368 protein-coding genes, 6 tRNA genes and 4 pseudogenes are annotated in these 391,034 nt (G+C 64.6%); 177 read left to right on the forward strand and 201 right to left on the reverse strand.

What is annotated here, in order from left to right; genetic code table 11:
- The 8 genes from IEX24_RS19875 to IEX24_RS15170 all read right to left on the reverse strand — a co-directional run.
- Positions 1-147: hypothetical protein (locus tag IEX24_RS19875; RefSeq protein WP_444545396.1), on the reverse strand; the 147-nt coding region annotated here is incomplete at its 3' end.
- 31 nt (positions 148-178) lie between these two features.
- Complete coding sequence (locus IEX24_RS15140) at positions 179-916, reverse strand: SDR family oxidoreductase (protein WP_188679708.1); 738 nt, start codon at positions 914-916, stop codon at positions 179-181.
- Positions 917-1,057: 141 nt separating this feature from the next.
- On the reverse strand, positions 1,058-1,564 hold the full coding sequence (locus IEX24_RS15145; RefSeq protein ID WP_188679710.1) for a MarR family winged helix-turn-helix transcriptional regulator: 507 nt from the start codon (positions 1,562-1,564) through the stop codon (positions 1,058-1,060).
- Positions 1,565-1,618: 54 nt separating this feature from the next.
- Positions 1,619-2,596 carry a quinone oxidoreductase family protein gene (locus tag IEX24_RS15150; RefSeq protein ID WP_188679712.1) on the reverse strand — a complete coding sequence of 326 codons (978 nt, stop codon included), beginning with the start codon at positions 2,594-2,596 and terminating at the stop codon, positions 1,619-1,621.
- Between the two features lie 75 nt (positions 2,597-2,671).
- Positions 2,672-3,385, reverse strand: a complete 714-nt coding sequence (locus IEX24_RS15155; protein WP_188679714.1) for an ABC transporter ATP-binding protein — start codon at positions 3,383-3,385, stop codon at positions 2,672-2,674.
- Positions 3,382-5,367 carry a branched-chain amino acid ABC transporter ATP-binding protein/permease gene (locus tag IEX24_RS15160; RefSeq protein WP_188679716.1) on the reverse strand — a complete coding sequence of 662 codons (1,986 nt, stop codon included), beginning with the start codon at positions 5,365-5,367 and terminating at the stop codon, positions 3,382-3,384. Before IEX24_RS15160 ends, IEX24_RS15155 begins: the two co-directional genes overlap by 4 nt.
- A gap of 5 nt (positions 5,368-5,372) precedes the next feature.
- On the reverse strand, positions 5,373-6,245 hold the full coding sequence (locus IEX24_RS15165; RefSeq protein WP_188679718.1) for a branched-chain amino acid ABC transporter permease: 873 nt from the start codon (positions 6,243-6,245) through the stop codon (positions 5,373-5,375).
- A 3-nt stretch (positions 6,246-6,248) separates the two neighbouring features.
- Positions 6,249-7,436, reverse strand: a complete 1,188-nt coding sequence (locus IEX24_RS15170) for an ABC transporter substrate-binding protein (RefSeq protein WP_188679720.1) — start codon at positions 7,434-7,436, stop codon at positions 6,249-6,251.
- Positions 7,437-7,731: 295 nt separating this feature from the next.
- On the opposite strand from IEX24_RS15170, the gene IEX24_RS15175 reads away from it, so the two are divergent.
- A complete protein-coding gene (locus IEX24_RS15175; RefSeq protein ID WP_188679722.1) occupies positions 7,732-8,718 on the forward strand; it encodes an amidohydrolase family protein in 987 nt (328 codons plus the stop codon).
- A 48-nt stretch (positions 8,719-8,766) separates the two neighbouring features.
- Positions 8,767-10,266, forward strand: a complete 1,500-nt coding sequence (locus IEX24_RS15180) for an aldehyde dehydrogenase family protein (protein WP_188679724.1) — start codon at positions 8,767-8,769, stop codon at positions 10,264-10,266.
- A 152-nt stretch (positions 10,267-10,418) separates the two neighbouring features.
- On the opposite strand, the gene IEX24_RS15185 is transcribed toward IEX24_RS15180, so the two are convergent.
- From IEX24_RS15185 to IEX24_RS15205, 5 genes are all read right to left on the reverse strand, one after another.
- Entirely contained in the window at positions 10,419-11,171 is a 753-nt protein-coding gene (locus tag IEX24_RS15185; protein ID WP_188679726.1) for an SDR family NAD(P)-dependent oxidoreductase, read from the reverse strand.
- Between the two features lie 11 nt (positions 11,172-11,182).
- The gene (locus tag IEX24_RS15190; RefSeq protein WP_188679728.1) at positions 11,183-11,788 is read right to left on the reverse strand and encodes an NADPH-dependent FMN reductase; all 606 of its coding nucleotides are present in this window, start codon (positions 11,786-11,788) and stop codon (positions 11,183-11,185) included.
- Positions 11,785-12,789 (reverse strand): zinc-binding dehydrogenase, encoded by a 1,005-nt coding sequence (locus IEX24_RS15195; protein ID WP_229715394.1) that lies wholly within the window; start codon positions 12,787-12,789, stop codon positions 11,785-11,787. The genes IEX24_RS15190 and IEX24_RS15195 overlap by 4 nt, the downstream gene beginning before the upstream one ends.
- A 32-nt stretch (positions 12,790-12,821) precedes the next feature.
- Complete coding sequence (locus IEX24_RS15200; RefSeq protein WP_188679730.1) at positions 12,822-14,036, reverse strand: acyl-CoA dehydrogenase family protein; 1,215 nt, start codon at positions 14,034-14,036, stop codon at positions 12,822-12,824.
- Between the two features lie 137 nt (positions 14,037-14,173).
- Complete coding sequence (locus IEX24_RS15205) at positions 14,174-14,827, reverse strand: TetR/AcrR family transcriptional regulator (protein ID WP_188679731.1); 654 nt, start codon at positions 14,825-14,827, stop codon at positions 14,174-14,176.
- 205 nt (positions 14,828-15,032) lie between these two features.
- On the opposite strand from IEX24_RS15205, the gene IEX24_RS15210 reads away from it, so the two are divergent.
- The 5 genes from IEX24_RS15210 (at position 15,033) to IEX24_RS15230 (ending at position 19,307) form a co-directional block, all read left to right on the forward strand.
- On the forward strand, positions 15,033-15,524 hold the full coding sequence (locus tag IEX24_RS15210) for a flavin reductase family protein (RefSeq protein ID WP_188679733.1): 492 nt from the start codon (positions 15,033-15,035) through the stop codon (positions 15,522-15,524).
- A 111-nt stretch (positions 15,525-15,635) separates the two neighbouring features.
- Complete coding sequence (locus tag IEX24_RS15215; RefSeq protein WP_188679735.1) at positions 15,636-16,049, forward strand: cupin domain-containing protein; 414 nt, start codon at positions 15,636-15,638, stop codon at positions 16,047-16,049.
- Positions 16,050-16,110: 61 nt separating this feature from the next.
- The gene (locus tag IEX24_RS15220; RefSeq protein WP_188679737.1) at positions 16,111-16,965 is read left to right on the forward strand and encodes an NAD(P)-dependent oxidoreductase; all 855 of its coding nucleotides are present in this window, start codon (positions 16,111-16,113) and stop codon (positions 16,963-16,965) included.
- Between the two features lie 55 nt (positions 16,966-17,020).
- Positions 17,021-18,277 carry a cytochrome P450 gene (locus tag IEX24_RS15225; protein ID WP_188679740.1) on the forward strand — a complete coding sequence of 419 codons (1,257 nt, stop codon included), beginning with the start codon at positions 17,021-17,023 and terminating at the stop codon, positions 18,275-18,277.
- 73 nt (positions 18,278-18,350) lie between these two features.
- Positions 18,351-19,307: a PDR/VanB family oxidoreductase gene (locus IEX24_RS15230; protein WP_188679742.1), complete on the forward strand. Its 957-nt coding sequence runs from the start codon at positions 18,351-18,353 to the stop codon at positions 19,305-19,307.
- 38 nt (positions 19,308-19,345) lie between these two features.
- Here IEX24_RS15230 and IEX24_RS15235 read toward each other — a convergent pair whose 3' ends face one another.
- The 6 genes and pseudogenes from IEX24_RS15235 to IEX24_RS15260 form a co-directional block, all read right to left on the reverse strand.
- Positions 19,346-20,482, reverse strand: coding sequence for a GDSL-type esterase/lipase family protein (locus IEX24_RS15235; RefSeq protein WP_188679744.1), 1,137 nt, complete (start codon positions 20,480-20,482; stop codon positions 19,346-19,348).
- A gap of 119 nt (positions 20,483-20,601) precedes the next feature.
- On the reverse strand, positions 20,602-21,645 hold the full coding sequence (locus tag IEX24_RS15240) for a methionine synthase (RefSeq protein WP_188679746.1): 1,044 nt from the start codon (positions 21,643-21,645) through the stop codon (positions 20,602-20,604).
- Positions 21,642-22,658, reverse strand: a complete 1,017-nt coding sequence (locus IEX24_RS15245) for a putative oxygenase MesX (RefSeq protein ID WP_188679748.1) — start codon at positions 22,656-22,658, stop codon at positions 21,642-21,644. The genes IEX24_RS15240 and IEX24_RS15245 overlap by 4 nt, the downstream gene beginning before the upstream one ends.
- 93 nt (positions 22,659-22,751) lie before the next feature.
- On the reverse strand, positions 22,752-23,705 hold the full coding sequence (locus IEX24_RS15250) for a LysR family transcriptional regulator (protein WP_188679750.1): 954 nt from the start codon (positions 23,703-23,705) through the stop codon (positions 22,752-22,754).
- Positions 23,706-23,787: 82 nt separating this feature from the next.
- A tRNA-Arg gene (locus tag IEX24_RS15255) sits at positions 23,788-23,864 on the reverse strand.
- A gap of 105 nt (positions 23,865-23,969) precedes the next feature.
- A pseudogene (locus IEX24_RS15260) lies at positions 23,970-24,313 on the reverse strand (SDR family NAD(P)-dependent oxidoreductase); the annotation flags it as partial.
- Between IEX24_RS15260 and IEX24_RS15265 the strand changes: the two are divergent.
- Positions 24,306-24,647 carry a TetR-like C-terminal domain-containing protein gene (locus IEX24_RS15265; RefSeq protein WP_188679752.1) on the forward strand — a complete coding sequence of 114 codons (342 nt, stop codon included), beginning with the start codon at positions 24,306-24,308 and terminating at the stop codon, positions 24,645-24,647. The pseudogene IEX24_RS15260 and the gene IEX24_RS15265 sit on opposite strands and share 8 nt — an antisense overlap.
- A 138-nt stretch (positions 24,648-24,785) precedes the next feature.
- On the forward strand, positions 24,786-26,078 hold the full coding sequence (locus tag IEX24_RS15270) for an alpha/beta fold hydrolase (RefSeq protein WP_188679754.1): 1,293 nt from the start codon (positions 24,786-24,788) through the stop codon (positions 26,076-26,078).
- A gap of 116 nt (positions 26,079-26,194) precedes the next feature.
- On the opposite strand, the gene ald is transcribed toward IEX24_RS15270, so the two are convergent.
- Complete coding sequence (ald, locus tag IEX24_RS15275) at positions 26,195-27,313, reverse strand: alanine dehydrogenase (RefSeq protein WP_188679756.1); 1,119 nt, start codon at positions 27,311-27,313, stop codon at positions 26,195-26,197.
- Between the two features lie 153 nt (positions 27,314-27,466).
- On the opposite strand from ald, the gene IEX24_RS15280 reads away from it, so the two are divergent.
- On the forward strand, positions 27,467-27,973 hold the full coding sequence (locus IEX24_RS15280; protein WP_188679763.1) for an Lrp/AsnC family transcriptional regulator: 507 nt from the start codon (positions 27,467-27,469) through the stop codon (positions 27,971-27,973).
- 32 nt (positions 27,974-28,005) lie between these two features.
- On the opposite strand, the gene IEX24_RS15285 is transcribed toward IEX24_RS15280, so the two are convergent.
- Positions 28,006-28,644, reverse strand: coding sequence for a nucleoside/nucleotide kinase family protein (locus IEX24_RS15285; RefSeq protein WP_203586048.1), 639 nt, complete (start codon positions 28,642-28,644; stop codon positions 28,006-28,008).
- 241 nt (positions 28,645-28,885) lie between these two features.
- Here IEX24_RS15285 and IEX24_RS15290 point away from each other — a divergent pair, with 241 nt between their 5' ends.
- Positions 28,886-29,710 (forward strand): HAD family hydrolase, encoded by an 825-nt coding sequence (locus tag IEX24_RS15290; protein ID WP_188679765.1) that lies wholly within the window; start codon positions 28,886-28,888, stop codon positions 29,708-29,710.
- A gap of 40 nt (positions 29,711-29,750) precedes the next feature.
- Here the strand turns inward: IEX24_RS15290 and IEX24_RS15295 are convergent, their stop codons facing one another.
- Positions 29,751-30,761, reverse strand: coding sequence for an adenosine deaminase (locus IEX24_RS15295; RefSeq protein ID WP_188679767.1), 1,011 nt, complete (start codon positions 30,759-30,761; stop codon positions 29,751-29,753).
- 132 nt (positions 30,762-30,893) lie between these two features.
- Between IEX24_RS15295 and IEX24_RS19660 the strand changes: the two genes are divergently transcribed.
- Complete coding sequence (locus IEX24_RS19660; protein WP_188679769.1) at positions 30,894-32,114, forward strand: Fic family protein; 1,221 nt, start codon at positions 30,894-30,896, stop codon at positions 32,112-32,114.
- Between the two features lie 11 nt (positions 32,115-32,125).
- Here the strand turns inward: IEX24_RS19660 and IEX24_RS15305 are convergent, their stop codons facing one another.
- The 4 genes from IEX24_RS15305 to IEX24_RS15320 all read right to left on the reverse strand — a co-directional run bounded on the left by IEX24_RS15305 (position 32,126) and on the right by IEX24_RS15320 (position 36,316).
- Positions 32,126-33,577, reverse strand: a complete 1,452-nt coding sequence (locus IEX24_RS15305; protein ID WP_188679771.1) for an amidohydrolase family protein — start codon at positions 33,575-33,577, stop codon at positions 32,126-32,128.
- Positions 33,574-34,098 (reverse strand): cupin domain-containing protein, encoded by a 525-nt coding sequence (locus tag IEX24_RS15310; protein WP_229715397.1) that lies wholly within the window; start codon positions 34,096-34,098, stop codon positions 33,574-33,576. The genes IEX24_RS15305 and IEX24_RS15310 overlap by 4 nt, the downstream gene beginning before the upstream one ends.
- Positions 34,098-35,528, reverse strand: coding sequence for an NtaA/DmoA family FMN-dependent monooxygenase (locus IEX24_RS15315; RefSeq protein ID WP_188679779.1), 1,431 nt, complete (start codon positions 35,526-35,528; stop codon positions 34,098-34,100). The genes IEX24_RS15310 and IEX24_RS15315 overlap by 1 nt, the downstream gene beginning before the upstream one ends.
- A gap of 179 nt (positions 35,529-35,707) precedes the next feature.
- A complete protein-coding gene (locus tag IEX24_RS15320) occupies positions 35,708-36,316 on the reverse strand; it encodes a TetR/AcrR family transcriptional regulator (protein ID WP_188679781.1) in 609 nt (202 codons plus the stop codon).
- 171 nt (positions 36,317-36,487) lie between these two features.
- Between IEX24_RS15320 and IEX24_RS15325 the strand changes: the two genes are divergently transcribed.
- The 10 genes from IEX24_RS15325 to IEX24_RS15370 all read left to right on the forward strand — a co-directional run bounded on the left by IEX24_RS15325 (position 36,488) and on the right by IEX24_RS15370 (position 46,060).
- Complete coding sequence (locus tag IEX24_RS15325; RefSeq protein WP_188679783.1) at positions 36,488-37,636, forward strand: ABC transporter substrate-binding protein; 1,149 nt, start codon at positions 36,488-36,490, stop codon at positions 37,634-37,636.
- 91 nt (positions 37,637-37,727) lie between these two features.
- Entirely contained in the window at positions 37,728-38,570 is an 843-nt protein-coding gene (locus IEX24_RS15330; RefSeq protein ID WP_188679785.1) for an ABC transporter ATP-binding protein, read from the forward strand.
- A complete protein-coding gene (locus tag IEX24_RS15335; protein WP_188679787.1) occupies positions 38,563-39,450 on the forward strand; it encodes an ABC transporter permease in 888 nt (295 codons plus the stop codon). Before IEX24_RS15330 ends, IEX24_RS15335 begins: the two co-directional genes overlap by 8 nt.
- Positions 39,450-40,343 carry an ABC transporter permease gene (locus tag IEX24_RS15340; protein WP_188679789.1) on the forward strand — a complete coding sequence of 298 codons (894 nt, stop codon included), beginning with the start codon at positions 39,450-39,452 and terminating at the stop codon, positions 40,341-40,343. Before IEX24_RS15335 ends, IEX24_RS15340 begins: the two co-directional genes overlap by 1 nt.
- 208 nt (positions 40,344-40,551) lie before the next feature.
- The gene (locus tag IEX24_RS15345) at positions 40,552-41,322 is read left to right on the forward strand and encodes a nucleoside phosphorylase (RefSeq protein ID WP_188679791.1); all 771 of its coding nucleotides are present in this window, start codon (positions 40,552-40,554) and stop codon (positions 41,320-41,322) included.
- A gap of 121 nt (positions 41,323-41,443) precedes the next feature.
- Positions 41,444-42,430 carry a nucleoside hydrolase gene (locus IEX24_RS15350; RefSeq protein WP_188679793.1) on the forward strand — a complete coding sequence of 329 codons (987 nt, stop codon included), beginning with the start codon at positions 41,444-41,446 and terminating at the stop codon, positions 42,428-42,430.
- Positions 42,427-43,467, forward strand: a complete 1,041-nt coding sequence (gene add, locus IEX24_RS15355) for an adenosine deaminase (RefSeq protein ID WP_203586047.1) — start codon at positions 42,427-42,429, stop codon at positions 43,465-43,467. The genes IEX24_RS15350 and add overlap by 4 nt, the downstream gene beginning before the upstream one ends.
- 82 nt (positions 43,468-43,549) lie before the next feature.
- On the forward strand, positions 43,550-43,993 hold the full coding sequence (locus tag IEX24_RS15360) for a nuclear transport factor 2 family protein (RefSeq protein ID WP_188679795.1): 444 nt from the start codon (positions 43,550-43,552) through the stop codon (positions 43,991-43,993).
- A 9-nt stretch (positions 43,994-44,002) separates the two neighbouring features.
- Entirely contained in the window at positions 44,003-44,431 is a 429-nt protein-coding gene (locus tag IEX24_RS15365) for a hypothetical protein (protein WP_188679796.1), read from the forward strand.
- 195 nt (positions 44,432-44,626) lie between these two features.
- Positions 44,627-46,060, forward strand: a complete 1,434-nt coding sequence (locus IEX24_RS15370; protein ID WP_188679797.1) for a DUF6421 family protein — start codon at positions 44,627-44,629, stop codon at positions 46,058-46,060.
- Positions 46,061-46,159: 99 nt separating this feature from the next.
- Here the strand turns inward: IEX24_RS15370 and IEX24_RS15375 are convergent, their stop codons facing one another.
- From IEX24_RS15375 to IEX24_RS15385, 3 genes are read right to left on the reverse strand one after another with little or no spacing between them, the layout of a single operon-like run.
- On the reverse strand, positions 46,160-46,330 hold the full coding sequence (locus IEX24_RS15375; RefSeq protein WP_188679799.1) for a hypothetical protein: 171 nt from the start codon (positions 46,328-46,330) through the stop codon (positions 46,160-46,162).
- Positions 46,331-46,380: 50 nt separating this feature from the next.
- A complete protein-coding gene (locus IEX24_RS15380; RefSeq protein ID WP_188679801.1) occupies positions 46,381-48,654 on the reverse strand; it encodes a bifunctional metallophosphatase/5'-nucleotidase in 2,274 nt (757 codons plus the stop codon).
- Positions 48,651-50,606 carry an ExeM/NucH family extracellular endonuclease gene (locus IEX24_RS15385; protein ID WP_188679803.1) on the reverse strand — a complete coding sequence of 652 codons (1,956 nt, stop codon included), beginning with the start codon at positions 50,604-50,606 and terminating at the stop codon, positions 48,651-48,653. Before IEX24_RS15385 ends, IEX24_RS15380 begins: the two co-directional genes overlap by 4 nt.
- Positions 50,607-51,007: 401 nt before the next feature.
- On the opposite strand from IEX24_RS15385, the gene IEX24_RS15390 reads away from it, so the two are divergent.
- The 3 genes from IEX24_RS15390 (at position 51,008) to acs (ending at position 54,924) form a co-directional block, all read left to right on the forward strand.
- Positions 51,008-52,054, forward strand: a complete 1,047-nt coding sequence (locus IEX24_RS15390; protein WP_229715466.1) for a threonine aldolase family protein — start codon at positions 51,008-51,010, stop codon at positions 52,052-52,054.
- Between the two features lie 75 nt (positions 52,055-52,129).
- Positions 52,130-52,747: a nitroreductase family protein gene (locus IEX24_RS15395; RefSeq protein WP_188679805.1), complete on the forward strand. Its 618-nt coding sequence runs from the start codon at positions 52,130-52,132 to the stop codon at positions 52,745-52,747.
- 98 nt (positions 52,748-52,845) lie between these two features.
- Positions 52,846-54,924, forward strand: a complete 2,079-nt coding sequence (gene acs, locus IEX24_RS15400) for an acetate--CoA ligase (RefSeq protein ID WP_372435800.1) — start codon at positions 52,846-52,848, stop codon at positions 54,922-54,924.
- 183 nt (positions 54,925-55,107) lie between these two features.
- Here the strand turns inward: acs and IEX24_RS15405 are convergent, their stop codons facing one another.
- Entirely contained in the window at positions 55,108-57,288 is a 2,181-nt protein-coding gene (locus IEX24_RS15405) for an ATP-dependent Clp protease ATP-binding subunit (protein WP_188679807.1), read from the reverse strand.
- 169 nt (positions 57,289-57,457) lie between these two features.
- Here IEX24_RS15405 and mptB point away from each other — a divergent pair, with 169 nt between their 5' ends.
- The gene (gene mptB, locus IEX24_RS15410) at positions 57,458-59,074 is read left to right on the forward strand and encodes a polyprenol phosphomannose-dependent alpha 1,6 mannosyltransferase MptB (protein WP_188679810.1); all 1,617 of its coding nucleotides are present in this window, start codon (positions 57,458-57,460) and stop codon (positions 59,072-59,074) included.
- A 16-nt stretch (positions 59,075-59,090) separates the two neighbouring features.
- On the opposite strand, the gene IEX24_RS15415 is transcribed toward mptB, so the two are convergent.
- From IEX24_RS15415 to dnaK, 5 genes are all read right to left on the reverse strand, one after another.
- Entirely contained in the window at positions 59,091-59,969 is an 879-nt protein-coding gene (locus IEX24_RS15415) for a hypothetical protein (protein ID WP_188679812.1), read from the reverse strand.
- Positions 59,970-60,142: 173 nt separating this feature from the next.
- Complete coding sequence (locus IEX24_RS15420; RefSeq protein ID WP_188679814.1) at positions 60,143-60,559, reverse strand: heat shock protein transcriptional repressor HspR; 417 nt, start codon at positions 60,557-60,559, stop codon at positions 60,143-60,145.
- Between the two features lie 74 nt (positions 60,560-60,633).
- On the reverse strand, positions 60,634-61,641 hold the full coding sequence (locus tag IEX24_RS15425) for a DnaJ C-terminal domain-containing protein (RefSeq protein ID WP_188679819.1): 1,008 nt from the start codon (positions 61,639-61,641) through the stop codon (positions 60,634-60,636).
- Positions 61,634-62,302, reverse strand: coding sequence for a nucleotide exchange factor GrpE (locus IEX24_RS15430; RefSeq protein WP_188679821.1), 669 nt, complete (start codon positions 62,300-62,302; stop codon positions 61,634-61,636). Before IEX24_RS15430 ends, IEX24_RS15425 begins: the two co-directional genes overlap by 8 nt.
- A 2-nt stretch (positions 62,303-62,304) precedes the next feature.
- Entirely contained in the window at positions 62,305-64,173 is a 1,869-nt protein-coding gene (dnaK, locus tag IEX24_RS15435) for a molecular chaperone DnaK (RefSeq protein WP_188679828.1), read from the reverse strand.
- A gap of 193 nt (positions 64,174-64,366) precedes the next feature.
- Between dnaK and IEX24_RS15440 the strand changes: the two genes are divergently transcribed.
- Positions 64,367-65,698 (forward strand): MFS transporter, encoded by a 1,332-nt coding sequence (locus IEX24_RS15440; RefSeq protein WP_188679830.1) that lies wholly within the window; start codon positions 64,367-64,369, stop codon positions 65,696-65,698.
- Positions 65,699-65,704: 6 nt separating this feature from the next.
- Here the strand turns inward: IEX24_RS15440 and IEX24_RS15445 are convergent, their stop codons facing one another.
- The 6 genes from IEX24_RS15445 to IEX24_RS15475 are packed head-to-tail and all read right to left on the reverse strand — an operon-like array spanning position 65,705 to position 71,537.
- Entirely contained in the window at positions 65,705-66,601 is an 897-nt protein-coding gene (locus IEX24_RS15445) for a prenyltransferase (protein WP_188679832.1), read from the reverse strand.
- Positions 66,598-66,918, reverse strand: coding sequence for a lycopene cyclase domain-containing protein (locus IEX24_RS15450; protein WP_188679834.1), 321 nt, complete (start codon positions 66,916-66,918; stop codon positions 66,598-66,600). Before IEX24_RS15450 ends, IEX24_RS15445 begins: the two co-directional genes overlap by 4 nt.
- Positions 66,915-67,289 (reverse strand): lycopene cyclase domain-containing protein, encoded by a 375-nt coding sequence (locus IEX24_RS15455; RefSeq protein WP_188679836.1) that lies wholly within the window; start codon positions 67,287-67,289, stop codon positions 66,915-66,917. Before IEX24_RS15455 ends, IEX24_RS15450 begins: the two co-directional genes overlap by 4 nt.
- Positions 67,289-69,535: a phytoene desaturase family protein gene (crtI, locus tag IEX24_RS19665; protein WP_229715400.1), complete on the reverse strand. Its 2,247-nt coding sequence runs from the start codon at positions 69,533-69,535 to the stop codon at positions 67,289-67,291. Before crtI ends, IEX24_RS15455 begins: the two co-directional genes overlap by 1 nt.
- Positions 69,532-70,470 (reverse strand): phytoene/squalene synthase family protein, encoded by a 939-nt coding sequence (locus IEX24_RS15470; protein WP_188679838.1) that lies wholly within the window; start codon positions 70,468-70,470, stop codon positions 69,532-69,534. Before IEX24_RS15470 ends, crtI begins: the two co-directional genes overlap by 4 nt.
- The gene (locus IEX24_RS15475) at positions 70,467-71,537 is read right to left on the reverse strand and encodes a polyprenyl synthetase family protein (RefSeq protein ID WP_188679839.1); all 1,071 of its coding nucleotides are present in this window, start codon (positions 71,535-71,537) and stop codon (positions 70,467-70,469) included. The genes IEX24_RS15470 and IEX24_RS15475 overlap by 4 nt, the downstream gene beginning before the upstream one ends.
- A 134-nt stretch (positions 71,538-71,671) precedes the next feature.
- On the opposite strand from IEX24_RS15475, the gene idi reads away from it, so the two are divergent.
- The gene (gene idi / locus IEX24_RS15480; protein ID WP_188679841.1) at positions 71,672-72,193 is read left to right on the forward strand and encodes an isopentenyl-diphosphate Delta-isomerase; all 522 of its coding nucleotides are present in this window, start codon (positions 71,672-71,674) and stop codon (positions 72,191-72,193) included.
- On the opposite strand, the gene IEX24_RS15485 is transcribed toward idi, so the two are convergent.
- Positions 72,194-72,844: an HAD-IA family hydrolase gene (locus tag IEX24_RS15485; RefSeq protein ID WP_188679843.1), complete on the reverse strand. Its 651-nt coding sequence runs from the start codon at positions 72,842-72,844 to the stop codon at positions 72,194-72,196.
- Positions 72,845-72,862: 18 nt separating this feature from the next.
- Positions 72,863-73,873: a hypothetical protein gene (locus IEX24_RS15490; RefSeq protein WP_188679845.1), complete on the reverse strand. Its 1,011-nt coding sequence runs from the start codon at positions 73,871-73,873 to the stop codon at positions 72,863-72,865.
- Positions 73,874-73,979: 106 nt separating this feature from the next.
- Here IEX24_RS15490 and IEX24_RS15495 point away from each other — a divergent pair, with 106 nt between their 5' ends.
- Positions 73,980-75,344, forward strand: coding sequence for an NAD(P)/FAD-dependent oxidoreductase (locus tag IEX24_RS15495; protein WP_188679847.1), 1,365 nt, complete (start codon positions 73,980-73,982; stop codon positions 75,342-75,344).
- 39 nt (positions 75,345-75,383) lie between these two features.
- Here IEX24_RS15495 and dcd read toward each other — a convergent pair whose 3' ends face one another.
- Positions 75,384-75,974, reverse strand: a complete 591-nt coding sequence (gene dcd, locus IEX24_RS15500; RefSeq protein WP_188679849.1) for a dCTP deaminase — start codon at positions 75,972-75,974, stop codon at positions 75,384-75,386.
- A gap of 110 nt (positions 75,975-76,084) precedes the next feature.
- On the opposite strand from dcd, the gene IEX24_RS15505 reads away from it, so the two are divergent.
- Entirely contained in the window at positions 76,085-76,756 is a 672-nt protein-coding gene (locus IEX24_RS15505; RefSeq protein WP_188679850.1) for a hypothetical protein, read from the forward strand.
- 151 nt (positions 76,757-76,907) lie between these two features.
- Here IEX24_RS15505 and IEX24_RS15510 read toward each other — a convergent pair whose 3' ends face one another.
- On the reverse strand, positions 76,908-78,473 hold the full coding sequence (locus tag IEX24_RS15510) for an FAD-binding oxidoreductase (RefSeq protein ID WP_188679857.1): 1,566 nt from the start codon (positions 78,471-78,473) through the stop codon (positions 76,908-76,910).
- Between the two features lie 151 nt (positions 78,474-78,624).
- On the opposite strand from IEX24_RS15510, the gene IEX24_RS15515 reads away from it, so the two are divergent.
- On the forward strand, positions 78,625-79,194 hold the full coding sequence (locus tag IEX24_RS15515; protein WP_188679859.1) for a TetR/AcrR family transcriptional regulator: 570 nt from the start codon (positions 78,625-78,627) through the stop codon (positions 79,192-79,194).
- On the opposite strand, the gene IEX24_RS15520 is transcribed toward IEX24_RS15515, so the two are convergent.
- Entirely contained in the window at positions 79,188-79,697 is a 510-nt protein-coding gene (locus tag IEX24_RS15520; protein ID WP_229715403.1) for a GIY-YIG nuclease family protein, read from the reverse strand. The genes IEX24_RS15515 and IEX24_RS15520 overlap by 7 nt on opposite strands.
- 148 nt (positions 79,698-79,845) lie before the next feature.
- Here IEX24_RS15520 and IEX24_RS15525 point away from each other — a divergent pair, with 148 nt between their 5' ends.
- The 8 genes from IEX24_RS15525 to IEX24_RS15560 all read left to right on the forward strand — a co-directional run bounded on the left by IEX24_RS15525 (position 79,846) and on the right by IEX24_RS15560 (position 87,788).
- Complete coding sequence (locus IEX24_RS15525; protein WP_188679861.1) at positions 79,846-80,673, forward strand: zinc-ribbon domain-containing protein; 828 nt, start codon at positions 79,846-79,848, stop codon at positions 80,671-80,673.
- Between the two features lie 74 nt (positions 80,674-80,747).
- Positions 80,748-80,818: transfer RNA gene (locus tag IEX24_RS15530), tRNA-Gly, on the forward strand.
- Between the two features lie 63 nt (positions 80,819-80,881).
- Complete coding sequence (locus tag IEX24_RS15535) at positions 80,882-81,454, forward strand: NADPH-dependent FMN reductase (protein ID WP_188679864.1); 573 nt, start codon at positions 80,882-80,884, stop codon at positions 81,452-81,454.
- A gap of 91 nt (positions 81,455-81,545) precedes the next feature.
- Entirely contained in the window at positions 81,546-82,814 is a 1,269-nt protein-coding gene (locus tag IEX24_RS15540; protein ID WP_188679866.1) for a DNA alkylation repair protein, read from the forward strand.
- Positions 82,815-83,048: 234 nt separating this feature from the next.
- Positions 83,049-84,980 carry an FUSC family protein gene (locus tag IEX24_RS15545; RefSeq protein ID WP_188679868.1) on the forward strand — a complete coding sequence of 644 codons (1,932 nt, stop codon included), beginning with the start codon at positions 83,049-83,051 and terminating at the stop codon, positions 84,978-84,980.
- A gap of 250 nt (positions 84,981-85,230) precedes the next feature.
- The gene (locus tag IEX24_RS15550) at positions 85,231-86,007 is read left to right on the forward strand and encodes an HAD-IIB family hydrolase (protein ID WP_188679870.1); all 777 of its coding nucleotides are present in this window, start codon (positions 85,231-85,233) and stop codon (positions 86,005-86,007) included.
- A 49-nt stretch (positions 86,008-86,056) separates the two neighbouring features.
- A complete protein-coding gene (locus tag IEX24_RS15555) occupies positions 86,057-86,425 on the forward strand; it encodes a TraR/DksA family transcriptional regulator (protein WP_188679871.1) in 369 nt (122 codons plus the stop codon).
- 307 nt (positions 86,426-86,732) lie between these two features.
- A complete protein-coding gene (locus IEX24_RS15560) occupies positions 86,733-87,788 on the forward strand; it encodes an LPXTG cell wall anchor domain-containing protein (protein ID WP_188679873.1) in 1,056 nt (351 codons plus the stop codon).
- An 82-nt stretch (positions 87,789-87,870) separates the two neighbouring features.
- Here the strand turns inward: IEX24_RS15560 and IEX24_RS15565 are convergent, their stop codons facing one another.
- Positions 87,871-88,314 carry an SRPBCC family protein gene (locus IEX24_RS15565; protein ID WP_188679875.1) on the reverse strand — a complete coding sequence of 148 codons (444 nt, stop codon included), beginning with the start codon at positions 88,312-88,314 and terminating at the stop codon, positions 87,871-87,873.
- Between the two features lie 116 nt (positions 88,315-88,430).
- Positions 88,431-88,898, reverse strand: coding sequence for a MarR family winged helix-turn-helix transcriptional regulator (locus IEX24_RS15570; protein WP_188679877.1), 468 nt, complete (start codon positions 88,896-88,898; stop codon positions 88,431-88,433).
- A gap of 60 nt (positions 88,899-88,958) precedes the next feature.
- On the opposite strand from IEX24_RS15570, the gene IEX24_RS15575 reads away from it, so the two are divergent.
- From IEX24_RS15575 to IEX24_RS15590, 4 genes are all read left to right on the forward strand, one after another.
- Positions 88,959-89,201, forward strand: coding sequence for a hypothetical protein (locus IEX24_RS15575; protein WP_188679879.1), 243 nt, complete (start codon positions 88,959-88,961; stop codon positions 89,199-89,201).
- 79 nt (positions 89,202-89,280) lie between these two features.
- Entirely contained in the window at positions 89,281-89,985 is a 705-nt protein-coding gene (locus IEX24_RS15580; protein WP_188679881.1) for an SDR family oxidoreductase, read from the forward strand.
- A 137-nt stretch (positions 89,986-90,122) separates the two neighbouring features.
- Positions 90,123-91,757 (forward strand): hypothetical protein, encoded by a 1,635-nt coding sequence (locus IEX24_RS15585; protein WP_188679883.1) that lies wholly within the window; start codon positions 90,123-90,125, stop codon positions 91,755-91,757.
- A gap of 117 nt (positions 91,758-91,874) precedes the next feature.
- Complete coding sequence (locus IEX24_RS15590; RefSeq protein ID WP_188679885.1) at positions 91,875-93,002, forward strand: choice-of-anchor D domain-containing protein; 1,128 nt, start codon at positions 91,875-91,877, stop codon at positions 93,000-93,002.
- 25 nt (positions 93,003-93,027) lie between these two features.
- Here the strand turns inward: IEX24_RS15590 and IEX24_RS15595 are convergent, their stop codons facing one another.
- The 5 genes from IEX24_RS15595 to IEX24_RS15615 form a co-directional block, all read right to left on the reverse strand.
- Entirely contained in the window at positions 93,028-94,437 is a 1,410-nt protein-coding gene (locus IEX24_RS15595; protein WP_188679887.1) for a lactonase family protein, read from the reverse strand.
- A 161-nt stretch (positions 94,438-94,598) separates the two neighbouring features.
- Positions 94,599-96,131 (reverse strand): MFS transporter, encoded by a 1,533-nt coding sequence (locus IEX24_RS15600; protein ID WP_188679889.1) that lies wholly within the window; start codon positions 96,129-96,131, stop codon positions 94,599-94,601.
- Positions 96,128-96,712: an isochorismatase family protein gene (locus IEX24_RS15605; RefSeq protein ID WP_188679891.1), complete on the reverse strand. Its 585-nt coding sequence runs from the start codon at positions 96,710-96,712 to the stop codon at positions 96,128-96,130. The genes IEX24_RS15600 and IEX24_RS15605 overlap by 4 nt, the downstream gene beginning before the upstream one ends.
- Positions 96,713-96,793: 81 nt before the next feature.
- Positions 96,794-97,306, reverse strand: coding sequence for a MarR family winged helix-turn-helix transcriptional regulator (locus tag IEX24_RS15610; RefSeq protein ID WP_188679893.1), 513 nt, complete (start codon positions 97,304-97,306; stop codon positions 96,794-96,796).
- Between the two features lie 73 nt (positions 97,307-97,379).
- On the reverse strand, positions 97,380-98,456 hold the full coding sequence (locus tag IEX24_RS15615; protein WP_188679895.1) for a hypothetical protein: 1,077 nt from the start codon (positions 98,454-98,456) through the stop codon (positions 97,380-97,382).
- 81 nt (positions 98,457-98,537) lie between these two features.
- Here IEX24_RS15615 and IEX24_RS15620 point away from each other — a divergent pair, with 81 nt between their 5' ends.
- Positions 98,538-98,888 (forward strand): VOC family protein, encoded by a 351-nt coding sequence (locus IEX24_RS15620; protein WP_188679897.1) that lies wholly within the window; start codon positions 98,538-98,540, stop codon positions 98,886-98,888.
- A 44-nt stretch (positions 98,889-98,932) separates the two neighbouring features.
- On the opposite strand, the gene IEX24_RS15625 is transcribed toward IEX24_RS15620, so the two are convergent.
- From IEX24_RS15625 to IEX24_RS15645, 5 genes are all read right to left on the reverse strand, one after another.
- Positions 98,933-100,429: an Ig-like domain-containing protein gene (locus IEX24_RS15625; RefSeq protein WP_188679900.1), complete on the reverse strand. Its 1,497-nt coding sequence runs from the start codon at positions 100,427-100,429 to the stop codon at positions 98,933-98,935.
- Between the two features lie 297 nt (positions 100,430-100,726).
- Complete coding sequence (locus IEX24_RS15630; protein ID WP_188679902.1) at positions 100,727-102,121, reverse strand: M18 family aminopeptidase; 1,395 nt, start codon at positions 102,119-102,121, stop codon at positions 100,727-100,729.
- A 48-nt stretch (positions 102,122-102,169) separates the two neighbouring features.
- Positions 102,170-103,378: a hypothetical protein gene (locus IEX24_RS15635; RefSeq protein WP_188679903.1), complete on the reverse strand. Its 1,209-nt coding sequence runs from the start codon at positions 103,376-103,378 to the stop codon at positions 102,170-102,172.
- Between the two features lie 96 nt (positions 103,379-103,474).
- Entirely contained in the window at positions 103,475-104,335 is an 861-nt protein-coding gene (locus IEX24_RS15640) for a PhzF family phenazine biosynthesis protein (RefSeq protein ID WP_188679906.1), read from the reverse strand.
- Complete coding sequence (locus IEX24_RS15645; RefSeq protein ID WP_188679907.1) at positions 104,332-104,631, reverse strand: hypothetical protein; 300 nt, start codon at positions 104,629-104,631, stop codon at positions 104,332-104,334. The genes IEX24_RS15640 and IEX24_RS15645 overlap by 4 nt, the downstream gene beginning before the upstream one ends.
- 127 nt (positions 104,632-104,758) lie before the next feature.
- On the opposite strand from IEX24_RS15645, the gene yczR reads away from it, so the two are divergent.
- Positions 104,759-106,249 (forward strand): MocR-like transcription factor YczR, encoded by a 1,491-nt coding sequence (gene yczR / locus IEX24_RS15650; protein WP_188679909.1) that lies wholly within the window; start codon positions 104,759-104,761, stop codon positions 106,247-106,249.
- 734 nt (positions 106,250-106,983) lie between these two features.
- Here yczR and IEX24_RS15655 read toward each other — a convergent pair.
- From IEX24_RS15655 to IEX24_RS15685, 7 genes are all read right to left on the reverse strand, one after another.
- Positions 106,984-107,241: a hypothetical protein gene (locus tag IEX24_RS15655; RefSeq protein WP_188679911.1), complete on the reverse strand. Its 258-nt coding sequence runs from the start codon at positions 107,239-107,241 to the stop codon at positions 106,984-106,986.
- Positions 107,242-107,602: 361 nt separating this feature from the next.
- Positions 107,603-107,920 (reverse strand): hypothetical protein, encoded by a 318-nt coding sequence (locus tag IEX24_RS15660; RefSeq protein WP_188679913.1) that lies wholly within the window; start codon positions 107,918-107,920, stop codon positions 107,603-107,605.
- A gap of 765 nt (positions 107,921-108,685) precedes the next feature.
- Complete coding sequence (locus IEX24_RS15665) at positions 108,686-109,360, reverse strand: hypothetical protein (protein ID WP_188679915.1); 675 nt, start codon at positions 109,358-109,360, stop codon at positions 108,686-108,688.
- Between the two features lie 58 nt (positions 109,361-109,418).
- Positions 109,419-109,766 carry a hypothetical protein gene (locus tag IEX24_RS15670; RefSeq protein WP_188679917.1) on the reverse strand — a complete coding sequence of 116 codons (348 nt, stop codon included), beginning with the start codon at positions 109,764-109,766 and terminating at the stop codon, positions 109,419-109,421.
- An 80-nt stretch (positions 109,767-109,846) separates the two neighbouring features.
- Positions 109,847-112,762, reverse strand: coding sequence for a PA14 domain-containing protein (locus tag IEX24_RS15675; protein ID WP_188680426.1), 2,916 nt, complete (start codon positions 112,760-112,762; stop codon positions 109,847-109,849).
- 72 nt (positions 112,763-112,834) lie between these two features.
- Positions 112,835-116,881: a PA14 domain-containing protein gene (locus IEX24_RS15680; protein WP_188679919.1), complete on the reverse strand. Its 4,047-nt coding sequence runs from the start codon at positions 116,879-116,881 to the stop codon at positions 112,835-112,837.
- Between the two features lie 258 nt (positions 116,882-117,139).
- Positions 117,140-118,156 carry an NADP-dependent oxidoreductase gene (locus IEX24_RS15685; protein ID WP_188679921.1) on the reverse strand — a complete coding sequence of 339 codons (1,017 nt, stop codon included), beginning with the start codon at positions 118,154-118,156 and terminating at the stop codon, positions 117,140-117,142.
- A gap of 46 nt (positions 118,157-118,202) precedes the next feature.
- Between IEX24_RS15685 and IEX24_RS15690 the strand changes: the two genes are divergently transcribed.
- Positions 118,203-118,502, forward strand: coding sequence for a putative quinol monooxygenase (locus tag IEX24_RS15690; protein WP_188679923.1), 300 nt, complete (start codon positions 118,203-118,205; stop codon positions 118,500-118,502).
- A 153-nt stretch (positions 118,503-118,655) separates the two neighbouring features.
- On the opposite strand, the gene IEX24_RS15695 is transcribed toward IEX24_RS15690, so the two are convergent.
- The 3 genes from IEX24_RS15695 to IEX24_RS15705 all read right to left on the reverse strand — a co-directional run bounded on the left by IEX24_RS15695 (position 118,656) and on the right by IEX24_RS15705 (position 121,620).
- The gene (locus IEX24_RS15695) at positions 118,656-119,114 is read right to left on the reverse strand and encodes a MarR family winged helix-turn-helix transcriptional regulator (RefSeq protein ID WP_188679925.1); all 459 of its coding nucleotides are present in this window, start codon (positions 119,112-119,114) and stop codon (positions 118,656-118,658) included.
- A 61-nt stretch (positions 119,115-119,175) separates the two neighbouring features.
- The gene (locus IEX24_RS15700) at positions 119,176-120,714 is read right to left on the reverse strand and encodes a DHA2 family efflux MFS transporter permease subunit (RefSeq protein WP_229715405.1); all 1,539 of its coding nucleotides are present in this window, start codon (positions 120,712-120,714) and stop codon (positions 119,176-119,178) included.
- A 21-nt stretch (positions 120,715-120,735) separates the two neighbouring features.
- Entirely contained in the window at positions 120,736-121,620 is an 885-nt protein-coding gene (locus IEX24_RS15705; RefSeq protein ID WP_229715407.1) for a sigma-70 family RNA polymerase sigma factor, read from the reverse strand.
- Positions 121,621-121,697: 77 nt separating this feature from the next.
- Here IEX24_RS15705 and IEX24_RS15710 point away from each other — a divergent pair, with 77 nt between their 5' ends.
- Complete coding sequence (locus tag IEX24_RS15710; protein ID WP_188679927.1) at positions 121,698-122,078, forward strand: DoxX family protein; 381 nt, start codon at positions 121,698-121,700, stop codon at positions 122,076-122,078.
- 74 nt (positions 122,079-122,152) lie between these two features.
- Here IEX24_RS15710 and IEX24_RS15715 read toward each other — a convergent pair whose 3' ends face one another.
- From IEX24_RS15715 to IEX24_RS15795, 17 genes are all read right to left on the reverse strand, one after another.
- Positions 122,153-122,842 (reverse strand): pentapeptide repeat-containing protein, encoded by a 690-nt coding sequence (locus IEX24_RS15715; RefSeq protein WP_188679929.1) that lies wholly within the window; start codon positions 122,840-122,842, stop codon positions 122,153-122,155.
- Positions 122,843-122,964: 122 nt separating this feature from the next.
- Complete coding sequence (locus IEX24_RS15720) at positions 122,965-124,449, reverse strand: peptide MFS transporter (protein WP_188679931.1); 1,485 nt, start codon at positions 124,447-124,449, stop codon at positions 122,965-122,967.
- A 194-nt stretch (positions 124,450-124,643) separates the two neighbouring features.
- Complete coding sequence (locus IEX24_RS15725; protein WP_188679933.1) at positions 124,644-125,438, reverse strand: SDR family NAD(P)-dependent oxidoreductase; 795 nt, start codon at positions 125,436-125,438, stop codon at positions 124,644-124,646.
- 34 nt (positions 125,439-125,472) lie between these two features.
- Positions 125,473-126,414 (reverse strand): NAD-dependent epimerase/dehydratase family protein, encoded by a 942-nt coding sequence (locus tag IEX24_RS15730; protein WP_188679935.1) that lies wholly within the window; start codon positions 126,412-126,414, stop codon positions 125,473-125,475.
- Positions 126,415-126,417: 3 nt separating this feature from the next.
- Positions 126,418-126,729: a putative quinol monooxygenase gene (locus IEX24_RS20080; RefSeq protein ID WP_188679937.1), complete on the reverse strand. Its 312-nt coding sequence runs from the start codon at positions 126,727-126,729 to the stop codon at positions 126,418-126,420.
- Positions 126,729-128,195 (reverse strand): NAD-dependent succinate-semialdehyde dehydrogenase, encoded by a 1,467-nt coding sequence (locus IEX24_RS15740; protein ID WP_188679939.1) that lies wholly within the window; start codon positions 128,193-128,195, stop codon positions 126,729-126,731. Before IEX24_RS15740 ends, IEX24_RS20080 begins: the two co-directional genes overlap by 1 nt.
- Entirely contained in the window at positions 128,192-129,256 is a 1,065-nt protein-coding gene (locus IEX24_RS15745) for a 1-phosphofructokinase family hexose kinase (protein WP_188679941.1), read from the reverse strand. Before IEX24_RS15745 ends, IEX24_RS15740 begins: the two co-directional genes overlap by 4 nt.
- Positions 129,257-129,259: 3 nt before the next feature.
- On the reverse strand, positions 129,260-130,210 hold the full coding sequence (locus IEX24_RS15750; RefSeq protein ID WP_188679943.1) for a transketolase family protein: 951 nt from the start codon (positions 130,208-130,210) through the stop codon (positions 129,260-129,262).
- Complete coding sequence (locus IEX24_RS15755; protein WP_188679945.1) at positions 130,207-131,094, reverse strand: transketolase; 888 nt, start codon at positions 131,092-131,094, stop codon at positions 130,207-130,209. Before IEX24_RS15755 ends, IEX24_RS15750 begins: the two co-directional genes overlap by 4 nt.
- A gap of 73 nt (positions 131,095-131,167) precedes the next feature.
- The gene (locus tag IEX24_RS15760; RefSeq protein WP_188679947.1) at positions 131,168-132,220 is read right to left on the reverse strand and encodes an SDR family oxidoreductase; all 1,053 of its coding nucleotides are present in this window, start codon (positions 132,218-132,220) and stop codon (positions 131,168-131,170) included.
- Positions 132,217-132,504 (reverse strand): NifU family protein, encoded by a 288-nt coding sequence (locus tag IEX24_RS15765; protein WP_188679949.1) that lies wholly within the window; start codon positions 132,502-132,504, stop codon positions 132,217-132,219. Before IEX24_RS15765 ends, IEX24_RS15760 begins: the two co-directional genes overlap by 4 nt.
- Complete coding sequence (locus IEX24_RS15770; RefSeq protein WP_188679951.1) at positions 132,501-133,511, reverse strand: amidohydrolase family protein; 1,011 nt, start codon at positions 133,509-133,511, stop codon at positions 132,501-132,503. Before IEX24_RS15770 ends, IEX24_RS15765 begins: the two co-directional genes overlap by 4 nt.
- Before the next feature lie 45 nt (positions 133,512-133,556).
- A complete protein-coding gene (gene budC, locus IEX24_RS15775; RefSeq protein WP_188679953.1) occupies positions 133,557-134,363 on the reverse strand; it encodes a meso-2,3-butanediol dehydrogenase in 807 nt (268 codons plus the stop codon).
- Positions 134,360-135,418, reverse strand: coding sequence for an ABC transporter permease (locus tag IEX24_RS15780; protein WP_229715412.1), 1,059 nt, complete (start codon positions 135,416-135,418; stop codon positions 134,360-134,362). Before IEX24_RS15780 ends, budC begins: the two co-directional genes overlap by 4 nt.
- A gap of 52 nt (positions 135,419-135,470) precedes the next feature.
- A complete protein-coding gene (locus IEX24_RS15785) occupies positions 135,471-136,958 on the reverse strand; it encodes a sugar ABC transporter ATP-binding protein (RefSeq protein ID WP_188679957.1) in 1,488 nt (495 codons plus the stop codon).
- 72 nt (positions 136,959-137,030) lie between these two features.
- Complete coding sequence (locus tag IEX24_RS15790) at positions 137,031-138,035, reverse strand: sugar ABC transporter substrate-binding protein (RefSeq protein WP_188679959.1); 1,005 nt, start codon at positions 138,033-138,035, stop codon at positions 137,031-137,033.
- A gap of 84 nt (positions 138,036-138,119) precedes the next feature.
- Positions 138,120-138,881, reverse strand: a complete 762-nt coding sequence (locus IEX24_RS15795) for an SDR family oxidoreductase (RefSeq protein WP_188679960.1) — start codon at positions 138,879-138,881, stop codon at positions 138,120-138,122.
- Between the two features lie 228 nt (positions 138,882-139,109).
- Between IEX24_RS15795 and IEX24_RS15800 the strand changes: the two genes are divergently transcribed.
- A complete protein-coding gene (locus IEX24_RS15800) occupies positions 139,110-139,892 on the forward strand; it encodes an IclR family transcriptional regulator (RefSeq protein WP_188679963.1) in 783 nt (260 codons plus the stop codon).
- A 2-nt stretch (positions 139,893-139,894) separates the two neighbouring features.
- Complete coding sequence (locus tag IEX24_RS15805) at positions 139,895-140,650, forward strand: IclR family transcriptional regulator (protein WP_239083254.1); 756 nt, start codon at positions 139,895-139,897, stop codon at positions 140,648-140,650.
- Here the strand turns inward: IEX24_RS15805 and rocD are convergent.
- Together rocD and ddaH are read right to left on the reverse strand one after the other, a co-directional pair.
- Complete coding sequence (rocD, locus tag IEX24_RS15810) at positions 140,647-141,945, reverse strand: ornithine--oxo-acid transaminase (protein WP_188679965.1); 1,299 nt, start codon at positions 141,943-141,945, stop codon at positions 140,647-140,649. The two genes, IEX24_RS15805 and rocD, sit on opposite strands and share 4 nt — an antisense overlap.
- Positions 141,942-142,820 carry a dimethylargininase gene (gene ddaH, locus IEX24_RS15815; RefSeq protein ID WP_203586045.1) on the reverse strand — a complete coding sequence of 293 codons (879 nt, stop codon included), beginning with the start codon at positions 142,818-142,820 and terminating at the stop codon, positions 141,942-141,944. Before ddaH ends, rocD begins: the two co-directional genes overlap by 4 nt.
- A gap of 177 nt (positions 142,821-142,997) precedes the next feature.
- Between ddaH and IEX24_RS15820 the strand changes: the two genes are divergently transcribed.
- The 3 genes from IEX24_RS15820 to IEX24_RS15830 all read left to right on the forward strand — a co-directional run bounded on the left by IEX24_RS15820 (position 142,998) and on the right by IEX24_RS15830 (position 144,495).
- Entirely contained in the window at positions 142,998-143,426 is a 429-nt protein-coding gene (locus IEX24_RS15820) for an Lrp/AsnC family transcriptional regulator (protein WP_188679969.1), read from the forward strand.
- 97 nt (positions 143,427-143,523) lie between these two features.
- Positions 143,524-143,949, forward strand: a complete 426-nt coding sequence (locus IEX24_RS15825; RefSeq protein ID WP_188679971.1) for a GntR family transcriptional regulator — start codon at positions 143,524-143,526, stop codon at positions 143,947-143,949.
- A gap of 135 nt (positions 143,950-144,084) precedes the next feature.
- Positions 144,085-144,495, forward strand: coding sequence for an EVE domain-containing protein (locus IEX24_RS15830; protein WP_188679977.1), 411 nt, complete (start codon positions 144,085-144,087; stop codon positions 144,493-144,495).
- Here the strand turns inward: IEX24_RS15830 and IEX24_RS15835 are convergent.
- Positions 144,451-148,113, reverse strand: a complete 3,663-nt coding sequence (locus tag IEX24_RS15835) for a proline dehydrogenase family protein (protein ID WP_188680434.1) — start codon at positions 148,111-148,113, stop codon at positions 144,451-144,453. The two genes, IEX24_RS15830 and IEX24_RS15835, sit on opposite strands and share 45 nt — an antisense overlap.
- A 242-nt stretch (positions 148,114-148,355) precedes the next feature.
- On the opposite strand from IEX24_RS15835, the gene IEX24_RS15840 reads away from it, so the two are divergent.
- On the forward strand, positions 148,356-148,874 hold the full coding sequence (locus IEX24_RS15840; RefSeq protein ID WP_188679978.1) for a DUF1990 family protein: 519 nt from the start codon (positions 148,356-148,358) through the stop codon (positions 148,872-148,874).
- A gap of 92 nt (positions 148,875-148,966) precedes the next feature.
- On the opposite strand, the gene IEX24_RS19675 is transcribed toward IEX24_RS15840, so the two are convergent.
- Together IEX24_RS19675 and IEX24_RS15850 are read right to left on the reverse strand one after the other, a co-directional pair.
- Positions 148,967-150,073 carry a DNA-3-methyladenine glycosylase family protein gene (locus IEX24_RS19675; protein ID WP_229715416.1) on the reverse strand — a complete coding sequence of 369 codons (1,107 nt, stop codon included), beginning with the start codon at positions 150,071-150,073 and terminating at the stop codon, positions 148,967-148,969.
- Between the two features lie 282 nt (positions 150,074-150,355).
- A complete protein-coding gene (locus IEX24_RS15850) occupies positions 150,356-151,057 on the reverse strand; it encodes a TetR/AcrR family transcriptional regulator (RefSeq protein WP_229715419.1) in 702 nt (233 codons plus the stop codon).
- Between the two features lie 128 nt (positions 151,058-151,185).
- Here IEX24_RS15850 and IEX24_RS15855 point away from each other — a divergent pair, with 128 nt between their 5' ends.
- The 5 genes from IEX24_RS15855 to IEX24_RS15875 are packed head-to-tail and all read left to right on the forward strand — an operon-like array spanning position 151,186 to position 157,573.
- The gene (locus tag IEX24_RS15855) at positions 151,186-152,691 is read left to right on the forward strand and encodes an MDR family MFS transporter (protein WP_188679980.1); all 1,506 of its coding nucleotides are present in this window, start codon (positions 151,186-151,188) and stop codon (positions 152,689-152,691) included.
- Complete coding sequence (locus IEX24_RS19680) at positions 152,688-154,526, forward strand: phytoene desaturase family protein (protein ID WP_229715422.1); 1,839 nt, start codon at positions 152,688-152,690, stop codon at positions 154,524-154,526. Before IEX24_RS15855 ends, IEX24_RS19680 begins: the two co-directional genes overlap by 4 nt.
- Positions 154,523-155,755 carry a magnesium and cobalt transport protein CorA gene (locus tag IEX24_RS15865; protein ID WP_188679982.1) on the forward strand — a complete coding sequence of 411 codons (1,233 nt, stop codon included), beginning with the start codon at positions 154,523-154,525 and terminating at the stop codon, positions 155,753-155,755. Before IEX24_RS19680 ends, IEX24_RS15865 begins: the two co-directional genes overlap by 4 nt.
- Before the next feature lie 45 nt (positions 155,756-155,800).
- A complete protein-coding gene (gene trhO, locus IEX24_RS15870) occupies positions 155,801-156,769 on the forward strand; it encodes an oxygen-dependent tRNA uridine(34) hydroxylase TrhO (RefSeq protein ID WP_188679984.1) in 969 nt (322 codons plus the stop codon).
- A 9-nt stretch (positions 156,770-156,778) separates the two neighbouring features.
- Positions 156,779-157,573 carry an isocitrate lyase/PEP mutase family protein gene (locus IEX24_RS15875; RefSeq protein WP_188679986.1) on the forward strand — a complete coding sequence of 265 codons (795 nt, stop codon included), beginning with the start codon at positions 156,779-156,781 and terminating at the stop codon, positions 157,571-157,573.
- Positions 157,574-158,105: 532 nt separating this feature from the next.
- Here the strand turns inward: IEX24_RS15875 and ctaD are convergent.
- Positions 158,106-159,803, reverse strand: coding sequence for an aa3-type cytochrome oxidase subunit I (gene ctaD, locus IEX24_RS15880; RefSeq protein ID WP_188679988.1), 1,698 nt, complete (start codon positions 159,801-159,803; stop codon positions 158,106-158,108).
- Positions 159,804-160,343: 540 nt separating this feature from the next.
- Positions 160,344-161,969 (reverse strand): LssY C-terminal domain-containing protein, encoded by a 1,626-nt coding sequence (locus tag IEX24_RS15885; protein ID WP_229715424.1) that lies wholly within the window; start codon positions 161,967-161,969, stop codon positions 160,344-160,346.
- A 243-nt stretch (positions 161,970-162,212) separates the two neighbouring features.
- On the opposite strand from IEX24_RS15885, the gene IEX24_RS15890 reads away from it, so the two are divergent.
- The 5 genes from IEX24_RS15890 (at position 162,213) to IEX24_RS15910 (ending at position 169,843) form a co-directional block, all read left to right on the forward strand.
- The gene (locus IEX24_RS15890) at positions 162,213-163,115 is read left to right on the forward strand and encodes an ABC transporter ATP-binding protein (protein ID WP_188679989.1); all 903 of its coding nucleotides are present in this window, start codon (positions 162,213-162,215) and stop codon (positions 163,113-163,115) included.
- The gene (locus IEX24_RS15895) at positions 163,112-163,915 is read left to right on the forward strand and encodes an ABC transporter permease (protein WP_229715426.1); all 804 of its coding nucleotides are present in this window, start codon (positions 163,112-163,114) and stop codon (positions 163,913-163,915) included. Before IEX24_RS15890 ends, IEX24_RS15895 begins: the two co-directional genes overlap by 4 nt.
- 104 nt (positions 163,916-164,019) lie before the next feature.
- The gene (locus IEX24_RS15900) at positions 164,020-164,997 is read left to right on the forward strand and encodes an MDR family oxidoreductase (protein ID WP_188679991.1); all 978 of its coding nucleotides are present in this window, start codon (positions 164,020-164,022) and stop codon (positions 164,995-164,997) included.
- Positions 164,998-165,115: 118 nt separating this feature from the next.
- On the forward strand, positions 165,116-166,858 hold the full coding sequence (locus IEX24_RS15905; protein ID WP_188679994.1) for a hypothetical protein: 1,743 nt from the start codon (positions 165,116-165,118) through the stop codon (positions 166,856-166,858).
- A 3-nt stretch (positions 166,859-166,861) separates the two neighbouring features.
- The gene (locus tag IEX24_RS15910) at positions 166,862-169,843 is read left to right on the forward strand and encodes a tetratricopeptide repeat protein (RefSeq protein ID WP_188679995.1); all 2,982 of its coding nucleotides are present in this window, start codon (positions 166,862-166,864) and stop codon (positions 169,841-169,843) included.
- 198 nt (positions 169,844-170,041) lie between these two features.
- On the opposite strand, the gene IEX24_RS15915 is transcribed toward IEX24_RS15910, so the two are convergent.
- The 12 genes from IEX24_RS15915 to IEX24_RS15970 all read right to left on the reverse strand — a co-directional run bounded on the left by IEX24_RS15915 (position 170,042) and on the right by IEX24_RS15970 (position 181,390).
- Positions 170,042-170,428 (reverse strand): hypothetical protein, encoded by a 387-nt coding sequence (locus tag IEX24_RS15915; protein WP_188679997.1) that lies wholly within the window; start codon positions 170,426-170,428, stop codon positions 170,042-170,044.
- 4 nt (positions 170,429-170,432) lie between these two features.
- Positions 170,433-171,965, reverse strand: coding sequence for a glutamate-1-semialdehyde 2,1-aminomutase (locus IEX24_RS15920; RefSeq protein ID WP_188679999.1), 1,533 nt, complete (start codon positions 171,963-171,965; stop codon positions 170,433-170,435).
- 36 nt (positions 171,966-172,001) lie between these two features.
- Entirely contained in the window at positions 172,002-173,009 is a 1,008-nt protein-coding gene (gene hemB / locus IEX24_RS15925; RefSeq protein ID WP_188680001.1) for a porphobilinogen synthase, read from the reverse strand.
- A 99-nt stretch (positions 173,010-173,108) separates the two neighbouring features.
- A complete protein-coding gene (locus IEX24_RS15930; RefSeq protein WP_188680003.1) occupies positions 173,109-173,894 on the reverse strand; it encodes a uroporphyrinogen-III synthase in 786 nt (261 codons plus the stop codon).
- Positions 173,891-174,952 (reverse strand): hydroxymethylbilane synthase, encoded by a 1,062-nt coding sequence (gene hemC, locus IEX24_RS15935; RefSeq protein ID WP_188680005.1) that lies wholly within the window; start codon positions 174,950-174,952, stop codon positions 173,891-173,893. Before hemC ends, IEX24_RS15930 begins: the two co-directional genes overlap by 4 nt.
- Before the next feature lie 39 nt (positions 174,953-174,991).
- Positions 174,992-176,173, reverse strand: coding sequence for a ferrochelatase (locus tag IEX24_RS15940; protein WP_188680441.1), 1,182 nt, complete (start codon positions 176,171-176,173; stop codon positions 174,992-174,994).
- A 119-nt stretch (positions 176,174-176,292) separates the two neighbouring features.
- A complete protein-coding gene (gene hemQ, locus IEX24_RS15945) occupies positions 176,293-177,075 on the reverse strand; it encodes a hydrogen peroxide-dependent heme synthase (protein ID WP_188680007.1) in 783 nt (260 codons plus the stop codon).
- A 56-nt stretch (positions 177,076-177,131) separates the two neighbouring features.
- Positions 177,132-177,488 carry a DUF3618 domain-containing protein gene (locus tag IEX24_RS15950; protein ID WP_188680009.1) on the reverse strand — a complete coding sequence of 119 codons (357 nt, stop codon included), beginning with the start codon at positions 177,486-177,488 and terminating at the stop codon, positions 177,132-177,134.
- Positions 177,481-177,963, reverse strand: coding sequence for a phage holin family protein (locus IEX24_RS15955; RefSeq protein WP_188680011.1), 483 nt, complete (start codon positions 177,961-177,963; stop codon positions 177,481-177,483). The genes IEX24_RS15950 and IEX24_RS15955 overlap by 8 nt, the downstream gene beginning before the upstream one ends.
- A 12-nt stretch (positions 177,964-177,975) precedes the next feature.
- The gene (locus IEX24_RS19685) at positions 177,976-178,338 is read right to left on the reverse strand and encodes a YtxH domain-containing protein (RefSeq protein ID WP_229715428.1); all 363 of its coding nucleotides are present in this window, start codon (positions 178,336-178,338) and stop codon (positions 177,976-177,978) included.
- A gap of 46 nt (positions 178,339-178,384) precedes the next feature.
- Positions 178,385-180,166 carry a protoporphyrinogen/coproporphyrinogen oxidase gene (locus tag IEX24_RS15965; protein WP_188680013.1) on the reverse strand — a complete coding sequence of 594 codons (1,782 nt, stop codon included), beginning with the start codon at positions 180,164-180,166 and terminating at the stop codon, positions 178,385-178,387.
- 12 nt (positions 180,167-180,178) lie between these two features.
- Complete coding sequence (locus tag IEX24_RS15970) at positions 180,179-181,390, reverse strand: uroporphyrinogen decarboxylase (protein ID WP_372435771.1); 1,212 nt, start codon at positions 181,388-181,390, stop codon at positions 180,179-180,181.
- Positions 181,391-181,557: 167 nt separating this feature from the next.
- Between IEX24_RS15970 and IEX24_RS15975 the strand changes: the two genes are divergently transcribed.
- The 4 genes from IEX24_RS15975 (at position 181,558) to IEX24_RS15990 (ending at position 184,122) form a co-directional block, all read left to right on the forward strand.
- On the forward strand, positions 181,558-181,806 hold the full coding sequence (locus IEX24_RS15975) for a type II toxin-antitoxin system Phd/YefM family antitoxin (RefSeq protein WP_188680015.1): 249 nt from the start codon (positions 181,558-181,560) through the stop codon (positions 181,804-181,806).
- A complete protein-coding gene (locus IEX24_RS15980) occupies positions 181,803-182,063 on the forward strand; it encodes a Txe/YoeB family addiction module toxin (RefSeq protein WP_188680017.1) in 261 nt (86 codons plus the stop codon). The genes IEX24_RS15975 and IEX24_RS15980 overlap by 4 nt, the downstream gene beginning before the upstream one ends.
- A 108-nt stretch (positions 182,064-182,171) precedes the next feature.
- Positions 182,172-183,488, forward strand: coding sequence for a glutamyl-tRNA reductase (locus tag IEX24_RS15985; RefSeq protein ID WP_188680019.1), 1,317 nt, complete (start codon positions 182,172-182,174; stop codon positions 183,486-183,488).
- Between the two features lie 25 nt (positions 183,489-183,513).
- Positions 183,514-184,122, forward strand: a complete 609-nt coding sequence (locus IEX24_RS15990) for a GNAT family N-acetyltransferase (RefSeq protein WP_188680020.1) — start codon at positions 183,514-183,516, stop codon at positions 184,120-184,122.
- Positions 184,123-184,233: 111 nt separating this feature from the next.
- Here IEX24_RS15990 and IEX24_RS15995 read toward each other — a convergent pair whose 3' ends face one another.
- On the reverse strand, positions 184,234-185,130 hold the full coding sequence (locus tag IEX24_RS15995) for a serine hydrolase (protein ID WP_188680022.1): 897 nt from the start codon (positions 185,128-185,130) through the stop codon (positions 184,234-184,236).
- Between the two features lie 14 nt (positions 185,131-185,144).
- Complete coding sequence (locus IEX24_RS16000) at positions 185,145-187,145, reverse strand: M13 family metallopeptidase (RefSeq protein WP_188680024.1); 2,001 nt, start codon at positions 187,143-187,145, stop codon at positions 185,145-185,147.
- A 73-nt stretch (positions 187,146-187,218) separates the two neighbouring features.
- Here IEX24_RS16000 and IEX24_RS16005 point away from each other — a divergent pair, with 73 nt between their 5' ends.
- Entirely contained in the window at positions 187,219-188,607 is a 1,389-nt protein-coding gene (locus IEX24_RS16005; protein ID WP_188680026.1) for an MATE family efflux transporter, read from the forward strand.
- A gap of 33 nt (positions 188,608-188,640) precedes the next feature.
- Here the strand turns inward: IEX24_RS16005 and IEX24_RS16010 are convergent, their stop codons facing one another.
- The 5 genes from IEX24_RS16010 to IEX24_RS16030 all read right to left on the reverse strand — a co-directional run bounded on the left by IEX24_RS16010 (position 188,641) and on the right by IEX24_RS16030 (position 195,289).
- Complete coding sequence (locus IEX24_RS16010; protein WP_188680028.1) at positions 188,641-190,539, reverse strand: phospholipase C; 1,899 nt, start codon at positions 190,537-190,539, stop codon at positions 188,641-188,643.
- 228 nt (positions 190,540-190,767) lie between these two features.
- On the reverse strand, positions 190,768-192,030 hold the full coding sequence (gene efeB / locus IEX24_RS16015; RefSeq protein WP_188680030.1) for an iron uptake transporter deferrochelatase/peroxidase subunit: 1,263 nt from the start codon (positions 192,028-192,030) through the stop codon (positions 190,768-190,770).
- Between the two features lie 2 nt (positions 192,031-192,032).
- Positions 192,033-193,259 (reverse strand): imelysin family protein, encoded by a 1,227-nt coding sequence (locus IEX24_RS16020; RefSeq protein WP_188680032.1) that lies wholly within the window; start codon positions 193,257-193,259, stop codon positions 192,033-192,035.
- Positions 193,260-193,385: 126 nt separating this feature from the next.
- Positions 193,386-194,168 carry an MBL fold metallo-hydrolase gene (locus tag IEX24_RS16025; protein WP_188680034.1) on the reverse strand — a complete coding sequence of 261 codons (783 nt, stop codon included), beginning with the start codon at positions 194,166-194,168 and terminating at the stop codon, positions 193,386-193,388.
- A 50-nt stretch (positions 194,169-194,218) separates the two neighbouring features.
- On the reverse strand, positions 194,219-195,289 hold the full coding sequence (locus IEX24_RS16030) for a LacI family DNA-binding transcriptional regulator (RefSeq protein ID WP_188680036.1): 1,071 nt from the start codon (positions 195,287-195,289) through the stop codon (positions 194,219-194,221).
- A 73-nt stretch (positions 195,290-195,362) separates the two neighbouring features.
- Between IEX24_RS16030 and IEX24_RS16035 the strand changes: the two genes are divergently transcribed.
- Both IEX24_RS16035 and nucS read left to right on the forward strand, forming a co-directional pair.
- The gene (locus IEX24_RS16035) at positions 195,363-196,589 is read left to right on the forward strand and encodes an MFS transporter (protein WP_188680038.1); all 1,227 of its coding nucleotides are present in this window, start codon (positions 195,363-195,365) and stop codon (positions 196,587-196,589) included.
- A gap of 35 nt (positions 196,590-196,624) precedes the next feature.
- Positions 196,625-197,320 (forward strand): endonuclease NucS, encoded by a 696-nt coding sequence (nucS, locus tag IEX24_RS16040; protein WP_188680040.1) that lies wholly within the window; start codon positions 196,625-196,627, stop codon positions 197,318-197,320.
- 27 nt (positions 197,321-197,347) lie between these two features.
- Here nucS and IEX24_RS16045 read toward each other — a convergent pair whose 3' ends face one another.
- The gene (locus tag IEX24_RS16045) at positions 197,348-197,575 is read right to left on the reverse strand and encodes a hypothetical protein (protein ID WP_188680042.1); all 228 of its coding nucleotides are present in this window, start codon (positions 197,573-197,575) and stop codon (positions 197,348-197,350) included.
- A gap of 271 nt (positions 197,576-197,846) precedes the next feature.
- Between IEX24_RS16045 and IEX24_RS16050 the strand changes: the two genes are divergently transcribed.
- Positions 197,847-198,584: an HAD hydrolase-like protein gene (locus tag IEX24_RS16050; protein WP_188680044.1), complete on the forward strand. Its 738-nt coding sequence runs from the start codon at positions 197,847-197,849 to the stop codon at positions 198,582-198,584.
- A 58-nt stretch (positions 198,585-198,642) separates the two neighbouring features.
- Here IEX24_RS16050 and IEX24_RS16055 read toward each other — a convergent pair whose 3' ends face one another.
- Entirely contained in the window at positions 198,643-198,948 is a 306-nt protein-coding gene (locus IEX24_RS16055) for a helix-turn-helix domain-containing protein (protein ID WP_188680046.1), read from the reverse strand.
- A 5-nt stretch (positions 198,949-198,953) separates the two neighbouring features.
- On the opposite strand from IEX24_RS16055, the gene IEX24_RS16060 reads away from it, so the two are divergent.
- Positions 198,954-199,289 carry a hypothetical protein gene (locus IEX24_RS16060; RefSeq protein WP_188680048.1) on the forward strand — a complete coding sequence of 112 codons (336 nt, stop codon included), beginning with the start codon at positions 198,954-198,956 and terminating at the stop codon, positions 199,287-199,289.
- Positions 199,290-199,348: 59 nt separating this feature from the next.
- On the opposite strand, the gene IEX24_RS16065 is transcribed toward IEX24_RS16060, so the two are convergent.
- Positions 199,349-199,435: transfer RNA gene (locus tag IEX24_RS16065), tRNA-Leu, on the reverse strand.
- Positions 199,436-199,689: 254 nt separating this feature from the next.
- On the opposite strand from IEX24_RS16065, the gene IEX24_RS16070 reads away from it, so the two are divergent.
- The 7 genes from IEX24_RS16070 (at position 199,690) to pknB (ending at position 209,032) form a co-directional block, all read left to right on the forward strand.
- Positions 199,690-200,502 carry an FHA domain-containing protein gene (locus tag IEX24_RS16070; RefSeq protein WP_188680050.1) on the forward strand — a complete coding sequence of 271 codons (813 nt, stop codon included), beginning with the start codon at positions 199,690-199,692 and terminating at the stop codon, positions 200,500-200,502.
- Positions 200,499-201,239 carry an FHA domain-containing protein FhaB/FipA gene (locus tag IEX24_RS16075; RefSeq protein WP_372435766.1) on the forward strand — a complete coding sequence of 247 codons (741 nt, stop codon included), beginning with the start codon at positions 200,499-200,501 and terminating at the stop codon, positions 201,237-201,239. Before IEX24_RS16070 ends, IEX24_RS16075 begins: the two co-directional genes overlap by 4 nt.
- 26 nt (positions 201,240-201,265) lie before the next feature.
- Positions 201,266-202,636 carry a Stp1/IreP family PP2C-type Ser/Thr phosphatase gene (locus IEX24_RS16080; RefSeq protein WP_188680052.1) on the forward strand — a complete coding sequence of 457 codons (1,371 nt, stop codon included), beginning with the start codon at positions 201,266-201,268 and terminating at the stop codon, positions 202,634-202,636.
- Positions 202,633-204,036: an FtsW/RodA/SpoVE family cell cycle protein gene (locus tag IEX24_RS16085; protein WP_188680054.1), complete on the forward strand. Its 1,404-nt coding sequence runs from the start codon at positions 202,633-202,635 to the stop codon at positions 204,034-204,036. The genes IEX24_RS16080 and IEX24_RS16085 overlap by 4 nt, the downstream gene beginning before the upstream one ends.
- 4 nt (positions 204,037-204,040) lie before the next feature.
- The gene (locus IEX24_RS16090) at positions 204,041-205,498 is read left to right on the forward strand and encodes a penicillin-binding transpeptidase domain-containing protein (protein ID WP_188680056.1); all 1,458 of its coding nucleotides are present in this window, start codon (positions 204,041-204,043) and stop codon (positions 205,496-205,498) included.
- Entirely contained in the window at positions 205,495-207,267 is a 1,773-nt protein-coding gene (locus tag IEX24_RS16095) for a serine/threonine-protein kinase (RefSeq protein ID WP_188680058.1), read from the forward strand. Before IEX24_RS16090 ends, IEX24_RS16095 begins: the two co-directional genes overlap by 4 nt.
- A 61-nt stretch (positions 207,268-207,328) precedes the next feature.
- On the forward strand, positions 207,329-209,032 hold the full coding sequence (pknB, locus tag IEX24_RS16100; protein WP_229715430.1) for a Stk1 family PASTA domain-containing Ser/Thr kinase: 1,704 nt from the start codon (positions 207,329-207,331) through the stop codon (positions 209,030-209,032).
- Between the two features lie 12 nt (positions 209,033-209,044).
- On the opposite strand, the gene IEX24_RS16105 is transcribed toward pknB, so the two are convergent.
- From IEX24_RS16105 to IEX24_RS16115, 3 genes are read right to left on the reverse strand one after another with little or no spacing between them, the layout of a single operon-like run.
- A complete protein-coding gene (locus tag IEX24_RS16105; protein WP_188680062.1) occupies positions 209,045-209,683 on the reverse strand; it encodes an anthranilate synthase component II in 639 nt (212 codons plus the stop codon).
- Complete coding sequence (locus IEX24_RS16110) at positions 209,680-209,841, reverse strand: hypothetical protein (RefSeq protein WP_188680064.1); 162 nt, start codon at positions 209,839-209,841, stop codon at positions 209,680-209,682. The genes IEX24_RS16105 and IEX24_RS16110 overlap by 4 nt, the downstream gene beginning before the upstream one ends.
- A 2-nt stretch (positions 209,842-209,843) precedes the next feature.
- Positions 209,844-210,764 carry a class E sortase gene (locus IEX24_RS16115; protein ID WP_229715432.1) on the reverse strand — a complete coding sequence of 307 codons (921 nt, stop codon included), beginning with the start codon at positions 210,762-210,764 and terminating at the stop codon, positions 209,844-209,846.
- Positions 210,765-210,869: 105 nt separating this feature from the next.
- On the opposite strand from IEX24_RS16115, the gene IEX24_RS16120 reads away from it, so the two are divergent.
- On the forward strand, positions 210,870-211,112 hold the full coding sequence (locus IEX24_RS16120; RefSeq protein WP_188680066.1) for a cell division protein CrgA: 243 nt from the start codon (positions 210,870-210,872) through the stop codon (positions 211,110-211,112).
- A gap of 123 nt (positions 211,113-211,235) precedes the next feature.
- Here IEX24_RS16120 and IEX24_RS16125 read toward each other — a convergent pair whose 3' ends face one another.
- Both IEX24_RS16125 and IEX24_RS16130 read right to left on the reverse strand, forming a co-directional pair.
- Entirely contained in the window at positions 211,236-212,105 is an 870-nt protein-coding gene (locus tag IEX24_RS16125; RefSeq protein WP_188680068.1) for a rhomboid family intramembrane serine protease, read from the reverse strand.
- A complete protein-coding gene (locus tag IEX24_RS16130; RefSeq protein WP_188680070.1) occupies positions 212,102-212,641 on the reverse strand; it encodes a peptidylprolyl isomerase in 540 nt (179 codons plus the stop codon). The genes IEX24_RS16125 and IEX24_RS16130 overlap by 4 nt, the downstream gene beginning before the upstream one ends.
- A 142-nt stretch (positions 212,642-212,783) precedes the next feature.
- Between IEX24_RS16130 and IEX24_RS16135 the strand changes: the two genes are divergently transcribed.
- Positions 212,784-213,305, forward strand: a complete 522-nt coding sequence (locus tag IEX24_RS16135; protein ID WP_188680072.1) for a hypothetical protein — start codon at positions 212,784-212,786, stop codon at positions 213,303-213,305.
- Between the two features lie 134 nt (positions 213,306-213,439).
- Here the strand turns inward: IEX24_RS16135 and IEX24_RS16140 are convergent.
- The 10 genes from IEX24_RS16140 to dnaA all read right to left on the reverse strand — a co-directional run bounded on the left by IEX24_RS16140 (position 213,440) and on the right by dnaA (position 224,382).
- Positions 213,440-213,512: transfer RNA gene (locus tag IEX24_RS16140), tRNA-Ala, on the reverse strand.
- A 71-nt stretch (positions 213,513-213,583) separates the two neighbouring features.
- A tRNA-Ile gene (locus IEX24_RS16145) sits at positions 213,584-213,657 on the reverse strand.
- Between the two features lie 50 nt (positions 213,658-213,707).
- Entirely contained in the window at positions 213,708-214,118 is a 411-nt protein-coding gene (locus IEX24_RS16150) for a DUF3566 domain-containing protein (RefSeq protein ID WP_188680074.1), read from the reverse strand.
- Positions 214,111-216,669 carry a DNA gyrase subunit A gene (gene gyrA / locus IEX24_RS16155; protein ID WP_188680075.1) on the reverse strand — a complete coding sequence of 853 codons (2,559 nt, stop codon included), beginning with the start codon at positions 216,667-216,669 and terminating at the stop codon, positions 214,111-214,113. The genes IEX24_RS16150 and gyrA overlap by 8 nt, the downstream gene beginning before the upstream one ends.
- An 85-nt stretch (positions 216,670-216,754) precedes the next feature.
- A complete protein-coding gene (gene gyrB / locus IEX24_RS16160; protein WP_188680078.1) occupies positions 216,755-218,716 on the reverse strand; it encodes a DNA topoisomerase (ATP-hydrolyzing) subunit B in 1,962 nt (653 codons plus the stop codon).
- A gap of 122 nt (positions 218,717-218,838) precedes the next feature.
- Positions 218,839-219,369, reverse strand: coding sequence for a DciA family protein (locus tag IEX24_RS16165; RefSeq protein WP_188680080.1), 531 nt, complete (start codon positions 219,367-219,369; stop codon positions 218,839-218,841).
- A complete protein-coding gene (recF, locus tag IEX24_RS16170) occupies positions 219,362-220,552 on the reverse strand; it encodes a DNA replication/repair protein RecF (protein WP_188680081.1) in 1,191 nt (396 codons plus the stop codon). Before recF ends, IEX24_RS16165 begins: the two co-directional genes overlap by 8 nt.
- Before the next feature lie 7 nt (positions 220,553-220,559).
- On the reverse strand, positions 220,560-221,447 hold the full coding sequence (gnd, locus tag IEX24_RS16175) for a phosphogluconate dehydrogenase (NAD(+)-dependent, decarboxylating) (protein ID WP_188680083.1): 888 nt from the start codon (positions 221,445-221,447) through the stop codon (positions 220,560-220,562).
- Between the two features lie 9 nt (positions 221,448-221,456).
- On the reverse strand, positions 221,457-222,602 hold the full coding sequence (dnaN, locus tag IEX24_RS16180; RefSeq protein ID WP_188680085.1) for a DNA polymerase III subunit beta: 1,146 nt from the start codon (positions 222,600-222,602) through the stop codon (positions 221,457-221,459).
- A 361-nt stretch (positions 222,603-222,963) separates the two neighbouring features.
- On the reverse strand, positions 222,964-224,382 hold the full coding sequence (gene dnaA, locus IEX24_RS16185) for a chromosomal replication initiator protein DnaA (protein ID WP_188680087.1): 1,419 nt from the start codon (positions 224,380-224,382) through the stop codon (positions 222,964-222,966).
- A gap of 317 nt (positions 224,383-224,699) precedes the next feature.
- On the opposite strand from dnaA, the gene rpmH reads away from it, so the two are divergent.
- From rpmH to IEX24_RS16225, 8 genes are all read left to right on the forward strand, one after another.
- Positions 224,700-224,837: a 50S ribosomal protein L34 gene (rpmH, locus tag IEX24_RS16190; RefSeq protein WP_055810406.1), complete on the forward strand. Its 138-nt coding sequence runs from the start codon at positions 224,700-224,702 to the stop codon at positions 224,835-224,837.
- 24 nt (positions 224,838-224,861) lie between these two features.
- Positions 224,862-225,239 carry a ribonuclease P protein component gene (gene rnpA, locus IEX24_RS16195; RefSeq protein ID WP_188680089.1) on the forward strand — a complete coding sequence of 126 codons (378 nt, stop codon included), beginning with the start codon at positions 224,862-224,864 and terminating at the stop codon, positions 225,237-225,239.
- Positions 225,236-225,601: a membrane protein insertion efficiency factor YidD gene (yidD, locus tag IEX24_RS16200; RefSeq protein ID WP_188680091.1), complete on the forward strand. Its 366-nt coding sequence runs from the start codon at positions 225,236-225,238 to the stop codon at positions 225,599-225,601. Before rnpA ends, yidD begins: the two co-directional genes overlap by 4 nt.
- A gap of 8 nt (positions 225,602-225,609) precedes the next feature.
- On the forward strand, positions 225,610-226,584 hold the full coding sequence (gene yidC / locus IEX24_RS16205) for a membrane protein insertase YidC (protein WP_188680094.1): 975 nt from the start codon (positions 225,610-225,612) through the stop codon (positions 226,582-226,584).
- Positions 226,581-227,165: a Jag family protein gene (locus IEX24_RS16210; protein ID WP_188680095.1), complete on the forward strand. Its 585-nt coding sequence runs from the start codon at positions 226,581-226,583 to the stop codon at positions 227,163-227,165. The genes yidC and IEX24_RS16210 overlap by 4 nt, the downstream gene beginning before the upstream one ends.
- Positions 227,166-227,169: 4 nt before the next feature.
- The gene (gene rsmG, locus IEX24_RS16215) at positions 227,170-227,817 is read left to right on the forward strand and encodes a 16S rRNA (guanine(527)-N(7))-methyltransferase RsmG (protein WP_188680097.1); all 648 of its coding nucleotides are present in this window, start codon (positions 227,170-227,172) and stop codon (positions 227,815-227,817) included.
- Positions 227,818-227,960: 143 nt separating this feature from the next.
- Positions 227,961-228,872, forward strand: coding sequence for a ParA family protein (locus IEX24_RS16220; RefSeq protein ID WP_188680099.1), 912 nt, complete (start codon positions 227,961-227,963; stop codon positions 228,870-228,872).
- The gene (locus IEX24_RS16225; RefSeq protein ID WP_188680101.1) at positions 228,865-229,875 is read left to right on the forward strand and encodes a ParB/RepB/Spo0J family partition protein; all 1,011 of its coding nucleotides are present in this window, start codon (positions 228,865-228,867) and stop codon (positions 229,873-229,875) included. Before IEX24_RS16220 ends, IEX24_RS16225 begins: the two co-directional genes overlap by 8 nt.
- An 83-nt stretch (positions 229,876-229,958) precedes the next feature.
- Here the strand turns inward: IEX24_RS16225 and IEX24_RS16230 are convergent, their stop codons facing one another.
- The 4 genes from IEX24_RS16230 to trxB all read right to left on the reverse strand — a co-directional run bounded on the left by IEX24_RS16230 (position 229,959) and on the right by trxB (position 233,712).
- Positions 229,959-230,924, reverse strand: coding sequence for a D-alanine--D-alanine ligase family protein (locus IEX24_RS16230; RefSeq protein WP_188680103.1), 966 nt, complete (start codon positions 230,922-230,924; stop codon positions 229,959-229,961).
- 2 nt (positions 230,925-230,926) lie between these two features.
- Positions 230,927-232,258 carry an aminotransferase-like domain-containing protein gene (locus tag IEX24_RS16235; RefSeq protein WP_188680105.1) on the reverse strand — a complete coding sequence of 444 codons (1,332 nt, stop codon included), beginning with the start codon at positions 232,256-232,258 and terminating at the stop codon, positions 230,927-230,929.
- Between the two features lie 79 nt (positions 232,259-232,337).
- A complete protein-coding gene (trxA, locus tag IEX24_RS16240; RefSeq protein WP_188680107.1) occupies positions 232,338-232,664 on the reverse strand; it encodes a thioredoxin in 327 nt (108 codons plus the stop codon).
- Between the two features lie 49 nt (positions 232,665-232,713).
- A complete protein-coding gene (gene trxB, locus IEX24_RS16245; protein WP_188680109.1) occupies positions 232,714-233,712 on the reverse strand; it encodes a thioredoxin-disulfide reductase in 999 nt (332 codons plus the stop codon).
- A 150-nt stretch (positions 233,713-233,862) separates the two neighbouring features.
- On the opposite strand from trxB, the gene IEX24_RS16250 reads away from it, so the two are divergent.
- On the forward strand, positions 233,863-234,255 hold the full coding sequence (locus tag IEX24_RS16250) for a DUF488 domain-containing protein (RefSeq protein ID WP_307821468.1): 393 nt from the start codon (positions 233,863-233,865) through the stop codon (positions 234,253-234,255).
- Entirely contained in the window at positions 234,252-235,067 is an 816-nt protein-coding gene (locus IEX24_RS16255) for an alpha/beta fold hydrolase (protein WP_188680113.1), read from the forward strand. Before IEX24_RS16250 ends, IEX24_RS16255 begins: the two co-directional genes overlap by 4 nt.
- 33 nt (positions 235,068-235,100) lie before the next feature.
- On the opposite strand, the gene murJ is transcribed toward IEX24_RS16255, so the two are convergent.
- Both murJ and IEX24_RS16265 read right to left on the reverse strand, forming a co-directional pair.
- On the reverse strand, positions 235,101-236,717 hold the full coding sequence (murJ, locus tag IEX24_RS16260; protein ID WP_188680115.1) for a murein biosynthesis integral membrane protein MurJ: 1,617 nt from the start codon (positions 236,715-236,717) through the stop codon (positions 235,101-235,103).
- On the reverse strand, positions 236,710-239,331 hold the full coding sequence (locus tag IEX24_RS16265; RefSeq protein WP_188680117.1) for a DUF6049 family protein: 2,622 nt from the start codon (positions 239,329-239,331) through the stop codon (positions 236,710-236,712). Before IEX24_RS16265 ends, murJ begins: the two co-directional genes overlap by 8 nt.
- Positions 239,332-239,473: 142 nt before the next feature.
- Between IEX24_RS16265 and IEX24_RS16270 the strand changes: the two genes are divergently transcribed.
- Positions 239,474-240,901 (forward strand): CCA tRNA nucleotidyltransferase, encoded by a 1,428-nt coding sequence (locus tag IEX24_RS16270; RefSeq protein WP_188680118.1) that lies wholly within the window; start codon positions 239,474-239,476, stop codon positions 240,899-240,901.
- Positions 240,902-241,075: 174 nt separating this feature from the next.
- Here the strand turns inward: IEX24_RS16270 and IEX24_RS16275 are convergent, their stop codons facing one another.
- Positions 241,076-242,146, reverse strand: coding sequence for an inositol-3-phosphate synthase (locus IEX24_RS16275; protein WP_188680120.1), 1,071 nt, complete (start codon positions 242,144-242,146; stop codon positions 241,076-241,078).
- Between the two features lie 71 nt (positions 242,147-242,217).
- Positions 242,218-243,417, reverse strand: a complete 1,200-nt coding sequence (locus IEX24_RS16280) for a glycosyltransferase (protein WP_188680122.1) — start codon at positions 243,415-243,417, stop codon at positions 242,218-242,220.
- 196 nt (positions 243,418-243,613) lie between these two features.
- Here IEX24_RS16280 and rpsF point away from each other — a divergent pair.
- The 7 genes and pseudogenes from rpsF to IEX24_RS16315 form a co-directional block, all read left to right on the forward strand.
- Positions 243,614-243,958, forward strand: a pseudogene (rpsF, locus tag IEX24_RS16285) (30S ribosomal protein S6); the annotation flags it as partial.
- Positions 243,959-244,111: 153 nt separating this feature from the next.
- Positions 244,112-244,648, forward strand: coding sequence for a single-stranded DNA-binding protein (locus tag IEX24_RS16290; protein WP_188680126.1), 537 nt, complete (start codon positions 244,112-244,114; stop codon positions 244,646-244,648).
- A gap of 32 nt (positions 244,649-244,680) precedes the next feature.
- Positions 244,681-244,944, forward strand: coding sequence for a 30S ribosomal protein S18 (gene rpsR, locus IEX24_RS16295; protein ID WP_104245567.1), 264 nt, complete (start codon positions 244,681-244,683; stop codon positions 244,942-244,944).
- Positions 244,945-244,954: 10 nt separating this feature from the next.
- A complete protein-coding gene (gene rplI / locus IEX24_RS16300) occupies positions 244,955-245,407 on the forward strand; it encodes a 50S ribosomal protein L9 (protein WP_188680128.1) in 453 nt (150 codons plus the stop codon).
- Between the two features lie 414 nt (positions 245,408-245,821).
- Complete coding sequence (gene dnaB / locus IEX24_RS16305; protein WP_188680130.1) at positions 245,822-247,198, forward strand: replicative DNA helicase; 1,377 nt, start codon at positions 245,822-245,824, stop codon at positions 247,196-247,198.
- A gap of 85 nt (positions 247,199-247,283) precedes the next feature.
- Positions 247,284-247,880 (forward strand): hypothetical protein, encoded by a 597-nt coding sequence (locus tag IEX24_RS16310; protein ID WP_188680132.1) that lies wholly within the window; start codon positions 247,284-247,286, stop codon positions 247,878-247,880.
- Entirely contained in the window at positions 247,877-248,173 is a 297-nt protein-coding gene (locus tag IEX24_RS16315; protein ID WP_188680134.1) for a hypothetical protein, read from the forward strand. Before IEX24_RS16310 ends, IEX24_RS16315 begins: the two co-directional genes overlap by 4 nt.
- A gap of 23 nt (positions 248,174-248,196) precedes the next feature.
- Here the strand turns inward: IEX24_RS16315 and purB are convergent, their stop codons facing one another.
- The 5 genes and pseudogenes from purB to IEX24_RS16340 form a co-directional block, all read right to left on the reverse strand.
- Complete coding sequence (purB, locus tag IEX24_RS16320) at positions 248,197-249,600, reverse strand: adenylosuccinate lyase (RefSeq protein ID WP_188680136.1); 1,404 nt, start codon at positions 249,598-249,600, stop codon at positions 248,197-248,199.
- A 115-nt stretch (positions 249,601-249,715) separates the two neighbouring features.
- Positions 249,716-250,225 (reverse strand): annotated as a pseudogene (locus tag IEX24_RS16325) (low molecular weight protein-tyrosine-phosphatase); the annotation flags it as partial.
- Between the two features lie 53 nt (positions 250,226-250,278).
- Positions 250,279-250,689, reverse strand: coding sequence for a phage holin family protein (locus tag IEX24_RS16330; protein ID WP_188680140.1), 411 nt, complete (start codon positions 250,687-250,689; stop codon positions 250,279-250,281).
- 7 nt (positions 250,690-250,696) lie between these two features.
- Entirely contained in the window at positions 250,697-252,013 is a 1,317-nt protein-coding gene (locus IEX24_RS16335) for a nucleotide disphospho-sugar-binding domain-containing protein (protein WP_188680142.1), read from the reverse strand.
- Complete coding sequence (locus tag IEX24_RS16340) at positions 252,010-254,526, reverse strand: glycosyltransferase (RefSeq protein WP_203586044.1); 2,517 nt, start codon at positions 254,524-254,526, stop codon at positions 252,010-252,012. The genes IEX24_RS16335 and IEX24_RS16340 overlap by 4 nt, the downstream gene beginning before the upstream one ends.
- 265 nt (positions 254,527-254,791) lie before the next feature.
- Here IEX24_RS16340 and IEX24_RS16345 point away from each other — a divergent pair, with 265 nt between their 5' ends.
- The 14 genes from IEX24_RS16345 to IEX24_RS16410 all read left to right on the forward strand — a co-directional run bounded on the left by IEX24_RS16345 (position 254,792) and on the right by IEX24_RS16410 (position 267,644).
- Positions 254,792-255,898: a histidinol-phosphate transaminase gene (locus IEX24_RS16345; protein WP_188680144.1), complete on the forward strand. Its 1,107-nt coding sequence runs from the start codon at positions 254,792-254,794 to the stop codon at positions 255,896-255,898.
- A gap of 34 nt (positions 255,899-255,932) precedes the next feature.
- Positions 255,933-257,054 carry a thiamine pyrophosphate-dependent dehydrogenase E1 component subunit alpha gene (locus IEX24_RS16350; RefSeq protein WP_188680146.1) on the forward strand — a complete coding sequence of 374 codons (1,122 nt, stop codon included), beginning with the start codon at positions 255,933-255,935 and terminating at the stop codon, positions 257,052-257,054.
- A complete protein-coding gene (locus IEX24_RS16355; RefSeq protein WP_188680148.1) occupies positions 257,054-258,040 on the forward strand; it encodes an alpha-ketoacid dehydrogenase subunit beta in 987 nt (328 codons plus the stop codon). Before IEX24_RS16350 ends, IEX24_RS16355 begins: the two co-directional genes overlap by 1 nt.
- A 51-nt stretch (positions 258,041-258,091) precedes the next feature.
- A complete protein-coding gene (locus IEX24_RS16360) occupies positions 258,092-259,549 on the forward strand; it encodes a dihydrolipoamide acetyltransferase family protein (protein WP_188680150.1) in 1,458 nt (485 codons plus the stop codon).
- A gap of 87 nt (positions 259,550-259,636) precedes the next feature.
- Positions 259,637-260,632, forward strand: coding sequence for a metal ABC transporter solute-binding protein, Zn/Mn family (locus tag IEX24_RS16365; RefSeq protein ID WP_188680155.1), 996 nt, complete (start codon positions 259,637-259,639; stop codon positions 260,630-260,632).
- A 10-nt stretch (positions 260,633-260,642) separates the two neighbouring features.
- A complete protein-coding gene (locus tag IEX24_RS16370; RefSeq protein WP_188680157.1) occupies positions 260,643-261,524 on the forward strand; it encodes a metal ABC transporter ATP-binding protein in 882 nt (293 codons plus the stop codon).
- Positions 261,521-262,405, forward strand: coding sequence for a metal ABC transporter permease (locus IEX24_RS16375; protein WP_188680159.1), 885 nt, complete (start codon positions 261,521-261,523; stop codon positions 262,403-262,405). The genes IEX24_RS16370 and IEX24_RS16375 overlap by 4 nt, the downstream gene beginning before the upstream one ends.
- A gap of 45 nt (positions 262,406-262,450) precedes the next feature.
- The gene (locus tag IEX24_RS16380; protein ID WP_307821467.1) at positions 262,451-262,852 is read left to right on the forward strand and encodes a Fur family transcriptional regulator; all 402 of its coding nucleotides are present in this window, start codon (positions 262,451-262,453) and stop codon (positions 262,850-262,852) included.
- A 194-nt stretch (positions 262,853-263,046) separates the two neighbouring features.
- On the forward strand, positions 263,047-263,283 hold the full coding sequence (rpmB, locus tag IEX24_RS16385; RefSeq protein WP_188680163.1) for a 50S ribosomal protein L28: 237 nt from the start codon (positions 263,047-263,049) through the stop codon (positions 263,281-263,283).
- The gene (gene rpmG, locus IEX24_RS16390; RefSeq protein WP_188680165.1) at positions 263,283-263,450 is read left to right on the forward strand and encodes a 50S ribosomal protein L33; all 168 of its coding nucleotides are present in this window, start codon (positions 263,283-263,285) and stop codon (positions 263,448-263,450) included. Before rpmB ends, rpmG begins: the two co-directional genes overlap by 1 nt.
- A gap of 4 nt (positions 263,451-263,454) precedes the next feature.
- Positions 263,455-263,760 carry a 30S ribosomal protein S14 gene (gene rpsN / locus IEX24_RS16395; protein ID WP_188680174.1) on the forward strand — a complete coding sequence of 102 codons (306 nt, stop codon included), beginning with the start codon at positions 263,455-263,457 and terminating at the stop codon, positions 263,758-263,760.
- A gap of 157 nt (positions 263,761-263,917) precedes the next feature.
- Entirely contained in the window at positions 263,918-264,205 is a 288-nt protein-coding gene (locus tag IEX24_RS16400; protein WP_188680175.1) for an HU family DNA-binding protein, read from the forward strand.
- 177 nt (positions 264,206-264,382) lie between these two features.
- Complete coding sequence (locus IEX24_RS16405) at positions 264,383-266,341, forward strand: bifunctional copper resistance protein CopD/cytochrome c oxidase assembly protein (RefSeq protein ID WP_188680177.1); 1,959 nt, start codon at positions 264,383-264,385, stop codon at positions 266,339-266,341.
- Between the two features lie 7 nt (positions 266,342-266,348).
- On the forward strand, positions 266,349-267,644 hold the full coding sequence (locus tag IEX24_RS16410; protein ID WP_188680179.1) for an ATP-dependent DNA helicase: 1,296 nt from the start codon (positions 266,349-266,351) through the stop codon (positions 267,642-267,644).
- Here IEX24_RS16410 and IEX24_RS16415 read toward each other — a convergent pair.
- A complete protein-coding gene (locus tag IEX24_RS16415) occupies positions 267,604-268,257 on the reverse strand; it encodes a biliverdin-producing heme oxygenase (protein ID WP_188680181.1) in 654 nt (217 codons plus the stop codon). The two genes, IEX24_RS16410 and IEX24_RS16415, sit on opposite strands and share 41 nt — an antisense overlap.
- Before the next feature lie 29 nt (positions 268,258-268,286).
- Complete coding sequence (locus IEX24_RS16420; protein WP_188680183.1) at positions 268,287-268,598, reverse strand: DUF2470 domain-containing protein; 312 nt, start codon at positions 268,596-268,598, stop codon at positions 268,287-268,289.
- Between the two features lie 91 nt (positions 268,599-268,689).
- Between IEX24_RS16420 and IEX24_RS16425 the strand changes: the two genes are divergently transcribed.
- Positions 268,690-269,208 (forward strand): DinB family protein, encoded by a 519-nt coding sequence (locus IEX24_RS16425; RefSeq protein ID WP_188680185.1) that lies wholly within the window; start codon positions 268,690-268,692, stop codon positions 269,206-269,208.
- A gap of 12 nt (positions 269,209-269,220) precedes the next feature.
- Here the strand turns inward: IEX24_RS16425 and IEX24_RS16430 are convergent, their stop codons facing one another.
- Together IEX24_RS16430 and IEX24_RS16435 are read right to left on the reverse strand one after the other, a co-directional pair.
- Positions 269,221-269,904: a dienelactone hydrolase family protein gene (locus IEX24_RS16430; protein ID WP_188680187.1), complete on the reverse strand. Its 684-nt coding sequence runs from the start codon at positions 269,902-269,904 to the stop codon at positions 269,221-269,223.
- Entirely contained in the window at positions 269,897-270,541 is a 645-nt protein-coding gene (locus IEX24_RS16435) for a hypothetical protein (RefSeq protein ID WP_188680189.1), read from the reverse strand. The genes IEX24_RS16430 and IEX24_RS16435 overlap by 8 nt, the downstream gene beginning before the upstream one ends.
- A gap of 169 nt (positions 270,542-270,710) precedes the next feature.
- On the opposite strand from IEX24_RS16435, the gene IEX24_RS16440 reads away from it, so the two are divergent.
- The gene (locus IEX24_RS16440) at positions 270,711-271,976 is read left to right on the forward strand and encodes an MFS transporter (RefSeq protein WP_188680191.1); all 1,266 of its coding nucleotides are present in this window, start codon (positions 270,711-270,713) and stop codon (positions 271,974-271,976) included.
- 80 nt (positions 271,977-272,056) lie between these two features.
- Here the strand turns inward: IEX24_RS16440 and IEX24_RS16445 are convergent, their stop codons facing one another.
- From IEX24_RS16445 to IEX24_RS16455, 3 genes are all read right to left on the reverse strand, one after another.
- Positions 272,057-274,612 carry a phosphoketolase family protein gene (locus IEX24_RS16445; RefSeq protein ID WP_188680193.1) on the reverse strand — a complete coding sequence of 852 codons (2,556 nt, stop codon included), beginning with the start codon at positions 274,610-274,612 and terminating at the stop codon, positions 272,057-272,059.
- 248 nt (positions 274,613-274,860) lie between these two features.
- On the reverse strand, positions 274,861-275,718 hold the full coding sequence (locus IEX24_RS16450; RefSeq protein ID WP_188680195.1) for an NAD(P)H-binding protein: 858 nt from the start codon (positions 275,716-275,718) through the stop codon (positions 274,861-274,863).
- 206 nt (positions 275,719-275,924) lie between these two features.
- Positions 275,925-276,572, reverse strand: coding sequence for a hypothetical protein (locus IEX24_RS16455; protein ID WP_188680196.1), 648 nt, complete (start codon positions 276,570-276,572; stop codon positions 275,925-275,927).
- 174 nt (positions 276,573-276,746) lie between these two features.
- On the opposite strand from IEX24_RS16455, the gene IEX24_RS16460 reads away from it, so the two are divergent.
- Positions 276,747-277,388, forward strand: coding sequence for an alpha-ketoglutarate-dependent dioxygenase AlkB (locus IEX24_RS16460; protein ID WP_188680198.1), 642 nt, complete (start codon positions 276,747-276,749; stop codon positions 277,386-277,388).
- On the opposite strand, the gene IEX24_RS16465 is transcribed toward IEX24_RS16460, so the two are convergent.
- Together IEX24_RS16465 and IEX24_RS16470 are read right to left on the reverse strand one after the other, a co-directional pair.
- Positions 277,357-278,019 carry a hypothetical protein gene (locus IEX24_RS16465; RefSeq protein ID WP_188680200.1) on the reverse strand — a complete coding sequence of 221 codons (663 nt, stop codon included), beginning with the start codon at positions 278,017-278,019 and terminating at the stop codon, positions 277,357-277,359. The genes IEX24_RS16460 and IEX24_RS16465 overlap by 32 nt on opposite strands.
- Before the next feature lie 110 nt (positions 278,020-278,129).
- On the reverse strand, positions 278,130-278,699 hold the full coding sequence (locus tag IEX24_RS16470; protein ID WP_188680202.1) for an NAD(P)H-dependent oxidoreductase: 570 nt from the start codon (positions 278,697-278,699) through the stop codon (positions 278,130-278,132).
- A gap of 119 nt (positions 278,700-278,818) precedes the next feature.
- Between IEX24_RS16470 and IEX24_RS16475 the strand changes: the two genes are divergently transcribed.
- A complete protein-coding gene (locus IEX24_RS16475) occupies positions 278,819-279,424 on the forward strand; it encodes a TetR/AcrR family transcriptional regulator (protein WP_188680205.1) in 606 nt (201 codons plus the stop codon).
- A 36-nt stretch (positions 279,425-279,460) separates the two neighbouring features.
- Here IEX24_RS16475 and IEX24_RS16480 read toward each other — a convergent pair whose 3' ends face one another.
- The gene (locus IEX24_RS16480; RefSeq protein WP_229715437.1) at positions 279,461-279,970 is read right to left on the reverse strand and encodes a GNAT family N-acetyltransferase; all 510 of its coding nucleotides are present in this window, start codon (positions 279,968-279,970) and stop codon (positions 279,461-279,463) included.
- 9 nt (positions 279,971-279,979) lie between these two features.
- The gene (locus IEX24_RS19695) at positions 279,980-280,135 is read right to left on the reverse strand and encodes a hypothetical protein (RefSeq protein WP_229715440.1); all 156 of its coding nucleotides are present in this window, start codon (positions 280,133-280,135) and stop codon (positions 279,980-279,982) included.
- On the opposite strand from IEX24_RS19695, the gene IEX24_RS16485 reads away from it, so the two are divergent.
- Positions 280,128-280,583: a GNAT family N-acetyltransferase gene (locus IEX24_RS16485; RefSeq protein ID WP_229715442.1), complete on the forward strand. Its 456-nt coding sequence runs from the start codon at positions 280,128-280,130 to the stop codon at positions 280,581-280,583. The two genes, IEX24_RS19695 and IEX24_RS16485, sit on opposite strands and share 8 nt — an antisense overlap.
- Before the next feature lie 236 nt (positions 280,584-280,819).
- Positions 280,820-282,388 carry an MDR family MFS transporter gene (locus tag IEX24_RS16490; RefSeq protein WP_372435756.1) on the forward strand — a complete coding sequence of 523 codons (1,569 nt, stop codon included), beginning with the start codon at positions 280,820-280,822 and terminating at the stop codon, positions 282,386-282,388.
- Here IEX24_RS16490 and IEX24_RS16495 read toward each other — a convergent pair.
- The 3 genes from IEX24_RS16495 to IEX24_RS16505 all read right to left on the reverse strand — a co-directional run bounded on the left by IEX24_RS16495 (position 282,382) and on the right by IEX24_RS16505 (position 283,974).
- Entirely contained in the window at positions 282,382-282,771 is a 390-nt protein-coding gene (locus IEX24_RS16495) for a hypothetical protein (protein ID WP_188680209.1), read from the reverse strand. The genes IEX24_RS16490 and IEX24_RS16495 overlap by 7 nt on opposite strands.
- Positions 282,772-282,826: 55 nt before the next feature.
- Complete coding sequence (locus IEX24_RS16500) at positions 282,827-283,522, reverse strand: alpha/beta fold hydrolase (RefSeq protein ID WP_188680211.1); 696 nt, start codon at positions 283,520-283,522, stop codon at positions 282,827-282,829.
- A 74-nt stretch (positions 283,523-283,596) separates the two neighbouring features.
- A complete protein-coding gene (locus tag IEX24_RS16505) occupies positions 283,597-283,974 on the reverse strand; it encodes a hypothetical protein (RefSeq protein WP_188680213.1) in 378 nt (125 codons plus the stop codon).
- A 134-nt stretch (positions 283,975-284,108) separates the two neighbouring features.
- On the opposite strand from IEX24_RS16505, the gene IEX24_RS16510 reads away from it, so the two are divergent.
- On the forward strand, positions 284,109-284,960 hold the full coding sequence (locus IEX24_RS16510; protein ID WP_188680215.1) for a DUF1206 domain-containing protein: 852 nt from the start codon (positions 284,109-284,111) through the stop codon (positions 284,958-284,960).
- A gap of 112 nt (positions 284,961-285,072) precedes the next feature.
- Positions 285,073-286,011, forward strand: a complete 939-nt coding sequence (locus IEX24_RS16515) for an amidohydrolase family protein (RefSeq protein WP_188680217.1) — start codon at positions 285,073-285,075, stop codon at positions 286,009-286,011.
- A 16-nt stretch (positions 286,012-286,027) separates the two neighbouring features.
- On the opposite strand, the gene IEX24_RS16520 is transcribed toward IEX24_RS16515, so the two are convergent.
- A complete protein-coding gene (locus IEX24_RS16520) occupies positions 286,028-286,822 on the reverse strand; it encodes an IclR family transcriptional regulator (RefSeq protein ID WP_203586043.1) in 795 nt (264 codons plus the stop codon).
- 97 nt (positions 286,823-286,919) lie between these two features.
- Here IEX24_RS16520 and IEX24_RS16525 point away from each other — a divergent pair, with 97 nt between their 5' ends.
- From IEX24_RS16525 to IEX24_RS16550, 6 genes are all read left to right on the forward strand, one after another.
- Positions 286,920-288,320, forward strand: a complete 1,401-nt coding sequence (locus IEX24_RS16525) for an amidohydrolase family protein (RefSeq protein ID WP_188680226.1) — start codon at positions 286,920-286,922, stop codon at positions 288,318-288,320.
- Between the two features lie 144 nt (positions 288,321-288,464).
- A complete protein-coding gene (locus IEX24_RS16530; protein ID WP_188680228.1) occupies positions 288,465-289,484 on the forward strand; it encodes a 2-dehydropantoate 2-reductase in 1,020 nt (339 codons plus the stop codon).
- The gene (locus IEX24_RS16535) at positions 289,477-290,457 is read left to right on the forward strand and encodes an SLAC1 family transporter (protein ID WP_229715445.1); all 981 of its coding nucleotides are present in this window, start codon (positions 289,477-289,479) and stop codon (positions 290,455-290,457) included. Before IEX24_RS16530 ends, IEX24_RS16535 begins: the two co-directional genes overlap by 8 nt.
- Positions 290,458-290,573: 116 nt before the next feature.
- Positions 290,574-290,765 (forward strand): PLDc N-terminal domain-containing protein, encoded by a 192-nt coding sequence (locus IEX24_RS16540; RefSeq protein WP_188680230.1) that lies wholly within the window; start codon positions 290,574-290,576, stop codon positions 290,763-290,765.
- A gap of 60 nt (positions 290,766-290,825) precedes the next feature.
- The gene (locus IEX24_RS20085; RefSeq protein ID WP_188680232.1) at positions 290,826-291,083 is read left to right on the forward strand and encodes a type II toxin-antitoxin system Phd/YefM family antitoxin; all 258 of its coding nucleotides are present in this window, start codon (positions 290,826-290,828) and stop codon (positions 291,081-291,083) included.
- The gene (locus IEX24_RS16550) at positions 291,080-291,475 is read left to right on the forward strand and encodes a type II toxin-antitoxin system VapC family toxin (RefSeq protein ID WP_188680235.1); all 396 of its coding nucleotides are present in this window, start codon (positions 291,080-291,082) and stop codon (positions 291,473-291,475) included. The genes IEX24_RS20085 and IEX24_RS16550 overlap by 4 nt, the downstream gene beginning before the upstream one ends.
- A gap of 45 nt (positions 291,476-291,520) precedes the next feature.
- On the opposite strand, the gene IEX24_RS16555 is transcribed toward IEX24_RS16550, so the two are convergent.
- Positions 291,521-291,742, reverse strand: coding sequence for a hypothetical protein (locus IEX24_RS16555; RefSeq protein ID WP_188680237.1), 222 nt, complete (start codon positions 291,740-291,742; stop codon positions 291,521-291,523).
- A gap of 203 nt (positions 291,743-291,945) precedes the next feature.
- Here IEX24_RS16555 and IEX24_RS16560 point away from each other — a divergent pair, with 203 nt between their 5' ends.
- A complete protein-coding gene (locus tag IEX24_RS16560) occupies positions 291,946-292,596 on the forward strand; it encodes a DUF2510 domain-containing protein (RefSeq protein WP_188680239.1) in 651 nt (216 codons plus the stop codon).
- 87 nt (positions 292,597-292,683) lie between these two features.
- Here IEX24_RS16560 and IEX24_RS16565 read toward each other — a convergent pair whose 3' ends face one another.
- Positions 292,684-293,964 (reverse strand): RNA polymerase sigma factor, encoded by a 1,281-nt coding sequence (locus tag IEX24_RS16565; protein WP_188680241.1) that lies wholly within the window; start codon positions 293,962-293,964, stop codon positions 292,684-292,686.
- On the reverse strand, positions 293,964-294,323 hold the full coding sequence (locus IEX24_RS16570; protein WP_188680243.1) for a YciI family protein: 360 nt from the start codon (positions 294,321-294,323) through the stop codon (positions 293,964-293,966). Before IEX24_RS16570 ends, IEX24_RS16565 begins: the two co-directional genes overlap by 1 nt.
- Before the next feature lie 127 nt (positions 294,324-294,450).
- Between IEX24_RS16570 and IEX24_RS16575 the strand changes: the two genes are divergently transcribed.
- A complete protein-coding gene (locus IEX24_RS16575; protein WP_188680245.1) occupies positions 294,451-295,107 on the forward strand; it encodes a dihydrofolate reductase family protein in 657 nt (218 codons plus the stop codon).
- Positions 295,108-295,276: 169 nt separating this feature from the next.
- Here the strand turns inward: IEX24_RS16575 and IEX24_RS16580 are convergent, their stop codons facing one another.
- Positions 295,277-295,762, reverse strand: a complete 486-nt coding sequence (locus IEX24_RS16580; protein ID WP_188680247.1) for a nucleoside deaminase — start codon at positions 295,760-295,762, stop codon at positions 295,277-295,279.
- A gap of 134 nt (positions 295,763-295,896) precedes the next feature.
- Here IEX24_RS16580 and IEX24_RS16585 point away from each other — a divergent pair, with 134 nt between their 5' ends.
- From IEX24_RS16585 to IEX24_RS16595, 3 genes are read left to right on the forward strand one after another with little or no spacing between them, the layout of a single operon-like run.
- The gene (locus tag IEX24_RS16585) at positions 295,897-296,475 is read left to right on the forward strand and encodes an EXPERA domain-containing protein (RefSeq protein WP_188680249.1); all 579 of its coding nucleotides are present in this window, start codon (positions 295,897-295,899) and stop codon (positions 296,473-296,475) included.
- On the forward strand, positions 296,475-298,853 hold the full coding sequence (locus tag IEX24_RS16590; protein ID WP_188680251.1) for an MMPL family transporter: 2,379 nt from the start codon (positions 296,475-296,477) through the stop codon (positions 298,851-298,853). The genes IEX24_RS16585 and IEX24_RS16590 overlap by 1 nt, the downstream gene beginning before the upstream one ends.
- A complete protein-coding gene (locus IEX24_RS16595) occupies positions 298,850-299,671 on the forward strand; it encodes an alpha/beta fold hydrolase (protein ID WP_203586042.1) in 822 nt (273 codons plus the stop codon). Before IEX24_RS16590 ends, IEX24_RS16595 begins: the two co-directional genes overlap by 4 nt.
- 41 nt (positions 299,672-299,712) lie before the next feature.
- Here the strand turns inward: IEX24_RS16595 and IEX24_RS16600 are convergent, their stop codons facing one another.
- Entirely contained in the window at positions 299,713-300,348 is a 636-nt protein-coding gene (locus tag IEX24_RS16600) for a malonic semialdehyde reductase (protein ID WP_188680253.1), read from the reverse strand.
- Positions 300,349-300,436: 88 nt separating this feature from the next.
- Here IEX24_RS16600 and IEX24_RS16605 point away from each other — a divergent pair, with 88 nt between their 5' ends.
- The 4 genes from IEX24_RS16605 (at position 300,437) to IEX24_RS16620 (ending at position 302,768) form a co-directional block, all read left to right on the forward strand.
- Positions 300,437-300,835 carry a winged helix-turn-helix transcriptional regulator gene (locus IEX24_RS16605; protein WP_188680255.1) on the forward strand — a complete coding sequence of 133 codons (399 nt, stop codon included), beginning with the start codon at positions 300,437-300,439 and terminating at the stop codon, positions 300,833-300,835.
- Between the two features lie 136 nt (positions 300,836-300,971).
- Positions 300,972-301,490 (forward strand): MarR family winged helix-turn-helix transcriptional regulator, encoded by a 519-nt coding sequence (locus tag IEX24_RS16610; RefSeq protein WP_188680257.1) that lies wholly within the window; start codon positions 300,972-300,974, stop codon positions 301,488-301,490.
- 56 nt (positions 301,491-301,546) lie between these two features.
- Positions 301,547-302,419, forward strand: coding sequence for an aldo/keto reductase (locus IEX24_RS16615; RefSeq protein WP_188680259.1), 873 nt, complete (start codon positions 301,547-301,549; stop codon positions 302,417-302,419).
- 97 nt (positions 302,420-302,516) lie between these two features.
- The gene (locus IEX24_RS16620; RefSeq protein WP_188680261.1) at positions 302,517-302,768 is read left to right on the forward strand and encodes a hypothetical protein; all 252 of its coding nucleotides are present in this window, start codon (positions 302,517-302,519) and stop codon (positions 302,766-302,768) included.
- Positions 302,769-302,831: 63 nt separating this feature from the next.
- Here IEX24_RS16620 and IEX24_RS16625 read toward each other — a convergent pair whose 3' ends face one another.
- The gene (locus tag IEX24_RS16625; RefSeq protein ID WP_188680263.1) at positions 302,832-303,614 is read right to left on the reverse strand and encodes a class I SAM-dependent methyltransferase; all 783 of its coding nucleotides are present in this window, start codon (positions 303,612-303,614) and stop codon (positions 302,832-302,834) included.
- 47 nt (positions 303,615-303,661) lie between these two features.
- Here IEX24_RS16625 and IEX24_RS19880 point away from each other — a divergent pair, with 47 nt between their 5' ends.
- A complete protein-coding gene (locus tag IEX24_RS19880) occupies positions 303,662-303,793 on the forward strand; it encodes a hypothetical protein (protein WP_268236277.1) in 132 nt (43 codons plus the stop codon).
- Positions 303,794-303,819: 26 nt separating this feature from the next.
- Here IEX24_RS19880 and IEX24_RS16630 read toward each other — a convergent pair whose 3' ends face one another.
- Positions 303,820-304,689 (reverse strand): SDR family oxidoreductase, encoded by an 870-nt coding sequence (locus IEX24_RS16630; RefSeq protein ID WP_188680265.1) that lies wholly within the window; start codon positions 304,687-304,689, stop codon positions 303,820-303,822.
- Between the two features lie 225 nt (positions 304,690-304,914).
- Between IEX24_RS16630 and IEX24_RS16635 the strand changes: the two genes are divergently transcribed.
- Positions 304,915-305,247: a winged helix-turn-helix transcriptional regulator gene (locus IEX24_RS16635; protein WP_229715485.1), complete on the forward strand. Its 333-nt coding sequence runs from the start codon at positions 304,915-304,917 to the stop codon at positions 305,245-305,247.
- Here the strand turns inward: IEX24_RS16635 and IEX24_RS16640 are convergent.
- The 3 genes from IEX24_RS16640 to IEX24_RS16650 are packed head-to-tail and all read right to left on the reverse strand — an operon-like array spanning position 305,244 to position 307,830.
- A complete protein-coding gene (locus tag IEX24_RS16640; protein WP_188680269.1) occupies positions 305,244-305,765 on the reverse strand; it encodes a helix-turn-helix domain-containing protein in 522 nt (173 codons plus the stop codon). The two genes, IEX24_RS16635 and IEX24_RS16640, sit on opposite strands and share 4 nt — an antisense overlap.
- Positions 305,766-305,798: 33 nt before the next feature.
- Complete coding sequence (locus IEX24_RS16645) at positions 305,799-307,061, reverse strand: alpha-hydroxy acid oxidase (RefSeq protein ID WP_188680271.1); 1,263 nt, start codon at positions 307,059-307,061, stop codon at positions 305,799-305,801.
- Positions 307,054-307,830, reverse strand: a complete 777-nt coding sequence (locus tag IEX24_RS16650) for a FadR/GntR family transcriptional regulator (RefSeq protein WP_188680273.1) — start codon at positions 307,828-307,830, stop codon at positions 307,054-307,056. Before IEX24_RS16650 ends, IEX24_RS16645 begins: the two co-directional genes overlap by 8 nt.
- 164 nt (positions 307,831-307,994) lie before the next feature.
- On the opposite strand from IEX24_RS16650, the gene IEX24_RS16655 reads away from it, so the two are divergent.
- The 4 genes from IEX24_RS16655 to IEX24_RS16670 all read left to right on the forward strand — a co-directional run bounded on the left by IEX24_RS16655 (position 307,995) and on the right by IEX24_RS16670 (position 313,791).
- Positions 307,995-309,263, forward strand: coding sequence for a bifunctional glycosyltransferase family 2/GtrA family protein (locus tag IEX24_RS16655; protein WP_188680275.1), 1,269 nt, complete (start codon positions 307,995-307,997; stop codon positions 309,261-309,263).
- A complete protein-coding gene (locus IEX24_RS16660) occupies positions 309,263-311,449 on the forward strand; it encodes a glycosyltransferase family 39 protein (protein ID WP_188680277.1) in 2,187 nt (728 codons plus the stop codon). Before IEX24_RS16655 ends, IEX24_RS16660 begins: the two co-directional genes overlap by 1 nt.
- A 212-nt stretch (positions 311,450-311,661) precedes the next feature.
- Positions 311,662-312,528 carry a PfkB family carbohydrate kinase gene (locus IEX24_RS16665; protein WP_188680279.1) on the forward strand — a complete coding sequence of 289 codons (867 nt, stop codon included), beginning with the start codon at positions 311,662-311,664 and terminating at the stop codon, positions 312,526-312,528.
- A gap of 15 nt (positions 312,529-312,543) precedes the next feature.
- On the forward strand, positions 312,544-313,791 hold the full coding sequence (locus IEX24_RS16670) for a GNAT family N-acetyltransferase (protein WP_188680281.1): 1,248 nt from the start codon (positions 312,544-312,546) through the stop codon (positions 313,789-313,791).
- Between the two features lie 4 nt (positions 313,792-313,795).
- On the opposite strand, the gene IEX24_RS16675 is transcribed toward IEX24_RS16670, so the two are convergent.
- The 3 genes from IEX24_RS16675 to IEX24_RS16685 form a co-directional block, all read right to left on the reverse strand.
- A complete protein-coding gene (locus IEX24_RS16675) occupies positions 313,796-313,969 on the reverse strand; it encodes a hypothetical protein (protein WP_188680283.1) in 174 nt (57 codons plus the stop codon).
- 9 nt (positions 313,970-313,978) lie between these two features.
- A complete protein-coding gene (locus tag IEX24_RS16680; protein WP_188680284.1) occupies positions 313,979-314,392 on the reverse strand; it encodes a hypothetical protein in 414 nt (137 codons plus the stop codon).
- A gap of 69 nt (positions 314,393-314,461) precedes the next feature.
- Positions 314,462-315,745: a trehalase family glycosidase gene (locus IEX24_RS16685; RefSeq protein ID WP_188680286.1), complete on the reverse strand. Its 1,284-nt coding sequence runs from the start codon at positions 315,743-315,745 to the stop codon at positions 314,462-314,464.
- Positions 315,746-315,898: 153 nt separating this feature from the next.
- Here IEX24_RS16685 and IEX24_RS16690 point away from each other — a divergent pair, with 153 nt between their 5' ends.
- The 6 genes from IEX24_RS16690 to IEX24_RS16720 all read left to right on the forward strand — a co-directional run bounded on the left by IEX24_RS16690 (position 315,899) and on the right by IEX24_RS16720 (position 323,343).
- Positions 315,899-317,224: an extracellular solute-binding protein gene (locus IEX24_RS16690; RefSeq protein ID WP_188680293.1), complete on the forward strand. Its 1,326-nt coding sequence runs from the start codon at positions 315,899-315,901 to the stop codon at positions 317,222-317,224.
- Between the two features lie 80 nt (positions 317,225-317,304).
- Complete coding sequence (locus tag IEX24_RS16695) at positions 317,305-318,189, forward strand: carbohydrate ABC transporter permease (RefSeq protein WP_188680295.1); 885 nt, start codon at positions 317,305-317,307, stop codon at positions 318,187-318,189.
- Positions 318,186-319,010 (forward strand): carbohydrate ABC transporter permease, encoded by an 825-nt coding sequence (locus IEX24_RS16700; RefSeq protein ID WP_188680297.1) that lies wholly within the window; start codon positions 318,186-318,188, stop codon positions 319,008-319,010. The genes IEX24_RS16695 and IEX24_RS16700 overlap by 4 nt, the downstream gene beginning before the upstream one ends.
- A 6-nt stretch (positions 319,011-319,016) precedes the next feature.
- Positions 319,017-321,833 (forward strand): family 78 glycoside hydrolase catalytic domain, encoded by a 2,817-nt coding sequence (locus tag IEX24_RS16705; RefSeq protein ID WP_203586041.1) that lies wholly within the window; start codon positions 319,017-319,019, stop codon positions 321,831-321,833.
- A gap of 148 nt (positions 321,834-321,981) precedes the next feature.
- Positions 321,982-322,341 carry a hypothetical protein gene (locus IEX24_RS16710; RefSeq protein ID WP_188680299.1) on the forward strand — a complete coding sequence of 120 codons (360 nt, stop codon included), beginning with the start codon at positions 321,982-321,984 and terminating at the stop codon, positions 322,339-322,341.
- Between the two features lie 555 nt (positions 322,342-322,896).
- Positions 322,897-323,343 carry a hypothetical protein gene (locus IEX24_RS16720; RefSeq protein WP_188680302.1) on the forward strand — a complete coding sequence of 149 codons (447 nt, stop codon included), beginning with the start codon at positions 322,897-322,899 and terminating at the stop codon, positions 323,341-323,343.
- Positions 323,344-323,405: 62 nt separating this feature from the next.
- Here the strand turns inward: IEX24_RS16720 and IEX24_RS16725 are convergent, their stop codons facing one another.
- The 4 genes from IEX24_RS16725 to IEX24_RS16740 are packed head-to-tail and all read right to left on the reverse strand — an operon-like array spanning position 323,406 to position 331,986.
- Positions 323,406-324,815 carry an MFS transporter gene (locus tag IEX24_RS16725; protein ID WP_188680304.1) on the reverse strand — a complete coding sequence of 470 codons (1,410 nt, stop codon included), beginning with the start codon at positions 324,813-324,815 and terminating at the stop codon, positions 323,406-323,408.
- Positions 324,812-326,584, reverse strand: coding sequence for a glycoside hydrolase family 43 protein (locus tag IEX24_RS16730; RefSeq protein ID WP_188680306.1), 1,773 nt, complete (start codon positions 326,582-326,584; stop codon positions 324,812-324,814). The genes IEX24_RS16725 and IEX24_RS16730 overlap by 4 nt, the downstream gene beginning before the upstream one ends.
- Positions 326,577-328,424 carry a glycoside hydrolase family 43 protein gene (locus IEX24_RS16735; RefSeq protein ID WP_229715448.1) on the reverse strand — a complete coding sequence of 616 codons (1,848 nt, stop codon included), beginning with the start codon at positions 328,422-328,424 and terminating at the stop codon, positions 326,577-326,579. The genes IEX24_RS16730 and IEX24_RS16735 overlap by 8 nt, the downstream gene beginning before the upstream one ends.
- Positions 328,405-331,986, reverse strand: a complete 3,582-nt coding sequence (locus IEX24_RS16740) for a family 78 glycoside hydrolase catalytic domain (protein WP_188680311.1) — start codon at positions 331,984-331,986, stop codon at positions 328,405-328,407. Before IEX24_RS16740 ends, IEX24_RS16735 begins: the two co-directional genes overlap by 20 nt.
- Positions 331,987-332,286: 300 nt before the next feature.
- Here IEX24_RS16740 and IEX24_RS16745 point away from each other — a divergent pair, with 300 nt between their 5' ends.
- The 4 genes from IEX24_RS16745 to IEX24_RS16760 all read left to right on the forward strand — a co-directional run bounded on the left by IEX24_RS16745 (position 332,287) and on the right by IEX24_RS16760 (position 337,849).
- Positions 332,287-333,411 carry a LacI family DNA-binding transcriptional regulator gene (locus IEX24_RS16745; RefSeq protein WP_188680313.1) on the forward strand — a complete coding sequence of 375 codons (1,125 nt, stop codon included), beginning with the start codon at positions 332,287-332,289 and terminating at the stop codon, positions 333,409-333,411.
- On the forward strand, positions 333,404-335,110 hold the full coding sequence (locus tag IEX24_RS16750) for a glycoside hydrolase family 127 protein (protein ID WP_188680315.1): 1,707 nt from the start codon (positions 333,404-333,406) through the stop codon (positions 335,108-335,110). The genes IEX24_RS16745 and IEX24_RS16750 overlap by 8 nt, the downstream gene beginning before the upstream one ends.
- A 97-nt stretch (positions 335,111-335,207) precedes the next feature.
- Positions 335,208-336,866 carry a glycoside hydrolase family 71/99 protein gene (locus IEX24_RS16755; protein WP_188680316.1) on the forward strand — a complete coding sequence of 553 codons (1,659 nt, stop codon included), beginning with the start codon at positions 335,208-335,210 and terminating at the stop codon, positions 336,864-336,866.
- Between the two features lie 98 nt (positions 336,867-336,964).
- Positions 336,965-337,849, forward strand: a complete 885-nt coding sequence (locus IEX24_RS16760) for an alpha/beta hydrolase fold domain-containing protein (RefSeq protein WP_188680318.1) — start codon at positions 336,965-336,967, stop codon at positions 337,847-337,849.
- A 126-nt stretch (positions 337,850-337,975) separates the two neighbouring features.
- On the opposite strand, the gene IEX24_RS16765 is transcribed toward IEX24_RS16760, so the two are convergent.
- Positions 337,976-338,944 carry an alpha/beta hydrolase fold domain-containing protein gene (locus IEX24_RS16765; RefSeq protein ID WP_229715450.1) on the reverse strand — a complete coding sequence of 323 codons (969 nt, stop codon included), beginning with the start codon at positions 338,942-338,944 and terminating at the stop codon, positions 337,976-337,978.
- Between IEX24_RS16765 and IEX24_RS20090 the strand changes: the two genes are divergently transcribed.
- Complete coding sequence (locus IEX24_RS20090; RefSeq protein WP_372435752.1) at positions 338,884-339,180, forward strand: pentapeptide repeat-containing protein; 297 nt, start codon at positions 338,884-338,886, stop codon at positions 339,178-339,180. The two genes, IEX24_RS16765 and IEX24_RS20090, sit on opposite strands and share 61 nt — an antisense overlap.
- Here IEX24_RS20090 and IEX24_RS16775 read toward each other — a convergent pair.
- Positions 339,104-339,418, reverse strand: coding sequence for a putative quinol monooxygenase (locus IEX24_RS16775; RefSeq protein ID WP_188680322.1), 315 nt, complete (start codon positions 339,416-339,418; stop codon positions 339,104-339,106). The genes IEX24_RS20090 and IEX24_RS16775 overlap by 77 nt on opposite strands.
- 94 nt (positions 339,419-339,512) lie before the next feature.
- Here IEX24_RS16775 and IEX24_RS16780 point away from each other — a divergent pair, with 94 nt between their 5' ends.
- Positions 339,513-340,256, forward strand: a complete 744-nt coding sequence (locus IEX24_RS16780) for a TetR/AcrR family transcriptional regulator (RefSeq protein WP_188680324.1) — start codon at positions 339,513-339,515, stop codon at positions 340,254-340,256.
- 17 nt (positions 340,257-340,273) lie between these two features.
- Here the strand turns inward: IEX24_RS16780 and IEX24_RS16785 are convergent, their stop codons facing one another.
- From IEX24_RS16785 to rhaI, 3 genes are all read right to left on the reverse strand, one after another.
- Positions 340,274-341,833 carry a rhamnulokinase gene (locus IEX24_RS16785; protein WP_188680326.1) on the reverse strand — a complete coding sequence of 520 codons (1,560 nt, stop codon included), beginning with the start codon at positions 341,831-341,833 and terminating at the stop codon, positions 340,274-340,276.
- Positions 341,830-343,866, reverse strand: a complete 2,037-nt coding sequence (locus IEX24_RS16790) for a bifunctional aldolase/short-chain dehydrogenase (RefSeq protein ID WP_188680329.1) — start codon at positions 343,864-343,866, stop codon at positions 341,830-341,832. Before IEX24_RS16790 ends, IEX24_RS16785 begins: the two co-directional genes overlap by 4 nt.
- 224 nt (positions 343,867-344,090) lie before the next feature.
- On the reverse strand, positions 344,091-345,260 hold the full coding sequence (rhaI, locus tag IEX24_RS16795) for an L-rhamnose isomerase (protein ID WP_188680331.1): 1,170 nt from the start codon (positions 345,258-345,260) through the stop codon (positions 344,091-344,093).
- Positions 345,261-345,462: 202 nt separating this feature from the next.
- Between rhaI and IEX24_RS16800 the strand changes: the two genes are divergently transcribed.
- The 6 genes from IEX24_RS16800 to lplAB all read left to right on the forward strand — a co-directional run bounded on the left by IEX24_RS16800 (position 345,463) and on the right by lplAB (position 352,527).
- Entirely contained in the window at positions 345,463-346,473 is a 1,011-nt protein-coding gene (locus IEX24_RS16800; RefSeq protein ID WP_188680334.1) for a LacI family DNA-binding transcriptional regulator, read from the forward strand.
- Positions 346,474-346,668: 195 nt separating this feature from the next.
- On the forward strand, positions 346,669-348,564 hold the full coding sequence (locus IEX24_RS16805) for a circularly permuted type 2 ATP-grasp protein (protein WP_229715452.1): 1,896 nt from the start codon (positions 346,669-346,671) through the stop codon (positions 348,562-348,564).
- Entirely contained in the window at positions 348,558-349,490 is a 933-nt protein-coding gene (locus IEX24_RS16810) for an alpha-E domain-containing protein (protein ID WP_188680336.1), read from the forward strand. The genes IEX24_RS16805 and IEX24_RS16810 overlap by 7 nt, the downstream gene beginning before the upstream one ends.
- Positions 349,487-350,332 carry a transglutaminase family protein gene (locus tag IEX24_RS16815; protein ID WP_188680337.1) on the forward strand — a complete coding sequence of 282 codons (846 nt, stop codon included), beginning with the start codon at positions 349,487-349,489 and terminating at the stop codon, positions 350,330-350,332. The genes IEX24_RS16810 and IEX24_RS16815 overlap by 4 nt, the downstream gene beginning before the upstream one ends.
- A 103-nt stretch (positions 350,333-350,435) precedes the next feature.
- Entirely contained in the window at positions 350,436-351,293 is an 858-nt protein-coding gene (locus IEX24_RS16820) for an alpha/beta hydrolase (protein WP_188680339.1), read from the forward strand.
- Between the two features lie 184 nt (positions 351,294-351,477).
- Positions 351,478-352,527 (forward strand): lipoate-protein ligase LplAB, encoded by a 1,050-nt coding sequence (gene lplAB / locus IEX24_RS16825; protein WP_188680341.1) that lies wholly within the window; start codon positions 351,478-351,480, stop codon positions 352,525-352,527.
- A gap of 45 nt (positions 352,528-352,572) precedes the next feature.
- Here lplAB and IEX24_RS16830 read toward each other — a convergent pair whose 3' ends face one another.
- Both IEX24_RS16830 and IEX24_RS16835 read right to left on the reverse strand, forming a co-directional pair.
- Entirely contained in the window at positions 352,573-353,253 is a 681-nt protein-coding gene (locus tag IEX24_RS16830; protein WP_188680343.1) for a hypothetical protein, read from the reverse strand.
- Between the two features lie 68 nt (positions 353,254-353,321).
- Positions 353,322-353,609 (reverse strand): GNAT family N-acetyltransferase, encoded by a 288-nt coding sequence (locus IEX24_RS16835; protein ID WP_188680345.1) that lies wholly within the window; start codon positions 353,607-353,609, stop codon positions 353,322-353,324.
- Between the two features lie 69 nt (positions 353,610-353,678).
- On the opposite strand from IEX24_RS16835, the gene IEX24_RS16840 reads away from it, so the two are divergent.
- Together IEX24_RS16840 and IEX24_RS16845 are read left to right on the forward strand one after the other, a co-directional pair.
- Complete coding sequence (locus IEX24_RS16840; protein ID WP_188680347.1) at positions 353,679-354,575, forward strand: DNA-methyltransferase; 897 nt, start codon at positions 353,679-353,681, stop codon at positions 354,573-354,575.
- A 67-nt stretch (positions 354,576-354,642) separates the two neighbouring features.
- Complete coding sequence (locus IEX24_RS16845) at positions 354,643-354,855, forward strand: hypothetical protein (RefSeq protein WP_188680349.1); 213 nt, start codon at positions 354,643-354,645, stop codon at positions 354,853-354,855.
- Positions 354,856-354,867: 12 nt separating this feature from the next.
- Here IEX24_RS16845 and IEX24_RS16850 read toward each other — a convergent pair whose 3' ends face one another.
- Positions 354,868-356,811, reverse strand: coding sequence for an MDR family MFS transporter (locus tag IEX24_RS16850; RefSeq protein WP_443741645.1), 1,944 nt, complete (start codon positions 356,809-356,811; stop codon positions 354,868-354,870).
- A gap of 168 nt (positions 356,812-356,979) precedes the next feature.
- Between IEX24_RS16850 and IEX24_RS16855 the strand changes: the two genes are divergently transcribed.
- Positions 356,980-357,861 carry an amidase domain-containing protein gene (locus IEX24_RS16855; protein ID WP_188680351.1) on the forward strand — a complete coding sequence of 294 codons (882 nt, stop codon included), beginning with the start codon at positions 356,980-356,982 and terminating at the stop codon, positions 357,859-357,861.
- Here IEX24_RS16855 and IEX24_RS16860 read toward each other — a convergent pair.
- Entirely contained in the window at positions 357,846-358,712 is an 867-nt protein-coding gene (locus tag IEX24_RS16860; RefSeq protein WP_188680353.1) for a Fic/DOC family protein, read from the reverse strand. The two genes, IEX24_RS16855 and IEX24_RS16860, sit on opposite strands and share 16 nt — an antisense overlap.
- A gap of 739 nt (positions 358,713-359,451) precedes the next feature.
- Here IEX24_RS16860 and IEX24_RS20095 point away from each other — a divergent pair.
- A pseudogene (locus IEX24_RS20095) lies at positions 359,452-359,865 on the forward strand (M15 family metallopeptidase); the annotation flags it as partial.
- 191 nt (positions 359,866-360,056) lie between these two features.
- Here IEX24_RS20095 and IEX24_RS16870 read toward each other — a convergent pair.
- The 4 genes from IEX24_RS16870 to IEX24_RS16885 form a co-directional block, all read right to left on the reverse strand.
- Entirely contained in the window at positions 360,057-361,562 is a 1,506-nt protein-coding gene (locus tag IEX24_RS16870; protein ID WP_188680357.1) for a beta-propeller fold lactonase family protein, read from the reverse strand.
- A 258-nt stretch (positions 361,563-361,820) separates the two neighbouring features.
- The gene (locus IEX24_RS16875; protein WP_188680359.1) at positions 361,821-362,027 is read right to left on the reverse strand and encodes a hypothetical protein; all 207 of its coding nucleotides are present in this window, start codon (positions 362,025-362,027) and stop codon (positions 361,821-361,823) included.
- A 20-nt stretch (positions 362,028-362,047) separates the two neighbouring features.
- Complete coding sequence (gene pgm, locus IEX24_RS16880) at positions 362,048-363,673, reverse strand: phosphoglucomutase (alpha-D-glucose-1,6-bisphosphate-dependent) (RefSeq protein WP_188680361.1); 1,626 nt, start codon at positions 363,671-363,673, stop codon at positions 362,048-362,050.
- 129 nt (positions 363,674-363,802) lie between these two features.
- Positions 363,803-365,446, reverse strand: coding sequence for an Ig-like domain-containing protein (locus IEX24_RS16885; RefSeq protein ID WP_188680363.1), 1,644 nt, complete (start codon positions 365,444-365,446; stop codon positions 363,803-363,805).
- A gap of 147 nt (positions 365,447-365,593) precedes the next feature.
- Here IEX24_RS16885 and pheA point away from each other — a divergent pair, with 147 nt between their 5' ends.
- Positions 365,594-366,526 carry a prephenate dehydratase gene (gene pheA / locus IEX24_RS16890; protein ID WP_188680365.1) on the forward strand — a complete coding sequence of 311 codons (933 nt, stop codon included), beginning with the start codon at positions 365,594-365,596 and terminating at the stop codon, positions 366,524-366,526.
- Positions 366,527-366,563: 37 nt separating this feature from the next.
- Here pheA and IEX24_RS16895 read toward each other — a convergent pair whose 3' ends face one another.
- Positions 366,564-367,538, reverse strand: coding sequence for a diacylglycerol/lipid kinase family protein (locus tag IEX24_RS16895; protein WP_229715455.1), 975 nt, complete (start codon positions 367,536-367,538; stop codon positions 366,564-366,566).
- A 76-nt stretch (positions 367,539-367,614) separates the two neighbouring features.
- Between IEX24_RS16895 and serS the strand changes: the two genes are divergently transcribed.
- The 3 genes from serS to IEX24_RS16910 all read left to right on the forward strand — a co-directional run bounded on the left by serS (position 367,615) and on the right by IEX24_RS16910 (position 369,996).
- Positions 367,615-368,904 (forward strand): serine--tRNA ligase, encoded by a 1,290-nt coding sequence (gene serS / locus IEX24_RS16900; protein ID WP_188680369.1) that lies wholly within the window; start codon positions 367,615-367,617, stop codon positions 368,902-368,904.
- Entirely contained in the window at positions 368,901-369,704 is an 804-nt protein-coding gene (locus IEX24_RS16905) for an HAD family hydrolase (RefSeq protein WP_188680371.1), read from the forward strand. The genes serS and IEX24_RS16905 overlap by 4 nt, the downstream gene beginning before the upstream one ends.
- Positions 369,705-369,911: 207 nt before the next feature.
- Positions 369,912-369,996: transfer RNA gene (locus IEX24_RS16910), tRNA-Ser, on the forward strand.
- A gap of 247 nt (positions 369,997-370,243) precedes the next feature.
- Here the strand turns inward: IEX24_RS16910 and IEX24_RS16915 are convergent.
- The 9 genes from IEX24_RS16915 to IEX24_RS16955 all read right to left on the reverse strand — a co-directional run bounded on the left by IEX24_RS16915 (position 370,244) and on the right by IEX24_RS16955 (position 378,798).
- Complete coding sequence (locus tag IEX24_RS16915) at positions 370,244-370,609, reverse strand: putative quinol monooxygenase (protein ID WP_188680373.1); 366 nt, start codon at positions 370,607-370,609, stop codon at positions 370,244-370,246.
- 23 nt (positions 370,610-370,632) lie between these two features.
- Complete coding sequence (locus IEX24_RS16920) at positions 370,633-371,412, reverse strand: SDR family NAD(P)-dependent oxidoreductase (protein WP_188680375.1); 780 nt, start codon at positions 371,410-371,412, stop codon at positions 370,633-370,635.
- A gap of 24 nt (positions 371,413-371,436) precedes the next feature.
- The gene (locus IEX24_RS16925; RefSeq protein WP_188680377.1) at positions 371,437-372,210 is read right to left on the reverse strand and encodes an SDR family NAD(P)-dependent oxidoreductase; all 774 of its coding nucleotides are present in this window, start codon (positions 372,208-372,210) and stop codon (positions 371,437-371,439) included.
- Between the two features lie 52 nt (positions 372,211-372,262).
- Entirely contained in the window at positions 372,263-373,321 is a 1,059-nt protein-coding gene (locus tag IEX24_RS16930; RefSeq protein ID WP_188680379.1) for an ABC transporter permease, read from the reverse strand.
- The gene (locus tag IEX24_RS16935) at positions 373,311-374,843 is read right to left on the reverse strand and encodes a sugar ABC transporter ATP-binding protein (RefSeq protein ID WP_188680381.1); all 1,533 of its coding nucleotides are present in this window, start codon (positions 374,841-374,843) and stop codon (positions 373,311-373,313) included. The genes IEX24_RS16930 and IEX24_RS16935 overlap by 11 nt, the downstream gene beginning before the upstream one ends.
- Positions 374,844-374,850: 7 nt before the next feature.
- Positions 374,851-375,900, reverse strand: coding sequence for a sugar ABC transporter substrate-binding protein (locus IEX24_RS16940; protein WP_188680383.1), 1,050 nt, complete (start codon positions 375,898-375,900; stop codon positions 374,851-374,853).
- Positions 375,901-375,949: 49 nt separating this feature from the next.
- Positions 375,950-376,720, reverse strand: a complete 771-nt coding sequence (locus IEX24_RS16945) for an SDR family NAD(P)-dependent oxidoreductase (protein WP_188680385.1) — start codon at positions 376,718-376,720, stop codon at positions 375,950-375,952.
- A gap of 7 nt (positions 376,721-376,727) precedes the next feature.
- Positions 376,728-377,429, reverse strand: coding sequence for a class II aldolase/adducin family protein (locus IEX24_RS16950; RefSeq protein WP_188680387.1), 702 nt, complete (start codon positions 377,427-377,429; stop codon positions 376,728-376,730).
- A gap of 139 nt (positions 377,430-377,568) precedes the next feature.
- The gene (locus tag IEX24_RS16955; RefSeq protein ID WP_188680389.1) at positions 377,569-378,798 is read right to left on the reverse strand and encodes an FAD-dependent oxidoreductase; all 1,230 of its coding nucleotides are present in this window, start codon (positions 378,796-378,798) and stop codon (positions 377,569-377,571) included.
- Positions 378,799-378,815: 17 nt separating this feature from the next.
- Here IEX24_RS16955 and IEX24_RS16960 point away from each other — a divergent pair, with 17 nt between their 5' ends.
- Positions 378,816-379,607, forward strand: coding sequence for an IclR family transcriptional regulator (locus IEX24_RS16960; RefSeq protein ID WP_188680391.1), 792 nt, complete (start codon positions 378,816-378,818; stop codon positions 379,605-379,607).
- Between the two features lie 9 nt (positions 379,608-379,616).
- Here the strand turns inward: IEX24_RS16960 and IEX24_RS16965 are convergent, their stop codons facing one another.
- Genes IEX24_RS16965 through IEX24_RS16975 form a run of 3 tightly spaced genes read right to left on the reverse strand, consistent with a single transcriptional unit; the run spans position 379,617 to position 383,666 of the window.
- A complete protein-coding gene (locus IEX24_RS16965) occupies positions 379,617-381,344 on the reverse strand; it encodes a thiamine pyrophosphate-binding protein (protein WP_188680393.1) in 1,728 nt (575 codons plus the stop codon).
- Positions 381,341-382,822: an aldehyde dehydrogenase family protein gene (locus IEX24_RS16970; RefSeq protein WP_188680395.1), complete on the reverse strand. Its 1,482-nt coding sequence runs from the start codon at positions 382,820-382,822 to the stop codon at positions 381,341-381,343. The genes IEX24_RS16965 and IEX24_RS16970 overlap by 4 nt, the downstream gene beginning before the upstream one ends.
- Positions 382,823-382,868: 46 nt before the next feature.
- Positions 382,869-383,666, reverse strand: a complete 798-nt coding sequence (locus IEX24_RS16975; RefSeq protein WP_229715457.1) for an IclR family transcriptional regulator — start codon at positions 383,664-383,666, stop codon at positions 382,869-382,871.
- A 124-nt stretch (positions 383,667-383,790) separates the two neighbouring features.
- On the opposite strand from IEX24_RS16975, the gene IEX24_RS16980 reads away from it, so the two are divergent.
- From IEX24_RS16980 to IEX24_RS17015, 8 genes are all read left to right on the forward strand, one after another.
- A complete protein-coding gene (locus IEX24_RS16980; RefSeq protein ID WP_188680396.1) occupies positions 383,791-384,618 on the forward strand; it encodes a DODA-type extradiol aromatic ring-opening family dioxygenase in 828 nt (275 codons plus the stop codon).
- A complete protein-coding gene (locus IEX24_RS16985) occupies positions 384,615-384,929 on the forward strand; it encodes a hypothetical protein (RefSeq protein WP_188680398.1) in 315 nt (104 codons plus the stop codon). The genes IEX24_RS16980 and IEX24_RS16985 overlap by 4 nt, the downstream gene beginning before the upstream one ends.
- Positions 384,930-384,942: 13 nt before the next feature.
- Positions 384,943-385,380 (forward strand): MarR family winged helix-turn-helix transcriptional regulator, encoded by a 438-nt coding sequence (locus IEX24_RS16990; protein WP_188680400.1) that lies wholly within the window; start codon positions 384,943-384,945, stop codon positions 385,378-385,380.
- A gap of 110 nt (positions 385,381-385,490) precedes the next feature.
- Positions 385,491-386,564 (forward strand): cupin domain-containing protein, encoded by a 1,074-nt coding sequence (locus IEX24_RS16995; RefSeq protein WP_188680402.1) that lies wholly within the window; start codon positions 385,491-385,493, stop codon positions 386,562-386,564.
- Positions 386,565-386,581: 17 nt separating this feature from the next.
- A complete protein-coding gene (locus IEX24_RS17000) occupies positions 386,582-387,418 on the forward strand; it encodes a fumarylacetoacetate hydrolase family protein (RefSeq protein WP_188680404.1) in 837 nt (278 codons plus the stop codon).
- 3 nt (positions 387,419-387,421) lie between these two features.
- The gene (locus IEX24_RS17005) at positions 387,422-388,174 is read left to right on the forward strand and encodes a maleylpyruvate isomerase family mycothiol-dependent enzyme (RefSeq protein WP_188680406.1); all 753 of its coding nucleotides are present in this window, start codon (positions 387,422-387,424) and stop codon (positions 388,172-388,174) included.
- Positions 388,175-388,630: 456 nt separating this feature from the next.
- The gene (locus IEX24_RS17010) at positions 388,631-389,416 is read left to right on the forward strand and encodes a CPBP family intramembrane glutamic endopeptidase (protein WP_203586039.1); all 786 of its coding nucleotides are present in this window, start codon (positions 388,631-388,633) and stop codon (positions 389,414-389,416) included.
- Between the two features lie 205 nt (positions 389,417-389,621).
- A complete protein-coding gene (locus IEX24_RS17015) occupies positions 389,622-390,011 on the forward strand; it encodes a hypothetical protein (RefSeq protein WP_188680409.1) in 390 nt (129 codons plus the stop codon).
- Positions 390,012-390,306: 295 nt separating this feature from the next.
- Here IEX24_RS17015 and IEX24_RS17020 read toward each other — a convergent pair.
- Positions 390,307-391,034: GAF and ANTAR domain-containing protein (locus IEX24_RS17020; protein WP_229715460.1), on the reverse strand; the 728-nt coding region annotated here is incomplete at its 5' end.

Genomic DNA, 391,034 nt, shown 5'->3' on the forward strand with positions numbered 1-391,034 from the left:
AGAAGCCCCGCCTGCACCCGCCTGCACACTCACGTCATATCCCAGCTTGATCAGCTGGGCGACGGTAGAGGGGGTCGCAGCGACCCGCGTCTCACCCTCAGCCGTCTCAGCAACAACTCCGATACGCACAGCGGTCTCCTTCGACACACGATTTTTCTTGGGGGGCGGATGCCCGTGGTTACCAGGGAATGAGGCCGTGCTCAGGGTCGTTCTCTTCGCTGACGAACGTGCCCGTTGGGCCGTCAGGGCCCAGCAGGGCCAGTTTCGCTACACGGGCTGCTGCGATGTCGACCGCGCCGGTTCCGTGATACCGCGTGAAATCCGTTGCGGTGAACCCGGGGTCGACCGCGTTCACCTTGAAAGGCGTATCGCGCAATTCACTGGCCAGAATGATGGTGTACATGTTCTGCGCTGCCTTCGATGAAGCGTACACGGCGGGCTTGTTGCCGTAGTACTGCCACGAGGGGTCGCTGTGCAGCGTGAGAGATCCGACGCTGGAAGAAACGTTGACGATGCGGGGCGCAGGCGACTTCTTCAGCAGGTCGAGGAATGCCTGGGTGACGCGCACAACACCCAGAACGTTGACGTTGTACACGAGTGTGAATTTCTCGATGGTGGCTTCTGTCGCCGTCTGCGGCCGATCACCGCTGATGCCGGCGTTATTGATGAGAACGTCAAGCACATCTGTCTTCTGACCGATCGTGACGCGAGCTGCCGCCACGGAATCAGCATCGGTCACGTCGAGCTGCACGGCTTCAACAGCGGTCAGCCCTTCATCGTGCAATTTTTGCACTGCCTCCTCGCCACTCTGCAGAGTTCGCGAGCCGATAAACACGTGAAAGCCCTCTCGAACGAGTTCGCGCGCGGTCCATAACCCGATGCTGCGATTGCCGCCGGTAATCAGTGCGGTCTTCATGACAATGGTCTCCCTCGACTTCTTCACACGGTGAACATAGCGGCAGGGTCGCCACCAGAACCGCGAAAACTTTACTCTAATAGTATCAATTGATACTATCGTCTTGCTCTGAACTGCAGTGACCAGACCCGGTTCGGGCGATCAGGTCAGCGCAGATTTTCCGTCAAGAAACGGAAGCGACACTCTGACGTCGCGCTCCTCGAGGAGCTCAGAAACGCGCCCGAGAACTCGAATGAACTTCTGCCGCTCGTCGAGCGATAGCTCGTCGAGCAGAGCCGCGGTTTCCGCGTGTGCGGGAATCAACTCTGTTGTCACAAGCTCCTCGCCCTCGGCCGTCAACTCGACGAGCGTCACTCGCCCGTCACTCGGGTGAGGGCTGCGGCGAACGAGGCCTTCTCGTACGAGTCCGTCGACGATCACCGTCATGCTCCGCTTCGAGAGATCGTTCACTGCACCGAATTGAGCCATTCCGATGGGCGCACCGTGCTTGTAGAGGCCTACGAGCAGGCCTGCTCGCCCGATGGTCATGCGCGGGTAACGCTCCACTCGTGAACGCGACCATTGTTTCAGACCCTTAGAGACAGCGATGAACTCCGCCATCACGTCAAGACCAGATGGCGCAGCGTCTTCTGCAGCAGGTTCATTCATTGAGCGTCATTATAGGTTGACGATCGACAGACTGACGAGCCGCTCTCGTGGCCACTATGGCATGAGCAACACCTTGCCTGTCGTCTGACGCGCTTCGATGGCACGGTGTGCGGCGGCCGCATCGGAAAGGTCGTACGGAGCATCCACGAGAATATCGAGGTGCCCCCCTGCGAGCAGATCAAAGCACGCCTGGGCTCGATACTCGATCTCGTGCGGCTCGCGAACGTGGTCGTTGACCCGCGGGAAGGTGAAGAACAACGAACGTTCTCTGAGCGGCGCGAGCGGAATCGAATCGATACCGCCGCCTGACGTTCCGTACAGCACGTAGGTGCCGCGTTGTTTGACAGAGCGGATGCTGGCATTCAGTGTCGGCGTACCCGTACCGTCGAAAACCACGTCGACGCCGCCCGAGATATCCATGACCTGGCGCGCCAGCTGCGAGAGATCGGGGTCTCGCACGGCATCAGCCACGAAGACGTGGTCGGCACCGGCGGCGCGCGCGATCTCGCATTTGGCCGGCGTGGAGGCGACCGCGAGCACTGTACCGCCCGCGTGCTTGATCATCTGGGTGATGAGCCGCCCGGTGCCACCCGCAGCGGCATGCACAAGGGCCACGGTTGACGCTGTGACCGGATACACGGCAGACGTCAGATAGTACGCCGTGACGCCTTGGCCCAAAATGGCGGCGGCCAACGTGTCATCGACCCCGTCGGGAACCCTGATGACGTGGTTCGCCGGCAGAACGACTCGCTCGGCATAACTCGCCCGGCCCGTGAACCACGACACGCGCGCACCGAGCAATGTCGGGTCTGCCTTCGACCCCACCTCTACGACGACTCCGGTGCCCTCGACACCCGGCACAAAAGGCAACGGCACCGGGTAGAGGCCCCGGCGCTGCTGAATATCGAGAAAGTTCACCCCGGCATAGGTGACGGCGACGAGCACGTCACTCTCGCCGACCTGCGGGTCTTCGACGTCACGCAGACGAAGAACGTCTGGAGCACCGGTTTCGTGAATGCTTACTGCGCGCATGTGTTGTCCTGAAGGTGAGTGCCAGCGATTGAATGCTCCGGATGCCCGTTGCCATCCGCCCGGGCAGAACGCCGATCATCCACCAAGGTACGCTTCCTGAACGCTCTCAGAGGCACGCAGTTCGGCACCGGTGCCGCGCGCCACCACCCGCCCCCGCTGCAGCACGATGGCATTGTCGGCCACGCGCAACGCACGATCGACGAACTGCTCGATCAACAGAATCGCCGCGCCCGTCTGGGTTGCAATGAGCCCGACCAGTCGAAGCACCTCATCGACCAGCAACGGGCTCAGACCCAACGATGGTTCGTCGAGAATCAAGTAGCGGGGGTTCGCTGCTGCAGCACGCATCATGGCGACCATCTGCTGCTCGCCGCCCGACAGCAGACCGGCACGGCGGTGCGTCAACTCTTTGATGGCGGGAAACGACTCCATCATGGTGGCGACGAGTTCGCGCCCCTTGGCCTTGCCCGAGCCCGCAGCGGTCGAACCGAGCGCAATGTTCTCGGCCACAGTGAGCGACCCGAACAGGCGCCTGCCTTCCGGCACAAGCGTGATGCCGTGACGCGCTCTCGCGTTGGCCTCTAGTCGGGTGATCGACTTTCCGTCGAGCTCGAGATCTCCCGACTGCAAACGAAGACTGCCGGCGAGAGTCTTGGCCAGAGTCGATTTGCCAGCCCCGTTGGCCCCGACCACGGCCAGCACAGTTCCTGGCACCAGCTCGATCGAGATCTCGTGGAGGGCGGCGATCTTGCCGTACCCCGAAGTGAGTTCTTTCGCAACAAGACTCATGCTATTGGCTCCACAACGCTCGATTTCGGTTCACTTGTGATCTCTGCTGCGATGGATCCCAAATAGGCCCGCATGACTCGCTTATCAGACAAGACCTCGTCGGGCAGCCCCGACGCCAGCACCTGACCAGAAGCAAGACAGACAATGCGGCCGGCCGTGCGGCGCACCAACGGCATGTCGTGTTCCACGATGAGAATCGCGAGCCCTTCGTCACGAAGTCGCAGCAGAAGCGTCGAGAGCGTCGCAGCCTCGCTGGCGTTCAGACCAGCCGCCGGCTCGTCGAGAATCAGCACCTCTGGTGACGATGCGATCGCCCGGGCCAACTCCACGCCTCGCTGCCGCCCATATGACAGGTCGCCGGCCCGTAGTTCCGCCAGTTCTAGCAGACCGACACGCTCGAGCGCGTGCTGCGCGGCTGCGAGATCTGCTTCCCCCTGGCGATGCGCAGAGGGCCCACCGAAGATTCCGCGAAACCACGATTGCGTGCCCAGGCTCTTCGACCCCGCCAGCACATTCTCGATCACCGAGCGATCGAGCAAGAGAATCGGGGCTTGAAAGGTTCGCGCGATGCCCCCACGACGACGCAGGTGAGCGGGAACACTCTTCAGGTCACGACCATTCAACGTTATGGTGCCGCGATCAGGCGTGTACACCCCCGAGATCATGTTGGCGACAGTCGATTTGCCCGCGCCGTTAGGGCCAATGAGGGCAAGAATCTCACCGGCATCAACGGAGAGCGAAACGTCGGTGACAGCCCGAATACCACCGAATGAGAGACCGACACCGCTGATCGAGAGCACGGCGCCTGCACGTACCTCCTTATCAGCACTGCGCTCTTCGGTATTTCGTTCCTCTATATATGGAGGTTCGTCGATCGGCGCCGGTTGTTGCTCAGCGCTCGGAAGATGCTGTTCTGTGCGGCCGCGGCGCTTGGCCGATCGATTCGCAAAGACGCGCGACACCGTGCCGACGATACCCTCGCGCATGAAAATGATGAGAAGAATGAGAATCACGCCGATGATGCCCTGAGAAGACAGATACCACTGATGACTGATCGCCTTCTGTTCCCACTTCACGAAGTTGGTGACATACGGCGAGGTCTGCAGCCAGAGGATGATCGCCGTACCGACCAGCGGACCAAGCACGGTGCCATTGCCGCCGAGAATCGCCATCACCAAGAGGTTGATGCTGAGAACGAAGACGAACGACTCGGGCTGCAAATGCCCGAACAGCAAAGCGTACTCGACACCGGCCATACCTGCCAGGGCGCTGGCCAGGGCGAACACAGAGATCTTGCGCCACAACACATTGATGCCCAGGTGCGCCGCCAGAAGCTCACTTTCTTTAATGGTGAGAAGCGACAGCCCCCACTTCGAGCGCATCAGGCGTCGCGCTCCGATGAGGGTCAGAACGAGCACCCCGAGAAGCACGGCGACGAGGGTGGGCGCCTGACCGGCAGAAAGCGGAGGCGTCAGCGAGATGCCGAACACCTGCACTACGGGCAGAGAAGACGTGCCGTTCTGCTCTGAGTTCGGGTAGCCGGCGAATTGGCCGAACACCGGTAGCTGTGAAATCAGAACATAGACGATCGTCGCGCCGAAGAGCGTGACGATCACGAGCTGGGGGCCACGCAATCGGCCCGTGGCCCAGGCGATGATTCCGCCGAGAACCGCGCATGCCGCCACTGCGACGAGCACAGCCAGCCAGGTGGGCCAGCCGTATTGCATGCGCAGGTACGACATCGTATAGGCCCCGATGGCGACGAATGCACCCTGGCCGAGCGAAGGCATACCGGCGCGACCGACCAAGAACGTGATGCCGACCACGGCCAAGGTCAGTGCCGCCACCTGGCCGATGAGCTGAGCCTGCGAGAGGGCAGATCCCGCGCCGGAGCTGACCGTCAGATAGAAGACAACGGCCAGAATCGTCAAACCGCCAGCGAAGGCAAAACCCTTGAGTCGTGTCTTGTTGAATGTCGCCACTTTACTCACACTTTCTCCAGAGCCCGTTTGCCGAATATGCCCTGCGGGCGAAGCACCAGCACGAGAATCACGAGAATCAGACCCGAGACCTGCCCTATCGCTGAACCGAAGATGTAGCTCGACAACTGCGTCACGACACCGAATATCGCACCGCCGACCAGAACACCGCCTATCGACGTGAAGCTGCTGATGATGGCGGCGCCGAACGACGCAAGCAGAAGCGGGCTGCCGAGCGCTGGCGACACGCCCACTTGGGCGCTCCAAAGCACGGCACCGATGCTGACGCCGATCATTCCCACCGCGTAGCTCCCGATGCGAATCCGATTGGTGCGAATTCCCATGAGTTCGGCGGTGCCTCGATCTTCGGCCACCGCGCGCATGCGCAGGCCGATACCGGTATAGCGCGAAGCCAGTTCGATGATGCCGATGATCGAGACAGACACCACCCCGATCAGAATCAACTGATTCGAGAGCGTCACATCTCCGATGGTGAGGGTGCCCGGAATAGTGGCATAGCCGAGCCGGTGAACTTGCCCACCTTGGCTGTTCAAGATGAGGTCATCGAAGACCAGGCCGAGCGCCACCAGACTCAGGATCCACCGGATGTCGTGCTCCGATGACCCTGAGAATGGTGCGACACCCACTCTGAACAGCACCGCGCCGAAGGCCGTCGCCAGAATCGCCACGATCGCGATTCGCCCTGGCGTGGTGAGCCAATCGAACGGTGCCAGCGCCAGCGCAAGGAACGCGGATGCACTCATCACCGACGCGACAGCGAAGTTGATCGTTCGAGTCGTCATGTAGGCAAGAACAGCCGACTGTGCGATGAGTGCGTAAAGCGAGCCTATGAGCAGGCCGGTGAGTATCTGCTGCAGCATTTCTTATCCTTGAGGTACAGAACCGGTTGAGATCAGGTTGCCGTTCGGGTCGAGGGCCTGAAGAAACCACTTCGAGGGGTCTGCATCGAACAAGTCGTGATCTGTGGGAGAGAACGGGGTGCCGAAGTCCACACCGAGCGACGAGAAGTCGGTGATGTCTTCCATGGCCTTGCGCACGGCCTCGTAGTTCGTGGCGCTGCCGACCTTGGCGACCGCGGCCATGTAGAGCTGCACGGCCGCGTAGGTGTTGGCAACCGTCGACAGACGCGACGGCGGCGAGCCGTATTTCGCTTTGTATTCAGCCGCGAGGTCTTGCACCGGCTTCGAGGTCAAGTCGCGGGAATCGACGATCTTCAGGTTTGCCCAATCCGACGGCGATGCGACATTCGAGTACTCCGGTCCTTCAGCTTGACCGGTGGCGACCATCGGGTTGGGCTTGTAGTTCGCGTCTGAGATCGCCTTGGTGACCGCAGCGATATCTGCACCGTTCGACATCGTGATGTAGAGCGAGTTGACGCCGGCGTCTTTCAGACGCTGGATGGCGCCGGAGACGTCGGGGGCGCCCGCAGCCAGAGGTTCAACCGCCAGGTCTTTGCCGGCCTTCTGAGCGTAGGCCTGCATCGAAGCCAGACTCGACTGCCCGAAGGCGTCTGTCGAGTAGATCAGGCCCACCTTGGCATTGTTCGCGTAAAGGTATTGTCCGACTACATTCGCCGCCATGGCATTGGAGTTGATGGTGCGAAAGAGCCAGTTCGGCTGAATCGACATGTCGACGAGGTTGTCGGCACTCGAGCTCGGGCTCAGCCACGGGCGACCGGTTGACTGGACCACACTCGCTATCTGAAGGGCCGAGCCAGAAGTCGCCGGCCCGAGAAGAACGTCGATCTTGTCGTCGTTGAGCATCGTCTGCACCGCTCGCGATGCCACGGCCGGGTCACTCTGGTCGTCGACAACCTCATCGGTGAAGTTGATGTTGTACTTCTTGCTGAAGTCATCTGCGGCGAGCTCGTACCCGCGCTGCAGCTCTCCCACGCCGGCAAAAGCGGCGTATGCACCGGTCTGCGGCCCGAGAATTCCCATCTTGACGGGAATGCCGCCGGGATTTCCGGTGCTCGACGCCGAATCGTCTGAGCTGCCCGCCGAGCAACCAGCCAGAGTCAACGCCGCCGTGAGCGTGACTGCTGCGAGCAAAATCGTTCTCTTCGGTCTGATGTATGACCGTGTTCGTGCGCTATGAAGCTTCATTGCTTACGCCTTCCGTTTGCGGTTCTGATGCAAGTCCTTGCACTAAACGGCGGCAGTCTCCGGACTCCCGGCACCCTTGCCGTCGTTTCCCATCTAAGGGCAGGCCAAATACGAAGTCAATAGATTAGAGTCACATTTGTCTATTAGTTTGATCACGCTTTCTCGAGTTGCTCACTCTTGACCTAAGACACGATATCGTTCACTATTAAGCACACATCTGCATATTCGTAAAGGAGCGAGAATGTTCACCATCGGTCTCGAAGAGCACTTCGTCACGCCAGACCTCGTGAAGTATGGGGCGGCCGCAGCAGACATCGCCCAGCCGAAAGCGTGGGCAGACGCCTCACGGAGACTGCTCGACGTATTCGACGAGCGGCTCGCTCTCATGGACGAGACCGGTCTCGACGTGCAAGTGCTCTCGCTGAACTCCCCCGGCCTTCAGGCCGAAGCAGACGCACCCACGGCCGTGCGCCACATGCGTGAGGTCAACGACTTTCTCGCGGGAGCGATTGCCGATCATCCCACCCGTTTCGGCGGCTTCGCGGCGCTCGCCCTGCAAGACCCGAATGCGGCGGCCGACGAACTCGAGCGCACTGTGACTGAGCTCGGCATGAGCGGAGCGCTCGTGAACGCTCACACCCAAGGCCGGTACCTCGACGACCCCGCCTACGACGTGGTGTGGGAGCGGGCCGAGCAACTCGACGTGCCACTGTACCTGCACCCGGCGAACGGCGTCGACTTCGCAGACGTGTTGACCGGGCATCCTGAGCTCATCGGCCCCATGTGGAGCTGGGGTCTCGACACGTCATCACACGTGCTGCGGCTCATCTTCGGCGGCGTCTTCGACCGACACCCGAACGCGAAACTGCTGCTCGGGCACATGGGCGAAGCTCTGCCGTACGTGCTCTGGCGGCTGGACTCGCGCTGGGGCTTTCACAACCACCGCGGAATCGAGCTCGCGCTCGGAAACCCGTCGGAATACCTCAAGCGCCACCTCTATGTCACCACCAGCGGCGTCTGCGACAACGCGCCATTGCGCTGTGCCATCGACGCTATGGGCATCGACCACGTGCTGTTCGCCACCGACTACCCCTTCGAAGAAATGGGAACCGCGACCGAGTTCATCGAGACGGCTGCGCTCACCGACGCCGAGCGCGCCGCCATCTCGCATGAAAACGCAGCGCGACTGCTGCGCATCGCTGTACCCGCGGCCGAGGGCCGTGCCTGATCTGCCAGACCGAACTATCACCAACAGAACCATGAGAACGGAGAAACCATGACCATCGAGGCATCTCAGGCCGTCGTCGAAGATGACGCGGCCGCCAGTATCACCGTGAAGCACTGGATCGGCGGCGAGTTCGTCGACTCGGCCCGCACCGGAACGAGCATCAGCCCGGCTACGGGCAAAAAGATCGGCACCTTCGCCGACGCCGACACCGCGACCGGCCAGGCCGCGATCGACGCGGCCGCGCGCGCGTTCGCCGAAACGAGCTGGAAGATCGACGCGATGGTGCGAGCGACCGCGCTCTCTCACCTCGCCGACGCCTACGACGCCCGCATCGGCGAGGTCGCCGACACGCTCTGCCGCGAGAACGGCAAGCTGGCAGGCGAAGCCGCCTTCGAAGCGCATTTCATTCCGCGAGCGCTGCGATTCGCGGCCGGGCTCGCGGTTCAGCCGCACGGCCGCGCCACCGACACACTGCCTGGCCAGCAGGCTATCTCGATTCGTCAGGCGGTCGGCGTCGCCGGCCTCATCGCGCCGTGGAATTCACCCGCTTACCTCTCGATTCGCGCCCTGGCGCCTGCTCTCGCCGCGGGTTGTGCCGTGGTGCTCAAGCTGCCACACCAGGCCGCGCAGAGCGGCGCGCTGCTCAGCGAGATCTTCGCCAGCGTGCCCGAGTTTCCCGCCGGAATTGTGAACGTCGTCATCGAGTCTGGCTCCGATGTGGCTCAGCTGCTCGTGTCGTCGCCGCAGGTACCGGTCGTCAGCTACACCGGCAGCACAGCGACCGGCAGAATCATCGCACGCAACGCCGCCGAGAACTTCAAGCGCGTTGGTCTCGAGCTGGGCGGCAAGACGCCGCACCTCGTGTTCGCCGATGCTGACATCGACGTGGCGGTGGGTACTGCGGTCGCCTCATCCGTGGTGTTTGCGGGCCAGTTCTGCATGACGGGAAGCCGCATTCTGGTTCAGCGCGAAATCGCTGAGGAGTACATCCAGAAGCTCGCGGGTGCCCTCTCATCGATCAAGGCCGGCCCCGCGTCTGACCCCGAGAGCCAGATCGGCCCGATGATCGACACCGGCTCGGTAGCGCGCGTCGACCGGCTGGTAGAAGAAGCCGTCGCGGCAGGCGCCGAAGTGATCGTGCGCGGCGGCCCCAGTGACGACCCTGCTCTGGCCGGCGGAGCGTTCTACCTGCCCGCGCTGCTGAAGGTCACCGACGGCACGCTGCCAATCGTTCAAGAAGAGACCTTCGGCCCCGTGCAGACCGTGCAGATCTTCGACACCGAAGAAGAAGCGATCGCCCTGGCGAACGACTCCAAGTACGGTCTGAGCGCCAGCATCTGGAGCCGCGACATCGACCGGCCGATGCGAGTTTCGCGTCGACTCGACGCTGGCCTCATCTCGATCAACAGCTGGGCGAACCTGTCGATCGAGTTCGAAGAGGGCGGATACAAGGCCAGCGGCCTCGGGCGCCTCGGCGGTTCTGCAAGCATCGAAGACTTTCTCGAGTACAAGCAGATCACTCAGAACTACATCCCGCAGCCGCACTGAACGTAGAGCGAGTGGATGCCTCGTGCCGAATCACCGGTGCGAGGCATCCACTTTTCTCTGCCGTCTGCACCCGCCGCCCGCTACACCGCTGCCTTAACAGACGGATGCCGGCTCCCCACTATGGAGCCGGCATCCGTCTTTCTGCGTGCTGGTCAGACCCGCATCAGCCCGCCGTCGCAGACAACGGTCTGACCCGTCATGAAGGCACTGTCGTCGCTGGAGAGAAAGCAGACCGTGCCCACGATGTCTTCGGCAACACCGGCACGCTTTATGGCTTGCATTCCGGCCACGCTGTCGATGATCTCATCGCCGATGAACTTATGACCGCCCGGTGTGCGCGAGGCTGTCGGGCACACCGCGTTCACGGTGATGCCGTAGGGTGCGAGGTCGGTCGCGAGTGACCGCGTGAAACCCACGACGGCACCCTTGGCCGACATGTACGCCACCATCTGCGGAACCGCGAGCCCGAGGGAGTTCGAGGCGAGGTTCACAATGCGGCCCCAGCCGTTCTCGCGCATCGAGCGCATGACGGCGGTGGCCATCAGAAACTGGGTGTCGGTGTTGATGGCGAACGTCTGCCGCCATTTCGCGTAATCGAGATCGAAGATGTCGATGAACGGAAACGCGCCCGCATTGTTGATAAGAATGTCGACGCGACCGGTGAACCCGATCATGTCGGGAGTGATATCTGCGACCTGCTCCGGGTCTGAGATGTCGGCCTGTAGCGCGATGGCACGGCGACCGGTCTCCCGCACCGCGGCTGCGGTCTCATCGGCCGAATTGATATCGACGGCGATGATGTCGGCGCCGCGACGCGCGAGTTCGAGAGCGATAGCGGTACCGAAACCGCCTGCCGCACCGGTCACGACCGCGGTGCGGCCGACATGCGAGTCTGTAGTAGTCAAGGTGTTTCCTTTCACGAGGGATCAGCGACAGCGCCGACGGCGTCTACTGGGGTCGGGCGGAGCAAGCTCGTGACCCGGTACAGCTCACCGAGCGTCTGAATGGCAGCGGCAGTGAGAAGTTCGTCGGCGTCGATCGTTCCATCGGCGCGTACCTTCTGCGGGGCGAAAGCGATGTTCACCGATTCGAAGATGGGTACCATCCGCAGCGTCGTGACGACCTGCTTGAGCTGTTGTACAGCTCGCGTGCCGGCACCGATGCCGCCGTAGCTGACGAAGCTCACGGCTTTGTCGGCCCACTCGTGGCACAGAAAATCGAGCGCATTCTTGAGCACCGCGTTATAGCCGTAGTTGTACTCGGGCGTCACGAACACGAAGGCATCCGCTCGGTCGATCGTCGCACTCCAGCCTTTGGTGTGCTGGTGCTCGTATTGCCGGAGTCTCGGATGCTTCGGCTCATCGACGAACGGAAGCCGCACCTCGGCGAGGTCGACCTTTTCGACATCGAATCGATCATCTTGGATGGCCAGATCGGCGAACCAGTCGGCGAAACTACCGCCGATGCGGCCGGGGCGGCTGCTGGCGACGATGACCTGCAGAAGGGGCCTGGTGTAGCTCACAGTACAACCACGTTCTTTCCGCTGCCGACGCTGCTTTCCATGTCGCGATGTGCCTGCACCAGGTTGTCGAACTCGTACACTCCACGCAGCGGCATCTTCAGCTCGCCCGACTCCACAGCGCGAATGAACTCCGTGAACACGTCGAGCGGCAACGGGCCCAGCACGCCGCTCTCGTATCGCGTGAGATGCACGCCGTACGGCAAAAAGTTCAGCACATTGAAGTCGGGAATGATGATTTCTCTGGCCAGCACTCCAGAGAAACAGACGACCCCATTGATCCTCACGGCACGCAAGGTGTCGTGCAGCGTCACCGTGCCAATGAGTTCGAGCGCGGAGTCGACGCCGTCGGGTAAGACCGCGCGAACCTGCGACGCGATGTCGCCGTCATCGAGCAGGGGGTAGTCCACCCCGTAAGCCTCGAGGTCGGAGAGCTTGGCTTCGCTTCGGGATGTCGCGAACACGGTCATCCCGATTCGCTTTGCCAGTGCAGCAGCAGCCATGCCCACACCAGATGTGCCGCCACGGATCAGAATGGAACCACCCGGCTGCAGGTTCATCAACTGCAGCGAACCGTATGCCGTCTTCAGAATCTGCGGCATGGCCGCAAGAGTCGACCACTCGAGGGTGGTCTCAAAGGCCAGAACGCTCGTGACGGGCACCAAGGCGTACTCCGCGTAGGCGCCATCGAATTGGCGACCCATGCCCTCGCCGTTGAACACCGCGACCTTCTGGCCGGGCTGAAACTCGCCGCCCGGGGCTTCGACGACAACGCCCACAGCCTCGTCGCCCAGAATTCTCGGCAGCGGAACCACATTGCCGCCGAGGTTCAGACCGAACCCAGACCGGGTCGACACCTCACCTCGGTTGAGACCGAACGCCTTCACCTGAATGAGCACCCACCCTGGCTTTGCGGCAGGAATCGGCACCTCTCGGTAGACGAGCACATCGGGGGAACCAGGCCGCTCGAGAACAGCCGCACGCATTGTTGAAGTCTCAGACAAGACAACAACTCCTTTCGTTGTTACCTGTCGAATCAAATAAAGGGGGTACCCGCGAGAAACGGCCCGCCGTCGGAGTCTTTGGTCAGAAGGTATGACCCGACCGACTCGTACTGGCTCTCGACGACCTGGAAATGGTTCGACGCCGTGGCAATGTCTCTAAAAGCGCGTTCGAGCAGGGTTCCCTTATAAAGAGCGCTGGTGCCCGCAAGCTGAAAGATGAGTTCGATGGCCTCACGGCTCGAGCGAACGGCGAAGATGTTCGCCTGACGCAGCGCGACATCGTGCTCGAGCGGTGTCTTCTCGGTATTTTCGACCGCCACGAGGGCAGCATCGACCGCGCTGTACAACAAGGCGCGAGCTGCACGCACCAGCGCGTCGGCCTTGGCGAAGGCGATCCGGTGGCTCTGGCTATGACCCATCGGCGCAGACACCGGGGCCGCGGAGTTCACGGGCGCGACCCACGGCTTCGACGAGACGAGGTGAGCGAACTCGTCGAGTGCCGATTGTGCCACGCCGAGTGCATGCACGCCGTGGCACAGCACCGCGAGCGACCGAACGCGGTAGGCCGGAGCGTCGGTCGTCACTGCCAGAAACTCTTCTCGCACGTGATCGGCCGGCACGAAGAGGTCGGTGACCTCGATGTCGTCGCTGCCAGTGCCGCGCAGACCCAGGCCATCCCAGGTCGGGTACAGCGTGCTGTTCGTGGCCGGCCAGGTAGCGAGAATCATCTTGACTCCCCCGTCTGGTGTAGCCACCGGGCCATGCTCGCCCATGACGAGGGATGCCCCGCCGTGCCAGGTCGAGAAGGGCGAGCTGCTCGAGAATGACCAGCGACCCGATACGCGATAACCACCTTCGACCGGAATCGCACGACCCCGTGGCACCCCGTTGATGGCGAACGAGAGACGCCCGCCCACGATCTCGCGAAAGCGCCGGGTTTGCTCGGGGGTCCATGACAGCATTCGCACGTTCGACCCTACGATGAAGGCCAACCAGCCGGCGGAGCCGTTGATGTACGAGATCTCTTCGATTGCTCGCAGCCAATCCACTGGGTCGAAGTCTGACCCCGTCAACTCTGCCGGCAGCCAGGCGTCGAAGATGCCAGCATCTTCGAAGGCCTGAACGAGGTCTTCGGGAATCACGGCCCGCTCGAGATCGGCGGAACTCGCCTTGATCACGGGCGCGAGCGCCTCAACCGAAGAGAGAAAAGTATGTTGAGTCTTGACGGGGACTGTCGCATGTGACACCGATGGCTCCTCACTGAGCATTTTTGGAAGGGGTCCGAATGTCCCGAAAGTCAGAATAAGACTCGCCTTGAACGAAAGTCAAGGCTTTAGGCACATTTTTGTTCCCTAGCTCATGGAGCCAACTTTAGTCGAGCCGGCTACGACTCCACTGCTTTTACGACGCCACCCCTTTCGACAGAATCACGAGGAGTGATGACCGGCAGAATTATCTCATCGATGATGGCGACCACCTCGGACTGATCAATCTGGCCGTGCCGGTTGTATTCGCTGGTCACCAACCACGACCCCATCAGCAAGACCCGTTCGTTGACGACATCAGGGTCGACCTCACCACGTTCTACGCCGGCCTCGAACGCCTGCAGCGTCATCGCCTCGTGGGGTCGCAAGAGCATCCGCTCAACCAACTCGTAGAGCTCTGGGCGAGTCGTGCGGTGCGCCAACACGAGCAGCATGGCGCGCCCATGGGGGCGATCGAGGCTCTCGGCCAGGTGCGACAGCAGCTCGATGAGATCATCACGAATGTTGCCCTTGTCAGGGAAGACCGGGTCGCCGTACCCGACAACCGGATCAGCCAAGGCAGCCATCAGCAGCTCATCTGGCGTCGACCATCTGCGGTAAAGCGAAGCTTTGCCCGTGCCCGTCGCAGCCGCGAGTTTGTCGAAGGTCAGATTCTCGAAGCCGTTGTTGACCAGATCTGTGAGCGTCGTCTCATAGATGGCCTGCAGCAGTTTTCCGCCTCGCCGCCGGGTCGCCTTCGGTGCATCGGTAGTGATGGAAGTCGCCGTCGCCACTGTTCGCCTCGCTCAATAGGTTTCAGCTGATTCGGTGTGCCCACCAGGCACCGACCACGCTGACGTTCGTGAAAATCGAATCTACCAGCAGCGATTCAGTATTGATTGAGGAAAATAGAGAACAATTTTGTGTCTAAAGTCTTGACTTCGGCAGTGCCTCGACCTACTGTCGGCTGGAGAAGCAACCGCAAGAAAGGGCTGAACCATGACCACGATCACTCCTCGCGAGCTACGAGATAGCTTGGGACACTACGCCTCTGGCGTGACCATCATCACCGGAACCGATGACGACGGGCCGATCGGCTTCACCTGCCAGTCGTTCTACAGCGTCTCTCTTGAACCGCCACTGATTTCGTTCAGCGTAATGAAAACGTCGACGAGCTACCCCCGCATTCGTGAGACCGGGCGATTCTGCGTCAATATTCTCGCCGAAGACCAACACGAATTGTCGAACATCTTCGCGCGTCGCGGCACCGACAAGTGGGCCGGCCTCGACTGGCAGGTCTCAGAGATGGGAAACCCCGTGCTCGAGGGCACCCTGCTGTGGGTCGACTGCGAATTGCAAGACGAATACGAGGCCGGCGATCACTACATAGTGGTGGGCAGAGTAGTAGAGCTGGGCGCACTCGATGCGTATGGGCGGCAGCCTCTCGTCTTCTTCAAGGGCACCTACAGCCAGCTGCATGTGGACCACTAGTTCGCTCATAGTGAACATTGCTGATCTCTAATAAAGAACGATGTTGTTCACTTGACGTCATCGCATCGCGCGATCTAGCATGGGGCGACAACGTAGAGAACGAGGATGTTCATGCCCAAGATCGAGATCATCGACATTAACCAGATTCCGCCGGTGGAGGTCACCCGCTGGGATATTGTCGGTAGCCAATTCAACCGCCACATCGCAGGCGCCGAGCGCACCGGCACGCCAGACGTGCTGGTCGATGTGGTCACTTTTCCACCCGGATTCGTTCACCGCATGCACCGTCACCCGCACGCCGACCAGTTTCTGGTGCCGCTGACGGGCGCGGTCTTCTTCGAGACCGTTCCACAGGGCGATGAGGCCGTCGAAATCGGAGTCGGGCAGATTCTGATTGTGCCCCGCGATGGCTGGCACGAGGTCAGCAACCGCGGCGATGTGGATTGCCAAGTACTGCACTTCTTCGGCGGCGCAGGGCGCATGGAAGAAGTGGGCTTCGAGCCCCTCGTACCCGAGCAGCAGTGACGCACGTCAATCCGACTAACACGTGGAGACGTGAGTCTTCCGCAACGATGGAGCAAAGAACATGCGTATAGCAGTAATGGGTCTGGGGTTCATGGGCAGCGCCTTCGCCGGGCGCTTTCTCGAGACCGGCACCGAAGTGCAAGGCTGGAATCGCACGCCGGGCAAGGCTGACGGGCTCGTCGCCGAAGGGCTGACCGAGCTCGCCTCGCCCGACGCTGTCGCCGACGACACCGACGCCATCTTCGTGTCGGTGTCTGATGACAAGAGCGTGCTCGCGCTCGCCGTTCCCGAGGGCAACCCTCGCTCAGCCTGGGCGGGTAGATACATCGTGGTCACCTCGACGGTATCGGCCGACGCTTACGCGAAACTCGTCGAAGCCTATGGAGATCGTTTTCTTGCGTCACCCGTGCTCGCCGCACCCGCCGCAGTGCGAAAAGGCGCGGCCATTCTGTTGCTCGCCGGGTCACAGGGCGCCCGCACAGACCTCGCCCCGCTCTGGGAGCAGTTCTCGACAGTGCTTGATCTGGGTGAGACGCCGGCAACGGCATCCATCATCAAATTGCTCAACACACACATGATGCTGGCCAACGTCGCCGTCTACGCAGAAACCGTCAGAATCGGTCGCGAGGCCGGCGTCGACGACAAAGCCTTGGCGCAGATGTTCGACGCGTCGCCGACGGTACCCGAAGGCGGCCTGCGTGCGCGGCTGGAAGGGTTCTTCGACCCCGACCACAAGGGCTGGTTCTCGAGCCCGCTGGCCGCAAAAGATCTCGGTCTCACCCTGGCGCTCGCGTCGAGCGATAGCACCTTCCCTGTAACGGCCGCCGCGCGCGACTCGTACCTGCAGGTCGCGAAAGAAGGCTGGGCAGATGTCGACATCACCGGCATCGTCGAATACGGCAACCCCCGCGTTTAAGCGCACGTACCACCTCAACAACCCATCGTGAACTGTGAACGTCAAGGAGGACGAAATGACTGAGTCAACCACGGGGAGCACGCAGCTCAGAGACGAACTCGCGCCGAGTTGGATCGACGAGATCACCATCGAGTCTCTCTTGCACCCGCAAGACACCACGACCCGCCTGCGTGAGGAGGCGCCCCTTGCGTGGATACCCGCGCTCGGTACCTGGGCGGCCACGTCGTGGGATCTCTGCAAGGAGATCGCCAACGACACCGAGAACTTCGAGGCCGTGAGCTCGCCGCTCGCGACTCGGGTGTTCGGCGACCCGAATGTCACCAGTGCAGAAGGAGACCTCCACACGCATCTGCGCAACGCCGTGGCGACGCCGGTGAGCGCTCGCGCTATTCGAGGCCAGATCGAGAGCCGTATGCGGCCGACCGCCAAGGGTCTGATCGAGAAGCTGCGCACGCAGGGCGGCACAGCCGAGTTGCTGGTCGACTACTTCGAACCGATCAGCGTACGAAGCGTCGCCGACTCGTACGGGTTCTTCGACGTCGAGACCGACACCCTGCGCCGGTGGTTTCACCAGCTCAAGACCGGCTCGACGAACATGGCCCGAAACCCCGACGGCTCATTCGCGAACCCCGATGGTTTCGCGCTCACCGATGGTGCCCGCGAAGAGATTCGCGAGTATCTCGAGGGCAAGGCCAAAGAAGATACTGAAGACCCGAACAACGTCATTGCCCGGTGGATTCACGCCGAGTCGACCGATGGGCAGACCCGGTCGATCGACGCCTTGGTTCCCTCGATGCTGATCGTGCTGCTCGGCGGGCTGCAGGAGCCGGGCCACGCCCTGGGCAGCACCTTCTTCGGCCTCACGACAAGGCCAGAACAACTGCAGCGAGTGATCGCCGACAAGACCCTGCTGCCCAAAGCGATCTCTGAAGGTCTTCGCTGGATGAGCCCGCTCTATGCAGGGCCTGCCCGTGCCGCAAAGCACGATCTGGTGCTGCAGGGCCAGCAGATTCACAAGGGCGACATCATGCGACTCGTCTATGGCTCTGCCAACCACGACAGCAAGTACTACGAGCACGGCGAGCTCTACGACCTCGATCGGTACGCTCATCCGCACCTCGCGTTCGGTGACGGGCGGCACAGCTGCGTGGGCAGCGCCCTCGGGCCGCAGATCGCACGAGTCGGGCTCGAAGAGCTGTTCGCGGCCTTCCCGAACATCTCGGTTGACCCTGCACGCCCGATCACCTCAGCCGGGTGGCCGTTCCATGGCCCGACGGCACTGAATGTGCTGTTCAACGATGACGCTCGTTAGCCTGAGCCGTTAGGTACGGAAGTTCTCTTTGTCTGCGATATCTCAGAACGTCTCCCGCGAAGCCTCTTCTCTGATGCCTGCCGATGACACCATTCTCTCGATGGTCGTCAGCGGCAGGCGCAGAGACGGCGACGCGTTGGTGGTGACACTTCGGCCAGTGGATGATCGGCCCCTGCCCCCTTGGGAACCAGGCGCTCATATCGACGTGCTCATTACGCCGGAGATCACCCGCCAATACTCATTGTGCGGTCACCCCGCAGATTCTGCGACCTGGCAGATCGCTGTCAAGCACCAGCCGCCGCCACGCGGGCGCGGCGGCTCAGATCACGTTCACGCCAATTGGGAGGTCGGTACGCGGGTAGAAGTGCGAGAACCGCGAAACAACTTTCCGGTGCGTGACGCCGATGACTACCTCTTCATTGCAGGCGGAATAGGCATTACGGCCCTCAAGCCGATGATCGACTCCGTAGAGGCAGCGGGTAAAAAGTGGAGCCTCGCCTACTGCGGCCGTTCGCTCTCAACGATGGCTCTGCGTGATGAACTCGCCGAGTACGGCGACCGCGTTCGATTCTTCCCTTCAGACGAACAGAGCCGAGTAGACCTCGGCGAGCTGCTCGACACTCCCGTCGAAGGCAGACTGGTCTACTTCTGCGGCCCCGAGTCGCTTCTCGAAGCGGTTCAAGAGCGAAGCGCGGCCTGGCCGCCCGGCACACTCCAGTTCGAGCGGTTCACACCTCAGACCCACACGCTCGATGAAGATGCGGTGTCATTCGAAATCGAGCTCGCAGAGAGTGGGCTGAGCCTCACCGTGCCTCCGCACAAGACTATTCTCGAGGTGCTGGAAGAGAACGGCGTGACCCTGCTGTCTTCCTGCCGTGCAGGCGTGTGCGGAACCTGCGAAACGACCGTTCTCGAAGGCATTCCAGACCACCGCGATTCGGTATTGACCGACGAAGAGCGAGCCTCCAACGAAACCATGATGGTGTGCGTCTCACGCTGCATCGGGCGACGACTCGTACTCGACATCTGATTGCACCGCGACGGCGCACATGCATCAGTCGGGGCCGGCTAGTGCGGCGCGAGAGCGACGGCCGCGAAACGACGCCCGATGAGGTTGTGGGCTGCCGTGTCGGGGTGCAGCGCGTCGGGTAGCGGGAGAGTTGCGGCGTCGTCACTGCCGTAGAGGGCGAGCCCGTCGAGGTAGTGCAGGTTCCGATCATCCACTCGCCGCTCGACAACGGCGCTGAGCGCGTCACGAATGACTTCGAGGGTGAGGCGGCCCTGCGCGGTGTCTGCGGGGGTGCCGGTTGCCATGAAGCGCACCTGCGTGGTGCCGAGGGTGGCAGGGTCGAGGGCGCCGGGCCCGGGAGTGTTCTCGTGAATGCCGGCGAAGATCGGCGAGATGAGATAGAGAGGCGTGTCGGGGTGGCCGTCGCGAATGGTGTCGAGAAAGCCGTGCACCGCGGGTACGAACGACCGGAGCCTCATGGCATCGAAATTGACGACGTTGATTCCGAGCTTCACGCTGATGATGTCGGCCGGCGCGTCTCGAATCACGCGTGCCATAAACGGGTCGACCATCGCGCTGCCGCCGAAACCGAGGTTCGTCAACCGCACAGTGCCGGCCGTGCGCGCGGCGACGACGGGCCAGATCTCGGTGGGTGCGAGCGCGTTGGAGCCGTGACTGATGGAGCTGCCGTGGTGCAGCCACAGCGGGGCAGCCGAGGGCGGGGTCAGCGCGGGCGCATCGGTGCGCAGCTCGATCAGTTCGACCGATTCGTTGTGCGGCAGCCACATTTCGATGGCCTTCATGCCGGGTGCAAGTGCGGCAACCACGGTGGTGTGATCTGGGCCCTCATGCACCGAAGATGAACCCGCCTGCAGGTCGATTTCGGTGTAGTCGCCGCCCGAGAGCTCGTCGCGGGTGTGCAGCACACCGTCGACCAGCACGTCGACACGGCCGCGCGGGCGGTCGGTACCGCTATAGACCACGCGATTGGTGTGCGTGACGAGCTCGATCTGGGTAGCAGTCGTCGAGAATTCAAGTCGCACGCCGGAGGGCTGAGCCTCGACGGCGAGCAGCTGCGGGTCAGGAAACTGCTGACGAACCCAGCCGGGCAGCCGGTGCAGCGCCACCCCGCGCGCCGTCTCTTCGAGCTCGGCGACTCCCTGCACGAGTTCGGTAGTGAATGGTGTCGAGATCATACTGATGTTCCTTCGGTCGGCCACGATGTGAGTGCACGGTTTACCGCACACCCGCTGCCAGACGACGTTGTGATGACGAAAGGCTAGCTCGCTCGACCCTCCGGGCGCAGCAAACGCTGCTATACCGCTGCCCGGGGCTGACTGAGTTCTGCTCTGACGACTTCGGCTCCTACCGCGAGGGCGACCATCTTGTCTTGTGCAACCCGTCGGGGCAACGGCGCCATGCCGCAGTTCGTACTCGGATACAGCTTGTCTGCATCGACGAACTCGAGCGCGCTCCGCAGGGTGGCGGCTACTTCTTCAGGGGTCTCGATCGTATGGCTGGCGACGTCAATGGCCCCGAGCATGACCTTCTTGCCTCGGATGAGCTCAATCAACTCGAGGGGAACGTGAGAGTTCTGGCACTCCAATGAGACGATGTCGATTGTCGACTTCTGCAGCAGAGGGAACGATTCCTCGTACTGGCGCCAGTCAGACCCGAGCGTTGCCTTCCAGTCGGTGTTGGCTTTGATGCCATAGCCGTAACAAATATGCACGGCGGTTTCACTACCCAGACCCTCTGCCGCCCGCTCCAGAGCCGCCACCCCCCACTCCTTCATTTCATCGAAGAAGACATTGAATGAAGGCTCGTCGAACTGAATGATGTCGACGCCAGCCGCTACGAGTTCTTTGGCCTCTTCATTGAGAATCTTCGCGAACTCCCAGGCGAGTTTTTCGCGACTCTTGTAGTGCCCGTCGTACAGCGTGTCGATCATCGTCATGGGGCCGGGCAGAGCCCACTTGATGGGTTGATCGGTTTGCTGGCGCAGAAACTTCGCGTCTTCCACGAAAACGGGTCGGTCGCGAGTCACCGCACCCACGACGGTCGGCACGCTCGCGTCGTAACGATCGCGAATGCGTACCGTCTCTCGTTTTTCGAAGTCGACGCCGCTCAGGTGTTCGATGAACGTCGTGACGAAATGTTGACGAGTCTGTTCGCCGTCGCTGACGATATCGATGCCGCTGAGTCGCTGTTCATGGGTTGCTAGGCCGAGCGCATCCTTCTTGGCCTCGATCAATTCGTCGCCGTGCAACTTCCAGGGCGACCAGAGTTGCTCCGGCTGCGCGAGCCAAGAGGGCTTCGGCAGACTGCCGACGATCGAGGTCGGTAACTGGTGGTTCATGCTGGCTGATTCTCCGCGTTTTGTCGGGTTGGCAGGGGGTAGTTCGCAGCCCATCGCTCGAGCACGTCATGAAACGGGTTCATGAAGCGTTCTTCGGCGAGCTTGCCTTGGATGATCGCCAGCTGGCCGCGCTCTTCGCGATCGTAGGCAACTGAGACCGGCGAATAGTCTGGATTCTCCAGCTTCGGTCGATAGACCTCTGGGGCCGGAGAATGGGCGTTGTAGATCTCTGGGCGGTAAATCTTCTGGAACGCTTCCATCGTGCTGATGAGACCGATGAGCTCCAGATCGGAGTAGTCGCTGGTCAGATCGCCGACGAAGTAGAACGCGAACGGCGCGACGCTTCCCGGCGGCATGAAATACCGCACGTTCAGCCCCATCTTTGCGAAGTAGTGGTCGGTCAACGAGCGCGCATCCTGGTCATACTCGATGCCCAGCACCGGGTGGCGATTGCCCGTGCGACGGTACGTTTCTTTGCTCGACACGCTGATGCAGATCACGGGCGGCTTCTCGAAGCGCTCGACGTAGGCATCTGAGTCGAGGAAATGCCTGAACAGCTTGCCGTGCAGGTCTCCGAAGTCCCGTGGAACGGCAAGCCCAGATGCACTTGCGCTGTGCTTTGGCAACACCACGCTGAAATCGTAATCGCGAACGTACGACGAGAAGTTGTTTCCGACTATCCCGTGAACACGCTTGCCCGTTTGATGGTCGACGATGTGGGTATCCAGAATCTCGATCAGCGGAAATGCTTCATAAGCGCCGTCTGACGGCAGGTGCAGGTCGATAGAAACGATCTCGAGCTCGACCGAGTAGCGATCCCGTTTCGGATTGTCAGAAGACGCGAGGTCGTTGAAGCGATCGTCGATCATCGCCAACGTGGTGCGAAGATTCTGCTGGCGATCGTCGCCTCGGGCGAGGTTCGCGAAGTTCGTCGTGCTTCGGGAACTGTTCGACGGGGAGTAATCTTCGTCGAAGTGCGTGGTGGTGATACCAAACGTGAATTCGTTCGTCATGTTATGCGATGCCTTCTCTGAGAGATTCAAGAGTAGGCACGATCGACGGCTATAGCACCATCGAGACTCAAGATAAGTTGCTATAGGCGTTGCCTATGCCAACAGTTCGACCCCGAAGTCGGTGACGACATCGCGCAACTGGGCGACGAAACCCTGGGCTTGATCGGTGAGCGGCACAGAGGTGTGCCCGATCCACCCGATCTCGATGCGCTCGTCAACGTCGAGCGGAACCGCGGTGATCGACGGATCGAGATCGTCGGAGATGATGCCGGTGGAGATGGTGTAACCGCCGAGACCGATCATGAGGTTGAAGATGGTGGCCCGATCGCTCACCCGAATGTTCTGCTTCGAGGAACGGGTCGAGAGTATTTCCTCGGCGAAGTAGAACGAGTTGTTGGCCCCTTGGTCGAAGGTCAGCCGCGGCAGGTTCTCCAGGTCGTCAAGAGTTGCGCGCTCGCGCTGGGCAAGCGGGTTCGTGCGCGCGACGAAAATGTGCGGCGCGGCGAGAAAGAGCGGATTGAAGGTGAGGCCCGACTCGCGGAGCAGCTTGTTGATGACGTTTCGATTGAAGTCGTTGCGGTAGAGAACGCCGAGCTCGCTTCGGAGCGTTCGCACGTCTTCGATGATGTCGAACGTGCGAGTCTCACGAAGAGTGAATTCGTACTCCGCCGCGTCTGAGGCGTTCACCATGCGCACGAAAGCATCGACGACGAAGGAGTAGTGCTGCGCGGAGACGGCGAGGAGCCGTCGTGAACGCGGCCGCCCCAGGTAGCGCTGCTCGAGCAGCTCCGCCTGCTCGACGACCTGACGGGCGTAGCCGAGAAACTCTGTGCCGTCTTCGGTGAGGGTGACTCCGCGTGCGGAACGGGTGAAGAGTGCGCGACCGACGCGCGCCTCGAGGTCTTTCATCGCGGCAGACATGGTCGGCTGCGACACGTAACTGAGGTCGGCGGCTGCGGTGATGGAGCCTTCTACGGCAACCTCAACGAAGTACTTGAGCTGCAGCAGGGTGATGCCATTCGTCGTTCCGACGCCGCCACGTGCCATAGCCTCAGGCTATCGCAGTAGCTATCCAGAGCGAGTCACCTTCATCAAACCAAGAAAACCCCCGGCAGGCGGGGGTTTTCGGTGGTGCGCCCGGAGGGATTCGAACCCCCGGCCTTCTGATCCGTAGTCAGACGCTCTATCCAGCTGAGCTACGGGCGCAAAGTGTGTAAGACACGCTTTTCACACAAGGGAAAACACTACCATGTCTCACGAAGGGGCGTCGACACGGCAGTGCGACCGAGCCGGCACCCCTGAATCGAGCATCTACTGTGCGGCGTATCCACCATCGACCAGGTGGTAGCTGCCCGAGATGAACGAGGCGGCATCGCTCGCCAAGAAGGCGACCAGAGCGGCGACCTCGTCGGGTTGACCGAGGCGACCGAGCGCGTGTTTCGCGGCCAAGTACGCCTTCGCGTCTGCGTCGAGGTTCGCGTCGATGAGGGGCGTCTGGATGAACCCGGGGCCAACAGCGTTCGTGCGCACGTTCTGCGCGCCGTACTCGAGCGCCGCGTTCTTCGTGAGGCCGATCAGCCGTGCTTGGCCGTGACGTAAGCCGACGACGATGCGATGCCCACGCTGCCGAGCACCGACGCCATGTTGATGATCGAGGTCACCCGCGCGGTGCTGCAGCACGTCGAGGAGCATGCGGCGATCTACCGCTTCGGGCTGAGCGAAGCCAGCGGAGCGAACAGCTTGCATGCGATGCTGGCGGGGCACTTCGAAGCATCCATTCGGCTGTTGGTCGACCAGCACACCCTGACGATCGCCGACGACGGTGCGCAGCCTGACCCGGGGCTGGCCGATTTCGCCGCGCGGTACATCTCGAACGGAACCGTGGGCGTCATCACGGGGTGGCTCAGCGAAGACGAGCCGCGAAGCATAGACGCGGTGCTTCACGCGTATGGGCGGCTGCTGCCGAGGTGGTGGCCGCTGACCGAATAGCGGCGTGAGCGACGAGTGACCCACGATGGGGTTGACCGACACGGTACGAGCGGGCGGGCGGCTGCGTGCCAGTTCGAGCGCGCGCTGCCTGGTTCGCCGATGCGCTCCGAGCGGGCGCTGCGGCCGTAAAGTGTGGGTATGAACGAGCGGTCAACCGGGCGAACGGCACCTGGCCGAGCGCTGCGGGTTGTCGCGATCGTCGTGGTGACGGCTGTGGTCTGCCTGATCACGGGCAGCTACTCGGCGATCGAGCGGCAAGCGGTCGAGGGCGGCATCGACAACGCGACCGAGGCAGCGTTTTACGTGCTGCCGAATCCGATCGTTGCGGGCGCACCAGGTCAGCTCGTGCGCTCTGAGCGGGTGCTCGGGGCGCCGAACGGAGCCGAGGCGTGGCGGGTGCTCTACCACTCCACAGATGTGCTCGGCCACGACATTCTTGTTTCTGGGGTCGTGTTGGCGCCGACGGGGCCGGCCCCTGCTAATGGGCGCACCATTGTGTCGTGGGGGCATCCCACCACCGGTGCCGCACAGCAGTGCGCACCCTCGCTCAACGTCGAGCCGCCTTCGCTTTCGGGGCTGATCGATCCGTTCGGCGTCGAGGGCCTCGGGCAGCTGCTCGCGGCGGGATACGTCGTGGCGGCGACCGACTACCCCGGCATGGGCGCGGCCGGCCCCGACTCGTACCTGATCGGCACGACCGAGGGCAACAGCGTGCTCGACGCTGCGCGGGCCGCTCGCCAGATTCCGCAGACGGCGGCGAACGACAAACTGCTGCTGTGGGGGCATTCGCAGGGTGGCCACGCTGCGCTTTTCGCTGCTCAGGATGCCCGCAGCTACGCCCCCGAACTGAACCTGCTCGGCGTGGCCGTCGCTGCGCCCGCCACGCAGCTGGGCAGCCTGTTGAAGGCAGACATCGGCGACGTATCGGGAGTCAGCATCGGCTCCTACGCCTTTACCGCGTACGCGAACGTGTACGGGCCGTCGACTCCGGGAGCGACGCTCTCGTCAATTCTGACGCCGGCCGGGGTGGCGGCGACGCCCTCGATGTACGACCTCTGTCTGCTCTCGCAGAACAAGCAGTTGCACGCCATCGCGACGCCGCTGATCGGCAACTACCTCGCCGCCGACCCGACGACGACCGCGCCGTGGGCGTCGCTGCTTGCGGCAAACACTCCGGGTGAAACGGGGCTGACCGTGCCGCTTTACGTCGCCCAAGGCGACATCGACACGCTGGTTCGCCCGCAAGACACCGTGGAGTTCGCTCAGCACGAGTGCACGCTCGGCACCCAGGTGACGTACGTGAGCGTCGCAAAGACGGGGCACGGGCTGGTGGCGTTTCGGGCGCTCGACACCGTGCTGCCGTGGTTCGCCCACCTCGACACGGGCGCGCCACTGCCGGCCGCGCTCACCGCGGCGCCGTCCCCCTGCTAGAGCACTGATGTGGCCCGCGGAGGTAGCTCCGCCGCGCGCCGTTCAGGGTGCTGTTGCGCAACGCGAACGACGGATGCGTGCGGGAAGGGAGCCGAAAGCGCGGGAATTTCCGCGCGTCAGGCCGCGGCTGCGTCGAGGGGTGGGGTGTAGGGGAGGCCGAGCGCGGCGGCGACGTGGGCGTTGGTCACGGCCCCGGCATGGATGTTCAGGCCTGAGGCGAGGGCACGATCATCCTGAACCGCCCGCTGCCAACCCTTGTCGGCGAGCGTCAGCACGTACGGCAAGGTCGCGTTGGTGAGCGCAGTCGTCGAGGTCTCGGGCACGGCGCCCGGCATGTTGGCGACGCAGTAGAAGATGCTGTTGTGCACCTCGAAGATGGGGTCGTCGTGGGTGGTGGGGTGCGACCCCTCGAAGCATCCGCCCTGGTCGATGGCGATGTCGACGAGCACTGACCCGGGCTTCATGTCGGCGACCATGGCGTCGGTCACGAGCTTTGGCGCAGCGGCACCGGGAATGAGTACCGAGCCGATGACGAGGTCGGCATCCCGAAGCTGGGCGGCGATTTCGTAGGCGCTCGACGCACGGGTCTGGATGCGCCCGCCGAACTGCACCTCGAGTTGCCGAAGGCGGGGCAGCGAAAGGTCGATCACCGTGACGTCGGCGCCCATGCCGAGCGCGTTCGCTGCGGCGTGCTCGCCCGCAACGCCGCCGCCGATGACGACGACTTTGGCCTTGGGGGTTCCGGGTACGCCGCCGAGCAGGATGCCTCGGCCGCCCGCCGCGCTCATCAAGTGGTACCCGCCGACCTGCGCCGAGAGCCGGCCCGCGACCTCGCTCATCGGCGAGAGCAGCGGCAGGCTGCGGTTCTCGAGCTGCACGGTTTCGTAGGCGATGGCGGTGGTGCCCGACGCGATGAGGGCATCGGTGCACTCGCGGGAGGCGGCGAGGTGCAGGTAGGTGAAGAGCACCTGGCCGGGGCGCATGCGGTGGTATTCGGGTGCGATCGGCTCTTTTACTTTGAGCAGCAGGTCGGCTTCGGCCCAGACCTGGTCGGCGGTGGGCAGAATGCGCGCGCCGGCGGCCGTGAAGTCTTCATCGGTGATGCGCGAGCCGAGGCCTGCGCCTTCTTGCACGACAACGCTGTGACCGCGCCTGACCAGCTCGTGAACGCCGGCGGGAGTTGCGGCGACGCGCTTCTCGTTGTTCTTGACCTCGGTGGGAATGCCTATCAGCATTGCTGTCTCCGTCTTCGTCTTCGTTGCGCCATCGTTGCTCGCACGCGATAGGTCAATTCTGCGAAATGCTCGTTTCATGCAGATTAATTCGGTGGATATTGCGTGATACTGGCTTCTAGGGCAGCGATTCTTCGGCGAAGGGCGTCAGGGGCCATGGTTAGTTCGAACAATCCACGGGCATCCATTGGCCGCGACTCTGTGCCTCGGCCGAATTCGGTGACGCCACTCGATGAGGTCGACACGAAACTCGTCGCGCTCTTGCGGGTGAACGGGCGGATGCCCAACAGTCGTCTGGCCGAGCTGGTGGGTATTGCGCAGTCGACGTGCATCTCGCGGGTGCGGTCGCTCGAAGATCGCGGGGTCATTACGGCGTACACGGCGCGCATCTCGCCCGCGGCGCTGGGGCTGAGCCTGCAGGCGCTGATCAGTGTGAGCATCAAGTCGGGTGCCCGGCACGGCATTCAGGCGTTCAGCGATGAAATTCGGGGGCTGCCCGAGGTGGTGGAGCTGTTCTTTCTGGGCGGGGCCGAAGACTTCGTTATTCACGTGGCTACCCGCGACAGCGACCATTTGCGTGAGTTCGTGGTGTCGAACCTGTCGGCGCATCTGTCGGTGGCGTCGACACGCACGAGCATCGTGTTCGAGCACGTCGTCAACTGAGGTGCCGCGCGGCCTTGGCCAGAAGGTGAGGTTCAGAAGTCGTCGACGGTGATGGATGCCCGGGCCGCCGTCGGCTCGATGAGGGCGGCGTTTGCGCCGTCAACCTCGTCGGCCCAGTGGCGCGCCTCGGCGAGGGTGCGCCCGAACTGCTGGTGTCGGGCCACGAGCCGCCGCGAACGTTCCGCGGCGGGGGTCGCGCAGAACCAGGTTTCGGCGAAGAGCGGGCGGGCGAGTGACCAGGGTGGGTCGTCGACGAGCAAGTAATTGCCCTTGGTGACGACGAGGCGGGCATCCGGAGCCACCGCGATCTGCCCGGCAACAGGCTCGTCGATGGTGCGGTCGAAACCGGGGGCGTAGACGGTGTGGTCGCGCTCGGCGGCGAGGCGGCGGAGCATGGCGACGTACCCCCAGCCGTCGAAGGTGTCGATGGCGCCTTTGCGGGCGCGGCGGCCGAGCGCGTCGAGCGCGGAGTTGGCGAGGTGAAAGCCGTCCATGGGCAGGTGAACGGCCGTGCAGATGCCCGCGAGCTCGTTCACGCGATCGACCACCGCCGTGGCGAGCGTGGTCTTGCCTGAGCCGGGGCTTCCGGCGATGCCGAGCACGACGCGCGTTTCGGTATCGGATGCCCGGCAGAGCCCGAGGGCACGCTGAGCCAAGTCGTCGAGCTGCACGCTGCCCAGCCTACGGGGGCGGCCTGCGACTGCGACTGCGGGCTAAGGCTGTGACTCCGGCTGCGACTGCGCGCTGCGACTGCGGGCTCCGACTGCGGGTTCCGGCTACGGGCCACGGCTACGGGCTCCGGCTCCGACTGCGGATTCCGACTCCGGGCTACGGCTACGGCTACGGCTACGGCTACGGCTACGGCTACGGCTACGGCTACGGCTACGGCTACGGCTACGGCATGATCGATGGATGGCTTCCTCTTATACGCAGGTGCTCGTGCTCGACTTCGACGGAACCGTCTGCCTCGGCGACGCACCCGTGTTCGCGTACGCGCGGCTGCTCGACGAGGCCCTCGTAGCTCGCGAAGCCACCTCGAGCGGGCGACCGTCGGTACGGGAAAGCGTCGAACGGTTTCTGACGCGGGCCGAGCGCGGGTCGGGCGAAGCGGCTGGGCCGAGCAGTGAGCCAAAGATGGGTGGCGCGGCCGAGACGAGTGAAACGCCCGGGCAGCACGATGCGCCCGCGCTGAACGACGCGCTCGAGGTCATCGCGAACAGCGTCGACGGGTACGAGGCCGCCGAGCGGCTGGCGCGCTCACGCGGAATCACCGACGAACAGCTGAGCGTCGCCTACACCGGCAGCCGCGAAGAGTTGGCGAGCGGCTCACTTGAGACCACTGCGCCCGACGGTCTGGCAGACCTGCTTGGGGGCCTGCCAGAGCGGACCCAGATCGTGCTGGTCACGAACGCGCCCGAAGCCGGCGTCACGCAACAATTGCGCACGCTCGGCCTCGCCGAATGCTTCGACGAAGTGGTGACGTCGGCACGCAAACCGGCGGGAATGTCGGGCATCATCGAGCGGCTTCTGGCCCAGAATGGGCTCGCTGAGCATCCTGACCGCCTGCTCAGCGTCGGAGACATCTGGCGCAACGACCTCGCCCCGGCGGCGGCGTTCGGGTGCGCGACTGCGCTGATCGAGCGACTTGAGGCACCGGATGCCCGGCCCACGTATCGGGCCCCACGCATCGAGCTGCTCTACCCCGACATAGAGGCTTGGGCGCGCGCGGCCGGCTAGGCCGCAGCAGCCTCGGCGGGTCGCCGACGACGCCGTGACCTCAGTGCGCGGCCGACCACGCCGCCACCTCGGCACGCAGCTCGGCCTTGCGCGCCGCCGACGCAAAAGAGGCCGCCACCGAGTTCATGGCGAGCGCCGCCATCGCCGCGTCGTTGAACCCGAAGGTGTCTTGCACCGTGATGTAGTTGTCGCCCACGTAACCGCCGAAATACGAGGGGTCGTCTGAGTTGATGGTGACGAGAAGGCCTGCCTCGAGCATCCGGGGCAGTGGATGCTCGGCCATCGTCTCTACCCCTTTCAGCCGCACGGTCGAAAGCGGGCACACCGTGAGCGGAACCTGACTGGCGCGCAACCGCTCCACGAGGGCGGGGTTCTGCAGGCTGCGGATTCCGTGGTCGATGCGTTCGCACTTCAGCGCGTCGAGCGAACCTTCGACGAACTCGGGGCCGGCCTCCTCGCCCGCGTGGGCGACGCAGTGCAGGCCGAGGGCACGAGCCCGGGCATAGACGAGTTCGAAGATCTCGGGCGGGTAGCCGATTTCGGTGGAGTCGAGGCCCACGCCGATGATGTCGCCGGCCGCGGCCCTGTCGGCAACCGACTCGAGCGTGGCGAACGCCGACTCGACGGGCAGGTTGCGCATGAAGCACATGATGAGGCCGCCAGTGATGCCGAACTCCTCGAAGGCGTCGTCGAGGGCGCGTTTCAGCCCGTCGATAACGGTGTCGATGGGCACACCCCGCTCGGTGTGAGCTTGCGGGTCGAAGAACATCTCGATGTGCCGGAGCCCCTGCGAGTGCGCCTTGCGGAGGTACGCCGCAGTCAGATCGTAGAAATCTTGTTCTTCGCGAAGCACCGCGCTGCAGGCGTAGTACAGATCGAGAAACGACTGCAGGTCGGTGAACTGCAGCCGCGAGCGCAGGTCGTCGACGCTCTCGTAGGGCAACTCGAGCCCGTTGCGTTCGGCGAGCGCGAACACCATCTCAGGCTCGAGGGTGCCCTCGATGTGCAGGTGCAGCTCGGCTTTGGGCAGGTCGTAAAGCGGGTGCGTCATACGATCATTGTGGCTCACCTTCGCTTCGAATCTCACGGGGCTAGCTAATAATCGTGAACAATAGCATTATCACTTAACCGACTAAGTGATAAAATCAAAGCTGGCGATTATTACGTTACGAAAGGTTGCAGAATGGACAAGACGCGACCTTCGGCAGGCCGGTCGTGGCCCGCCACAGAGGCTGAGCACGAAGTCTGGGTCAGTAAGAGTGCGACCTGGGGAGTTCAGGCGACCGTCGCAGTGCCTCGCGAAATAAATTACACGTCGAGCATCCCACCCTTCATCGCTGAGCGAGAACTTCGACTGTCATCGGCCTCCGCAGCGATGGCTGAAGAGGCCAGCAATGAGCTGATTCGATTCGACGAGTCGCTCAACGGCGAGATCGCCCCGTTCGCACCATTGCTGTTGCGCTCTGAGGCGGCGGCATCCTCTCGAATCGAGAACCTGACAGCGAGCGCCCGCGCCGTCTTGACCGCGGAGCTCGCCAATCGATCGGGCGGGAACGCAGCACGCAAGAACGCGGAGATCATCGTCGCCAATACGCGGGCGATGCAGGCGGCACTCGACCTCTCTGACGACCTGACCTCTCACTCAGTACTCGGAATGCACCGGGAGCTGATGACCGGCGACGCTCATCACCAAGGCGGCTCGTGGCGCGAAGAAGCCGTGTGGATCGGCACGAGCTCACTCAGCCCTGTCGGCGCACTGTTCGTTGCCCCGAACTTTCGACGGGTGCCCCGGCTAGTCGACGATCTCATGATCTTCGCGCGGCGCGGTGATCTCCCGCGGCTCGCTCAAACAGCGGTGGCACACGCTCAATTCGAAACAATTCACCCATTCACCGATGGAAATGGTCGCACGGGGCGAGCGCTGATGCAAGCGATGATGCGGGCGAAACAGCTGACTCACAACGTGACAGTTCCGGTTTCGGCAGGTCTTCTCGCAAACACGAACGGTTACCACCAAGCGCTGATGCAGTACCGGGAGGGCGATATCGATACGATCGTGACGCTCACGGCCGAGTCGTCGTTTCTCGCCATCACCAACGCCAAAGAGTTGGTGATAGACATTCGGGGCATTCAAGCCAGCTGGCGCGAACAGATAAAAGCGCGCGCAGATTCAGGCGTTTGGGCACTTCTCGACCTGCTCGCCAGGCAGCCGGTCGTCACCGCTGATTCCGCCGCGCAAACCCTCGGCCTGAATCCGACTAACATCTACCGGCTTCTGAACCAGCTCGAGCAGAATGGCGTGCTCAAGAAAAAGCCCGAGTACCGATCTTCGGTGTTCTGGCGTAGCGACGAGATTCTCGCTGCGCTCGACAGGTTCGCCGAGCGCTCGGGCCGGCGCGGGTAGCAGTTGGGCGGCTAAGAGCCGGTGAAGAGGCCCGCGGGGCCGTCGGGAGAGGTGGCCGAGACGGAGGCCAGGTAGGCCGAACGGCGGGCGAAGAGGCCCGGAACGACGGAACGGGCATCCTGAATCAGGGAGCCCAGGTCGGCGGTCACGAGCTGACCGTTCTGCACGAGGATGCGGCCGTCGACCATGGTCAGGTCGACATCACTGCCGCGAACGGCGTGCACGAGGTTGTGGTGCAGGTTCGCGTAGGGGCCTTCGCCGATCAAAGGAGTCATGCGCGGAGTGTCGGTGCGCACCGCGATGAGGTCGGCCTGCTTGCCCGGCTCGAGCGAGCCGATCGACGCGTCGAGGCCGAGCGCGCGGGCGCCACCCATGGTCGCCATCTGCAGAACCTGCCAGCTGTCCATGGCCGCAGCATCCATTTTTCGCAGCTTGCCGAGCAGCGAGGCGACCTTCATCTCTTCGAACATGTCGAGGTTGTTGTTCTCCTTTTCGCCGTCGGTGCCGAGGCCTACGGCGACTCCGGCAGCCAGGTACTCGGCGACGGGAGCCATGCCGCTCGCGAGTTTCATGTTGCTGACGGGGTTGTGCGAGACACCCACTCGGCGCGCCGCGATCAGCTCCACCTCGTCCGCGTCGAGCCACACGGCGTGCGCGATCATGGCGCGCGGAACATCGAAGAACCCCAGCTTCTCGAGCGCGAACATGGGCCGTGCGCCGTAGCGCGCCTCGAACTCTGCCACCTCTACTTCGCTCTCGCTGCAATGCGTGTAGAACCCGGCGTTGTATTTGTTGGCGAGCGCGATCGCCCGCTGCTGGCCGGCTTCGTCGGCGTAGAACGGATGCTCGAGCCCCACCCACGGGTAGATGCGGCCCCCGGCGCCGCCGCCCGCCGCGCCGCCCGGTCTGCCGCCGTACTGCTCGAGCATGGCCTCGTTGTCGTCGAGGGTGTCGAAGTAGTCGTAGTCGGGGTGGGCTCCGACATAGTTAACGGTCACGAGGCGGTTACCCAGAGCATCCGCTGCCCGTGCACTGCCCTGCATGAAGCGCCACATGTCGACGACGGTCGTTGTTCCGCTGAGCAGGCCTTCTGCGTAGCAGAGCCAGGAGGCGGCCTCGGCCTCGTCGGGGCGCAGTACGCGGTGCATCGGGTCGATGTGCAGGCGCAACCACTCCCACACCGGTAGATGTTCGGCAGTGCCGCGAAGCACCCCTGAGTGGTGATGCGCGTTGACCAGCCCCGGCATCAGCAGCCGCCCGGGCAGCGCGGTCATTTCGGCGTGCGGGTAGTCGGCGAGAATCGCGGATGCCGCACCGACGGCCTCGATCTGAGTGCCCCTGACCACGACAGCCCCGTCGGCGATTACGTCGAGTGCGCCATTCATGGTGACCACGAAGTCGGCGGGCAGCACGCGATCGCCCGACTGCGGCTCAGGGCGCGCGGTTGCGTCGGTCGCGCTCATTGGGCCAACACCCACGCGTCGAACGAAAAACCCGGCGAGACGACGCAACTGACAAGAGTTTCGCCGTCGCTCGGCACGGTGCGCTGCCAGACGCCGGCCGGCACGATGACTTGTGGATGCTCGATAGCCCCCTGGCCGCCACCACGCTCGCCGTTACCGCCACCGAGCGTCACGATCTTGACGTTTTCACCCGAGAACGCAGGAGCACTACCGCTCCCCCCGAGCTGGAGCATCACGGGGTCGGGGCCGTGCCACAGCCAGATCTCGTCGAAGTCCACCCGATGCCATGCCGATGCCTCGCCCGGAGGCGGCAAGAAGTAGATCAACGTGGCCGCGGGGCGGCCGACGCCGTCGACCGTCGTCACCGCGGATGACGCCCAAGTTCGGTGGTACCAGCCACCCTCGGGGTGCGGCTCGAGACCCAAGGCGGCGGCGCGGGGCGGCACCTCGAGCCACTCGATCACCTCGCCGTCGACAGTTCGGCGCGCAACTCGCTCAGGCTCCGGATGCTCGATCTCCACTACTCCGAGACCATCGCCGAGGCGGGCGTAGTAGCAGCCGGGCGCGAAACCTTGAAGCGGGTGCCGGGGTGATCCGGGGAGAGGTGCGGGCCCGGGCGCCCGAGCATCTGCTCGCGCAGAGTGCCCGTGCCGGGTTCGGCGGGCATCCGGCCGCGGCGGCGCAGCTCGGGTACGACCAGGCGCGCGAAGTCTTCGAGGTCGCCGGGCGCGAAGATGGGCTCGAGCAAGAACCCGTCGAGATCGGTGGCGTCGATGAGGCGCTCCAACTCGTCGGCCACCTCTGTGGTGCTGCCGGTCAGCTGCAGCCCGCGCGTACCTCGGCCGCTCAACTGGTCGAGAATCTCACGCACCGTCGGGGGCGTGCTGCCGTCTTTCGGAACGAACCGGTCTATGTTGCTCTGACCCATCTGCCCGATGGGGCCACCGGCATCCAGAATCTGAGTAAGGTCTCGGGTGGGATCGAGCGAAAGCAGGTCGATGCCCGTGTTGCCCGCGTAGAGCACCGCCACCACCTCGTCGGTCTGCAGATCGTCGAACTCTGCCCGCAAAGCCACCGCCTTGTCGTGCGTTGGCGCCACCGTCACCGTCAGCCCCACCATGATCTTCAGCGAGTTCGGGTCGCGCCCCCACTCGGCCGCCTTCGCGCGAATGTCGGCGACGTTGAAGGCCGTCTGCTCCACCGTGGTGCCCTGCACGAACACGCACTCGGCGTTGCGCGCGGCGTAGGCGCGCCCGCGGGCCGACGTTCCGGCCTGAAAGAGAACGGGGGTTCGCTGCGGCGACGGGTCGACCGTGAAGTACCCCGACGACCGAAAGTGTTCACCCACGAACTCGTGCCGATGCAGCTTGTCGCGGTGGGCCAGAATCTGCGCCTCTTTGTCGGCGACGAACGCATCGTCTTCCCACGAGCCCTCCCAGAGCGTCATGGCGAGGTCGAGGTATTCGTCGGCCTGGTCGTACCGCGCGTCGTGGGCGTTCATGGTCTCGTGCCCGAAGAGCTCGGCGACCGTGTTCTGCGAGGCGCCGGTGACGATGTTCCAGCCCACCCGGCCGCCCGTGAGGTGGTCGAGCGTAGCGAACCGGCGAGCAGTCTGCACCGGATGATCGAGACCGGTCGAGCTCGTCACCACAAACCCCAGGCGTTCGGTCTCGTGCGCCAGGGCTGAGATCATCATCGCCGGGTCCATCGAGGGAAAGTTGATGCCTCCCCTGGCCGCCATCTCGGGCAGGTCGCCACCGATCGACGGAAAGCCGAAGCCGTCGGCGAAGAACAGAAAATCGAAGCCGGCGCCATCGAGCAGCTGGGCGATGTGAATCCAGTGGTCGAGTTCGTGAAAGCGCGCCGATTCGGCGAGTGGATGCGGCCAGCTCAACGTGCCACCGACCTGCGGCCCGGCAACCTCGAACACGCCCAAATGAATCTGCTTCATGGTGTCAGTGAACCAAATGGTTCACACGACTGTCTAGCGGAGAAACACAGTGTTTACACGGGGGGCGTTTCTGTAACCTGCCCGTGCTTTTACGCCGCTCGCGCGACCTTTGCGGTCGAGAGCGACCGCCCCACATGGCTCATCTCGTCTGGAGGTGTCGCTCTGGCGGCGCACCGAGCTCAGGGATCGACGGAAGTGACCCGAGCGAGGAGAGCGGCGGTCGCGGCGCGCGCCGCGCTGTCGATGACCGCGAGATCACCGCCGCTGAGCAAGGTGGTCTGTAGGCCCCGCCAGAGAGCGACGATTTCGTGCGCGAAGAGTTCGGCTTGAGCATCCACTACCCCCGCCTGCCTGAAGACGGCCGCGACATGCGCCACCCACTCGGTGCCCACCTCGCCGAGGAAGGTCGTGAAACGCTGTCGCTCGAAGCCGGCGAGGCCAAAGATCTCGAAGAAGAGCCGATGGAACGGCAGGTTGGCCGGGTCGGAGATGGTCGCCCAGGCGGAGAAGAGCCGCTCGCTGAGAGGCGCGGTTGATGCGTCGAACGAGGTGATGACGGCCGCCATGCTCGGAAACCTGACTTCGGCCGCGGCGAGCGCAGCCACAATCAGCTCTTCACGGCTGCCGAAATAGTAGAGCAACATGCGGTTGTTCGACCCGACCGCGGTCGCCAGGCCGCGCAGGGTCAGCTGGGTGATTCCGTGTTCGAGCACATAGTCGACGATGCGGTCGAGCAGCAGTTCTCGGCGATCGGCACCGTCATCTTTGTCGGGCAACGCGAGTGTCATGAAACGACGCTAACGGTTCATAGGCTCGTGCGGCGAAGGCAACACCGCCGAAATGCGGCGGTAACAATGGCGAACTAGCGTTTCTCGGATAGCGAACGCGCTCGGACTTTCGGCGCGCGACTCACAGCATTTCGCTGCCACACCCTGCGAACCCGACCGTTTGGAGTTTTCATGAACGCCTTCACCCCTCCCCCTGTTGTGACCAAGCAGTTCGACCGTCGCGGGTTCTTGCGCATCGGTGGCCTCAGCGCGCTGGCCGTCGGTGGCGCCGCCGTTCTGGCAGCCTGCAGCACCGGCTCCACCACCTCGGGCAGCAGCACCGCCGCTGCGTCGGGAGCTGCTTCTGCGGCGCCTGGCAGCCTCGGCACCATCGCCCTGCAGCTTTCCTGGATCAAGAACATCGAGTTCGCCGGTGAGTACTTCGCCACCGAGAAGGGCTACTACACCGACGCAGGCTTCCAGGCAGTGACGCTGCTCGCCGGTGGCGGCCAGACGGGCGCCGAAGAAGCACTGCTCTCGGGCCAGGCGCTCGTCGGCCTGTCGTCACCGTCGATCACCGGCCCCTCGGTGCTGCAGGGCGCGAACTTGAAGATCATCGCCTCGACCTACCAGAAGAACCCGTTCTGTCTGCTGTCGCTGAAAGAGAAGACTCCCATCGCGACGGTCGCCGACCTTAAGGGCAAGAAGATCGGCGTGCAGTCGGGCGGCAACCAGACCATCTTCGAAGGCTTCCTCGCCGCGAACGGCCTCACCGACGCCGACGTGACGCTGGTCACCACGCAGTACGACATCTCGCCACTTGAGACCGGCGCCTACGACGCACACATGTCGTACACGACAAACGAGCCGATTCTGGCCGCGAAAGACGGCTTCACCCCCGTGGTGCTGAGCTTCGCTGACAACGGCCTGCCGTTCGTTGCAGAGACCTTCACGGTGACGCAAGACACCATCGACAAGCAGCGCGACCTCTTGAAGGCGTTTCTCGTCGCCGAGATCAAGGGCTGGACCGACGCGGTGAACAGCCCCACGCAGTCGGCCACCTACGCGGTGACCAAGTACGGTGCAGACCAAGACCTCGATCAGACCGAGCAGACCTCAGAGGCCACCGCTCAGAACGCCCTGATCGTGACCGCCGACACGAACGCGAACGGTCTGTTCACCATGACCGACGATTTGATCGCCGAGAACATCAAGTCGCTCACCGCGATGGGTACCGCCGTGACGGCAGATCAGCTGTTCGACATGAGCCTCATCAAAGAGGTCTACGCCGAGCATCCTGAGCTGATTGTGCCGTTGACTATTCCTACCGCGGCTTCATAACGCACCACCCGTGGCTTCGCGCACCCACGCGCGACCGTGTCGGTGCCGCTTCGGCGGCACCGACACCTCACACGAAAAGAAGTAAGGAACCATGGCCACCTCGTCTCTCAGCGCCGCCGGGTTTGCCACCAGCACCCCCGCAGAAACGCCAGAACTCGCCTCTGGCATCAACATTCAGGGGTTGACGAAGACCTTTTCACTCGGCCGCAAGTCGGTTCAGGCCCTCTCGGCCATCAACCTGGGAACGAAGAAAGACTCGTTCCTGTCACTGCTCGGCCCCTCGGGCTGTGGCAAGTCGACGATTCTGCGCATCATCGCGGGGCTGGAGAAACCGAGCGCCGGCACCGTGGTGGTGAACGGCAAGAACGCCAGCGAGATTCAGCGCGGCCACGAGACCGGCATCGCGTTTCAAGACTCGGCCCTGCTGCCCTGGCGCACGGTCACCAAGAACATTCGCCTGCCGCTCGAAGTGGCGGGCATCACGCCGGCTCCCGGGCTCATCGACGGCCTCATCGACCTCGTTGGCCTGAAGGGCTTCGAGAACGCCAAGCCCGCCCAGCTCTCAGGCGGTATGCGCCAGCGCGTCTCCATCGCCCGCTGCCTCGCGGTGGAGCCGACCATCATGTTGCTCGACGAGCCGTTCGGCGCCCTCGACGACATGACCAGGCAGCGGATGAACGTTGAGCTCCTCCGCATCTGGGGCGAGAAACCCGCAACCACCCTCATGGTCACTCACGGAATCAGTGAGGCCGTGTTCTTGTCTGACGTGGTGGCCGTGATGAGTGCCCGGCCCGGCCGCATCGCCGAAGTCGTGGAGATCAACCTGCCCCGCCCGCGGCTGCCCGAACTCATGCGAACACCCGAGTTTCACGCCTACGTCGACCAGATCTCAGAGATTCTGTTCGGGGCTCACGGAACGGTCGAAGATGACTGATCTGCGAGAGCAAGAAACCGAATACGCCGAAAGCATCGCGCTTGGCGCCGAAGAAGCGACCGGCGCGAACCGCCGATCGTTTCTCGGCTCGTTCAACAAGATGCCGCCGTGGGTGGGTGCGGTCATCGGAATCGTGGTGATTCTGGTCGTCTGGCAGATTGTGGCGGTCACGGCCTTCTCGGTGACCGGCTCGGTGCCCCCGCCGCTCGAAGTGTTTCAGCAGCTGGTGCACGACCTCACTGACAGCGTGTACTGGAACGCCATTGCGGTGACCAGCATGTCTGCGCTCTGGGGGTTCATCTGGGGCAACCTGATTGCGTTCTTCTTGGCGTTCATCGTGCTGCTGATTCCGTGGTTCGAAGGGCTGAGTACTCAGCTCGCGGTGGTGTGCTCGTGCATCCCGTTGACCGCCATCGCGCCCATCGTGACGCTGTTGTCGCCGGCCGGCAGCCGCACGACGTCGATCTTCTTGGCAGCGCTCAGCGTCATCTTCACCACCGTGATCGGCACGCTGCTCGGGTTACGAGCCGCGAGCGAGACCCAGCTCGATGTGGTGAAGGCGTACGGCGGGTCGAGGTTCACGCAGTTGCGAAAGGTTCGCCTCATTGCGGCTGTTCCGAGCATCCTCGCCGCCTTGAAGCTTGCTGCGCCGGCCGCGTTTCTGGGGGCCGTGCTCGGCGAGTACTTCTTGCTCGGGGTCGACTCGGGAATCGGTATTCAGTTGCTGGCCGCGCAGGCGACGGCTGCCTCGGTGAAGCTGTGGGCGCTCGCGCTCATCTGCGGTGGCATCGCGGGGCTGGCGTACTTCGTCATCGGGCGCATCGGCCGGCTCGTGACGCCGTGGTCGCAGGGTGACGCGCGCGCCGGGGAAGGGTTCTGATGGCAACCGCTGCCCCCGCCCAGGCTCCCATGGTCGCGCGCGCCGCGATGAGTGCGCAGACCGCGAGCACGGTGAAGTACGTGTTCAGGCGCATCGGCACCACCGTGCTGACCATCGCGATTTCGAGCGCGATTCTCGTGCTGCTCTGGAGCCTCGCAATTCAGCTGCTGCACGCGAACCCGTTCATCGCCAAGACGCCGGTCGATGTCTTCAACTTCTTGTTCGTGGATGCTCCCAAGAGCAAAACCACGGCCGCCGAGAATCGCGAGCTCATCTCCGGGCTGCTCTGGGTGACGCTGTTTCACGCGCTGATCGGGTTCATCTTCGGGGTGGGTTCGTCGATCGTCATCTCGATTGCGTTCACGCTGATTCGGCCCATTGAGTTCATGTTCATGCCCATCGCGATGCTGCTGCGCGTTGTGCCGCTGCTCGCCATGGCGCCGGTGATCTTCCTGATCTTCGGCAACGGGCTCGTGACGGCGGCGTTCATCGGCGGAATCGTGGTGTTCTTTCCGCTGCTCGTGAACCTGACGCTCGGGTTTCGCTCGGTGAGTGCGCAATCGGTCGACCTCGTGCGGGTGTACGGCGGCAGTCGCTGGACCATCATGCGCAAGGTCGCGATTCCCACCGCCCTGCCCTACTTCTTCGCGTCGATGCGCATCGCGGTGCCGGGCGCCATCACGGGGGCGATGCTCTACGAGTGGCTGTTCACGTACGAGGGGCTCGGCGCTGCGATCACGACCGCCAAGTCGCAATCGCTCTACAACGAGATCTGGGCGATCGTGGTGGTGATCACTGTGGTGTCGATTCTGCTGTACACCGTGGCGACGTTCGTCGAGACGGCGGTGCTCGCCAAGTGGGGGCCGAACGCGGGCAAGGCTGCGGGCAAGTGAGGCCGCGCGGCGGTGTTCCTCGCGCATGGGTTGCATGCGTGGGCGACGGATGCCCGGGGCCGAGGTCGGCGCGCGCTGTGACACCCGCGCCAGAGGTCAAGCCCAGCGCCGCATAAGTACTTCTTCGCTCGCCGGCGCCGCCGGGCATCCGTCGCCACAGGGTTCGTTTCGTGGCGCAGCATTCACCAAACGCAAGAAAGAGTGAGTGATGTCGCAGATCATCGACAAAGCTGAGGCCGGCCAGAATGCCCGGCAGTACCACATCGACGTTGCGCCGGGCGAGGTCGGAACGGTGGCGCTGCTGCCGGGCGACCCGTTTCGGGTGCCGCTGATCGCAGAGTTGCTGACCGACGTGACCGACGTGGCGCACAACCGCGAGCACCGCACCATGACGGGGTTCTACAAGGGCAAGCTCATCACGGCGACCTCTACGGGCATGGGATGCCCGTCGACGGCCATAGCGGTCGAAGAACTCGCTCGGGTCGGGGTCACCTCGTTCATTCGCGTGGGGTCGTCGGCCGGCCTGCAGCCTGGAGTCAACCCGGGCGACCTGCTGGTGAGCGAGGGAACGTTGCGCAACGACGGAACGACCGCCGCGTATGCGCACCCCGGGTTTCCGGCGGTGCCCGACCTCGAGCTGACACTCGCCCTTCGTGCCGCCGCCCTTGCGCTGCCCGGCGCGGGCACCGACTACCACGTACTATCGGGCATCAACGCTTCAGACGACGCGTTCTACGCCGAGACGCCCGCCTGGATAGCCGAACTCAACTCGCTCGGAATTCTGAACGTCGAGATGGAGAGCTCGGCCCTCTACGTGGTGTCGCGGTTGCGCGGTCTGCGTGCCGGCATGATCTGCGCCTGCTCGTCGAACCTCGTCGACGGCACGAGCCTCTACGACCACGATGCCGGGGCCCTCAAGCGCGGCTGGCAGAACTCCATCATCGCCGCGCTCGACGCGGCCGTGGCCCTCGACCTATGACCGCGCCCACCCCCGCCCCCACCCCGAACCCCCGCTCATCCCGCGCCATCGGTTTGACGCAAAGGGCCGCTATGAGCGCGTATTCCGCGCTTTTGCGTCGAATGGATGAGGTGGGCCAGAGATGAACATCATCACGCGGCGGGTGATCGTCGACACCGATACGGGCATCGACGACGCACTCGCGCTGCTGTACTTGGCGGCGCAAGCCGAGGTTGAGCTCGTGGGAGTGACCGCGGTGTACGGTAATTGCGTCATCGACGACTCGGTGCGCAACATCTGGTACGTGCTCGGGCTCGCCGGGCGCGGCACCACGCCGATCGCGCGCGGGGCCGCAGCGCCGCTGAAAGCTGACCCGCACATCGCGCACTACGTGCACGGCTACGACGGGCTGGGCGACGTGCTGAGCGTGGATGACCGGCCGATGCCCAGCGCACCCACGCTTCTGACGCAGACCGCTGCAGAGTTTCTCGTCGACGAGGCCCGCGCGCATCCGGGCGAAATCGAACTGCTGACGCTAGGGCCACTCACGAACGTGGCGCTGGCGCTGCAACTCGAGCCGACACTGCTGACGCTCTTCCGCTCGATCACCATCATGGGCGGCAGCGGCCCGTTCCCCGCGCCTGGCATAAGCGACATGTTCGACGCGAACATTCAGAACGATGCGGATGCGGCCCGGCTGGTCTTCGCCGCTCCCGCGAACCGGCGGCTGATGGTGGGAGTGAACGCCACCGCACAGGCCATCACGGACGAGCAAGACCTGGTGGCGCTGCACCGCTCGGGCACTCTGACCGGGGAGTTCGCGGCGAGCATCCTGGAGTCGTATCTCGACTTCTATCGGCTCGCCTGGGGTCGTCGCGTGAGCCCCGTGCACGATGGACTCGCGGCGGCGCTGATGCTGCACCCCGAGTGGATCGCCGCGAGTGTCACCGGCCCCGCGAACGTGACGCACGACGGGTTCACCACTCGCGGGCGCATCATGCAGACCGCCGAGGGGCGGGCCGTGCCGTGGCCCATCGAGCCGGTGGGCGATACCATCGCGGTGACGGCGGTTCACCCTTCGTTCGTGCCCGCATTCATCGAATCACTGATCAGAGGAGGTGCGCTGTGACCGACAGTGCAACAGAAACGACGTCAACCACGATCGCAGCAGCAGATTCGACGCGCGACCTGGCGAAGCTGCCCAAAGGCCACCTGCACCTGCACATGGAGGCGGCTATTCGCGCCGAAACCCTGACCGCCATGTGCGTCGCGGCCGGCATCGAAATCGAGCTGCCCGATCTCACGCAGACCTACAGCGACTTCTCGGCGTTCAGCGCGACCTACCGCAGCATGCTCGCCGTGCTGGTAGAGCCAGAGAATCTCTTTCGTTTGATCGACGAATCTGTCGAAGACGCCGCACGCGAGGGTGTGGTCTACGTGGAGTTCGGCGCCAGCCCGCACTTCTACATCGACACGTTCGGCCCGGTCGAGCGGGCGCTGCAGATCATGATCGACACGTGTGCCGAGGCCGGGGCGAAGTGGGGTGTCGAGATCGGGCTGATGATCACCATCGACCGCACCGAGAGCGTGGAGGTGGCAAACGCCTACGCCGCGGTGGCTGCTGCTTTCGCCGGTCGGGGTGTCGTGTCGTTGGGGCTCGCGAACGACGAGCGCGGGCATCCGGCAGAAGACTTCGAAGAGGCGTTCACCATTGGCCGGGCCGCCGGGTTGCTCTCGACGCCGCACGCCGGTGAACTCGCCGGGCCGGAGCAGGTGTGGAAGGCCGTCGAAGTGCTGGGAGCGAACCGCATTCTGCACGGGGTCACGAGCGTCGAAGACCCTGCGCTGATGGCGCGGCTCGCCGCCGACGGCGTCTGCCTCGACGTGTGCCCCACCTCGAATCTGCTGCTGTCGGTAGTCGGCGAAATCGATGCCCACCCGCTTAGAGTGCTGCTCGATGCGGGGGTGCGCTGCTCGATCAACGCCGACGACCCGGTGCTGTTCGGGCCGAACATCCTCTCAGAATACGAACTCTGTCGCTCGGTGCTGGGGCTGACGGATGCTCAGCTCGCCGCCTGCGCCTGGAGCTCCATCGAGTGCGGCGGTGGCTCCGCCGAGCTCAAGGCGCGCTCGAAGCTCGCCATCGAGGAGTGGCTCGCGAGCTGAGCGCGGCGCGGCATTCTTGCGCGAATCGCGGGCTCGAGACAAGCCCCACGACGAGGTGACCTCGGCGGGGTATAACGGTGGAATGACTGACTCACCCATCGAAGAGGTGCCGGGCGGGCATCCGGCAGCCTCGGCGCGCGCCGGCGCCGGCGCCGGGGCCACGAATGCTGCCGAGTTCGCCGTCGCCGACTGGATTAACCGGTACGAGACGGCGTGGGAGACGAACGAGCCCGACGACATCAGGGCGCTGTTCACGCCCGATGCCACCTACCGCACCGAGCCGTACGCCGCACCGTGGACGGCTCACGACGAAATCGTGGCCGGCTGGGTGGCCATCAAAGACCTGCCGGGCGATGCGGTTTTCGCGTGGCATCCGCTCGCCGTCACGCCCGACGTCGCGACCATTGAGGCCGTCACCGACTACCCGCGCGAGCACCGCACGTTCAACAATCTGTGGGTCATTCGGTTGGCTGAAGACGGCCGCGCCTCAGACTTCACGGAGTGGTACATGCAGCAGCCAGCGTAAAATCGTGGCGTGACGACCTCATCGACCGAGCCCGCGCCCTTCGGCAAGAAAGACGTCGGCAGCGGAAAGCTCGCCGACTACCGCTTCAACATGCTCCCCAAGAACACCAAGGTCACCTTGCAATTGGCAGGCAGCGACCCCTTTCAAGACGTCATTAGCGACGCTCAGGGCCGAATCGGCTCGCGTGGCGATCTGCAGGCCTTCGTGGCGCGATGCACCGCAGACGAAGAGCGCACCGACGCACCCATTGCGGTGCGCTTCTTCATCGACTCGCGGATGACCGGGGTGGTCGGCTGGGTTCCGCGAGGTCTTGAGGCGGCGGTCATCGACACCCTCACCCGCCTCGAGACCGCGGGGCGAACGCCGCGCATTCCGGCCGCCATCGTGAAGACGCGGCACGGCCTGCGGGTCGATCTGTTGCTCGGGCTGACGCGGTAGCGCGTGGTTCTCGTTCGCTCGGGCTTCGAGCGCCAGACGCCTCGCCGACGCTCAGAACTCGCACCAGGTTGCCCCCCGCGCACGAATTCGGCCGGAACTTCACGAAATCGCTGACGAATCTTGCCTAGGGTCGTAGAACACCCGCAGCTCAGCGGGGCGGCTCAGCCTGCAGTTCAGTCACGATCGGAGGTTCTCATGTCTCAATTCACTACAGACGCCATCACCGGCGAACCCGAGGTCGTCGAAGACGAGCCTTCGCGAGGCGCCAGCCGGGCATCCGTTTCGCTGCCGGCGGCGTGGCCGAGCCTCAAGGCCGCCGTGACCTCGCTTCGGGGGTATCAGCGGCCCGATGGCTCGGTCGACCCGGCCGTCGTGAGCCGCAGCCGTGAGCTGCACGAACTCGTCGACACCATCATCGACGCGTTGGGAGCACTCGCCGGCGACTTCGCGTACGACGCCGACTACCTTGCCGCGAGCGTGCGCGACTTCGAGCGCTGGGTCACCGGCGGCTTCGGCGTGCCCGACTTCTTCGACTCGCTGGTGGCATTTCACCCCGAATTGCACCGAGTGGATGCCCTGCAGCACGTCGTCGTCTTTCCGATGTACACCCAGAACGGCAGCCCCGACAAGCTCTTCGAGGCGGTGGCGATGCAGGTCATCTGGCCCGACTTCGTTGCCGAACTCGAGGCGGGCGACTACTCGAACAAGCTGTTCGTGCCCTTGCGGTTTCTCGATTTCACCGACGGGTACAACACGAACTCGGCCGTTCTGTTTCCTGAAACGGTGTCGATGCGCGCGATTCCCGCATTCACCTGGGGCGCCATTTTCGCCGATCGTGAAGCGGCACGCTTTCGGCTCGTCGTTTGCGCCGCGGCCGAGGTCACCCGCCTCGAACTGCCTGCCGGGGCGGCCGAACTCCTCGAGAGTCAGCACCTCGCCGAAGAGACTTTCGTGATGTGGGATCTTATTCACGACCGCACACATATGCGCGGAGATCTGCCGTTCGACCCGTTCATGATCAAGCAGCGCATGCCGTTCTTCTTGTATTCGCTCGAAGAACTGCGCTGCGACCTGACGGCGTTTCGCGAGGCAGTGCGCATCGAACGGACCGGTGTTTCGGCCGGCTATTCGGCGAAGACGGTGGCCACAGCCGCGCGGGTTCAATACGCGGTCATCTTCGACCGGGTCTTCAGATTCGCCATCTCGGGTACCCGAGTGCGCAACTACGACGGCCTCGGCGGCCAACTGCTGTTCGCGTGGCTCCACCAGAAGCACGTGCTGCACTGGACAGACACGAGGCTGACGTTCGACTGGCCAGAGGTGGCCGATCAGGTCATCGCCTTGGGTGCGGCCATCGACGAGCTGTACTGGCGATCGATCGACCGACCCAAAACGGCGCATTGGCTCGCGGCCTATGAGCTCGTTTCGTCGACCGTCACGCCGAACCCCGCATCGGTGTGGTCGAGGGGCGCGGATGCCCTGCCCCTCGACGGGCCACCCCGAGGTCTCACCGACGCGGTGCTTCCCGATGAATTTCCGTTGTCGATGTTCTTCGAGGCGCTTTCGAAGAAGATGACCGGAGTGATCGAGCAGACGGCGGGCATCACGGGTATCTCGGTTATCGACTGACCTCACTGCTGGCACCGGTCGGGCGGGGCACGCTGCTGGCACCGCCGACCGGGCACGCTGTTGCCCCGCCGGCGGCCCACACGTTCGTGTACCGGTTCGTCAGGGCGCGAAGCTCGGTGCCGGCTGGCCCGGAACATCGGGCGCCGGCCCGGTCACAATCGCCGGCGACCCAGGAACCACGTGCGCAACCGCGATTGTCAGCGGTACCAGCACGACCGCAAGCACCGCCAGGGTCACCACGATGAAGATCAGGGTTCTGAGCGTGCGCATGCTGCCTACTCTGCCCTCTCGCCCGTCAGAAGTACACCGCCGCGCCAGAGTCAGAACGTGCGTGGGTTCGTGACTGTCACCTCCGCCCACCCGATGAGAGAACCGTCGCCGGCGTACACGGCGAATGGATGCTCGCCCGGCGAATACCCGGCCGGAACCCGCACATCCACTCCCCCGCCGCGCACCGCTGCCGTCGTTACCTTCAGCTGCGGCTGATAGCCCACCACCGAAACCGTGCGCCCGTCATGCCCGGCAAGGGCGAGATGCACAAGGGAACCCGCCTGCACGGGGCTCGGTGAGGCCGCGACGCTCGCGAAGACCGTCTGATTGCCGTCGTTCAAGGCTGAGACCGGCAATGCCGGCAGCGCCGAAATCTGCAGAGGAACAACGGCCGAGGTGTTCGACTCGGGCACCCGCACCGTGAGGTAGTGCATACCCGCCTCGCCATCACCCGGAATCGTCGCCGTGATTGCGGCGCGGCCGACTTCATCGGTTGTGTCGACGACGGTCGGGTCGATGGCTGCTGAGCCAACGGCCACACCGTCGTAGTCGAGTTCGACGCGCGTCGCAGGCGCTTCACCCCCGCTGAAGAGCAGCGACGAGAGGGTCACGGTTATCGCGTCTGAGGGCGAATAGCCGTTCGCGTCGGGTGCGCTCAGGTGAACGCCGATGGCGCGCTGGCTGTAGTCGGGTGAAACAACGGGATGGGCGTGAAAGTAGTCGACCATCGAGTCGAGATCGATTTTGCCCGAGTCGGCCCGGTGCGTGCCCGATGCGAAGGTGGTGAAATTGTCTCCACCGTCGGCTAAGAACTTGTTTGCCGTCACGGTGAAGGAGTCGGTGGCAGAAATCACGTGGCCGGCAAGTGTCATGTCGGTGATGCGAGCTCCGCTCGGCTTGGTCGGGTCGTACGTGTAGGTGAATCCGCGCGATACTCCGAGCTTCAAGAAGGGCCTGCTTGCCCCGCTGGGCTGCCACTGCTGCTCGAGAATCTGGCGAATTTGAGCGCCCGTCAGTGTGAGGGTGACAAGGGTGTTAGCGAACGGCTGCACGTTGGCGAGCTCTCGATAGCTGACACTTCCGTCAGCATCTCCCGGGCCCCATGAGGCGTAGGTCAGATCGGTTCTGAGACCGCCGGGGTTCATGAAGGCGATCTGTGAACCGGCGTCTTTCGTCGCGTCGAGCTGAACGTCTGCCACGAAGTTGCCGAGTGTCGATTCTCCACCGCGATTGTCTTCGACGCCGCCCGTTTGCTTCGCCTTGTTGAAGTCGGCGGTGATACTGCCGACTTTTTCGTTGCCCTTGACCGCTGCCACGGCGACCGCATCACTCACGATTGCTGACACTGCCGGGTCGGCAGGAAATCGCGGTGAGGTGTCGGGGTTGGTGAGAGGAACGATTTCTGAAGTCATCGACTGCACCTCATGCGTGGTCTCATCGACCTTCACTGCGAGGTGACCGATGTTCTCACCGTATTCGCCGGCTTGCAGCACCGGGCGAATACGGCCGGCCGGCCATCCGGAGACCGGCAACGCATGGTTGTAGACCTGATGGGTGTGGCCAGACACGATGGCGTCGATGTTGGTATCGACACCGGTCACGATGGTGCCGAACGCTGAATCGTCAGTGGAGTCGGCGAGCGCGGGGGTGGCCGCGCCCTCGTGCACCAAAAGCACGATGACGTCAGCCTCACCGTTCGTCGGGTCACCGTCAGAGAGCTGGTCGGCGACCCTGTTGACCTCGGGCACGATGGGCTTCACCTGCAAACCGGCGAGCGCTGACGACCCGACAAGTGACGGCAGCTGTTCGGTCACGGCTCCGACGAACCCGATGCGTACGCCGTCGACCACCGAGATGGAGTACTGGTCGTACGCCGGTTTGCCCGTGGCCGTGTCGTACAGGTTCGCTGCAAGGTAGGGGAAATCGGCGGTGGGAATCACCCGGCCATCGACATCGCTTCGCCCGCGATCGAATTCGTGGTTGCCGAGGGCAGAAGCGCTCAACTTCATCGAGTTCAATGCGTCGAGCGTCGGTTTGTCTTGCTGAATGTACGACGTGAAAGTGGATGCGCCGATGTTGTCACCTGCCGAGACCAACACGGTATTCGGGTTGGCTGCCGTGTAGTGATCGACAGCGCCCGCGAGCACGGCGGCGCCTGCCACAACACCACCTGCCTCGAGGCGGCCGTGAAAGTCGTTGATGCTGAGGAGATCGAGGGAGATCGTCGATGCGGCTTCAGCCGGAGCGGCGGCGATGCCCGCAACCCCCGTACTTGTTGCCACGAGCATGGCTGCAGCGAGAGCCATAGTGAATGGGCGGTTCATTTGGTGCCTCCGGTAGGGAGCGTGGGCGGGGTGTTGAGCGCGAGCCTCAAACCCACCAGCAGTGGGTCGTGATCCGACGATCGGTAGGGGTCTTTGGGGTTCAAGAAGTTCGTGACGTTCGCATTCACATACGAGTACTGGCGAGCCGGCGCCTCGACGGAGTTGATGTTCCAGATGTCTGTGCCGGTAACGATTGTTGCGGCGGCAGGCGAAGCGAAGACGTGGTCGAGAGAGCCGGATTCGCCATCGAACGAATATGACGCCTTACCGGTGGCGGCACCGAGGTCGGTGTAGCCAGCCGACCGAACGGCGATCACGGGGTCTTCTTGTTCGAGCGCGTTGAAGTCGCCGATCAGAAACACCTTGTCGTCGTGCATGCTCGAGCTCAGGCCAGCAGCAAAATCGACGAGCGCATGCGCTTCGCGGGTTCGGTCGCCGTTGTAAGCGCCTTCTCCGGCGTCGACGTTGTCTCCGGTTGCCCCGGTGCCGGTCTTCGACTTGAAGTGGTTCGAAACGACGAGGAATGTTTCGTCTGGGTCGCCGTAGACGGGTCTGAATTGCTGAGCATCCGGTTCCCGGGCGTCGTCGAACGGAGAAGGGCCGAGCAAGATGACCGACTCGCCGATTGGTTCGACGATGGAACTGCGGTAGATGAACCCAGTGCGAATGACATCTTCGTCGGCGGCAGAGGGAACGAGCGCCGGGGAGGGCACGTACTTCCAGTCTGTTCCGCCGTCTGCCTTGTTGATGGCGTCGACGAGTATGCCGAGGGCATGGTCTCGGTTCATGCCGAGTTTGGCCGAATTCTCGATCTCTTCGAGCGAGATGACATTGGCGCCGAGAGCCAAAATGGCGGCCACGATCTTGCTCTCTTGCTGCTCGAAGTGCGCCTCGGTTGCCGCGCCTCGCACGCCGCAGCCCGGGTCGTCGCTGTTATTCACGGTGACCGGGTTGCCTGCGCGATCGGCATAGAACGTGCATCCGGTTCGGTCTTCACCAGTGGTGGGAAAGAAGTTCAGCACGTTGAACGTACCGAGCTTGACAGTGCCGCCGATGTCTGCAGGGTGTGCGGTTCTGGTGTTCGAGAAGACAACGGGTGACGCGAGCGTTTCGTTCGATCCGGTGACCTCGGCGGTGGGCTGAAAACGCCACGCGTTGTTTCGGTAGTCGAGCACGACGGGCTTCGTGAAGGTCACCGCGGCGCCCACTCGCACCGGCGCCGACAAATAGGGCACCGGCTTCGAGGTATTGGCGGCTGCAGAGAAGTTCGTGCTCGCACCGTCGTCGAGCCACACTGCTTTCGCCAGGTTTGCGGCCACAGTGGCCGCATACGCCGTGCTACCGACTCCGCCCGCACTGGTGGGAGCGACGAGCGGAGTCGTTCCAGCGGCGAGCTCGATCTGCCCGTATTGCGCTGCCGACGAGAGCCCGGTGACGGTGAAGGCGCCCTGGGGAGCGACCAGCATTCCTTCAAGCGATTCGCGCAGCGCGTCTGTCGCGGGGTAGGCGACTGTCGCAGGCAAGGGAGCGGCGAGCCCAGCCGGGTCTGCGTGGTTCACACCGCCGACTGCAGCAGAGATTTCAGTCAGACCGGCATACTCACTGACTTTGCCGGTGACTTCGACGTAGTCGCCCACAGTCACGGGTGCCGCACTGGCCCCGATGAACACGAAAACAGCGTCAGACGCGTGATGAGTCGATGGGTCGACCGCACCCCCTGTCGCTGCCGTCTGAAGGTAGAAGCCGTTGAAACCGCCCGTGGGATACGCGGCGGTTACGAAACCCCGAGTCGTCACCGTCGAACCTACGAACGGGCTGGCAGAACCAGACCCCTGAATCTCGGCTATCGACAAGGTCGAGGCAAGCGCGGAAGGAAGGGCGACCGCCGAAAAGCATGCGGCAGCAGCGAGAATTGCAGCGCACAGCGCCGCCGTTCGGATGGATGGGCGCACGTGCCCCTGCTCTCGTGATGTAGTAGAAACGTGATCTCGGCACGCGCAAAGCTCACGCTTGCGGCCCCCACCGAAGACCCCTCGGGCGGGGGCCATGAAGATGAGAATAGATCACTATCGAGGTCTGATGCAAGGCTCATCTCGATCATTTAGCTCATCGTCTGATTTTTTCGGCAAGGAGTAGACCGGTAGGCGGCGACCTTGGCGCAACGGCCGGGCCCGCACGCGGGGGCGTTGCGCCGAACGCAAGACGAGTGCGCGAGAGGTACGAGAGACTGGATGCCGTGACTGACCCATCGCGAACGCATCTGCCGAGCATCCTTGACAACACACCAACGGTCGACCCGAGTGCAGGCGGGGCCGACCAGGGCGCACCTGCGGCCTTTGAAAGTGCGCAGCGCCTGCACGACCCCACGAAACGCGGGTTCGCGTCGGATAACTATGCGGGCGTGCATCCGGAGGTCTTGCAGGCGATCGCCGCCGCGAACGAAGGCCACCAGATTGCCTACGGCGAAGACGTCTACACCGCGCGACTGCAACAGGTGATGAAGGCGCACTTCGGCGAGGCGGCCGAAGCGTTTCCGGTCTTCAACGGCACGGGCGGGAACGTGCTCAGCTTGCAGTCGATGCTGCCGCGCTGGGGCGCGGTGGTGTGTTCGAGCACAGCGCACATCCACACCGATGAGAATGCCGCACCTGAGCGCGTCGGCGGCCTCAAACTGCTCACGGTCGACACCCCAGACGGCAAGCTCACCCCCGAGATCATCGACCGCGAAGCGTGGGGCTGGGGCGACGAGCACCGCGCCCAACCGCTCGCCGTGTCGATCACCCAGACCACCGAACTCGGCACCTGCTACACCCCAGACGAGATTCGGGCCATCACCGACCATGCTCATCAACACGGTATGACCGTGCACCTCGACGGCGCGCGCATTTCGAATGCCGCCGCCTACCTCGGCGTACCTCTGCGCGCCTTCACCACCGATGCCGGCGTCGACGTGCTCTCGTACGGCGGAACAAAGAACGGCCTACTCTACGGCGAGGCCGTCGTGGTGCTGAACCCCCGGGCATCCGAAGGCCTCAGTTACCTGCGCAAGCTCGACATGCAGCTCGCCTCGAAGATGCGTTTCGTGTCGGTTCAGCTCATCGCGCTGCTCGAGGGCGACCTCTGGCTGCGGTCGGCCTCGCACTCGAACGCCATGGCTCAGCGCTTGAGAGCCGCGGTCGACGGGATGCCCGGGGTCACCCTCACGCAGCAGACCCAGTCGAACGCGGTGTTCGCTATCGTGTCGCCCGGGGTCGCCGACGAGCTCAGAGAGCTTTTTCGCTTCTACGACTGGAACCCCGCCACCGGCGAAGTGCGGTGGATGTGCGCGTTCGACACCACCGAAGCCGACGTCGATGCGTTCGCCGCCGCCCTCGCAAAACTATGCGAACGTATGGAATAAACGGCATCCCATACGGTTGTACTCACCGTGGCAATGGTGCCCGATTCGAAAATCCACTCTGAACAGGAGCCACTCATGACGCTCACCGAGCCCACCACCACCCCCGAACCCACCATCGCCGGTCGCGCTGCCGAAACCAGCGTGCCGATTCTCGATGTGTTGACCGACCGCTGGAGCCCTCGCTCGTTCGAGCCGACCAGCGAAATCGACGAAACCACCCTCACCGCCGCACTCGAAGCAGCGCGCTGGTCGCCGTCGGCCGCTAACTCGCAGCCGTGGAAGTTCATCGTCGGCCGCCGCGGCACCGCAACGTTCGACCTGATCAACGCCAACTTGATGGGCTTCAACCAGGCCTGGACACCGAACGCGAGCGTGCTGATCGTCGCCATCGCCGAGGTCATCGATGACAACGGCACTCCCCGTCGCTGGGCGCACTACGACCTCGGCCAGGCCATGGCTCACCTCTCGGTGCAGGCGCACGCCGACGGCTTGCACGTGCACCAGATGGGCGGCATCGAGGTTGCAGGGCTCCGTGAGACCTTCGGGCTCGACGAGCGCTGGGAGCCGGTCACCGTCACGGCACTCGGCACGGTCGCACCCGCCGAGGCTCTGGCCGACGAGGGAGCCCGCAGCCGCGAGGTCGCTCCACGCACCCGCAAGTCGCTCGCCGAGATCGTCACCATCAACGACTGATCCGTTCGAGGCGGTGCGCGCACCGGATGCTCGGCGAGCGTTACCGCGCATGACACCGCACGCCTCAGCGCACCGCGCAACCCGCTACCGTCGAAACAGTGACCGCAGAATCCGCACCCACTAACGCTGCCCCCACCGCAACGCCGGGCACCATCGAGAACCTCCTGCGCGAGAACCGCCGCTACGCTCCGAGCACAGAGTTCAGCGCCGCGGCGAATGTCGACGCGAGTGAGTATGGGCGGGCATCCGCTGACCCCGTGGCGTACTGGGAGCAGCAAGCGGCCCGGCTCGACTGGCACACTCCGTGGCACACCGCACACACGTGGAAACCCGCCCTGCAGCTCGACGGAGCGATCGACGTGCCCGAGGCGCAGTGGTTCGTCGGCGGCACCCTCAATGTGGCGGTCAACTGCGTCGATCGCCACGTAGAAGCGGGCCGCGGCGACACAATCGCCATTAACTTCGAGGGTGAACCGGGCGACCGCGAACAGATCACCTACGCCGAACTGCAGCGCCGCGTCGCGAAAGCGGCGAACGCGCTCGAAGCGCTCGGCATCGGTGAGGGCGACCGTGTGGTCGTGTACCTGCCCGTGATTCCCGAAACCATCGTGGTCACCCTGGCCATCGCGCGCATCGGCGCTATTCACTCGCTCGTGTTCGGCGGGTTCTCGGCCGAGGCGCTGAAGTTTCGCGTCGAAGACACCGGGGCGAAACTGCTGGTCACGAGCGACGGGCAGTTCAGGCGCGGCAAAGCGGTCGCAGTCAAGGCGAACGCCGACGAAGCAGTCAGAGGCAACGCCGAGACCGGGGTCAACACCATCGAGCACGTGCTGGTCATTCGGCGCACGGGCGATCTCACGCCCGAGATTCCGTGGCAGCAGGGCCGCGACGTGTGGTGGCATGACGCGATTGCTGCCGCCGCAGAGACCCACGAGGCGCAGTACTTCGACTCCGAGCATCCACTGTTCATCATCTACACCAGCGGAACCACCGGCAAACCGAAGGGCCTGGTGCACACCAGCGGCGGCTACCTCACGCAGGCGAGCTGGAGCCACTGGGCCGCTTTCGACGCCAAACCCGATGACGTGTACTGGTGCACGGCCGACTTGGCCTGGGTGACGGCGCACACCTATGTGCTCTACGGGCCGTTCTCAAACGGCGCCACGAGCGTCATCTACGAGGGAACGCCGAACACTCCGCATACCGGGCGGCACTTCGAGATCATCGAACGCTACGGCGTCACGACGTATTACACGGCGCCGACGCTGATTCGCACGCTGATGACCTGGTTCTCAGAGGGTTTGCCTGGCAATTGGAATCTCTCGAGCATCCGCCTGCTCGGCACCGTAGGCGAGGCGATCAACCCTGAGGCATGGGTCTGGTTTCATGAAAACCTGGGCAGCGGGCGGGCGCCTATCGTCGACACCTGGTGGCAGTCTGAAACGGGCTCGGCCATCATCGCGCCGCTGCCCGGCGTGACCGTGTTGAAACCCGGTAGCGCCACGTTCGCGTTGCCCGGGCTCTCGGCCCTCATTGTCGATGAGCAGGGCGAAACCGTGCCCTACGGCTCTGGCGGCTACCTCGTGCTCGCCGGAACCTGGCCGTCGATGGCCCGCACGGTGTGGGGCAACCCCGAGCGCTACCGCGATTCGTACTTCGCGCGCTTCGCCGAGCGCGGCTACTTCTTCGCCGGCGACGGAGCCAAATACGACGACGAGGGTTACATCTGGCTGCTCGGCCGGGTCGACGACGTCATCAACGTGTCGGGCCACCGCCTTTCGACGATCGAAATCGAGTCGGCGCTGGTGTCGCATCCCGCCGTCGGCGAGGCCGGCGTCGTGGGCGTATCAGACCCGACCACGGGCGAGGCGATCGCCGCGTTCGTCATTCCCTCGGCCGAGATTTCGGCTCAGGATGCTGGTGACCCTGCCTTCTGGGCGCATCTGTCGGCATCACTGTCTGACGCCCTGCGCTCCCACGTAGCTCACGAGATCGGCCCCATCGCCAAGCCGGCCCTGCTCATCGTCGTGCCCGATCTGCCCAAGACCCGCTCCGGAAAGATCATGCGCCGCCTGCTCGCCGACCTCGTCGACGGCCGCCCTCTCGGCGACACGACTTCGCTGCAAGACGAGACCGTGCCGCACCGCATCGCGGCGATTCTCGCCGCCCGCCCCTAGCCGGAACGCGCGGACGAGGCTGCCATCGCTCTCGCGCCGAGCCGCCCGACCCCGATCCGCGGCACCCGTGCGCGCGAGGATTTCGGACGAGAGCGATAGCCTAGGCGCTCGCTCTCGTCCGAAACCACCGCACTTTCGCACGAGGGCGCCGTTTATGGCGCGCGCCGCAGCGCAACGAGGCGGTTAGGCGTCGGGCAGGGCGGCGAGTTCGCCGGGGGCAGCCGCCGCCACCGTAAGACCCGAGCCGTCAGGCGCGAGGCCCACGTAGACCGTTTCTCCGTCGCGGATGGTGCCGCTGAGCAACGCCATCGAGAGGCGGTCGTCGATCTCGTGCTGCATGAGCCGTCGAAGCGGCCGGGCGCCGTACACGGGATCGTAGCCGCGGTCTGCGAGCCAGGCCCGGGCATCCGGAGTCACGGCCAGCGACAGCCCGCGCTCAGAAACACGCCGCGCCAGCCGGTCGACGTAGAGCGACACGATCTGGGCGAGGTCGTCGTGCGAAAGCGCCGAGAACACCACGATGTCGTCGAGCCGGTTGATGAACTCGGGCTTGAATGCCTGCCTCACGACCTGCATCACCAGCTCTTCGCGCGACGCATCTGAGAGCGCCGGGTCGACGAGGTACTGCGAGCCGAGGTTCGACGTCAAGATCAGAATGGTGTTGCGAAAGTCGACCGTGCGCCCCTGGCCGTCGGTCAGCCGCCCGTCGTCGAGCACCTGCAGCAGCACGTCGAACACCTCGGGGTGGGCCTTCTCGATCTCGTCCATCAGCACCACCGAGTAGGGGCGCCGCCGCACGGCCTCGGTCAGCTGACCGCCCTGCTCGTAGCCGATGTAGCCGGGAGGCGCACCGAGCAGCCGCGCAACCGAGTGCTTCTCGCCGTACTCGCTCATGTCGATGCGGATCATCGCCCGCTCGTCGTCGAACAAGAACTCGGCGAGCGCCTTGGCCAGCTCGGTCTTGCCCACACCGGTCGGGCCCAAGAACATGAACGAGCCCGTCGGCCGGTTCGGGTCTGAAATGCCCGCTCGCGTGCGGCGCACCGCGTCGGCGACCGCGCGAACGGCCGTCTTCTGCCCAATCAGCCGCTTGCCCAGCTCGTTCTCGAGGTTGAGCAGCTTCTCGGTCTCGCCCTGGGTGAGGCGGTCGACCGGGATGCCCGTCCACGCAGCAATCACGGCCGCGATCTCTGCCTCGGTGACCTGGTCGCTCACCATGCGTTCGACGTCAGGGTTCTGTTCGGCGCTCTCGGCCTCACGCAGGTGACGCTCGATCACGGGAATTTCGCCATACAGCAACTTGGATGCCCGCTCGAGGTTACCCTCACGCTGCGCCTTCTCAGCTGCCATTCGTGCCGCATCGAGTTGCGTCTTGAGTTCACCCACCCGGTTGAGCACCGCACGCTCGCGATCCCAGCGCTCTTGCAGCACGCCCAGCTCGGCCTGGCGCGCCGCCAGATCGGCACGCAGTTTCTCGAGCCGCTGCTTGCTCGCGTCGTCTTTCTCTTTCTTCAGTGCAAGCTCTTCGAGCTTCAGCCGGTCGACGCTGCGGCGCAGCTCGTCGATCTCGACGGGGGCCGAGTCGATCTCCATGCGCAGGCGCGACGCCGCTTCGTCGATGAGGTCGATGGCCTTGTCGGGCAACTGCCGCCCGGTGATGTACCGGTTCGACAGTGATGCAGCGGCAACGAGCGCGGCGTCGGCGATCGACACCTTGTGGTGCGCTTCGTAGCGCTCTTTGAGGCCTCGCAAGATGGCAATCGTGTCTTCGACCGTCGGCTCGCCCACGAACACCTGCTGAAAGCGGCGCTCGAGAGCAGCATCTTTCTCGATGAACTCGCGATACTCGTCGAGCGTGGTGGCGCCGATGAGCCGCAACTCACCGCGGGCGAGCATCGGCTTCAGCATGTTCGAGGCCGCGACCGACCCCTCGCCACCGCCCGCACCCATGAGCGTGTGCAGCTCGTCGACGAACGTGATGATCTGCCCGTCGGCGTCGTTGATCTCTTTCAGCACGGCCTTCAGCCGTTCTTCGAATTCGCCGCGGTACTTCGCGCCCGCGACCAGCGCCGCGAGGTCGAGCGAGACGAGCTGCTTGCCCTTCAGCGAATCGGCGACGTCACCCGCGACGATGCGCTGGGCGAGCCCTTCGACGACGGCCGTCTTACCGACGCCGGGCTCGCCGATGAGCACGGGGTTGTTCTTGGTGCGCCGTGTCAACACCTGACTGACGCGGCGAATCTCGGCGTCTCGACCGATCACCGGGTCGAGCTTGCCGAGCGCCGCGATCTCGGTGAGATTGACGCCGTACTTCTCGAGGGCGCTCTGCTGCTCCTCGGCCTGCTGACCGCTCTGCGGCTGCATGGGGGTCTTACCTTTCTGCTGGTATTCGGCGCACTGACGCGCCCTGACGAGAAAAGTGTCGGTCAAACTTGAGTCGACCTAGCTCAAGTTTACCCAAAAAGCCGTACCGGCGCCACCATTAACACCATCACCATGCCCTTTACAGGCACCATCTCATAGAGTGTTTACAGTGAAGAGATTTCTGCAACGAGAATCGGGCTCACCGCTCATTCTGGGGCTGGTGGCGTCTCTCTTCATAGCGCTCGGATCCCTCGGCGTCGGCTGGCTCGGCCCCGGCACCAACGTGCTCAGCTGGCCTGTGATCAACGTCTTGCGGTCGAGCGATGTGGCGGGTTACACCCTGTCGATCGTGGTGATTCTGGCGAGCATCCTGCTCATCATCGCGTGGCTGAAGCTCGGGGTTCAGCTTCGCAGCAAACCTGCCGAAGCGTTGCGGCGCGTCATCGTCACGAGCGTGGTCTGGGCCATTCCGCTCATCTGCAGCGTGCCGCTCTACACCCGCGACATGTTCGCCTACGTGGCTCAGGGCCGGCTCATGCTCGCCGGTTTCAACCCCTACATCGATGGCATCTCGGCCCTGCCGGGCTGGTTCAACATCGGCGTCGACCCCATGTGGGCGAACGCGAAAACGCCCTACGGCCCCATCTTTCTCTGGCTCGAGCAAGTCATCGTGGGCGCGGTGGGCACGTCACCGATCACCGCCATTGCTCTGTTCCGGATGATCGCGGTGCTCAGTGTCGTCGGCCTCGCCTTCTACGCCTATCGCATCGCGCGTCTGCGGCAGCTCGACCCCGTGAAGATTCTGTGGTTCGTTCTGGCCAGCCCGCTCATCATGTTCAACTTCGTGGTGGGCGGACACAACGATGCGCTCATGCTGCTCTGCCTCGTCGCCGGGCTGTATTACGCACTGCGCAAACATCCGCTCGTGGCGACGTTGCTGGTCACGGCCGCCATCGGCGTCAAGCCCATCGCTCTTCTCGCCTTGCCCGTGGTCGGTATAATCTGGGCCGGCCAGAACCGCACTCTGCGCGGCACCATCAAATATTGGCTGGCGACCTTCGGCATCTCGGGCGCCATTCTCGTCGGCCTCGGCTACATCACGAACGTCGGGTACGGCTGGATCTACACACTCACCACCCCGGGTTCGGTCTCGCACTGGTACGCACCGGTCACCGCCGTTTCAGGCACCATCGGCGGGCTGTTCGACGCGGTCGGGCTGAACGGCTCGATGGCGTCAGAAGTCATCAGGCTGGGCGCGCTCGGCCTGATGGTGGTGTTCGTGGCCTGGATCATGCTCACGATGCGCCCGATCGACCCCCTGATTCGGCTGGCTCTGGCTTTCGCCGCGGCGGTGCTCTCGTCGACCGTGATTCACCCCTGGTACGCGGCTTGGGTGATCGTGCTCTTCGCGCTTGCGGGAATCAAACGGGGGCTGCAGACACACATCTTGGTTGCAGTCTCGATCTTCTTCGCCTCGGTGAGCATCGCCGAGACCATGGACATTCCCGATGCTGTGCAAGGCGACACCACGTCGCAGATCATTCGCAACGCGACCATCAGTGCCGGAGCCGTGCTGCTGATCTTGGCCTACTGCATTCACGAAGACCTCTCGGTCGGTCTGCTCGTGCGGCGTACGCGCGACGCGTGGCACGGCTTTCAGCTGCGCCGAGCCGTCAGCCGGGCGAGGTCTACACCAGACTTCAAGCCCGTGTCGCATCAGGCGTCGAACGATGTCTCAGCGACGACGCTGTCGCCCACCGACCTCTCGTCGAATGATCATCGCTGACGATCGCCGCATGGGTCTATAGCCCGAGCTTCTCGACCCAATAGGCGAGAAACGCGGCGCCCGCTTCGTCGTGCACGAGGTCGCCCTCGACGATGACCCGATAGGGGCGTTCGAGTAGCCCATCGGCCGGCCGAACATCCACGTGCGCAACATCGAAGCCCGCCTGGTAGAGGTAGTCGGCCATCGAGTAGTCGCTGCGCGAATCGCCGACCGAACGCCAGAGCGTCGGCAGTTCGCCCTGCTCGCGAAAGTAGCTCACCGCGCGCTCGGCCCCGCGGTCTTTGTCGAGAGTGACCGATTCGACGTCGGTCGAGATGAAGGTGGGGTCGATGCGAAACGGAACATCGCCCGCAGCGTTCGGCACCTCGCGATCGCCATACCGAGCACCGAGCCCTCGTTCGACGAGCGCCTCGAAGGCCGCCTCGTTGTAGTCGAGCTGCGCGACGTGATAGGTGTCGGCATCGATCGTGGGCAGCTGCTCCACCGACACCATGGCGCGCTTACCCTCGTCGTAATACATGAAGTCTGCGAACCGTTCGGTCACCAGGCGCCGGATGCCCGTGGCGAACTCCGCGGGCAACGCCACCGTAGTGTCGACCTCGACCTCGCCCCCGCCGTGCTCACCCACGGTGAACCACACCGCACCCTTTTCGCAGACCACGAACATCCGCCCGCCCGCAGCCAGCGCCTCACCGAGGCCCGCCGCCATCAACGGCGCGACCACCTCGTCGCGCACGAAAACGTCAGAGCGGCCGGTGATGAACGCGATGGGAACCCCCGCGCGAACGAGCTTCACCAGGTCGCCCAGGATGCTCGGCTGCACAATCGACCGCGTGACCGTCGAGGCGATGGGCCCGTCGATATCGAGAAGAAGCCCCAGGGGTGCAGTGGTCATGCCCCCATTCTCGCAGCCCGCATCAGCACCCTCGAACACGCCGAGTCAAGCACCGCAGCCACACGACCCTGCCCACCTCGCAGGTTGCGCAAAAGCACCTCGGAGACTCGGCAGAGGTGCTTTTGCGCAACCTCAGGTGTGCGTGGGGATGAGGGGCGAGGGCTATCGAAGCCCTAGGGGCGCCAGACCACGACCTCGGTGCGGCGTTGGGTGCGGGCGCCGCTGCGGAGGGAGACGGCGCCGCCCTCGGTGCCTGCCGCGAAGACGCGGCGGCCTGGGCGGGTGAGTAGTTCGTCGGCCAGGGCGCTCTCGAGTTCGCGAATGCGCGTGGCGAGCTGCTGGTTCAGGTTCTCGAGTTCGAGAATGCGGCGGATGCCCTCGAGCGTGATGCCCTCGGCGCCCAGCCGCGCTATCTCGCGCAGCTGCATCACGTCGCGCAGCGAATAGCGGCGTGACTTGCCGGCCGTGCGTTTCGGCACGACCAGGCCGAGGCGGTCGTACTGCCGAAGGGTCTGGGGGTGCATCTCGGCCAGTTCAGCGGCAACAGCAATGGCGAACAGGGGGGCGTCTTCATTCACTGGAATGCTCATTTCGCCCCTCCTGTTCGCCGTTCGCTGCTACTGCCGTTGCCTGCGTGCGTGCTGGATATCGTGTCGCGTGCTGGTTACTCGTGCGCCTTAGCGAGCAGTTCGGCCCGTGGGTTCTCTTGCGGCTCAAGAGCATGAAACGCTTCGAGCGCTTCACGTGCCTCGGTCGACAAGTGCGACGGAACCGCCACTTGCACAACGGCAAGCAAATCGCCCGTGCCCTTGGCTGTTTCGACACCGCGGCCCTTGACGCGCAGAACGCGCCCACTCGGCGTGCCCGCAGCGACGCGCAGTTTCACGGGGTCGCCGCCCAGCGTCGGAACCTCGATGGTCGCGCCGAGCGTGGCCTCGACGAACGTGACCGGAACATTCACCCGAAGGTTCAGCCCGTCGCGCTCGAACACGGGATGCTTGCGCACCGACACCGTGAGAACGATGTCGCCGGGCTCGCCGCCATCAGGGCTTTTCTCGCCCTTGCCGCGCAGCTTGATCTTCTGGCCGTCTGAAACGCCGGCCGGAATCTTCACCGTGATGGTGCCGCCTTCAGCCGTCTGCAGCTTGATGGTGTCACCCTTGGTCGCGGTGACGAAGTCGACCGTGGTGCGAGCACTGATGTCTCGCCCACGAGTCGGGCCGCCGAAACCGCGAAAGCCGCCACTGGGCTGGCCGAAGCCTTGGCTGCCGCCGAACATCCCACCGAGCAGGTCGTCGTAGCCGGCCTGCTGGTACGAGTAGTTGGCGTTACTGGCGCCACCGCCGCGACCACCGGCACCGCCGCCGAACATGCCGCCGAACACGTCTTCGAAGCCGCCCGACTGGCCCTGGCCACCCGCCGTGAAGCGAGCGCCAGAACCCATCGCGCGAATCTGGTCGTACTCTCTGCGCTGTTCGGGGTCGGCGAGAACCGAGTTGGCTTCGCTGATCTCTTTGAACTTGGCTTCTGCGGCAGGGTCACCGGGGTTGGAGTCAGGGTGGTACTGGCGTGCCAGCTTTCGATACTGTTTCTTCAGGTCGGCAGCAGCAACGTCTTTCGAAACGCCGAGAACCTTATAGAAATCTTTATCGAACCAATCCTGGCTAGCCATTCGGCACCGCTACGACGACTTTGGCCGCGCGCAGGAGAGACGAGCCGAGGTAGTAGCCCGTTTCGACGACATCGGCCACGGTCTCGACCTGAACATCGGCGCTGGGCTGCTGAAAGATGGCCTCGTGAATCTTCGGGTCGAAGAGGTCACCAGGGGTACCGAACGGCGTGAGACCGAATCGCTCGACTCCTGCCCGCAGCTTGGCCACGATGGAGACGAACGGGCCCTCGGCGAGATCGCCGTGCTTCTCGGCACGGTCGAAATCGTCGAGCACCGGCAGTAAAACCTTGACCACTTCGCCGACCGTGCGCTCACGCTCGATCTCGCGGTTGGCCTCGGTGCGCTTACGGTAGTTCGCGTATTCGGCGGTCACCCGCTGAAGGTCGGCGAGTCGCTCGGCGGCCAAGTCGGAGTCTTGCGTCTCTCCGGCGCTCACAGCGTCGAGAAAGCTGAGGTCGTCTGCGTTGAATTCGCCGTCGCCCACTGTCTCCCCCTCTTCTGCTGCCTCGGAATAGCCTTCGTCATCGTCTTCGCCGCCGGTCGGCACCTCGACATCGGGCCCTTCGGCCTCGATGAACGAGGCGTCGTCGCCTATCGGCTCGCCCTGACCTGACTCATCATCGCCCTGGTTGTTGCCGTGCTTTGATTCGTCTTCGGTCATGGTTACTTCTGCTCTTTCGACTCTTCGTCGTCAACAACTTCTGCGTCAACAATATCTTCGTCAGAGGCAGCTTCGTCGGCCGGAGCCTCGGCTGCCGATGCCGCAGCAGCCTCTTCGGCCTGCGAGTTGGCGTAGATGGCCTGACCGAGCTTCGACTGGCTCTCGTTGAGCTTGTCGAAGGCCGACTTCACCGCCTCGTCGTCGTCACCGGCGAGGGCGCTCTTCAGAGCATCCACATCGGCCTGAACCTCAGTCTTGACGTCTTCGGGCAGCTTATCTTCGTTGTCTTTGATCAGCTTGTCGATGGAGTACGCAAGCTGTTCGCTGGTGTTGCGAACCTCTGCGGCCTCACGGCGCTTCTTGTCTTCGGCCGCGTGCTCTTCGCCCTCACGAACCATGCGCTCGATGTCTTCTTTCGAGAGGCTCGACCCGCCGGTGATGGTGATGGTCTGCTCTTTGCCGGTGCCCTTGTCTTTCGCGGAGACCTGCACGATGCCGTTGGCGTCGATGTCGAAGGTGACCTCGACCTGCGGAATGCCGCGCGGGGCCGGCGCGATGCCGGTCAGCTCGAACGTTCCGAGGTTTTTGTTGTCGCGGGTGAACTCACGCTCGCCCTGAAAGACCTGAATGGCCACCGACGGCTGGTTGTCGTCTGCGGTCGTGAAGGTCTCGCTGCGCTTGGTGGGAATGGCCGTGTTGCGCTCGATGAGCTTGGTCATGATGCCACCCTTGGTCTCGATGCCGAGCGACAGCGGGGTGACGTCGATGAGCAGAACGTCTTTACGCTCGCCCTTCAACACGCCGGCCTGCAGTGCAGCACCAACGGCTACGACCTCGTCAGGGTTGACACCCTTGTTCGGCTCGCGGCCCCCGGTCAGCTTCTTGACCAGTGCCACGACGGCGGGCATACGGGTCGAGCCACCGACGAGAACCACGTGCGAGATGTCGGCGACAGAAACACCGGCCTCTTTGATGACGTCTTGGAACGGCTTCTCGGTGCGAGCAAGCAGGTCTTGCGTCAGCTCTTCGAACTTGGCGCGGCTGAGCGTCTCGTCGAGGTTGGCCGGGCCGCTCTCGGTCAGCGAGAGGTAGGGCAGCTGGATGGTCGTGCTGAGCGAACCCGACAGCTCCTTCTTGGCCTGCTCAGCGGCCTCCTTCAGGCGCTGCTTGGCGATCTTGTCATTCGACACATCGACGCCGGTGGAGTCTTTGAAGCGCTTGATCAGGTAGTCGACGATGCGCTGATCCCAGTCGTCGCCACCGAGGCGGTTGTCACCGGCGGTAGAGCGAACCTGAATGGTGCTGAAGTCGTCGTCTTTGCCCACTTCGAGCAAGCTGACGTCGAACGTACCGCCACCGAGGTCGAAGACCAGAATGAGTTCGTCTTCTTTGCCCTTGTCGAGGCCGTAGGCCAAGGCGGCCGCGGTGGGCTCGTTGATGATGCGCAGAACGTTCAGGCCTGCGATCTCGCCGGCCTCTTTCGTGGCGTGACGTTCGGCGTCGCCGAAGTACGCAGGAACGGTGATGACGGCGTCGGTGACCTTGTCGCCGAGGTACGCCTCAGCGTCACGCTTCAGCTTTGCAAGAATGCGCGCAGAGATTTCTTGAGGTGTGTACTTCTTGTCGTCGATGTTGACTGTCCAGTCGGTACCGATGTGCCGCTTGACCGACGCGATGGTGCGGTCGACGTTCGTGACGGCCTGGCGCTTGGCGGTCTCGCCGACGAGAACCTCGCCGTCTTTGGTGAATGCGACGACGGAGGGCGTGGTGCGAAAACCCTCGGCGTTTGCGATGACGGTGGGTTCTCCACCTTCGAGCACGGAGACAACCGAGTTGGTGGTTCCGAGGTCGATTCCTACTGCACGAGCCATGTGCTTTACTCCTTCTTGGCCTTGCGGCCGGCTAAAGATGTCTCAGACCCATGTAGCTGATGAGTACTTGAGTCTTATACGCTCAAGTTTACCAGGCGAGCATCCGGTGTCAAGTCGAAAAGGCAAAACTTGAGCTACGTCGACTCAAGTTTCAATACACCTGTGGTTTACCCGTGAACTGTACTGTGTGCACATGACTGCAACGGCGGCAGGCGATACCGAGCCCACCACGATCATCCCCCGTTCACACGTACTTTCCTGGGGGCTCTGGGATTGGGGCAGCTCGGCACTCAACGCGGTGGCGACCACGTTTGTGTTCACGGTCTACCTCACCGGCAACAGCACGAATCACCCGTTCGGCGACGTGGATTCTGTTTCGGCGATGCTGGGTGCCACGTTGGGTGTGGCCGGTTTCATCGTCGCCGTGCTCGCTCCCATTACCGGCCAACGCTCAGACGCTTCGGGTCGTCGCAAGTTCTGGCTCGCCGTGAACAGCTACATCGTGGTGCTCATTCTGGCACTCATGTTCTTCGTGCAAGCCTCGCCGAACTACCTCTGGCTCGGGCTGCTGCTGCTGGCTGCCGGCACGCTGTTCTTCGAGTTCGCTCAAGTGAACTACAACGCGATGCTGCTCAGCGTGTCGACAAAACGCACCATCGGCAAGGTCAGCGCGTTCGGCTGGTCGATGGGCTACTTCGGCGGCATCGTGTTGTTGCTGATCGTGTACTTCGGTTTCATCCACCCCGATGTGGGGCTCTTCGGGGTGACGAGCGCAAACGGACTCTCGGTTCGGGTGTCGATGCTCATCGCTGCCATCTGGTTCGGCATCTTCGCGTTGCCCGTTCTGCTCGCCGTTCCCGAATACCACGTGCCCGAGAAGGTGGCGCGCCCGAAGGTGAGTTTCTTCGGCTCGTATGTGCGGCTAGGCCACGACATCGCCCGGCTGTGGCGCACCAGTCGGCAGACTCTGTACTTTCTCATCGCCAGTGCGGTGTTTCGCGACGGACTGGTCGGAGTCTTCACCTTCGGTGGCGTCTTGGCCGCCGGAACCTTCGGGTTCTCTCCGAGCGAAGTAATTATCTTCGCTATCGCGGCAAACGTGACCGCCGGTATTTCGACGGTACTTGTCGGTCGGCTCGATGACCGCATCGGCCCGAAGCCCGTCATCGTGGCCGCTTTGGTGGGCCTCGTCGTCTGCGGAACGGCGGTATTCCTCCTCCATGACGCGGGTCAGACCGCGTTCTGGATCTTTGGGCTCGCGCTCTGCCTCTTCGTGGGGCCGGCACAGTCGGCTAGCCGGTCGTTTCTCGCGCGGCTTATTCCGGCAGGGCGCGAGGGTGAGATCTTCGGCCTCTACGCCACGACCGGCAAGGCCGCAACCTTTCTCGCCCCCACGGCATTCGCCGTCTTCGTAGCCATCGGCGGTGAGCAGTACTGGGGCATCCTCGGCATCGTACTCGTGCTCGCCATCGGCCTCGTCGTGCTCATCCCGGTGTCAGCCAAACCCGCCACCGTCGCACCCTGACCCGCGTCAGAAGGTGCCGACGAGGTAGAAGCCCGGCAAGGGTGTGATGACCCAGTACCAAATGAGTAGCAGGGTGACGAGAAAGCCTGTGGCGAAGTTCAGGTAGAGAAAACGGTGCCAGCCGGCGTTGGCTCGTTCGGCATCCGCATCGGTGATCGACCAGAAGGGCAGCACGCTGAGCGCGTACGGCACGGCGAGCAGTGCGGCGAGCGGCCCGGGCCACGTGGTGAAGAGCATCAGGATGCCGCCGAGAACGTAGGCGAAGAACGCGAAACGCACGGTCTGGCGACCGCCGATGACGGTAGCGATAGAGGCGATCGAAGCCTCGCGGTCTGCCACGATGTCTTGCACGGCGCCGAAGGCGTGGCTGGCGACTCCCCATAAGAAGTAGGCGGCGAGCAGCGCCCAGAGTGCGGGCGTGAAGAACGCTCCCGCCAGAACGAGGCCATAGACAGCGGGGCTCACGAAGTGTGTGCTCGAGGTGAGCGAATCGACGAACGGGCGCTCTTTGAACCGCAGCTTCGGCGCACTGTAGGCGATTACGGCGAACACGCTGATGGCGAGCACCAGCCACGACAGCGGTGAGCCCACGATGACGAGGTAGACGAGAAACGGGATGTTCGTGGCCGCCGCCGCGATCAGAGTGGGTCTGTGCAGCTTTCGGCTGAGCACCGCGCCCTCGACGCCGCCCTTGCGGGGGTTTCTGAGGTCGGATTCGTAGTCGAAGACGTCATTGATGCCGTACATGGCGAGGTTGTACGGAATCAGAAAGTAGAGGGTGCCGAGCACGAACGTGAGGTCGACCTCGCGGGTCGTGAGCAGGTAGCCGGCCGCGAAGGGAAACGCAGTGTTGATCCACGAGAGCGGTCGCGACGAGAGCAGCACCTGGCTGAAGGTGCTCACCGCTTCACCGCCCCATCACGTGCACGTCGCGCAGGCAGCAACGCCCAGAGCGCGGGCAGCAGCAGCACGGCGCCGAGCGCGTAAGCGAAGTCTTCGAGCGGGGCCACGCCGATGAACACTCCCGAAATGAGTGCTCGGTTGTACCCCACCAGGCCGATCGAGATCATCACATTGTCGAAAACCGCGGTGATGACGAGCAGAACGACGGCCGTGATGACGAGCGGCAGCATCCGTGGGCGGCGACGCACGACGCGAGCGATCACGGCGAGCAGCACCGCGGCGGCGAGAAAGAACGCGTTGAGGCCCCAATACGTCATGACGCTTCCCCGTGATCGCGCCGGGGCTCAGGATGCTCGGCAGCGGTGCGTTCGGGAGCGAACCGCTCGAGCATCCGCCCGACCGCCGTGAAGAGGTTCATGGTGAGGTAGCAGAGCAGGGCGAGAAAGAAGAGCTCTTCAAGGGGCAGCTCGCGGGCCACGACGATGCCGGTCATGAAGCTGGTTTCGCCGCGAAAGAAGATGCCGAGGTTGATGCCGGCCGCGTCCCAGCCGAGAAAGAACAGCACGCCTACGGCGAGCACGATGGCCGCGCGGCGCGCGTCACGCCAGAAGAAGAGGTGAAAGCGGCGATCGAGCAGCACCATTCCGGTGAGGGCGACGAGCAGGCCGAGCAGGTAGAGAACGCCCATCAGGCCGAGTCGGGTTCGGCGGCGGTGGCCGGTTCGGCCGCGGTGGCCGGTTCGGCGGCGGCAGGCGCGGCGGCGGCAGGCACGGTCGCCGAAGCCGGTCCGGCGACAGGTGCGGTGGCCGAAGCCGGTCCGGCGGCCGCGGCCGAGTCGGGTTCGGGTGCGCGCGCCTCGTCGCGCAGCGTCAGGGGCGGCTCGGGCAGAGCCGTGGTCGAGGTGTCGCCGCGCAGGCGCTTGATGACGAGTTCGGCGCTGATGAGACACATGGGCAAGCCGATACCCGGAATGGTGGAGCCGCCCGCGTAGTAGAGGCCCTTCACCTTCTTACTCACGTTGCCGGCGCGAAAGAACGCGCTCTGGCCGAGAGTGTGGGCGGGGCCGAGGGCGGTGCCATTCCAGGCGTTGAGGTCTGCCGCGAAATCGGCGGGCCCCACGGTGCGGCGAACGGTGATGCGTGAAGCGAGATCAGGGATTTTCGCCCAGCTCGCGATCTGCGCAATGGCTTCGTCGGCGATCGCCTCGACCTGCGGTGATCCGCTGCCGTCTTCGCCGCCGTGCCCGATGCCGGGGTCGGCCGGAATCGGCACCAGCACGAAGAGGTTTTCACTGCCTTCGGGCGCCACCGAGGCATCCGTCGCGCTCGGCCGACAGACATAGATCGATGCGGGGCTCGGCACCGAAGTCTGCCCGCGGGGGCCGAGGCCCGCGGGGCCGGTCTTTCCGAAGATTTTTGTGAAGTCGGCCTTCCAGCTCTTCGTGAAGAACAGCGTGTGGTGCAAGAGCTCAGGCAGCTCGCCCGACACCCCGAGATAGATCAGCACGGCGCTCGGGCCGGCCACCTTCTTCTTCCAATAGCTCGCCGGGTAGGTTTGCAGTTCAGGCAGCAGCATGGTGGTCTCGACGTGCTCGAGGTCGGCGGCCGCCACCACGATGTCGGCGTCGAGCGAGTGGGCCGTTCCTGCCTCGTCGAGGTACTGGATGCCCGAAACGCGGGCCGGCACCGCACCGGCCTTCGAGGCCGCCTCGCTCATCGCGGGTTCGTCGCCGCCGGCAACGCCAACGCCGACAGTCGTGCCCGCGCCCTCGCCGCCACCGCCCGCTGTGCTCGCGCGCGACGCATCGGCTCCCGGCGCACCCGCACCGCTCACCCTTTGCGCGCTCGCGCCACCGTGCCGCACTGGGTCGTAGTCGACCTCGCCCGACAGCACCCGCCGCAGCTCGTCGCGGTCGAGCACGTTCGTGTCGAACTCGTGCGTGTCGTAGTCGTACGGGCCTGGTTCGGGCTCGGGATGCGCGGCGGCTTCGACCTCGTCATCGGTCGTCACGATGCGGGTCACGCTGGCATCGGTGATGATCTCGACCCCGGCGTCGACGGCGAGCTTCTCGATCGTTTCGATGACGGTGTTCAGGCCGCCCTGCGGGTAGAGCACCCCATCATCGAGGTCGAGATGGCTCATCAGGTGATACATGCTCGGAGTGGAATATGGCGACGACCCGAGAAACACGGCCGGGTAGCCGAGAATCTGCAGTAGCCGCGGGTCACGCACAGTGCGCCCCGCGAAGCTGTTCAAAGACTCGACGAGCAGCCGCACCAGCCGCGGCGAACGCCGCGTGACCGGGCCTTTCAGAAGCGGGCGCAGATCTTCGAAGGTGGAGTACAAGAAGTACTGCTTGGCCAGATCGTAGGTTTCGGCGGCCGAGTCGAGATACCCGGCCATGCGCACACCCGAGCCGGGCTCGAGTGACTCGAACAGATCGAGGTTCTCTTCGCGCGAGGCCGCGATGTCGATGGCGTTGTACTCGTCTTGAAACAGCACCCGGTAGCCCGGGTCGAGCTTCTGCAGGTCAAGTTGATCGGCGGCGGTCGTGCCCATCAGCCGGTAGAAGTGGTCGAACACCTCAGGCATCAGGTACCACGAAGGCCCCGTGTCGAACCGAAAGCCGTCTTTCTCCCACAAACCCGCTCGACCGCCGACCGCGCTCTGCTTCTCGACGACCGTCACGCGGTAGCCCTCGCGGGCGAGCAAGCCCGCCGCGGCAAGCCCGCTGATGCCGGCGCCGATGACGACGGCGTGCGGCTTGGCGGAGCCGAGCACGTCATCGAAGGCGTCACCCTCGATCAGCCGGGCGATCTCGACCGTTTCTGAACCGTCGATCTCGACGAGTCGAGTGATCTCCACCGTCTCTGCCTGATCTGGCGGCACTGCTTCGTCGAAGTCAGGGTTAGCGCGCGGGTCGTCTGCACTCATCGAGGCTCCTTCGAGAGGGGCGGGCGGGGCTGAAGTGGCGAGCTGACCGGCACACGGTGCTGCGGCGTCGGTGGCAGTCGCCCTGCCGCGGCCGACGCCGCGATACGGAGCTTCACCGGGTTCGGCACCCGAATGCGCGTCTCGGCCAGCACCGCTGCTGGCGTCGAGCGCAGCCGAACGGTCAGCTCGGCGAACAGGCCCTGCGCGAGAGCAACCGCGCGCCGGCTCGACGGCGGCAAGTCGCCGAGCACCGCCCGTGAGATACGCAGATCGTTGTCGATGTCGTCGAGAATCGCGGCCTTCGACTCCTCGCTGAACGTCGACACGGTGACGCCCGGAAAGTAGCTGCGGCCGAGCCCCGCGAAATCCGCGGCGAGGTCACGCAAGAAGTTGATCTTCTGAAAGGCAGCGCCGAGGTGACAGGCTCCGTCGACGAGGGCGGCTCGCCGAACATCCGCAACTATATGCCCGTGCAGGAATGTAGCGAGGCACATCAAGCCCACGACCTCAGCTGAGCCGTACACGTAGCGGGCGAAGCTCTCGGGGGTGTGCTCGACCTCGGTCAGATCTGCCCGCATCGAAGCGAAGAACGGCTCCACGAGTTCAGCGCCGAACGACACCTCGCGAGCGGTGAGCGCGAACGCGTGCACCACGAGATTCGTGCTGTAACCCACCGCGATGGCGTCGAGCGTCTCGTGCTCGAGGGTCGACAGCAGTTTCGCAATGTCATCGGGCGCCAGTTCGGCCGATGCCGCGACCCCGTCGACGACTTCGTCGGCCAGCCGCACGAGCGCGTAGATGTTCGAGACGTGCTGTCGCACCTCACCCCCGAGCAGGCGCGAAGCCAGCCCGAACGACGTGCTGTACCGGCGAATGACGATGCTCGCGGTCTCGATGGCCACCGTGTCGTAGAGCGTGCGCGCGGCCGACGTCATCGCACCCTGTCGAGAACAGAGTCGATCACCGGGCGAAACTCGACCCGTGCCGCCTCGGGCAGAGCTGGCGAATCGAGGGCGGCGGATGCTCTGCTCGCGTACTCGCGCGCCAGATCTTCGGCGTACTGACGTGCTCCGCAGTCTTCGAGCGCGGTGCGCACCACGCCCGCTTGTGCCCTCGTCAGGTCGGGCAGGCCGAGCCAGCGCGAGATCTCGATCCACTCGGGGCGAGCCGAGGCGTACGCGATGAGCGCGGTGCGCTTGCCCTCGCGAAGGTCGCCGATGGTCGTTTTGCCGGTGGCGGCTTCGTCTCCGAAGACGCCGAGCAGATCATCCACCAGCTGATAGGCGATGCCGATGTTGCGGCCGAACATCGCGAGCGCCGAGACGGCCTCTTCGGGCGCGCCCGCCAGCACGGCGCCAGCCTCGACCGGCGCTTCGAACGAGTAGACGGCCGTCTTCAGTCGTTCCATGTCGACGACTTCGTCGACCGTTGGCATTGACTTGAGCTGAGAGAAGTCGACGTCGAGCAGCTCTCCTGCGGCCGACGCGAACATGGCTTCATCGAAGATGTCGTGCAGCCGGGTGCGCATCTCGTCGCCAACGCCCGCCTTGTCGATCATGCGGAACGCGTTGAACAGGGCGAGGTCACCGGCGATCACGGCCACCGAAAGCCCGCGATGCTCGGCGGCCGGCACCGGAATGCCCGCTGTTTGAGCGAAGTCACGGTAGACGCCAGACACGTTGACGCCGCCGCGCCTGATGAAGTCGCGGTCGATCACGTCGTCGTGCACGATGAGCGCGGTGTGCAGCAGTTCGAAGGCCGCCCCAACGTGTGCGGCGGCCTCGTGATCGGTGCCGCCCAGAGCCTCGTACGCACCCATCACCATGGTGGGCCGAAAGCGCTTGCCGCCCGCTGAATTGCGTTCGAGCGTCTGCCAGAGGGTCAGGTACCGCGGGCCGACCGCGCTCGCCCGACTCTTGGCGAGGCTGAAGAAGCGGTCGAGCACAGCATCGACCTGACTCTGTCGGCGCTGCGCCTCGACGACGAGGTCGTATGGGTCCACTCTGCGAGCGTAACCCACGGTGCCAAAAGATCCGCTGAAGCCGTCAAGCCCTTGCGCTCGGATACCTGAACTGCTCTGCTGAAAGGTATGCTCGGCTGGCTGTGAAAGGCGTCGCGAAGCGGGAAGAAGGTGCCATGACCCTCACCAACGAACAGGTGGTGCTGCTGTCTGACGCCGGGCTGCCTATCGGTGTCGCCGACAAAGCGCTCGTGCACACCAGCCACACCGCGTTGCACCTCGCTTTCTCGTGCCATATTTTCGACGAAGCCGGGCGCATCCTCGTCACCCGGCGAGCGCTGACCAAGCGCACGTGGCCGGGCGTGTGGACCAACTCGTTCTGCGGCCACCCGGGGCCCGACGAGGGAATGGAGTCGGCCGTGCGCCGCCGCGCTGCAGCCGAGCTCGGCGTGACTCTGGCTTCGCTCGAACTCGCGCTGCCCGATTTTCGCTACCGTGCCGTCGACGCCTCTGGCGTGGTCGAGAACGAAATCTGCCCGGTGTATGTGGCGACGCTGACGGATGCTCTGGCGCCCAACCCCGACGAAGTAGCCGAGACGCAGTGGGCCGAGCCGTCGCGTCTGCTGGCCGCCATCGAGGCGACCCCGTGGGCGTTCAGCCCGTGGCTGTCGCTGCAGCTGCCGCAATTGCTCGGCTAGTCACCGGGTCTGGAGGGTGAACCCTCCCTCGGTTGGCGTCACCACGATGTCGGCCAGCGAGGCGACCACGATGTCGGCGTCGAGTTCGGCGGCCTGGTGCGTGCCCACCACGGCGACCGTGAAGCATCCGGCGGCTCGCGCGGCGGCGAGGCCGGCGGGGGCGTCTTCGAACACCACGCAGTCGCGCGGGTCGACGCCGAGTCGGCGCGCACCCTCGAGAAACGGGTCGGGGTCGGGCTTGCCGCGCACGGTGTCGTCGACTGTCACGACGACGGAGGGCGCCGGAATGCCGGTGGCAGCGATGCGAACCGCCGCGAGCGGCCGGGTGCACGAGGTCACGATCGCGCGCCTGGAATCGTCGAAGCTGCCGAGCAGCTCGGCTGCCCCGTCGAGCACCACGATGTCGTCGACGTCGGCGAGTTCGAGCTCGGCGACCCGGTTGAACGCGGCCTCGAAGCGGTCTTCGGGCACGAGCGCGGCGATGATGTCGCGAGCGGGCCGGCCGTGCATCCCTTCGCGAAAGTCGGGCGTCATGCCCCATTCTTCGCCCCAGCGAATCCACGAGCGGTTGACCGCGGGCGTCGAGTCAATGAGGGTGCCATCGAGGTCGAAAAGGGCGGCGGCGAGCGTTCGAGAGGGCGAGGAGGTCACTCTTCGAGGCTATCGCGGCTAGTGCGGGTCAGTCACCGTCAGCTGAAAGCCGCCGTCGGCCTGCCAATTGGCATCGAAACGAGCTTGCACCACCATGTTCGAGCCCGAACGGGGGCTCAGGATGGTCGAGGTAGTCACACTCGCCTGCAATCCGTTCATCTCGGCGATCTCTGCGCTCTGGCAGGTTTCGCCGTAGTCGGTGGTTCCGCCGAACACCACGAGGCAGACTCGGCCGTCGGGGGTCAGCGCGGCGAAGGCGGAGCCGGGGGTGTACTGGCCGCGGCTGAGCAGCCGATACGACGATTCCACGGTGTCGCCGGGTATGACGGTGCCGGGATGATCGGCGGCGGCTTGCGCGTTCGAGAAGATCGTGGCGGGCGCGAACGCGGGCGCCAGCAGTTGCACGGAGGCGCTCGACGCCGTGCCCGGCACGATGAGGCCGGTCTGGCCGGAGGCTGCGGCGGCGCCGGCGGCCGAGGCCGCTGCCGCGGAAGAGGCGGCGGCAGCTGAGGCCGCGTCACCCGCGGCGCCCGCGCTGGCGGCTGAGGTCGAACCCGCGGCGCCCGAGCCGGGGTCTGAGGTTGAACCCGCGGCCCCCGAGCCCGTGCCCGGCGCCTCGCCGGAGCTTCCCGGCGCGGTATCAGGCGCCGAACCCTGAAGCGGCGAGCCGGCGACGGTCGAGGCGGCGGCGCCAGGCGATCCGGCTGCAGCGGCATCGCTCAACGCGGAAAGCCCCGAGCCGCCGAAGGTCGCCATGCCCGCGATGGCGATGATGGCGATCACGGCCGCCGCGCCAGTGGAGATGGCGATTCGCGCCGTGACTCGGCGTCGGTGCTGGCGCCGCAGTGCATCCGCTGCCGCTAGAGCCACCGCATTCGACTCGGCGGCGCGACGCTCTTCGGCCCGTTGCGCCTCGGACGCTTCAGCGTTCGCGAGACTCGCAGCGGCGGCTTCGCGTTCGGCAGCGGAAGTGTCGCGGGCGTAGACGAGCCGCTTGAGTGCGGTGATGTCGTCGCCTGGGTCGGTCATCCCTCCATCTTGCCTCGCTCGGCTGCATCTGGGGCTGTGCCCACGACACTCGCAGCAGCAGACGGGGGGCTGGTCGCGGGCAGGCTACGCGCCTACGCTCGAAGGCATGACTCCTCGCCAGCAGCGCGTTCTCATTCTCGGCGGCGGATACGCCGGCCTCTACACCGCCCTCGGCCTGCAACGGCATCGAGGCGAGACTCCGCTCGACATCGTGGTGGTCGACCGCAATCCTTATATGACGTACCAGCCGCTGCTGCCCGAGGTGGCCGGCGGGCACGTGGCGGCGAGCGATGTTGCGGTGTCGCTGCGGCGAACGCTTCGGGGTTCGCGGATCATCCGCGGCTCGCTGGCTTCGCTCGACGTCGATGCCAAGACCGCGCGCGTGACTGCTGTCGATGGGTCTGAACTCGACCTCGACTACGACCACGTGGTGTTCGCGCTCGGCGCCGTGACGCGCGTCTTCCCGACCCCAGGGCTGCACGACAACGCGGTGGGCTTCAAGACCATCGAAGAGGCCGTCTACACGCACAACCGCGTGCTCGAACAGGTTGCTCTTGCTGCTGCACACACCGATGCGGATGCCCGGGCCAAGGCCCTCACGTTCATGGTGGTCGGCGGCGGATACACCGGCGTCGAAGCCCTCAGCGAACTGAGCGACCTCAGCAAGATCGCGGTGCGCGCAAACCCCGCGCTCGACATCTCAGAGCTGCACTGGGTGCTGATCGAGGCGCTCGACCGCATCGCGCCGGAAGTCGGGCCCGAGCTCTCGAAGTGGAGCCTCGAGCAACTCCGCGAGCGCGGTATCGACGTGCGGCTGAAGACCACCATCACCTCGGCGGTCGACGGAAACGTCGAGCTCAGCACGGGTGAGATCGTGCCGGCCGACACCATCATCTGGACAGCCGGCGTGCAACCGAACCCGGCGCTCGACCACACGAACGCCCCGCGCGGGCCGAAGGGGCACGTGGTGGCGAACACTCGCTTGCAGGTGGTACGAGATGACGGGTCGGTCGTCGAAGGGGCGTGGGCGGTGGGTGACAACGCTCAGATTCCCGATCTGACGGCCGCGAAGCAGCCGGCGTACTATCCGCCGAACGCGCAGAACGCGTTGCGTCAAGGAGTACTTCTGGCGCACAGCATTCTGGCGAGCATCCGGGGCGAAGAAGTGCACGAGTATCGGCACGCCTCGCTCGGAACGATTGCCGGGTTCGGGGTCGGCCACGGTGCCGCGCTGCTGAACCTCGGGCCCATTCGCGGCGTGAAACTGCGCAATCTGCCGGCGTGGCTGGCGCACCGGGCGTACCACGGGGCGGTGATTCCGACGGTTCGGCGCAAGATTCGCGTCATCGCGGGCTGGGCTGTCGAGGCCGCCACCGGGCGCGAAACGGTGTCGCTCGCGGTGACGCAGCATCCGCGGCACATCTTCGAGGAGTCGTTCGACGCGCTGCCCAAGAACGACAGCGCGGGTTGAGTGGGCCCAGCGGGTCGCCGCATCGGGGGCGAGGCGCGGTTAGGCGGGGTCGCCCGAGACGTCAGTGCGGTGAAAGTTGAGGTGCGAGCGTGAGGCGGTGGGCCCGCGCTGGCCCTGGTAACGCGAGCTGTACTGTGCTGAGCCGTACGGATGCTCGGCGGCAGACGAGAGTTGAAAGAAGCAGAGCTGGCCGATCTTCATTCCGGGCCAGAGTTTGATGGGCAGAGTGGCCACGTTCGACAGCTCGAGGGTGACGTGGCCCGAGAATCCGGGGTCGATGAACCCTGCGGTCGAGTGAGTCAACAGGCCGAGCCGGCCGAGCGAGCTCTTGCCCTCGAGGCGCGCGGCGATGTCGTCGGGCAGCGTGACCTGCTCGTAGGTCGAGCCGAGAACGAATTCGCCGGGGTGAAGGATGAACGGCTCGTCTGCCTTCGCCTCGATGAGGCGGGTCAGCTCGGGTTGGTCTTCGGCCGGATCGATGAACGGGTACTTGTGGTTGTCGAACAGCCGAAAGAAGCGGTCGAGCCGCACGTCGACGCTCGACGGCTGCACCATAGCGGGCTCATACGGCGCGAGCCCGACGCGCCCGCTGTCGAGTTCGGCCCTGATATCGCGGTCGCTGAGAAGCACGCCGCCAGCTTACCTTTCGGCGCGCCGCGTTCGTGGCGGCGGGGTCGACACGGGAGCGCCATGCGGGCGACCGCGGATGCAGCGGTGGGCGGCACGCCATACTGGGGGGCGTGAATCGACTCCCCCGCCTTGCCGCCGTGTTGACGGCCACCGCCCTGACCACCGTTGTGCTCGCCGGATGCTCGGGTGCAGCGACCCCGGCGCCCACCGTCACGGTGACGGTGACACCCGGGCCGACCACGACGCCGACGTCGACCACCACCGGAACCGCGACACCGGAGCCGGCGAGCGCGAAGAGCGTCACGCTCGATGCCGACGGCATCGTCGTCTCGGCGTCGGAGGGCACTATCAACGCGGGGTACTTCGACGGAGTAACTCCGGCGGTCAACGCCCTGACCGTGGCTTTCGGCAGCGTGCAGCCGACGTTCTTGCCTGCCGGAAAGTGCAACGCCGACCAGACCACGTACGACTGGGGCGCAGTGAAACTCACGTACCTGGGTTCTGATGCCTCGGCGGCCAGCACGTTCATCCTGTCGGCAAGCACCGCACCGACCACGGTCGACGTGAGCACCGCTCTCGGCGCGCGCGTGGGCGGAAGCTGGAAGTCGTACATCGCGAATCTGCCTTCGTCTGCGCTCACCCGCGATGACGGCACCTACCAAGACGCGCTCGAGTCGGCCACTCCGGGCGGCAGTTCTAGCACGGTGGGCACGGTGGTCACCGCGACGAACGGCGCCATCACAGGCATCACCGTACCGATCGACTTCAACGCCGACTGCTGACCCCGCGCGCAACCCGTCGGCCGCGACCGCGATGTCTCCGGGCGAGAGCGAGCGCCTAGGCGGTCGCTGTGGTCCGCAAGTGTCGCTCCGCGCGCCGGGCCGGCGGGTGGGCGGCGCGTGGGGCAGGCGGGTGGACGAGTAGTCCGACCTGTCAATACGACTGCGGCTGCGTGAAGAGGTTGTGCGGGTCGTACTGCTGCTTGAGTTGGGTCAGGCGCGGCAGGTTCGCGCCGAAGTAGGCGGTGTCGGCGTCGGGAACCGTGGCATCGCAGTAGTTCACGTAGGCCCAGTTCTGCCAGTGGTTCGTCATGGTCGTGCGAAAGGTACGCACGTACGCATCGAAGGGTGCGGGGTCTGCGCCCACCGCGAAAGTCGCCGTATATTGCACGGTCATCAGCGCCTTGCGGTGCACGAAGGCCGTTGCCGAAGGGTCGACGGTCGCCACGACGCCCCCCAGAGCATCCATCGATATGCCGCCCTCGGTCATGCCCGAAACGTTCTGCGCCGCGTTGACCTGGGCGATGAGGTCGCTAATTCCCGACGAGTCGAGGGTGGTGTAACCGATGTTGGATGTTCCCGACGACGGTTCACGGGTGAGTGCGCCCCCGGGGCCGGTGTTGCACTGGGCGATGGGAGTGTTCTGGCAGCCCGCCTCGATCATCATCGCGTCGACGTAGGTGTGGTGGAACGACTGGTTCGTGGTGGGCGACGCACTCACTCCGTTCAGCAGGGGAGCGAGCTGGGCCGCGAGCGCTGATTGCTCACCGATCCAGGTGCCGGAGACCGAGACGCTCGGGTCGCCCTGATGCGTTTCGCCGCCGAGCAATTTCAGGGTCGACCAGAGATCGTTGTCGGCCGACGGCGCCCAGGTCTGCCAGGCTGCGATCACGTCGGCCGCGGCCGACCACGGCCACTCGACGTACCAGGTGGTGACGGGCGGGGCCGCTTTGGTGGCGAACGTGAGACCGGTGACAATGCCGAGGGTGCCACCACCACCGCCCTGGCACGCCCAGAACAGGTCGGAGTCGGTGCTGGCGCTGGTCTCGTGCACCGTGCCATCGGCGGTCACGATCTCGACTCCGGTGAGCTGGTCGCAGGCGAGGCCGAAGGCGCGAACGAGCACGCCGACGCCGCCGCCCAGGGTGAGCCCGGTGACGCCGACCGTCGCGCAGGAGCCGCCCGCGACGGCCCGGCCCGCGGTGCCGACCGTGTTGTAGACCTGCGCGAGACTGGCGCCGGCGCCCACCTGCACGGTGCTCTGATCAGAGCTGAGGGTGACATCGGTGAGGGTGGCGGTGCTGATGACGAATGACGCCGGTACTCCCGTGCCGGGCGCGCCACCCGCAGACCAGCCCTCGTAGTTGTGCCCCCCGGCGCGCAGGGCGAGGGGCAGCGCGTACTTCGCCGCGAAGGCGAGGCCGGCCGCGACATCGGCGGCTGAGGATGCTTGCAGTATCGCAAGCGGCTGGGCGCCGTCGAAGCGCGGGTTCTCGGTGAGCTTCACGGTGGCGTAGCTCGCGTCACTCGGCAGAACGAGGGTGCCTTTCACCTGGGTGGCGAGGTCTGTCCAGACGGGAAGGCCCGCCGGTGTGGAGGTGGGCGTCGCGGTTGGCGAGACGGGGGTGGGCCCCGGGCCCGAGCAGGCCGCGAGCAACGTGGCCGCGGCGACCGAGGTGCCGGCCGTGAGCAAGAACTGCCGCCGTGAGAGTGGGCTCATGGCAGAAGCCTAGGGCGTCAGCGGTGGGGCGCGCGGGCGACATGACGGGGCGGGGTCGCGACGGCAGCGGCGTCGAAGCGGCGTTGCGGCGACTCACGTGGGTCATGTCAGCGCCCGACATCGCACCCGCCCCGTTCAGTAGAATGGCCGCATGGGCCGATGGAAACCGGATGCTCGGGGGCGCCTCATGCAGAGCGCACTGGAGCTCTTCACCGAGCGCGGATTCGAGCAGACCACCGCCCTCGAAGTCGCTCAGCGAGCCGGGGTGACCGAACGCACGTTCTTTCGGTACTTCAGCGACAAGCGTGAAGTGCTCTTCGAGGGGTCGGGTGAGCTGCTCTCTGGTGTGGTCGGCGCCATCACGGGGGCTCCGGTGAACATGGCTCCCATCGATATCGTGACGGCTGCCATGCAGGAGGCGGCCGAGCGCATGGAGCCGAACCGGCCCTACTCCATTCAGCGGGCCGCCGTCGTGGCGGCGAACGCGAGCTTGCACGAGCGCGAGCTGCTGAAGCTCGACGCCTTGAGTGCAGCGGCAGCGCACGCACTGCACGGTCGCGGAGTGCCCGAGCTGGCGGCGACAATGGCCGCCGAGTCGGGCGTGAGCGTCTTCAAGGTGGGCTTCGACACGTGGGTGGGCGCCGGCCCCGAGGTGACCTTCGCCCAGTGCATCCACGCCTGCCTCGATGAGCTCAAAGGGCTCACTGCTGCAGCTCAGTAGCGTAACGCGATAGCCTCGCTCACCCAGCGGTGGTAGAGCCCCCAGGGGTCGTCTACTCCGGCGCGAAGTGCCGAGACGTGCTGCTCGAGAGCCTCGTTCGCAGTGAACCACTCGCTGCCGGCGATGCGGTGGCTCGCGAACTGCTTGTGCCTGCGACGCTCGAGGAGGCGGTCGCCGCGTTCGAAGGCGAGCAGCTCGTCGAAGTGCAGCTGAGCGAGCCGCCCACGCGGATTAGCTGAGGTGCCGATCTTGATGGTGTTCGCCGAGCGAACGTAATACACGACATCCACTCGCGGTGCGGTCAGTTCGCCGTCTGGCGCGTCACCGAGCTTCCATTCACAGACCGCGCAGAGCCAGCCCGAGGGGTAACGCACGCCGAGTCGCGAGCCGCAGGCCGGGCACGGGGTGGGCAGCACGTCGGTCACGCCGACGTCTCGCGCCACGAAATCGTAGGCGGCGAGCAGAGCGCGAGGGGGGCTTCGGGGTCGACGGGGTACGGGCATCCACTCTCGCCTGCATCGCTCAATCGAGTGCTCGCCGCACCGCTGACTGCACCGCCTTCAGGCGAGTGGATGCTGCACCGCTCCATGCCGCAAAGCTACGTCACCCCGCTGACAGTGGCTGCCGCTAGCGTCTGCGTCGGGAGAACCGATGGCAGAGAACATCAGCGCCTGGTGGGCGCGCAGGCAACGGTCGAAGGAGACTGAGGTGCCCTACCCGATCGGGCGCTACCGGGCTGACTGGCAACCGTATCCGGTGCTCATTCGGCAGTACCACCCCGACCTCAACAACGGCATCACGCTGACTCAGATTCCGCCCGCGGCCGAGGTGTACCTCACGTGGTGCTGCGACTCGGGCCACACGTTCGTGGCTACGCCGACCGAACAACGCGAACGGCCTGGGCGCACGAGGCGGCGTTCGTCGTGGTGCCCCGAGTGCTCTGCTGCGGCGGTGCCGAAGCGCGCCGCGACTCGGCAGCCACGGCGGCCCGGGCGCGCCCCAGCCGGCGCGGCGGGCGCGTCGGGCTCGGCGGGCTCAATTTCTGCGGGCGAAGCGTTTGTGAGCCCGCTGGCCCCGAAACCAGCGTCTGCGGCCGAAGCGAAGCTGCGGATGCTGCTTTCAGAACGACTCGACCTCGATCTGACGCCGAATGCTGTTCGCACGAGCAGGCCGTTCTTCGGTCGGCTCGAAGTGTGGCCCGACATCGTGATCGCCGACCTCCGCGTCGCCATCGAGTACGACACCATCGGGCGGCACGGGCTCGAGCATGTGGGCAAACGGGAGGTCGCCGACCGCCGCAAAGACCGGTTGTTGCGAGCTGCCGGCTGGGAAGTGGTGCGAGTTCGCTGCGCACAACTGCAGCCGCTCGGGCCCCACGACGTGCGTGCATCCGGGGTCACCTCGGCGTCGGTCGCGCGGCTGCTGGATGCTCTGCGCGACATTCGCGGAGATCTGATCGTGAACGCCTACCTGCGCTGAGGCTGACCCCGGGCATCCCGAAGCACGGTGAACCTGCGAGTGCGTCGGTGAACGCGCTGCTATTCTGGGAGCACGCGAGTGTAGTTCAATGGCAGAACTTCAGCTTCCCAAGCTGATAGCGCGGGTTCGATTCCCGTCACTCGCTCTGAAGAAGTGATGCCCCGGCTGGCGCCGCAGAAGTATGCTGCTGAAGCAGGAGGTGCCGCAAATGGTCAAGCTGATGATCGTCGTGGGCAGTGTTCGCCCGGTTCGGGTGGGGTTGCCGGTCGCCGAATGGGTGCGCGATGTGGCCGCTGCCGATGAACGGTTCGAGGTCGACTTCTGCGACCTGAAAGAGCTCGATCTTCCGTTCATGGATGAGCCGAAGCATCCACGTTTTCACGACTACAGCCTGCCGCACACGTTCGCCTGGAGTGAGCGTGTGGCCGGCACCGACGCGTTCATCTTCATCAGCCCCGAGTACAACTACAGCTATTCGCCCGCGCTCAAAAACGCCATCGACTACCTCTTCGTAGAGTGGCATCGCAAGCCGGTCGCGTTCGTGGCCTACGGCGGCGCCTCGAGCGGCAGCCGTGGGGTTGCGGCGATGCGCCCGGTGATGGCGGCGACGGGCATGGTGGCGGCGATGGCCGGCATTGAGCTCACGTTCGTGGGGCAGCACGTGGCCGACGGGGTGTTCACGCCGACGGATGCTCACACCGCAGCCCTCGTGAACGTGCTCGCCGAGCTGGCCATACTCGGGCCTGAGCTGGCCACGATGCGCGCGAAGCTCTACGGCTGACGGCTGACGGCTGACGGCCGAACGCTGAACGCTGACGGCCCGCGACCGAGCGGCGGCGGGCGGTGTCGGTGGTTCGCGGGAGGATGGGTGGGTGCCTACCGCTGACGAACTACTCGGGCCCGATGTTCTGGCGAGACTCATCGGGGTGCTCGAGGGCGTGCTGCCCGGGCATCCATTCGCCGCGTTGCGGGCCAGCGCCGAGAAGCTGCCTCCGCTCGCTCTGCGGCAACGCAGCGAGCTGCTGAAAGACGCTCTGCTGAGCGACCTGCCCGGCAGCGCGGCCGAGTTGGCCGCCACGGTGCGCGTCGCGATGACCGACGCGCGGTTCACGGGGTGGCTGATCTGGCCGGTGACCGAGGCGGTTTCGGCGCGGGCGCTCGAACCCCCGGTTCGGCCCGACGACTTCGACGATGCGTTGGCGCTGCTTGCAGAGCTGACTCCGCGGCTCACGGCCGAGTTCGCGATTCGTGGGCTGCTGCAGGCCGACCTCGCGCGGGCGCTGCCGACCATCCTGAGCTGGGTGCAGAGCCCCGACCCGCACGTTCGGCGCCTCGCGAGCGAAGGAACGCGCGCGTTTCTGCCGTGGGCCAAACGCGTTGCGGCCCTGCTCGAGAACCCCGAGAGCACGCTGCCCATCATCAACGCGTTGTATCGCGATGAGAGCGACTACGTGCGGCGCTCGGTGGCGAATCATCTCAACGACCTCAGTCGGCAGAGCCCGGATCTGGCGGCATCGGTTGCGGCTGAGTGGATGCTCGCTCCCGACGCCAATACGGCCCACGTGGTTCGGCACGGCCTCCGTTCTCTCGTGAAGAAGGGCCACGGGGCTACTATGGCGCTGTTCGGATTCTCGCCGAACCACGGCGTCGCGGTCACCGGGCCGGTGTTGCGCGCAACCGAGCCGCCCGACCCAGTGGTTCTCGACCCAGCGCACCTCGACTCTGCTCTCCTCGGCCGGGCCCTCCTCGGTCGGGGCCTTCTCGATTCGGTGCCGCTCAACCCGGTGCCGCTCGACCCGGTGCCGCTCAACCCGTTGCCGCTCGTCGAAGTCACCATCGGCGACGAGCTTGCCTTCAGCGTGAGCCTGACGAACCCCACCGCGCAGCCCGCGACCCTCGTCGTCGACTACGTCGTTCATCACCGCAAAGCCAACGGAACCCAGACCACCAAGGTCTTCAAACTCACCACGACCACACTCGGCCCAGGGCAATCGGTCACCTACGAGCGCCGCCACTCGTTCAAACGCATCACCACTCGCACATACCACCCCGGCGAGCACGCCATCGAGGTGCAGGTGAACGGCGTCGCCTCGGGCCGCACGGCGTTTCTGCTCCGCGCCGATCAGCTCCCGGGTCCTTGACCTCCAGCACACCTCTGTAGTTCGGCCCCGCCCCGATCTGCCCCACCAGAACTCCGATCCGGAGCGCGGGACGAGCGGGAGCGGAGCGGAAGCGGAGCGGAAGCGGAGCGGGAGCGGGGCGGAGCGGGGCGGAGCGGGGCGGAGCGGGGCGGCCGAGACGAGCGCGAGCGAGGCGGCAGCAGCGGCAGATCTTGAGCAGAGCACCGAGACGCGTTGCGGCGTAACATTTCGGGCATGAGTAGGGTGGCGGCGAGCGCGAGAGCGGGGGCGGCGGGCGGGCGAGTGGATGCCCGGCAGAACGCCGCCGACCGCACCGCCGTCGTGACGCGGTTCGACCCGAGGCTGCTGCTGTTGCGGCGGGCCGTGGTGACCATGGCGGCAGCGCTCGCGAGCTTCTTCACGATGTGGTTCGCCGGGCTGCCGCTCGCGGTCGGAGTCACGCCGGCCGTGCTCGCCGTGGTGCTGACGATCACGTTCTCACGCACCGAGAGTAAGGCCAGCGAGAGCGCTCTGCTGCAGCGGTTCGTGCTGATTCCGTTGGTGGCGGCCGCCGCGACGGGGGTGGCGTGGCTGTTCAGCACGGTGTTCCCCGTGGGAGCGCTGGTGTTCATCCTGGGCTTGTCGCTCTCTATTTGGGTGCGCCGGTTCGGGCCCCGGGCCGCACGCCTCGGATCGGTTCTGTCACTGCCGCTGATGGCCGTGCTCATTGTTCCCGTGCAATTGCCACGTTCGTTGCCCGCGTGGCTGGCGATTGCGATCAGTGTTGTGGCGGCGCTGGTGGCCGTCGCGTGGGTCGAGCTGCTGCAGTGGTTGGCGCGCGTGTCGGGCTTTCTGCCCCGCCGAGACCTCGAGGCGTCGGCCCGTCTCGACGCCGCGGCCGATGGCGTGGCGGGCTCCGCGGCCGGTGACGCAGCGGCGGGCGGCTCCGCGGCCGGTGGCGCCGATGCCGACGGTATGGTTGGCCCTCCGCCTCGGCCCGCCGATGCAACCACTTCACCCGATGCATCCCGGCCCACAGCCGCCACTTCACCCGACGCATCCCGGCCCACAGCCGCCACTTCACCCGACGCATCCCGGCCCACAGCCGCCACATCACCCGACGCATCCCGGCCCACAGCCGCCACGTCACCGACCACCAGGGTCGCCGTTTCCCCACCCAGCCGCCCGCAGCCCCGCCGTATCCTCCCGAGCACCCGCATGGCCGCGCAGCTCGCGGTGGCGCTGGCCGCCGCGTTCATCGTGGGCCGCCTCGTCTTCCCCGACCACTGGGCCTGGGTGGTACTCACTGCGTTCATCGTCTGCGCCGGAAACCGCGGCCGCGGCGACGTGGTGTACAAGAGCATCCTGCGCGTGGCAGGCGCCGTAGCGGGCACCGTCGCCGTGGTCGCCCTCACCGAAATGCTCGGGGCAGAAGGCGGCACCACCGTCACCATCGCCATCTTCACCATCCTCTTCTTCGCCCTCTGGCTGCGCGACATCAACTACGCCTTCTGGGCGGCCGGCGTCACCGTGATTCTCGCCCTGCTGCAAACGGCCTCCGGCGCAAGCGTGCTCACAGGGGGCCCCCTGCTCGGCGAACGCATTGTGGCCATTGTGGTCGGTGCCCTCTGCGGGGTTCTCGCCTCCTGGTTTCTCCTCCCGGTACGCACTGAGGCGGTGGTCAGAAAGCGGCTGGCGGATGCTCTGGCCGCCGCCTCGGTGGCCGTTCACCCGAGCACCGAACCCACCGCGCGCCTTTCGGCGCTGGCCCTGTTCGAGCAGAAACTCGACCTCGTCGAACCCGTGGCGCGGGCCGTTCGCTCCCACCGCGGATTCACCCGACTCTGGCGCCACTCCCCCCACCCGGCCGACCTGATCGCCGCAGTCGCAGCACTAGAGCCCCTCGTGGCAGACCTCGTCGACCGCCTAGCCCCCACCGCGGCCCCCTCTTCGGCAGTACCCTCCGCCGCGCTGCCGCCCCCGAGCCCCGCGCGCCTGGGCGCCATCGCGAAAGCGGTCGGCGCAGCACGCCGCGCTCTCGCGAGTACGCCGCGTCTCCCGCGCGGCGAGGCAGCCGCGGCGCAACCCACGAAGACCCCATCGCCCCCTGCCCCCGGCACCGACGCCGCAATCGCCGCAATCGCTCAGGTGCGCACCCTGCTACTCGACGCCCTCGTCGACGCCTGACTGCATGATTCCTCGAGTATCTGAGCCGCCGAAGCCGGCTGGGCGCCGAGACTATCGACCGCGCGGTGAACACGTGCGCCGCGAAATCGCGGATCGACTGCGGGTCGAATACGCTAGAGCGAACGCGCACGAGCTGCGCTGACTACTCAGACGCAGACACTGCCGCGCAGACAGTTCCGCGCTGTGCCGTTTCGAACCCGCCGTGCACGCCGCGATCATCCGGCGCCCAACCGACAGGAAAACCCCGCACGTGACAACTCCCCGCCTCGTTGCCTTCGACCTTGACGACACGCTCGCGCCGTCGAAATCGCCCCTCGACCCCGAAATGGCCGAGCTGCTCGTGCGGCTTCTGGGCGTCGTCGAGGTGTGCGTGATTTCGGGTGGACAGATCGCCCAGTTCGAGATGCAGGTGATCGACAACCTGCAGGGCGCGAGCGACGCCGCGCTCGAACGCCTGCACCTGATGCCCACCTGCGGCACCCAGTACTACCGCTACACCGATGACGCCTGGACTCAGATCTACGCCCAGAACCTCACCGACGACGAGAAGACCCGCGCGCTCGAAGTGGTCGAGCGCGTCGCCCGCCGACTCGGCTACTGGGAGACGAAGACCTGGGGGCCCATTCTCGAAGACCGCGGTTCGCAGATCACGTTTTCGGCGCTCGGCCAGAGTGCGCCCGTCGCCGAGAAGACCGCGTGGGATCCGACGGGCGAGAAGAAGAACACCCTCCGCGAAGCGGCGCAGGCCGAGCTACCAGACCTCGAGGTGCGTTCAGGCGGATCGACCTCGGTCGACATCACCCGCCAGGGCATCGACAAGGCATACGGCATGAAGAAGCTCGCCGAGATGACGGGCATCCCGCTCGATGACATGCTCTTCGTGGGCGATCGCCTCGACCCCGACGGCAACGACTACCCCGTCAAGGCTCTCGGCGTGGAGTGCTTCGCAGTGGAAGGCTGGCACGACACGGCGGCCTACCTCGAGAAGCTCATTCCCGAGCTGCAGGCGGCCGCCGCCGCGAGTTGACGCCCGTCGCGGTCTGTGCGCCGGTTTGCGGCGTACAGTTGGGGCGATTATGCCCGAACCGCTCACGGATGCCCAGCTCGCCGAGCTCGAACGCACCCTCCGGGCGCAGCGGCTGGCGCTCGACGCCGAACAAGCTCGTTTAGCCGGCACGCTCGACGAAGTTCGGGCGGCTCGTAACGGTTCTGACGCTGATGACGAACACGACCCAGAGGGCCCGACGCTCTCATCGGAGTGGTCGCGGCTCAGCGGTCTGACCGCCGACTTCGCGGTGGGGTCGGCCGCCCTCGACCGCGCCGCCTCGCGCATCGGCGCGGGTTCATATGGGGCGTGCATCCGCTGCGGTCAGCCCGGCGGCTTCGACCGACTGGATGCCCTGCCCGCCGCCGAGCTCTGCATCACCTGCGCGCGGCTGGCCTGACACCCCGCTAGCATCATCTTTTTCTAGGCCTGTCAACCCTACCGTTTCTGAGTTTTAGCTGTTACTTTCAGTAAAGGTTTCGGGGGTTCCTGGGAATCTTGCCATTTGATGGGGCAAACGCCGGCGCAGCGGAGTAATTCCTCGTTCTGTACTAAGGAAAGCAATGTCACGAACGTTTTCTTGGCGGAAGGTGCTGGCTGTTCCAGTAGTTCTGTCTCTCGCGGTTGGCGGGGCTCTTTTTGCTGCTAGTTCGGCTAGTGCGGCGGATGCCGGACTCACGGTGACGAGCCCGACCGAGGGTTCAACTGTGGATTCGCGAACCGTCACCGTTTCGGGTTCGGTCGATGGTTCCGCGACGGTCATCGTGTACGCCGCTGACGGCACGACGGTGCTGGGTAGCACCAATGTCACCGGCGACTCCGGCGTTGCCACTCCCTATCAGGTGACGTTGCCGGCCTACGCTGACGACGCGGCTACATCGCAGACCATTGAGGTCGGCGGTCTCCTCGGCGGCAGTGGTATTCCGCAGGTGAAACGCACCTTCAACCTTCCAGCCTCGAACTTTGGTCTCACGGTCACGAGCCCGACCGAGGGTGAGGCCCTCGATTCACGCACTGTCGTTTTCAGTGGCGCGGGTGCTGACGGCTCGACTGTGAACGTGCTCGATTCGAAGGGCGACCCGATTCCCGGAACAACTGATGCTGTCGTCTCCGACGGCTCGTGGACAACGACGGGAACGTACGCCGATGACGCGACTGTTGACCAGACCGTCTCTGTGAACCAGGTTTCGAACGGCGCGGGTCACGGCACCGTCATCCGCAGCTTCACGCTACCGGCTCCTGCCCTCTTCCCGGCACCGGTGATCACCAGCCCGACGAACGGTCAGGCACTCACGGGCAGCACTGTCACGTTCACCGGCACCGGTAAGCCCGGCGCGAATATCGCGCTCATCATCGCGCCGACTGCGGCGCTGAAAGCGCAGGCGAAGGCCAAGGCGGCACCGGCCAAACCGACAGACCCGATCGTGGTGGATCCCACATCGGGCATCTGGACAGTCACTCTCGCTCTGCAGCCGAATGACTACACCGCCGTTGCCACCGAGGTCACCCTCGATTCCGACGGCAACCTGATCGCGATCATCTCCGAACCCTCCGCGCCAGTGGAATTCACCCTCGCCGCCGCAGCTGTCACACCCGTCGTCGTCGTCACCCCGACGACTCCGACAACGACCGCCGCTACTTCGGCGAGCGGCACGCTCGCTGAAACCGGCCTCGACGCGACCGCACTCGCTGGCCTGAGCGCCTTGCTGCTTCTCGCCGGGGCAGTGCTCGTACTGGTGCGCCGCAAGCGCCACACCAGCTAAGCCTGGTTCGAAGGAAGGCCCCGTTCTTGAATGGGGACTTCTTTCGTGCGACGGCGGCAGTCGAAGGAGTTGCGTCAAAGATCTACTCCTGCTGCTCGGCGATGATCTTCTCCATCACGTCGAAGAACGAGTTGTAGCCCACGATGGTCTGCGCGTACTGCTCTTCGGTGAGGTTGCCGCCCGACTGCGTCATGGTCATCTCGGTACCGCCGGCGACCTCGACGAGATCGATCGTGACGGGCTCGCGCGCCGCATTCGCGGGGTCGTCGGTCATGGTGAAGGCGAGCCGCGCGGGCGGATCGACCTCGAGGTATTCACCGACCCAGTTGATGATGGGGCCGTCAGGAATGTGCATGGTGGCTGCCCAGGCGCCGCCGACCCGAACATCCATCGAGAGCGTCTCGAGCGGAACCGCAACCGCCTCGGTGCCGAACCACACCGAGAAGTGCTCGGGGGTGCTCCAGAGGGCGTAAATCAGTTCGCGGGGAGCAGCGAACGTGCGAGTGATGGTGATGCCGTCGGTCATGAGCGTTCTCCTGAAGGGGTGAAGCTCGAATATACCGAACACGACGGCGATTCAGCGGGTGACGTGACCAGTCAGCGCGATCGCCACTGCACCTCGAGTTCGCGGGTGCGCCTGGGTCAGCGCGCCGACGTCGCTGCGATCACCCCGTGCAGCACTCCGCGCAGATGCTCGAGATCGGGCACGCTCATGTTCAGCGCCGAAGCCACCCGCGGCGGAATAGTCAGGGCGACCTCACGCAGCGCGGCGCCTCGGGGCGTGAGGGTGAGGTCGAGCATCCGCTCGTCGACGCTGCTGCGTTCTCGGGCAACGTAGCCCGCCGCCTCGAGGCGCTTGAGCAGCGGCGAGAGAGTGGCCGGCTCGAGGCTGAGGGCCCCGGCGAGATTCTTCACCGAACGAGGGTTCTGCTGCCAGAGCGCCAGCATCACGAGGTATTGCGGGTGGGTCAGCCCGAGGGGTTCGAGCAAAGGCCGATAGAGCCCGATCACATTGCGGGCGGCGATCGCCAAGGCGAAGCACACCTGGTTCTCGAGCGCGAGGATGTTCGGCTCGCCGTGCGCGCCCTGTTCGCCCTGCGCGTCACTCATCGTCTCGCTCCATCTGCCCTTCGCCGCCCACTTCGATCATTTAGTTAGTACACTAACAGTATGCGCACTAAGAAAACGCACCGTAGCACCATCAGAGAGTCGGGCGGAGTAGGCAACTGGCTGAATGGCCGCCTCTTTCCGTACCTCGGGCCACCTCCGCTCGGCCCCTTCGACACCGAATCAGCAGAATCGAAGGCCCAGGCGGCCCTCGCCCGCGCGTGCCCGCTCTGCGGAAACCCGATGTCTGAGCACGTCGTCGATCGCTCGGGTGAGCGAACGCAGCTCTACTGCCCGCACGCCTGATCGGGCTGAATGGGAATATCCAAGTCAGGTGGGCGTTGAGGCTGGGGAAGCACCTCCCTCAACCCCGTTTGGAGCAACCATGACAACCCTCGAAGGCGCAACCGTTCTCGTCACCGGAGCGAACGGAGGTCTGGGCATCGAATTCGTGAACCAGGCCCTCGCTCGCGGGGCCGCAAAGGTCTACGCGACCGCCCGCACGCCGAAGGAATGGGCAGACCCCAGAGTCGTTCCGCTCGCGCTCGATGTGACCGACGAGGCATCCGTCGCCGCCGCTGCGGCAGCCGCGAGCGACACGACCATCGTCATCAACAACGCCGGCGTAGCCGGAACCGCGCCCATCGCCACCGGTGAGATCGGCGAGATTCGCCGCATCATGGAGACCAACTTCTTCGGCGCGCTGAACGTCGCCCGTGCCTTCGCACCCGTGGTGGGCGCCAACGGCGGCGGCGCCTACGTCGACGTTCATTCCGTGCTCAGCTGGATCGGCCTCTCGGGCGCCTACAGCGCTTCGAAGGCCGCCTTCTGGTCGGCGACGAACTCGTTGCGCATCGAGCTGGCGCCGCAAGGCACCCAGGTCGTGGGGCTACACCTCGGCTACACCGAAACGCCGATGACCGTAGGAATCGAAGCGCCCATGAACGACCCCGCAGACGTTGTGGCCGCCGCCTATGACGGGCTCGAAGCGGGCGAACTCGAAGTTCTCGCCGACCAGCTGAGCGCCGACGTGAAGCAGGGTCTCGCCGCCCCCATCGAGGCGCTCTACCCGCAGTTCGCCGCGGCCTGAGCTCGTTTTCGCGGTCATCTCGATTGAACTCAGTCTCACCGCGAACCGAGCCGAAAGGGGCGCGGTGAGACTATCGTTCAGGTGGGAGAGTCGCGCCGACGCAGCTACGCGACTCCGGGCAGAATGGGGTGGCACACATGGCACAGCTGACGAAAGCACAACTCGAACAACTCGTTGAGCAACTGCGCTCAGAGAACACCGGGTTGCGCGACGAGTTGCAGAACGTGTCTGTGCAGGCCGCGGTTCCGGATGCCACGGGGTCGGCCTCTTCGCCCAAGCCGCACAAACCGCGTGGCCGAGGCTGGACGGTACTGGCCACCGCCCTCATTCTGATCGGAACGCTGCTCGCGCCGGTGGCCATCGTGGCCAACTGGGCCAAACTACAGCTCGCAGACACGACCACCTTCGTCGACACGTTTGCACCGCTTGCCAAGGATCCTGCCGTTCAGTCGTACGTCACCACGGAGGTCGTGGCGGCCATCGACAACCACATCGACATCGACAAGCTGACCAGTGACGTGTTCGACTCGATAGCCGGGCTCGGGTTGGGGCCGGCGGCGACCACGGCATTGAATTCGTTCAAGGGAGTGGCGGCCAACGGCATCCGGAGCGTCATGACGAACGCGGTGAGTGCCTTCGTTCAGTCAGATGCGTTCGCCGAGGTGTGGCGGCAGGCACTCACGACGAGTCACAATCAGCTCATCGCCGCGATGCAGAACGACCCGAATGCCGCGCTGACCATCAACGGCAACGGTGAGGTGGGCATTGCGCTCGGGCCGATCATCGACCAGGTGAAACAGGTGCTGGTGTCGAAGGGGGTCACGTTCGCGGCGAATATTCCCGAGATCAATCAGACCATCGTCATTGCGCAGTCGGACTCTGTGGTGCAGGCGCAGCTCGGCTACAACCTGGCGATCGCCGTTGGCGCATGGCTGCCGTGGATCGCGCTGCTGTTCTTGGTGGCGGGCGTGCTCGTGGCTCGGCGGCGTTCGCTCGCGCTCATCTGGGCCGCAGTGGCTTTGGCCCTCGCGATGTTTCTGACGGTCGCCGGGGTCGGGGTGGGGCATCTGATCTTCATCGGGGCCGTCTCTCCCGCGTACATACCCAGCGACGTCGCAGACACGTTGTACACGCACATTCTCGCGCTCGTTTCGAGCAGTGCCACGTCGATAGCGATTCTTGCGATTGTGATTGCCGTGGTGGCGTGGCTCGCGGGGCCGTACCGCTTTCCGCGGGCGGCTCGGGCACTGGCGGGGTCTGGTGCGGCGTGGTTGCGGGGTGCGGCGGCGCACCGCGGGTTCACGACCGGGCGCTTCGGCGAATGGGTCTACAAGCTGCGGTACGCCATTCGGGCCGCGGTTGCGGTCATCGGGGCGGCCATCATTCTGCTGACCAGGCCCATTACGCCGGCCGGTACGTTCTGGACGCTGTTCGGTGCCGTGATCGTGCTCATCGTGGTGGAGCTGGTGCAGCGGCCGGTGGATGAGATCGTGTCGCCGGAGAAACTGACGCCGGAGGAGGCTTCTGCGGCGGCGGTTTCGGAGGAGGCGGCGTCTGTCGCGGCGGCTGACGCTTCGGCAGCTGAGGCTGCGGCAGCTGAGGCTTCGGCAGCTGAGGTCTCGGCAGCCGGTTCGGCGGCTGGTGCCGCGGACACGCTCGTGATCGTAGAGGCCACGCCCGAAGTCGCGCCGCGTAACGCTGCCGCAAAATCGGAGGCGCCGACCGAGGTTATTTCTGGCGACGAGCCTCCCGCCGCGCCACCCATGAAGTGACGACTTAGACACGGGTTTGAGTAATATTCGCCTTTAAGCTATCGTGACTGATGCTCAGTAAAGGGTGTGGCACCTGTGCCTGGCCCTTCGACGTCACGAACACAAGGCGGATTCTCGATGGTGCTTCAGCATTCCCCCACCCCTGCACGGGCCGGTCGCCGCGCGGCGCTCGCGCTCGCCGTTCTCGGCGTCATGGCGGGCGCCGTCGGCATCGCGGCTCCTGCCCAAGCGGCAACCCCGTTCGACGTTCAGCTCGCCTCCGGCATGCCCGACTTCGGCGTGGTGAAACAGGGCACGGTGCGAACTCAGACGTTCGACATCATCAATGACGGCGATGATGACGTGTTCATCGACGGCTCGCAACTCGCCACTCTCGCTGCTCCCTTCGCGGCGAGCAACATCATGTTCAGCCCCACGACACGAATCGCACACAACGCAATTGTGAGCTTTCAAGTCACCTACACGGCTCCCGCTGCAGGCACGGTCTCGCAGAAAGACATCACGCTCACGGCAACCGACGCAGACCACACCGCCACTCCCCTCACGCGAGTACTGAGCTTCAAGGGCACATCAAACGCCACTGACCCAGCGCACTTCGCGATCTCGAACTCGGGCGGTGGCAGCGCGGTCGACTTCGGAACACTGACCACGGGCGACTCGCTGAAACGAACGGTGACGCTGACGAATGACGGAATCATTCCGCTGCGATTCGTGAACAGTGGCGTCAGTGTGCGCGATCATGCCGGGGCTCCGGTCACGAGCGTAGTCATTTCGAACTCGTCATTCGGAGATCTGGGGGCGGTGTACAAGCCGGGAGAATCGGCCACCTTCGACATCGCGTACGTGCCGACCGAGAGCGGGTCGCTCGACGCGACGGTGCACATCGTCGGTACCCAAGTGTCGGCTGACCCGGAGCCACCGAGCGTCATCGAAGATCTCGACCTCGTGGGGGCGGCAACCGACCCGGTCACGACGCCAACTCCCACTCCCACTCCCACTCCCACCGGGGGCACTACCGGAACGGGCGGAACCACGGGAACCGGCGGCACTACCGGAACGGGTGGCACTACCGGAACGACCGGAGGGTCGGGCGGGTCGAACAACCTCAGCACGGGCGAGCTCGCGAGCACCGGTCTTGCGGCACAGCAGCCGGTGATGCTCGCGGCCGCAATCACTGGCCTCGGAGTGGTCGGCATCCTGTTCGGCATTGCGTACCCGCGCTTCGCTCGCCGGGCGCGCCGCTAGGCAGCGCCACTAGGCAGCGGCGCCTTCAGGCTACGGCTAGGCCGGTGGGGGCCTCGACGGCGAGTTGCTGGGTGGGGCCCGTCGGCAGGCCGGTAGCCGGGTCGAGGGTGAAGAGGGTGAGCTGACTCGATCGTTCGTGGGCGATGAGCAGGGAGTGGCCGAGTACGAGGTGGTGCCGCGGCCAGTCTCCTCCGCTTGAAACGTCGGCGAGCGGATGCACGCGGCCCCGATCATCCACTCGCAGCGTCGAGACGCTATTCGACCCCCGAACGGTGACGTACATGAAGGCAGCGTCGGTGGAGAGCGCGATTTCGGCGCCCGCGTCGAAGGGTTGCGCGCCACGGGCCGTCGCAGGGCCGATTTGCGCGACGCCGAAGATCGCTGCCGCAGACGCCGATTCACGCAGTGTCGGAGGGCTGACCTGCGCGACGCCGAAGATCGCTGACCCAGACGCCGATTCACCGTTGGGCGAGGCGGGCATCGAAGCCACGCGTGCCGGCCGAGCGCCAGCTTCAGCTGCGGCCGGGAGCATCGAGGTAACGGCGGGTGCGCCGGGCGCGAGCACAACGACCTCGACGGAGTATTCGGTGATGATCAGCACCGTTCCGTTGGGGTGCGCGATGAGGTGGCGCGGGCCCGACCAGAACGGCAGCACGATTTCGTGGTCGAGCACGAGGCCGGTGCCGGGGGTGTAGCTCCAGACGCGAACCAGGTCGAAACCGAGATCGGTGGTCATGATGCGACCGTCGGGCAGCATCAGGCTGCAATGGGCGCGACTGGTTCGCGGGGCGAAGCCGGTTCGGGCGAGCATGCCTTGGGTGTCGGCTTCGGCGGCAGCGGACTCCGCGTGCGGGTCGGCTGCCGGGGCACCCTCGAAGCGCGAGATGAGCGCGCCGTCTGACGCGAGTTCGTAGAGCAGCACTCGGCCGTCGCCCCAGCAGGTGGCCGTGACGAAGCGCCCGAGGTTATCGACAGCCACGTGGCAGACGGCCTCCCCCGCCGGCCACGCCGAGCCCAGCGGCTCGAGCTGTGGCACGCCGTCGACGTCGTCGACCGAGCGGAACGCCGCCACGGTTTGGGCACGTTCGGCCACGGCGTAGACCACCGGGAGGGTGGGATGCACGGCCACAAACGATGGCGATGGAGCATCCACTGCGCGCCCAAGCCACTCCACCCGCGCGGCATCGCCCTGCTCGCCGTCGGCCGCGGCTGCACCCCCCAGGTCTGCACCCCCCAGGTCTGCACCCCCCAGGTCTGCACCGACCTCGCCTGCACCGACCTCGCCTGAATTCGTGACGCGTGCATCCTGCACGCCACCACCGGCGCCCCCAGACGCAACCGAGCCGTCGACGAAGCGCACCGCGCCGATACCCACACCGTCGCGCCCCGAGTCGGTGGTGTAGGTCGCAACCCAGAGCGTGCGTGCTGAAGTCATACCGTCAGTCTGCCAGGCACCGCGCCCGTGCTCCGAAGCGGGCCGTCTGCGAACGTCGGAGCCGAGGCGGCAAAGCGGCCGAATGGCCGGGCAGCAAAGCGGCAGAGCGGCAAAGTCGCAGCGAGGCAGAGAGGCAGCGCACGGCAGCACGGCCGGCGCGGCTACTTCGCGGCGACCCGCGGAATGGCACGGTCGAACACCGTCAAGAGCAGCACGACGACACCGATGCCGGCCATCACCCAGGCCAGGGTGTGGAACCCGGCATCCGTTGCCGCCGAACCGAACGTGATGGTGATGAGGCTCGACGAGAAGATGGCGCCGATGTAGGCGAACGTTCGGTAAAGCCCTGATGCCACTGCGATTTCAGCGGCCGGAGCCTGGGTGTAGAGGGCTGCTTGGTTGGCGAAGCCGCTGAATCCGTTCATGAACCCGAACAGCAACGACATGCCGATCAGCACGAGAATGCTCGCCTCGCTCGTGATGGTGAACATCACGCCCGCCGCTGCGAGCAGGGCGACGCTACCCAGAATGAGGGGCCAGCGAATCCATCCGCGCCCCGACACGACGCGAGCGATAACGATGCTGAGGCCCGAAAGCGGCAACAGAATGAGTCCAACGGAGGTCGGGTCGAGGTGACGGCTCTGCTCCATCCACTGGCTGGTGCCGTAGAGGGTGGAGTATGTTCCGAGGGCGACCAAGGTCTGCCGAATGTACGTTCTCTGCAGCGGGCGGTTGGCCCCGAGCATCCGCACGTCGACCAAGGGGCTGGCTGCGCGACGTTCCCACACGATGAGGCCCGCGAGCAGCACAACGACAACCGGCAGCAGCCACCAGATGGGCGCAGCCAGGCTGCCCAAGAAGATCAGCAGGCTTGTGATAGACGCTGCGAACAGCAGGATGCCCGGCAGATCAAGTGCGAACAACACCTTCAGTCGGCCCTTGCGCTGCACCGGCTCGTCTTTCGCCACGCCGATGAGCGTGAGCACGAACGTCACCAGCGCGAGGGGAATGTTCACGAAGAACAGCGCTCGCCAGCCGAACGCGCCCGCCAGCACGCCGCCGAGCGGCAGCCCGAACACCACTGTGATCTGCGACGCGATAGAGAAATTGCCGAGCACGCGCGTCGGCACGCCCATTGCAACGCTGTCTGCACGCTTTCGCACCAGCGACATCGCGGTGGGGTAGGCCGCAGAGGTTCCGATGCCGATGAGCGCCCGCGACACCACGAGAAACCCGAACGAGGGGGCGGTCGCGCCAATGATGCCGGCCGCGAGCAGAATCAGGATGCCCGAGAGAAACACGCGGCGCGGCCCGAACAGGGTCGACAGTTTGCCCATGGTCGGCTGCATGATGGCGCTGCAGAGGTAGAGCACCGAGATGAGTGTTGCGGTTTGGCCGGGGCCGGTGTGAAAGTCGAGACCGATGGCCACCAGGCCGGTGGCGAGCATCGACGAGTTGATGGGGTTGAGCGTGGAGCCCAGCAGCAGTGGTGCGGTGAAGCGGGCGCTGAACGGTTTCGCCGCCCATGGCGGGGGTGTGGGCGAGGTGGTCGGGGTGGGCGGGGAGGCCGGGGCGGGCGGGGCCGACGCCGCGGTTATGGCTGGGCTGGGCGCGGCCGACGTACCGCCGCCGGGCGGTGTTGCGGCTGAAGGGGTCGGGGTGGCCGGCTCCGCGGGGGTGCCGGGCGCACTCATGAGCGGGTGCTGGCGAGCAGGGCGATGATCTCGTCTGTGGTGCCGGTCTCGGCGAAGCGCGGCAGGGCGGTGCTGAGGGAGTGATCGTGATGGTCTGCGCTGGCGTCGGTCACAGCATCCACGGCGACCGTGACGTTGTAGCCCAACTCGTACGCCGAGCGGGCCGTCGACTCGACGCCGTTGCTGGTGGAGATTCCGACGACCACGACCTGCGTCACGCCCTGAGCTTTGAGCGCCGTGTCGAGCCCGGTGTTCGGGAAGGCGCTGCCGGTCTGTTTGGTGATGAGTAGGTCGTCATGCTGCGGAGTCAACTCGGGCACGAGGTCTGCCCAGCCGGCCGGAAGCTGGGCTGCCAGGCTCACGGTCGGTGCGGCACCCTGATTGCGGTCGGTGCGCCCTGACGGCCGACCCGTCACAGTGACGAGAACGACGGGAAGGCTGTGCTCACGAAACGCGTCAGCGAGCGTGACCGCGCGGGCGACGATGTCGGCCACGGGATGAACGACATCTAAGGCGACGACTCCCTGCTGCAGGTCGATGACGATCAGGGCGGTGCGGCGGTCGAGGGTGGTCACAGGCATGGTGGTGCTCCTTGGGTTCGGGTGCTGAGGGGAATTCGGGGGTTGGAGGTTTGGGTGGGCCTGTCGGTGCTGGCCGAGGGGTCACAGTGACTGCGCGAGCCTCCGCAACACGGGGATGCTCGTGACGAGGTGTTCTTGCTCATCGGGCGAGAGCGTGGTGCTGATGGCGCGAAGCAACCAGTCTTCTTTCGCGAGTCTGCCGGCAGCGATTTGGTTTCGCGCGAAGTTGGTGAGCGAGAGCAGCGTCTTGCGTCGGTCGTTCGCATCGGGCGCCCCGGCCACGATTCCCGCCTCGAGCAACGCTGAGACGATTGTCGACATCGACTGCGGGCGCATGCCTTGAGTGCGGGCGAGGGCGCTCATGGTGGTGGGGCCATCGCGTTCGAGCTGAACCAGCACCGCAGACTGCGAGTGGGTGAAGTCGCCGCTGTTGGACTGTTCGCGAAGTCGGCGGGTGAGCTGGCCGAGCACGGTGCGGAGATCGGCGGCGAGGCTCGGGGTCAGGCCAGTGGCCGGAATCGTGCCCGGGCTCGCGGCCAGAGTCGAGCTCGGGAGCGCGGCATCCGCGTTTGGCTCGCTCGATAATTGACTCATGCGAACCATCGTAGCATCTATTCAGGTGACTGAACAGTTTGCTGAATACTTCTGCCGCTTCTTAGAGCGCTTCTTAGGGCGCTTCGAGAGTCTCTTCCCGGGTCTGTGCTTCGGCGGCCTCCTGGCGCAGGCGTCGAGCCTCCGCTTTTCGTTCGGAGAGCTGGGCGCTGAGGGCTTTGCGCGAGGTGGAGAGTTCGTTCAGCTGGTGCTGCAGGGCATCCACTCGGGCCTGCAGCTGGGCGATCTGCGCGGTGAGATCGGCGGCCTCGTTATTGACGTGGGCGCGCGACGACTCGACCTCGCTGAGTGCGACTTGGGTTTCGTGCATCGAGTTCTCGGCCGTGGTGGCGGCGTCTTCGGCCTCGGCAGCGAGCCGACGAGCCTGTTCACGCTCGGCTCGGCGATCGTGGTCGCGGCCACGTGTGTGACTGGCCTGCGCCGAGCCGGTTGACTCGGCTTCGTTGATGTCGGTAGCCGAAGAGGCGCCTTTCGATGATGGATGCTTCGGGCTGACCATCGGCTCGGCATCAGGCCCACCGACCGCGCCCGAAAGGTCGACCTCGTCGAGCCCGATGGACTGAAGCGGTCGAACCAGTCGTCCGCTGAAGGCAGCCGAAGCGGCGTTCTGGTCGGCGAGCGCCGCCGCGAGGGTTTGCTCGACCTCGATCAGGGCCGAAGCGCTGAGCGCTACCTCGTTCTCTGCTGCAAGGCGCTCGATAGACTTCGTCGCGCGTGCGATGAGAGCTCTGCGCTGCGTTGCCAGCTCGCTGAGCGTTTCGCGGTTCGGGTTCTGCTGTGCGTCACGAAGAGCATCGCCGAGGCGTACGACCTCATCTTTCGCTTCACCGTCGTCGGCGGTCAGGCGATTCAGTGCCCAAGCCGATGCCGACGGGCGACTCAGCCCCCGCACGGCCTGCGCAAGCGGGCGATCTCCCGCGGCAACGATCTCTTTGGCGCGTGCGTTTCGGGCGGCCGTGAACTGGGCGGGCGGTAGGTGATAGAGGTCGACGACAATGCTGAGCTCGGCGGCGCTGCCGCCGGCTGCGCCGCCGTCGGTTGTGCCGGGCGAAGCCGTGCTGGGCGCAACCGTGCTGGGCGCAGACGTACTGGGCGCACCTCCGTCGGCCACATCGTTGCTTGGCACGTTCATAGTGAGACAGTACCGAGCATCCTGCAGCCGCGCCCCACGGTGGCGCCCGAACACCCGGATGCGGCGAACTAAAATTGGCGAATGATCGGAATCATCGACGAAGTGGTGTTCGACTGCGCCGACCCGGGCGAGCTAGCCGGATTCTGGGCACTGGTGCTAGGCGGCCAGCCGACGCGGCGCGATGATGAGTGGTGGTACATCGTGCCGCCGGGGTTCTCGCAGATCGCGTTTCAGCGGGTGCCCGAGCCGAAGTCAGTGAAGAATCGTATACACCTCGACGTGCGAGTGGATGCCCTTGGCCCCGCCATCGAGGCCGCAGAACGCCTCGGCGCCCGTCGCACCGGCGGCATCCACAGCGACACCGCCGGCTCGTTTCAGGTACTGCTCGACCCCGAGGGTAACGAGTGGTGCCTGGTCGTTCCGCCGCAGTAGCCGGTTCGCGAGCTACTGCGGCGCCACATGAATCGCCAGCTCAGCTAGTGTGCCTGCACGACGATCGTGACCTTCGCTACGTTCGAGTTTGCACCGGCAGGCCCGCTCAGCCTGTACAAGAAACTGTCAGTACCGACGAAGTCGGGGTTCGGCGTGTAGGTGAACGTACCGTCTAACGCGTTCAGACTCACAGTTCCGTGCTGTGTCGGCGTCGCACCCGCCTGAACCATCCAACCGGCCTGCATAGGAATCGTATCGTTCGCCATCAGGCTTGACGTTGGGGTCAATACCTGATTCTGCGAGACGGTGTAGCTGTCGTCGGCAGCGGTCGCAGTGGCGACGACGTTCACAGTGAACGTGGTTGCGGCGCTATTCACACCGACCCCGTTGTTCGAGGTCACCGACACTGTATCGGTGCCACGCCACGCCGGGTCGCCGGTATACCGGATCGATCCGTAGCTATCGATCGTTGCGGTGCCGTGCGAGGCCGTCACGCTCATGCCTAAACCGGCAGCCGCTTTGCAGAACGTCGTGAGGCGGGTATTCACACCGGCTGTAACAGGCTGTGGATCCGAGTCAGTCGGGTTGCACTCAGGCGTGACGGGAACAGGCGCGACGAGAATCGGTGCGGGCGTTGCAACGGCATACAGATTTTCAACGTAACCGAATATGGGATACGAAGCATCTCCTGGAAAATCTTGAATCGTTCTCCTGCCGAGGTTTCCAACCGTCATCAGAATCGGAGTTTCAACAGACACTCCCGCTCGCCTCTTGGTGTGAAGAACGAGGGTCTCCGAAGCGCCAGGAGCAAGATCCGGCAGAAAGCAGTGCTGAGCTTGTTCAGCGGTCGAGCACGTCGCGTCAGACGGCACCGTCAAATAGTCCTGAATCGAATATGACGTGGCGTTGAAAAGCGCATCGACACCTGTTCTGACCGCACCCGCGTTGGTGATGTTCACTCGGTCAAGGTACTCGTCTGTCGTACCAGGCAGCGGCGTCACAAGCGAGTCTGCGTGAACGTCGCCTGTCGGCGTCATCGGTACCGATGAGGTCGCTGGCGGTGTTGCGTCTCCTAGCGGATTGGGCGGATAAGGCGGATCATTGACTGGCGGCGCTGGCAGCCGAGCGGGCAGCTCTGCCAGTTGATTGACGAAGCCCTTGCTTCCTGTTGAGCAGTCGAACGTACTCCACTGTTCCCACCCTGCCACTTGGTAGTTCGCGACCTCTAAGCGCCAGGTGCCGTTGGAGCGAATGTCGTACCGAATGACACCGATAATCTCGCCGTTCAAGACATAGTTGGCCTGGTCATACCGTGATCCCGGTGCCGGAGCGCCACCGTACACTCCGCTGAAACTGTAACTCGCGAAACGGAGAAACGACAGCATCCCAAGTGGCATTTGGGTGGTGTCAGGAGAATAAAGACAGTTCGATGAGGATTTGCCGCCGACATGGGCGGTATCTCCGCCGCCCGAAGGGTCGGGGCACGAAATACCTTCTCTTTGCGCCGAGGCCTGAAGCTCTGGACTGATGGTGCAGCCCACGGGAAGCGCGGACGCCGGGTGGGTCGGCGCGATGAGCAGAGCCGCCCCACTGACGAGTAGGGATGCGCTAAGGAGAAGGGCGCCACCCCGTAACCGCTTTCGTGTGAGTAGTGATTCCATGACTGCCTTCGCTCGAATTCGGCAGCACTGAGGCCGGGCTAACACGCCAAGCAGCTCGAAGGTGCAAACGGGCACCATCGTGCCCGTCATTCAAGAGATGCATTTCGGGAGCTTTCATTACGCGAGTCGCGAAGAATAGTTTCGAAGACGGAAAGTAGAGCTGATTACTGCCCGGCGTCAGCCTGCGGGCGCGAAGAATGCCGCGATGGCCGCCGCGAGCGCGGGCGGGTCGGATACGTGGGCGAGTTCGCGCGCCGAGTGCATCGAGAGCAGGGGCACTCCGACGTCGACCGTGCGAATGCCGAGGCGGGTGGCGGTCAGCGGGCCGATGGTCGAACCGCACGGAACGTCGTTGTTCGACACGAACTCTTGATAGCTGACGCCGGCCCGATCGCAGGCGGCGGCGAAGAGGGCCGCGCCGAGCGCGTCTGTGGCGTACCGCTGATTGGCGTTGATCTTCAGCAGGGGGCCTCCACCGGCAATGGGCCGGTTCACGGGGTCATGCTTTTCGGGGTAATTCGGATGCACGGAGTGCCCTGCATCGGCCGACAAGCACCACGAGCCCGCGTACGCCTGAAGCCGTTGCTCTGTGGTCGCGCCCAGGCCGCCCGAGATTCTGGTGAGAACGTCGTCGAGCAGCGGGCCACTCGCGCCAGACCGCGACTCAGAACCGAGTTCTTCGTGGTCGAACGCGGCGAAGACGCTGATACTCGTGCTCGCCACCGCGGCGCTCGCCACCGCGGCCGCCGCCACCTCGAGCAGCGCGCGGAGGCCGGCGTAGACCGAGCTGAGATTGTCCATACGGCCGGCTGCGAACAGCTGCCCGTCGAGACCGAAACGTTGAGGTGCCGCGGTGTCGGCCGTGAGAATGTCGTAGCCCGCAACATCAGCACCCGAGAGGCCCGGCACGCCGGCGAGACCGGCGAGCTGGTCGACGAGATCGGCCTGAGACACGTCGCCGACGCCGAAGACGGGGCTCGTGTGCCGCTGCTTGTCGAGTTTCAAGCCATTGTTCACGTCGCGGTCGAGATGGATGGCCAGCTGCGGTATGCGCATGAACGGCCCGGTGCGCACGAGGTACTCACCCCCGTCTCGAGTGACGATGCGCCCGGCCAGTTCGAGCTCACGATCGAGCCAGGAGTTCAGCGGAGGGCCGCCGTAGACCTCGACCCCAGCCTGCAGCCACCCGTTCGACGCCGTGGTGGGCTTCGGCTTCAGCTTGAAGCCGGGTGAATCGGTGTGCGCGCCGAGAATACGAAACGGGGTGGTGGGGCCGGCCGAAGCGGGCACGATCCAGGCGATGATGGCGCCATCGCGAATGACGTAGTGACGCCGTGCGGAGTCGGTCGGCACGAGTCGTTCGGCGCCAGCATCGCTCGCCGCGAACTCCTCGTCGCCGCGTGACAGCGAGCCGCGGGAGAGCGAGCCGCGCGGCCACTCGTCGGTCTCGAACAGCCGCACGAAACCCGCGGCGTCGAGCTGGCGGGCCGCCTCAGCGACGGCATGGTATGACGAGGGGGAGGCGGTGATGAAGTGGGCGAAGTCGTCGATGTAGGTTGGTGCGGCATCCATCTGCCCAGTCAACCATCGAACAACCCGGTCAGCCGAGCCGCAAGACGCTCACTGTGACAAAAAGCCCACACCGGCAGACTGTGGAGAAGAAGAGATGACCGCGTCGCTCAGCCAGGTGTCGAGCGTGATGCCGTCTTGCGTCGCCGCCCAGAACCGGGAGTTTGTCGCCAAAATGTGCGGCGTCTCGCCGTGTTCGTCTGCGCCGAAGTCGGTGAGAAAGAGAGCGGGCGGCTGTGGGGCGGCACGCAGCGCGCGCAGGGTCTGTTTGAGCCCATAATTCCAGTCGGCGCCGGTTTGGGGTGAGTAGTAGCCCTCGTCGAGATCGGCCGAGAAAGCAGCGTCGGTCTTGTCGAGCAGGGTCTGCGAGATGAGGGTGGTGAGCCTGTCGCCGAAGCGGGCCGTGTTGTAGGTGATGGCGTCTTTCAGCGGATTGCGGGTCACGGCGTACCCGAACCGATTCTCGAACTGGGCATCCCACACGCCGTCGAAGAGATAGGCGAGCTGTGTCGCGGCGTAATAGGCGCTATCGGAATACTCGTAGAGCGGCGCGTCTGTGAAGTGGTCGCCGATCTTGCTGAGCCAGAAGGCCGCGGTCAACCCGCCCGTGCCTGAGCCCGCGACCAGCACTTTCGCGGGGTCGGCGACGTTCGCGTAGACCCAGTTGAGGGCAGCGGTGGTGTTGTTGTATCCGTTGAACTTCGCCGTGACGACCGCGTTTCCGCTGCCAGCGCCGCCTGCCGCTTCGGTCAAGAAGTGGGCGGTGCCGTCGCCGACGCCGAGGTCACCGGTTGTCGTGGGAATGTAGATGCTGGTGAAGTCGGCAAACGGGTTGCGCGACTCGGTCGAGAGCATTCCGCCGAAGGTATTGACCACGTAGAACGGCACGTTCGGGCTGGAGAAGTTGCCCCCGCCGAAAATGCTCGAGCCGAGCGTGACGGGCTGCTGCGCGGTGGCGGCATTCCAGTTCATGCCGCCGTCGCCGAAGAAGATCATTAGGTTCTTGCTCGAGCCGGGCTTGACGTACATCGTGTACGCCGAGCCGTCGCCGTTCTCGGCCGGCTCAGGCAACGCCACGCTGCTCCACTGACCCGTTTTCGCGCCCGCGAGCGACGAAACGGCGGGCGGTCGGATGATCACGAGCGAAGCCACCACGGTGAGACCGGCCGCCACCAGAACCACCACGGCCACGATCGACACAAGCACCACGGGCCAGCGGCGACGCCGGGCACGCGCGCTGTCGGGGAGCTGGGGTGTCACCGATTCATCATCGCACGCCGTACTGAGCCCGGCGTGCGCCAGGGGTCAGCAGCCAGATTCTCCGCTCCGACGATCGGGCAGCAGAGGCGCGGCGAGCTACAGCAGCACGGTGCCCGAAATGCACGTGATGCTGTCTCCGCCCACCCACACCTGGGAACCGAGCTGCTCGACGTGTACCCGACCGTCGCGACCCAGACGGGCGCCTTGCGCGGCTAGGTAGGCGGTCGGGGCGTGGCCTGCCCCGATCATCCACTGCCCGAGGCCTGCATTGAGGCTGCCGGTGACCGGGTCTTCGGCGATGCCGGCGCTGCCCGCGAATCCGCGCACTTCGAACTGTGGATGCCCGGCGGCGGCATCACCGTACGGCCCCACCACCCCGATAGAACGCCCGCCTAGCGCGGTGAAGTCGGGCTCGAGGGCGAGCACGGCCTCTGCCGAGGGCAGCAGAATGCCCGCCCAGCCGGGGCCGTTATCGATCCAGTTGGAGTCGACGATGTCTGCTGCCTCGAGGCGCAGTATCTCGGCCATAACCGCGAGGTCGGCCGGGCCGATGGGGCCGCTGCGCCGAAGGGCCGGGGCCCCGAAGGCTAAGCGCGTTCCATCGCGGCGAATTGGCACCATACCAATTTCGCACTCTTGCACAATGGTGCCTTCGGCTCGGGCGACGCCGCCGGCTTCGAGCCAGGCGTGCGCCGACCCGAGAGTCGGATGCCCGGCGAACGGCAACTCGCCACTGGGCGTGAAGATGCGCACGCGGTAATCGGCGCCGGCGGCTTCGCCCGCCTCGGTCGGCGGCAGGAGAAACGTGGTTTCAGAGAGGTTGGTCCAGGCGGCGAAGCGGGCAAGGGCCTCGTCGTCGAGGTCGGTGGCGTCGAGCACGACGGCGAGCGGGTTGCCGCGATAGGGCACCGCCGAGAAGACGTCGACCTGGGCGAAGGGGCGGGTGCGGGTGGTCATGCTGCGGTCTCCTCGGTGTGTGCGGTCTGTGCCGTTTGCTCCGTGTGTGCGGTCAGCGCGGCGTCTGCTCCCAAACTACTCGGGGCGTCGAGGGCCGCACGGGCATCCGGAGCCGTCGAGAGCGGCACGAAGCCTGCGGGCACGGGCCGAGCGTGAAACGCGGCGTGGTCGAAAGTCGAACGGTAGTGGGCATCGTCTCGGGTGCGTACGCCTGAGTATCCGCCGCCGGCAATGGCGAAGACGCTCGCAACAACACCAACCAGGCCAATCACACCCAGAACGATCAGAAACACCATCTCAACCCACTCCGTTTCACATCTATTCGGCCTTGGTTGGCCAAAACAGCCTCGTTTGCAAGGCCAATCACCATCCAATTGCAGAATTGGCCTGGCGTCAACAGACCAATTTCGTTACACTGGTTCGATGACCGCGCTTCAACTCTCAGCTCGCGCCCTCGACGCCATGCTCGGCGAGTGGCTCACCGACGGCAGCGCCTACCGTGCGCTTGCTGATCGCATCGGCCTGCTCATCGCCGACGGGCGCATTGCGGGCGGCAGCCGCCTGCCCGCCGAACGCGAGCTGTCAGAGCGGTTGAAGCTCAGCCGCTCTACTATCGGGGCCGCCTATGCCGAGCTGCGGGCATCCGGTTACCTGCACAGCGTTCGCGGCTCCGGAAGCATCGCGAAGAACCCGGCCGTCGACCAGACCGAGCCTCGCGAGGCACCCGGCGTCATCAACTTCACGCAGGCCGCGCTGCCCGCCATTTCGGGTGTGGATGCGGCCATGCAACACGCGGCCCAGCAGATCGGGCCGCATCTGGCCACGCTCGGCTACGAGCCCCTTGGGCTGCCGGAGCTTCGGCGTGCCATCGCCGACCGGTACACCGAACGCGGGCTGCCGACGCACCCCGACGAGATCATGGTGACCAGCGGGGCGCTGCAGGCGCTCACCCTGGTGGCGCGAACGCTGCTCACGCGGGGGGATCGGGTAATCGTCGAGACGCCTACCTACCCTCACGCGTCTGACACGCTGATGGCGGCCGGGGCGCGGCTCGTGGCGGTGCCGGTGACGTCGGGCTCGGTACCGGGCGGCGGCTCGGCACGCACCACGGGCACGCCTGCCCCAACCCCAGCGCCCGACGCCGGCGGCTGGCACGAAGAGTCGCTCTTTCAAGCCCTCGAACGCACCGCCCCCGCCCTCGCCTACCTCATGCCCGACTTTCAGAACCCCACCGGCGCCTCCATGAGCCCCGACCTGCGCCGCCGCCTCGTCGCGGCCGCCGAACGCTCGGGCACGGTTCTCGTCTCCGACGAAACCACCGCCGAGCTCAACATCGACCGCCCCGACTCCGTCGACTACCTCCCCCTCGGCGCCTACGGCGACGTCATCACTCTCGGCTCCGCCAGCAAAACCTTCTGGGGGGGCCTTCGCATCGGCTGGATTCGCGCCGCACGCCCCATGATTCGCCGCCTTCTCGGCACACGGGCATCCAGCGACATCGGCACCCCCGTCTTCGAACAACTCGCCACCACCGAACTCGTGCGCCGCACCGCCGAGCTGTTGCCCGTGCGCCACGCCGAACTGCGCGCCGGCCGCGACGCCCTCACCGAAGCTCTCGCGTCAGCGCTGCCCGACTGGCACGTTCCCCACGTCGACGGAGGCCTCTGCGCCTGGGTCAACCTTGGCCGCCCCGCCAGCTCACAACTCGTTCTCGCCGCCCGAACCCGCGGCGTGCTCATCACGGCCGGCCCCCGTTTCGGACTCGACGGCGCCTTCGAACGCTTCCTCCGCCTGCCCATCAACAAGTCGCCCGCCGAAACCTCGCGGGCAGTGGATGCCCTGCAGCTCGCCTGGCGCGACATCTCCGGCCTGGCGCTGACCCCCGACCTCCCCGCGTACGCAGACATGATCTGACCCGCCGCCCGCCTGTCCCTCCGCAGCAGCGGCGAGACGTCAGCGGCTGAGCCGCTGCACCGCTCCGTGAGACCGCTGCGACGTATTGCGCCCGGTATACCGGGCTCAATACGGCGTGGCGGTCTCATTCGGGCGAACGGGCCTGCGCGAAGGTCAGACGTCAAGCAGGTCTTGCTGGTAAAACCGCCGGCCGCGAGGGCGAAGTGCCGCGCGGGCGGGGACGAGGATCCGCGCGGAACACCGAATTTGTGCCTTTTCGCTTTCGAGTCATGCTTCTGGTTTTCAAAGCGGTTGAAAGGCTGCATTTCTACTTTTTCCAGTTACTCCTAGCAGCGACACGATGTGAAAGCCAGCCACGGAGGGCCGCGGCGGACTATTGCACCTCTCCGACCCGGATTGAGGCTAGGGCCCGGCTCGACGCCGTCGAAACATTGACCATATTTGGATCTGAATCCATGCGGCGACCAGATTCGCCGCAAAGAGCAAGGTGATTGCAAGTATCGATCCGAGAACCTGGCCGAAGATGAGAGTGAGGGGCACACCTAGAAGGAACATCACAAAAAGTGGAAGCGGGGAAAAAGGAAACACGAGAACGGTCGAGGCGATCAGAGATGTTGCGTTCCCGTTTGCATAGAGGGCAATCGTCGAGGCCGCCGTGCTAAATATGGCAATTAAGACAACTATCACCCTCCTCAGAGCAGGTCGGTACGAACGCAGTTCGCGATGCGCCTCCACTAGCCGCCAATGTCTGTCGGCGGCGAGTACCGGTAGCCCACTATGCCGCTAACAATTACCCCGATACCGAAAAACAATCCCGCTATCGAGCCGACCAACACTAGGGTCGGATTCATGTTCCGGGCCACTCTTTCACCCAGGGAACTGTGAAGCCAAGCAGCGGAAATAAAGAACGCTCGTCGGAAAATAAAGAGCCCCACCATCGCGGAGACGATCAACCCTCCCGTGACGACTTGAATAGCTTCACTGCTCGTCATCTACCGGTTCCTCTCGTTCATCGTCTCAGCAGTCGCCCGAATCTGCCTATGTATTGATTATATCTCATAATTAACTCCGGCCGGTTCCGATCGCAATTGTTGAGCGTTCGCCTTAGAGAGAGTCACCCTTCGTCAGAGTCCCGCGCGGCGGGCAAAGCTTGTCCAGCTGGCCAAGCTACCCAGGCGGCGATCGCTAGTACGCCCAGGCCGGCACCGCCTACCATCTGACCAGTAGTGACCATCGAGCCACTGGCATCGCTCCACACCCCCTCCGCAAGGCTATCGCCCTGCGATTCCGGCACATATCGACGAGTCTTGGCAAACACCGCAGTCTTGACGGTTGCCCGATTGGGATTGCGCGTCAATGCAAAAAAACGCTACCTGCAACGATTCCCAATCCGAACAAAACGAGCAGGATGCCAATAACAACATAGAGACCTGGCGTCGACGCGCGCGCCCCGGGGCCCCCGATGGGGCCGAAGAGTCCTTGAGAGAAAGCATTGAATTTTGCGTAAGCCTTTCGAAATACGATGAGCAGCACACCACCGGCAGCCACCGCTAGCCCTACGACAATTTCAGCCCAATTGCTCGCACTCATTTTGCTCCATCCGATGGAAATTCGACCCGCGTCGTGACGTGCAACCTCCTCGTCGCCGCAAGTGAGGAGCTTGCCGTCCATGATGCTGGCGAATGCTTACAGCTGCGCCAGAGAAGACGCGCCATACCCTTCCAGGTTCCCTCCGGGACCTGGAAAAAGCGCAAACCGCGCCCTATGGCCGCCTGCCGCCACTGGTATATGCCTTGCTCAGAGCGGAGAGCCTCTCCAGAGTCGACGTTATCTCTCGATTTGAGAGCGGAAAGGTACCCGCGAAACCTCGACCCAGGATTACGAACGGAAGTTCAACCTGTTTCTTGTCTGTAGAGACACTAAGGATGACTCCACGCGAAGGCCTGCTTGGCCCGGGCAAAAGTGCACTCTTTATGCTTTCGATCTGATCCCAGGTGAACTCCGTTAGGACAGCATAGGTCGACGGGCCAGCCCGGAGGCTGAGACCTTGCTTTCCCGCCACCAGATAGAAGCAAAAGGGCAATCTTTGCAAGCCATGTCGTTCAATCTGAGCAAATGCCTTTTCGATGTCTTTTCGTCGTGCAATATTCAGGACAACATCCGGCTGGAGACGTGATTTGATGCCTCTAGAACCCACCATGAACAATATTCCGAGCACGCTCACGCTCACATAAAGAGCTACCAAGCCGATGGTGACCAGGATGACGATCGGCGATAGGGCTGACCAGGTGCCCCCCTGCCGAAACCCCTGGGCCAGTGCGAGGCATACCCCGCCTACTCCGAAAACGATTATCGACGAGGACCCGCGCGGAATACCGAATTTGTGCCCTGTCGCTTTCGAAGCATGCGTCTGGTTCTCCATAAGATCCTTCACCGTTAGCTATTCCACCACGCGCTGGCAAAATCAATCAATGAGACTTGATGCTGTCCGGAGATCCAGCCAATTGCAAGGCCCGAAATTTCTCGGTTCGAAACGGCCTCCATTCCGGGCCGTACCAAATTTGCTGTCAGGAAGCCCATACCAGTTAGCGCGACCGACGTAGCGCAGTTTGCGTTTATTATGTCCGCGGCGCAGGTGGCGGCAGTGGAGATGATTGCTCCGCCGGCCGCCACTGCTTCGAGCGCGGGCACTAGAGTCTCGCTAAACGGTGTGAAGGCCGCAGGAATAGCCAGGACAGCCGCGGCAGACGAGATTTTCCCAGAATATTTGCCGATATTTTGGAAAACAGCGGTGACGCTCATGGCATTCGTCGAGGCGCGATTCATCTGCCTGACTTCGGTGACCTCACGGAGATTTGCAACGATTTGCATTGGCATCCAGACAATCAAAATCGCGGCCAATGAAGGAACGCCAACCACAAGAGCCACTACGGCAACCGGGCCACGGGAACCGAAGTCGATGAACAGAAGTAGCACTCTTAAGGTCACTGCGCATGTCGCCAGAGAGGTCGAAGCCGTTGATGGCGTAGTTGTACGAGTTGAGTTGTCGCCCTCTACGGAGTCCATGCCGAGGAAACGGCCGAGGTCCGCGACGTGCTGACGGGCGCCCATTTCGAAGGCGCTTAGTCGCCCCAATCGTCTGCATTTTTCGAGTATGACGGGCAGACCTCTAATCGCGGTCACCTGATTCAATTCGTCGAGCTGGCCAAGCTACCCACAAGGCAGCAGCAAGTAAGCCGACGCCAATACCTCCTACCGTTCGCAGGATCGATTGCACTGTCTCTTCAAATAGCAAGGAGAAGGCGCACCATCCCGCACCAAAAGAAACAACGGCTACCGCTATCGGAATGATTTTCGAGAAAGGGAATCGCGTTTCTTCTAGTAATTTGCGCGCGCTCCACGCGAGAATGCCGCTCAGGAGACCTACTACGAGCCCGGCAGCGGCCTCGAATACGAGAAAGACCTGGAAATATGCGGTCGAATCGATGCGGTTTGCGATTGCGATCGATGTGGTCACACCAACAAGCACCCCAACGACAGGAGCGATCAGTTTGACTAGCGCGAATGATCGCGCCTCCTTCCGCGATTCGTTTCGCCTCACCATTTGCTGAGGCCCGCCGTGTCAGTTTCGATGTTGTTTGCGAATTCGCTCCACAACAGGTCGGTGAAGGCGTCGTATGCCTGTGCACCCAAACCCCCTGGTGCCGACGCTCCCGATCCTCCGCAAACAGTGAGATAGCCTTGCCCATTCGCGCTGGTAAACGAAAAGCTCACAGTACCCGGGTAGTCGGGATGCCCGGGCAAAGACATGAACGTCCATCCAGTTGCTCCGAGTGCAGTGACTCGAACGTCCCCGGCGGTCGAAGAAGAGTTCACACCCATGAATTCCGTGTGCACGACTTGCCCAACGGATAGAAGCTGAGCGCCGTTCTGAGACCCGTCGAGCCTCCACAACGGCGGAAACAAAGCTCCGAAATGGGTAGAGACACTTGTCATGATCTGGCTAGCAGACAGAGAAGTGGTTCCGATGGAGTAAGTATGTTTGTACGTCCATCCTCCGTTGGGCAAGCCTGCCTGATGGATGCTTGTTCCACCCATAGCGAGATAATGCTCGAAGGTGTCTGGACTCATGTTGCCCGAAAGGTCGGAGCCGTTGATGGGGTCGTTGGGGTAGTTGTACGAGTTTGAGTTGCCGCCCTCTACGGAGTCCATGCCGAGGAAGCGGCCCAGGGCCGCGACGTATTGACGGGCGCCCATTTCGATGGTGGCGATGGAGCCCTCGTGCTCGTAGAGCTTGTCGTTGCCCCCGAGCCAGCCATAGTCGGCGGTTCCCGGCAGGTTGTTCGGCACCGTGTCGTCGGCGGTGGTCGTGCCGATCACGTTGCTGCTGGTGATGGGCTGCCCGAACGGGTCGTAACGGTATTGAACAGAGCGGGTGCCCGCTTGGTTTGCTGTGACCATGTTGTCGCCGTGGATGTTCGGGTACGACCAGGTTTGGTCGCCGGTCGCCGGTGAGACAACATTCACGCCGCCGGGTAGAGCGAGCATGCGAGAAGGCGCGCTGCCGCCGTCTTTCACCATAATGGGAGACACACTCGCGCCGTAGAGGTAATACGTGACCGAGGTTCCCGTGCCAGCGCCAGTGCCAGGCACATAGGTCGTGCGAGATACCACTCTGTCTGACGCGTCACGCGCGTAAGTAATCGTCGTTCCGCTCGTGAGAGTCGTCGTCATGTGCCTATTCGCCACGTCATATCCGAGGGTTTGATCAGCGAGTTTCGTCGTGTTGCCATGGGCGTCGTACGTGAGTTGCGACGCGGTCAGCCCCGCGTTTGCGGTATTCGCGCCCGTCACCGGAGAGGTGACTGTACTCGAGGTCAGCCGATCTGCGTTGTCGTAACAGTACGCGGTCGTCGTGGTGACCGCGTCTGCAGCGTCGGTCGCAGTGGTTCTGTTGCCGTCCATGCCCGCCTGAGTGTTGGCCCCGCATCCGCCAGTTGAGGCATACGAATAGCCGAGAGTGTGCTCGGGAATGCTCGCGCTGATCAATCGACCGGCGGCGTCGTAGCCGTATGTCGAGTTCTGTGCGGCTACGGTGCCGTCGACTGTGGTGTCGCGCAGGATCCGCCCGGATTGGGATCGAACAACAGCGTCTGACAAAGCAGCCTGGGCGGGGAACGACCAACTGATGCCAGTCGTTGCGCCAACCGTATTCCGAGTGATCGCTGAGAGGGAAGTGCCGTTCCCCGCATTACCCGTGCCAGACGGGTAGTCGACAGAAGTGAGCTGACCCACATCCACCCCTGCCGTGCCGTAGGTCGGCGTCGCGATCACTGAACCATTGTCTTTTTGCTGAGTGACCTGGCCGTCAACGTTGTACGTGAACTCCTCGGTCGTGGTCGCTGCGGCTGACTCTGCAACGGTGACGACCTTACTGACCTGGCCGAGCACGTTATACGTGGGCGTTGTGACGGTGTTCCAAACGTCTGTGTATGACGCTTGCCGGCCTAAGAGGTCGATACTCGCCGACACGTTGCCTGCGGTTGTCGTCGTACCCACTATCGAGCTGTCGGTGACCGACCCAGAGAGGGGATTCCCGGCCACGGCATACGAAGTCATCACGGTTCGAGCCGGCTGCCCACCCAAAGCAGGGTATGAGACGCTCGCAACCCTCCCCCGGGGGTCGTACGTGGTGCAGGTCCACGGCGAGGTGTAATCGTTCGTGGTGCCGACGACCCTCCCCATCACGTCGTAGAGATACCAGGTCGGCACGGCACTTCCCGTGGCGGGCGTGGGCGTGGTGGTCTTGCGGAGCATCCCGTATTGCGGTGTGCCGACAGCGATACCGCAAACAGGTGCGGTGTAACCGAAGCCCGTCTCGAACGGGCCGTTGTCGGTGTAGTACCCGTACGTCGTCGCAGAGCTCGAACCGGAGGGGAGAGTGGATGCTATGCGACGCTGATATCCGGTACCGGTGGTCTCGTAGGTGGTCGCGCTGGTGAGGTTCAGGCCGGTGGGGTCGACGCTGGTCGAGGATGCCATGCCCAACCAGGGCGAGCTGCCGTACGTCGTTGTCGTGCTGGTCGGTGATACCGCTGAAGCCGAAACACCGGTGACGCCCGCGGGAACGCTATCGAACACCGTCGAACTCGTCGCCAAGTTGTAGCCGGGTTTGAGGGCTGTGCCTGGAATGGTCGCGAACCCGTAGCCGGGTTGGGCCCAGAGCAGGTTGACGCTGCCCTGCGCTGCCGCGTTGATGTAATCCACTCTGATGTTCACCGTCTGACCGGCGGTCGCATCGAAGTAGCCGACTTGCGAGTCGTGCACAGCGCCGGGATACAAGTCGGTGGTGATCAGCGCATTGTCGAGCCAGACGAGAGCTGCGTCGTCGGAGGTGGTTTTGAACTGCCAGCGGCCCGAGACGGGGAAAGTGATCGTTCCGGTCATCCGTGCCGCCCACCCGCTCGTCGTGATGGCGGGATTCGGTGACGCGGTGCCCCAGTCTTTGATGATGGCGCCGCCGGCGCCCGGGTCGACACCGAGCGAGTAGGCCTTGGGAACACCGGTGAATCCGGCGTTGTCGTATTAGGCGACGTTCAGGCCCTGCAGATTTTCGTCGTAACCGGTGTGGGTGTGCGCCGTCGTACTCGCACACGCTGTGGTGACTGTCGGCGTTCGGTCAGCCGCGAAGCAGGATGTTGCGGCAGGGCCGTACGCGTCTGTGGCCCGATTCTGGCTGTCGTAGAGGGTGGTGGATTCGAGCCCCTGCGGGTTTGTGACCGATAACGTCTGGTCTTTCTCGTTCCACACTGTGTTGCTCGCCAAACCCATTGCTGAAGTAGAGGTCAATGTTCTCAACATGGCATCGAAGGTCACGGTCTGAGCATGCCCGGTGCCAACCCTTGTATTGGGCAACGGTGTGCCGGAGGTGTGATCGACCACATCGAGATATGTGGTGTCAGCCACTGGGGTCGCAAGAGAATCGCCGTACGTGTAGGTCTTGGTTGGTTGAGTCGACGCGGTAACGCCATCAGGGGCGGGAAGCGCTACTTTCGTCGCGCGCCCCGTGCTGTCATACGCAATGGTGGTCGCGTTCGTCGAGGTCGCTGCGCGTGCGGGGCTTGTCGCGAGCAGCCAATCGTTCTGCAGCACGTTGCGGATGGTCGTGACTCGCCCTTGGGCGTCGTACTGAAACGTCGACTGAGCGTTACCCGGGTTCGTGATGCGAACCAGGTAGCCGTTCGCGTCGTATTCGAGCTCAGTGAAGTCTGGGGCGCCCTCAACGTGGCCGGGATAGATGATGCGGCACAAGAGCGGCCCGGTGGTCAAGGCGGCCGTGGCGGTGAACGAACCTGGGTCGGTTTTGCAAACCCGACCGCCGACCAGATCGGCGCCTGACAGCCCCGCCTGCGCCGGGGTGTCGGTGGTGTACACGAACTTGACTTGCCTGCTGTACGCAGTGGATGCCGAGCCCGGCGTCACCGCAGAGAGCCGATCACTGATCGTGTCGACCGCACCGGTATCTGAGCGAAACTGCACAACGGGTGCAGCAGGTTTCAGCGCTTCTTGGGGACTCGAGACCTGAGAGACCTTGCCCGCGCTGTTAAACAGATAGACCGTGCCTGACTCGTCGGTCAGATTGACTTGGCCGGCCGCGTTCAGGGTCAGGATTCCGTTTTCGCCGGCCGGGGCCGCGTATCCTCCTTGCGCTTTCTTCGTGTAAGTATGAACAGCGCCTGAGGCGTCGGTCAGCACAACAGAGGAGTCGCTGATCTGCGCCGACGAGTAGAACCCCGAGGGGCCGGCGACGGGAGTGGATGCCGACCACCCGGTAGGCAAGGTCGAGATTGTTCGAGTGAACCACGACGCTGGCACGATCATCCCTGGGCCGGTATCACCTTGCTTTCGAACCAGTAGCTGCATCGCCGCGCTGCCGCCATTTTCGTAGTACTGCACCTTCAGCGGCACCGGAGTGGTCGACAAGGCCGTGGTGCCGGCGCCCCAACTTATTTCGGCGGCGGTATTCCACTGATCGACCATCGTTGTGCCGTTGACAAAGATCTGCACCCCGTCGTCGCGGAGGTACCCGAACTGGTACTGCGTCGCGGTCGCGTCAGGAGAGCGAATGAAACCGGTCCAGCGGGCAAGGAAGTGGTCGGTGTCGACGACCCCCGGCGCCGGCGAGCCCGGCGTGCCGTTGTTACCGTCGCTCCAATCGAAGTTGATCTGCGGGTCGACCCGCGAAAGCACCTTCGTTGCGCCCGCGAAGTCAGCAGCCGAAGTGGTCGGTGTGGCCGGCATTCCATTGAAATAGTCGGCGTTCAAGCCCGCGTTCGACGGCGCCTGCGAGTTGTACGAGAAGCCCATTCCCATCGAGCCGCCCACCGTCGCCACCGTCGGCGAGGCGAATGTCATGTTCACGTTGCCATTGGCGAGGTTCACCGCGACCGGTCCCGCTGAATCTGACGGTGACGGGCCGCCCGCGCCGATTCGCTTGTTGATGCTGAAGCTCTTCGCCCACTGCGGGGTGAAGACTTGGGCACTGTTCTTCGTCTGCACCGCCCACGAGTACGTGCCGCCGTCTTGCAACGACGTCGAATCGGTTGGTGTCCACGTCGGGCTCGACTGCCAGCCCGAACTCACGACTTGGCCTGTACTCGCGTCGCTGCTGGTCGTGACGTTGAAGCGATATTGAAAGGCGAGCCCGTCTGGCGCCGTGGGAGCGGCCACACTGAATGTCGGCTGGGTCGTCGCAACGACCGCTTTGTCGGGAGGCGACGCGCTGGCCCCGTCAGCTTTCGCTGGATCATCGGTCGTAAAGCTGAATACGGGGGTATTCGGCCAGACCGGATGCCCGGCGTAGTAGTCGTAATACGCGTCATGCACCCACGATCGCCAGTAATACGTCGTGCCTGGTTGCAGAATGTTTTTCGGCACGGTGACTGGGCCATCGCCGCCCCAGCCGCTGTCGAAAACGTAGGGCCCACTATCTACGCCCGGGCTCGTGCTGACGCGAGTCAGTCGCCAGAGACCGTTGCCCTCAGGGTCACTTTCACCGCCGACGCTCAGCGTCGGCGTCAAGGAGGTGTTTGTTGCGCCATCAGAGGGAGCGGGCGAAGTGCCCGCCGACGGATAGGGCTTGTACCCGACATACAATCTGGTGTCGATGACCTTGAGCGTGTACTGCCCGGGTGTTTCGTCACCGGCAAGCAGCAATTGATGGCCAGCCTGGCCGGCCGCGACCCAGTCAGAGATTCGGTAGCCGAGCCGAGTGTCACCAGGGTCTGTGTTGCCACCGCTCGCGTTGTCTACCGTGAAGGTACCCAACGGATCGCCGCCACAGTTCGGGCCGAAGCAGAGTCCGTCGTTGACCGCGGCTCCATGCCGATCTCGGCTATAGGCACCCGAAACGCCCGTCACAGCAATATCTGCGCCGACGATCTGATACCCGAAAAATTGCTCGTAGTTGTAGTGCACGACTGTGCGCCACACTCCATTGCCATTCGAGTTGCCGATCCAGACGTGATTGTTCGTATTCGTGAGATTTGTGTGCACTCCGTCGGTGGTTCGGTATGCCATTTCAGAATCGTCGTCGCTCGAACCCAACGATGGATCGACCGAGACCGGGTACACGCGAGCGGGGTCGGCCAGCCACGCCTTATCGGGTGCAACACTGATCAAGTAACTGGCGCCCTGCTGCAAGAGGCTCAATCGAACAGGGGCAGAAGCGTCGGCTTTGTTGTAGGTGCCCGATGAATCCCACATCGTCGGTGCGGGAATGGAGAACGCAGACGCTCCCGTCGCGTCGGAGAATGTGATGCCGCCGTCATCATTCTTGACCGCAGTGAGCCCGGCAGCGTCGACCTGCCAGGTCCACACCGGCGCTGTTTCCGGCTTGCTGTTCAGGCGCAGCGCCTCGTTCACGCCGGCGTCTGTCACGTCGTACACCAGATCGGTGTTCGGGAACACATTCGTGTATTCCAAGTAATTCTTCGAATCCGACCACGGCGAAAGGTCGCGCTCCAAGACAGAATGCGCAGCGCCTTCGAGTGTGAATCCGATGGTGTTGCCGTTCTTCGTCATCTCCACGACGTTGCTGTCGTCGGCGTACTGCGAGAACTGCGGGTGAAGTGGATACTCGTCGACCTTCGCGCCCCCCTGACCGAGCCACGACCACGCGCCCGTGGTCTGAAGATCGGTCTGAATCGGTACCCAGCCATCGGTGTTTCCGGGCGCTGACGAGTCTTGAATGTTGATCGGGGTCGAAGAGACCGCCGCGATCTTCATGCCGTCTGGGCCCGCGTACGTATCGCTGAACTCGGTTGCCGCGATAACCGGCTTCCCCGTGGGATCGAAATTCTTAACCACCGACTGTGTGGCCGCGGTGATGCCAGGAGTCGCCGGAACCGACGGTGCGGGGGCGATGGGATCAGGCGCGTCGTCGGTGGGAGCAGCCGGCGAAGGCAGCTCCGGAACCTGCGACTGCTCCAACGGCGCTTCGCCCGGTGCGGTTGAGGCCGGCGCCGGAGTCACCGCATCATCGGCGAGAACCGGAGAGGTGAGCCCGAGAACGAGCACGAACGAAACCACAATCGACGCGGCCGTCTTCAAGGCAGGGCGAAACGAAATCACAACGATCCCAAAAAGCTAGGCCCCTGACCCCCAGATTGGGGCCTCCTTGAAATCAGAACCTAGGGTGCAATTCGGCGCAGAGCAAATCCGAAGCCGCACGTCTCAAGTCATGAGGGACGCTCATTGTTGTGGAAACCTCACCAATTAAAGAGCCCCTTCCCCCGAAATCCAGAGGATCTTGCTCCGCTGCCCACCACTGAAGGGGAGAAACTTTTTTTGTGCAAATTCCCAGGAAACTGTCTCGTTGAAGAGACGGGCCTAGGCGTCGAGCAGAGTTTTTCCGCGAAAGGCGCCGGCCGCGAGGGCGGCATGCGCGGCAGCGGCATCGGCGAGCGCGAAGTGCCGCGCGGGCGGGGTGGTCAGCACGCCTGAGAGCGCCAGGTCGGCGATGCGCTGCAGAACATCCGGAGTCTGCTCGCTTGCACCACCGCCCGAGAACGTCACGCCGAGTTCGACAGCGGCCGGGTCGGCGATGGTCAGCACCCGCGACGGGCCGCCGGCGAGCTCGATCGAGGCGGGCAGAACTCCGGCTCCTGCCGTGTCGAGCACCGCGTCGACGCCAGAGGGAGCGAGTTCGCGAACGCGCTCGAAGACTCCGTCGCCGTAGAGCACGGGGTGGGCGCCGAGTTCGCGTACGGCCTCGGCATCGCGCGTGCTGCAGGTCGCGATCACAGTGACGCCGTCGTTTGCGGCAAGCTGCACGGCCGCGGCCCCCACTGCTCCCGCACCGCCGTGCACCAGCAGAGTCTCGCCGGGCTTCACGTCGAGCAAGGCGAGGCACCGGATGGCCGTTGCCCCTGCCACCACGATCGAAGCGGCCGTCTCCCAGTGCAGATCGGCGGGTTTCTGCAGCACGGCTGTAGCGCGAGCGATCGCGAACTCGGCGTACGATCCGCTCGAGACCCAGCCGAAGACGGGGTCGCCGACGGCCAAGGGTAGGCGGGTGTTGCCAGAAGCCGGGTCGGCCTGAGACGGTTCTGCGGCCGATGAGTGCTGCCGAGCATCCGCGCCGCCCGACGAAGCAGCAACCGGCGCATCAGGCCCGGCCGCACCAACCGCCTCGACCACCCCTGCGAACTCGCTGCCCGGAGTCACGGGAAACGTCGGATGCACGTTGCGCTGCATCGCCCCCGACCGGAGCTTCAGGTCGTACGGGTTCACCGCGGCGAACCGCACCCGCACGAGCACCTCGCCGGCCGCCGGCGTCGGCACGGGCAGCTCGATCTCGTGTAGAACTTCGGGGCCGCCGTACGTGTCGAATGTGATCGCTTTCATGAGGCCAACGCTACCCAATGCCGGTTGCCCACGGCATTCTTAGAATATGACTTTCGCTTTCTCCGGAACCATGCGCGCCCAACCGGGCCACCGCGACGACGTGATCGCGCTGTTGCTCGCCGACCAGTCTGCCCTCGCCGAACTCGGCTGCCTGCACTACCTCGTCGGAACGAACGATGCCGAACCCGACCTCGTCTACGTGAACGAGCTCTGGGTGAGCGCCGAGGCGCACGACGCGTCGCTGCAGCTCGAGTCGGTGAGGGCCGCGATTCAGGATGCCCTGCCGATGCTCACGGGCGACTTCACCAACTTCGGGTTCGAGGTCGTGGGCGGGCTCGGCGCGTAGGCTAACCGCGCGGCAGAGCGCCATATGCGGCGAACACCGGCGCCCGGCGCGGCGGGGCGTGACCCCAGTAGCGCGGCGTGACGCGTCGCGTTGGGTCACACGCGACGTGACACCGGTGGCGCCCGATGACCCGGCGCGTCAGGTCACCGCGCCTTACCCTCGTGCGACGACGGGCTCCGCCCCGGCAGCGCGAGCCGAGGCGGCACGCGAAACGCGCTCGAGAATGCCCGCGAGCGCCTCGAGATCGTCGGGGTCGAGCGCGGCGAACTCCGCAGGAGCAGCCGGGCGAACGAGCTCGACACGAGCGCAGGCTTCGCGACCCGCCGGAGTCAGCGACACCGTCTTCGATCGCCGGTTCTCGGGGTCGACGAGCCGTTCGACCAGCCCGCGACGTTCGAGGTCGTTGACGGCGACGGTTGCGGCCGGCGCATCGATCAGCGTCGCGTCGGCCAGCTCCTTCATGCCCATCGGCCGCTCGACGAGGCGCCGAAGCACCCGCGCCCGGCCGAAGGGCAGATCGAGTTCGTCTGCGACAGCCCGGCGCCACGCCGTCAGGTTGTGGGTGGCGAGTGCCATGTAGGCCGCCCAGACATCATCGGCTCGTTCGGTCATGATTCATTCACTCCTTTGTGAACAGACTATGGATGTGTGACGACAACGGTGCTGCCGGCGCTCACGACGTAACCCCCGCAGCGGAAGCGGTCGAAGCAGCCGAAGGCTCTTCGAAAAGGTGCCCGATGCGATCTGTCGTGCGGTGAGCCCACGGCGTGCTCGCCAGAATGCCGAGCACGCCCACCGCGATACCGCAGCCCATGCTGATGTACCAGAGTGCATGCGTGGCAAGCGCGAACTCAGGCCCGATGGCCGCCATCGCACCGGCCCCGGTGACGGTTCCCGCCAGCGCCACGCCGATCGCGACGCCCACTTGGCGGCTGGTCGAAGCGAGCCCGGCTGCCACACCGGCTTGCGACACGGGCATTCCAGCGACCGCCGTCGTGGTGATGGGTGCGTTGATCATGCCGAAGCCGAGTCCGAACAGCACGTACGAAATCAGCAACATGTAGTTCGGTGTCGTGGCCGTCAGAAAGCTCATCGAGAGAGCGCTCGCGGCAATGAGAGTTCCTGCGATCACCAGCGAGGGGCGAGTGCCGAAGCGCCCCACCATGCGGCCGGAGATCAGCGAACAGATCAGCGTCGCGAGGGCGAGGGGCAGCATGTAGAGGCCAGTCGCAAATGCGGAGAGCCCCCGAACATCCTGCAGGTAAAGCGCGTTCACGAAGAGAAAGGCACCGTAAGCGGCATACGCGCAGACCGCGCTGATCGCAGCTGAACTGAGCGGAAAACTGCGAAAGAATCGCACGTCGATCAGCGGCTCACGTCGGCGCAGCTCGTACCTCACGAGCATCAGCACGGCGAGCGCCGAAAGCACGAACAGGCCGATGATCACGGGCGAACCCCAGCCGAGCCGCGGCGCCTCGATCAGCCCGAACACCAGCGAAACAAGCGCGACGATCACGAACACCTGCCCCAGCGGGTCGAAGCGTCGAGCCGTTGCCGCACGCGACTCCGGCACGAAAATGGCGCACAGGATGATCGCCGCGATGCCGATGGGAACGTTCACCCAGAACACCGAACGCCACCCGACCGTCTCGGTGAGCGCGCCGCCCACCAGCGGCCCGAACGCCATCGACACGCCGACCACCGCGCCCCACACGCCAACCGCTCGCGCCCGTTCCTTTGCCACGGTGAAGGTGTTAGTGATGATCGACATGGCAACCGGGTTCAGCATCGACCCGCCGAGGCCCTGCAGCACACGCGCGAAGATCAGAAACCCTACGCTCGGCGCGATACTGCAGAGCAGAGATCCGACGCTGAAAACGATGAGCCCGATCTGAAACACCCGGCGGCGACCCAACCGGTCTGCGACAGAGCCCGACAGAAGCAAGAAGCTCGCAATCGCGAGCGTGTAGCCGTCAAGAACCCACTGCAGATCGGCGACCGAGGCGCCGAGATCCACCCGAATCGACGGCAGCGCAACGTTGACCACGGTCGCATCCATCGACACGATGAACAGGCTCATGCAGCAGATGGCGAGTATGAGGGCCTTGGGCGTGGGTTTGCGCCGAGCGCCGTCGGCCGTGCCGCGCCCCGCGGAGCTGCTGACGCCTGCCGCTCGTGCCGAGCTACCGCGGCTTCGAATACTTGTACTCACACAACTATTGTGACGTGTTAACTATCTCCCGTCAACTTCGCTCGGAATTTCGAGTGCTTCCAACCGACGACGGTCAGTTAGCGCGACGATGTCTACAATTCGACCCTCACTGATGGCACAAGCCATCAGTCCCACGATCTGGCCGCTCGTGCTTCGCGCAATGATGCCAGGTTCACCGTTGATGACAGCGGAGCGTTCGGTCGTTGCCGCACGGCCTCCGCGGAGCGCTGCCGCTGCCACCTCGCTCGCCCCCGTCGAGATGATGAGCGACCGAGCGGTATGGGTGCGCGACGTCACGTTCGGATCAAGAACCGCCATGAGACCCTCGAAATCGCCGTCGCGCGCAGCACGCAAGAACTGATCGACAACGGCGCGGCCAGCCACAGCTCGGGCACCGGGTCGGGGGGCGCCTTGCACCTTTCGGCGCGCTCGGCTTGCGAGCATTTTGGTCGCGTTCGACGACTTGCCCACGATTCTGCCGATCTCCTCGAACGGCACCGCGAACAGGTCGTGCAGAACGAAGGCGAGCCGTTCGTTCGGTTCGAGGCTATTCAGAACGATGAGGAGGGCCGCTCCAACTGATTCGGCCAGCAGGGCGTTGCTCTCCGGCGCCGCATCGTGCTCTTCGGTGACGACGAGCTCGGGAAGATGATCGCCGTACAGCGACTCCGGTCGTGCGGAACGCGATCGAAGAACGTCGATACAGACACGGCTCACGACGGTTGTGAGCCAGCCGCCGACGTTGTCGATCGACGTGAGCTCTTGTCGCGCGAAACGAATCCAGGTCTCCTGCACCGCGTCTTCTGCGTCGACACGCGAGCCGAGCATCCGATGGGCGACCGCGAGCAGGCGCGGTCGCTGCGCCTCGAACGCCGCAACCGCATCCGCGTGTCTCGATTCAGTCACTCTGTTACCTTTCACCAATTCGGGTCGTCATGAGAAGAGACGGGCCCGAAGGGGCGAACGTAACAAAGGAGTCAGATATGAACATCGCCCTGTGGATTGTCGCCGGGCTCATGGCCGCCGGCTTCTTGTTCGCGGGAGCCAACAAGCTGTTGACCTCCTACGAAAAGCTGGCACAGACACCCGGTGCGGGCTGGGCAAACGATTTCAGCCCAGCCTTCGTCAAGCTGCTCGGGGCATTCGAGGTGCTCGGCGCGGTGGGTTTGATTCTGCCAGGCGTTCTGAACATCGTTCCCGTACTCGTGCCGATCGCTGCGGTCGGCTTGGGCGTGATTCAAGTCGGAGCCGCCATCACAGAGCTACGCCGTGGCGAAGCAGCGCACGCCGTTATCAATCTGGTGTACATCGCCGCAGCCGTCTTCGTCGCCTGGGGGCGATTCAGCGGAGTGCCGTTCGGGTGAGCTCCCGTCGAATGTCGAAACTTTCAGCTGTTGTCTGTGGCCCGTCTTCTGTGGCTGCGGTGCGGCGCCGCAGGTCAGGGTTCGACGCGCAAACCGAGGTGGTCGGCGAGCAGAGGGGAGAGCAGCGAGAGCTGCCCGTCGTCGATGGTTGCGCCCGCGAGGCCGGCGATGCCGTGGATGGCCGCGAACTCTGAGCTGCGAAGGTCGACGTTGAGGCACGTGGCTCGGGTCAGATCGAGGGTCTGAATGCGGCAGTTCACGAACGCCACCCGATCGCCCGTGAAACCGCCGAGGTCGAGGTCGCCGATGAAGCACTCCTCGAGAATGACATTGGTCAGCCGCGAACCACGCAGGTTGAGGTAGTCGATTTTGCCGCCGCGGAGGTGAACCGAATCCAGTTCGCTATCGAAGAGTTCGGCCGAACCCCAGCGAGGGTTCTCGATACGAACGTCGCGCCAGGTCGTGCGGGCGGCCTTAAGGCTGTGCGCGAACGGGGCGGCGAACACGGTCTCGATGAAACGGCTGCCGCGAAACTCGGCGTCGGTGAGAGTAACGGATTCGAAACGGCACTCGAGAAACGAGCATCCACTCACGTCGTATTCGGTGAGATCTGCGCCCTCGAACAGCTCGCCCTCGCGATAATCTCCGCTGACCAGCTCTTCTGCGTTGCCCACGCTCAGTCGTGTGGCCTCGATCGCCACGAAGTCGATGTCGGGCGCAACGGTACCTGCCTTCGCCGTGTCGGCCGCTCTCTTCTGGCGCATACCGTCAGCCTATGGGCCGCGGGTTCAGGATGCCCGCCCGGCGGTCACCGCGCACGCCAACGGTTTCGGCGCGCCCGTTCGCCCCGACACAGCCGCACCACACCGCACGCCCGCCGCTACTGCTACCGCACGCCCGCCATCAGGCGCCGAACGAACGGTGTGATCACCGCGAGCAGCAGACCGACCACAATGGCGATGGCGCCCAGAATGCCGAAGTACGGCACCTGATTGTTCGGGTCGTAGAACGAAGCGAGTTGCCCTGAAATGGCGGTGCCGAGCGCAACCGAAAGAAAGAATAGCGCCACCATTTGCGTTCGATAGACCTCCGGCGCCAGTTTCGTCGAGATCGAAAGCCCCACGGGCGAGATCAGCAGCTCGGCGATGGTGAACACCAGCAGAATGCCCACGAGCGCGAGCAACGGGGTGGAGGCCGCTCCGCCGTTCGCGAACGGTATGAACAGGAGAAAGGCGATTCCCATCACAATCGCGCCGCCGGCAAACTTCAGTGGGGTGACGGGCTGGCGTTTGCCAAGTTTTGTCCAGATGGCAGCGAACACGCCCGAGAGAATGATGACAAAAATCGGGTTGATCGATTGCACCCACGACACCGGCATCTGCCAGCCGAACAGGTCTCGATTCAGCTGACTGTTCGAGTACAGCGTGACAACCGTGAACTGCTGCTGGTACAGCGACCAGAAGGCCACACTCGTAATGAACAGCGGAATGAAAGCCAACACCCGGCTGCGCTCGGTTTTCGTAATGCGTTTGCTGCGCAGGATGACCGCGAAGTACGCAATGGCCGCAATCAGTGTGACGGCAATGACCACCGTCACCAGGTTGTTAATATTCAGCAGCCCAGTGAGAACCGCAACGATGACGACGAGCACTGCGATGATGCCGATGATGATCGCCCGGCTGCGGCGGCTCGCCGGCAGTGGATTCGGCACGATGCTGGCGATCTTCGGAAGGTTCTTGCGGCCGATGCTGTACTGAATGAGGCCGATCGCCATGCCGATGGCGGCGAGCCCGAATCCGTAGTGAAAACCAAGCGTGGTCTGAGCGAGACCGGTCAACAGCGGCCCGATGAAAGCGCCGAGGTTGATTCCCAAGTAGAACAGCGAGAATCCGGCGTCGCGCCGCGGATCATCCGCGCTGTACAGCGTGCCGACAATCGAGGTGGCGTTGGCTTTCAAGCCGCCCGAGCCGATGGCGATGCAAATGAGGCCGACTGCAACGCCCGCGCCGCCGGGAATGAGGGCGAGCGCGATGTGACCGAACATGATGAGCACGGCGCTGAAGAACAGCACGCGCTCAGAGCCGAGAATGCGGTCGGCCAGCCACGCACCGAGAATGGTGGAGAGGTACACCGCTCCGCCGTATGCACCCACGATGCCGGTGGCGGTGTCTTTGGGCAGACCAAGGCCGCCTTGCGATGCCGGATAGAACAAGTACAGCAGCAAGATGCCTTGCATGCCGTAGAACGAGAACCGTTCCCACGCCTCAACGCCGAAGATGTTCGCGAGCTGCCGAGGCTGCCCGAAGAACGTCTTACCGTTGCTGGCAGGTGGCTCTGCGCCGACTTGTACCCCCGTGTCTACATCGCTCACACCCACACTGTATCTATTTGTGCGTGCGGCAGCTTGTTGTGCCGCGCCGACGTCACGGTTGCGCAAAAGCACCTCTGCAGAGCGGCAAAGGTGCCTTTTCGCAACCTGCAGGGCACGCAGCTGCTCGCAGGCGCGTGCGGAGACGACAATTCGACGAACTCGACAGTGACTCCGTTCACTCCCTGAGCTACTGGCTAGAACACACTGCGAACAATGCCACCTTCGATGCGCAGGGCGGCCCCGTTGATCGCCGCCGCGAGCGGGCTGCTCACGTAGGCCACGAAAGAACCGATCTCCCCTGGCTCAATCAGCCGGCCGATCAGCGAGGTTCCTCGTGCGGCGCCAAGGCCCATGAACTGCGCCTCCGCTTCTGCGTACGGAATGCCCGAATACACCTGGCCGATAAACGAGACGGCGCCGGCGGTTTTTGTCGGACCGGCCACGATCGCGTTAGATGTCACCGCCGTGCCTTTCGTCAGCTCGGCAATGCCGCGCGACACCCCGAGCACCATGGTTTTCGAGGCGCTGTAGTGCACCATTTCCGCTGATGGCGTCACGGCCGCCTCGCTGGCAATGAAGATCAACCTGCCGCTGTTCTTCGAAAGCATTCCAGCGAGGTAGTGGCGAGACAGGCGCACCCCGCTCATCACGTTCACCTCGAACATCCGCTGCCAGGCATCGTCGGTGATATCGAAGAAGTCGACTGCGCCGTACACACCCAGGTTATTCACGAGAATGTCGATTTCGGGAAAGCGCGACACCGTCTCGATCGTGCCCTCTGCGGTGCCGTTGTCTGCGACGAGCCGTTCAAACCGCCCACCGACGACGCGGGTACGCAAGTCGTCAATCGCCTCATCGACCGTCTCGACGGTTCGCCCGTTCACGATCACCCGAGCTCCCTCGCGCGCGAGGCTCGCGGCGATATCTTTTCCGATGCCGCCGGTAGAGGCCGTGACGAGTACCAGGCTGCCGTCTAGGTGCAGATCCATGGTCATTCCCTGTCTTTCGCGTGGTGTGATGCGTTCAGTGCTGGGCTGGCGTGTGGTCGTGCGGGTCACCCTTGAATGACCAGACACGCTTGTACGATCCGGCGGTCAGATCGTCGACCAATGCCGGGCCCAACGGATTCCAGCCCAGCTCCTCGCGCGCCTTCGTAGAGTCGACGCGGCTGTTGCTCGAAAGCGCAACCTCCACCCAGCGCTGCCCGAATAGGCCGAACGCCTCTTCTGGTGAAACCGATTCGGCCGACCCTGCACCGATCAGCGTCGCCACGGCTGCGGCGATGTTGCCGAGCGATTCTTCGCCAGCCCCGATGTTATAGATACTGCCAGGCGCAGCCTTCTCGATCGCCAGCGCATACACCTCGGCGAGGTCGGGCAGGTAGACGTTCGACCAACGGTTCTCACCCGCGCCAACGTAGACACTCCTGTTCGAGATGATAGCTCGACGGATGAGCAGCGGCAGCTGTTCGCTCGCACCGTCGCCGTAGATCATCGAGGGCCGAATGACGATCGTTCGGATGCCGCGCTCGGCCGCATCGCTCACCGCGAAGTCCGAGGCATACCGCGCGGCCACCACCTCGGCCGGAGTGTGCAGCGTCGACTCCGTGAACACCCTGTCAGACGCAGAGCCGTGGGCGAGATCGGTGTACACACCCGTTCCACTGGTGCGCACGTACGTCTTGTTCGAGCCTTCGAGGCCACGAAGAAATGCGGCGGTCGATTCCGCATGATCTGCGGTGGCGGTGTCGACGATCACGTCGAAGTCGCGCGCGAGTCGCTCGAGCAGCACAACATCGTCGAGGTCGCCCCGAACGGGAGTGATCCCCCGGGCATCCAGAGCGCCTAAGCCAGCGGCTGAGCGGGTGAGGCCGCTCACGTCGTAACCACCGATCTGAAGTCGCTGGCTGACCGCTTGGCCGATGTAGCCCACCGCTCCGGTTACCAGCACTCGGGTCTTCGTCATGATTTATGTTCCTGTCTGTCGGGTGTGCAAAAGATGAACGATCGGAGGCGCCGCAAGGCAGTCATCGAACGCAGCGACCAGGGCGATGGCAGCTGCGGATCGATCGTGTTCTTCGACGGCGTTCTCGTTAAGAAAGCTTTCGTACAGCGCGAGCGTCGTGGGATCGTCGCTGTCATCGTGCAGCTGCCACTGAAGGGTGCCGGGCTCGCGGGTGCTCGCAACGCGGGTAGCTTCGAGTAGGGCGAGCAACTCATTGCGCCGGTCGTCTCGAACGGTCAGGAGCACCATCTTCGCGATGAGCGGGGCACCACCCATCACAGCGCGCTCGGAATCAGGCTGTACTTGGTCTCGAGGTATTCGTAGATGCCCTCTGCACCGCCCTCGCGCCCGAGCCCCGACTGTTTGACCCCGCCGAATGGCGCGGCAGCGTTTGAGATGACGCCTGCGTTGACACCCATCATTCCGCTGTCGATGAGCTCGATCATCCGCCGGGCACGTTGCAGATCGCGTGTGTAAACGTAGGCGGCAAGGCCGTACTCCGAGGCATTCGCGAGCGCAACAGCCTCGTCTTCGCTGCCGAATCGCACGATCGACACCACAGGGCCGAAGATCTCTTCGGCGAAAATACGCGAACCCGCATCGACATCGGTCAGAACGCTCGGCTCGTAGAAGCTGCCCGCTCCGTCGATGGGAGATCCGCCCGCGAGCAAGCGCGCACCTCGCGACACGGCATCGTGAACCAGCGAATCGGCCTTGGTCACTGCAGCATCGTCGATAAGCGGGCCGATGGTGACACCCGGCTCGGTACCACGCCCCACCCGCATGGCCCGCACCCGATCGGCGAGCGTCGCGGCGAACCGATCGGCAACCGACTCGTGAACGAGAAAGCGATTGGCGGCAGTGCACGCTTGCCCAGTGTTGCGGAACTTCGCCGCGAGCGCTCCCTGAACAGCGTCATCGAGGTCGGCATCGTCGAAGACGATGAACGGAGCGTTGCCACCGAGCTCCATCGACGTGCGCAGCACCGAGTCGGCGGCCTGGCGCAACAGCGCACGACCCACGTCGGTCGAGCCGGTGAAGCTCAATTTGCGCAGCCGGGGGTCGGCGATGATCGGTGCGCAGACGGCGCCGGAGCGGCTGGTCGTGACCACGTTGATGACCCCCGCTGGCACCCCCGCCTCTTCGAATAGCCGAGCGACGTACAAAGTGGTCAGCGGGGTGAGCGCGGCCGGCTTGATGATGACCGTGCAGCCGGCGGCGAGCGCGGGAGCGATCTTTCGAGTGGCCATCGCCAGCGGAAAATTCCACGGCGTGATCAACAGGCACGGCCCGACAGGTCGGTGCGTCACCACCATCGTTCCCGTTCCTTCGGGAACAGGTGTGTAGCGCCCGTTCACTCGAACGGCCTCTTCGGCGAACCAGCGGAGGAATTCAGCCCCGTAGCCGATCTCGGCATGAGACTCGGCCAGCGGTTTGCCCATCTCGAGAGTCATGATCAGTGCGAGCCGATCCTCGTGCTCGTGAACGAGCTGGTATGCCCGCTGCAGAATGTCGCTGCGGGTTCTCGGAGAGGTTCTCGCCCAGGCCGCCTGTGCCGCGACCGCGAGATCGAGCGCTCGCATGCCGTCGGCCGGGCTGGCGTCGGCGACCGAACACAGCACTTCGCCAGTGGAGGGGTCGAGTACGTCGAATCGAGCATCCCCCTCTGCGGCACGCCATTCGCCGCCGAGCAGGAGCTTGGTCGGCACATTGGTAATCAGTAGTTTTTCAGTGTCATTCATGCGTGTACTCCAGTGAGACCCGAACGCGCAGCTGCGCCGCGATGCACGCTGAGCTCTCGGTCGAGATCGATCGGGTGAACAGAAACGAGGGGTTCCGCCGGCAGGTGCGGCGGCCTGCTGGTGGGGTGGGCGACGGCCAGAGACCCCCAGGTCGCCCCCAGTGCGATCGCCTTGTCGAGTGGATGCTCGGTACTCGGTTCTCGGTCGATTACGCTGAGCACTCCAGCCAGGGCCGCGTCACCGGCCCCGGTGGTGTTGGCGACGGCAACCGTCAGCGCCGGCGCCCAGCTCACCGCATCGGCGCGCACCCCGAGAAGGCCGTCTTCACCCAGGCTGACGACGACGGTGAGCGGTGCACCATGATGCCGGATGACTGCGCGGGCTGCCGCAACCACGTCACCGAACGTTCGCAACGGCTCGAGCGCGATCTGCTGCAATTCTGAGAGGTTCGGTTTGATGATGTCGACGAGAGGATGCCGGGCGTAGCGCGACAGCGCGGTTCCGCTCATGTCTATCGCGATGAGTGCCCCTCGTGCGCGGGCCTGTTCGAGCAGCGGAACGAGATCCACGCTGCCGCCCGTGTCGGCCGCCCGTGGGAGCGCCCCGCCGATCACCAGGCGGTCAGCCTTGATGTGCTCGATCATCGCGAGAGTGCGATCGACTGTCGCCGCCCATTCAGCGGGATCGAGTGCTGCGGGCTCCTCGTTGAGGTTCGTCGTGTGCCCATCGACGGTCGTGATGATGGAGTTCTGCCGTACGGGGCGGCGCACGTCGACCACCTCGACGACGCCGTCGGCGAGGTCGGGCCACCAACCGCGATGAGCCGGTGCGCCGTCGATGGGGCCGAGCGCGACAACCGCCTTCACATGCGGCGACACAAGCGAGAGCCCGTGGGCGATGTTCAGTCCTTTTCCGGCGAGCAAGGAGTTCTGATAACTCACCCGGTTGACCACTCCAGGCACAATGCCGTCGCTGACGTAGACACGATCGACCGCCGGAGCCGGCGTAAGCGTGACGACTCGGGGCGGCGACTGTGTCGAACGGCTTCTGTGTTCGGCCACGGTTCAGTGCACCGCCGTCGGCAGGTCGGCCAGCACGGCAGCGGTTACTCGCTCGGCAACACGCCCGGCCGAGAGCCCGTACTTGTCGAGCAGAAATTCGTTCGGGCCCGACTCCGACCACGAGTCGGCGAGGCCGAGTCTCGTCACGGGCACGGCGATTCCGTGCGATGTCAGAGTCTCCGCCACCAACCCGCCGAGACCCCCGATGATCGTGTGTTCTTCGATGGTGATGACGTGCGTGCATCCGTCGATCGCAGCGAGCAGAGACGTCTCGTCGAGCGGTTTGATCGTCGGTACGTGCACCACGCGCGCATCGATGCCCTGGGCGGCGAGCAGTTCAGCGGCGTCGAACACGCGAGACGACTGCACCCCGGTCGATACGAGTGCAACGGGCCCACCGTGACGGAGCACCACCACCGAGCCGAGCTCGAACATGTAATCGACCGGCAGCACCGGCGCCACAGCGTCGCGCGCAAGTCGCACGTAGACCGGCCCGTCGTGAGCGCACGACCATCGAACTACCGCGGCAGCTTCGACTTCGTCGACAGGCGCGATCACCGTGAGATTGGGCATCGCCCGCATGATGGCCAGGTCTTCGATGTCTTGGTGCGTCTTTCCGCTGCTGCCGTTCAGCAGGCCGCTGTACGCGCCCGCGAGTCGCACCGATGCGTGAGTCTGCGACACGAGCATCCGAATCGGGTCGAGGGCTCGATGGGTCAGAAACACTCCGAAGGTCGACAGCCACGGGCGGTAGCCGAGAGTCGACAGCCCGAACGCGATGCCCACCATGTTCTGTTCGGCGATACCGACCTCGACGAAGCGGTCGGGGAAGGCCTTGGCGAACAGGTCAGCTTTCGTCGAGTTTGCGAGGTCGCCGTCGACCACCATGACCGTGTCGTCAAGCCCCGCGACCTCGACGAGCGTTTCTGCCCACACATCACGCTGCGCCTTCATGACTGGTCTCCTTCTGTCAATAGTTCGGCACGAGCAAGAGCCAGCTGAGTTTCATCGGCCACACCGTTGTGCCACTTGTACGTTCCCCGCGTGAACGAGATGCCGTGCCCTTTCTCGGTGCGAGCCACGATGACGCTCGGCCCGGCACCCGACTCGGCCGCGCGCTTCACCTGGTCGAATGCGTCGAAGATCTCGGCGAACGAGTGCCCGTTGATCTCGATCACCGTCCAGCCGTATCCGCGCAAGATCATCGGAAGGTCTGCGTGACCCCACGGTTCGCTGCGGTCGAAGCGGTCTCGCCCCTGCTGCGCGGCCCAGCCGTACTGCTGCAACCCATTGAGATCGATGATCGCCGTGAGGTTACTCAGCCCGAAACGTCGTGCGGAGTTGACGGCCTCCCACACCATTCCCTCTTGAAGTTCGCCGTCGCCGAGCACGACCCACGTATGAAAGTCGCGCCCTCGCTTTTGCGCGCCGAGCGCGATTCCCACCGCGGCCGAGAGCCCTTGGCCGAGCGAACCGCTCGACACATCGACGCCAGGGGTCAGTCGCATATCGGGGTGCCCCTGCAAGCGGGAATCGCCGTGGTCGAAGCTCGCCAACTCGTCGATCGGAAAGTAGCCGCGCAGCGCCAGAACCGAATAGAGCCCGATGGCCGAGTGCCCCTTCGACAGCACGAACCGGTCGCGCTCCGGGTCGTCTGGATGCTCGGGGTCGATCGACAACTCCGAGAAGTAGAGCGCCACCAGCAGATCGGCCATCGAAAGGGGCCCGCCGATGTGGCCGGCTTTGCTCTGGGTGACCGTGTTGAGCACGTGCCAGCGCACGAGGCGCGCGAGTCGCTCCAACTCGCGCACTGGCGGTCGTTCGATTCGTTCGGTCATTTCGCTGCTCCTGAGACCTTGATGGTGTGGATCAAAACTAACATAAATTGGACACTAAGTCCACTTTCTATCACTACTGTGGAATATATCCGGCTTCTCTGAGCCCGAAGAGATGATCGAGCACGCTCTGATGCGAATCGATGGCGTCGCCGAAGCCCGCCAGGCGAATCTTGATGGTGCTCTGCACCATGTCGTAGCCCGTATCCATCCAGCCCTGAACGAACGGCCAGCGCACGAAGTCATCGAGGGTCTTCTCGCGAAGACCCTCTCGTTCGCCGATGCGTTGCCAGACACCCCCGAGGCCCGCCATGTGGCTTGCGAGGTCGAGCGGCTGAGGGTCTGCGGGGGGCATCTCGAAGAATGCGGCGATGTCTGCCCAAAGGTGTCGCCAGCGAAAATGATCGCCATTGGTGACGTTGAAGATCTCGTCGCGCGCGGTCTCGGCGTCGAGAGCCCACGCCACCGCCCGGGCTAGAATCCGGGAATCGGTGGCCTGATGCAGTGCATTCCAGCCGGCGAGCGAACCGGGATACCGCAACGGCACCCCCTCCTCTCGGCTCAGCACGGCGAACGCCGCAACTCCGGTGAGAATGTTCATCGGTGAGCCGAGGCTGTGCCCGATGATTCCGTCGGGCCGCAGTACCGTGTAGCTCCAGCCGAAGCGGCGAACGCCGGCCTGCACCAGGTCTTCTTGCGGGTTGTACAGAATCGGTCCGAGCAGGCGGGGATCGGATTCCTTCGCCGGCGTTCGGTACGGGCCGAGGTGCTCGCCGTACGACTTACCTCCCCCCATCAGCACAAAACGTTCGGGGGCAGCGCCATCGCGTTCGAGGGCCTGCAGCAGTCCGCTGAGCATCCGGGCGTTCAGGTCGGTGGTTTCGCCGAAGCTCGATCGCTCGGCGTAGCCGGCGTACACGATCTCCGTGATGCTCGACAGCGCGCCACGGGGTATGGAGTCGGTGTCGAGAAGGTCGGCCTGCAGGTGACGACGATCGTTCGCCGCGCCGCCGTCGTCGAGAGCCACGGGCCTGCGGGCGAGGGTCGTCACCGCCCGACCGTGCGACGAGAGGTGCTCTGCGGCCGCCGACCCAGCGACACCGTGCGCTCCCACCACGAGAACACTCATGACACGATTCCCAGTCGACGACGGATGCTCAGCAGCGCTCTCGGCGAAGCGTGCACCTGCTCGGCACGCACCTCCGTCACACCAGGCACCTTCTCCAATGCCGTCGATACCAGCCCCGCGTACGTGACGGCCATCGCTGGGCAACTCTCGCACGCACCCCAAAAGGTGACCTCGACCACGCCTTCGTCATCGTCGACCTGCACATCCATATCGCCCGCATGCCCGCGCAGTCGCGGACGGATGAATTCGATGGCGCTCGCCAGCTCATTTCGATCGACGGTCACGCCCGGTCGCCTCCGCGGTACTGTTCGGGAATCTCGTATCCGAGGGCCGCGGCGAAGTTGAGACCGAAGATCTTCTCTTTGATCTCGCGCGTGAGCTCGGGGTAGCCGTAGCGGTCTTGCAGCTCGTCTGGCATCTCGAGATTCGCCCACATCGTGATGTACGCCTGTACGTCGGGCCAAATGAACCCTTCCGAGCCGTAGGCGAGCCGGTCGGGGCCCACAGACAGCAGCGCCTGCCCGATGCGGTGCAGCATGGGGTACGGCTGTAGAAAGTATTGGTTGAACCACAGCGGCAACATGAGGTGGATGTTCGGAAAACGCCCCGCGATCGAGATCGTCTCGTCGACATACGGGTCGCCCATGTGGTGGATTCCGAAGTTGAGCTCAGGAAAGTCGTACGCGGCCATCTGCAGGTCGTTCGGCCGGAACGCCTCGACCGGATGCATGCCGAGCGGGTACCCCTTGTGAAACTGAACCAGCTTGATGCCCAGCTCGAGCGCCTTCTCGTAAAGTGGATACGCCAGCTCGGGGTCGTCTGCACGCCAATGGTGATCACGATCCTGGTAACCGTAGAACTTGAAGCTCTTGGCCCCCCACTCCACCACCTGACGCTCCATCTCGTCGAGCGCGAACTCGAGACCCTGCCAGCTCGGGTCGACGCCGCCGCAGAAGATCAGCCGCTCGGGGTCGCGCTGAGCGAGGTCGTAGCAGAGCTGCGCGGGCCCGAGCGAATCCTTCCACGGCCCGAAGAGCGGAACCGTCTGCACCATTGCGATGTCGGTCTGCGACCGCTCGAAGAGCTGAGCGCGCGCCCAATCCGGGTCGACCGGGTTGTAGAAATCGGGCTTGTCAGCCGGGCCGCCCTTGCTGGCCATCAGACGATTGAAGCTCTGCTGGTTTTGACGATGCGCAACGACGTTCTTGCCGTCGGTTCCGGGCGCGATCTGTCGATCGGTGAAATCCTGCGTGTGTACTACGCAGTCGAAGATGAACATACCGTCGTTCATGGCGGTCCTTTCACAAGTGGGTGCAGAAAATCGGCAACGGATTGCCTAGTCGACGAAATCGCCGTTCGGCTGACCATTCCAGGCTGTCACGCCGCCATCGATCGGCACTATCGCACCAGTGATGAACGATGCAGCCGGTGAAGCCAGAAACACCACGGCATCGGCCACTTCGGCAGGTTCGGCGATGCGGCCGAGCGGAATGAATCGCGCGAAGGCCCGTTCGAGGGTGGGCAGGGCGTCGAGGTTGCGCTCCAGTAACGGAGTGCGCACCGGCCCTGGCGCAATGGCATTGACCCGCACGCTCTTCTTGCCGTAGTCGATCGCCAGACTGCGCGTCAGATTCACGATCGCGCCCTTGGCTGCGTTATAGGCAGCGTAGTTGAAGTCGGCGCCGATGCCAGAGACCGAGGCCGTATTGACGATCGAGCCGGCGGCCTCGATCAGCACGGGCAGTGCCGCCCTGGCCAGAAAGAAGGCGCCGTCGAGATCAACGGCCATCACGTGACGCCAGGTCTCGTCGGTCGTGTCTGTCACCGAGCCCACTGGGGCGACTCCTGCGTTGTTGACGAGCACGTCGAGCCGCTTTTCGTGCGTACGGATGCCCGCAATGAAGTCGTTCGCCGAAGCCGAACTCGAGACATCCAACCGGGCCGCGCGAAACCTCGGGCGAATCGCCTCTGGCAGCGAGTCGGCGTAGCTCTGCACCGCCTTCTCGTCGATATCACCGCCGACCACCGACGCACCGACGTCGAGAAAGGCCCGCGAAATCGCCGCACCTATGCCCGACGCGGCTCCACTGACGGCAACGACACGACCTTCGAACAGCGTCTCGTTCCACACCCTCGCGGTCATGACCTGCGCCGCATCCGTGAACGCAGCTGACCGATCAGCTTGCCGTCGCTGAGCACGGCAAGAATGATCACTGCCCCGATGACTACGGGCTGAAGATAGGGCGAGACGTTGAGCAGGGTGAGCCCATTGTTCAGCACGCCGATGATGAGCAGACCGATGAACGTGCCGCGCATCGACCCGATACCGCCGGCGAGGCTCGCCCCGCCGATCACGACCGCCGCGATCACGCTCAGCAGATCGCTCGAGTTTCCGGCCGACGGCTGCGCGGCGTTCAGCCGAGCACCCACGACCAGACCCGCCACAGCCGCCAACAGACCCGCAATGGCATAGACGCGCAATTGCATCGCCTTGACCCGGATGCCCGAAAGCCGAGCGACTTCGTCGTTGCTGCCGATTGCATATAGTGAGCGGCCCGCCGGGCGGTACTTCAGCCACAGCCCGCCGATCACGAACACACCGATCATCAAGAAGACCTGCAGTGAGATGCCGAAGACCCTGATGTGCGACAAACCCTGAAACCAGTCGGGAAGGCCGAGAATAGGTGTTCCGTTGGTGAGGTACAGCGAGAGCCCGGTTGCGGCGAACATCGTCGACAGCGTCGCGATGAATGGCTGCACATTTCCGAAGGCGATCAGAACGCCGTTCACCAGCCCCACGCCGGCACCGACGGCGAGGCCGGCGACGATACAGAGCCAGAACGGCCAGCCGAGGTTCTGGTAGAGAACGGCGACCACCATGAAGCTGAATCCCAGCACCGCGGCGACGGATAAATCGATGCCGCCGAGAATGATCACCAGCGTCGCACCGGCCGCCATTATGCCGATGTATGACACTTGCACCAGGATATTGACCAGGTTGTTCGCCGTGAAGAACACCGGGGACAACACCGATAGCACGATGATCAGCAGAACGAGCCCGACGAGCGGCCCTGAGATCGATCGCAGGGCGTGTCGAAGTCGGCTGCTGGTAGGCGAGAGGGCCGGCGTCGTTTCAGGCGGCGCGCTCGGCGGTGCGCTCGCCGAAGCGGGCGCCGCTGGGTTCAATTGACTGGTCACAGTAAGTCTCCTTTGATCTTCGTTATCGGCGATGCTGCGCGGGCCGATGGCTTCACGACGGCACCGAGAGCTGCATGATGCGCTCGGGCGTGGCCTGGTCGCGGTCGAGCACATCGCGCGCACGTCCGCCCGCGACCACCATGACGCGGTGCGACAGCAGCAACACCTCTTCGAGTTCAGACGACACGACGATGACAGCCACGCCTTGGGCCGCGAGGCCCCGGATGATCTCGTAAATCGCCTCTTTCGCCCCCACATCGACGCCGCGGGTGGGCTCATCGAGAATGAGCACGGTCGGTGTGCGCACGAGCCACTTGCCGAGCAGCACCTTCTGCTGGTTACCGCCCGAAAGAAGACCCACCGGCTTGTCGAGGTCACCCCGAATGTCGAGCTCGTCGGCCATGCGCGTCTTAAGACGGTTGAGAAAGCGGCGAGTCACGAACCCGCCCTTCACCAACCGCGACTCCCACGGTGTCGCGATGTTCTCGGCACTCGATCGGTTGAGGTTGAGCCCCTGCGTCTTGCGGTCTTCGGGCACCATGTAGATGCCCGCGGCGATCGCGTCGCTCATCCTTCGGATGCGCACCCGCCGCCCTCGTACCTGCACCTCACCCGAGCGGAACGGGTCGGCTCCGGCGAGCGCACGCACAATCTCGGTGCGCCCGGCACCGACCAGCCCCGACAAACCCAGAATCTCTCCTTCATGCAACTCGAAGGACACGTTGTCGAAGTGCTCGGAACACAGACCGGTCACCTTCGCGACCACCGTGGGGCCGTGGGGCTCGGGTTCGATTGCCCGGCGGTCGAGAGACCGGCCGACCATGGCCCTGATCATCCCGTCGCGGTCGATCTCGTCGGCCGCCCAGTCGCCGACCTTGGCCCCATCTCGCAGGCACACCACACGATCGGAGATCGTCGAGACCTCGTCGAGACGGTGGCTGATGTAGACCACGCCGGTGCCGCGAGAGCGCAGCAGATCGATCTGCTCGAGAACACGCTCGGTCTCTTCTTGCCCGAGCGAAGCAGAGGGCTCATCGAAGATGACGAACGAGGGTTCGCGCAGAATCGCCCGCGCGATCTCGATCTCCTGTTGGGTGGCCGTCGACAGGCCGCCGACGAGCGTACGAGGGTCGAGACGAACGCCCAGCTGGGCGAGCACCTCAGCCGCCTGCGCCTTCATGGCCGCATAGTCGACACGCCCCCGCCGCGTCGGAACGCGCCCCAGAAACATGTTCTCGGCCACCGAGAGTTCAGGAATCATCTTGATCTCCTGGTGGATGATCGCGACCCCGGAGTTCAGTGCTTCGAGCGGACCCGATGGCGCATAGGCGACGCCGTCTATCGTCATCGTGCCGCCGTCGGGCTGCTTGATCCCCGCGATGATCGAGCTGAGCGTCGACTTGCCAGCGCCGTTCTCGCCGATCAACCCCACCACTGTTCCGGCGCGCAGGGAGAAGTCCACTCCCCGAAGCACCGTGGCCTCGCCGTAACGCTTGATCAACCCCGTGGCCGTCAAGGTGGTGGCTGCATTCTCGGTCATCTGTCTGCTCCTCAGCCGCCGGCTCCGAGTTGCGGAGCCGGCGGCATTCGTCATGGATAGGGAGTGAGGGTGTCAGCCCTGGGTGCCGTAGTAGTGCGCGGCTTGTGCTTCGGCGAGATTGTCTTTGGTGACGAGAACCGAATCCTGAATCTGCGTCTTCGGAATGCTGGCTGCGTCACCCTTCATCGCCTGGATGGCGTTCTTCACCGCGAGCTTGCCCATGTTGTAGGGCTGCTGACTCATCGTCGCGGTCATCGTTCCGGCCTGGATCGCCGCGTAGGCCGCAGGGAATCCGTCGATGCTGACCAGTGGAATCGACGGAGCGCCGGCGGTCTGGATGGCGCTGGCCACGCCGAGCGCCATGTCATCGTTCTGCGCGAACACGCCCTGCAAGCCGGGGTTCGCCGTCAGCACGTTCGTGAACACGCTCACGGCCTTGTTCTGATCCCAGTCCGCACTCGTTGTCGAGACCACATCGATGCCCGGATTCGCGCTGAGCGAGGTGGCACAGCCCTGCGTGCGCTGCACCTGAGTGGACGAGGCCGGAATCCCGTTCACGATTGCGACCTTGCCGCTGCCGCCTATGGTCTTGAACAGATAGTCGCACGCCTGTTTCGCCATCGCGACGCTGTCACTGCCGATATACGTAACGTAGTTGCCGCTGGTGGGCACCTGGTCGACCGCGATGACCGGAATTCCTGCGGCGCTTGCCTGGTCGAGAGAAGCTCCTCCCGATGACGCGTCGAGTTGAATGAAGATGAGCGAACCAACGCCCTGGCTCACGAGGTTCTGCACCTGATTCACCTGAGTGGAGCTGTTGCCCTGTGCGTTCTGAATGGTCAGCTCATAGCCTTCGGCCTTCGCTTCGTCTTGCATGCCTTCTTGAGCGGCCGAATAGAACTGGTTGACGAACGACATCGAGACGCCGATCTTCTTCGAGCCGCTTGCTGTCGAGCCCGCCGAAGCTGAGGCATCGGTCGAGCATCCGGCCAATACGAGTGCGGCGGAGCCGACGAGGGCGACCATTCCGACGATTCGAGCGCGAGTGCGTGTTCTCGGGCTGTTGACGATGTTCATGTGACTCTTTACCTCCTTTGGTAAGTGCCTCGTCGTGGTGACGAGTCGGGTGGGGTGCCTTCTCCAGAGCGGAGCCGGCATAGATCACAGCAATGTGAAGCCGCCGTCGACGACGAGGTTCACACCGGTGCAATACGAGCTTGCTTCGGAGAGCAAGAAGATCGCGGGGCCCACGAGTTCGCCGGGTTCGGCGAAACGACCGAGCGGAATCTGCTGAGAGACATCGCCTCGAATTGAGGCGACTTCTTCGCGCAGATTCATCGGAGTGAGAGTGAAGCCTGGAGCCAGAGCGTTGACCCTGATACCGTCGGCCGCCCACTCGGTGGCCAGCGAGCGCGTGAGGTGAGCGACGGCCGCCTTCGAGCTGTTGTAATGCGCCTGCAGCATCTCGCGGTGCGACACGATGCCGCTGATCGAAGCGAGGTTGACGATTACGCCACCACCGTTCGCCGCCATCGCACGCGCTTCGGCCTGACAGCTGCGAAAGACTCCCGTGACGTTGATGCGGTACATCCCCTCGAACTGCTCTACGGTCATGTCGCGAGCGGCAACAGCACCCGCTATTCCCGCCGAGTTGACAGCAAGACTGAGCGCACCGAGCGTGTGTTGCGCTTCGTCGACCGCATCCGAGATCTCATCGGTGGTGACGTCGGCGGCGATATCGATGGCTCGGCCGCCCGCCCGCTCGATCTCGGCCACGGTCTCCGCCACCCGATCGTTCGTGAGATCGACTGCCGCAACGGATGCTCCCGCCTCGGCGAGACCGAGGGCAATGGCCTTTCCGATGCCTGAACCCGCACCCGTCACCAACGCAACGCCACCGTCAAGGCGGAATTGGTTTTTCATGTGCGCTCCCTTGCGGCTTCAGGTTTGACCTCGTGCACCTGATTTGCATCGGATCTCAATGCCATTTCAGGTCTACATTCGAAATATAGCAAGGATTAGTTCTTGTTGTCTAGTTAATTTGGACATGATGTTCGAAAATTGACAATAGGCGGTGCGAGTCACGTTGAAGAGCGTCCGGATGCGTAGTTCGAATTTCGGTAGAGTCGTGTCCAGAAACCAGGAGGATCTGTGTCTTCAATCGAGGTCGCCGCCGACGCCACGGGGATGAGCGCCGTGAGCAAGGCCATGCGCGTGCTCACGGCCCTCGCCCACACCGGAGAGCTCACGGCAGCCGAGCTCGCGGCGGCTCTCGATGAGCCCATCACCACGGTCTACCGCATGCTCAGCAACCTCGAGGCGATCGGCTGGATCGAACGCGAGAACAAAAGAGGCGGGGTGGTGCGACTCGGTATCGACCTCGTGGCGGTCGGCGAGTCGGTCGAAGAGTCGCTCGATTCGCGGCAGACAGCTTTCGCGGCCCTCTCCCGAATCAACGAGCAGACCCACGAGACCAGTTACCTCTGTGTGCGCGACGGCAACCGTGCTGCCTGCATCGAACGCATCGACGGTCGGTACACCCGCACAGCTGAGTTGCCGATCGGCGGCTCCCTTCCCCTTCATCAGGGGGCCGGGCCACGAGCGATTCTCGCCTTCGAGCCAGAAGTGTTTCAGGAACGCTATCTCAGCGCGCTCGCCTCCGCTCAACTCAATCCGATGAATGAAGCAGACCTCGGACGCCTCACTGCCGAATTGCGGCAGGCACGAAGAACGGGAATCGCGATCTCCGACGGAGATGTCACCCCTGGTATCTATAGCGTCGCCGCTCCGATTTTCAACCACCGCGCAGAGGTCGTCGGGTCGATCACCCTCAGCAGTCTCCGCGCCGGCAGCGACGCGCGCTTCGAAGAATACGACCAGCTCATTCGCAGCGAGGCGCGCACCATATCGACACAGCTCGGACATCAGGAGTGATGATGGCGGTCAGCGAAGGTACCAGTCGAGTGCTCGGTCATTGCCGCAATGCCGTTGAGACACTAGCGGCCAGAGGGCCGCTCCCGCCGGCCGAAGTGGCCAAGTCGATCGGCGTGCCGCGGCCGAGCGCCTACCGGCTGGCCAGTGCGCTCGTGCACGCGGGCCTCGCCGTGCAGTATCCCGATGGAACGGTGGGCTTGAGTACGCTCTGGCTTGCGCTCGGAGACAGCGCGCTGGCGAGCGCGGCGAAATGGTTCACGCGCGACGACCTGCTTCGTACGCTGCGCGACGAAACGCGCCTCACCGTGTTTCTCTGCATTCCCAGGTCGAACCGAACGGTCTGCGTACGTCGATTGCACGGCAAGAGCGTTCAAGTACTCATTCTCAAGCCGGGAGGCAGCCTGCCCCTGAATATCGGTGGTGTGGGGCGAATCACCCTCGCCTTCGGCCCGCACTCCCTCGACGAATTCCTCCGCAGCGCCGACCCGCAGCCGGCCACCTCATTCAGCATCACTCAGGCAGACGATCTGCGCGCAGACGTTGCATTGAGCCGCAGCCAGGGCTACTGCCTCTCTGACAATGACTCCACAGTCGGCGTAGCCGCGATCGCCGTGCCCGTGTTCGGCGACGACGGCGAGTTTCTCGCCGCTCTCTCAGTGGCGGGTCGGCGAGAAGAAGTACTCGATGACGAGGCACAGTTCTCTCGCACCCTGCTCGACACTGCAAGGCTGATCGCTCCCCGACGCGCCAACGGCTAACGCAGGTCTGCCAGAACCTCTTCGAGCTGGTCGACGGCCCAGTCGAGGTCTTCGGAAGAGATGACAAGCGGCGGGGCGAGACGGATGGTCGACCCGTGAGTGTCTTTCGCCAAGACGCCGCGCTGCATGAGTAGCTCGCAGACCTCGCGGCCGGAACCGAGTGCGGGGTCGATATCGATTCCCGCCCAGAGGCCCGCCGTACGAACGGCGACGACCCCGTGGCCGAGAAGCGCCGTCAGGCGCGCTGTGAGGCGCTTGCCCAGGGCATCCGCTCGCTCTTGGTATTCGCCCGTTGCCAGCAGGTCGACGACCGCGCGGCCGACTGCGGCGGCGAGCGGGTTTCCACCGAAGGTCGAGCCGTGTTCGCCGGGTTGCAGCACCCCGAGAATGTCGGCGTTGCCGACGACGGCCGACACGGGAACAATTCCGCCGCCGAGGGCCTTGCCGAGCAAGTAGAGGTCTGGGATGACGCCGACCCGGTCGCACGCGAAGGTGGCGCCCGTGCGGCCGAGGCCCGACTGAATCTCGTCGGCGATCATCAGCACGTTCGCGTTTGTACAGATCTGGCGAACCTCTGGCAGATACGACGCGGGCGGAACGATGATGCCCGCCTCACCCTGAATAGGCTCGAGCAGCACCGCGACAGTGTTCTCGTCGATGGCGGCGGCCAGGGCCGACGCATCGCCATAGGGAACCGAGCGAAAGCCCGGCGTGAACGGCCCGAAGCCGTCGCGTGCGGACAGGTCGTCGGAGAAGCTCACAATCGAAATGGTTCGGCCGTGAAAATTGCCGTCGGCAACGATGATGTTCGCGAGGCCGTCGGGTACGCCTTTCACCCGATAACCCCAGGCGCGGGCGACCTTCAGCCCAGACTCCACGGCCTCGGCTCCCGTGTTCATGGGCAAGACCATGTCTTTGCCGGCAAGGGCCGCGAGCGCCTCGACGAACGGGCCGAGCTGATCGTTGTGGAAGGCACGCGAGGTGAGCGTGATGCGTTCGAGCTGAGCGCGAGCTGCATCGAGCAGCACGGGATTCGAGTGGCCGAAGTTCACCGCCGAATATGCGGCCAGGCAGTCGAGGTACCGCCGCCCGTCGATCGCTGTGACCCAGGCGCCGTCGCCCGACTCCACCACGATGGGCAGAGGGTGGTAGTTGTGCGCCGCGTGTGCTTCTTCGCGGGCGATCGCCGCGAGCGTTGTTTCAGCGAGCGCGACATCCTCAGACGAGAGCGACGACTGCTTCGATCGCTCTCGACCAGAACGATCGCTTTCGGTACTGACAGGCCGGGCGCTCATCGGCGCAGCTCCAGTGTGCAGCACTTCACTCCGCCGCCGCCGAGCAACAGCTCGGAGAGGTCGACGCCGATGGGGTTGTAGCCGCGTTCGCGCAGCTGCGCCTCGAATCCCGTTGCCCGCGAGGCGATCACCACGTTGTATCCGTCAGAGATCGAGTTGAGGCCGAGCACGCCGGCGTCGGTCTCGCTGACCAGAATCGCATCGGGATACCTGCGCTCGAGTTCGGCGCGACTCGGGGCGTCGAAAGCACTCGGCAGGTAGGCGATGTTCCCGGCATCCGGAGCCTGGCTGGCAGACTCGTTCAGCACGGCGATGGCGGTATCGAGATGGTAGAACGCGGGGTTCACGAGGTTCAGCGTGACGACCTCCCGGCCGTAGATTCGCGCGACCTCAGCATGGGAATCGGATGCGCTGCGAAACCCGGTGCCGGCGAGAATCGTATCGCCGACCAGCATGAAATCGCCCTCGCCTTCGTTCACGTTCGCGGGTACCCGCACGTCGTAGCCGTGGTCTTCGAACCAACGCATGTACGCGGGGCCCTCAGCCTGGCGTTCGGGATGGGTGAAACGAGCTCCGTAGGCGATGTTGTCGATGACGAAGCCACCGTTCGCCGAGTAGACCATGTCGGGCAGGCCGTCGATCTGGTCGATGAGTTCGACGGTGTGGCCGAGCGCGATGTACGTGTCGTAGAGCGTCTGCCACTGACGCACGGCAAGGGATGTATCGGTGGGGATCGCGGGATCCATCCACGGATTGATCTTGTACGTGACGGTGAAGAAATCGGGGCGGCACATGAGGTAGGTGTGCGCAGCGGCTTGCCGGTCGGAAGCGCGCCGGTCTTCTACTTCGGGGAATGACGAAACAGGGGTAGACATTGACATCCTCCTGGGCTAGATCTGCTGCTGGACGGATGGCGGACACTGTCTTACAAGCTCCGAGGAGCACGCCAAGCGTCTAGTCTGGCACGCTCGTAATGTCAATAGTTGAGCTTCTCGCGCAGAAATGGTGCGCTGAATGCCACTCATCGCAAGAAAACGCCGTAGGCTCGCGTAGTGGACAATCTCGACTATCGAATAATCGACTTGCTGAAACTTAACGCGCGCACCGGATACGGTGACATCGGCCAGGTGATCGGGCTCTCCGCGTCTGCGGTAAAACGACGCATAGACAAGCTCATTTCTGACGGCATCATTCGCGGCTTCACCGTGCTGCTCGACACCTCTCTCGACGGCAAGGTGACCGAGGCGTACGTCGAACTCTTCTGCCGAGGAACCGTCGCGCCGGCGGAGCTCAAGCGCATTCTCTCCGGCGTGCCAGAGGTGGTCGACGCGGGAACAGTCACCGGCAGCGCTGACGCCATCGTGCACATGCGTTCGCGAGACATTCCGAGCCTCGAGCTGGCACTCGAAAGGGTTCGCATCGCGCCGAACGTCGATCACACTCGCAGCGCCATCGTGCTGTCGAACCTCATCAAGCGGTAGCGACAGGGCGTGGCGGGGGTGGCAGTGTCGCGGCGCGGGGCGGATCGTTTCGCCGGGGCGCGGCGACTCGTCGGGGCGAGTTGGTGACGGCGGCCACATGACTGCGCCATCAGCAACTGAGCCCAGTGAGCCGCGGTCGGCCGTGATCGCCGGCTCTTTCGTCGTGAGAGTGGATGCTCTCTCGCGCACCCCCGCCTCCGAACAGTTGCGCGTGCAAGTGCTCGGCGCCGTTCAACGGGGTGATCTCGTGGCGGGCGCGCAACTGCCGCCCGTGCGGCAGCTCGCCGACGAGCTGCATCTCGCGCCGAACACCGTCGCGAAGGTGTACCGCGAGCTCGAACGCGACGAGGTGGTGGTCACCCGCGGCCGCAACGGAACCTCGATCGCCCCCACCGGCGTCGGCCCCGAGCGTCAGGCGCAGCTCGCCGCGCTCGAGTACGCCGGGCGGGTGCGGGAGCTGGGCATCCACTCGGCCCGTGCGCTCGAGATCGTGGCGGAGGCGCTCGGCGAGCCCAGCGCGTGATTTCAGGCGGCGGCGAGCCGGGCGGGCTCGGCGTCGCTCTCGCGTCTGCGCGAAGGCATGGCCGGCTGCGCCGCCAGCGAGTGTCGGTGGCTGGGAGCACACTGTCAGCATGAAACTCTCATGGGTGGCGCCGCGATGAGCGCCTGGCTGGGCGTGGTGTCACGCTCGCACGTCGAACGCGGGGTCGGCTTGGGCATCGCGCAGGTCAACCACGGCAAGATGTCGGGGCTGACGCGAATGTCGGGCGGCGACTGGATCGCCTACTACTCGCCGCGCACCGATTACCCCGACGGCGACCCGTTGAAGCAATTCACCGCCATCGGCACGATCATCGACGACGACATCTACCAGGCCGACGACGGCGACTTTCATCCCTTTCGGCGACGCGTCGACTACCTCACGCTGAAGCGCGCGGTGCCGCTCGCCGAGGTCACCGATCGCCTCGACCTGACCTCCGGGCCGAATTGGGGTTATCAGCTGCGCCGCGGGCTCATTCCGCTCTCAGACGCCGACTTCGAGGTGATCCGCGCCGCCGCCACCGACTGACGCGGCGCCACCACCACTGCCACCGCCCGCGCCGCCGCCGACGCCGGGCAGCAGCCCCGCGGCCAGCACGCTCGGGTTGCCGAAGCGGTGGTTCGTCACACTCACCGCCTGCTCACGCACGAACGGCAGCAGTTCGACGCGCGCCGCCCGGGTGACCTCGCCTGTGTAGAGCGCCACGTCGGGCGACCCCCCGAGCGCGTTTGCGAGTGCCACCGGGTCTCCCCCGATCATCCGGATGCGCGACGCAGACCCACCCGCAACCCGCACCCGTTCGAGCCACTGTGCGTCGCGCTCGACGAACACCCTGACCGCCCGTTGTTTCAGCAGCGCCCGCAGCGGCCGCGGCAGCTTCACCGCCGTGCTCACGGCCAGCGCCGACCCGGCGCGCGTGCCCGCCGCGATCACCCGAACGAGCTCACTGAACGCCTTACCCTCGGCCAATCGCACCACCACTGGAACGGCGCGATAGCGCAGAATGTTGCGCTCGACGCTGAGCCCCGACACGTCGCTCGCGGCGAAAAACCCCTGCCACGCCTCTTCGTCGCCCACCGCCGCCCGGCGAACCGCCTCGAACTCTTGCCAATCGAGCCCGCCCGTCGACGCCTCGAGCACCGCCCTGACCTCGGCACCCAGCGGCGCGAGACTGATGTCGTCACCCGCGACCCCCGGCTCCGTGCGCCACGAGCCGAGCTGCATGAGATAGTTGGGGCCGCCGGCTTTCGTGCCCGCGCCGACTGATGAGCGCTTCCATCCGCCGAACGGCTGCCGCTGTACGACCGCACCGGTGATGCCCCGGTTCACGTACAGGTTGCCCGCCTCCACGGCACCCAGCCACTGCTCGATTTCGGCTTCGTCGAGCGAGTGGATGCCCGCGGTCAGCCCATAAGCGTTCGCATTCTGCAGCTCGACCGCTTCACCGAGGTTCGCCGCAGGCATGATGCCGAGCACCGGGCCGAAGTACTCGGTGAGGTGAAATTCCGACCCGGCGGCCACGCCCGTGCGCACCCCCGGCGACCAGAGTCGCTCGGTTTCATCGAGCATCCGCGGCTCGACCAGCCAGCTCTCACCGTCGCCGAGCGTGGTCAGTGCGCCGCGCAGCTTGCCGCCCGCAGCAACGATGAGCGGGCCCATCTGTGCGGCGGGGTCGACCGGATACCCCACGCGCAACGACGTCACGGCGTCGACGAGCTGGTTTCTGAACCGCGCCGATTTGGCGACAGACCCCACGAGTATCACCAGGCTCGCCGCAGAGCACTTCTGGCCCGCGTGCCCGAACGCGCTCTTCACGATGTCGGCCACGGCCAGGTCGAGGTCGGCGCTCGGGGTGACGACGATGGCGTTCTTACCACTCGTCTCGGCAAGCAGCGGCAGGTCTGGAGCCCACGACCTGAACAGCTCGGCGGTCTCATACCCGCCGGTGAGAATCACGCGATCGACGAGCGGGTGCGTAATGAGCTGGTGCCCGAGCTCATTCTCGCTCAGGTCGACGAGCTTCAGCAGATCGCGCGGGATGCCCGATTCCCAGAGCGACTCGGCGATCACCGCCGCCGAGCGGCGCGCCTCGGGGGCTGGTTTCAGAATCACTCCGGCGCCGGCCGCGAGTGCCGCGAGCACACCGCCGGTGGGAATGGAGACCGGAAAATTCCACGGCGGCGCCACCACGATGAGCGCCGGCGGTACGAACGTGGCGCCCTCCACCTTCTCGAGTTCGGTCGCGAGAACGCTGTAGTAGCGGGCGAAGTCGACGGCCTCGCTGACCTCAGGGTCACCCTCGGCAATCGTCTTGCCTGTCTCGCTCGCCATCACCTCAAGCAGAAGGTCACGGTTCGCCTCGAGCGCGAGCCCCGCTCTGCGCAGTGCGGCGGCGCGCACCTCGGCTGGCTGCCTACCCCATGCGCGACCCGCCTCGGCCACAGAATCGAGCAGGCCGTCAAGCAGGCCAGGGTCGGCGTACTGCACCTCGGCGAGCGTCGCGTTGCCGAGCTCAGACGCGGGCACGCGCGCGAGAATGTGGCGCGCCCACTCCCTGTTCGCGGGCAACGACGGGTCGGTGTCGGGCGTGTTCTCGAACACCCCTCGCGGTGGCGCGACGAGCGCCTCGGCGCTGCCGCGGTCTTGAGTGCGGTTGGCCGCCGGCGCCGCGGCAACCGAGTCGGCCGAGCCCGTGCTCTCGACGGAGGAGCCTGTCGAGCCGTCGGCATCCGGAGCCACCGCGGGCCCCGCGGCACGTTCGGCGTCGAGCACGGCGAGCGATGTCAGAAACCGGTCGCGCTCACGGTCGAAGACCGCCGTGTCGCTGTCGAGATCGAAGACCGCCGACATGAAGTTCTCGTCGCTCGCGTTCTCTTCGAGCCGGCGCACTAGGTAGTTGATGGCCACGTTGAACTCACGCGGATGCACAACGGGCGTGTACAGCAGCAGATTTCCCACGTGCCGCCGCACCACATCGGCCTGCGCTGAAGCCATGCCCAGCAGCATCTCGAAGTCGATGCGTTCGGTGACGCCGCGGCGTTCGGCGAGCAACCACGCAAAAGCGATGTCGAAGAGGTTGTGGCCCGCGATGCCCACTTTCACGGCATCCGTTCGCTCAGGCGTCAACGCCCAGTTGAGCACCCGTTTGTAGTTCGTATCGGTGTCTTGTTTGCTGCCGTAGGTTGCCAGCGGCCAATCGTGGATGATCGCATCGACCCGCTCCATGGCCAGGTTCGCGCCTTTCACCAGCCGAACCTTGATGGGCGCGCCGCCCCCCGCCACGCGCTCGGACGCCCATCGCTGCAACCCCTGCATCGCCCCGAGCGCATCGGGCAGGTAGGCCTGCAGCACGATACCCGCCTCGAGCTCTGCGAACTGCGGCCGTTCGAGCACGCGCTGAAACACCGCGATCGTGAGGTCGAGGTCGGCGTACTCCTCCATGTCGAGGTTGATGAACTTGGCCTGGCCGCCGGGTTTCGACGGCAGGGCGAGTTGGTACAACGGAACCAGGCTGTTCGCCACGCGCTCGACCGTTTCGTCGAACGCCCACATCGAAAGCTGACTGGCCACCGACGAGACCTTGACCGACACGTAGTCGACGTCGTCGCGGGCGAGTAGTTCAAGGGTTCCGGCGAGGCGGTTGCGAGCCTCTTTCTCACCCAGAACGGCTTCGCCGAGCAGGTTGAGGTTGAGGCGAGCGCCGTCGGCGCGAAGCGCGGTGATGGCCTTGCCGAGTTTGCCGGGGCTGGCGTCGGCGATCAAGTGCCCGACCATTCGGCGCAGCACCCGCTTCGAGGTGGGCACCACAACCCAGGGCAGCGCCTCGCCGAGCGCCGCGCCTACCTTGATGGCGGCGCGCAGCTGCGGCGGCAGAAACGCGGGAGTGAGTGCGGCGAGCTGTTCGAGGTTCTTGCCGGCGACCACCGTGTCTTCGGGCCGAGCGACACCGTCGACGAACCCCACCGTGAAGGCGAGCCCGTTCGGGTCTTTGAGCACGCCGGCGAGCCGGGCGGCCGACTGCTCGACGGGGGCGCCTTCGCTCTCGGCGAGCCACCGCCGCACGAGCGCGACGGCTTCGCCGCCGAGCGCCGCGAGCGCCTCCGGCTCGCCTCTCTCGCCAATCGTCTCGTCGGTAAGCAGGTGCATCTCGTCAGCAGACGGTTCGAGCGTCTCGTCGCTCGACGGGTCGATTATGGCCTCGGGGTCGTGCGCCTGGTCGAGCATGTCTTGAGAATATCCCGGCGCTTCGGGTTTGCCCCGATCATCCACACACCCACAGACGAACTTCTCGCCGCGCACCCAGATTCGCCGAATTCGTCAGCCCAACGCACTCTTTTTGCGCGCCCGCGATTCACTTGCGTCGCGCTTGCTTCTGCGACCATAGGCAGATGAGTCACGCGTACGACGATCTCGCGCCGAACACGGCCGCGTTCGGGCGGGTCGCCGCTGATCCCGAATACGTTCCCGCGGGGTTTCGGCTCACCGAGCGGTCGCGGGTGATCGGGCAAGGTGACGCGTTCTACGAGGAGGCGCGGGCAGCGCTGTTCAGGTGGCAGGTGCAGCGCGGATCGGGGTTCGCGTTCGTCGATGTTCCGCTGCGCGTCGAGGTGGGTGCGGTTTCGGTGTTCCGTATTCCGTTCGGGCCGCTGCGGCCCCGCGTGATCTGCCGCGTGTACGAGGTGAGCGACACGGGCACGCGGGCGGGGTTCGCGCATGTGGCGCTGGCCGGGCATCCGCAGCTCGGCTGGGAGAGCTACCACGTCGAACGCAACCGTTTCGGCCAGGTGCGCCTGGCGATTCGGGTGGTGTGGCGCCCGTCGGCCTGGTGGATGCACGCGGTCGGCCCCTTCGCCCGAGTGGCCTTGGCGCTCGTGTTGCGCCGCAACCTCGCGGCACTGCAGGCCTGAGCAGCGCCGTCTGCGATACCCCGGGAGCTGTCGCGCATAGCCGGCCGAGGTCATTCACCGGGGGCGCGCAAACTCGCCGCACCGGGCCGCGGTCAGTGAAAGCGGTGGTCTTGAATGGTGGCGCGCGGGCCGAAGCGCGGCTTCGGAATGCCGCTTGCGAGAATGAGGCGCACAACGCGTTGTCGGTGGCCGCGCCATGGCTCGAGCAACTCGAGCATGCCGTCGTCGTCGACGGGCTTGCCCACGAGAACCCAGCCCACGTGCGCCGCGAGGTGGTAGTCGCCCACGCTGACGGCGTCCGGATGCCCGTGCGAACGCTGGCTCGTCTCGGCGGCCGTCCATCGCCCCACGCCGTGCACCGACTGCAGCTTCTCGAGAACGCCCGTGACATCTCGCACGGCCCTCACCGAGTAACCCGCACCGACGCCGAGTGTGGCGCTCTGAACCGCCGCGGGCGTCTGTGCCTGTGACTGCGTCTGCGTCTGCGTCTGCGACTGCATCTGCGTCTGAGCCTGCGTCTGTGCCTGTGTCTTCGACTGCGTTTGCGTCTGATCGCCGCGTGCCCCGCCAGACGCCAGACGGTCGAGGCCTGCCGCGAGCGCCGCCGCACCCACTATCGCGCGCGAACGATCGGGGCCGACCCCGGCCCGATGCCACTCCCACGACGGAATCAGCTGCCACCCCCGCGCACTCGGCTGCACCCGCATGCCCTCCGGCGCCGGCCCCGGCGGCGCGTCGCCGAACTTACGCAGCAGGTAGTGCCACGACCTCCGCGCCTCAATCGTGGTGACTTTCTGCTCCAGGATGCTCGGCACGAGTGACTCGAACACGAGCGACGTGCACGTGAGCCACATTCCCGGGTGATGACGCCGCACCTCGGCGAGCATAGGCACGCTCGTCAGGTCGAGCTCGTTCCAGGAGTCGCCCGCACCCAGGAGTTCTGGCAGGGCATCCAGAACCCACTCGGCCCCTGGCCCCCAGGCGCGAGCGTGCACGTCACCGCGCTCGTCAGACTCGGCCTGCAGGGTGACGGGGCCGAGCGGGGTGCGCATCACGCGCCAGAACCCGTTCGGCGTGAAGCGCATGGTCGGCTCGGTCGCACCGCGCAACAGGGTGCCGACGGTCTGCCGCAAGTTGAGCGGCCGCGACGGACGGTACGTCGTGGTGAGCGGCACGGCCGACTCGAGCAGGGCATCCATTGTGCTCAGAAGAATAGATCGTTCGGCTGACACTCGCCATGTGCCCACCCGGCCCTGTCGCCAACGTGCACCCCGCCTCAGTCATCCCATCGAACGTCGCCCACAGCTCAGCACTCGCTCTCGCCCCGCCCCGCACTCGCGCCGCCCACCACCCGCACCGCACCCGCACTCGCTCCACCCCATCACTCGCGCCAGCCGTCGCCCACAGCCACCGCTCGCGCCATGTGAGCCCACTACGCCCGTTTGAGCCCGGCACACCAGCCTCAATTCGCTTCAGCGGGCTCACGAAGCGAGCGGATGCGGCGCGAGAACCAGCGGCAGGAAGATATCGTCGACGATCTCCTCGATGACCGACTGCGGCACCGGCTTCATGGTCATCAGGGCTTCGTGCCGCAGCAGGTCGAAGGGCAGGCTCATCACGCGCGGAGTGAGGCGCGCCGCATCCACCTCGCCGCGGGCCACCGCACGAGCGACGATGTCATCCATGACGGTCGTGGCGCGGTCGCCGAGCAGAAACCGCCGCAGATCGGCCATCGACGTGCCTGTATCGCGGTAGAACGCTCCGAGCTGCGTGCTCATCACGGCCGCGTAACCGAGCCGTGTCGAGCTCGCATGCTCGAGGTGGGCGAGCACGTCGCCGCGCAGCGAGCCGGTATCGAAATCGGGCACCTGTTGGCTGACGAAGGTGTGCCGGATGGCCGCGAACGCCAGCGACTCGCGATCGGGCCAGCGGCGGTAGATCACCGGGCGGCTGGTGGCCGCACGTTCAGCCACGCCATCGATGGTGAACGATCCGTAGCCGCGTTCGACGAGTTCGGCCCACGCGGCGTCGAGCAGCGCACGCTCGAGTTCAGGGCCGCGGCGGCGGCGCGCCGGCTCGAGTTCGGGTTCGGGTTCGGGTTCGGCTGCAGTCCCGGGCTCGACCCCGGCCCCGGCCCCGGGCGCAATGTCGGGCACCCGGGGCGCCTTCACGTCAAGATTCACTTGTGCATCTTATCGCGCTGAGTTAGTGTCTATCAGGAAGATACATCAGTGTATCTTCACCGAACCGGCCAGACCGAGCCCAGAGACAGCAGGCCACATCACGGCGGCCCAAAAAAACGGAGGCACCCATGAGCACGGCATCAGGCGGCGCAAGCGCGGTCAAAGAGCGCATCGACCCAGAGGTAGTGCGCATCGCCACCGTCGTGATCGTCGGCGCCATGGCCGTCATCTTCGACACCACCATCGTCAGCGTTGCACTGCCGACACTGGCGCGCGAGCTCAATTCATCGGTCGCGACCATCCAATGGGTCAGCACCGGCTATCTGTTGGCGCTCGGCGTCACGATTCCCCTGGTCGGCTGGGGTCAGAGCCGCTTTGGCGGCAAACGGCTCTGGATGTTCGCCCTCACGGTGTTCATGGTGGGCTCGATTCTCTGCAGTCTCGCCTGGAGCGCCGAGAGCCTCATCGCCTTCCGCGTACTTCAGGGCATCGGCGGCGGGGTCATGCTGCCGCTGATGTCGACGCTGGTTATGCAGGCGGCCAATGGCAAGAACCTCGGCCGCATCATGTCGGCCGTCTCTCTGCCGGCCGTGCTCGGCCCAGTTCTCGGCCCGGTCGTCGGCGGCCTCATTCTCACCTCGCTCGACTGGCGCTGGCTGTTCTGGGTGAACGTTCCGTTCTGCGTGGTGGGCATCATCCTGGCCTGGCGCATGCTGCCCCGCGACGCGAAGACCCCGGCCATCCGCCTCGACCTGTTCGGGCTCGTGCTGCTCTCGCCGGGTCTCGTCGGCGTACTCTACGCCCTCTCGAACGTCAGCCAGCCGGGCGCGTTCGCCCGCGGCGACGTTCTCGTGCCCCTGCTCGTGGGCGCCGCACTGCTGGTCGCCTTCGCTCTGTGGGCGTCGCGGCGAGGCGACAAGGCGCTGGTGGATGTTCGGCTCTTCAAACACCGCCCGGTCGCGTCTGCGTCGGCCCTTCTCTTCCTCTCGGGCGCGTCTCTCTATGGCGCAATGCTGCTGCTACCGCTCTACTGGCAGGAGGTGCGCGGGCTCGACCCGCTCGCAGCCGGGCTGCTGCTCGTGCCGCAGGGAATCGGCACCTTCTTCAGCCGCTCGATAGCCGGAAGGCTGACCGACCGCGTCGGGTCGAAGGTCGTGACTCTCGTCGGGTTCGCGATTGTGGGGCTGGCCACCATCCCATTCGCCCTCGCCACACCCGCGACGAACGAGTGGTGGCTGATGGGCGCACTGCTGCTGCGCGGATTCGGGCTAGGCGCGGTGACGATTCCGCTGATGTCGGTGGCCTTCCTGGGGCTCAAGCGGCCCGAGGTGCCCCACGCGAGCATCCTGACCCGAATCGCGACGCAGATCGGTGGGGCGCTGGGCGTGGCGGTTCTGGCCGTGATTCTGGATGCAGCGGTGACGGCAGCGGGGTCTGGTTCGGGCGCGGCGGTGCCCGGCTCTGCTGCGCTGGCGTCGGCGTTCGACCAGGCGTTCTGGTGGGCGGTCGGGTTCACCGTGCTGGCGATGGCGCTCTCGTTCACGCTGCCGGGCAGGCCGGCCGCCGCGCCGGTGTCAACCCCGACCGAGGCAATCCCGGCTGCAGAAGAAGCGCGATCTATGCTCAAGGAGTGAACGAACCCTCCGCTGCCGAACCCGGCCCGACGAGCGATATCGTCATCGTCGGCGGCGGCCACAACGGCCTGGCGGCGGCGGCCTATCTCGCCCGCGAGGGGCTCTCGGTCACCGTGCTCGAACGCCTGCCCGCGGTCGGCGGCGCAGCGGTCTCCACCTCGCCATTCGAGGGGGTGGATGCCCGCATCTCCCGCTACTCGTACCTGGTGAGCCTCCTGCCGCAGAGCATCATCGACGATCTCGGGCTCACCCTCACCTTCGCGAAGCGCCGTTACTCGTCGTACACCCCCGTTCCCGGGCGCTTTCCGAATGGGGTGGATAGCTCGGCCCCCCACAACACCCTCGCCGCCGCAGCGAGCACCGGCCGCACCAACGACACCGGCAGCCTCAACGACACCGGCGGCACCCAGGTCGCCCACGATACCGCCGGCGGCGACCGCGGCCTGCTCGTCGACACCACCGACCTCGCCGCCACCCGCGCCTCCTTCGCCGCCGTCGGCGCAGAAGGCGACGCCGACCTCTTCTTCGAGTTCTACAGGCACTGCCGCGACCTCACCGAAAAGCTCTGGCCCACCCTGACGCAACCGCTGCTTCGGCGCAGCGAAGCGCGCACGCTGGTCGACGCCGATCGCACTTGGCACTCGATGATCGAGCGGCCGATCGGCAAGATCATCGAGCGGCATCTGCAGAACGATCTGGTTCGGGGGGTCATTCTCACCGACGCGCTCATCGGCACCTTCGCCCGCGCACTCGACGAAGATCTGGCCCAGAACGTGTGCTTTCTCTATCACCTCATCGGGCAGGGAACAGGCGAGTGGAACGTTCCGGTCGGCGGCATGGGCGCCGTCACCGACGAGTTGCTGCGAGCCGCGGTGGAGGCGGGCGCGACGATCGTCACCGATGCCGAGGTACTGGCCATCGACGTCGGCAAGGTGCCGCAGCCGGCGAGCGCGAACGACCTGGCAGCATTCAGCACGAATTCACCCGCCGAGACTCCCGCGACGATTCGGTATGTCGTCGCGGGCGTTCGGCAGAGCATCCGGGCCCACACCGTGCTCTCGAACGTTGCACCGATCGAACTCGAGCGGCTGGTCGGCCGAGCGCGGTCGACCACGTCAGCCGCAGCAAAACCCGAGGGCGCCCAGGTCAAGGTGAACCTGCTGCTCTCGCGCCTGCCGCGCCTGCGCGACCCGAACGTCACGCCCGAGCAGGCCTTTGGCGGAACGTTCCACATCAACGAGACGTACTCCCAGCTCGACGCCGCCTACCTCGAGGCTGCCGCCGGGCAGCTGCCGAACCCGCTGCCGTGCGAGATCTACTCGCACTCGCTGGCCGACCCGAGCATCCTCTCGCCCCAGTTGCAGGCCGCCGGAGCCCAGACCCTCACAGTGTTCGCGCTGCACACCCCCACCCGGCTCGTCACTCCCGAGACCAACGACGTCTTCAGAACCGAAGCGCAGGCCGCCGTGCTCGCCTCGCTCAACAGCGTGCTGGCCGAGCCCATCGAAGACTGCCTGCTGCTCGACGCTTCGGGCGAACCCTGCATCGAGACCAAAACCACTCTCGACATCGAAGAGGCGTTACGGATGCCCGGGGGCAACATCTTTCACGCTCCCCTCTCGTGGCCCTTCGTCGACGACGATGCCCCCCTCTCCACTCCCGCCGAACGCTGGGGAGTCGCCACCCCGTACCCGCGGGTGCTGCTGTGCGGGTCAGGTGCGCGCCGCGGCGGAGCAGTCAGCGCACTCGGCGGACACAACGCCGCCATGGCGGTGCTCGAAGAACGTGCCGAGGCCGGTAGGCCTGGGCGATCATCGAAAGGCAGTTCCCGATGAATCCGTCAGCAGAAAGCGCGACCGGCTCCGCCGGCCAGACCGGCAAACCGGTCACCGACGACGCGTCGAGCGGCGGCGACAGCCCAGACACCAACGACGACACACCCAACCCAGAAGGGCCGAGCATCACCGACAACGCCGTCTACGTCGACGGCAAGCGAACGGCCGAGCCCCGCACGCTCGACGAAACGTTCGAGGTCATGCGTGAAAACCACGGCGTGGCCTGGATCGACATGGTGCACCCCGATCGCGCCGAACTCCAGGCCGTGGCAGATGAACTCAGCCTGCACCATCTCGCCGTGACCGACGCTCTGACCGGGCATCAGCGATCGAAACTCGAACGGTACGGCGAGACGCTCTTCGTGGTGCTGCGCCCCGCGAAATACCTCGACGACGTCGAGAAGGTGAAGTTCGGCGAGGTGCATGTGTTCATGGGGCCCGACTTCGTGGTGTCGGTGAAACACGGAGATTTTCCCGATATCGGGCTCGTTCGAAAGCGAATGGAAGAGCATCCCGAGCTCTTATCTGGTGGCCCGCGAATGATTCTGTACGGCTTCATCGACCTGGTCGTCGATGGATACGCGCCCGTGCTCGAAGGTCTCGAGAACGACATCGATGAGATCGAAGATCAGCTTTTCAGTGGCGATCGAGAGGTTTCGCGCCGCATCTACGATCTTTTGCGCGAGGTCATCGACTTTCAGCGGGCGACGCACCCTCTCGAGGAGATGCTGCAGAGCCTGATCGAGGGGCTTGAAGCGACTGAGCAAGGCCCGGTCGCTTCCTCTCCGGGCGCTTCCTCTCCGGGCGACGCCGCCCCTCCGGTCGACGCTCACGAACTCGCCGAAGACGACGCAGCCCAACTGCTCGAACTCAAACGCCACCTGCGCGACGTGCTCGACCACGTCATTCGTATCATCGACCGCTCGGAATCGTTCAGAACCCTGCTCGAGAATGCCCTCACCGTTCATTCGACGCTGATCGCCCAGAAGCAGAACGACGAAATGACGCGCATGACCGAGACCAGCCTCGCCCAGGGCGAGCAGGTCAAGAAGATCTCGGGCTGGGCCGCCGTGCTTTTTGCGCCCACCCTCGTGGCGGCCATCTACGGCATGAACTTCACCAACATGCCCGAGCTGAAGTGGTTTCTGGGTTATCCCTTCGCGCTCGCCCTCATGCTCGGCTCGGGAATCGGCCTCTACATCGTCTTCAAGAAGCGCGGCTGGCTCTGACGCCGGCCCCTGACTATGCCCAGGTGCAGCGGGTAAAATCGCCTGATGGCCGTGCCCAAGATCATTCTGTACTACGTCTTCGCACCGCTGCCCGACCCCGAAGCCGTGCGGCTGTGGCAGCGCGACCTCTGCGAGAGCCTCGGGCTTCGGGGGCGCATCCTCATTTCGGCGCAGGGCATCAACGGAACCCTCGGCGGCGAACTGAACGCGGTCAAGAAGTACCTGCGCAAAACTCGCGAGTACCCCGCCTTCAAGAACCTCGACGTGAAGTGGAGCGAAGGCACCGCGCTCGACCCCACTACCGCGACCCCCGCGGCGCCACACGGATTCTCCACCGACTTTCCACGCCTCACCGTGAAGGTGCGCGACGAGATCGTGAGCTTCGGCGCCCCGGGCGAACTCTTCGTCGATGACTCCGGCGTTGTCGGCGGCGGCACGAAGCTCTCACCCACCGAACTGCACGAGCTGGTCGAGGCGCAGAAGCAGGCCGGCGACGATGTGGTGTTCTTCGACGGGCGCAACTCCTTCGAGGCCGAGATCGGCCGCTTCGAGGGCGCCATCGTGCCCGACGTCAGCAACACCCGCGAGTTCGTCGCCGAGCTCGAGAGCGGCAAATACGACCACCTCAAATCGAAGCCCGTCGTCACGTACTGCACGGGCGGCATCCGCTGTGAAGTGCTGTCGTCGCTGATGACCGCGCGCGGATTCTCGAACGTCTACCAACTCGACGGCGGAATCGCGCGCTACGGCGAGACGTTCGGCGACTCCGGGCTCTGGCAGGGGTCGCTGTACGTTTTCGACAACCGGCTCTCCTTGAATTTCACTCCGGATGCTCGTACCATCGCCACCTGCGTTCGGTGCGCCTCACCGACCAGCGCCATGCAGAACTGTGCCGATCTGTCGTGTCGGGCGCAACTCGTCGTCTGCGGCGACTGCTCCTCCACAACGGCGGTGTGGTGCGAGTTGCACACAGTGGAGGCGGCTCTCTCGCCTTCGGTCGGAGCCGAGTCATAGGCTGAGGCCATGACCTCCCTTCACCCCACAGCTTCTCTCCAGCACCGTGCCGACGAACTTCTTCGCCTGCACACCTCCGCCGAAATCTTGAGTGTCGTCAACGTTTGGGATGTGGTGAGTGCCAAAGCCATCGCCGACATCTCCGAGACCACCGCGCTCGCCACGGCAAGTCACAGCATCGCGGCGCTCTTCGGGTACGAAGACGGTGAGCAGATTCCCGTCGATCTGATGATCGACATGGTCGGTCGCATCGCAGCAGCCACCGACCTGCCGGTGAGTGCCGACCTCGAGGCAGGCTACGGGGCGCCCGGCGAGACCGTGCGCAAAGCCATCGACGTGGGAGTCGTGGGTGCCAACCTCGAAGACCAGATGAAGCCGCTCGCCGATTCCGTCGCCGCCGTGGCAGAAGTGGTGGCGGCCGGCCAGGCCGAGGGCGTGAACTTCGTGCTGAACGCGCGCACCGACGCGTTCCTCCGTGCCGGTTCCCGCCCGCTCGACGACGTGATCGCCGATGCCATCGAGCGCGGCCGTGCCTTCCTCGACGCCGGCGCCGCCTGCGTCTTCGTTCCCGGCAAACTCGACGCCGACACCGTCGCCCGTCTGGTCGAGGGTATCGGCCCCCAACGCATCAGCGTCATCGGCGTTCCGGGCTCCCTGCGCCCGTCCACCCTCGAAAAGCTCGGCGTAGCCCGCATCTCCTACGGCCCCTGGAGCCAGCGCGTGGCCCTCACGGCTCTCGCCGACCTAGCCATCTCCCTCTACGGCGACGGCACCCTCCCCGACAACGCCCGCGCCCTCAACTAACTCCGCCAGCAGCATCGTTTTTCGGCTTCGGCGAGAGTCAGCTGATTTATACGCGCAAAAGCTTGTCCGGCGCGACCTTCGCCCGGCGGCGTAGCTTCTCCGCTTCACACGTGCGGAGGGCGCCCACAACGGCGTTAAAACCAGGCTATGCCGACGACGTCCAGGCCGGAATCGGGCCGTAGGCGCCGGCAGGGGCCTCTGACCGCGGCAAGCAGAAGGCGCGGCTGCCCGATGGGCCGGCAGCGCCGCACCGGCACCAGCCCCGCAGTTCCGTTCACGATCATCGGGTTTGTCATCGCCGTGTTCGTCGTGGGCCTGTACGTATGCCGAAGAAGTATGCGTGGACTCGCCGCAGCGACAGGAATATGCGTTCTCCCGCCGGGAGACATCTCTCTCGGCGGGTGGGTAGAAACACTGCCTCTTCCATGGAGCACCGAATAGACACCACCAATCAGGCGCGAAAGGAGCGTCTCATCAGCGCAGCAACTGACGTGACGATCCGGTGCGTTCTTCTCAGGATGCGGCTGATGGTTTAGCTGATCTTGTGGTGGGGTGCGTCTGGTGCGTCGGCTGCCGGGCCGACTCCGACGGGGATGCCGGCCTCGGGGTGGTTGAGGTCGAACGCGGGGGATTCTGATCGGATGCGGGGCATGCTGGTGAAGTTGTGTCGTGGGGGCGGGCAGGAGGTTGCCCATTCGAGTGAGCGGCCGAATCCCCAGGGGTCGTTGACTGTGATTTTCGGGGAGTGGCGTGCGGTGATGTAGACGTTCAGGAAGAAGGGAATCATCGATGAGGCGAGGAGGAACGATCCGATGGTTGAGATTTGGTTCATCCAGGTGAAGCCGTCGGCGGCGGAGTAGGTGGCGTAGCGGCGCGGCATCCCGGCCACTCCGAGCCAGTGTTGGATGAGGAACGTGGTGTGGAAGCCGATGAAGAGCAGCCAGAAGTGCCACCGGCCGAGCTTTTCGTTCAGCATCCGGCCGGTGAATTTCGGCCACCAGAAATAGAATCCGGCGAACATCGCGAAAACGACGGTGCCGAACACGACGTAGTGGAAGTGCGCGACCACGAAGTACGAGTCAGAGACGTGGAAATCGAGCGGCGGCGACGCGAGGATGACGCCGGTGAGGCCGCCGAACGTGAACGTGATGAGAAAGCCGACAGCCCAGATCAGCGGTGTTTCGAAGGTGACGGATCCGCGCCACATGGTGCCGACCCAGTTGAAGATCTTCACACCTGTCGGTACAGCGATGAGCATGGTCATCAGTGAGAAGAACGGCAGCAGAACCGACCCGGTGACGTACATGTGGTGCGCCCAGACCGTCACCGACAGGGCGGCGATGGCGATCGTCGCGTAGACGAGTGTTTTGTAGCCGAACAGGGGTTTGCGGCTGAAGACGGGGAGCACTTCGCTGATGATGCCGAAGAACGGCAGTGCGATGATGTACACCTCTGGGTGGCCGAAGAACCAGAACAAGTGCTGCCAGAGCAGCGCGCCGCCGTTAGCGGGGTCGTAGATGTGCGCGCCGAAGACCCGGTCGATACCGAGTGCGGAGAGTGCCGCCGCGAGCACGGGGAACGCCATCAGGATGAGGATGGCGGTGACCAACGTTGTCCACGTGAACAGCGGCAGTCTGAACATTGTCATGCCGGGGGCGCGCATCGTGATGATGGTGGTGATGAAGTTCACCGCGCCGAGGATGGTGCCGAAGCCGCTGAGGATGAGCCCGAAGACCCAGAGGTTGCCGCCGTCTCCTGGTGTGAACGTCTGACTCGAGAGGGGGGCGTAGGCGAACCAGCCGAACGACGCGGCCCCTTGCGGGGTGAGGAAGCCGGAGACCGCGATGAGGGAGCCGAAGCTGTAGAGCCAGAAGGCGAGAGCGTTCAGCCTCGGGAATGCTACGTCGGGGGCGCCGACCTGCAGCGGCATGAGCACGTTCGCGAACCCCGAAAACAGCGGCGTCGCGAACATCAGCAGCATGATCGTGCCGTGCATGGTGAAGAGCTGGTTGTACTGATCGTTCGTCGCTAACAGCTGCTGGCCTGGTTCGAAAAGCTGCGCCCGCATCACCAAGGCCATGACCCCGCCGAAACAGAAATAGATGAACGACTCAATCAGGTAGAGGTACCCGATGACTTTGTGGTCGGTCGAGGTGACCCAACGCACGAGCACATTGCCCTTGCGCTTCGCTGCCGGGCTGACTTCTACCCGGTCATCCACCCTGCTCATCAGCAGCTCCTTCCAGCCGCCGTGATCCGCCGTGTTGGTCGGCGGCCGATCATTGGCCTGCCTCCTGCGCGGAGGATTGAGAGGGAAATGCGGGGGAAAGAAATGTCACCACGCTGCCTCGATCCCGAACTTCGAACTGACTTTTCCGAGGGGAGATGTCCGCTCGGATGGGAAACCAGCAGCCGGGGTCTGAGGCGACTACTGGTTAGTGTAGCGGCAGAGCATCGTTGTGGGTCGGGATGCGCGAGACGGATCCCGAATAGTAAATGGGTTAGGGAGTGAAGACCGCAGTGAGAGCCGCGAGCGAAAGCATCAAAACACGAACACGACATGCATATTCCACGTCCGTCTCAGTCCGGTATGCACCTGCTCTGGAGCAACGCCCGGAACACTGACGCCGAGTCGCAACGAGGCAGACACAACCCCTGGTGGATGCACAACCGATCGTCTTACGGTGAAACGCCTCTACCGCTTTCAGCGGCAGAGAAAGCGAAACAGGAGAGCAACCTCTCACTCAGCGGAAGAACGATCGCATCTCGGTTAGGCGGCGAGAGCCGCCGGCGGCGGGGTGGCCGCGGAGCGGGCCGCAGCGGCGCGCGCAGCGCGGCGCTCTCTGCGGCCGAGGCGACGTTCGCGCGCGAAAGCTCGCGCGTCGGGGCTCGAGAGCGCGAAGAGCAGCAAGATGTCGAAGCTGAGGTTGACCAGGCCCGTGGTGGTACCGAGGTCGGCCTGGTTGTTCACGAACTCGATGGCCACGCTCGCCACCGTGATGAGGCTCAACGTCATCACCACGAACCGCGCCCAGTTATACCCCACGAACACCAGCTGCGCGAGCACCAGGTAGCCCACAAACGCCACAATCGCGAGGCCCACAATGACCCAGACGGCGATGTCGGCGAGCTGATCGCCATCGATGCCGGCACCCGAAGGCAGGTCGATTCGCACCGCCGCCACCGAGTCGGCCCACGTCGCGAACACCGCGATCACCGAGAGAGCCCCAATGGCACCACGGATGATCATCAGCAGATAACTCAAATAGATGGAGATGGGCCGCTTCACCCGGTTCGACGCCGCCGAATCTCGTGCCGTGTCGAGAACCACGTGCCCGAGCAGCGTCGCATCGGCCGGCAACGGAGCCGAATCGACGACTTCGGCGCTCGCCGCCCCTTCAGCAGAAACCGGCACACGAGTGAGGTCGACAATGGGCAAATCGCCATCGGTGGTGATCGCGTCACCACCGCCGTTCACCGCGTGATACCCGGTGGAGAAGTTACGGATGACGGTGAAAACGCCTTCAGGGTTGGCATCTTGCAGGGTGGCGACGATGTGATCGCGTTCACGATCTGTTTCGCGCTCGATGCGGTGGGTTACCTGCAGTGTGAAAAGCGAGATACCCACGTTGCGGTCGTAGGTTCCCGCGGCCATCCACTCAGCCTCGTAGCCGCCCGGCAGAAGCCAGCCTTCTGGCGTCTTCCAGAACCTCACGTGGTGGCGTTTGGCAGGGTTTCCGTCGACTTCTTGCTGATACGTGAAGTCTTGGATGTTTCCGAACAGGTACAGCGGGCTCACCGGTGCGTCAGAGTAGCTGCGCCTCGAGAGAGTGGATGTCACGATGCGAAGCGCACTGCGAAAGCCGACCTCGTCGGCACGATGCCATCCGGCAGCCAGCATGGCGGTGTGCAGCTGAGCCTCAGAGCCGAACAATGCGAGGTTGACCGGGTCACCGAGCAGGCCCTCGTTCGTGCGGGCGCGGCCGATGAAGTAGTCGGGCACGTAAATGTGAGTGAGCATGCTGTGCAACCGCGGCAGGAGCAGGTAGGCGAGCAGCGCGTAGAAGACGATCAAGAACCACAGGTACTGAAAACCGTGACTGAACGACTGCGAGAGCACGAGGTAGGCGAGCCATGCGGCCGAGGCGGCGCCTAAGAAGAAGTAGACGTTGTCGAGCGTCGCCATCAGCCGGCCCCGGCGGTCTTTCTTGGGCGGCAGCGGCGGGGCGAGCGAGGCGGCATCGGCGGTGGGGTCGAACGGGGCCGGCTGCATTCGAGGCAACGGTTCGATGGGCGGCCGCACCGTTGCCGGCAACGCGGCTTCGGCGGCGCTCTCGCGGTCGATCGGCGCGCTCTCGGGGGCCCTGCCTGCCGAATCGAGGGTACTTCCCGCCATTCGTTAACCGTAAGGCACACATGCCCCTCACTGCACCCGATTGACCGCAAGATCCCATCACTCGCGCCCGACCCGCCACGAACATCCACCCCCTAATATGCCGCCAAGCGCATAGGCTGGTTGCCAATCATCCGCAAGCGATTGTGCACCACGGCTCGCCTCGGTGCGCTGAGCGCCTGCGACGACCGAGGGCCCGCACCGCAGCCGAAAGGCTGTACCCGGGCCTGCACACGAAGGGGTGAGATGCCAGACGGCGTCACTATCGAGTTCACGAACGTCACAAAACGTTTCGGCTCGGTCGAAGCCGTCTCCGACCTCTCATTCACCGTCGAACCGGGGCAGATCACCGGCTTTCTGGGCCCCAATGGCGCCGGCAAAACGACGACACTCCGGATGCTCTTGGGCCTCGTCACCCCGACCAGCGGCACCGCCACCTTCGGCGGCGTCGCCTACCGTGACCTGCCATCGCCCCTCGGCACCGTGGGGGCCGCCCTCGAAGCCGCGAGCTTTCACCCTGGCCGCACGGCCGCCGACCACCTGCGCATCTATGCCCAAGCCGCCGCGCTGCCCCGCGCCCGCGTCGCCGTGGTGCTCGAACAGGTGGGCCTTGAGGGGTACGCGAATCGGCGTGTCGCGGGCTACTCGCTCGGCATGCGCCAACGGCTCGGACTCGCCTACGCGCTGCTGGGCGACCCGAGTGTTCTGGTGCTCGACGAGCCCATCAACGGGCTAGACCCGGAGGGCATCCGCTGGATACGCCTCTTCTTACGCCAGCTGGCGGCTGAAGGTCGAACGGTGCTGGTCAGCTCTCATTTGCTCTCTGAGGTGCAGCAGAGCGTTGACGAAGTGGTGATCATCGCGCACGGAAAGCTCATTCACCGCGGTACCCTCGCGAGCCTCGATATGGTCGACAGCAAGCAGGTCATCGTCGATTCACCGAACCGCGACGGCCTCGGCTGGGCGCTGCAGGCCGCCGGGTACGCCTTTCGCAGCCTGCGCGGCGGCGTCATCGTCGACAACGCCGAGGCCACCGAGATCGGGCGCATTGCCTTCGCGGCCGGCATTGCGCTCAGCTCGCTGTCGCAGAAGCACGCCGGTCTCGAAGACTCGTTTCTGGCGCTCGTCGGCGAAGAGGGTGCACTGTGAAGTCGCTCGGCCGCGCGGTGCACGCCGAATTCACCAAGGTCACGACCACCAGACTGTGGTGGATTCTCGCCCTCATCATGGTGATCTACGTCGCTCTCGTCGCGGGTGGCCTGACCGCGATTCTCGGCACGGTCGGCAGCAGCCGCGGCCCGGTCATCTCGAGCGCAGAGCGCGCCCCGCTCATCTACAGCTTCGGGTCGTCGATCGGTTACGTCTTCCCTGTGCTTCTCGGCGCTCTCGTCACGACGGCCGAGTTTCGCCTCAAAACGCTGACGCCCACGTTCTTGGCTACGCCGAAACGCGGGCGCATCCTCGTGGCAAAACTCGTGGCGCTCACCGTTTTCGGCGCATTCTTCGGTGTGCTCGCCATGGCCGCATCGGTGGGCGCCGGCTCGGGGTTGATGGCTGCGTTCGGTCAGGATGCCCAATTAGGCTCATCTGCGATCTGGGCGCTCATCGGGCGAGCCATTCTGGCGATGGCGCTGTGGTGCGCGGTGGGTGTTGGACTAGGCGTTCTCGTGCCCAGCCAAGTCGCGGCCATCGTCATTGTGCTGGCGTTCACTCAGTTCGTCGAACCCATTCTGCGCTTCGCATCGGGTCTCACCGACTGGAGCGCCCAGGTGGGCAAGTTTCTGCCCGGCTCAGCCTCAGACGCTCTCGTCGGGTCGAGCTTCTATTCGCTCTCGGCTCCGTCGCTCGTGGCTCTCGATTGGTGGCAGGGCGCCCTTGTTCTGCTGGCGTATGCCGTGGTCGCCGCCGTTCTGGGCTACTTCACGTCGTGGCGCCGCGACGTCACCTGAGGCACGCCTAGGTCGTCACCTGGGTTGCGCACAAGCACCTTCAGCGCGCTCGCGCGGTGCCTTTGCGCAACCTCGGCTGCACCGCGCGTGCCTAGAGTAGAAGCATGTTTCGCGCGATCGTTGTAGACGAAGGTAAACCGGCCGAGATCAGAGAGGTCGACGACGACTTCCTGCAACCGGGCGAGGTGACCATCGACGTCGAGTACTCGAGCGTCAACTTCAAAGACGGTCTGGCGCTCGCCGGCAACCGCGGGGTAGTGCGCACCTTTCCGATCATCCCGGGCATCGATCTTGTCGGCACGGTTGCGGCATCTGATTCGGCGCGATTCGCCGTAGGCGATCTGGTGCTGCTGAACGGCGATGGCATCGGCGAGAGCCGGTTCGGCGGCCTCGCTGAGCGCGCACGGGTGCGAGCGGATGCCCTGATTCCGTTGCCCGAAAACCTCAGCGCCTCGCGTGCGGCCGCCATCGGTACCGCGGGGTTCACCGCGATGATCGCTGTGTTGGCGATTGAGCGGCTGGGCATCCTGCCGACCGCCGGAGACGTGTTAGTCACGGGTGCAGCTGGCGGAGTGGGCTCGGTCGCCATTGCTATGCTCGCCGCCCGGGGCTATTCGGTCACCGCCTCGACGGGTCGCGCTGAGGCCGAAGGCGACTACCTGCGCCGGCTCGGTGCAGCCGACGTCATCGATCGCGCTCAGTTCTCTGATCCGGGCAAACCTCTGCAGAAGGCGCGCTGGGCGGGGGCCATCGACTCTGTGGGCAGCGCGACGCTGGCCAATGTGCTCGCCCAGACGAACTACGGCGGCGTGGTGGTGAGCTGCGGTCTCGCCCAGGGCGGCGACCTGCCGTCGAGTGTGATGCCGTTCATCCTGCGAGCCGTCACGTTGACTGGTGCGAACTCAGTGGATGCTCCGCTCGCGTTGCGCGAGCAGGCGTGGGCCGCGCTTGCCACCGAACTCGACCTCGACCTGCTCGATTCGATGACCTCGACCACCGACCTTGCCGGAGCCCTCGACGCCGGGCCGACGATTCTCGGTGGGCAGATTCGCGGACGCACGGTAGTGGATGTGCGGCGGTAGTGCCTGCGGGGAGGTAGCGCCTCGCGAGAGAACCCTCAGCAGAACAGTACTTTAGTGAGATAAAATCAGCTATCATGAATGCTTCACGTGTTGCATTCATGATGAGGAGCTGCGTTTTATGGCACAAGTCGCCGATCGCCGGTCGGCGCCCGCCGCGACACCGGCCGCCGGCTCGATTGCCGCCGGGTCGATGGCCGCCGACTATCGGGTAGGAGTCGCCGCCCTTCCGGCATCGGGCCTGGTCGCCCGGCTCTTCGGCGGCGAGCGCCGGGTGGTGGGCCTCGACGCGGCTCGCGGCGTGGCACTGTTTCTGCTTCTGGCGAGCGCCGCCGCGAGCATGACGATGGGCGCATCGCCAGCGAGCGACCCGTTCAGCTTCAGCGATCTGGCCACGCTCTCCCTGACGAACCCGGCCGGCTGGGCTGCGGCCCTCACGCCTGATCGGCTGTTCGCCGCTGCACTCGTTCTGTTCGCCACCGTCGCGGGCTCCTCGGTGAGCCTGTTTTCAGGGGGGTACGAGGGTTTCGCTGACGTAGCTTCGGTGCAGGCTCGCTTTCGGGTTGTGTTGCGCAGCTCCCTTTTCACGGTGTGCGCTGTGGCACTCGCCCTGATGGCGCAGCACCTGCACTTCGTCGCGCTCCTGCTGGCGGCAGAACTGCTGCTCTACATTGCGGTACTTTCGATGGTCGACGTGGTCATGGCCCGCTGCGGTGCGGCGCTGCTGTTCAGCCTTGCGGCCGCGAGCGCGTTCGGTTTTCCCCTTCTTGCGCGACTGATTTTCGACGCCGGGGGTTCGGCGGCGCTTCGGCAGCTGTCGTTTGTGTTGCCCTGGATCGCGCTCTTTCTCTGCGGAATGGCCATCGGCCGGCTGCCTCTGCGTCGCCTCGCGCCCCGACTTTTTCTGCTCGGCTCTGGGTTGCTGATCTGTGCCGCAGGCATCGCTGGGTTCTGGGCGGTGAATAATGTGAGCCTTCCGGGGTGGCTGCAGCTCGCTGCGGGCACCGAAAATGCGGCGACGGTCGCCGGCGGGTTCACGGGCATCACGTTCGGAGCGCCCGCTACTGTTCCGATTGTCGTCGCCGCGGGCGGGGTAGCACTCACGTGTCTCGCCCTGTGCCTTGTTATCGGCCGGGCCGCGAGATGGGCACTCGTATTCTTCAGTGCACCGGGCTCACTGTCGTTGAGCGTGACCACCGTTGTTGCGGCGGCGGCGATTGTCGGTGGAGTCGCCGCACCGGGCTCGCCGATGCAGGTGGCGATCGGCACGGCGATACGCGAGGTCAGCGGTGGCAATCGTGCTTTCTTGACTCTGGAGTTCATCGGCGCAACAGCGTTGCTGGGGGTCGCCTGGCGGTTGTGCCTCGGCACGGGGCCACTCGAGAGGCTCATCGCTCTGATCGGTACGGCGCTGACTCGGGTGTCGGTGGCCGATTCAGTGGTGTCGAACGTGGCGGCAGAGGCGGCCCAGAACGCCAGTTCGTCGCACCAGACCCGGGCGGCCCTGGCACCACAGGCCGCTGGTTCTGCTGCTACCGCCGCTGCTGCCACTGCTGCCAAGGCACCTCATACGGCTCGGTCGACGTTCAGCTATCCGCCGATTCCTCCCGACGACCCGAGCTACGACGACCTGATCGTACCGCCGCGGGTGGCGCCAGCCCCGGCGTCTCGGGTGGCGCCCGTCGCGGCGGCTCCGATAGCGCCGGTCGAGGCGGTCGAGCCGGTCGAGGCGGTCGGGCCGGTCGAGGCGGTCGAGGCGGTCGAGCCGGTCGAGGCGGTCGAGGCCCAAGGGGTGCAGCGCACGGGCGCGCCGGTGCGCTCGTCGTGGAGCCCGGGCCAGTCCCTCGGGCGCCTGCCGTACTGACGCATGCAGCCTCAGAAGCACTGCGCCCGATTGCTCATCGCGGCTGAACAAGCAACGTCGCCGGCGCTCACAAGAGTCATTCTCGATGAAGCGGTCACTCTCGCCGATGCGCTCGGCGACGAATCACTCGGCTACGCCGCCCGGCTCACTCTCATCTCGGCTGCGGCCGACACCTGCGACACCACGACCCGTCTGAGCGCGTTCGATTGGTGTGTCTCACGGCACCTCAGTAACCCGACCGTCTACCCGGCGAGCATCGCAACCATCGATCTGCTGAACGAGTCAGTGCTCATTCCCGAGGTCGTTGCGAGAAATGCGTCGTGCTCGCTGGCCTCGATCACGAACGAGCTGGCGAGACTGCAGAGCCTCGTCGACGCGAACGGCCAAGCGCCCACTGCCGGGTTGTACGCCCGGCTGAAGGTTGCCCGCGTCACTCGGCAGCCTGGCGAACTCGAATCGATCACGGCACTGCTGCACAACGCGGCGCCCGACCGGTATACGCCGTGCCCCACCTGCAACCACCTGCGCGTGGCGCTCGACTTCGCCGCCGCCGAGCGCTTCGCGGAGTCGGCCGCCGCGTTCGACGTGTACTTCGACGCGACATCGCAGTGCGCAGCGTGCCTGCCCGAAGCCTACGCGCGAAGCCTCTCGGTCTACCTGGCCACGAGGCAACCCCTCAAAGCATCGAGTTCGCACCAACGCGGGTACGAACTTGTTCGATCGAACCCGCGCCAGCTGGCCCTGCTCGCTGCGCACCTGGAGTACTGCGGGATGATCGGCGATGTGCCTCGCGCGCTGACCCTGATCGAACGCCATCTGCTCTGGCTCGACGCCGACCCACTCGACTCCTACGCTCAATTCGAGGCACTGCGAGCACTCGCGGGCGTCTGCCGCGCGCTGGTAGGCACCGGTCACGGCGATCGTGCGATTCTCGTGACCGCAGATTCTGCACTACCGGGCTATCTGCGACTCGATTCGACGCCCGGTTCGACTCTGACCGTTCACTCACTCGGCGAACGATGCACTCGGGCCGCGCGAATCTTGGCCAGATGCTTCGACGAACGTCATGCCAATGAGTACTTCACCGCGCGTCTGGTCGCGATGCTCGACCTGGCCAACGTGGCCGACGTGGCCGGGCGCGACCGGCCGTCGGTTCGCGCGCGCCAAGCCCTGGCGCTGCCGTTCGACGAGGTGAGCCCGGCACAGCTCTCGGCGCTCGGCCGCACCGCACCGGCCTCAGAGCTGTGGCTGCAACTCGCTCGCGAGAGAGCGAGCGTCGAAGACACGGCCACGGCAGAGTCGGCGCTTCAGCACGCCCACGAAGCACTCGAGCACGAGGTGCGAGCTGCCGGCGGTGGCGGCGGTGGCGGCGGAGGTGACGACTCCGGCGGTACTGGCGCCGGCTACCGCGGCAGCCGCGGCCACAGCGAGAGCGACGGTGGCAGCGAGAGCGACAGCACTAGCGTCGATCGGCTTCACGTCAGATGCCAGATCTACGGCCTGCAGATTTCGCTGGCCGTCGCTCGTGGCGATGACGGGCGTGCTCTCAACTTTCTCGGGTTACGAGCAGACACCCTCATTGCGGCTCGCCACCTCGATCTCGCCGAGGCCGAGTTGAATCTCGGTCTCGTGATGTTCGGCGCTGATCGGGCGGACGGCGCCGACAGGGGCGGGCGAGCCGACGGAGCCGACGGCGAGCAGGCGCTGCGTGCAGCACTTCGTCAGGCCCGCGAAGAGCGAGCGGAGCCGGAGGTCGAGCTGAGCATCCTGAACGCCCTGGCCGAACGCCTTCTTCGCACTCAGCAGCCGCAGGAGGCATCGGTGCTCGCGCTCGAGGCGGTGAAGCTCTGCGGTCACGACCCCGAGAATCCGCACATTCAGCGGTCACTGATGACGCTGGCGCACGCACAGTCGCTGTCGGGTCAGCTCGAGGCAGGCAGAGCGACCACGACTCGCCTTGTGCGGCACGATCTCGATCGAGCGACCAAAGCCAGGGCACTGCTACTGCGAGCCGCGTGCACTCTCGACCCCTCAGCGCTGAACGATGCCGTCAGCGACGCCGACCGTGCACTCGCCCTGTACAGCGAACTCGGGTACGGCAAGGGCATCATCGACGCGTGCGCCCAGCTCGCCCTGCTGCTCGAAGAAGTGGGCGTGCAGGTCGGAGTCGTCGAGGCCTGGCGACAGGCGCTGCAGGAGTGCGAACGTCTGAACCAAGCCGGCACGAGTCTCATTCGCTTTCGACTCGCCCGCGCGCACCTCGCAGCCGGTGACGGCGACGCAGCGGCAGTGAATGTGGAGAGCGTGCTCGACGAGGCGTACCTGGGCCGTGCTCCGACGCCTGAGATCGTCGAACTTCTGTACTGGCTGGGGCACAGCTACCGGGCCACCGAGAACGACGAGCTTGCCTACAGCTGCTGGAGTGTCGCGCTTTCACTTGCCGTGCCGAGCGGCGCGATGCGCGAGGCCGTTCGGCTGGGGCTCGCCCTCGGTCGACTCTTATTCGATTGCAACGATTCTGACGCGGTCGACGTGCTTCTTGAAACCGTCAACCGCGCAAGGCAGCTCCCCGAGCCGTGGGAGCTCGTGGACTCATTGCATCTGCTCGGCCAAGCGCAGTGCGAGTTCGGGCAGGCCGAAGGGCTCGAGACGCTCGACGAAGCCATTCGTGTCGCCGATGAACACAAGTTCGACCTCGATGCGCTCGTGGCAAGCGTCACCGAGTCGCGAGCGCACGGGCTCGATGCGCTCGGGCGAGATGACGAAGCTCTGGAGACCGCTCGGCGTTCGGCGTGGCTGTTCGAGCGGGTGGGGGAGCGATCATCCGCTGGCCTGGCGCATCTGTTCGCGGCGCGAATGCTCGAGTGCGCCCACAGAACCGACGAGGCGCAGAGCGAATACGAACGGAGCCTCGAGCTTGTCGCGGGCGACAGTGCCGTCGCCCAGCTCGTGGCCGGCGAGTTGCACGCGCTGACCTCGGGTTAGATCCACTGCCGGCGGGTGGCGGGTGGCGGGTGGCGGGTGGCGGGTGGCGAGTTCGGGTGGCGGGTTCGGGTGGCAGGCTCGGGTGGCGGGTTCGGGTGGCAGGTTCGGGTGGCAAGTTCGGGTGGCAGCTGCAGCTCACTCGCGACGGCGTCGGCGTCGGCGTCAGGCGACTCAGTCGCGTCAGGCGACTCAGCCGCGTCAGTCGGCCGCGATCTTCGTCGCGTCGGCCGACTCGAGCGGCGGCAGGCGCAAGGCGCGCAGCAGCGTGAGCGAATGGCGCGTGGTCACGATGATGCGTGAGAACTCCGAGTTCTCAAGGTCGATCACCACCGACGTGCGCGTGCCCTTGATGAGCAAGAAGTCTTTGCCGTCGTGAAACTTCCACGACCCCACGGCGAGCGTCAGCGGAATGGCGGTGCCGGGCGCCCGGATTCCGCGCACCCACACCCACGGGTCGTCGGTGAGCGCAGCCGAGCGGATGTTCTCGAGCGGCACCTCGATGTCGCTGCGCCTCAACGACATGAGCTTTTCGGCTCGCGTCAACCTGATCTCCAAACGATCGGGGTGCACGAACAGAACTGCCATGGTTCTAGTCTGCCTGCGAAACCTCGCGAGCGGAACGAGCCGCGCCCGGGAGCGCCGACACAATGCGCTCGATTGCAGCATCGTCGAGCGCCGCAGACACGAACCAGGCCTCGAAAACCGAGGGCGGCAGCGAAACTCCGGCGTCGAGCATGTGGTGAAAGAACGGCGCATACCGAAACGACTGCTGCGCCTGAACCTCGGCGTAGGTGCGGGGGCCGCGGATGGCCGGGGCTGGCCCCGAATCGGCGGTGCTGCCGTCACCGCCGCCGACCGCCGCCGTGCCGGTGTCACCGAACGCGCCGAACTCGCCGAACTCGCCGAACGCGAAACTGAACAGATTGCCCGCGCGCTGCACCGAATGGGCCACACCTTCGGCCGCCAGCGCATCCGAAACCGCATTCGACACAGTGGATGCTGCACCGTCCAACGTCGCGTACACCTCATCATCGGCCAACCGCAGAGTCGCGAGCCCAGCAGCGACGGCCACCGGGTTCCCCGAGAGCGTACCGGCCTGATACACCGGGCCGAGCGGCGCCAAGTAGTCCATCACGTCAGCACGGCCGCCGAGCGCCGCGAGCGGCATTCCACCACCGATAACCTTGCCGAACGTGAACAGGTCGGGCTGGTAGGGCAGGTCAGCGCCCAGATCACGTGCGTCGGCCGCCCCCGTACCGTCGCCGGGCGCGACGGGCGACCCGGGCGCGCCGAATTCGCCGCGCTCACCGCGCTCACCGACCGCCATCAGCGACCGGCCCGACACCTCGAGCCCCCACCACCCCGCCGGCCCCACCCGAAAACCGGTGAGCACTTCATCGACGATCAGCAGGGCTCCGTGCTCGTGCACGATGCCCGCGAGCGCAGCATTGAACCCCGGGTCGGGCGCCACCACGCCCATGTTCGCGGCGGCAGCTTCGGTGATGACCGCCGCGATTTGCCCCGGGTGCGCCTCGAAAACCGCTCGAACCGCGTCGAGATCGTTGTACGGCAGCACGAGCGTCTGCGCGGCGGTCGCGGCGGTCACCCCCGCCGATGCCGGCATCGCGAGCGTGGCCAGCCCCGAACCGGCCTCGGCGAGCAACGAATCTGAATGACCGTGATAGTGCCCCGCGAACTTGACGAGCAGGTCGCGACCGGTGAATCCTCGTGCCAAACGAATGGCCGTCATGGTGGCTTCGGTGCCCGTCGACACCAGCCGAACCTTCTCAACGGGAGCGAGGCCAGCCGACTGGATTCGCGCCCGAACGGCTTCGGCGAGCTCGGTCTCACCGGGAGTCGACGCGCCGAACGAGAGGCCTCGCGCTGCGGCATCCTGAACCGCAGCAACCACCTCGGGGTGCGCGTGCCCCAGAATCGCGGGCCCCCACGAACTGACCAGGTCGACGTACTCGATGCCGTCGGCATCGGTCACGTACGCCCCCTTCGCAGACACCATGAAGCGCGGCGTTCCACCGACCGAACGAAAGGCCCGCACGGGCGAATTCACTCCACCCGGAATCGACACGCTCGCCTTCGCGAACAGAACCTCAGACTCAGACACGTAGCACCCTCTCGTGACGCACAACAGCACTCGGCGTCATAGCAGCGGCTCGCGCAGCGCTCGCGCGATCTCGGGCGCGAAATAGGTCAGCACCACATCAGCCCCTGCGCGCCGGATGCTCGTGACCGACTCGAAGATGGCACGCTCTCTGTCGATCCAGCCGTTCGCTGCCGCGGCTTCGATCATGGCGTACTCACCCGACACCTGGTACGCCCACACCGGAACCGGCGAGATGGCAGCCACGTCGGCCAGCACGTCGAGGTAGCTCATGGCCGGCTTCACCATCACGATGTCGGCGCCCTGCTCGAGGTCGAGCATGGTTTCGCGGAGCCCCTCGCGGCGGTTCGCCGGGTCTTGCTGATAGGTCTTGCGATCGCCCTGCAGCGTTGAGCCGACCGCCTCGCGAAAAGGCCCGTAGAACGCCGAGGCGTACTTGGCCGAGTAGGCCAGAACCGCGGTGTTCTCGAACCCGTTGGTGTCGAGGGCGTCTCGCACGGCGGCGACCTGGTCGTCCATCATGCCAGAGAGGCCGAGCAGCTCAGAGCCGGCGGCGGCCTGGGCGAGCGCCATGTCGCGGTAGCGCAGCAGAGTGGCGTCGTTGTCGACACGGCCCTCAGAGTCGAGCACTCCGCAGTGCCCGTGGTCGGTGAATTCGTCGAGACAGAGGTCGGTCTGCACGACGAGCGCGTCGCCGACTTCGGCCACGACCACTCGAGTGGCTTCGTTGAGAATGCCGTCGGGGTCGGTTGCTCCCGAGCCGATGGCGTCTTTGGCGTCGGGCACACCGAACAGCATGACTCCGCCGAGGCCGAGATCAGCAGCCTCATTCACCGCAGCCCGAACACTTTCAGTGGTGTGCTGCAGGATGCCCGGCATCGAGCTCAGCGGGCGCGGCTCGTTACCCTCCCGCACGAAGAGCGGCAGCACCAGCTCGGCCGGGTTCAGTCGCGTCTCGGCAACGAGCCGCCGCATCGCAGGAGTAGCGCGCAACCGGCGCGGCCTGACCGTGAGGGCGCCGTCGCGGCCGCCGCCGTAAGAACTCATGCCTTAAACCCTACGCGCCCGCGCTGTGTACTTCGGCCCAGGCACGTCGTTCCCAGAACGTCGCCCCGATTTGGCTCGTGCCAGCGCGAGAGAAGCAGGTCAGCGTGACTGCAGCGCCGCTTCTACCAGAGATGCGATCAGCGACTCCGCTGATCGGTCTTCGGCGATGAGGTCGACGCGAAGACCGTACCCACGGGCATCCTGAGCCGTCACCGGGCCGATGCACGCCACAATTGTGCCCTCGGGAATGGGCCCGAGCTGCAGTTGCACTTGCTCGGCCACGCTGCCCGAGGTCACCAGAATGGCGCGAATGGCGCCAGCCGCAATCTCGGCACGAATTGCGGGGTCGACCGGAACGCCGATGGTTCGGTACGCGATCACCGACTCCACCGAGTGCCCGCGCTTGATGAGCCCGTTCGTCAGCACCGGCTTCGCGAGCTCGCTGCGCAGCGTCAGAATGCGAAGCGACGCGCCAGCCTCTTCGAACTGCTTCATCTCTGAGAGCAGCCCTTTTGCCGAGTTGTCTTCGAGCGGAACCAAGTCGACCTTGTAACCCGCGACGGTCAACGCCGCCGCAGTGGTTTCGCCGACGGCCGCGATGCGAGTGGATGCCGGAACCACTGCTTGGTGCGCCGACAGCACATCGACCGTGGTTGCACTCGTCACCGTGAGCCAGTCGAAGGCACCTGAGGCCAGTCGCTGCAGCGCATTGTCGAGCGCGGGAGCATCCTCGGTGGCGGCGAAGTTGATCAGCGGAGCGACGATGGGGGTAGCTCCGACAGCACGCAGATCGCTGGCGACGCCGTGACCCCAGGGCCCGCCGCGCGGAACGAGCACCCGCCAGCCGTACAGCGGTTTCTGCGATGCGGCGCTCGAGAAGGTCACGATCGTGCCCCCAGCTCGGCGAGTTCTGCCGCGCCATCGTCGAGCAGTTGAGCAGCGAGTTCGGCGCCGAGCGCTTCAGCTTGGTCGAGTTGAGCAGCGAAAACGTCGGTGCCGTCGATGAGACCGCTCTGCAGGAGCCCGGCGGCCAACGAGCCCGTCGCGCCAGCCGCACCAGAACCGGCCGGGCCCGCGCCAGCGCCAGCGCCAGCCACCCCACCGGCCAGCCGCACAGACCGCTCACTGCCGAGCTCTTCTGCCCCGTCGGCCCTGTACACCACCGCGGTCAGCGTGAGAATATCGGCCCCACCCTCGGCCGAGATCGAAGCACTAGCCCCGATGGGCGCTGTGCACCCCGCCTCGAGGGCGGCCAGCACCGCGCGCTCGGCCGCGATAGACAGCCGCGTGTCTGCATGTTGTATCAGTGCCAACTCGGGAATGCTGTCCTCCTCGCGCGCTTCAAGTGCCAGTGCGCCCTGGCCGGGTGCGGTCGGCCATAGTGCGAGATCGAAGAATTCGGTGACAGTGTCGAGCCTGCCCAGTCTGGTGAGACCGGCGGCAGCAAGCACCACGGCGTCTAGTTCCCCGCTCGACACCTTTGCCAGCCTGGTGTCGACATTACCTCTAATATCGACAACCGTCGCATCGGGCCTCAGACTGAGCAGCTGAGCGACCCGCCTGGGCGAGCCTGTTCCCACCCGAAAACCTTCGGGCAGCTCGTCGAGGGTGACCCCGTCGCGCGTGATGAGAGCGTCTCGGGGGTCTTCGCGCGCCGGAACGGAGCCCAGCAGCAAACCCGGGTAGGCAGCCGTGGGCAGGTCTTTCAGCGAATGCACGACGATGTCGGCCTCGCCCGCAACCAGTACGGCGCGAAGTGCGCTGGCGAACACACCCGTTCCGCCGATGCTGGCAAGGGATGCCCGTGACGTATCGCCCTCGGTCGTGACCACGCTGATCTGCACCTCTACCCCGGTCAACCGGGTCAGCTCAGCAGCGATCATGCCGGTCTGGGCGAGTGCGAGCGCGCTGCCGCGAGTGGCGATTCGTAAGGTTCGGGTCATGACTTTCGAGCGATTCGGTAAGGAGCAGATCAATAGATCTTACGGAGTAAGCCCCGCAAGAGCCGGTTTGAAGCCGAGGCGAACGTTCTCGCAGCACCCCGAACGGCACACGTCGTACCACGGGCCGAGCGTGGTGAGCGCGGGGCGATCTGCCGTGGGCACACCGTTCACACGCTCGAGAACCAAGTCAATCAGGCCGCTGACGTACTCACGATGAACTCCCGGCGTCGGCACCCGAACACTGTACAAATCGTTATCGCGGGCGGTGTCGGTGGCCTCTTTGTCGAGATCCCATTTGACCTCCATGTGGTCGCTCACAAAGCCGAGCGGAACGATGACCACCGCACGCACGCCCGTAGCTGGCAGCTCGGCGATCACGTCGTTCACATCGGGTTCCAGCCAGGGCTGGCTGGGCGGCCCGCTGCGCGACTGAAACACCAGTTTCCACTCCGGCACGGATGCCCGGCCGACCCCCACGGCCGCCATGACGACTTCGGCCACGGCCCGGTGCTGCGCCTCGTACGCGCCGCCGGTACCGAACCCGCGTTCGGGCGGCCCCGACCTGTCGGCATCGGCCATCGGAATCGAGTGCGTCGAGAACAGCACCTCCACCTCGGTGCCGAGGTCGATTCCGGGCAGGGCGCCCTCGATCTCGTCGAACGCTGCCGCAACACCGTCGATGAACGGCGAGACGAACCCGGGATGATCGAAGAACTGCCTGATCTTATCGATCTGCAGCACGCCGCCCAGCCCGGTCTCGTCAAGCGCCATCGCATAGTCTTCGCGGTATTGGCGGCAGCTCGAATACGAGCTGTACGCGCTCGTGCCGATGGCAATGAGCTTGGTGAATCCGCGCTCGTTGGCTTCGACGAGTGCCTCGGGCAGGTACGGCGCCCAGTTGCGGTTGCCCCAGAGCACCGGCAGATCGATGCCGCGAGCCGCGAGTTCGGCCTCGAGAGCAGCCTTCAGTTCGCGGTTCTGCTCGTTGATGGGGCTGACGCCGCCGAACGCGCGGTAGTGGTGGGCGACCTCTTCGAGCCGCTCATCGGGTATTCCGCGGCCGCGAGTGACGTTGCGCAAGAACGGAATGACGTCGTCTTGGCCTTCGGGGCCGCCGAACGAGGCGAGCAAGATGGCGTCGTAGGTGGTGGGCTCTTCGACGTGTTCGGCACCGGATGCCGCGGCGGCAGTAGCGCCGGGTACGACGTCAGCGCCGGTCACGGAGTCTACGCTCGACGCATCGCCAGCGCTCGGCGTCTCAGGTGCCTCCGGCACCGCACCGGCCGTCGCGAAGACCGGCGCCGCCGTGATGCCCGTGTCGGCCACTCCAGGCAGGTCGCTCACTGCAGTACCTCCACGATCTCGGCCGTGCTGATGCGGCGGCCGGTGAAGAAGGGCACTTCTTCGCGCACGTGCCGCCGAGCATCCGTTTGCCTGAGGTCTCGCATCATGTCGACGAGGTTCAGGAGTTCGTCGTCTTCGAGCGCCAGAATCCACTCGTAGTCGCCCAGGGCGAAGCTCGCCACGGTGTTGGCGAGCGTGGTGCGGAAGGCGGCGCCCTTCATTCCGTGGTCGCGCAGCATGGCGCTGCGCTCGGCGTCGGGCAGCAGGTACCACTCGTACGACCGCACGAACGGGTAAACCGTCACCCAGCCCTGCGGCGGTTTGCCGAGCATGAACGAGGGCATGTGGCGCTTGTTGAACTCGGCGTCGCGGTGCACGCCCATGGCGTTCCACACCGGCAGCAGGCCTCGAAGAAGCGCGGTGCGGCGCAGCTGCCGAAGTGCCCATTGCAGAGTCTCGGGCGTGCTGCCGTGAATCCACACCATCAGGTCGGCGTCTGACCGCAGACCCGACACGTCGTACCAGCCGCGCAGCGTGACGTCTTCGCTTTCGATGCTCAGCACCGCATCGTCGAGTTCTTCGACGATGGAGGGCACGTCATAGCCGTCGAAGCCGGAGCCGGCCGCGGTCGTCGCGGGGTCGCGGCGAAAAACGGCCCACAACGTGTACGCGGTGACCATGTCGCCGAGCGGCTCAGATGTCGATGCAATCGATGACGGCTGCGGCGACGCGGATGAATCAGCAGAACTCTCTGCCCGATCGGGTGTCGGGGTTGTCATTTTCTTCTTTCTTCGCGGCCACGCGGCCGGTCACTCGATGTTCGGCGCCACCACAATCAGCGCCGAACCACGCGAACGGTCAGCCACACCGCGCCACCGAAGACTGCTGCGACGGCGGCCGCACCAGCCACCAGAACGGCAGGGTTCTCGCGCCGCAATTCTTCGAACTTGTCTGAGGCACGCTTCGCAGCGAACCGGGCTTGCTTCGGAATGTTCAGTTTGAACTCGATGGCGTCGAGCGTGTCTGAGAGGTCTTGCCTGTTCTTCACTACATCGAGCTTGATCTGCTCGCGAGTGCGAGTGTCGGCAGGCTTCTCGGGTGTCGGCGGCTGATTCTTCTTCAGGCCAGCTGCTGCCGCCTTCGAGGCTGCGCCCAGGGGGGCGCCCTGCGGAGCATCCGAGTGGTCACTCATGCGTTTCACCCAATCCCTTGACGGCGTTCAGGTCTTTCTTGAGGCTGGTGATCGACTCTTCGGGCACGGGCGGAATGCCCTTCTTGATCGATGAGACACCCACCAGAATCAGAATGGCCGCGATGATGAACAGGCCACCGGCGACGATGAGCGCCGCGAGCCAGGCCGGCAGTGCGGTGGCGATTCCGAGAACAGCGGCCGCCACGAGCACGGCGAAAACGAAGAAGAGCAGAAAGAGTGCGGCGGCAATGAGACCGGCGCCGATGCCGAGCTTCGAGAGCCTGCTGATGAGCTCGGCTTTCAGCAGCGCCAGCTCGTCTTTCACGAGTGCGGTGACGAGCCCGGGCAGAGCCGTCACCAGCTCGGCGAGTGACTGCCTCGTCTTCACATTGTCGGTGTGCGGCCGGGTGCGACGGGTCGCCCCGAGGCCAGTGCCCGGCGAATCGGCGTGCGGGGTAGTGCGGGTGTCAGCCATGTCGCGCCCGGGTTATTCGGCGGCCGTCGTCGAAACCGGGGGAGTCAGCGGTGTCTCGCCGTCGTCACCCGTCGTGACCGGGGGTGTGGATGCCCGTGCCGGCCGTTTCGCCACAACAGTCACTTCGATGTTGCCCTTATCGAGCCCGAGCAGCTGCCCTAACACCTTACGAATCTGATCGGCGAGTTTGCCCGAGAGCTTGTCGACCTGCTGGTTCGCGAAGCCTTGAACCTGCCCGACGCCAGCCTGAACGGGCTGCGACGACCATACCTTGTCTGCACCCGCCTTGATCTGCTCGTATCGCTGGCGACCCGCCCGCGATCCGAGAACGTAGCCGGTACCGAGGCCGACCACGAAAAGCAGCTTTCCGCGCATGATTACTCCGATCAGTCGTTGAGTCGCTTAGAGGTAAATCGTAGCCCTATGCACTGGCCAAGCGTTGCGCGAGGTCTCGGGCCTTGACGCGCGCTCCGTCGATGACATAGGCCAGGCCGGTTCCCGAAATCCACGCGCCCACTACCTCGAGCCCCGGATGCCCGTGCACGGCCTCCACGAGCTCATCGACCCGGGCGCGGTGGCCCACCGTCGCGAAGGCGAGCGAGTCGCGCCACTCGGTCAGGGCGAACCCGCGCACTTGGCCTTGCCGCAGCTCGACGCCGAGCAGGGTGCTCGCGTCGGCGAGCGCTTGCTCGCGGGTGACCGCCGGGGCTGTGCGGCTGGCGGGCGCGGCAGCGTCGGCGGTGGTCGTGTCGGGGGCGAACGCCATCCGCGCATCCCGTAGCTGTTGGCCGCCGCGACCGTAGGAGAGGCGCACCATGTGGCGGCCCGGCCCGGCGTCTCGGGCGAGCCATGGCCACTTCGCGGTGGCATGGGTCAGCGCCTTCGCCCCGACCGTCGTCACGTCTTCGGCCACCAGAACACCCGTGCCACGCGGAGCAGCGTCGAGTTCGGGTGCGTCGAGCACCAGCGTCGCGAGCGTCACCACACTCGACCCGGGCCACCCCGTGGCCGTGGTCAGGCGGGTGAGGTCTGATTCGAGAGGCGCTTCGCCGCTGAGCTTGGCCTCGACCGAGGGCTTCGGGCCTGCGTCAGCCGCGCCGCGCAAGAGGTCGAGCGCGGCGCGAAACCCGGCCGCGACCACCACCCCGTGCGAGCCGAGCACGGTCTCGTCGTCGAGCACGGTCATCCACTCGGCTGCGCCATCAGACGCCGACGGTACTCGCCGGATGCTCCGCACGCCCACCCCGAGCTGCACGTCGACGCCGAGCCGTTCGCAGTCGGCCAGCAGGGCCTCGACGAGCCGGTACATGCCCCCGTCGATGCCGCCGACGGCAGCCCCGGGCGCCAGCCCGACTGGTCGCGCGCGCCCCACTGCCGCGGCTCCGACCGGAGTAGCGTCGACCGGCCTAGCGTCGGCCGGAGTAGCGGCGGCCGACCTAGCGATGCCCGAGATGTCACTCGAGGCAGCCGCACTGGATGCTTGCGAGCGCGCGGATAGGCCCGCGTTGGCAGGAGATTCGCCAGCGGGGTCGCCTGCGATGTCGGGGCGGCCACCGCCAGCCGCCGGCGTGGAGGCGCCACCGCGACGCGCGATGAGTGACATCACGGCGCCAGAGAGCGAACCCTGGTTCGTCATGGCGGTGGTGAGTCCGGGGGCGACGGCGTGAACATCCACCAGGTCTGGGTGGGCCGAATGCACGCCCGAAACCACCGGCGCCACGAGCCTGTCGAGCACTTTCGAGCCCATGCGGCGGCGCACCAGGTCGCCTAAATCGGTCTCTTTGCGCACCCGCACGAAGGGCAGCACGCGGTCGAGCTGTGCTCGCAGAGCGCCGGCCAGGCCGAGAATCGCGCGCACATCTGTGGCGAGCGGCACTCCCGGAATTCCGAGCAGCGTGTTCTTGGGCAGCGGCGCCGCCTTGTTCTGCAGTTGCAGCCAGGCCCCGCGCGAATTCGGCGAAACCAGGCTCTCGCCCAGCCCGAGCTCGGTGAGAAACGCGGCCACTGTGCCGCCGCGGGTGGCGAAACTCTCCGCCCCGCTATCGAGGCGGATGCCCGCAACCACGTGCGTCGCAACACACCCCCCGGCGTGCTCAGCCGCGTCGAGAACCGTCACCGCGAAACCCGCACGGGCTAGCTCGCGGGCAGCGACCAGGCCGCCCACGCCCGCGCCGACCACGACGACGCTCTTCTGCAGCACCACGGTTTCGAGCAGCTAGTTCTGTGCGTGCACGAACTCGACGAGCCGGGTCAGCACGGCCGGATCGGTTTCGGGCGGAACCCCGTGACCGAGGTTCAGCACGTGCGCCGGCGCCGACTTTCCCCGTGCGAGAACGTCGAGCACGTGCGCCTCGAGCACCGGCCACGGCGCAGCGAGAAGCGCGGGGTCGATGTTGCCCTGAAGGGTGACGGTGCCGCCGAGACGCCGAGACGCTTCGTCGAGCGGAATGCGGTAGTCGACGCCCACGACGTCGGCGCCGACGTCGTGCATCGCCTTCAGCAGTTCGCCCGTGCCGACGCCGAAGTGCACGATGGGCACGGTGCGGGTGGGATTGGTCGTGGCCGTGTCGCCGTGCGCCCCGGGTGCCGCCGACTCAGTGCCGACAGCGCGCGTGCCAGCCGCGCCGGCACCGCCACCGGCCTCGTCGCCGCCGTATGTCAGCCCGTGCACCCGCGACAGCGCAAGCGCCGAAGCCGGCGCCACCTTCGAGGTGTAGTCGGCGAGCGAGAGCGCCCCGGCCCAGGAGTCGAACAGTTGGGCGGCGCTCGCGCCGGCGAGAATCTGCGCGCGCAGAAACGCTCCCGTGATGGTGGCCGTCCACTGCATGAGTTCGGCCCACGCATCAGGGTCGGAGTGCATGAGCGTGCGGGCGGCGAGGTGATCTTTCGACGGGCCACCTTCGACGAGATACGCCGCGAGCGTGAACGGTGCCCCCGCGAAACCGATGAGGGGCGTGTCGCCCAGAGCCGCCACCGTGAGAGCTACCGCCTCAGAGATGGGGGCGAGAGCGGCTTCGTCGAGGGTCGGCAGGTCACGAACATCCTGAGCCGTACGAACCGGATTGCCCAGAACAGGCCCGCGCCCGGGAACGATGCTCACATCGACCCCTGCCAACTTCATGGGAACCACGATGTCGCTGAAGAAGATGGCCGCGTCGACGCCGTGCCGCCGCACCGGTTGCAGCGTGATCTCGCTGGCCATCTCGGGGTTGAGGCACGCGTCGAGCATCTCGGTGCCGACACGCAGGTCGCGGTATTCGGGCAGCGAGCGCCCGGCCTGGCGCATGAACCACACCGGAGTACTGTCGCCGCGCACCCCCTGGTAGGTGGTGACGAGCGGGCTCGCGGATGTTCGGCCGACCTGAAGGGGATGCCCAGCCGGCAGCTCGCGCACATCGCGACTGGTGTCTATGGTGTCTAAACTCACGCTCACCAGTGTGTCAAAGTTTTCTGCGCCGCCGCTGTTCGCGCCCCTGTGGATAACTCGGCGGCGACTTCGCGTGTGTGTGATTCACTACTTCTATGACACTAATTGATATTTCCTTACCTTCTGACTGGTACGATAAGTCGTACGCATTCGAAGGAGGCTCCGCCATGGCAATCACGGCATCTGAGGCACGAAAAAGTCTGTTCGGGCTCATCGAGCAAGTGAACGACGACCGCATCGAGATTGAAATCACCTCGAAGCGCGGTAGCGCGATTCTGATGTCTCGGGCCGAATACGACGCTATTCGTGAAACCTCCTACCTGCTCCGCTCGCTTCCCAACGCCGAAGCTCTCGTGCGCAGCCTGAACGAGGCGCACGCCGGTCAGGTGGAGGAGCACGAACTCGACCGATCATGAAGCTCGTCTTCACGCCCACCGCCTGGGCGGAATACACGCAGTGGCAGAAGACCGATCGAACGATGCTTTCGCGAGTGAATCGCCTCCTCGACGACACGTTGCGGCATCCTGCAACGGGAATCGGCAAACCCGAGACGCTTCGCTATGACCTCTCTGGCGTGTGGTCGCGACGCATCACCGAAGAGCACAGGCTGGTCTACCTCGCTGACGACGAGAAGGTCACTGTCATCCAGTGCCGATTTCACTACCAGCGCTGACGCTTTCGGTGCGTTGAGCCCAGTGCGAGATGGGGCGCATTTCTGAGTGAGCTCGAAGCTGTTCTACAGCCCGTCAATTTGCGTTCGAAAGGCGATTAGTATGAATTGGTGTTGATCTGCCTGACCGCGAGCCATCGGAACGCGAGCTTCGACCTCCTCGAAAAGCTCTCGATCGGTGCACCGACGGTGGCACACACTCTGGTCGCGAACAGCGATTTCATTCAAGGCGCTGTTCTGTTGGCAACCTGCAATCGTTTCGAGGCCTACCTCGACGTTGACGAGCCACTCACCGCCGGTGCCGCCCTCGCGGCCCGCGAAGTGATCGAAGCCGTAAGCGCCGCGTCGTCTGTCGATGCCGCAGACGTGGTCGACGCCGTCACCCTGCTGTCGGGCGATCCTGTTGCCGAGCACCTTTTCTCGGTGTCGAGCGGGCTCGAATCGGTGGTGGTCGGTGAAGACGAGATCGCCGGTCAGGTTCGGCGCGCGCTGCAGAAGGCACGCGACGAAGGCACCACGTCGTCGGCGCTCGAGCGGTTGTTTCAGCGGGCATCCCACACCTCACGTGACGTCAAGTCGAAAACCGGCGTCGGCGCGGCCGGCCGGTCGCTCGTGCGCCTCGCCCTCGAACTTGCTGAGAGCCGCGTCACCGATTGGGCTCAAGCGAAGGTTCTACTCGTCGGAACCGGCAAGTACGCGCGCGTCAGCCTGCTCGCCCTGCAAGAACGCGGCGTGACCGATGTCACCGTGTACTCGCCCTCGGCACGCATCGCGCCGTTCACCGCGCGTCACGGCATCGGGCAGGTGTTCGGCGACGATCTCGTTTCGACCATCGCGGCGAGCGACATCATCGTCACGGCCAGCCAATCGCCCACCGTCGTTCTGACCGCCGCGCACTTCAGCGCTGCCGCTGGGCTGCCGGATGCCCGTGAGCGCCGCCTCGTCATCGACCTCGGCCTGCCGCGAAACGTCGACCCGACGGTCGCGCACGTGTCGGGTATCGAACTACTCGATCTCGAAACGATCAGCCTGCACGCTCCCATCGACGAGTTCAGCGCCACGACCAGTGCGCGCGCGATGGTCGATGTGGCGGCGGCAGAATTCACCGCAGCTCGCACCGAGGCCGCCGTGACCCCGGCAGTGGTCGCGCTGCGCTCGCACTTCTTCGACGTGCTCGACGCCGAGATCGCCCGCGCGCACGCCCGCGGTGACAGCACTCCCGAGACCGAGGCTGCGCTGCGCCATCTCGTGGGAGTTCTGCTGCACACCCCCTCCGTTCGCGCCCGCGAACTCGCCCGTGCCGGCGAGGGCGACTCGTTCGTCTCGGCGCTCACCGCGCTCTTCGGCGTCACCCCCGCTGCGCCGGTGGCACATACACCGATCGCGAATATCGCGCCCATCGCCTCACGCGACGCCGCATCGGCATAACCTCCGCGTTCGTAGAATGGGGGGCATGAGCCTGGTCACCGTGCACGAACCGATTCAGACCGAACGGCTCGTGCTGCGGCCGTTCGTCGAAACCGATCTTGACGACGTGTACGCCTACCAGAGCATTCCCGAGGTCGTCGAGTTCATGCTCTGGAGCCTGCGCGACCGCGACGAATCGCGCGAACACCTGGCCCGGCGCCTGAAGCTCACCTCGCTCGAGAACGACAACGACATTCTCGTGCTGGCCGTCGTTCTGCCGGGCGAACCGAGCCTCGGCGGCAGCGGCGACCGCGTCATCGGCGACCTCACCGTTTTTCTCCGCAGCGTCTCGAACCGCCAGGCCGAGCTCGGCTGGGCCTTTCACCCCGACTTTCAGCACCGTGGTTATGCCACCGAGGCGGCCGAACGGATGCTCGCCTTCGCCTTCACCGAACTGAACTCTCACCGCGTGACCGCCGACCTCGACCCGCGCAACAGCGCCTCCGCGGCCCTGGCCACTCGCCTCGGCATGCGCCAGGAGGCGCACTTTCGCGAAGACATCTTCACCAAGGGAGCCTTCGCCGACACCGCCATCTACGCGATTCTGCGTTCGGAATGGGATTCAGGCCGCTCCGCCCAAGGCTCACGTGCCTGACCCGAAGCCCGGTCGTGCGAGCCGCCGCGCACGCCTGCACCCGACTCGACGGCCACGTTGCCCCCCCCATCAGGGTGGCCGCCGTCGTACTCCTGCGCGACCCGCGAGGAATCAGTACACGTACTCGAGAATGTCGGTGCCCAGGGTGCGCATTCCGTCAAGCACAGCGAGCCGGCCGGTGAGCTCGGCGTCGTTGAACCGCATGGTCACCGCATAGGCCACGCTCGCCCGGGGCCCGCGCAGCACCCCCGCCTCCGAACGGATGCCCGGCCCAGACCCCGTCTTATTCACCAGCAGCAACCCGTGGTCGGAGTGCAGGTGTGTCAGCGGATCGAGCCCGAACGCACTCGATACCATCGACAGATCGGCGCCGAGCCCTAGCCAGGCGAGAACCTGCTGGCTGGTCGCCACATCGACCACAGCACCCTCGGCCAGGTTCCGAAAGAGCGTGGCGAGTTCGCGGGCCGACCCCACCGAGAAGTGCGGTGCGTCATCCGGCCCGCGGTGATCGCGAACCGTGTCGAGCAAGAAGGTCCGCGACAACCCGAGCGCCTCGCCGCGAGCGCGCACGGCGTCGATTCCCACTCGCCGCAGCAGCACGTTCGTGGCGAGATTGTCGCTTGTCGCTCCCACCAGCACCGCGAGATCGGCGACCGGCAGCGTTGGCACTTGCAGGTGCTGCCACAGCCCCATCTCAGCGGCGGAGTCGACCACCGTTCGTTCGAGCAGACCGTGGGCCGAGGCATCCCGTTGCGTCAGGCGCGCCGCCACCTCGATGAGAAGCAGCACCTTGCCGAGCCCCGCCGTCGGCACCGACAGGTGATCGTCGATGGAGAACAGCACCTTCTCGGTCGACACATCGATGGCCGACGCCGTGATCTGCACCCCCGAGAGCGCAAGATTCGTCAGCGAAACGAAGCCGCGCCGAAACGTGTCGGCGTCGTGCGCCTCGGCCGACCTGCGCCCGCTGGGCAGCTCAGGCCGGTCGCGACGCGAATTCTTGCGCATGGGGTTCTGACCTCTCACCAAATGGTGACACGTTCTTCTTCTGGTAGCCAGAGCTTGTCGCTCTCAGTCACGTCGAAAGCGCTGTAGAACTCCGTGATGTTGCGCACGATCTGGTTGCACCGAAACTCGTTGGGCGAGTGCGGGTCGATGGCCAGCAGCCGAATTGCCTCTTCATCGCGCGACTTCTGTTGCCAGGCCTGCGCCCACGACAAGAAGAACCGCTCGGCGCCGGTGAGCCCGTCGATCACAGGAGGTTCTGACCCGCCGAGCGAAATCAGGTAGGCCTTCCAGGCGATGCCGAGGCCGCCGAGGTCACCGATGTTCTCGCCGATGGTCAGCGCGCCGTTCACGTGCTGATCGGGTACTTGCTGAGGAGCGAGAGCGTCATACTGCTCGATCAGCGAGGCCGTGAGCTTTTCAAACGCTTCGCGGTCTTCGGATGTCCACCAGTCGGTCAATCGACCGTCGCCGTCGAATCGCGAACCCTGATCGTCGAACCCGTGGCCGATCTCATGGCCGATGACAGCACCGATTGCGCCGTAGTTCGCAGCGGCATCCCGACCCTCGTCGAAGAACGGGTATTGCAGTATCGCCGCCGGAAAGACGATCTCGTTGAACCCGGGGTTGTAGTACGCGTTGATGGTCTGCGGGGTCATGAACCATTCATCGCGGTCGAGCGGTTTACCCACCTTGCCGAGTTCGCGCTGAAACTCGAATTCGCTGGTGGCACGCACATTTGCGAAGAGGCTCTCGGCGTCGAGGGCGAGCGCCGAGTAGTCGCGCCAGGTCACCGGAAAACCGATTTTCGGTGTGAACTTGTCGAGTTTCTCGAGCGCTCTAGTGCGGGTTGCGGGGGTCATCCAGGCCAGATCGGTGATCGACTGACGGTATGCCTCGATGAGGTTGGCCACCAGAACATCCATCGCGGACTTGGCCGTCTGCGGAAAATATCGCTCGACATAAATACGACCCACGGCTTCGCCCATGGCACCCTCGACCAGCGAGACCCCGCGCTTCCACCGGTCGCGCATCGACGGGGTGCCGGTGAGCGTGCGGCCGTAGAAGTCGAAGTTCTCCTCCACGAAGGCGGCGGGCAGCAGGGCGGCTGCGCCGTGAATCACCTTCCAGGCGAGCCAGTCTTTCCACGCCTCGAGGCGGTCTTCGGTGATCAGCGAAGCGAGCCCTTCGAGAAAGCTCGGCTCCCGCACCACGATCTCGTCGAACACTCCGGCGGGGGCATCGAGGGCGTCGCGCCAGAGCGTGAGCGCGCCCGCGGGCGACGAGTCGGCCGTACCGCTTTCGTAGAGGGCGAGCAGGTCGGCCCAGGAGAAGAGGTTGTAGGTGGCTTGCGCGTCGCGCGTCTTGACGTTGTCCCAGTGGTGCGACGCGATGGCGGTTTCGAGGTCGAAAACGCGCTGCGCCCGGGTGGGGGCGCTACCTTCGCCCGCTTCAGCGCCGCTTCCGGAGCCGGTGAGCTCGAACATCCGCTGCACATGATTCAGGTAGGCGTCGCGAATGCTCTGAAACTTCTCTTCGCGGTAGTAACTCTCGTTCGGCAGCGAGATGCCGCCCTGGTTCAGAAAAACGAGGTAACGCTCGGGGTTTCCCGGGTCGTTGTCGACGAACGTACCGAAGAAGCCGCCGACTCCTTGCCGTTCGAGCTTGCCGACCGTGCGCACGAAGTCTTCGACGCTGGCGATGGCGTCGACAAGCGCGAGCTGACCGTCGATGGGCGTGGTGCCGAGCGACTCGATGCGCTCCTCATCCATGAAGCTGGTGTAGAGGTCGCCGAATTTGCGCTCTTCGGTGCCCTCTGCGGCACCCTGCGCCTCGATGATGATCCCTTGCACGGCCTGCTCGGCGGCCTCGGCGAGCAGGTAGAACGAGCCCCACCGCGCCTTGTCGTCGGGAATCTCGGTTTCGGCAAGCCATTTGCCGTTCACGTGCCTGAAGAGGTCGTCTTGCGCGCGAATCGTGGGGTCAAGGTCAGCAGTATCGATACCCGAAGAGGTCATACACCAAGCCTATGCGCATTACTTTGGCCGCCGATGTGAGCGCGCCCTCTGACCACCGCGCTACGGTGAATGGATGCCCGAACCGAGTCATCACCCCGGCGAACCCGCCGCGCGTGGCCCGGCTGAACGCAGAGCACTCGACCGCGACATACTGAGGCTCGCAGTACCCGCACTCGGCGCGCTCGTCGCCGAACCCCTCTTCTTGCTCGTCGACACCGCCCTCGTCGGGCATCTCGGCGAGGTACCGCTCGCGGCGCTCGGTATCGCGAGCGCCATTCTTCAGACGGCCATCGGGCTGCTCATCTTTCTCGCCTACGCCACCACGCCTGCCGTTGCGCGGCGACTCGGCGCCGGCGACCGCACCGGGGCCATTCGCGCAGGTATCGACGGCATGTGGCTCGCTCTGGGGCTCGGCGTCGTCGTGGTCGCCTTCGGAGCGGTGACCGCAGGTGCACTGGTCGGGCTCTTCACCACTGACCCCCGTGTCGCGGCCGACGCCACCACCTACCTGCACATTTCGCTCGGCGGAATACCGGCGATGCTGCTCGTCATTGCCGCGACGGGCCTGCTGCGCGGGCTCCACGACACCCGAACTCCGCTCGTCGTGGCGGTTTCGGGGTTCGCCGCGAACGCCGGGCTCAATGCGCTGTTCATCTACGGGCTCGGCTGGGGTATTGCCGGATCCGCTGCGGGAACAGTCGTGGCGCAGTGGGCGATGGCGAGTGTGTACATCGTCATCGCGGTGCGGGCCGCACGAGCAAGTAGCGCGAGCCTCAAGCCCGGGCTCGACGGGGTGGGTTCGGCCGCGTCATCCGGCAGCTGGCTGTTCGTTCGAACACTCAGTCTGCGTGCGGCAATGCTCGCCACGGTTGCCGTCGCCGCCACGTTCGGTACGGCCGAGCTCGGCGCCTTTCAGATCGCCGTCACACTCTTCTCGACCCTCGCTTTCATTCTGGATGCTCTCGCCATTGCCGCCCAAGCCATGATCGGCCACGGTCTGGGCGCCTCAGACACGGTCAGGGTGGGGCTCGTCACACGCCGCATCGTGCGTTGGGGCATCTCTTCTGGCATCGTGCTCGGGGTCGGCCTTGCGTTCGTGGCGCCACTGCTCGGCCCGGTGTTCTCGTCGAGCCCCGATGTGCAGCGCGCGCTGACCGTCACGGTGTGGGCCATGGCTGTGGGAATACCGCTCGCCGGGTACGTCTTCGTGCTCGATGGCGTACTCATCGGGGCGGGGGATGCCCGTTACCTGGCTCTGACCGGGGTCGTGAACATTGCCTGCTACGCGCCCTTGCTCGTTCTCGTGGTGCTGTTTCACCCGCCCGGAGACGCCGCCCTCGTCTGGCTCTGGGCGGCCTTCGGCTACGGCTACATCGGCGCCCGCGCCCTCACTCTGGGGCTGCGCGCCCGAGGTTCGCGGTGGATGCTCGGCGGCAGCACGACGAAACGCCCCCGACCATAGGCCGAGGGCGCCTCGTACTGTTCGAGCCTGCAGTTACTCGGCGACGTGGCGACGCCGGCGAACGACGAACACGATCACACCAGCCGCAACCAGCAGTGCAGCGCCGCCGATGGGCACGGCCACATTCAGGCCAGTGCTGGCGAGATGGGAGCCGCCCGCGGCCACCGGAGTGGAGCTGCCCGACGACGACGGAGTCGCAGTGGGCGTCGAGGTCGGAGTGGTGGGAACCGTGACCGTCACGGGAACCACCGAGCCGACCGTGCCGTTCTCATTCAGCAGAACCGCACGCTGCTGCGGGTTTGTGAAGTCGAACAGCGGGTTCAGCGAGCCCGCCCTGGTGTCGAACGAACCGTCACCGAGACTTCCGGTCGACCAGTTCTGTTCAATGAACTGGGTGATCGAGGTCTGCTCAATGGCAGAGTGATCGATGTTGTTCTGCTTGGTCCAGGGCGAGATCACCAGCAACGGCAGGCGCGGGCCCGGGCCGCAGCGGTCGAGGTAGCCGCCTGCTGCGGCAGGTGCGCTCTGGCACATCGGCTGATCGCCGTACACGACCGGCGGCGTGCCCTTGGAGTACACGTTGGTGTCGGTCGATCCGTTCAGAATCGTCGGCGAAGCGTGGTCATACCAGCCGTCGGAGTCGTCGTAGTTGATGACGATCGCGGTGCTCGGCCAGGCGCTCGACGACTCGATGGCGTTGATCTCTTTCACCAAGAAGTGCTGTTCGTCGACGGGGTCGGAATAGTTGGCGTGACCGTCTTGGTACTCCGGAGCCTTGAGAAACGAGACAGCCGGCAGGTTGTTGCTCGCCAGAGCGGTGTCGAAGCTGCTCAGGTCGTACTGGTGGTTGGCCTGGTCGGTCTTGCCGATCATGTCGTCAGACGACGGTGCGAGGTGGTGCGGGTTCGATGTCGACGCGTAGTACTGGAAGGGCGAGTGGTGCGGCGAGTAGTCGATCGAAGTGGCGCCATTCACGTTGGCGTGGGTGTCACCCAGGCAGCTGGCCGGAGTCGTGCCGGTAGCCGGCGTGCTCGGCGTGAAGCCGCCCTGAAACCATCCCCAGGTGACGTTCTTCGCGTTCAACAGGTCGCCGATGTTCTTGCCTTGCATCTGCACGGTGGCGTTGCCGCCGGTCGTCTTCGCCGTGGAGTTGTCGGAGCAGTCGTCGTAGTACGGGTCGGGGTCGTTGATCACCGTTCCCACGCCCGACGAGTCAGGCGACTGAATGTCGTAGGCGCTGCTCGTCGGAGCGCCGGTCAGCGAGTTGACCGCCTGGCCGCCGTGGGTCTGCCCGGCGATGAGGTTGAGCGCTCCTGGCGTGGAGGGCCCGAACGAGCTCTCCCACGCGTTGTCGCTCATGGTGTAGTTCTGCGCGTAGTTCCAGAGGCCGGCCACGGTGTTTCCGTCGTAGTAGTTCATCACCAGTCCGGGCGCGTCGTAGACGGGAGTTGTTCCCGGGTTGCAGCCCTGTGCGGTGTATTGCACGAACTGATCCATCTTGCCGCCGTCCATGGCGAGCTGCTCGGCGCCGTACTGGTGGTTCTGGTCGCAGGTCACGGCCTGAGCCGGCGTGAGCCTGGCGGGCTGGTACTGGTTCGGGTTGGCGGTCAACAGCGCCGGGTCGCTGACGTAGTTGTTCGACGTCGGGGTTGCCGATGCCGCGGTGAACGGCGTCTCGCCGGGCGCGTTCACGGCGTTCGGGTAGGTGCCGAAGTAGTGGTCGTACGAGATGTTCTCATCGAAGATCACCACCACGTGCTGAATCGGTGTGGCCGTCACGCCTGAGTTGTCGCCCGAACCGGTCGCCGCGAATGCGCTGGTCGCGCTGACGCTGATGACCGTGGCTCCGGCGATGGCCAAGAAGGCCGACGCCGCGTATGCCGCGCGGCGGCGTCTACCGCCGCGCGTGCGGCTCTGTGTGGTGCCTGTCATCGATCGACCTCTTTCGTACGCGATCCAGGCCGCGCTTCGGTTCTTCGAACGAAAGACGCGGCTCTGGGCAGATTGGCAGCGCACCTCAAGCTGTGGGGCGCAGACGACAAGCTACGGCAGTGCGAACTATCGCCGCGGCGGGCATCCGGTCACTCCCGCACCGGTTCACCTATCGTTCATCGAACGCTCATCGAGCGGACCCCGAAACGGGGGCCACAGCGCACGGAGTCAGGCCGAGAGGAGCCCCTGGCCGAGCCAGTCACGCGCACCCTGCACCCCGGGCAGCGCGAAGAAGTATCCGCCGCCGAACGGCGAGATGTAATCGACCAGCGGCTCGTTGGCCAGGCGTTTCTGAATGGCCACGAACTGGTTGTCGAGGTCGCGATTGAAGGCCACGAAAACCAGGCCCATGTCGAGGTTGCCGTTCGGGTCGACGCCGCCGTCATAGTTATATGCCCGTCGCAGAATACGAGTGTCGAGGTCGGCCTGCGACCTCGAATTCGCGAGTCGAATGTGGGCGTTCAAGGGAACGGATTCGCCGGTGGGATCGAGGTCGTAGTGCGGGTCGTCGAACTCGGCGACGGCGGTCAAAGGTGCACCGCTGTCGCGGCGTCGGCCGATCATGTTCTCTTGCTCGTGAATGTTCACCCGATCCCAGAACTCCACGAGCATCCTGATCACGCGCACCACCTGGTAGCTGCCGCCCGCCGCCCACGCGGGTTCGCCGTCTGATGCCCAGACGAGCTTCTGCATCAAGGCCGCATCGGTGATGTCGGGATTGCTCGTGCCGTCTTTGAACCCCATCAGGTTTCGCGGCGTGCCCGACGGCCGGGGCGCTGACACGAATCCGTCTCGACGCCACCTGATCTGCATCGAGCCCCTGGTAGCGCGGGCGATGTCTCGCACGGCGTGCAGAACGGTGTCGGTGCTCTGGGCGGTGATCTGCAGCAGCAGGTCGCCGTCGCAGACCTCCCGGCGCAGCGCGTCGTTCTCGAAGTCCTCCATCGTGCGCAGCTGCGACGGTTTGAGAGCGGCGAGACCGAAGCGCGCGTCGAACAGGCTCGCGCCGACGGCCACGGTCACGGCGAGGTTGTCAGGCGCTACTTCGGGGCCGAGAACGCCAGAGTCGGCGGGCGGCGCACTGATGCCCGTGGTCTGCGGTGCGCCGCCGGTCGTCAAAAATCGGGCTCGGGTGGTGATGGTCTGCAACAGTTCGGCCAGCTCGCCCCTGGTCGCGGCGGTGACATCGAACGAGACGAATGCGGCCGCCCGTTGCGGGGGCGGCAAGATACCCTGCTGATTAATTCCCTCGAACGGGATGCGAGCGGCCGGGTCGGCAGCGCTGGCCCCTCCCGCAGCGTTCTGAGCTTCGCTGGCGCGAGTAGCCGCCTCGGCTGCGATCGGAGCCGCGGCCATCGCAGCCAACGGCCCCGCGACTCCCGCGCCGACAAGGCCCGAGAGAAAGGAACGTCGAGGCAGCCCACCGGTCATCGTCAGACCCCCTGTCGAATGTCGCAGATGGCCGCGATCGGCGCGAGGAGTTCTACCGTCTCACTCAGCGTCGCGTTGACCTGTTCGCGTTGAGCTGCGGTGATGCTCGACAGGGGAGTCCACGATCCGTCGGGGCCCCGAAAGCTCTCGACGAGGGCGGTCGACCGGGCGAGCCAGTCGTCGAGCGTGGCCAGATCGAATCCGCGATCGGCGAGCAGGGGTCGAAGGGGCAAGACGGCCTGCTCGGTGCCCTCGATATTCGCGTCGATGGTGGCGAAGGTCGAGCCGGAGCCGGCGTCATCGCTTCCGTTCAGTTCTTCTTGCACACTGTTCTCCAGAATCTCGTGAGCTCGAAGACCCACGTCTTGCGGATCCAGCCGCGTGGTGGCGAAGGTGGTCTCGAGGGTCGACACGTCAGAGACCAGCTGGGCAGCGAAAGGCGCGGCGGCGCTCAGCTGTTGATCGCTCCAGAGAATGCTCTCGATGCGATGAAACCCGGTCAGGTCGGGGTCGGTTTCGGCGGTCATCCCGGCCCCCGGCGTTCCGTTGATGGCGGTGTCAGAGTTGCCGAACGCGCCATAGGCGGCACCAAGCGTTTCATATGTCACGTGAGCGGCGATCCATGAGCGGCGAGCGGCAGCCCGATCACCCGATTGGATGCTCGTCGCCAGGTCTGCGACCCCGCCGGCCAGCACGGGCAGCTGTGCCGTGATCCACGCCGAGTATTGCTGCGTCGGCTGGTACAGGTCGTTGCGCGTCACCGGCACCACGCCCGGGGTCAGGTCAGAGCGTGCGGCAGAATTCGCGATGCTGACCTGTGCTCCCGTGGTCACGGGGGCGTCGGCCCCGATGCAGACGAACTCATAGCTGCCGTCGCCGAGCACCGCAGAGAGCGTCGCCGAGGCTCGGGAGCCGAGACCCTCGAGCTCGCCATACACGGCACCCGTGTCGGCACTCTGCAAGTAGACGTCGATGTTGCCGATGGAGGTGTTGTTCACCACGAACGTCAGCGGCCCCCCTGTCGACGAACTCCACCCTGAACCGCAGTTGTCAAGACCGGCGATCACGTCGATCGATCCGTCGCCGGCGACGTCATTGCCCGCCGTGGTTACAGGAGGGGCGCTCGCTCCGAAATGCGTGATGGCCAGTGCGCCGGCCCCGGCCGCCAGAACGACCGCTGCGCAGATGACGGCTATTCGCAGCCGGGCGCGTCGAGTCGTGGTGGGCATCCGACGAAACCTACGCCAGCGAAGAAACGACGCCGCGACCATCCGGTGAACAGTTGCTGAAGTCGACCGCGTGAATTCTGCTGTCGATTCGGCCGGTGAGCGTCGAGCGGGCCGGGCTCCTCGCGCTCAGACGGAATACGAGGCACCCGGCTCGGCGATAACGATCTGGCCGGCGAAATGCGTTCGCGCCCGCCGCACGGCATCTGCCGGCTCGAGTTCCCCATCGATGTGGGTCAGAATGAGCGTCTCGACCCCTGCTGCTGCGGCGCTTTGACCAGCGTCTTCGGGCGTGTGGTGAACCGCTGGAACGCCGAGCGCCTCCCTCGCGTAGCCCACCTCACAGAGCAGCACCGACGACTCTTCTGCCATCTCGACGAGCGAGGTGCAGGGAGCGGTGTCGCCGGAATAGGTGAAGCGTGACCTGATGCTCCCGCCTTCGGCCTCGTTCTCGGCCACCGTGAGGGCGAATGCCGGCACTCCGTGCGAGACCGGGCCCCACGAGAGCGTCAGATCGCCCACCACGGCGTCACCCCACCCGGTGAGTTCGATGAAGTCGAACACCTCCGCAAGGCCCTGCCGGGCATCCGGACCCAGAAATTCGGCCAGCCGATCGGCCAACGCCTCGGGGCCCAGCACGCGAATGCGGCGGTTCGGCCGCACCGAACCCGCCTCGAGCGCGTAGTAGGCCACGAACAGGTCGGCGGAGTGGTCGGCGTGCCGATGCGAGACGAAAATGGCATCGATATCGGCAAGATCGACGTGCCGCTGCAGCTCGGCGAACGTGCCTGTGCCGGCGTCGATCCACACGTTCGTGCTCTGCCCCTTATTCTCACTGGCAAGCAGGTAGCCCGAACACGCATTGCCGGGCCGGGGAAACGGTGCTGAGGTACCGAGAACGGTGAGTTTCATACCTCTATAGTGACGGTTGGCAGGCCAGCGCCTCTACGCACCGAGCACGCTCAGCCCGCGGGCGGCCCCGATGTGCTGCCGACGTGCAGCACCGAGCTCAGCGACACATCGCCCGGTGTCTCGCCCGCGAGCAGCGCCGTTACCGCGCTGCCTGCGGCTCGACCTTTCTCGGTGGCCGGCTGCCGAACCGTGGTCAGGTCATGATCGGTGAACCCCTCGATGCGGGCGCCGTCGAATCCCACCACGGTCACGTCACGCGGCACCACGAGCGCCAACGCTTCGGCAGCTCTGATCACGCCGACCGCAAGCAGGTCGCTCTGAGCCAGAATCGCGGTCGGCCGCTCTTCTGCGGGTCGAGAGAGCAGCTCCATACCGGCAGCGAAACCCTCGTCGCTCGATGACCCGGCGGCCACGATGCCGCCGAGGTTCGCGAAAACCTGGCGTGCCCCCAATAGGCGGTCGAGAGAGACGGCGGTGGTCGCGGTCTTCACCAGTTCGTCGGTGAGCTGAGCACGCTCGCGCACCGACGTCAGCGGCAGCGTGACCGTGGCCAATCGCCGATGGCCGAGCGTGTGCACCAGCGCAGCAAGTTCGGCAGACGCGTGCCGATTGTCGATGTTGACCGCCAGAACTCCGTCGAAAGCCTGCCCCTCGATCGCGACCATCGGAACGTTTCGCTGACGCATGATCTCGATCGACCGGGCGAGATGCGGGCTGCAGCCCATGAAGATGGCCGCGTCGAACACGGCGCTCTGGATGGTCGACTCCCCGTCGCCCGTCGCAGTGAGCAACAGCAAACCGCTGCCCTCACCCAGCTCTTGCGAGATGCCGTCGAGCGCGGCGAGTGTCATAGGGTCGCGAAATGAGTTGAGCACCCGATCTTCGATGATCACCCCGACGATGCCCGATCGACCCTGCCGCAGCGACCTCGCTCGCGGGTCTGGCCCTGAGTAGTTGAGTTCACGGGCGGCCGTCAGTACCCGCTCGCGGGTGGCCGACGAGATCGAACCGCCACTGAAGGCGAGGGAGGCGGTGGAGCCCGAGACTCCGGCCAGCTTCGCCACGTCGGCCAACGTCGCGCGCGAAGCGAGGCCAGCATGAGGTTGATTGTGTACGCCCACATCGATAGCGTAGTCGAAGCCATTCGAATCGATTCGATTTTCGGCTTAGAACCCGCTATCTCTCAGGATCATCATGTCTCAGCCTGTCGCCGCACCGCCCACGGCCGCGCGCCTCACCGCCTGGCGCAACGCCGTTTTCGCCATCTTCGCGCTCAGCGGGCTCACAATCGCCAGCTGGGTTGCGCGGTTGCCGGCCGTTCGCGACGAACTGCATCTCGACACGGAGGCGGTCGGGCTCATCATCCTGGGCCTCTCGGCAGGTTCTATTCTCGGGCTCGTCGTTGCGCCGCACCTTCTAGCGAAGCTGGGCCCACGTCGAGGAATCGTCTTCTCGCTCACGCTGAACGCGATCGGGCTCGCCGGGGTAGGCATCTCGGCCGCCGTGCTGCCAGAACCCGCCCTCACCACCGTTTTTCTGGCCGTACTCGGCTTCGGCAACGGCTCACTCGACGTGCAGATGAACGTCGAAGGCGCCGCGAGCGAACGGGCGATCGGGCGCACCCTCATGCCGTTGATGCACGCGTTCTTCAGTTTCGGCACCGTGATCGGGGCGGGTCTTGGCGCCGCCGCCTCTGCGCTCAGCGTTCCGGTGAGCGTGCATTTGAGCGTGATGGCGGTATTCATCGTCATCGCCGGCATCGTGGCGGTCAGATTTATTCCGCAGACCGTCGACGTCGAAGACCCGTCGACCAGCGCGAAGACCCCGTTTCGCCTGCGCGTGAAAGAATCGCTTGCCGTCTGGGCCGACTCCCGGCTGTTGCTCATCGGGCTGATCATTCTGGGTATGGCCTTCGCCGAAGGGTCGGCCAATGACTGGATCGCCCTCGCCACCGTCGATGGCCACCATCAAGACAACACCACCGGCGCCCTCATGTTCGGCGTATTCGTCGTGGCGATGACGGTGGGCCGTGTCATCGGTGGGCCCATTCTCGACAGGTTCGGGCGCGTGCCGATTCTTCGGCTGTCGGCCCTGATCGGGGCGATCGGTCTGCTCACGTTCATCCTGGCGCCCGCCCTCTGGTCGGCCATGCTCGGCGCCGTTCTGTGGGGCATCGGGTCGTCGCTCGGCTTTCCGGTGGGCATCTCGGCCGCCTCAGACGACCCGAAGACGGCCGCCGCACGAGTCAGCGCTGTCGCCATCATCGGCTACGTGGCGTTTCTCGCCGGGCCCCCGTTGCTCGGCTTTCTCGGCCAGCACTTCGGCATTCTGAACGCCCTGTTCGTGGTTCTGGTGCTGCTGGTTCTCGCCGCAATCGTGGCCCCGGCTGCCAGAGAGCGCACCGGTCGATTCGCGCGGTAGTGTGCGGCCCGGCTCGGGCCGCGTAGGCTCTACGGGTGCGACTTGTCATAGCGAAATGTGCCGTTGATTACGCCGGCAGGCTCAGCGCCCACCTCCCCCTCGCCACCCGCCTGCTGATGCTGAAGAACGACGGCAGCATTCTGGTGCACTCCGACGGCGGCTCGTACAAACCGCTCAATTGGATGAGCCCGCCCTGCACCTTGCAAATCATCGAACCAGACGACGAGCAGCGGAATGCTGGCATCACCCAACTCTGGAAGGTCACGCACGCGAAAACGGCTGATCTTCTCGTGGTCTCCATTCACGAGGTATTCACCGACTCGTCGCACGATCTCGGCGTCGACCCCGGTCTGGTCAAAGACGGGGTAGAGGCACACCTGCAGAAACTCCTCGCCGAGCAGATCGACTTGCTCGGCGAAGGCCACACCCTCGTGCGCCGCGAATACATGACCGCCATCGGCCCCGTCGACATTCTCGCCCGCGATGCGAACGGCGCGGCGGTCGCGGTCGAACTCAAGCGCCGCGGCGACATCGACGGCGTCGAACAGCTCACCCGGTACCTCGAGCTGATGAACCGCGACCCGCACGTCGCCCCCGTGACCGGCATTTTCGCCGCCCAAGAGATCAAGCCGCAGGCCCGCACCCTCGCCCACGACCGCGGAATACGCACCCTCCTCCTCGACTACGACGCCATGCGCGGCCTAGACGATAGCGACTCCAGGCTGTTCTGAATTTTTTGGTGCGCCGCCGCCTCTGGGTCAACGCCGGCCCGAGGCTCCGATCGGCAGCGCCGCAAGCCGCACTGATGAACCCGCCGCAGCGGGCTCGAGCACCAGGTACGCCGGCAGATTGTTGATGCCATTCGCCGTCACCACCGCCGGAATCCACACCGGCACCCCCGAAACCAGAAGCGGCAGCAGCACGGCAACCACCACGCCAGCTACCACGAGCAGCGCTCGATCACGAACGACTGTGGCAGCCGGCACCGTGTACGTTCCCCGCTGCCGACAGCGAGCGCGACTGACGAGGCAGGCGGCAGGATGCCCGTGACGACCACCACGGCAGCAACAACCACCAGCAGACCGACGAACACCCGGCCCGGCGTCACCCGCTTCCGCTGGGGCTCGGCAGGCTCAGCATCCCTCGTTGCCGACCCATCGTCACCGTCCCGACCCGCTCGCATAACTGAGCACACTACATGCGCTACACGCGCCCGCGGACCGCGCTCGTTGCACGCGCACTCTAGAATTACGGCAAATGACTAGCGCACCCGAAACCCACGTTTCGCCCGAGAACGACGGGGCAACGCCAACGCCTGCCGAGGAGGCCCTCGCCACCCCGCACAAGCCGTGGTCGTGCATCCTCTTCGACCTCGACGGAACCATCACCGACTCGGCCCCCGGCATCATCGGCCGGCTCTCACGCACTCTCGTCACCATGGGCTACCCCGTGCCGGCCCCTGCCGAGCTCGTGCAATTCGTCGGGCCGCCGATTCTTCAAGGCTTCGAACTCGTCGCCGGAATGAACGAAGAAGAGGCGCAGAAGGCGCTGCTCGTCTACCGCGGGCTTGCCGCGAGCGAAGGGCCCCAAGACGACGCCGTCACGTTTCCGGGCATGGTGGGGCTCGTCAAGTTTCTGCACAAGGCCGGCATTCCGCTCGCCATCACCACATCGAAGTCCGAGGTGCAGGCACATCGCATTCTCGAACACTTGAGCATCGAGCACGCCTTCGTCGTGATCACCGGCGCCAGCGAAGACGAAACCCGAAGCGCCAAAGCCGACGTCATCGACGAGGCGCTCGGCCGCCTGCGTGAAAAGAACGTCGACCTCTCGAACCTCGTGCTGGTGGGCGACCGCGTGCACGACATGGAGGGGGCCGCCGAGCACGGCATCCCGCCCATCATGGTCGAGTGGGGCTACGGATCACCCGCCGAGGCCGTGGGCGCCATCGCCGTGGTGCATTCGGTCGACCAGCTGCGCGCACTGCTCATCTAGATTCCCGCGTGGCCTTCACCATGGCCGTGGCCGCTCAGTGCGGCGAGGCAGACCGTTGCTACGAGCTGGCGCGCAACTTTCGCTCACGAATGAGTTCGGCCGCCGTGATCTGATGCGTTCGGCCCGGAATCATTGCCGCCGTCAAACCACCGACCCACGCCCCAGGGTCAGCATTGAGCGCCCCCGCCAACGCCACGATGGTCGAGAGGCTCGGGTTGGTCTGCCCACGCTCGATCTTGCCCACGTTCGTCACGTGCATCTCCGACATCTCGGCCACATCTTCTTGGCTCAGCCCGAGCTTCTGCCGCGTTTCGCGAATGCGTTCGCCGAGAATGCGCGACGCCTCGGAATGCGGTTCAGACATGCCTCATGACTACGGGCCGCAACATCCATTCGCCAGAGAATGCACGCCTGTTGCTTTCGCGCCTCGTGACTCACTGGCGTTCAGGCAAGTGGATGCTCGCCGGTAAGCTCAGCGTCATGACCGAACCTGACCCCATCTTCACGCCGCGCCGCCCCGCTTACGCGACCCTGCTCTCGTACGGATTCCTCATTCTGGCGCTGGGCCTCTTGGTACTCACCCTCGGCTTCGTCTTCGCCGCCGGAACCCTCTTCGTGGTCGTGCTGGGAGCGGCCATCGCGGCCTTCGGCGGCATGTTCGCGGCCTTCGGCGCCTTTCTCTACTACTTCGTTCTGCGCGAGTGACTCGCTAGGCAAAAGAAAAAGCCCCCAGCGTCTGCTCTCGCAGAAACACTGGGGGCTGCTGGTGCGCGAAGGGGGACTTGAACCCCCACGTCCTTACGAACACACGGACCTGAACCGTGCGCGTCTACCAATTCCGCCACTCGCGCCAACTCAGCGAGATTAGCACCGAATTCATGAATACCGAAAACGTGGATGCCCGTGCGGCACGCACCTCTTCTTCACAACTCACCCGCAGTGAACTCTGTGCACATGCCCGCGGCACGCTTAGTCACCCCCAAGAGCGGGGTGCTAGAGTCGCGCCGCAGTCAATTTACACCTGCGGCCAGTAACATCTGTCTTAGCATTCATGCCGGCACCTTGTGCGAGACGATGAGTCTGGCGCACCAAATATGGGAGACGTGTGGGAATACTGGACAACTTCGAGAAAGGTCTCGAACGCGCCGTCAACGGCGCTTTCGCTAAGACCTTTCGGTCGGGGCTGCAACCGGTTGAGATCAGCTCGGCTCTGAAGCGTGAACTCGACACCAAGGCCGCGATAGTCTCTCGCGACCGTATTCTCGTGCCCAATAGTTTTGTCGTGAAGCTCTCGGCCGCCGACTACCAGCGCATGACGGCTCTCGGCGCGACGCTTATCGACGACCTCACCGGCATCGTTCAGAAGCACGCCGCAGACCAGCGTTTTCAGTTCGCCGGCGGGTTGAGTGTGACCCTGGCCGAAGATGGGCGACTCAGCACCGGTGTGCTCGAGATCGAGAGTTCGACCATCCAACGTGACGTCACGTGGAGCCCGGTGCTCGATGTTGCGGGCAAACGGTACCCCCTCACCACCGGCCGCACGATCATCGGTCGCGGCCGCGAGGCCGACATCACCGTCGAAGACAGCGGAATCTCACGCAAGCATCTCGAATTTCTGTGGGATGGCAAGCACGCCGAAGCCAAAGATCTCGATTCGACGAATGGTTCGCAGCTGAACGGGCAGCCGCTCACCCGGAGCATCGTCGAGCCCGACTCGGTCATTCAGATCGGGCGAACGCGCGTGGTGTTTCGCGTGCTCGCTCAGTCGGCCGCACCCGAACAAGCCCCGAGTGTGGCAGAGCCGCAGACCGCACTGCAGCCCCACCAGCCCGAGCCGCGCCAGCCCGCACCGCAACAGCCACCAGCCCCAGATAAGCCCAAGCCACCGCAACCCGGCGGATTCGAGTGGAATCTATGAGCGAGCTCACCCTTCTCATCCTCCGCTTCGGCTTTCTCGCCCTGCTCTGGGTTTTCGTCTTCGTCATCGTCTACGCGATGCGCTCAGATCTCTTCGGTCAGCGCGTACGAAAGCTGCGAGACCCAGCAAACGCCGCCGCTCCGACGCCCGTGAGCGCGGCCGCTCCCGCAGCGTCGGCGAGCGCTGGAGCACCCGCAACCGCAGCCGCAGCGGGAGCCAGCGCTGGAGCCCCTGGCGGCGCAGCACGTGCGGGCGCCGCAGCAGCCGGCCAGCCCCAGAGTGCCAGCGCCCCAGGCAGTTTCACCGGCCTCATCGTCGGCGCAGCCGCCACCGCGAAGCCGCTGAGCGAAACGCACCCGCCAACACCGCCGCCGCAGTCGAAAGTTCCGGTGTTCACGCCACTCGAGGGTTCGAGTGCCGGCGTGCATCCACGAGCCACCACCAGCAACGCCCACAAGCTCGTCATCACCTCTGGCGTGAAGGGCGGCACCGAGATCGCGCTCGGCATCGAGCCGCTCACCATCGGCCGTTCCACCGACTCGAGCGTGGTCATTCGCGACGACTACACCTCTACCCACCATGCCCGGCTGCTGAACTGGAACAACGAATGGGTCATTCAAGACCTCGATTCGACCAACGGCACGTTTCTCGACGGTAAGCGCGTCACCCAACCTACCCCCGTTCCGCTGAACACGCCCATCAAAATTGGTGCAACCAGTTTTGAATTGCGGCGCTGACCGGCGAAACGTAGGCAGAGAAAACAATGGCGTTAGTCACTGAAAGCGCAGCCGTGTCGCATGTCGGCAAGGTGCGCTCGAACAACCAAGACTCCGGTTACGCCGGCCAGTCGTTGTTCGCTGTGGCCGACGGCATGGGTGGCCACGCCGGCGGCGATGTCGCGAGCGCCCTCGCCCTGAACAAACTGCTCGAAATCGACGGCGAATACAGTTCGGCCGTCGACGCCGAGTTCGCGCTGCAAGAAGCGATTGTCAGCGCGAACGCCATTCTGGCCGAGGCTGTTTACGAGCATCCTGAACTCACCGGCATGGGCACGACGCTCAGCGCTCTCGTGCGAGTCGGTCACAGCGTAGCGCTCGCGCACATCGGCGACTCACGCATCTACCGCTACCGTGACGGCAAGCTCACCCAGATCACCACCGACCATACCTTTGTTCAGCGCCTGGTCGACAACGGCCGCATCACCGCAGAAGAAGCGAAGGTGCACCCGCGCCGCTCTGTGCTGATGCGCGTGCTGGGCGACGTCGATTCGACGCCCGACGTCGACCTTCAGGTCATGGATACCCGGCCGAACGACCGCTGGCTGCTCTGTTCAGACGGCCTCACCGGCGTGGTCGAGAACGAAGACATCGCCAAGACTCTGGCCGACAACGCCTCGCCGCAGACCGTCGCCGACGTGCTCGTCAAAGAGGCCCTCGACCACGGCGCGCCCGACAACGTGACCGTGGTCATCGTCGACATCAGCGAATCGTTCACGGGCAGCACCTACATTGCTCAAACGGTCGGTGCAGCATCACGGCCCATTGCCTTTGACGGGGTGCAAGGCCGCAAGGCCAGCCGTATGCCCGCCCTGCACCTGCGCCCGCGCAGCACCGGCCTGGCGCAGCCCAGCCACTTCGAGGCACAATCTGACGACTATCTCGACGAACTCATCGACGAAGACCGCCGCCGAAGCCGCCGCCGCAAGCTCACGTGGCTCATCGGCAGCATCGTCGTGCTCATCATTATCGCCATCACGCTGCTGGTCAGTTACAACTGGACGCAGTCGAGGTACTTCATTGGCGCTTCGAACGGCAATGTGGCTGTTTATCAGGGCGTTCAGCAATCGCTCGGGCCCATCACGCTCTCTCACGTGTACGAAGACACCGGCATAGCCGTCAACACCCTGCCGGCCTACACGCAGACTCAGGTGCAGGCGACCATCAGCGCAGACTCCATCACGGCGGCACAGGCCGTGGTCAAGCGTCTCGAGAACGCGGTCATCACGGGCGTTCCGCCCACCGGTGACCTGACGACCCCGTCGCCGACGGTGACGCCCGAGCCGACTCCGTCTGTCGCACCTGCTCCCGCACCGGCCGCCGCGGGGCCACCCCAACGCCGAGGCGGCGCCACATGACTGACCCAGCCAGCCCCGTCACAGAAGCGTCGCCGCTCGTGCAGGCCGACCCGCGCCCCACGAGGCGCATCCGCGTGCCCGAAAAGCTGCGCAACCTCGAGATTTTCTTACTCGTCTTCGCCTGCGTCATCAACGCCAGCGCTGTCATTCTCGTGCAGTTAGGCGCGCTCGGGCATGTCGACTTCGGCCAGCTCGTTCTGCTCGGCGCCGGCCTCTCGGTTCTCGTCATCGGCATGCACATCGCCCTGCGGTTCGTGGCGCCGAACGCCGACCCGTTTCTCTTGCCCATCGCCGCCTTACTCAATGGCATCGGCATCGCCGAGATCTATCGCATCGACATCGAACAGGGCGTCTCGGGGTGGGACAGCACGGGCGAACGCCAGGTGGTGTGGAGCGCGGTCGCCATCATCATCGCCCTCGTCGTGATCATCGCCTTACGAAACCACCGCGTTCTTCAGCGCTACACCTACGTGTTCATGGTGATTTCGGGCGTACTTCTGCTGCTGCCGATCTTGCCCGGCATCGGCCGCGAAATTTACGGGGCGCGCGTCTGGATCGGCATCGGCCCGTTCTCGTTTCAGCCCGGTGAGGTGGCGAAGATCGCACTCGCCATCTTCTTCGCCGGCTACCTCGTCTCACGCCGAGACAGCCTGTCGATGGTCGGGCGCAAATTTCTCGGCATGCGTTTTCCGCGTGCTCGCGATCTCGGCCCGATTCTGGTCATCTGGGCCGCATCGATGGCCGTCATCATCTTTCAGCACGACCTCGGCACCGCCCTGTTGTACTTCGGCCTCTTCGTCGTCATGCTCTACGTGGCCACCGCGCGCCTCAGCTGGGTCATCATCGGCTTCGTGCTGTTTCTCGGCGGCGCCCTCATCGCCAGCCAAGTACTGACCTACGTGAACGACCGGTTCGCGAACTGGCTGAACCCGTTCGATCCGGTGAACTACGACGCCATCGGCGGCAGCTACCAGCTCGTGCAGGGCCTCTTCGGCCTCGCCAACGGCGGCCTCATCGGCACCGGGCTCGGCCAGGGCAGCCCGGCGATCACACCGCTGGCACAGAGCGACTACATCGTGGCGAGCATCGGCGAAGAACTGGGCATGGCCGGCCTCTTCGCCATTCTCTGCCTCTACCTGTTGTTCATCGCCCGCGGCCTGCGCATCAGCTTTTCGGGCACCGACGACTTCGGCCGACTGCTCGGCGTGGGCCTGACCTTCGTGGTCGCGCTTCAGTGCTTCATTGTCATCGGCGGGGTCACTCGCGTCATTCCGCTCACCGGCCTCACCACGCCGTTCTTAGCGGCCGGTGGCTCGTCGCTGGTGGCCAACTGGATCATCGTCGCCCTCCTTCTGCGCCTGTCAGACACAGTTCGCAGTCAGCCAAGGCTGGTGGTGTAGCCCTATGAACCGTGAACTCAAGCGCGTGACCATCGTCATCCTGGCGATGTTCGCCACCCTGTTTCTGTCTGTCACCACGATTCAGTTCTTCTCAGCGGATGCTCTGGCCAACGACTCCCGTAACGCACGCACCATCTACGCGAGTTACTCGAAGCAACGCGGGCCCATCTTGGTGCAAGGGCAGCCCATTGCGCAGTCGGTGCCCTCCGACGATCAGTACAAGTACCAGCGCACCTACTCGAATGGTCCGCTCTACAGCGCGGTCACCGGTTACTACACGCTCGACCAGGGCTCGAGCGGAATCGAGTCTGCCCTGAACGATGAACTCGCCGGCACCTCGGGCTCGCAATTCTTGAGCCAGCTGAACAGCATCGTCACGGGTCAGAACCCGCAAGGGGCATCCGTCGAACTCACCATCGACCCGAAGATTCAGCAGGCCGCGTATGACGCGCTCGGCTCGCAGCAGGGCGCGGTTATCGCCGTCGAGCCGAAAACAGGGCGCATTCTCGCCATGGTCTCGAAGCCCGACTACGACCCGAACGCCCTCGCGGTGCACGATACCGACCAGGTCATCAACACCTACAACACCCTGAACACCGACCCGAACCAGCCGCTCATCAACCGCACGCTCGGGGGCAACCTCGACCCGCCCGGTTCGACGTTCAAAATCGTCACCTCGTCAGCGGCGCTGCAGAACGCGAACCTGCCGGCAGACCACCAGCTTCCGAACCTCTCGGGGTACCAGCTGCCGAACAGCACCAACGTCGTGAGCAACGCCGGTGGTGGCACCTGCGGCCCCGGCGACACGGTGTCGATCGAGACGGCCTTCGTGCTCTCATGCAACATTCCGATGGCCGAACTGGGCGTCGAAATGGGGCAGAAAGACCTCACCGATATGGCGAACGCGTACGGGTACAACTCGGGTTTCGACTCGCCCATCCCCGTTGAGGCCAGCCAGTTTCCGCCGCTCAAAAACGACCCGGCCCAACTCGCCCTCTCGTCGTTCGGTCAATCCAATGTGCGGTCGTCGCCCATGCAGATCGTCGAGCAGTCGATGGCCGTCGCGAACGGCGGGGTGATCATGCAGCCGAACCTGGTCGACACCATTTCGGCACCAGATTTGACCGTTTTGCAGCAATTCCAGCCGAAAACGCTGAACACACCTATCACTTCGGTAACAGCTTCGACACTTTCATCGTGGATGGTCGAGGCCGTCAATTCCGGAGCGGCGACTAATGCAAGAATAGACGGAGTCAGTGTGGCCGGTAAGACAGGAACTGCGGAGAACGGGACGGGCGATCCGTACACTCTCTGGTTCACAGGATTCGCTCCTGCAGACAACCCCCAGGTTGCCGTTGCAGTAGTGGTACAAAATGGCGGCGGACTAGGCGAATCCGGAACCGGCAACGACGTTGCGGCTCCGATCGCCAAAAAAGTACTTGAGGCGGTGCTGAATAAATGAGACCCACAGCAGGGCTCACCTTCGGGGGAAGGTACGAGTTGTCGACGCGTATCGCGATCGGCGGCATGGGCGAGGTGTGGCAAGCAACCGACCTGGTTATCGGCCGCAACGTGGCCATCAAGATCTTGAAAGACGAATACCTGGGCGACCCAGGCTTTCTCGAGCGATTCCGGGCAGAGGCCAGGCACGCCGCACTCGTCAACCACGAGGGAATCGCGAACGTCTTCGACTACGGCGAAGAAGAGGGCAGTGCCTACCTCGTCATGGAGCTCGTTCCGGGTGAAGCGCTGTCGGTCATCCTGGAGCGCGAGCACGTGCTCTCGACCGACCGCGTTCTCGACATCATCGCGCAGACCGCATCTGCACTTCAGGCCGCGCACAACGCGGGCCTCGTGCACCGCGACATCAAGCCCGGCAACCTGCTGATCACTCCAGACGGCCGAGTCAAGATCACCGACTTCGGAATCGCCCGCATCGCCGACCAGGTGCCACTCACCGCAACCGGTCAGGTCATGGGCACCGTGCAGTACCTCTCGCCCGAGCAGGCCAGCGGCCAGTCTGCTTCGTCGACGACAGACATCTATTCCCTCGGCATCGTCGCCTACGAATGCCTCGCCGGCAAGCGCCCGTTCAGCGGTGAGTCGCAGGTTGCCATTGCAATGGCGCAGATCAACGATGCCCCGCCCGAGTTGCCGGTGACCATCGCCGAGCCCGTGCGAAACCTCGTCATGTCGTGCATCGCCAAGAAGCCTGCCGACCGGCCGGCCTCGACGGCGGCTCTCGCGCGCGCAGCCACCGCCCTTCGGCAAGGCGACATCGCTCTCGCCGCCGCCGCGGTGCCCGCCGTACTCGGTGGCCATGCACTACCACCGGCCACAGCCACGGTCATGATGCCGCAGGCCGCCGACCCCACCCAGGCGACCACCGTGCTCGGTGCCGCGGGCGGCGCAGCAACGGGCGGCCCCACCACGGCAAGCCTCACCGCCACCGATCCCGACGCCGAAGACCCCACAAAGAAGAAAAAGCGTAGCCCGTGGACCTGGCCGCTCATTGTTCTCATCATCATTCTCGCCCTGGTGCTCGTCGGCACGATCATCGCGCTCACCACCAACAACAAGGGCAACACCGCTCCCACCCCGTCGCCGTCTACGCAAAGCGCGACGCCGACGCCCACGCCTACCCCGACGCCCACCACCACGCCCACCTCGAACACCGTTGTGGTCAACGAAAAAGACCTCATCGGCAAGACCTTCGATGCCGCGGCTGCGGTTTTGCAGGCTCAAGGCCTCGGCGCGAACCGTGTCGTCAAGAACGCCGCCCCGAGCACCGACCAGGTCGATGTCGTCTACCAGGCCAGCCCGGTGGGCAATGTGACAAAGGGCACCACGATCGACCTCACCGTCTATGGTGATGCGGTCACGCCGCCCGCGCCCACCTCGACACCCACCGCGACTCCGGCGAAGGTCGTCGCCAACGCCACATTCGTAGTGAGCTGGGCGGCCTACAGCTGCCCCTCGGGTTACAACCTCACCAGCTACGATCTCGACCCCGGCACGGCCACAGTGGCGGTTCCGCCCGGAGCCAACCCGCAGGCCACGTTGATCGCACCGTCTACGGCGCAAGACATCAACATCTCGTACAAAGTGACCTGCACCGCGAATGGAGCGTCGTCAGGGCTGCAGTCGGCCTCATCGCCGGCCCTCAAGCTCACCATCACGGCCGCAACCCCGCCAACGTCACCCGCACCCGCAGCCGACCCCTCGAAATAGATCTTCCATCACCGCATCACCCGACTCTGGACCATCAACCAGCCGAACCAGGAGCCCCACCGTGACCGATGACAATCGCCTCCTCGCTGGGCGATATCGCATTGGTGACATCATCGGGCGTGGCGGTATGTCGAACGTCTACGTCGGGCGCGACGAACGACTCGGCCGGCAAGTCGCCATCAAGCTGCTCAAATCGTCACTCGCCGGTGACCCCATCTTTCGCACGCGGTTTCGCCAAGAAGCTCAAGCCGCTTCACGAATGGCGCATCCCACCATCGTGCGGGTGTTCGACGCCGGCGAAGAGCGCGTCGTCGAGCCCGGTGGCGCCGAAGCCATCGTGCCGTTCATCGTCATGGAGTACGTGCAGGGCATCCTGCTCAAAGACCTGATTCGTCAAGGCCCCGTCGACCCCGCCGAAGCCGTGCGCATCACCGACGGCATCTTGACGGCGCTCGAGTACTCGCATCGCGCGGGAGTCGTGCACCGCGACATCAAGCCCGGCAACATCATGCTCACGAACTCCGGCCAGGTCAAGGTCATGGATTTCGGCATCGCCCGGGCCATCTCCGACTCCTCGGCCACGGTGGCACAGACCACGGCCATACTCGGCACCGCTCAGTACTTCTCGCCCGAGCAGGCCAGGGGCGAGTCAGTGGATGCCCGTACCGACCTCTACTCCACCGGCATCGTGTTGTTCGAGCTTCTCACCGGCCGCGCACCGTTTCGCGGCGAGACGCCCGTGGCCGTGGCCTACCAGCACGTCAGCGAAGCCCCCGTTGCACCGAGCTCCGTCAACCCGAAAGTGTCGCCGGCCCTCGACCAGGTCGTGGCGCATGCCCTGGCAAAAGACCGGTTCGCTCGTTTTCAGAGTGCGGCCGACTTCAAAACCGACCTGCAGATCGCCGGTGCCGGCAAGATTCCGTCAAAACGGCTGCCTGCCGAAGACTTTCAGGCCTCGCTCTTCGGCGCTCCGCCCACGCTCACCTCTGGGTCTGATTCTGCCCTGACGCAGCTGGCCGGTGACGACGAGTACGCGGTTCGCACGCAGTCGCGCCCACCCGTCATCTGGATCTGGGCGGGAATCGCGAGCGTCGCCGTCATTCTCATCGCCATTCTGTTCTGGGTTTTCAGCCTTCGCGAAACCTCGATCATGCCCGTCTCATCTCGGCAGATTCCTGTCGTCGCTGGCCAGACATACGACAGCGCGAATGCGACATTGCAACAGCTGAATCTCGTAACGCAGCGCTTCGACAAGAACGACCCCACCATTCCCGCCGGCGACGTCATCAACACCGACCCGCCCGCCGGCACCATCGTGCAACCTCAGACGCTGATCAGCGTGTACGTCTCACTCGGCAAACAGACGGTGGCGCTGCCTGACTTCGCTGGAAGCACTGTGGCCGATGCCACCCCGAAAGTCACCGCGCTCGGCCTTCTGGTCGGTTCGACGACCAAACAGAATTCTCCGACCGTGCCGGCCGACGTCATCATCAGCTCGAGCCCGGCGGCCGGCACCCAGAGTTTCGTCGGTGACACGATCAACTTCGTCGTCTCGAATGGTCTTGTGACGGTTCCCGACACCACCGGTCAGCCGCGCAAAGACGCAATGACCTCACTGCAGGCCCTCAACCTGACCGTGAACACCGATGCCGATTCGACGTGTGCCGCCCAGTCGGGTGACCCGGTGACCAAGCAATCGCTCCAGCCCGGCGACAATCCACAGGGCTCGACCATAACGCTCACCTATTGCACGGGCAAGAGCTAGCGAAACCGAACCCTACGAAGCGGTAACCAGCGGGCTCAGCGTTGCCGCGGCATCCTGAGCAGACGGCAACCCTGCCACCGCCAGCCAGTTCGCGAGCATCTGATAACCGCCCTCGGTGAGCACCGATTCCGGGTGAAATTGCACGCCGTAGATGGGGGCGCTTTCGTGCCGCAACCCCATGATGACGCCGCCCTCTGTGCGAGAGGTGACCACGAGCGAATCAGGCACAGTACCGTCGACGACGGCCAGCGAGTGGTATCGGGTAGCAGTGAAGTTCTGAGCAACTCCCTCGTAGAAGGCACTGTCGTCGTGCACAATCACCGAGGTCTTGCCGTGCATCAGCTCTTCGGCGTTGGTGACCGTGGCCCCCATCGCCTCGGCAATCGCCTGGTGGCCGAGGCACACACCGAGCAACGGCTTCTGACTCTCGAGCGCAGCGAGCACGACCGCGATCGAGACACCGGCTTCTGACGGCTTTCCTGGCCCAGGAGAAATCAGCACAGCGTCGTACGTGTCGACTGCGGCAGCAGCGTCGTCGGGCGAAAACGCGTCGTTACGCAGCACGGTGGTCTCGGCGCCGAGCTGATGCAGGTAGCCGTTCAGCGTGTAGACGAAGCTGTCGTAGTTGTCAATGACGAGCACGTGAGTCATTGGTTAACCGTAACCGGTTGGCTGGGGGTCAGCAGCCCGTCGACCCACGGAAAAACCCAGGTCGAAAGCACGAACAGCAGCACGGCGAGTGCTACGAGAAGAATCAGGATGCGCGCCCACACCGGCCCGGGCAAGACCCGCCACAACGCTCCGTACACGGCTATGCGCCCTTTCCACTGATGCCGGCGATCTCCGCCGGTGCTCCGGCGCTGCGCGGGGTGAACGACTCCAGTACCCCGTACGCGATGATGCGCTCGGAGGCGATGTAGAGCGGGTTGCAGCTCGTGAGCGTGATCAGTCGGTCGGTGGGCGCAGCGTCGGGCACTTGAGGAACAGAGCTCAGCACATCTACGCCGTCGGGGCTCACATACTCGAGGTCGCGAAAACGGTAGGTGTACCAGCCGTCTTGCGTTTCGATGTAAATGGGGTCGCCCACTTGCAGCTCATTGATCTTGATGAACGGGCTGCCCCAACCATCGCGGTGTGCGGCGATAGCAAAGTTGCCCATGTCTCCCGGCATCTGGCTTTGTTCGTAGTGGCCCGCGCCCCCCGCATTGAGCACGGTCTTCGCGTCGACACCTTGCGAGATGGTGCGCTTGTAGTCGGCACCGAATCGGGGAACGTAGAGCACCGCGAACTGTTTCGTCTCTGCGGGAGCCGCCATCACCACAGGAGCTGCACCCGACGTGGTGCCCGAATCGGCGGGGGCGGTAGGTGAGGCGGTGTTCACCGGGGCGGTCGGGCCGACGGTCGATGCACTCCAACTCTGCGAAAGCCCAGACGCATCGTTGGTCTGCGTGCTGTTCAAGGCGATGCCCTGAATCCATAGCTGCCAGCCGAGAAAGAGAAAAACCAGAACACCGGTGGTAATCAGAACTTCGCCGGCAACGCCGATGATCGAGCGAACCAACGAACTGCGGCCTGTGGGGCTCTCGCCACCGGAGTCGCCAGCCGAGTCGTCACTGGAGTCATCTCCAGAGCCGTCACCGCCGCGCGAACCATCGCCGCGGCCACGACGGAGGTCGGCGCGTTGCGAACGACGAGTCGGAACCTCGTCAGAAGGTGAGTTTTGCTCTGGCACGGCATCCATGTTACGAGGTCGAGGTGAAGCGAAGCTGAGTTACTAACAGGCTACTTCACTACGAGTTTCGACAGGCCATCAGCATTCCCAGCTAGAATCATCGGCATGGCCCGCGACAAGACCCGTTCCTCCCAGCAAGTCGTTCAACGTTCGAGTGACGACCAGACACCCAACCCCGTCTGGTACAAGCCCGTCATGTTCGGCTTCATGCTCGTCGGGCTCGCTTGGATCATCGTGTTCTACGTCAGCCAGGGCACGTTTCCCATTCCCGATCTCGGTAGCTGGAACATCCTCATCGGTTTCGGCGTCGCATTCATCGGGTTCTTGATGACCACTCGGTGGCGTTGACAACCCGTCGGCGCTGACCACTCGTCACGCTCGCGGGGCAATTACACCGGTGTAATTATCCCCAGTGTGAATAACTCTGTGCACAACTCGGCACGGCCGGTTAGATAAACGCCTATTGAACGCCTAAAACGACCGAACCACGGTCAGAATTACGATCAGCGCAGCAAGCCCCACCAGCATCAGAATCTCGGTATTCTTCTGACTTCGCCGGCTGAATTGCGTGTAGATCAACCCGGTCAGCGCGCCGAAAACCAGCCCGCCGATGTAGACCTGCCACACCCCGCCGACGATGAACGCCAGCACGAGGTTCAGCACCACCAACACGATCAGCTGCGACATATTGCCGCCCTGCTTGCGCGCGATGAAGAACAGCCCCGCAATGAGGCCGAAAATCGCTCCGGTGGCACCGATCACGGCCGTCGTGGGTGAAGCCAGGTAGTCCACGGCCACAGCGCCGCCGATTGCCGAGAAGACGTAGAGCAGCGCGAACCGCCAGCGCCCGATCATCGGCTCGAGCATTCGCCCGAAGATATACAGCGAGAACATGTTGAACAAGATGTTCACAATGCTGAGCGGATTGTTCAGGGTGAACGGCGTCTGCACGAACGCATAGGTCAGCATTCGCCACGGTTCGAACGGAAACCCGATTCCCGGGTGCGTGTACACCGGTGCGTACAGCAGCGCCTGAGCCACCCCGAGCCCCGGAAAGAGTTCGAGCAGGTAGATGACGAGCGAGATGCCGATCAGCGCATAGGTGACCACCGGGGCAGTGGATGACCGCACCGAGGCCCGAGCGGCACGAACCAGCCGTGGCGGCCGACTGTACTGCTGACTCTGCCTGTCGCTTCTCGCACACTCGACGCAGTGCACGCCGACGGCAGCCTGCACCTGGCACTGCGGGCAGATCGTGCGCCCGCAGCGCTGGCACAGCACAAAACTCTGCCGGTCGGGGTGCCGGTAGCAGTAGTTGTCGGGGTTATAGGGAGTTGTCACGCCTCGGTGACGTCTACGCTTTCGATCACGACGGCGTCGAGCGGACGGTCGTAGGAGTCGGTGGCGACTGCGGCGAGCTTGTCGACGATGCGCCTCGACGAGTCGTCAGCCACTTCGCCGAAGATGGTGTGCTTCGCCTGCAGCCACGGGGTCGGGCCGACGGTGATGAAGAACTGTGAGCCGTTCGTGCCCTGGCCGCCCTGAATGCCAGCGTTGGCCATGGCGAGAATGTACGGTTCGCTGAAGTTCAGGTCGGGGCTGATCTCATCGTTGAAGCGGTAACCGGGGCCGCCGGTGCCATTGCCCAGCGGGTCGCCGCCCTGAATCATGAAGCCCGGAATGATGCGGTGAAAGATGCTGCCGTCGTAGAGCTTTGCCGTGGTGGCTGTGCCCGTCTTCGGGTCGGTCCATTCGCGCTCGCCTGATGCGAGACCGACGAAGTTCTTGACGGTCTGCGGGGCGTGGTTGCCGTAGAGGTTGACAGTGATGTCGCCGAGGTTCGTGTGGAGCGTTGCGACGTGGGTGTGCTTGGCCATGCCTCAATTCTCACACACGGCAGGTTGCGTTCAGTCAAGCGTCAGCGTAAAGATAGCCGATAGTCAGGCACGCAATGCGTGGGTAGAAGCAATAGCATGGCAAGATTGCAACGATGCCGTTCTCAGCCGATGGAGGTTTCCAATGAGTCTCACCCGTAAGCGTACGAAGGCGCTCAAGCGTCTGCGCAAGAGCGCAGGAGAACTGTGGCTCGACCAGCAAGACATTCTCACTCGGGCCAACCATGTTGCAGCCGAGGCGAAGCTTCAAGCTGCAGCGTTGACCAAGGAGGAGGTCGTACCTCGTGTTCAGGCCGCTTCGAGCCAGTTCGCGCAGAACGCTGCTCGCAACGTGGCCTCTGCGAAGCACGCCAGCGATCAGGTTCGCTCCAGGCTCACGTCTGACGTCTTCCCCGCTGTCGGCGGCACCGTCGGTTCAGCCGCCGCTGCTCTCGGCATTTCTGAAAATGCGTTCGTCAAAGGCGCTCTCGCCAAGCTGCAGCCGCCTGCACCCGTGAAGAAGGGTCACTCGATCGGCCTGTACTTCGCCATCGCAGCCGGCGTCGCCGCCGCCGCCGGCATCGGTTACGCCGTCTGGCAGACTTTCCGCGCAGATGACGAGCTCTGGATCAGCGAAGACGAGCTAGACACTCCCCCCGCCTCCTAACAACCAAAAAAGAAGAGGACCAGCCACAAACGTGGCTGGTCCTCTTCTTCGTGCCAGAAGTGCAAGCCAGAAAATAAACACCGCGCGACGCCAAAACGAAAAATGCCGGCTCAGGCCGGCATTTTTGGTTTTCGTGGAGCCTAGGAGAATCGAACTCCTGACCTCCTGCTTGCAAAGCAGGCGCTCTACCAATTGAGCTAAGGCCCCAGAGGGGTTGCTGTCTAGATGTGTTTGCTAAACACGCAGTGTTTTGTAAACACGGTGTTTAGCAAACACAGTGGGGGTACCGGGATTTGAACCTGGGACCTCTTCATTATCAGTGAAGCGCTCTAACCAACTGAGCTATACCCCCGAGTGGGCTGTCGCGTTCGTAAAACGCAACCTTGTTATCCTACCCAAAACCTACTTGTTCGTAAAACCGAGCATGACCCCGCCCGTGATTTTCACAGTCAGATTGTAGAGAACGGCCGCAATAGCACCGAGTGCAGTGATCACGATCACGTCGAGAATAGCCACGATCACCGCGAAGCCCATCACCTGCCCCAGCGACGCGAAGTCGTTGAGGTTGAAGTTGCCCTGCCCGGCGATTTCGGTGAGCACACTGTTGATCGAGTTGAACACACCCGTCTGGTTCAGTAGCGACCAGATGAGAAACGCAGCCACCACCGTCACGATGCCGAGAATGATCGACCAGAGAAACGACAGCTTCAAGATCGACCAGAAGTCGACGTACACCAGACGCAGCCGTACTTGCTTCGTTTGGGCGGGTCTAGATGACTTCTTGGCGAGCTTCTCGGCCACATTGCTACTCATCGATGGGTTCCTCTCCGGCATCTTCGGTGAGTTCTGCCGAGGCAGCGTCTTCCGAAACTACGGTGCGTTCGGTGTTCTTGGCCAGCGCGATTATGCGATCTTCATCGGCGAATCGTGCGAAGACAACACCCATGGTGTCTCGGCCTTTAGCCGGGACTTCGGCCACGGCAGAGCGTACCACCTTGCCGCTGGCAAGAACCACCAAGACCTCGTCTTCTTCGTCGACGATGAGCGCTCCGGCAAGGTCTCCCCGGGCATCCTGCAGCTTGGCCACCTTGATACCGAGACCGCCTCGGCCCTGGATGCGGTACTGGTCGACAGACGTGCGCTTGGCGTACCCACCTTCGGTCACCACGAAGACGAACCCGTCTTCAGACACGACTGAGGCGTCGAGCAAGAAGTCGTCGTCGCGAAACTTCATGCCGATGACGCCGGCGGTCGAGCGACCCATCGGTCGCAGTGACTCGTTCGAGGCGGTGAAGCGAATCGACATGCCCTTCTTCGAGACGAGCAGAACATCCGAATCTTCTTCGACCAGCAGCGCCGACACAAGCTCGTCGTCTTCACGCAGGTTGATCGCGATGATGCCACCCGAACGGTTCGTGTCGTATTCGTTCAGCGCCGTCTTCTTCAAGAGCCCGTCGCGGGTGGCGAGCACCAGGTACGTCGCCGCCTTGTAGTCACGAATGTCGAGAATCTGGGCGATCTGCTCGTCGGGTGCCAGCGCCAGCAGGTTGGCGACGTGCTGACCCTTCGCGTCGCGACCCGCTTCTTGTAGTTCGTAGGTCTTCGCACGGTAGACCCGGCCCTTGTTCGTGAAGAACAGCAGCCAGTGGTGCGTGGTGGTGACGAAGAAGTGCTCGACCACGTCGTCTGCCCGCAGCTGGGCACCCTTGACGCCCCTGCCACCGCGGTGCTGGCTGCGGTAGTTGTCGCTGCGGGTGCGCTTGATGTAGCCACCGCGGGTGACCGTGACCACCATCTCTTCTTCGGGAATGAGGTCTTCGACGTTCATGTCGCCGTCGAACCCGAACATGATCTCGGTGCGCCGGTCGTCGCCGAACTTCGTGGCGATCTCGGTGAGCTCTTCGACGATGATCTCGCGCTGGCGCGTCGGGCTCGCCAGAATGGCGTTGTATTCGTCGATCTTCAGCTGCAGTGCGTCGGCCTCGTCGTGGATCTTCTGGCGTTCGAGCGCAGCCAATCGCCGCAGCTGCATCGTCAGAATTGCGTCGGCCTGAACCTCGTCGATCTCGAGCAGCGCCATCAAGCCGGTACGGGCGTCGTCGACGGTCTCTGAACGACGGATGAGCGCGATGACATCGTCAAGGGCATCCAGAGCCTTCAGATACCCGCGCAAGATGTGCATGCGGTCTTCGGCCTCGCGCAGCCTGAACTGCGTGCGGCGTACGATGACGTCGATCTGGTGGGCGACCCACTCGGTGATGAACCCGTCGATCGGCAGCGTGCGCGGAATGCCGTCGACGATGGCGAGCATGTTGGCGCCGAAGTTCTCTTGCAACGACGTGTGCTTGTACAGGTTGTTCAGCACCACCTTGGCAACCGCGTCGCGCTTCAGCACGATAACGAGTCGCTGGCCGGTGCGGCCCGAGGTCTCGTCGCGAATGTCGGCGATGCCACTGACCTTGCCGTCTTTCACCAGCTCGGCGATCTTGATCGCGAGATTGTCGGGGTTCACCTGGTAAGGCAGCTCGGTGACCACCAGGCAGGTGCGACCCTGCAACTCTTCGACGCTGACGACGGCACGCATGGTGATCGACCCGCGGCCCGTGCGGTAGGCATCGTGGATGCCCTTCACACCGAGAATCTGCGCACCGGTCGGAAAGTCGGGGCCCTTGATGCGCTGAATGAGTGCATTCTGCAGCTCTTCACGCGTCGCATCGGGGTTCTCGAGGTACCAAATGGCGCCCGCGGCGACCTCACGCAGGTTGTGTGGCGGAATGTTCGTGGCCATACCCACCGCGATACCGACCGACCCGTTGACGAGCAGGTTCGGAAAGCGCGCCGGCAGCACGACGGGCTCGAGCGTGCGGCCATCGTAATTGTCTTGAAAGTCGACGGTCTCCTCTTGAATGTCGCGCACCATTTCGAGCGCGAGCGGAGCCATTTTCGTCTCGGTGTACCGCGGGGCGGCAGCACCGTCGTTGCCCGCAGAACCGAAGTTACCCTGCCCGAGAGCGAGCGGGTATCGCAGGCTCCACGGCTGAATCAGTCGAACGAGCGCGTCGTAGATCGACGAGTCGCCGTGCGGGTGAAACTGACCCATGACCTCGCCGACAACGCGAGCAGACTTGGAGAAGGCCCGATCAGGCCGGTACCCGCCGTCGTACATCGCATAGATCACACGGCGGTGAACGGGCTTCAAACCGTCTCGCACGTCGGGCAATGCACGCCCGACAATGACGCTCATCGCGTAGTCGAGGTACGAGCGCTGCATCTCGAGCTGAAGGTCTACCTGCTCGATGCGGTCGGTCGTGGCTCCGCGCGAGTCGGGAGCGATCTCGTCGCCGGTGGGGGTTTCGTCAGTCATCGTTCTCTATCTGTCGTGTGCCGAGTTCGTCGCTGTGGTTGCCGGATGCCCTGGCCGAAGCCCGTCGCATCGAGTGGCACCAAGCCTAAATGTCGAGAAACCGAACGTCTTTGGCGTTCTTCTGAATGAAATTGCGCCTCGACTCCACGTCTTCGCCCATCAGAGTGGAGAAGATCTCATCGGCCGCCGCCGCGTCGTCGAGCGTGATCTGGCGCAGTGTGCGGGTGTCTGGGTCCATCGTGGTGTCCCACAGTTCGCGGTAATCCATCTCACCCAGACCCTTGTAGCGCTGGATTCCGTTGTCTTTCGGAATTCGCTTGCCGGCTGCGGCGCCGTGCTCGAGCAGAGCGTCGCGTTCGGTGTCGGAGTAGACGTATTCGTGCGGCGCGTTCGTCCACTTCAAGCGGTAGAGCGGCGGCATGGCGAGGTACACGTAACCGAGCTCGATCAGCGGTCGCATGTAGCGGAACACCAGAGTGAGCAACAGAGTCGTGATGTGCTGACCGTCGACATCGGCATCTGCCATCAAAACGATCTTGTGGTAGCGCGCCTTGTCGGGGTTGAAGTCTTCACCGATGCCCGCACCGAATGCGGTGATCATGGCCTGAACCTCGTTGTTGCCGAGCGCCCTATCGAGCCTGGCCTTCTCGACGTTCAAGATCTTGCCGCGCAACGGCAGAATGGCTTGGGTTTCGGGGTTTCGGCCCTGAATGGCCGAACCGCCGGCCGAGTCACCCTCCACGATGAAGATCTCGCTCTTCGCGGGGTCTCTGCTCGAGCAGTCTTTGAGCTTGCCCGGCATTCCGCCGCCCTCGAGCAGACCCTTACGTCTGGTCTGTTCGCGAGCCTTACGAGCGGCCATGCGAGCCTGTGATGCCTGAATGGCTTTGCGAATGATGTCGCGCGCCTGAGTCGGGTTGCGATCGAACCAGTCTGCGAGCTCGGTGCCGGCAACCTTCTGCACGAACGCCTTCGCCTCGGTGTTGCCGAGCTTGGTCTTCGTCTGGCCCTCGAACTGCGGCTCAGCGAGCTTCACCGAGACCACTGCGGTGAGGCCTTCACGAATATCATCGCCCGTCAGGTTTTCGTCTTTTTCCTTCAGGATGCTCTTGTCTCTGGCATACCGGTTCACCAACGACGTGAGCGCGGCACGAAACCCCTCTTCGTGGGTTCCGCCCTCGTGGGTGTTGATGGTGTTCGCGTACGTGTGCACGCTTTCGGTGTACCCATTGGTCCACTGCATGGCGACCTCGAGCGAGATTTTGCGCTCGGTGTCTTCGTTCTCAAACGAGATGACCTCGTCGTGCACCAGCTCGTTCTTCTTCGCGCGGTTCAAGTACTCGACGTAGTCGACGAGCCCCTTCTCGTAGAGATAACTGACCACCACATCTTCTTCACCACGCTCGTCGGTGAGCGTGATGCGCAGACCCTTGTTCAAGAAGGCCATCTGCTGAAAGCGGGCGCGAAGCGTCTCGTAGTCGAAGATGGTCGTCTCGAACGTTTCGGCGCTCGGCCAGAACGTCGTCGTCGTACCCGTCTCGGTTGACACCTCGTCTTGCGATAGTGGAGCCTGGGGAATTCCGTGCTTGTAGCTCTGTCGCCACACGTGCCCCTGACGTCGCACCTCTACGTCGAGCTCTGCCGACAGGGCGTTCACGACCGAGATGCCGACGCCGTGCAGGCCGCCCGAAACCGAGTACCCGCCGCCGCCGAACTTTCCGCCGGCGTGCAGGATAGTCAGCACCACCTCGACGGTCGATTTGTTCTGGCTGACATTCAAGTCGACAGGTATGCCGCGACCGTTGTCGATAACACGCAGGCCACCGTCTTTACGAATGGAGACCAGAATGGTGTCGCAGTAGCCAGCGAGCGCCTCGTCTACCGAGTTGTCGACTACCTCATAAACCAGGTGGTGCAGACCCCGCGGCCCGGTAGAGCCGATGTACATTCCAGGCCGCTTTCGAACCGCCTCGAGACCCTCGAGAATCTGGATCGCATCGGCGCCGTATTCGGTTTCGGAGTCAGACTGGTCTAGTGGTGATGTCATGAATTATTTGGCTCCAAAACTTACGGCGGGCGACCCTTTATTCTACCAAACATCACACTGCTTCGGCGGCTTTGGCGGCGTTCTGACGGGTTTATTTCGATAGGGTGACCAGTTTTGCCTTCCTAACCGTAAGTATCGCGAGGGCCCCGCCCTGGAATTGATCTAGAGCCTCTTTTCCATGAGGGAGCGTCGGGGGCAAGAAAGCGTATTGACTCGATGCCCGCATCGGGATACTCCACAGCGATACGCGTCATGATCATGGTGCGCATTAATCTCAACTGCGTCGCCCAGGCCGTCGAATCGCATTGGATGCTCAGAACAGAGTCGGTTATTTCTGTCGGATGACTGTGCTCGGCCGTCTCTTCGCCCGCTATCTCACGCCACGCGAGCATCAGATCAGACTTCGCCAACGAGGCCGCCCAGCCCAGGTCGCTTGTGAGACCATCGACAACCGAACCGATACCTTTGGGGTCTCGGCCGCCGCCATAAGGCACCGAATCGCCCGCGGAAAGTCGGTTTCGCCGCGCATGGGGGCGGGTCGTCGACTTCGCATCGCCGAAGACCCGCTTGAACCGGGCGTAAACCGATCGTGTCTCAGACACGGGCTCCGCGGGCTGCTCCACACCGGCGTTCGCCTCACCTAGCTCAGTCATCGCTCGGTTCATCCACAATCGTTCCGGAGGCGATGCGCACGGTGTGCGCAGTGAGATCAGCGGGAACATCACCGAAAACCGCAGCCGTGATCAATACCTGCTCGTAATCGGCCACGGCGGCGGCCAACCGGGCTCGTCTCGCCTGATCGAGCTCGGCGAAAACATCGTCGAGAATCACCACGGGGTCACCAGAAGAAGAATCTGTTCGCAGCAGATCAGCAGAGGCGAGTTTCAACGCGAGAGCAAACGACCACGATTCACCATGACTTGCATACCCTTTTGCCGGTAAACCATTCAATTGAAAAAGAATGTCGTCTCGGTGCGGCCCACTGAGGGTCACTCCCCGCTCGAGTTCTTGCCTGCGCACCCGTGCCAGGGCGACACGAAACTCGGTTTCGATCTCGTGCCGCTGAAACGGCGAACCCCATCGCGAGGGTGACGCACCCTCGTCGACTTCGGCCAGCTCGTCGTCGCCGTTTATTGGCGACAGGATGCTCAGCCTGCTACTCAATCGTGGCGAGTGGTCAGCACCCGCCACCGCGAGATAGGCCCTCTCGACGAACGGCCGAAGCCGGGCAACGAGAGCGTCTCGTTCGGCAATGAGTTCTGACCCGAGCACGACGAGCCGATCATCCCAAATGTCGAGCGTTGATAGCTGAGCGCCCTTGAGTCCCGACGACCGAGCAGACTTCAAGAGGGTGTTGCGTTGCCGAAGCACCCGTTCGTAATCGGTTGCGACGCCGGCCAATCGCGGAGTGCGAGCGAACAGCAACTGGTCGAGAAAACGTCTGCGCCCTGACGGGTCGCCCCGAACCAAAGCAAGGTCTTCGGGCGCAAAAAGCACGCTCGAGAAATACCGGGGAACCTCGCGCAGTTTGACCGCAGAACGGTTGACTTGCCCGCGGTTGGGCTCAGACCGGTTGATCTGCACCTCGACCAAGACCTCGCGGCCGTCGTGCTGCAGCCGAGCCCGGATGATCGCCGCCTGCTCACTGCTTCGAATCAGTGCCTGATCGTTCGACACTCGATGCGACCCCAAGGTGCTGAGGTAACCGAGAGCTTCGACCAAATTCGTCTTGCCCTGACCGTTGCTGCCAACGAACAGGTTCGCACCCGGGCGCAGCGCCACCTCTGCCCGCGCATAATTTCGGTAATCGGTGAGGCTGAGGTGTGTGACTAGCACCCGCGCGTTAGTCGGCCTTCTTGACCGCGTGACCGCCGAACTGGTTACGCAGGGCGGCTACGGCCTTCATAGCGGGCGAGTCTTCTTGTCGAGAAACGAACCGCGCGAAGATCGAGGCACTGATGGTCGGAACCGGAACGGCATTTGCAATCGCCTCTTCGATAGTCCAGCGACCCTCACCCGAATCGTCGACATAGCCTTCGATGTCGACGAATTCCGGGTCTTCTTCAAGGGCGAGAACAAGGAGTTCGAGCAACCACGACCGAACGACGGTTCCGCGCTGCCAGGCTTTGAATGTGCCCGTGACATCTTTGATGATGTCTTTCTTCGTGTCGAGCAGCTCGTAACCTTCGGCGTAGGCCTGCATGAGCGCATACTCGATGCCGTTGTGCACCATTTTTGCGTAGTGCCCAGCACCCACTTCTCCGACGTGTACGAAGCCTTCGGCACGCGGGCCCTCTGGGCGCAGCGCGTCGAAGATGGGCATCGCCCGCTCGACATCTTCTTGCTTGCCGCCGACCATCAGGCCGTAGCCATTCTTGAGACCCCAGATGCCGCCCGAGACACCAGCGTCGACAAAGCTGATTCCCTTGGGTGCGAGTTCTTCGGCGTGCCTGAAGTCGTCAGTGAATCGTGAGTTGCCGCCGTCGATGATGAGATCGCCGTCTTCGAGAACCGCTGCGAGGTCTGAGATGACCGAGTCGGTGATCTTGCCGGAAGGCACCATCACCCACACGATGCGCGGTGCGGGTAGAGCCGCAGCGAGGGCAGCCAGATCGGGAACGTCGCTGACAGCCGGATTGCTGTCGAAGCCCACGACATCGATCTTCGCTTCGCGCAGTCTTTCGCGCATGTTGTTACCCATTTTGCCGAGGCCGATGAGTCCGAGGTTCACGATGATCTCCTATCGAAGCAACAGATTTGGTTGAAGCAAGTACTTGTAGTCATCTGACCCTGGCTGGTCTTTAGATGATTGACTCGTGATGAGTACCGGTCCCGGCTTATTGGGGTTGTCGGTCTTCGTGAACGAGATGCGAACGTACTCGGAATGCACGGCACCAAGGCCGTCGAGTAAGAACTGTGGTTTCAACGAAACCACGGTGTCGGTGCCGGTGAGCAGCGCGTCGATCGACTCAGACGCCTGGGCCTGCTCAGACCCGATGGCTTCAAGGGTGACGCCATCGATCGTGAAGGTGAATCTCAGCGCAGCCTCGCGCTCGAGTACAAGCGACACACGCCTTGTCGCTTCGATCAGGTCGGCCGTGTTGATGACGGCGTAGTTGTCGACCGTCTCGGGAAACAGTCGCTTGACCGGCGGAAAGTTGCCCTTGATGAGCAGTGACGTCACGGTCTTGCGATCTGCCTTGAAGGCAATGAGCTCTCGATCGTCTGTGTTCGTGATCGCCACCGAGATCGTGCCGCTGTTGCCGAAGGTCTTGCCGATCTCCTGAAGCGTGCGTGCGGGTACCAGTGCGGTTGCCGTCTGAATGTCTGACGTGCCCGAATCCCACTCGATGTTTCGAACCGCCACCCGGTACCGGTCGGTCGCCACCAACGAGATGCTGTTGTCTGATATCTCGAGCTGAACGCCGGTGATGACAGGAGTCACGTCGTCGCGTGAGGCAGCTACGGCGACCTGGGCGATGGCGGCTGAAAAGTCGTCGGCTTTCAGAAGCCCCGACTCTTCGCCGACGAGGGGCAGACTCGGATATTCCTCTACCGGCATGTTCAGCAGTGTGAACTTCGCTGAGCCGGCGGTGACGATGATGTGCGTGTCTTCGGTGTAGAACCGCACCGGTGCATTCGGCAGACGATTCGCGATGTCTGAGAGCAGACGACCCGACACGAGCACGCGGCCTGGCTCTTCGACGTCTGCAGTGATCTGCGTCTGTGATGACACCTCGTAGTCGAACGACGAGAGGGTCAAGCCGTCACCGCTGGCCTCGATCAGCACGCCGCTCAAGATCGGCAGCGTGGTTCGTTGCGGCAGAAGCTTGACGGCGAACGACACTGCTTCGCTGAAAACGTCTCTGTTGGCTTGGAACTTCACGCGTCACCTCAGTTTGAACGTAATTGTCGGTCAATGCTATCCGGTAGGCCGAGCTGGCGTGCGACGTTTTGTCGGCGCATAGCCGTAACCGGAGAAAGTTATTGGGCAGCTAATTAATTGGTTAATGATTAATCTTCTTAACCGACGTGGATATGTGGAGAACTGCCGCAAATCACAGTATCTAGTTGAGAACTACAACCGTGTGAGATGTAGAGAGTAGGGGCAAACTTCTTGTAATTACCGAGGTGTGAGGGAGGGGACTGCTCAGGTTCACTCACAGCCCTCCACATGTCATCAACACCCGGAGCGTGGTTATACACAGGGTTGTGCACATCATGTGGAATTGTCTTGTGACCGACTTTCAGACGCCTTTGTAGCGCTGATTGTGTTTGATTCGGGTGCTGATTTCGGTGACCTGGTTGTAAATCGAGCGCTTCTCCGTCATCAGCTTGCCGATTTTGTTGTTGGCATACATGACGGTGGTGTGGTCGCGGCCACCGAACAGCTGGCCGATCTTGGGAAGTGACAGCGAGGTCAGTTCTCTGCAGAGATACATGGCGATCTGTCGGGCGGTGGCAATGGCCTGTGATCGTGATGACCCGTACAGATCATCCACTGACAGCTTGAAGTAGTCAGCGGTGTGGCCGATGATGTCGACCGGCGCGATGACGTTGTCGTCGTCGAGGGTGATGAGGTCTTTCAGAACGGTCTGCACCAGCGCGAGGTCGACCGCGTTGCGAGTGAGGCTTGCGTACGCGGTGACACGAATGAGCGTTCCCTCGAGCTCGCGCACATTCGACGAGACCTTCGATGCCATGTACTCGAGAATCTCATCAGGTACCTGGAGTTTCTCGCTCTGCGCCTTCTTTCGAAGAATGGCGATGCGCGTTTCGAGGTCGGGGGTTTGAACATCCGTTATCAAACCCCACTCGAACCGTGTGCGCATGCGGTCTTCGAAGCCGGTGAGATGTTTCGGTGGCAGGTCGCTGGTGATGACGACCTGCTTGTTGTGGTCGTGCAGGGTATTGAAGGTGTGGAAGAAGGCTTCCTGCGTCTCGGCCTTGCCCTGCAAGAACTGAATGTCGTCGATGAGCAGAAGATCGATGTCACGGTAACGGGAGTGAAAGGCGGCGCCCCTGTTATTGGCGATCGAGTTGATGAAGTCGTTCGTGAACTCTTCTGAACTGACGTATCTGACCCGCACGCCGGGGTACAGACTCATGGCATAGTGACCGATGGCGTGCAGCAGATGGGTTTTGCCGAGCCCCGAGTCACCGTAGATGAACAGGGGGTTGTACGCTTTGGCGGGCGCTTCGGCGACGGCGACGGCCGCCGCGTGAGCGAACCTGTTCGAGCCGCCGATAACGAAGTTGTCGAAGCTGTACTTCGGGTTCAGGCGCGTGTCGTTGTTTCGAAGCGGGCCGACCGTCTCTTGTACGGGTGACGTGTCGGCGATGATGGGCAGAACTTCGATGATTTCGGCGGGCTGGAGATAGTCATCGCCGCTGATGTCGGGATTCACGACCACCGCGAAGTTGGTCACCCCATAAGAATCGTCGAGTTTGCCGAGAGCAGACAAGAGCGGCACGCGGATGCGCTGCTCGAGCATCCCGCGCGTCAAATCGTTCGGCACCTCGAGGTAGAACGACCCAGCCATGATGCCTTTGGGCACCACGAGCCCCAGAAAACCATGCAACTGCGGCGTGATGCGCTCGTCAGAAGCCAGAGTCTGTAGAACCGTGCGCCAATTGGCTTCCGGTGAACCGGGATCGTCGGCCATGGAGCTCCTGTCGAGAGGGAAAGGCTACCCCGTGAAAGCGAGGGAGGATCTGCGATTGCGTGACTGCTTCCCCACATCACCGTCACAAACCTAGGGATCTAAGCTAGTGATTGGTAGGAGCGAGATCAAGTTCATTGTTCATGCACACCGCGTGTCATCGACAGCACCTGTGCGTGCACTGTGGATAATTGTGCGTTTGAGTGTCGGCAGTTTGACCATTGGCACTCTAAGCCGTAGTTTTAATCAGTTGACTTGTGTGCACTGGCACACCCTAACGAGCTTCCCGGCGCTTTCGGCTGGGCCCACGGAGACAAATCATGAGCAAGAGAACTTTTCAGCCAAACAACCGTCGTCGCGCCAAGGTGCACGGCTTTCGCCTTCGCATGCGCACCCGCGCCGGCCGCTCGATTCTTTCGGCCCGTCGTCGTAAGGGTCGCACCGAGCTCTCCGCATAATTCGCCGCCGCCGATTTCTCGCTGGTGCTGGCACAGAACGCTCGCGTAACGACAGCAGAGCACTATCGCGCTGCTGTGCGTCGCGGTGCCAGATTTGTCGCGCCCTTGTCGGTTACCTATGTTCGTCGAGTCGAGGGTGCGCCGGCGCGGTTCGGTTTCATTGTCTCGAAGCAGGTTGGCGTCGCTGTCGTTCGCAATCGGGTTCGCAGGCGACTGAAGGCGGCGTGCTTCTCGCTGCTGCCGTCGGTGGATTCGGGAGTCGACGTCGTGATTCGGGCATTGCCGAGTGCGGCATCCGCTTCATTCGCTGAAATGAGCACCGAGGTGAGTGCCTCGCTGCGAAAGGCTGGGGTGCTCGAAAGCGTCGCTCCAGAGCTCTCGAAAGCTGCGGTGCGCTCATGACCACGTCGACCATCAGCTCCGGGGGGCAGCTCTCGTCAGCAGCCTCGACGATACGCCTGGTTTTCGTGTGGACGTATTTGCTGCCGAGAAATGTGGCGATTCTCATTCTCCGCGGGTATCGGGCCACCATTTCGCCGCTCTATGGCGATGTGTGCCGGTATTACCCATCATGTTCGTCGTATACGCTTCAGGCGATTCAGCAACGTGGGCTGGTTCTCGGCATTCTCCTCGGTTCGTACCGCATTCTGAGGTGTAACCCCTGGTCTGCCGGGGGTGTCGACGATGCCCCGCCTGCCCGCCATGAGTACTTCCGTGTCACCAGATTCGGTTTCGTCGTAGCCAATAGCCAGAGAAAGGGCTAGCCCGAAACATGGACATTCCAGGTTTTATCAGCACGATTCTGTGGCCCATCAAATGGGTTGTAGAACTGCTTCTCGTTGCGTTCCATGGCTTCTGGAGCTGGGTGGGTCTCGACCCCGCTGCTGGAATCACGTGGGTTCTGGCGATCGTGGGCATGGTTCTCGTCATTCGCGCCGCCCTGATTCCGGTGTTCGTACGGCAGATCAAGAGCCAGCGCAAGATGCTCGAAGTCGCCCCGCAACTGAAGAAAATTCAGGATAAGTACAAGGGCAAGAAAGATCAATACTCGCGCGAGGCGATGTCGCGAGAGACCATGGAGTTGTACAAGCGAACGGGCACCAATCCGCTGAGTTCGTGCCTGCCCCTGCTCTTGCAGATGCCGATCTTCTTCTCGTTGTTCTCGGTGCTCAACGATGCTCAGAAGGGCAACGCCGGGGTCGGGCCGCTGAACGAGCAGCTCGCGCAGCAATTCGGCGCGGCGAAGTTGTTCGGCATCGCTCCCCTGCATGAGAGCTTTCAGCAGGCCACCCAGACCGGCGATGTTGCGGTCATGGTCATCGCTGTGGTGATGGTGGTGTTGATGACGGGTTCGCAGTTCATCACGCAGTTGCAGATCATGTCGCGCAACCAGTCGCCCGAGGCGAAGAACAGCCCGATGTTTCGGCAGCAGCGCATTCTGCTCTACATTCTTCCGCTGGTGTTCGCGTTCTCCGGTTTCAGCTTCCCCCTCGGCGTGATGTTCTACTGGCTCACATCGAACCTCTGGACCATGGGCCAGCAGTTCTTGGTGATCAGAAACATGCCGACGCCAGGCAGTGAGGCTGCGAAAGCGCGCGAGATCAGGCTGGCGAAAAAGGGCAAGCTCGAGGTGGCTGGAGCCGCCGACAGCAGCATCAATCACGTGGTCATGGAGGCGCCGAAGACGACGCAGCGCCAGCAGCCAGTGAACAAGAACAGGGCCAAAAAGCAAGGTGAAAAGAAATGAGTGATGTGAGCGAGATCGCCACAACTGAGGTCGATGGGCAGATCACTGACGATCTGACCGCTGAGACGGCGAATGACGCGCACGGTGTTGGCGACGAGCACGGGGTTGGCGACCAGCACGGCGTTGAAGACGAGGGCGATATCGCGGCAGATTACATCGAAGAACTTCTCGATATCTGCGACCTCGACGGCGACATCGATATCGACTCGCGCGGTGGGCGCGCTTATGTGTCGGTGAACTCGTCAGAAGACAGCAACCTCCGTCTCCTCTCCAATCCCGAAACGGTTCAGGCTTTGCAGGAGTTGACTCGTCTTGCAGTTCAAACGAAGACCGGAGGCTTCTCGCGTCTGATTCTCGACGTGGGCGGCAGCCGGCAGATTCGAGAGGCTGAGCTCGCTCGTCTCGTCGGCTCTGCCATCGACCGCATCGAGGTGGGCGGCGAGAGCGCTGTGGCACTGGCTCCGATGTCATCATATGAGCGCAAGGTCGTGCACGATCTGGTAGCGGAGCGTGGCTACGTGTCAGTGTCAGAGGGCGAGGGCCGAGACCGGCACACCGTGATTTCGGCGCCTTCGGCGTAAGCGCTTGCCTGATTACTCGGCACTACTCGCTCAGCTGGAGACGGAACCGACCGTAGCTACGAAGCTGTTCGGGGATCGAGTGGATGTTGCTCGCCGTTTCACCGCGAATCTCGCCAAACACGGCGAGGAGTACGGCCTCATCGGGCCACTTGAACTCCCCCGGCTCTGGACGAGACACATTCTGAACAGCGTTATTCTCGCTCCCCTGTTTCATGTCGGTCGGGTCGGAGATATTGGTAGCGGCGCCGGGCTGCCGGGGCTTGTTCTGGCGATCGCTCGGCCGGATGTCGAATTCGTCTTGATCGAGCCGATGGAACGGCGCGTCACATGGCTGAACGACCAGGCCGCTGAGCTCGGTTTAGGTAACGTGACGGTGATGCGGGGGCGAGCGGAAGATGTGGGCTTTACGGAGGGCTTGGATCAAGTGACCGCCCGGGCGGTCAGTGCGTTGTCGAAATTGATTCCGCTGTGCGCTCCGCTTCTGCGACCTGGCGGCGAGCTGCTGTTGATGAAGGGCAGTGGTGTGACGGCCGAGATTGAAGCCGCTCAGAAAGTCATCCGAAAGTTTAAGCTGGCTGATGTTGAAGTTCTCGAGTTGGGTGAAGGGGTTCTGCCCGAAACAACCCGGGTATTTCGCGCGATCGCCATGTGATCGTAGATCGTAGCGTCAGATCATGTTTCACGTGAAACATGCGAGACCACGGTCTGACGGGCGAAGTGACGATCACAGAGTTTGCACAATTGAACTCTTCGGTTAATGTTTCACGTGAAACCTCCACGCACAAGAAAGTAGTTATGACCAGCGAATCGACAGGCTTCGACTCGTCGACTCCCCTGATGCGAGAGATTGCAGACCTCGCTCAGCGACGTAAAGCGATTGCGGTCGCCGAATTTCCCCTTCCCGCCGAAACACGCGTCTTTACCGTAGCGAACCAAAAAGGCGGGGTTGGCAAGACGACAACCACAGTGAATCTCGCGGCGGCTCTCGCGAAGACTGGCGCAAAGGTGCTCGTGATCGACCTGGATCCGCAAGGCAATGCCTCGACGGCGGTGGGTGCAGATCATCGGGCCGAGGTGCTCAGTGTCTACGACATTCTCATTCGCGACGCTGCTCTCGAGGATGTCGTTCAGAAGAGTGCTGAGTTCGAGGGGCTGTATTGCGCCCCGGCCACCATCCATCTCGCTGGGGCTGAGATAGAGCTGGTTCCCCTCGTCGCCCGAGAACTGCGGCTGCGCGAGAGCCTCGATCGGTACTTGGCGCGCGAGGCTGAGAACGGGCATCCGTACAACTACGTGTTCATCGATTGCCCGCCATCGTTGGGCCTGCTGACCATCAATGCCTTTGTCGCCGCGCGCGAAGTGCTCATTCCCATTCAATGTGAGTATTACGCTCTCGAAGGGCTGAGTCAGCTACTCTCGAACATTTCGCTCATCGAACGCCACTTGAACCCGTCTTTGGCTGTGTCGACCATCCTGTTGACGATGTACGACGGTCGAACACGGCTAGCATCGCAGGTGGCGGATGATGTACGCGCACATTTTCCGGTCGAGACGCTCACTGCGGTGATTCCACGCTCGGTGCGCATCTCAGAAGCGCCGAGCTACGGTCAAACAGTCATCAGCTACGACCCACAGTCGCCCGGATCACTCTCATACCTCGAAGCGGCATCAGAAATTGCACGAAAAGGAGTTCACACCAATGGCTAGCCCCAAGCGAACCGGCCTCGGCCGTGGAATCGGCGCTCTCATTCCCACTTCGGTTGAAGAGACGCGCGCGGGCAGCCCCGTCGATGTGTTCTTCGCCGAGCGAGGCGCGGGGGAGCAAGAACTGGTGTCGGTGCCGGGAGCTCGACTCGCGAGCCTTGACCCGAATTCCATCGTTCCGAACGCGAAGCAGCCACGTACGGAGTTCGACGCCGACGATCTCGCCGAATTGGTGCAGTCGATTCGAGAGGTGGGAGTCTTGCAGCCCATCGTCGTGCGCGCGCTCCCATCGGCCACCCCGGGTGATGCACCGCAGTACGAACTGGTCATGGGTGAGAGGCGCCTGCGGGCGAGCAAAGAAATAGGCCTCGCAACCATTCCCGCGGTCGTCAAGGAGACTGCAGACGAGAACATGCTGCGGGATGCACTGCTCGAGAACCTCCACCGGTCTCAGTTGAACCCGTTGGAAGAAGCGTCGGCCTACCAGCAGCTGCTCGAAGACTTCAGCATCACCCAAGAAGAGCTGGCTGGGCGCATCGGCCGATCGCGCCCGCAGATCACGAACACGATTCGGCTGCTGAAGCTGCCGACGGCCGTGCAGAAGCGGGTCGCGGCGGGAGTGCTCTCTGCAGGGCACGCCCGTGCGATTCTCTCGGTCGTCGACGTCGACGAGATGACTCGTCTCGCCGACAAGATCGTCAACGAAGACCTTTCGGTGCGAGCTGCTGAGGCCGCGGCATCCCGTGCCCCGAAGGCGAGGCGCGTTCGGCCGACGGCTGGGCGGCGTAACGACCACCTCGACGAGATCTCAGAGCGGCTCGGCGACCGACTGAACACCCGGGTCACAGTCACGCTCGGCGCGACTCGCGGCCAGATTGTGATCGATTTCGCCACAATTCAAGACCTCAACCGCATTCTCGGCGAACTGGGCGACGATGGATTCGGCGCCATGGCTGGCGCACGCGATGCATCGACAACAGGCTCAGGTCGTCCGCGTTTCGAGTGACGCGTTTCGACAAAACCGATTCGACTACCAAGTCTCGCTTGAAACGCTTCGAATGACGTGAAGACTCAGTTCGTGAAGTGTGGTCAGTGGGTAGCATCGCGGATGGCGGCCTCGCCCAGCGATTCGTAAACCTCACCGAGATTGAGCCCGGCGGCGAGAATGGCCTGAGGTACGAGTGACGTTTCGGTGAGGCCGGGCAGCACATTTGCCTCAAGAAACCACGGGGCTCCTTCGGCGTCGATGATGAGGTCGATGCGCGAAATGTGACGCAGCCCCAGAGTGGCGTGGATGGCGAGCGCGGCCTCGGCAGCGGCCGAAGCGGCACTCGGAGTCAGCCGTGCGGGAGTGTAGAACTGTGTCTCGCCCGCGTTGTAGCGGGCTTCGTAAGAATAAACCCCTGATCGCGGCACGATTTCGACGGCGGGCAGGGTAAATGCACCCGCGCCAGAATCGAGCACGCCGACCGAAACCTCAGTGCCGATGATCTTGCGTTCAATGAGTGCGGTCTCGCCGTAGGTGTACGCATCGACCACCGCACGAGGCAGTTCTGCCTCTGACTCGACCACCGTCACCCCCTGCGCCGACCCGCCCATTGCCGGCTTGACGACGACCGGAGTGCCGAGGTGTTTACTGACCCCGTTGAGCACCTGAGAGGCACCGAGCTCTCGAAATGTCTCACGCGGCAGAGTGATGGAGTCGGGTGTGGCAAAACCGGCGCGCGACACGAGTACCTTCGCGGTGGGCTTGTGCCATGCAAGCTGCGCGGCGGTGGCCTCAGACCCGACATAGGCGATGCTTTGGGCGTCGAGCAGGGCGCGAAGCGAACCGTCTTCGCCACTCGCACCGTGCAAAGCCGGCCACACCAAATCGGGTGCGGTGTCAGCGAGGTAGCTCAAAAGACTGCTGTCGGGCTCACGAATGACCACGGTGTGCCCTCGCTGCAGCAGGCTGTCGGCTACCCTTCGACCCGAGCGAAGCGAAACTTCACGCTCGTGTGAAATTCCGCCGGCGAGAACGACAACGGTGCGGGCTGGGGTTGAATCAGTCATAGTCAGTCCAGGTCTGGGGGTGGGGCCGAGAACGAACGGCTCGAACGGATGGTCTGCAGCGGCCCGGTGGCATTGAATGTCTCGAGCAGGTCGATCTCACCGTTGATGACGGTAGTGAGGCGACGGATGCCCAGCCGAATCTGATCGGGAGTGGGGTAGCAGAACGACAGCCGCATCTTATTACGACCCCCGCCATCGGCGTAGAAAGCCGTACCGGGTGTGTAGGCCACCAGCTCTTTGACGGCGCGCGGCAGCATCTGCTTTGTGTCGAGGTAGTCGGGAAGGGTCAGCCAGATGTAGAACCCGCCGTCGGGGTTCGTGTGATGCAGGTCGGGCAGGTATTCGTTCAGCGCCTGGAGCATGGTGTTCTTTCGCTCTTCGTAAACGCCTCGGAAGGTGTTGATCTGCGCACGCCAGTCGGCCGTCTCGAGGTACTCAGAAATGACGAGCTGACTGAACGCACTCGGGCACAGAATGGCCGACTCGGCTGCGAGCACGAGCTTCTCGCGAATGGCATGCGGCGCGATGGCCCAGCCGACCCGAAAACCGGGGGCGAATGTCTTCGAGAACGAACCGAGGTAGATGACGCCTTCGTCTTCGGTGCTGCGCATCGGTGCGGGGGGAGGCCCGTCGAAATAGATCAAACCATAGGGGTTGTCTTCGATCACCAAAATACCTTCTGACCGGCATATTTGCATAACTTCATCGCGACGGCTAGCGGTGAGGGTAACTCCAGCCGGGTTGTGGAAGTTCGGTATGGTGTAGAGAAACTTGATAGATTTGCCGGCCGACTTCTCTCGCGCGATGGCCTCACGCAGGGCATCCGGAATCAGACCGTCATCGTCCATCAGAACATGCACGATGTCAGCCTGGTACGACCGGAAGACGCCGATGGCACCCACGTAGCTCGGCGCCTCGGCGAGAATCACGTCACCGGGGTTGATGAAGAGCTTGGTCACGAGGTCGAGCGCCTGTTGCGAACCGGTGGTCACGACGACATCGTCGACGCTGCCCCGGATGCCCTCCATGGCCATCACTTCGAGAATGTGTTCGCGCAGACGAGGAACCCCCTGGCCAGAGCCGTATTGCAGCGCAATGGAGCCCTCGTCGCGCATGACGCGGTTCATTGCTGTCACGACGAGGTCTTGGGGCAGAGCTGAGACGGCGGGCATGCCGCCGGCCAGCGAGACGACCTCGGGCCGTGAGGCGACGGCGAAGAGGGCTCGAACCTCAGAGACAGACAGCCCGGCGGCTCGATCGGCGTAGTTGCTGTACCAGGGGTCGAGGTTCGTTCCGGTGTTCGGGGTCTGTTGGTTGCTCACGTGCACTTCCATGAAAGAGGCGAAATTCTATGCTACCGAAAAGAAAAGGCCCGAAACCTCACGGCTCGGGCCCTTCACCTGGTGCGCGGTTCTAGCTGAGGTAGTCGACCAGGTCGTGCTCGAGCGCGGCCTTCGGCTTGGCACCGATGATGGTCTTGACGACCTCGCCGCCACGGAAGACCTTCATGGCGGGAATGGAGGTGATCTGGTATTTCGCGGCGATCTGCGGGTTGTCGTCGACGTTGAGCTTCACGATCTTGATCTTGTCAGAGTGCTCTTCGGCGATCTGGTCGAGAATGGGCGAGACGGCGCGGCACGGGCCACACCACTCGGCCCAGAAGTCGACCATGATGGTGTCTTCTGAGTTGATGACGTCGGCGTCGAAGCTCGCGTCGGTTACGGTCTTTGCGTTTGACATGGTGGTCTACTTTCTCAAATCTGCTGGTTGTGGAGGGGTAGTGGTGACGTCAGCGCCGGGTAGCGACGGCTTCGACGAGGCTGATCTCGTGTTCGGCTTCGCGTAATTCGGCGATGGCGCCGGCCTCAGCTAAACCCGCGAGGTACTGCTCTGCGTCGAGGGCGGCGACTGTGCCCGAAGCGGCAGCCGTGGCGGCCTGGCGGTAGGTGTCATCGATGACATCACCAGCGGCGAAAACGCCGGGAATGTTGGTCTTCGACGAGCGGCCCGCCACGGCGATGGTGCCTGCGGCAGTGAGGTCGAGCTGACCGTGGATGAGGTGGGTACGGGGGTCGTTGCCGATCGCCACGAACAGCCCCTGAACATCCAATTGGCTCGTTTCGCCGGTGACGGTGTTCTCGAGTGCCAGGCTTTCGACGGTGTTCTCGCCGTTGATGCCCACCACAGCCGAGTTGAAGACGAATTCGATCTTCTCATTCGCGAAGGCGCGTTCTTGCATGATCTTGGATGCCCGCAGCGAGTCTTTGCGGTGAACGAGGTACACCTTGTCTGCGAAGCGGGTCAGAAAAGTCGCCTCTTCCATGGCCGAGTCGCCGCCGCCGATGACCGCGATGGTCTTCTTCTTGAAGAAGAACCCGTCGCAGGTGGCACACCACGACACACCGCGGCCCGAGAGGCGCTCTTCATCGTCGAGGCCGAGCTTGCGATACGCCGAACCGGTGGCGAAGATGACCGCCTGGGCTTCGAACTCGCCGCTGTAGCCGGTGGAGATCTTCTTGACGTCGCCCGTGAAATCGACGCTCGTCACGTCGTCGAGCAGAACCTCTGTGCCGAACTTCTCGGCCTGCTCTTGCAGTTTGGTCATCAGATCGGGGCCTTGAATGCCCTCAGGGAAGCCCGGAAAGTTCTCGACCTCGGTGGTCTTCATGAGTTCGCCGCCGGCTTCGACGCTGGATGCGATGAGCAGGGGCTCAAGGCCGGCTCGAGCGGCATAAATGGCGGCGGTGAAGCCCGCCGGGCCAGACCCAATGATGATAATTTGTCTCATCGACAAGCTCCTTGTATGCGGCGACAGATCGCCGGCTTTGCTCTCTGAAGCGTTCAACCAATCCTAACTGCCGGGTATTCCGCTATAGGGGTTGGCTTTCAGCTGAAGATCAGGCAGTGTCGGGGCTAGTCGCGAACGATGGTGCGGGGGGTGAAAACAGTGGCCGATTCGGTCGATGTGCGGGTGCGCCGGGTCTACGAAGACCCGCGCGACGACGACGGCGCCCGGGTACTCGTCGACCGGCTGTGGCCACGTGGTGTCAGTAAGACGCGCGCTCGCCTCGACGAGTGGCTGAAAGAAGTGGCGCCGTCGCCAGAGCTCCGCACGTGGTACAGCCATGACCCCGCCAAACAGGCCGAGTTCGCAGAGCGCTATCGAGCAGAATTGCGGGTGCCCGGTTCGGCGCAGTCGCACGCGCTCGAGCTGTTGCACGCCGAAGCCAGAGCGGGCCGGCTCACGTTACTGACGGCCACGCGCGACCCCGCTCTCAGCGAGGCCGCCGTGCTCGCCGAACTGCTGCAAGAGGGCAAGATGGAGGCGTGAGCGAAGCCTTCAACCCGATCGACAACACCCGCATTGCGTTCACCGAGGCGGGCGCGCCGGGCGGCATCCCGCTCGTTCTGGTGCACGGTTCTGGCCTCTCGCGGGCGATCTGGCGCGGGCTCGGTTACGTGAGCGCTCTGCGCGACGAATACCGTCTGCTTCTGGTCGACCTCCGTGGGCATGGGCTGAGTGGCAAACCGCACAGCCAAGAGGCCTACCGCATGGAGCTCGTGGTGGCCGATCTGCTGGCCGTTTACGAGGCGGCCAGGGTCGAGCAGGCTCACTACTTCGGGTATTCGTTCGGTGCTAGGGCCGGGTTCTCGCTCGCCGAGCAGCACCCCGAACGGCTGCTGTCGTTCATCTCGGCCGGTGGCTCCTATCGTTCGCCGGCGGGCAGCGTGGGTAAGTTGTTCTTCGAGAACTACGACGAGGCGCTCGGGGTGGGCGGAATGCGCGCGTTTCTCGACGGCTGGGCCGCCGCGTCGGGGCACGAGATCGACCCCGCCACGACGGCGGCGTTCATGGCGAACGATGCCACGGCCATCCGGGCCTATTTTCGGCAGGTCGAGGCCGAGCTGGGCATCACCGCAGAGCGTCTCGCAGGCGTTTCGACGCCCACGTTGCTGTTGGCCGGCACGGATGATCGGCAGCGCTACCTCGACTCAGAACGTGCCGCCGTGCTGATGCCGCACGCCACGTTTCTCGGGCTGCCGGGCCGTGATCACGGCACAACGCTGCGGCCTGCGGCTGGCGTCATCGAGCCGGTACGGGAGTTTCTCGCGGCGGTCGACGCTGGCCGCAGCGCGCGCTGAGCCCGCCCGAGCCGGGCGTCGGGCACACCCCGGTCAGCTGCCGCGCAGGCGACTCAGAATCGGGGCGAGCGCGTCACTGAACTCCGACGAGCGCAGCACTCGAAGCGAAAGGGCGTAGACGAGCGCCATCACGGCGCCGATGACGACCATGACGACGACCGCCTGAAAGCGGCCCGAGAGCGCGAATCCGCCGTCTGAGGCGCCGCCGAAGAGAAAGAACACCACGACACCGGCGATGGATGCGGGCAGGGCTGCCAGGGCATCCTTCGCAAAGCTTTCAATCGTTCGGCGAATACCGCCGCCGAGCTTTCGATGAATGAGAATCGCGATCAGAACCGTCTGCAGAATGCCCGCGAACGACAGCATCAGGGCCACCCCGACCCCTCTGAACTGCACGGGCACGAAGATCAGCACGGCAAGGCTGCCGATGGTGAAGATGACGGCCTGAAAAACCGTGGTGAAGAACGGCGTGCGGGTGTCGCCGAGCGCGAAGAACGCGCGCTGCAGCACGAACAGAATCGAGAACGCCGGCAGCCCGATGACGAACGCGATGAGCACGTCGCCGATGGCGGCAGCGCCGGCGGTCGAGTCGCTCATCAGACGCCCGAACGGGTACGCCACGACCACCAGCACGACGGCGGCAAGCACCATCATGACGGTGATCTGCCGGATGCTCGCCGACACGTCACGCCGAACCTTCGGCAACTCGCCGGCGCTGGCACTCTCGCTCATGCGTGTGAAGTAGGCGGTAGCGATAGAGACCGCGATGACCGAGTGCGGCAGCATGAAGATCAGCCAGGCATTGCCGAGCACCGCCACCGATGCGGTGTCTGTGGTCGACGCGGTGGCGACCACGTTTGTTTCGACGAAGCCCGCGAGCGTGGTCACCAGAATCATGCCGAATGACCAGCCGGCGATCTTGCCGGTGGCGCCGAGATTCACTCCGCGCCAGCGGAAGTCTGGCCGGTAACTGAGGCCCACTCTGCGCCAGAAAGCGAACAGAATGAGGCCCTGCACGGCGATGCCGAGGGTCGCGGTTCCGGCTAGTAGCGCGATCGACTGCGGGGTCCACCACGACAAGGGGCGGAGGCCCTCTGGGTCGGCTCCGAACACGGCGATGAAGGCGATGAGCCCGGCCAGCGCGATGATGTTGTTGATGATCGGCGCCAGGGTGAAGGGCCCGAACGAGTTCTTGGCGTTCAGCACCTCGCCGAGAATCGTGTAGACCCCGTAGAAGAAGATCTGCGGAAGGCACCAATAGGCGAACGCGGTCGCTAGTGCGGCTTGATCATCCGGCAGCGCATGCGCGGTGATGGAGACGAGAAAAGGGGCGAGAATCGTTGCGATGATGGTGGTGACGGCCAACGTCAGCAGAGCGATGGTGACGAGCTTGTTGATGTAGGCCTTGCCGCCGTCGGAATGCAGGGCGCTGCGCACGATCTGGGGCACCAGAACCGCGCTGAGGGCGCCCCCGGCGACGATGACGTAGATGGTGTTCGGCAGCTGGTTGCCGATGGCGAACATGTTGGCCGAGGTGAAGACGCCGATGGCCTGCACCAGCACGATGGCCTTCAGAAAGCCGAGAATGCGCGACGCGACTGTTCCCGACGCGAGCAGGGTGCTCGAGCGGGCGATGCTGCGCTCAGCCATTGCTGCCTTCGGTGGGGTCGGATGGGTCGCGGTCGGCTGTATCGGCGGGGGCGGGCGGTGCAGCATTCGGAGTCTGAGCCGGCTCGCCGTTCTCATCAGGCGCCCCGGCCCGCCGCGCCCTGCGCCGCTTCAGTATCAGGCGAACCACCGCGAAGGCGAAGAACAGCACCGCCAGAATGCCGATGATGAGCGTTCCGATGCCCTCCCAGTCGGCGCTGACGTTGATTTCGAGCGGGGCGGCCCTGCTCACCAGCACCCCGTCGCGGTTGTAGAGCTCGAGGCCCAGCTCGACCTCACCCGTGGCGACCGCCGCCTTCACCGGCACCTTCGCCGTCTTCTGCGAATGCGCTTCGATGGTGACCTGGATGCTGCTGGGGTCGACCACAAGCCGCCCGTTCGAGGGCGTGACCTGCAGCGTCACGGTGACCGGCTGATCGAGGTTATTGCTGATCGGCACGGGCACGTCGCCGTTGGTGGCGAGCAGGTTGACGGTGCTGCCGTCGACGATCTGCACCGAAGACAGTGTGGCGTTCGAGTCTTTGTCGTTCGTCTGCACGGCCGTAGTGAAACCAGTCGAATCGGCGAGCCACGATTGTGCGAGAACGGCGAGCAGGTTCGCGCGCTGTTCACCCGTGATGAGGTCGGGCTTGTCGATGACCGGGGCGAAGAGGCCTACCTGCCGCTCGTAGTCGAGCATCGAGGCCACGGCACCGCCTCGATCGGCAGCTTCGGGCCGATCGAGCAGGGCGACTCCCGCGGTCTGCGGTGCGCCGAGAATCGTGCTGAGCGGCGCTTCGGCGGCCCACGGCAGCAGTTCGGTCACGTCGAGGGTGTGGCTGACCGCGAATTGAGACGAGGGCGCGGCGTTGCCGAGGCTCGCCACCAGGGCGGGTGTCTGGCCGCCCGATTGCGCAGTGACGATGGCAAGTTCGGCCGAGACTTCGGCGAGAGCGGCGTCACGCGGTGGTTCAGTGACGGCAGTCACCGCGTTCTGCAGGGCATCCGTCAGCTCTGAATCGGCGATGATGACGTTTTTGTCGCCGATGGTCGCGGGCGCATTGGGTGTGACAGCCGTGTCGGGCACGCTGATGTTGTCTGAGCTCAGGATGCTCGTGGTGAGCCCCGAAGCGGCGAAGTAGTCGAGGTCGGTGCCGCTGACCGTGTTCGTGGCGGGCCAGGCGATGTCGGTGCGCGAGTAGTTCCACGTGGTGAGATCTGCGAAGGTGGGCAGGGTGCCTGCTGCCGGCGTCGGAGTGGGTGTCGGAGTCGGAGTGGCGGCAGTGCCCGTGGTCGCGGTGTCGGTGGGGCTGGTACTGGTGCCGGTCGCGTCTGCTGCTGCGGTGCCGCTCGCCGAGCTCGCGCCGGCCGCTGCCCCCGAACCGGAGCCGCCGATACCGCCCGACCCGACCTGCCCCGGCAATGCGAACGGATCTGGCGACGGCAGCGACTGGAAGTTCGACTGTGACAGTGCGTAGTCGAATGAGGTGGGCGTGAGGAGCGCGGGTGCTGCGGCCTGGCGTTGCACCGAGAGGTCTGCGTCAGCGTAGCTCAACGGAAAAGTGGGGTTGTTCGCGGCCGCGAGATCGGCGAGCCAGTTCAGCGCAGACTGCGGGGCGGCAGTGCCGAGCACGCGAATCGACACGATGATCATGGGGTCGATGGCGAGCGTCACGGGGCGGCCGATGACGGAGTCGAGTTTGGTGGTCAGCACTCCGTCGGGCGCGGTGTCGGTCGCGAGTTCGGCCGCGGTGAGGAGGCCGCTGTCACCGGGGGCGACGGTGAGCGGCATGATCACGCCGAGGGTGGCGCCCGTTGCGGGGGCTCCTGCCGACCAGGTGACCACGCTGGTCGCGGTGAGCGTGTCTGGTGTGGCGCTGCCTGCTGCGCCCGTGGTCGCGGCGTCGGGCGAGGGTGCTGTCGCGGCTAGCCCGTACGCCCCCCAGGCTGAGAGGCCGAGGCCGGCGGCGGGCAACGATGTGCGCAGAGTGGCGCTGGTGTTGGCGGCGATGGCCGGGCTGGTGATGTCGACGGCGATGGAGTTCGCACTCTGGGTGTGCGCCGCGGCTGCACCGGGCGCTGAAGTGGGAGCCGGGGTGGCCGCCGGCGACGGCGTCGGTGATGCGGTGCTCGTACCGCCAGATGCGCCGCCAGCCGAGGTTGGTGCGGGCGTGGTTGTCGAGGCGACGCTCGCGGCGGAGCCCGCGGCGAGCCACGCGCTCAGCGCGGCCCGAGTAGTGAGCTGGGTGCGGTCGAGCCACACGTGCACGGTCGTGGCCGGCAGGTTCTGGCTGGTGGTGTTCGAGAGCGTGACCGTGAGTCCGAGGTCTTGGCCGGTGGTGATGACTCCGGCGTTGTCGGGTGCGAGAGCCAGGCCGAGGGTGCCCGTGTCAGGGGTGCTGCTGCCGCCCGGCGTCGAGTTGGGGGTCGGGGTGGTGTCGGCTCGCGCGGGCAGGGCCCCGGGCATCCCGAGCATGATGGTCACGACGAGGGCGAACACGGTGGTCAGAGCAACGCCGAACCCCCTGCGTGCAGAGCCCGCGTTTCGGCCCGCAGTGGCCACCCGGAACGTGGGTTCGAGGCCGCGGCGGACGCCCGAAATCACCGACCGCTCCATAACTCAGATTGTACGGTGCCAATGTGTGCGCCGCCGGTGGGCCCACGCCGAGCAGAGAATCAGCGGCCGTGAACGGCGCGTTCGAGGGCGTGCGGGCGAATCGCACGGCGCACGGCGCGGTCACCTGCCGTAAAGTAACGAGGTGCAATCGGTAGCAGAATCTCTGAAGGCCCTGGCCGAACTGGCCGGCAGACCGCCGGTCTCGGTGGTGGCCCAGGCGTTCGCCGACGCCGGGCATGAGCTTGCGCTGGTAGGCGGGCCGGTTCGTGATGCGTTTCTCGGCCGGCCGGTGCACGACCTCGACCTGACCACCGACGCCACCCCCGACGAGATTCTGGCCATCATCGCCCCTCTCGCCGACGCCCATTGGGACATCGGGCGCGCCTACGGCACCATCGGCGCGCGTATCGGCGGCGAGACCGTCGAGATCACGACCTACCGCTCAGACGTCTACGACCAGGTCACTCGTAAGCCCTCGGTCGAGTTCGGCACATCACTCGAAGCCGATCTGCTGCGCCGAGACTTCACCGTGAACGCACTTGCCCTGAAGCTGCCCGAGCAGGTGCTGGTCGACCCGTCGGGCGGCATGGATGATCTGCTCGCCCAGACCCTGCGAACCCCCTCGACGCCCGAAGTCTCCTTCGGCGACGACCCTCTGCGCATGCTGCGGGCCGTGCGTTTCACCGCCCAGCTCGGCTTTCAGGCAGACACCGAGACGCTCGCCGCGCTCACCGATATGGCGCCGCGCATCGAGAACATCTCGGCCGAACGGGTCAACGAAGAGCTCAGCAAACTCCTGCGCTCGCCGAAGCCGCGCCGCGGGGTCGAGCTGCTCACGTCGTCGGGGCTTGCTGCTTACGTTCTGCCCGAGGTTCCGGCGCTGCGGCTGGAGACAGACGAGCACCACCACCACAAAGACGTGTACCAGCACAGCCTCACCGTGCTCGACCAGGCCATCGATCTCGAGAACGAGCGTTTTCCCGGCGAAGAACCAGACCTCACTCTGCGGCTCGCCGCCGTGCTGCACGACATCGGCAAACCGGCCACGCGCAAGCTCGAACCGGGCGGAGTCGTCTCGTTCTACCACCACGACGTGGTGGGCTCGAAGCTCGCCAAGAAGCGCTTGCGGGCGTTGCGGTACGACAACGACACCATCGCCGACGTTGCGCGCCTCATCGAACTGCACCTGAGGTTCTTCGGCTACACCGATGGCGCGTGGACTGACTCTGCCGTGCGCCGCTACGTTCGGGATGCCGGCCCCCTACTCGAGCGCCTGCACATCCTTGTGCGCGCCGACGTGACCACTCGTAATCGGCGCAAGGCCGATCAGCTGGCGTTCGCCTACGACGATCTCGAGGCGCGCATAGCCGAGCTCGCCGAGCAGGAGGAGCTCGATTCGACTCGGCCCGATCTTGACGGTGAACAGATCATGAGCATCCTGAACCTGAAGCCCTCACGCGAGGTCGGTGAGGCCTACCGTTTCTTGCTCGAACTGCGGCTCGAAGAGGGCCCGCTCGGCGAAGCGGAGGCCACCCGCCGCCTGCTCGCCTGGTGGAGTGCCCGCGCCTGAATTACCGAACGTGATCGGCAGAATGCGGCGACCGCGCTCGTCGTATTCTGCGAGGCACGGCGCAACTAGACCAGCACGTGATGTTCTGCCAAGGTGAGCCGTCCCCACCGACCTCTCCACCCGCCGCGAGCGACGCGCGGAGCCTCTGGCCGGCGTGGGCCCAGGGGCGGCGGCTCACAAATGGGCACTGATGAACTGCTCGAGCAAGGTGCGCGCCACGTCGTCGGGGTACTGCACCGCCGGGCTCTTCATGAAGTAGGCCGAGGCCGACTCGAGGGGCCCGCCGAGGCCCGCGTCTCGCGCGATCGCGGCTGCGCGCAGGGCGTCGATGACCACCCCGGCCGAGTTCGGCGAATCCCACACCTCGAGCTTGTACTCCAGGCTGATGGGCGCGTTGCCGAAACCGTGCCCTTCGAGTCTCACGAAGGCGAACTTGCGGTCATCGAGCCACGGAATGTGATCGCTCGGGCCGATGTGCACGTCGCGCTCGGGCAGGTCGATGTCGATGTTGCTCGTCACCGCCTGCGTCTTCGAGATCTTCTTCGACTGCAGGCGCTTGCGTTCGAGCATGTTTTTGAAGTCCATGTTGCCGCCCACGTTGAGCTGGTACGTGTGGTCGATGGTGATGCCGCGGCTCTCGAGCAGCCGCGCCAGAACGCGGTGCGTGATGGTCGCGCCCACCTGGCTCTTGATGTCGTCGCCCACGATCGGCACCCCGGCGGCGACGAACTTGGCCGCCCACACGGGGTCGCTCGCCACGAACACGGGAACCGCGTTGACGAAGGCCACGCCAGCATCGATGGCGGCCTGAGCGTAGAACTTCACCGCGTCGTCTGAGCCCACCGGCAGGTAGCAGATCAGCACGTCGGCACCCGTTTCACGAAGGGATGCGACCACGTCGACAACGGGTGCGTCTGACTCGTCGACCAGCTCCCGGTAGTACTCGCCGAGCCCGTCGAGGGTCGGCCCGCGTTGAACCGTGACGCCGGTCGGGGCGACGTCGGCGAACTTCAGGGTGTTGTTCTCGCTGGCCCAAATGGCGTCGGCAAGGTCGAGGCCCACCTTCGCCGCGTCGACCTCGAATGCCGCCACGAACTCGATGTCACCGACGTGATAGGCACCGAGTCGCACGTGCATCAGGCCCGGAACGACCTCGGTCTCAGGCGCGTCGTGGTAGAACGTGACGCCTTGAATGAGCGAGTTCGCGCAGTTTCCGACGCCGGCGATTGCGACCTTGATACCCATGTACGACAGCTTCTTTCGACAATTGAAACGAGTTCTCACTGTGAACAGAGAACGGCGTCAATCCTAGCTAGCTATACCGAAGCGGCTTTTCGATACAGAGCAAGGGTCGCCTCGGCCGTGCTGCGCCAGCGATGCCGGGCGCCGTAACGCGCTGCGGTAGTCGAGAGGCGAGCGAGTTCCGCGGGGTTCAGGAGCAGCCGGTTGACGGCGGATGCCCAGACCACCGGGTCTCGGCTGTCGAGCAGCACGCCGCTGAGTCCGTCGCTCACCGAAACCGCCATGCCCGACGTTCGTGTACTCACCACTGGGGTGCCCGACGCAGCCGCCTCTAGCGCGACGAGCCCGAACGTCTCCGAGTGCGACGGCAGCAGCAGCAGAGTGGCGCGCCGAAGCAGCTCGGCGGCTTGCTCGCGCGTCTGGGCCCCCACGAAGTCGACGCAATGTGCAACACCGAGCTGCAGGCTGAGCACCCGCAGTTCCTCTAAATAAACTTCGGCCCCCGGGGTGGCCGTGCCCGCGATGACCAGCCGCGGCCGCAGTGCCGGCGCAATCGCAGCAAGGGTGCGAATCGCCAGGTCGTACCCCTTCAAGGGCTGAATACGCCCGAGGCACAACAGAAACGGCTCGGAAGTGCCCTTTCCGGCGCTAGCGGCGCGGCGCGCGTCTGGGTGAAACAGCGCGGTATCGACGCCGGGCGCGATCACGTGCACCCGATCGGGCCGAGCTGCGTATTCACGCACAATGGCCGCACGTTCCACCTCAGTCGACGCGATGGTCGCCGCCGAGCGCGTGACAAGCAGCCGCTCGGCGTTCAGGCGCGCCTCGGGTTCGGCCAGGGCATCCGGAGCCCGCTCGACATTCTTCAGCGCGCCGACCGTATGCAGGCTCTGGATGTGCACGGCATGCTGCATGGTCGCCACGGGCAGGGCAGCCAGCCCCGAGAGCCAATAGTGCGAGTGCAGCACGTCGTACCGCGGCAGTTCTGAGAGCTCAGACTGAAAGCGCCCGACAATGGGCGGCAATTCTTCTTTGGGCACCGGATGCGGCGGGCCCGCCGGCAGAAACCGCACCGTAACGCCGCCCGGCGTCTGCGAAACGGCCGGCGCCTCGTCGTCGGTGCGGCGCGTCAGCAGTTCGACCTCGGCGCCGAGGTCGGTGAGGGCTTCGGCGAGGGCGACGACGTAAACGTTGAGCCCGCCAGCGTCTCCCGTGCCCGGAACGGCCAGGGGTGAGGTGTGCAACGAGACAAGGGCGACGCGCAACACATTCACGCTGTCACTCTAAGGGGTCACATCATGCCTCGGCGCTGTCGCTCAACTTCTCGTTCTGTTAGGCTCTATAGGTTGTCTACGCCCAGTGGGGTTCTCTCACGCGGGCGCGGATTGATGCACACACCCTCCTGCTACAGAAATTCTGTGGCCGATCTAGTCCAAAGGAGGTGGGTTAGTGACGCACAAATACGAACTCATGGTCATCCTCGATCCAGAAATCGATGAGCGCACCGTGGCTCCGAGCCTCGACAAATTCCTCAACGTCATCCGCAAAGACGGTGGCACTGTCGACAACGTCGACATCTGGGGTCGTCGTCGCCTGGCTTACGAAATCAACAAGAAGACCGAAGGCATCTACGCCGTCGTCAAGCTGACCGCTACGGCCGACTCCACCAAAGAGCTCGACCGCCAGCTGAAGCTGTCAGAAGCAGTGATGCGCACGAAGGTTCTTCGCGCCGAAGAGGCAATGGCTCAGGTTGCTGCCGAATCGAAGCGTAAAGAAGAGAAGGCTGCCCGCGTGGCCGCCAACCCGAAGGCCGCTGCCAGCGCTCCGTCGTCGTCATCTGCTGCTCCTGCCGCTCGCGCGGCTGCTGCAGTCAGTGCCGCTTCGGTGAGTGCTGCTTCGACCAGCGCCGCCCCGAAAGCTCCTGCGACCGCTGCCGCTCCGGCCGCTGCAACCGCGGAGTAATCGCTCATGGCTGGCGAAACCGTAATCACCGTGGTCGGTAACCTCACCGGCGACCCCGAGCTGCGGTACACGCAGAACGGGCTGGCGGTTGCCAACTTCACCATCGCATCGACTCCTCGCACGTTCGACCGTGCGTCGAACGACTGGAAAGATGGCGAAGCGCTGTTTCTTCGGGCAAGCGTGTGGCGTGAATTCGCCGAGCACGTGGCCGGTTCGCTGACGAAAGGCTCCCGCGTCGTTGCGACCGGTCGCCTGCGCCAGCGCTCGTACGAGACGAAAGAGGGCGAAAAGCGCACCTCGATCGAACTCGAAGTAGACGAGATCGGCCCCAGCCTTCGCTATGCAACTGCTCAGGTGACGCGTGCGTCATCGTCGGGCGGAGCAGGCGGCGGTGGTGGTGGCGGTCGCGGTCAAGTCGGTGGCGGCCAGAGCAACGGTGGCGACGAGCCATGGGCAGCAAGTGCCCCGGCTTCGGCGAACTCCGGTGGCGGCGCTGACGTCTGGAACACTCCAGGCAGCTACAGCGACGACACACCCTTCTAAAACTTCTATTCTTCAGAAAGCAGAACACAACCATGGCAGGAAAGAGCAGCGGCGATCGCCGTAAGCCGATCCGCAAGGGGAAAGACGGCAAGAACGCCGCCCCGGCGAAGTCGATTCGCGTCGGCGTCATCGACTACAAAGACGTCAACACCCTTCGCAAATTCATCTCAGAGCGCGGAAAGATTCGCGCTCGTCGAATCACCGGCGTTTCCGTTCAGGAGCAGCGCCTCATTGCCCGTGCAGTCAAGAACGCCCGCGAAATGGCTTTGCTGCCATACGCAGGCTCGGGCCGGTAGGAGCTAACCCATGTCGAAACTCATTCTCACTCACGAGGTCTCTGGCCTCGGTTCAGCAGGTGACGTCGTCGAGGTCAAGAACGGCTTCGCACGCAACTACCTGATTCCTCAGGGCTTCGCGGTGACGTGGAGCCGCGGCGGCGAAAAGCAGATCGAATCGATCAAAGCTGCTCGCACCGCTCGCGAACTCGCGACCATCGAAGAAGCACAGCACCTCAAGCAGGTTCTCGAGAACAACACCGTCAAGCTGACCGTCAAGGCCGGCAAAGAGGGTCGTTTGTTCGGGTCGGTCAAGACGAGCGCCATTGCTGATGCAGTGGCCGCCGCCGGGTTCGGTTCGATTGACAAGCGCAAGATCGAGATCACGTCGCCGATCAAGGCGACGGGCACCCACGAGGCATCCATTCGCCTGCGTGATGACCTGAGCGCAACCATCACCATTCAGGTGGTTGCGGCCAAGTAGCCACAGCTGATAAAGGGGAGCCCCGGCGTTCGCAAGAGCGCTGGGGCTCCCCTCATTTCTGCCGAAAGTCAAGTGTTTTGTACACAGGGCGTTACTGATTTGTGAACATTCAAGTGCGTGTCTAAACATCCACTTATCAACAGCCTGTGGCATTGTAAAAGTGCAGGTCAATGGCACTTTCGGTAGGCAAAGTTAATTTCATTCCACAGGTCATTCCACAGGTTGTGCACAAGACGCGCGGCGTTTCTCCGTTTTAGTGCACAGAGTTATACACAGGCCGATTTGTCAGGCGTTGTGCGCCCTTTCTAGTCTTAGGCATCCTGCTCGAAGCCACTGGCCAACGGGCGGTGTCGGGGGCGGGCTGTAAGCCTGATAGTGAGGCTGTTTGCCTGGCTGAAAGAAAAAGGAGTAGCGGTGTCAATTGCTCATCTTGGTCTGACGAGCGACCAGCGAGCGGGCGGCGAGACGCGCGGCCACGAACGAACACCACCGCACGACCTGCTCGCAGAGCAGAGCGCCATCGGCGGAATGCTGCTCAGCAAAGACGCAGTGGCTGACGTGGTGGAGGTTGTGCGCGGGGCCGACTTCTACATTCCGAAGCACGAACTCGTGTTCGACGCGATTCTCAACCTGTACTCGCACGGTGAGCCGACCGACGTCATCGCGGTCACCGACGAGCTCACCAAGTCGGGGGAGCTTTCGCGCTCGGGCGGCGCGGAGTACCTGCACACGCTGACCAGCCTGGTGCCCACGGCCGCGAACGCCGGGTACTACGCCTCCATCGTCTCGGAGAAAGCCATCTTGCGCCGGCTCGTCGAGGCCGGAACCCGCATCGTGCAGATGGGCTACGCCAGCGAGGGCGAGGTGATGGATCTCGTCAACAATGCCCAGGCCGAGATCTATGCCGTGAACGGCAACACCGAGACCGAAGACTACGTTCCGCTCACCACGGCCGTGAACGCTGCCATCGACGAGATCGAGGCTGCCAAGGGCCGCGAGGGCCAGATGACGGGTGTACCCACCGGATTCGCCGAGCTCGACTCTCTGACAAACGGTCTGCACCCCGGCCAGCTCATCATCGTCGCTGCGAGGCCTGCTCTCGGTAAGTCAACGCTCGCCCTCGACTTCGCGCGCGCGGCTTCGATCAAGCACGACATGCCCTCCATCTTCTTCTCGCTCGAAATGGGGCGCAGCGAAATCGCCATGCGCCTGCTGTCGGCCGAGTCGTCGGTACCGCTGCAGAACATGCGTAAGGGCACAGTCGAGAACCGTGACTGGACGACCATTGCCGCTACCCGCGGCCGCATCAACGACTCGCCGCTGTACATCGATGACAGCCCGAACATGACGCTCGTCGAGATTCGGGCGAAGTGCCGACGACTCAAGCAGCGCGTGGGGCTGAAGATGGTCATCATCGACTACCTGCAGCTGATGACCTCGGGTAAGCGCGTCGAATCGCGCCAGCAAGAGGTGAGCGAGTTCTCACGTGCGCTGAAGCTCATGGCGAAAGAATTGCAAGTGCCCGTCATCGCGCTTTCACAACTGAACCGCGGCCCAGAGCAGCGTGCAGACAAGAAGCCGGCGCTCTCAGACCTTCGTGAGTCGGGTTCGCTCGAGCAAGACGCCGACATGGTGATTCTGCTGCACCGCGAAAGCGCCTACGAAAAAGACAACCCCCGTGCCGGCGAGGCCGACCTCATCGTGGCCAAGCACCGCAACGGCCCCACCGCCACCGTGACGGTCGGCTTCCACGGCCACTTCTCCCGTTTCGCCGACATGCCGCACGCCTAATTTTCTCGGCAAGGAGGCCGAGAAAGCACACAGGTGGGGCGACTTATGATGGAGGGTCAGCACGAACGGAAAGAGGCCGCTTCAGGTGAGCGTCGAACAGGGACCCGGTGAGGGTCGTTCGCCCTATTGGGGCGTGCCGATCGCACGGGCGATTCCGGCGTTCGTCGTCGCCGCGTATCTGACCTTCACCGAGAACCACTCCTCGCAAGTCGGCTTGTTCGTGTTCGGGTCGTATGCCGTGGTCGCCTCGGTGATCGTGGCCGTTCTCTCGGCCCGATATGTTGCCGTACCTGCCACCCGGCGACTGTGTGTGGCGCAAGGCGTCATCGGTCTTGTGCTCGGCGTGGTGGCCCTTGTTTTCAACACCGGCGGAACGCCCTTCTTTCTGTACATCGTGACGCTGTTCGGCGCCCTCACCGGCTTCCTCGAGTTGTACTGCGGTCTTCGGTCGCGCACGACGAAAGATCACCTTGCGGCCAAAGACTGGATCGCCGCAGGCGCCTTCACGGCGCTGCTCGCTCTCGTTTTTCTCGTGGTGCCGCTTGACGTGGTGACGGCTGTCGGCCTCTTCGGGGGATACGCCGTGATGCTCGGCATCTACCTCGTCATCGGTGGCCTTTCACTCCGCTGGGGCCCTGGCCCCGCAGCATCCACTTCGCTGAGCCAAGAAACGACACTGTGACCGAACCCGCCCGCCCCACCCGAAAAGAAATTCTGAAGCCCGTCGAGCTGCTCGTCATCTCGCTGATTCTCGGCGCTTTCGTCGGGCTCGTCGTGCTGTTCTCGACGCGTCAGCCGCTGCTCGCCGCGGTGTTCTTCGGCATTGCGTTCATCGTGTCGCTCGTGGTGACCGCCATGTTCACTCTCACCTTCAAGCCGAACCAGGCCGAGGTCGACGAGCTCGCCGGCGAGAACGAAGACGGCACCCCGAAGACCCCACCGCCCTACCTCGGCCCCGGCCCGAAGGGCCACTGACCGCCCGAGCTCGTGAGCTCGAACTAGTCGGCAGAGCCGGCCGGCGGGGTGGCGATGTAGTCGACGAGAGTGGATGCGAGGCCCGTGTAGGTGGCGGGTGTGAGGGCGACGAGACGCGCCTTCGCCGCAGCTCCGATGTCGAGGCCCTCGACGAACGCGATCAGGTCGGCCTGCCCGATTTTTTTGCCGCGGGTGAGCTCTTTGAGCAGAGCATACGGATCGCTGATCGAGCTGCGGCCGGCCGTGATCTCGGCACGCACAACAGTCTGAATCGCTTCGCCGAGAATCTCCCAGTTGTCGTCGAGATCGGCGGCGAGCAGTGCGCGGTTCAGTGAGATCTGGTCGAGCCCCCCGCGAATGTTGTCGAGCGCCAGCAGCGAATGCCCGAGTGCAACACCGATGTTGCGCTGCGTGCTGGAGTCGGTGAGGTCGCGTTGCAGGCGAGACGTGACGAGCGTCTGAGCGAGCGAGTCGAGCAGCGCGCTCGAGAGCTCGAGGTTGGCCTCCGCGTTCTCGAACCTGATGGGGTTGATCTTATGCGGCATGGTCGATGAACCCGTGGCGCCCGCCACCGGAATCTGGGTGAAATAGCCGAGCGAAATGTACGTCCAGATGTCGGTGCAGAGGTTGTGCAGCACCCGGTTCGCGTGCGCGATCTGGGCGTAGAGCTCGGCCTGCCAGTCGTGCGACTCGATCTGCGTGGTGAGTGGGTTCCAGGTGAGCCCGAGCGAGGTCACGAACTCTTCTGAGACGTGGGGCCAGTCGAGCGAGTCATCGGCGGCGAGGTGCGCTGCGAAAGTTCCGGTGGCGCCACTGAACTTGGCCAGATACGAGGTTGCCGAGATCTGGGTCACGATGCGTTCGAGGCGGTAGACGAAGACCGCCAGCTCTTTGCCCATGGTGGTGGGCGTGGCGGGCTGCCCGTGGGTGCGAGCCAGCATCGGGTCGTCGCGGTAGAGCACGGCCTGCCGCCGCAGTTCTTCGATGACGAGGCGCAGGGCGGGCATCCACACACCCGTCACCGCGTCACGAATGGTGAGCGCGTACGAGAGGTTGTTGATGTCTTCGCTGGTGGCCGCGAAGTGGGTGAGTTCGGCGGTGCTCGTGAGGCCGAGCTGCTCGAGGCGGTCGCGAACGAGGTACTCGACGGCCTTCACGTCGTGCCGGGTGGTGGCTTCGAGCGCGGCGAGCTGGTCGATCTCAGGCTGCCCGAACGACGTTGCGAGGCTGAGCAGACTCTCGATCTGCGCTGGCGTGAGTCGTGCTGACCCCGCGAATTCGTGCTCAGTGAGGTAGATCAGCCATTCGATCTCAACAGTGACACGGGCGCGGTTGAGACCGGCTTCAGAGAGAAACTCGCCGAGGGCGCTCACTGCCGGGCGGTACCGGCCGTCGAGCGGGCTGAGTGGTTGGGGGGGCAGTGACATGGCTCTAGGCTCCGGTGCTGGGCTCGCCGCGGCGAGCGCTGGGGGTGGGGTCGGTCGTGGTTGCGGCGGTCGTCGGTGCAGTCGACGGGGTGTGGATGCCCGTGCCGCCCTGATGGCGAAGCGCGGGCTCGAGCTGGGCGAACAGCGCGCGGCAGCTTCTCTCGATGATGCCGAGCACCTGGTCGAACATGGCCGCGTCGGAGTAGTAGGGGTCTTGCACGTCGCTGATACCGGCCGATTCGGGGTCGAAGCTCGCCAGGAGCCTGATCTTCGAACGGTCAGCGTCGTTCTCGGCCCAGCCCCGAATCACACGCTCGTGGCTGCGATCGAGCGCGACGACCAGGTCGAGTTCATCGAACCAGGCCGGGTCGAACTGGCGGGCGCGGTGGGTCTGGCCGTTGTATCCGCGCCTGGCGAGGGCCTCGATGGTGCGCGGGTCAGCTTTTTCGCCGACGTGCCAGTCACCCGTTCCGGCCGAAGTGACGGCGATGCGGTCATCCAGCCCGGCCTTCTGCACGAGGTCACGCAGAACCACTTCGGCCATGGGCGAACGGCAGATGTTGCCTGTGCAGACCATGCTGACCCGAAAGACGCCGTCGGTTCGGGGGGCGTGGTCGTCAGGCATAGCTCTATTCTCGCCTATCGCTCATGAACAGGCCGCGGCAGAGGTCGTGCGGCTCAGCGCCGCCCGGAGGTGCGACCGACGCGAAAGATCGCCTTCAGAATGGCACCGATGATGGCGCTCAGAATCGCGAGCACCAGGGCGCCGAGCACGGCAGTCCAGAACCCGTCGACCACGAGCCCGAAACCGAACCAGCTCGTCACCCAGCTCGCCAGCAGCAGCAGAATCGCGTTGACGATGAGCGAGATGAGCCCGAGGGTCAGAATGTAGAGCGGAAACGCCACAATTCGAATCGCGGTGCCGATGATGCCGTTCACGATTCCGAAGATCAGCGCGACGAAAAGGTAGGACACCACGATGGCGAAGCTGTTGTCGGCATAGGGCTGCAGGGTGACCCCGGTGACGATCAGCGTGGTCAGCCACAGTGCGATGGCATTGGTGACGAGGGAGACGAGAAATCGGGCCATGCCCCAACTATGGCAGGTACGCGGCTTGGCCGGAAGCGCCCAAAAAGTCGCGAGCACGAGCCGGCCCCGGGGTGAGGTTCACCGTAGCGGCGAGCGCAGTGGCCAGCGCGGGAGCCAGGCCGGTCTGAATTCGCGCGATGGCCTCACGCAACTCTGAGGCGCTCGCTGTGTTCGGGGCACGTGCCTCGCCGAGCCCTGCCGCTTCGATGGCGCGCGCACCCGCGAACTGGTCGGTGGAGAACGGCAAGGCGAGCATAGGCACGCCCGTCGCGACGGCTTCAGTGACGCTGTTATTGCCTGCATGCGTCACGGCCAGGGCAGAGTGGCGCAGCAGGGTGACTTGCGGCAGATAGCTGCGCACGAACCAGTGCTGCGGTACATCGGCGAAGGCTGCGGGGTCAGACGAACCAGTCGCCAGGGCCACTCGAACGGGCAAGGGTCGCAGGGCATCCACTACCCGCAGCAGAACGTCGGTGCGCACCGAGAGAAAGCTGCCGAAGCTCACGTAGACGAGCGGCAGGGTGCCTTGTTCGAGCCACTCGGCCACGTCGAGGTCTGGCGGGTCGTCGCGAAGGGCAGCACCGAGAAAGGCGTGCGGCGGCAGGGCTGCGGTTCGTTCTGGCTGGTGAATCAGCTCGGGGTAGTTGAAGAGCACTCGCGGCCCGTGTTCGGCAAACGCGTCTCGCGAAGGTGGGGCCGCCGGGTTCAATTCGGCGAGGGCGGCATTCCACTGCCTGGTGAATTCGTGGCTGACGCGTTCGTTGACCGCTCGCAGGCTCGCGAGCTCGGCGGTCGACGGTGTAAAGGCCTCGGGCCAGAACGGTGGCTGACCGTAAACCTCGGTGCCGACTGGCAGGGCTGATGGATGCCCGAGCACAACATCGGCATACGAAATGCCAGCCGCGTCGAGCCCTAAGCGCGCCCCGAAGGCGAGGTGGTCGACCAGAATCTGATCTGGTTTCGTCTGCTCCACCACAGCCTGCACTCGCCGCGCGTTCTGCACAGGATCGAACAACAGGTCAGCACTTCGGGCCTCGGCCTGAAATCGTAGAGTCTCGATCATTCCCGACCGGGTGGCGTCGAAGAAGCCGCGCAACGCGTCGTCTTCGCCCGTGGGCTGGTCTTCAGCTCGAATCACGCCCGGGTTCGAGCCCCGACCCAATTGGAGGTTTACCCGTGAGTACCCGAACTCGTCGACGATCGACGCGGTGGCAGGGCCGGTGGCGACGATCACCTGCTCGCCGGCGTCTCGCCACGCGGTCGCGAGGGTCGCCAAAGGCAGCAGGTGCGAGGCGTAGTCGGGGCTGATGACGAGCAGGGTCACCGCCGCGCGTCTCCGGCTCGGGTGTTCGTGGTCGTCGCGGCCGTCGCGGTACGGCTCGGCGTGCCGGTGCAGGTGCCGGTGCCGGTTGCGCGGCGAGCCGTGCCGGTATCGGCGCCGATGATGGCGTGCGAGGCGTCGGCCGCGACCCGACCGTAGATCTCGGCGAGGTTCGATGCCATGGCGTCGATGGTGAACTTCTCGCGCACGAGTTGCTGAGCCCGGTTCACCCGCGATTCTTCGGCGGCACTTTCGAGCACCGGATTGATTCGCGAAAGGGCGAACGCATCGCGCAAACCGCGTCTCATGCCGGCAGCGTTTCGCGTGTCGATCAGAAACCCGGTGATTCCGTCGGCGACGTAGGTTGCAGGCCCTCCTCCGTTCGGAGCGATCACCACGAGCCCCGCAGCAAGTGCTTCGAGCAACGCGATGCCGAACTCTTCTTTCAGGCTGCCGCACACGTACACCCCGCGAGGGGCGATGAGCGACGGTCTGCCGTAGCGTGTCGCGGCCAGCCAGCGCGCCACAAGGTCGTTGGGCCGGTGGCCGGCGAGCAGCAGGCCCGCGCGGGCATCCGGATGCTCGGCGAGCGTTTTCTCGATGCGGTCGAGTTGCCCGCGCTCGTCGGCCGACGGGTTGGCGAGGTCACCCCCGACGATCACGAGGTTGCACCGTGCACGCAGCACCAGGTCGGCCGCCCACGCCTCGACGATGGTCGCCATTCCCTTCACGTGGTGCAGCCGGCCAACGCTGATGGCCAGTGGCAGGCCGTGGCGGTTCACCGGAAGAGAGCGGATGAGCTCGTCGAGCTGGTCGAACGCGTCGAGCCTGTCGAGTGTGTCGGGCCGGTCGAGTGCGTCGCCGTGGTCGAGTGCGTCGTCGTGGCCGGCTGCGTAGCGCCCTTCTTCGGGCGAGGCCTTTTGTGGGCCAGCCGCTGGCTGTGCGTCGGTTTGCAGCGCAGCCTGCGCCTCGCGCAGAGCGGCCTCGATGACCGAAACGTCGATTCCCTCTGCCACGACGGTGTACCGATCTGGCTCGGCCTCGATGTCGATGCCCAGCAACTCGTGCAGGTCAGCTGCCAGTTCGGGGCGCGGAAAAAGCACGGTGTGGGCAGACTGCCCAGCGAGACGCTCGACGAGCCGGGTACGAAACCAGTAGTGCTCATGCTCGTCGACTTCTCCGAACGAAGCCCGGGTGAGGGTGCCCGCCATGTCGAGGGCGTGAATGACCGCGTGAGGATCGGGTGCGAGCGTGAAGACCACTCTGATGCCGAGTTGTTCTGCGACGGCCGCCGCGGCCATGCTGCCTACCTCTGCCATGCGCAGGTGCAGAACATCCACGGGCCCGAAGGCGAGCAGTGCGCGCCGAATACCTCGCTCGGCTGCCACCCGGCTCGGCCACGCGCTCGCGGTCGAGAGCGGCGGGGCGAGCAGCGGAATCGGCGCGAACACGTGTGCGGGTGCCACGACCGACCCGGCGCGGCTGGCGATCTCGCCATCGGTCCACGGGTCGTCAGTTCGGCCGGCGAGCGTATTCGGGCCCGCGCCAGGCTCAGCCGCGAGCTCGCTTTCGCGACTCGGCAGCGACCGCATGGCGTCTGCCGCCGAACCGCGCGACATGGTGATCACGCGGTCGATCGCCGGTTGCTGCACCAGCGAATCGCCCAGCCGAACGAGCAGTGTGGCGATACCTCCGTTGTCGCCGGCACCGGCCTTGGTCAGACCGCGATCGATGTCAGCGTGCAGAAAGAGTTGCGCAACGGTGAGGCCACGCGACGGCACACTCTGCCTCGGCTCTGCTGCCGAAGGCGGGTTCAGCGCCAGGTTGATGTCGTACGCCGCCAACCGGGCGACGTCGCCCAGCTCGCCGGGTGTTGTCGCGAGGCGTTGCACGACCTCACGCGCGGCGCGCTCGTTGCTGCGGTCGCCGAGCGACGCCATGGCCGCCACTCGAACTGCCACGGCCTCGTCTTCGTCGTCGGCGAGATAACTCAGCGCTCGGCCAGCCACCCGGCCTGGAATGAGCCCCAGTGTCTCGGCGAGACGGGCGCGCGGCTCAGCCGCACTCTGCCCCATGAGTGCTCCCTCGAGGGCCAGTGCAACGTGATCGGGTGTCGATGCGGCCCACTGTTGCAATGTGCGCTGGGCAAGCGCTCCAGCGAAGCCGCCCGCAATGACGCTCGCAATCAAACGCGAAACGGCATCGAGCCGGGGCAGCCGGCTCCAGAACGCCCATGCTGCGTGTTCGCGCACGAAGGCGCGACGGTCTGAGAGCAGCTCCGAGAGCGCGAATTCGGCCTCGTCGTCGTATATGCGCGATAAGGCATGTATCGCAGCGATCGCGGTGAGGGTGTCTGAGTCATCGGCGATGAGCTGCACGAGGCGAGCGACCGAATCATTGCCGAACCGGTCGGTCGCCTCGGCCAGCACATCGGCCGACCTCATGGCATCGAGCAGAAATGGCGTGTCTCTGAGGTCGCCCAGTGCGCCGTCGAGTGCAGAAGCGGGGTTGATCATCTGTGTGGTGCCTCACATCGTCATGCAATGCGGTGCGGTGCGAGTCGCGCTCCTCGTGGAGCGAATCAGCGCACGCGTGTACCGCGGTTTAGAGTCTCTTTCTATGTTTCGGAGCCCTATCTGCAAGCGGTAGGAGTCGGGTTACCTTTGCACGGGCTACATTCAGTGAATTGCGAGCGCGAATTCGCCGCAATGCCTTGACTTCACGGCGAAGAACCCGCCCAAAACCCAGTGACGGCCGAGCAGGGTGAATTAGGATGCTCTGATGAGCGTTTCTGGCACTCCCCCGGTCAAACTGCGCCCCGAGATCGTCGCGTTGCCGCCGTATCGCCAGGGCAAGGCCGTCGAGGGCGGCTTCAAACTGTCGTCGAACGAGAATCCGTTTCCGCCGCTGCCCGGTGTTCTCGCCGCGGCGAATCAGGCCGCCGAAACGTTGCATCGCTACCCGAACGGGTTCGCGCCCGAACTCTCGGCACGGCTGGCAGCGCGCTGGGGGGTCGAACTGGAGCAGGTCATCATCGGCGCGGGCTCTGTGGCCTTGCTCGCTCAGCTCGTCATTGCCGCTGCAGGCGCCGGCGAAGAAGTGATCTATTCGTGGCGGTCGTTCGAGGCCTATCCGTTGCTGCCGCCCATGAGCGGGGCTGTGAGCATCCAGGTGCCCAACCGGGCCGACCACGGCCACGATCTGCCGGCCATGGCCGCGGCCATCACCGACCGCACACGGCTGATCATCGTCTGCACGCCGAACAACCCCACGAGCACCATCGTCACGAAGCAGGAATTCGCCGATTTCATGGCGCTGGTTCCGAACGACCTGCTGGTTGTGCTCGACGAGGCGTATACCGAGTTCGTCACCGACCCTGAGGCAGTAAAAGGCACTGATGTACTCAGCGAGTACCCCAACCTCGTGGTGCTGCGCACCTTCTCGAAGGCGTACGGGCTCGCCGGGCTGCGCGTGGGCTACGGAGTCGGGCCCGTGAATGTGATCGATGCCGCGCGCAGTGCGAGCATTCCCCTCTCGGTCACGGCGCACGCGCAACTCGCTGCCCTCGCGTCGCTCGACGTCGAAGACGAGCTGCTCGAGCGCGTGGGGCACATTGCTCGGCTGCGCACCCACATCTGGCAGGGCCTCACGGCACAAGGGTGGTCGGTGCCCGAGCCGCAAGGCAACTTCGTGTGGCTTACCACCGGCGACTACACGAATGAGGCCGCCGCCATTCTGGCGAAGAACGGCATCATGGCGAGGCCTTTTCACCCCGACGGTATCAGAGTGTCGATCGGAGAGTCAGAATCAGTGGATAAACTCCTGGCTTCTACAGAAGAGATTGTTCATAACCTCTCAAAGACGCACACTGCCGAGCCGATACGTTAGAAGCTGGCCCAAACACAGAAGTATGAGGTAGCCAGTGGCAGAGAATTCGCCGACGGTTCAGTTTCTCTCCATTGACGGAGAATTCGCGCCGAGCGAGGCGGCAGAAGAGTATCTGCCCTACCTCAGTGACCTCAGCGACGACGACCACCGGCAGTTCTACCGCGATATGGCCATCAGCCGCCGTTTCGACGAAGAGTGCACGAACCTGCAACGACAGGGGCAGATGGGGCTGTGGCCACCGAGCCACGGGCAAGAGGCTGCGCAGGTGGGTTCTGCCCGGGCATCCAGGCCCCAAGACGTGCTTTTTCCCACCTACCGCGAGCATGCGGTGGGGTTGGTGCGCGGCATCGACATTCTCGGCATCGTCAAGGTGATGCGCGGTGCCAGCCTGGGCGGGTGGGATGCGACAGACCCGAAGAACGGCAACTTTCGCAACTACACACTGGTGATCGGTTCGCAGACGCTGCATGCCACGGGCTACGCCATGGGTGTCGCGTTCGACGGGCTCGTCGGTACGGGTGACCCTGAGGTCGACACGGCCGTCATGGTGTACTTCGGCGACGGATCGACCAGTCAGGGCGACGTCAGCGAGTCATTCGTCTTCGCTGCCTCGAACCAGACGCCGCAGGTGTTCTTCTTGCAGAACAACCAGTGGGCGATTTCGGTGCCGGTCTCTACTCAGTCACGCATACCGCTGTATTTACGCGCACGAGGGTTCGGCATCCCGAGCGTGCAGATCGACGGCAACGATGTGCTCGCCAGCTACGCGGCGACCCGTAAGCACCTCGATGAAGCCCGCGCAGGTCAGGGGCCGGCCATGATCGAGGCGCTCACCTATCGCATCGGGGCGCACACGACTTCTGACGATCCCACCCGCTATCAGACGGCTGAGCAGCTCGCCTACTGGGTAGCACGCGACCCCATCAAGCGGTTCGAGGCGTATCTGCGCACCCAGGGTGCCGATGAAGCATTCTTCGCGGCGACCATCGAAGAGGCCGACGACTTCGCGGCAGACCTGAGGCACCGCACGCTCGCACTCACCGCCCCGCCGCTCTCGTCGATGTTCGAGAACGTCTACTCTGAGCCGCACGCGCTGGTGGCCGAACAGCATGCCTGGCTCGACGCGTACGAACTGTCATTGCGAGAAGGTGCCTGATGCCCGCTTCAGTTGAGGAACTGCCTCTGGCGAAGGCTCTCACCGCAGGGCTTCGGGCCGCGATGGCGACGGATGAACGTGTCATTCTCATGGGCGAAGACATCGGCACCCTGGGTGGTGTCTTTCGCATCACCGAAGGGCTGCAGGCCGAGTTCGGCAAGAAGCGCGTGCTCGACACTCCTCTTGCAGAGTCGGGCATCATCGGCACAGCCGTGGGGCTCGCGATGCGCGGCTACCGGCCGGTCTGCGAGATTCAGTTCGACGGGTTCATCTACCCCGGGTTCGATCAGATCACGAGCCAGCTCGCCAAGATGACGAACCGAACGTCAGGCACGGTACCGATGCCCGTTGTCATTCGAGTGCCGTACGGCGGTCACATCGGTGCAGTCGAACATCACCAAGAGAGCCCGGAGGCGTATTTCGTCCACACCGCGGGCCTGCGGGTGGTGAGCCCGAGCACTCCGAACGATGCTTACTGGATGATTCAAGAGGCGATCGCCTCCGACGACCCGGTGATGTTTTTCGAACCGAAAAGCCGGTATTGGCCCAAGGGCCCGGTCGACTTCTCGGCGAGTGCGGTTCCACTGCACTCCACGCGCGTTGTGCGAACCGGCACCGATGTGACGCTCATTGCGCACGGCGCCATGGTGTCGACCCTGCTTCAGGCAGCGCAGGTCGCCGCCGACGAGGGAGTCAGTGTCGAAGTTCTCGACCTGCGCTCGCTGAGTCCCATCGATTTCGGGCCTATCATCTCGTCGGTCGAGAAGACCGGGCGCCTCATCGTCTGTCAAGAAGCCCCCGGCTTTGTCAGCGTGGGGTCAGAGATTGCCGCTACGGTCGCAGAACGAGCCTTCTTCTCGCTGCAATCACCTGTGCTGCGCGTCTCAGGATTCGACACTCCGTACCCCTCGTCGAAGATCGAATCGTTCTATCTGCCAGACGCCGACCGGGTGCTCGAGGCGATCGATCGTTCGCTGGCGTACTGATGTGTACGCATGGTGATGGGTGTGCTGACGTGAATGGAGCGCAGAGCTGATATGAGTGAATCACTGTTCTTACTGCCCGACGTCGGCGAGGGTCTGACCGAGGCAGAGATCGTGTCGTGGCGTGTCGCCGCGGGCGACACCATCACCATCAACCAGGTGATCGTCGAGATCGAGACCGCCAAGTCGCTCGTGGAGTTGCCGTCGCCCTACGAGGGCGTGGTGCGCGAGATTCTGGTGGGCGAGGGCACCACCGTCGAGGTGGGAACGCCGATCATCCGGGTGTTCGGCGACGAGCCTGAGACGCCCATCGTTCCCGCTGTCGCGCCTGTGCTGGCCGAAGTGGCTCGGGTCATCGAAGACGCGGCCGCAACTGTTTCACGTGAAGCGGAGCAAGGCCCTGGGGCTGTGCTCGTGGGGTACGGCAGCAAGGGCCACGTGTCGAGCCGGCGTCGCACGAGGTTGGTTCCGCCCGGTGGTCTCGCCTCAGACGGCGCGGATGCCCGTGGTGTGGCAGCCCCGCAGCGAGCGGGTTCTGGCGCGGGAGCTTCAGCGACCACTGGCTCGGGAGCTTCCGCGACCACTGGCGCGGGTGGTTCGGGCGAGCATCCATCGTTCCCCGTCGGCTCCTCCTCCCCCGCTATTACAGGCCTGCCGGTTATTGCCAAGCCGCCCATTCGCAAGCTCGCCAAAGACCTCGACGTCAGCCTCGCCGAGGTCACACCTACCGGTCCGATCGGCGACATCACTCGCGACGACGTCATTCGGCACGCCTCGCAGGCGAAGGTCTTTCACAACATCGAGACTCCGCAGTGGGCGGATGAGCGCGAAGAGCGCATTCCGGTGAAGGGCGTGCGTAAGCACATCGCCAAATCGATGGTGACCAGCGCTTTCACCGCTCCGCACGTGAGCCTCTTCGTTGACGTCGACGCGACCCGCACCATGGAATTCGTGAAGCGCCTGAAGAACTCGGCCGATTTCGCGGGCGTCAAGGTTTCGCCCCTGCTCATCATTGCCAAGGCCATCATCTGGGCGGTGCGCCGTAACCCGATGGTGAACTCGGCGTGGACAGACAAAGAGATCATCGTGCGCAACTACGTGAATCTCGGAGTCGCTGCCGCCACTCCCCGCGGCCTTCTGGTGCCGAACGTCAAAGAAGCGCAGGCGATGACCCTGCTCGAGTTGGCTTCTGCGCTCGAATCACTCACCCTCACGGCTCGCGAGGGTCGCACCAGCCCGGCCGACATGGCCGACGGCACCATTACTATTACGAACATCGGTGTGTTCGGCATGGACACCGGCACTCCCATTCTCAACCCCGGTGAAGTCGCCATCATCGCGCTCGGAACGATCAAACAGCGCCCCTGGGTGGTCGACGGCGAGGTTCGGCCTCGGTTCGTGACGACCCTCGGCGCGAGCTTTGACCATCGTGTGGTCGACGGCGACGTGGCGAGCCGGTTTCTGGCAGATGTCGCGGCCATCGTCGAAGAACCGGCGCTGTTGCTCGATTGAGTAGTGTTGCCGCGGGTAGCGGGTAGCGGTGAGCGGTGAGCGCTATCGCTTTTGACAATCATTATCAATAAGCCCTAACATCAGTGGATGCCCCGACGCCTTCGACCCTTCACCGTGCATGCGCGCAGGTCTCTGCTCGGGGTCGCCTTAGCCGGGTTTCTCGTCGCGGCCGCCAGCGGTTGCGCGGCCGACACGGCCACGGCTGACGGAGCACAGGTCGGCTCGAGCAGTTCTCAGGGCTCCAGTGGCCAACCCGGGGTCGCGGGAGGGTCTCTTCGCATCGTCGCTTCGACGAGTGTGTATGGCGACATCGCTGAGAGCATCGGCGGCGATCGAGTTTCGGTGACCTCGATTATCGACAACCCGGACAAAGACCCTCACGAGTATCAAGCCACGGGTCAGAACGCCCTCGCTCTCTCGAAAGCGTCGATCGTCATCGAGAACGGTGGCGGTTACGACGATTTCATCGACTCGATGCTGTCGACCGCCAAGAAGCCCGGTGCGATTGTGGTGAACGCTGCAACCATTTCGGGCTACGACCAGCACCCCGCCGATGGCAGCTTCAACGAGCACCTCTGGTACGACTTCGCAACCGTCTCGAAAGTCGCCGACGAGCTGGCCGGTGCACTCACCACCGAAGACCCGAGGGGCGCCGCGTTCTACCAAGCGAACGCCCTCGACTTCAGTCAGAAACTCGACGCATTGACCGCTCGCGAGAAGCAACTCCAGTCTCTCTACGCCGGCACCGGAGTCGCAATCACCGAACCCGTTGCCCTCTATCTGCTCGACGCGGTCGGTCTCGTCGACAAGACTCCGGCGAAGTTCAGCGAAGCCGTTGAAAACGGAACAGACGTGGCGCCCGACGTTCTCTCGCAGACGATTGCCCCGTTCGCCGATCACCGCGTTGCTGCGCTCGTCTACAACTCTCAAACCACCGGTGCACAGACCGACGCGGTGCTCGGGGCGGCCCACGCTGCGTCGGTGCCCGTCGTCGCCGTGACCGAGTCGCTGCCGGCCGGCCAGAGCTACCTGGGCTGGATGACCGACAATCTCGCGGCGCTCGGCGCTGCCCTCTCACAGTGAGCGTGATGTGATGACCACTGACAACCTGCTGGCCGGCCAACCGGTTCTGCGGCTGGCCGGCGCCTCGCTGAGCTTTGGCAATCGAACGCTCTGGAGTGGCCTCGATCTCACCGTGCAGGCTGGCGAATTCATCGCCGTCATCGGTGCCAACGGGTCGGGCAAGACGAGCCTGCTGAAGGTGATACTCGGTCAGCAGCAATTGACGAGCGGAACCATTGAGTTTCTCGGGTCGCCGGTGTTGCGCGGCAATCGCCGGATCGGCTACATTCCCCAGCAGAAGCTCGCCGACGATGGCACGCCGCTGCGGGCACGGGATCTCGTGGGGCTCGGCTTGGTGGGTCATCGGTTCGGCATACCGTGGCCCTCGACACGGCGAAGAAAACGGGTCGACACCCTTCTCGACTCGGTAGGAGCGACCGCCTACGCCGACGTTTCGATCTCGCATCTGTCTGGCGGCGAACAGCAGCGGCTGCGCGTCGGTCAGGCGCTCGCCGGTGACCCCGCCTTGTTGTTGTGTGATGAGCCTCTTCTTTCTCTTGATTTGAACTACCAGCGTGCGGTGAGCGAGTTGATCGACCAGCAGCGGCGTGAGCGTGATTTAGGAGTGTTGTTCGTCACGCACGACATCAATCCGGTGCTGGCCATGGTCGACCGAGTGCTGTACCTGGCGGGTGGCCGCTTTCGCATCGGCACCCCCGACGAGGTTCTTCGCTCTGACGTGCTGAGCGAACTGTACGGTTCACCCGTAGACGTGATTCGGTCACAGGGCCGCGTGATCGTGGTCGGAACGCCAGACGGAGCCCACGGGCATCCTGACGGCGTCGCGGCCCACCACGACGAAGACCATGACGGGGTCACCGGTTCTGCTGGGAGCCAGGGGCTTGGCACATGAGCGGTGACCTGTGGTCGCAGATCTTCAACTTCGACAACTACGGCGAACTGCTGGTGTTGCTGCAAAACTCGATCATCGCCGGCGCGGTACTCGGCGTCGTCGGAGGCCTGATCGGCGTCTTCGTGATGTCGCGCGACATGGCGTTCGCCGTGCACGGAATCAGCGAGCTGTCGTTCGCCGGCGCCTCGGCCGGCCTGCTCTTCGGCGTGGGGGTGGTCGAGGGTTCGATCATCGGGTCGTTGGTGGCCGCCGCACTGATCGGAATCTTGGGAACTCGCGCTCGAGACCGCAACTCGATCATCGCCGTGCTCATGCCGTTCGGGCTCGGCCTCGGTATCTTGTGTCTCTCGTTGTACCCGGGTCGCTCGGCGAACAAGTTCGGGTTATTGACGGGGCAGATCGTTGCCGTCGACGACCCGAAGCTGAACTCGCTCATCGCCATCTCGATCGTTGTTGTGCTCGGCCTGGCGGTCGCGTGGAGGCCCTTGATGTTCTCGAGTGTCGACGCCGATGTGGCGGCTGCCCGTGGAGTGCCGACGCGCTTTCTCTCGCTGTACTTCATGCTCTTGCTGGGGCTGGCGGTGGCTGTGTCGGTACAGATCGTCGGTTCGCTCTTGGTGCTCTCCATTCTGGTGACACCGGCCGCGGCGGCTTTGCGGCTCTCGTCGTCGCCCGTTCTGGTGCCGCTGTTGAGCACCGTCTTCGCGGTGGTGTCTCTCGTGGGTGGCATCATGCTCGCCCTCGGCGGGGCGATACCGATCAGCCCGTATGTCACAACGATCTCCTTCTTGATCTACGTGGTGTGTCGTGTGGTCGGTGGCGTTCGACAGCGACGGGGCAATACTGGCCGGGTCGGCGAACTCGCGGGCGCCCGGAGCTAAAGTTGTGGATAACGAAGACACGGTCACAACGGTGAAGAGGAGGTCGTGATGAAAAGAAACACCTGGCAACGAGACGCCGTTCGTGCGGCCCTCGACACGCAGCTGGGGTTCGTCAGTGCGCAGAACCTCCATTCGAGCTTGCGTACGACTGGTTCGCACATCGGGTTGGCGACCGTCTATCGCGCCCTCAGCGATTTGGCGAGCGAGGGTGAAGCCGACTCACTGCAGTCACCCGAGGGCGAGAGCCTGTACCGCGCCTGCTCGAGCGGCCACCATCATCACCTCATCTGCCGCAGCTGCGGACTTGCCGTCGAGGTCGAAGCCGACGACGTCGAGGTGTGGGCGAAGAAGGTCGCCAGCCTGCACGGTTTCAGTCAGGCGGAGCATGTTGTCGACGTGTTCGGGTATTGCTCGTCGTGTGTTCCGGCTGTGAAAGAATCGGCCTGAAACCGCACCAACTTGCAGATCTCCGGGCGCTCGCGTAGGCTTGGACGCTGGTTGAGTGGTATCTCCACTCGCATGTGCGCAAACTCTCTCTCGGCTGGTTCTTTCACAAGAGTCGGCAATTCGTTCGGAGAGTTGTGCGTGCCGACAAGAGACCTTGGGTAGGGCATCCGCTCTACGGTAATCGGAGGAAGATCATGGCCGCAGTGTGCCAAGTGACTGGAGCCGTTCCCGGCTTCGGGCACAACATTTCGCACTCGCACCGTCGCACGAAGCGTCGGTTCGACCCGAATGTACAGAAGAAGACTTATTACGTTCCGTCGCTTCGGCGCAACGTCAACCTGACGCTTTCGGCTAAGGGCATCAAGGTCATCGATGCTCGTGGCATCGAAGCCGTCGTCAAAGAGATTCAGGCTCGCGGGGTGAAGCTCTAATGGCAAAAGCACAAGACGTACGCCCGATCATCAAGCTGCGCTCGACGGCCGGCACCGGGTACACCTATGTGACCCGCAAGAACCGTCGTAACGACCCCGACCGCCTCGTGCTGAAGAAGTACGACCCGGTTATTCGCCAGCACGTCGACTTTAGAGAGGAGCGGTAATCACATGGCCAAGACAAGCAAAATCGCAAAGAATGAGCAGCGTAAGGTCATTGTGGCCCGCTGGGCAACCAAGCGCCTCGAACTGAAGAAGGCGCTCGTTGACATCAACGGCACCGACGAGTCGCGTGAAGCGGCCCGCATCGGTCTGCAGAAGCTTCCTCGCGACGCTTCACCGGTGCGCGTTCGCAACCGCGACGCAGTGGATGGTCGCCCCCGCGGCCACCTATCGAACTTCGGCATCTCGCGTGTTCGCTTTCGCGAAATGGCTCACCGTGGCGAGTTGCCGGGCATTACGAAGTCAAGCTGGTAGGTTACCCTCGGTCGCTTGACTTCACCAGGCCCTCGTGGCAATCCGCGTGAAATCAAGCGAAATGTGGCCCGCTGAGGCCGCTGCCGTGCTTTACTGCTTCACTGAGAACTACAAAAATCGCTGCTCTGGCAGCAGGATGGTCCGAGGAGGACACTAAATGGCTGATAAGTCACTCAACAAGACCGAGCTCGTCGCTGCCGTCGCCGCCGCATCAGGCCAGACGCAGACCGCCGTCAACGAGGTGCTCGACTCATTGTTCGCAACTCTCGCCGATTCGGTGTCGAACGGCGTGAAGGTCACCATTCCCGGGTGGATCGCTGTTGAGCGCACTTCGCGTGCCGCTCGCACCGGCCGCAACCCGCAGACCGGCGAAGCCATTCAGATCGCCGCTGGCAACTCGGTGAAGATCAGCGCCGGCAGCAAGCTCAAGGCTGCGGTCAAGTAGTTCGCAGACGAAACCTCCAAGGGGTTCTGACTTCGGTCGGAGCCCCTTGTTTCGTTAACGAGCCGCGTGGCCCTTGATTTCAGGCGGCCTCTTCTCGGCCGTGGCTGTGGACAGCGAGTTCTGCACAGCCCGGCTGCTGCGACGGCCTTCACAGGCACGCTGACGTAGGGTTGACGGGTGCCAAAAGTGATTCGCATTGCAGGGCCGGCAGCGCTCGTCGCTGTCGCCTTCATCGCGCTGATTCTCGGGCTGGAGTACGGCGGCGGCGCAACTGCTCTTCTGCTTGAAGACCCGGGGCCGCTCGTTCGATTCGGGCTCCCGATTGCCACGCTGTTCGTCAACCTCAGCGCATCACTGACCCTCGGCGCCCTGCTGTTGGCATTGTTCGTGCTGCGTCGCGACAAACCGGAGTTCAACCGTGCCCTCGACGTGGCCGCTGCCGGTGCTGCACTGCTCACCGTTTCGGCGGCCATCACAGGGTTCTTGAGCTTTTTGAATGTCACGGCGTCGTCAGCCAGTCTCGATTCGAAGTTCGGTCAGATTCTCGGGCAGTTTCTGAGTTCCGTTCCACTCGGACAGGCCTGGCTCGAGACCACTCTCGTTGCCGCCGCTGTCACCGTTCTCTGCTTCGCGGTGAGAAACCTCACAGCGCTGGTCTTCGTCGCGGTTCTGGCAACGCTGGCCCTCGTGCCCATGGCTCAACAGGGTCACGCGGCCGGCACAGACGGCCATGACGCCGCCATCACCGCGCTTTTCTTGCACTTGCTCTTCTCCGCCGTCTGGCTCGGGGGTTTGCTCACGCTCGTTCTGCTGGTGAAGCAGCTCGACAACGCCCGACTTGTCGACGCCGTGTCTCGATACTCCACCGTGGCGCTCATCTGTTTCATCGTCGTTGCCGCGTCTGGCTACGTCAGCGCCGAGCTGCGCATCGGGTCTCTCGACCGTCTGCTGACGCCGTACGGCATTCTCGTACTGGTGAAGGTCGCCGCCCTCATCGTGCTCGGGTTGATCGGAGCAATGTATCGGCGATTGCTCATTCGCCGGTTGAACGACGGCCAAGGGCGCGCCATGTTCTGGCGCATCGTGGTGGCGGAGTTGGTCTTCATGGGCGTCGCCTCGGGGGTAGCCGTGGCCCTCGCTCGCACCGCCACACCGATTCCCGAAGTTCTGCCGAGCAGCCCGACCCCGGCTGAAATTCTGACCGGCTCACCGGTGCCCCCCGAGCTGACCTACGGCAACTTCTTCACGCAATGGAACTTCGACCTGCTCTGGCTTCTCATCTGCGGGTTCGGAATCTTCTTCTACATCGCGGGGGTAGTGCGCTTGCGCAGCCGCGGTGACTCGTGGCCGATGTACCGCACGGTGCTCTGGGTTCTCGGAATGCTGTTGCTCGTCTTCGTGACCAACGGCTTCATGAACGTCTACGAAAAGTACCTCTTCAGCGTTCACATGATGGGCCACATGATTCTGGCCATGATGATTCCGATCTTGCTGGTGTCAGCGGGGCCGGTGACGCTGGCGATGCGGGCCATCAAGAAACGCACCGACGGCACACGCGGTGCTCGCGAATGGTTGCTGCTCACCGTTCACTCGAGGGTCGGCACGTTTCTCGCGAACCCGATCGTGGCGGCAGTGCTCTTCGCCACCAGCCTGCTGACCTTCTACTACACTCCGCTGTTCCGCTGGTCGACAACAGATCACATCGGTCACGAGTGGATGATCTTTCACTTCTTGATCGTGGGCTATCTGTTCGCGCAGGCCCTCATCGGAATCGACCCGGTGCCGCACAAACTGCCATACCCGTTCAAGCTGCTTCTGCTGCTGGCCACCATGGCTTTTCATGCCTTCTTCGGCCTCACGCTGATGACCGGGTCTGGGCTGCTTCTCGCCGACTGGTATGGCTCGATGGGCCGGGCCTGGGGGGCGAGCGCCATCGCCGACCAACAAGCCGGTGGCGGCATTGCGTGGAGCATCGGGGAGATTCCAACCGTTATTCTGGCTATCGTGGTGGCCATTCAATGGGGTAGAAGCGACGCCAAAGAATCGAAGCGTCTCGATCGCAACGCAGACCGAACGAACGACGCCGAGCTGAACGAATACAACGCGATGCTGCAACGACTCGACAAGACGCGATGAGTCACGCGTGGTGACCGTAAGCGGCCCCGCGCTCTCGCCCGAGCAGCAGCGTGTGTTCGAGCTCATCGAGGGCACGAAGAATCACGTGTTCGTGACGGGGCGGGCGGGAACCGGCAAGTCGACGCTACTGAATCACCTTGCTTGGAACACCGAGAAGCAGGTGGTGATCTCAGCCCCGACCGGGGTCGCTGCGCTCAATGTGGGTGGCCAGACCATCCATTCGCTCTTTCGACTGCCCATCGGCGTGATCGCAGACCACGACATCGAACAGGGCGGCGACGTACGCAAGGTTCTCAACACCATCGACACTCTGGTCATCGACGAGGTGTCGATGGTGAACGCAGACCTGATGGATGCCATCGATCGGAGCCTCAGGCAGGCGAGGCAGCGCCCACTCGAGGCTTTCGGCGGCGTGCAGATCGTTCTGTTCGGCGATCCGTATCAGCTCGCCCCGGTGCCGGGCGGTTCAGACGAACGCGCGTATTTCACCGACCATTACTCGTCGATGTGGTTCTTCGACGCAAAGGTGTGGCGCGAGGCCGTTCTGAACATCGTGGAGCTCACCGAGATTCACCGGCAGCACGATGACGAGTTCAAGTTCATGCTCAATGCCGTTCGTCACGGCATGGTGACCAAAGAGATAGCGGATGCTCTGAACGGCGCCGGGGCGAGAACGCCGCCCACCGACGGCACCATCACCCTCGCCACCCGCAACGACTCGGTGAATCGCATCAACGCCGAAGCGCTGAAGCGGCTGAAGGGTGCTGTGAAGACGGCCAAGGCCGAGATTTCTGGCGATTTCGGTAGCCGTGCCTATCCGGCCGAAGAGAGCCTCGAATTGAAGGCCGGTGCGCGAGTCATGTTCTTGCGCAACGACTCAGATCAGCGTTGGGTGAATGGCACCGTGGGAACGGTGACCAAGATCTCGGGGTCAGTCTGGGTCGAGGTCGACGGTGAGGTTCACGAAGTAGAGCCGGTGAGCTGGGAGAAGTACAAGTACTCCTATTCGCAGACGAGCAAACTGCTCACCAAAGACGTCGTGGGCGAGTTCACCCAGTTTCCCCTTCGCCTGGCCTGGGCCGTGACGATTCATAAATCGCAGGGCAAGACCTATGACAAGGCTGTCGTCGACTTGGGTTCGCGGGTCTTCAGTTCGGGCCAGACGTACGTGGCGCTCAGCCGACTCACCTCGCTCGAGGGGCTTTACCTGACTCGGCCGCTCAGGCCGAACGACATCATCGTCGACACTGACGTGCAGCGATTCATGCGGCGGCAGCCGCCTTCGCCTCAGCCAGGTCGATGAACAGCTCGGTGTTGAACCGGTAGGCCACGATGACCTCGTCGATGACTCGCTCTCGCTCGTCGGCACTCCAGTCGACCGCGTCGAGTTGGGCTCGATAGGTCTCTTTGAACTCGCGCGGTTTGGCGATGTCGGCGAAGAGGTAGAAGCCCACACCGTTCGTTTCGAACCCGAACTGGCGTTGCATCAGGGTGCGGATGACCTGCCCACCCGAAAGGTCACCCAGGTATCGCGTGTAGTGGTGCGCGATGAAACCACCGCTCCAGGTCGCACCGACCTCACTGATTCTCTTGACGTAACGTGCAGTGGTGGGCAGCGGCTCGATCTGCTCGAGCCACTCGTCGCCTAGGAGAAACCTCAGGTCTTCACGAATGGCCGGCAGCCGGGTGAGCTTCGAGGAGATGAACGGCGCCGCAGTCTGGTCGTTCTTCATGCGTTCGGCCGCCGACTCGATGGCCTCGTAGATGAAGTAATGCTGGGCCACGAGCGAGATGTAGTCGTCTCTGCTGCCCTTGCCGTTCATGAGGTCGGTCATGAAACCAGCCCCTTCGCTTTCGCCGTGACCAGACCAGGTGCGCTCGCGAAGAGCCTGCGAGAAGGGGATGACGTTCGACACGGCGACTCCTAGGTAAGTGGACCCTAACCTTACTCGACGCCATGGCGAGGCGGAAGCCCGAGGGCCGCTGCCGCCGATTCGTAGAGCGCGACGATCTGCTGGCGAATTTCGGCACGTGTCTCGATGGTTCCAGCGGGCCACGGAATGACGACCTGACGCGTCTCGTCGTCGGGCACGAGCCACGCGCTCCAGGAGCCGCCAACGGTGTCGAGGTCGATCATCTCGGCGCGTTCTGCGTCTGCAGCGCCGAACGCCCGAACGATGACGAGGTTGTCTTCGGGGTGATCGTTGTTCATGTGATTGAGAATTGCGCCGACGACGTCGGGCGAAAAACTGCTCATGGCCCCTACGGTAGCCGCGCTGGCAGCAATCTGCGCCTCGCTGGCGAAATTTCGTGGCGACGCCCAGCCGTGCTCTGCTTAGGCTGTGGGCATGCCTATCGTTGCTGACACCAAGAACTGGACGTGGGTGCTCGAACGCGAGTGCCCAGAATGCGGTTTCGACTCGTCGTCGACCGCCGCCGTAGACGTGCCCCGGCTCACTCGCGAGAATGCGGCGGCCTGGCCGGCGGTGCTGGCCCGACCGAATGTCTCCGAACGACCAGACGCCGAAACGTGGTCAGCCCTCGAGTACTCGGCTCACGTGCGCGACGTGTTTCGAATCTTTCGCACCCGTCTCGCCCTGATGCTCGACGAAGACGACCCAGAATTCGCGAACTGGGATCAGGATGCCACGGCCATCGACGAACGCTACAACGAGCAAGACCCGGCCATCGTGTCAGCTGGGCTGCTCGAGGCCGGTGAGGCTTTCGCCGTGCTGCTCGAGCACGTTCGCGATGACCAATGGCAGCGTACGGGGCGCCGCAGTGATGGGTCGGTGTTCACGGTCGACACTCTCGCGCGCTACTTCATACACGACCCCGTGCATCACCTGTTCGACGTGCACCGCTAGCCGAGCATCCACTCAGCCCTCTAGCTGCTCTTGCAGAAAGTACGTCGAGCGGGCGAACGCGAGAGCGGCGGCATTCTTGTCGAGCCTGTCGAGCAGGGTCGCGTTCGCGAAAAAGCTGGTGGTGCCTGTGTATGCGTGCCGGTTGACGGGCGTGCCCATCTCTTTCAGGCGGCTCACGAACGAATCGGCCTCGAACCCGGCGCCCCATTCGCCGGTGTCGCAGAAGTTCACGAGCACCGGGCACGGCACGATTCCTGGCTCGTCGTCGTGCAGTCCGGCGGCGTAGGCGACGACCGCGTCGACTGAGCCGGCTTGAGCAAGCCGCAAGGCGAGCCACCCGCCGACTTCAAAGCCCAAGACGCCGACCTTGGTGCTGTGCGCGCGGATGCTCGCGTCAGGTGCACCGTCGAAGCCGTGACCTCGGCCGAGCTCAACGGCGTCTTCAAGGGTGGCGAGCGCGAAGCCGATGTCGATGTCGCCGCGCAATTCGTCTGCACCTTCAGCTTCGATGGTGGCCAGGCCGTTGAAGAGGTCGGGAACGACCACGTAGAAATTGCGATTGGCGAGCGCCTGGGCGTACGACTCGAGGTACGGCAAGCGGCCGAAGCTGTCGTGCACGACGACGACCGACGGATTTCCTGGCGTTCCGAAGGTGAGGGGCCAGCTCGGCGACGGAATGTCGATGAATTCAGGCACTCCGACCGCCCGCCGGCGGTGATGTCGGCTGCGACGCAGGCTGCCGCCCGACGACGATGGCGGCGAGCGCGTTGCCCATCGACCGGCGCATGTAGCGCATCCAGAGCGGCCCGATGATGTGGCGAACGAGAAAAGTGCGGCCGGGCAATGGGCGGTATCCGTACGTCCACGTGATGCGGGTGCGCCCCGGTGTGCCGGGAGCGTAGGTCCAGCGAGCGGTGGCGTCAGAGACGATGCGGCCGAGGATGCCCGTGAACTGGGTCACGTCGTAGTCGAAGTGGCCCGTCGCGGCCGGTGTTTGGGTCACTGCGCCGGTTGCCATCAGGTCGGCGATGGTTGCGCTGCCTTTGGCGGGGTCGTTCGCGGTGGCGAAGGGCTGAGCATCCGGAGCCGCGGGCCGGGCGTAACGAACGATTTCTTCGCGAAACGTTCCGCCGTCTGAGAGGTGCACTGTGCGCGAGTCGCCGACGCGATCGTACGTCTCATCGTGATTGTTCGCCCCCGTCACACCGGGCAATACGCCGAGATACCCGGTGAAGAGGGTGCTGTCGTCGCGTGGCACCACCACATCGAACGCGACGCGAGGCTCAGAGAAGCTCACGCCGACGACGGTGAACAGAACCAGCTTCGGTTGCATACGCGCTCTCGCAGACGACTAGAAACACTTGACCCCCACCCTACTTTGTTGCGCGGTCAGGGGCGCGGAGTGACGGGCTTCGCAGAATCTCATAAGCTGAGACCTGTCGCATCTCGAGCCGCCGGCAGGCCTTCTTGCCTTCGGGAGCCGGCCAGTAAGGGTGTGAAGCGTGACGACTGCGCGCATTCGCTTCGTGGGTTCGTACACCGACATTCTGCGGCTACCCGGCGCTCGCAGCTTCGTGGTGGCGGGGTGGCTCGGCCGCATTCTTCGCTCGACATCGGGAATCGCGACGATTCTGCTGGTGGCAGGCCAGACGGGCAGTTTCGCGCTCGCGGGCGCCGTTTCGGGCGCCATCGTGCTCGGCATCGCTGCCGGTGGGCCAGTGTGGTCGCGGGCAGTGGATGCCCGTGGTCAGCGACTCGTCGTTCCGTTCAGTCTTGGCGCCACCGTTCTTGCCGCCGCAGCGCTCGTCGGTGTGGTTGTGGGCGGCGCACACACCCCGACGTGGTTCGTCGCGGCGTTCGCGCTTGGTGCCGCGTCGATCGACATGGGCTCGCTCGTTCGGGCACGCTGGCGAAGCATGCTTTCGTCGCCCACCTCGCGCCACACGTCGTTGTCGCTCGAGGCGGTCAGCGATGAGCTGGTGTTCGTGGTGGGGCCGCCGGTGGTGACGGTGATCGCGGCCTCGGTGGGAACGGTGGCAGGGTTCGCCACGGGAGTGGTGGTGGCCACCGTGGGCGGTGCGTGGTTGTGGAGCCAGCGGGCGACCACTCCCCCGGTGGTCGCATTGTTGCCAGCCTCGGCTGGTGGCCCAGCGAGGCGCAGACGGTTTCGGCTGCCCGCCGGCGTGGCCGGGCTCTTGCCCGTTTACGTTGGGGTGGGCGTGGTGTTCGCGTCGATCGACGTTGCGGCGGTCGGTGTGGCGCGCGGTGCAGGCCAGACCTGGCTCGCGGGAGTCATTCTCGCCGTGTTTGCGGTGGGCAGCGTGGTCGCCGGTTTCGCGTTCGGCCCGCTGAGTGCGAGGTGGGCCGCGTCGCGAAGAGTACTGGTGAGCACGATCGCCTACGCGGTGGTGGTTCCGAGCCTCCTGCTGTTTCAGAGCCCAGCGGTGCTCGCCAGCATGATCTTCGTTGCGGGGCTCGTCACCGCGCCGGTTCTCATCTCCGGAACCTCGCTGATCGCATCACGGGTCGACGGCAGTCGTCTCACTGAGGCGCTGACCTGGCCGTCGATCGGGCTGTCGATCGGCGTCACCCTCGGTGGGGCGTTGACCGGCATCGCCATCGATGACGGCACGGCTTTCAGCGCTTTCATCGTATCGGCGTGCGCCGCGGTTGCGGTTGGCGTGTTCGGGGTGACGAGATCGGTTCTCGATCGGCGCGCCGAGCATCCACAGCCCTCGGCGCCCGTCACGGCCACGTCATCGCCGTGACGCGGTAGTCGCCGTGACGGGGCGTCGCGGTGATAGGGCGTCGCGGTGATGCGGTCGCGCCAGAGACGTGTTGTCGCCCGCTAGGAGTTGTCGCCACCCGTGTCATCTGCCGTCGAGCTCTCTTGAGAGACCCCAACCCCGTTGCTGCGTGACCAGCTCCAGTTCGCGACCACGGGAATGTCTTCGCCGCGCTCTCGGGTATATGCCCGTGCGCGCATACGTGCGTCTTGCATTTCTTGACGCAGGCCCGCAGCGACGATGGCAAGACCCGGAACGCGGTCGATTACGTCCATGACCAAGTGGTAGCGGTCGAGGTCATTCAGCATGACCATGTCGAACGGCGTAGTGGTGGTGCCCTCTTCCTTATAGCCGCGTACGTGCAGGTTGTTGTGACCCGTGCGCCGGTAGGTCAGGCGATGAATCAATGAGGGGTAGCCGTGGTAGGCGAAGACCACTGGTTTCGTAGTGGTGAAGATGGTGTCGAACTCGTCGTCTGCCAGACCGTGCGGATGCTCGGTCGCCGACTCCAGGCGCATCAAGTCGATCACGTTGACAACTCGCACCTTGAGGTTCGGCAGGTGTTCGCGCAGCAGCGCTGCCGCCGCGAGGGTTTCGAGCGCCGGCACATCGCCCGCGCAGGCGAGCACGACGTCAGGTTCTTCGCCTTGCACCTCGGTGCCGGCCCACGGCCAGATGCCGAGCCCTCGAGTGCAATGCGCCACGGCCTCCTGCATCGTGAGCCAGTTGGGGGCGGGCTGCTTGCCGGCCACCACCACGTTGATGTAGTCGACGGAACGCAGACAGTGGTCGTAGGTGCTGAGCAGGGTATTGGCGTCCACTGGCAGGTAAACGCGCACAACGTCTGCCTTCTTGTTCACCATGTGGTCGATGAACCCGGGGTCTTGGTGGCTGAAACCGTTGTGGTCTTGACGCCAGACGTGAGACGAGAGCAGGTAGTTCAGCGACGAGATGGAGCGCCGCCAGGGAATCGTTCGCGACACCTTGAGCCACTTGGCATGCTGATTGGCCATGGAGTCGATGATGTGAATGAACGCTTCGTAGCAGTTGAAGATGCCGTGCCTGCCGGTGAGTAGGTAGCCCTCGAGCCAGCCTTCGCACTGGTGCTCGCTCAGCACCTCCATGACGCGGCCTGCCCTCGCAAGATGTTCGTCAATGGGCCAGATTGCAGAGTTCCACTGCTTCTCGGTGCTCTTGTAGACGCCCTGCAAGCGGTTCGAGGCTGTCTCGTCGGGCCCGAAAATACGAAAGTTGTCGGGGTTCTGAGTTATGACGTCGGCGAGCCAGTCGCCGAGCACTTTCGTGGCCGAATCGTCGCTGGCCCCGGGGCTCGCGACCTCGACGCCGTAGTCGCGAAAGTCGGGCAGATCGAGTTCGCGGCGCAGGAGGCCGCCATTCGCGAACGGAGTGGCACTCATGCGCAGTTCGCCGCGTGGCGCAAGCTGAGTGATGAATTCGATCGGTGCACCGTTCTCGTCGAAGAGCTCTTCTGGCTTGTACTTCTTCAGCCAGTCTTCGAGAATTCGCGTGTGCGCTTCGGTGTCACGGGCGTTGGCCAGCGGAACCTGGTGGGCGCGCCAGGTGTTCTCTACCGGGAGGCCGTCGATCTCTTTCGGGCATGTCCACCCCTTGGGGGTGCGCAGAATGATCATGGGCCAGCGTGCGGTGCCCTCGAGAGTGCCTGCTGCGGCCTGGCGTTTGATCTCAGCGATCTCGTTCAGTACTTCGTCGAGTGTCTCGGCCATGCGCTGGTGAACGAGCAGCGGGTCTTCGTCGTCGAAACCGCCAGAGACGATGTGCGGGTTGTGACCGTAGCCGCGCATGAGGTCGAGAAGTTCGTCTTCGGGGATGCGTGCCAGAACGGTGGGGTTCGCGATCTTGTACCCATTGAGATGCAAGATGGGCAAAACGACGCCGTCTTGTGCGGCGTCGAGAAACTTATTGGAGTGCCAGCTCGTCGCGAGCGGGCCGGTTTCGGCTTCGCCGTCGCCGATGACGCACGCCACCAGCAGATTCGGGTTGTCGAAGGCCGCGCCGTAGGCGTGGCTCAGCGAGTAGCCGAGCTCGCCACCCTCGTGAATGGAGCCGGGGGTTTCGGGCGAATCGTGGCTCGGAATGCCACCCGGAAAGGAAAACTGCCGAAACAGCCGCTTCATGCCCTCTTCGTTCTGGCCGATGGGCGAATAGACCTCGGAGTAGGTGCCATCGAGGTAGGCGTTCGCCACCATTCCTGGGCCGCCGTGGCCCGGGCCGGTGACGTAGAGCGTGGCCTGCTCGCGCTGCTGGATGATGCGGTTGAGGTGTGCGTAGATGAAGTTCAACCCCGGGGTCGTGCCCCAGTGGCCGAGCAGTCGGGGCTTGATGTCGTTGCGACTGAGCGGCTCTTTCAGAAGCGGGTTGTCGAGCAGATAGATCTGGCCGATGGAGAGATAGTTCGCGGCGCGCCACCAGGCGTTGACGCGCTGCAGCTCTTCGCCCTCGAGCGGCTCAGGCGCGCGGGTCGGCCACGGGGTGGGGTTCCAGGCGCCGGCGAGGGCTTCAGCCGCCAATGTTTCACCCGCGATAATGGGCGCGGCAGCGGCCGGTGTCTCGGCAGTGGGCGTGGCTTGATCTGTCATGACTGAACCTCTCCTGAGCGGTAGCGAATACTCACCGGCTCGTGGCCCAGCCTAGGCACGCCGAGCGGTGCGCCACCAGTGGGTGACCGCAACCGGTGGGAGAACTCTCGCTGAACTCGTTCTGTGGAGGAGTGGAGGGGGAACGGGCATCCTGCAGCTCGAAGCCCCCACCGGTCAGAGGCGGCGGAGGTAGCGGCCCGCGTCGAGAAAGCGGCGGTGCGCCACTGTCGAGGCGCGGTGGCGACGCGTCACGCGAAGTCAGCCGAGTGATCGGTGGCCCACTCGTCGAAGGTGAGCGCGGGGCGGCCGAGGATGCGCGAGGTCGCGTCTGTGGCAGGCGAGTTGCCTGCGGCCGCGTCATCGAGAAACTGGAGAACGGCTTCGGCTTCTGGCGCGGGCATGAAGCGTGAAAACTGCTCGGCAGCCGCATCGCGCGAGAGTTCTTCGATGGCGATGGGGCGGCCGATGGCGCGCGCGATCGCAGCGACTTGCTCACGCTGAGTCAGCATGGCCGGGCCGGTGAGCATGGCGCTGACGTCGGCACTCGGGCCACGGGTGAGTGCGGCGACTGCCACGGCAGCAATGTCGCGCTCGTGAATGGGCGCTGTGGCCGCATCGGGCTGATAGAGCGCGAGCGCACGGCCTGCCCTGATCGGATACGCCCAGCTCAGAGCGTTATTTGCCAAGACCAGCGGGCGAAGGGGAACGACGGCGATGTCAGCCGCGGCCGCGAAGGCGTCTTCGACCTGGCGGTGCTCTTCGGTGATGGCATTGCCGGCCGATGTTGTGTGGATGATGCTGCCCGACGACATCACGACGATTCGTTCGAGCGCTGCCGCACGCGCGGCGGTGATCACCGTGTCGACGCCGTGCGGGTTGGCGTAAAGAAACACCTGGCGAGCGCCGTCGAAGGCCCGTATCAGGGAGTCTGCGTCGGTGAGATCGGCGGCGAATACGTCGACGTCGGCGGGAAATCGGCCGGGTTCAGGGTGCCGTGATGAGGCGCGAACGGGAACACCGAGTTGCCTGAGCTCTGCGAGCACGAGCGCGCCCACGCTGCCGGTTGCTCCCACGACGAGGGTGGGTCTGTTGTCGAGAATGGCCATAACGGTCTCCAATATGCGTAGTGAATACGCCATGGAAAACCGAGCCGGCGAATCGCCGAGCTGGCATCGAGACGTTCCGACGCCGCATCTCGATACCGTAAGCCTATTCGATCGACGCGAGAGGGCGCGCCCCCAAAACAGGTTGATGCGTCTCGTCACTGAGTAGTGCCGCGGGGCGGCGTGACGCTGATGTGGCGTGTGACGGCCTACTTGGCGTAGGGGTCGGGGTCGCCGTGGTTGACGAAGGTGACGGAGCCTTCGTCGCGCGAGCCATCGGCGCCGACGGCGGCGAAGCTGTAGGTGTGCGGGCCGTAGCAGCTGAAGGGCACGGTGACCGAGCCGACTGCGGGCAGGGGCCCGTCAAATGGGTTGGCGACGGCGTCGTCGGTGTCGACTCCGATGTACACGGCTGTGGTGTCGCGCGCTGAATAGTCGAAGGTGAGGTCGAAATTCAGTTGGGCGGGCACCGCGTCGGTGCCGGTGACACAGACGACTTGCACTCCGTGGGTGTTGAACACCTGCATCAAGGGTTTCTTCGCTGCGGTCGGGGTGGTGGGGGTCGGGGTCGGTTTGCTCTGGGTGCCCGTGCCGGCAGCCGCACCGTTCGACGCTGCGGCCGAAGACGTTGCGCCGGGTGTCGTCGACGAGTTCGGGGCTGACGTCACTGTGCTCGTCGGCGATGCCGTCACCGGGGCTCCCGTGGTGACCGTGGTCGGGCTGAACAGAATGAAGGCGAGCAGCACTATCACCGCCAGGAGCAGAACGCCGATCACCCCGAGAATCACCAGCAACGGCACGTTTCGTGGGCGGGGCGAGGGCACAGGCTGTGGCTCTGGTGAAACGGGCGTGCTCACACGCTTCTCCTTACGCAGGTCACGGCCGGAATCGGCCGTGGTTCGACGACGGACCGAACGGTGTGGGTGCCCCGGCCACATCAGCTACAACGCTTTTCTGCTTCGCAGGTTATCAGTTGGCATGGGTTGCCGAAAAGAATAGAACATATGTTCGAATGTGTGTAGCGTGGAGGCATGGATGTTGCTTACCAGAAGTCGTTGTTCGATGAGCCAGGGGCCGAGCCTGAACTCGAGCCGCTGGGGGGTGCTGTCGATCGCGTCGAGCTCGGGCAGGGCGCCTGGCTCGACGTGCGGCCGGGATGGGTGACCAACTCCGACGAGCTGTTCGAGCGACTCGCACAGCGCGTGCCGTGGAAGGCCGACTCGCGAGAGATGTACGACCGCGTTGTAGCCGTGCCGAGACTGGTTTCGTGGTTCGGGCCAGAGAGCGCGCTGCCCGACGCTGTGCTCGAGCGCGCCCAGCTCGACCTCAACGAGCATTACGGCCGGCCGAAAGGCCAGGTGTTCGAGACCGCGGGGCTCTGCTTTTATCGAACCGGTGAAGACAGCGTTGCCTGGCACGGCGATCGGGTGGGTCGGCTGATTAACCGCGACACAATGGTGGCGATAGTGTCGGTCGGCGCAGAACGCACACTGTCGGTGCGGCCGAAGGGCGGCGGTGAGGTTCGCCGGTTCGCCGTTGGTCACGGCGACCTGGTGGTGATGGGTGGTAGCTGCCAGCGCACCCACGAGCACGCCATTCTGAAGACGAAACAGGCGGTCGGCCCGCGCATCAGTGTTCAGTTCAGGCCGTATTGGAAGCGCTTGGGAGCCTGACTCCAGCCCCTGCCCCAACCCTAGGGTCGGTCGCCTTCGGGTCGGCCGACGCCAGGTCGGTCGAGTTTGGGCCGGCAGGCTTCGAGTCTGTAGTCTCCTGGTCGGCCGGTTGCGAATCGCTCGACGCCAAGTCGGCCGGCCCCAGAAGGCAGACGCCTCGCGAGTGGCTGAGGAGTTGGGCTCGAAGGGGGATGCCGCGCCTCTCGCAAGAGTGGGCAATCAGCTGAGCCCACCGTGCGTCTGCGGGGCTGAGCGCGCCGCGACCCGGGCGCTCCCAGACAGCGATGAGTTGAGTCGCGCCACGGTCAGCCATGAGTCCCGCGATGAAAGCCAAGAGTACGTTAGCTTGCTTTTTGTCAGGCTCGACCGAGAAGTCGTCGCACGGAAATGCAAGGGGCACCTGCAGGTCGGCCGACGTGAGCATGAGGAGCCAGAGCTGATGGCGGCAGGCGGTGCCGATGGTGCTCATGACGCGCTCTTCGATGTGTGCGTCTGTACGCAGCGGCTGGTCGAGCAGCAGGTGACGCCGAGGCGACTCCGGCGGGTCGAACTGCCGCGGCTCACCCTGCGGAGGGGTGAGGGTGTGTGTCTCGTCGAGCTGGGGCGGGTGTTCTGCGGTGAGGGTTGTCATGCCTCGATGCTCGCCCCGGGCATCCACGTGAAACCGCCCCGGCACAGAAAATGTGCACGGGGCGGCTCGAAGCGTGGTTGTGAAGGAGGAGACGCGAAAGGCGAGAAGGCCTAGGCGGCGGCCTTCTGCTCTGACGCGGCTGCGGCGATGGCGCTGACGACCTCGGTGAGCTGAGCCGACACCTCGGCGTCGTCTTTCGGGTGCAGTTCGGCGAAACGAACCAGCGAGCCGGGAACCGAGAGCTTGATCTCTTCGAGCACCGAAGCGCCAGCGACACCGAACGACTTGCGGGCCTCATCGTGTGCCCAAACTCCGCCGAACTGGCCGAATGCGCTGCCGATGGTGGCCACGGGCTTGCCCGAGATGGGGCTCGAGCCGTAGGGGCGCGAAGCCCAGTCGATGGCGTTTTTCAGCACGGCGGGAATGGTTCCGTTGTGCTCGGGTGTGATCACGAGCACGGCGTCGGCGGCGGCAACTGCAGCGCGGTAGGCGGTGGCGGCGGCGGGAACTGAGCCTTCAACGTCGATGTCTTCGTTGTAGAACGGTAGGTCGGCGAGACCTTCGAAGATGGTGAGGCTGACGCCCTCGGGGGCGACCCCTGCGGCGGCTTCGGCGAGCTGGCGGTTGGTGGAGCCGGCGCGCAGGCTGCCGACGAGAACGAGAATCGAGGTTTCAGACATGTGTGCTCCTAGGCGTAAAAGGTTTCGGTCGAACCGGCGCACGACGCCGGAATAACCCGTTGATGCTCGGTACAACCGGACCATGGTCCGTTTATTCCCGCTCGTGCTACATTTCGTGAATGGATGCCCGGCAGTTGCCTCTGGCTCAGCCCACTCAACCCGAGCGAGCAGACGCCACCCGCAACCGCGCCCTCTTACTCAGCACGGCCCGCGCCCTGCTCGAGCAGAACGGGGTAGACAATCTCACGATGGACGGGCTCGCCCGCGCCGCCGGCCTCGGCAAGGGCACCGTGTTTCGTCGTTTCGGTTCACGCACGGGTTTGCTGCTCGAGCTGATCAACGAGATCGAAACCGAGTTTCAGCGGCGGTTTCTCAGCGGTCCGCCGCCGCTCGGCCCCGGCGCGGCTCCGATCGAACGTCTCGTGGCGTTCGGCCGCGAACGCATTGCGATTCTCGCGGTGCAGGGTGACTTATTGCGCGCAGCCGACGAGGGGCCCGACGCCCGTTTCGTTTCGCCTCCTCGGGCGGCTGGGCAACTGCACATCTCCATTCTGTTGCGGCAGGCGGGCTTCGATGGCGACGTCGATGTTCAGTCGTTCAACCTCATTGCGACGCTCGATGCGGCGCTCGTGCTCTATGAGAACCGGGGCGAGCAGATCGAGATGCGGCGGGTCGCCGACGGCTGGGAAGACCTGGTGCGCCGGGTCGCTCGGCCTCGATCCTGAAGCGATCCCGAAGCCAATCTGACGCGAACGTAAGGCTCAGAGCGCCTTGCGCATCTCGAGTTCGCGCTGGTGCGGGTTGAGAATGTAAGGGAAGAGCCGCCCGGTGGCCACATATCCGCGATGCTCGTACGCCGTGATCGCGCGAGAGTTCTCAGAGTGCACGTGGAGGGTCAGAGCATCCGCTTCGGTGCGAGCCCAGTCTTCGATGCCCGTCATCAGGGCATCCGTGACCCCGCGCGTCACGCCGCGGTAGGCGGGCGAAACGTAGACGCCCACGAGCATGGGGCCGACGGTTCGGTCGATGTAGCCGCCCATGGTGCCCACCCAGCGCTCGGTGGTTTCATCGATGGCGGCGAGATTGGCGCCGGAGCCGGCCGTTCCGCGTCGACCGCGTTCGCGCCAGAAGCCCTCGCCGAGCTGCCGCGCCGACTCGAGGGTGTCGCCGAACGCTATGGGGGTATCGGCGAGCATTTCGAGGCGCAATGCGCGCACGTCGAGCCAGTCTTCTTCGGTGGTGGGGCGAATGATGACGCCTGACAGACTCACCCTTCGAGCCTACGACGTGCGCAGCCCGAAGAAGAGCGCGACGGGGGTGGCGAGCGTCGCGCGGTGTGGCGCCGGCCAGCCACGGGGGCGGGCTTTGAGCACGCGCAGGCTCGCCCACGAGCATCCGGTGACCGGCGGGTGCGGCACAATTGAGGGTGTGAGCATTTCGATCGAACGCGCCGACTGGCACCACGCAGACGGCGACCGCTTGCGCCAGGCCCAGCGGTTCGAGCTCGACAACCGCTACGGCGCCGACACCGAACCTGGAACCAAGCCGACAGCCGACAATGTCGAGGTGTTTCTCATCGCCCGTTCGGCAGACGGCGAAGCGGTCGGTTGCGGAGCTCTTCGCCTGCTCGGTGCCGGTGCAGCCGAGATCAAGCGGATGTTCGTTACCCCCGCCGCGCGCGGCACCGGCGTTTCGACGCGCATCTTGCACGCCCTCGAAGCTGAAGCTCGTGAGCGCGGTCTCACCGTTCTGAAACTCGAGACGGGGCCCGCACAACCTGACGCGGTGCGTTTCTATGAGCGGGAGCAGTACCTGCCCATTCCGTGTTTCGGGTACTACGCCGAGTCGCCGCAGTCGCTCTGCTACGAACGCGTTCTCGACTAGCGTCGTGCGGCCCGTTCGCGTAATGTGAACGGTGTACACAAAGCGCTTCGGGGGAGGCGCTAGCGGAGCAGAATGCTCGCGCTGGTCGTTGTCGGTGGCCTCGGTTAGCGTGAAAACGCACGAAGAATTCACCGTCACACCGGAATATTGACCGAGGCGCACGGCTTTTACCGTGAACCCACAGCTTTCTCAGATTTTTCACACCTCCCTACTGCTTGCAACGACAGGAGCCCCCGGTGCCAGACAATTCGAGCCCCGACGTACAAATCGCCAGCGAGGCGCCCACCGAAGTCTTCATCGAGAACAACAGCGCCCGTGCCGCCGAGAGCAGCGCCCGCGCCGCCGAGAGCGAAACGAGCGCCTCTGAAGCCGAAGAACGGCGCCTCGATGCTCGCAACAGACTGGTTATCGGCATTCTGCTGGTCAGCACGTTCATCGTCATTCTGAACGAAACCATCATGAGTGTGGCGCTGCCCAAACTCATGGTCAGCCTCTCCATTCCGGCCGAGCAGGCGCAATGGGTGACCACTGCATTCATGCTCACCATGGCCGTCGTGATTCCCATCACGGGTTACCTGCTCCAGCGTTTCAATACCAAACCCGTCTACATCGCCGCAATGTCGTTTTTCAGCATCGGCACACTGCTTGCCGCCAGCGCACCCGGGTTCGACATGCTCATCGTGGGTCGCGTCATTCAGGCCTGCGGCACGGCCATCATGTTTCCGTTGCTCATCACCACAGTCATGACGCTGGTTCCGCCGGCGTCACGCGGCCGCACCATGGGCAATATCTCGATTGTCATCTCGGTCGCGCCGGCCATCGGCCCCACTATCTCGGGCCTCATTCTGAGCGTGCTCGACTGGCGGTGGATGTTCTGGCTCGTTCTGCCCATCGCCGTGGTTGCGCTCGTGCTTGGGGCGATGCGTATTCCCAACGTGACCACGCCGCGCAAGGCGCCGTTCGACGTGCTCTCGGTCATTCTCTCGGCCTTCGGATTCGGCGGCCTGGTCTACGGCCTCACCACCGTCGGTGGCGGGGGTGCGCCGGTGGGGTGGATGCCCAGCTGGGCTCCGCTCGTCATCGGTGGCATAGCGCTTGCGCTCTTCATTCTCCGCCAGCTTCAGCTGCAGCGGGGTGACAAGGCGCTGCTCGACCTCCGCACCTTCTTGTCGAAGAACTTCACGCTCTCTATCGTGATGTTCGCCATCAGCATGATGGCCCTCTTCGGCACGCTCATTCTGTTGCCCATCTACTTGCAGAATGTGCTCGGGCTCACCACGCTGTCGACGGGCCTGCTTCTGCTGCCCGGCGGCCTGGTGATGGGCGCGCTGGCGCCTCTGGTCGGGCGAATCTACGACAAACGCGGCACGGGTGTCTTGCTCATTCCGGGCTCCATCATCGTGAGCGCCGCTCTCTGGTCGTTGACCATGGTCACCGAGACCACGCCGGTGTGGATGGTCTTGATCGTGCACATCGTGCTGAGTGTCGGTTTGGCGCTGCTGTTCACCCCGCTCTTCAGTGCGAGCCTCGGTTCGGTGAAGCCATCGCTCTATTCGCATGGTTCAGCGGTTGTGGGCACGATTCAGCAGGTGGCCGGAGCGGCCGGAACGGCGCTGTTCGTGACCATCATGTCGACACGGGCAACGAATCTCGTCATTGCGGGCGACAACCCCGTTCTGGCGCAAGTCGACGGTATTCGGGCGGCCTTCTTGGTGGGAGCGATCATCTCCATCGGCGCGATCGTGGTGGCGTTCTTCGTACGCAAGCCGGCTGATTCGCTGGAGGGCGTGCCCGCCGGTCACTGATGCGCCGAGAAACTCCGACCGCGGTCGGGGCGAAAGGTGACGAAGCGTCTGAGGGTACTGATGGGGTCGTCGGTGCGCGCCGCAGCACGCATGATGAGGCCTGCTTCGTCATCGTCGAGCTGATCGCTCAGCACTGGCCCGGCCACCTGCTCACCGGAGTCGGTGAGAACGGTCAGAATGACGAGTCGCAACTTGGTTTCATGTGCGGCGCGGGCGAGGTAGCCGATCAGAGTGCCGGAGCCGAGCATCGACGCGACAAGCACCGTGCCGACGGCCGCTACCGGCCAGCCCGGCGCTACGGAGATGCCGACCCGCTGCCCGTGCCGGTTGTGAAAGCCGAAAACACGCGAATCGGTGTCGTAACTGACGTCGATCGCTTTCATGATCACCCCTTTTCAAAATACCCCCCAAATGGGAGACACGAGAAAGGGCGATTCATTACGCCGAATGAGTAAATTCGTCGATGAGGGTGGCCAGAGCATCCGGTGCGCTCAGTGCAGAAAGGTGCCCGGCGTCGATGACGACCGGCTCGATGCCGAGGCGATCGCGACTGATCTTCTGCATGAAATCGAGTGGAAAGAGGCGGTCGTTTCGGCCGGCGATGACCCGTACCTCGGCGGCTGGCCACCGCGTAGCCTGCCACCGGGAGGAGAAAATGCCCTCGCTCTGGGGCGTCTCGCCGCGAGCAAAGGTGGCCGCCTTGACGTCGGCCGCGACGTCGTGAAAGAAGATCTCGTCGACATCGAAGGGCGCCGATGGGTCTCGACCCCCGCTGACTGCGTAGCGTGCGGTGGCTTCGCCCTGGCCGGTGCTCGACCACCACTCACCCGCCGATTCGCCGAAGGCGGGAATCATCGCAGACACGAAAATGAGCATCCGAACGGGGAGGCGCTCGCTCACCATCACACCGGTGAACCCGCCGAGCGATTGGGCGACCACTACGAGGTCATCGTCGCGCCGCGAACCGATGGCGCTCACCACCGCGTCGGCATAGTCGTCGAACGTCGCCGACTCGTCGGCGGCAGGCAGATCGGGTGCGATAACGTCGAAACCGCGAGCCTCGAGCAGCGGAATGACCCAGTGCCAGTACCAGCTATCGCCGCCGGCACCGGGAATCAGCACGATGGTAGTCATATCCACACGGTACTGCGGCGCCCAATCGGGCGCGAGGCCCACAACCTCACAGCCGAGAAGCCCGGGAAGAAGCTCTACGCGAAGATACGAAAGTTCGCCGAGATTCGGTTGACCGGCATGAACAGCGCCATCAGCGGAACGAGAATGCGCAGCGTGTAGGTGAGAACGAGAATCTGCCCGAAGTCACCGATCGCGAACAGCACCAGCGCAATGAGCCCGAACAGCAGCCCGCGAACCGCCGTGCGCGCGAAGTCGATGAACAGCATGCTGAAGCCCACCGAGAGCAGAACCAGGCCGGTGTCGACGACGAACGCGCCGGCGTGCGGGTCGGTCACCAGGTGGGCGATGCTGAACAGCACAATAGCGACGGCCCACATGAGCACGAACGTCAGGCCGGCGAGCGGCCTCGGCAGCGGCTTGCCAGGCGCCTTGTCGACAATGTTGTCAACCATCGCTTCGACTCCTCAAGATGTCAGTTCTGGTGAGATACCCCTCAAGCCTAGAGCCTGACGGGTTCGTCGTGGCACACCCCCGGGCATCCTGCAACCCCTGAAGCAGATCAGCGATGCGTCGTTACGCTGAGGGGATGACCGGCTCCTCTGCGACGAAGGCCGCCGATACGGCCAAGAACAGCACCGTACTGCAACTGCTCGCCCGCCTCGGGTACGCAGTGAATGGGCTGCTGCACGTGCTGATCGGCATTATTGCGATCTCGATCGCCGTCTCTGGCGCGTCGAGCGGTGGTGCGAACGGATCGGCGTCGGGTGGCTCAGGTGGTACCGAAGCCGACCAGTCGGGCGCGCTCGCCCAGCTCGCGTCGAACCCCGCGGGCGAGGTGCTGCTCTGGGTCATCGTGGTCGGGCTCTTCGCCCTCGGCCTGTGGCAGATCATCTCCGGGTTTCTGGTGCGCGAGAGCGACGCGAAGAAGCGCTGGGGCAAGCGGGTGTCTGAGTTCGGCAAGGCGGTGGCGTATATCGCGATAGGTGTCACCGCGCTCACCTTCGCGCTCGGCGGTTCGAAGAGTTCGGCGAGCAGCAGTCAGAGCGCGAGTGCGAAGCTGATCGCGACGCCCGGCGGGGTCATTCTGCTGGTCATCATCGGGTTGGTCGTGTTCGGCATCGGCGTGTTCTTCGTGGTGCGGGGTATCACCAAGAAGTTCACGAAAGACCTGAGCGTGCCCGCAGGCACCACGGGTCGCGCGGTGGTGGGCCTCGGCATCGTCGGCTACATCGCGAAGGGCGTGGCGCTCGCCGTCGTGGGCATTCTGTTCGTGGTTGCCGCCTTCACGCTCGACCCGTCGAAGGCGAGCGGTATGGATGGCGCACTGACCTCTCTCGCGGCGTTGCCGTTCGGCGTGGTCATCTTGATCGTCGTGGGCGCGGGGCTCATCGCCTACGGCCTGTACCTCGGGGCACGGGCGCGCTGGGGGAACCTCTAGTCTCTCGACCCAGAGATAGCTTTCCACTGAGTGGAAGCTATCTGCCAGCTTTTCGCGCCGAAACGTAGGTTTACTTCCGACACGGTAATCGTAGCGAAAGGCGAAGAAGCATATGGCGCGAACATCACAACGCATCGACGTTCATCAGCATTTCATGCCCCCGCAGTGGATCGATGCGGCGATGAAAATCGAGGGCGCACTGCCAAGCGTTCCTCACTGGTCTGAAGACGAGGCGTTGCGCATGATGGATGCCGTCGGCATTCAGACCGCTGTGCTCTCGCTCACGACCCCGGGCGCTCACCTCGGCAGCGATGCTGCGGCTCGCCAGCTTACCCGCGGTGTCAATGAGTTCGGAGCCGAGCTTGTGCAACGTCGGCCTGGCCGCTTCGGGCTCTTTGCGGGCATTCCGCTGCCCGATGTCGAAGGCGCCGTGGCAGAAGCCGTGTACGCGCTCGACGAATTGCACGCCGACGGGGTCGGGCTGATGAGCAATGCCGGCGGCCTCTACCTCGGCGACGCATCGTTTCGGCCGTTGTGGCAGGCGCTCGACGATCGCTCGGCCGTCGTGGTGATTCACCCCACGCCCACCCCGGGCCTGACAGATCTTCCCGGGGCGATGGGCTGGGTCGATTGGCCGTTCGACACCACGCGAACCGCCGTGCATATGGTCATCAACGGTGTGTTGCGCGATTTCCCCTCGGTTAAAGTGGTTCTCGCTCACGCGGGCGGGTTCGTGCCGTATCAGTCGGGTCGGTTCGAGGCGCTCGCGGCAATCACACCGGGCCAGTCCGCACAGAACGTGCATGACGACCTGCGTAAGTTCTACTTCGATACAGCGCTCTCGAGCAGCCCGGCCACACTCGCCGCGCTCATCGAGTTCGCCGGCGCAGACCACGTCATGTTCGGCACCGACTGGCCGGCCGCGCCGCTGCACCCGTTCGTCACCGACTTCACCGCCGGCCTCGATGCGTACTTCGACATCAACCCCGGTGTAGAGACGCAAATCAACCACCTGACAGCCAAATCGGTTTTCGGCCGCGTTTTCTCCTGAGAGAAATCATGCCTATTCAGAGCAGGCCAGGCGAAACGCGCCGAGAGATGGCCCGCGCAGTGGTGACCACGGCCGGAACGAGGGCGTTCGCTTCGGCGTTGTCGAGTCTGTCTGTTCTGAGTTCGACCGACAGCGCAGCGATGACCGCGCCCGAGTCGTCGCGAATGGGCGCGGCGACCGCGGCACAGAACCAGGGCGATGATCGCCGTGCGGCTACGAAACCGTCTTGTCTGATGGCGGCAAGACTTCGGCGTAGGTCGTCGCCACTCTGAACGGCTTCGTAGCCGGGTAGAGGGGTGAAGCTTCGGCAGACCTCCTCTTGAATGTCGTTCGGCGCGTACGCCAACAGAATGAGGCCGCCGCCGGTGGAGTCGAGCGGCAGGCGCCCTCCGATGCGAAACGACAGCGGCTCTGACCCGTGCGGCGACAGTCGCTCAATCAGCACCGCCTCGGCCCCCTCGCGAATCTTCAGCAGAATGTGGTGGCCTGTCACTCGGCCGAGGTCTTCCATGAATGGCATTGCAAGTCTTCTGAGCCCGTGGCCGCGAGGGGCGAGAGCAGCGATTTCGAAGAGGCCGACGCCGATGACATACCGGCCCTCGGCGTCGTGTTCGAGCGCGCCCAATTCGACGAGCGTGCGGGCTAGGCGCAGTGTCGTGTTGGCCGGCAGACCGCTGCGCCTCGCGAGGGTGCGCAGCGGCAAGGCGACGTGGCTCTCGTCATACGCGCTCAGCAGCGCGAAGGCGCGTTGCACCACGCCAGATCGCTTGTCGATGGGCTGAGCATCTACGGGTAGCGGCATCGTTGCCATCACTCTCTGTTCCGGTGAGTGGAAAATTTACTCGCTCTCGGGGCGTCGCGGCTAGCGTTTTATCGAAAACACAGGTGATTTTCGTAAAGGAGCGAACATGACTGATTCTGAATTCTCCGGCGACAACGGTGGTACGGATGCCCGGACCCTGGTATTTCGCCACGCCACGGTCGTTTCGGTCGACCCCGCTGTGGGAACCGTGCGCGATACCGATGTGCTGGTGGTGGGCGACTCGATCGCTGCCATCGGTGTAGGGCTAGCGGTGCCTGAGGGCACCCGCGAGATCGACGCGTCGGGCGGCATACTGATGCCGGGCATGATCGACACGCACCGCCACATGTATCAGACCGCGTTGCGCGGCTTCGGTGCCGATTGGACTCTGACCGACTACTTCTACTTCTACTACATCAACCACGGCCACCACTTTCGGCCGCAAGACGTCTATGCAGGTAACCTCTTGGCCGCAGTGGAGTCACTCGATTCGGGAGTGACCACCACGCTCGACTGGTCGCACGGGTTGCGCACCGTCGAGTATGGCGAGGCCGCCGTCGCCGCGTTGCAGGCGGTGCCGGGCCGTTTCGTGTTCGCCTACGGTAATTTCTCGGGGAGCCCAGCCGACTGGGCGACCACCCCCGAGTTTCGCGCCTTCGCACGGCAGCGAGCCGAGCAGCAGACCGACATGCTGAGCTTCGCGCTGGCCTTCGACGTTCAAGGTGACCCGTCGTTTCCTGAACGAGCGGGGTTCGAGGCTGCCCGTGAGTTGGATGTGCCGGTGACGACGCACAGTGGCGTGTGGGGTGCAACCAGTGACGCCGGCATCGATCTCATTGCTGAGAACGGGTTTCTGACTGACCGGGTGACGCACGTGCATGCAGGTACTCTGTCGCCTGAGTCGTACCGCAAGATCGCCGCCGCCGGTGGTTCGGTGTCGTTGTCGGCAGAATCTGAGGCGAGCGCCGGACAGGGCTACCTGCCGGGCTTTCGTGCCCGAAACTACGGAATAAACGTTTCGTTGTCGGTTGACACCTCGTCGTGGTGGAGCGCTGACATGTTCTCCGCGATGCGGGCCACAGCCAATGCCGATCGCGGAACCGAGCACGCAGAGGCGCACGCCGCAGGCGAGACGGTGACGAGTCTCTCGACGCGAGTGACCGATCTGGTCGAGTTCGCAACTATAGGTGGAGCCGCCGCCATCGGCCGAACCGACCTGGTCGGCAGCATCACGGTGGGCAAGAAGGCCGACCTGGTGCTGGTGAAGAATGATGCGTCACCGACGCTGTTTCCGATTCTGAACCCCGAAGGTCACCTGGTGTTTCAAGCCGGTCGGGGCGATGTGCACACCGTTCTGGTGAACGGTCGTGTGGTGAAACACGAGGGCAAGCTGTTGCTCGACGCGCAGCTCGCCGAAGCGCGCAGTGCGGTCGCCGAGACGGTCGACTACTTGCAATCGGTGATCGGCGACGAGGCGTGGAACGTTTCGGAGCGGCCTGCGCGGTAGTCGGGCGCGGGCATCCGGAGGCTTCACGCCGCTGTTGCCGGTGCTGCTGTCGTCGAGTGCGCAGTCCGGGCCCCTGAACGGTGCCGTGCGGTGATGTGAGCTCTGCCGTGCGGTACCGTTCAGAGGGCGGAAAGGCGGCAGATCGTGCGGATTCTGGTGGTGGGCGCAGGCGGCGTGGGCGGGTTCTTCGGAGCGAAGCTCGCTGCGGCCGGCCGAGACGTGACGTACCTGGTGCGGCCAGCGCGGGCAGCGACGTTGGCGGCCGACGGGCTTCGCATCCGGCCGTTTCGAGCCGACGAATTCGTGGTCGATGTGAAGACGGTGACGGCCGAACAGCTTGCCGCTGCTGGCCCAGCCGCGGGCTCGGGTGCGGCTTCGATCGGGGCCCCCGCCGAGGAGGCGAGCGGGGCCAGTGCCACCACTGCCGCCGGTGCCGGCGCGGGCTTTGACCTTGTTCTGCTGTCGGTCAAGGCGTACACCCTCGACCAGGCGCTCGATGACCTGGCGCCCGCCATCAGGCCGAACACGCTCATTCTGCCGTTGCTGAACGGAATTCGGCACATCGACGTGCTGCGCGAGCGGTTCGGCGCCGAGCACGTCATCGGTGGGCTCTGCCGCATCTCGGTACAACTCGACGATGACGGAGCCATTCGCCAGGTCGGCCCCGGCGCGGCCATGGCCTATGGCGAGTTCGACGGCTCTCTGAGCGAGCGGATGCACGAGGTCGACGCATCTCTGGCCGGCGCCGACTTCTCCACCACCCTCTCCACCCGCGTCGAGCACGACCTCTGGGAGAAGTGGATGATGCTCGCATCAGGCGGGGCACTCACCACCCTGTTGCGGGCTCCCATCGGCGAGATCGTCGCGGTCCCCGGAGGCGCCCACGCGGCCGAGAGCATTCTCGGTGAGGCGTTCGCCGTGGCGACCGCGGCAGGTTTCGCTCCGAGCGAGGGTGCACGCGAGCGTCTCACGGGCATCCTCACCGAGCCTGGCTCGCTATTCGCAACCTCGATGTATCGCGATCTCACGCAGGGCCGCGCGGTTGAGGCCGAGCAGATCGTGGGCGATCTCGCGCGCCGCGGCCGGGCGTCGGGCGTAGACGTGACGTGGCTCGAGCTCGCGTACACCGGGCTCTGCGTGTACCAGAACTCGCTCGGTGCCTGACGCGGTGGGTGGGCGCATCGCTCGCGTCGGGCGCCGGGTTCCGCGGGGGCTCGGGCTCAACCTCTTCGCCATTCCGCTCGGGCTCAGCGGGCTCGGCGCAGCCTGGGCCGCGGCCGGCACCCTGCTCGGCGCCCCCGATTGGCCCGCGCAGGTGCTTTTTGCCGTCGCGACGGTCATCTGGGCCGTGTTCAGCGTCATCTACATCACGCTCGGCGCGTTCTCGCGCGGCACATTTCGCGCCGACCTGACGCACCCCGGCAGCGGCCCGTTCGCTTCGTACATTCCCGTGGTCGGCATCGTTCTGGCCACGCACTACGGCCAGTACATTCCTGCTGCCGCGCCCTCCATCATGGCCGCCTTCGTTGCCGCCCTCGGCATTGTCGCGGCGCAGCTCTTCGCGCACTGGATCATCGGCGACCTGCACATCGACTCGCTACACCCGGGCTATTTTCTGCCGGTGGTGGCCGGAGCTTTCATCGCGAGCATCGGCCTCTCGAGTGTCGGCGCGCACGAGGCCGCCATCGCCGCGTTCGGGGTCGGCGTGTTCTTCTGGCTCGTCGTGGGCACCATCGTGACGGGTCGCCTGATGACGCGTAGTCAGCTGCCGGATGCCGTCAAACCAACCCTTGCCGTATTACTGGCACCCCCAGCCACCGGAGGCATCGCCTGGTTCGCGGCGACGGGCAGCCAAGCTGGCGCGGTCGAGTACGCGTTCGCCGGAGTCGTGGTCATCATGCTGCTCGTGCAATTCATTCTGGTGCCCGAGTACAGCCGCATTCCGTTCAGTCTCGCCTTCTGGGCCTTCACCTTTCCCATCGCCTCGGCCACGAACTTCGCCATCAGGTTCTTCGCCGCGTCGTCGTTCGACGGGTGGATGGCCGTGTCGTGGGTGGTGCTGGGTCTGGCCTCGGCCGTGATCGTGGCCATCGCCGCGGCTTCCATTCGTTTCGTGGTCAGGCAGCGCCGCGCCTGAGGTGCGCCGCGTTGTCGCCGTGTAGCTCGGCAAGGTTCTGCCGGGCATCCACTCGCGGCGAATCGCTACACTGGGGCTGACGCGCCGCCCGTGCGCAGAAAGTGGTGCTTCCGCCCGTGGATCCGATTACCGCCTCCGTTTTCAGCATCATCTTCTTCATCATTTTCATCGCCACCATCGTCTCGATCGCGCGAAACCCGAATCACGGCTTCTTCGGCAAGCTGCTCTGGATGCTCGTGGCCTTCTTCTTGAGCCTGCTCGGCACCATTCTCTGGCTCATCTTCGGCCGAGGTCGCGTCAACCGCTAACATGCAGATGAGTAATTCTCGTGCTATTCTGGCTAGATAACCTGGCCAGAAAGGAACGGTATGCGGTCGGTCAACGTGCTAGACGCACGCAACAGTCTCTCGAAGCTCGTGAGCGCCGCGAGCGGAGGTGAGGAGATCGTCATCTCGAAGCGAGGGCGGCCAGTGGTGAGACTTGTGCCCGTGCTCGATGAATCTGCCCGGTTTACCGGCGGTCGTGCTGCCGCGTGGCTGACTACCCACCCAGCCCCTAGCTATTCGGCGAGATCGATTGGCGAACTCGACGAGCAGATCGCGAGTGAGCGAGACGCATGGGAGTGACGTATCTCGATTCGTGCGTGCTCATCTACGCCGTTGAAGACGACGGCCCGCGAGGTGCGCATGTTCGTCAGCGCTTGGCAGATGCGAGCGAACAGACGTTCGTCATCAGTCCGCTCGTCAAAATGGAATGCCTGGTTGGTCCGTTGAGAAACGATGACCTCGCTCTCCATGATCATTACCTTGAGGCGTTCGCGCAGTTCGGGTCGGTCGATATCGCGGCCGGTCAGTATCTGCGGGCGGCCGAGCTGCGGGCGCGGCATCGACTTTCCGCGCCTGACGCGCTTCATCTCGCGACTGCTCAGGCTAACCATTGTGATGAGTTGTGGACCAATGATGCACGACTGCAGACCGTCTCGCGGGGCCTGGCCGTCGACGTGATGTCAGATCCCTGACTCAATGTCAGATCCCTGACGCGTTGGCAGAATGCCGGCTCAACGTTAACGGGGCGTTGGCGGTGGGGAAGTGCGGCGGGCTAGCATGCGCGGGGCTATCCAGACGAGGGCGATCGTGCCCACGATTGCGCGAACTGCCGCGAAGACGAGAACCCACCAGCCAACGGAGCGGCCGCCGGCCAGCAGGGCGACGGCGATGAGCGCCAGCGCCACGTCTGCGGCGTAAGGCACCTTCAGCCAGAACATCAGCCGTTTGGTGGGGTTCATGGGTCCATCTTCGTCGTGGTCGCTGTGAGGTGCGACAGGGCGGGGCGGATTTGTACTCGCATTCGCTGGAGGTAAAGTCAGCGACAGGGCGCCGGCCGACCCAGCCGAGGGGAGCACGAACAGGGTGCGAGCTTGTTGGTGAGGCCCGTGAACAGAGTGCGCGAACGAGGTGCGCGAACAGTGCGAAGACAGAAGGAGAAGATGTGAGCAACGAGATACCCCCTGCAGGTGGCGCGGCGCCGGCGGGATGGTACCCCGATGGGTCGGGCGCGAGCATCCAGCGGTGGTGGAACGGCTCGGCCTGGACAGACCACGTGTACGACACGGCCGCGTCGGTCTACACCGCCCCCGAGGCGAGCGGCGGAGTGCGTCTGGGCGAAACGGTGCCGGCGAACACGCCGTACAACGCTTTCATCTGGGTTGTCGCGCTGCTCCCCGTGCTGTCGATCATCGGCGTGCTGAGTTGGAACATGACGCCGTTCTTCACGGCGATCTTCGCGGCCTCGAGCACCAGGCTCGGCAACGCGGCCGTCTATTCGAGCCTCGGCGCCGGGTATTACGCGCTCGTCGCCATCGGCTGGGTCACGTACATCGGCACGGTCGTCTTCGCGTACCTCGACTATCGGCGGCTGGGGCGACAAGGTCTCGCTCGCCGCTTTCACTGGGCGTGGAGTTTTCTGTACGGAATCACGTACATGATCGGCCGCACGGTGGTGGTGCGTTCGCAGCTGCGCGCGGGCATGCGTGTTCTGTGGGTCTACGTGGGTCTGCTCGTGGTGAGTGGCATCGTGGGCATCGTCAAGGTGAGCATTGCGCTCGCGGCGGTGGGCCCGTTGATCAGTCACTACTGGTAACCCGCTTCGCCCCCGCGATTGCTCACGCCGGTGGGTCAAAGCGAGGGTAGCGCCTGTGCTTGGGGCCCTCGGTAGCAGTACTCCCGTTTACTCGCCCGCGCCGAGGCCGAGCCGCGCGGCACGCAGCGCGAGATACCGCTGCTCGGCCGTACTCGCCGTGGCCGCGATGGCCCGGCGGTAGCATCCGCGGGCGCCCTCGGCGTCACCGGCGAGTTCGAGCAGGTGCCCGCGCACCACGTCGAATCGGTGGGTCTGGCGCATCGCCGGGTCATCGGCGATGGTTGCGAGTTCTGCCAGCCCGGCACGCGGGCCGTGCACCATGGCCACCGCGACCGACTTATTCAGCGTCACGACGGCTCCCGGCGAGATGCGCTCGAGAGTGCCGTAGAGGGCGAGAATCTGCGCCCAGTCGGTGGAGCGGGCATCCGGAGCCTCATCGTGCACCGCAGCAATGGCGGCCTGCAGCTGGTAGGGGCCCAGCGTGGCTGCGCCGAGGGTGCGCGTCAGAAGTGCTGTGCCTTCGGCGACGAAGTCGCGCCTCCAGAGGGAGCGGTCTTGGTCGGCGAGGGCCACGAGCATGCCGTCGGCGTCTTGGCTGGCCGGGCGTCTCGCGTCGGTGAGCAGCATGAGTGCAAGCAATCCGCTGGCTTCGCCGTTTTCGGGCAGGGCGTGATGCACGAGCCGGGCGAGACGGATGGCCTCAGTTGTGAGGTCTGCCCCGCTTTCAGCTGCCGATCGGTCGCCGTGGGTGCCGCGCGGGCGTGATCCGGGGGTGTAGCCCTCGTTGAAGATCAGGTAGAGCACCTGCAGCACCACCGCGAGACGCGCGGCGCGTTCGGCCTCGGGAGGAAGGCTGAAGAGCGGCCCGGGCTCGCCGCGCAGGGCCCTGAGCTGTGCCTTCGCGCGGCTGATGCGTTGCGCCATGGTCGATTCGGGCACCAGAAACGCGCGTGCGATCTCGGCGGTAGTGAGGCCTCCGACGGCACGCAGCGTGAGAGCGAGCTGCGACGGGGTAGAGAGGGCGGGGTGGCAGCACAGAAAGAGCAGGGTGAGCGAGTCGTCTTCTGCAGACTCGCCGCCGGATGCGATCTCTTCGGGGTCGAACTCGCCCACCGCTGCCTCGCGCTCGCGGCGCGCGCCGTCGCTCCTGAACTCGTCGACCAGCCGCCTCGTTGCCACCGTGACCAACCAGGCCTTCGGATGCTCGGGCACCCCACCCTCGCCCCACTGTGTAGAGGCGGCGATCAGCGCCTCCTGAGTGGCGTCTTCGGCTGACGCCCAATTGCCGTACCGACGGGTCAGCAGACCGATGACCTGCGGCGCCAACTCACGCAGCAGGTCGACGGTTGCAGCACCCACTTGCCGCATCACACCTCGGGCGGACCGGCCGCAATCGCGCGCAACTCCACCACGCCCGAGTAGGCCGCGATCTGCCCGCAGATCTCGACGGCTCGTGCCTCACTTTCGACGTCGACGATCCAGAAGCCGATAAGCGACTCTTTAGCCTCGGCGAACGGCCCGTCGGTTGCCACCGGCTGCCCGTTCTCGAGCCGAATGGTTTTCGCCAGCTCGCCGTCGGTCAGCCCCTCGGCGAGCACGAGCTCGCCCGACTCGCGCAGTTTCTCATCGAGGCCGACCATGAACTGGATCATCTCGGTGATCCATTCGGGCGACTGCACCTCGGTCATCTCGCCGGCGCTGCCGAACATTGCGATCATGTATTTCATCACTCACTCCTTCACGTATTTCTTCTTGGTGTTTCGCTGGTGAGTCGGAGCGGCCGCCCGGTTCTCGACATCGGCGCGCGAATGTCTCTAATGTCAGTGGTACGTTCTGCACGCTTCGGAGGTTTTGGTGACAAGAGTACGGGTACACAACTTCGGGGTGTCGCTCGACGGGTACGGCGCGGGCGCGGGGCAGAGCCTCGAAGCCCCGTTCGGGCACGCCGACGGCCGCCTCATGCAGTGGTTCATGGGCACGAGCACGTTTCGCGCGATGCAGGGTGCACCCGGCGGCAGCGCGGGCGTCGACGAAGCGTTCGCCAGTACCTGGGCCACCGGCATCGGCGCCGAGATCATGGGCCGCAACAAGTTCGGCCCCGAACGCGGCCCCTGGTCAGACACCGAATGGCGCGGCTGGTGGGGCGAGAACCCGCCCTTTCACACGCCCGTCTTCGTGCTCACCCACTACCCCCGGCCGCCGTTCGAGATGGAGGGCGGCACCACCTTCCACTTCATCGATGCGACCCCGGCCGAAGCGCTGGCGCTCGCGAGTGAGGCGGCGGGCGATTTGGATGTTCGCATCGGGGGCGGCGTCGCCACCGTGCGGCAGTTTCTCGCTGCCGACCTCATAGACCACCTTCACCTCGTCGTATCCCCGATCATCCTGGGCCGCGGCGAGAACCTCTGGCAGGGCCTCGAGGGCATCGAGTCGCGTTACGACATCGAGGCGGTGAGTTCGCCCTCGGGTGTGACGCACCTCACCTTCACCCGCAAACCTCTCTCGCCCTAACGACACGCGCCGAGTGAGGTCATTGCGACGCTGGGGCGGTTGTCGCACCGACCTCAGTTGGGGCGCAGGTGGCTCACTTGGCGTGAGCCTCGGAGCGGGAGCGCGAGCGGGAGCGGGAGCGGGTGCCGCGTGGGAGGGGAGCCGGGGCGTGGAAGAGCGGCGGGGGTGGTTAGCCCCAGAAGCCGGCGTGAGCTGCGATGGCCTCGGCCGAGATAGCGGGGCCGAGCACGGTGATGGCGCGCTGGCCGCCGTTGAGAACGACGCGGCTGTCGAGCGACATGGTGGGGTTTTCGGGGTTGTCGCCGGTGAGGGAATTGAGTTCGGCCTCTGACATGGCGAAGACCACGCGGTTGATGCCCGACCAGTAGATGGCTCCGCAGCACATGGCACAGGGCTCGCAGCTCGTGTAGAGCGAGTAGTCGCCGAGGCGTTCGGGGCCGATTTCCCGCCAGGCGAGGCGAACGAGGTTGGTTTCGGCGTGGCCAGTGCAGTCGTTTGCGGTGTTGACGGTGTTCTCGGCCGACAAGACGATGGCGCCTGAGGGGTCGGTCAGCACGGCGCCGAAGGGGTGGTTTCCGGCGGCGACGGCATTCTTCGAGACGGCGATCGCTTCGCGCAGCAGGGTGATGTCAGATTCGGCGAGATCAGTGGTCATGTACGAAATGGTACGGGGTTGCGTGGGGCGTTTTCGGGCGGGTGCGCGGGGGTACGGATGCTCGGGAAGGGCTGACGTCAAGGGCTGGGCGTATGCGCGCGGGGGAGTGCCGGGCATCCACTCGCCTGGGTAGCATGAGCTACGTGTCTGAAACCAGCGCCACGACCAGCCCGACCGCTGCCGCGCCCGCCGCGCCGCCAGAGCACGGGCCAGCGAAAGCCGCCTCGTTGCCGTTGCGGCAGCGCCCGTTCGACATCGTGTTCGTGGTGTTCTTCTCGATTTTCTTTGTGACGTGCCTGATCAGCGACCTGATTCCCACGGTCGGTATTGCGCAGACGCCCGACTCGTCGTTTCTGCCGGCGCAGTGGAATTACGCGTACTCATCGATGAACGACCCGCTCTTTCTGCACCCGCCCTTCTGGATGCGCATCGTCACGGGGCTTTCGGCGTTCGTGTACATGCCGTTCTACGTGCTGCTCGTTCTGGCGTTCATTCGCCGGTGGAACTGGATTCAGCTGCCCGCCGTGATCTACGCCACCATGATCGTCGCGCTGACCGGCATCGTGGTGTTCGGTGTCGAGTTCTTCGGCGAAGTGGAGTGGCGCACGCCGCATCCGGGGGTGTTTTTGCTCTACAACGGGCCGTACGTGCTGATTCCGTTGCTGCTGCTTATTCGCATGCGTAAGCCGCTGCCGTTCGCGAGAAGGTTCTGATGCCCAAGCTGAGGGCGATTCCGCCGCGCTGGCTACGCATTCTGCTGCCGCTCGTCGTCGTGGGCATCTGGATTTTCATTTCGTCACAGGGCGGCCCGACGTTCGGCACCATCAGCGAGGTCACGAACAACGACCAGAGTTCGTACCTGCCGGCCAGTGCCGAGTCGACGAAGGTGCAGTCGCTCGAGACGCAGTTCTTCGGCTCCGATACGGTGCCGGCGATCGTGCTGTACACGAGCGATGCGGCGATCACGCCGGCCGAGCAGGCAGCGGTGGCTGCAGACCTGAAAGACATCGCCGCGATCGACGGCGTACAGAGCGTCTCGCCCGCTGTCCCGTCGACCGACGGGCACGCGCTGCAGTCGTTCGTGGCGGTGGCGTCGAGTGCAGACGGCACGACCGTGGTCGCCGATATGCGTAGCGTGCTGACGACCGATCCGGCGCCGGGGCTCACCTCGTACGTCACCGGTCCGGCCGCCCTCGGAGCCGACTTCGGTGCCGGGTTCGCGGGCATCGACGGCATTCTGCTGCTCGTGGCGCTCGCCGCGGTGTTCGTGATTCTGCTGATCGTGTACCGCTCGCTGCTGCTGCCCGTGATTGTGTTGCTGACCTCGGCGTTTGCGCTGACGGGCAGCATTCTGCTGGTGTACGCGGTGGCGAAGGCCGGCTGGGTGACGGTGACGGGGCAGAGCCGTGGCATTCTCGCGATTCTGGCGATCGGCGCGGCTACCGACTATTCGCTGCTGATCGTTTCGCGTTACCGGGAGGCGCTGCGGTTCGAACCGAGCGCGTGGGCCGCGATGGTGGTTGCGTTGCGGCGCGCTGCTGAGCCGGTTGCGGCGTCGGCGGCCACGGTCATCCTCGCCGTCTTGTGTCTACTCTTCTCCGACCTCAATTCGAACAAGGGGCTCGGGCCGGTGGCGGCCATCGCCATCGCGTTCTCGTTCTTAGCGGCGATGACGGCGCTGCCCGCCATGCTGCTGCTGGCCGGGCGCGCGGCGTTCTGGCCGTTCATGCCGAAGCTCGACGCGCAGCCCGCTGCGGGTGCGGTTGCGCATTCGACGGGCGGCGCGGATGCTGCGACCACCGGTAGCGCGACCACCGGAGTCTCGGCAGCTGCGACCGCGAGTGCCGGGGCCGCTGCCTCTGGCGGGCCGCTCGCCGAGCAGGCGCGCATCCCGGGCCTGTGGGGTGCGGTGGGGCGGATGATCGCCCGGCGCCCGCGCGTCGTCTGGATCGTGACCGTGTTGCTGCTCGGCTTTTTCAGCCTCGGTCTGTTGCAATTGAGCGCCAGCGGGGTGCCGCAAACCGATCTGCTGCTCTCGCAATCGCAGTCGGTCGACGGGCAGAAGGCGCTCGCCCAGCACTATGACGCCGGCAGCGGTAGCCCGGTGGTCGTCATCGCGCCGCAGGGTGAGGCCGATGCCGCTCTGAGTGCGGTGAGCGGCACGGCGGGGCTGACGAATGCGTTCGTCTACACCGGCTCGCAGGGCGGAGCCCCGGCGCAACCGGGGGCAACCACGCCTCCGCCCGTCGTGGTGAACGATCAGGTGCTCATCGAGGCGACCTTGACCGACGCGGCCGATTCGGATGCGGCCCAGCAGGTAGTCATCGGCCTCAGAGACCAGCTCGCCACGTCGGCGCCCGGCTCTCTGGTGGGCGGTGTCACTGCGCTCGCGCTCGACACCAATACGACGGCGTTGCGCGACCTGGCCACGATCATCCCGATCGTCTTGCTGGTGATTCTGGTGGTGCTGATGCTGTTGCTTCGGGCCATTGTGGCGCCGCTGCTGCTCATCGGCACGGTGGTGTTGTCGTATTCGGCGACGCTCGGCATTTCGGCGGTGGTGTTCAACCACGTGTTCGACTTTCCGGGGGCAGACCCCTCGGTGCCGTTGTTCGGGTTCGTGTTCTTAGTGGCTCTCGGGGTCGACTACAACATCTTCTTGATGACGCGGGTGCGCGAGGAGTCTCTGGTGCACGGCACGAGACCGGGCATTCTGCGCGGGCTCGCGGCCACCGGCGGGGTTATCACGTCGGCCGGAATCGTTCTGGCGGCGACCTTCGCGGCGCTCGGCGTGGTGCCGATTCTGTTCTTGGTGCAGATCGCGTTCATCGTGGCGTTCGGGGTGCTGCTCGATACGTTCTTGGTGCGATCGTTGGTGGTGCCGGCGCTGTCGTACGACATCGGGGCGCGCATCTGGTGGCCGTCGAAGCTGGCGAAGTCGTCGGGGTCGCGGCATCTCGTGCACGCCGGAGTGGGTGCTCATGCCGCCGTCGCGACGGTGGCCGCGCCTGCGTCGCCTGCCGCGCCTGCGCCACCCGCGGCGCCCGAAAGCCACGAGCCAGAAGCTCGCGATACGGAGGAGACGCCGTGAGCATTACACCCACGTCAAAAGTGCTCGACATCAGAGGTGCGCAGCTCGGAGTCACCGACTCCGGCGCTGACGACCTACCCGTGGCGATCAGCGCGCACGGGCTATCGCAAAGCAGGGCGGCGACCATCCGTTCGGGCATCGGCGACTACCGTCTCGTCGGCTCGCCCGAGGCGCCCGGCGGCCATCGCCGGCTGATCAGCTACGACGCGCGCGGGCACGGTGAGTCGAGCGGATCGACCAACCCGGCCGACTACACCTGGCCGAATCTCGCGCTCGACCTGCTCGCGCTCGCCGACTACTACTCGCCGTCGGCTCCCGTTTCGGGCATCGGTCTGTCGATGGGAACGGGCACGCTGCTGCACGCCGTGACCCACCTGCCGAATCGCTTCGACCGGCTCGTGCTGAGCGCGCCGTCGACGGCCTGGCAGACCCGGGCAACTCAGGTGCGTATGTACGCAGCGATGGCCGACCTGTTCGAGCATGGCACGCCCGACGAGCTGGCCGCAGCCATGAAAGACGCGCCGCTTCCCGCGGTGTTCGCCGACGTGCCGGGCTACGGGCTGCAACCCGATGTCGATCTGAGCCTGCTGCCCGCTGTTTTTCGGGGTGCGGGTCAGACCGATCTGCCTCCGCACGAGGTGATCGCGGGCATCACCCAGCCGACACTGATTATGGCGTGGGCGACCGACCCCGGGCATCCGGTGTCGACGGCTGAGAAGCTGCACGAACTCATCGCAGGCTCAGAGCTCGTCATTTCAGAGTCGAGTGCGGATGTTCGCACCTGGCCGCGCCGTGCCGCAGCCTTTCTGGCGCGATAGCAGCGCCCGCACCCTTGCCGCCGGGTCGGTGCGCGCCGAGGCTACGCCCAGCGCAGCACTTCGGAGTGCTCGAGGCGCGGCTGGCGGTCGCGGTAGGCGTCTTCGGCGGGGTGGCCGATGTTCACCACGAGAACCGAGCGCCAGCTGGTGCCTTCGAAGAACTCGTTGTCGACGGCCGTCTTGTCGAAACCGCCCATGGGGCCGGCCGCGAGCCCGAGCGCACGCACCGCGAGAATGAAGTAGCCGGCCTGCAGCGCGGAGTTGAACTCGGCTGAGCCCTGGCGTAGCTCTTCGTTGGCCTCGAGAACGTCGACGAATGCGGCGCGGTTCGGTGAAATAACGGGCAGGTGAGTGTGAAAGCGCGAATCGAGCGCGAGCACGGCGACGGCCGGCGCGGCTGCGGTCTTGGCCTTGTTGCCGTCGTTCATGTGGTCGACGAGCTTGGCGCGACCCTCTGAGGTTTGCACGTAGAGCACCCGAAGCGGCTGAAAGTTGGCTGCGGTGGGCGCCCAGCGAGCGAGCTCCCAGATCTTCTCGAGCTCAGCATCGGTTACAGGGGCGTCGGTGAACGCATTGGCGGTGCGCCCCTCGGTGAAGATGGCGGCCAGCACGGTGTCATCAACCGGGTTCAGGATGCCCGGCTCATCGAGCTCAGAAGACGGAGCGAATTCGGTCATGGTGACTCCTCAAGAATGTGTCGCTAGTAAAAACGAAGTAACTCATGTCAACCTAGCACGGGTCGGCGAATGTTGGTAGAGTCTGTGTATGTCCGAAGCTCACAATGTCAGTGACGCTCCCGCGGGGGCCGCGAGCGGCTCTGCGCACGAGCCGCGAGCGTGTGACGGCGCCCTGGTTCGAGCATTCGGCTTTCTCGGCAAACGCTGGAACGGCGTCATCATCGGCACCCTGTCTGATGGGCCCGCGAGCTTCAGCGAACTGCGCCGCGCGGTGCACGGTATCAGCGACTCCGTGCTCTCAGAGCGGCTCAGCGAACTGGCGAAAGCCGGGCTCATTCAGCGCGCGGTCGAGGCGGGGCCGCCGGTGACGGTGGAGTATCGCCTCGCGCCATCAGGTGAGGCGCTCGAGCCGGCCCTTCGCGCGCTCACCACGTGGGCTGCTGCGAACCTGCCGCGCAGTGTCGAAGAGGTGTCGGCGAGCCACTAGCGCTCTGGGGCGCTCGCGGCTGTCGTGGCTGTCTCTCTAGGGTGATCGCGGCTGTCGAGGCACCGAAGCGGGCGCGGCACCGGATGCGCCCGGCGGATTCCGTGGCCCCGTGCCGTACCGCGAATACACTTGGTTGATGGTGCCAGCGGGGGAGAACGAAGCGCGATCGGGCGTTGCGAGCCAGCGCTGGCTGACGCCCGCTGAGCTCAGCGCGTGGACGAAGTTCATCGCTGTGGTGGAGTTGCTGCCGGGTGTTCTCGATTCGCAACTTCAGCGGGACTCCGAGCTCACGCACTTCGAGTACTTCACGCTGGCGATGCTCTCGGAGACTCCACACCGCACGTTGCGAATGTCAGAACTGGCCGTACGTACCAATTCGACTCTGCCCCGGCTGTCGCACGTCGCCAGCCGACTCGAAGCGCGGGGTTACCTCGAACGCCGCCCCTCCGATGACGATCGGCGCGCCATCAACGTCTCCCTCACAGCTGAGGGTTGGCAGAAAGTTCGCACAGCCGCCCCTGGGCATGTCGACACCGTTCTGGCCACCGTCATCACCCCGCTCACCCCCGCAGACATCACTGATCTCGACAGAATCATGGGCCGGATGCTCGGCCGACTCGACCCCGAGAACACGTTTTGGGCCCACGACGAATAAACCCGAACGGCGTAGCGTTGCAGGGCAGATAACCGAACACGAAAGAAGAAGACGTTATGAGTTCGACAACCACTCTGCCCGCTGCTGCAGCAGGAACCTTCGACATCGGCGGCGACCTCAGGGTCAACCGCCTCGGCTACGGAACGATGCAGCTCACTGGGCACGGAGTCTGGGGTGAGCCAGACGATCACGACGGCGCGGTAGCGGTGCTTCGACGCGCGGTGGAGCTCGGCGTGAACCTCATCGACACCGCCGACGCCTACGGGCCCTTTGTGACCGACGCGCTGATTCGAGAGGCGCTGTACCCGTACGCGTCTGGCGTTGCCATCGCCACCAAGGTGGGTTTCACGCGCCAAGGCCCGAACGAGTGGACTCCCGTCGGCCGCCCCGAATACCTTCGTCAGCAGACCGAACTGAACCTCCGCAACCTCGGGATCGACCGCATCGATCTGCTGCAATTGCACCGCATCGACTCCACGGTGCCCCTCGAAGACCAGATCGGCGAGATCAAGAAGCTGCAAGACGAAGGCAAGGTTCGGCACATCGGGCTGTCTGAGGTGACAGTCGATCAGATCGAAGCGGCCAGGGCCGTCGCCGAGATCGCCTCGGTGCAGAACATGTTCAACCTCACCAACCGCAAGGCCGAAGAGGTGCTGAACTATGCCGAGGCGAACGGCATCGCGTTCATCCCGTGGTTTCCGCTGGCCACCGGCAAGTTGGCGGGCGACGGTTCGCCGCTTGCGAAGATCTCAGCCGAGCACGGCAGCACACCGAGTCAGCTCGCGCTGGCCTGGCTGCTGCGCCGTTCACCGGTGATACTTCCGATTCCCGGCACGTCGTCTGTCGCGCACGTCGAAGACAACATCGCGGCTGCCGCCATTGAGCTGAGCGACGACGAGTACGCCACGCTCGACGAGGTGGGCAAGTAGCGACGGGTTGGTGTCGCCTGACGCAGAGCGTCAAGGGGGTTTTGGTCGACGCCCCCAAAGCACAGTATTGAATCAACACATTTGATGGGAGATTTTCATGCGCGGTAAAGTCACGTTCGTTTTCATTGTCATCATCGCCTTCTTGGCCTACGTTCTGGGCGCCAAGGCGGGCAAGGCGCGTTACAAAGAGATCTCGTCTGCTGTCAACAGCTTCTGGAACGATCCTCAGGTGAAGAAGGCCCGCGTTCGCGCCGTGAAGGGCGCGAAGCGGGCAACTGCAGACGCCACGAAGGCTGCCGAAAAGGCAGCGAAGAAGGCCGGCAAAAAGGCGCAGAAGCATTTCAGCTGACGCACCCGTAGCTCGGGCAGGTGAGTGGCCCGCTAGCGGCGGCCGGCTCGGTTCGGTCGCCGTTCAGGCGCGGCGAGCCAGCGTGACCCGGGTCTGATACGGCATGACGTATGTGTCGTGCCCGGCGAGCTGTGGATGCTCGTCGAGCAGGCGCCAGACCCGCACGAGCAGTTCGGCACGCGCCTCGGGCTCGAGGGCGATGATGTAGCTGCGTGACGTGATCATGGCGAGCAACTGGTCGCGGCTCATCGGGTTGTCCCAGAAGAACTGGCCGTGCTCCACGGTTTCGAGTGCGTCGCCGACCGGAGGCGTGAGGCTGTCGTAGTCTTCAGCGGCCGACGAGCCCATGATCTCGCCGAGCCGGGCGACCCAGTCGACACTCTGGTCGCGAATGTTCCAGATCAGAGCGAGTCGGCCCGAGGGCTTCAGTACCCGGGCGACCTCTGCCGATGCCTCAGGCACATCAACCCAGTGCCAGGCCTGGGCAAACGTCACGAGGTCGGCGCTGGCATCGGGCAGCGGCATCGATTCACCCGTGCCCTGCAGCGCAGTGACGGTGGGGTAGGAGCGAATCAGGCTCGCGCGCATCACCGAGTCGGGTTCGACCGCGGTCACCTCGAGCCCGCGGGCGACGAGCGAGGAGGTGAACTTGCCGGTTCCTGCGCCGACGTCGACCACCGCCAGCTGCGCTGCGCCGGAGGTCGGTTCGGTGTCAGAGGGGGAGTTGCCGGGCTGGCTCTGGGCGAGCATCCACTCAACCGCTGCATCGGGGTAGCCGGGGCGGCCTCGTTCATAGTCGCCGACGTTCTGGCCGAAAGAGAGTGCATGGGTGGTGTCGCGTGCCATGATTTCGACCCTAGTCGGTGTCGGTCGAGGCGCGCAGAATGAGTGTTATGGAAAGTGCAGCTGCTTCGCGTCACATCAGCGTGTGCCCGGCACCGGGCGTCACGGCAGAGGCGTTCGACGCCGACTCGGCCACGGTCGCCTCCGACTTGGCGACACTGAAGTCGCTGCTCGAAGGCTGACCGCGGCGGCTGCTCGCGCCTGCGCCTTAGACGAAGGTGCGCAGGGTGTCGGCCAGCGGTGTGGTGGGCCGGCCGAGGAGACGTGAGAGATCGTTGCCCGACGAGTCGAGCAGACCGTCGCCGATGTTCGCGTCGATCCCGGTGAGAAAACCGATGGTTCCCGCGTCGAGACCGGCGGCGCTGAGGGCCGCAACGTGGTCTTCGGTCGAGACCGATTCGTAGTGAACGTCGCGGCCGAGAACGTCGGTGAGCGTGTTCGCGAAATCGCTTCCGGTCCAGGCGACGTCGCCGTTCAGCTCGTAGACGACGCCGGCGGTCTCGGGCGAAGTCAGCACAACGGCGATCGCTTCTGCGTAGTCGAGGCGTGAGGCGCTGGCGACACGGCCGTCGCCCGTGCTCGCGAGGTAGACGCCGGTGGCCGCGATCTGCGGCAGCGCGCGTTCGTAGTTCTCGTTGTACCAGTTGTTGCGCAGAATAGTGTTCGTGACTCCGGATGCCTGCAGGTATTCTTCAGTCGCCTTGTGCTCCGGCGCCAAGATGAGCGCGCTCGAGTCGGCGTGGGGGGCGCTGGTGTAGACGATGTGGGTGACGCCCGCTGCCTTCGCGGCGTCGATGGCGTTGATGTGCTGCTGCACCCGCTGCCCCGGTTCGCTCGCCGAAACGAGCACGAGGGTGTCGGCGCCTTCGAAGGCGGCGGCGAGTGAGGCGGGGTCGGTGAAGTCGATGACCGCGGTGCGAACGCCGAGGGGCTGCAGGGCATCCACTTTCGATGGGTTGCGGCCGGCAGCCACGATGCTGGCCGGGTCGACGCCGCGGGCGAGCAGGGCGTCGACGGCGCCTCGGCCGAGGCCGCCGGTTGCTCCGGTGACGACGATGGTGGGGGTTGAATCTGTCATGTCTTGTCTCTTTCGTCTGGCGCGCGGGGCGCGGGGTTCAATGAAGTGAACCGCGGTGCTGCCAGCGTACTTCCCAACGGAGGGTACCCACTATTTGGTAAGTTACTTACTGTGACGACTATGGCGGAGACTCTGACCGGTTCGACGACTTCGACGGTGCCTGCGATGGCGGCGCGCGAGCGAGTCGCTGGTGTGCTGGGCCCGGAGTGGCCGGCCGATTTGGAGATGAACGTGTTCTCGGCGGTCTGCCCGAGTCGCGCGGTGCTCGATCACATCACAAGCAAATGGGGCGTGCTGATCATCGTTGCGCTGTCAGATGACAGCCTGCGCTGGGGAGAACTGCGCCGAACCATCGACGGAATCAGCGAAAAGATGCTCGCCCAGACGCTCCGCGTGCTCGAGGGTGACGGGTTGGTGCTGCGCACTGTGCAGGGCACGATTCCGCCGCGCGTCGACTACCAGCTCACCGAGCTCGGGCGTGACCTGTGTGAGCGACTCATTCCGTTGCTGACGTGGGTGACGCAGAACGCGGCGCAGATCGTGTCGCGCGATCGCTAAGGCGCCTGCTCGTCGGGGTGTCGTGACTCGGGTGCGAGGGCTTCGGGCTGCTGAGCCGATTTCGCAGCCGCCGCCTGCCGCGATTTCTCGAGGTACGCAGTGGCGTCGGCGAGACGAAAGCGCCGGTGAGTGCCGCGATACTCCACCGCAATGACCCCGTTGTTCGCGAGCCGCAGCAGGTAGGTGGCCGAAATGCCGATGAGCTCGGCGGCTTGCGAGGTGGTGAGCAGGCTGTCGGTCGAGGCCACCACGACGGCGTGCCCGTCGGCGAGGCGCTGCAGCAGGTCGAGCACCGCCGCGCCGGCCTCGCCGCCCAGTGACACGCGCGTGCCGCCCACCGTCAGCGCAAAGCCGGCGTCGGGTGGTGAGGCGGGCTCCGCCCCGCCCGACGATGCGACCGCGGCACCGGCACTGCCCGCGGCATTCGATGGCTGCCGGATGCTCTGCAGCGCCACCCCGAGCCGAGCCGCTTCGGTCGCCCCGAGCGCCTCGGTAGCGCGTTCGTTCAATGCGGGCATGGTCTCACGATAGCGCCGAAAAACGGCGCGGGGTCAGACCGCTGCGCGCTCCGCGGCTGCCGCCCGCGCCCGCGGAACGAGTCGCTCGAGCTGCGTCACGTGCTCGGGCGTGAGCTCTTCGAGCGAGTTCACGCCGAGCAAGCGCATCGTGCGAACGATCTGCTCGCCGAGAATCTGAATCATGCGGTCGACCCCCCCGCGCCCGCCGGCCATCAGGCCGTAGAGGTACGCACGGCCGACGAGCGTGAACCGCGCGCCGAGCGCGACGGCCGCCACGATGTCAGCACCCGACATGATGCCCGTGTCGAGGTGCACTTCATACTCAGATCCGACCTCGCGAACCACGTCGGGCAGCAGGTGGAAGGGAATGGGCGCACGATCGAGCTGGCGCCCTCCGTGGTTCGAGAGCACGATGCCGTCGACTCCGAGATCGGCGAGTTTTCGGGCATCCTGAACATTCTGCACACCCTTCACCACCACCTTGCCGGGCCATTGAGCCTTGATCCAGGCCAGGTCGTCGAAGGTCACCGTGGGGTCGAACATCGAGTCGAGCAGCTCGCCGACCGTGCCCGACCAGCGGTCGAGCGAGGCGAAGGCGAGGGGCTCGGTGGTGAGAAAATTGACCCACCACTCGGGCCGCGGTAGGGCGTTCACGACGGTGCCGAGAGTGAGCTGCGGCGGAATCGAGAATCCGTTGCGCTTGTCACGCAGGCGCGCACCGGCCACCGGAACATCGACCGTCACGAGCAGGGTGTCGAAACCAGCCGCCGCTGCCCTGTCGACCAGAGCCATTGAGCGGTCGCGGTCTTTCCACATGTACAGCTGAAACCAGTTTCGGCCGTTCGGGTTGGCCGCCTTCACGTCTTCGATGGCCGTGGTACCCATGGTCGACAGCGAGAACGGGATGCCCGCCGCACCGGCTGCGCCCGCGCCCGCGATTTCACCCTCGGTCTGCATCATGCGCGTGAACCCCGTGGGAGCGATGCCGAACGGCATTGAAACGGGGGCGCCGAGCACGTTCCAGCCCGTGCTGACCTTCGAGACGTCGCGCAGAATGGCGGGGTTGAACTGAATGTCTTCGAACGCCTGACGTGCCCGTGCCATGCTGATTTCGCCCTCGGCGGCACCCTCGGTGTAGTCGAAGGCCGCCTTCGGGGTGCGACGCATGGCGATTTTGCGCAGGTCGGCGATGGTGAGTGCCGATTCGAGGCGGCGCCTTTTCGCGTTCAGGTCGGGCGCCTTGAACTGCATCAGCGGGGCGAGGTCTCGAACTTTCGGAATTCTGCGGTCAACCATGGTGGGGGCCTTTCGGGGTGAATGGATGTTCGGGCCGGCCGAATCCGGCCTCGGCGTAGTACTGGGTGATGTGGCCCTCGACGCTCGCTCGGGCGGCGCCGGGATCGCCCGACTCGATCGCAGCGATGATGGCGCGGTGCTCGCCCATCAGGCGTGCCGAGGTAGCGGCCCATGACTCGAGATTCGCAACGCCGGCGGTGGAGTAGCTCTCGATGGAGCTGCGCAGGCCGCTCATGGTGGCGGCGATGACTTCGTTGCCGGTGGCCATGGCGAGCGAGAAATGAAACTGCGCGTCGAGAGCGAGAAACTCCGTCGGGGTGGGGGGCTCGGCGGGCTGCGGGGCTACCTCCATCGCGTCGAGTATTTCGAGCGCGGGCAGGAGGTCGGGCATCCGGTCGCCTGCCACAGCTTCGGCGAGCTGACCGGCGACCGCGGTCTCGAGAATAAGACGCGTACTCACCACATCTTCGACGCGAAAGCCCTGAGCCGCGACCTGGAGGCGCATCAGAGATGACATTCCGCCGGAGGGGCGCGCAATGATGATGGCTCCAGACTCGGGGCCCGAACCCGTGTGAGTACGCAGCAGCCCGAGTACCTCGAGAACGCGCAGGGCTTCGCGCACCGACGAGCGGCCCACGCCGAGATCTGCCGCGAGCGTGCGCTCTGACGGCAAGTGATCGCCGGGCAGCAAGCTGCCGTCGAGGAGGCGCTGCTCGATGTGGGCGAGCACGTCTTGCCACGCGCGAGTGTGGGGTGCCGTGGTGGTCACGAGCGAGCATCCAATCCTGTGGTCAGACCATGTGGTATGACCACAGGTTACCTCACTGCCGACACGATGACAATGTCACCGCCGCACCGTGGCCGCGCAAATGTCATAGCAGGCTCATAGGCAAACAAAAGAGCGCGCGGAGGCAAGCCAGCGAGAGTATCTTCATGAACCCGCAACAGAGCTCTCTCGCCCTCGACGTGGTGGTGCCTGTGTACAACGAGCAGGTCGCTCTCGAGTCGAGCATCCGCCGACTGACCGCCTACCTCGCCGAAGCGATGTCGGTGCCGTGGCAGGTCACCATCGCTGACAACGCCAGCACCGATCGCACGCCCGAGATCGCGGATGCTCTGGCCACCGAATTCGCTGAGGTTCGCGTCATTCACACTCTTCGCAAGGGCCGCGGCCACGCACTCAAACTCGCCTGGGGCTCGTCTAAGGCCCAGGTGCTCGCCTATGTCGATGTCGACCTGTCGACTGATCTCGCCGCGCTGCCACCGCTTGTCGCTCCGCTGCTCTCGGGGCACTCAGACATTGCAATCGGCACGAGGCTTTCTCGCTCGTCACGGGTCGTGCGCGGCGGCAAACGCGAATTCATCTCGCGCTCGTACAACGTGCTGCTGCACGGGATGCTCGGGGTCAGCTTCTCAGACGCACAGTGTGGCTTCAAGGCGATTCGCTCTGACGTCGCGGCGGTGCTTGTGCCGCTCGTTCACGACGACGCCTGGTTCTTCGACACCGAGTTGCTCGTCATCGCGCAGCGCTCGGGGCTGCGCATCCACGAGGTTCCCGTCGACTGGATCGACGACCTCGACTCCCGCGTCGACATCGTACCTACGATCAAGCAAGACCTGCGCGGGGTGTTTCGGGTGGCGCGCGACCTTGCTCGGGGCGTCATTCCGGTGCAGTCGGTGTACGCCGAGCTGGGGCGCTCGCCGATCGGGCGGGTGGCGAGGCCGTCATTCTTGGGGCAGGTCGTGCGATTCTGTATCGTCGGCGGGCTGTCGACCGTGGTTTACGCACTGCTCTATCTGGCGTTTCAGGGTCTTCTCGGGGCCCAGGGCGGCAATTTCGCCGCGCTTCTGCTCACCACCATCGCGAACACCTGGGCGAATCGCCGCTTTACATTCGCTATTCGAGGGCCCGAACGCGCAGCGCTTCAGCAGTTTCAGGGCCTGATTGTCTTTGCGATCGCCTGGGCGATCACCTCGGGCTCATTGGTAGCGCTGAACGCGTTCGCGCCGAACGCCGGCACCGTCATCGAGCTCGTCGTGTTGACCGTGGCGAACCTCGTTGCCACCGTTCTGCGGTTCGTGATGTTGCGGCGCTGGGTATTTCGGTCACCCAAACCCGTGACGCCAGTGGTCTCGAACCTCTCCCTCACATCGGGTCAAGAGCCCCAGAATTCTTCGAACCAGAAAGCGAGCGCCGCCTGATGACCAGCAGCACTCTTGCGCGACCCGCTGCGGCCGGTCGGCCCGCGGCAGATGGTGGGCGCATCCGGAGCCTCGGCCGTTCGCTGATTCGCGGCAAGGCCACGAACCGCGTGCGGGAGCGCCCGGCGATGCTCGGGCTACTCGTGGTGACGGCCGTTGCCTACCTCTGGAACCTCTCGGTGAGCGGCTACGCCAACGAGTTCTATTCGGCGGCTGTACAGGCCGGTTCGCAGAACTGGGAGGCGTTCTTATACGGTTCGTCTGACGCCGGTAACTCCATCACGGTCGACAAACCGCCCGCGAGCCTCTGGATCATGGCGCTCTCGGTACGCCTTTTCGGCCTCAGTTCGTGGTCGATTCTGCTGCCAGAGGCGCTGATGGGCGTGCTCACCGTGGCTCTCGTATACGTGATCGTACGGCGGCATTTCTCGCCGGGTGCGGCGTTGCTCGCCGGTGGGGTGCTCGCCAGCACTCCGGTTGCGGCCCTGATGTTCCGGTTCAACAACCCCGATGCTCTGCTCGTGCTGCTGCTCACGGCCTCGGTGTATTTCACTCTGCGTGCCATCGAAAGCGGAAAGCTGAAATGGTTGCTGCTCGCCGGGGCCATGGTGGGCTTCGGCTTTCTCACCAAGCAACTGCAGGCTTTCGTGATTCTGCCGCCACTTGCCGTCGCCTATGCCTGGGCGTCGCCCGTGAAGTTCGGCAAGCGGTTGCTGCATCTGCTGGGCGCGCTGGCCGCCGTCATCGTTTCGGCCGGCTGGTGGGTGGCGCTCGTCGAACTCGTGCCCGCCTCGATGCGGCCGTACGTGGGCGGTTCGCAGAACAACGACTTTCTCGAGCTGACCTTCGGCTACAACGGATTCGGCCGGCTCACCGGCGCCGAAACCGGCAGCGTAACCGGCGGCGGCACAGCACTGGGCGGCGGCCAGTGGGGCGCTACCGGAATCACGCGCCTGCTCGACGGCGAATTCGGCGGCCAGATCGCCTGGCTCATTCCCGCCGCACTTGTGCTCATGCTCGTGTCGTTCGTTCTGCTGCGCAGGCAGAGGCGAACGGATGCTCGGCGAGCCCTCTTCATCATGTTCGGTGGTTGGCTGGTTCTCACCGGGTTGCTGTTCAGTTTCATGGCGGGCATCTTTCACGCGTACTACACCGTGGCTCTCGCACCGGCTGTCGCGGGCCTCGTGGGCGCCGGCGCCATCATGCTCTGGAACACCAGACGGTATCTCTGGGCGCGCCTGCTCTCTGCCGCCCTGATACTGACGACGGGAATCTGGGCGTTCGCACTGCTGACCCGAGCCACCGACTGGCTGCCGTGGCTGAAGTTCGTTGTGCTGGTGCTGTCGATCGTGGCGGCCGGGCTGCTGGTGATGCGGTGGAGGCTGCCGTCGCTGCGCATCACGACGGTGGTGGTCACGCTCGTTGCGGCACTGCTCGCGCCGACCGCCTACACGCTGCAGACCATCTCGACTGGGCACACCGGGTCGATCGTGACCGCAGGGCCCGCGGTGGCATCGTCGACGGGCTTCGGCGGCGGCGGCGGTTTCGGCCGCGGAGGTGGCGGAACGGGCATCCGGCAGGGCGGCGGGGCTGCAACGCGCGGCGGAACTCCGCCCGCGGGCCTCGGCCAGCCGGCCGCGGGTGGTCAGGGCGCGGGTGGTACCGGTACCGGTACGGGTACGACGGGCGGAGCGAACGGCGTGGCTGGCGCCGGCACGACGGGCGGCACAGGAACGACGGGTGGCTTGGGCACCGGATCGACCGGCGGCGCAGGTACTCGCGGCGGCTTCGGTGGTGGTGGCGGTGGCGGCCTGCTCGGCGGCGCAACCGTCAGTTCGCAGGTCAGCGCGCTCCTCGCCGCAGACGCCGCGAGCTACACCTGGGCGGCGGCCGCTGTCGGCTCGCAGAACGCCGCGAGCTACCAGCTGGCCAGCCAGGCCGCGGTCATGCCCATCGGCGGGTTCAACGGAAGCGACCCCTCACCCACTCTCGAGCAGTTCGAGCTTTACGTGGCGCAGGGCAAGATTCACTATTTCATCTCGTCGGGTTCCATCGGCACACCCAACGGCGGCAGTTCGGTCTCGTCGGAGATCAGCAGCTGGGTCACTTCCCACTTCACCGCCCAAACCGTCGACGGCACCACCCTCTACGACCTGACGTCTCCCACCGCGGCCGCCACAAGCTGACGCCTTTCGGGTTTTCGCCCGCGCCACGAACCGTCGATTTTACGCAAAAGCACTCAATGTGAGCCTTTAAGGTGTTTTTTCGTAAAGTGGACGGGTGCCGATCGAGGCGCAGGAGCGGCGAGTCCGGAGCGGGCAGGCACGGGAGCGTGGGCGCGTGCGAGCAGCGCGCGGGCGCGGGTAGGCTGGCGGCGTCGTGACGAAAGGGGCCGCTGGTGGGCCGGGTGTTTGTGGTGGGGTCGCTGAACGTCGACTCCGTGGTGCGGGTGCAACGGCATCCACTGCCCGGCGAAACGGTTCGCGGGGGAGACTTGCACACGTTCTGGGGCGGCAAAGGCGCCAATCAGGCGGTTGCCGCCGCCGAAGCCGGAGCCGAGGTGGTGTTCGTCGGGCGGGTCGGTGACGATGCCGACGGGGCGAGCTACCGGGCACGGCTCGCCTCGCGCTCGATCGACGTGCGATCCCTCACCGTGACGAGGAGTGTCAGCACCGGGCACGCGCTGATCGCCGTCGACGACGGCGGCGAGAACACCATCATCGTGTCGCCGGGAGCGAACGCGCGCGTCACGTTCGACGACCTCGAGGTGCTGCGGGGCGCCGGCGGCCTCGATACCACCGACACGGCCTACGAGTCTGAACCGAACGGCATGACCGCCGCCGATGTGCTGCTCGTGTCGCTCGAACTCGACCTCGAGGTTGTGGCGGCCGCGGTGCGAATCGCAGCGGATGCCCGGGCCCGCGTCGTGCTCAACCTCGCCCCCTTCGCGCTGCTGTCGCCTGAGGTTCTGGCGCTCGCCGACCCCGTGGTGGTGAACGAGCTCGAGGCTGATGGGCTGCGGGCATCCGGAACCGAACCGGGCTCGGTGCTCGTGACGCTCGGCTCTCGCGGCTCACGGTGGGGCGACGTGAAAGTGGATGCGGCGGCCGTCACACAGGTGGTCGACACGACGGGCGCCGGCGACAGCTACTGCGGTACCCTCGCCGCGCGGCTCGCGGCGGGCGATTCGAACGAATCCGCCATGCGTGCCGCCAGCGCGGCGGCGGCACGGTCGGTGGGGTGGGCTGGCGCGCAGCCGGAGTAGCCTGCGGCCTGGCGAGTGGAAAACGACGATGACCGAGTTCAGAAGATGACGGAGTTCAGCGTTGAGCGAATTGCGATTCCTCAGTCGCTCGACGGCCCCGATGCCCGCGACTTCGTGGCCGGGGTCGAGGTGCGCAACGCGAGCGAGACGCGGGCGTATGGCACCTCTGAGGTCAGCTATCCAGCGGCCGAAATGTTGCCGACGTGGCTCGACCCGCACGAGCCGAAAGCGCTGTGGGTGGCGCGCGCGGCCGGAACCGTCGTGGGCCGCGCCGTGCACGAGACCCAACTCGACCCGTCAGCTCCCGGCGGCGTTTCAGAAGTCGGCTGGATCGATGTGGATGTTCACCCGAACTTCGAGGGGCGGTCGATCGGCACGGCGCTCGCGACCGTGGTCGAGCAGTATGCGCGAAGCCTCGGCCAGACCCGCCTCGTCTGTTACGCCGTCTCGCCCGTCGCGCGCGTCGCGGGCGGAGAGCAGCTACGGCCGCCCACGGGTTTCGGCAGCGTCGCCGCCCAGAACCGCGAGGTGCGCTTTCTGCTTGCCCGCGGCTACCGCCTCGAGCAGGTGGAGCGCGCCAGCCGCTTCACCTTGCCCGCTGACGCTTCGCGCCTGGCGGCCCTCCGCCGCGAGGCCGAGTCGGCCAGCGAGACGAAGCGCGGCGAGGTCGACACTGCTGCCGACCTGTCTGAGAACTCGAACCGCGTGGCCGAGTCGGCGGCTGGCGAGACGAAGCGCCATGGCGCCGACGCCGCAACCGATTCGTCAGTGCGCTCGCCCTACCGCGTGCACACCTGGGCAGGCCCCACTCCCGCTGAATGGCTCGCCGACCTGGCGACGCTGCTCACGCGCATGTCGACCGATGCCCCCACCGCCGGCCTCGACGAGCCCGAAGACATCTGGAGCGCCGAGCGGGTCGCAGCGTCGGATGCCCGTTGTGCCGCCAGCACGCGCGACACCCTCACCGCGGCCATCGAGCACCTACCGACGGGCAGGCTCGTCGCCTTCAGCCAGCTGGCCGTTCCGAACGATCGGGCTCGACCCGTCAGCCAAGAAGACACCCTGGTGCTGCGCGAACACCGCGGTCATCGCCTCGGCCTTCTCGTCAAGGTCGCGAATCTGCAGTTTCTCGAGCGCGAGCACCCCGGGCATCCATCGGTACTCACCTGGAACGCCGAAGAAAACCGCCCCATGCTCGACGTCAACGAGGCCCTCGGCTTCGTGCTCCTCGGCTACGAGGGTGCGTGGCGCCTCGACCTCTGATGACTTAGTCGCTCAGCACCTTGGCCGCCATGAGCCTCAGAAGCTCGTCAGGGTTCATGCTGGCATCGGCGCGCCGGAGGGCTTCAAAGTAGACGGGATCGTCGTTCCAGTCGAAGATTTGGTTGCCGGTCATGGCCAGCAGCAGTGCCGATGCTGAGTTCGCGAACCCGTATGGCACCGCCCACTTCTAGATGCTGCCGTAGCATGCCGCGTGGATATCGGTCAGTGCGTATGGCGTGGTGAGGTCGTCAGTGCTGAGCTCGCCGGAGCTGATGCCCGCGTACAGCTCTTCGCGCGCATCTGCCAAAGCCTGCGCCTCAGCCCGCATACAAGTCGGCTTTGGTGTCGAAGCGAACGCCGTCGACGAATGCTTCCGCGTCATCAGGCTCGACAGGGTGTCGTTATAGGGGCTGCGAAACTCAGCCAACGGTACGGTACGGTGCGAGTGCGCTTTGAGCCGCTTTACGAGATCGCCGCTACCGACCGCTCGAACACGGGGCGACGTGATAGGCGTGCGCCCCTCGATCTTCATGGTTTTCATGGTCGATTCGACAACGGTCTCACTGAGCCGCCGTGCACTGACGAACTTCTTCGACGCCATACCCGCACCCCCTCTCTCGTTCGCGCCTAGAATACTCCCCGAGCGGGCCTGCATACCCGGCACGGCACGCTACGGCAGGCGCACCGCCGCCAGGGTCTCGTCGATGGTGCTGTCGTCGAAGAGGCGGCGGCCGAGCAGCACCACCGTGGCCGAGGTCCAGCCGTGCAGGGTGATCGTGCCGTAGCGCGAGTTCGGCAGCACGAGCGAGCCGTCGACCACGTTGTACTTTTCGTAGAGCTGGCCGGTCTCGTCGTAGTTGCGTGAGATGGTCGACACGATGCGCGAGGCGATCTCACGCGATTCGTCGGCGAAGCCGTAGCGATCGAGGCCCCAGCACGCCATGATGTGCAGCGGCGGCCAGCCGGCAGGGTACGTCCACTGCAGATCTTCGTAGGGCAGCGCGAAGAGCTCGGGGTCTGGCCGTGAGGCCTCGGTGGTCGAGAGGCCGTGCGGTTCGAGCAACTGCGGCAGAGCATCCACCATCGCCGCCGCCTGTTCGTCAGTGGCCACGCCCGCCCAGAGCGCCCAGTACGACGTGGCGCCGAGCACCGAAACGTGCGTTCCGGTGACGAAGTTGTAGTCGAGGTACTGCCCGCGCTCTTCGCTCCAGCAGTATTGCCGAATGAGCGCCGCACGAGCCGCAGCCTGCTCGAGATACGACTCGCGGATGCTCGGCGAAAGCCCGAGGCGGTCGGCCATCGCTCCCAGGGTCTCGGCGTAGACCACAAGAGCGCAGTTCGTCAGAACGGGGTTGGTCTGGGTGATGTCGCCGTCGTACTGGGTGGTCCAGTCGAGCCCGGTCTCGGCCTCGGCAGAGAGTCGCGGGTCGAGAGTGGGGTCGCCCAGGTCGCGGTTCGTGACGAGACCGGTGGGTGTGGCGTGGTGCGGCGCGAGCCAGTACTCGGTGTACTCGCGAACGAGCAGCGGGTAGGCCCTGGCGAGCAGTTCGTCGTCGCCGGTGAGCTGAACGTAACGCCAGATGCTGTCGGGAAACAGCGGAATCTGCGACCGAGTGGCGAGCGCGACCTCGTTGCCGTTCGGCATGTATCCGAAACGTTTCACCATGAAGAGGTAGTTCTCGATGGCGTTGCGCACGAGCTCTGGCCGGCCGTGCACGAGCAGTGCGAGATTGCTGAAATACGCGTCCCAGTTGAACATTGTCGTGTACCAGTCGGGCGAGGTGGGGGCGGCCCCTGCAACGTACGGGAAGGGCAGCGCGATCGACTCTACGGCGGCGCGACGCGGGTCGTCTGCGTCGACGACGTCTGTCGACCACCAGCCGCGAATGACCTCATCGAGCGCGTCGAACGACGGCCGCAACAGGTCTGTAGAATTCGATATGACACGTTTCATCATTGACACCTCATCGTTGCAGTGCATATATTTGGTTCGGATGAAACGTATCAAATAATTGTCAGATCCGCGAGAGGGTCGACATGCCCTGGTGCACGTTCATCTCTCACCCTCCCGAAACACACCACACCACCAAGAGAAGGACGTGACGAAGTGGTCACCAAGAAAGGCGCAGTCGCACGCATTGCTGCGACAGCACTCGTCGTCGGGCTCACCGGCGCAACGCTCTCAGCCTGCAGCTCGCCGAGCGGCGGCAGCGACAGCTCAGCAGACCCGACGAGCGGCAGCTTGTCGATCGGGATGAACCAGGGGCTCATTCCCCAGTTTCAGACCTATGTCGACGACTACAACAAGACCAACCCGGGCGTGAAGATCACGCTGTCTCCCGTACCCGACAATCAGTCTGACTACATCCAGCAGCTGGTCACCGAGGGTTTGAGCAACACGGTTCCCGATATCGTGTTTAACTACGACACTTTGAACACGACGCTGCAGTCGAATGGCCTGCTCTTCGACCTCAAGCCGTGGCTCGACGCCGGCAAAGACGGTCTCTCGGGCAGTAACTACGTTCCGGCGTTCTTGAACCAGTACAACTCCGACGACGGCAGCCAGATCACCGGCATTCCGGTCAGCGCCGACTCGACCATGCTGTTCTACAACAAGACGCTCTTCGCCAAGGCCGGCATCACCGACCTGCCCACCTCATCGTGGACGATGGATGACCTCTACCGAGTCTCCAAGGAGATCACCACTGCTTCGGGCGGCTCCTATTGGGGCATCCGCACCCCGATGGGTGCCGGAGACGCCATCTTCGTGGACTACCCCGCGCTGAAGGCCGGCGGTAGCACCATCTACAACCCCGACACGAAGAAGTTCGAGTTCGCCGACGCCAAGGGCATCGCGGTATGGAAGACGCTGCTGCAGCCCTACACCGAAGGTTGGGGCTCGCCCTACCCTGATTCCGCGCAAGACGTGAACTACTTCTCTGGTGGTCAGGCGGCCATGTCGCTCGATACCCGCCCCGCTATCGCGAAAGACCGCACGACGCTGACGGACGATTGGGATGTGGCGAACTTGCCGACTCTCGACGGCAACCCCATCGTGGGTGGCGGCTCATACGCCCTCTCGATCAGCGCCAAGTCGAACAACAAAGACCTGGCCTGGGCGTTCATGGCCTGGTTCTACTCCGCTGACGGCGGTATGGCTGCTGCGGCACCGAACGGTGTCATTCCGGCAACCACCCAGGGTCTGACGAACGGTGCGTGGCTGAAAGACTCCAACCCCGTGCCGGCGAACCTGATTCCGGCAACGCAGTACGCGGTGACCAACGCGGCTCTGCCGCCCGCGATTCCACAGGCAGCGGCAACCCAGTTGGCTCCGACGCTGAAGCAGGCCGCGCAAGAGGTCGTGCTGGGTGGCAAGACCGTTGAAGAGGCGTACGGCGAAGCGCAAGACACGCTGAACGCGCTGCTGCAATAGTTCTCGCCCCGTCACCCGAATAAGTACAGGAGGAAGAGGGGAATGCCGGCCGAAGCCGGTCGGCATTCCCCTCGCTCGTCATGAAAACCCGTACCCGCTACTCGAAGCTCGATGCCTTCACCGCCTGGTCGTTTCTGACCCCGGCCCTGATTCTGTTCATCGTCTTCATCGTCATTCCGACGATCGCCGGAATCGTTCTGAGCTTCTTCAGCTGGAACTTCTTCAATGAACCCAAGTTCGTCGGTCTCAACAACTTCGCGAAACTTTTCAACGACCCGTCGGCCTGGAGTTCGCTCGGCGTCACGATGGAGTTCATCGTTCTGGGGGTCATCCCCACCACCATCATCGGCTTCATGCTCGCGGTGCTGGTCAGCGCGAACATGCCCGCCGTCGGCGCGATTCGCGTTCTGTACTTCATACCCGTGGTGCTCTCGGTGGCCGTCTCGGCCGTGCTCTGGGTCTTTCTGTACGACCCGCGCCAAGGCCCCATCGCAGCCGCGTTCCGAGCGGTGGGCATTCAGATACCCAACATCTTGCAGACCCAATCCACGGCCGTACCCGCGCTCGTCGTGATGATGGTCTGGCTCGCGCTACCCATCGTGATCATCCTGTACCTCGCCGCACTGCAGCGCGTGCCTGACGACATCTATGCCGCGGCTGCTCTCGACGGCGCCGGCGCCTGGCGCACGCTCTGGTCGATGACCTGGCCGAACGTACTGCCGACCACGCTTATCGTGGCGGTTCTGCAAGTCATCAACTTCGCCTCGAGCTCGCTCGACGTCTCACTCATCATGACCAATGGTGGCCCGCTGAACGCCAGCCGGTCGCTCGGCCTCTACTCCTATCAAGAGGCCTTCACTCATCAAGACGTGGGCTACGCCAGCGTGCTCTCGGTTTTGCAACTCGTGGTCATCGTTGCCATCGTCGTTGTGGGCCGCGCCGTTACTTCAAGGAGCAGCAAATGAAACCCGGAAAGATTCGGCTGGGGCGCTACACCAGCATCGTCATCTTCGGCGTGATCATCGCGCTGCCGCTGCTCTATCTGCTCTCGGGTTCTCTGATGAGCTACAAAGACATCGTTCAGTACCCGCCGCGGTTGCTGCCTTCGTCGCCGCAGTGGGACAACTTCGTACAGGCGTTCAACTACCTCACCCCGCAGACCATTGGTAACTCGTTCGTCTTCGTGGGCGGCGTTCTGATCATTCAGCTCGGCATCTGCTTGCCAGCTGGCTTTGCGCTTTCGAAGATTCCGTTTCGGTGGGCGACCCCGGTTTTCGCGCTCTTTCTCGTTCCGTTGTTCATGCCGACGAACCTGATCTTGATTCCGACGTACATCGTGACGTTCAAGCTCGGCCTCATCGGCACGTTCTTCGGCATGATCTTGCCGGTCGCCGGCCAGGCCTCCATCGGTGTGCTGCTGTTTCGACAGTTCTTCGCCGGGCTGCCGAACGGCCTCATCGAAGCTGCACGCATCGACGGCGCCAACTGGTGGCAGGTGTTCACGCGAATCGCGCTGCCGCTGGCGAAGCCGATCATCGCGGCGTACTCAGTGGTCACCTTCTTGACCGCTTGGAACCTCTACATTTGGCCGTTGTTGTCTGGGCCAGGCGTCGGTACGCGCGTGCTGACTGTGGCGCTCGCCCCACTCGCGGGTGGCAAATTCTCGTCGATCTCGCCGTCGATCAGTTTCGCGGCAGCCGTCATCAGCATGCTGCCGGTGCTCATTGTGTTCATCGTGTTCCAGAAATGGTTCACCAAGGGCGTCGCCGGTTCAGGGCTCGAGTAAACGACCGTGACCACTTCACTCGAACGCTCGAGCGTCGAGGGTGAGCCGCACTACCGGGCCTCGGTAGACGGTATTCTTCGCTTCGAGCAGCTTCAGCCGACCCTACGAACGCGCCTTGGGGGCGGTGGTGAGGGCGACGGCGACGGCTTGAGCGCTGGTATCACCGTTGTCGGTACTGCGAGGCCGCGGTTGTCGTGGCGGTATGCCTCCGCTGAACCCGGGTGGCGCCAACGCGGGGTCGAGCTCGAACTCACTCGGGCTGATGGGTTTCGCACGGGCATCCATCTCGCCGGAGACGAACAGGCTCTGGTGGCGTGGCCGTTCGGGCCGTTGACCTCGCGTGAGCGAGTAGCGGTGCGGATGCGCGCGTGCGCCGAGGTTGCTGGTGAGGCGAGCGACGCGACTGGCGCTACGGCTGGTCACGCCCACGGCGGCAGCAAGGCGGTCGCGGTGGCTGACTCGGCGTGGAGCGCACCCGCCTACGTCGAGGCCGCCCTGCTCGAACCGGGCGACTGGAGCGCACAGTGGATCACCCCGGCGACCGGCGGCGGCATCTTTGACCCCGCGCCCGTACTCGGCACCCGGTTCGACGTCAGCGACGGGCTCGTGGATGCCCGGCTGCGCATCACCGCCCTCGGAATCTTCGAGGCGCGCATCAACGGTGCGCTCGTGAGCGAAGACCACTTCGCTCCCGGCTGGTCGTCGTACGACCACCGATTGCGTTACCAGAACTACGACGTGACCGCACTGCTGCAGCCCGGCGAGAACGACCTCGAGGCGCTGCTGGGCAACGGATGGTATCGCGGCAGAATCGCTTCGTTCAGCTTGCACCGCGGGCATCCGTACGGCGAGAAGCTGGCGTTGCTGGCGCAACTCGAGCTCACGTTCGCCGATGGGCGGCGCGAGACCATCGGCAGCGACGGCGGTTGGAGCGCCGGTGGCTCGCGGGTGCTGGCCAATGACTTCTACGACGGGCAGACCACCGACCTGCACCTGCCCGTGCGCCCCGCGCGTGACGGAGCAGTCACGGTTGTGCCGTCGCCCGGGGTCGAACTGGTTGCGCCGGTTGCGCCTGCGGTGCGCGAAACGCAGACGGTGCCAGCGGTTTCGACCACTCTGACCGCGAGCGGGCGGCTGCTCGTCGACTTCGGGCAGAACGTGGTGGGCTGGGTGCGGTTGCGTGTGCGCGGGGAGGCCGGCCAGCGCGTCAGCGTTCGCCACGCGGAGGTGCTCGAGAACGGCGAGCTGTCGCTTCGGCCGTTGCGGTCGGCGAAGGTGACCGACACGTACATTCTGGCGGGAACCGGCGATGCCGGCGCCGCTTGGGATGCCGCTGGCGGTGTGGCTGGTGTGGCTGGTGCGGCTGGTGCCGCCGGCGTGGCGAGCGTGGCTGCCGAACTCGGCGAGCTTCTCGAGCCGAACCTCGTGTTTCATGGTTTTCGCTACATCGACATCGACGGCCTGAATGCCGCGGAGGATCCCGCCACCGAACTGCTCAGCGTCGAAGCCGTCGTGCTCGGCAGCGACCTCGAACGCACCGGCTGGTTCGAGACCTCGAGTGTCGAGCTCAACCAACTCCACCAGAACGTGGTGTGGGGCATGCGAGGCAACTTTCTCGACGTGCCCACCGACTGCCCGCAGCGCGACGAACGACTCGGCTGGACGGGCGACATTCAAGTATTCGCCCCCACCGCGACCAGCCTTTTCGACGTCTCCGGTTTTCTGAGCTCATGGCTCGCCGACCTCGCCGCCGACCAGCTGCCCGATGGCACCGTGCCCGCCGTGATTCCGCGCGTCTTTCTCGAAGAGAAGCCGCTTGCGGGCTGGGGTGACGCAGCGGTCATCGTTCCGTGGGCGCTGTATGAGGCGTACGGCGACCGCGCCATTCTCGAACGCCAGTACCCGAGCATGACTCGGTGGCACGACCGCGTGACCGCCGACACCACCGACAATCTCTGGCTGGGTGGTGACCAGTTGGGTGACTGGCTCGATCCACTCGCGCCGCCAGATGCGCCCGCCAAAGCACAAGCCGACCCTGATGTTGTGGCGAGCGCGTACTACGCGAGATCGATAGACCTGTTGGCCCGAGTGGCTGCGGTGCTTGGCCGACACGATGAGGCCGAGCGGTACGAGCGCTTGGCCACGGGCATCCGTGCCGCCTTCAATAGAGAGTTCGTGTCGCCTGAAGGCATCGTGCGAAGCGACTGCCAGACCGTCTATGCGCTCGCCATTCGGTGGCGACTCATCACCGACGCAGACGTGCTGGCGCTCGCCGGTCAGCGGCTTCGTGAACTCGTCGACGAGCGAAACTTCACCGTGGCCACGGGTTTCTTGGGCACTCCGGTGATTCTCGATGCGCTGCTCGACGCCGGCCAGCTCGACGCGGCATATGCGATGGTGCTCGGGCACGAGCATCCGTCGTGGCTGTATTCGGTCGACCTCGGCGCTACCACCGTGTGGGAGCGATGGGACAGCCTGCTGCCCGACGGCTCGGTGAACCCGGGCGAAATGACGTCGTTCAACCACTACGCGTTCGGTGCGGTGGCCGACTGGATGCACAGGGTGATCGGCGGGCTCACCCCCACGTCACCCGGCTATCGTGACGTAAGCATCGCGCCGCGCCTCGGCGGCGACCTCACCTCAGCGAGCATCTCGCACCTCTCGCCCTTCGGGCTGATCGCGGCCGACTGGTGCCTCAACGGCGGCGTCTTCGCCCTCGCGCTCACCGTGCCGGTGGGCGTCACCGCGGCCGTGACTCTGCCCTCGGGCGAGCACCACCGCGTCACCCACGGCGAGCACGTCTTCACCTGCGACGTGCCCTAGCCAGCTGCACCTCCAGCGAAAGCGGAGAGCACGCCCCTCATCATATAATGAGTAATGATCGTTGATGCGATCGCAAGGCTGGCTCACGTGCCTCGCGGCGGATCATGCTGAGGGCGAGCCCTGGCCAGACGAACGGCAGCCTGATGACGTGGTGAAGCTCATGGCGATAGTGATGAAATTTGCAGATGACGGCACACCGGCCCATAGCACCGCCGCGCAGGTGCTCGAAGACGGCGTGTGGGAGTTCAAGGTCAGTAGAAAGCGCTTCACGTTCTACGACACCGACGGAACCGGATCGTTTCAGCCAAAACATCGAATCAGGAATCGTGACGCGTCTCCACATCGTGAGGACGACTATTGGTGGTTCCCCGATTTCGACGACTCCGTTCGACTCGGCTTCGTTTTTGCTAAGACAGGCCAGACCGCAGGCCAGAACAACATTCATGAGTCGATTCGAGTGAGAAAAGAGGACTTGAGCCATGACGAAAATCCAGCCATCGAAGGCTGACGCGCCTGCTAGGCGGTCACGTCGTCGAGCCGCCGACGACAATCGGGTGTCTCTCTTAGACGAGATGGAAGCCGACCCGTCGGTCGCAGTCGAATTGGCAGCAGCCTCGCTGATGAATCAATTCCATTCCTTGCTTCAGTCAGCTTTTCAGAATCGACCAGACATCAGCCAGGCCGCGTTGGCGCAGCTGCTGCACGTTTCCGCAGGCAGAGTCTCGCAGGTGCTCGGGGGTGAGGAGAATTTGAGGGTCTCCACCGTAGGTCGATACGCACGAGCGCTGGGGTATGACGTCTCCGTCTCCTTCGTTCCGCGCGAGCGAGTCGCCCCTCCGCTCAGTTCGAACCGTCGCGGTGCGGGCTCTGAATGGAATGACCTGTACGCTTCTGTCGTTTCAGATGGGCAACATCAGGCGCCACAATTCACTATTTCGCCCGCCCTCCCGGCAGCCATTCAGACGGTCGGGCCCCAGATTCATGTTGGACGAATCGATATAGACCGCACGGCGATTGCGTACGAGCTGCTTCGCCCAGAAGGCGCGCAGCGGGAGTCAATAAAGTGACCGACGAACTGAGTTTTTCGATCACCGACGTGGTCGTGCTTGAAACGTACTCCCGGCGTCGAGCGAATATTCAAACCGACGGTGTTACCGCGGAGATCAATTTCGAAGTAGTGCTCGCCACCATCGCAGTGAGTACGAATGCCCTCTATGTCGAGTCGCAGTATGTCGTCACACTTCGCGCGGAGAAGGACGCCGCTGGCGACCCTGAGCTGGCGCTCGCTCGCACAAGGGTCGGCGTGGTGATGGCTCCCAGTCGGCCCATCTCAGCCGAAGAGGTAGACGATGGGTCACTCCTTCCGTCTCAGCAACTCGCAAATCAGGCGGCCCAGCCGTATCACCGTCAATCGCTCCTGCACTTGTTCGTGCAGCTGGGTATGCCGCCCTTCATGCTTCCGGCCGAATTCGCTGCATCCGTAAGCGATCACTCTGTGCTCAAGGCTTAGGCAAAACAGACGCGGAGAAGTGCCCGGCTCTTCGGTGGAGGCGAGCCGCAGTCGGGCGCGGGTTAGTGGAAGGCGTGGCCGAGGGGGATGCGACGGGCGAAGTACGACGCGCACGCGGTGATGAGCGCCCCGAGGCCCAGCGCGATGGCCATTTGGCCGGCGAGAGCGGAGGGGTTCACTGCGGTGAGGCTCGTGTTGCCGCCGCCGATGGCCGCCGCCGCGATGCCGGTGATCAGCGCCAGACCCACCGACGACCCGACCTGGCCCGAGGTGGTGATCAGGCCGCCGGCAAGGCCCGCGCGGTGCGGCGGCAGCGAGCGAGTGGATGCCGCGGTCAGCACCACCACGGCCGTGCTCGCCCCCACCGCCTCGAGCACGATCAACGGAACCATCACGTAGAACGGCGGCTCGAACAGCGCCACCACGGCCAGCAGCGCGAGCGCGATCGCCGCCACCAGCGGCGCCGCAGTTCGAACGCTCTTCTCGCCGAGCCTTGTGATGACCCGCGGAACGAGCTTGCTCGTCACCGCCCCCGCCACCGCAGAGGGCAGCAGCCACAGCGCGGTCTGCACGGGGCTCAACCCGGTTACGATCTGCGCGTACAGCGACGTGTAGAACCCCATCACCGAAAGCCCGGCGATGAGCAAGATCGCGGCTCCGTTGGTGATTCCCACCCGCTTCGTGAACACGATCGCCAGGGGCAGAATCGGATGCTCGCTGCGCCGTTCGACCAGAACGAACACTCCGAGCGCCAGCAGCGCGACCACCGCACCTGCCAGACGAATCTGAATCTCGACCGAACTCGTCACGGCGAGCGTGACGCAACTGATGCCCACCAGAAACAGAAACGAACCGGGAATGTCGAAGTGCGCGCGCCGCAAGCGCTCTTCGCTCACCTGTCGCCTGCGGCCGATGTTTCGGGTCATCAGCAGCAGAACCGGGGCGATGGCGACGTTGATGAGCAGGGTCCAGCGCCAGTCGAGCACCTGCGTAAGCGTGCCGCCGACGAGTGCCCCGACCGTGCCGCCGACGGTGGCCGTCACCGACCAGGTGGCGATGGCGCGTTCGCGATCGTGCCCCGGCGAAGTCGAATCGGTGAGTAGAGCGAGCCCTGCCGGGGAGAGCAGGGCCGCGCCAAAGCCCTGCATTACCCGGAAGAAGAGCAACCATCCGAACGTGGGCGAGAGCCCCGCGCCAAGGCTCGCGAGGGCGAACAGCCCCAGCCCGAACCGCAGGCAGGGCACCGCGCCGAACAGATCGGCGATGCGCCCGCCCAGCAGCAGGCTGCCGGCGACGGCCAACGCATAGGCGTTCGCGACCCACGGCAGGCTGGCTACGGGTACGTTCAGGTCGGCCGCGAGCGACGGCAGCGCGATGGTGAGCACGGCGCCATCGAGCACAACGATCAGCTGCGTTACCGATGCCACGGCGACGGCGCGGCCCGAATGCGCCGCCGAATGAATCGCCGTCATCGACCGCGAGTACTGCCTGTGGGTGCTCCAACGTCGGCGAACGAGGTGAACGAGTACGACGTGGCCGTCACGCCGCTGAACCGCGCAGGCTCGATGCCTGTGGCGGTGCCGTTAATCGCGACCAGGGCGAACCGAACTCCCACGAAGGTCTCTGCGGTTTCGGCCGAGAGAAGCCGGGCGGTTCCTCTCCCAACCTCGGTCAAGGCGCCGGGCGCTGCCGCGTCGCCGAGGCGAATCGAGAATGCGTACGCCGCGGCCGTCGCTTCGATGCGAAACAAAACCGAGCCGCTAGCCGCGCCGAGGTCGATGACAGCCTCCGAGGTGAGATCGTCGAGGGTTCGAGTGAAGCGCGCCTGGTGTGAACCATCGGCGAGAGTCGAGACGAGCAGCGAGAAGTAGTGGTTCTCGTCGCCGTAGGCCGCGATTCCGGCCGCAGCCGGCGCATCCGGAATCGAGTCGAGCGTCGCCTCGAACACCGCATCGTCTTCACGCTGCGCGAGAAAGACCGCACCGAGTGCGATGGTGCCGCCGTTGCTCGCAAGGTCTGTGCCGAACGGCAGACTCACGCTATCGACAGTCTGCGCGCTAACGGCGGCAACGGGTGCGCCGGCACCCGCGGGGGTCACCTCCGGCCCGGTAGCCGCCGTGCTGTTGACCACGTTCGCGTCTACACCGCTGCGCTCGCTGAAGCCTTGCGCGTCGAGGCCGTCGGGCGCGATACCTACCGTGTTCCACCCCGCACGCCAGAATCCGTGCGCAGCGCGAATGATGTCGAGCGGGATCTCTCTCGCAGTGACGGCCGAACTCGCGACCGAGGCGCCGGGCAGAGCGCGCCCGGGCCTCACCACGAGTTCGGTGGTTCCCGCGCTACCGATCACCGGCCATCCGTCGACCCAGTCGACTGGAAGCAGAAACGTCTCGCGTCCGAGGTTGTGGTGCGACACGAAGCCGCCGTGTGCGAGGTGCCGCGTGCCGAGGCAGACTGCCCACCACGATCCGTCGGGCGCGTCGACCAACTCGGCGTGACCGAGGGTCTGAATGGGATGCCCGACCCGGTTGCGATGCGTCAGAACCGGGTTGTTCGGGGCGGGCTCGAACGGCCCCCACGGCGAACGGCTCCTCGCGCACGACTGCATGTGCCCCTTCCAGCTGCCGCCCTCGGCGCTGAACAGGTAGTACCAGTAGCCGATGCGGTACAGGTGCGGGCCTTCGATGTCGTTGGTGACGAATCCGCCGTAGTTCTGGGTCAGTTCGCGCAGTTCACCGAGTTCACCGGTTGTGATGTTGAGTTCGGCCTGAACGACCGGGCCCAGCCGCCCATCGGCCCGGGGCGCGAGCGTGCGACGGGTGTAGTACCAGGTTCCGTTGTCGTAGAGCAGCGAGGGGTCGAAGGCGACGGTGTCGATCCAGACGGCGTCAGACCACTCGCCCGCCGGATCGGTGGTGCTCACCACGAAGTTGCCCTGCTCGTCTGCGACATTCGTGCACACCAGGTAGAACGTGCCCTCGGCGTAGCGCAGGGTTGGTGCGAAGAGCATGAGACCGCCGGGCTTGCCGTCGCGACGGTACTGGGCAGGCCGAGTGATGGCGCCGCCGATGATGCGCCAGTTCACCAGATCGGTGGAATGCCGAATCGTCACCCCGGGCAAGAAGTTGAACGTCGAGGTGGCGAGGTAGAAGTCGTCGCCCACTCGAATCAGCGAAGGGTCGGGCGCAGTGCCTTTGACCACAGGGTTCTCGTACACGGTTTCGGTCACGGTGTCAGACACGGGTTCCTTCTGAGTTCGACGGTTGGGGCAGAGAGTCGGCAGATGTGGAGGTTCTGGTCGGGTCGGCGCCCGAACGCCAGCCGCTGAAGTGTGCCGCGGGCGAAGTGGATGCTCGGCCACCGTCACCCGAATACATTCCGTTTGCGGCATATGCGTCGTCGTGTGTGCGCCGTGCACCGTGGGCATACATGCCGATCACGGTTCCGGTGAACCCGGCGGCGACCTCGGTAGAGAGGTAGCGACTATCCAATGTGGCGAGCATGTGCCACCCCGCTTCGTCGGAGACGAGATAACTGAATTCGAAGAATCCGCTGCCCGTAATGGGATTCGTCTCGAGATTAGGCACAGCCTGAACCTTCAGTCGCACGGCGCCCGATGACACGGATGCGCCCGCCACCACCTGCGTGAGGTCGCCGATTCGCGTTATCACCTCGACGGCGTAGCGATCGGCGCCGGGCGGAGCGTCAGACCCGGCACCGCGATCCGCGATCGTGATGCGGTAGTGATGGCGTTCGTCGCGGCGAGCCACAAGGCCGCCCTCGAGAGACTCCGCCGCGTCGTCGTGCTCCGCCGCGTCGTCGAGCCGCACGGTCACCTCCGCGAAGTAGCTGTGCGCGCTCTGCCGCCGCCCCACGAAGGCCGGAGTGCCGGCGTCATCGAGGGTGGCCGCGGTTGGCGCGAGCGCGAGTTCACCGTTACCGACGCGAGCGAAGGTGGGGTGGGCGGTACGGATGAAGAGCCATCCAGGGTCGAGAGTGCCCGACACGAAGTCGTCGGCGAACGCTGACGAGACCGGGGTGCCCGCGAGGCCTGTGGTCAGCGCCACACGTTTGTCGGTGCCGAAGACGGGCCACCGGGCATCCGCTTCGCCCTGCCACGACACCGAAACGAGAAACGTTTCTCGGCCGAGCAACTGGTAACCGTGGCCGCCGAGGGGCCGACTGCCGAGAACGACCGCGAACCATTGACCGTTCGGAGTCTCGACGAGATCGGCGTGCCCCACCGACTGAATTGGCGACGACAGGCCGCGGTGGGTGAGCACCGGATTGTCGGGATGCGGCTGATACGGCCCCTCGATGGCAGTCGACCGGGCGACGGTGACCGCATGGCCGGCGCTCGTGCCGCCCTCGGCGATGACGAGGTACCAGTACCCGCCGACGAGGTAGAGGTGCGGGCCTTCGGGGGCGTTGCCGCCGGTGCCCGCCCAGAGTTCGACCTCGTCGCTCAGGGGTTCGCCCGTGCTGAGGTCGATGAAGAAGCCGCGGATGCTCGTTCCGGTCGAATAGTGAAAGAACGCCCGGTCGCCAGCATCTGCGCCGCGGCCGTCGCCAGCGAGGTAGTCGCCGTGACTGACGCCGTGACTTGCGCCGTGACTGACGCCGTGACTTGCGCGGTGACTCGCGCGGTGACTCGCGCCGTCGTCGCGTGCTGCGACCGCGCCCTCTCTCGGCACGAACACCAACGACGGATCCCACCCCGACCCCGCGATGCGAACCGGGTCGCTCCACGGCCCCGCAGCGCTTTGGGCTGTCATCAGAAAGTGCCCCCAGCCCACCAGCGTGCTGGTGAGGTAGAACGTGCCCGCGTGGTGCCGCAGCGTGGGAGCGAATAGCCCCAGCGACGACGGCGCAGCGCTCAGGTCGAGCTGGCTGTCGCGTGTGACAACATTGCCGATCTGGCGCCAGCTCACGAGGTCGGTGCTCGTGTAGACGGGCAAGCCCGGCAGGTATTCGTTGGTGCTGGTGACCAGAAAGTAGTCGTCGCCGACCCGGCAGATGCTGGGGTCTGGGTGAAAGCCCGGCAGTATGGGGTTCGGAGCGTCAGAACGTGCGCGGTGCACTCGTGAACCCCACTCGACCCACTCTGAATTCGAACCAGTGCGGGCCGTCGCCTTCGGGCAGCGGCAGCCAAGGGCCTCGCCCGGTGTCGTGCACATCGCTCCAGCGAATGCCCACGGCCACTTCGATTACAGCGCTGCGGCCGGGCCAGTCGCCCACCTCGAGCGCCACGCGGTTCCAGGCGATTGGCAGCGGCCGGGCGTGCGCAGTGCGAACCGTGCCGTCGGCCGAGGTGAGGCGCAGCATCGGCCTCACTCGCCGGCCCACCAGCCCGGGCCCGTCGACGTCGAAGCTCGCGAATGCGAACGCGGCGTCGCTCAGGTCGAACGTGCGGCCGCCGGAGTCGAGCACGAGCCACTCGTCGACGTCGGGCCTGAAATCGGCGAGCGTCACGGTGAGCGTCGGGGCGGGCAGCGGCTCGTGGTACACGGGGGTGCAGATGATGTCGTGCTCGTCGAGGCGAACCGCTGCGGTGGTGCTCTGCGGCAGCCACGTGCTCGAGACTCCGTCAGACAACCAGGTCTCGCCCGAGAGGGCTCGGCGGTTCGGCTGAGCAGCAGGGTCGTGGCGTTCGGGTAAAACGACGGCCGCCTTGACAAAGTGGATGCCCGGGCCGAACACGAGCATCCGCTCACCACCGGGTGCCTCGGCCCCGCCGACGAGCACCGATCGCGTTGCCGCCTCCGCCGGTGCCACGACTGAGCCAGTGGCCAAACCGGCCCCCTCGACGGCAGACGCGACAGTCGCCACCTCGGCCCCGTCGACGAGCACCGCGCCGGTTACCTCGCCCGGCAGGGCCACCTCGGCCACCGCGCCCACCGGAACGGTCACCTCGAGGCAGTACTCGCCGCCCTCGTACGACCACTGCGCCCGAATATCGCCGCGCGGCGTCAGTCGCTCGAACGACATCGAATTGACGAGCCCGACGAGCGCGGGGGCGATGGTGAACCGCCGGAACCCCGGCTCAGTCGCCCGCAGTCCCGCGACGTACCGCCAGGCCCAGGCCGCGTACGGAGCCCCGAGGCCGATGTGATCGAGCGAGGCGACGCCCACGTTCTCGTTGTCGATCCACCAGGTCTCCCAGAAGGTGCCCGGGCCGTCGACGAGCATCGATCCGATGCCGGGTTGCTCGCGCTGGCGAATCGCCGCCAGCAGCGCAGTGCCACCATCGGCACGCGCGAGTGCCTCCACCACGGCTTTCGTGCCAGGGAACCCGCTCGAGAGCCGATCGCCACGAGCCGCGACGGCGAGCCGCAACCGGTCGCTCAAGAACTCGTGGTCTGCGGGCTCGGCCAGCCCGGTGACGATGGCGACGGCGTTCGAGCCTTGTGAATCGTTGCCCCAGGTGAGCTCGACGTCGTCGCGCAGGTGCCTGCGCGCCCCCTCGACAACAGCGTCGGCCTGCTCGCGGCGCAGAGCGGCCTCGTGCGGTGCGCCCGCGGCCTCCTCGAGATCGGCGAGCTGACGAAGCGAGGTCACCACCGCGCCGGTCTGCAACAGCACCGGCGGAGTCTGCTCAAATGCGAGCCAGTCGGCGCCGTAACTGATGTCGGCCCGGGTCACGATGCCGTCGTCGAGCGCGTTCACCTGCCAATCGGCCCAGCGGTGCATGGCCGGCAGTAGCTCGGTGATGATCGAGGCATCGCCGGTGGCCCACCACGTTTGCCACGGAATCTCGGTCATCGCCGAACCCCACACCGGGTCGGCGGGCTGAACACCCTCGGGCCCGAGCAGGTTCGGCGAGACGCCGACGATTCCGCCGTCGGGTTGGGCGTCGAGCGCCACATCGGCCAGCCAGTTGCGGTACACGCCCGTGAGGTCGATGTGCGCCAGACCCGCTTCGGCTGAGATCGAGGCGTCGCCCGTCCATCCGCCTTGCTCGCGGGTGGGGCAGTCTGACGGATACCCCGGCGTGTTGTTGTACTGCGTTCGCGCCGCCATCTCGACCAGGCTGTTCAGCTCTGGTGAGTCTGACGTGAGGGTGCCGATCTGCTCGGCCGCCGAGTGCAGCACCCCGGCCGTCAGCGTTGCACCGACGTCGGGCGCGATGTTGCGCACCTCCACGTACCGAAAGCCGAACGAGGCAAACCACGGTTCGGCCGTTTCGTCGCCTCCCTTCGCGGTGTACGCGAAGACCTGTCGTTCTCGCTCGCGGTCGTTGGGCAGCCGGATGTTCGTGGTGTCGACCCGCCCGTTCGCATCGAGTTTCTCGCCGTGCACCACCTCGAGCCGCACTCCGGCGGTCACCCCGTGCAACTCGAGTGACACCCGTGCCGAAACGTTCTCGGCCAGTTCGTAGACGCGAACATCCGGAGCCGGCGCGCCGATCTGCGTCGCGTTCAGACGCCGCACGATACGAATGGGCGGCCCGGCGTCGGGTTCGATGACGCCCGAGTGCCCGGTGCGGTCGGAGCTCGGGGTGGTTGCCGGGGGAGCGGGCGTGCCCACTGCGGGGGTTCCCGCCGCGGCGGCGGCGTCATTGGCGGCGGCCGATTCGGTGAGAATTGCGGCCACGGAGGCGGTTGCTGCCTCGGAGAAGAGGGCGACCGGGTCGGCGTGACGGCCAGCATCGCCGATGGGCCTGCCACCGGGTGCGGCCCATGAGTCTGCAATTCGGTTGTCGTGTTCTTCGAGATAAAACGGGTCGTCGGCGATGAGCGAGGTGCGGGAGAGCTGCCACTCGGGCGAGGTGCCGATGCTCTGCACCGAGTCGTCGCTGAACTCGATGCGTAGCTCGGCGATGACGCGGGGCTGGTCGAGAACGAGGCGGTAGTGGCTCAGAATGGCGGCAACTGCGAACCGGTGGGTCGTGCCGGTGGCCATGAGGAGGTGCGTGACGTCATAGCTTCGCGATATGGAACGTTTCAGCGAAGAATCAGTCGGGTCGTTCGCGTCGGGGTTCACGGCGGTTCCGTCGATGAACGGCCGAATCCGGCCCGCCCCGGCGAAGTGCACGGTGGCGCGCGTGATGGCTGGGGTGCCTGTGCCGACATCGAGTGCGCGGGCGCCCAGTTCGAAGTCGATGAACGCCGCTTCGGTGGAGGCGAACGTGATCCACAACGCGTTCCAGTCGGCCGCGCTGAACGGGCCCGTCACGATTTCGGCAGGAGCCGACCATCCCGAAACATCACCGTTTTCGTCGGTGACGCGCACGGCCCACCACGCCTGTGAATGCGGGGCAAGAGGGGTGCCACCCCAGGCGATCGCACGGTTTTCCGCCGATTCCACCCGGCCAGAGGCCCAAACAAGCCCCAATGGTTCTGTTCGAGAGTCACGGAATGGCGCGTCGAGGTCGCCGTCTGCCTGAGCGTCACGCGCCTCCAACGGTTCGCCCGCGGTCAGCGCAGCGAGTTCGAGAGCCGTGCGCGCCGCGACGATTTCGTAGGCGACCTGCTGCTGTAAATTGCGAACGAGCGGCACGACCCACGAGAGGCGGGGGGTGGGCGACGACGCGACGGGAAGCGCGACGCCCGGTTCGTGGTCGTCGGCGAGGCGATCATCCACCATCAGGCGAATGGGTACCGAAACCTCGGCGGCGTGTGCCGAACCGTGTGTGTGCTGCATTGCAAGAGCCTCTCCGGGCGCGAAATGAAACCTTTCAGCGCCAGGCTCATATTTTAGCCACAGATCGCTTCGGGGCGATAGTTCTGGTAGAATCCTATGAAACGTATCAGCCGACGATGGCGGTCGGGGCCGGAATGTGGCACGGTTGCTGGCGCGTCGTCGTCGGGTGAACACGATGAACACGGCTGGCGGCAGGCGGCGGGCGCACTTCGCGCGAATGGCCGGCCAGATGCTCCGGTTATGCGACGAGCTGGGCCAGCGACAACAGGGGATGAGCGGCAACAAACGAATGGTGAGCACATGAAACCCAACGTCGGAATTCGGGAGGTGGCCGAGCACGCCGGAGTGTCGGTCGGCACCGTGTCGAACGTGCTGAATCACCCGAAGAATGTCACGCCCGCCAACTTGGCGAAGGTTCAGCGGTCGATGCTCGAACTCGGTTTCGTGCGCAACGACCTCGCGCGTCAGTTGCGTATGGGTGCAGGCAGCACCATCGGGCTGGTGGTGCTGAACATCTCGAACCCGTTCTTCGCCGATCTGGCGCACGCGCTCGAGGCCGAGGCCGAGCTCAACGGCCACACGGTCATCCTGGGCTCGAGCGACCAAAACGCCGAACGCGAAGACCGTTACATCGACCTCTTCGAGGAGCAGCGTGTGCGCGGAATGCTCATTGCTCCGCTCGACGGCGTCACTCCGCGCCTGTCGCGGCTGCGTTCGCGCGGAACCCCGGTGATCTTGTTCGACAGCTCTGCCGACCCTGAGCACTTCTGCTCGGTGACCCTCGACGGCACGGCGGGTGGGTACATGGCCACGAGCCACTTGATCGAGACGGGCAGGCGCAGCATCCTGTTCGCCGGCGGCCCGTTCTCGCAGGTGGGCGAACGACTCACCGGTGCGAGCAAAGCCGCTCGCGAGCACGAGGGTGTGACGCTCTCGCTGATGGAGACGAACGACCTCACCGTTGCCGAGGGGCGAGAGGTGGGCGACAGAATTCTCGCGATGCCCGCGGCGTCGCGACCCGATGCGATTTTCGCGGCCAACGACCTGCTCGCAGTCGGCATTCTGCAGTCGCTCATTCTCGCGTCTGACCTGTCGGTGCCCGACGATATTGCGCTGATCGGCTACGACGACATCGACTTCGCCGCCTCGACCATGGTGCCGCTCTCGACCATTCGCCAACCGCGCGACCTGATTGCGCGCGAGGCGCTTCGGCTGCTGCACGAAGAGGCCGACGCGGGTTCGGGGCACGTGCACGGTCGACACTTGTTCATGCCCGAGCTCGTGGTGCGCGAGAGCACGCGGTCTGCCGGTGCCGCTGCGGGTGCCGCGGGTGCTGCGGGTGGCGCGGGTGTCGCGGGTGGCTCGGTGGCCAGCTCCGACGCCTCAACCGCCCGCGGCACCGCGGCGAAGCGCACCGGTGCCTGACGTTTACGCGGCCGATCAGCTGCCGCTCTTCACGACCACGCGCACACAGGATGCCCGGCTCGCCGCCTCGTTCGATCGCCTCTGCCAGCCCGACTACGACACCGCGGCGGTCATCGCCGAGACCATCGTCGACGCGTGGCCCGGCGATCTCGCAGGCCGCCTTCTGCTCTCGCTGTCGCGTTTCGCGCGCGCCGGATTTCCCGCCCTGCCGCACGCCACCGAACTCGTCGAGGGCATGCTCGAAGCGGTGAATGCCGAGGGGTACTTCGGCGAGGTGCTGGGTGAGGTGGTCGACGAGCAGCAGGTGGCCTGCCACGGCTGGGTCGTGTCAGGCCTGTTGCAGTATGCGGCGGTCAGTGGGGATGCCCGGGCATCCGTCGCCGCGTTTCGCATCGTCGACGCGCTGCTGTTGCCCGCCCTTGCGCGGCTCGACTCGTACCCATTCGAGCGCGACACCTCGGCTGATGTGGGGGAGGCCTCGGGTAGCGCCGAGGTCATTCTGAACGGATGGCGACTCTCGACCGACATCTGGTGTGTGTTTCTCGCTTTGAACGGGCTGGTTCCGAGCTTTCAGCAGTCGGGGCGGTCTGACATCGCGGCGGCCATCGTTTTGCTGCGCGCGGTGCTCGACCGGGTCGACGTGGTGGCCAAGCGGGCGCAGCTGCACGCTACCCTCGCGGCTGCGCGCTGCCTGGCCGACTTCGCGGAGGCTGGCGGGGTCGCTGCCCGACCCGCGGTGGCCGGCGGGGCGGGTGGCCCGGTCGACTCGTCGCGGGATACAGCCGTTGTCGCGGACGCGAACGGTAGCGCCGATGCCACCGCCGCTGCCGCTGCCACCGCCACCGCCACCGCCACCGCCGAGTTTCGTGCCGCCGCGGCAACCGCCGTCCGGCTCTACAACGCGTACGCAGCCCACGGCCGCACGCTCAACTACGCCACCTTCAACTGGTTCGGCCGCCCCGATTCGTGGACCGAGCCGTGCGCCATCGTCGACTCCCTCGCCCTGGCCTACACGCTCTGGCGGCTCACCGGCGAACAGCGCTACCTCGACGACGCTCAGCGGATCGAGTACAACGCCCTCGACACCGCTGAGCGCGCGAACGGCAGCTTCGGGCTCGATTCAGTGATGACTCCCGAGCATCCTGAGCTGCGCGAGGTACACCCCGACGCACGCTGGTGCTGCACCATGCGCGGAGCGCTCGGCCTGCTCGAAGCGCGCGAGAACTCCGTGGCGCTTGCCTCAACGGCGGCGCCGTCGTCGTCAGCGTCAGCACCCGTGTCGGCTCGCGGCGCCTCGGCGCCAGTGAACGGGGTGGCGATCGTGCCGACATCGGGGCTCGCGCTAGACATCGTCGGCTTCCACTCCGGCACGATCGCGGTTGCTGCAGGCTCCGCAGGCGAATGGATGCTCCGCGAAACCACCGCGTACCCCGCCGCCCCCGAAGTGCGCTTCGACGTGATTCGCGCGCCCGAGAACGCCGTGCCGCTCACCCTCACGCTGAGGTACCCCGGCGGCAGCCAGACGCTCGTGCTCGCCCCGCGGGTGGGCGCGGCAGTCGAGGCCGAGATTCCGCTGGCGGTCACGGAAGAGTCGGTGGGCAGCGGGCTTGTGGCGGTGTTTCGCGGCCCGGTGCTGCAGAGCATCCATTCGGCTGGCACACAGCAGGCGTTACAACCCGACCTGACCTCAAAAGCTTGACATACCCCCGAAGGGGGGTAAAACTGAACCTGCTCGAAATTGAAACGTATCAGATGAAACGTATCACTCACATGCTCGAGCAGGAGGAGCAACACGAATGACGAAGTTCGACGACCCTTCAGAGAAGAAGGACGCTGTGCCTTCAGCGGAGAAGGAATCAGGTTTCACCACACCCCGGCGCTCGTTTCTGATCGGCTCGGCGGCCGCAGCAGCAGGGGCTGCAGCACTCGCCGTTTCAGGCGCCAGCCCGGCTTTCGCGGCGGGGCCGCCGTTGCCCAACCCAGGGCCTCAGCCCGACTTCAGTAGCCCGAACAGCCTGGGCCAGGCCGCTCGAAACCGCGGTTCGTCAGCCAGCGCCAATCGCAAGGCGACGCAAATCGGCATCGGCTACGAGACCTGGTTCGACGCCGTGGGTTGGCCTCGACCCGAAGCCGAACCGATTCTCGGCCACTACAGCTCGCTCGACGAAGGCGTCATTCGCCAGCACGCCGCCTGGATCACCTACGCCGGAATCGACCACATCATCGCCGACTGGTCGAACAACCTCGGCGGTAACTGGACGAGCGGAACAGCGGCGAAGATCATCGCGGGCACCGACAAGGTGTTCGAGGTCTACTCGAAGATGCCGGCCAACGCTCGCCCGCAGATCGCGATTCTGCTCGGCGTCGACAATGGCCAGGCCGGCACCGACAACTTCAACGCGCAGATCGATCAGATCAAGACGAAGTACCTGGCGAACAAGGCCTACAACTCGTTGCTGGTGCAGCACGACGGAAAGCCGCTGCTCACCATCTACACTGGTGCCCGAACCACCGACCCGCCGACCTGGTCAGACCCCGCATTCACCGTGCGCTGGATGGGCGCGTTTCGCGAGATCGTGCTGAACCCGGGCGGCCAGTGGAGCTGGGTAGACCGCGTCGCGTACGCCAATGGAGCCGAGACCGCCATTTCGGCCTTCGACTCGGCCGCGTTTTCGGGCTGGAGCGCCGATGCGCCCTGGTCGGTGCAGAAGGTCACCACTCAGCCGGCGTTCAACGTGTCGCTCGATGAGGTGATCGCCACCTCGCAGCCTTCGGGCAACGCCGACCAGAAGACCGGAAACCTGACCAGCGCCCCGTTCACCATCACTCAGCGCGTCATCTCGTTCAACGCCATCGGATTCGACATGAGCGCCGGTAGCGACCTGCCGAACCTCGATGGGCGAAACGTCTATCTGCTGAAAGACGCCACCACCGGCGCGATTCTGCGGTCGGCCGTGCCGCCGGGCGACTCGACCCGGCTGTATGTGCGGCAGTGGAACGTCGCCGATCTCGTCGGCCGCAGCGTCGTATTTCAGGCAGTGAACAACAGCACGCTCGGCGGATTGGGCTGGTTCGGGTTCACCGCGCTCATTCAGCAGCGGCCCGAGCAGATGACGGCCGTAGTCGCCAACCCGGGCAACGAAGGCCCGGGGTCGTTCGCCAACTGGGACACGCACAACCGCAACTCGGGCGCCAACCTGGTGGAGATGATCGCGAACGCCTACCGCATCGAGCCCGAGTTCTTGACGATTCAGCAGTGGAACGAGTTCGGTCGCCCCGACCAGTTCAGCGTCGCAGGCAGCAACGACATCGAGCCCACAAAGATCACCAAGCTCGCGGGCGCCGACTCCGACGGGTGGGGGTTCTACTACCTCAAGCTCGTGCGCGACCTGGTAGATCAGTACCGCTCGGGTGCGGCGTTCCCGGCGGTGACGCTCGACAGCCGGTACCCGTAGCGGGCGGGCGTGGGGTGCCCGGCACGTTTCGTGCGGTCGCGCGCGGGTCGGGCACCCCGAGGCCCACAATTGAGTCAGCAGTTTTAGAAGGAGTCGCCGTGTCATCACCCATCGCTGCCGCTGCCGCTGCCGCCGCCGCTGTCGTCGTGACCGATCGGCTCGTCACGTTCGGCCACGAGGGCGAGCCGGCCATCTCGGTGCCGGTTCGCGTGTATTCCACTGGCGGTGCGGCATCCGCAGACATTTTCGTGTGGATGCACGGCGGCGGCTTCACGGGCGGTGACCTCGACATGCCCGAGTCCGACTGGGTGTGTCGCGAGCTCGCCGCGCGAACCGGGCGAACCGTCATCGCGGTCGACTACCGCCTGGCGACCCCCGACGGGCCGCACTACCCGATTCCGTCAGACGACGTTGTCGCGGTCTGGCGCGCGGCCTCGGCCAACCCTCGAAGTTTCACCGCGCACTCAGCCGTAGGCGAATCGGGGTCGCGCATTTCGATGGGCGGAGCTAGCGCTGGAGCGAACCTCGCCGCGGGGGCGGTATTTCGATTGAGGGATGCCGGGCATCCACTGCCCGACTCGGTGGTGCTGGTCTACCCGACCTTGCACGCCGACCAGGGGCCGCACTCAGCCGCGACTATGCAATCGTTGAGCGTCGTGCAGCCGGGCGAGCCGCGCTTTGAGCCGCTGGCCATCGCCGCGATGTACGCCACCTATCTCGGGGCCGAGCCTCCGTTCGGCCCTTCGCCGGCCGTGCCGGGCCTGCTTGCACCCGCCGACTTTCCGCCGACCTTCATCGTCACGAGCGACATCGACGACCTGCGCACATCGGGCGAGCTCTTCGGCGCGGCGCTTGCGCTCGAGGGGCGCGAGGTGCACATCGTGCGGGAGTACGGCACGCGGCACGGGCATCTGAACAGCCCCGAGCATCCCGGTGCCGCCTCCTCGATCGCGCGCATCGCAGCGTGGCTCGACGCCCACTGATCGCGTCTCGACTGCCGTGACTGCGGCTCGATCTTGCCGGCGACAGCTTGACGACCGGCCCCGTCTGACGTCGGCTACCCTCTCTGACGTCGGCTACCCCGTCTGACCTCGGCCAGCCCCTCTGCCTCAAACGGTGAGGATTCGAGCCGTGAAGCTGGCGAGCGCCGCGGTTGCGGCCCGCGAAACGGCCGCGTTCGGCACGAGAACGGGGAAGGCGTGAAATCCGCCGGCCCACACGTGCAGCTCGGCGTTGATGCCGGCCGCCCAGAGCCCACTCGCGTAGGCGACCGCTTCGTCACGAAACACCTCGGCGCTTCCGCAGTCGATATACGTCTGCGGCAGGCCCGAGAGATCTGTCGCTCGTGCCGGAGCCGCGTAGACAGACACATCGTCACCACCGCGACGGTCGCCGAGCAGGGAGCTCCAGCCGAAATTGTTCGCCTGCCTGTCCCACACCCCGACGCCGTCGATCTGCTCGGCTGAAACAGTGCGGTCGCGGTCGTCGAGCATGGGGCACATCAGAATCTGCGCGTGAAGCGCCGGGCCCTGACGGTCGCGCGCCAGCAGAGCGGTTCCTGCTGCGAGGCCACCGCCCGCGCTCGTTCCCACGATCACGATGCGCGCCGGGTCGATGCCGAGCAGGTCGGCGTTCGCTGCCGTCCACTCGAGCCCGGCGTAGCAGTCTTCGACCGGGAAGGGGTCTGGATGCTCGGGGGCGAGCCGGTACTCCACGGTCACCATGACGGCGTCGTGAACGAACATCCATTCGTCGAACGAAGCCAGGTTGTCGAGGCGGCTGCCCACGATCATCCCGCCACCGTGAATCGTGTAGAAGCAGGCAGCCGAGCCCGTGTGCCCGGGGCGTGAAATCGTCGAGACCACGATCTCGTCGCCGCGGTACCCGCTGATGGTGAAGTCGCGTCGTTCGAGCCCGCGCGCTCGCAGGGCCTCGTCGATCTCTTCATCGCTGAGGTCAGGAGTTCGCGCGAACGGCAGCATGTCGGCCGTCATGGCGAAAGGCGTATCGGTAAGCGATGCGCCGTACAACGCGGCGAGTTCGGGGTCGAACGGCGGGTGGGGGCGTTGGGCGGTCACGATTGAGCGGTGCGCGGGTGAATGGGGCACCGCTGAGCGGTTCGCGGGTGAATGGTGCGCGGCTGAGCGGTGCGCGGTTGAATGTGGCGCAGCTGAGCGTGGCGCGGCTGAGCGGTGCCCCATTGACCGGAGCGCGGCTGAATGGTCACGGCCGGCCGCTCACGACGGGTCGACCGGCAGCGCAGAATACGGGTGGGCTGCGATGCGCATCGGGGGCTCGGCGAGCAGATCGATGATCTCATCGCGCAGCTCGTCGGCGAGATCGCTGTTCTCGTACGCAGCCTTCGACTCTTCAGAGGTGAACACTTCGACGTTCCACAGCACATCGGGGTCGTCGTCTTCGCGCAGAATCGTGTACCGGTTCGACGAGTTCGACTTCTGCATGCCGACCGTGGCCAGTTCGAAGAGCCGGTCGCCCATTCCGGGCTTGGCGTGCATCTTGATGATGTAGGCGGGCTGATCCTGAAGTGCCATGTCATTCTCCGATTCGCTTACTCCGTACACCGTTCGATGTAGTGTTGTTCCCACGGTACACGTGCATGATGGTGGTGACAAGCAAGGAGATTGGATGCCCGACAAGTCGTTCGAGAGGCCATCGGTCGATCGCGCGCTCATCTGGGCTCGGCCGGAGCGTTCGGCGAAAGGCCCCGCTCCCGCCCGCAGCCGCAACGAGATCGCTGCAGCGGCCGTCGCCTTGGCTGACGCCCACGGCATTGAGGCGGTCTCGATGCGCAAACTCGCGGCCACTCTCACCATCGGCGCGGCCTCGCTCTACAGCTACGTGCTCAGCAAAGACGAGCTGCACGACCTCATGGTCGATTGGGTCGAGGGTGCGGATGCCCCGCTGCCGCCCCTGACCGGCGACTGGCGAGCCGATCTCACCGACCTCGCGCACCGAATTCGGCGCACCATTCACCGGCACCCGTGGCTCACCAGTCTCGCGGCCGGTCGGCCGAGTTTCGGCCCGAACTCGCTCGCCTCCATAGAGCACGGCCTTGCGGCGATGGATGCTCTCGACCTCAGCATCGACGACAAACTCGTCACCAGCGAGGCCCTGCACTCCTTCGTACGCGGATTCGTCACGCGAGAACTCGCCGAAGAGCAAGCCCTGCAACGAGGTGGCCTCACCGCCGAGGCGTGGGGGCGCGCCGCCCGGCCGTACATGGAGTCGATCATCGAGGGCGGCCTGTACCCCCGCTTCGCTCACGTTGTTCGAGACGCACAACTGCCCCACGAGCCAGACAGCCGCGCGCTGATTTTCTCAACCGCGCTCAACCGCGTATTGAACGGCCTGATCGCGGGCGCTCCCTAGACCCGGTTCTGCGACGTCTATCGCCGCGGTTCGTACCGAACGGGCGCGAAAGTGGTTGCCACAAGGGCCCGCAACGACTCGAGTGACGCATCGGCGCCCACGAAGCCGGCGGCGCGCGCCTGCACGAGCACGTTACCGATCGCGGTCGCCTCCACCGGCCCCGCGAGCACGGTTCGGCCGGTGCGGTCGGCCGTCAGCTGGCACAGCAGCCCGTTCTGCGACCCGCCGCCCACAATGTGAATGACCCGGATGCTCGACCCCGACAACTCCGCGGCCTGCTCGATGGTCGTGGCATACGCCGCCGCCAGGCTCTGCAGAATCGACCGCGTGAACTCGGCAGGCGTCTGCGGTGCGGCGAGCCCACGCTCAACGCACCATGCCGCAATGCGCGCGGGCATGTCGCCGGGCGCGATGAACCGCTCGTCTGCGGCATCGAACTCAGAGACGGGCGCGGTGACGGCGGCAGCCTGCGCGAGCAGCACCGTCAGGTCGATCGCGGCCCCCGATTCACGCTCCCAGGTACGCACCGACTCCGACAGCAGCCACAGCCCCGAAACGTTCTTCAGAAACCGCACCCGCCCATCGACGCCGCCCTCGTTCGTGAAGTTCGCGGCTCGCCCGGCCTCACTGATCACCGGTTGCTCGAGCTCCACCCCCACGAGTGACCATGTTCCACTCGAAATGTACGCGAACTCATCACTCGTCACCGGAACCGCCACCACCGCCGACGCCGTATCGTGCGACCCCACCGCTACCACGCTCAACCCGCGGCCGCGGCTGCCCGTACCGCCGCCGAGTCCGCCTGCGCCGCCGAGTCCGCCCGCGAGCCCAAGTCCGCCCGCGAGCCCGAGCCCGCTCGCGCGACCTCCATTCCTCCGCGGCGCTCCGAGCGCTTCCGCCACGTCGGGCAACAGCCCGCCCAGCACGTTCCCGGGCTCGATGAGCGGGGGCAGCAGTGCTGGCGCGATGCCCAGGAGGTGCAGAAGCTCGGCATCCCACGCCCGCGTCGAAGGGTTCAGCAGCCCTGTGGTCGACGCGTTCGTGATCTCGGCCGCACCGACACCCGTGAGCCAGTACCCGATCAGGTCGGGAATCAGCAGCGCGCCATCGGCCAGCGCCAGGTCTCCGGATGCCCGGTCGGCGGCCAGCTGAAACACCGTGTTGAACGGCAGATGCTGCAACCCAGTGCGCCGATAGAGCTCCTCGGCAGAGATGCGTTCGTGCACATCGGCGACCGCTGCAGAAGTGCGGTCGTCGCGGTAGTGATACGGAACCCCGAGCATCCGCCCCCCGCGCAGCAGCGCGTAGTCAACGGCCCACGAGTCGACGCCGATCGATGCCAGCTCGGGCTCTTCGCGCACGGCCGTGCGCAGCCCCGCGAGCGCTGAGCGGTACAGCTCGACGATGTTCCAATGCAGCCCGAACCCAGATGCCTCGTAGAGCCGCACGGGCTCGTTGGCGAACCGCGCCACCGACCGCAGCGAGAGCTCATTCGGCCCGACGCGGCCGAGCATCACCCGGCCGCTGGTGGCGCCCAAGTCGACGGCGGCGACGACGCCGCGCTCGCCCGAACTCATCGCAGAAACGCTGCCGCCACGCCCGCGTCAACAGGAATGTGCAGCCCCGTGGTGTGGGTGAGATCGGCCCCCGTCAGCACCGCGACCGCGTTCGCCACGTGATCGGGCAGCACCTCGCGCCCGAGAATGGTGCGCTTGGCGTAGTACGCGCCGAGCTCCTCTTCGGGCACCCCGTAGACCGCCGCGCGCTTGGCGCCCCAGCCGCCCGAGAAGATTCCCGAGCCGCGCACCACCCCGTCGGGGTTGATGCCGTTCACCTTGATTCCGTGCTCGCCGAGCTCTACCGCGAGCAACCGCACCTGGTGCGCCTGGTCGGCCTTCGTCGCCGAGTACGCGATGTTGTTCGGCCCCGCGAACACCGAGTTCTTCGACGAAATGTAGATGATGTCGCCGCCCATCTGCTGGTCGATGAGCACGCGAGCCGCGGCCCGTGACACCATGAACGAGCCCTTCGCCATGACGTTGTGCTGCAGATCCCAGTCGGCATCGGTCGTCTCGAGCAACGGCTTCGAGAGCGAGAGCCCCGCGTTGTTCACCACGAGATCAAGTCCGCCGAACTGCAGCACGCAGGCGTCGATGGCGGCCTGGATTTCGGTGGGCGAGGTGACGTTGGCGGCAACCCCGATGGCGACGTCGGTCGAACCGAGCTCTGCCGCGGCATCCTGAGCCTTCTGCAAGTCGAGATCGGCGATCACCACGCACGCACCTTCGGCGGCGAGCCGGGTGGCGATGGCCTTGCCGATGCCCGAGGCGGCGCCGGTGACCAACGCGATTCGGGTCGCGTGCGACGCAGGCTTGGGCAGCCGCGCCAGCTTGGCCTCTTCGAGCGCCCAGTATTCGATGCGAAACTTCTCGGCCTCGTCGATAGGCGCGTACGTCGACAGCGCTTCGGCCCCGCGCATCACGTTGATGGCGTTGATGTAGAACTCGCCCGCAACGCGCGCGGTCTGCTTGTTCGCGCCGTACGAGAACATTCCCACGCCCGGAATCAGCACGATGGCCGGGTCGGCCCCGCGCATCGCGGGCGAGTCGGGCGTCGCGTGCCGGTCGTAATATGCGGCGTACTCCTCGCGGTACAACGCGTGCAGCTCTTTCAGGCGCGCGATTGACTCGTCGACCGACGCCGAAGCCGGCAGGTCGAGAATGAGCGGCTTCACTTTGGTGCGCAAGAAGTGGTCGGGGCATGAGGTGCCCAATGCTCCGAGCCGCGGATGCTCGGCCGAACCCAAGAAGTCGAGCACCACCTCGGCGTCACTGAATGACCCCACCACGGGCCTGTCGCTCGACGCCAGCCCCCGAATAGTGGGGGCCAACGCCGCCGCTTTCGCGCGTCGTTCGGCCTCGGGCAGGGCGCCGTAGCCCTCGAGGGCCGGCCCGAACGGCAACTCGCGGCCGTTCGCGGCGATGTACGCGGCCGCGGTGTCGATGATCCACAGCGAATTCGCCTCCGACTCGTCAGACGTGTCACCCCAGGCCGTGATGCCGTGCCCGCCGAGAATGCACCCGAGGGCATCCGGATTCGCCTCTTTGATGGCGGCGATGTCGAGCCCGAGCTGAAAGCCGGGCCGGCGCCACGGCACCCAGACGACCTTGCCGCCGAAGACCTTCGACGTGAGCTCTTCGCCGTCTGCCGCGGTGGCAATGGCGATGCCCGAGTCGGGATGCAGGTGGTCGACGTGCGCCGCATCGACCAGGCCGTGCATGGCGGTGTCGATCGATGGAGCCGCCCCGCCCTTGCCGAAGAGGGTGTAGTCGAAGGCGGCCACCATCTCGTCTTCGCGCTCGACGCCGGGGTAGACGTTCACCAGCGAACGCAGGCGGTCGAGTCGCAGCACGGCGAGCCCCTGTTCTTTCAGGGTGCCGAGGTCGCCGCCCGAGCCTTTGACCCAGAGCAGCTCGACGTTTTCAGCCGTTACCGGGTCTCGTTCGACGCCCTTGGCCGAGGTGTTGCCGCCGGCGTAGTTGGTGTTCTTCGGGTCGGAGCCGAGCCGATTCGAGCGAGCGATCAGCTCAGCGGCGGTGGGGTTCGTCATGTGAGTGGTTCCTTCAGGTTGTTCGTTAGTCACGGGCGACCGGATGCCCGGCGGAGGTCAGAGCGCAAGCGAGCGGTTCGCGGGGTAGCCGGCCGCGCGTGCGGTGGCCGGCCGGCTATTTGCCGGCGCTGCCGACGAGATGTCATCGCGGGCGACAGGCGGGCCGGTTATCTGCCGGCGTTGCCAACGCGGTGTCATCGCGTGCGACGGGTAGGCCACGATGCTCACGCACCCCACGACGACTGCGTGCCACCGACGCGGGTCTCGGCGATCTGCTGCTGGTAGCCCGAGGCTGCGTAGGCGGCCATCGGGTCGGCGGGAAGCCCGCGAGATTCGCGCCACTCGGCGAGATCAGGGCGAACGTCGGTGTAGAACGCATCCATCAGCACGCCGTTCGCGCCGAGCACGTCTTCGGCGTTCTGCGCGGCTTCGAGCGCGGTGGTGTCGACGCTGAGAGCGCGCGCCGTCATCTCTTGCACGTTCAGCACCGAGCGAATCTGGCCCGGAATCTTGTCTTCGACGTTGTGGCACTGGTCGAGCATGAACGCCACCGGCGACGAGGAGCCGTAACCACCACCGCGTACCACCTCGAACAGAATACGAAAGAGCTGAAACGGGTCGGCCGCCCCCACGATGAGGTCGTCGTCGGCATAGAAGCGTGAGTTGAAGTCGAACGAACCGAGCTTGCCGAGGCGCAGCAATTGCATCACGATGAACTCGATGTTCGTGCCGGGAGCATGGTGACCGGTGTCGAGGCACACCATTGCGCGGTCGCCGAGCGCCGCGACCTGGGCGTACGAGGTGCCCCAATCAGGAACATCCGTGTGGTAAAAAGCCGGCTCGAAGAACTTGTATTCGAGCACCAGACGCTGCTCGGCGCCGAGCCGGTCGTAGATCTTCTGCAGCGAGTCGGCGAGACGGTCTTGGCGACCACGCAGGTCGCCCTGGCCGGGGTAGTTGGTGCCGTCGGCGAGCCAGATCTTCAGGTCGGCCGAACCCGTAGCGTGCATCACCTCGATGCACTCGAAGTGGTGGTCGATGGCCTTCTGGCGAATGCCCGCATCGATGTGGGTCAGGCTGCCGAACTTGTAGGCGTCGTCTTGAAACGTGTTCGAGTTGACCGTGCCGATGCTCACGCCGAGGTCTGCGGCCGTCTGCTTTAGAGCGGCGTAATCGTCGACCTTGTCCCAGGGAATGTGCAGGGCGACCTTCGGCGAGAGGCCGGTCAGTTTGTTGACCTGGGCCGCGTCGGTCAGCTTTTCTTGGATGCTGCGGGGCGTGCCCGGGGTGCTGAAGACCTTGAAGCGGGTGCCCGAGTTGCCGAACGCCCACGACGGCAATTCGATGACCTGAGACTCGAGCTGGCTGAGTACGGTGGGGCTGAGGGTGTTCATGAAGGCGTTCCTTTTCTCGCCGCCGTGAAGCGGGCACATCTCCTGTCTACCACATTTAAAACGTTTCATAAAGCGCCAGAATACGAATTCAGGCAACGTGGTGCGATGGATATGAAACGAATCAATTTGCGATCATGCAGACGTAGCCTCCCGCGCACTACATTGATGAAGAGCACACGAGAGCGACAGGAGGCGAGCACAGATGGCAGCAGTGAGCGTTCGCGACGTCGCCGCCCTCGCCGGTGTCTCACTCGGCACCGTCTCCAACGTGCTCAACACCCCCGATCGCGTCTCTCCGGCGACCCAGAAACGCGTTCTCGACGCCATCGAGAAACTCGGATTCGTGCGCAACGACGCTGCCCGTCAATTGCGAGCCGGCCGCAGTCGCAGCATCGGGCTCGTCGTTCTCGACATCGGCAACCCGTTCTTCACCGACCTCGCCGAGGGTGCAGAAGACCGTGCCGCCGAAGCAGGCTTCGCTCTGCTGCTCGGCAACAGTCACGGCACGGCCGCCCGAGAAACCCGCCACCTCGAACTCTTCGAAGAGCAACGTGTGCGCGGCATGCTCATTTCGCCGGTGGGCGAGATCGAACCTCAGTTGGCGCGGTTGCGTTCGCGGGGCATCCCGAGCGTGCTCGTCGACCGGTCGATTGCCGACCAATCGTTCTCGTCGGTGTCGGTCGATGACGTTGCGGGCGGGATGCTCGCGGTCAACCATTTGCTCGACGTCGGCCGGCGTCGCATCGCTTTTGTGGGCGGCCCCACCCGCATCCATCAGGTCTCAGACCGGCTCGAAGGCGCGAGTCGCGCAATCTCGGCGGTTACCGGAGCAACCCTCGAAGTTCTGAGTACCGAAGCTCTCACCGTGCTCGAAGGCCGTCGCATCGGCGCGGCACTGGTCGACCGGCCCCCCGCCGTGCGCCCCGACGCCGTGTTCGCGGCGAACGACCTGCTCGCCACCGGACTCTTACAGGCGCTCACGATGCTGAACGGCGTGCGGGTGCCTGACGACATCGCCCTCGTCGGTTACGACGACATCGCTTTCGCGTCGACCGCCGTCGTTGCGCTCACTTCCATTCGGCAGCCGAGTGCCCTGCTCGGCCGCACCGCCGTCGAACTGCTGCTCGCCGAATCGGAGGCCGCCGAGGGCCACGAGCCGCGCCAGGTGGTCTTCACGCCCGAGCTCGTGGTGCGCGAATCGACGGCGCCGTAAGTCGCTTCGCAGTCGCGCGGCAGTCGCGCGGCAGTCGCGCGGCAGTCGCGGGGCAGCCGCTTCGTAGTCGCAGGTAGGCCGCTTCATAGTCGCAGGCCAACCGTTTCAGGGCACCGTCCCAGCCACATCGCAACCCGCCTGAAACGGCAGCACACCAGAAACACCCCGGCAACACGTCGGCGCTAGGCTCGCACCATGGTTGACCTGTTCGCCGGCTATGGCGCCACCCTTTTGCCCCGAAAGCCCATCAAAGGGCCGGCCGCCTATGACGAGATGTTTCCCGAGCCCGACTCGTCGTCACCGGTAGAGGCGCGCGCCGCCTACAAAGACATATACAACGCACTGGCCCGTATGACCCAAGAAGAACTGCGCGGGCGAACGGATGCTCTGGCCAGTTCGTACCTCGCACAGGGCGTCACCTTCGACTTCGCGGGCGAAGAGCGCCCCTTTCCGCTCGACGCGGTTCCTCGCGTCATCGAGCAGAAGGAGTGGGTGGGCGTCGAGAAGGGCATCAAGCAGCGCGTTCTCGCTCTCGAGGCTTTTCTCGCCGACATCTACGGCTCGCAGAACGCCATTCGCGACGGCGTGATTCCGGCCGGTCTCGTCAGCTCGTCGAGCCACTTCCACCGCGAAGCCGCAGGAATCGTGAGCGCCAACGGCGTGCGCATTCAGGTCTCGGGCATCGACCTCATTCGCGACGAGAAGGGCGGCTGGCGCGTTCTCGAAGACAACGTGCGCGTGCCGTCGGGCGTGAGTTACGTCATCTCGAACCGCCGAGTCATGGCCCAGACCTTGCCCGAGCTCTTCGTCTCCATGCGGGTGCGCCCGGTCGGCGACTACCCGAACAAACTCCTGCAGGCGCTGCGAGCCGCCGCGCCCGAGGGAGTCGAAGACCCGAACGTGGTCGTTCTGACCCCCGGCGTCTACAACTCGGCGTACTTCGAGCACACCCTGCTCGCGCGATTGATGGGCATCGAGCTCGTCGAGGGCCGCGACCTATTCTGCTCCGGCGGACGGGTATGGATGCGCACGACGGCCGGGCCGACGCGCGTCGACGTGATCTACCGCCGCGTCGATGACGAGTTTCTCGATCCGTTGCAATTCAGGGCCGATTCGATGCTGGGTTCGCCGGGCATCCTGCTCGCCGCCCGGCTCGGCAACGTCACCATTGCGAACGCGGTCGGAAACGGGGTGGCCGACGACAAGCTCGTCTACACCTATCTGCCCGACCTGATCAGGTATTACCTCGGTGAAGAGCCGTTGATCGCAAACGTCGACACCTGGCGGCTCGAAGACCCCGGAGCACTCGAAGAGGTGCTTGACCGCCTCGACGAACTCGTGGTCAAACCCGTCGACGGCTCGGGCGGCAAGGGACTCGTCGTGGGGCCGGCCGCCTCGCCGAAAGAGCTCGAAGCCCTGCGAAAACGGCTGATCAAAGACCCGAGGGGGTGGATAGCGCAGCCGGTGATACAGCTGTCGACCATCCCGACCCTCGTTGAAGACGGTATGCGCCCGCGGCACGCCGACCTGCGGCCGTTCGCCGTGAACGACGGCAAAGACGTGTGGGTGCTGCCCGGCGGCCTCACCCGCGTGGCGCTGCCCGAGGGTGAGCTCGTGGTCAACTCGTCGCAGGGCGGCGGGTCGAAAGACACCTGGGTGGTGGGCTTCGCGGGCGGATTCTCGCCGGTCGACGGCACCGCGGTCATCGCGCAGAACATTCAGGGCCTCGTCGCCGATCAGGCCGCCAATACGCAAGCCATTCCGATCGTGGGCAAACACGCTCCCGACCATTCGCCCTACGACAAGCCGCGCTCACACCAAGACCAGCAAGAGCAGCAGCAGCAACAGCTCGCGGCAGCACCCCCCGCCCTCGCACGGCGCTCCGCCGGGCATCCGGATGCCCGCGGCCGCCTCCCACGCCCGCCACTCACCCTCGGCGAACCCCTCGCGACCCCCTCCGCGGGCGACCGCGACCTCTCCACACGAGAGCGCGAGGTTTGCGGACGAGCGCGACCGCCGCGGCCATCGCGCTCGTCCGCAAACGTCGCACCCGCCGCCGCAGCCACCGAAGGCGAGGCGGGCGCATGCTGAGCCGCATCGCAGAGTCGCTGTTCTGGATCGGGCGCTACATCGAGCGCAGCGACGGCACCGCGCGCATTCTCGACGTGCACCTTCAGCTGCTGCTCGAAGATCCGTGGATCGAAGAGAACCTCGCCTGCCGGAGCTTGCTCGCCGTAATGGGCAGCGAGATACCGCCGGATGATCACGAATTAACCCGTGCCGACGTTCTCGACATCTTGGCGGTCGATCGCACGCAACCCGCATCTATCGCCTATTCGCTCGGCGCCGCTCGCGAAAACGCCAGGCGCGCTCGCGAGATCGTCTCGACCGAGCTCTGGGAGTGCCTCAACACGACCCGCGCCCGCATGCCTCGCCGCGTTTCCGTCGAGAAGACGCACGAGTTCTTCGCGTGGGTCAGGGAGCGCTCGGCCCTCGCGGTGGGCATTCAAGAGGCCGCGGCATCCCGTGACGAAGCGTGGCACTTCTTCACGCTCGGCAGGTCGCTCGAGCGGGCCGACATGACCGCGCGGTTGCTCGCAACCCGCAGCCTCACCGAGGCTAGCGGGCCCTCGTGGACCACCATCTTGCGTTCCTGCGGAGCCTACGAGTCCTACCTGCGCACCTACCGCGGCGTGCCCTCCGCACGCAACGCCGCAGAGTTCTTGCTGCTCGACCGTCTCTTTCCGCGTTCCATTCTCTTCTCGGTGACCCGTGCCGAGCAGAGCCTGCACGACATCGAACCCCGAAACACCCGGCTCGCGGTCACCGACCAGGCGCAGCGCCTGCTCGGCCAGATTCGCAGCCAACTGGAGTACCGACCCATCATGGACATACTGCACGACCTGCCGCACCAGATGGATCTCGTTCAAGAGGCCACCAGCGAGGCATCCGAAGCCATACGGCAGCGCTACTTTCCCACGAACACCGCGCCGAGCTGGGTGGGTGAGCACGTATGACCCGCCTGCGCATCAAACACGTCACCGGTTACCGCTACGAAGGCGAGGTCGCCGCGTCATACAACGAGGCACGGATGCTCCCCGTGACCTCTGAGGGGCAATTCGTACTCTTCTCGAACCTCGACATATCGCCCATTTCGTCGAACCACTCGTACGTCGATTACTGGGGAACGCGCGTTTCGTCGTTCGAGGTGCTGACTCCGCATCAGGAGTTGTCACTCACGGCGAACTCGTTGATCGAGGTGCGGCCGCGCGAGCATCCATCGCACCAACTGTCGTGGGATGACCTGGCCGACGCCTCGGCGAAAATCACCTCGACGGTCGAGCAGATCAAGCAGACAAAGCTCACCGACCCGCCGGCCGAGGTGGCCGCGCTCGCGGCCGAGATCGCGAACGGCTTCAACGACCCGTGCGAGGCCGCGCTCGAGATCTGCACTGAGATCGGGCGGCAGGTGGAGTACATGACCGGCGTCACCGGGGTGCACACCAATGCCCGCGAGGCGTGGGTGGAGAAGAAGGGTGTGTGCCAAGACATCACGCACATCGCGCTCGGGGCCTTACGTTCGGTCGGAATTCCGGCGCGTTACGTGTCGGGGTATCTGCACCCGAAGCCCTCGGCGCCAATCGGCGAGACCGTGACGGGCGAGTCGCACGCGTGGGTGGAGTGGTTCTGCGGCGAATGGCGCGGGTTCGACCCCACCAACCAGATTGACATCGGTGACAGGCACGTGACCGTGGGTCGCGGGCGAGACTACAACGACGTGGCACCGTTGCGCGGCGTCTACGCGGGCCCCTTCGGCTCGCGCCTGTTCGTGAAGGTGGAGATCACCCGCGAGGCGTGATCTGCTGTCGGCTCCCGCGCGCGCGAGAGGCGTGACTCGTCTTTAGCCACGCCGGTTCGACGCCCTGTGAGCCTCGCTCAGGTGCGTGAGGCATGATGGGTGGGTGCCAACATTCATCGATGAATCGGGCGTCTCGATCACCTACTACGTGTGGGCGATCGACCGGCCTCGCGGCATCGTGCAGATTTCGCACGGCCTCGGCGAGCACGCCACGAGGTATGTTCAGGTCGCTCGCGAGCTGAATGACGCGGGTTACAGCGTCTACGCGAACGACCACCGCGGTCACGGGCAGACCGGCCTCGATCAGTACGGCGGCGACCACAGCCAGCTCGGCAAGCTCGGCCCGGGCGGCCTGCGGGCCACTGAAGCGAGCATTCGGCAATTCAGCACCCTGATCCGGTCGAAGAACCCCGGAATGCCGATCGTTCTGCTCGGCCACAGTTGGGGTTCACTGATGGCGCAGAAAGTCATCAATCGATCATCCGCAGGTTACGCCGGTGCAGTACTCTCGGGCACCGCCTATCGCATGCCAGGCTCGATGGATGGCGGTGACCTCAGTCGCAAGCACCGCCCCGCCGACGGCTCCGGCCATGGCTACGAATGGCTGAGCCGCGACCTCGACGTTCAGCAGGCGGCCGTCGACGATGAGCTGATGTTCGAGGCGAAGGTGCTGAAGCTCTTCGGAGTGCGCGACGGGCTACGACTCTACGGCCGGCCCGCTGCCTCGTTCGCCACCGACCTTCCCCTTCTGATTCTGGCGGGTTCTGATGACATTCTCGGCGGTGAAAAGAGCGTGCTCAAGCTCGCCGACGCATACCGCAAGGCTCAACTGCACGACGTCACGGTGAAGATCTACCCGGATGCTCGGCACGAGGTTCTGCTCGAAACGAACCGTGACGAGGTGGTGGCCGACCTCATCGCCTGGCTCGATCACCGCCTGGTGCTGCCCACCTCCCGCTGACGCCCGCCGCCGCCCGCCCGCCCGCCGCCCCCGCGCTCAGCCGTTTCACGCAAAGGCGCCTTATTCGCCCCCATAAGGTGCCTTTGCGTCAATCGAAAGGGTGCCGTGCCTCGGTAGGCTCGAAACATGCACGCGCGCTGGAGTTATGGCGTCTGCGCCGAAGACAAGATGAATAGGTTCAACTATGCACGGTGAATACAAGGTGCCCGGCGGCAAGCTCGTGGTGGTCGACCTCGAGGTGAAAGGCGGCAAGCTCGCAGACTTCCGGCTCGCGGGCGACTTCTTTCTCGAGCCCGACAGCGCGCTCGACGACATCAACGCGGCAGTGAACGGGCTCGCCGCTGACAGTGAGGCCGCTACCATCGCCGCCGCGATCAAGGCGGCGTTGCCGAAGGATGCCACGCTGCTGGGTTTTTCGGCCGAGGGCGTTGCGGTGGCCATCCGGCGCTCGCTTGCCAAGGCGACGAGTTGGCGCGATTACGACTGGCAGATCATCCACTCGAAGGCAGTCGCGCCTGTCATGCAGATGGCGCTCGACGAAGTGCTCGCGGTTGAGGTGGGGGAGGGGCGCCGGCAGCCGACACTGCGCATCTGGGAATGGGATTCGCCCGCCGTGGTCATCGGCAGCTTTCAGTCGTTGAAGAACGAGGTCGACCCCGAGAACGCGGCGAAGTACGGCTTCGACGTGGTTCGCCGGGTCAGCGGTGGTGGCGCCATGTTCATGGAGGCGGGGTCTGTTGTGACCTACTCGATCTACGCCCCCGCCGACCTCGTGCAGGGCCTGAGTTTCGCCGATTCGTACGCGTTTCTCGACGAGTGGGTGCTCGTGGCGCTGAAGTCGCTCGGAATCGACGCGACCTACGTGCCGCTGAACGACATCTCGAGCCCCACCGGCAAGATCGGCGGCGCCGCCCAGAAGCGCCTCGGCAACGGTGCGGTGCTGCACCACGTCACCATGAGCTACGACATCGACGGCGAGAAGATGGTGCAAGTGTTGCGCATCGGCCGCGAGAAGATGAGCGACAAGGGCACGAAGTCGGCCGCAAAGCGGGTCGACCCCCTGCGCAGCCAGACCGGTTTGACGCGCCAAGAGATCATCGAGCGCATGATGGAGACCTTCACCACGCTCTACGGCGCCACCCCCGGCGACATCACCGCCGACGAATACGCGAAAGCCGAGCATCTGGTCGAAACCAAGTTCGGCACCCGCGAGTGGATCGAGCGCGTGCCCTAATCACGCCTGACCCGAATCGCGCCCGCCGACCTCCACCGGCCGTTCTCACACCAGCAGCTGGCCAGCCTCGAAGTCGACCAGCACGCTGTCATGGTGATGACCGAGCCGGGCGGGCAGATGCGACCCGGGGTACAGCCCGCGCAGCCCCTCAGCGCTCACCGGATTGCCGATGCTCACACGATACGGCGATGCCTCGGGCGGCAAGACCGTCATCGTCACGAGATGAATTTCGCGGTCGCGGTAGTCGTGAAATCCCAGGTAGCGCGACGAGACAATGGTGACCGCGATCAGTTTGCCGTTCGCAGTGAGCCAGTCGGCGCTACCCGTGTCAGCCTCATCCGAGTGCGGCGGCCGGCCCATGCGCACACAGGGCGCAGGTCGAGTGAGGTCGATCGTGATGCGGGTTTTGTCATGAGCATCCACCCAGACCGCGCGAGACTCGGTGCCAGAATTCAGCTGAGCGATGTGGATGTCGGGCACACGCTGGTAGGCCGTGGCCATGAACGGCAGCCCGCCTTCGGAGACCACCTGCAACAAAATGGCGCAGGTGGTCTCGTGCATTCCGTCGTCGCCGATGCCCCCGCCGATCAGCGTGTCGCCACCGCGGCGGCCCGGCGTAACCGAGACGATTGTGCCGTGCCCGGGCACCCCCGTTTTGATCAACTCACTATCGGCCACGCCGAAGGTGCGCGAGGCGGCAGACGACGCTTTTGAGAAGAATCCCATGCGCCTAGCCTACGTCATAACTGAGAGTTGCTCGAATAAAGCCTTTCGGCCAGCGGCCCCAGCCCGGCTCAGCCCCGCTCGACCAGCTCGTGGTACTCGGGGTGCTCGTCGATCCAGCGCGCCATGAACGGGCACTGCGGCACCACCTTCAACCCCGTCGAGACCCGCACGTCGTCGAGCGCACCCTTCACGAGCTCGCCGCCGATACCCTTGCGCCGCCTGGCCGGGTCGACCTCGGTGTGGGTGAAGACAATCTCGTCGCCGTGCAGCCGATAGTCGATGAACCCGGCCTCTGCTCCGTCGTCGAGCAGCACGTAGCGATTGTTCTCGGGGTGATTGGTGATCTCGGTACTCATCGTGCTCCCGAGGGTACGCCGGGGTTCTGGCTGGTGCCAGCACCACGCGGGGGCTGTCACAATGAGACAATGCCTGCTACGTCGCCTCCATCTTCGGCACCGGATGCTCAGGCGCTCGGCACCGGGGGCCGCATCGTTCAGGCGAACAACCTCGACGTACTACCCACCCTCGCCAGCGGGTCGTTCACTCTAATCTACCTCGACCCGCCGTTCAACACCGGCCGCGTGCAACGGCGGCAGGGCACAACGGCGGTTCGGGCATCCGCCGGCACCGGAACAATCACCGGATTCAAGGGCAACAGTTACGACCGCATCAAGGGCGACCTGCTGCGCTACGACGATGTTTTCGAGAATTATTGGGAGTTTCTCGAGCCCCGCCTGCTCGAGGCCTGGCGCCTGTTGGCTGACGACGGAACCCTCTACCTGCACCTCGATTACCGTGAGGCGCACTACGCCAAAGTGCTGCTCGATGCGCTCTTCGGCCGCGAAAGCTTCTTGAACGAGATCATCTGGGCCTACGACTACGGGGCGAAGTCGAAGACGCGCTGGCCCACTAAGCACGACACGATTCTGGTCTACGTGAAGAACCCCGACGCCTACTTCTTCAACTCAGAAGAGGTCGACCGCGAGCCGTACATGGCGCCGGGCCTCGTGACGCCCGAGCGTGCTGCACGCGGCAAGCTGCCCACGGATGTGTGGTGGCACACCATCGTCTCGCCCACGGGCCACGAGAAGACGGGTTACCCCACCCAGAAGCCCGAGGGCATTCTGCGTCGCATCGTGCAGGCCTCGTCGAGGCCCGATGACGCGGTGCTCGACTTCTTCGCCGGCAGCGGCACCACCGGCGCCGTGGCCTCGGCCCTCGGCCGTCGCTTCACGCTCGTCGACCAGAATCCCGAGGCCATCGCGGTCATGCGCGCCCGCCTCCCCGGCGCCACCTTCGAGGCCCTTGACTCTCGAGCCTAAGCGAGTAATACTCGATTAAGCTCGCGGTCGATTCGGGGGAACTACCGCCTAATCGAGTGGGTGGGGCATGTCATCTTCGAAGCACATTGTGCACGGCATTATTGCGGCGTCAGTGGCTATTGCGGTGTCGGCCGTGGGGGTGCAAACGGTACAGGCGGCAGAAGTGCCGAAGATCTCGCTTGCGACGGTCCGTGATCCCAGCCACCTGCTTCCGCCCTACCCAGGCCCCATTTCGAAATCCGGCGCAAAACGACTTCAGCCGATGGTCGATCGCGGCTAGGGCCGCCCGAACTCAGCCGTGGCGGGGCTGGCGCGGCTCCTCACCCGCGGGCGCAGCCGGAGCCGCAGGCGCCGTCGAGGTGGCCGCGGGGGCGGCGGTGCCGGCGCTCGCACCCGCGGCGGAAGGCTCGCCGGCGAAGCCGGGGGCCTCCGCTCCGGCTGCGTCTACCGAGACCGGGATGCCGTTTGGCTGCTCTGACGAGGTGCCGGGCTCGATCATCGCGCCCGCGATGTTGGCTGCCGCAACAGCTTCGGCGGCCAGAACGTCGTCACGGGCATCCAAGTCGCTCGCCTCTTGCATGGCCGACTTCGCACGCAGCGGCGGAGCCTTCAAGAACAGCGCCAGCACGAAGGCCACCACTACGACGGCCAGCGTGATCCAGAACACCGCAGCGATAGCATACGAGAACCCGCTCAAGAACGGGAACGCGAGTCGCGGGTCGATCACGTTCAAGAACGCCGTGTCGCCGTTCAGCGCGTTGCCGATGGCGGTGATGTCGTTCGTCTGAATCCAGCCGAGAATCTGCGTGTTCGCCGGGTTGCTGGTGACGCTCGGGTCTGCCGCCGCGGCCGCGATTCCGGCCTGAGTGGATGGCCACGAGAACGCGTCGGCGACGGTCGTGGGCAGGCGCGTGAAGATGAACGAGAACACGACAGCGGTGCCCAGCGTTCCGCCGATGGAGCGGAAGAACGTCGAGGCGCTCGTGGCTACGCCGATGTCTCGTGGCCCGACGGAGTTCTGCGATGCGATGGTGAGCGTCTGCATCATCTGGCCGAGCCCGAGACCGATGACGAACATACCGGTCATCACGTACCAGAGCTGTTTGTCGACCGTCAAGAACGTCATCATGAAGAACCCGATGGCCATTAAAGCCGTGCCGATGACGGGAAACTTCTTGTACCGCCCGGTGCGCGCGATGAGCTGACCCGAAACGATGGAGGCGATCATCAACCCCAGAATCATGGGCAGCATCAAGAAGCCCGACTCGGTGGGTGTTGCACCCTTCACGATCTGCAGGTAGAGCGGAACGGTCAGCAGCGCCCCGAACATCCCGAAACCAACGAGCACGCCGAGCACCGTGGCCACCGAGAACGTCGACGATTTGAACAGTTTCAGCGGTATCAGCGCGTCGTCGCCCATTCGGCGCTCGACGAAGATGAACGCGATGATGCCGATGAACGAGAGGGCGTAGCAGGCCCAGGCGCCACCAGAGCCCCAGCCCCAATCGCGGCCCTGCTCGGCGATGAGCAGCAACGGCACGAGTGCAAGCACCACCATCGCGGCGCCCCACCAGTCGATGCGGGCGTTTCGCTTGGTGTGCGGCAGATGCAGGTACCGCAGCACGACCACGAGCGCCACAACGCCGATGGGAATGTTGATCAGAAACACCCAGCGCCAGCCGGTGATGAACAGAATCGAGTCTGCGCCCGAGAGCAACCCGCCGAGCAGCGGGCCGATGACGCTCGCGATACCGAAGGTCGCCAAGAAGTAACCCTGGTACTTCGCGCGTTCGCGGGGCGCGAGCATGTCGCCCATGATCGCGAGCGGCAGCGCCATCAGCCCACCGGCGCCCGCGCCCTGGATGCCCCGGAACACCGCCAGCTCGTACATCGAGGTCGACAACCCGGCGAGCAACGACCCCACCAAGAAAATGGTGATGGCGATGATGAACAGCGGCCGCCGCCCGAAGATGTCAGAGAGCTTGCCGTAGATCGGTGTTGAAATGGTCGACATGATCAGGTAGGCCGTGGTCACCCACGCCTGCAGGCTGAGCCCGTGCAGATCGTCAGAGATCGTACGCATCGAGGTGCCCACGATGGTCTGGTCGAGGGCGCCTAGGAACATGCCGGCCATGAGTGCGACGATGATCACCAGAATCTGCCGGTGAGTCATCACTCCGCCCGCGTCTTTGATCTGCTGAGCCCGGTCTTTACCGGTTGTGCTTGTGCGCGACATGAGATTCCTGACCAGAAAACGGCGAATGGATGCACGAAAAAAGTTTGCGGTGTCTGCAAAGTTACACCCGGCGAAAGATGGGTGCAAGCTGAGAGCGCAGGGCACACTCTCCCGTGGCTCACACGCCAGTCATACCGAATCCATAGGTTCGGGTGATGGTCTGGGTGGGTGTTAACAACCCGTCGTGCCTTTCTCACCCTCGCTGCCGGTTCTGGCCTGATGGCGTTGGCGGGGTGCGCGGCGCTCAGTGCCTCGGGTGAGGAATCGAGGGCCGGTACGCCCACTCCGACGCTCTCGGCCGGGCCCGCGGTGACTGCCGCGAGTGTCGCGATCGGGTCGCTCTCAGGCGGTACGACGGTGCGGTTGACCGGGTCGTCGCTCGCCGAGGTTGTGGGGGTGACGGTGGGGGCGAACCCTGCAGCATCCATTGCCCTGATCGACGCGAACACGGTGAGCTTTGTGACGCCGGCGGCCGTCGACTATCAGCCCGCTAACGCGCCGATCACGCTGACTCAGGCCGACGGAACGGTGATCGACACCGCGAAACAGTTCTCGTACCAGGCGGTTACCTCCGTCGACAAACAGCTGCAGTACGCCTTCACCTATTGGCAGAACTACAACCTTGCCGAATGGGGAATCTTCAGCGACAACGACTGCGGCAACTTCGTGAACCAGACGCTCGTCGCTCGCGGTTGGGCGCAGAACACCGACTGGTACAGCGACTATGTGTCGAACGGTGATTACAGCCTGAGCTGGATTCGCGGCACCGAGATGGACGACTACCTTGCCTCGCGGCCCGACACCACACGCCTCGAGCTGGCCGATCGAGCCCGGCTGAAAATCGGTGACGTGGTGATGTTCGACTGGGATCCGCAGAACAACAACGGCCCCGACCACACCATGGTGGTGTCGCGGGTGGTGCCGAACGACGACGGATCGATCTCGATCAAGCTCGTGGGGCACACCGTCGATGCGCAATACCGCGACCTCGACCAAGCCATCACGGTCGACAACCCGGGGGGTACGGCGCACTTCTACAGCATCGCCTGAGTCTGAGTCTGATCCCCTCCATAGATGTGGTCGAAGGTGCCCTTCAGCTGCGTGAAATCGCCCGTCTGCTGGTAGGCGCGGTTGGCGATGATCATGTCGCTACGCGAGCCCGACGGGAGGCAACTCGCCGGGTCGATTGGAATACCGAGGTGCGCGCTCATCCACAGGGTGAAGACGAACATGGTGCGGCCGTTTCCGTCGCGAAAGGGGTGTACTGCATTGAGTTCGCCACATTCGGCCAGTCGCTCGAGCTTTTCGGGGCGGCTCAACGACGTGTTCGCCAACACGAGCTGCAGGTGGGTGAAGATGGCGGTAGCGGCCTCAGAGATTTCGGGGCCCGGGTAGTACTGTTCTCGCACGAGAATTGCCTCGGGGTCGCCCGGCGCGTACTGGGTGCTGTCGCGGGCGTATCTGACGAGGGGGGTATCTGGGCCGACTCGTTCGGTGCCGGCCCAGTCGAAGATGTCGGAGAAGATGCGGCGGTGAGTGAGTTTCAGGTGGTCGTAGTCGAAGTAGCCTTCTGCGGGGTTGAAGGTCAACTCGACCAGTCGCAGATGCGTGATCTGAATCTCGAGTTCGCGAAACAGCCTGGTGTCGTCGATGCCGTCGGGGTGCTCATCGTCAACCAACCGGTTGCGCAGGCCGATGGTGCCGGGAATCAGGTAGTCCTCGAAGGAGCGAGCTCGAAAGGTGCGACGCTCAGAGCGCCGCAGACCCGCTGCGTGAATGGTCTCGAGCACGGCATCGTCGGCCGACATGCGTTCGGCGGCGACAGCGGTGACGCGGGCGCGATGCTGGCCGGCGGCTTCGGGGCCATCGACCATGCTGATGACGGCTTGCGCCCATTGCATTCGCTGCGCGATCTCGTCTGGGCTGATCGCCGGGTGAGGTGGGCGCGTCGAGTTCGGCGGTGGCGTTGGCTGTGCTGGTTGTGCTGGTTGTGCTTGCCAATCAATCGTCAATTTGATTCCTCTACAACCGGGTCATTCGCAAGCTAATAAGAGCTTTCGTCACTTCGTACGATAGCGAAGATGTCTCGCTTTATGCAAGCGGTCTCCCGCTGCTCCCTGCGTCAGGCGGTCGCTCTAAGCTAGGCGGGTGTTGAATTCGTCGCAGCCCGGGCTGCCTTATGCGCCCAAATCGGGGTCTGGGTCGGGGCAGGGCTCTGGGGCCGGTTCAGGCGAGACAACTGGGCAGCCGTCGGGGTCGGGGTCGGCTCCGGATGCTCACTCCCGCGTCACGGCGCGGCGAGTGGTTGCGGCGTCACTCGTTGTCATCGTGGTGGCGCTGCTCGTCATCGTGACGGTTGTGGTGGTGAAGGTTGCTGCTCCGCGCGAGTTGGCGGCGGTGGCTGGCACGGCATCGCCGTCTGCCTCGGGGGAGGGTGCGGCATCCACTGGCCCGACGACGACCGCGACACCGACCGCAACTGACGTGCCGACGCCGGCCCCGCCGACGCCCGCAGGGTTCGACAAGACGAAGTACTCCATCGACGACCCGAACAGCATCTGGTTCGTGGTGAATAAGCTGCGGCCGATTGCTGACGGCAAAGATTTCGTTCCGCAGAACCTCGTCGACCTGCCCGCAGACATGCCGAACCCGAACGACTACCAACTGCGCGGTGACGCCGCAGCTGCGCTCGCGACCATGTTCGCGGCCGCGAAAACCGAGATCGGTAAGCAACTCGTCGCCCAGAGCGGCTACCGTTCGTACAGCGTTCAGGTCGACTCGTACAAGTACTACGTCAACCTCGATGGGGTCGCCGGCGCCGATCAGACCAGCGCGCGCCCTGGCTTCAGCGAGCACCAGACCGGTCTCGCCATGGATATTCTCGACACGACCAGCGGATGCTCGACCGACGGCCTCTGCTTCAGCACAACCACCGCGGGGCAGTGGCTGGCGGCGAACGCCTACCGTTTCGGCTACATTCTGCGTTACCCTGCCGACAAGACCGCCGTCACGGGGTACGAGTACGAACCGTGGCACTTCAGGTACGTCGGAGTGGATCTCGCGACCGAGATGCACAACACCGGGGTCGAAACCCTCGAGGAGTTCTTCGGCCTGCCAGCGGCGCCCGGCTACGCCGGGTAGCTGCGCTCAGTCTGCGTCGGGTGGCATCTCGTCGCGGCCGTACCGCAGAACCGCGACAGCGACTTTGTGGCTTGTCTGTCGAGCGGCGCGCGGGCGAGCCCGAGTCAGCCGTCGACCTCGGGCAGATGGCCACCCTGGCCGGCCTGGCCGGATGCGGGCGGAAGAGTCGGTGACTGGCTCTGCCTGGGCTCGGGCGCCGGAGCCGACGGTGACGGGGTGGCGGTGGGCGGTGTTGTCGACGTCGGTGGGGTTGTGGGGGGCACGGTCGGCTGAGTTGTGGGCGGCACCGTGGGCGGATCGGTCGGCGGCACCGTAGGCGGCGGCGTCGCGGCCGGGTCGATCGTCAGGTCGAGTTCGCGAATTGTCGAGCCCGCGTCATTCGTCGCTGCGACGGTGAACGAGCTGTGCCCGGCCCTCGTCGGAATTCCCACGATCGCACCCGCCTCCGTATCGATGCGCAACCCGTCGGGAAGGTGCCCGGCCACCACGCTGAACGCAGGCGCCGGGTCGCCGGTGAACGCGAGCTGACCCCCGCTGTACGCGGAACCTGCGACCGCGTCAGGCAGCATTCTCGTTGAAATCACGGGCGACTCCTGACGCTGGATGACCGTGATGTCGCCTGAGGTTTCGTTTGTCACATAGAGCTGCCGAGCATCCGGAGCCACGGCGACAGCAGTCGGGGCCGAGCCGCCCGTGCTCCACGGTGGGAGAAACTCTGCGGAGTCGACCGAATACGCCGTCATCTGGTTGCCGTTCTCTCCGGTCACGTAGACGGTCTGACCGTCGGGGCTGACTGCGACGCCTTCGGGGCGGTCGATTCCGGTTGGCATGGGAGCTGAGAAGGTGTGCGTTGCGGTGTCGAAAACCTGAAAGTCGTTCGAGGTGATGTTCGTGATGTACACGTGCGCGCCGTCGGGGCTGATGGCGGCCCGGGTGGGGTTCGCGCATCCGGAGTGAAGTGTCGGTTCGAAGAGGCCGGTCGCCGCGTCGTAAATGGCGAGGTCGCCCGAGCCGCTGTCGGTCACATAGGCGTGGGCGCCGTCGGGGCTCACCGTGACGCCTTGCGGGCTGTCGCCCCCGGTTTTCTCAGGCAGGGCGAAAGTGCCGGTTGCGGTGGTGAAAACGGCGAGGTCGCCCGAGTTGTGATCGACCACGAAAACGTGAGCGCCGTCTGCGCTGACGGCTACGCCCGTGGGGTCGACACCGCCGGTCGGTATGGATGCCCCGAACCGGCCCGTCACCGTATCGAGTACCGTGAGCGTGCCCGAGTTGGCGTTGACGACGTACACGTGCACGCCGTCGGGGCTCACGGCGACCCCATCGGGCTCGGAGCCGCCGGTCTTGATCGGCGCCCCGAACGTGCCCGCCGCAGTGTCGAACACCGAGAGGTCGTCAGAGCCGAAGTTGGCCACATACACGTGAGCGCCGTCGGGGCTGACAGCCAGCGCTATGGGGGAGTGTCCGCCCGTTTTCACCGGCGACGAGGGGGCCGGTTGGTAGCGCGTGTCGGCCGTGGCGGTTTGGGCGGCGAGCCCGGTAGAGAGCACTGCGAAACTCGCAGCGGCCGCGAGCATCGCTGCGCGGAACACCTTCAAATTAGATGAGATCATCTCAGCAAACTACGACCGGTGTGCCCCCAATGGGGGTAAGTGGATGCTCGACACGCCGTGTGGCCCGCGCACATTGTCGCGTGGTGCACTCCGACGTGTCGCGTCGTGTACTTCTAGCTCCGCGACATGCACCCCGCAACTTTCCGTCACCCGTGGCAGCTCAACGGGCGCGAATCTGCCGGGTGCGCCAGCCACGACCATCCACCTCGCGGTGTCGCGCTACCCGCGACCATCCGCCGCGCGCTGTTCGGCGATGATCTACTGCGTGATCATCCACTTCACCGCGTCGCGCGCCCACTCGAGTGCCTTCGTGGCGACCTCAACCGCGACGGTCTCGTCGCGCCACTCTTCGTTGAACGAATCGGGCGTCATCACGATCTTGCCCTCGGCGTGCAGACGCTGCAGCAGTTCGAGGTTTTCGACGATCGACTCGTAAATGTGTGCGGCGACATTTGCCGGCGGCATGTCATTCTCCCCCGAATAACTTAGGCGCCGAGTGCGGCGTCGACGATGAGTTTCGCCTCTGCCTGAACCTCTGCGAGGTGCTCGGCCCCCAAAAACGACTCGGCGTAGATCTTGTAGACGTCTTCGGTTCCCGACGGTCGGGCGGCGAACCAGGCGTGTTCGGTGGTGACTTTCACTCCACCGACTGCGGCGTCGTTGCCCGGGGCGCGACTGAGCTTGGCCGTGATGGGCTCGCCCGCCAGCGTGTCAGCCGGAATATCGTCGCCGTCGAGCTTGGCGAGTTGCGCCTTCTGGGCCTTCGTCGCGGCGGCGTCGATGCGCTCGTACACCGGGTCGCCGAACTGCTCCACCAACGCCGCATAGTGCTGCGACGGCGTCTTGCCCGTCACAGCCAGAATCTCTGAGGCGAGCAGGGCGAGAATGATGCCGTCTTTATCAGTCGTCCACACGCTGCCGTCGAACCGCAAGAACGATGCCCCGGCCGACTCTTCGCCACCGAACGCCACGCTGCCGTCGATGAGCCCCGGAACGAACCATTTGAACCCCACCGGCACTTCCCACAGCCGCCGACCCAGCGACTCGGCGACTCGGTCGATCATCGAACTCGACACGAGCGTCTTACCGATCGCCGCATCTGGCCGCCAATCCGACCGATTCTCATAGAGATACTGAATCGCCACGGCGAGGTAGTGATTCGGGTTCATAATGCCGGCGTCTGGGGTGACCACACCGTGCCGGTCGGCATCCGCATCGTTGCCGGTCGAAATGTCATAGTCGTGCCGGCGTGCCACCAGCGACGCCATGGCGTAGGGCGACGAGCAATCCATGCGAATCTTGCCGTCCCAGTCGAGCGTCATGAACGCCCACTGCGGGTCGACCGTAGTGTTAACCACGTCGAGATTGAGCCCGTACCGGTCGCGAATCAGCTCCCAGTACTCCACGCTCGCGCCGCCCAGTGGGTCTGCGCCGATGTGGATGCCCGACTCGGCGATCTTCGTCATGTCGATCACCCTCGACAGATCTGACACGTAGTTCTCGCGAAAATCGTAGATGTCGCTGGGAATCGGTTCACCGCGCTGCACCTCGACCAGCCCCGCGGCGATGATCTCGTTGGCGCGCTCGGCGATCCAGCTTGTGGCGTCAGAATCGGCCGGCCCGCCGTGCGGCGGGTTGTACTTGAAGCCGCCGTCGCGCGGCGGGTTGTGGCTCGGCGTGATGACGATTCCGTCAGCCTGATCGGTGTGACCGGTCTCGGGGTGGTTGTACCGCAGAATCGCGTGCGAGACGGCGGGCGTCGGAGTCCACGAGTCACGCGAATCCGTCCACACCGTCACCCCATTCGCGTTCAGCACCTCGAGTGCGGTGACTTCGGCTGGCTTCGACAGCCCGTGCGTATCCCGGCCGATGAACAGCGGCCCCGTCACGCCCTGCGTTGCCCGGTACTCCACGATCGCCTGAGTTATAGCCAGAATATGGTTCTCATTGAACGCCGTATCGAGCGAGCTGCCCCGATGGCCACTGGTGCCGAAAATCACCTTCTGCTCGGGGTTGGTGACATCAGGTTTGAGGTCGTAGTAGGCGCCCACGAGCGCATCGACATCGACCAGATCTTCGGGGAGGGCCTGCAGCCCGGCGCGCTCGTTCATGCCTTCAGTCTGGCACCCCACGCCCCTCCCGGCGTAGCCCTTTCCTTCACCTGTGCAAAGCTTTTCCCTCCCCACGGTTGTGGAGAGGGAATCGCTTCTGTGAGTCAGATCGAGGAATCGATCGATCAGTCAGTTCGTTACATGGATTGTCACCGTGACAGGCTGGCTGACGGCGTTGTGCGGCCCGTTGAGACGGTATCTGAACGTGTCGTCGCCGCTGTATCCAGGGTGGGGCGTGTAACTGAACGATCCGTTCGCGTTCATCGTAAGATCACCGTTCAGCGGCGCGTAGCCCTGCTGCACTGTCCAGCCATCCGTGCCCGTTGTGAACTGGTCGTTCGCGAGCAGACCATGGGCAACATCGACTGCAAGCGGCGCGTTCTTCGCAACGGTGTACGAATCGGCCACAGCTGAGGCGGGAGCGGCTACCGTCACGGGCACTGCCGTCGGCAGGCTGGCGACCCCGGCCGAGTTCTCGGAGTAGACATACACCGTGTCGTCACCAACGTAGCTCGCGTTCGGCGCTTGATAGCTGATTGCATGCGTATTGCCGCTCCCGATTACGGCGAGTTGTCCGTCACCGCGCTGATCCCCCGTCCATACCTTCAACGTCGAGTCAGGCTGAGATGTGCAGTACGCGCCGTCCAAAACGGTGACCGCGCCGCCTTGAGGAACGAGAGATCGCCCATTGAACGAAGAATTCGCGGTCGTGCACGTCGGTGCGCTCGGTCGAACCGTGAGAGTCGCTGCGGTAGAAGAGCCGTTCACATCAGCGAAAACCGTGTCACTGGAGGCGCCAGTCACCGTGTAATACAGAGTCGCGGTCGCCGATTTATTCGCATCCAAGTTCGGAATGAGGTAGACGAGAACCGCAGGATCAGCTGATGGCTCAGCGATCCAGCCCGCAGGGATCACTCTGTTCGAAGTTGCTTGCAGACCGATGGTACTCAGATGAACGAGAACCGAACCTGCCGTCTGTGCGGAAATGTTCAATTGATATTGCGCATCGCCGCCGGTCGTGGTCGCCGTGCTCGTCATCATGCTGCTTCCGACGTCGATCTGCGCTGGATCGTCCAAGTCGCCAGCGTCAGTTGCGGCGGTGAGAAAGCCTGACGATTGGCCGATGTACGATCCCTTGCCGGCGTACCCCTTGCCATCGTTCTTGTTCCAGCCGACGGAGAGAATGTAGGGGGTACTTCCCGGCGAATCGTACTCGTACATCGCATCGGCCCGATAGTTTTTGTAGTACACGTTGATCAGAAAACACCCCCTGCCGTTCGGGCATGTGACATTGTCGTTCTCCTCAAACCCGAGCACACTGCCGGTGTTCGCGATGGTGCCATTTGCGAGCTGGGATACAGTCGCGTTGCTCACGCCAGTCTTTGGTGGAGAGTCGGAATACCGCGTGCAGAGGGCCGAACCGTTCGCGCCTGGAACGCAGCTGTACCCAGAGTCTGAAGAGGGAAACAGGCGCGGATCGTTAAGCACCTGCCACGGACTCTTGTCTTTAGTGTCGGTGAACATCGAGCGGTCGTAGCCCCAAGCATTGCCGGGGGTTCCACCTCCGCCTACATCGCCCCAGCCGCAGCCGTATTCAATTGAGATTCCAGACCCTCCACCGAGCATGCACACTACCGGTGCGTGTGCTGGTAAGCCATGGCCTCTGGCTTGTGCTGACGCCGCGCCGATGGTGGCAGATCCCACTAGCAAAAGCACGGTCAGAGCCGGGCCCCACACGAATTTCGAAAGTCTCATCGTCGTCGTTCCTTTCATGTAACACCCAAATGGGGGGTATGACCAGTCGGCGCTCTTCGCCGGGATGTTCTATGAGGAGAGAGTGTCGAAGCGCAAATTCATTACGCCGTTTCTCAGAAATAGTCGCCACCTCTCGAGGCAAGTCAGCGCAGTAGGCTCGTGGGCATGCCCGACACGTACAGCTACCTCGGCCCCACCGGCACGTTCACCGAGGCGGCCCTCGCCCAAGTGCCCGAGGCTGCCGGAAAGAACTGGCGCAGCGTCAACAACGTGGGCGAAGCGCTCGACGACGTCACGAGTGGCCGCAGCGTGGCCGCCATGATCGCCATCGAGAACTCGGTGGAGGGCGGGGTCAGCGCTACCCAAGACGCGCTGGCGAGCATCCCGAACCTGCGCATCATCGGCGAATACCTGGTGAAGGTGCAGTTCGCGCTGGTCGCCCGCCCCGGCATCGAGCTTTCAGACGTGCACGTCATCAACGCGCATCCGGTCGCCTACGCGCAGTGCCGCAATTGGCTCGAGGCGAACTTGCCGACTCATGGGCACATTCCGTCGACGTCGAACGTCGCCAGCGCGCTCAGCCTCTTCGACAGCGATCTGGCCGACGCCGCCATTGCACCGCCGCGAATCGTCGAACACCACGACCTGCGGCTGCTCGCAGAGAACATCGGCGACAACCAGAACGCCGTGACGCGGTTCGTGCTCGTGGGCCGTAATTCGGCGCTGCCCGCGCCGACCGGAGCCGACAAGACGAGCATCATCGCCGAGCTGCCGGATGATCGTTCCGGCGCCCTGCTCGAACTGCTCGAGCAGTTCTCGACCCGCGGAGTGAACCTGAGCCTGCTGCAATCGCGGCCCATCGGTGACGCCCTCGGGCGGTACCGTTTCGTGATCGACGCCGACGGGCACGTTTTCGATGAACGGGTCGCCGATGCGCTGATGGGCGTGCGGCGGTTCAGCCCGAAGGTGATCTTCTTGGGATCGTACCCCCGCGCCGACCGCGCCCCGGTGGAGTACGTCGACCGATACGACGACGAGGTCTTCATCGAGGCGCGCGACTGGTTGCGCTCGCTGATCTCAGGCGAGCCCGAGGCCTGAGCCGGGCATCCACCCCGACCCGCCACCACGCCAACCGCTAGACGCGAACCCGCAACGCCCCCGGGTCGACCGACACGTGAATCGTCGTCGCCTCACCAAACTCATCCCCGTCGAGCTGTATCTCCTGCGGTGTCTCGAGCTTCAGCCGCAGATCGATGCCCTGCCGGTAGATCACGTCGTCGACGTTCGGCGAAATGTCGATCAGTTTGCGCCCCGCCTTCGTGCGCCGAAGCACCCCGTTCTCAATGGTCACCTTGTTCCACACCCGCACCCAGCCGAGCGCGCCCTGGGGTCGAATCGCGAGAAAGTCGAGCACCCCGTCGTCGGGTTTCGCGTCAGGTATCAGCAGAATTCCGCCCGGCAGCAGCCCGCAATTGCCGGCCATCACCGAGTGCGCACTCACGCTTCGCCAGGGCTCTTTGTCGATGCTGACCTTCATCTTTACGGCCTTGAGCTCTGGCAGCGCGCGCATCGTTCCGTCTATATAGGCGAGCCAGCCGAACGTCTTCTTCAGCCCCGGGTTCGTCTTCGCGATCATCTTCGCATCGATTCCGAGCCCCGCGATCACGAGAAATACGTGAGTGGATGCGGAGCCGTCAGCCCGCCCCACCTGAATGAGCCCGAGATCGATCGACCGGTCGTACCCCGTGAACATGAGCTCGATGGCCTCGTCGATGTTCAGCGAGAGGTTGAGGTTTCGGGCCAGCAGGTTGCCCGTTCCGATGGCGAGCAGCGCGAGCGGCACAGATGTTCCGCGAAGTGCCTCAGCGACCGCCCGAACCGTGCCGTCGCCGCCCGCAGCCATCACAACACTCGCCCCGCTTCGCACGGCTTCGGCCGTCAGAAGCTGGCCCGCGTCATCCCGAGTCGTCTCGTACCAGTCGGTCTGCGCGAACCCGTGCTTCACCTCGGCGGCCCCCACCAGGGCTTTCAGCCGTTCGGCGTCGATCTTCAGCGGGTTGTAGACGACAGCAGCGTGCCGTTGTGGCACTGTTTCCCCTGCGACGGTCACCTTCCATACGGTACTACGGCCGCCCCGGCCCGCGACGCGGGCGAGCGCCCAGGCGCCCATGGCTAGGATTACTTAGGTGATAGATCCCGTTCTTTTGCGCGAAAACCCTGACGCCATCAAGCTCTCGCAGGCGGCGAGGGGCGCGTCGGTCGACCTGGTCGATGAGGCACTTCTGGCCGATGCCGAGCGCCGGGCATCCATCACCGAGTTCGAGAACCTGCGCGCCAGTCAGAACGCGTTCGGCAAACGCGTCGCACAAGCCGCAAAAGACGAGAAGAAAGCCCTGGTCGCCGAAGCGCAATCGCTCGCCGCCGAGGTTAAGGTCGCCGGCCAGCGGGCAGCGGATGCCGAACAGACCTTTCTCGCCGTCACAGGCCGCATCGCCAACCCCATCATTGCGGGCGTGCCCTCGGGCGGCGAAGAGAACTTCATCACCCTGCGCGAGGTCGGCACGCGCCCCGCCTTCGACTTCGAGCCCCGCGACCACGTCGAACTCGGCGAGTTGCTCGGCGCCTTCGACCTGCAGCGCGGCGCCAAAGTCAGCGGCGCCCGCTTCTACTTCTTGACCGGCATCGGCGCCCGCCTCGAGCTCGCCCTCATGAACCTCGCCCTGCAGAAAGCGCTCGACGCCGGTTTCACACCCATGATCACGCCCACCCTCGTTCGCCCCGAAATCATGCGTGGCACCGGCTTTCTCAACGAGCACGCCGACGAGATCTACTACCTGCCGGCCGACGACCTCTACCTCACGGGTACGAGCGAGGTGGCGCTCGCCGGGTTCCATGCCGATGAGATTCTCGACCTCGAGGCCGGCCCCCTGCGTTATGCGGGCTGGTCGACCTGCTACCGCCGTGAGGCAGGTTCTGGCGGAAAAGACACGCGCGGCATCCTGCGCGTTCACCAGTTCAACAAGCTCGAGATGTTCACATACGTGCTGCCCGAGAATGCCGAAGCCGAACATGAGAAGCTGCTGAGCTATCAAGAAGAGCTGCTCACTTCGCTCGGCCTCAATTACCGCGTCATCGACGTGGCTGCCGGCGACCTGGGCTCGAGCGCCGCCCGCAAGTTCGACATCGAGGCCTGGGTTCCCACGCAGGGCACCTTCCGCGAGCTCACCTCCACCTCGAACTGCACCACCTACCAGGCGCGGCGACTGGATGCCCGCTACCGCACCGAATCGGGCAAAACCGCCCCCGTCGCCACCCTCAACGGCACGCTCGCCACCACGCGCTGGATCGTCGCCATTCTCGAAACCCACCAACAGGCCGACGGGTCGGTTCTGGTTCCCGAGGTCTTGCGCCCCTACCTCGGCGGCCTCGAGGTCATCGAGCCGCTCGCGCCGGCCGCATCCGGGCGCCGCACATGAGCGAACCCTGGCTGATCACGCTCGACATCGACGGCACCATTCTGCACGAAGACGGCTCCATCTCTGACGCCGTCATCGACCAGGTCGCCCGTCTCAGCGGCCTCGGCCATGAGATCATGCTCGCCACCGGTCGCTCTGTTGCCGCAACCCTGCCCGTGCTCGACTTGCTCGGCATCACCCCCACCTACGTGGTCTGCTCGAACGGCGCCATCACCCTGCAGCGAGATGTGGATGCACCGCTCGGCTATCGCCGCGAAATAGTGGAGACGTTCAACCCCAGCGCGGTGCTTCAGCAGATTCGCGGTCACCTCGCCAACGCCCACTACGCGGTAGAAGACGAAGAGGGTTACTTTCGCTACACCGGCGAATTCCCCTCGTCATCGATGGGCGTCGGCGGCGAACAGGTCGCGTTCGAAGACCTGCTCTCGATCGACGCCACGCGCGTGGTCGTCATCTCGCCCGGTCACGACATGGAAGACTTTCTCGCCGTGGTCGAGAAGATGGGCCTGCACCGCGTCTCGTACTCCATCGGCTGGACAGCCTGGCTCGACATCGCCCCCGACGGCGTCAACAAATCAACCTCGCTCGAACGAGTTCGCTCCCGCCTGGGCATCCCGTCTTCGCGGCTTCTCGCCGTGGGCGATGGCCGTAACGACATCGAAATGCTGCGCTGGGCGGCAGTGGATGGTCGTGCCGTAGCCATGGGCCAGGCCCCCGATGACGTGCGTGCCGCCGCTACCTCGGTCACGGCATCCATCTACGATGACGGCCTGGCAAAGGCGCTCGCCGCGCTCGTCTAGCGGACTGGTTGGTCTGCTCGGCCCGAGTATGTGCGCTCCCGATCACGTGCGCCGCGCGTGCTGGGGCGCACGGGCCCGGGAGTTTCGTCGGAGCACAGCGTTCATGAGGCCGTATTGTCGACATGGCGGCTCTGCTCCGACGAAAGTCCCACGCCCCGGATTCGGCTACACTTGGCCATGTCTGTTCGCGTTCATCGCGGCGGGCATGGAGGGCTGTCCGAGTGGCCGATGGAGCCAGTCTTGAAAACTGGTGGGCGGAAACGTCTCGTGAGTTCGAATCTCACGCCCTCCGCACTAAAATCCCTGGTCAGAGCCAAATTTGTGCTGCCCCGTGCCCACATTCTGCCCACATCTGAAAGGCAATCCGCTCACCTTGACCAACAGTCAGCAAAACGGGCTCTCGACGTATAATTGATCATCGGCGGACGCTACTCGTCCGTCGGTCCGAGCGGCTTGTTCAGGGTCACGGTTTAGGGAGTCACTCAACTGCTGGCTGATGAAGATCGAGACGCATCAAGCTGGTTTCTTCGCGAACTGTGCTATTCCAGGGTGCCGATTTCGGAGTCTGACTGTCGATTGGCCTCGCTCTCTAGCGGCCAGGTGTCGGTTTGATACCGGTCGACGACTAGGTTCATGATCACGGGCTCGCTTGTAACACTGTCGGCCAGCGCGGCGAGAACCGCCGCAAGTGCAGGTGATTCGTCGTGGTTATCTGAACCCGACTGCCCGTCGTAGATTTCGTACATTGCGATGCTGTCGGGCTCGCCGACGACGCTCAAGAGCGTCCATTCGAGGGTGCCCGGTTCGTTCTGGGTGTGAAGTCGATTCGCTTCGATTAAAGCCATGAAGTCGTCTTTCCGTTCCGGGCGCAGCGTGAGATAGACGAATTTCGCCAGGTGGGGCATGTGTTTCTCCTCTTCGTGTAGTTCTAGACGTAGCGGTGCGAGCCGGCGTCGACCGGGTAGGCGGCTCCGGTGATCTGGCGGGCGGGGGCGGAGGCGAGAAACACGGCAGCGGCTGCTACGTCTTCAGGTTCATTCATGCGACCGAGCGGCAGCTGCCGCATATCCCGCGCGAAATGCGTTTTCGTCTCGTCGAACGTCTTGCCGAGTTCTTTCGACATGCTGACCAGAAAATCGTCCATCGCCGGCGTCGCAGTCGGTCCGGGCGAGATGCAGTTCGAACGGATGCCCTTGGGTCCGAACTCGATTGACAGCGACTTTGACAGGCTCAACACGGCCGATTTCGTAACGGCGTAATCGACGAAGAACGGATCGGGCTGTCGACCCGCGTCGCTGGCGAGGTTGACGAGAGCTCCGCCGCCGCCTTTGACCATGTGTGGGATGACCGCGCGACTGGTTCGGATCATCGCGAACAGGTTGACCTCGAGCAGGGCCTTCCACTGGGCGTCGGTGACGTTCAGAAAGCCATCCCGATACGGTGCGAGCCCAACATTGTTGACCAGCACGTCGATTGCGCCGAATTGCGCCGCCGCATCGGCCACCCACGACTCGATCTGTTGCGGCACGGTGAAATCGACGGCCGTGAAGACCGGTGGCCGTGCTGCAACGACCGGTATCTCTGGTTCGTTCAGGTCTGCGGCGACGACCTGTGCCCCCTCTGCCGCGAATGCTGTGACGATAGCCAACCCGATTCCGCGGGCGGCGCCGGTCACGAGCACGACCTTGCCGTCGAGTCCGAGATCCATGATGTGCTCCTTATAGAGTTTGCGTTAGCGGAGCAGCTGGCCGCCATCGACGCTGTAAACCTGCCCGGTGATCCACGAAGCGTCTTCGGAGAGCAGAAAAGAGACCGCTGACGCGATGTCTTCGGGCAGGCCGAGCCGATCCGAGTGGATCGTGTTGCGTACCTTCTCATGCCACTCCGGTCGCTCCGACGCTTCGGCCAACACGACCTCTGTGCGAGTGAGACCGGGGGCGACCGCATTCGATCGAATGCCGTCTTTACCCCAGCGAGCCGAAGTATGGCGCATGAGCGCGGTCACGCCGGCCTTTGCAACGCCGTACGCGACCTTCGTAGGCTCCCCCATGAACGCGGCCGTCGAGGAGGTGTGCACGATCGCACCTCCGCCGTTCGCCAGCATCGCAGGAACTGCATGCCGCACGAGGTAGAAGTGGCCCTTCAGGGCGACATCCAGAGTGCGATCCCAGACGTCGTCAGGTGTGTTCGTGGCGTTGTCGTCGCGGCCGAAGGTGCGGGCTGAGAGGTCGGCCGCGTTCGCGTGCAGACCGTCGAGGCGGCCGTGCTGTCGCACAACGCTCTCGATGAGTTCGGCCACCGAATCGTCGTCGGTGATGTCGAAGCCGGTGGCAGTGACGTTACCGCCGGCGCCGGAAAGACGCGCCGCGGTTGCCTCGGCCTTCTCGATGTTCACGTCACCGATCACGACCTTCGCGCCCTCCCGCGACAGTCGGTCGGCGACGGCGGCACCGATGCCGGTCGCTCCACCCGCGACGATGATGATCTTGTCTTGTAGTCCTTGCATGTGCTTCATTCCTTGTCTGTCGTGATGGCACGAGCGGTTGCCGTGCCTGGCTTCAGTGTGATGTCTTTGCTGCAAGCTCTTCTGGCGCGGTAATCGATTCTGGCGGTTGCGTCCCACTCGTTTCCGTCGTGCTTTTCGTTCTGCGCCGCAGCCCGATTCGATCGGCGAGCACGGCGACGACGAGAATGACGCCGGTTACGATCTGCTGCCAGAAACTGGGCACGCCCGCGATGCTGAGTCCGTTCGAGAGCACGCCAATGAAAAGCACACCAAAAGCGGTGCCGACGACTCCCCCGGTGCCACCACTGAGTGCAGTTCCACCGAGCAGCACCGCTGCGATCGCCTGTAGCGGCAGGTTCGCATCGACCTGGGGTGAGGCGACACCGATGCGGGAGATTGCGACTATTCCGGCGATCGCTGCGCATAGTCCGGAGAACGCGTAGACCAGGATGATGGTGCGCGGCACCCTGATGCCGGAGAGTCGTGCTGCGCTGATGCTGCCGCCGACGGCGTAAACGTCGCGACCGAAAAAGGTGCGCTGCTGAATGAACAGGGTCACGACGAAGATGATGATCATGATCCAGACCGGCCCGGAGAGGCCGAGGAACCGAGTCACTGCGAGGTTGAGGATGACCGGCTCATTCACGGGGATCGACTCGGTGTTCGACCAGAGGTTGACGATACCCGTGAATGCGGTGAGTGTGCCCAGCGTCACGACGAAGAACGAGACATTGAATCGCCCGATCAAGGTGCCGTTCACGAGGCCGCCCAGCGCCGCCCCGCCGACGAGGCTGATGATGATCGCGAGCCAGGCAGGGATGCCGGCCTGCAACAGCTTCGCCAACAGGATGCCCGCCAGCGCGCCGATGGGAGCGACCGAGAGATCGGCGCCAGCCGTGATCAGCACGAGTGTCATGCCCATCGCGACGATCCAGAGCACCGAGATCGAGGTGAGAAGGTTCTGCAGATTCTGTGCCGATGCGAAGACCGGCTGTGCGATCGCGAGAACCACGAAGACCACCACGAGCACCACGAAGACGGGCCGGAATGGGCGGGATCCCTTCCACGTACGTGCCCAGATCGAGGGCTGGGAGAAATGTTCAGTCGTCAAGGTGTCCTCCTGATAGGCGCGAGAGTTTGGCCTCGTCGGCATCGACTCTGGCAACGGTGGCGACGACGCGGCCGCGGAGCATGACCACGATCCGGTCGCAGATGTTCAGCAGTTCGTCGTTCTCTGACGAACTGACGAGCAGGGCGACGCCCCGGTCGGCGAGATCGACAAGAATCTGGTGGATCTCAGCCTTCGCTGCGACGTCGACGCCGCGCGTCGGCTCGTCGAGAAGAAGCACTCGAGGCGGGTCGATGAGCCACTTGCTGAGGGCGACCTTCTGCTGATTGCCGCCGCTCAGGGTGCTGACCGCGACGCCGAGATCGTGGGTGCGGATGCTGATGGACGAGCCTATGGCGCTCACAGCCTGCACATCGCGCCGTGTTCCCGGCGGTCGGAGGCGGAATCGGTCGCTGCTGGCGACCATCATCGCGTTGTCCACCACACTCATGCCGAGCACCACGCCCTGCGTCTTGCGGTCGGGCGGAACGTAGCCGATTCCGCGTCTGATCGCGGCGGAGGGGCGGCCGGGCGCCAAGGTGACGTTCTCGATGAGCACGTCGCCCGTTCGCGGGCGAGCCCCGAAAATGGCTTCGAGGAGGTCACTCCGACCCGCACCCACGAGCCCGGCGAGTCCAACGATCTCGCCGGGGCGGAGCGAGAGTTCGACATTGTGCAAGTCGGGCTCCGACGACACGTTCAGAGCGGTTAGCACCGGGGCCGAATCGCGCGCCGCGGCAGGGATCGCAATCCGCTCCCTCTTCACCCGCTTCTGTGCAGCCGTGTCGCCCACCATCGCCGAGACGAGCGATTCGGGGTTGAAGGAGGCGGCCGCGCCGGAGGCGACTGTGCGCCCATCGCGCAGCACAGTGATCTCGTCGCAGATCTCGAAGAGCTCGCTGAGGCGGTGTGTCACGAGAATCGTCGAGACGCCGGCCGAACTGAGGTTGCGAATGACCTGGAAGATCGAAGCGACCTCGTCTTCACTGAGCGAACTCGTCGGTTCATCGAGAATCAGAACCCTCGAGTCCAGAGACAGAGCTCGGGCGATCTCGACCATCTGTCGCTGGTCGGGCCGGAGGCTCCCGATGGGAGCTCTCGGGTCGTAGGTCAGCCCGAGGCGGTCAAGCACCAATTTGGCCCGCTGATGCGAGCGCCTCCAGTCGATGCCCGTACGTCCGCGCACAAGCCGCCTGCCCAGCAGGATATTCTCGGTCACCGAGAGCAGCGGTGCGAGCGCAGTCTCCTGCGAGACCATCGCGATGCCGGTACGGAGCGCGTCGACAGGTGACGAGAAGCTCACCGGACGCCCCTCGACGAGAAGCGCGCCTCCGTCGGGGCGGATCTGCCCCGACAGGATGCCCAGGATGGTCGATTTGCCCGAACCGTTCTCGCCGATGAGTCCGTGAACTGTGCCAGGCTGCTGGATGATCAGCCGACCATCCCGGAGCGCGCGCACTCCGCCGTAACTCTTCTCGATCCCCTCCATCTGAAGCAGCGGAGGAGGCGTCACTGTGTCGGTCATCGTCGGTTCAGAAGCCGGCCGAGCCGACATTGTCCGTCGTAATGAACTTGGCCGGCGTCGTGACGAACTTCGGAAGGGTCGCTTTCGGGTTCGCGATGAGCGTCATCGCGGCATCGGCCTGGTTCGTGCCGATGGTGGTGAAGTCGACCTCGGTGACACCCCAGAGCAGGCCGCTCTTGACGCCGGCGATGGCATCGGGCTGGCCGTCACTGGCCACGATCCTGATGCCCGTCTGGCCCGAGCCGCGCACCGTCGAGGCCGCGGCGAGACCAGTGTTGTCGTTGTAGGCGAAGATGGTCTTCACCGTGGGGAACTTTGCGAGCAACGAGGTTGTCGCTGTCGCAGCACCCGCTGCATTGTCGGTTTGGGCGTCGATCTCACCGAGAAACGTCAGACCGAACTTGTTCGCCCAGTATTGCTGCTGCTTCGCGAAATAGGTCAGACCGGCAACGGGTGCTGCCAGTCCGATGACCGCGTACGAGCTGCCCGGGTCGGCTTTGGCGACCGCTTGCGCGCGGAGGAATGCGTCGTAGTCGAAGCCCTGGATGATATCGGTCGGCAGTCCGGCGATCAGCGACTGGTCTGCAGCCACAGGAGCGTTCTGTGGAATCACAATGATGCCCGCCGCAGCCGCTTCGGTGAAGCAGGGAGTGAGTGATGACGGGTCGAGCGGGTAGATCAGGATGGCGTTGACATGCTGGGCGATGAAGGTATTGCAGTTGTTGACCTGAGTTGTCACGTCGAGCTGGTCGTCTTTGGAGATGAACGTTCCGCCCATCTTCTCGACTTCTGCCTTAGACGCTGCCTCCCCGGCCTGGAGCGAAGGGATGGCCGAGTAAATGTTCTGGTACCCCACAGTGAAATTCGCGGGAAGACCGGTGGGCGCGCCATACGTCGTGGGTAGGCCCGCTTCGACGCCGTCATACGTGAGCGAGGGAGCGGCCGATCCCGACGACGACGAGGATGTCGATGCCGTGTCGGTGCTGCATCCGGCGAGTGAGGCGGCGGCGAGCGCCAGAGCGGTGATCAGAACGGCGCCGCGGGCTGTGTTTTTCATGAGATTTCCTATCGTCTTTGATTGGGAGAATGACCGTCAGGGAGGTCGGTTACACGCGAACGAGGCCTCCGTCCACCCAGATCGTCTGTCCGGTCACGAAACTCGCGTCTTCGGATGCGAGGAAGGCGAGAACACCTGCGAGGTCTTCGGGTTGTTCGACCCGGGGGATGGCTTGGCCCTGCGCGAACGCGACCATCTCCTCTGGGTCTTCGACAGAGTGCGGGTCGGGCTGGCGAGACATAGTGCCTGGCGTGCGCGTCAAGCCGGGGGCGATCGCGTTGACGGTGACGCCCTGGTCGCCCAGCTCGGTCGCCAGTGCGCGAGTGAAGCCGATGACACCACCCTTCGACGCCGTATAGTGCGCAACCCCCTTGATGACGATGCCGAAGACATCGGATGCCTGGTTGATTACCCGGCCCCATCTGCGTTCGCGCATCCCGGGTGTGAACGCCTTCGCCATCAGGAACATCGAATCGAGATTGACCGAGATCAGTTGTCGCCAGTCTGCGTACTCGATCTCGTCCCAGAGCTGAAACGGGTAGACGCCCGCATTGTTGACGAGAACATCGCATCGCCCCAGCGTGGCAAGCACGTCACCTCTGAGCTGCGACACGCTCGACTCATCGCTGACGTCGACCCGGAACGACTCCGCCGCGCCGCCAGCGGCACTAATCTGACGGGCTGTCTCCGAGCTCTCGGCGATGTCGGCGAGAGCGATCGCAAAGCCTTCTTCGGCGAGGCGAAGTGCGTAGGCGCGTCCGATGCCCTGAGCGGCTCCGGTCACGACGGCGACTTTTCCTTCGGAGTTATGTTTAGCCATGTTCTCATCAGCCTTTCGTTTGCGCGCCAAGACCGCGCTCGAGGTAGTTCCACACACTTCTGACAGCGGCGGGAGGATAGATGTGATCGCGTTTGACGAGAGACTCGACGTCGTTGGTCCACGTCGGCCAGGAGTGAAATCCGCTCGTAATCAGCTGCTGCTGGCACGCCATCTCGAGCAGGATCGCGGCGATGGTAGCTTCGCGCAGATCCGCTCCGACTGTCACGATCCCGTGGTTCACGAGGAAGATCGCCCGTGCGCCACCAAGCTGCGTGGCGACCGCTTCGCCGAGTTCTTTTGTCAGGATGAGATCGGTCGTGTCAGTGAAGCGCGGTACGCCCATCGGCGCGAAATAGTTCGCCGCATGGCTGACGGGTAGAAGGTCCACCCCGGAAGCTGCGAGCGCGACCGAATAAGGGCTGTGCACGTGCACGATGCCACCGACGTCTGGCCGCTTCGCCATAATTTCGGTGTGGATCGGATACTCGTGATGACGTTGTCCGCCGCCTTCGAGCAGGGTGCCGTCCCAACCCACGAGATGAACTCGATCGGGAGTGATTTCGTCGAGCCCCCATGTGGCTGCCTTGAGCCATGCACCGCGATTAGCGGAATCGCGCGCAGATGCATGGCCCCAGACGAGGTCTTTGTGCCCGGCACTCGCGAGTATTCGTGATGCTGTGCCGACTAGTTCACGCGGATCGTCCGCCATTGGATGTCCTTTCACGAGGTTCCAGCACAATCTGTAGCTCCGACGGTATTGCCGAAACGCTCTTTTGTGCAGAACCTTTCTCTGCAAAACTAACGAAGCCGAATCCTGCTGTCAAGAAGTATTATCTGTTCAGCAGAGATCATGTCGAAATCGAGTCTGCACCGTACAGCCAGTCGGTATACCGGGTGTCTTCGTCTTTTCGCGACTTGAAGAGTAGGTTGCGCAAGAGTTTCGGAAGCGGGGTGTTCACGTGCCACGCCTCGCCCCAAGTGCGGGCGGTGCGCTGCACTCGGGCGGTACGATCGGCTCTGGTGGAATTGAACTCGGCCAGGGCTGCATTCCACTCGTGCGGGTCGGTGACAGAAGCACTGATCCGATCGAACGCGTCAGCGTCTTCGATCGCCTGACAGGCCCCCTGCGCAAGGTACTGCAGCATGGGATGCGCCGCGTCGCCCATCAAGAGCATGCGCCCGTCGACCCAGTTGTCGATCGGTTCGCGGTCATACATCGGCCAGCTGACGGTCTTCCACAGGTTGAGGAGTGCGCGCTGCACCTGCGGTATGCAATCCGAATAGGCGTTCTGCAGTTCTTGCTGGTCGGCCGGCACGAATTCACCGCGAGAGAAAGAGGGAGACTTGAAGACAGCCACCGTGTTGAACATCGTGCCCGCGCGCAAGGGGTATTGCACCATATGGCATTCCGGTCCGAGGTAGACGACGACGTTCTCTCGATCGTCGACATCGAGCGCTTCGTCCATTGGAATGGCTCCGCGATACGCCACATAGCCAGACGCGACGACCTCGTCACCGGAGACTTTTCGTCGAAGCGACGATGTCAGACCGTCGATGCCGAGAACGACGTCGGCGCGATAGACAGTCCCATCTGACGTTCTGACTCGAGCGACATCGTCGCGAGTCTCGACGTCGACGACGTCGGCATTCGTGCGCAGGTCTGCGCCGGCCTTGCGCGCCGCTTCGACGAGGATCGCATGCAGATCGCTGCGGTGCAGCACGACGTAGGGCGCACCGTAACGCTCCGCGAATTCGCCGCGGAGATCTGCGTCGGTCAGCTGCTCACCCGTCACTGCATCGCGAAAAATGAGGCGCTTGGGCTGCACGCCCATTTCGAGCACCTGATCGAGCACACCCCACGACCTGAGAATGCGGGTGGCATTCGGTGCCATCTGAAGCCCGGCACCTACCTCTTTGAACTCGGGTGCACGCTCCAGCACGGTGACCTTTCGGCCTTGCCTGCACAGAGCGAGCGCGGCTGCGACGCCGCCGATACCACCACCGACTATCAGGATTTCTTGACTTGCGACTCCACTGTCTTCGTTCACACCTTCAGGCTCGCCGACGACCAGAGCCATGGCTATAGAATTCTGCTATGCGGAAAGACCTTCTTCAGAAGCGACCGTCGTACGTGCTGTCGTCGGTAGACAATGTGCTTCGACTCGTTCAGCTTTTGCGCGACACCGGGGGGCTGCGCAATAAAGACGCCGCCGACGCACTGAAGATCGCGCCCTCGACCGCGAACAGGCTGCTCTCGATGCTGGTCTACCGCGGTTTCGCGGTACAAGACGAGTCGCACCTGTACTTTCCCGGGCCGGCTCTCGCTGAGCCGGCGATCGAAGACACCGGAACCAGGCGGCTCGTGCTCATCGTTCAGCCACATCTCGAAGAGGCCGTGCGGCGCTACGGCGAGTCGGCCAATCTGATCATCAGAGTCGGCACTAGCGCACGATTCCTGTCGACGGTCGAGAGCCCGCATCCGTTGCGGGTCGGCGACCGGCAGGGCGCGGTCGTCGAGGCGCGAAAAGCTTCTGGCGGTAAGGCCTTGCTCGCCGAACTGCCTCGCAAGACGCTCGAGCGCATGTATCTGGGTGAGCTGGCACCGCACGACCAGCGCATGAGCGACGCAGAGTTCGACGCCTTCATCGCCGAACTCGCAGCCGTACGTCGGCGTGGCTGCGCATTCAATCGCGAAGCGATCGAGACGGGTGTAAGCGCGATCGGTGTCGCCGTGCACAATCCGTCTGGTCGCGGAGTTGCCGCTCTTTCGCTCTCGGCGCCGAGTTCGCGATTCGAGCGGATAGTGACGGGCGGAGCAGAGCAGTTCATGCGTACGATCGCCGAGCACGTCGAGGATGACCTGGCAGGATCGCTCTCTAGCGAATAGTGCGAATCGTCAGGCGTCGCGTGCCAGGCCGGCTGCCATTGCTGGGCTGTAACCGGTCTCGACCACGACATCGATCACGACCGCGCGACCTGCGCGGTAGAGACGCAGCGCCTCCGTGAGCGCCGCTCTCAGCTCCGATGGCCGCGTGATCGGGCCTAACCCCTCAAGCCCCTGGGCTCGCGCGAGTGCTGCGAGATCGGGAGCCGGATCATCGATGCGTTGCCCGACCCACTTGCGGGAGACGTCGCGGCCGCGAATCTCTGCTACCTTCTGCTGGTGCACTTCGTCGTTGAAGTATGAGCGATTGTTCGAGACGATCGCGATCAGGGGTATCGAGTAGCGAGCAGCGGTCCAGAGTGCTTGCACGCCCATCAGATAGTCGCCGTCGCCGAGCACGCCGACCGCAATCCGGTCGGATTCCCGCAGCGCGAGCGCAGCCCCCACAAGCATGCCCGGGCCCGATCCGATGCCGCCCCCGCCGTCGTAGCCGAGGCTGTCGAGCGGATGCGCGAACGGCCAGAAGTCGCCGTCCCAGCCCAGCGGCAGACGCGCCAGAGTCACCCGCTCTTCGCGCATAACGTCTCGCAAGGTCCAGGCGAGTAGCGGCAAGGTGATCTCGCCTGAGGCGCCCACGGGTGCGGGCCCGGCATCCGGAGCTTCGATCTCGACGGTGCTGCCCTCAGGAAGCACTGCGACGAGTTGGGCGACACCCGTGTCGGGCGCGATCGGCAGAGTGAGATCTGCGGGGATGCGCCGAAAGTGGTCTTTACTCCAGCCGTTATGCAGTTGGGCGTCTTGGCTGATGTTCACGACCATGCGCTGCCCCTCGGCGGGGGCCTGCGCGAGGGTGCCGCCGAGATCGATCCAGTCGAAAGCCACCACGACGTCGGCGCCTCGCAGAATATGCGCACCTTCGCCCGACAAGAAGAACGAGGGGCCCGCAACGTGGGCGGGATGCACCATGGGAAACGAGGCGCCGGCCTTCAGATCGGTGATGACGCGTGCGCCGACGGCTTCTGCGAGCATCACCCTGCGCTTCCATTCTTCGGGGCTCTTGCTCATGCGGCCCATAAGCAGCACAGGCGATTTTGCCGACAGCAGCGCGTCGGCGACCAGCTGGACGACATCGGCCGGAGCGACAGGAAGGGCGACGACCGGCATGCCTGTGAGCTCTGGAACCAGCACGGCCTGCTCGAGCTTCGACTCCTGCATCGTCGTGTCAAGCACGACGTAAGTCGGCGCCATGGGAGGAGTACGCACGATGTCCCAGGCCCGCACCAACGATTCGAGCGTCGCCTCGACCGAAACCGGCTGGTCGTCCCACTTCACATAATTACGCACGAGCGCCGCCTGGTCAGCCGACGAATGGATCCAATCTATCCATGGGCGCCGACGAGAGGCATCCAGCGGCCCGTTCGCGCCGATCATGAAGACAGGTGCACGGTCGGCCCACGCGTTGTAGATCGCCATGCTCGCGTGCATCAGCCCGACGTTGCTGTGCAAAGCTACCGCCATCGGAAACCCGGTGACCTTGGCGTAGCCGTGGGCGAGCGCAACGGCATGCTCTTCGTGCAGGCACATCAGAATGGCCGGGTCTTCGGCACCGAGGTAGTTGACCAGACTGTCGTGCAGGCCGCGATAACTTGCGCCGGGATTCAATGCGACATAGCGCACATCGGCTTGACGCAAGAAGTCGGCGACGACATCGCTGCCCCACTCAGGCCCATTCGCGCTCACGGTAGAACCACCGTCGTCGTCTTGGTTTCGGCGTACGAGAGGAGCTCTTCGAGACACTCTTCGCGACCGAAGCCCGATGACTTCGTTCCACCGAACGGAAGGCCCCAGAAATGCCTGCTTGGGCTGTTGATGAGCACATGCCCGACCTTCAAATCTCGGGCTATCTGATGCGCCGACGTCAGATCGGAGGTCCACACCGACGCGGTGAGGCCGTACTCGACGGAATTCGCGATTTCGACCGCTTCGCTCACCGTGCCGAATGTCATGGCCGCGAGCACCGGGCCGAACACCTCCTCCTGTGCGAGGGTGCTTTCGGGGGCGACCTGCGTGATGAGTGTGGGAGACACGAACCAGCCTTTGGAGCCTACGGTGCTCGGCCGGCCGCCTCCAGAAAGGATCGAGCCGCCTTCCTTCACACCGACGTCGATGTAGTGCAGAGACTTGTCGTATTGGGCTTTGGAGATCAGACTGCCCATATCGTTGCTCTCATTCATCGGGTCGCCGACACGGATGCCGTCGAGAATGGCGGCGACGCGGGATTGCACCTCGTCGGCGATCGACTCGTGCAACAGCAGGCGGCTCGTCGAACCACAGCTCTGCCCCGCCGACATGGTGAAGTTCATGCCCGCCACGACCCCGGCTGCGGCTGCGGCCAGATCGGCATCCGGAAGCACTATCTGAGCGTTTTTGCCGCCGAGTTCGAGGGTGACGTGCTTGACGCCGGCGTCGGCGGCATCTTTCTGAATGCTGCGCCCGGTCGCGGCCGAACCGATGAATCCAATGCGCCGGATGAGCGGATGGGCAACGATGGCTCGACCGCTCACCATTCCTCTGCCAGAGATGGCGATGAGCACATCTGGCGGGAGCACCTCGGCGGCCAGCTCGGCGAGGCGGAGTGTTGATAGCGGCGCCTGGTCAGGGGCCTTCAGAATGACTGCGTTACCGGCAATCAGCGGTGCGGCCGCCTTGGATGCAGCGAAGAACAACGGGTGATTGAATGCTCCGATTCGAGCGATCACTCCGTAGGGCTCGCTCGTTGTGTAGTGCAGATTCTTGCTGACGGGAATCGTGCGCCCACCGAGCTCGAGCGCGTAGTCGGCGAAGATGTTCATCAGCTCCACTGCGCCGTCGACATCGAGCCGCGTCGAACGTAACGGCGCACCCATGTCGAGCGAATCAAGCGTTGCGAGTTCTTCGCGATGTTCGATCATCAGTGCCGCGAACTGACGCACTTTACCGGCCCGCTCTCGGGGAGTCAGCGCCCCCCATGCCGGCTGAGCTGTCGCTGCGAGGCGCACCAACCGATCGACCTCTTCGGCGCTGGCGTCGGGCGCATCGGCGAGCCCTCCTCCCGTGCTCGGGTTTTCGATCTCGTAGGTCGCTGCCGTGTCGAAGGGCTCGCCGCCGGCGAGTACTTTCCACGGCCTATCGACGATGTGGCGCGCATCGACGTCATTGTCTGTTCTCCAGAAGTCCATTCTGCAGACTTTAGGCGACCGCCTCACACCCGTCAAGAAGACATGTTCAACCGAGGGCCTCACCGAACCGCTTGGCCACGGGAATCAAGATCGAGGCGGCTTCTTTCGCCGCCTTCGCCGGAAGACGGTTCACTGGCGCCGAAACGCTGAGCGCGAGCCTCAGGCCGGGAACGCTCGTCGGCACAGCAACCGACACAGAGGCGACACCCTCCTCGCTCTCTTCTCGATTCGTGGCGTACCCCGAACTCCTCGTCAGCGCGAGCTGCTTCTCGAGCCGACTGAAATCGGTGATCGACTTGTCTGTCACACGCGGCAGAACGTCGTTGGGGTACAGGCGTCGGAGTTCAGCCGAATCGAGCTCGGCCAGCATGGCCTTACCGATCGACGTGACGTGCGCGGGCAGCGATTTGCCCAGTCGCGAAGCCACCCGAACCGCCTTGCGACTTTCGATGCCATCCATGAAGCGCACATTTGCGCCTTCAAGCATTCCGAGATGAATGGTCTCATCGAGAACGTCGTTGAGCTCCTGCAGAAATGGGCGACCAAGCTGATTTATATTCATTCGGCCGATCACCGAGAAGGCGACCCCGGTGAGCGCCGGGCCGGGTCCGTAAGCTTTGGTCTGCGCATCCTGACGTACGAAACCGCGGTATTGCAGCATTGCCAACACCCGATGCGCAGTAGACGACGCCACGGCGAGATAGTTGCTGGCGTCGGTAAGACGAATCTCCTGCTGCTCGCCGAGCAGCAGGAGGAGCTTCAGCGCATTGTCGACCGACTCGATGGGGTACTGCGGAGCCGCTGTGGCCGTGGCGTCGTCGGGGTTCGAAGAAATATTCTGCACAGCAGAAATATACGGCAAAGTCCTTCTTGCTGAGAAATTGGGAATGCATCACAACCATGAAAACAGAATGCGTTTCTGCTATAAAGATAGTCGAGAGAGCGCAGTTGCTGAGAAGGTGAGAGAGATGGCCACGATCGTCGCCGGAATCGGCGTACCGCATACTCCGGCCTTCGCCGCCAACGTGAAGGTCGGCGACCCCGACGACGAGACTGCCGCCGCATACGCCCGCATTGCGGAACAACTCGACGCCGTCGAACCTGATGTCGTAGTGATGTTCTCGACCGATCACCTCAATACTTTTTTTCTCGACAACTACCCCGCCATCGGCGTGGGGGTGGCGACCCGAACCAGCGGGCCCAACGACGGCACGCCGGGCCTGAAGCACGTCGAATTGCCTGTTCATCGCGACCTCGCCGAAAGCATTCGCATCGACACCGCACTCGCCGATTTCGATGTGTCTCAAAGCCAGGAATTCACGCTCGACCACTCGTGGCTGGTTCCGCTGCAGTTCATCCGGCCGGCCGCAGATCTCGCTATCGTGCCGATCTTCGTCAATAGTCACATTCCCCCGATTCCCACTGCGCGCCGCGCGTTGAAGCTCGGTAGAACAGTCGGCGAATCGATTGCGAGCTGGCCGGAAGACGTGCGGGTGGTCGTCTTGGGCAGCGGAAGCTTCTCGCTCGACGTGGGCGGCCACTACATCGAACCGCAGAAGATCTTCGGGGTGCCTGCGCCCGAATGGGTCGAGAGGGTGGCGGCCTTTCTCGAGGCAGGCGACTATGAGTCACTGGTCGCCCATGCCAGCCGAGCGCAGATGGCTGCGGCCGGCAATGTCGGCGGGGAGCTGCTCAACTGGATTGCCATGCTCGGCACGATCGGCGGCGGTGTGCCCTCCTCCCTCGACATTCACGACCAGTTCGGTCACGGATACGGTTTTTGGAGACTAACGTGAGCACATATCAGGTGGCGAAGTTCTGCCGCAGCTGTCTCATGAACAGCGAGGTGCGCGATCTCGCGATTCGAACGCCCGAAGCGGCGCTCGATCTCTTCGACCTGAGTGCGCAAGAGCGCGCTCTCCTGCTCGCGGGGGAAGTAGGCGAACTGTCTCTTCTCGGCTGCAACGACTTTCTGCTCTCATACCTCCCTCGATGGAATCTGTTCGGACTCGATGTGCCGCTCTACAGCGAACGGATGCGCGCCGTCGCTACCCGAGCCGTGCCCAACCGGCACCTCACTGACGAACTGGGAACGCAAGCCGATTAGATAGACTCGCACCATGCCGCCGGCTCCCCAAGAACAGTCCGGCGACCTTGCCACCTACACCGGGTATCTGTTGCGCAGGGCCCAGCAAGCACATGTCGCGGCGTGGCAGAAGTACGTGTCAGACGAGATCTCGAGTGTGCAGTTCGGGCTGCTGAGCATCCTTCGGCGCACCCCCGGGGCATCGCAGCGCATGCTCTGCGATGAGCTCGACCTCGACCGATCTACCGTCGCCGATGTCGCCGCTCGATTGGAGCGGCGCGGCTTGATCGAGCGAGTTCGCGATGCGACCGATCGGCGGCGCAACGTGCTCGAACTGACGGCCGACGGTCAAGCGGCTCTCGACGAGCTCACGCCGAGGGTCGTGACCATGAACGAGACTCTTACGAATGCCTTGGCGCCGCAGGAGATCGGTCGGCTGCGCGAACTACTGACGCGCATCATCGAGCCCTGACACGCCGAGCCCCGACAACGGGCTAGTCATCTCGAATATTGCGATGCATAATGGTTGGGGTACTGAGCAAATTAGCTCAGACGGTCGAATGCTCTGAAAGGGGCACTGCAATGCAGCAGATGGATGGCACCGCCGACACCCCCGAACTGGAACAGCTCTACCGCGACTTCGCGGCAAACGATATGGCCCCCCTGTGGACGCAGCGCGACGACCTGATGCCGATGACCCCGGCGCCGAAGGCGATTCCGTTCGTCTGGCGCTGGAAGACGCTGTTCGACATCGCACAGCGCTCTGGCGACCTCGTACCCGTCGGCCGCGGCGGCGAACGCCGGGCCGTCGGGCTCACCAACCCGGGGCTTCCGGGCACAGGATACGCGACGCCTACGCTCTGGGCCGCAATCCAGTACCTCGGCGGTTACGAGACGGCGCCTGAACATCGGCACTCGCAGAACGCTTTTCGCTTCGTGGTCGAGGGCGAAGGCGTCTGGACAGTCGTGAACGGCGACCCGGTGCGGATGAGCCGCGGCGACTTGCTTCTCACGCCTGGCTGGAACTTTCATGGCCACCACAACGACACTGAGAACCCGATGGCCTGGATCGACGGCCTCGATATTCCCTTTTCGAGCCAGATGGACGTCGGGTTCTTCGAATTCGGTGCCGAGCGAGTGACAGACGAGGCGAGTCCGGAGTTCTCGCGCGCTGAGCGCCTATGGGCCTATCCCGGACTCCGCCCCATGTCCGCACTCGAAGATAAGGTGAGCTCGCCGCTCTCGGCCTACCGCTGGGAGTTCACCGACCGGGCCCTCAGCGAGCAGTTGAAGCTTGAAGACGAAGGCTTTCCCGCCACCCTCGAGCAGGGTCATGCGGCCCTTCGTTACACGAATCCGACAACGGGCGGCGACGTCATGTCGACCATCCGGTGCGAATTCCACCGCCTGCGCTCCGGTATCTCAACGCCCGCACGCCAGGAGGTCGGATCGTCAGTCTGGCAGGTGTTTGAGGGCTCCGGCACCGTTGTGCTCGGCGGCGAGGAGACGAAACTCGAAACAGGAGACCTCTTCGTCGTTCCGTCCTGGGTGCCATGGTCGTTGCATGCCGATACCCAGTTCGATCTCTTCCGTTTCAACGACGGACCGATCATGGACCGCCTCAACTTTTCCCGCACATTCGTTCCCTCGACCTGACCAACTCGAAAGCATTTATGAGACTCGCAACCCTCCGCACTCCCGACTCGACCGTGGCAGTGCGCGTCGATGACACAACCGCGGTCGAAATCGGCGGCTTCGCCGACGTCGGCTCGCTGCTCGCCGACCCCGCCTGGAAAAACATTTCAGCCCGCGCCGCGGGTGCCGAGCATCCACTCGCCGACATTGACGACGACCAGTGGGCGCCTGTCGTGCCCTGGCCATCGAAGATCATCTGCGTGGGGCTCAACTACAAGAACCACATTCTCGAGATGGGCCGCGAGCTGCCCGAATTTCCGACTCTGTTCGCGAAATACCCCGAGGCGCTGATCGGGCCGTTCGACCCGATCGTGCTGCCCGCCTACGCCGTCGAGGCGCTCGACTGGGAGGCCGAGCTCGCGATCATCATCGGCTCACCCGCGCGTCGCCTCGAAGAATCTGAAGCAGCTGCAGCGATCGCCGGGTACTCCGTGATCAACGACGTCACCATGCGCGACTACCAGTACCGCACGCCCGAATGGTTTCAGGGCAAGACGTTCGAGAACTCGAGCCCATTCGGCCCCTGGCTCGTCACTCCCGACGAGTACATGCTCGGCACCGAGCTCTCGACGGTCGTCGACGGCGAGAAGATGCAGTCGACGACGACGGATGATCTGGTCTTCGGCCCCGCGGCACTTGTGTCGTACATCTCCAAGATCGTGACGCTGAACCCCGGCGACGTGATCGCTTCAGGCACCCCGGGCGGCGTTGGACACGCTCGCAAACCCCCCCGCTACCTCAGCGACGGGTCGACCCTCACGACCGCCATCGAGGGGATCGGCACCATCACCAGTCGTATTGTCGTCGAGGGCTGACCGTTGCCCGGCCGCACCGACAACGTCACCGACCCCGACCTGGCCGCGCGACTGCTCATCGCACGCCGCGGTCAGGCATATTATTCGCGCAAACTCAACGAGCTGAGCGACGAAGAGTTCAACGAGCCGTCGCGCTTGGCGGGCTGGAGCCGACGGGAGCTGATCGCTCACGTGGGGCTCAATGCCCGTGCGCTTACCCACCTCACCGAATGGGCGGCGAGCGGCATCGAGCATCCGATGTATAGTTCCCCCACGCAGCGCAAAGACGACATCGAGTTCGCCGCGACCCTGCCGACGCAGGCGTTGCGCAACCTTTCGGATCACGCCGCCATCCATCTCAATGTCGAATGGCGTGACCTACCGGAAGAAGCCTGGTCGGCGACGATCCGCACCGCGCAGGGCCGTATCGTTCCTGCTTCCGAGACGGTGTGGATACGCTCTCGCGAGGTCTGGATTCACGCGGTCGACCTGGGCAACGGGGCAAATTTTCTTGACTTCCCGGCACCGTTCGTCGATGCGCTGCTCACCGATGTGACGAGTGCGTGGGCTCGACGACGAGAGGCCGAGAGCCTTCCGTACTACGTACTCGAACCACTCGACCGCCCGCAGTCCCTGCGCGACACGATTGCGCCGCCAGACGCCGTAGTGCTACGCGGCCCTGCCACCGGGCTCGCGCAATGGGCCACCGGGCGCGGCGCGACAGGAGTCGAGGCGGCAGACGGATCGCTCGTGCCGTCACCACCTCGATGGCTCTGAGGCCGCCTAACGTTCGCGGCACGTGAATGCGCTGTCGGACTCGCTCCCTCTAGTACCCCGTACAAGCATTGACCGCGATGATGGTGCGGATGCTCCCTGACTCGGTCGATGAGTTCGGCAGATGGTGCGGTAGGGCCGGGCTGGCGACCCAATCTTTGTGGACGCTGCGGAGGTGGCGAGGTTTGCACACTGTGGAGTGGATGCTCCAGACGGTGGCTGGTGGGGGAGTGCGATTGACCGCTGCGGAGTATCTGCCGCCGGCGGTAGTGTTCCGGGCGATGACGGAGTCGGGGTGGGCGGAGCACTGGGTCAGGGCAGAGAACCGGAAAGATCTCACCAGCCTGTCCTTCTGCGGACGATCTCCGCTTAGATCGGCGCGTCCCCGCCGCGTCGTGTGGGGGGTATCCGGCATGCTGTGAGAAACGCTACGGTGTGCGGCGAAGGACGGAGCAGGGCGTGAGTGCCGATCATTTGGATGTGAAAGATCGTTTCGGTCGTCAGCTTGAGCGCCGGGATGGTCGTGACTTCCCGTTCTACAACCGTGAACCTGTTGAGGTGTCGACGTGGAAGTGGATCGTCATCATCGTTTCGTGCGCGATCGCGTTCATCGTGTTGATCAGTATTCCGCAACCGAATAATTACGTCGCGCTGATCCCTCGCATCTTGTTCCCCGTGATCATGCTTGTCGTCTTCGCCCTGCTCACCGGTGGTTTCTGGAGAAGCATTTTTCACAAACTCACCGGCTGGGACGTGCTGAACATGGTGTTCTTCGCCGTGCTCAACACCGTTGTGGCGCTCATCGTAGGCGGGATCATCCGCGCTCTTACCGGCGCCGCCGACAACGCGGCTACCCAGGGGCTTGCCCAGCTCAGCCCCGGCGAACTGTTCAGCTTCTATCTCGGCACGGGTGTGCAACTCTTCGGTGAGGAGCTCTTCACCATCCTGCCGTTCCTCGCCGTGATGTACTGGCTTTACGCCAAAGCCCATCTGAGCCGGAAGACCGCGATCATCCTCGCCTGGCTGATCACCGCCGTCTGGTTCGGCGCCGCTCACCTCCCCACCTACGACTGGAACGTACTCCAAGCCGTCGTCGGGATCGGGGTCGCTCGTCTCGTGCTCACCCTCGCGTTCATCCGCACGAAGAACATCCTCGTTTCAACCGGCGCACACATCCTCAACGACTGGGCCGGATTCACCTTCGCCCTACTCACCGGGCTCGCTACCGCAGGCATAGCCCGCTGAACAAGCAAGCGGGAGAGGCCTGCAAACGGCGAAACCTCGGTGGCAGTGAACGCGAATTGACGGACTCAGTCTCCGGCGGTTGAGTGTGTGCTCAAACTGATTCTTCGGGCCCACCCGAGTGAATAGAATGTGGTTGCAAAGGTGCCGGGGTTCGCAGCCCGGGCACCCATTCACGCTTTGTTTAGGACAGTTCATCGGGGGCACTATGTCACGGAAACAGCGTAAAACGGCCAGGTCAAAATATTTTCAGAACTCCGGGCCGGTTTTCGTGCCGACCACCCATGACCACGGGCACGTCCTCGCAATCATCGACGCGGTCTCCTCGTTTGGCGGTGAGCCCTATGCCCGGATCTACCGAGATAAGTTGGGCGGCGACACAACAACGATAGTCAGCCTCCGATTCAGTAGTTACCGGGCGAAGATCGGACCACTCCCACCAAAGATTGCCGCAAGGCTGCGCCCAGCAGTGTTCTGGAACGGCTTACGCAACCGCGCCATCAACGTACCCGCCCGCATCGACACCAACCCCGACTCACCCCACTACCTCGGAGTATGGCTCAACACCACACTCAAAGAGAATGTAACCACAAATTAGCTGCGGGCCGTTGCCTGCTCCCGCGGGTGCGGGGTACCCAGGCGTCTGAAAGATTTACCCTGACCGCTTCTACAGGTGCTGCGTTCCACAGTGGCGTATTCCGGACCGTTGAGCAGCGGCTAGGCCAGGATCGCTAGCTCACGGTTGCCGTAAAGGGTGACTTTAACAATGTCCCCGCCAGCACGGACGGCGTCAAGTGCGGCGGCCAATAGCCGGGAGCTCAATCGAGGGTTCGAAAAGCCAATTACTGCCCATGCAGATCGGCAATCACCTCGAACCGCAGAAAGCTCTGTGTTCAGGCTGGCTGACTGCTGAGGTCGAGGGTTCCGTTGATGACGTTTTGGGCGTCGGTGAGGAGTTTGTTGTTGTTGGAGCGGGCGTGGTTGCGGATCCGGTCGAACGCTTCGTCGGGGGTGATGTTCGCTTGACCGGCGAGCATCCCTTTGGCCTGTTCGATTAGTACCCGGTTGTTCAGCGCGGTTTGCAGCTGTTCAGCGAGATCGGTTTTGGCGATGCTGCTCCGGTCCTGCAGAAGACTGATCGTTGCCATGTCCGCGAGTGCTTGACCCAATGCCACATCAGCGTCGGTCATCAGGGTGGTGTCGTTCGAGACCAGGTTCATGGCCCCGACCACGTCGCCGCGGAGCCGGAGGGGAAGCGCGTGAGTGGATCGCACTCCTGCTTCAGCGGCGACGCCGACGAAGCGTGGCCAACGGTCTTCTGCTTCCGTGATCGTCGCGTTTGTGACGGGTTGACCGCTGCGGAAGCAGTCCAGACACGGGCCTTCGTCGATTTGCAGTTCGAACAGTTCCAGGTTTCGGATCCTCTCCGAGGACGAAGCTGCCAGTCTGAGGCCGCCGCGGAGATCGGTGAGCATGATCCCGGCCGCGTCCACATTCAAAAGTTCCACGCATGCGTCCGCGAGGTAGTGCAGAAGATCGGTGGCGTCGAAATCGTCGGTAAGGGTATCGGCGAGGGTAATGAAAACTTCGGCGAGGCGGGTTTCTCGTGTCATGCGCGTTC

It is taken from the genome of Subtercola lobariae (assembly GCF_014640255.1).
Taxonomy (GTDB): domain Bacteria; phylum Actinomycetota; class Actinomycetes; order Actinomycetales; family Microbacteriaceae; genus Subtercola; species Subtercola lobariae.

Bases quoted from the DNA above. Each gene is read 5' to 3' on its own strand.
- IEX24_RS15140 (WP_188679708.1), bottom strand. From the start codon at position 916: ATGAAGACCGCACTGATTACCGGCGGCAATCGCAGCATCGGGTTATGG.
- IEX24_RS15145 (WP_188679710.1), bottom strand. From the start codon at position 1,564: ATGAATGAACCTGCTGCAGAAGACGCTGCGCCATCTGGTCTTGACGTG.
- IEX24_RS15150 (WP_188679712.1), bottom strand. From the start codon at position 2,596: ATGCGCGCAGTAAGCATTCACGAAACCGGTGCTCCAGACGTTCTTCGT.
- IEX24_RS15155 (WP_188679714.1), bottom strand. From the start codon at position 3,385: ATGAGTCTTGTTGCGAAAGAACTCACTTCGGGGTACGGCAAGATCGCC.
- IEX24_RS15165 (WP_188679718.1), bottom strand. From the start codon at position 6,245: ATGCTGCAGCAGATACTCACCGGCCTGCTCATAGGCTCGCTTTACGCA.
- IEX24_RS15175 (WP_188679722.1), top strand. From the start codon at position 7,732: ATGTTCACCATCGGTCTCGAAGAGCACTTCGTCACGCCAGACCTCGTG.
- IEX24_RS15180 (WP_188679724.1), top strand. From the start codon at position 8,767: ATGACCATCGAGGCATCTCAGGCCGTCGTCGAAGATGACGCGGCCGCC.
- IEX24_RS15210 (WP_188679733.1), top strand. From the start codon at position 15,033: ATGACCACGATCACTCCTCGCGAGCTACGAGATAGCTTGGGACACTAC.
- IEX24_RS15215 (WP_188679735.1), top strand. From the start codon at position 15,636: ATGCCCAAGATCGAGATCATCGACATTAACCAGATTCCGCCGGTGGAG.
- IEX24_RS15220 (WP_188679737.1), top strand. From the start codon at position 16,111: ATGCGTATAGCAGTAATGGGTCTGGGGTTCATGGGCAGCGCCTTCGCC.
- IEX24_RS15225 (WP_188679740.1), top strand. From the start codon at position 17,021: ATGACTGAGTCAACCACGGGGAGCACGCAGCTCAGAGACGAACTCGCG.
- IEX24_RS15230 (WP_188679742.1), top strand. From the start codon at position 18,351: ATGCCTGCCGATGACACCATTCTCTCGATGGTCGTCAGCGGCAGGCGC.
- IEX24_RS15235 (WP_188679744.1), bottom strand. From the start codon at position 20,482: ATGATCTCGACACCATTCACTACCGAACTCGTGCAGGGAGTCGCCGAG.
- IEX24_RS15240 (WP_188679746.1), bottom strand. From the start codon at position 21,645: ATGAACCACCAGTTACCGACCTCGATCGTCGGCAGTCTGCCGAAGCCC.
- IEX24_RS15245 (WP_188679748.1), bottom strand. From the start codon at position 22,658: ATGACGAACGAATTCACGTTTGGTATCACCACCACGCACTTCGACGAA.
- IEX24_RS15250 (WP_188679750.1), bottom strand. From the start codon at position 23,705: ATGGCACGTGGCGGCGTCGGAACGACGAATGGCATCACCCTGCTGCAG.
- IEX24_RS15265 (WP_188679752.1), top strand. From the start codon at position 24,306: ATGATCGAGGTCACCCGCGCGGTGCTGCAGCACGTCGAGGAGCATGCG.
- IEX24_RS15270 (WP_188679754.1), top strand. From the start codon at position 24,786: ATGAACGAGCGGTCAACCGGGCGAACGGCACCTGGCCGAGCGCTGCGG.
- ald (WP_188679756.1), bottom strand. From the start codon at position 27,313: ATGCTGATAGGCATTCCCACCGAGGTCAAGAACAACGAGAAGCGCGTC.
- IEX24_RS15280 (WP_188679763.1), top strand. From the start codon at position 27,467: ATGGTTAGTTCGAACAATCCACGGGCATCCATTGGCCGCGACTCTGTG.
- IEX24_RS15290 (WP_188679765.1), top strand. From the start codon at position 28,886: ATGGCTTCCTCTTATACGCAGGTGCTCGTGCTCGACTTCGACGGAACC.
- IEX24_RS15295 (WP_188679767.1), bottom strand. From the start codon at position 30,761: ATGACGCACCCGCTTTACGACCTGCCCAAAGCCGAGCTGCACCTGCAC.
- IEX24_RS19660 (WP_188679769.1), top strand. From the start codon at position 30,894: ATGGACAAGACGCGACCTTCGGCAGGCCGGTCGTGGCCCGCCACAGAG.
- IEX24_RS15305 (WP_188679771.1), bottom strand. From the start codon at position 33,577: ATGAGCGCGACCGACGCAACCGCGCGCCCTGAGCCGCAGTCGGGCGAT.
- IEX24_RS15315 (WP_188679779.1), bottom strand. From the start codon at position 35,528: ATGAAGCAGATTCATTTGGGCGTGTTCGAGGTTGCCGGGCCGCAGGTC.
- IEX24_RS15320 (WP_188679781.1), bottom strand. From the start codon at position 36,316: ATGACACTCGCGTTGCCCGACAAAGATGACGGTGCCGATCGCCGAGAA.
- IEX24_RS15325 (WP_188679783.1), top strand. From the start codon at position 36,488: ATGAACGCCTTCACCCCTCCCCCTGTTGTGACCAAGCAGTTCGACCGT.
- IEX24_RS15330 (WP_188679785.1), top strand. From the start codon at position 37,728: ATGGCCACCTCGTCTCTCAGCGCCGCCGGGTTTGCCACCAGCACCCCC.
- IEX24_RS15335 (WP_188679787.1), top strand. From the start codon at position 38,563: ATGACTGATCTGCGAGAGCAAGAAACCGAATACGCCGAAAGCATCGCG.
- IEX24_RS15340 (WP_188679789.1), top strand. From the start codon at position 39,450: ATGGCAACCGCTGCCCCCGCCCAGGCTCCCATGGTCGCGCGCGCCGCG.
- IEX24_RS15345 (WP_188679791.1), top strand. From the start codon at position 40,552: ATGTCGCAGATCATCGACAAAGCTGAGGCCGGCCAGAATGCCCGGCAG.
- IEX24_RS15350 (WP_188679793.1), top strand. From the start codon at position 41,444: ATGAACATCATCACGCGGCGGGTGATCGTCGACACCGATACGGGCATC.
- IEX24_RS15360 (WP_188679795.1), top strand. From the start codon at position 43,550: ATGACTGACTCACCCATCGAAGAGGTGCCGGGCGGGCATCCGGCAGCC.
- IEX24_RS15370 (WP_188679797.1), top strand. From the start codon at position 44,627: ATGTCTCAATTCACTACAGACGCCATCACCGGCGAACCCGAGGTCGTC.
- IEX24_RS15375 (WP_188679799.1), bottom strand. From the start codon at position 46,330: ATGCGCACGCTCAGAACCCTGATCTTCATCGTGGTGACCCTGGCGGTG.
- IEX24_RS15380 (WP_188679801.1), bottom strand. From the start codon at position 48,654: ATGAACCGCCCATTCACTATGGCTCTCGCTGCAGCCATGCTCGTGGCA.
- IEX24_RS15395 (WP_188679805.1), top strand. From the start codon at position 52,130: ATGACGCTCACCGAGCCCACCACCACCCCCGAACCCACCATCGCCGGT.
- IEX24_RS15405 (WP_188679807.1), bottom strand. From the start codon at position 57,288: ATGCAGCCGCAGAGCGGTCAGCAGGCCGAGGAGCAGCAGAGCGCCCTC.
- IEX24_RS15415 (WP_188679812.1), bottom strand. From the start codon at position 59,969: ATGACCACTGCACCCCTGGGGCTTCTTCTCGATATCGACGGGCCCATC.
- IEX24_RS15420 (WP_188679814.1), bottom strand. From the start codon at position 60,559: ATGAGCATTCCAGTGAATGAAGACGCCCCCCTGTTCGCCATTGCTGTT.
- IEX24_RS15425 (WP_188679819.1), bottom strand. From the start codon at position 61,641: ATGGCTAGCCAGGATTGGTTCGATAAAGATTTCTATAAGGTTCTCGGC.
- IEX24_RS15430 (WP_188679821.1), bottom strand. From the start codon at position 62,302: ATGACCGAAGACGAATCAAAGCACGGCAACAACCAGGGCGATGATGAG.
- dnaK (WP_188679828.1), bottom strand. From the start codon at position 64,173: ATGGCTCGTGCAGTAGGAATCGACCTCGGAACCACCAACTCGGTTGTC.
- IEX24_RS15440 (WP_188679830.1), top strand. From the start codon at position 64,367: ATGACTGCAACGGCGGCAGGCGATACCGAGCCCACCACGATCATCCCC.
- IEX24_RS15450 (WP_188679834.1), bottom strand. From the start codon at position 66,918: ATGACGTATTGGGGCCTCAACGCGTTCTTTCTCGCCGCCGCGGTGCTG.
- IEX24_RS15455 (WP_188679836.1), bottom strand. From the start codon at position 67,289: ATGGGCGTTCTCTACCTGCTCGGCCTGCTCGTCGCCCTCACCGGAATG.
- crtI (WP_229715400.1), bottom strand. From the start codon at position 69,535: ATGAGTGCAGACGACCCGCGCGCTAACCCTGACTTCGACGAAGCAGTG.
- IEX24_RS15470 (WP_188679838.1), bottom strand. From the start codon at position 70,470: ATGACGTCGGCCGCGCGCACGCTCTACGACACGGTGGCCATCGAGACC.
- idi (WP_188679841.1), top strand. From the start codon at position 71,672: ATGACCCTCACCAACGAACAGGTGGTGCTGCTGTCTGACGCCGGGCTG.
- IEX24_RS15490 (WP_188679845.1), bottom strand. From the start codon at position 73,873: ATGACCGACCCAGGCGACGACATCACCGCACTCAAGCGGCTCGTCTAC.
- IEX24_RS15495 (WP_188679847.1), top strand. From the start codon at position 73,980: ATGACTCCTCGCCAGCAGCGCGTTCTCATTCTCGGCGGCGGATACGCC.
- IEX24_RS15510 (WP_188679857.1), bottom strand. From the start codon at position 78,473: ATGAGCCCACTCTCACGGCGGCAGTTCTTGCTCACGGCCGGCACCTCG.
- IEX24_RS15515 (WP_188679859.1), top strand. From the start codon at position 78,625: ATGGGCCGATGGAAACCGGATGCTCGGGGGCGCCTCATGCAGAGCGCA.
- IEX24_RS15520 (WP_229715403.1), bottom strand. From the start codon at position 79,697: ATGCCCGTACCCCGTCGACCCCGAAGCCCCCCTCGCGCTCTGCTCGCC.
- IEX24_RS15525 (WP_188679861.1), top strand. From the start codon at position 79,846: ATGGCAGAGAACATCAGCGCCTGGTGGGCGCGCAGGCAACGGTCGAAG.
- IEX24_RS15535 (WP_188679864.1), top strand. From the start codon at position 80,882: ATGGTCAAGCTGATGATCGTCGTGGGCAGTGTTCGCCCGGTTCGGGTG.
- IEX24_RS15545 (WP_188679868.1), top strand. From the start codon at position 83,049: ATGAGTAGGGTGGCGGCGAGCGCGAGAGCGGGGGCGGCGGGCGGGCGA.
- IEX24_RS15555 (WP_188679871.1), top strand. From the start codon at position 86,057: ATGCCCGAACCGCTCACGGATGCCCAGCTCGCCGAGCTCGAACGCACC.
- IEX24_RS15565 (WP_188679875.1), bottom strand. From the start codon at position 88,314: ATGACCGACGGCATCACCATCACTCGCACGTTCGCTGCTCCCCGCGAA.
- IEX24_RS15570 (WP_188679877.1), bottom strand. From the start codon at position 88,898: ATGAGTGACGCGCAGGGCGAACAGGGCGCGCACGGCGAGCCGAACATC.
- IEX24_RS15575 (WP_188679879.1), top strand. From the start codon at position 88,959: ATGCGCACTAAGAAAACGCACCGTAGCACCATCAGAGAGTCGGGCGGA.
- IEX24_RS15580 (WP_188679881.1), top strand. From the start codon at position 89,281: ATGACAACCCTCGAAGGCGCAACCGTTCTCGTCACCGGAGCGAACGGA.
- IEX24_RS15585 (WP_188679883.1), top strand. From the start codon at position 90,123: ATGGCACAGCTGACGAAAGCACAACTCGAACAACTCGTTGAGCAACTG.
- IEX24_RS15590 (WP_188679885.1), top strand. From the start codon at position 91,875: ATGGTGCTTCAGCATTCCCCCACCCCTGCACGGGCCGGTCGCCGCGCG.
- IEX24_RS15595 (WP_188679887.1), bottom strand. From the start codon at position 94,437: ATGACTTCAGCACGCACGCTCTGGGTTGCGACCTACACCACCGACTCG.
- IEX24_RS15600 (WP_188679889.1), bottom strand. From the start codon at position 96,131: ATGAGTGCGCCCGGCACCCCCGCGGAGCCGGCCACCCCGACCCCTTCA.
- IEX24_RS15605 (WP_188679891.1), bottom strand. From the start codon at position 96,712: ATGCCTGTGACCACCCTCGACCGCCGCACCGCCCTGATCGTCATCGAC.
- IEX24_RS15610 (WP_188679893.1), bottom strand. From the start codon at position 97,306: ATGAGTCAATTATCGAGCGAGCCAAACGCGGATGCCGCGCTCCCGAGC.
- IEX24_RS15615 (WP_188679895.1), bottom strand. From the start codon at position 98,456: ATGAACGTGCCAAGCAACGATGTGGCCGACGGAGGTGCGCCCAGTACG.
- IEX24_RS15620 (WP_188679897.1), top strand. From the start codon at position 98,538: ATGATCGGAATCATCGACGAAGTGGTGTTCGACTGCGCCGACCCGGGC.
- IEX24_RS15630 (WP_188679902.1), bottom strand. From the start codon at position 102,121: ATGGATGCCGCACCAACCTACATCGACGACTTCGCCCACTTCATCACC.
- IEX24_RS15640 (WP_188679906.1), bottom strand. From the start codon at position 104,335: ATGACCACCCGCACCCGCCCCTTCGCCCAGGTCGACGTCTTCTCGGCG.
- IEX24_RS15645 (WP_188679907.1), bottom strand. From the start codon at position 104,631: ATGGTGTTTCTGATCGTTCTGGGTGTGATTGGCCTGGTTGGTGTTGTT.
- yczR (WP_188679909.1), top strand. From the start codon at position 104,759: ATGACCGCGCTTCAACTCTCAGCTCGCGCCCTCGACGCCATGCTCGGC.
- IEX24_RS15655 (WP_188679911.1), bottom strand. From the start codon at position 107,241: ATGACGAGCAGTGAAGCTATTCAAGTCGTCACGGGAGGGTTGATCGTC.
- IEX24_RS15660 (WP_188679913.1), bottom strand. From the start codon at position 107,920: ATGGACGGCAAGCTCCTCACTTGCGGCGACGAGGAGGTTGCACGTCAC.
- IEX24_RS15665 (WP_188679915.1), bottom strand. From the start codon at position 109,360: ATGGGCGCCCGTCAGCACGTCGCGGACCTCGGCCGTTTCCTCGGCATG.
- IEX24_RS15685 (WP_188679921.1), bottom strand. From the start codon at position 118,156: ATGAAAGCGATCACATTCGACACGTACGGCGGCCCCGAAGTTCTACAC.
- IEX24_RS15690 (WP_188679923.1), top strand. From the start codon at position 118,203: ATGACTTTCGCTTTCTCCGGAACCATGCGCGCCCAACCGGGCCACCGC.
- IEX24_RS15695 (WP_188679925.1), bottom strand. From the start codon at position 119,114: ATGACCGAACGAGCCGATGATGTCTGGGCGGCCTACATGGCACTCGCC.
- IEX24_RS15710 (WP_188679927.1), top strand. From the start codon at position 121,698: ATGAACATCGCCCTGTGGATTGTCGCCGGGCTCATGGCCGCCGGCTTC.
- IEX24_RS15715 (WP_188679929.1), bottom strand. From the start codon at position 122,842: ATGCGCCAGAAGAGAGCGGCCGACACGGCGAAGGCAGGTACCGTTGCG.
- IEX24_RS15725 (WP_188679933.1), bottom strand. From the start codon at position 125,438: ATGGATCTGCACCTAGACGGCAGCCTGGTACTCGTCACGGCCTCTACC.
- IEX24_RS15730 (WP_188679935.1), bottom strand. From the start codon at position 126,414: ATGACGAAGACCCGAGTGCTGGTAACCGGAGCGGTGGGCTACATCGGC.
- IEX24_RS20080 (WP_188679937.1), bottom strand. From the start codon at position 126,729: ATGGGTGGTGCCCCGCTCATCGCGAAGATGGTGCTCCTGACCGTTCGA.
- IEX24_RS15740 (WP_188679939.1), bottom strand. From the start codon at position 128,195: ATGAATGACACTGAAAAACTACTGATTACCAATGTGCCGACCAAGCTC.
- IEX24_RS15750 (WP_188679943.1), bottom strand. From the start codon at position 130,210: ATGAAGGCGCAGCGTGATGTGTGGGCAGAAACGCTCGTCGAGGTCGCG.
- IEX24_RS15755 (WP_188679945.1), bottom strand. From the start codon at position 131,094: ATGACCGAACGAATCGAACGACCGCCAGTGCGCGAGTTGGAGCGACTC.
- IEX24_RS15760 (WP_188679947.1), bottom strand. From the start codon at position 132,220: ATGAGTGTTCTCGTGGTGGGAGCGCACGGTGTCGCTGGGTCGGCGGCC.
- IEX24_RS15770 (WP_188679951.1), bottom strand. From the start codon at position 133,511: ATGAACGACGGTATGTTCATCTTCGACTGCGTAGTACACACGCAGGAT.
- budC (WP_188679953.1), bottom strand. From the start codon at position 134,363: ATGACCGCGAGGGTGTGGAACGAGACGCTGTTCGAAGGTCGTGTCGTT.
- IEX24_RS15785 (WP_188679957.1), bottom strand. From the start codon at position 136,958: ATGACCGAGAATGCAGCCACCACCTTGACGGCCACGGGGTTGATCAAG.
- IEX24_RS15790 (WP_188679959.1), bottom strand. From the start codon at position 138,035: ATGAACATCGTCAACAGCCCGAGAACACGCACTCGCGCTCGAATCGTC.
- IEX24_RS15795 (WP_188679960.1), bottom strand. From the start codon at position 138,881: ATGAAAAACCAATTCCGCCTTGACGGTGGCGTTGCGTTGGTGACGGGT.
- IEX24_RS15805 (WP_239083254.1), top strand. From the start codon at position 139,895: ATGGCGGTCAGCGAAGGTACCAGTCGAGTGCTCGGTCATTGCCGCAAT.
- rocD (WP_188679965.1), bottom strand. From the start codon at position 141,945: ATGAGCGCCCGGCCTGTCAGTACCGAAAGCGATCGTTCTGGTCGAGAG.
- ddaH (WP_203586045.1), bottom strand. From the start codon at position 142,820: ATGTCTACCCCTGTTTCGTCATTCCCCGAAGTAGAAGACCGGCGCGCT.
- IEX24_RS15825 (WP_188679971.1), top strand. From the start codon at position 143,524: ATGACTGCGCCATCAGCAACTGAGCCCAGTGAGCCGCGGTCGGCCGTG.
- IEX24_RS15830 (WP_188679977.1), top strand. From the start codon at position 144,085: ATGAGCGCCTGGCTGGGCGTGGTGTCACGCTCGCACGTCGAACGCGGG.
- IEX24_RS15835 (WP_188680434.1), bottom strand. From the start codon at position 148,113: ATGCACCTGCTTACCGACGAGACGATTGGCGAGAGAGGCGAGCCGGAG.
- IEX24_RS15840 (WP_188679978.1), top strand. From the start codon at position 148,356: ATGAGTCACGCGTACGACGATCTCGCGCCGAACACGGCCGCGTTCGGG.
- IEX24_RS19675 (WP_229715416.1), bottom strand. From the start codon at position 150,073: ATGGATGCCCTGCTCGAGTCGGCCGTGCCGCTCACCACGACGTACCGT.
- IEX24_RS15855 (WP_188679980.1), top strand. From the start codon at position 151,186: ATGAGCACGGCATCAGGCGGCGCAAGCGCGGTCAAAGAGCGCATCGAC.
- IEX24_RS15865 (WP_188679982.1), top strand. From the start codon at position 154,523: ATGAATCCGTCAGCAGAAAGCGCGACCGGCTCCGCCGGCCAGACCGGC.
- trhO (WP_188679984.1), top strand. From the start codon at position 155,801: ATGGCCGTGCCCAAGATCATTCTGTACTACGTCTTCGCACCGCTGCCC.
- IEX24_RS15875 (WP_188679986.1), top strand. From the start codon at position 156,779: ATGACCTCCCTTCACCCCACAGCTTCTCTCCAGCACCGTGCCGACGAA.
- ctaD (WP_188679988.1), bottom strand. From the start codon at position 159,803: ATGAGCAGGGTGGATGACCGGGTAGAAGTCAGCCCGGCAGCGAAGCGC.
- IEX24_RS15885 (WP_229715424.1), bottom strand. From the start codon at position 161,969: ATGGCGGGAAGTACCCTCGATTCGGCAGGCAGGGCCCCCGAGAGCGCG.
- IEX24_RS15890 (WP_188679989.1), top strand. From the start codon at position 162,213: ATGCCAGACGGCGTCACTATCGAGTTCACGAACGTCACAAAACGTTTC.
- IEX24_RS15900 (WP_188679991.1), top strand. From the start codon at position 164,020: ATGTTTCGCGCGATCGTTGTAGACGAAGGTAAACCGGCCGAGATCAGA.
- IEX24_RS15905 (WP_188679994.1), top strand. From the start codon at position 165,116: ATGGCACAAGTCGCCGATCGCCGGTCGGCGCCCGCCGCGACACCGGCC.
- IEX24_RS15910 (WP_188679995.1), top strand. From the start codon at position 166,862: ATGCAGCCTCAGAAGCACTGCGCCCGATTGCTCATCGCGGCTGAACAA.
- IEX24_RS15915 (WP_188679997.1), bottom strand. From the start codon at position 170,428: ATGGCAGTTCTGTTCGTGCACCCCGATCGTTTGGAGATCAGGTTGACG.
- hemB (WP_188680001.1), bottom strand. From the start codon at position 173,009: ATGAGTTCTTACGGCGGCGGCCGCGACGGCGCCCTCACGGTCAGGCCG.
- hemC (WP_188680005.1), bottom strand. From the start codon at position 174,952: ATGACCCGAACCTTACGAATCGCCACTCGCGGCAGCGCGCTCGCACTC.
- hemQ (WP_188680007.1), bottom strand. From the start codon at position 177,075: ATGACAACCCCGACACCCGATCGGGCAGAGAGTTCTGCTGATTCATCC.
- IEX24_RS15950 (WP_188680009.1), bottom strand. From the start codon at position 177,488: ATGAGTGACCACTCGGATGCTCCGCAGGGCGCCCCCCTGGGCGCAGCC.
- IEX24_RS15955 (WP_188680011.1), bottom strand. From the start codon at position 177,963: ATGGCTGACACCCGCACTACCCCGCACGCCGATTCGCCGGGCACTGGC.
- IEX24_RS19685 (WP_229715428.1), bottom strand. From the start codon at position 178,338: ATGCGCGGAAAGCTGCTTTTCGTGGTCGGCCTCGGTACCGGCTACGTT.
- IEX24_RS15975 (WP_188680015.1), top strand. From the start codon at position 181,558: ATGGCAATCACGGCATCTGAGGCACGAAAAAGTCTGTTCGGGCTCATC.
- IEX24_RS15980 (WP_188680017.1), top strand. From the start codon at position 181,803: ATGAAGCTCGTCTTCACGCCCACCGCCTGGGCGGAATACACGCAGTGG.
- IEX24_RS15990 (WP_188680020.1), top strand. From the start codon at position 183,514: ATGAGCCTGGTCACCGTGCACGAACCGATTCAGACCGAACGGCTCGTG.
- IEX24_RS15995 (WP_188680022.1), bottom strand. From the start codon at position 185,130: ATGCGCAAGAATTCGCGTCGCGACCGGCCTGAGCTGCCCAGCGGGCGC.
- IEX24_RS16000 (WP_188680024.1), bottom strand. From the start codon at position 187,145: ATGACCTCTTCGGGTATCGATACTGCTGACCTTGACCCCACGATTCGC.
- IEX24_RS16005 (WP_188680026.1), top strand. From the start codon at position 187,219: ATGCCCGAACCGAGTCATCACCCCGGCGAACCCGCCGCGCGTGGCCCG.
- IEX24_RS16010 (WP_188680028.1), bottom strand. From the start codon at position 190,539: ATGACAGGCACCACACAGAGCCGCACGCGCGGCGGTAGACGCCGCCGC.
- efeB (WP_188680030.1), bottom strand. From the start codon at position 192,030: ATGACCGGTGGGCTGCCTCGACGTTCCTTTCTCTCGGGCCTTGTCGGC.
- IEX24_RS16020 (WP_188680032.1), bottom strand. From the start codon at position 193,259: ATGCCCACCACGACTCGACGCGCCCGGCTGCGAATAGCCGTCATCTGC.
- IEX24_RS16025 (WP_188680034.1), bottom strand. From the start codon at position 194,168: ATGAAACTCACCGTTCTCGGTACCTCAGCACCGTTTCCCCGGCCCGGC.
- IEX24_RS16035 (WP_188680038.1), top strand. From the start codon at position 195,363: ATGTCTCAGCCTGTCGCCGCACCGCCCACGGCCGCGCGCCTCACCGCC.
- IEX24_RS16050 (WP_188680044.1), top strand. From the start codon at position 197,847: ATGACTAGCGCACCCGAAACCCACGTTTCGCCCGAGAACGACGGGGCA.
- IEX24_RS16055 (WP_188680046.1), bottom strand. From the start codon at position 198,948: ATGTCTGAACCGCATTCCGAGGCGTCGCGCATTCTCGGCGAACGCATT.
- IEX24_RS16060 (WP_188680048.1), top strand. From the start codon at position 198,954: ATGACTACGGGCCGCAACATCCATTCGCCAGAGAATGCACGCCTGTTG.
- IEX24_RS16075 (WP_372435766.1), top strand. From the start codon at position 200,499: ATGAGCGAGCTCACCCTTCTCATCCTCCGCTTCGGCTTTCTCGCCCTG.
- IEX24_RS16080 (WP_188680052.1), top strand. From the start codon at position 201,266: ATGGCGTTAGTCACTGAAAGCGCAGCCGTGTCGCATGTCGGCAAGGTG.
- IEX24_RS16085 (WP_188680054.1), top strand. From the start codon at position 202,633: ATGACTGACCCAGCCAGCCCCGTCACAGAAGCGTCGCCGCTCGTGCAG.
- IEX24_RS16090 (WP_188680056.1), top strand. From the start codon at position 204,041: ATGAACCGTGAACTCAAGCGCGTGACCATCGTCATCCTGGCGATGTTC.
- IEX24_RS16095 (WP_188680058.1), top strand. From the start codon at position 205,495: ATGAGACCCACAGCAGGGCTCACCTTCGGGGGAAGGTACGAGTTGTCG.
- IEX24_RS16105 (WP_188680062.1), bottom strand. From the start codon at position 209,683: ATGACTCACGTGCTCGTCATTGACAACTACGACAGCTTCGTCTACACG.
- IEX24_RS16120 (WP_188680066.1), top strand. From the start codon at position 210,870: ATGGCCCGCGACAAGACCCGTTCCTCCCAGCAAGTCGTTCAACGTTCG.
- IEX24_RS16130 (WP_188680070.1), bottom strand. From the start codon at position 212,641: ATGGCCAAGCACACCCACGTCGCAACGCTCCACACGAACCTCGGCGAC.
- IEX24_RS16135 (WP_188680072.1), top strand. From the start codon at position 212,784: ATGAGTCTCACCCGTAAGCGTACGAAGGCGCTCAAGCGTCTGCGCAAG.
- IEX24_RS16150 (WP_188680074.1), bottom strand. From the start codon at position 214,118: ATGAGTAGCAATGTGGCCGAGAAGCTCGCCAAGAAGTCATCTAGACCC.
- gyrA (WP_188680075.1), bottom strand. From the start codon at position 216,669: ATGACTGACGAAACCCCCACCGGCGACGAGATCGCTCCCGACTCGCGC.
- gyrB (WP_188680078.1), bottom strand. From the start codon at position 218,716: ATGACATCACCACTAGACCAGTCTGACTCCGAAACCGAATACGGCGCC.
- IEX24_RS16165 (WP_188680080.1), bottom strand. From the start codon at position 219,369: ATGACTGAGCTAGGTGAGGCGAACGCCGGTGTGGAGCAGCCCGCGGAG.
- dnaA (WP_188680087.1), bottom strand. From the start codon at position 224,382: ATGGCCGACGATCCCGGTTCACCGGAAGCCAATTGGCGCACGGTTCTA.
- rpmH (WP_055810406.1), top strand. From the start codon at position 224,700: ATGAGCAAGAGAACTTTTCAGCCAAACAACCGTCGTCGCGCCAAGGTG.
- yidD (WP_188680091.1), top strand. From the start codon at position 225,236: ATGACCACGTCGACCATCAGCTCCGGGGGGCAGCTCTCGTCAGCAGCC.
- yidC (WP_188680094.1), top strand. From the start codon at position 225,610: ATGGACATTCCAGGTTTTATCAGCACGATTCTGTGGCCCATCAAATGG.
- IEX24_RS16210 (WP_188680095.1), top strand. From the start codon at position 226,581: ATGAGTGATGTGAGCGAGATCGCCACAACTGAGGTCGATGGGCAGATC.
- IEX24_RS16220 (WP_188680099.1), top strand. From the start codon at position 227,961: ATGACCAGCGAATCGACAGGCTTCGACTCGTCGACTCCCCTGATGCGA.
- IEX24_RS16225 (WP_188680101.1), top strand. From the start codon at position 228,865: ATGGCTAGCCCCAAGCGAACCGGCCTCGGCCGTGGAATCGGCGCTCTC.
- IEX24_RS16230 (WP_188680103.1), bottom strand. From the start codon at position 230,924: ATGACTGATTCAACCCCAGCCCGCACCGTTGTCGTTCTCGCCGGCGGA.
- IEX24_RS16235 (WP_188680105.1), bottom strand. From the start codon at position 232,258: ATGGAAGTGCACGTGAGCAACCAACAGACCCCGAACACCGGAACGAAC.
- trxA (WP_188680107.1), bottom strand. From the start codon at position 232,664: ATGTCAAACGCAAAGACCGTAACCGACGCGAGCTTCGACGCCGACGTC.
- trxB (WP_188680109.1), bottom strand. From the start codon at position 233,712: ATGAGACAAATTATCATCATTGGGTCTGGCCCGGCGGGCTTCACCGCC.
- murJ (WP_188680115.1), bottom strand. From the start codon at position 236,717: ATGGCTGAGCGCAGCATCGCCCGCTCGAGCACCCTGCTCGCGTCGGGA.
- IEX24_RS16265 (WP_188680117.1), bottom strand. From the start codon at position 239,331: ATGGAGCGGTCGGTGATTTCGGGCGTCCGCCGCGGCCTCGAACCCACG.
- IEX24_RS16275 (WP_188680120.1), bottom strand. From the start codon at position 242,146: ATGGGTATCAAGGTCGCAATCGCCGGCGTCGGAAACTGCGCGAACTCG.
- IEX24_RS16290 (WP_188680126.1), top strand. From the start codon at position 244,112: ATGGCTGGCGAAACCGTAATCACCGTGGTCGGTAACCTCACCGGCGAC.
- rpsR (WP_104245567.1), top strand. From the start codon at position 244,681: ATGGCAGGAAAGAGCAGCGGCGATCGCCGTAAGCCGATCCGCAAGGGG.
- rplI (WP_188680128.1), top strand. From the start codon at position 244,955: ATGTCGAAACTCATTCTCACTCACGAGGTCTCTGGCCTCGGTTCAGCA.
- purB (WP_188680136.1), bottom strand. From the start codon at position 249,600: ATGTCACTGCCCCCCCAACCACTCAGCCCGCTCGACGGCCGGTACCGC.
- IEX24_RS16330 (WP_188680140.1), bottom strand. From the start codon at position 250,689: ATGGCCCGATTTCTCGTCTCCCTCGTCACCAATGCCATCGCACTGTGG.
- IEX24_RS16340 (WP_203586044.1), bottom strand. From the start codon at position 254,526: ATGATCAACCCCGCTTCTGCACTCGACGGCGCACTGGGCGACCTCAGA.
- IEX24_RS16345 (WP_188680144.1), top strand. From the start codon at position 254,792: ATGAGCGTTTCTGGCACTCCCCCGGTCAAACTGCGCCCCGAGATCGTC.
- IEX24_RS16355 (WP_188680148.1), top strand. From the start codon at position 257,054: ATGCCCGCTTCAGTTGAGGAACTGCCTCTGGCGAAGGCTCTCACCGCA.
- IEX24_RS16360 (WP_188680150.1), top strand. From the start codon at position 258,092: ATGAGTGAATCACTGTTCTTACTGCCCGACGTCGGCGAGGGTCTGACC.
- IEX24_RS16365 (WP_188680155.1), top strand. From the start codon at position 259,637: ATGCCCCGACGCCTTCGACCCTTCACCGTGCATGCGCGCAGGTCTCTG.
- IEX24_RS16370 (WP_188680157.1), top strand. From the start codon at position 260,643: ATGACCACTGACAACCTGCTGGCCGGCCAACCGGTTCTGCGGCTGGCC.
- IEX24_RS16375 (WP_188680159.1), top strand. From the start codon at position 261,521: ATGAGCGGTGACCTGTGGTCGCAGATCTTCAACTTCGACAACTACGGC.
- rpmB (WP_188680163.1), top strand. From the start codon at position 263,047: ATGGCCGCAGTGTGCCAAGTGACTGGAGCCGTTCCCGGCTTCGGGCAC.
- rpmG (WP_188680165.1), top strand. From the start codon at position 263,283: ATGGCAAAAGCACAAGACGTACGCCCGATCATCAAGCTGCGCTCGACG.
- rpsN (WP_188680174.1), top strand. From the start codon at position 263,455: ATGGCCAAGACAAGCAAAATCGCAAAGAATGAGCAGCGTAAGGTCATT.
- IEX24_RS16400 (WP_188680175.1), top strand. From the start codon at position 263,918: ATGGCTGATAAGTCACTCAACAAGACCGAGCTCGTCGCTGCCGTCGCC.
- IEX24_RS16420 (WP_188680183.1), bottom strand. From the start codon at position 268,598: ATGAGCAGTTTTTCGCCCGACGTCGTCGGCGCAATTCTCAATCACATG.
- IEX24_RS16425 (WP_188680185.1), top strand. From the start codon at position 268,690: ATGCCTATCGTTGCTGACACCAAGAACTGGACGTGGGTGCTCGAACGC.
- IEX24_RS16435 (WP_188680189.1), bottom strand. From the start codon at position 270,541: ATGCAACCGAAGCTGGTTCTGTTCACCGTCGTCGGCGTGAGCTTCTCT.
- IEX24_RS16445 (WP_188680193.1), bottom strand. From the start codon at position 274,612: ATGACAGATCAAGCCACGCCCACTGCCGAGACACCGGCCGCTGCCGCG.
- IEX24_RS16450 (WP_188680195.1), bottom strand. From the start codon at position 275,718: ATGGCCATTCTCGACAACAGACCCACCCTCGTCGTGGGAGCAACCGGC.
- IEX24_RS16460 (WP_188680198.1), top strand. From the start codon at position 276,747: ATGGATGTTGCTTACCAGAAGTCGTTGTTCGATGAGCCAGGGGCCGAG.
- IEX24_RS16465 (WP_188680200.1), bottom strand. From the start codon at position 278,019: ATGACAACCCTCACCGCAGAACACCCGCCCCAGCTCGACGAGACACAC.
- IEX24_RS16470 (WP_188680202.1), bottom strand. From the start codon at position 278,699: ATGTCTGAAACCTCGATTCTCGTTCTCGTCGGCAGCCTGCGCGCCGGC.
- IEX24_RS16475 (WP_188680205.1), top strand. From the start codon at position 278,819: ATGGATGCCCGGCAGTTGCCTCTGGCTCAGCCCACTCAACCCGAGCGA.
- IEX24_RS19695 (WP_229715440.1), bottom strand. From the start codon at position 280,135: ATGCTCACACCCTCAATTGTGCCGCACCCGCCGGTCACCGGATGCTCG.
- IEX24_RS16495 (WP_188680209.1), bottom strand. From the start codon at position 282,771: ATGAAAGCGATCGACGTCAGTTACGACACCGATTCGCGTGTTTTCGGC.
- IEX24_RS16500 (WP_188680211.1), bottom strand. From the start codon at position 283,522: ATGACTACCATCGTGCTGATTCCCGGTGCCGGCGGCGATAGCTGGTAC.
- IEX24_RS16505 (WP_188680213.1), bottom strand. From the start codon at position 283,974: ATGGTTGACAACATTGTCGACAAGGCGCCTGGCAAGCCGCTGCCGAGG.
- IEX24_RS16510 (WP_188680215.1), top strand. From the start codon at position 284,109: ATGACCGGCTCCTCTGCGACGAAGGCCGCCGATACGGCCAAGAACAGC.
- IEX24_RS16515 (WP_188680217.1), top strand. From the start codon at position 285,073: ATGGCGCGAACATCACAACGCATCGACGTTCATCAGCATTTCATGCCC.
- IEX24_RS16520 (WP_203586043.1), bottom strand. From the start codon at position 286,822: ATGGCAACGATGCCGCTACCCGTAGATGCTCAGCCCATCGACAAGCGA.
- IEX24_RS16525 (WP_188680226.1), top strand. From the start codon at position 286,920: ATGACTGATTCTGAATTCTCCGGCGACAACGGTGGTACGGATGCCCGG.
- IEX24_RS20085 (WP_188680232.1), top strand. From the start codon at position 290,826: ATGCGGTCGGTCAACGTGCTAGACGCACGCAACAGTCTCTCGAAGCTC.
- IEX24_RS16555 (WP_188680237.1), bottom strand. From the start codon at position 291,742: ATGAACCCCACCAAACGGCTGATGTTCTGGCTGAAGGTGCCTTACGCC.
- IEX24_RS16565 (WP_188680241.1), bottom strand. From the start codon at position 293,964: ATGCGGCAAGTGGGTGCTGCAACCGTCGACCTGCTGCGTGAGTTGGCG.
- IEX24_RS16570 (WP_188680243.1), bottom strand. From the start codon at position 294,323: ATGAAATACATGATCGCAATGTTCGGCAGCGCCGGCGAGATGACCGAG.
- IEX24_RS16580 (WP_188680247.1), bottom strand. From the start codon at position 295,762: ATGACCACTGATCTCGCCGAATCTGACATCACCCTGCTGCGCGAAGCG.
- IEX24_RS16585 (WP_188680249.1), top strand. From the start codon at position 295,897: ATGAGCTACGTGTCTGAAACCAGCGCCACGACCAGCCCGACCGCTGCC.
- IEX24_RS16590 (WP_188680251.1), top strand. From the start codon at position 296,475: ATGCCCAAGCTGAGGGCGATTCCGCCGCGCTGGCTACGCATTCTGCTG.
- IEX24_RS16600 (WP_188680253.1), bottom strand. From the start codon at position 300,348: ATGACCGAATTCGCTCCGTCTTCTGAGCTCGATGAGCCGGGCATCCTG.
- IEX24_RS16605 (WP_188680255.1), top strand. From the start codon at position 300,437: ATGTCCGAAGCTCACAATGTCAGTGACGCTCCCGCGGGGGCCGCGAGC.
- IEX24_RS16610 (WP_188680257.1), top strand. From the start codon at position 300,972: ATGGTGCCAGCGGGGGAGAACGAAGCGCGATCGGGCGTTGCGAGCCAG.
- IEX24_RS16615 (WP_188680259.1), top strand. From the start codon at position 301,547: ATGAGTTCGACAACCACTCTGCCCGCTGCTGCAGCAGGAACCTTCGAC.
- IEX24_RS16620 (WP_188680261.1), top strand. From the start codon at position 302,517: ATGCGCGGTAAAGTCACGTTCGTTTTCATTGTCATCATCGCCTTCTTG.
- IEX24_RS16625 (WP_188680263.1), bottom strand. From the start codon at position 303,614: ATGGCACGCGACACCACCCATGCACTCTCTTTCGGCCAGAACGTCGGC.
- IEX24_RS19880 (WP_268236277.1), top strand. From the start codon at position 303,662: ATGGAAAGTGCAGCTGCTTCGCGTCACATCAGCGTGTGCCCGGCACCG.
- IEX24_RS16630 (WP_188680265.1), bottom strand. From the start codon at position 304,689: ATGACAGATTCAACCCCCACCATCGTCGTCACCGGAGCAACCGGCGGC.
- IEX24_RS16635 (WP_229715485.1), top strand. From the start codon at position 304,915: ATGAACGTGTTCTCGGCGGTCTGCCCGAGTCGCGCGGTGCTCGATCAC.
- IEX24_RS16640 (WP_188680269.1), bottom strand. From the start codon at position 305,765: ATGCCCGCATTGAACGAACGCGCTACCGAGGCGCTCGGGGCGACCGAA.
- IEX24_RS16645 (WP_188680271.1), bottom strand. From the start codon at position 307,061: ATGGTTGACCGCAGAATTCCGAAAGTTCGAGACCTCGCCCCGCTGATG.
- IEX24_RS16655 (WP_188680275.1), top strand. From the start codon at position 307,995: ATGAACCCGCAACAGAGCTCTCTCGCCCTCGACGTGGTGGTGCCTGTG.
- IEX24_RS16660 (WP_188680277.1), top strand. From the start codon at position 309,263: ATGACCAGCAGCACTCTTGCGCGACCCGCTGCGGCCGGTCGGCCCGCG.
- IEX24_RS16680 (WP_188680284.1), bottom strand. From the start codon at position 314,392: ATGGCGTCGAAGAAGTTCGTCAGTGCACGGCGGCTCAGTGAGACCGTT.
- IEX24_RS16685 (WP_188680286.1), bottom strand. From the start codon at position 315,745: ATGAAACGTGTCATATCGAATTCTACAGACCTGTTGCGGCCGTCGTTC.
- IEX24_RS16695 (WP_188680295.1), top strand. From the start codon at position 317,305: ATGAAAACCCGTACCCGCTACTCGAAGCTCGATGCCTTCACCGCCTGG.
- IEX24_RS16700 (WP_188680297.1), top strand. From the start codon at position 318,186: ATGAAACCCGGAAAGATTCGGCTGGGGCGCTACACCAGCATCGTCATC.
- IEX24_RS16725 (WP_188680304.1), bottom strand. From the start codon at position 324,815: ATGACGGCGATTCATTCGGCGGCGCATTCGGGCCGCGCCGTCGCCGTG.
- IEX24_RS16740 (WP_188680311.1), bottom strand. From the start codon at position 331,986: ATGCAGCACACACACGGTTCGGCACACGCCGCCGAGGTTTCGGTACCC.
- IEX24_RS16745 (WP_188680313.1), top strand. From the start codon at position 332,287: ATGAAACCCAACGTCGGAATTCGGGAGGTGGCCGAGCACGCCGGAGTG.
- IEX24_RS16755 (WP_188680316.1), top strand. From the start codon at position 335,208: ATGACGAAGTTCGACGACCCTTCAGAGAAGAAGGACGCTGTGCCTTCA.
- IEX24_RS20090 (WP_372435752.1), top strand. From the start codon at position 338,884: ATGCGCCGTACAACGCGGCGAGTTCGGGGTCGAACGGCGGGTGGGGGC.
- IEX24_RS16775 (WP_188680322.1), bottom strand. From the start codon at position 339,418: ATGGCACTTCAGGATCAGCCCGCCTACATCATCAAGATGCACGCCAAG.
- IEX24_RS16780 (WP_188680324.1), top strand. From the start codon at position 339,513: ATGCCCGACAAGTCGTTCGAGAGGCCATCGGTCGATCGCGCGCTCATC.
- IEX24_RS16785 (WP_188680326.1), bottom strand. From the start codon at position 341,833: ATGAGTTCGGGCGAGCGCGGCGTCGTCGCCGCCGTCGACTTGGGCGCC.
- IEX24_RS16790 (WP_188680329.1), bottom strand. From the start codon at position 343,866: ATGACGAACCCCACCGCCGCTGAGCTGATCGCTCGCTCGAATCGGCTC.
- rhaI (WP_188680331.1), bottom strand. From the start codon at position 345,260: ATGAACACCCTCAGCCCCACCGTACTCAGCCAGCTCGAGTCTCAGGTC.
- IEX24_RS16800 (WP_188680334.1), top strand. From the start codon at position 345,463: ATGGCAGCAGTGAGCGTTCGCGACGTCGCCGCCCTCGCCGGTGTCTCA.
- IEX24_RS16805 (WP_229715452.1), top strand. From the start codon at position 346,669: ATGGTTGACCTGTTCGCCGGCTATGGCGCCACCCTTTTGCCCCGAAAG.
- IEX24_RS16810 (WP_188680336.1), top strand. From the start codon at position 348,558: ATGCTGAGCCGCATCGCAGAGTCGCTGTTCTGGATCGGGCGCTACATC.
- IEX24_RS16815 (WP_188680337.1), top strand. From the start codon at position 349,487: ATGACCCGCCTGCGCATCAAACACGTCACCGGTTACCGCTACGAAGGC.
- lplAB (WP_188680341.1), top strand. From the start codon at position 351,478: ATGCACGGTGAATACAAGGTGCCCGGCGGCAAGCTCGTGGTGGTCGAC.
- IEX24_RS16830 (WP_188680343.1), bottom strand. From the start codon at position 353,253: ATGGGATTCTTCTCAAAAGCGTCGTCTGCCGCCTCGCGCACCTTCGGC.
- IEX24_RS16835 (WP_188680345.1), bottom strand. From the start codon at position 353,609: ATGAGTACCGAGATCACCAATCACCCCGAGAACAATCGCTACGTGCTG.
- IEX24_RS16840 (WP_188680347.1), top strand. From the start codon at position 353,679: ATGCCTGCTACGTCGCCTCCATCTTCGGCACCGGATGCTCAGGCGCTC.
- IEX24_RS16845 (WP_188680349.1), top strand. From the start codon at position 354,643: ATGTCATCTTCGAAGCACATTGTGCACGGCATTATTGCGGCGTCAGTG.
- IEX24_RS16850 (WP_443741645.1), bottom strand. From the start codon at position 356,811: ATGTCGCGCACAAGCACAACCGGTAAAGACCGGGCTCAGCAGATCAAA.
- IEX24_RS16860 (WP_188680353.1), bottom strand. From the start codon at position 358,712: ATGCAATGGGCGCAAGCCGTCATCAGCATGGTCGATGGCCCCGAAGCC.
- IEX24_RS16870 (WP_188680357.1), bottom strand. From the start codon at position 361,562: ATGATCTCATCTAATTTGAAGGTGTTCCGCGCAGCGATGCTCGCGGCC.
- IEX24_RS16875 (WP_188680359.1), bottom strand. From the start codon at position 362,027: ATGCCGCCGGCAAATGTCGCCGCACACATTTACGAGTCGATCGTCGAA.
- pgm (WP_188680361.1), bottom strand. From the start codon at position 363,673: ATGAACGAGCGCGCCGGGCTGCAGGCCCTCCCCGAAGATCTGGTCGAT.
- IEX24_RS16885 (WP_188680363.1), bottom strand. From the start codon at position 365,446: ATGAAAGGAACGACGACGATGAGACTTTCGAAATTCGTGTGGGGCCCG.
- pheA (WP_188680365.1), top strand. From the start codon at position 365,594: ATGCCCGACACGTACAGCTACCTCGGCCCCACCGGCACGTTCACCGAG.
- IEX24_RS16905 (WP_188680371.1), top strand. From the start codon at position 368,901: ATGAGCGAACCCTGGCTGATCACGCTCGACATCGACGGCACCATTCTG.
- IEX24_RS16915 (WP_188680373.1), bottom strand. From the start codon at position 370,609: ATGCCCCACCTGGCGAAATTCGTCTATCTCACGCTGCGCCCGGAACGG.
- IEX24_RS16920 (WP_188680375.1), bottom strand. From the start codon at position 371,412: ATGGATCTCGGACTCGACGGCAAGGTCGTGCTCGTGACCGGCGCCGCC.
- IEX24_RS16925 (WP_188680377.1), bottom strand. From the start codon at position 372,210: ATGCAAGGACTACAAGACAAGATCATCATCGTCGCGGGTGGAGCGACC.
- IEX24_RS16935 (WP_188680381.1), bottom strand. From the start codon at position 374,843: ATGACCGACACAGTGACGCCTCCTCCGCTGCTTCAGATGGAGGGGATC.
- IEX24_RS16940 (WP_188680383.1), bottom strand. From the start codon at position 375,900: ATGAAAAACACAGCCCGCGGCGCCGTTCTGATCACCGCTCTGGCGCTC.
- IEX24_RS16945 (WP_188680385.1), bottom strand. From the start codon at position 376,720: ATGGCTAAACATAACTCCGAAGGAAAAGTCGCCGTCGTGACCGGAGCC.
- IEX24_RS16950 (WP_188680387.1), bottom strand. From the start codon at position 377,429: ATGGCGGACGATCCGCGTGAACTAGTCGGCACAGCATCACGAATACTC.
- IEX24_RS16955 (WP_188680389.1), bottom strand. From the start codon at position 378,798: ATGGCTCTGGTCGTCGGCGAGCCTGAAGGTGTGAACGAAGACAGTGGA.
- IEX24_RS16960 (WP_188680391.1), top strand. From the start codon at position 378,816: ATGCGGAAAGACCTTCTTCAGAAGCGACCGTCGTACGTGCTGTCGTCG.
- IEX24_RS16970 (WP_188680395.1), bottom strand. From the start codon at position 382,822: ATGGACTTCTGGAGAACAGACAATGACGTCGATGCGCGCCACATCGTC.
- IEX24_RS16980 (WP_188680396.1), top strand. From the start codon at position 383,791: ATGGCCACGATCGTCGCCGGAATCGGCGTACCGCATACTCCGGCCTTC.
- IEX24_RS16990 (WP_188680400.1), top strand. From the start codon at position 384,943: ATGCCGCCGGCTCCCCAAGAACAGTCCGGCGACCTTGCCACCTACACC.
- IEX24_RS16995 (WP_188680402.1), top strand. From the start codon at position 385,491: ATGCAGCAGATGGATGGCACCGCCGACACCCCCGAACTGGAACAGCTC.
- IEX24_RS17000 (WP_188680404.1), top strand. From the start codon at position 386,582: ATGAGACTCGCAACCCTCCGCACTCCCGACTCGACCGTGGCAGTGCGC.
- IEX24_RS17015 (WP_188680409.1), top strand. From the start codon at position 389,622: ATGTCACGGAAACAGCGTAAAACGGCCAGGTCAAAATATTTTCAGAAC.